Source organism: Nonomuraea sp. NPDC023979 (assembly GCF_040639085.1).
GTDB lineage: Bacteria > Actinomycetota > Actinomycetes > Streptosporangiales > Streptosporangiaceae > Nonomuraea > Nonomuraea ceibae.
Map to the genome: position 1 here is coordinate 108,605 of NZ_JBEZZG010000003.1, position 444,503 is coordinate 553,107.

Consider the following 444,503-nt stretch of genomic DNA (forward strand, 5'->3'; position numbering starts at 1 on the left):
CCTGGGCACCGCGCTGGAGGGCGGCGACGCGGGGCCGGGCGCCTGGGTGGGCGGGGTGATCTTCGCGATGACGCTGCTCGGCCTGGGCTGGGTCAACTGCGGGGCCGACTACTCGCGTTACCTGCCGTCGGCGTCGCGGCCCTCGCGGGTGGCGTTGTGGACGACGCTGGGCGGGGCGCTGCCGCCGATGGTGCTGCTGGTGTTCGGCGTGCTGCTGGCGGGCGGCGACCCGGAGCTGGCCGGCGCGGCGGCCGGTGACCCGGTGGCGGCGCTGGCGGGGGCGCTGCCGACCTGGTTCCTGCTGCCGTACCTGCTGACCGCCATCGGCGGGTTCCTGGCCGGGGCGATCATGGACATCTACTCGTCGGGCCTGTCGATGCTGGCGCTGGGCGTGCCGATCAGGCGGCACTACGCGGTGCTGATCGACGGCCTGCTCATGGTGCTCGGCGGCTACTACCTGCTGTTCGTCTCGACCAGCTTCCTGGCCACGTTCCAGGCGTTCCTGGCGATCATCGGCGTGGTGATGGCGGCCTGGGTCGCGGTCTTCCTGGTGGACCTGTGGCGGCTGCGCGACGGCGGGCGCTCCTACGACGAGCGGCTGCTGCGGCCGGGCGCGCCGGCGGTCAACTGGGCGGGCGTGGTGTCGCTGGTGGCGGCCTCGTTCGTCGGCATCGGCCTGATCAGCTCGGCCGACCCGAACATCGCGGGCCTGGTCGGCTTCCTGATGAGCGACGACCTGAAGGCGGGCACGTTCGCCTCGGCCAACATCGGCGTGGTGGTCGCGCTGGTGCTGGCGGGCGTGCTCTATCTCGCCTTCACCAGCGTGGCGCCCCGGCGGCGCTGACCTGCGCGGATTACCCTCGGTGGCATGGTGCGGCTGCTCTGGTGGGCGGTCCACGGCGCGTCGGCGGTGCTGCTGCTGGCCGCCGTGGGCGGCGACGGGCGGCCCGTCGTGGCCGTCGCCGGCGTGCTGCTGGCCGCCCTCTACGCGGCCGGGCCGGTGTTCGGCGGCGGCCTGAGCCGCACCGGCGAGCGGGTCTGGCTGGTGACGCTCACCTGCGCGTGGGCGGGCCTGGCCACGCTGTCGGCGCCGTTCGCCTGGCTGGTGTTCCCCCTGTTCTTCGCCTTCCTGTACGTGCTTCCGCTGTGGGCGGCGACGTTCGCCGTGACCGTGCTGGCGTGCGCGGCCGCGGCGGCGGCGAGCTGGCACGCGGGCGGCGTGTCGGCGCCCCTGCTCGCCGGTCCGGCGGCCGGAGCGGTGCTGGCGACGCTCCTGTGGGCGGGCCCGGTCACGGGGTCACGATCGCGAAGCCGGGCACGGGGCCGTCCAGCACGGCCACCAGGCGCCTGAGCACGCCCGTGTCGCCCTCCCGGTCCACGCCCTCCACGCACTTGCCCGTGAGCAGCGCGAGGAGCTGCGCCTTGGTGAGCCTGAGCGTCAGGTCGACCTCCGCCTCCGGCGGGTTCTCCTGGTGGACGAGCGCCCCGTTGGAGAGCGTCGTACGGTGCCGCTCCCCCAGGTCGGTCAGGTGCCAGTCGATCGACAGCCGCTCGTGCCAGGCCCGTGGCCCGTTGACCCGGATGGCGATCGAGTCGAAGATCTGGCTCACGCTCAGCGCCGCGATCAGGTCGGGCGAGGGCTGCGCGGCCGTGGCGGGCACGATCCCGTCGGCCAGCTCCAGCGCCCCCATCAGGTACGAGTTCCGCCAGGTGGCGTTCTCGGCGCCGTGCCCGAGCCGGGTGTAGACCTCGGCCAGCAGGTCGCGGGCCGGTTTGTTGCCCTCGTCGGCGAAGACCGCGTGGTTGAGCAGCTGGGCGGCGAAGCGCAGGTCGCCGGCGTCGATGTAGGCCCTGGCGAAGGCGACCACGGCGGCGCCGCCGCCCAGGCACTCCACGTAGCGAATCGCGCTCTGCCGGGGCGGATGCTCCCACAGGTGGGCCGGATTGCCGTCGAACCAGCCGAGGTAGTGCTGGTAGATGGCCTTGACGTTGTGGCCGGTCGAGCCGTAGTAGCCGTGGGTGTGCCAGACCTGCTCCAGGCCGGGCGGGAGCTGCAGGTGCTCGGCGATCTCCGGGCCGGTCATGCCCTGGTTCATCAGGCGCAGCGTCTGGTCGTGCAGGTAGGCGTACAGGTCGCGCTGCTCCGACAGGAAGCGGACGATGTTCTCGCCGCCCCAGGAGGGCCAGTGGTGGGAGGCGAAGGCCACGTCGGCGGCGTCGCCGAACAGCGTGATGGCCTCGGTGAGGCAGCGCGTCCAGCGGCGCGGGTGGCGCACCGGGGCGCCGCGCAGCGACAGCAGGTTGTGCTGGTTGTGGGTGGCGTTCTCGGCCAGGAAGAGCGCCCGGCGATCGGGCAGCAGGAACGACATCTCGGGTGGCGCGTCGGTGCCGGGCGCGAGCTGGAAGCTGAACCGCACGCCGTCGACGGTCTCCTCCTGGCCGGTGCGCCTGACGTACAGGGTGGGCGGGATGAGGGAGATCGTCCCGGTCGAGGAGGCCATGCCGAGGCCGGCGCCGACCTGGCCCCACGGTGACCTGTCGAGGGCGGGGCCTTCCATGTAGACGGCGCGGCGGGTCATGGCGGGCGCGGCGTAGACGCTCTCGGCGGCGGCGTGTTCGAGGAAGCCCTCGGGGGCCAGGATGGGCACGCCGCCGCCGGTGACGCCGCGGACGCCGCCGAAGTGGTCGGCGTGCGAGTGCGTGTAGACGACGCCGGTGACCGGGCGTTCGCCGCGGTGGTCCTGGTAGAGGCGGAGCGCGGCGGCGGCGCACTCGGTGGAGATGAGCGGGTCGACCACGACGACCCCGGTGTCGCCCTCGACCAGGGTCATGTTCGACAGGTCGAGCCCGCGGACCTGGTAGATGCCATCGGCCACCTCGTACAGGCCCTGCCTGGCGCAGAGCTGGCCCTGTCTCCACAGGCTGGGGTGGACGGTCTCGGGGCAGTCGGCCTGGAGGAAGGCGTAGGCGTCGTTGTCCCAGACGACCCGGCCGTCGACGTCCTTGACCACGGCCGGGGTCAGACCGGCGATGAACCCGCGATCCGCGTCCTCGTAGTCCTGGCGATCGTGGAATGGAAGGTCGGCCATGCCGGGTGCATGCCCCAAAATCACCACAGACAGGGCCAAAGGTCGGGCAATACGGACAAAAGGCGGATGTGATTTGCTGGGGCCCATGAAAGCGTGCGTGTTCGATCTCGACGGGGTGCTCGTCGACTCCGAGCCGGTGTGGGAAGAGGTGCGGCGGGCCTTCGTCGCCGACCACGGCGGCGTGTGGCAGGACGACACCCAGTCCAGGCTCATGGGCATGAGCACCGGCGAATGGGCCGCCTACCTGCACGAACTCGGCGTGGACCTGCCGCCGGCCGAGATCGCCAGGCGGGTGATCGAGCAGATGGCGGCCCGCTACCGCGACGGCGTGCCGCTGATGCCCGGTGCCACCGAGGCCGTCCGGCGGCTGGCCGCATCCGTGACGCTCGGCCTGGCCAGCTCCTCGCCCCGGGCGCTGATCGACGTGGTGCTCGACGCCAGCGGCCTGACGAGCTGCTTCACGGCCACCGTGTCGACCGAGGAGGTCGCGCGCGGCAAGCCCGCCCCCGACGGCTACCTGGAGGCGGCCCGCAGGCTCGGCGTCGACCCGGCGGACTGCGTGGCCGTCGAGGACTCCAGCAACGGCCTGCGCTCCGCCGACGCCGCCGGCATGCGCGTGATCGCCGTCCCGCACCCGCGCTACCCGCCCGCGCCCGACGCGCTGGCCCTGGCCTGGCGCGTCGTCGACGACCTCGGCTCGCTCACGCCCGGCCTGCTGGCCTGACTGTAGGGTGTGGGAATCGTGCGAGACATCACGGTTTTCAGCGGAAGTGCACACCCGGAGCTGGCTGAGGAGATCTGCGCCCAGCTCGGCACCCCACTCCACCCGGTCAAGGTCGACCGCTTCGCCAACGACGTCATCGAGGTCCAGCTCCAGGCCAACTGCCGCGAGCGTGACGTGTTCCTGATCCAGCCGCTCGTGCCGCCCACCCAGGAGCATCTGGTCGAGCTGCTGCTCATGCTCGACGCCGCCCGGGGCGCCTCGGCGGCCAGGACGACCGTGGTCATGCCGCACTACGCCTACGCGCGCTCCGACAAGAAGGACGCGCCGCGCATCTCGATCGGCGCGCGGCTCGTGGCCGACCTGATGGCGACGGCCGGAGCGGGCCGGGTGCTGACGATGACGCTGCACTCCCCGCAGGTGCACGGCTTCTTCAGCGTCCCCGTCGACCACCTCCACGCGCTGCGCGAGCTGGCCGCGCACTTCCGGCGCTACGACCTGTCCGACACCGTCGTTGTCTCCCCCGACCTGGGCAACGCCAAGGAGGCCGCGCACTTCGCCCGCCTGATCGGCGCGGGCGTGGCGATGGGCGCCAAGCAGCGCTTCGCCGACGACCGGGTGGTGATCAGCTCGGTCATCGGCGACGTGGCGGGCAAGGACGTGATCATCCTGGACGACGAGATCGCCAAGGGCAGCACGGTCATCGAGCTGCTCGACCGGCTGCGCGAGCGCGGCGTCCGCTCGGTGCGCGTGGCGTGCACCCACGGGCTGTTCGCCGACGGCTCGATCGAGCGGCTCAGCGCGCTGCCCGAGGTCGAGGAGATCGTGTGCACCAACACGGTCCCGCCGCCCAAGCCCAGCGACAAGCTCACGGTGCTGTCGGTCGCCCCGGCGCTGGCCGAGGCCATGCGCCGGATCCACTGCGGCGAGTCGGTCAGCGCCCTGTTCGGCACGTCCTGACGCCTCGGGCTCAGCGAGAGCCCGTCAGCACGCTGCGGGCGATCTCGGCCCGCCTGCCCGCGTCGGCCTCGGCCGCCTCCTGCTCGGCCAGGACGCGGGCGTCGTAGGCGGCGCGGGCAGTGGCGATCTCGTTCTGGTGCGACTCGGTCCAGGTGACCAGCTCGCGGATGGTGGAGTGCAGGGTCGCGCCCAGCGAGGTCAGCTCGTAGTCGACGCGCGGCGGCACGGTCGGGTGCACGGTCCTGCTGACCAGCCCGTCGCGCTCCAGGTGGCGCAGCGTGCGCGTGAGCATGCGCTGGCTGACCCCGTCGATCATCCGGCGCAACTCGCTGAAGCGCAGGCTGCGCCGGTCGAGCAGCGCGATGACCAGCAGTGACCACTTGTCGGCCACGCGGTCGAGGATCTGCCTGACCTCGCAGTCCTCGCGGGTGTCCCACTGCAGGACGTCGTAGTCGCCGCCGGTGTCCCCGCAGTAACCGAGGGACTGTGAAGTGCCGACTTCCATGACACCTCATGGTGCTCGACGATGCTGCTGGTTACAAGAGGGAACCGGCATGCTGTTGAGTAACCGTGACCGGTTCCGTGCTGTCGAGAGGAATGGAACCGTGTCCACACCTGTGCACACCCGCATGGACGCACGCGCCTGGGGCGTGCTCCTCGTCCTGGCGGGAGCCGTCTTCCTGGAAGGGATCGACGTGGCCATGCTGAACGTGGCCCTGCCGTCGATCCGGGCCGACCTGGGCCTGTCCACCGGCACGCTCAGCGGTGTCGTCAGCGCGTACGTGCTCGGCTACGGCGGATTCATGCTGCTGGGCGGCCGGGCGGCCGACCTGCTGGGCCGGCGCCGGATGTTCCTGTTCTGGCTGGCCGTCTTCCTGGCCTTCTCCGGCCTGGGCGGATTCGCGACCGAGGGGTGGATGCTGCTCGTCGCCCGGTTCGTGACCGGTGTCGCCGCCGCGTTCATGGCCCCGGCCGGGCTGTCGCTGATCACCGGCACCTTCCCGGAGGGCCCGCAGCGCACCAAGGCGCTCGGCGTGTACGCCGGGACGGCGGCGGGCGGCTTCTCGCTCGGCCTGGTCGCCGGCGGGCTGCTGACCTCGATCGGGTGGCGCTGGGTGTTCTTCGCACCGGTGATCATGGCGGCGGTGATCCTGGCCGCCGCCATGATCCTGATCAAGGAGACGCCGGCGCCCGGGCGGCCCGCGGGCGGCTTCGACCTGGCCGGCGCGTTCAGCATCACCGGTGCCATGCTGCTGCTGGTCTACGGCGTGGTCCGGCTGGAGCACCCGGGTGACGGCCTGGCGGGCACGCTCGGCGTGTTCGGCGCCGGGTTCCTGCTGCTGGTGGCCTTCGTGCTGATCGAGCGGCGAGCCGCCGACCCCCTGGTGCGGCTGGGCATCCTGCGCTCCGGGCCGCTGGTGCGGGCCAACCTGGGCGCGCTGCTGTTCCTGGCGTCGTTCGCCGGGTTCCAGTTCGTCGCCACCCTCTACCTCCAGGAGGTGCGCGGCTGGAGCAGCCTGCAGACGGGGCTGGCCATGCTGGTGATCGGCATGGACACCGTCCTGGCCCCGACGCTCACCCCGAGGCTGGTCAACCGCTTCGGCAACGCCCGCGTGCTGTTCGGCGGGCTGGTGGTGGCCGCGCTCGGCTACGCGCTGTTCCTGCCGATCGGCATGGACTGGACGTACGCGGCGATGCTGCCGACCATGCTGCTGCTCGGGCTGGCGTTCTCGCTGGCGTACGGGCCGCTGACCATGGCGGCCACCGACGGCGTCGCCGAGCACGAGCACGGCCTGGCGAGCGGGCTGCTCTACACGGCCTTCCAGTTCGGCACCGCGCTCGGGCTGTCGGCGGTGACCGCCGTGAGCGTGGCGGCGCTCGGCGGCGCGGCCACGCCGGAGGCGGCGCTGGACTCGCTCCGGCTCGCCCTGCTCGTCCCGGTGGGGGCGGCGGTCGCGGGCGTGGTGATCGCGGCCTTCGGGCTCCGGCGCCGCGCCGGCGTCCGGCCCGCCACGGCGCCGGCCTGAACCCGGCGTGCCGGTCAGGCCATGCCGCCGTTGCTCTTCAGGAGCTGGCCGTTGATCCAGCCGCCCTGCGGCGAGCAGAGGAACTCCACCAGGTGGGCGGTGTCCTGCGGGGTGCCCAGGCGGCCGAGCGGCGTGGCGTCCAGGCAGGCGTCACGCACCTCGTCCGACATCCAGCCGGTGTCGACCGGGCCGGGGTTGACGACGTTGGCGGTGATCCCGAGGTGGGCGAACTCGTGGGTGGCCGCCAGCGTGATCCGGTCGAGGGCTCCCTTGCTGGCGCCGTAGGGCAGGTTGTGCACGGTGTGGTCGCTGGTCAGGCTGATGATGCGGCCGGTGCCGTGCGCGCCGCGGAAGCGGCGGCCGTACTCGCGGACGAGCAGCCAGGTGGCGCGGGCGTTGACGGCGAAGTGCCGGTCGAAGCTCTCGACGGTGGTGTCGAGCAGGCCGGAGTCGACCGACTCGCAGTGGCACATCACCAGCGCGGTGACCGGGCCCAGGCGTTCGGCGGCGTCGAAGATCCGGGCGGCGGCCTCGGGGTCGGCGAGATCGGCCTCGACCGCCACGGTGGCCGCGCCGCGTCCGGTCAGCTCCCGGTCGATCTCCTCGGTCGCGCCCGGCTCGACGCCCCAGGCCATGCGTTCGTCGTACGGGTGCCAGTAGGTGAAGGCAAGGTCCCAGCCGGCGTCGGCCAGGCGCAGGGCGATGCCGGCGCCGATGCCGGTGGTGCGCCCCACCCCGGTCACCAGGGCGAGCGGGCGTTCAGCGGTCATGAACCCGATCGTTTCGGGCGCCCCCGGCACCCGGCAACCGGTTTTACCGGCCGCCGTATGGATGGGCGGCGGCTGATCGTTCACAGTGGCAGCATGCACACTTCCACAGAGCTTCTGCTGACGCGCTTCCTCGCGGAGGTCGGGCCGGTCGTGCCGCTCGTGGCGCTGTGGGCGCACGGGTCGCTGGCCAGGGGCGACTACCAGCCGGGCCGGAGCGATCTGGACCTGGTCGCCGTGGTGGAGAGGCCGCTCACCGACGCGGAGCGCGGCCGGGTGGAGGCGCTTCACCAGGGGCTCGACCTGCCGCTGGCCGGGCAGTTGCACTGCTCCTACCTGCCGGTGGCGCGGCTGGCCGATCCGGGCGAGCGGCACGTGACGTGGGCGATGGCGGAGCTGTTCGAGCGTCCGGTCACCGCCGTCACCCGCCGCGAGCTGCTCACGGGCGCGCTGGAGCTGTACGGGGAGCCGCCGGACGCGCTGATCCCGCCGGTGTCCGACGGCGAGCTGGCCGACTTCGTCCGGGCGGATCTGCGTGACTCCTGGCTGGTCAAGCTCGGCGGGCGGCGGCGCTGGCTGCGCGAGGTGTGGGTGGACCTCGGCATGGTGACAGTGGCGCGGGCGACGGTGACTTTGCGGGACGGGCGGCTGATCACCAAGCGGGAGGCGCTCGACGTGCTGGCCGAGCTGGGCGCGCCGGACGTGGTGGTGGCCGACATCCGCGCCAGGCGGTACGGGACGCCGCCGCCGGTGCTGAGCCGGTTCCGCAGGGCGAAGCTGGCCCGGCGGTTCATCCGGGACGCGATCACGCGGACCGCCAGGGATAACCTGGGCGAAAACACCGCAATGACACCGCAATGAGGGGATATCGCCGCCCATGGGGGAGATCAGGAACGCGTACGTGACGGCGGCCGCTTCGGCGGCGGCGCTGCTGCGGGACCCCGCCGTCGCGGCGGCCTGGGACAAGCCGAGCGCGCTGACCGAGTTCAGCGTCGGCGGGCTGGCCGGGCACCTGGCGCAGCAGCTCGTGCGCGTCGACGGCGCGCTGGCGAGCGAGGGCGCCGGGGAGCCGATCCGGCTGCTGGAGCACTACACGCGCTCCCCGTGGGTGCAGGAGGGCCTCGACCACGAGAGCAACGTGAACATCAGGCGCGGCGGCGAGCAGGCCGCCGCCCGTGGGGCCGAGGCCCTGGCGGCGTCCACGGAGGACCTGCTCGACCGGCAGCGGGCCGCGCTCGCGGCGGAGCCCGCCGACCGGGTGATCGACCTGCCGAACTGGTCGCTGCTGCTGGACGACTTCCTGCTGACCCGGCTGATCGAGCTCGTGGTGCACGCCGACGACCTGGCCGCCAGCGTCGGGGTGCCGACTCCCGAGCTGCCGCCGCAGGTCGTGGAGCCGGTCGTCGAGATGCTGGCGCGGCTGGCCGTGCACCGGCACGGCGCGACCGCGGTGATCCGCACGCTGAGCAGGGCCGAGAGGGCTCCGGCGGCGATCAGCGCCTTCTAGTGGAATGAAACGTTCTGTTCTGCTATTCTGAGATCAGAACGTTCCGTTCCGTATCGCTAGAAGGAGCATGCCATGACTTTCCTCGTCACCGGAGCCACCGGGACCGTCGGCCGCCTCGTCGTGGAGGAGCTCCTGCGCGCCGGCCACAGCGTCCGGGCCCTGACCAGGGACGCCGCCAAGGCCGGCCTGCCCGAGGGCGTCGAGGTCGTCGAGGGCGACCTGGCCAGGCCCGAGACGCTGGCCGCCGCGTTCGACGGCGTCGAGGCCGCGCACCTGATCAACTTCGCCGGCGACGACTACGCGCCCCTCCAGCACGGCGACCGCATCGCCGCGCTGGCGGCCGAGGCCGGGGTGAAGCGGGTGACCGTGCTCGGTGGGCGCGCCGACGGCGCGCTGGAGCAGGCCCTGGCCGCCACCGGCATGGAGTGGACGCTGCTGCACCCGGTCGAGTTCATGTCCAACACGCTCAAGTGGTGGACGCACTCCGTCAGGAGCGAGGGCGTCGTGCGCGAGCCGTTCGGCGACCGGCTCAGCGCGATGGTGCACGAGCGCGACATCGCCGCCGTGGCCGCGACCGTGCTGGCCGGGGGCGGGCACGGCGGCGAGAGCCTGACGCTGACCGGCCCCGCCGCCGTCACCACCGCCGAGAAGGTCCGGCTGCTGGGCGAGGCCCTCGGCGCCGAGATCCGCTTCGTCGAGCTGACCGAGGACGAGGCCCGCGCCCAGTGGCGCTCGTTCGGCATGGGCGAGGAGACGATCGCGTTCCTCATCGACGCCCTCGGCAACACCCCGGACGTCGGCAAGACCGTGGTCCCGACCGTCGAGCAGGTCACCGGCAGGCCCGCCCGGAGCTTCGCCGAGTGGGCCGCCGAGAACGCGGCGGCCTTTCAGCCCGTGGCGTCCGCGTAGTAGCAGGCCGCCTGCGCGGTGGCCGAAGCAGGCAGGATGTCGAGCAGTTCACCCCTGCACCGGGCGTCCACGCCGGCCTCGGCCGCCTTGCCGGAGGCGAGCACCTGGCAGCGGGCGTGGAAGCGGCAGCCGCCCGGGATGCGGGTCGGGTCCGGCGGCTCGCCCGTCAGCACCACCCGTTCGGGCGACTCGGGCAGCACCGACAGCAGCGCCTGCGTGTAGGGGTGGCGCGGCGCCGTCAGCACCTGCTCGACCGGCCCCGACTCGACGATCCGGCCCAGGTACATCACCGCCACCCGGTCGGCGATGTTCCACGCCAGGCCCAGGTCGTGGGTGACGACCAGCGCCGACAATCCCAGCTCGTCGCGGAGCTTGAGCATCAGCGCCAGGATCTCGCCGCGCACCGAGGCGTCCAGCGAGGCCACCGGCTCGTCGGCGATCAGCACCTTCGGGTTCAGCGCCAGCGCACCGGCGATCACCACGCGCTGCCGCTGCCCGCCGGACAGCTCGTGCGGGTAGCGCAGCAGGAACCGCTCCGGCGGGCGCAGCCCGGCCCGCGACAGCGCCGAGTTCACGATGTCGGCCTCGTCGGGCAGGCCGTGGATGCGCGGCCCCTCGGCCACCGCCTCGTAGACGGTGTGCCGCGGGTTGAGCGAGCCCGTCGGGTCCTGGAGGACGAGCTGCACCTGCCTGCGGTATTCCTTCAGCGCCTTCGAGCCGTACTTCAGCGGCCGGCCGTCGAAGTGGACGGTGCCCGCCGTGGGCTTCTCCAAGCCGAGCAGGGTGCGGGCGAGCGTCGTCTTGCCGCAGCCGGACTCCCCGACCAGCGCCACGATCTCGCCCTCGCCGACCGCGAGGTTCACGCCGTCGACCGCGCGGGCCCGCCGCCCGCGCGAGGCGAACTCCACGCGCAGGTCACGGGCTTCGAGCAGGGTGCGGCGGGCCGTGCTCACGGTCTCCGCCGGCGCTTCGGTCTCGGTCATGATGCCTCCTCCTTCGCCCGTACGTGCACGCAGGCGGCGCTGCGGCGGTCACCGGCGGGCCACAGCTCGACGTCGAGCGACGAGCACTCCTCCAGCGCGATCGGGCAGCGCGGGTGGAAGGCGCAGCCGGACGGCAGATGCATGGGGTCGGGCGGGTCGCCGCCGAGCCCCTTGGGCGCCAGCCGGGAGACCGGGTCGCCGACCGTGGGGAACGCCGCCGCCAGCGCCCTGCTGTAGGGGTGCTTGGCGTCGTGGAACACCTCGCGCGACGGGCCGTGCTCGACGACGCGGCCCGCGTACATGACCGCGAGCTGCCCGCACACGTCGGCGAGGACCGACAGGTCGTGCGAGATCATGATGAGGGAGATGTCGTGCTCGGCGACCAGGTCCTTGATCAGCGTCAGCACCTGGGCCTGGACCATCACGTCGAGCGCGGTCGTCGGCTCGTCGGCGATGATCAGCTTGGGCGAGCAGGCGAGCGCCATCGCGATCATCACGCGCTGGCGCTGCCCGCCGGACAGCTCGTGCGGGTAGCTCTGCGCCCGCCAGGCGGGCATGCCCACCTGGCCGAGCAGCTCGGCCACCCGCTTGTCCGCCTGGTCGGGCTTGGCCAGGCCGTGCACCAGCATCGGCTCGGCGATCTGCTCGCCGATCCGGCGCACCGGGTTGAGCCCGTGCTGCGCGCCCTGGAACACGATCGAGGCCTCCGCCCAGCGCACCGCGCGCAGCCGGCCCCACTTCATGGTCAGCACGTCCTCGCCGCCGAGCAGGATCCGGCCGCCGACGCGCGCGTCCCGCGGCAGCAGCCGCAGCAGCGCCATGGCCAGCGTCGACTTGCCGGACCCCGACTCGCCGGCGACCCCGAGCGCGGCGCCGCTGTCGAGCGACAGCGACACCCCGCGCACGGCGGGGACCTCGCCGGAGGCGATCCGGTACGTCACCGAGACGTCGTCCAGTTCGAGGAGGGTCATGCGCCCGCCTTCCGCAGTCGCGGGTTGAGCACGGCCTCCAGCGCCCGGCCGCACAGCGTGAACGCCATGACGACCGCGACGATGCACAGGCCGGGGATCAGGATGTACCACCAGGCGCCCGCGGTGGCCGCGCCCCAGTCGTAGGAGCCGCGCAGCATCGTGCCCCACGAGGTCTTGTTCGCGCTGACGCCGAGGAAGGCCAGCGTGGACTCGGTGACGATGGCGCTGGCGACCTCCAGCGTGGTGCTGGCCAGCAGCAGCGGCGCCACGTTCGGCAGCACGTGCCGGGTGGTGACGTGCCAGTGGCCGGCGCCGAGCGCCTTGGAGCGCTCGATGTACGGCCGGGCCTCGACGGCCAGCGTCTGGGCGCGGATCAGCCGGGCGGTCGTCGGCCAGGTGGTGACGCCGATCGCCATGATGATCGTGAACGTGCTGCCGCCCATGATGGCCGCCAGCACCAGGGCCGTGACCAGCGAGGGCAGCACCAGGAACCAGTCGGTCACCCGCAGGATGACCGCGCTGACCCAGCCGCGGAAGTGCCCGGCGGCGATGCCGAGCACGGTGCCGATCAGCATGCTGACCAGCGCCGCGAGGAAGCCGATGAGCAGCGACGTGCGCGAGCCCCACCACACCATGAGCAGGATCGAGCGGCCCGACTCGTCGGTGCCGAACGGGAACTCCAGGCTGGGCGGCTGCATCGGCTTGCCGGGGGCGTTGACGACGCCGGTGACGCTCTGGTCGATGAACAGCGGCGCGACCACGGCCAGCAGCGCGGCGACGACCAGGATGACCAGGCCCACGACGCCGGCCCGCTGCCTGCTGAAGTCCTTCCAGAACCGGGTCAGCGACTGCCGCCTGCGTGCCGACGCGACGCTCATGCCGACCTCACCCTCGGGTCGAGGATGTGGTAGATCACGTCGGCCAGCGTGTTCATGATGATCACGGCGACCGTGATGAGCATGAACGTGCCCTGCATCAGCGTGAAGTCAGGCACCCTGACCGCCTCGTAGAAGAGCTGCCCGAGGCCGGGCCAGCTGAAGATGGTCTCCACCGTGACCGCGCCGCCCACGACGAAGCCGACGCGCATGAACACCAGCGTGACCGTCGGGAGCAGCGCGTTGGGCACCGCGTGCCGCCGCCGCACGTCGTCGTCGCGCAGGCCCTTGGCCCGGGCGGTGGTGATGTAGTCCTGGCCCACCTCGTCGAGCAGGGACGAGCGCATGACCAGCAGGTACTGGGCGTAGACCACGCCGACGAGGGTGATGACGGGCAGCACCATGTGGTGCGCGACGTCGAGCACGTAGCCGAACCCGTCGGGCGCGTCGACGCTCTGGATGCCCCGCGACGGGAAGATCTTGAGGTAGGCGCCGAACACCAGCAGCAGGAGCAGCCCGAGCCAGAACGTCGGCACCGACCACAGCACCAGCGAGGTGCCGGTGGAGAACCGGTCGAACCGGCTGCCGTGGCGCCACCCGGCCCGCATGCCCTGCCAGATGCCGAGGCTGACCGCGACCGCGAGGCCGACGCCCGCCAGCAGCAGCGTGGCGCCGATCCGGTCCCCGATGAGGTCGAGCACCGGGCGCTTGTACTCGTAGGACATGCCGAGGTCGAAGCGGAGCGTGTCGCCCAGGAAGTTGAGGAACTGGTTGATCAGCGGCTCGTCGAGGCCGAGCCTGCGGCGTTCCATGTCCAGTTGCTCGGGGGTCATGTTGCGTCCCTGGGCCAGGGCCCGTACGGGATCTCCCGGGAGCAGCCGGAACAGGAAGAACGTTCCGATGATCACCATGGCGATGCTGAACAACGCCCCGCCGGCCTTCGACAGCGCGTAGCGCAGGATGCCGTGGCGGGCGGGGCGATGGTCCTCAGCGGGGCCCGCCGCCTGGGAGGCGGCGGGTTCCACTGCTTCGAGAGGTGCTGTCATTCTCGGTCGTCCGCGGCACTCTTACGCCGCCTGGTGAGGAAGAAGGCTCCGAGGCCGATGACCACCACGGCCCCGACCACGCCGGCGATCAGGCCGGTGTTGGAGCCGCCCTCAGCCTCGGCGGCGGCCGGCTCGACGGCCTCCAGCGAGTAGAACGGCCAGAAGCTGCTGGCGCCGTACAGGATGCCGTCCTGCTCGGGCACCGAGGTGACGCTCTTGATGCGGTCCTTGCGGTAGCCCTCGAGGTCGTTGGTGTAGTAGATCGCGATCACCGGGGCGTCGGTGTAGAGGCGCTCCTGCATCTGCTTGATCAGCTCGGCGCGCTTGGGCCGGTCGAGCTCCTTGAGCTGCTCCTGGTAGAGCTTCTCGAAGGTCTCGTCGCAGTAGAACGACTCGGTGCCGCCGCCCTCGCCGGACGGGGTCGGCCGGCGGCTGCACAGGTGCGTCGCCAGGACCTCCTCCGGGTCGGGGTTGACCGACCAGCCGCTGATCGCGATGTCGAACAGGCCGGTGACGCCGGTCTCCTCGGTGAACTTGCTGGAGTCGAGCTTCTTGGTGGTCAGCGTGATGCCGATCTCCTTGAAGAACCCGGTCAGGTATTCGGCGAGCTTGTCCTCGATCGGGGTGTCGGTGTGGATGCTGAAGCGGAACTCCAGCTTGCGGTCACCGTCGGGCATCGTGCGGACGCCGTCGGCGCCCTTCTTGTAGCCGGCCTCGTCGAGGATCTGGTTGGCCTTGGCCGGGTCGTAGGTGACCTTGGTGTCGCCGCTCGCCTCCCAGAAGAAGTCCGTGTACATGGGCGGCACGATCGAGCCGTGGGCGGGCTTGGCCAGGCCGTTCTGCACCTCGGCGACGAGCTTGTCCTTGTCGATGGCGTAGTGCAGCGCCTGGCGGACCTTCTGGTCCTTCAGCGCCGGGTGGCCGTCGCCGACGGGCTTGTCGTCGGTGGTGGTGGCGCCGTGGTTGATCTGCAGGTAGTTGGCGCGGCGGCCCTGCTGGTTCCACTGGACGATGTTGGGGTCGCCCTTGAGCGCCTCGAACTCCGGCGGGTTGAGCCGGCCGATCAGGTCGATCTCGCCGTTCTTCAGGCCGACGATCGAGGCCGCGGGGTTGTCGTAGAAGATGACCTGAAGCTCGTCGATCTTGGGGGCGCCCCGCCAGTAGTTGGGGTTGGCCTTGAGCTTGACGTACTGGTCCTTCTTGTGCTCGACGGCGATGTACGGGCCGCTGACCACGGCCGGGTACTGGTCGCCGGAGAACTGGCCGAGGTCGGTGACCTTCTCCCACACATGCTTGGGCATGATCGGGATCGGGTTCTCCAGCATCGAGGCCTGCGGGGCCTTGAGCTTGATGACCAGGTCCTGGCCGTTGGCCGTGACGCTCTCGAAGTTCTCGACGGCGGGGCCGTTGGCGGTCTTGGCCGCGTCGTCGGTCATGATCTTGTTGAACGTCCAGGCGGCGTCCTCGGCGGTGACCGGCTGGCCGTCGGACCACTTCGTCTGGCGGATCTTGAACGTCCAGGTGAGGCCGTCCTCGGACGTGGTCCACGACTCGGCCAGGTCGGGGCTCGGCTTGAGCGTCTTGGAGTCGGGCACCGTGAGGAACCCGTACATCCAGCGGTGGATCGAGGTGGAGACCAGGCGGACCGCGAGGAAGGGGTTCATCGAGTCGACGGCCTGGGTGGCGCCCACACGTACGATCTTCTTCCCCGCCGCAGGGTCCTGCGCTAGGGCCGCCTGGCCCTGACCGGCTACCAACAGCGCGACGCCCAGCACAGCCAGGCGCGCGAGCCATTTCCTCATGAGTGCCTCACCTTCAGGCGGGGGGTTATCTGTGTAGAGCACGGCACACCATAGGAACGTCGCATGTCAACGAGTGGCGGAGAATTGTTTCATCTTCGTTTCCTTGCGCGGTGTAAATTTTCAGCGGGCTTCGGTGACCGCGCCCGACTCCACCCGCAGCCGGCGATCGACGTGCACGGCGTCGAGCATCCGGCGGTCGTGCGTGACCAGCAGCAGGGTGCCCGGATAGCTCGCCAGCGCCGACTCCAGCTGCTCGATGGCGGGCAGGTCGAGATGGTTGGTCGGCTCGTCGAGCACGAGCAGGTTAACACCCCTGGCCTGCAACAACGCCAGCGCGGCCCGGGTGCGCTCGCCGGGTGACAGCGTGGCCGCCGAGCGCAGCACGTGCCCGGCCTTGAGCCCGAACTTGGCCAGCAGGGTCCGCACGTCGGCCGGCATCAGCTCCGGCACGTGCGTGGCGAACGCGTCGAGCAGCGCCTCCTCGCCCTCGAACAGCCCGCGCGCCTGGTCGACCTCGCCGACGACGACGCCGGGGCCGAGCGCGGCGTGCCCCTCGTCCAGCTCGGTCCGGCCGAGCAGGGCGGCCAGCAGCGTGGTCTTGCCCGCGCCGTTGGGCCCGGTGATCGCGACCCGCTCCGCCCAGCCGATCTCCAGGTCGACCGGGCCGAGCGTGAACGTGCCGCGCCGGACCACCGCGCCGCGCAGCGTCGCCACGACCGCGCCGGAGCGGGGCGCGGCGGCGATCTCCATCCGCAGCTCCCACTCCTTGCGCGGCTCCTCGACGACGTCCAGCCGCTCGATCATCTTGTCGGTCTGGCGGGCCTTGGCCGCCTGCTTCTCGGTGGCCTCGACGCGGGCGTTGCGGCCGATCTTGTCGTTGTCGGGCATCTTGCGGCGGGCGTTCTTGACGCCCTTCTCCATCCACGCCCGCTGGGTGCGGGCGCGGGCCTCCAGCTGGGCGCGGGTCTCCGCGTACTCCTCGTACTGCTCCCTGGCGTGCCGCCTGGCGACCTCGCGCTCGTCCAGGTACGCCTGGTAGCCGCCGCCGTAGAGGTGGATCTGCTGCTGGGCCAGGTCCAGCTCCAGGACCTTGGTGACGGTCCTGGCCAGGAACTCGCGGTCGTGGCTGACCAGCACGGTGCCGGCGCGCAGCCCGTTGACGAAGCCCTCCAGCCGGTCGAGGCCGTCGAGGTCCAGGTCGTTGGTCGGCTCGTCGAGCAGGAACAGGTCGTAGCGGCTGAGCAGCAGCGACGCCAGCCCGGCGCGGGCCGCCTGGCCGCCGGACAGCGAGGTCATGAGCTGGTCCAGGCCGACCGTCAGCCCGATCGTCTCGGTGCGCTCCTCCAGGTCGGCGCCGCCGAGCGACAGCCACCGCTCCAGGGCCACGCTGTAGGCGTCGTCGGCGCCGGGCGCCTGCTCGACCAGACCCTGCGTGGCGGCGTCGAGCTCGCGCTGCGCCTGGGCCACGCCGGTGCGCCGGGCCAGGAACTCCCTGACCGTCTCGCCCGGCCTGCGGTCGGGCTCCTGCGGCAGGTGGCCGACGGTGGCCGTGGCCGGGCTGAGCCGGATCGTGCCCTGCTCGGGCCGGTCGATCCCGGCCAGCATGCGCAGCAGCGTGGACTTGCCCGCGCCGTTGGCCCCCACGAGCCCGATCACGTCGCCGGGGGCCACCACGACATCCAGCCCGGAGAACAGCACCCGCTCCCCGTGTCCGGCCGCCAGATCCCGCACCACCATGGTCGCACTCATGTGGGCCGATGCTACTAGTGTGTGCCCGGTGTCCCGTTTGCCCGTCGCCCTCGCCGCGCTGGTCACCATAGGTCTGGGCCTCGGCGTGCGCATGCTGTGGGACGGCCCGGTCCCCAAGTACGCCGGCGACGCGCTCTACACGGTGCTGATCTACCTGCTCGTGCTGCTGGCCCTGCCCCGCGTCCGCCCCTGGGCCGCCGCCCTGGTGTCGGCAGGGCTGAGCTGGGCGATCGAGTTCGCCCAGCTCGCGGGCATCCCTGCGATGCTGCGCCCGCTGCTCGGCAGCACCTTCAACCCGCCCGACCTGCTCTGGTACGCGATCGGCGCGGCCCTGGCGTGGGCCGGTCACACCTGGGCGTATAGATCGCGGCCTGCGGGATAGGGGGCAGGCATGGACAAGACCATCGCGTTCCTCGTGGCACCCGAAGGCGTCGAGCAGGTGGAGCTCACCGAGCCGTGGAAGGCCGTCAAGCAGGCCGGCGGCACGCCCAAGCTGGTCTCCACCAGCGCGGGCCAGGTCCAGGGCTTCAACCACCTCGACAAGGCCGACACGTTCGCCGTGGACGCCACGGTGGAGGAGGTGTCGCCCGCCGACTTCGACGGCCTCGTGCTGCCCGGCGGCGTCGCCAACCCCGACTTCCTGCGCACCGTGCCGCAGGCCGTCGCGTTCGCCAAGGGCTTCTTCGACGCCGGCAAGCCGGTGGCCGCCATCTGCCACGCGCCGTGGACGCTCATCGAGGCCGACGTGGTGCGCGGCCGTACGGTCACCTCGTGGCCGAGCCTGCAGACGGACCTGCGCAACGCCGGGGCCACCTGGGAGGACCGGGAGGTCGTCGTGTGCACCGGCGGCCCGAACAAGCTGGTCACCAGCCGCAAACCGGACGATCTGAAGGCGTTCTGCCAGGCCACGGTCGACGCGTTCGGCTGACGAGATCGAAACTCTTCTGTAACTCCTTGCTCGCGCGGGGGAAATGGTCTAGACGTAGACCAAAAGAGCGTCCTCCGCGCCCCCCAGGGAGACCTCAGTGACCACAGAAGAGGATTCCAGGCGACTCGCCGAGCTCGGCTACAAACAGGAGCTGGCCCGGACCTGGAGCGGTTTCTCCAACTTCGCGATCTCCTTCTCCATCATCTCGATCCTCGCCGGCTGCTTCACGACCTTCGGGCAGGCCTGGAACAACGGCGGCCCCATCGCCATCTCGTGGGGCTGGCCGCTGATCTCCCTGTTCATCCTGATCATCGGCTTCTGCATGGCCGAGCTGGTCTCCGCCTACCCGACGGCGGGCGGCATCTACTGGTGGGCCGCCAAGCTGGGCAAGCCGATCCACGGCTGGTTCACCGGCTGGCTCAACCTCATCGGCCTCATCGCCGTCACCGCGTCCGTCGACTACGGCTGCGCCACGTTCCTCAACATCACGCTCACCCGGCTGACCGGCGGCGCCTGGGAAGGCACGCTGCCGCAGGCGTTCCTGCTGTTCGTGATCATCCTGGTGCTGCACGCGCTGATCAACATCTACAGCCATCGACTGATCTCGCTGCTGCAGAACATCTCCGTCTGGTGGCACGTCGCCGGCGCCGCGGTCATCGTCGCCATCCTCGTCTTCGCCCCCGCCCAGCACCAGTCCGTCGGCTTCGTCTTCACCGAGACGATCAACAACTCCGGGTTCGGCGACGGCGACGGCGGCCTGCCCTTCTGGCTGTACGTGCTGCCGCTCGGCTTCCTGCTCACGCAGTACACGATCACCGGCTTCGACGCCTGCGCGCACGTGTCGGAGGAGACCCAGGGCGCCGCCAAGGCCGCCGCCCGCGGGCTCTGGCAGTCGATCTTCTATTCGGCGATCGGCGGCTGGATCCTGCTGCTGGCGTTCCTGTTCGCGGCCACCAACGTGGACGAGATCAACGCGCAGGGCGGCTTCGTCGGCGCGATCTTCACCACCGCGCTCTCCTCGCCGCTGGCCACCGCGATCTTCGCGATCTCCACGATCGGCCAGTTCTTCTGCGGCATGAGCTGCGTGACCTCGATGTCGCGGATGACGTACGCCTTCTCTCGCGACGGCGCGGTGCCCGGCTGGCGGCTGTGGTCCAAGGTCGACCGCAACCGCACCCCGGTCAACGCCATCCTGGCCGGCTGCGCGGTGGCCGCCCTCATCACCCTGCCCGCCCTCTACGCGCCCGCCGGGCTCACCACGCCCGTCGCCTTCTACGCCGTCGTGTCGATCGCGGTCATCGGGCTCTACCTGGCGTTCCTCATCCCGATCTGGCTGCGGCTGCGGATGGGCGACCGCTTCGAGCCCGGGCCGTGGACGCTCGGGCGCCGCTACAAGGCGCTGTGCTGGATCGCCTGCGTCGAGATCGCCATCGTCTGCGTGTACTTCGTCATGCCGTTCTCGCCCGCCGGCGTGCCGGGCAACGCGGACTTCACCTGGACGTCGGTCAACTACGCGCCGATCGCCGTCGGGGTCGTGCTGGTCGGCATCGCGCTGTGGTGGGCGCTGTCGGCCCGGCACTGGTTCACCGGGCCTCGCCGCACCGTCGACGAGGTCCCGGCGGAATGACGTACGAGATGACGTACTGAGTGCGTGGTCAGGCCGCCTCGAAGGAGGCGGCCACGGCCGCGCGGACCTTGTCCATCGCGGTGTCGCCCAGCTCGCGCTTGAGCGAGGTCATGTCGACGTCCGGCATGCCGCAGGCGACCGCCCAGTCCCACGGCGTGAGGTCGCCGTCGACGTTGAGGGCGAAGCCGTGGCTGGTGACGCCGCGGCTCTGCCGCATGCCGATCGAGACGATCTTGCGGCCGGTCCGCGACGTCCACACGCCGGTGAGCAGCTCCGAGCCCGGCGGGGTGTCGCGGCGCTCGGCGGGCAGGCCGAGCGCGCCCAGCGCGTCGACGAGCCGCAGCTCGACCTCGCGCACGTAGTCGACGATGCCCTCGTCCTCCCCCAGCTTGACGACGAGGTAGCCGACGAGCTGCCCCGGGCCGTGGTAGGTGAGCTGCCCGCCGCGCCCGGTCTCGACGACCGGGATGCCGCGCGACGGGTCGGGCAGGTGCGCCGCCGGGGTGCGGCGGCCGACGGTGTAGACGGACGGATGGCTGAGCAGCCAGAGCGTGTCCGGCCGCTCGTCCCGTTGGCGCTCGCCGACGAGGTCGGCCATGCGCTCCATCGCCTTGTCGTAGTCGACGAGCTCGTCCTGGATGAGTGTCAGCGGCCTTGCCATGCTTCGAGCATAGGCGGGACTAGTACTTCTTCGGCTCCTCGGGGACGAGGATCCACATGATCGCGTAGACGACCCACATCGGCCCGGGGAAGAGCGAGAGGATCAGCCAGATGATGCGGACCAGGGTGGGCGGCAGGCCCATCTTGTCGGCGAGACCGCCGCAGACGCCGGCCAGGATCCTGTGCTCTCGTGAGCGGTACATCGTGTCCTCCGTGTGGTTACGTTCTGACTGGTCCAACGGACGACCGCGCGCCGCCTATCCCGTCAGGGCCCCTGAGAAAACCCTGTAAGGGTCAGCCACTCCCGGGCCAGCGCCAGATGTTCGCTGGTCAGGCCGCGTGCTGGAGGCACGTGGACGAGCAGGAAGTCGTCCAGACCCTGATGAGCCCTGAGATACTCCTCGTCCTCCTTGAAGACCTGGTCGTCGAACCAGACGAAGGGCCGCCTGCCCACGTAGTCCGCCACGTAACGGGTCTTGAACATCTCGCCGTGCCGGCTGCCCCGGTCGGGCCCCAGCGGGACCACCGGCAGCATCGGCAGCCCCAGCCGGGGCGCGATCCACTCGTTGGCGTGCCGCTCCCAGGTGGTCGCCCAGGCCAGCTCGGAGCCGGTGCGCAGGGCGAGCTCCATCAGCCGGGGCCCGTGCCTGGGGTTGAGGTGCACCGTGTAGAGGATGTCGCCGATCGTGCACCGGTAGCGCCGGAAGTCTGGCGTGGCGTGCCCGGTGGGGTTGAGCACGCCGTCGACGTCCAGGAGCAGCAGCGGTTTCACGTGGCGGCCCCGGCCCGGTGCTCCTGAGGGCTGATGCCGCGCACCCGTTTGAAGGCGGCGCTCAGCGCGAACGGGCTGCCGTAGCCGACCTTGCGCGCCACCGAGCCGACCGTCGCGTCAGGCTCGCGCAGCAGGTCGGCGGCCAGGGCGAGCCGCCAGTCGGTGAGGAAGGCCATCGGCGGCTCCCCCACCAGCTCGGTGAACCGCCGGGCCAGCGAGGCACGCGAGACGCCCACCTCGGCGGCCAGCGAGGCGACCGTCCAGGGGTGGGCCGGGTTGTTGTGCAGCATGCGCATCGCCCGGCCCACGATAGGGTCACCGCTCGCCCGATACCAGCCCGGCGCCTCGTGCTCGGCGAACCACGAGCGCAGCGTCGAGATCAGCAGCAGGTCGAGCAGCCGGTCGAGCACCGCCTCCTGGCCGGGCTCGTCCCTGACCACCTCGGCGCCGAGCAGCGGGATCAGCGGCTCCCCCGGCTGCACCAGCAGCGGCGGCAGCGCGTCCAGCAGCCGCCTGCTGATCTCCCCCTCCATGAGGTAGGTGCCGGTGATCATCACGGTGCCGCCGTCGGGGCTGTTGCCCCAGGTGCGCACGCCCAGGTCCATCGCCTGGTAGAGGGACTCGCCGTCCAGGGTGGTGCAGTGCTGGCCGGGGTGGATGACGATCTGCGGCTCGGTCTCCGGCCGGTCGGCGACCGTGTACGGATCGGGCCCGCGGACGATCGCCACGTCGCCGGGCGCCAGGCTCACGAGCTCACCCCGTGACGGCACGATCCAGGCCGAGCCCCGTACCATCGCCACCAGCGTCAGCGGGGCCTCGTCCTGGATGCGGATCGACCACGGCGGGTCGAGGATCGAGCGGAGCAGGAAGGCGCCACGGGCCCGCGGGCCGTCGAGCAGCGCTGCCAGATGGTCCATGAGTTAGACGATCGCATATGCCAACGCGCTTCTCAACCATGGATAGTCTCACCACGGCCGGGCTTAATGGAGCCATGACAATCTTGGTTACGGGCGGCACCGGCAAGACCGGCCGCCGGATCGCAGACAAGCTGACCGCTCTCGGCCACACCGTCCGGGTCGGCTCCCGCTCGGGGACGCCGCCGTTCGACTGGACCGACCGTGACACCTGGGCGCCCGCCCTCGCGGGGGCGGACGCCGCCTACCTCGCCTACCAGCCCGACCTGATCGTGCCGGGCGCGCTGGACGACATCCGCGCCTTCACCGAGCTGGCCGTCCGGTCCGGCGTGCGGCGGCTGGTGCTGCTGTCCGGCCGCAACGAGCCCGAGGCGCAGGCGTGCGAGCGGGTCGTGCGCGAATCGGGTTTGGAGTGGACCGTCGTCACCTGCGGCTGGTTCATGCAGAACTTCACCGAGGGCTACCTGCTGGAGTCGGTGCTGGACGGCGCGATCGCGCTGCCGGCGCGCGAAGTGGCCGAGCCGTTCGTCGACGCCGACGACATCGCCGACGTCGCGGTGGCCGCGCTCGTCGAGGACGGCCACACCGGCAGGACGTACGAGCTGACCGGGCCGAGGCTGCTCACGTTCGCCGACGCGGCGGCCGAGCTGTCCAAGGCCGCAGGAAGGGAGATCGCCTACATCCCGATCACGATGGAGCAGTACGCGGCCGGCGCCGCCGAGCACGGGGTCCCCGGCGACGTCGTCGCCATGCTGACCACGCTGTTCACCGAGGTGCTCGACGGGCGCAACGCCTACGTGGCCGACGGGGTGCGCGAGGCGCTGGGCCGGCCGGCGCGGGATTTCACCGACTTCGCCGCGGCCTGGGCTCAGTCCACGTCGTAGACGCCGGCCATCCACGCCCCCGGCCGGGCTCCCAGCTCGCCGGCGAGCTGGAGCGCGACGTCGTAGCGGACCAGCTCCCCGGCGACGTACCGGCCGTCGCACATGCCCCTGTCCTTCTCCGGCAGCGCGCAGCCGTCCAGCGCGGCCTCCGTGATCAGCGACGTCGGGGGGAACACCCACACCCGGACGGACTGCTTCCGGTCCGTCCAGTCACCCGGCAGCTCCCCCGCGCGGAACGTGTGGCGGGCCTGCCCGCCGGCGCACCAGCAGCATCCGCCTGCCCCGCCGTACGATCCTCGTCACGTCCACCGTCCTTCCCGGCACGTACGCCGTCAGCTCCGCGAGCAGGTCGCGCAGTTCGTCCTCGGTGTAGGTCATCGCCCCGCCCTCGTGAGCCGCACGGCCGGATGGACCCGCAGCCGCGTCAGGGCGCGGCCGAGCTGGGTCTTGACGGTGCCGAGCGAGCAGCCGAGCACCGCCGCGCACTGCGGCAGCGTCAGCCCCTCGAAGTAGTGCAGGACGACCACCGCCCGCTGCCGGTCCGACAGCCCGCGGATCGCCGCCCACAGCGCGTCCTTCTCCGTCACGTCGCGGGCGAGAGCCGTCTGCACCAGGTCCTCGGCCGTGACCACAATCGGCCGACACCGTTCGTCATGAATTTTCGTGAACCGTCGGGTGAACATGGGCTGTCCTCCTCGCCGGGACGTTCCGCGGGGCCCTCCGGCGGTCCCCGTTTCCGCTAGCCTCACCTCGTTCACTCCGGTGTTTCCTGGGGAAGGTGCGCACGTGATCGGCTGGATGGAAGCAGTGGTGCTGGGGCTGCTGCAGGGGCTCACGGAGTTCCTGCCGATCTCCTCCAGCGCGCACATCCGCGTCGTCTCGGCGTTCCTCGGCTGGGACGACCCGGGGGCGGCGTTCACCGCCGTGATCCAGCTCGGCACCGAGGCGGCCGTGCTGATCTACTTCAGGAAAGAGCTCTGGGAGATCATCTCCACCTGGACGCGCTCGCTGTTCAAGCCCGAGCTGCGCGACCACTTCGCCGCCCGCATGGGCTGGTACGTCATCGTCGGCACCATCCCGATCGGCGTGCTCGGCCTGGTGCTGAAGGACCAGATCGAGGGCGCCTTCCGCGACCTGCGCCTGGTCGGCACCACGCTCATCGTCTTCGGCATCATCCTGTGGTTCGCCGACCGCACCGCACGCAACAAGCTCACGCTGGAGAAGCACCTCAACGTGACCCACGCGGTCGTCTACGGCTTCGCCCAGTCGCTGGCCCTCATCCCCGGCGTCTCCCGCTCCGGCGGCACGATCACGGCCGGCCTCCTGCTCGACTACCGGCGGGAGGCCGCGGCCAAATACTCCTTCCTGCTGGCCATCCCGGCCGTCCTGGCGTCGGGGCTGCTGGAGCTGGCCGAGATCGGCAACGGCGACGCGCCCGACTGGGGGCCGACGATCCTGGCCACGGTGATCTCGTTCATCGTCGGCTACGCGGCGGTGGCCTGGTTCCTGCGTTACATCAGCACCCACCGCTTCACCGGCTTCGTGATCTACCGCATCCTGCTCGGCGTCTTCGTCATCCTCGCGGTCAGCCTGGGCTGGATTCCGGCCCAAGGGTGATGACGTCCTCGCCGAAGACGACCCGGTAGACCCCCTCGCACACCTCCTCCGACATGCTGCCCACGACCTCGCCCAGGCCGGACGGCCACACCGTCCCCGCGTCCCAGACGACGCCGTGCAGCAGGTCCGGCGACATCAGCCGCAGGCCGGACAGATCCGCTCCCGACACGTCCAGGGCGGCCCCGGGCTCGGCCACGCCGGGCAGGTCGGCGGCGAGGTCGCCCGCGTCCGACAGGCCACGCGCGATCGCCACGATCAGCGTGCTCAGCGGCGGCCGTGCCACCAGGGCGCCGGGCGAGCCGCCCCCGCGTCGGGGATAGCAGGCGAGCGCGACCGCCACCGCGCGGGCCAGCGCCACCGTGAGCGCCCGGAGCAGGTCGGGGGTCCGGCTGAGATCGCCCGACCTGGCGCTGTCCAGGGCGCGGCCGACGGCCTGCGTCAGCTCGTCGGCGCGCGTGTCGCGGAACGACGCGGCCAGGGCCCGGGCGTGCGCGTCCGCCCGCGTCAGGGACCTCTCGATCTCGCGCAGCCGCAGCCGCGCGTGGAAGAGCTCGGTGGCGGCCGGAGGCGGCGGCTGCACCGCCGGGCGGACCTCCAGCATGGAGTTGAGCAGGCCGCCGACATCCGTGTGCGCGCGCACGTACGCCAGCAGGTCGGCGTCGGCCTGTTCGAGGAGGTCGTCGAGCTCCTCGTCGGTGAGGGGGACGTCATCACGGTGATCGGTCATGGGACGCGGCCCCCTTCCGGGTCCGATACTCCGCGAGCCGGTACCTGAGCACGACGCGCGCCTTCTTGACCAGGTCCGCAGCCTGCTGCTCCGTCAGGCCCAGGGCGGCGGCGACGGCGGAGTTGGGCTGGTCGTCCATCCGGTACCGGATGGCCAGCCGCTGGTCCGGCGGCAGCTCCCGCAGGGCGGCCAGCACGTCCACGGCGGGGCCGATGAGGTCCGCCGGATCGTCGGCGCGCGCGGCCGTCTCCGGGACGTCGGCGACCGGGACCGTGCTCACCCGCCGGCGGCTCTCCCCCGGCGGGCGGCGCAGGCACCGGCCGGCGACCTTGAACATCCAGCCCAGCGGCTCCTGCACCCGCGCCCACGCCTCCGGCTCGCTGTTGATCAGCCGCCACGCCTGCGTGAACGCCTCCTGCGCGGCGTCCTGGCTGTCGGCGAGCGAGGCGCCGCCGCGCATCAGGAAGCGGATCACCCGGCTGTGCTCCCGGGCGGCGAAGTCGACGAAGTCGGCGCGCATGGCCTGCACCCGGGTGCTCATCGCCGTGGCCGGGGCGTCCCCTGGAACGGCCTGCGGCGGCCGGGGACGTCGTGGCGGCTCGATCACCGCGTCGCTGCCCGGCGGTCACGCGCCGGGCCTGGCGCTGTCGATGTCATGTCCGTTCGCCCTTTCTCGGTCCATGTCTCATGAGGTTCATGAGGTTCCGACATAGAAAGGTGGGCGAGAACGAGCATGATCGGGAAGTGCACCGAAAGCGCCCGGCATGACAGAAGTCAGCCGCGTTGCTACAAATCAGCTCCGGTAGCGGAGGTTTCTGCACCCGCGCCGTTCAGGAAGCGGACTTCTGTGCCGTGAAGTCCGTTCGCGGGTAGCGGCTGGCCAGGCAGAAGACGACGGCGAACAGCACCCAGGCGGTGACGAAGGCCAGCGGATGGGCCCAGGCGTCGCCGATGAGGTCGGCCAGCATGGCGCGTCCCTCGAAGTAGGTCACCAGCCCGGCGATCGCCCCCGGGACGGCCCCCCACCAGCGCTTCCACCACACCTCGTGGACCAGGACCTCGTACCCGACCAGCATGATCGGGCCGAGGAGCAGCGGGCGCAGGCCGGCGGAGCCGGAGAGGAACGTCACCGCGAGGATGATCACGACGGCGCTTCCGCCGGTAAGGAGCACCATCAGCCCGAGCGGGGCGGGTTCGTCGCGTGGGTCGGTCTGCGGAGGGACGGGGGTATCAGACACCGGGACATTCTTCCCCATCACCCCACGGTCTGCGGCACGCTTTCACGTTCGGCGGCGGGCCTGTAGGTGGCCAGCGTGAACAGCACCGAGACGACCCCGATCGCCGTGGCCAGCGCAATCACCCCGGCCCTGCCCCACCCGTCGAGCGCGAGGCCGCCGGCGACGCCCGCGACGACGAGGCCCGCGTACTGGGCCGAGGAGAGCAGGCCCAGCCCGACCGGCACGTTGCCCGGCAGGACGGAGACGATCCGATACTGCTGCGCCGGGGCGATCAGCCAGCCGAGCGCGCCCCAGAGCAGCGCCCACAGCAGCCCGACCGGCAGCGCCAGGTTCGCGACCGGGATGAGCGCCAGGAACACCGTGGACGCGGCCAGCCCGATCAGCACCATGCGGCGCGGCCCGTACGCGTCGGTGAGCCGGCCGCCGAGGTGGCTGCCCACGATCGCACCGATGCCCCATGCCCACAGCACGACCGGCAGCGGCAGGTCGATCAGCGACCCGATGTAGGTGTAGGCGGTGAACCCGGCGCCGAACATCAGCAACTGCGTCGTCAGCACCGCCAGCACCCGCCGGTCGGCCAGCGGCGCGAACCGCTCGGCCAGCCGGCCCGAGACGGCCGTCCGCACGTCGGGCACCAGCGCCGCCACCCCGGCGAACCCCAGCACGCCCAGCCCCGTCACCAGCCAGATCGTCGTCCGCCACCCGGACGCCGTGCCCAGCCAGGTGCCGAGCGGCACGCCGATCGCCGACGACACGCTCAACCCGCCCAGCACCAGCGCCAGCGCCCGCCCCCGGTGCTCGGGCCTGGCCAGCGCGTTCGCCACGCCCGAGGCGGTCGGCGTGAACATGGCGGCCCCCGCCGCCGCCAGCACCCGGGTCGCCATGAGGAGGGGGTAGGTCGGTGCGAGCGCCGTCAACGCGTTGCCGAGCACGAACACGCCCAGCGCGATCAGCAGCAGCTTCTTGCGGGGCAGCCGCGCGGTCACGGCGGCGAGCACGGGCGACAGCACCGCGTACGCCAGCGCGAACACGGTCATCAGCTGCCCGGCCGCCGCGGTGGAGACGTTCAGGTCGCCGGAGATGGGCGCGAGCAGGCCGGCGGTGACGAACATGCCGGTGCCGACGGCGAAGTTGCCGGCGGCCAACGGGTAAAGGGGACGATTCACTCCACACACGCTGAAGCATTGTTGGATAGTTGTCAAACAATAAAATTGGGTATCGTGTCGGGTATGCGCCTGCTTCCGCACCCGGCCACCGACGACATCCAGCTCACGGAGGTTCTGCGCGCGCTGTCCGACCCGATCCGGCTGGAGATCGTCGCCCGGCTGGCCACGTATGGCGAGATGACCTGCACCGTCGCGGGCGACTCGCTCGGCGTGCACAAGTCCACCGCCTCGCACCACTACCGCACCCTGCGCGAGGCCGGCCTCGTCCTCACCAAGCAGGAGGGCAGGCTCAAGTACATGAGCCTGCGGCGCGACGACCTGGAGGCCCGCTTCCCCGGCCTGCTCGACTCCGTCCTCCTCGCGACACCCGTGGGCGGGCATGCCTGACCTGCCCATCCACGACGTCCTGCCCGACCTGCTCGCCGCCCTCGACCGCGACGGCAGCGCCGTCCTGACCGCACCGCCCGGCACCGGCAAGACCACCGTCGTCCCGCTCGCCCTCGCCGCCACCGGGCTGCGCGTGCTCGTCGCCGAACCCCGCCGCCTCGCCGTACGCGCCGCCGCCCGGCGCATGGGCGTCAGCTACACCATCCGCGGCGAACGGCACACCGGCGCCAACCCCAAGGTCGAGGTCGTCACCACCGGCGTCCTGCTGCAACGCCTCCAACGCGACCCCGAACTGCCCGGCGTCGACGCGGTCATGCTGGACGAATGCCACGAACGCCACCTCGACGCCGACACGGCGCTGGCGTTCCTCCTCGACGTACGCGACACCCTCCGGCCCGAGCTGCGCCTCATCGCCACCTCCGCCACCGCCGACGCCGGCCAGTGGTCCCGCCTGCTCGGCGACGCCCCCGTCGTCCGCGCCACCGGCGCCACCCACCCCGTCGAGACCGTGTGGGCGCCACCGCCCCGCCCCGTCTCCCCGCCGCACGGGCTGCGCGTCGACCCCGCCCTGCTCGCCCACGTCGCCCAGACCGTACGCCGCGCGCTCGCCGAACGGGACGGCGACGTGCTGTGCTTCCTGCCCGGCGTCGGCGAGATCGGCCGGGTGGCCGCCATGCTGCCCGGCGTCGACGTGCTCCAGGTCCACGGCCAGGCCCCCGCCCGCGTCCAGGACGCCGTCCTGTCACCCGGCACGTCCCGGCGCGTCGTGCTGGCCACCTCCGTCGCCGAATCGAGCCTCACCGTGCCCGGCGTCCGCGTCGTCGTCGACTCCGGGCTGGCCCGCGAACCCCGCACCGACCACGCCCGTGGCCTCGGCTCCCTCACCACCGTCCGGGTGTCCAAGGCGTCCGCCGACCAGCGCGCCGGACGCGCCGGCCGGGAAGCCCCCGGGACCGTCTACCGGTGCTGGTCCGCCGCCGAGCACGAACGCCTCGCCGAACACCCACGGCCCGAGATCGCGCTCGCCGACCTCACCGCCTTCGCCCTCCAGGCCGCCTGCTGGGGCAGCACCGGCCTCGCCCTCCTCGATCCGCCGTCGCCCGCCGCCCTCGCCGCCGCCCTCCGCACCCTCGCCACCCTCGGCGCCGTCGACCCCGCCGGCCGCGTGACGCCCCACGGCCGCCGCATGGCCCTCGCCGGCGTCGAACCCCGCCTCGCCCGCGCCCTCCTCGACCTCGGCCCCCGCGCCGCCGAGGTGATCGCCCTGCTGTCCGAGCCCCTCCCGCGCGACGCCTCCGACGACCTCGTCGAAGTCTGGCGCTCCGCCCGCCGAGGCAACGACCCCTTCACCACCCGCTGGCGCCAGGAAACCCGCCGCCTGACCGCCTCACGCCCGCCCTCCACCCCCACCGAAGCACCCCCACACCCGGAGAAGGGCGGAGGGGTTGCGCCCCCTCGCCGCCAGGCGGCCGCCCCCTCCAGGGGAACCCCACCCACCGAAACGGCCCCGCACCCCGGGACGCCCGGACGGCCTGCGGCGGGCTCGAGTGCCGGGGGAGCCGGTTCCTCCGTTGAGGCGGTGGCGGGGGTGGCGGTGGCGTTGGCGTTCCCTGAGCGGGTGGCGCGGCGGCGGGGCGGCGGGTATTTGATGGCGTCCGGCACGGAGGCGCAGCTCGGGGAGGGGTCGAGGCTGGCGAGCGCGCAGTGGCTGGCCATCGCCGTGGCGGACCGTCAGGCGGGGGCAGCGTCGGCGCGGATCCGGCAGGCGGTGGCGATCGACGAGGAGATCGCCCGTCAGGCGCATCCAGTGACGGTCGAGGAGGAGGTCGCCTGGAAGGTCCCGCCGGGCAGCCGTCGCGGGGACGTGTCGGCGCGGGTGGTCGAGCGGCTGGGCGCGATCGAGCTGTCGAGCGCCCCGCTGCCGGATGCCGACGTGCGTGACGCCCTCCTGCACGGCCTGCGTACGGAAGAGGTGCTGACGTGGACGAAGGCGGCGCGCGCGGTGCGGGACCGGCTGGCGTTCTGCCATCGGGCGGTGGGTGAGCCGTGGCCGCCGGTGGATCGGCTGGTGGAGCTGGCGGATCGGTGGCTGGAGCCGGAATTGTCGAGGGCGCGGCGGCGGGCGGATCTGGAGCGGATCGACGTGGCGTCGGCGTTGCGCAGGCTGGTGCCGTGGAGTGAGCGGCTGGAGGTGACGGCGCCGGAGCGGGTGGAGGTGCCGTCGGGGTCGCTGGTGCGGCTGGACTATTCGGGTGAGCAGCCGGTGCTGGCGGTCAAGTTGCAGGAGTTGTTCGGCTGGGTGGAGACGCCGCGGATCGCGGGGGTGCCGTTGCTGGTGCATCTGCTGTCTCCGGCGGGGCGTCCGCTGGCGGTGACGGCGGATCTGGCGTCGTTCTGGCGGGACGGCTACCGTTCGGTGCGGGCCGAGATGCGCGGCCGTTATCCCAAGCATCCGTGGCCGGAGGACCCGTTCACGGCGACCCCGACGAAACGGACCAGATGATCGACCAGGCCGCCGCCCTGAACAATGCCGAGTGGTGTGACGCGCTGTGCCGCGCGCACGGGCTGCCGGGGGTGTTCTCCGAGACGGTGTGGACGAACCCGGTCCGGACGCCGATCTTCTACCCGGACGCGGTCACGCTGTCGCCGGAGGCGACGGCGGCCGAGGTGCTGGCGGGGATCGACGCGGGGCCTGGGGCGTCGGTGAAGGACAGTTTCGCGGCGCTGGATCTGGCGGCGGCGGGGTTCGGGGTGCTGTTCGAGGCGACCTGGATCCATCGGGCGGCCCCTGGTCCGGGTGACGTGCGGGGCTGGGGGGTGGTGCGTGAGAAGGACGAGCTGGCGGCCTGGGCCGAGGCGTGTTTCGACGGTGAGCAGCCGGGGCTGTTCCCGGGCGGGCTGCTCGGCGAGGAGGACGTGGCGATCCTGCGCGGCGAGGAGGGCGGGGCGGTGCTCAACCTGTCGCGGCGGGCCTCGGTGGTGGGGGTGTCGAACGTGTGGGGCGAGGCCGCCTGGCCCGGGGTGGTCGCGATGGCGGCGGCGCTGTTCCCGGGCCTGCCGCTGGTCGGGTACGAGCCGGACCCGGCTCCGGCGGTGGCGCACGGCTTCGTCCCGGCGGGGCCGCTACGCGTCTGGCTGAAGCGCTGATCCGACGCCGATGTCCTTGAAGCCGCTGGACGTGGCGACGCAGACCACGGGCCCGTCGAACTCCTGGCGCAGCTTGCGGTAGCCGGCCAGCCCGGCGGCGCCTGACAGTTCCTGCCAGAGCCCTTGGCGGGCCAGGTCGCGCTGGGCGGCGCGGAGTTCGTCGTCGGTGACGGCCAGCGCGCCGCCGCCGCTGTCGGTGACGGCGCGGACGCCCCGGTGCCCGCCGACGGTGCAGGCGATCCCGTACGCGTCGGTGGGGGTGATGTCGACCACGGCGGCGGGCGCGCCGGTGGCGAGGGCGCGGGCGTTGGGCCCGCCGGCGGCCGGTTCGCAGGAGAACATGCGGGGCGCGGCGGGGACGACGCCGAGCCGTAGGAGCTCGGCGAACCCTTTCCACACCCCGTACAGCAGCTCGCCGTAGCCGGTGGGGGTGAACACGGCGGCCGGTGCGCGCCCGAGCTGGGCGTGGAGCTCGTAGGCGATCGTCTTGTAGCCCTCGGCGCCGTAGGGGTGGCCGGTGTGGGTGACGGTCTGGTTGCTGACGGGGTGGTAGCCGAGCCGGTCGACGATGTCGCGCAGCATGGGCCAGCGCTGTTCGACGGGCACGGTGTGCACGGTGGCCCCGTACGCGCGGACGAAGGACTGGACGGCGGGCGGCGAGTCGGCGGAGGCGAGGACGATCGCGGGGAGTCCGGCGCGGGCGGCGTAGGCGGCAGCGGCGGCGCCGTGGTTGCCGGAGGAGGCGACGACGACGCCGGGCGCGTTCTCGGCGAGTGCGGCGCTGACGGCGACGCGGTTGAGGCGGTCCTTGTGCGACCAGGTGGGGTTGCGGGACTCGTCCTTGACGTGGACGCCGCAGAGTTCCAGGAGCGGGGTGCCGCCTTCGCCGAGGGTGGGCGCGAGCAGCGGCGGGAGCAGCGGCTGCCAGCGGGCGATGTCGGGCAGGGCGGGCTGGTCGAACAGGTCGCCGGGCACGCGGGCGTAGTCGTAGTCGACCTCGACGGGGTAGGCCAGCTCGGCGGTGCTGGTGCGGGGGCAGCCGCGGGTGAGCGGCGGGCGGAGCGGATAGCCGATGGTCGGGTCGCCGAGGGAGCGCTGGCCGGTCGCCAGGGATCGCACGTTCACGCCACGAGACTAGATGAGCTATCGTAGTGATATCACTTCGATAGCAAGGGGTCGCGATGGAACGACGTGCTTTCCGCATCAACGGTTTCGTGGTGCTGCTCGCTCTGCTGCTGCTCGGCGGCATCGTGGCGGCCGTCTGGCTGCCGGGCGGCCCGGAGTCGCTGCTCGCCCCGGGCATCGGCTGGCTCGTGCTGGCGGCGCTGCTCTCCACCGGCTTCACGGTGGTCAACCCGAACGAGTCCAAGGTCGTGCAGTTCCTCGGGCGCTATGTCGGGTCGGTGTCGGAGGCCGGGTTCCAGTGGGTGCTGCCGTTCACCACCAAGCGCATGGTCACGCTGCGGGTGCGTAACTTCGAGACGACCAAGCTCAAGGTCAACGACGCCGACGGCAACCCGGTGGAGATCGCCGCCGTGGTCGTCTACCGGGCGGTCGACACGGCCAAGGCGGTGTTCGCCGTCGACGACTACGAGGAGTACGTGGCCATCCAGTCCGAGGCCGCCGTGCGCCACCTGGCCACCAGCCACCCGTACGACTCGCACCTGCCCGAGCGCACCAGCCTGCGCGACGGCGCGGAGGTGGCCACCGAGCTCACCGCCGAGCTGCGCGACCGCACCGAGCTGGCCGGGATCGAGGTGCTGGAGGCCCGCATCACCCACCTCGCCTACGCGCCCGAGATCGCCCAGGCGATGCTGGTCCGCCAGCAGGCCGGTCAGGTGGTCGCGGCCCGCACCCGGATCGTCGAGGGCGCGGTCGGCATGGTCCAGCTCGCGCTCGACCGGCTCGCCGCCGAGGGGGTCGTCGACCTCGACGAGGAGCGCAAGGCGCAGATGGTGTCCAACCTCCTGGTCGTGCTGTGCGGCGACCGGGCGACGCAGCCGGTGGTGAACGCCGGCAGCCTGTATGCCTGAGCGCAAGAAGCTCCTGCTGCGCCTGGATCCGGCCGTCTACGACGCGATAGCCAAGTGGGCGGCCGACGATCTCCGCAGCGTCAACGCGCAGATCGAGTACGCGTTGCGGCTCGCTCTCAAACAGGCGAGCAGGGAGCCGAAGTCTCGCAACGAAGAGTAGAAACCGCCACACTCTAGAACATGTTGTGGGCAGGCAGATCCGCCATCGAGATCGCGGCGGCCGTACGACAGGGCGAGGTCGCGGCCACCGCGGTCGTCGAGGAGCACCTCGCGGTGATCGCGGAGCGGGATCCGCGGGTGGGCGCGTTTCGGCGGGTGCGCGAGCAGGCGGTGGCGGAGGCGCGGGCCGTCCAGGAGCGGCGCGACCTGTCGGAGCTGCCCCTGGCCGGGGTGCCGGTGGCGGTCAAGGACAACGTGGAGGTCGCGGGCGAGGCCACCCGCCTGGGCTCGGCGGTGACCGCCGACTCCCCCGCCGCCGCGGACCACGAGGCCGTGGCCCGGCTGCGCGCGGCCGGCGCGGTGGTGATCGGCCTGACGAACCTGCCCGAGCTGGCCCTGGTGGCCTTCGGCGACAGCGCGTACGGCACGGTCCGCAATCCCTGGGACCGCTCGCGCACGGCGGGCGGGTCGTCGTCGGGGAGCGCGGCGGCGGTCGCGGCGGGGATGGCGCCGATCGCGCTCGGCAACGACGGCATGGGCTCGCTGCGCATCCCGGGGGCGTGCTGCGGCGTGCTGGCGCTCAAGCCGGGCGCCGGGCTGGTCCCGGGGCCCACGGACGACTGGCGCGGCCTGTCGGCGAACGGCCCGATCGCCGTGCACGCCGCCGACCTGGCGCTGACGCTGTCGGTGCTGGCCGGGGACCCGTCGCTGGCCGAGTCGTGGCGCATCGGCCGCCGGGCCGAGCCGCGCCGGCCGATGCTGCGCTCGGTGTGGGCGGGCGACGACGGTGTGTGGGAGCCGCCACCGCCGCACGACAGCCCGGAGCCGTTCGACCTGCGGGTGGCGTACGCGCCCCAGCCGCTGCCCGCCGGGCTGCCGGTGGACCGCGAGTTCCGGGCCGCGGTGCGCGGGGCCGCCGAGACGCTGCGGGTGGCGGGGCACACGATCGTCGAACGCGACCGCCGCCTGCCCGCCTGGCTGGGCCCGGCCACGGTCGCCACCTGGCTCTGCCGCGCCGCCGACACCGTGCGGGCCGTCGCCGCCACGGCGGCCGACCGGCGGCGGCTGGAGCGCCGCACCCGGGCGCTGGCCCGCGCCGGCCGGGTGCTGGCCAGGCTCGGCCTGGACGGCCGCCGCGGCCGCGACCGCTGGGCCGGCTACGGCGCCGACCGCTGGTTCGGCGACGCCGACGTGCTGGTCATGCCGGCCCTCGCCGCGATCCCGCCGCGCGCCGACCGCTGGGGCAGGCGCGGCCTGGTCCGCAACGTGCTGGCCAACGTCGGGTACGCGCCCGCGACCGGCCCGTGGAACATGTGCGGCTGGCCCGCCATGACCGTGCCCGTCGCCACCCACTCCAGCGGCCTGCCGATCGGGGTCCAGCTCGTCGCCCCGCCGGGCGGCGAGCCGCACCTGCTCGGCCTGGCCGCCCAGCTCCAGGCGGCCCATCCGCCGATCCGCCCGCCCGGCCTGTCCTGATGACGCCAGGCCGGCCCGACGAGCGTCAGACGCCCAGCGGGTGCCAGACGGTCTTCGTCTCCAGGAAACGGGTCATCCGCCCCAGCCCCGGGTCACCGCGCCAGTCCTCGGCCCGGGGGCGCAGGACGCGCTTGAGGTTCTCCGCCGCCTCCTGCTCGCAGCGCAGCGCCAGCTCCGGCTCGGCCACGCCGGTCAGGTCCAGGCCGTTGACGTCCATGTGCGCGGCCAGCCAGGGCGCGATCTCCGCCTGGTGCCCGGTGAGGATGTTGACCACCCCGCCCGGCAGGTCGGACGTGGCCAGCACCTCGGCCAGCGTGATCGCCGGCAGCGGGGCCGGCTCGGAGGCGACGATCACGCACGTGTTGCCGGTCACGATGACCGGCGCCACCACCGACACCAGCCCGAGCAGCGGGTCGGCGGGCGCGACGACCGCGACCACCCCGGTGGGCTCCGGCGACGACAGGTTGAAGTACGGGCCCGCGACCGGGTTGGCGGTGCCGTGCACCGAGCTGATCTTGTCCGACCACCCGGCGTACCAGACGAGCCGGTCCACGGCCGCGTCGACGGTCTCCAGCGCGGCCTTCCGCCCGCCGCCGAGCTCGTCGGCGAACTGGGCGCGGCGGCCCTCCAGCATCTCGGCGATCCGGTAGAGGATCTGGCCCCGGTTGTAGGCGGTGGCCCCCGACCAGCCGGGGAACGCCTTGCGGGCGGCCGACACCGCGTCCCTGGCGTCCTTGCGTGACGCGCGCGAGGCGTTGGCGAGGAAGTCGCCCTTGGGCGAGGTCACGGGATAGGACCTCCCACTCTCCGAGCGCGGGAACGCCCCGCCGATGAACAGCTTGTAGGTCTTGCGGACGGCCAACCTACTCATCGCCGCGCCCCCTCCACATGATCTCCTGGGACATCTCGACCGGCACGAACACCTGGCCGCACCGGCTCACGCCGCAGCGGTGGGCGTACCAGCCGGTGCGCACGGGACGCCCGGCGCGGGCGAAGGCATGGCCGCGGGTCGCCAGGGCACGGCGGGCCCTGCGGCGGCGGCTCCGGTGCTCACACGTCAAGGTAGGCCTCCAGCCCGAGCAGGCCGCCCTCGCGCCCGTAGCCCGACTCCTTGTAGCCGCCGAACGGCGAGGTCGGGTCGAACCGGTTGAAGGTGTTGGCCCACACCACTCCCGCGCGGAGCCGGTCGGCCATCCACAGGATGCGCGACCCCTTCTCCGTCCAGATGCCGGCGGACAGGCCGTACGGGGTGTTGTTGGCTTTCTCGACGGCCTCGGCCGGGGTGCGGAAGGTGAGCACGGACAGGACCGGGCCGAAGATCTCCTCGCGCGCGATCCGGTGGGACTGCGCGACTCCGGTGAACAGCGTCGGCGGGAACCAGAAGCCCTTGTCGGGCAGCTCGCACGCGGGCGACCAGCGCTCGGCGCCCTCGGACTCGCCCAGGTCGGACAGGCGGCGGATCTTGGCGAGCTGGTCGGCGGAGTTGATCGCGCCGATGTCGGTGTTCTTGTCGAGCGGGTCGCCCAGCCGCAGCGTGCCGAGCCTGCGCTTGAGCGCGGCCAGGAGCTCCTCCTGGATCGACTCCTGGACGAGCAGCCGCGAGCCCGCGCAGCACACGTGGCCCTGGTTGAAGAAGATGCCGTTGACGATGCCCTCGACGGCCTGGTCGAGCGCGGCGTCGTCGAAGACGATGTTGGCGGCCTTGCCGCCCAGCTCCAGCGTGAGCTTCTTGCCGGTGCCGGCGACGGACCTGGCGATGAGCCGGCCGACCTCGGTGGAGCCGGTGAAGGCGACCTTGGCGACGTCGGGGTGGGAGACGACGGCGGAGCCGGTCTCGCCCGCGCCGGTGACGATGTTGACGACGCCGGGCGGCAGCTCGGCCTGCCGGCAGATCTCCGCGAACAGCAGCGCGGTCAGCGGCGTCGTCTCGGCCGGCTTGAGCACGACCGTGTTGCCGCACGCCAGCGCGGGCGCGATCTTCCAGGCGAGCATGAGCAGCGGGAAGTTCCACGGGATGACCTGCCCGGCCACGCCCAGCGGCCGGGGGTCGGGGCCGAACCCGGCGTAGCCGAGCTTGTCGGCCCAGCCCGCGTAGTAGAAGAAGTGCGCCGCCACCAGCGGCAGGTCCACGTCGCGTGACTCGCGGATCGGCTTGCCGTTGTCGAGGGATTCCAGCACGGCCAGCTCTCTGGCGCGCTCCTGGACGATGCGGGCGATGCGGAACAGGTATTTGGCGCGCTCGGAGCCGGGCAGCGCGCTCCAGCCGTCGAACGCCTTGCGCGCGGCCCGCACCGCGCGGTCGACGTCGTCGGCGGAGGCCGTGGCGACCTCCGCCAGCTTCTCCTCCGTGGCCGGGTTGACCGTCTTGAAGGACGGCCCTGAACCGTCCACGAACTCGCCGTCGATGAACAGCCCGTAGGAGGACTTGAGATCGACGATGTCGCGCGACTCGGGCGCCGGGGCGTAGTCGAACACCGGCCTCTCGGGCACCGTCCGTTTCGGCGTTGCCATCATCGATCCAGAGTGAAGTATCGGAGCATCACAACTGCCAGCGTAGACGGTCATATGCACTGCTCCGAGGGGCCCGGCGCGGGGCCCCTCGGAGGTGCTCAGCGGACGGTCACCGTCACCCGTGCCTCGACCGGCGCCTCACCTGGCACGCGGACCGAGAGCGTGCCCGTGTAGGTCCCCGGCTCGTCGAAGGCGCGGGCCGAGGTCGCGGTGAACGCGGCGTTGATCCGCATGTCGGGGATGCTGGCCTCGCGGGTGGTCGTCAGCGTGACGGCCTCCTGCCGCCCGTCGCTCCACACGACGCCCGCCTTCAGGTCGGCGGCGGCGCGGCCGGGGGCGGTGACGGTCCAGGTCGCGCCGGACGGCTGCCCGGCGGCGACGGTCACCGGCTCGGCCAGCGCCTCCGTCCGCCAGGCCACGTCGGCCGTGGGGAAGAAGTTCGTCCCCTGGACGGTGAGCCTGCCGCCGGCCTTGGACAGGCGGGTGCGGAAGTCGGTGTAGTCGCGCTGCGCCTGCGGCGTCCAGCCGGCCTCGGCCGTGGCGATCAGCCGGGGGAAGCTGTAGTACTGCGCCTGGCCGACGCGGCGGATGAACTCGCCCCACAGCGCCGTCTCCACGCCCAGCACGCTGCTCTCCTGGATGCCGGGGATGTAGGCGCCCGGGTCCCAGCTGTAGTGCCGGTCCAGGCCGCACGCGCCGCCGCACGCCCAGGTGCCGCCCTGCGGCTGGCGAAGGTCCTGCTTCTGCGGCACGTACGTGTGCGGCGCCGGCGACAGGACGACCTTGGCGCCCCGGCCGTTGACGGCGTTCGCCACGGCCTGGCGGTTGCCGTTCCAGAACTGGACGACGGCGTTGTCCTGCGGCAGCGCGGTGCCGGCGTACTCGTTCCAGCCGGCGACGGTCTTGCCGAGCGCCGCGACCTCCTTGGTGAACGCGTCGACCATCCTGGTGTAGTCGGCGTGGCTGGTGACGTGCGCCTCGTCGCCGCCGATGTGCAGGTAGGGGCCGGGGGTCAGCTCGGCGATCTCGGTGAGCACGTGCTTGACGAACTCGTACGTGACCGGGCTGTCCGCGTCGAAGGAGGAGTAGCCGACCGCGCCCGTGCCGTTGTGCGGGACGGTGGTCTGGCCGGGCTGGAGCTGGGGCCGCGCGCCCGGGGTGTTGAGCTGCGGGATGGAGTGCAGGGCGGCGTTCGTGTGGCCGGGCATGTCGATCTCGGGGATGACGGTCATGCCGTTCTCGGCCGCGTAGCGGATGATCTCGGTGTAGTCGGCCTTGGTGTAGAAGCCGGTGATGCCCGGCTCGGTGCCCCGGTCGGTCATCGCGGTGGCGCCGCTGACCCCGGTGAGCAGGCCGTAGTCGATGCCGGACGGGTTGTCCGCCGGCTGGTCCACGGCGATGCGCCAGCCCTGGTCGTCGGTCAGGTGCAGGTGCAGCCGGTTGACCTTGAACTGGGCGGCGGCGTCGATGTAGGTCTTGACCTCGCTGACCGGGTAGAAGCTGCGGGCGACGTCGAGCATCATGCCGCGGTGCGCGAAGCGCGGGTGGTCGGTGATCGTCACCGCGGGGATCGTCCAGGCCGCGGCGACGGGGGTGTCCGATTCGATCCACTGCGGCAGGAGCTGGCGCAGCGTCTGGACGCCGTTGAGCGCGCCGGCGGCCGTCGAGGCGCGCAGCGTGACCTGCCGGGGCGTGACGGTGAGCGTGTAGCCCTCGGCCTCGTGGCCCTGCGGGCCCTTGCCGTCGCCGACCTCGACGAGGATGGGCGCGGGGCCCCGGCCGTTGCGGACGACGGGCAGCCGGTAGCCGGTGGCCGGGCGCAGCGCGCGGGCCAGATACTCGGCGGGGGCCTGGGCGGCGGCGCCGGAGGCGAGCACGCGGGTGTTCCGGTGCAGCGCGAACGGCTCGCCGCCGGTCTCCTCGACGGACACCGGCTTGGGCAGCAGGCCGAGCGTGGGCGCGGGCGGAGCGGGCGGCGCGTCCCAGATCTCGAACTCGGAGATCGAGTACCCGTAGCTCGACCAGCGCTGGCGTCCCTGCATGCGCACGTACGCGACCGGCTCGGCGGAGCGCACCTCGATGACGTCGGTCCGTGGGCAGGTGTCGCGCCGCACCGAGGCCACGTCGGTCCACGACGCGCCGTCCGCGGAGGTCTGCAGCACGAAGTCGCGGGCGCAGGCGTTGGGCCAGGTCAGCTTGACGTGGTCGACGGTGGCCGGCTGGGCGAGCTTGATCTGGACCCAGTTGTCGTCCTGGTACTTCGACGACCAGCGGGTGGCGGTGTCGCCGTCGTTGACGTGCGCGGCCGCGAAGTCGGCGCGGTCGAGCTCGACGCTGGAGGCGGAGGCGGCGCCCGCGAGGGCCAGGTTGACGGGGGCGGCCTGGGCGGCGGCCTGGGCGGGGGCCGCGAGCAGCGTGGCCGCGAGCGCGGCTGTCAGCGCCGCCGCGAGGCGGCGGCGGGGACGGGTGGGGGGCATGAGGCTCCTTTCGGTAGCCCAGAGTGTGAGCCGCCTCACCCAATTACGTCAAGACTCTCCACATTAATCGGCGATCCCGCCCAAGCCAGGACCTCTAGTTCGGGCATAGGGGCACATATTTAGTCCGAAGATTTGCACTTAATGCGGGCGGGACCCCATCATGGCCGCATGCCCAAGCCGACCGACGCGCTGCAACGGCTCCGCCGTGCCCACGAGGACGCCGTCCTCGACGCCCTGCGCTCGTCGGGTGCGCTGAGCCGTACCGACCTGATCCGGATCACCGGCCTGTCCCGCACCACGCTGTTCACGATCATTTCGGAGATGATCGAGCGGGCCTCGGTCGTCGAGACCGAGGCCCCAGCGACGGCCCGGCGCGGGCGCGGCCGGCCCGCCTCGCTCGTCACGCTCAACCCCGGAGCGGGCCAGCTCATCGGCCTCGACCTGGCCAGAAGGCGCATCCACCTGGCCGTCGCCAACCTGTCGCACCAGATCGTCGCCACCGGCATGGCCGACGTCCCCGAGGGCGCCGACGTACTGGAGCAGGCCGAGGCAGCGGTGCGGCTGGTCAAGCAGGTCAGCGGCGAGCGCGGCGTGCGCCTGGACGCCCTGGAGGCCATCGGCGTCGGCCTGATCGGCGGCGCCGGCGACCCCGCGCTGCCGCCCGCCCGCTACGCGCCCGTCAAGGACCGGCTGTCGCGCGAGTTCGGCGTGCGCGTCGCCGTCGACAACAACGCCAGGCTGGCCGCGCTGGCCGAGAGCACCTGGGGCGCGGCCAGGCCGGCCCGCGACATCGTGTACGCGCGCTGGTCGGTCGGGGTGGGCGGCGGCTTCCTCGTCGGCGGCCGGCTCGTGCGGGGCGCGACCGGCGCCGCCGGCGAACTCGGCCACATCTCGCTCGACCCAGCCGGGCCGCCCTGCCACTGCGGCTCGCGGGGCTGCCTGGAGCCGCGCATCGGCGCGCAGGCGCTGCTCGACGCCTGCGCCGCCGGCGGCGTCCGGCTCGACGGCCTCGACGCGCTGGTGGCCGCCGCCCGCGACCGGGTGCCCGCCGTGTGCGAGGTGATCTCCGCCGCCGCCGCCGACCTCGGGCGGGTGCTGGCCGACGCGGTGGTCCAGCTCGACCCCGAGCGGGTCGTCGTCGGCGGCGAGCTCGCCGCGCTGGGCAGCCTCGTGCTCGGCCCGATCCGCGAGTCGATCTCCCGCCTGGCCCTGCCCCGCACCCCGAGCACCGTCGAGGTCGTCCCCGCCGACCTGGGCGCCAGGGCGTCCGCGATGGGCGCCATCGCCCTCCTCCTCCACGACGAGCCGCCCACCCCCTTCCGAACGGAGAACGAGTGACCACCCCACGCAACGTCCTGTTCCTGATGACCGACCAGCACCGGGTGGACACCCTCGGCTGCTACGGCAACCCGCTGGTCCGCACCCCGGCGCTGGACGGCCTGGCCGCGGAAGGCACCCGGTTCGACCGCTTCTACACCCCCACCGCGATCTGCACCCCCGCGCGGGCGTCGCTGTTCACCGGGCTGCACCCGTTCCGGCACGGCCTGCTGGTCAACCCGGAGCGCAACGGCGGCGCCCGCGACGAGGTGGCCGACGAGCACCCCGTCATGGCCGCGCCGCTGCGGGCCGCCGGCTACAACCTGGGGCACGTCGGCAAGTGGCACATCGGCCGCGAGCGGGGCCCGGAGTTCTACGGCATGGACGGCGAGCACCTGCCGGGCGCGCTCAACCCGTTCCACCACCCCTCCTACGAGCGGTGGCTCAAGGAGCGCGGCCACCCGCCGTTCGCCGTGGAGCAGGCGGTCTTCGGCCGCGCCGAGAACGGCTCCGGCCGCGGCCACCTCATCGCCGGCCGCCTGCGGCAGCCGCCCGAGGCGACGATCGAGGCGTACCTCACCGACCGGACGCTGGAGCTGCTGGCGGGCTACGCGCGCGACTTCCACCGCGACGGCAGGCCGTTCGTGCTCTCCTGCCACTGGTTCGGCCCGCACCTGCCGTACCTGATCCCGGACGAGTACTACGACCTCTACGATCCCGCGCTGGTGCCGCTGCCGGAGTCGATGGCCGAGACCTTCGACGGCAAGCCCGACGTGCAGCGCCGCTACTCCGAATACTGGTCGGCCGACCACTTCGACGCCGACGCCTGGCGCAAGCTGATCGCGGTCTACTGGGGCTACGTCACGATGATCGACGACCAGATCGGGCGCCTGACCGCCGCGCTGCGCGAGCACGGGCTCTGGGACGACACCGCGGTGATGTTCACCGCCGACCACGGCGAGTTCACCGGCGCGCACCGGCTCAACGACAAGGGCCCGGCGATGTACGAGGACATCTACCGCGTCCCCGGCATCGTCCGGGTGCCGGGCGCCGGGGCGCGGGTGGTGGACGAGTTCGCCACGCTGATCGATCTCAACCCGACGATCCTCGCCCTGGCCGGGCTGCCGCCGCAGGAGCCCTGCGACGGCAGCAGCCTGCTCCCGCTCGTCGAGGGCGAGCCCGATCCCCGGCCGCAGGTGGTCGCCGAGTTCCACGGCCACCACTTCCCCTACTCCCAGCGCATGATCCGGGACCGCCGCCACAAGCTGGTGTTCAACCCGGAGAGCGTGCACGAGCTGTACGACCTGGACAGCGATCCGCACGAGTTGCGCAACGTCTACACCGCGCCCGCCTACGCGGCGGTCCGGCGTGACCTGACCGTGCGGCTCTACCGCGAACTGCTGCGCCGCGGCGACCCCGCCTCCAGCTGGATGAGCTACATGGCCGACATCGGCGGGGGCCGCGCCCCCGACGTCGACGGCGTCGCCGACGAGGTGGCCTGAGTGCCGCCGTCCACCCCCCGTAACCCATTCCTGAGAAAGGACCTCCGATGAGGCTTCCTCGCAGGCTGGCGGCCTTCACGGCAGCGCTCGCCCTCGTCCTTCCCGTGGCCGCGTGCGGCTCCTCCTCCGAGGACGGCGCGCGAACCGTCAGGTTCGGCTACATCGCCGACTTCGCGGGCGCCGCCGTGCTCGCCGCCGCCGACAAGCAGGGGCTGTGGGCCAAGCACGGCCTGGAGCCCGAGCTGAAGGTGTTCACCAACGGGCCGCTGCAGATCCAGGCGCTCGGCTCGGGCGACATCGACTTCGGCTACATCGGCTCGGGCGCCACCTGGCTCCCGGCCAGCGGCAAAGCCAAGATCATCGCACCGAACATGCTGGGCCAGGCCGACCGGCTGATCACCCACGCGGACTCCGGCGTCACCTCGGTCGCCGGGCTGAAGGGCAAGAAGATCGGCGTCCCCGAGGGCACCTCCGGCGACATGATCCTGGAGCTGGCGCTCAAGGAGGCCGGGCTGACCGGCAAGGACGTGCAGAAGGTCAACATGGACCCGAGCACGGTCGTGTCGGCCTTCAGCGCCAAGCAGATCGACGCGGCCGCCATCTGGTACCCGCTGATCGACACCATCAAGAAGAACGTGCCCGACCTGATCGAGCTGACCAAGAGCGAGGACTACTACCCCAAGCTCAGCTTCCCCAGCTCCTTCGTGGCCCGCAACGAGCTGGTGGCCGAGGACGCGGCGACCGTGACCAAGGTGCTCAAGGTGCTGCGCGAGGGCAACGACTGGGTGGCGGCCAACACGGCCGAGGCCGAGACGCTGACGGCGACGTTCCTGAAGGCCCCGGCGGAGCAGTTCAAGGGCGCCTCGGCGGTGACCAGGATCGTGCCGACGGCCGAGCTGGACAAGCTGACCGCGGACGGGTCGGTGGCCGGTTGGTACAAGGGGCTGGCGGACATCTTCGTCACGATGGGCAAGCTGCCGCAGTCGCCGGACCCGGCCACGTACTTCACGGCCGACCTCTACAAGGGCGCCGCTAATTAACCCGGGGAGTTGACAAATTTCGACCTCGACCCATCATGGTCCCATGTCGAGCCCCACTGACGCGCTCCAGCGGCTCCGCCGGGTGCACGAGGACGCCGTCCTGTCCGCGCTGCGCTCGTCGGGCGCGCTGAGCCGGGCCCAGCTCACCGAGCGCACCGGGCTGTCACGTACGACGCTGTTCACGATCATCTCCGATCTGATCGAGCGCGGGGCCGCCGTCGAGACCGAGCCGGCGCCCGGCGAGCCGCGCGGGCGCGGCCGTCCGGCGTCGCTCGTGGCGCTCAACCCCGCCGCCGGTCTGCTGCTCGGCCTCGACCTGGGCCGGGGCCGCATCCGCCTGGCGATCGCCAACGCCGCGCACCAGGTCGTCACCACCGCGGCCCGCGACCTTCCCGAGGACGCGGCGCCGCTCGCGCTGGCGGAGGCGGCGATCGGCCTGGTCCGGCAGGTGGCCGAGGAGCGCGGCGTGCGGCTGGGCGCCCTGGAGGCGGTCGGGCTCGGCCTGGTGGGCGTCGTCGACGGCGATCCCGGTCCCGCGGGTCACCAGCCGCTGGCGCGCCGCATCGCCGACGAGTTCGGCGTGCGGGTGGCGGTCGACAACAACGCCAGGCTGGCGGCGCTGGCCGAGGCCACCTGGGGCGCGGCCAGGTCCGTGCGCGACGTCGTCTACGTGCGCTGGTCCGTGGGCGTGGGCGGCGGCTTCGTCGCGGGCGGCAGGCTGCTGCGCGGCGCCCACGGCGCGAGCGGCGAGCTCGGCCACGTCTCGCTCGACCCGTCGGGGCCGCCCTGTCACTGCGGCGGGCGCGGCTGCCTGGAGGGCAGGATCGGCGGCCAGGCGCTGCTCGACGCGTGCGCGGCGCGCGGCGTCCCGCTCGACGGCCTCGACGCGCTCGTCGCCGCCGCCCAGGACCGGGCCACGGTGGCGTGCGAGGTCGTCTCGTCGGCGGCCCGCGACCTGGGCCGCGTGCTGGCCGACACCGTGACGCAGCTCGACCCGGCGCTGGTCGTCGTGGGCGGCGAGCTGGCCGGGCTGGGCAGCCTGGTGCTCGACCCGATCCGCGAGGCGATCGGCCACCTGGCCCTGCCCAGGTCGCCGCGCGAGATCCGGGTGACGCAGGCCGACCTCGGCGTGAACGCCTCGGCCATGGGCGCGATCGCGCTCCTGCTGCACGAGGAGCCGTCGATCCCGGCCCACCTCAGGCCCGCCTGACCCACCTTTTTTGTACGGGCTACGGATCAAAACCCGAGCCTGCGGCTGGCCGCGCCCGGGTCCGACCTGCGGCGGAGCGGAACAATCATCGGCTATTTTTGCCTACCTATTGACGAAAATATCCGGACATCAGCACACTGTCGGGCATGGAGGCACCCCAGCCATGACCGCACTGAGCGTCACCCAGAGACCCGGCGACCCGCCCGCTCCCCGCCGCCGCCGCGCCAAGCGGCCCGCCCGCGGGATCGTCCTGAACGTGGTCGCCGTCGCGGCCGGACTCGCCGCCTGGACCGGCCTGTCGGCCTCCGGCATCCAGGGCCTCACCGGCCCCGTCGACGTCGCCGTGCGCGGCGCCGAGCTGATCGCCGACGGCACGCTCACCGCCGACCTGCTCGCCAGCCTGCGCCGCGTCTTCACCGGCTTCGCGCTCGGCACCGCGCTGGCCGTCCCGGTCGGCTTCCTGATGGGCTGGTACGCCACCGCCCGCGCCCTCATCGAGCCCTACGTGCAGTTCTTCCGCACGATCCCGCCGCTGGCCATCATCCCGCTGGCCATCCTGCTCATGGGCATCGGCGAGACGCCGAAGGTCTTCGTCATCTTCCTGGCCGCGTTCCTGTCGAGCGTCGTGGCGACGTTCCAGGGCGTGATGGACGTCGACAAGACGCTCATCAACGCCGCCCGCGTGCTCGGCGCCTCCGACCGGGTCATCTTCCTCAAGGTCGTGGTGCCCGCCTCCACGCCGTTCATCATCGTCGGCATGCGCGTCGGCCTCGGCGCCGCCTGGGGCACGCTGGTGGCCGCCGAGCTCATCGCCGCCCAGGAGGGCCTCGGCTACCGCATGCAGCAGGCCCAGCTCTACTACGACCTGCCCACCATCTTCGTCGGGCTGATCAGCATCGGCGTGCTCGGCCTGCTGATGGACCGGCTGCTCCAGCTCGCCGAACGCCGCCTCACCGGATGGCAGGAACGCCGATGACCACCAAGATCTCCTTCCGCGGCGTGTCGAAGACGTTCGCGCTCAAGGACACCGACTTCCTCGCCCTCGACCGCGTCGACCTGGACATCGCCGACCAGGAGTTCGTCACCGTCGTCGGCCCGTCGGGCTGCGGCAAGAGCACGCTGATGAGCATGGTCGCCGGCCTCGTCGAGCCCGGCGACGGCGAGATCCTGCTCGACGGCGCCCCGGTCGCCGGCCCCGGCCCCGACCGCGGCGTCATCTTCCAGCAGTACGCGCTCTTCCCCTGGCTCACCGTGCGCAAGAACGTCGAGTTCGGGCTGGACCTGGCCCCCATCCCCGCCGAGGAGCGCCGCGAACGCGCCCGGCGGGCCATCGACCTGGTCGGCCTCACCGACTTCGCCGACGCGCTGCCCAAGACGCTGTCCGGCGGCATGAAGCAGCGCTGCGCCATCGCCCGCGCCTACGCGGTCAACCCGAAGGTGCTGCTCATGGACGAGCCGTTCGGCGCCCTCGACGCGCTCACCCGCGTCCAGCTCCAGGACCAGCTCCTGGACACGTGGAGCCAGGAGCGCCGCACGGTCATGTTCATCACCCACGACGTGGACGAGGCCGTCTACCTGGCCAACCGCGTCGTCGTCATGGCCGCCAGGCCCGGCCGGGTCCACCGGGTCATCGACGTGGACCTGCCCTACCCGCGCACCGAGGAGATGCGGCTGTCGCCGGAGTTCGCGCGCATCCGCAACGAGGTGTGGCACTCGGTCTACCACCAGGCCCCGGCGGCGTAGCCGCGATCGCCCGTCCCGCGCGGCTCAGTCGAGCGTGAAGTAGTCGGGCCCGGCGTAGCGGCCGGTGGTCAGCTTCTCGCGCTGCATCAGCAGGTCGTTGAGCAGCGAGGAGGCGCCCAGGCGGAACCAGTCGGGCGAGAGCCAGTCGGCGCCGGCGGTCTCGTTGACCAGGACGAGGTTCTTGATGGCGTCCTTGGTGGTGCGGATGCCGCCGGCGGGCTTGACGCCGACCTGCCGTCCGGTGCGGTCGCGGAAGTCGCGCACGGCCTCCAGCATGATCAGCGTCACGGGCAGGGTGGCGGCCGGGGCGACCTTGCCGGTGGAGGTCTTGATGAAGTCGGCCCCGGCCAGCATCGCCAGCCAGGACGCGCGGCGTACGTTGTCGTAGGTCGCCAGCTCGCCCGTCTCCAGGATGACCTTGAGGTGGGCGGCGCCGCAGGCGGCCTTGACGGCGACGATCTCCTCGTAGACCTTGACGTAGTCGCCGGACAGGAACGCGCCGCGGTCGATGACCATGTCGATCTCGTCGGCGCCTGCGGCCACGGCGAGGGCGGTGTCGCTGACCTTGACCTCCAGCGAGGAGCGCCCGCTGGGGAACGCCGTCGCCACGGAGGCGATCTTGACGCCGGAGCCGGCCAGCGCGGAGGCGGCCACCGCGACCAGGTCGGGGTAGACGCACACGGCGGCCACGCGGGGGGCGTCACCGCCGGGGTGCACGGCCTTGGTGCACATGGCCCGGACCTTGCCGGGGGTGTCGGCGCCTTCGAGCGTGGTGAGGTCGACCATGGAGATGGCCAGGTCGATGGCCTGGGCCTTGGCCGTCGTCTTGATGGACCGGGTGCCGAGCATCGCCGCCCGCTGGTCGGCGCCGACCCGGTCGACGCCGGGCAGTCCGTGCAGGAAGGCCCGCAGGGTGGCGTCGGAGGCGGCGACGTCGGTGAGCGAAGTAGTCACAGTTGACACCTCCACAGCATCGCCGACCAGGTGCCTTACTTCCAAACCAGGGCCATACCTAGACGTCCCGGGAGCCCCGGTGAGGCAGGAGATAAGGCATCCAGCCGATGTGGGACGGGGGGCCTTAGCGCGAATCTTGAGTATGTCAGGAAAGAGAACGACATCTCATAGGAGATCACCGTGAACGCGGAAATCGAGTTCCAGCTCATGAAGAGTCACGCCAACGAGCTTCGCGAGGCGGCGGCCAGGCACCGCCGAGTACGCGAGGCGCTTCAGGTCAACAAGTCCGAGCGCCGCTCGGTCTTCGGCAAGCGCCGCTCCTCATGACCGCCCCACGAGTGCCCGGCCGCAACCTCCCTCGCGGCCGGGCCTCACAGCCTCCATGAACGGGTTTCACGCCCCCATAAAAGCGTCGAAAGCAACAGATAAGGCATGACATGCTGGATGACATGCTGGGACGTTCGGTCAGCCCCGTCTTCGTCGGGCGCGAGGAGGAGCTGGCGGAGCTCCGCGAGGCGCTGGACGAGGCCCGCAAGGGAAACGCCACGGCGGTGCTCCTCGGCGGCGAGGCCGGTGTCGGAAAATCCCGGCTTCTCCAGCGCTTCTCCGAACAGATCGCGGCCGACGGCGCCCGGGTGCTGTTCGGCGGCTGCGTGGAGCTGTCCACCGAGGGCCTGGCCTACGCGCCCTTCACCGCCGCCCTCCGCCAGCTAGTCAGGGAACAGGGCGCCGACCGGATCGCCGCGCTGCTGCCCGACGGGGCGGCCCGCGACCTGGCCCGCCTGCTGCCCGAGTTCGGGGAGCCCAGCGCCGACGGCGAGACCGGAACCGGCCGCGCGCGGCTCTTCGAGCAGTTCCTCACCCTCCTCGAACGCCTGGCCGACAGCCACCCCACCGTGCTCATCATCGAGGACGTGCACTGGGCCGACCGCTCCAGCCGCGACCTGATCGCCTTCCTCAGCCGCAACCTGCGCATCCCGCAGGTGCTCATGGTCATGACCTACCGCTCGGACGACCTGCACCGGCAGCACCCGCTGCGCCCGGTGCTCGCCGAGCTGGGCCGGGTCAGCGGCGTGCTCCGGCTGGACCTGCCCCGGCTCTCCCGCGACGAGGTCGCGCAGCAGATGACCGGCATCCTCGGCAGCGCCCCGCACTACACCAGCGTGGAGAAGGTCTACGAGCGCAGCGAGGGCATCCCGCTGTTCGTCGAGGCGATGCTCGAGAGCGGCACCGACTGCACGTTCCCCGACTCGATGCAGGATCTCATCCTCGGCGCCGTCGAGCGCCTGCCGGAGGAGACGCAGCGGGTGCTGCGCGTGGCCGCCGCCGGCGGCATCCGCGTCGGCCACGCGCTGCTCGCCGCCGTCAGCAACCTCTCCGACCTGGAGCTGGAGGCCGCGCTCCGGCCCGCCATCGCCGGCAACGTGCTGCAGATCGCCGACAACCGGGCGTACGTGTTCCGCCACGCCCTGATCCGCGAGGCCGTGCACGAGGAGCTGCTGCCCGGCGAGCACCAGCGCCTGCACGCCCGCTACGCCGAGGAGATCTCCAAGGACCGCAAGCTCGTCCCGCCCGGCCGGGCCGCCGTCGAGCTGGCCCACCACTGGTACGGGGCACGCGCGGACGTCGAGGCGCTGGTCTCCGCGTGGGAGGCGGCCAAGAAGTCGTTCATGGCGTTCGCGTACACCGAGGCGGTGCCGCTGCTCGAACGCGTGCTCATGCTCTGGGACCGGGTGCCCGACGCCGCCGAGCGGATCGGCGCCGACCACATCGCCGTGCTGGAGAAGGCGGCCAAGGCCGCGCAGGCGGGCGGCGAGGTGGACCGGTCGGTCAAGTTCACCAAGGCGGCCCTGGCGGAGCTGGACGAGACACGCGAGCCCGGCCGGGTCGCCAGCCTGATCGTGCACTGGGCGAACCTGAAGATCTCCAAGGGCAAGACCGGCGTCGTGGAGGACCTGCGGCGGGCGCTGAAGCTGGTGCCGGAGCCGGGCCGGGCCAGGGCCGAGGTGCTGATGCCGATGAGCCGGCACCTGATGCTGCGCGGCGAGGCCGCCGAGGGCGCCATGTACATCGACGAGGGCCTGCGCCTGGCCCGCGAGCTCGGTGACCGGTGCCTGGAGGCCGACCTGCTGATGAACCTGGCGCTCGGCCACTCCCTGTCGGGCGACGTCGAGGCGACGATCTCCACCAACCTGCGCGCGCTGGAGCTCGGCCGGGAGCAGAACTCGGGCCGGGTGATGATCCGGGCGATCGGCAACAACATCGACGCCCTGCTCGACAGCGGCCGGGCCGACGAGGCGCTGAAGCTGTGCGAGGAGGGCTGGCAGGTCGCCAAGCGCTACGGCAGGCTGCGGGCCAGCGGGCTGTTCATCCTCAACAACTGGGCCGAGGCGCTGGAGGCGGTCGGCCGCTGGGACGAGGCGCTCGACACCGTGGAGCGGGCGCTCAGCTTCAGCCCCGCGCTGCGCACCCGCCACCACCTGCTGCGCGTGCGCGCCGACATCGCGCTCGGCCGGGGCGAGGTGGAGCCGCTGGAGGCCATCCTGTCGGAGATCGGCGTGCTCAAGGAGCGGCCTGAGGACTTCGTCCAGGACATCACCAACAGCACCCGGCTGCACATCGGCTGGCACATGCTCAGGAACGAGCACAGCGCGGCGCTGGAGGTGGCCGAGGGCATCCTGGCCCGTCCGGCGCAGTCGAGCAAGGCGATGCTGGGCTGGCGGCTGCTGGCCCTGCTGCGCACGGTCTGCGACGCGGCCGAGGTCACCGAGCCCGCCCGCGCCCGTGCCGTACGGGAGCACGCCGCCGAGGTGGCCGCGCACCTGTCGGTCGCGGGGCCGGTCGCGAAGGCGTACAAGCTCACCTATTCCGGTGACTTCGACGCCTCTGCCGCCGCGTGGGAGCGCCTCGGGCGCCCGTACAGCCAGGCCAAGGCACTGACGCGGGCGGCCAAGGCGGCGGCGCTGTCCGGCGACCGCGACGGCGCCGCCACCCGGCTGGCGGTGGCGCTGCCGCTGGCGGAGGGGCTGCGCGCGACCCCGCTCATCGAGGAGATCGCGGCGCTGTCCCGCCGGGTCGGCGGCGTCCAGCGGGCCCAGGAGCCGTCCGAGCTGCTCACGCCGCGCGAGCTGGAGGTGCTGCGCCTCGTGGCGCTCGGCCGGACCAACCGGGACATCGCGGCGGAGCTGTTCATCTCCGCCAAGACGGTCTCCGTGCACGTCTCGAACATCCTCGGCAAGCTCGGCGTCACCACCCGGGGGGAGGCGGCCGCCGCCGCCCACCGGCTGTCGCTGCTGACTCCCTAGACGAACGCGTCGGCCAGCAGGACGACGCCGAACACGGCGAACGCCGCCGCCGCGCCGTAGCGGATGGCCTTCTCCGGCAGGTGCCTGCCCAGCATCCGCCCGACCACGATGGCCAGGGCGTCGGCCGCGACCATGCCGACCGTGGAGCCGATCCAGGTGCCCAGCCAGCCGTGCTGCGTGGCCAGCGTGATCGTCGCCAGCATGGTCTTGTCGCCCAGCTCGGCCATGAAGAACGCGACGGTCACCGCGATCAGCGCGTTGCGGGTGGTGGTCTGGGCCTTGCGCGACTCCTCGTCGGTCAGCTCGTCGCCGCGCAGCGTCCACACGGCGAAGCCGAGGAAGGCGATCCCGGCCACGACGGCGATCGCCGTGGTGGGCAGCGCGTCGCCGATCAGGCCGCCCACGGCCACGCTGACCAGGTGCACCGCCGTGGTGGCGATGGTGATGCCGGCCAGCACGGGCCAGGCTTTGAAACGGGTGGCGAACGTCATCGCCATGAGCTGGCTCTTGTCGCCCAGCTCGGCGATGAAGATCGCGACCAGGCTGATCCAGAACGCTTCCAACGGTCCTCTTCCGCGCGACCGGACCGCGAGCGTGCGCCGGGGGAAGTTTTCGGGCACGGCCTCGGCCCGGCAGCGTCTTCGTACGCGACTGCCAGGCCGAAGGTCTCGTCCGCCCGTGAAGGCCCGCGTGACCGGGCGCGGCAGGCCGCGCCAGTGTGTCGATCACGCGATTGGGACTACTCCCCCTCGGTGTTTCCGAACCACCATAACAGCCCCGCCGTACGGGCTATTCCCGGGGCTCAGAGCGCGCAGCCGACCATCACCGGCTCGTTGACGAGCGACACCCCGAACTTCTCGCGCACCCCGTCACGCACCTCCCTGGCCAGCGCCAGCAGGTCGGCGGTGGTGCCGAGGCCGTCGGGGTTGGTCAGCGCGAGCGTGTGCTTGGTCGAGATGCGCACCGGGCCGCGCCCGTAGCCCTTGGGGTAGCCGGCCTGCTCGATCAGCCAGGCGGCCGGCACCTTGACCGTGTCGCCGTCGTGCGGCCAGCTCGGGTGGCCGGGCGCGCGCGCCGCCAGCTCCTCGGCCTCGGCCGCCGTCAGGATCGGGTTGGTGAAGAACGATCCGGCGCTGCGGGTGTCGGGGTCGTCCGGGTCGAGCACCATGCCCTTGCCGCGCCGCAGCGCCAGCACGGCCTCACGGGCGTGCGCCAGCGGCACCCGCTCGCCGAGCGCGACGCCGAGCCGTCCGGCCAGCTCCTTGTACGCCACCGCGCCCGACCTGTCGGAGAGGTCCAGCGCGTACGTCACGGCGAGCACCACGTGCCGCGACAGATCCCGTTTGAAGGCGCTGTCACGGTAGGAGAACCCGCACTGCCGCGCCTCGATGTCGACGACCTGCCGGGTCAGCCGGTCGTAGGCGCGCACGCACCGGACCGTCTGGGCGACCTCCTGGCCGTAGGCGCCGACGTTCTGGATCGGGGTGGAGCCCACCAGGCCGGGGATGCCCGACATGCACTCGATGCCCGACCAGCCCTCCGCGACCGCCCGCGCCACCAGCGGGTCCCAGTCCTCGCCGGCCTCGGCGGTGACCAGGACCTGCTCGCCGTCACGCGACACCGTCACGCCCCGGGACGCCACCCGCACGACCAGCCCGTCGAACCCGGCGTCGGACACCACCAGGTTGCTGCCGCCGCCCAGCACCAGCGTCGGCCTGCCCTGCCGGTCGGCCTCCGCGACCAGGGAGACGAGCTGCTCTGCCGTGGCGGCCTCGACGAACTCGCCGGCGGGACCGCCCAGACCCAGCGTGGTGTAAGGCGCGAGCATCTCCATGAGCCACAAGCTTATGAGCGTTCCCGGGTGCCCGCCCCCCGGGTGTGCCGGGTGGGAGGTTCGGGTCAGCCGGCGGGCAGGTCGTGCTCGTGGCGCTGCCGTACCGGCAGGTGCTGGTCGGGGACGACCAGCTCGCCGCGCAGCGCCAGCGACAGCTCCAGGTCGCCGTGGCGGCCGTCCTGGGCGTCCTCGGGGAAGACGCCCACGGCGGCGGCCCGCCGTACGGCCATCAGGCCGCCGCCGAGCGCCCGCACCTTGCCCGGCGACGCCTGCCGCCAGCCGGGCGGCGCCTGGTGCGGCCGGGGCCGCTCGGACGTGACCTCGACCACCGGGGCCCGCCCCTCGGGCAGCGGCTCCCAGCCCTGCCGGCCCGCCGCCACGGCGCCGTCCTTGACGGCGGCCACCAGCGGCGCGAGGGCGTCACCTTCGAGGACGAGGGAGGTGTCCATGAGGACGTGCACCTCGGCGGTGTCCAGGTGGAGCAGCTTGGCCCGGCACGCGCCCCACGTCGCCGTGCCGTCGCGCCACTGCGAGGTCTCGGCCACGTGCCAGACCTTGACCCGCTCCGGGTCCCGCTCGGCCAGCTCGTCGAGCACGTCCCCGGCGCCGGCGACGTTGCCCAGGTCGATGGCCAGGACGGCGGCGCCGGTGTGGTCCAGGACCGACTGCACGCAGGCCCGCACGTCGTCGGGCCGGCCGTCCACGACCAGGCCCACCGAGGCGGTCACGTCCTTGGTCTCCATGCGCAGCCGTTCGGCGTTGACGCCCAGGTCGTCCATGCGGTTGGTGGCCAGGGCGCCGTCCCAGGTCCGCTGGGCGTGCAGCATGCTGTCGTCGGGCGCGCCGTGCTGCCCGGGGTCGCCGGAGAAGCCGAGCTCGGCGGCCGGGTTCTGGCGCGCGCCCCGGGGCCTGGCCCCGGCGGTGCCGACGCCGGTGGCGGGCCCCTTCCGCGCCGGGCCCGCACCCGCCGCACCGCCCTGGTCGCCTGCGCCGCCTGTCGTGTCGCGGCCGGTGCCGACGGTGCCGGCCACCTCCTCCAGGCGGGGCGGCCGGAGGTGGCCGGGCGGCCGGTCGTCGGTCACGGCGGAGACGGGGATGGACTGCACGGTGGGCCAGACGTTCGCGGTCATGGGCTCACGCGTACCCGAGAGCCGCCCGGCCAGTCATCACGGGCGCGTCAGGCGAGCTGGACGACCGCCCGGGCCTTCGACAGCACGCGGGCGTCGCCGGAGCGGGCCGTGAGGCCGACCACCACCCGCTTGTCGGGCAGCTTCTCCTCCACGACCCCGCTGACCGTGATCGTGGCGCCCTGGTCGTCGTCGGGCACGACCACCATCGAGGAGAACCGGACCCCGTAGTCGACCACCGCGCCTGGATCGCCCACCCAGTCGGTGACGAACCGCCCGGCCTGCGCCATCGTGTACATGCCGTGCGCGATCACGTCGGGCAGGCCGACCATCTTGGCGAACCGCTCGTTCCAGTGGATCTGGTTGAAGTCGCCGGACGCGCCCGCGTACATCACCAGGTTGAGCCTGCGCACGCCGTAGTCCACGGCCGGGATCTCCTGGCCGACCTCGACCTCGTCGTACTGCACCGTCGCCGTCATGTCAGGCCGCCCCTCCGCGCTCGACGATCGTGTTGTACGTGGTGCAGACCGGCTCGCCCTCGACCGTGGTGACGTCGCTCCTGACGGTCAGCAGCTCGTTGCGCCCGGCGCTGCGGATGTCGGTGATCGTCGCGGTGACCACGAGCCGGTCGCCGGCGTAGACGGGGCGGACGTACTCGAAGCGCTGCTCCCCGTGGACGACCATGGCGAAGTTCAGGCCGAGGTCGGGGTCGGCCAGCGCCTCGCCGCCGCTCTGCAGGCTGAACACGATGGGGAACGTGGGCGGCGCGATCACGTCGGGATGTCCGGCGGCCCGCGCCGCCTCCCTGTCGCGGTAGACGGGATTGTTGTCGCCGATCGCTGCCGCGAACTCTCTGATCTTGACCCGGCTGACCTCGTACGGGGGGCCGGCAGGGTAGCTGCGTCCCACGAAGTCACGGTTCAACGCCATCAGCGCTCCCTCGCATGTGTCACCGAGCGTCGTTGAGCCAGACGGTAACAGAACAAGGTTCGGCTGTCGCCGGGATGACCGGCATTTTGCCCATGAAATGCGCCGGACACGACGAACCGGCGCCCTGTCAGCAGGACGCCGGTTGTGCGTTATGGGGAGGCAGGAATGCTGCCCGGCGAGAACTAGCGGGTCTCGCGGTGCGCGCGGTGGCAGCGGCAGTTGGGGCAGTACTTCTTCAGCTCAAGCCGATCCGGGTCGTTGCGCCGGTTCTTCCGCGTGATGTAGTTGCGGTGCTTGCACTCCTGGCAGGCCAGCGTGATCTTCGGCCTAACGTCGGTGGCAGCCACTTGGGAGTGCCTTTCTACGTTCGGGACATGGACACGCCCGTCCCAGGTCAGGTGACCTGGGGAAGGGCAGTAGCGGAGGCCGGACTTGAACCGGCGACACAACGATTATGAGCCGTTTGCTCTGCCTGACTGAGCTACTCCGCCTTGAGCCGGTAACGACCCGGCCCCGTAGAGGATACCCGACACCGGGAGCACATTCGTAACTCGCCTGGTCGAGCGGGTGACCCCAGTATGCCTCAGAATCACCGGTGAACCTAAATGAATAAAGCCTCACCTTGCGGTGAGGCCCGTCACAGCTGGAGCCCCCAAACGGAATCGAACCGTTGACCTTCTCCTTACCATGGAGACGCTCTGCCGACTGAGCTATAGGGGCCTGTCCGGCGCTGCGGACAGGTGTAACCATACACGGCGCTCAGCGATGATGCGAACTCGTCCGCCCTTCCACCGCCTCGGCCGGGACCCGGGCCGCGGGCAGCCGGACGACCTCGCACAGATCGGCCAGATCGACGTGGCGCGCGACCTCCGCGACCGACAGGCAGTCGGCCACCAGCCACCCGTTGCGACGCACCCGGAGCACCTGCCGCCCCGCGCGCAGGGCGAGCACGATCTCGAACCCGTCGCCACCTACCCATCGCCTGTCCATAGCGGCACACAGTAGCCTCCGGGTCTCTCAATTTCCGGTACGTGACCCGCGTTACACGCCATACCGGATCAGTACCGGTAGAACCCGAGGAAGCCCTTCACCCGGGAGACGGGGTCGACCCGCACGACGGCGCCGGTCTCCGGGGCGTTCATCATCCGGCCCCCGCCCAGGTAGACGCCGACATGGCGGGTCTGCTTGACGCTCCTGCCGAAGAACACCAGATCACCGGGCCGCGGCCGGGCGACCCGGCGCATGCGGCGGATGTGGTCGTCGGTGTTGCCCGGCCCGAGCACGTCCTCGCCGTGCGCCAGCGCGTACACCCAGCGGGTCAGCCCCGAGCAGTCCAGCCCGCGCGTCCTGGCCGCCGGGCAGGGCTTGATCTTGCCCTCGTAGCCCAGGCAGGTGCCCTTGGACGGCCCCGGCTCCTCGGCGTGGCCGCCGCCCCACGAGTAGACGATCCCGCGCTTCTCGACCGCGTACGCGATCTCCACGATGCGCGGCAGCACGTACCGCCTGATCGGGACGGAGGCCGTGGCGACCAGCAGGACGAGCACGACGGCGAGGGCGAGCCGGCGCCTGCCCGACAGCCTCACCCCGGCCTACCTCGCCCGCAGTTCCAGCTCCGCCGAGCCGACCGTGAACTTGATGCCGACGACGCCCTTCGACTTCGACGGCTTGGTGGCGAAGGTGAACGTCCGCTTCTGGCCGCGCGCGATCTCGGGGATGGCGCAGCGGATCGCCGTGCCGCTGAACGTGCAGCCCGAGGTCGCCTTGACGACGCGCATGCCGCCGAAGGTCCGGCCGGACACCTTGACGTTCGTGACCGGGTGGGGGCCGGTGTTGGCCACGGTCAGCGTGAAGCTCTTGCGGCTGCGCGCCTTGCCCGAGACCGTGACCTCCGCGGGCGGGTTGGCCAGCGCCTTGAGGTCGGCCTCGGTGCCGTTGAAGGCGTTCTGCCCGCCGGCCAGCGTGCCCTTCTCGGCCGACTGCCAGAACGTGTGCTTCTCCCAGCCCTTGGGCAGCTCGCCAGGATCGGCTCCCCAGCGGGCGATCCAGAGCGGGTGCGCCTTGAAGGAGGCGCTGTCACCGGTGCACGTGCGCCACCAGCTCGTGGTGGTGTAAATGATCGCGTTGCGCCCGGTCCGCTGGCGGTATTTCTTCGTAAAGTCCTTGATCCAGGCGACCATGTCTTTCGCGGTCAATCCATAGCAGCTGTTCTTGCCGTTGCGCTCTTTGTATGGATTGTCCTCAAGATCGAGCACACCGGGCAGCGTCATCCCGTCGCCGGTCCACGCCCCGCCGTTCTGCACGAAGTAGTCGGCCTGCGCGGCCCCGCCCGACTCGTGCGGCTGGGCGAAGTGGTAGGCCCCGCGCACCAGCCCGGCCGCCGCCGCACCGTCGTACTGCGAGGTGAAGTGCGTGCTCCGGAAGTCGACGCCCTCGGTGGCGAGCACGAAGGCGAACTTCCCGCCTCCCGAGGCCACCGCCGGCCAGTCGACCTCCGCCGTCCAGTTGCTGACATCGACCCCGGGCACCCCGGAGGCCGCCTGGGCGGGACCGGCCATGCCGACCACCGCGGCCACCGCGACCAATAACAGACGTTTCACCTGCGAGATCATCCCGGAGCCCGGCATAATCCCGCAACCCGCAATATCCGCATAACCGGACGCAGCTATCCGTCATTGGAAATTTCTCTGTACGTCCGTCGAAACCCCACTTCAGAGCCCCGAAACCGGCCCACCTCCGTCACGTCTCCTACGTAGCGTTTTCGCAGGTCAGAGCCGTATATGAACGTCACGTTCGCGTTTGCCAAAGCCCTCCCCCGCGCCCACACTGGACCCCCAACCTCAACCAAGCCCCCGACCTGGGGTTTCTTCGCCATGCCCGGAGGAGAACCGACCATGATCCACGCCCGGGGACTGACCCGTGTCTTCACGATGAAAAAGGAGACCGTCGAGGCGGTGCGCGGCATCGACCTCGACGTCGAGCCCGGCCGGCTCGTCGCCTTCCTCGGCCCCAACGGCGCGGGGAAGTCCACCACCCTGCGCATGCTCACCACGCTGCTGCCCCCGACGTCCGGCACCGCCGTCGTGGCCGGCCGCGACGTGGCCCGCGACCCGGCCGGCGTGCGCGCCAGGATCGGCTACGTCGGCCAGCGGAACAGCGCCGGCGAGAACTTCCGCGTCCGCGACGAGCTCGTCACCCAGGGCCGCTGCTACGGCCTGACCACCGCCCAGGCCCGCGCCCGCGCCGCCGAACTGCTGGAACTGCTCGACCTGGAGCCCCTCGCCACCCGCAAGCCCGGCACGCTCTCCGGTGGCCAGCGCCGCCGCCTCGACATCGCGCTCGGCCTCATCCACCGGCCGGACCTGCTGTTCCTCGACGAGCCCTCCACCGGGCTCGACCCCGGCAGCCGCGCCGACATCTGGGCCCACATCCTGCGCCTGCGGGAGACGTACGGGACCACGATCTTCCTGACCACCCACTACCTCGACGAGGCCGACAGCATGGCCGAGCGGGTGATCGTCATCGACGGCGGCCGCGTCATCGCCGACGGCACCCCGGAACGGCTCAAGAACGACCTGGCCGGCGACCGGCTCACGATCACCACCCGCACCGGGCGCGACGCCGCCGAGGCGGCCCGGATCGGCGGCGGCGAGGCCGACGGGCTGACCGTGCGGGTGCGCGTCGCCAACGCCGCCGCCGCGCTGCCCGGTTACCTGCGCGCCCTGGAGGCGGCCGGGATCGAGGTCGCCACCGCCGAGACCGCCCGCCCCACCCTCGACGACGTGTTCCTCAGCCTGACCGGGAGAAAGCTCGATGACGACCTTCCTGCGTGACACCGCCACCGTCTTCCGCCGCGAGTTCGCGCCCGTGCTGCGCGAGCCGGTCGGGCTGCTGTTCGAGATGGGGCAGCCGCTGCTGTTCCTGTTCCTGTTCGGGTCGCTGCTGGACGGAGCCGTGGGGTCGTCCTGGCAGTGGTTCGTGCCGGGCATCCTGGTCATGATGTGCCTGTCGGGGCCGATGGCGTCCGGCTACCACCTGCTGGTCGAGCTGATCGGCGGCTCGATGGAGCGCATGATGGTCACCCCGCTCAACCGCACCGCCATGCTCGTCGGCCGCACGCTCAAGGAGATGGCGATCCTGACCGCGCAGGCGGTGCTGATCATCGTGCTGGCGCTGCCGCTGGGCTTCGAGCTCCACCCGGCGGGCGTGCTGGCGGGGATGGCGCTGCTGATCGTGTTCGGGATCGGGCTGGGCGCGCTGTCGTTCGTGCTCGCGCTGAAGTCCGCGCCCAGCGGGACCCTGTTCTACGTGGTCACGCAGGCGCTGCTGTTCCCGATGCTGCTGCTGTCGGGCGTGCTGCTGCCGATGGACTCCGGCCCGGCCTGGCTGCGGGCGCTCGGCGACGTCAACCCGGTCACGCACGTCGTCGACGCCCAGCGCGCCCTGTTCGCGGGCGACCTCGCCCACCCGTCGGTCCTGTACGGCGCGGCGGCGGCTGTGGTGATCGCGGCGGCCGGGCTGGTGCTGGGCAACCGGGCGATGCGCCGGGGCGTCTGAGACGCTGGACCGGATGAGTCACATCGTGGAGACCCGGACGGTGCCGTGGATCGCCGTCCCGCACCGCCTGGACGTGGTGCTCGCCGGCGACCTGCCCGGCGCCGGCACGGTCACGTCCGCGTTCGCGTTCGTCCTGGACGAGGCGGACCGGACGCTGCTGACGCACGTGGACCGGCCGGGGCGCGGCTGGGAGATCCCCGGCGGCCACCTCGACCCCGGCGAGACGCCCGTCCAGGCGGCGGCCCGCGAGCTGGCCGAGGAGACCGGCCTGCAGCTGGATCCCGGGCTGCTGTCGGTCTTCGCCTGGCACCGCATCGAACTGCTCGCCCCGCCGCCGCCCGGTCACCCCTACCCGGCGCTGACGTACATGGTGATGTTCACCGCCCGGCTGGCCGGGCTCGGCGGGTCGACGCGGCCGCCGGCGGGGTCGGAGAGCACGCGGGCGCGGTGGCTGCCGCGCGCGGACGTCGAACGGCTCGGCGCCGGCCGCACCTGGCTCAGCCTGCACCGCAGGCTGCTCGGCTAGCGGGCGCGCTCGATGTCCGGGCCCCGGTACATCGACTCGGGGATGGTCGCCAGCGTCGAGCGGTGCACCTGCGGGCCGAGACCGTACAGCTTCTGGAAGCTCATGATCAGCGGACGCCAGGCGTCGGGGTCGATGTGGTCGTCCGTCCCTTCCGTACGGATGTCGTCGTGCACCCAGACGCGCTGGACGCGTACCTCGAAGGCGGTCACGCCGTCGTCGGGGCCCACCGGGTGCGTCCGCTCCACGACGGCCTCCATGCTCACCGGGCACTCGGCCACGCGGGGCGGCGCGACCGTCTCGCTCGGCACCGGCGTCAGCCCCGCCCTGGCGAACTTGTCGGCGACGTGGCGGTAGCCGCGCGCGTGCTTGCCCGGCGGAACGGGGTCGCTGCCCGTGGTCAGGGCCAGCCTGTCGACGGCGGCGGCGAGCGCGTCCGAGGGCAGGTTCAGCACGCACTCGCCGGTCCTGAGCAGGTTCTGGGCCGTACGTGAGCGGGTGCCCCAGCCGAGCATGGCCCGCCAGCCCAGCCAGAAGGCCGACGACATGGGCGCCAGGTTGGGGGTGCCGTCCGGGTTCGTGGAGGAGACCAGGACCACAGGGGTGCCGAAGTAGAGGATGCCCGGCTCGATGCGGGTGTGCTTGTCGATCACTGTGCTCACCGCAACACTGTGACCGATCGGGCGGCGCGGGCGCTGGCGGCATTCGGACAGCGCGTCACGGCTCCGGCCGCCACGAGGCGCACGCGCGGTGTAGCGTCACAAGCAACCCCAATGGAGGCCTGCTGGATGCAATCACCGTTCGCCCTCACAATTGAACACTTCGGCGACACGGCGGTCATCACACTGGTCGGTGAGTTCGACACCACCCGGTGTTCCGAAGTGACGGAGAAGATCGCGGCCGGCATGGCCGAAGGCTGCGTCCACCTCGTCGTCAACGTGACCGAACTGTCCTTCTGCGACTCGATGGGCCTGCGGACGATCCTCGAATTCTCCAACCGGGCCAGGGCGGCGGGCGGCTGGCTCAGGCTCGCCGGGGTCCAGGGCGTGCTGCGGCGGCTCCTTGAGGTGACGGGGGTGTCGAGCGTCATCCCCGTCGACCCGGACGTGCCGACGGCCCTGCAGTCACGCATCTCCTGACCCTGGATCCTCCGAACAAATCAGCCCGAACGTCACTATTGTGATCGAAGCATCTTCAGGGGGAGGGCGGGCGGATGGCGACGGACGGGGCCCTGGGCAGCCGTTACATCCTCGTGGAGCAGATCGGCGCCGGCGGGATGGGGACCGTCTGGCGGGCCAGGCACCGCGACACCGGCGAGATCGTCGCCGCCAAGCTCCTGCGTGAAGGACTCGCCGCCGACCGCGACCTGGTGCTCCGGTTCGTCCAGGAACGCAATGTGATGCTCAACCTGCGTCACCCCAACATCGCCACCGTGCGCGACTTCGTCGTCGAGGGCGACCGGCTGGCGCTGGTGATGGACTTCGTCGAAGGCGGCGACCTGCGCACGCTCCTCCACGAGCGCGGCACGCTGTCGGCCGCCGAGGCCGCCCGCATGGTGGCCCGGATCGCCGGAGCGCTCGCCGCCGCGCACGACATGGGCGTGATCCACCGCGACGTCAAACCCGGCAACATCCTGATCGACGCCGCCACCGGGCAGCCCAGGCTCACCGACTTCGGCGTCGCCCGCATCGTCCACGGGCCCGGCCTCACCCAGACCTCGTCGATCATCGGCACCCCCACGTACCTGTCGCCCGAGGTGGCCGACGGCACCACGCCCACCCCCGCCGTGGACGTGTACGCGACCGGGCTGATCCTGTACGAGCTGCTCGCCGGACGGCCTCCGTTCGTCGGCGAGCATCCGATGGCGCTGCTCAGGCAGCACGCCACCGCCGCGCCCCGGCGGCTGCCCGGCATGCCCGACGTCCTGTGGACGCTCATCACCGCAGCCACGGCCAAGGACCCCGCCGCCCGCCCCACGGCGGCCGGCCTGGCCGAGGCGCTGACCTCTGCCGCACCGTCGCTGGCCGGCCTGCCCGCCCTGCCGCCGGTCGGCCTGGAACACCCGCCGCTGGCCACCTCCCAGCCCCTGCCCGGCCCGTACGAGCCGCCCGTGACAGCCGATCCGCAGGACGCGCGCACCCGCCCGCCCGCGCCCACCGGAACGCCGGGCACAGGTGGGACGCCGGTCGCCGCCGGGACGGGCGCCGTGGAGACGTCGCCCGGGCGTGGGGACGGCGGGCGGCGCGAGGCCGGGAAGGGGGCGGGGCGGTCGCGGCAGCGCGTCCTGGTCGGCCTGGCCACCGCGGCGGCCCTGGTCGTGAGCGCGGGCGCGCTCGTCGTCGTCGCGCCGTGGCGGGCCCAGACCGTCGGCGCCGTGAGCGAGGCCACCGTCGAGGCTCCCGTCGAGGCCCAGGCCCCCGCCACCGCCTCCACGGAGCCCGAGGTCCCGGACACCCCCACGTCGAAGGTGCTGCCGATCCGCAGCCACCCCCCGAAGACCCCCACCGCCGAGCCCGCCACCACGCGCCCCGCGCCGGAACGCACGACCCGCTCCCCCAAGCCCAAGCCCAAGACCTCGCCGCCCACCTCCGCCGACCCGGAGGACCCGACGACCGCCGAGCCCGAGACCCCGCCCCCGGCCGCCGCCGTGAACTGGCGGTGCCGCGACTGGTTCTCCCCCACGCCCGGGCTGCAGATGTCGCCCTGCATGGCGCAGGTCGGGGACGAGTTCCGCCTGATGGGCCGGATCAGGGGCTCCGCCTCGCTGCGCTCCGACATCCACGTGCAGCTCTACAACACCGACGCCGAGACGAACCTGTCGCAGCCGTTCCTCTGCGCGGGCGTCGCCCCGGCCCGCGACGGCGCCGTGGTCACCTGCGGCCCGTTCACCGCCACGGCGTCCCGTACCGGAGCCAAGGTCGACGTGCGCCAGCGGTGGCGCAAGTCGGGCACGGGGGCGTTCAGCGGCGGCGTGGAGAGCCCGTGGGTCGTGTGGTAGGAAGCGTTTCCTGACACCCCGCCGGGCGATGCCTCATGCTGGAGCTGGATCAGCTCCCTGAGCAGAGGAGAGGCCAGATGCGGGTGGAAGTCCGGGTGGTCCCCACAGGCGAGCTGGTCTCGCTGACGCGCTGGCTGCGCAGCCAGCGCCCGCTGCAGGGCCGGGTCGACCCGGTCGGCCGCCCGCCGGGCCGCGAGGAGCTCGGCGGCGCCGTCGAGCTGCTCAGCATCGCCGTCGGGTCGGGCGGCGCGGGCATGGTGCTGGCCAGGGCGCTGACGACGTGGCTGACCAACCGGCACGCCGACGTGTCCATCACGCTCACCACTCCCGAACGCACCGTGACGGTCGAGGCCAAGCGGGTCGGCGACGCGCTGCCCCTGCTCCAGGAGGTGCTGGACCAGGCCGACCGGGCGAGCGCGGGCGATGCCGGCTGACCGGCGCCGGAGCGGCGTCTCCCATGCCGTCCTCGTCGCGACCTCCGTGCACCGCGACGAGAGCCTGCCCGACCTGCCCGCCGCCGCCAACAGCGTCCTGGGGATGCGCGCGGCGCTGACCGACCCCGCCCTGTGCGGCTGGCCCGCCGGGGACGTCACCGTCCTGCACAACGAGGGCGACAGCCGCGTCGCGGCGCAGCGCATCCGGCAAGTCGCCCGGGAGACGACCGGGGTGCTGCTGCTGTACTTCGTCGGGCACGGCATGCTCACCGCCGAGGGCGAGCTGTGCCTGGCCCTGGCCGACACCACCGCGGCCGACCCCGACCTGACCGGCCTGGAGTACTCCCGCATCCGCACCGCGCTGCGCGACAGCCCGGCTGCGGTGAAGATCGCCGTGCTCGACTGCTGCTACGCCGGATCGGTCATCCAGACCGAGACCCTGTCCGCCGGGCTGTCCGCCGGGCTGATCGCCGACCAGAGCGACGTCCGCGGCGTCTACACGCTGACCGCCAGCGACCTGGCGGCGCACGTCGTGCCGTTCGGGGAGCAGGTCGACGCCTGCACGTCCTTCACCGGGGAGCTGCTGCGCCTGATCAGGGGCGGCCTCCCGGGCGAGCCCGACCCGCTCACGCTCGGCGTGCTGTACGGGCACCTGCGCCACCGGTTGCGGGCCCGGGGGCTGCCCGACCCCAACCAGCGCGGCACCGACAACGCCCACGACTTCCCCTTCACGCGCAACGCCGCCCGCACCGGCGCCCGTACACCGCCATCCCTCGATCTTCCGATCGTCCAGGCCGGGCAGGGGCGGACGTTCGCGCCGAGCCGGGGGCTGGGCTGGATGTGGTGGCTGGCCTCGCTCCTGCCGCTCGCCCTGGCCGGCGCCTTCATCTGGCTGATCGCGGGCTCGTTGAGGGCGCCCGGCCTCCTCCTGGCCATCCTGACGGTGATCGGCATCGTCGGCTGCGCCTACTCGTTAGGGCTGTTCGTGAACATGGTCCAGCGGGGCAACCAGCGCATGCGCCGCCGCCTGGCCCGGCTGCTCATCGTGAACACCGCCGGGATCGAGGTACGGGTGCGCGACCAGCGATGGCACTACCGGTGGGCGGACGTGTCCCGGATCGCCGAGCGGCGGCGCAACTTCCGCCGCTGCATCTGCATCGACCTCAAGCCCACGATCATGCTGCCGTCGGCGCAGCGCAACGGCGACTTCAGCCCCCGGTACGACCCGGGCCGCGGCGAGGTCCTGTTCACCACGCTCAGCGGCTATCGGGCCCGCCCGGAGGAGATCGTCCGCGAGATCGCCCAGTGCGCCGGCCCCAAATGGGTGGACTGACCGCCGCCCTGCCGGGGTTCAGCCGGTGTAGTTCTTGCCCAGCGGCCTGCCGGGGATCGGCCTGGCGATGAGCGCGACGGGGATGAAGAAGCAGATCTGGCCGATCGCCAGGGTCAACGTCCACAACGCCTTGTCGTCGTAGTGCGCCGCCACCCTGGCGTACAGCTCGTCGGGCACCCGCTCCCCCGACGGGCTCGGCGTGAGCACGGCCTCAACCAGCTCCAGCGCGACCCGTTCCGCGTCGGTGAAACAGGGGGCGTCACGCCACGTCGCCACGGCGGTGATGCGCTCCTCGCTCTCCCCCGCCTTGCGGAGCTGGCCACTCTGCCGGACCGCGTGGTAGGTGCTGCCCACGATCTGCCCGGCACGCAGCTGCATCAGGTGGACGGTCGCGTCGGGGACGGCGCCGTTCCGCACGGCCTTGGTCATGCCTCCGGCGATCGGCCCCACCTCGGGAAAGAAGCGGGAGGGATCGGGCAGCCGGGACTGGAGGGCGTCGGTCATCAGGAGTCTTCCTCTCGGTGGCGGGCTTTCCGGCTCCGACGAGACAGCCGCCGCCGATGTGAGCCCGAACGGCGTCAGGCGAGGAAGCCGCCGATCAGCGCGGCCACGGCCGCGGGCTGTTCGGCGAGCATGTCGTGGCTCGCCTCCAGCTCCCTGACCTGGAGGTGGGGCGGCAGGCCGGCGAGATCGCGGCGCACACCCCGCCGGAACGCCGCCATCAGCTCGCCGCCCGGCATCCCCGGCGGGTCCTGGGTCGGGATCACGACCAGGGCGTCGCAGGTGACCTGGCGCAGCAGCGGGATCGTGTCGCGGAACTCCGGCGAACAGCGCACCGCCGCCAGGAGCTCGGCGCCGGGCCTGGCATAGACCTCGCCGTCGCGTTCGACGCGCGCCCTGGCCGGGAACAGCGGCCCGAGCCCGTCGGGCAGCGGCCCGGCCAGGGCCGCCGCCTGCGCGTCGAAGGCGGCCTTGAGCGCCGCCAGCTCCCGGTCCCGCGTCGCGGCGTCCAGGCCCGGGTAGTTGTCCGGGGCGCTCTCGGCCGATCGCAGCCCGTCGAGGTTGACGATGGCCGGGCACTCGGGGTGACGCCTGGCCCACAGCACGGCCAGCATGCCGCCCAGCGAGTGGCCGACGACCGCCGGGTTGCCCAGGTCCAGGTGTTTCACCACCGCTTCGAGGTCGTCGAGCACCCGGTCCCACTCCCACGGGCCGTCGCCGGACAGGCCGTGGCCGCGCAGGTCGAGCGCCACGGCGCGGTGGCCGGGCAGGGCGACGGCGTCCCACGCCTCCAGCGTGCCGCCGAGGCCGTGCAGGAGGAGCACGGGGTCGCCGGGGCCGCCGTGGTCGCGTACGGCCAGGGGGATGTCGTGGTCAGTGATCGTGACGTCGTACGCCATGTCGCTCCAGAGATCGGTTCAGCCGGGCGCGGATGGAGCGCGTGGTCACGCCGCCGTCGGGGTGCCGGTCGAGCTTGCCGCGTTTGACGAGGTCGTGCACGCCCTGCCGGGTGATGCCGAGCATCGCCCCCGCCGTGGCGTACGGCACCGCCTCCTTGCCGGGGTGGCCCGCCCGCCTGGCCACGGCCCGGCCGAACGCCGTGCCCCACCAGGCGTCGGCCGGGTCGAACGGGCCGTCACCGGGGAAGACGGCCGCGACCAGCCGCGCCGCCGCCCGGACCGCGAGGGCGTCGTCGGGGCCGAGCAACTGGGCGGCCCACACCTCCGCCTCGATCCGCAGCCGTGCCCGTACGGGCTCCACCTGCTCGCCGGAGCCGAACAGGATCTCCAGCGGGTCGACGATCCGCCTTTCGACCAGCTCGACCAGCTCACGCACCAGCGCCACGTGCTCACGCGTACTCACTTGACACACGATAGCAAGTACTTGCGCCCAAACGTCAAGTAGTGGCGGAGGCAGCAAACCGGGGCGCCGGGCGTCTCTGGAGTATGGAAGTCGAGCTGCTCTCCAGCGGAGAGCCGACGGCGCCCGGCCGCGCCCTGGCGTACGTACGGTCGGCGGTGCTCAACGGGTGCCGGTCGACGCTGCGCCGCCGGGCCGTCAGACTGCGGCGGGCACTGCCGTACCAACCGCCCGTCTGGTCGGCCGAAAGCGCCGCGCTGGTGGGCCGCCGTCACCGCCGGCGACCTGCCCGAATCGTTCCGCCTGAAGCTGCGGGAGGGCGCGTCCTGGCGCACGATGGCCGACACGGTACGTGACCTGCGCGGCGTCGCCACCGTGGTCAACCAGCAGTGCGTCCGGGAGCAACGCGGCTCCACCCTCACCCACTGCGCCACAAGCTGACGCCCGCCTCAGGTCAGCGGTCGAACCAGTGGGCCGCCGGGGGCGTCAACAGCGCGACGACGATCGCCAGGGGCAGAATGGTGCCCGGGTGGATCGGGGTCAGCCAGCTGAATTCTCCGTCGATGGCGGTCAGGATGAGATTGCTGGCGAGCAAGACCGTTTCGAACGCGATGCCGCCCCAGCGCACCCATTTCCGCCGGGACGACCAGCGAGAGATCAGCACGCCCATGAGAACCACGGTCGCGAAGGAAACGAGCAGCAGCGCTGCCACCCTCGGCTCGCTGAACATCACCGTGATCACCGGTGAGATGAGCACAAGGCCGAAAAGGCTGAAGGCCATTTGCACGATCAGGATGACCCTGGCAGCCCGTACGAGGCCGGGCATCTGCTCGGTTTTCACGATCGCCGTCACACGATCATTCTGCCCAAGTATTCATGCACATGCACGACATATCGGGACAACAAAACAGATAAAAAGCGAGAAGGGGAGAGGGGATGGCCACGCCTCTCCACTCTTAACGTATAGCGGAGCGGGGGGCTTGCCGCAAGGCCCCGGTCATGCCGCACAATGGCACGCCGAAGCCACAGCCGGCCTGGGGAAACGGCGGACGACGCGCGTCCGCGAGCCAGGCCCCAGATCGGAGCGTTTGCCTGTGACCCCGCTGACCACCAGCGTGTTCGACCTTCCCGCCCGCCTCGCCGCCAAGGCCGACCCGAAGCTGATCGCCGGGGACGAGCGGCACTTCGCGGCCATCGCGGAGAGCCTGGACCGGTCGATCGCCGACCTGTCCGCCCGGCTCGACGCCGCGCGCAGGGCGCCGGGCGGCAAGGGGCGGCAGGCCCTCGACCGGGACCTGGAGGTGCACCGGCTGGCGGCCAGGCTGCGGGCGCTGCGCCGGTTCGGGCTGGACCTGTGCCTGGGGCACATGGTGAGCGAGGACGATCCGGAGCCGGTGTACATCGGGCGGCTCGGCCTGACGGACAGCGAGGGCCGCCGGCTGCTGCTGGACTGGCGTTCGGCGGCGGCGGAGCCGTTCTTCGGGGCGACGCACGGCAACCCGATGGGGTTGGCGAGCCGCCGCCGCTACCGGTGGACCCGGGGCCGGATCAGCGATTACTGGGACGAGGTGTTCACCGCCGACGGGTTCGACGGGCATGCCGCGCTCGACGACCAGTCGGCCTTCATCGCCAGCCTGGGGAGCAACCGGTCGCCCCGGATGCGGGACGTGCTGGGCACCATCCAGGCCGACCAGGACGCCATCATCCGCGCCGGTTCGAGCGGCGCCCTGGTGGTCGACGGCGGGCCGGGCACGGGCAAGACGGTGGTGGCGCTGCACCGCTCGGCCTATCTGCTCTATTCGGACCCGCGTCTCGGTCACCGCCGGGGCGGCGTGCTGTTCGTCGGCCCGCACCAGCCGTACCTGGCGTACGTCGCGGACGTGCTGCCCAGTCTCGGGGAGGAGGGCGTGCAAACGTGCACGCTGCGCGACCTGGTCGCGGAGGGGGCCGAGGCCGGGGTGGAGGCGGACCCGGAGGTGGCCCGGTTGAAGGCGTCGGCGGAGCTGGTGCGGGCGATCGAGCCGGCCGTCAGGTTCTACGAGAACCCGCCCACGACGGGCATGACGATCACGACGCCCTGGTCGGACGTGTGGGTGAGCGCGGAGGACTGGGCGGACGCGTTCGACGCGCCGGAGCCGGGCACCCCGCACAACGAGGCGCGTGACCGCATCTGGGAGGAGCTGGTCACGATCGTCCAGGACAAGCACGAGCAGGAGGTCTCGCCGGATCTGCTCCGCAGGTCGCTGTTGCGCAACCGGGAGCTGCTGACGACGTTCAACCGCGCCTGGCCGGTGATCGAGGCGGCCGACCTGGTCGGCGACCTGTGGACGGTGCCCGCGTACCTGCGCAGGTGCGCGCCTTCGCTCAGCGTCGAGGAGATCAGGAAGCTGCAGCGCGCGGAGCCGCAGGCGTGGACGGTGTCGGACCTGCCGCTGCTGGACGCGGCGCGGCAGCGGCTGGGCGACCCGGAGGCGTCCCGGCACAGGCGCCGCCGGGAGGCGGCCGTCGCCGCCGAGCGCGCCCGCGTGTCCACGGTCGTCGACGCCCTGGTCGAGGCGGACGACGACGGCGAGGGCGCGGTGACGATGCTGCACGGCCAGGATCTCAAGGACGCGCTGGTCGACGAGAACGCGGTGCCGTCGGTCGAGCCGGACCGGCTCGCGGGCCCGTTCGCGCACGTGGTCGTGGACGAGGCCCAGGAGCTGACCGACGCCGAATGGCAGATGCTGCTGCTCCGCTGCCCGTCCAGGAGCTTCACCATCGTCGGCGACCGCGCCCAGGCCAGGCACGGGTTCACGGAGTCGTGGCAGGAGCGGCTCGAACGGATCGGGCTCGACCGGATCACCCTGGCCTCCCTGAGCATCAACTACCGTACGCCGGAGGAGATCATGACGGAGGCGGAGCCGGTCATCCGGGCCGCGCTCCCGGACGCCAACGTGCCGACGTCGATCCGCAGCAACGGCCTGCCGGTGGTCCACGGGCAGGTGTCGGAGCTGGACGCGATCCTGGACGACTGGCTGGCCGAGCATGCTGAGGGCACGGCGTGCGTGATCGGCGATCCGGCCTTCCGGGGTACGCCGCGCGTCCGGTCGCTGACTCCGGAGCTGTCGAAGGGGCTGGAGTTCGACCTGGTCGTGCTGGTCCGGCCGGAGGAGTTCGGCGAGGGTGTCGAGGGCGCGGTGGACCGCTACGTGGCGATGACCCGGGCGACGCGGCAGCTCGTGGTCCTGACCTGAGGCGGCGCGCCGAACGGTGCGCCCCGGGGTCGCGAATCCCGACGGTTGGCGGATGATCGGGCATAGGCCGACGCCGAGGATTGTCGGCATGGATCCCGAACTCGAACCATTCGTCCCATTGCTGTCCGCGGCCGAGTACGCCGACCCCGTCAGCGAGCGCAAGGCCCTCACCGAGCTGGTCGCCTCGCTGCCGGAGCCCGACGTCTCGGCCCTGGAGATCACCGACCGCATGGTCCCGGCGGACCCGGACGTTCCCGTACGGATCTACCGGCCGCAGGAGGCGCAGGGCGGCGTCATCGTCTGGATGCACGGCGGCGGGTGCATCGTCGGCGACCTCGACACCGAGCACCGGTGGGCGGCCAAGCTGGCCGCCGAGTCCGGCGCCGTGGTGGTCTCGGTCGGCTACCGGCTCGCCCCGGAACACCCGTTCCCCGCCCCGTTCGACGACGCCTACGCCGCGCTGGTCTGGGTCGCCGCGAACGCCGCCGAGCTGGGCGTCGACCCGGACCGGATCGCGGTCGGCGGCATGAGCGCCGGCGGCGGCCTCGCGGCCGGCGTGGCGCTGCGGGCCCGCGACGAGCAGGGGCCGCCGATCCGCTTCCAGCTCCTCACCCAGCCCAGCCTCGACGACCGGCAGCGGACCTGGTCGGCGCGGAACTTCACCGGCACCCCGAGGGCGAACGCGGCCAGCCTGACGGCCGCCTGGCGGCTCTACCTCGGCGGCGCGCCCGCCACCCCGTACGCCGCCCCGGCGCGGGCCGAGGACCTGTCCGGCCTGCCGCCCGCCTACGTGGCCACCGCCGAGTTCGACCCGGTGCGCGACGAGGGCATCGACTACGCGCTGCGGCTCATGCAGGCCGGCGTCCAGGTCGAGCTGCACCAGTGGCCGGGGACGTTCCACGGCTCGTACGCGATCATGTCGGCCGGGGTGTCGCAGCGACAGAACGGCGAGCTGTTCGCGGCGCTGCGCCGCGCCCTGGCCGGCTGACGGCGCTCATCCGCTGCGCAGCGAGTAGGCGGTCACGTCCGGGCGCAGGTCGGCGACGCGCGACAGCGCGCCGGTGGCGAGGTCCCAGCCGAGCAGCCGGTCACCGCTCTCGACGAGCACGGTGCCGTGGCGGGCCCAGCCGCGCACCGGGCAGCCGCCCTTGCCGCACCGGGCGCCGGGCAGGAGCAGCGTCCTGACCACCCGCCCGGTGGCGGCCTCGGCCACGACGACCGCGTCGGCCCGCCCCGGACGCTCGCCGGGGGCGCGTCCGGGCACCGCGACCAGCCCGTCGCGCTGCCACCCGTGACGGCCCGGAACCGCCGTGGCCGGTCCGCCGTCGACGGCCAGCTCCACCTGCGCCGCGCCCTCCCGCAGGAACGTCCGGCCGCCGATCGGCACGATCCGCAGGTCGCGGTAGCCCGCCACCCCGCCGAAGCCCCGGTTCGGCTGCCGCGTCACCTCCCCGGTGGCCAGGTCGAGCAGGTAGTCCGCCTTCTCCTGCTCGACGAGCAGCCGCTCGCCGCGCCACAGCACCACCGCGTTGCGCCCCGGCACCGGGTAGCGCCTGGTCTGGCCGATGACGAGGTCGACGACCACGATCTCGTCCTGCTGCGGGAAGGCGGCCATCGTCCCGTCGGGCGCGAGCGAGTTGGGCCGCAGCGGCGTCCCGCCATCGCCCGCCCGGCCCAGCTTCACGTCGAGGGGGAAGCGCCCGCCGGACTTCAGCACGTGGACGCGCCCGTCGCCGAACTCGGCCAGCGCCAGGACGGGCCCGGGGGCCGTGCGCACGACGGGGATGGCGGCCCAGCGTTCCGGCAGCGCGGTCGCCGCCGCGGGCAGCGCCGCCTCATCGCCGGCCGGCGGGGCGGTGTCCAGCACGGGGCCGGGCGAGGCGGCAGGCGTCGGCCGGCCCGTGACGCCGCGCTCGGCCTGCTCCGGGCCGGTCACCACGTTCGCCGCGACGACGAGCCCGGTGACGGCCGTCGCCGCCGCGAGCACCGTCCACCGGCGGCGGGCCCGGCTCCGCGTGCCCTGCCGCCACAGCTCCCCCGCCCTGGACGACCCCTCGGGCAAGGTCTCGGCGAGCTCGCCGAAGAGCTCCCGCAGCCTCTGGTCCGTCATACCAGCACCTCTTCCAGCTCGGGAGCGACCTCGCGCAGCCGTTTCAGCGCCGCGTGCGTCTGGCTCTTGACCGTCCCGGGCGAGACGCGGAGGATCGCGGCCACCTCCATGACGGGCAGGTCCTCGTAGAAGCGCAGCACCAGCACCGCGCGCTGCTTCACCGGCAGCCTGGCCAGCGCGCGGGCGAAGAGCACCTTCAGGTCCGTCGCCGATGCGCTGTCGCCGTCGGCCCGGTCGGGCTGCTCCCCGTACGCGAACTCCCGCTGCCGCCGCCACTTGGACGCGACGTCCCGGTACAGGGTGGTGCGCACGTAGCCGACGGGGTCGGTGTGCACCTTCGGCCACCGGCGGGCCAGCTTGATCAGGGCGTCCTGGAGCACGTCCTCGGCCAGGTGCGGATCACCGCTGATGAGGACGGCGGCCCGCAGCAGCCGCTGGTACCACGCGGCGACGAAGGCCTCGAACGCCTCGGAGTCCGTCATACAGACAAGACGCCCGGGAGGGGGTGAAAGGTTGGGACGTCAGCGAAGGTCAGGTGCAGACGCGGGTGGAGCCGGTCAGGCGTCCCAGGTGACGGGCAGGCTCTTGACCCCGTAGATGTCGGCGGCCTCCGGGCGCAGGGGGATCTCGCCGGCGGGCACGGCCAGGCGCAGCGTGGGGAAGCGCTGGAGCAGCGCGGGCAGGGCGACGCGCAGCTCGACGCGGGCGAGCTGCTGGCCGAGGCACTGGTGGATGCCGTGGCTGAAGGCCAGGTGGCCGCCGTCCTGGCGGCGCAGGTCGAGCTTGTGCGGGTCGGGGAAGCGCTCGGGGTCGCGGTTGGCGGTGTTGATGGACACGATGACCGTCGAGCCTGCCTTGATCGTGTGGCCGCCGAGCTCGACGTCCTCCAGAGCGACCCGCATGAACGTCTTGGCGACGCTCAGGTAGCGCAGCAGCTCCTCCACGGCCCCCTCGACGAGGGTAGGGTCGGCGCGCAGCGCGGCGAGCTGATCCGGGTTCTCCAGCAGCGCGAAGGCGCCGAGCGCGATCATGTTGGCGGTGGTGTCGAACCCGGCCGACAGCAGGATCAGGGCCATGCCCTTCAGCTCCTCGTCCGTGAGGTCGCTGTCGGTCAGATCGCTGAGCAGGTCGTCGGTGGGGTTGGCGCGCTTGGCCGCGACCAGCTCGGCGAGGTAGTTCTGGACGCCCAGGTAGGCCGCGATCAGCTCCTCGTCGCCCACCTCGCCGCCGAGGAACTTGTCGATCTGCTCCTGGAAGAAGCCCCGGTCCTCGTACGGGACGCCCAGCAGCTCACAGATCACGATGGCGGGGATGGGCTTGGCGAACGCCGTCACCAGGTCCGCCGCCGGCCCGGCCTGCTCCATCGCGTCCAGGTGCGCGGCGGTGACCTGCTCGACGCGCTCGGTCAGCAGCCGCATCCGCCGCACGGTGAACCGGCCCACCAGCGGCTTGCGGTAGCGGCTGTGCCTCGGCTCGTCCATCAGCAGGAACTCGCCGGGCGGCGCGGGCGGCACCTCGATGTCGCCGTAGTCGATCGTCGGGTGGTGCTTCATGAACTCCTTGCGGGAGCTGAACCGCGCGTCGGCCAGGACGGACCGGACCAGGTCGAAGCCGGTCACCAGCCAGCCCTGGTGCCCGTCGGGGAACGGGTAGCGGCTGATCGGGCTCTGCTCGCGCGCCTCGATGAGCTCCTTGGGCGGGTCGAAGGGGCAGCCGGCCTGACGGGCCGCGGGCATCGTGGTGACGGTGTGTTCCATGCTCTTTCCTCCCTGGCGACAGGACTTCACCTTCGCCTGCCGCGCTGACATCGGGCCGTCGCCGCCCTGACACGACCGCTGACGGCGCCCGTACGCGCTCGCCGTCGCGGCTGGTCTTCGCGATTCGGCACAATTGCTGATGTGCGAGTCGGATTGCTCGGGCCCTTCGAGGTCCGTAACCGTGACGGGGCCGTGGTCGAGGTTCCCGGGGTTCGGCTGCGCGCACTGCTGGCCGCGCTGGCCCTCGAAGCCGGCCGGATCGTCACCCGGTCGAGGCTGGTCGACTGGATCTGGGGCGAGCAGCCGCCCGCCGACGAGGTGAACGCCTTGCAGGCGCTGGTGTCCAGGCTGCGCCGGGTGCTGCCCGACGGGGTGATCGAGGCGGAGTCCGGCGGCTACCGGCTGGCCGTCGACCCGGACGCGGTGGACGTGTGCCGGTTCGAGCGGCTGGTCGCCCAGGCGCGTGGCGCCGAGCCCGCGGCGCGGGCCGAGCTGCTGCGCTCGGCCCTGGAGCTGTGGCGCGGCCAGGCTCTGGCCGACATCGCGCTGCGTGACAGCGAGGCGTTCGACGCCGTGGTCACGCGGCTGGACGAGCTGCACGTGGCCGCGCTCGGCGATCGCGTCGACGCGGACCTCCGGCTGGGGCGGGGTTCGGAGCTGGTCTCCGAGCTGACCGACCTGGTGGCCACGTACCCGCTGCGCGAGGGGTTCGTGGCGGGCCTGATGCGGGCGCTCGCCGAGGCGGGGCGCGCGACCGAGGCGCTGGCCGTCTACCAGCGGACGCGCGAGCGGCTGGCCGACGAGCTGGGCGCCGACCCGTCGGCCGAGCTGTCCGCGCTGCACACCGCGCTGCTCCGCGGCGAGCTGGGTGAGCGGGCGGAGAACCGCAGGACGAACCTGCGGGCCGGGCTGTCGAGCTTCGTCGGCAAGGACGCCGACGTGTCGGCGGTCGCCGGCCTGTCCGTCAGGCACAGGCTGGTCACGCTGACGGGGCCGGGCGGCTCCGGCAAGACCCGGCTGGCCACGGAGACCGCGCGGACGATGCTCGCCGAGCTGCCGGACGGCGCGTGGCTGGTGGAGCTGGCCTCGGTGCAGGCGGGCGGCGAGCTGGCGCAGGCCGCGCTCACCGCGGTCGGCCTGCGCGACCAGGCGGTGGTCGGCGACGCGCGGGGCGGCGAGCCGATGGACCGGCTCATCACGGCGCTGCGCGAGCGCACGGTCCTGCTGGTCCTGGACAACTGCGAGCACGTGATCGAGGCGGCGGCGGCGTTCGCCGAGCGGCTGCTGGGCGAGTGCCGCAGGCTGCGCATCCTGGCCACGAGCCGGGAGCCGCTCGGCATCACCGGCGAGGTGCTGTGGCAGGTCGAGCCGCTCGCGCTGCCGGCCGAGGGCGCGGACGCCGCCGGGATCGAGTCCTCGCCCGCGGTGCGGCTGCTGCGCGACCGCGCCGACCTGGTGCGCAAGGACATCAGCTCCGACGCGGACACGCTGGCGGCCCTGGCGCGGATCTGCCGGGCGCTCGACGGGATCCCGCTGGCGATCGAGCTGGCCGCGGCGCGGCTGCGCACCATGTCCGTCGACCAGCTCGCCCGCCGGCTCGACGACCGCTTCCGCCTGCTGACCGGCGGCAGCCGGACGGCGCTGGCCAGGCACAAGACGCTCCGCGCGGTCGTCGACTGGAGCTGGGACCTGCTGACGGAGGCCGAACGCGCCGTGCTGCGCCGGTTCTCGGTGTTCGCGGGCGGGGCGACCCTGGAGGCGGCCGAGCAGGTGTGCGGTGACGGGGATACGGCCGGGGAGGCGGCCGGGGAGCAGGTCTTCGACGTGCTGACCGCGTTGATCGAGAAGTCGCTGCTGCTCTCCGACGACGACGGCACCCGCTACCGGATGCTCAACACCATCAGGGAGTACGCGGCCGACCGGCTCGACGAGGCCGGGGAGAGCGAACGGGCGCGGCGGGCGCATCTGGCCTACTTCACCGAGCTGGGCCGGAGCGCCGACCCGCACCTGCGCACGGCCGCGCAGCTCGAATGGCTGGCCACGCTGGAAGCCGAGCACGACAACATCGGCGCGGCCGCGCGCGGGGCGATCGCCGAGGGCTGGGCCGAGGAGGCGATGCGGCTGGTCGGGGCGGTGGGCTGGTTCTGGTTCCTGGCCGGGCACCGGGCCGAGGGCACCGAGCTGGCCGTCGCGGCGGCCTCGCTGCCCGGTGAGGTGGCCGACGAGACGCGGGCGGTCGCGTACACGATCGTGACCGTGTTCCTGACGTCCGGGGTCGGCGGCGACCAGTATCAGGCGCGGGAGTGGATCCAGGAGGCGCACCGGATCACCGAGCGCCATGGCCTGCGCCATTCCATCCTGGGGTTCGTCCGGCTGTGGGAGCGGATGCTGCGGGACCCGACGGGGTTCCTGCCTGCGCTGGAGCCGCTGATCAGCGACGAGGACGCCTGGGTGCGGGCGCAGGCGCGGCTCGCGCGCGGCCGGCTGCGGCTGACGCTCAGCGGCGACGAGACCGGCGTCGACGACGACGCCGAGATCGCGCTCGCCGAGTTCCGTTCGCTGGGTGAGCGGATGGGGATCTCGCTGTCGCTGACCCTGCTGGCCGACCGGCTCGCGATGCGCGGCGAGCTGGCCCGCGCGTGCGAGCTCTACGAGGAGGCGAGCACCGCGCTGACCGAGCTGGGCGTGAACGAGGAGGTCACCAGCCTGCGCTCGCGGCTGGCCCACCTCTACTGGCTGCTCGGCGACGAGCGGGCCAGCGCGTCCGCCATGGCCGAGGCCGAGCGCTACACGGGCGAGATCGCCTGGCCGGAGACGTCCGCCGAGCTGGAGCTGGCCAAGGCGCAGCTCGCCCACTGGCGCGGCGAGGCGGACGAGGCGCGCCGGCACCTGTCCACCGTGCGGGCGATGCCGGGCGTCCACGAGCTGAGCGTCATGGTGCACGCCAAGGTCAGCGACCTGTACGGCTATCTGACCGAGGACCTGGAGCAGGCCCGCGCGCACCGGGCGGAGGCGTTCCGCCTGGCAGCCGAGACCTCCTACCCGCCGCTGATCGCCCTGGTGCTGGTCGGGGTCGCGGACCAGGCGTTGCGCCAGGGCGAGGACGAGCAGGCCGTACGGCTGCTCGCGGCGAGCGACGCCGTGCGCGGCACGCCGGACCTGTCGCAGCCCGACGCCGCCAGGATCGCCGCGGACGCGCGGGGACGCCTCGGCGAGACCGCGTTCGCCGAGGCGTCAGGCGCCGGCCGGGAGGCCGACTGGCGCGAGCTGGCGGGCGTCATCCTCGCTTCGTGAAGGACGCCCGCGCCCACACGTAGCCGACCAGCATGGTGCCCGCGCACCAGGCGATCGCCGTGATGGCCGAGCTCGCCGACGGCGCGCCGGTCAGGAACCCGCGCAGGGCCTCGATGATCGAGGTGAACGGCTGGTACTCGGCGAACTGCCGCGCCCCCGCGCCCATCTTCTCGGCGGGCACGAACGCGCTGCTCAGGAAGGGCAGGAGCATGAGCGGGACGCCGATCAGGCCCGCGCTGGCCGGTGACTTCGCCGCGAGGCCGAACGCGATGGTCAGCCAGCCGATGGCCAGCACCGTCAGCACGACGATGCCGATCGCGCCGAGCCAGTGGAGGAAGCTCGCCGAGGGCCGGAACCCCATGAGGAACGAGACCCCGACGATGAGCGCGATGGCCACCAGGCTGCGCAGCATGGTCCCGATCACGTGCGCGTTGAGCACGGCGGCCCGTGACACGTGCATGACGCGGAGCCGGTTGATGAACCCGGTCGTCATGTCGGAGTTGACGGCGATCGCGGTGGGGCTGATGCCGTAGCAGATGGTGGTCATGATCAGCCCGGGGGTCGCGTAGTCCGCGTAGTCGACGCCGACGCTGAACGCCCCGCCGAGGATGTGGACCATCAGGAACATCAGCACGATCGGCATGATCACGGCGTTGAACAGCGCCAGCGGGTTCCGCAGCGTGTGCCGGAAGTTGCGCCGCAGCATGGTCGCCGAGTCCGTCAGGGTGGCCGAGAAGCCGGTCATGCCTTGATCTCCTTGTCGGTGTGGCCGGTGAGGGCCAGGAAGACGTCGTCCAGGTCGGGGGTGTGCACCGAGAGCTCCTCGGCCTCGACGGCGTGGGAGTCGAGGCGGTCGAGGAGGGCGCGCAGCGACCGGACGCCGCCGTCGCCGGGCACGCGCAGGGTCAGCTCCTCCTCGTCCGTGGCGGATCCGGCCAGGACGCGGGCCGCGGTGTCGAGCGCGCGCCGGTCGGCGAACCGCAGCCGGACGTGGCCGCCCGGGACCCGGCGCTTGAGCTGGGCGGCGGTGCCTTCGGCGACCAGCCGGCCCCGGTCGAGCACGGCGATGCGGTCGGCGAGCTGGTCGGCCTCCTCCAGGTACTGCGTGGTGAGGAAGATGGTGGTGCCGTCGGCGACCAGCTCGCGGATGATCTCCCACATGGTGCGGCGGCTGCGCGGGTCGAGTCCGGTCGTGGGCTCGTCCAGGAAGATGATCTGCGGCCCGCCGACCAGCGTCATCGCCAGGTCCAGCTTGCGGCGCATGCCGCCGGAGTAGGACGACGCCGGCTTGCCCGCCGCCTCCGCCAGGTCGAACCGGCCGAGCAGCCGCCGGGTGATCCGCTTGCCCTCCGCCTTGGGCAGGTGCAGGAGGTCCGCCATCATCAGCAGGTTCTCCTCGCCGGTGAGCAGGTCGTCCACCGAGGCGAACTGCCCGGTCACGCCGATCGCCGCCCGCACCGCCCGGGTCTGCGTGGTGACGTCGTGCCCGGCGACGAGCACCTGGCCGGCGTCGGGGCGCAGCAGGGTGGTGAGCACGTTCACCGTCGTGGTCTTGCCCGCGCCGTTGGGCCCGAGCAGCGCGAAGATCGTGCCGGCCTGGACGCGCAGGTCGACGCCGTCCAGGACGATCTTGTCCTTGTAGGCCTTCCGCAGCCCCGTGGCCGCGATCGCTGTGCCGTTCATGGGGATGACGATGGCCGGCCGGCCTGACACCCGGCCGCCGCCGGGCTGACGCGCGTCCCGTGGGTGGCGTCAGGGCGCGTTCACCAGGCGATCGGCAGCGCGGTCAGCCCGCCGGTGAGCACGTGCGGGTTGAAGGTCAGCTCGTCGACCGCGCAGCCCAGCCGCAGGGTCGGGAAGCGGGCGGCGAGCTGGGAGAAGACGGCCTTCAGCTCGATCCGGGCGAGCGGCGCGCCGATGCAGTAGCGGGCGCCGTGGCCGAACGTCAGGTGCGGCGCGGCGGGCCGGTCGAGGTCGAAGCGGTCCGGGTCGGCGAACACCGACGCGTCGTGGTTGGCGGCCCCGAGGTCCAGCAGCACCAGGTCGCCCTCCCGCACGCGCACGCCGGCGATCTCCAGGTCGGTGCGGGCGTAGCGGGGGATGCCGCCGCCGCCCAGGCCGGGCGCGCGCAGGATCTCCTCCACCGCGGCGTCGATCCGCGCCGGGTCGTCGACCAGGGCCTGCCACTGGCCGGGGGTGGCCAGCAGCCACAGCACGCCCAGGCCGATCGCCGTCACCGTCGTCTCGTGGCCGGCGAACAGCAGCGTCATGCCCATCGCCGCCGCCTCGTCGTCGCTCACCCCGTCGGTGGCGGCCAGCCGGGAGATCACGTCGCCGTCCGGGTCGCCGGCGGCGCGCTTGCGGGCCACCAGGTGCCGCCCGTAGCCGAACAGCTCGGCCAGCCCCTGCTCGGAGCGGGCCCGGTCGGTGACGTCCCCGGCGGCCTGCGTCCAGGCGCGGAAGCGGGCCCGGTCCTCGTACGGCACGCCGAGCAGCTCGCAGATGACCGCGATCGGCAGCGGCAGCGCCAGCGCGGCGTGCAGGTCGGCGGGCGGCCCGGCGGCGGCCAGCTCGTCGAGGAGCTGGGTGGTGAGGGTCTCGACCCGGCCGGTCAGGGCGCGCATCCGCTTGGGCGAGAAGTGCGGCTGCAGCAGCGAGCGCATCCTGCGGTGGTCGGCCTGCTCGGTGTCGAAGTCGCCCATCGGGCCGCCGAACAGCGCCGACTCGCCGGTGCGGGAGGCGCGTGCGGGCTCGCGGTGGGCGCGGCCGAGCCGGTCGTCGTCCAGCAGCAGGCGTACGTGCTCGTACGCGGTGACGTGCCAGCCGGGGTCGCCGACGGCGGTGCGGATGGCGTGGATCGGGCCGCGGGCCTGCAGCTCGCGCAGCAGCGGCGCGGGCCGCATCGGGTCGGGCTGCTCGTACGGGAGCCGAACGGGCGTGGACGGCATGACCCCTCCAGGAGGTAGACGCAGCTTTGTATACTCCAGCGTCTAAAAAGCTACATGTATACTTTGCCTTCTACAAGTGGAGGGTCGATGAGCAAGCCCGACGCCGGGCCGGCCGAGCCGGTGCGCAGGATGCGCCGCGCGGAGCGGCGTGAGCAGATCCTGGACGCGGCCACCCGCGCCTTCGCCCGCGCCGGCTATGCCGCGACGGGCCTGGACGACATCGCCGCCGAGGCCGAGCTGACCCGGGCGATGCTCTATCGGCACTTCGACTCGAAGGCCGCCCTCTACCGGGCCGTGCTCGACCGCGCCTGCGCGCGGCTGGCCGAGGCCACGGGCGGCGACGACTACGACGACGACGCCATTCCCGCGCTGCTGCGGGCCGCCGGCGCCGACCCCGACGGGTTCCGGCTGCTGTTCCGCCACGCGGCCCGCGAGCCCGACTTCCGCGAGCTGATCGACACCATCACCGACGCCTCGCGCGAGGTCGCCCGCCGCAACCTCGCGCGCCGCATCCCGGCCGGGCCGTGGCTGGACTGGGCGGCCAACCTCGTCCCCGCCTTCACCCTGGAGGCCGTCATCGCCTGGCTGGACGCCGACCGGCCCGACCCCGAGCAGGCCGCCGCCCGCATCGCGGCGGCCGTGCACGGCGTCATCGCCGCCGCCCAGCCCGCCGCCCAATCCGCCGTGCTGTCCGCCGGGCTCAGCGCGCGGGAAGCCTCGTGACCCAGTCCGTGAGGCGGCTCAGGAAGGCGGCGGCCGTGGGCAGGTGCGCGTCCTCGGCGAAGAGCACGGCCGCGTGGAAGGCGTGCGGCATGCCCTCGTAGACGTCCACCTCCACCGGGACGCCCGCCCGGGCGGCGGCCTCGGCGAACCGCCGGGCGTCGTCGAGGACGATCTCGTCCCCGCCGACCGGGAGCAGCATGGGCGGCAGCCCGCGCGGATCCCCGTAGACCGGCGACTGGGGCGCCTGGTCCGGCCGGGCCTCGCCGAGATATTGCGTGGCGATCGGCCCCAGGATGGCCGGGTCGATCGAGTCACGGCCGTTGCCCGCCGGCTTCGCCGCCAGGTCGGTGATCGGGGAGACCGGGACGGCCCCCACCGGCATCGGCTCCCCCGCCGCGGCGAGCCGCAGCAGCGCCGAGAGGATCAGGGTGCCGCCGGCCGACTCCCCGACGAGCAGGATCTTCCCGGCGGGCACCCCCTGCGCCAGCAGGCTGCGGTGGACGGCCAGCACGTCCTCGACCGCCGCCGGGTACGGGTGCGCCGGGGCCAGACGGTAGTCCACGGCCAGGGCCGGGCGGCCGGTGGCCTTCGACAGGCGGCAGGCCATGATCCGCTCCATCGCCGGGTTGCTGAAGGAGAAGCCGCCGCCGTGGACGTAGACGGTCACGCCGTCCTCGATCGTCGCCCCGCCCGAGGTGACCCAGGTGGCGGGCACCCCGCCGGTCTCCGGCAGGAGCGGGCGCAGCTCGGCGTCGCCATCGAGGACGGGCGGGTCGGAGAAGACCTGCTGCATCCTCGCCCGTACGGCGTCCGATTCGTGCTGGGAGGCGGGAACATGGGTGATGGTCAACAAAAAGAAAGCCCTTTCGGCCAGGTGAGAAAGACCGCGCGCAGGCGGTGAAGAATGTGGGACGAGCAGTGCGGAAACCGGCGCGCGTCAGCGACCCGTTCGCGAACGGGAAGGGACGGGAAAGGGCTCGGCGATGACGCGCGGGCGCGACGAGATCAGGCGCGACCTGTGGTGAACGAGTCCACGGCGATCATCTCCCTGTATACGGTGCCGCCCACCCGCGGCCGTCTTCCCGGCGGCGTCACGCGACACGCCGAACATTAGAAACGCGCGCCGATCGGTTGTCAAGCCGCGGGTGGGGGTCGTCTCGTTCCGTCAGAAGTCGTCGGCGGTGCGGATCCGGTCGCGGACCCAGACGCCGGCCTCCTTGAGGTTGGCCGTCCCGGCGAACGGGCCGCCCGGGCAGGTCCCGGTCTTGAAGACGGCGCCGGTGCGGAACTCGTCGGAGAAGTTCCAGTTCACCCAGCTGATCTTCTTCTGGGCCATCAGGTCGAGATACTGCTGCGACCTGGTGAAGTTGTTGCCGCCGTCGCCCGAGGCCGTCTGGGTGCCGAACTCGGTCACGAAGATCGGCAGCCGGTCGGCGGCCCGGGACAGCGTGCTCAGGTACTCCGACCCGTGCGAGGCCGCGTAGAAGTGGAACGTGTACATGATGTTGGCGGCGTTGACCGGGTTCGCGATGATGTCGCTCTCGTCGCCGCCGCCGGAGACGCCGAGCGACGACCAGGCGCGGGTGCCGACCAGGATCGGGGCGTCGGCGTCGTGCTGGCGGATCACCGGGATGAGCTGGTGGGCGTAGTTGCGGATGACGGACCAGGTCACGGCGTCACCGTTCGGCTCGTTGGCGATCTCGTACAGGACGTTGTCCTTGCCGTCGTGCCGCTGGGCGATCTCGGTGAAGAACGTCTTGGCCCGGCTGAGGTTGTACATCGGGTCGCCGGGGGTGAGCATGTGCCAGTCCACGATCGCGTACATGCCGCGCGCGGTGGCCATCTCGATCAGGTTGTGCACCCGGTCGGTGAACAGCCGGGGGTTGGTCTCGTAGCCGCCCTCCTGGACGTACATGGAGATGCGCAGGACGTCGGCCTTCCAGTCGGCGGCCAGCGCGTCGAGCGAGGCGCTGTTGAGGCACTGGTTGTACCACTGGATGCCGTGGCTGCTCATGCCGCGCAGCTGGATCTGCTTGCCGTTCTCGTTGCAGAGCTTGATGCCGCACACGCGTAGCTGCCCGTTGGCCTCGACAGGGGTGTCCCCGCCGCCGCCCGTGACGGGAGCGCCGTAGACCTCCAGCTCCCACAGCGAGTAGCCGTACGGGGTGCCGCGCTGGGTGCCGTGGACCCGGACGTACCGGCCGGTTCCGGTGACCGTGAGGTCGTCGGTCGCCCCGTCGCCGGAGGCCGTGGTGTAGAAGTCGCTCCAGGTGGAGCCGTCGGCCGAGGTCTGCACCCGGTAGGACTTGGCGTAGGCGACCTCCCAGGTCAGCCGTACGCGGGAGATCGTGTGCGCGGAGCCGAGGTCGACGCGGATCCACTGCGGGTCCACGCCCTCGGCGCTGGCCCAGCGGGTGGCCGGGTCGCCGTCCACCGCCTTGCCCGGCTCCAGGCCGGCGGCCTCGACCGAGGAGGCCGTCACGCTCTTGCCCTGCGACACCAGCGGGTCCGCCGCCGCCGCGCTCGCGCCTGACGGCGCGAGCAGCGCGGCCACGACGGCCAGGACTGTGATCACTGCACTTCGCCTCACGAACAGCTCCGATCCTTGGGGGAGGGGTCCGATTAGGAAGGTTTACTAACTTGACGCGGAGCCTAAATTGACACCGGACCTTACACAAGACCCAAAGTTCCAAAGAGGCTGTATCCCGACATCGAGCACAGCCGTCAGCAGCGAGTTGGTAAGGAATGCTTACTCAGGTGCCCGGCGAGTCCGGACAGAAATCCTGAGGCAACAGATCGTCATGCTTCGTCAGGACCAGATCCGGCGATCATCACTCCGGGTAATCACCCAGATGCCTGGCCGCGGCTTGTCGGCCTGGACGGTGCTCCGGGGACGGCCGGCCCCTTGGCGAGCGTGCACCGACCTGACCCGGCCGAGGAGTGCCATGTCGCCCACCACCGTTGAGGTGCCCACCGTCCACGGCCCCGTCCTGGGCCTCACCGAGAACGGCATCGCCGCCTTCCGCGGCATCCCGTACGCCGCCGCGCCCGTCGGCCAGAACCGGTTCGCCGCGCCCGTGCCGCCCAGGCCGTGGAGCGCGCCACTGCCCGCCCAGGCGTTCGGCCCCACCCCGCCGCAGCCGCCGCTCAAGGGCCGCCTCGGCGAGCTGTTCCGCAACCCGGTCGTCCCCGGCGACGACTACCTCAACCTGAACGTGTGGACCAGCGCGCCCAACTCCGACGCCGCCCTGCCGGTGCTCGTGTGGATCCACGGCGGCGCGTTCACCACCGGCTCCTCCGCGGTGACCACCTACGACGGCGCCACCTTCGCCCGCGACGGCGTCGTCTGCGTCACCGTCAACTACCGCCTCGGCGTGGACGGCTTCGCCTACATCGAGGACGCGCCCGCCCCGGCCAACCGCGGCCTGCTCGACCAGATCTTCGCCCTGGAATGGGTGCGCGACAACATCGCCCGCTTCGGCGGCGACCCCGGCAACGTCACCGTGGCGGGCGAGTCCGCCGGCGCCATGAGCGTGCTGACCCTGCTCTCCCTCGACCGCAACCTGTTCCAGCAGGCCATCGTCGAGAGCGGCAGCGCGCACATCGGCCAGACCGTCCAGGACGCCGCCCTGATCACCGCCGCCGTCGCCACCCGGCTGAACGTGCAGCCCACCGCCCAGGCGCTCGCCGCAGTGGACACCGCCGCCCTGATCGCGGCCCAGGCCGAGGTCAGCGACGACGTCACCTCCAGCGCCGACCCCGAGCGCTACGGGGCCAGCACCATCGCCTCGTGCGGCATGTCGTTCATGCCGGTCATCGACGGCCACGTCGTGCCGCGCCTGCCGATCGACGCCATCGCCGACGGCCGCGGCGCCGACGTGACCCTGCTCATCGGCACCACCGTCGAGGAGTTCAGGACCTTCGTCGTCCCCACGCCGATGGTGGGCTGGCCCGGCGACGCGGCGTTCCGGACCAGGACCGAGGTGTACGGGGCTCCGGCCGGCTTCTACGACCGCTACGCCGAGACCGACGTCGCGCCGTACCCGCGCAACGCCCCGTCCGGCATCGCCTGCGCGACGCTCACCGACCGCATGTTCCGCATCCCGACCTACCGCATCGCCGAGGCCCGCATCGACGCGCCCGCCGACACGTACGTCTTCGAGTTCGGCTGGCGCTCACCCGTCACGCCCAACGTCCTCAGCGTCAAGCTGGGCGCCTGCCACAGCCTGCCGCTGCCCTTCGCCTGGGACACGCTCGCCAACCCGGACAGCACCGCCTTCACCGGCCCGAACCCGCCCCAGGCCCTCGCCGACGCCCTGCACGGCCGCTGGGTCGAGTTCGCCACCACCGGCCGGCTCGGCGAGTGGGCCACCTACAACACCACCGAACGCCCGGTGATGACCTTCCACCACGACAACAAGCCGGACAACGTCATCGTCTACGACCCGCGCCGCGACGAGCGCGAGATCTGGAAGAACGACCTCAACCCGAGCTGACCCGCCCGGCCTCGCCTGCGGCCTCTGACCGACAGCGGGTCAGAGGCCGTAGGCGGTGAGGGCGCCGCCGGCGTAGGCGGCGACGGGGGCGGCGACGTGGTCGGCGTCGCGGTGGACGCCGCGCAGGGTGTTGGAGGCGAACGAGCGCTGGAACTCCAGCCCCACGTAGGCCAGCCCCGGGGTGGTGGTGGAGATGCCGCCGTCGTGCAGCGGGAGCCCGCGCTCGTCGAGGGCGCCCAGGGGCCGCAGGTAGTCCAGGTGGGGCAGGTAGCCGGTGGCGTAGATGACGGTGTCGACGGGTTCGCGGCTGCCGTCGGCCCAGACGACCCGGTCGCCGTCGAAGGCGGTGAACATGGGGCGCCGGTCCCAGCGACCGGCCTCCAGTGAGGCGGCGTAGTCGCCGGTGTCCATGACGAGGGTGCCGGTCGCGATGCGGGCCAGCCAGGGCGGCGGCAGGGTGTCGAAGCCCGTGGTGGTGTGCCAGTGGTGCGCGTCCCGGCCGGCGATGATCTGGGGGAAGAACCGGATGGGCGCCCGGGTGGCGAGGGTGACGGTGGCCGTCCTGGCGAGCTCGTAGCCGATCTGCACGGCGGAGTTGCCCGCGCCGACCACGACGACGCGCTGGCCGGCGTGCTGTCCGGGGTCACGGTAGGCGGCGGCGTGGAGCGCCCGGCCGGTGAAGCCGTCCTGCCCGGGCAGGATCGGGACGTACGGGTTGCCGAACGAGCCTGACGCGGCCACGACGCCCTTGGTGCGGATGGGGTCACCGGTCGCGGGGTGGACCAGGAAGCCGCCTGCCCCGTCGGGGCGCACGGCGGTGACGCGGACGCCGGTGCGGATCTCCACGTCGAGGCTGTCGGCGTAGCGCCGCAGGTAGGCGGCGGCCTCGTCGCGGGTCGGGTAGTGGTCGGGATCACCGGGGAACTCGTGACCCGGCATGGCGCTGTAGCGGGCGGGCGAGAACAGCGTGAGGCTGTCGTAGTAGTGCGGCCAGGAGCCTGCCGGTTCTGGGCCGGCTTCCAGGATGACGGGGGTGCGGCCACGCAGGCGCAGGGCGCGGGCCGCGGCGAGGCCCGACTGGCCGCCGCCGATGACGATGGTGTCCATGACGCCGCATCGTATCGTCAAATCGGGAAATCACAATATGATGAGCCCGGGGTGATGCTATGACCATGACGACCGACGGGATGGGGCTCAGCGCCGAGGCGCGCGGCTTCCTCAAGGCGATGGCCAGCGAGACCCGCCAGCAGATCATGGGGCTGTTCGCCGGCGGTGCGGAGCTGACCGTGGGCGAGGTCGCCGAGCGGATGTCGCTGGCCCAGTCGGCCACCTCCACCCACCTGGCGACGCTGCGCGACGGCGGCGTGCTCACCTCGCGCCGGGAGTGGAAGACGGTCTACTACCGCGCCGACGCGGCACGCATCGGCAAGGCGCTGGCCGATCTGCAGGCCGCCCTGAGCACCTGCTGCCCGCCCGCTCCTTGATTTGACAATCTTCTAATCAGCGTTGCATGCTGCTGCTGGTTACTTCGACAGATTTCTAATCAACCGATCGGAGACGACGATGAGCGACAGCTGCTGCGGCACCACCACCTCACTCGAACTGGAGCGCCCCCTGAGCGCGGGCGACACCGGCGCCCTGCCCGTCGTGGTCATCGGGGCCGGCCCCGTCGGCCTCGCCGCCGCCGCGCACCTGGCCGAGCGCGGCATCGACTTCCTGGTCCTGGAGGCCGGCGACCGGGCCGGGGCCTCCGTCGCCCGCTGGGGGCACGTCCGGGTCTTCAGCCCGTGGCGCTACGACGTCGACGCCGCCGCCCGCCGCCTGCTCACCGCCTCCGGCTGGACCGAGCCCGACCCCGACTGGCTCCCCACTGGCGCCGAGCTGATCAGCGACTACCTGGCCCCGCTCGCCGCCCTGTTCGGCGACAAGCTACGGCTGGGCGCCCGCGTGTCGGCGATCAGCCGCCTGGGCTACGACCGGGTGCGGACGAGCGGCCGGGAGGACGTCCCGTTCCTGATCCGCCTCGGCGACGGCGAGGAGATCCGGGCGCGCGCGATCATCGACGCGTCCGGCACGTACGCGACCCCCAACGTCCTGGGCGCGAGCGGCCTGCCCGCTCACGGCGAGGCGGAAGTGGCCGTCGACCACGCCCTGCCCGACGTTCTCGGCGCCGACCGCGACACGTACGAGGGCAGGCACACCCTGGTCGTCGGCGCGGGACACTCGGCCGCCACCACCCTCCTGGCCCTGGCCGAGCTGCCGGACACGCCGATCACCTGGGCCATCCGCGCCGGGAGCGCCGCCCGCGCCTACGGCGGCGGCGACGCCGACGCGCTGCCGGCACGCGGCGCGCTCGGCACCCGGCTGCGCGCGCACGTCGACTCCGGCCGCATCCGCCTGCTGACCGGCTTCTTCACCCACCGCGTACGGGAGGGCGCCGGCGGCGTCGAGGTGATCAGCCGCGACCCGTCGGGCGCCGAGCAGTCCGTCACCGTGGACCGGATCGTCAGCGCCACCGGCTACCGCCCCGACCACGCCATCGCCGCCGAGCTGCGCCTGGACCTCGACCCGGTCCTCGGCTCCACCCGGCAGCTCGCGCCGCTGATCGACCCGAACCGGCATTCGTGCGGCACCGTCCCGCCGCACGGCGTCGACGAGCTCGCGCATCCGGAGGATGGCTACTACGCGGTCGGCGTCAAGAGTTACGGGCGCGCGCCCACGTTCCTGATGGCGACCGGCTACGAGCAGGTCCGCTCGGTGGTCGCGGCGCTGGCCGGCGACTGGGAGGCCGCCCGGGACGTACGGCTGGACCTGCCCGAGACCGGCGTGTGCTCCTCCGGTCTCGCCGAGGCCCAGGAGCAGCGGGTCGGCCTGGCCACCGGCGTCGGCGGCGGCCTGCTGCCGCTGGCGACCGTGGGCGCCTCCGCCGGGTCCGGCGGCTGCTGCGGCTGAGCGCCGGGCCTCGCCGTCCTGGCATCGCCTATCATTTAGACAGGTTTCAAAGCAGGAGGTGCCGTCATGACCGCCAACACGACAGCGGCGTGCTGCGCGCCGATCGCGCGGGAGCCGCTGGCCGAGAGCGACGCCGCCGAGTTGGCGGGCCTCCTCAAGGCCGTTGCCGACCCCGTACGGCTGCGGCTGCTGTCGATGATCGGCTCCCACGCGGGCGGTGAGGCGTGCGTGTGCGACCTGACCGACGCCTTCGACCTGACCGCCCCCACGATCAGCCACCACCTGAAGGTGCTGCGCACCGCCGGGCTCATCGACGGCGAGCGGCGCGGCACCTGGGTCTACTACCGGATCGTCCCCGAGGCGGTGAACAAGCTGGGCGCGCTGTTCGCCCCGCTGGCCGAGCCCGAGCTCGTCACCGTATGACCGCACTCTCATGACAGCACCGTCGGCCGTGGCTGAGGTCGTCGTCATCGGGGGCGGGCAGGCGGGGCTCGCGGCGGGCTACTACCTGCGGCGGGCGGGCGCCGACTTCGTCATCCTGGACGCCCAGGAGGCGGCGGGCGGCGCCTGGCGGCACGCCTGGCCGTCGCTGCGTCTGTTCTCGCCCGCGCAGTACAGCTCGCTGCCCGGCCGCATGATGCCGATCCCGGCCGACGGCGGCTATCCGGACGCCGCGCATGTCGTCGCCTATCTCACCGACTACGAGCGGCGCTATCGGCTGCCCGTGGTCCGTCCCGCCGCCGTCCGGGCCGTTCGCCGTGCCGCGGACGGCCTCGTGGTGGAGAGCAGCGCGGGCACCTGGCGGGCGCGCGTCGTGGTCAGCGCGACGGGGACCTGGTGGCGGCCGTACATCCCGCACTGTCGCGGCATGCGCGACTTTCGCGGCGAGCACCTGCACACCGCCGGATACCGGGGGCCGGAGCCGTTCCGGGGCAGGCGCGTGGTGATCGTGGGCGGCGGCAACTCGGCCGCGCAGATCCTCGCGGAGGTCTCGCAGGTCGCCCACACCACCTGGGTCGCGTCGCGCCCGCCCCGGCTGCTGCCCGACGAGGTCGACGGGCGCGCGCTGTTCGCGCTCGCCACGCGCCGCCATCAGGCGATCGCGCGCGGGGAGAGCCCCGTGAGCATTGGCGAGCTGGGCGACATCGTCGCCGTCCCGCCGGTACGCGAGGCGCGCGACCGCGGCGTGCTGAAGGCCGAGCCGATGTTCTCGGCGATCACCCCCGAGGGGGTCGTCTGGGCCGACGGAAGCACGGCGCCGTGCGACGTCATCGTGTGGTGCACCGGGTTCCGGCCCGCGCTCGGCCATCTGGCGCCGCTGCGGCTGCGCGGCTCCGACGGGCTGATCGCCACCGACGGCACCCGCGCGCGGGGCGAGCCTCGGCTGCACCTGCTCGGGTACGGCGACTGGACCGGCCCGGCGTCGGCCACGCTCATCGGCGCCGGCCGGACCGCGCGGCACCTGGTGGCCGAGATCACCGGCTGATTCGATCCTCGTCTATCTTGACGTTCTTCTAATCAGTGTGAGAGTGTGGCCGCTGTTTAGATATCCATCTAACTAGGAGATCATCATGACCACTCAGCTCAGCGGCGGTTTCATCGGCGACCTGAACGACGCCTTCGCCCCGGCCGCCGCCGGAGGCTGTTGCGGCAGTACGGCCGCCGCGACCGAGACGGCCACGACCTGCTGCGGCAACGCCCCCGCCGACGCGCAGGACGGCCCCAGCGACAGCTCGACCGGCTGCTGCGGATGACCTCCACAGCCAGGCGCGCCGTCGACCGGGTGTCGGCGGCGCGCATGCGGGCCACCGTGCACGAGCTGGCCGCCGACCGGTACGCCGGGCGGCGCGTCGGCACCCCCGGCGGCCGGGCCGCCGCCGCCTGGCTGGCCGCCCGGCTGCGCGAGCTGGGCGGCGACGTCCGGCTCGACGGCTTTCCCGTCGCGGACGTGCGTGACCTGTACGCCACGCCGGTCCTCGAATGGCACGACGGCGGGACGACCCGGCTGCGGCATCGCCGGGACTTCGCCGAACACCTCGCCTCCGCCGATCTGCCCACCCCGCGCACCGCGCCCCTGGCGCCCTCCGCCGACGGTGACCTGCGCGGCCGGTGGGTGCCGGCCGAGCCCGGCGACTGGGCCCGCGCCTGCGACCTCGCCGAGGCGCAGGGGGCCGCCGGGGTGCTGATTGCGCGCGGCGTCGACGCCGAGGGCTGGATGCCCAAGATGATCGCCGGGCCGCCCACGCGCGGCGTGCCGATCCTCGCCGTGCGCGCCGACCTCCACCGGCGGCTGGCCGACACCGCGGCCGAGCGTCCCGTCCAGGTGACGGCATCGGCCCCACTCCGCCGCCTCGACACCCACGGCCTGAACGTCCACGCCCACTTCCCCCGGGACGGCAAGCCGGGGACACACGCCGGCTCCCCGTGGACCACGGACGACGAGCCGGGAGCGTACGCCGGCTCCCCGCGCACCACCGGCGGCGAGTCGGGAGCGCACGTTCTCGGTCCGGGCGGCGGGGTGGGGGTTCGGGTGCTGTTGACGGCGCACTATGACGGCGTCGGCGATGACCCCGCCGTCCGGCTGCCCGCCGCCGCCGACAACGCCTCGGGCGTGGCCGCGGTCCTGGAGGCCGCCCGCGTCCTCTCGACGAGCCCGGCCGCCTCCCGCGTCGAGCTGTCGGTGGCGTTCCTGGACGGCGAGGAGGCCGGCGCCTGGGGCTCGGCGCACCACGCCGCCACGCTGCCGGAGGACACGCTGGTGATCAACCTGGACGGGGCGGCCGAGCTGCACCAGGCCGCCTCCGTCGAGGCGGGCGGCCCCGCCCACGCCCTGCTCGCCACCCTCGACCAGGCGGGCCGGCTGACTGGGGTGCCGCTGCGCGCCGGCGCCATGGCCTCCGACAACCGCCGCTACGCCGCCGCCGGGCTGCCCGCCGTCGGCATCGGCATGGGCATGCCCGGCTACCAGACCCCCGCCGAGACGCCCGATCGCGTCCGGAACGACACTCTGCTGGCCGCCGCCCGGCTCCTGGTGGCCACCGTGGAGCTGCTGGCCCGGCGTGGGTGACGCTCAGTCGGGCAGCAGCTCGCCGACGAGCTTCTCGACCCGGGTACGGATCTCGTCGCGGATGGCGCGTACGGCCTCGATGCCCTGACCGGCGGGATCGTCGAGCTGCCAGTCCTCGTAACGCTTGCCGGGGAAGACGGGGCAGGCGTCGCCGCAGCCCATCGTGATCACCACGTCGGAGGCCCGCACCGTGTCGGCGGTGAGGATGCGCGGCCGGGCGGCGCGGATGTCGATGCCGGCCTCGGCCATGGCTTCGACGGCGACCGGGTTGAGCTGCTCGGCCGGCGCGGACCCGGCGGAGCGGACCTCGATCCGGTCACCGGCCAGGTGGGTGAGCCAGCCGGCGGCCATCTGGGACCGCCCGGCGTTGTGCACGCAGACGAACAGGACACTAGGCATGGACGATCTCCTCGCTGCGGAACAGGCGGCGCCCGGCCAGGCTGACGTAGACCAGGGCGACCAGGACGGGCACCTCGATGAGCGGGCCGACGACTCCGGCCAGCGCCTGGCCGGAGGTGACGCCGAAGACGCCGACCGCGACCGCGATGGCCAGCTCGAAGTTGTTGCCCGCCGCGGTGAAGGCCAGCGTGGTGGCGCGCTCGTACCCCAGGCCGATCGCCTTCCCGGCCAGGAACGAGCCGCCCCACATGAGCGCGAAGTACGCCAGCAGCGGCAGCGCGATGCGGGCCACGTCGCCGGGCCGCGCGGTGATCGTGCCGCCTTGCAGGGCGAACAGGATGACGACGGTGAACAGCAGGCCGTACAGCGCCATCGGGCCCACCCGGGGCAGGAAGCGGCTCTCGTACCAGTCGCGGCCCTTGACGCGCTCGCCGAGCCGGCGGGACAGGTAGCCCGCGACGAGCGGGACGCCGAGGAAGACGAGCACGTACTGGGCGATGTCCCAGGTCGACACGTCGAGCCCGGTCTGCGCCAGGCCGAGCCAGCCAGGCAGCACGTCCAGGTAGAACCAGCCGAGCGCGCCGAACGCGACGACCTGGAAGAGCGAGTTGAGCGCGACCAGGACGGCGGCGGCCTCGCGGTCGCCGCAGGCGAGGTCGTTCCAGATGAGCACCATCGCGATGCATCGGGCCAGGCCGACGATGACGAGCCCGGTGCGGTATTCGGGCAGGTCGGGAAGGAAGGTCCAGGCCAGCGCGAACATCAACGCCGGGCCGAGCACCCAGTTGAGCACGAGCGAGGCCACGAGCATGCGCCGGTCGCCGGTGACGGCCCCGACGCGGTCGTAGCGGACCTTGGCCAGCACCGGGTACATCATCAGCAGCAGGCCGAGCGCGATCGGCAGCGAGATCCCGCCGATCCGCACCGCCTCCAGGGCGGCGTCCAGCCCCGGGACCAGCCTGCCGAGCAGCAGTCCGGCCGCCATCGCCGCGATGATCCACACGGGCAGGAGCCGGTCGAGGACCGGCAGCGCGCCGATCACGCCCGGCGGGGACGAGGCGGGCCTCATGCGACGACCGGCACGTCGAGCAGGGCCGACAGCTCGCCGAGCGCCTCGGGGACCAGCCGGTAGTAGACCCAGGAGGCGCGCCGTTCGCTGGTGAGCAGGCCGACCTCCTTGAGCACCTTCAGGTGGTGGCTGATGGTCGGCTGCGACAGCTCGAACGCGCCGGTGATGTCGCACACGCACACCTCGCCGCCATCGTGACTGGCCACGATCGACACGATCCGCAGCCGTACGGGATCGCCCAGCGCCTTGAACACCTGGGCCAGCGCTGCCGCCCGTTCGGCGTCCAGCGGCTCACGGGCCAGCTGCGGGCTGCACCTCACCGGCACCCCTTTCGTATCGATGGTTATCGAAGTCGACTGAGGTCTATATTGACACACATCTATCCATGCTGGACAGGGGGGTCGGCGCTGCTGCGGCGTTCCAGCATCAGCACGTCCCGCCACACGCCGCGATGGCAGCCGAGGCGTTCGCGGGTGCCGACCACGCGGAAGCCGAGCGCCTGGTGCAGCGACAGGCTCGCCGCGTTCTCCGGGAAGATCGCCGACTGGATCGTCCACACGCCCGCGTCCTCGGTCGCGGCCACGAACGCCGACAGCAGCGCCCGGCCGATGCCGTGCGCCTGGCAGCCCGGATGGACGTAGACGCTGTGCTCCACGACGCCCGAATAGACCTGCCGTGAGGAGACCGGCGAAGCGGCCACCCAGCCCACGGCCTCCCCGGAGTCGACGTCCACCGCCACGTAGCGCAGGTGCCGCAACCTGCCGGCGTTGAAGCCCTCCCAGCTCGGCGCGACCGTCTCGAAGCTGGCCTCCCCGGTGTCGAGGCCCATCTGGTAGATCGCCAGCACCTGTGGGGCATCGGAGTCCCGCATCGGCCGGATCTCCAGACCGGGGCCCACGGGCGGCTTGACCGCCTGGATGATCGGGCTGGACACGTCCTGACCGTGATCGGTCGCGGGTGCGATCCGGATGCTGACGAACCCGGCCGCCGCCAGGAGGGTGACCGCGTCGGTGACCGCATCGGCGGTCATGGCGGCGGTCGTGGCGGTCATCCCGAAGCGGCCGCCCGGCCGCAGCACCCGGAACGCCTCAGCCACCGCCTTCTCCCCGCCGTCGGGCAGGCCGCCGCAGACGACGACGTCGACCGACTGGCCGGGAAGCGGGATCCCTTCGACGCCGCCCCGCAGGAACCGCACGTTGCCGAGCCCTGCCCGCGCCGCCTCCCGCCGCGCCCGCTCCATCCCGTCCGCGCCGCCGTCCAGCCCGTACGGGAGGCCGTCCGCCATCACGTACGCCGTCCCGTACGGACCGACCCGCTGGGCCGCCGGCAGCACGTCGAAGCCGCCACCGGAACCGAGAACGCCGCCGCCGGAGCCGAGAACGAGCACGCTCTCCCCCGTCCGCGGCAGCACGCCTCCCTGCCCGTCCGCGCTCTCCTCACCCATGACCGGCGTCCCTTCACTCACAGGCGGGCGCGGCGGGCACGGGATTGCCCATGACCACGTCGGCCGCCGTAGGGAAACAGCTCACGCAGGCTTCGTTGATCCGGTAGAGGCTGGACGTGCCCTGCTTGTCGACCAGCACGAACCGCACGTCGGCCAGAATCTTCAGGTGGTGCGAGACGGTGGACTGGCCCACTCCGGAGGCCAGCACGATCTCGCCCACGCTCATCGGCGCCCGCCTGCGGGCCAGCAGGGAGACGAGCTGGATGCGCGTCGCGTCCGCGAGCGCCTTGAACCAGCTCGCGTACTCCTCGGCCTCGGCGCGCGGCAGGGACTCATCGTTCGTGTTCATCGAACATCGACGATAGACGATGAAGCACGGGAAGGGAAGACCGGCTCAGTGCTTCTTGCGGCGCAGTTCTTCGACCAGTTCGGCGTACTCCGCTTCGGAGGAGGCGAACTTCGTGATTCCGTTCTTCGGGTCGGTGGTCACGTAGTAGAGCCAGGGTCCGGAAGCCGGCTTCAGCGCGGCTCGGATGGCCTTCTCCCCCGGGTTGCCGATGGGACCGGGCGGCAGTCCGGCACGCCTGTAGGTGTTGTACGGCGACCGGCTCCTGAGATCCTCGCGCCCGGCGCGGGCGCCGTACTTGCCCAGGCCGTACAGGACCGTGCTGTCCATCTGCAGAAACATCTTCCGGTTCAGCCGGTTGTGGATGACCCGGGCGATCTTGGGCATGTCCTCGTCCCGGCCCGCCTCGGCCTGGACGATGCTGGCGATGGTCACGATCTCCAGCGGCGTCCTGCCGGCACGCCTGGCCCCCTCGACCAGGCCGGCGCCGTCGGCGGCCACCCCGAACCCGGCCACCATCGCCCCGAGGATCTCACCCGCGCTCGCGGTGGGCGCGAACGCGTAGCGCCCGGGGAAGGCGAACCCTTCGAGCCTCCCCCGCGCGTAGGACGGCAGCCCGAGCGCGCTGCCGTCCTTGGCAGCCTTCTCGAACTCCGCCACCGGCCTGCCCGTGCGCGACGACAGCATCTCGAAAAGCCGCGCGACCCGTACCCCCTCCACCACCGTCACGGTGACAGCCCGCGGGGCCTCGGACGCCGCGTTCAGCGGCCCGGCGACGGCCTCACCGGGGGCCCGCGACGACATCCCCTGCACCACGACCACCGATCCGACGGCCAGCGCGGCGACGGCTGACGCCGCCACCAGGGCGACGCCGCGGCGACGAGGCCGGGAGCGGTCGTGGGCCACCAGGAACCGACCGGGCGTGGGCGGCCGCTCCTCGTCGGCCATGTCGGAGAGCGTTTCACGCAGCAGGTTCTCGAGGTTCATCGGAACTCCCTCACAGTGGTCAGTTCAGGCGCCGTCTTCTTCAGGCGTTCCAGCGAGCGGTAGATCTGGCTGCGTACCGACCCCACCCTGACGCCGAGCAACCGCGCGATCTCGGTCTCGGAGAGGTCCTCGAAGTAGCGCAGCACGAGCATGGTCCGCTGCCGGGGCGTGAGCCGGGACAGGGCCGCGCGCATCACCAGGCGAAGATCCACGACGTCGGCGTGCCCGTCGCCGCCCTGGTCAGGCAGCCGGCCGGTGGACACCTCCGCGACACGTGAGCGCCGCCGCCACCAGCTCACCTGCTCGTGGTACATGGCCCGGCGCACGTATCCCTCGATGGCGCCCGGATCACGCAGACTGCGCCACTTCGCGGCCGTCTTGACCAGGGCCGACTGCACCAGGTCCTCGGCGGCGTGCCGGTCACCGGTCAGCAGGTACGCCGTACGGAACAGCGCCCCCGACCGGTCGACCACCAACTGCCGGAAATCCGCCTCAAAGCCTGGATCCACCCGTCCTCCTCGCGACATTCACCGGCAAGGACGCGAGCGGCGCCTCGATCTATGCCTGAACCGCCCAGATCGCCGCCAACCGGGCCCTCACCCTTCCCGGCTCCTGTACGTGGCCCGCAGCTCGACCAGCTTCTCCCTGGCCACCTCGTCCAGGGCCCGGCGCTGCTCCGGGTCCTCCTCCCAGGTGGCCTCCGCGCACAGGACCCTCGCCGCCTCGTGCGGCTCGGCGTCACGCACCACGTACCAGACGGTGTCGCCGGTGCCGCGCCTGTCGTGATCGCGGCGCAGGACCGTGACGATGCCGGAGACGAGGATCTGCCTGGTCCACGGGTTCCTGGCCAGAACCTGCCGGTCCACGGTCAGCCCGCCGTCCATGAGCTCGCCACCGAGCAGGTCGTCCTCCCACCGCCACACGCGACGGCTCACACCCGGTGACACGTACGGGGCGCCACGACCTTCGACGGGCACCGAGAACGTACGGGCGCCGCTGCGGCACAGCTCCTTGGCGATGCGCTCGCCGTCGGCGTACTCACGCAGCCGATCCTCGCCCGGGTCCTGTCCGGACAGCGGGCCGAGCCGCGCCTGCTCGGCGTAGTAGCGGTCGACCAGCGGATCCGTGAACCGCCCCGCACGCGCCCGCGGCGGGGTGCAGGAGGCCACGGTGAGATCCGCGCCGTCCTCGATGTCGAGCCCGCCCCCGCGCAGCAGCTCGTGAACGGTGACGCCCGCCTCCTCGGCCTTACGGCTCACCCTGCGCAGCCATCCGTCGAACGTGTCCAGATCCGGGTCCGGGCGCAGCGACGCCCAGTCCGCCACCGCCGAGACCGGCACCGGCGCCTCCCGCCGCGCCGGCGGCTGCACGAGCTGCTCGGGTTCGAGGTCGATCGAGTAGTACAGCACTCCCCGCGCGATATAGGAGAACGGCGCCGCATGCGTGATCGGGTCGAAGACATCCCGGATCGGCCAGATCCTGAGCAGCCACGCCTCCTCACACTCCCCCGTGCCATGCCCGTCGCCCGGCCGCGGCTCCCGCAGGTACATGCGCACGCCGTACTCGAAATGCGGCGGCCCGATCAGGAAGTCATGCCCCCTGCCGTCCATCATCGTGACGATCGAGACCACGCCGCTCTCCGCGACGAACGTCGCCGAACTGACCGGCGTCCACGAGTCGTCCGCGGGCTCCGGCTCGGCGTCCCACGACTCCAGCCGCACCCCGGCGATGAAGTGGTGCATCTCATCGGTGGGCGAACCCCACGACGGCAGGTCGGTGCCGTCCAGCCCGAACGTGTCGTACTCGACGTAGACCTCGTCGTCGAGCGCCCGCAGCAACTGTGCCATGCCCACGCCTTCGCGTTGTCGGTGATCACCCTGGCTCGGCGGAGTATGGCTCACCGCACCGACAATCCCCGCCCGCGCTGCGCCGTTGCATACACTCGGCCTCTTCCGCCGGGCACCCGAGGAGCGTGACCGCATGAGGCATTACAGGAACGGCCGTGCTGCGTCGGTCGTCGCCGGTGCGTACGCCGGCCTGGTGCTGCTTCTCGGCGTGGCTTCCGCGGTGATCCCGCTGACCGTCCAGGACCCGATCCTGCTGTCCGGCGTCGCGCTCATGCTCGTCACCTTCCCTCTCGGGCCGATCGTCTGGTGGGGATGGGACCTCGTCCCGCCGCAGATGGCGAACCCCGTACTGCTCATAGCGATCCTCACCGGAGCAGGCCTGCTGCAGGCCTACCTGATCCGGCGCCTCATGCGCGGTCCCGCCCGCCCCCGCCCGCCGGGGCTTCGGAACGGGTCGGGCCGGCCATGAAACGCAGGCCCTTGCCAGCCAGACGCTCAGGCAGCTCCTCCGGACCTCGCGGCGCGGTGTCAGGCAGCAGGTAGTACTCCTCCAGGATGGCGCGGGCGGTGTCGTCGTCGCTCACCGCGCAGTCCCACACCACCTGCTCGCCGTCGAGCGTGACGTCGAAGGCGAAGAACCCGCAGCACGCCTTCTCCAGCGCCGCCAGATCCGGCCAAGCCGAGTTCCTGGATGGCGTGCAGGCGGCCCAGCCATTCCGACAGCTCGCTGAGCTTGTTGAAGTTCAGCTTGAGGTGCGTGAGAGTGGTGTACGCGGCCAATTCTGCCGGCAGGCCGCGGAGCTCCAGGGTGGAGAGGTCCAGGACGGGAGCGCCGTCGAAGCCGGGCGTCCAAGATCTCTAAGTTCACAAGAGGCTCACAATCAGGGAGCTCCGATCGCCGCGGGCGCCGGGTGGGGTCGGCGGGAAGCTCGTGGCACGAAGCGGGCGCGACCGGTCGGCCTGGTAGTGCGTCATGGGCGAGCTCCCTGTTCCTGGGCAGCGGGCGCGGCGGCAGGGCGGCGGCGGTCGTGCCGCAGCGCGTAGAGGGCGATGAGCAGGCCCGTGACCGTGAGGGCCGCGGCCACCGGATAGAGGGAACGCGGCCCCGGCCCGTCGATGAGCCGCCCGCCGAGCCATCCGGCGATCGCGGCGGCGAGCTGGAAACCGGAGGCGTTGACGGCGACCGCCAGGGTGGGCGCAGCCTGCGCGGTGGCCACCACCCGGGTCTGCATGCCCGGGATGATGGCGAACGCCAGAACGCCGAGCAGGAACCACAGCACGGCGGCCGCCCCCTGATGCCCGCTGACCAGCCAGCCCAGGGCCAGGGCGCCCGCCAGGACGGCCAGCAGAGCGGCGAGCGAGGGCAGGAGCGCCCGGTCGGCCAGCCATCCGCCCAGGAAGTTGCCCAGGACGGCGCCGGCCCCGTACACCAGCAGCAGCGCGGGCAGCGCCGTGCCGGGGAAGCCGCTGACGTCGGTTGCCAGGGGCGCCATGAAGGTGAAGACGGTGACGACGCCCAGGTTTCCGGCGGCGGTCAGCGCGATGGCCAGGATCACCTCCCGGCTGGTGAAGACACGCAGCTCGCCGAGGAGCGAGCCGACCTGCGGCGCGGGCCCGTCGGGGAAGGACCGCAGGACCATCATCAGGGTAGTGGCGCTGAAGACGGCGATCGCGGCGAAGGTCGCCCGCCAGCCGAGGCTCTGACCGATGAAGGTGCCCAGCGGAGTCCCGGCGATCATGCCCAGGTTCATGCCGAACGTCAGCCGGGCCACGGTCGAGGCCTGCCTGCCCGCCGGAGCGGTGGACACGGCGGTGGCGACCGCGACGGCGAAGAAGGTGGCCACCACCAGTCCGGCGACGAAACGCCCGGCCAGCAGGATCGGATAGCTCGGGGCGACGGCTGACATGGCGTTGCCGGCGATGGAGGTGACGATGAGCCCGACGACGAGCGGCCGGCGGGGCAGCCGTGCGGTCAGCGTCGTGATCACCGGTCCGCCCAGGATCATGCCGATGGCGTAGGCGCTGACCAGCAGCCCGGCGGCCGGAACGGAAACCGACAGGTCGCGTGCCACGTCGGGCAGGATCCCGGCGATGACGAACTCCCCGGTGGTCAGGCTGAAGACCACGAGCATGAGTGAGAAGACCAGAAGCGACATGGAGTTCATCCCTGTACAGGCAGGAGCGCATCAGCGTTTCCGCGCCGCCTCATCGCCGTGATCCGCCCCGCAGGTCGGTTCGACGCGTGCCGGCCAGAAGGGGCTCGTCGGCGAGGTAGGGCGGGGCGGGCTCGTACTGGATCTCGCGGCGGACAGCACGCGCGTGGTCTCGGCCATGGAGGCGGCCGACGAGCCAGAGCGCGGCGTCGATGCCGGCGGAGACGCCCTGGGTGGTGAGCAGGTTGCCGTCCACGACGTAGCGGGCGTCGCGGACGACGGTGACGTCCCCGCGCGCCTGGAGGGTGTCCTCGTAGTTCCAGTGGGTGGCCACCCGGCGCCCGCGGGCGGGACCGGCGGCGTGGAGCAGGAAGGCGCCGGTGCAGACGCTCATGACCCAGGAGGCCTGCTCGGCAGTCTTGGCGATCCAGCCGGTGACGGCCGGGTTGTGCGGCTGGATTTCCCGGGCGCCGCGCCCGCCCGGGACGAGCAGCACGTCCAGCGGCGGGTGGTCGCCCAGGGTGCGATCGGGCCCCACATGCATGCCCTTGCTGCACCGGACCGGGTCGGGGTGCTCGGCGATGAGCAGCGCGGTGTCGATGCCGCCGCGCAGGATGGCCGAGGTGGTGAAGACCTCCCAGGGGCCGGCGAAGTCGAGCTCTTCGACGACGTCGAAGATCAGCAGTCCGTACGTGGTCACAGGTGTTCTCCCGTCGTGGTTCGGAATCGGTCGCGGTGGTCGGAGGGCGTGACGCCCCGGCAGCGGTGCAAGCCGCGCCGCAGGGTCTCGACGGTGCCGAAGCCGTAGCGGCGGGCGACGACACCGAGGGGTTCGCCGCCGTACTTCAGCGCCCGCTTGGTCCTCCTCCACCCAGGCCGGCGCGAGGTCCATGCCCGTGGTCGCCCCCGCTGCGGATCACGGGTGACCGTGGCGGACGAAGGCGGCGGGGTACTCCCGCGCGAGCCGTAATCACGAAGGCGATGCGGTGTGGGTGCACGGCACCACGTTCCGGCCCAAGGATCGATGGCGTCAACGACACATACCCCACAAATCACGTCATCCGCCTCCCCCGCCGGTGCCCACCAAGGCCGAATTACCTGGGCAAACGCCGACACGGCGGCTGCGATCCTCGGCTTTCAGAAAGACTGAAGGCCCTCTGAGCTTCAGGCTGCCTGATGGTTGGAGGAATTCATGATCTGTACTCGATCAGCTTTGCGGCCGGGAGCGTGACGGCGTGCGCATCCTGCGGATGGCGGCCACCGCCGAGGCCGTCTCGCTCACGATCCTGCTCATCAACCTGCTCACGCTCCACCTCGAAACGATCACGAGCGTGGCGGGGCCCGTGCACGGCCTGGCCTACGTGACCGTCATCGCCGCCGCCTCACTGGCGCGAACCCCGTCCGGCGTGCGCCTGCGCGCCCTCATTCCAGGGGTGGGCGGCCAGCTCGCCCTCCGTCACCTACGCGCCACACAGAATGGATGATCTCCGTGGACGACGGACTTTCTGCCCTTACCCCATACCGGTCCCTTTGCCCTCGAAACAGCCTCAGCGGGCAGCCCTTCGACCGGCGTCGTTCGCGCCGGACAGACCTGTTCGGCTGGCTGCACCGCCATCGCTTCACCGTCACCGGCCCCACCGTGGATGAGCATCCAGTAGACGCCGTCGGCACCCGCGCCGTCATCCTCGAAGTCCCCCTGCCCCCACAACCACCAGGGCCACCCCCACCTGCTGACTCCTGACCGTGACCCCCGCGACGGCGCCGGCCCGCCAGGACCCCGCGCGCCACCGCCGCATAGCCCGTTCGCCCAGGATTCATGCGCTTCGACCTGCAAATCTGCCGCTCAGAGCTGTATCTGCCTGCACACCCCGGAAACGCAGAAGAGGCCCCGAAGGGCCTCTGAACTGCTGTTACTGCTGGCGGCAGATCACTTCGTACGTGACCCAGATCGAACCGGTAAGACTGCTTACATGTGAGCTTGCCTAGGCGATGACGCCGGTCCACATGCTCGCGGCGTTCCTGTAGACCACGTACAGCTCACTGTCGAAGTACGGCGATATGCCACTGTCATACCGGTTGTCGCCATCGGTGTCGGAGACGCTGACAGTGATGCCGTTGAGATGGCCGGTGCGGCTGCCGCTCGCATAACCGGTCAGCCACGAGGACCCGAGGGAGCCTTCCGCGGTGAACGGGGAGTTCGCGCCGATGGGACGGTCGGCCCGGAAGAGCCTGGTATTCATCGCGAAGGTCGAGCCTGTTGACCGTTCGAGCGTCTCACCCGTGTAAGGCAGGCTCCCGTCGGGATGGGGACCGGCGGGGTAGCCGAAGACGTCGACCGTCGGTGCGAGCGGCTGGTTGATCGTCATCCCCTGGGCGCCGACGTTTTCGGCCAGCCTGCCGACGTTGCTCAGCACGCCTGGAGAGGCGAGGACGACACCGCTGTACACGTTGGCGAAGGCGTAATCGCGGTCGAAATCCCGAAGGCCCTCGAAGTCATGGTGAACAGAGGCCCGCTTCCCGACATACAGACCGAAGGGGATTTGACCATCGGAGTAGCCGGGCACGAAGACCCACTTGCCGAGCGAGCCCATGGGAGCCTCGATGTCCAGCAGGCAGTGACCTGCGGTCGCGACGAGGTTCCGATACAGAGAGTTCACCACTGTGCCGGTGCACCAGTGCGGCTTGCCGTCGCTGCCGATGAAGAACACCCGACCGGAGGCAGCAGGCGCCGACCCGTCAGGCAAGGTCGGCCCTTCCAATGGCGGGATGGAAGCCGGAGGACCGCCCGGAACGATGTCCGTGGTCAGGCGTTCCCCGCCGGCCGTGGTCTGCACGGCGTACGGCGTGGCGTTCCTCAGGTTGGCGCCCCCGTCGTTGAGCCAGAACTTCGCGACGTCCTGAGCTTCCGCCGTCGTCTGAGCCAGCGGTTCCGCCCACACACTTGCTGCCTGTGCCGGCCCAGGAGCGACTGCGGAGCCCAGCACGCCCAAGCCAATGCCTAACGCGACCAGTGCACGCCGCAATGTGAATCTCCGTTCGGTCAGGGGCGTCATCGCGCCCCGCCAGGGTGGAGCGCCGACCGATCGACCGGGCCGGCGCGGACACCAAGATCGTAAGGACGATTCTGGCCGCATCCTAGAAGTTTTGGATCACATGTTCGATACAATGGCACTCGTCTTGCAAGACGTCTATCTATAGCCGGGTGCGACGACCTGCCTCGGCCACCTCGACGCCATCCAGGACGACACGGAGACGAAACCCACGCCCACGGAGCCAGAACACCGAACGTCGGAGCCCCAGCGGCAGAGCATGTCAGGCCATGGACAGCCACACGGACGGTCTAGGAGGCTCGCGGGCCAGACGAACCGCGCAGCGCAGAGATCGCCGCCCCAAGCACGGCGAGTACGGCACACGCGTCCGTCTCGGCGGCGACCGTCCCCCACGACATCGGCACTCACGAATCCCGGAATCAGTACCAGGGCGTCCACAGTCCGAGCAGGATGCGTGAACGCGGACACGACGAGAAAGCCCGTCCCCGCGTTTCCGCTGCTACCAGGCCCCTTCCTGCTGTTGTGGCGGGAGCAAGGTTCGAACTTGCGCCCTTCGACCCGCCCGATGGTGTGCTCAGCTTTGCCCGGGTCGTCGGGCGTCAAGATGATCAGGTCCTGCCTCAGCCTCCTACGGCCGATGCGACGGGCAGGGCTTCGCGATCAACCTGGAGCTCCGAGGCACCAGAAAATCTAGCCGGGCCGTCTTCGCACTGGCCGAGAACCTGACGGGGATCAAGCTGACAGCACAGCTGCTGGAGGAGTCGACCTATCTCTGTGCGGTCACGCCGAGCAGGGGCTGAGCAGATCATGGCCTCCGACCAGGAGAAACGCCCCGAGATCCATACTGGACATATTCCGGGACCTTCGACAACAGCCCGCTCACGGCGGCATCCGGCTGCATGACCCCTGAAACGCAGAAAGACCCCGAAGGCCCTCTGACCTGCAGCTACTGCTGGGGGCAGGCGCAAGGTGCGAATTTGCACAGGCTGAGCCGACGGTTTATAGCTCGTGACCTGTCGGGCAGCAAAACGGTCTTCCACCAGTGATGCGAGCGTGCATCTCGGTCGTGTAGCCCGTGATCATTGCACGTGTATGGCACGGCGGTCCGGGTGATGATCCCTAACAGGCCCGCCTCCGAGGAGCAGCTACTCAGGGGGTTCGGGCTTACTGTTCTTCGAACCCTACGCACAGTTCAGACGCCGCCCAGACTTCGGAGCATCCTGTGCCTGACGACGTGACAAGTCATGAGACGCCATACCTGCGACTTCAGGTCGACTACGTCGGTCGTTTGGGGGTCGAGGTCGGCATCTTCGTCGCCGTCGACCACCTGCGACGCAAGAACTTGCTCACACCGGAGGAAGAAGAACTCTACTTCGACATCGACGACTGGTTCCGCGAGCACCTGCCCGAGCCGCCGTTCTATGCCGATGGGAACTCCATCGGCGCGATCACGTGGTTCAAGAGCGCCCCCACGGGCGCGATGCTCGCCCGTCTGGAGCCGTTGCGAGATCTATTGACGGTGCACGGAGTGCGATGCGACCTCGTACGCGCGAGCGACCCCGGCAAACTGATCTACGAGGACGAGTACCAGGTCGGCGTGATTCCCAGGATTAGAAAGCCGGTATCACCACTGCCAGCTGGTGTCACGCTTGGACCGACCACCTCGGGTTCCAAGCGGCACCTTGCCCGCCAGGCACCGGAAACCAGCTGACCCGATGGACTTGCCTCGGTTCGGAAGCGGACCGTAACCACGTTGTCCGGTGAGCCGTGCCGAGGAACGAAGCACGGATAGACGATCGCCCCCAGCTTTGTGCGGTGGCCCGCCATGCAGAGGCGGTCGTGAGGGCTGTATCTGCGCGGCGGCGTGGCAACCACGGCCGAGGCGTTCGGTCAGTACGGTGAGGCCGTGCGGCGCCCGGCCCGCAGACCCGCGCCGTCCGGAACCGGCCTCCAGGCCGCACTCCCGGACGGCGGGCGGGCGAAGGGCCGGGGGTACGGCGGCGCGCCGCGCCGCCGCTTGACGCACTTGGCGGCATCTCGCGCCGGACGTTCTACCGCTGGCGTGAGATCGGCAAGGCACCTCAGGGCTTCAAGCTGCCCAACGGAGAGATCCGTATCTATCGCAGGGAACTCACAGCTTGGCTGGAAGACCTCCGGGAGGCGGCGTGAACACCTGCTACGACGTGAAGTTCTGGCCGATCACCCGGAACGAGTCCAGCAAGACGCCGTCCTTCGTCGCCCGGGCCTTTCGACGTTGAGAGGCGGCAGCATCCCACATACAGCCCCGATCATGGGCGCCCATCTGAGGAAACGCCCCAGATCCATCCCGCGTATATCCCGTGACCACCGACAAACGGCCGCTCAGGGCTGCATCTGGTTGCACACCCCTGAAACGCAGAAGAGGCCCCGAAGGGCCTCTGACCTGCAGCTACTGCTGGTGGCAGGTGCAAGGTTCGAACTTGCGTAGGCTGAGCCGACGGTTTTACAGACCGCTCCCTTTGGCCACTCGGGCAACCTGCCGTGCCATCCGCTCTCGCGGCGACAGAAAGAAGGATAGCGGACTTCGGAGGTGTACGTGACACCGGTTTGTCCCGCGCCGGATCTTGGCCTGGCGCACCGCCGAAACCCGGTCGGCCGGGCGACCCGGGGACGGGGGCCGGGGTCGGATCCTGCACGGCGGGCAGATGCTGGCTAGGCTCATCCGCTGGGCCCGTGTTCACCGGGCACGGAGGCAGATGTCCCAGATGACACCCAGCAGCTGAGAGGATGTGCGCTTTGGCCGATTCATCTTTCGACATCGTCAGCAAGATCGACCGGCAGGAGGTCGACAACGCGCTGAACCAGACGGTCAAGGAGATCGGGCACCGCTTCGACTTCAAGGGGACCGGGGCGGCCATCAGCTGGTCCGGGCAGAACAACATCGAGATCAAGGCGAACAGCGAGGAGCGGGCGAACGCCGCGCTCGACGTGTTCAAGGAGAAGGTGGTCAAGCGCGGCCTGTCTCTGAAGATTCTCGATGCGGGCGAGCCGAAGCTGTCCGGCAAGGAGTACCGGATGCTGGTCAGCCTCAAGGAGGGCATCGACCAGGAGCAGGCGAAGAAGATCTCCAAGCTGATCCGCGACGAGGGGCCCAAGGGGGTCAAGGCGCAGATCCAGGGTGAGGAGCTTCGGGTCAGCTCGAAGAAGAAGGACGATCTTCAGGACGTCATTACCCTGCTCAAGGGTAAGGACCTGGACATCGCCCTTCAGTTCGTGAACTACCGCTAGCGAGGGTGGCAGAACGCGCTGCCCGGTGGGGAGGCGCGTTCCGCCCAGCGAGGTCTTTCCGCCAGCGAGGTCTTCCCGCCCAGCGCCCTGGCGGCCCCTTCCCGCCTACTGGCCTGTCGATGCCGTCCCCGCCTCACATCATGGCCGCCGCATCATGGCCGCCGCCCGCCGTACCGCCTAGGCAGGCTGCTTGGGGGCTGCTCGCATGCCGATGTACGCGCACTCGGTGCCGTCCGGGAGGGTCGCGAAGATCACCGGCATCCAATCGTCGCTGAACGACGCGCCGGCCGCCTCGGCGGCGAAGACCGTGTCCGTCACGGGGACCAGGTCCGCCTCCAGCGGCGGGGAGAAGTTCTTCATCCCACCGACGAACTCATACACAAGGTGCCCATCAGCATCAACGGTGATATCCACCCCCTCACGCTGATATTTCCCAGCAAACCGTGAAAAATCCACCGCGACCGGCTCCACCGGCGGCCCGAACGGCTCCGGCATCCGCACCCCCGCCAACTCCCCCAGCAGCTCCGCGAACAGATCCGCGTAGAGCCGCCGCGCACCCCCGCCGTTCGTCAGCAGCGCCACGGCCACCCCGGCCCCCGGAACCACCCGAAGGTACGCGTACTGCCCGATGGACGCCCCATCGTGGCCGAACCCCGGCACGCCGGACCAGTCGTACAGCGTCCACCCGAGCCCCCACGCGTCGGCGCTGACGGTCCACTTGTCCGGCACCTCGACCTCGCGCCGCTGCATGGCCGCGACCGTCGCGGGCGCCAGCACGCCGGCGCCGCCCGCGACGTGCATGCCGGCCAGCCTGACGACGTCGCCCGCGGTGGCGATGACCCTGCCGTACGGGCCCGCTGACCTGGGCATGAGATCCCAGGCGGGGGCGGGCTCCGGGTCGGCGCCGAGGTGGCCCATGGCGGCGCGGAACCGCAGCGCCTCCTCGGGCAGCGTCATCGTCCTCGTGAGCCCGAGCGGGGTGAGGAGCCGGTCCTTCAGCGCGTCGTCCCAGGTCTGGCCGGTGAGCACCTCGACGATGCGGCCGAGCACGTTGTAGCCGACGCTGCTGTACGAGACCGCGATCCCGGGCGGGCAGTCGAGCGCGACGCCCCGGGCGGCTCGGACGTAGCGGGCCAGGCAGTCGTCACCCCGGCCGCCGTCGTAGGTGAAGTCGCAGGTCAGGCCGGAAGTGTGGCTCAGCAGCCGCCGAGGGGTGATCAGCGGGGTGGCCGCCGGGTCGGCGGTGGCGAAGTCGGGCAGGACGTCCAGTACGGGCGCGTCGAGGTCGAGCGTGCCGGATTCGGCCAGTTGCATGATGAGCGTGGCGGTGTAGACCTTGGCGATCGAGCCGAGCTGGAACACCGAGTCGGTGGTCGCCTCCACGCCGGTGCCCAGGTGGAGCAGGCCGCTGGCCAGTTCGTGCACCTGGCCGCCGGTGAGCACGGCCAGGGTCGCGCCGGGCACGCGGTGGGCGGCACGCAACTCGTCGAGACGAGCCTGCCAGCGCGCGTGGTCGAACTGCTGGGCGTTGTCGAAATGCTGGGTGCGGTCGAAACGCTGCGCAATCATGAAATATCCCCCCAAGGGCGTCAGTGAGTGGCGGTCAGTTCTTCCGTGGAACCAGCGGAGGCCGCCGCCGCGCCCCGGCGGTCCCGTAGCAGGGCGAAGGCCAGGACGGCGGCCGCCAGCGCGCCACAGGCTCCCGCGACGAAGCTCAGCGACATGGCCCCGGTGAACGCCTCGCGAGCGGTGTCCACCAGCCCGCCGTCGCCGGTGCGGGCGGCCACGACGAGCGCGTCGCCGATCGACCGGCGCGCCTGCTCCGGCGCCGATTCGGGCATGGTCGCGGTGAACGTCCCGGCCAGGACGCTGCCCAGCGCCGCCACGCCGAGCGCCGCACCCGCCTGCTGGACGGTGTCGTTGAGCGCCGAGCCGACCCCGGCGTGCTCCGGCGGGACGGCGCCCATGAGCGCCGCGATGGCCGCCGGCTGGGCCAGGCCGCCGCCGATCCCGAACAGCACCAGCGCGACCGCCACCATCCCGAACCCGTCGTCGGCCGACAACGTCGCCAGCACCGCGAACCCGGCGACCAGCACGAGCAGTCCGGCCACGGTCAGCGGCCGGTTGCCCAGCCGCTGGCCCAGGGTGGCCGCGACGGCGTTGACGAGGATCACGGCGAGCGCCATCGGCGCCATGGCGAGCCCGGCCTGGGTGGGCGTGAAGCCGAGCACGAACTGCAGGTACTGGGCCATGGCCAGCAGCAGCCCGCCGTTGCCGATCTGAACGAGCACGAGCGAGAGGCTGCCGCCGCTGAAGTTGCGGTCGCGGAACAGGTGCAGCGGCACCATCGGGTACGGGGTCCGCAGCTCCCAGATCACGAACGCGGCCAGGCCCAGCACGGCCGCGGCCAGCCCGGCCAGGGTGCCGGGGTCGCCGAGGCCGCGGTGCGGCAGCTCGATGATGAACCAGACGAGCGCGGTCAGCCCGGTCACGGACAGGATCGCGCCGATCGGGTCGGGCTTGCGCCACGGCCCCTTGGACTCCGGCATCCAGGCCAGGGCGGCGGCGATGGCGATGACCACGACGGGGACGTTGATGAGGAACACCGATCCCCACCAGAACTCGGCGATCAGCGCGCCGCCCACGACCGGGCCGCCGACCAGGCCGACCATCAGCACGGAGCTCCAGATCGACATGGCCCTGCGCCGTTCGCCGTCGTCGAAGACGGTGATGAGGATCGACAGCGTGCTCGGCATGACGAGGGCGCCGCCGATGCCCATCAGCACGCGTCCGGCGATGAGCTGTCCGGGGCTGGCGGCGTACGTGGCCAGCAGGGACGCCACGCCGAAGAGCACCAGGCCGATGATCATGACGCGGCGCCTGCCGTAGCGGTCGGAGAGGCTGCCGGCGGTGAGCAGGAGCCCGGCGAAGACCAGGATGTAGCCGTCGATGATCCACTGGATGTCCTGGGCGCCGGCGCCCAGGTCCTCGGTCAGCGGCGGGATCGCCACGGTGAGCACGCCGTTGTCGACGACCAGGACGAGCGTGCTCAGGCAGAGCACCAGCAGGATCAGCCAACGCCGTGGATGACGCTCCATCAGGAGCACCCCCTTCTGATTGAACGGTGTGCAGTTAGCATTGCACAGTGTTCAATTCTTGCACAACGTCCAATGACTCGCACAGTGTGCAAACGCTCGCTAAGCTGGGCGGGAGAAGAGGAGGACGCCTTGTCCGAACAGCAGCCGTACCCCTCGGTGTGGACCCGGCCGCGCCGCGCGCGACGCGAGCAGCCATCACTGAGCAGGGAGCAGATCGTGGCCGAGGCGCTGCGGCTGCTGGACTCCGAGGGCATCAGCGCTCTCAGCATGCGGCGGCTCGGGGGGCAGCTCGGCTCCGTCGCCACCGCGATCTACTGGCACGTGGCCAACAAGGACGAGCTGATCGAGCTGGTCGTCGACGAGGTGTTCGGCGAGATCGAGGTGCCCGTAGCCGACGATCCGGCCGGCTGGCGGGAGGCCGCCGCCACGCTAGCGCGCGGCTGGCGCGACATGATCCTGCGGCACCCGTGGACCGTGCACGTGCTGGACGAGGTGGTCTCGTCCTTCCACGGGCCCAACAGCCTGCGACTGTCCGATGAAATGCTCGGACTGTTCGAGAAGGCGGGGTTCGACCTGTTCGAGGCCGATCGCGCCGGGAAGACCCTCATCTCGTACGTGCTGGGCATCGCGATGAGTGAGGCAGCGGCCCTGTCCAGGATGGCGCGCGACAACCGGAGCGAGCACGAGTGGATCAAGGCGCTGTGGCCGTCCGCCGACGAGGCCGCGCGCGACCATCCACGGATCCGCGCCCTCTACACCGCCTACCGTGACACCGATCCGGCCAAGAACCGCGAAGACAGCTTCACGTACGGGCTCGACCGGGTTCTCGACGGCATCGAGGCGCGGCTGCCGCGGTCGTAAGCTTGGCGGACGTGACGATGATCCCGTTGCGCCGCTTCACGGCGCGCGTCCTGCCTCTCGACGATCAGGGCAGGGTGCTCCTGCTCCACGGGTTCGATCCGGCGCGGCCGGACGAGCTGTTCTGGTTCACCATCGGCGGGGCCGTCGAGGAGGGGGAGACGCTGCCGGAGGCGGCCTCGCGCGAGCTGTTCGAGGAGGCGGGGCTGCGGGTGCCGGCCGACCGGTTCACCGGGCCCTACCGGACCGAGACCCGCGAGTTCACGTTCGGCCGCTACGCGATCACCCAGGACGAGACGCTCTACGCGGTCCGCGTCGAGGCGGTCGAGGTGTCGTTCCAGCACATGGAGCCGATCGAGAAGGACACCACGGTCGGCCACCGCTGGTGGAGCGCCGGCGAGCTCGACGCGACGCGGGAGACGTTCTACCCGGAGGACCTGGCCGCGCTGCTGCGCAAGATCACGACGGCCGGAGCACCCGCGTAGCGCCCGCGATCAGCGCCGTCGCCAGGATCCAGCCCGAGATGATCAGCCCGTACGCGAGCCCCTGCGTCCACCCCGCCGGGTCGAACTGGTCCCGCTGCCCGAACGTCGACAGCGGCAACAGCAGGTCGAAGGTGTAGGCGAACGAGTCGAACACCGGGCTCTCGCCGGGCTTGACGGCACGCGGCGGGTTCAGCCCGAACACCACCGTGCCCAGCACGAGCAGCGCCCCGAACCACACCGCCGCCAGCCAGGGCCGGTAGCCGTAGCCGACCGTGGCGTCGAGCAGCCGTCCCCAGAACCGGGTACGCGGCCCGCTGATCCCCCGCAGCCCGCGCATCTTGGCGAGCTGGGTGCGGCGGGCCAGCGCGTCGTTGCCGCCGCGCATGTACCAGTCGGCCAGTTGCTCGTACGGTTGCGTCCGGAAGCCCTCCGGATCGCGGCTCACCCACTCGATCCGGCGCGCGAAGCCGTGGCCGCGCAGGCGGTCGTACGTGAGCCCGTTCAGCCGGAGCTTGTCCGGCCAGGTGGCGACGTCGTCGTGCAGGGTGCCCACGGTGGAGTGGGCCAGCGTCACCACGCCGTCGATCCGCTCGGCCGGCTTGATGAGGAACTCGCGCGCCTCGATGTGGCTGGCGTGCAGCGCGTACGTGGTGTCGGGGCTGCGGACGACGCCGCGGAGCGAGAACCGGCCGTTGATCCGCGAGCCCCGCAGCCGCAGGCAGCCCAGGGCCAGGAAGTCGCCGGTGCAGCTCATCGAGTCCTCGACGACCAGGCCGTCGGCGACGAGCGCCTCTTCGCCCGGATTGCGGAGCTTGGCGTGGTCCAGTTGGAAGCCGCCGTTGAGCCGCGCGCCGACCAGGCGTACGGCGCCGGAGAAGTCGGCGTTGCGCATGTGCGTCACCGAATCCACCACCATGGCGTCGGCGTAGAACGCCGGATCCCCCTCGGCGGCGACCACCTTCGTCCCGGCCAGCCACAGCCCGGTCTCGAACTGCGCGCGAGCCACCCGGACCGTGCCCTGGACGTACGAGCCCGACAGGCTCAGATGGCCGGCCACCCGCATGCCGCCGCCGCTGAAGCCGGGTAAGCGGCAGTCGGTCAGGCGGATGATCCGCGTCGTCGTGCCGCCCATGAGGACGGGATCGTCCAGGTAGCAGCCGTGCAGCACCAGCTCGTGGTCGACCGTGCCGCCGACGATCTCCAGCGGGCCGGTGATCCGCGCGCCCGTCAGCCGCACCGCCGGGACCGTCCCCGTGCCCGTCTCGCGGGCGCCCAGCAGCAGCTTCGCGATCACCTCGGCGCGTACCGTGCGCTCGGGACCCCAGGTGTGGCCGTCCAGGGGCGCGTTGGCTCCGGCTGAACAGTCAGGGCCCGGCTCGAAAGGGGCGAACGTCACCATGCGGCCGGTCGGGAAGGCGTCCCAGAGCTTCCGTTCGGCCTCGGTCAGCCGTGAAGATCGTCGCATGGCCCCGATTCTCGCGTCAGCGGCGGTAGCCCGCCATGCGCTCCAGCCGGGCCACGCGCTCGGAGGTGGGCGGGTGGGTCGAGAACAGGCGGCCCAGGCCGGCGCCGCTGAACGGGTTCGCGATCATCAGGTGGGAGGCCGAGGTCAGGCGGCTGTTCTCGGGCAGCGGCAGCCTGCGCGCGCCCATCTCGATCTTGCGCAGCGCGGAGGCCAGCGCGAGCGGGTCACCCGTGAGCCGCGCCCCCGCCTCGTCGGCCTGGAACTCGCGGCTGCGGGAGATCGCCATCTGGATCATCCCGGCGGCCACCGGGCCGAGCAGCATCATGAGCAGCGCCCCGACGAACCCCGGGCCCTCGTCGTCATCCGACCCGCCGAAGAACACCGCCACATAGCTCACCCAGGTGATCATCGTGGCCAGGGCGCCGGCGACGGACGAGATCAGGATGTCGCGGTTGTACACATGGGACAGCTCATGCCCGATCACGCCCCGCAGCTCGGCTTCGTCGAGCAGCTGGGTCAGGCCGTACGTCACGCACACGGCGGCCCGGCGCGGGCTGCGGCCGGTGGCGAACGCGTTCGGCTGCACGGTCGGCGACACGTACAGGCGGGGCATCGGCTGGCGGGCCTCGGTGGAGAGCTCTCGGACGATCCGGTAGAGGGTGGGCTGCTCGACCTCGCTGACCGGCCGGGCGCGCATCGCCGACAGGGCGATCCGGTCCGAGAAGAAGTAGGCGAAGCCGTTGGTCACCAGGGCGAGCACGAACGCGATCTGCAGACCGGTGCCGCCGCCCAGCCACGCGCCCGCGGCGAGGATCAGCGCAGACAGGCCGCCGAGCAGGATCGCGGTGCGCAGACCGTTGTGGTGCAAGGTTCCCCCCTTCGTGGTCCGGGTTCACCTGGTACAACGACGATGCCCTGCTCCAGCGTTCCCCGCCGCCCCCACCGGTCACGCACGAGACGAAACCCTGCGTAAGGGCCGCCCCTCGGGCGAGCGTGAGACGAATCGGCGGCTTCAGGTCACCGTCGTCAGGTCGAGCACCAGTTGCGGCGCGGCCGAGAACAGGACCGCCACCGCCACCGCCACGCCGATCGCCGCCCACACCGCCGGAGCCGACCGGGGCGCGACCACCGCCTGAGCCGCCCCCTCCCGAACGGCTCCCCCTATCGCAGTCACAGGGACGAACAGCCGTGCCGTCCAGGCGACGTAGTAGTACAGCCCGATCACCGTGTTGACGGCCATCACCACCGCCAGCCACCCGGCCCCGCCGTCGACGATCTCCCGGAACACCACGATCTTGGCGAACAGCCCCGCCAGCCCCGGCGGCAACCCCGCCAGGCACAGCAGGCAGAACGCCAGCGCCAACGCCGCCACCGGACTGCGGAACGCCAGCCCCCGGTAGTCGTCGAGCTCGTTGCGCCGGGCCACCCGGGAGACGAGCATGACCACGGCGAACGCCCCCAGGTTCATGGCGGCGTACATGACCAGGTACGCCACCGAGGCCCCGGCCCCGGTCCCGGCGGGCGCCACCGCGAGCGGGGCCAGGATGTAGCCCGACTGGGCGACCGACGACCAGGCCAGCAGGCGTACGGCGGAGCGCTGGCGCATGGCCAGCAGGTTGCCCGCCGTCATGGTGAGCGCCGAGAGGATCGCCACGATCGGCACCCAGGCGCCCGCCTGGCCGGGCAGGGCGGTGACCAGGACGAGGATGAGCCCGGCGAACCCGGCGGCCTTCGAGATCACCGACAGCAGCGCGGCCACCGGGATCGGCGCGCCCTGGTAGACGTCCGCCGCCCAGGCGTGGAACGGCACCGCCGCGATCTTGAACGCGAACCCCGCCACGACCAGGACGACCCCGACGGTGACCACTCCCGGCAGGCCGTGCTCGGCCCCCAGCACGGACGCCCCCAGGACGGACGCCCCCGCGCCGGGCCGGCCTGGCGCCGCCGCTTCACCGCCGAGCACCGCGCCGAGCCGGTCCAGGAAGACGCTCCCCCCGATCCCGTACAGCAGCGACACCCCGAACAGCATGACGGCGGTCGACACCACGGACACCAGGAAGAGCTTGACCGCGGCCTCCGAGGAGCGGCCGTCGTAGCGTTTCAGCGCCGTGAGGGCGAAGACCGGGAGCGAGACCAGTTCGAGCGCCACGACGAGCATGATCAGGTCACGCGAGGCGGGCAGTATGACCGCGCCCACGAGGGTGCAGAGCAGGAGGAAGTGCCACTCCCCCACCGGGATGTCGCCCCTGGCCAGCTCGGTCATCGACATCAGCACGACCACCACGGCCGCCACCAGCACCAGCCCGGCGAGGATCAGCGTGAACCGGTCGACCACGTACGAGCAGCCCCCGCCCGGGGCGTTCAGGCCGGGCGGGACGCAGAACGTCGACAGCGCCGAGCCGCCCCTGACCGCCTGCGCCACCACGAACCCCAGCGCGACCAGCACCCCCGCCAGCGTGACCAGCCCCAACGCCGGCCTGACCCGCGGCCGGGCGGGCAGGAAGGCGTCGAGCACCAGCACCAGCCCGGCGAAGAGGGCCAGCGTGAGGGGCGGCGCGATGGCGAAGTAGTCGATCTCCTGGATCATGACAGGGCCCCCAGCAGGTTCTGCACGGCGGGCGTGGTGAGCGAGAGCAGCAGCTTGGGCCAGAGCCCGAACAGCAAGGTCAGCACGATCAGCGGCACCCACGCGACCAGCTCGTACCGCTGCACGTCGAGCATCCCCGCGGCGGGCGAGCCGTCGTCGCGTCCAGGTGACCGGGCCTGCTCCGGCTGCGCTTCCAGCGGTTGTACGGGGCGTTCGTCCGGCGTCTCCCACCCGGCCGCGTCCCCGGTCACCTCGGCAGTCGCCGAAACCGCGGCGGCCCGCTCGTCAAGCCCCGCACCGGCACCCGCGCCCGATACCACCGCGCCGGCACCCGCGCCCGTCGCCCCCGCGTCGCTGCCCACGCCCGATTCCACCGCGTCGCTGCCCGGCCCCGTCACCACCGGGGCGGAGCCTGGACCTGCGGGAACGGCGGGAACTGCGGGGCCGGCGGGGACTGAGGGGACGCCGTGGGTGAGGCGGGACAGCATCACCAGGAAGTACGCCGCCGTCAGCACCGCCCCCAGCCCACCGATGACCATGAACGTGAGGAACAGCCCCCGAGGCAGCCCCCCGCCCGGCTGGAAGGCGCCCAGGAGCGCCAGCATCTCTCCCCAGAACCCCGCCAGCCCCGGCAGCCCGAGCGACGCGATCGCGGCGAACGTGAGAACGGCCCCGAGGTGCGGCAGCGTCGCCAGCATGCCGCCACCGAGCGACGGCATGTCGCCCGTGTGATAGCGGTCCTTGATCCCCCCGGCCACGAAGAACAGCAGCCCGGTGATCAGCCCGTGCGCCACGTTGGCGAACAGCGCGCCGTTGATCCCCACCGTGGTCAGCGTCGCGAACCCCAGCAGTACGAACCCCATGTGCCCGACCGACGAATAGGCGATCATGCGTTTGAGGTCGCGCTGGGCGAGGCAGGCAAGCGCCCCGTAGACGATGCCGACCACCGCCAGCGCCCCCAGCCAGGGCGCCACAGCCACCGCGCCCTCGGGCAGGATCGGGATCGCGATCCTGGCGAACCCGTAGGTGCCCATCTTCAGCAGCACCCCCGCCAGCAGCACCGAGCCGACCGTGGGCGCCTCGGTGTGCGCGTCGGGCAGCCAGGTGTGCAGCGGCCACATGGGCGTCTTGACCGCCAGCCCGATCCCGATCGCGGCGAACGCCAGCACCTGCACCGCCCTCGGCATGCCCGCGCCGTGCGCGTCGCCGAGCGCCACGATGTCGAGCGTGCCGGTCTGCGCCCAGACGAGCAGCAGCCCGAGCAGCATGACGACCGAGCCGAGCAGCGTGTAGAGGATGAACTTGACCGCCGCGCGCCGCCGCCCTTCGCCGCCCCAGACGGCGATCAGGAAGTACATGGGCACGAGCACGATCTCGAAGAACACGAAGAACAGGAGCAGGTCGAGCGCCAGGAAGGTGCCGATCATGCCGACTTCGAGCACGAGCAGCGTGAACACCAGCGCCCTCGGCCGCGCTCCTCCCGGCCGCGCGCTCAGGAGCTGCCCTGGCCGCCTGCCGCCGCCCCAGCCCAGGTAGGCGAAGCAGAGGAACGTCAGCAGCGCCGTCAGCACCACCAACGGCAGCGAGATCCCGTCGACGCCCAGGTGGAACCGCAGTCCGAGCCCCGGGATCCACGGCTGGTCCACCGCGAACTGGGGCCGCGCCGCCTGACCATGGTCGAACGCGGCCAGCATGACCACGGCCAGCACCAGCGTCACCCCGGACACGATCGGCCCGTAGATCCGCAGCACCGGCCGGAGCGCGCCCGGCGCCACCAGCAGCGCCACGGCCCCGGCCAGCGGCACCGCGATCAGCGCGACCGACACCCAGCCCATCATGCGACCACCGCCCCGCCGGGCGGGACGGCCAGGTCAGGAGTCATGTGAACACCACCGCCCCCACCGCGATCAGCAGGACACCGGCCAGCAGGCCGCTCACGTAGAGCTGCACGTTGCCGTTCTGGGCGAGCTTCAGCATCCCCGACAGCCCGTACGCCGACCGGCCCGAGCCGCGCACCGCGCCGTCGACGACCGTGTCGTCCGTCCTGACGACGAGCCTGGACAGCCACACGACAGGGCGTACGAAGATCGCGGCGTACAGGCTGTCGACGTAGAATGCCCGCTCGCACGGCACCCGGAGCGGCCCGAGCAGGCGCGCCGGGTCGGCCACGGGGTCGGCGCGCCAGGCGGCGTACACCACCCCGGCGCCGAGCAGCGCGAGGGCGACGCTGGTGGCGGCCACCGGCACGTCGAGGTGCACCCCGCCGGCGAACCCGAGCAGCAGGGCCGGCACCGCGAGGATCACGACGGGCACGAGCATCGTGCGCGGCGCTTCGCGGGTGTCGATGACGTGGGCGGTGCCGGGTTCGGGCTCGGGGAGCGCGACGGTGCGCGTCGGGCCGAAGAAGGTACGCAGCCAGGCCCGGGTGGCGTAGGCGCCGGTGACGGCGACGGTCGCGAGCGCGCAACCGTACAGGAGCAGCGCGGCGGCGTCGGCGAGGCCGCCCGCGAGCGCGCCCTCCATCGTGACCAGCAGCGCGTCCTTGCTGAAGAAGCCACTGGCCGGAGGCAGGCCCATGAGCGCGGCGAACCCGACCGTCGTCGCCGCGAACGTGACCGGCAGCTCGCGTCGCAGCCCGCCCATCCGCGTCATCAGGTTGGAGCCGACGTGGTGGATGACGACGCCCGCGCACAGGAACAGCAGCGCCTTGAACGCTCCGTGCGCGATCAGGTGGAAGATCGCGGCGGTGTCGGAGCCGGCCGCGAGCCCGCCGGCCATGTAGGCGAGCTGGCTGACGGTCGAGTAGGCGAGAACGCGTTTCAGGTCGTCCTGGGCGAACGCGGCCAGCGCCGCGCCGAGCATGCCGAGCGCGGCCAGCACCGCGAGCACGTCGAGCGTCGGGCGGGCGGCGGCGAAGGCCGGGAACAGCCTGGCCACGAGGAAGATGCCCGCGGCGACCATGGTGGCGGCGTGGATCAGCGCGCTGATCGGCGTCGGTCCCGCCATCGCGTCGGGCAGCCAGGTGTGCAGCGGCACCTGCGCGCTCTTGCCGGCGACGCCCGCGAGCAGCAGCATCGTCGCGGTGACCAGCGTCGCGGCGGACATCTCGGGCACCCGCGCGAGCACGTCGCCGATCCGGAAGCTTCCCGCGCCCATCCCGAGCACGAAGATCCCGAACAGGAACCCGACGTCACCCAGCCGCGTCACCAGGAACGCCTTGACCGCTGCGCGCGAATTGCCGCGATCTTCCCACCAGTGCCCGATGAGCAGGTACGAGCACAGGCCCATGACCTCCCACCCGACATAGAGGACAAGAAGGTCACCCGCGTAGACCACCAGCAGCATGGCGGCGGTGAACAGGCTGATGAACGCGCTGTAGGACGGGTAGCGGGGATCGTCGCGCAGGTAGCCGATCGAGTAGACCTGCACGGCCAGCGCCACGACCGTCACCAGCACCCCGAGCAGGCCGGACAGGGCGTCCGCCTGCAGGGTGAGCGAGATGGGCACGCCGCCGGTCTCGATGGTCCCGTACGTCTCGCCCACGGCAGCCGACGTTCCCGTGCCCGTCAGGAACCCGAACCCGTGCCCCCAGGCCACCCACGCGGCCAGCACCGCCGAGGCGGCTGTCGGCACGACCGCGATCCACCCGGCCCGCTGGTTGGCTCGCCGATCGGCCGGCACCGATGAGCCCGCCGCGTCGTTGCCGCTCCGGCCGTCATGGCCATGCCCTGGGCTTGGCGCCCCGGCTGGGGATACGCGGCCGTGGGGCCATCGGGACAGCAGGAGGCCTGCGGCGGCGGCCAGGAAGGGCAGTAGTACGGCCAGCAACGGGAAGGTCGTCACGGCGTATCCCCTCCTCGATCGACCCGACGCCCATCGCCCCGCACAGCCGAGCCCCCCTCGGGGCCGCCCGGAGCCGGTTGATCGTTCGTGCGCCGCGGGATGTTGTCCGGACGTGGGGCATCCGCGCCGGTCAGGCCATCACCCGGCACCCCTGGACCGGCCGGCCCGCCCTCCCGGGAGCCCGTACCAGGCGAACCACCTGCCGGAAGGTTCGCGCCAGGCGGGCTGCCGGCACGGGCGCTGGCGCTGGTCAGGCCGCCGCTGTGGGCGGCCGAGCGGACGAGGCGGTCGTCGGCGGGGGCTTCTTCGTACGTCTCGGCGGGCGGGTCGGCAGGCTCCGCGAGGTCGCGCAGGTGGTCGATGTCGACGGTCCGCCGGTTGCGGTAGAGGGCGAGCACGATCGCCAGCCCGACCCCCACCTCGGCGGCGGCGATCACGATGACGAACAGCGTCAGCACCTGCCCGCTGTGCAGCAGATCGCCGAGCCACACGTCGAACGCGACCAGGTTGAGGTTGACGGCGTTGAGCATCAGCTCGACCGACATCAGCACCAGGATCGTGTTGCGCCGGGCCAGCACACCGTAGACGCCGATGGAGAACAGCAGCGCCGACACGACAGCGGGGTAGACGATGTGCATCAAAGCCCCCCGTCCATGCGGTGCGGCCCGTCGGCTGCCTCTCCTCCGGGCGGAGCCGCGGAGGCGTCGGGGCGTCTCAAGGTGCCGGGCTCGGAGGGGTCCGAAGGGGCGGACGGGTCATCCGTACGGGATCCGCCGGAGTTGCCGGAGATGTCGGTGCGGGACAGGACGATGGCGCCGATGAGAGCCGCCAGCAACAGCACGGAAAGCGCCTCGAACGGCAGCACCCACGTGCTGAAGATGCTCCCGCCCAGCTCACTGGCCGCGCCCGCACCGGGGGTGAGCGGCGAGTAGGCCATCCGGAACCCGTCGATCACCACCGTGACCAGGACCGCCGCCGTCGCCACGGCCACCACGGCCGCCGTGACCTTGTTGCGGCTGTCGAGGTCGGTCGAGGGGCCGATCGGCGCACGGGTCAGCATGATGCCGAACAGCAACAGCACCACCACGGCGCCCACATAGATGAGCACCTGCACCCAGGCCACGAACTCGGCCGTGAGAACGAGGTAGCAGCCCGCCAGGGCGCCGAAGGTCAGCACCAGCCAGAGGGCGGCATGGACGAGTTGCCGCGTCGTGACGACGAGCAGCGCCGATCCGACTGCCACAGCGCCCAGGAGCAAGAAGATGATCTCCTGCCCGGTGGGCGACAGGTAGGAGGGCACCGCTTCGGTCACTACTCCTCCTCGGTCTCCCTCGACTGGTCAGGGTCGAGCCGCCCAGGTGGACGGATGGAGCGTGGATCGGCCATCCTGCGCCTGCGTGGGCTCGCGCCAGAAGTTTGCCCCGGTGGACCGGACGCCGGGCCCGATTCCTCCGCGCCTGTGGAAAACTCTCCCTCGGCGGGCGCGCCTGTGGATGACGCCTCGCCGGTGGCGTCCCTGTCAGGGGACGAGCCCGTGCCGGCTCCCGGCGTAGCGGGCGCTTCCCCTTCCGCAGCCCCAGCCGCAGGGGCTTCCCCTTCCGGCGAGCCGGGCGTGGGGCTCTCGGGGCGGGACGGCAGCGCGCCAGGGGGGCGGATGCCGCGTACGTTCGCCATGGAACGGCGCGGACGGCCACGGGCGGGCTGGTCCTGGCCGGGCGGGGTTCCGGTGCCCGGAGTGGGCTGTTCGGGCGCTTCCTGCGGAGCCGCAGTGGTGTCCTGGCGAGGTGCGCCCGCCTCGGCGCGTGGGGCGTCACCGGCGTCTCGCGCGGGTGCGGCATCGCCGGTGACCTGGGAGGACTCCGCGTCGCCGGGCTGGGGACGGCCGCTCGGACCGGCGGCTTCTCCCGACGCATCGCCGCGCCCGGCAGGGCGTCCGGGGCCTGCGTCCGGCGCCCCGGGCGTGCCACGTCGAGCGGCGCCCGAGGTTCGGGCCGTTCCCGATGGGCCGTCCGAGGCTTCGGGCGCTGCCGGGAAGGCGCCCGGGGTTCCGGTCGCGCCTGACTTGTCCGCGGTTCCGGCCGTTCCCGGGCGGGTGGCCTCGGCGCCGCCCGTACGAGCGCGGGGGGCGGCGGGTTCGCGTACGGGGCGGCGGGGGGCGGCCGTGAGCTCCTTGGGGGGCTCGGCGCCTGGATCGTGGGCGGGAGGCGGCGGGACGGTTTCGACCCAGGTGGCGAGCCTGTCCTTCTCGTGAAGAAGGTTGCGGATGTCCCCCTCGGCGTACTCGAACTCCGGCGACCAGAACAGGGCGTCGAACGGGCACACCTCGATGCAGATGCCGCAATACATGCACAGGGCGAAATCGATGGCGAACCGGTCGAGAACGTTGCGCTGGCGGGCACGGCCGCCTTCAGGGGCCGGGATGGTCTCCTTGTGGGAGTCGATGTAAATGCACCAGTCGGGGCACTCCCTCGCACACAGCATGCAGGAGGTGCAATTCTCCTCAACGAGGGCGATAACTCCTCGGCTGCGCGGCGGCAGGGCGGGCTTGACCTCGGGATACTGCTGAGTGACGGATTTGCGCAGCATGTGGCGAAGGGTGATGGTCAACCCCTTTGCCAGCCCTACGCCGGGAATCCGCGCCATGGTTCAACATCATGGCGCACTTGGCCGCGCACGTGAATGAGCAAGCGCGTTGTCCCCAGGTTTTCCACAGCTATCCACAGGCTGGCGGACAGTTATCCACAGGAAGGCGTCACGCCGGATTTGTGCAAGTAGGGAGCGATAGTCTCTCGCCATGTCGTACGGCCATCCGATCCGTCCCAGCGCAGGCGCCTGGACCGCTTCCGTGGTGTGGGCCGTTCTGTCGCTGATCTCGTGTGGTCTGGCGACTCCGTTCACGATCGGGTTCGCGGCGTTCTGGCTGCGGAGCGTGTGGCAGTTCGTCGCCGCGTGCGCCTACGGCGTCTGCATCGGCGCGTTCGTGGTGTCGCTGATGACGTACGACCAGGTCGAGGACATGCCCGAGCCGCTGGGCACGATCATCTCGCTGATGTTCGTGGGGGCGTGGGTGAGCGGGGTGATCCACTCGGGCATCCTCGTGCCCGCGATGGCCAAGGCCCGCCACTACCGGCCCGTCCAGCCCCACCCTCCGTCCTACGCGCAGCGCGGCCCCGCCCATCACCCGCACGGGCCCACCCTCCAGCAGCACGGCCCTGCTCACCGGCAACACGGGCCGTCCATCCACCAGCGCACCACCTCGCCCTCCTACCAGCACCGCCCCGGCGAGCCCGAGTGGATCGGGCACTATCGGGTGGTGCGTTCGCTCGGGCGCGGCGGACAGGGCGCCGTCTACCTGGCGACCGCGCCCAACGGGGTACGGGTGGCCGTCAAGGTGTTGCACGACCTGGTCGACGAGACGGCCAGGGCCCGGTTCGCCAGGGAGGTGGACTCGGCCCGCCGGGTGGCGACGTTCTCCACGGCCCGGGTGCTGGATGTGAGCATTTCGGGGCAGTTCGCGTACATCGTGAGTGAGTACGTGGACGGCCCGTCCCTGGAGCAGCTCGTACGCAACCACGGCCCCAGGGATGAGGACAGCCTGACGCGGCTGGCGTTGTCCACAGCCGGTGCGCTGGCGGCTATCCACAAGGCGGGGGTCGTCCATCGTGACTTCAAGCCGAGCAACGTGCTGATCGGCAACGACGGGCCGCGGGTGATCGACTTCGGCATCGCGCGGGCGCTCGACCAGGTGACGATGACGTCCGGGAAGATGGTCGGCACGCCGCCGTACATGTCGCCCGAGCAGCTGTCCGGTGAGCAGGTGGGGCCCGCGTCGGACGTGTTCAGCTGGGGCGTGACGATGATGTTCGCGGCGACGGGGCGACCGGCGTTCGGGGAGGACAGCGTGCCGGCGGTCTTCAACCGGGTGCTCACGCATCATCCGGACTTGTCGCCGTTACCGCCGTCCATTCGCGGGGTCGTGGGCTCCTGCCTGGCCAAACGCCCCGACGACCGGCCCAGCGCCTCGGACGTGATGCTGGCCATCGTGCACTGACCCAACCGGGAGGTCAGGGCCGGGGTGCCGTGGGGCCAGGGGCTCGGGGCTGGAGCTCGGGGCTGGGGACCGGGCCGGGGTTTGGGCATGGGGGCGTAAGTTTCGGGGTTGGTGTCGTGTGTGGGGGCGGGCCGTTCGTCTCTTGGGTGAGGGAACGACGGCAGGCGGAGCTGGGGCGGGACGTTCGGGCAGCGCTTGCCGCAGTCACGACCTGGGGAGGACAAATGCGACCCGCGCTCAACACCATCGACATCATCGTCTCGGACATGGAGGCGTCGATCGCCTTCTATGCCAGGCTCGGGCTGGAGTTCAAGCTCGACGCCGCCTCGCCCGAGCATGCCGGGTGCGACCTGCCCGGCGGGCTGCACGTGATGCTCGACACGGAAGGGTTCCGTACGCCGTTCCTGCCGGGCTGGAGGGCTCCGGAGGGCGGGCCGCGTACGCTGCTGTGCTTCGAGTTCGATTCGCCCGCCGAGGTCGACGCCAAGTACGCCGAGCTGGTCGGGGCCGGTTACCAGGGGATCGCCGAGCCGTTCGACGCGTTCTGGGGGATGCGGTACGCCACGGTGGCCGACCCGGACGGGGGCGGGGTCGACCTGTACGCCTCGCTTGCGGCGCAGGCCGACTGACCTCGTGCCGGCCGATGGGCCGGTCAGGAGGGGGTCGGTCAGGAGGGGGTCGAGTGCCAGGGGGCCTGCGGGTCGGTGCGGCGGGCGTCGGCCTGGACGCTGACGGCGTACGTGGGGCGGTCGTTGCCGGGGACGGGGCCGAGGTAGTGGTGGCCGGTCAGGTGGCACCAGGCGGGCAGGTCGATCGGCGCGGCCGGGTCCGTGGCGATCAGGTGGACGACGGTGCCGGACGGCAGGTCCGTCACCAGGCGGCGCAGCTCGATCAACAGTTGAACGCAGCGGCGGTCACCGCCGTCCAGCACCACCGGTCCGGGCTGGGACTCACCGCCGCCGCTCACCCTGGCGTCGTCGCCGCCGGCCGGGGCGTCGTCGTTCATGGGGGTGTCGTTCATGCCGCTTTCGGTCATGGGGTCCCTTTTCGTGCCGGCACCGATTCTGCCCTGCTGGGTTCCATCCTGCCGCCGCCCGTCAAGCCGTCACCGCCCGGGCCCACCGCCGTCCGTCCCCGCGTAGCGCAGGCGCGTACTGGGCCATTGTGATCACGTACCCGGTCCCGGTGGCCCCACGTGGCTGGCGGGGGTGCGTCGCGGCGTGCGGGTGCGGATGCGGGGGTGCGGATGCGGGGGTGCGGATGCGGGGGTGCGGATGCGTCGCGGCGCGGGTGCTGGACTGCGGGTGTGAGTGCGGGCGGTGCGGTGACCGACGCGTGAGCGGTGGGCGGGGCGTGAGCGGTGGGCGGGGCGTGAGCGGTGGGCGGGGCGTGAGCGGTGGGCGGGGCGTGAGCGGTGGGCGGGGCGTCAGGGGTGCCAGGTGTACGGGGTGGTGGTGGCCAGGTGGTGGAAGCCGAGGCGTTGCAGGATGGGGCGGCTGTCGTCGGAGGCGTCCACCTGGAGGTACTCGTAGCCGCGTTCGGCCGCGATGGCGGCGCGGTAGGCGATGAGCGACCGGTAGATGCCGCGCCCGCGCCAGGCTTCGACCGTGCCCCCGCCCCAGAGGCCGGCGAAGTGGGTGCCGGGGTTCAGTTCGAGGCGGGCGGCGCTGACCGGGGTGTCGCCGGCCATGGCGAGGACGGCGAAGACCCGGTCCGGCTCGTCGGCGAGCTGCGCGGTCAGGCTCGCCATGAGGCGCGCCGAGTCGGTGCCGAACGCCTGGTCGTGCACGGTGGCCATCAGAGCAACGTCGTCCGGGCGGGTCACGGGACGCAGGTGGATGCCGTCGGGGACGGTGGCATCCGGCAGGTCCGCGACGCGGGCGACCATGAGCGCCTCCGGCGGCTCGGCGGTCAGCCCGGCTTCCAGGAGCCGGTCCGCGAGGTCGGCGGGACGGTCGTAGTCGTAGAGCTTCCACTCGAACGGACGGCCCAGCTCGGCGAAGTACCGGAGCTGGGCCGCGATCGTGGCATCCGCGGTGGAGGTGTCCAAGTCTGACCAGATGATGCCGTTCCAGGCGTCTCCGGTCGTCCGGATCACGCCGCCGATCCGCTCCACGCGGCTGCCGGGGCCGTCCGGTTGCGCGCCCTGCCGGAGTTCGCGGTCGAACAGGGCGAGCGTTTCGTCACGATCCATCCGCTCACTTCAGCAGGAGGGCGTCGGCGGCGGCAACCTGATTTCCAGCGGCCACGGCGGCCTCGGCCTCGTCGAGGATCCGGCTCACGTGGGCGTCGTCGGCGGCGGCGTCCGGGACGGTGGCGTAGACGAGGTGTACGGACGCGTCCGGGATGCCGCAGAAGGCGGAGATGCCCTGGGCCAGCTGCTGGGTGAGCAGCTTGTCCCAGCCTGCCGAGGTGAAGTGCTCCTCGGAGTAGCCGGCCAGGCCGATCCAGGTCATCCGTTTGCCGGCCAGGCGGCCCGGGGGACGGACGCCGTACGCGAAGCCGTAGTTCCACACCCGGTCGATCCAGCCCTTGAGCATCGCCGGCAGGCTGAACCACCAGACGGGGAACACCACCACGATGGTGTCGGCCGCCTCGATCCGGCGCATGTGCGCCTCGGTGTCCGGGGTGTACGTCTTGCCGCGGTCGTTCCAGTCGGGCTCGTCCTCGACGGGCATGCGGGGGTCGAAGCCCTCCGCGTACAGGTCGAGCAGGTCGACCTCGTACCCGTCCCGTTCCAGGCGGGCCCGCGCCCGCCCGGCGGCGCGCGCGGTGAGCGAGGTGGCGCGCGGGTGCGCCACCACGAGCAGCGCACGCGGCGCACCGGCGGGCCGGGCCTCCGGCACCTCCGACGAGATCGGCGCAGCAGTCACGGAAGGAGTCGGCGCAGCTTCCGACGAGGTCGGCGCAGCTTCCGGAGGAGTCGGCACCGAAGAGGCCGGCGCGGTTGGGGCGGGCATCAGAGCTTCACCAGCATCTTTCCGGTGTTGGCGCCGCGCATCATCGCCAGGAACGCCTCCGGCGCCTCCGCCAGCCCCTCGACCACGGTCTCTTCGGTGTGGAGCGAGCCGTCGGCCAGCCAGCCGGCCGCCTTGCCGATCCACTCGGGGAACAGGTGCAGGTAGGAGCTGATGAGGATGCCGCGCAACGTCGCGTTCTTGGCCGCCAGGCTGAACAGGTTGCGCGGCCCGGGGACGGGCTCGGTGGCGTTGTAGGCGCTGATCGCGCCGACCATGGCGATCCGGCCGCCCTCGCGGAGCGCGTCGATGGCCGCCACCAGGTGGTCGCCGCCCACGTTGTCCACGTACACGTCGATGCCGTCAGGCGCGGCCTCGGCGAGCTGGGCGGCCACGGACCCGGCCCGGTAGTCGATCGCGGCGTCGTACCCGAAGGACGACACGAGCTTGGCCGTCTTCTCCGGCCCGCCCGCCGAGCCGATCACGCGAGAGGCGCCGAGCTTGCGGGCGAGCTGCCCGGCGACGGTGCCGACGGCCCCCGCAGCGGCGGAGACGAACACCACGTCGCCCTCCCGGACGGGGGCGATCTCGGTCAGGGCGGCGTACGCGGTCAGCCCGGTCGTGCCGAGCGCCCCCAGGTACGCCTGCGCCGGGGCGAGCGTCGTGTCGGCGACGGTCGCGGCGGCGGCGTCCATGATCGCGTACTCGCGCCAGCCGAGGAAGTGCACGACGGTCGCGCCGATCGGGACGTCCGCGGAGCGGGAGGCGACGACCTCGCCGACGGCCGCCCCGTCCATGGGCGCGCCGAGCTCGAACGGCGGGATGTACGACTCGGCGTCGTCCATCCGGCCACGCATGTACGGGTCGACGGACATCCAGGTGTTGCGCACCAGGATCTGCCCGTCGGCCAGGTCGGGCACCTCGGTACGGGCCAGCTCGAAGTCGGAGAGGACGGGCTCGCCGACGGGACGGGCGGCCAGGCGGATCTCACGGTTGACGAGGGACATGGTGATATCTCCAGTTCATGGGAAGGGTGTCGCGGGCGGCCCGCAGCGCGCGGGCCCACCAGAGGAGCCGGTCGAGCAGGTGTTCGGCGGCTGCGACGGGAGGCGGCCTGCCGTGGCGGAAGGCGAGCCCGCCGCTGACGGTGACCGCGTCGAGCGCGGCGAACACCGGGCGGAGCTGCTCCACAGCCGCAGTCCCACCGCCGTCGTCCCCGTACGAGACGAACGCGACGGGCTTGGCCCGCCACTCGTCCCGGTACCAGTCGACGGCGTTCTTGAGCGAGGCCGGGAAGCTGTGGTTGTGCTCCGGGGTGACGATCACGAACGCGTCCGCCGACGCCAGCCACGGCGCCAGGTCCCGCACGGCGGGCGGCGCCACGGAGGGCCGCTCGCACGGGACCGGCGGCAGCCACGCCTCGGCGAGGTCGAGGACGTCCACGTCGACGTCGACGTCCACGCCCATAACTACGGCCGGGGCGGCTGCCTGGTCCCCGGGCGGGTGCTTGCGCAGGCCCGCCCGGCAGGTCAGCCAGTCGGCCGCGGCCGGGCCGAACCGGTCGGGCCCGACGCCGCCGATGACGATCGCCATCCGGATGTTCATGGCCCTACTGTGCGAGCCGGCGCGCACGGTTCACTGCGGGTCCGCTGGGGGTCCGCTGGGGGCTCACCGGGATCGGGGCCCTGCCTGCTGTAATAGCGTGGTCTGATGGAGTTCGGGGTGCTTGGTCCGCTTGCGGTGTGGGCGGCGGACGGACGGCAGGTCCGGGTGCCGGAGCTGAAGGTACGCGCGCTCCTCGCCGACCTGCTGGTCCACGAGGGGCGCCCGGTGCCGGCCGACCGGCTGGCCGACGACCTGTGGGGCGAGAACCCGCCGGGCAATCCCGGCAACACGTTGCAGACCAAGGTCTCGCAGCTCAGGCGGGCGCTGGAGCAGGCCGAGCCGGGAGGCCGCGAGCTGGTCACCTACCAGCCCGCCGGGTACGCGCTCGGCACCCGGTCGGTGGACGCGTTGCGGTTCGCCGAGCTGGTGAGCCGGGCGCGGGCCGCCGGTGACGCGCGGACCAGGGCCGACCTGCTGTCCGACGCGCTGGCGCTGTGGCGGGGACCGGCGTACGCGGACTTCCGGGACGAGGAGTTCGCCAGGGTGGCGGCCGGGCGGCTGGACGAGCAGCGGCTTACGGCCGTCGAGGAGCAGGCCGAGGCCCGGCTTGAGCTCGGCGAGCACAGCCTGCTCGCGGACGAGCTGGCCGGGCTGGTGGCGGAGCATCCGCTGCGCGAGCGGCTGCGGGCGGCGCACCTGCGGGCGCTGTACCGGGCGGGGCGGCAGGGCGAGGCGCTGGCGGGGTTCGGGGAGCTGCGCCGGGTGCTGGACGAGGAGCTGGGGCTGGACCCGAGCCCGGAGCTGGCGGCGCTGCACCAGGCGATGCTGCGGCAGGATCCGGCGCTGGCCGCCGCCCCGGCGCCCGCGACCTCGGCGGCGCGGCCCCGCTCGAACCTGCCCGTCCCGCTGACGGAGCTGGTGGGACGTGACGACGAGGTGAACGCGGCGGCGGGGCTGCTGCGCGAGGCCCGGCTGGTCACGCTGACCGGGCCGGGCGGGGTCGGCAAGACGCGCCTCGCGCTGGCCACCGCCGCGACGGTGACAGGCGCGTTCCCCGACGGGGTGTGGCTGGTCGAGCTCGCCGGGGTCTCCGGCGGGACGGAGGCCGTGGCCGAGGTGCTGGCGACCACCCTGAGCATCCACGACGAGCCCCCGATCAACCCCAGCCCCACCGCACGGGACGAGGCCACGGCCGACCCGCGCCCCGCCGCACCGGGCGAGGCCCGCGGGGGGCTGGTGCGGCGGGTTGCCGGGGCGTTGCGGGGGATGCGGACGCTGCTGGTGCTGGACAACTGCGAGCACCTGGTGGATCAGGTCGCCGAGCTGGCCGGGCTGCTGCTCGGCGCGGCGTCGGAGGTGCGGGTGCTGGCCACGAGCCAGGAGCCGCTGGCCGTGCCCGGCGAGGTGGTGCAGGCGGTGGCCCCGCTCGACCTGCCGCCGGACGGCGGTGCGGTGCGGGAGTCGGCCGCGGTCCGGCTGTTCGTGGCGCGGGCCGCGGCGGCGGCGCCGGGGTTCACGCTCGACGCGGGGAACGAGAAGTGGGTGGCGGCGATCTGCAGGCGGCTCGACGGGCTGCCGCTGGCGCTGGAGCTGGCCGCGACCCGGGTGCGGGCGCTCGGCGTGCGCGGGCTGGCCGAGCGGCTGGAGGAACGGCTGGACGACCGGTTCCGGGTGCTGGCCGCCACCGGGCGCGGGCTGCCGGCCCGGCAGCGGACGCTCCGCGCGGTGATCGACTGGAGCTGGGAGCAGCTCGGCGAGAGGCAGCGGCTCGCGCTGTGCCGGCTGGCGGCGCACCCGGGCGGCTGCCTGCTGGAGGCGGCCGAGGCCGTGTGCGCGGGGCCGGGGCTGGACGTCGAGGACGTGCCGGACGTGCTGGTGCAGCTCGTCAACCGGTCGATGGTCGTGGCCGAGGAGCGGCCGTCGGGCGAGACGCGCTACCGGCTGCTGGAGTCGGTCGCCGCCTACTGCCTGGAACGGCTCGCCGCCGACGATCCCGTGTGGGCGCGGCGTGACGGCTACTACGTGGAGCTGGCCGAGCGGGCGGCGCCGCAGCTGTACGGGCACGGGCAGCGCAGGTGGCTGCGGCGGCTGGACGACGAGGTCGTCAACCTGCGGGCCGTACTGGACTCTCAGGTCGAGGGCGGGGGCGGCGGCGATGGCGCGGGCGGGGCGCGGCTGGCCGACGCGCTGGCCTGGTACTGGTACCTGCGCGGGCGGCACACGGAGGCGCATCGGGCGCTGTCCAGGGTGGCGGACGAGCGGACGGCGGCGTGGGAAGCCGGGTTCGCCCTGCTGACCGGCGACGGCGCCGGGCTGGCGGCGCGCAGCCGGGCCGCGCTGGCGCGGACCCGCGACCCCAGGAAGCGGTGGTTCCTGGCGCTGGCGCACCTGAACTTCGGCGACGTGGCGGCGGCCGGGCCGCTGCTGGGCGAGGTGCTGACGGAGTTCCGGGCCCTGGACGACCGGTGGGGCGAGGCGGCGGCGCTGGCGTTGCGCGCCAAGCAGGCGGTGTTCCAGGGGGACTTCGCCGCCGCCGGGCGGGACGGGAGCCGGAGCCTGGAGCTGTTCACCGAGCTGGGCGACGGCTGGGGGCGGCTGCAGGCGGCCGACATGCTGGGGTATGTGGCGGAGATCGCCGGTGACTACGCGGAGGCGGGCCGCCTGCACCGGGAGGGGCTGCGGGTGGCGGAGGACCTGCGGCTGTGGACGGACGTGTCGTACCGGCTGTCCAGTCTGGGCCGGGTCGCGCTGCTGACCGGTGACCTCGCGCGGTCCCGGGAGTTCCACGAGCGGGGGATGCGGCTGGCGGGCGAGCAGTCGAACCGGTTCGCCGAGGAGTTCGCCCGGGTGGGGCTGGGGCTGGTGGCGCGGCGGGCCGGTGATCTGGACGGCGCGCAGCGGCTCTTCGAGGAGTCGCTGGCCTGGAACCTGCGGCTGGAGGCCGACTACGGGGTGCCGTTCTACGGGCTGACGCTGCTGATGGCGGAGCTGGGGTTCGTGGCCGAGCTGCGGGGCGACGCGGAGGCGGCCGGGGCGTACCACCGCCGGGGGCTCGCGGCGGCGCGGGAGGGCGGCGATCCGAGGGCGATCGCGCTGGCCCAGGAGGGGCTGGCCGGGGTGGCGGCGCTGGAGGGCGCGTACGAGGAGGCGGCGCGGCTGCTGGCGGAGGCGGCCGCGCTGAGGGAGTCGGTGGGCGCGCCGCTCCCGGCGGCCGAGCGCGGCGACGTCGACAGGATCGCCGCCCGCGTCCAGGAGCGTGCGCGGACCGTCAGCGGTCCGTGAGGGCCGGGCGAGAGGCTCGTCGCGTCGATGAAACCCGGCCGAGAGAACGCGGCCGACGCGGCACGGCCGGCGAAGCACGGCCGACGCGGCACGTGAGAAGGAGCGACGATGCGAGCCCTCGTCTACGACCCGGCGGCGCCCCACCGGCTTTCCCTGGGGCAGGCGCCCGATCCCGAGCCGACGCCCCGGCAGGCGCTGGTGGAGGTCGCGGCGGTCTCGTTCAACTACGGCGAGATCGCCTTCCGGCCGGCCGACGGGCGGCCAGGGCACGTCTCCGGGTGGGACGCCGCCGGGGTGGTGGTGCGGCCGGCCGCCGACGGGTCGGGGCCGCCCGCCGGCACGCCCGTGGTCACGTTCGGCTGGTCGGGCGCCTGGGCGGAGTTGCGGGCGGTGGACACCGATGAGCTGGCCGTGGTGCCGGACGGCGTCGACCTGGGGACGGCGGCCGCGCTCCCGGTGGCCGGGGTGACCGCGCTGCAGGCGGTGCGGCTGCTCGGGTCGCTGGTCGGGCGGCGGGTGCTCGTCACGGGCGCCTCCGGCGGCGTGGGCCGGTACGCGGTGCAGCTCGCCGCGCGGGCGGGCGCGAGCGTGGTGGCGTCGGTGGGCAGCCCGGCCCGCGGGGAGGGGCTGCGCGAGCTCGGGGCGGCCGAGATCGTCGTGGGGCCGGCGGCGATGGCCGGACGGGTGCACGGCGTGGTGGACAACGTCGGCGGGCAGCAGCTCGCCGAGGCGTTCAACCGGCTGGCGGACGGCGGCGTCGTCCAGGCCGTCGGGATGGCCTCGCGGGAGCCGACGCTGATCGACTTCGAGGAGGCGCGGACCCGGGTGGACCGGGGCCGGTTGGAGACGTTCAACCTGGCCACGCCGCTGGGGGACGACCTGGCGTACCTGGTCGGGCTGCTGGCGCGGGGCGAGCTGGACGCGCAGGTCGGCTGGCGGGGGCCGTGGGAGCGGGCGCTGGAGGCGGCGGACGCGCTGGTCGGCCGGCGCGTCGCGGGCAAGGCAGTGCTGGACCTGCGGGGTTGACGCATCCCCAAGAGGTTGACGCACCCTGCCGGATTGACTCACCCCTGCTAGGTTGACGCATCCTTGACGGCCTGGCGCGTCCGGGCCGGTCGGGCTGCGGGTATGCGATCAGGTGATGTCCACGAAGATGCCCCGCGACCCGCGAGGGGTGCGGGAGCTGTGGTCGGCGTTCGTCAACTCGCCGTTCCTGCCCGCGACCGTGCTGGTGTTCATCCTGGCCGCCGCGGCGGGCCTGTTCGCGGGCTCGTACACGTACGCGATGGCCAGGCCGGCGCCGCACCGGATCCCGGTCGCGGTCGTCGGCACGGGTGACGCGGTGAAGCGGGCGGCGTTCGTGGCGGGGATGGACGGGGCTCTGGACGCGGCGCTCGACCTGCGGGAGTTCTCCACGTACGCGGGGGCGGCGCGGGCCGTGGAGGAGCAGCGGGTGTTCGGCGTCGTGCGCGTGTACGGGGGCCGGGCGTGGCTGGACGTGGCCGGGGCGGCGGGCGCGTCGGTGGCGCAGTTGCTCGCGGAGGCGGCGCCAAGGGTGGGGGCGCGGATCGGCGTGGCGGTGACGGTGCGGGACGTCAAGCCGCTCCAGCGGGGCGATCCGCGCGGGCTGGCGCTGTTCTACATCTCGCTGGCGGCGGTGATCATCGGGTTCGTGGGGGCGATCCAGCTCAGCGTGCACGCGCGGGGGCTCAAGCCGCTGGAGCGGATCGGCTTCACCGCGGCCTACGCGGTGGCGGGCGGGTTCGCGATCGCGGCCGTCGTGGACTGGCTGCTGGGGGCGCTGTCGCTGCCGTTCGTGGAGTCGTGGCTGATCCTGGCGTTGACGATGTTCACCTCCGGGATGGTGTTCACCATGTTCAACACGCTCATGGGCCGGTGGGCGATGGTGCCCACGTGGGGCGTGATGGTACTGATCGGGAACCCGTCGTCGGGCGGCGCGGTGTCGTGGCCGCTGCTGCCGTCGCCGTTCGGCGCGATCGGGCGCTGGCTGCCGCCGGGCGCGTCGGTGAACGCCCAGCACACGGCGGTCTACTTCGGCGGGCACCAGCACCCGCTGCCGTTCCTGGTGCTGGCCGGGTGGGCGGCGGTGTCGTGCGCGGTGTTCTGGACGTGGCGGCACCGGCACCCGGGCGGGCGGTGATCACGGCAGCGCCGGGCTGAGCGCCATCCCCAGCCATTTCACCTCGAAGTGGTCCACCACCGCCCTGAAGACCGTCGCCGCGGCCCGCCAGGCGACGTAGCCGCCGACCGAGACGAGGTATTCCGTCCCAGGTCAGCTCCGTGAGCGGACGCTGCCGCCGCCCGTGCAGGGTCAACCGCACGCTTGATCACCCCCACCCTCACGACGTACGGGAGGAGCCGGAAGTTTCAGATCAGGACCTTGACCACGCCGGTGAGGGCGAGCTGGAGCAGCGCCAGGGGCACCAGCACGGCCCAGGCGAGCTTCTGCAACTGGTCCTCGCGCAGGCGGGGGAACGTCACCCGCAGCCAGATCACCACGAACGCCAGCAGGAACATCTTGACCAGCGTCCACGCCCAGCCGGGCAGCAGCGGCCCGTGCCAGCCGCCGAGGAACAGCACGGCCGTCAGGAACGACAGCACCACGATCCCGGCGTACTCGGCCAGCATGAACAGCGCGAACCGCATGCCGGTGTATTCGGTCATCGGCCCCATGATGATCTCGGACTCGGCGATCGGCATGTCGAACGGCGGCCTGCGCAGCTCGGCCAGCCCCGCCAGGAAGAACACCACGCCGCCGACGGCCTGCCACGGCAGCCACCACCACTGCCACGCCTCGACGATGCCCGGCAGCGACAGCGTGCCCGCCGCCATCGCCACGGAGGAGGCGGCCAGCACCAGCGGCAGCTCGTACGCGACGAGCTGGGCGGCGGCGCGCATGCCGCCGAGCACCGAGTACTTGTTGGCCGACGCCCAGCCCGCCATGATCGCGCCGAGCACGCCGACGCCCATGACCGCGAGCACGAAGAACAGCCCAAGGTCCAGGTCGACGCCCACGAACCCGTCGTCGAACGGGATCGCGATCAGCACCAGCAGGTAGGGCACCAGCGCCACCCCGGGCGCGATCATGAACACCCGCCGGTCGGCGGCGGCCGGGATGACGTCCTCCTTCTGCATGAACTTGACGCCGTCGGCGATGAGCTGCGCCCAGCCGTGGAAGCCGCCCGCGTACATGGGGCCGAGCCGCGACTGCATGTGCGCCATGACCTTGTGCTCGGTCTGCCCGACGATCAGCGGCAGCGCGAGGAAGGCGATGAGGATGACGGCGAAGTGCAGCACCACGTCAAGCATCGGGCGTCGCCCCCCAGTCGGCCGGGACTCCCGGCGGCAGCGTCTTGCGGCGGCTCGGGGCGCCGTGGCCGGACTCGCCCGGCTCCTTCGCGCCGGGCCACTGCTTGGCGACCCGGGCGGCCAGGATGAAGTCCTTGCGCAGCGGATGCCCTTCGAACCCGTCGGGCAGCAGCAGCGGCACCAGGTGGGGGTGCCCTTCGAAGATCACCCCGAACATCTCGTACGTCTCGCGCTCGTGCCAGTCGGCGCCCCGGTAGACGCCGACGGCCGTCGGCAGGCGCGGGTCGGCGCGCGGCACCCGGGTGCGCAGCAGCAGCCGTTCGCGGGTGGCGGGGTTGTAGACGTGGGCCACGACGTGGAACTCGTCGGGCGGCTCGTCGACGCCGGTCAGCCAGTCGAAGAAGGAGAACCCCAGCTCGTCGCGGACCCGGGTGAGCAGGGCGATCCAGTCGCCGGGCGCGACGTCGACGACGGTGTCGCCGAAGGAGTCGGTGACCTGGGCGTGCTCGCCGAAACGGGTCACCTCGCCTCCCCGGAGGGCAGGTAGCGGTCGCCGAGCCGTTCGCCCGCGATCTTCTCCTGGAGCTTCATGATGCCGTAGAGCAGCGCCTCGGGCCGGGGCGGGCAGCCGGGCACGTAGACGTCGACGGGGACGATCTGGTCGACGCCGTTGGTGACGCAGTAGGAGTCCCAGTAGGGGCCGCCGGTGTTGGAGCAGGCGCCGAACGAGATCACGTACTTGGGGTCGGGCATCTGCTCGTAGAGCCGTTTGACGGCCGGGGCCATCTTGTCGGTGACGGTGCCGGAGACGATCATCAGGTCGGCCTGGCGCGGCCCGTTGGCGAACGGGATCACTCCGAACCGGATGAAGTCGTGCCTGCTCATCGAGGTGGCGATGAACTCGATGGCGCAGCACGCCAGCCCGAAGTTGAACACCCACAGCGAATAGCGCCGTCCCCAGTTGAGCACGAACCGCATCGGCTTGGGCGCCAGCCGGGAGATCGGCCCCACCGTGGGCATCGGAAGATCCGTCGCTGCCATGTCTGCCATTGTTGCGCGGATCGGGGGCGAGAGCTATGTCCAGGTCAGGACGCGCTTGCGCCAGGCGTAGAGGATGCCGAGGGCGATGAAGCCGAGGAAGACGAACATCTCGGCCAGCGTGGTCAGGCCGTAGCCGGGCGCGTCGAAGATCGTCGCCCAGGGGAAGAGGAAGACCGCGTCGACGGCGAAGACGACGTACAGGTAGGTGAAGACGTAGTAGCGGACCTGCGACTGGGCCCAGCCGTCACCGACGGGGTCGACGCCGCACTCGTAGGAGGTGAGCTTGTCGGCGGTGGGCCGGGCGGGGCGGAGCAGGCGGTTGATCAGCATGGCTCCGGCCACGATCGCGACCCCGATCGCGAGCAGCGCCGCGACCAGCAGGTAGGACCCGTAGTAGCCGTCCATTCCGCGATGGTAACCCAGTCAAAGCTAACGCCCCATCCCCCCAAAATAGGGCAAACAGTATGATCCGCCGCATAGTGTGCATGCATGCCCAGATTGCGATTGCTCGGTGGGATCGCGCTGCTGGCCGTCTCCGCCACTGGATGCGGGATGGCCGCGGCCGCCCCCGACCGGGAGGCCACGGTCCCCGCGGAGCCCACCAGGATCGACTTCGTCGACCCCGCGACCGTGGCCGGGCTGGCCCCGCGCACGCTCACGGAGGGCGAGAGCGCAGGACGCCACGTGCACATCAGCTACCCGGAGCTCCCGGGCGCGGCGCGGCTCAACGCGCTGTTGCGCCAGGAGGCCGAGCGCGAGCTGCGCGACTTCCACGACACGACCTCCGCCGTCGACAGCCTGCCCCGCCCGGAGCTGAACGTGGACTGGCAGCTCGCCGCCGCCGGCGACGTGGTGGGCGTGCGGCTGCGCACCGGCGAGTACCGGGGCGCCGACTGGGGCAACGCCACCCGCACCTTCTGGTACGACCGCCACACCGGCCGCGCCACCGGCTCGGCCGGGCTGCTGGCCGGGACCGACGCGCTGCGCGAGGTCTCCCGCCTGGTCAGGAACGGCCTCAAGGAACGCGGCCCGGACGTGGACCGTGACCAGGTCTCGGCCGAGCGCGGGAAGCTCGACTCGATGGCCTTCAACGCCGACGGCGACCTGGTGGTGGAGTTCGACGACTGCCAGATCGGCCCCTGCTCGCTCGGCCGCCTCGCCGTCGCCGTCCCGGCCGCGAAGGTCACGCCGCTGCTGTCGCCGACGGGCCTGCGCGCCCAGCAGTCCGTACGGGAGTCCGCGCGGCAGGTGGCGCGGGCCGCCTACACGCCCAAGCGGTCGGTGCCCGCCGCTGCCAGCGGCCGCGCCGGCACCGTGGACTGCGCGGCGGTCAAGTGCGTGGCGCTGACCTTCGACGACGGGCCGGGGCCGTACACCGCCGAGCTGCTCGACGTGCTGCGCGAGGCCGGCGCCAGGGCCACGTTCTTCCCCGTCGGCAGCGGCGTCGCCGCCGAGCCCGAGCTGCTGCGGCGCATGCGCGACGAGGGGCACCTGGTCGGCAACCACACGTGGGACCATCGCGACCTGTCCAGGCTACCCACCAGCAAGATCGCCGACCAGCTCGGCCGGGCGGGGGACGCCGTCGCCGCGGCCATCGGCCAGCGCCCCACGCTGGTGCGGGCGCCGTACGGGGAAGTGAGCCTGGACGTCAGGAACGTGGCGCGCGAGCGGAAGCTGTCGCTGGTCGGCTGGGACGTCGACAGCCGCGACCGGCAGGGCGGCGACCCCGCGGAGATCGCCGCGCGGACGGTCCGCCAGGCGCATCCGGGGGCGATCGTGCTCATGCACGACCTCGACCGCACCGCCGTCGACGCCGTACCGGGCATCCTGGAAGAACTTCAGGGGAAGGGATACGCGTTCGTCACCGTTCCAGAGTTGTACGGAACGGCCGGCATGCAAGCTGGACGCGTCTACACGTCGGGAATCGGGCCCTCACGCAAGGAACCCCTGACGTAGGAGAACCGACGGGGGGACGTATAGTTGGCGGCTGTGACCCGAACCGTCCTCTTCGAACGTCTGCATGTGGATCTCTGCAGGCTCGCGTCAGGGCTGTGTCGTCGTTCTCCCACCTCTCCCTGAATTCCCATCGCGTCTACCCGCTTCGCGCGGGTGGCAAACGCGTGACCTCCCGAGGATCTAGCATGGAACAGAGAACGCGCCAGAAGCGACCGCGCCCCGGCGCGTCGAGGAGGACTGAGCTGTGACGAAGCAGGTCCAGCAACTCGATCGCGTGATCATCAGGTTCGCCGGAGACTCCGGCGACGGCATGCAGCTCACGGGCGACCGGTTCACCGCCGGCACCGCCGAGTTCGGCAACGACCTGTCGACGCTGCCCAACTTCCCGGCGGAGATCCGCGCCCCCGCCGGCACCCTGCCGGGCGTGTCGAGCTTCCAGCTCCACTTCGCCGACCACGACATCCTCACGCCGGGCGACGCGCCGAACGTGCTCGTGGCGATGAACCCGGCGGCGCTCAAGGCCAACCTCGGCGACCTGCCGAGGGGCGCCGACATCATCGCCAACACCGACGAGTTCACCAAGCGCAACCTGCAGAAGGTCGGCTACGCGGCCAACCCGCTGGAGGACGACTCGCTCGGCGAGTGGCGGCTGCACGCGGTGCCGCTGACGTCGCTCACGGTCAAGGCGCTCGAGGGCTTCGACCTGTCCAAGAAGGACGCCGAGCGCTCCAAGAACATGTTCGCCCTCGGCCTGCTGTCGTGGCTCTACCACCGGCCGACCGAGCAGACGATCAAGTTCCTGGAGCAGAAGTTCGCCAAGAAGCCGGAGCTGGCCAAGGCCAACATCGCGGCCTTCCAGGCGGGCTGGAACTACGGCGAGACCACCGAGTCGTTCTCCGTCTCCTACGAGGTCAAGCCGGCCAGGCTGGCGCCGGGCGTCTATCGCAACATCTCCGGCAACCAGGCCCTGGCCTACGGGCTGATCGCGGCGAGCGTGCAGTCCAAGCTGCCGCTGTTCCTCGGCTCCTACCCGATCACCCCGGCCAGCGACATCCTGCACGAGCTGTCCAAGCACAAGCGGTTCGGCATCCGCACCTTCCAGGCGGAGGACGAGATCGCGGGCGTCGGCGCGGCGCTGGGCGCGGCGTTCGGCGGCGCGCTGGGCGTCACCACGACGTCCGGGCCTGGCGTGGCGCTCAAGGCCGAGACGGTCGGCCTGGCGGTCACCACCGAGCTGCCGCTGATCATCGTCGACGTGCAGCGGGCCGGGCCGAGCACCGGCATGCCGACCAAGACCGAGCAGACCGACCTGCTGATGGCCATGTTCGGCCGCAACGGCGAGTCGCCGCTGCCGATCGTGGCGCCGATGTCGCCGAGCGACTGCTTCGACGCGGCCGTCGAGGCCGCCCGGATCGCGGTCAAGTACCGGACCCCGGTGATGCTGCTGTCGGACGGCTACCTGGCCAACGGCTCCGAGCCGTGGCGGCTGCCCGAGGTGTCCGAGCTGCCCGACATCTCGCAGGAGTTCACGACCGAGCCCAACGGCGAGGACGGCGCCTTCCTGCCGTTCAAGCGCGACCCGGAGACCCTGGCCCGCCCCTGGGCCATCCCCGGCACCGCCGGCCTGGAGCACCGGATCGGCGGCATCGAGAAGGCCGACGGCACCGGCAACATCTCCTACGACCCCAACAACCACGACCTGATGGTCCGCACCCGGGCCGCCAAGATCGACGGCATCGACGTGCCCGAGCTCGCGGTCGACGACCCCGACGGCGACGCCAAGGTGCTCGTCATCGGCTGGGGCTCGACCTACGGCCCGATCGCCGCCGCCGTGCGGCGCATCAGGAAGAGCGGCGGCAAGGTCGCCCAGGCGCACCTGCGCCACCTCAACCCGCTGCCCGCCAACACCGGCGAGGTGCTCAAGAGCTACGACAAGGTGCTGCTGCCCGAGATCAACCTCGGCCAGCTCGCGCTGCTGCTCCGGGCCCGCTTCCTCGTCGACGTCATCAGCTATAACCGCGTGCGCGGGCTCCCGTTCAAGGCGGAAGAGCTGGCCGGAGTCATCCAGGACGTGATCGACAGTGACTGAGCTTGTCAACGGGAAGGGCCTGTCGCTCGTCCCCAAGACCGACGCCAAGCAGGGCCTGAAGGACTTCAAGTCCGACCAGGAGGTGCGCTGGTGCCCGGGCTGCGGCGACTACGCGATCCTGGCGGCCGTGCAGAGCTTCCTGCCGGAGCTGGGGCTCAGGCGCGAGAACATCGTGTTCGTCTCCGGCATCGGCTGCTCGTCGCGCTTCCCGTACTACCTCAACACCTACGGCGTCCACTCGATCCACGGCCGCGCGCCGGCGATCGCGACCGGGCTGGCGGCCAGCCGGCCCGACCTGAGCGTGTGGGTGATCACGGGTGACGGCGACGCGCTGTCGATCGGCGGCAACCACCTGATCCACGCCCTGCGGCGCAACGTCAACCTCAACATCCTGCTGTTCAACAACAGGATCTACGGCCTGACGAAGGGCCAGTACTCCCCCACGTCCGAGGTCGGCAAGATCACCAAGTCGACGCCGATGGGGTCGCTGGACAAGCCGTTCAACCCGATCTCGCTGGCGCTGGGCGCCGAGGCGAGCTTCGTGGCGCGCACCATCGACTCCGACCGCAAGCACCTGCAGTCGGTGCTGCGCGAGGCCACCGCCCACCGGGGCGCCTCGCTGGTGGAGATTTACCAGAACTGCAACATCTTCAACGACAACGCCTTCGAGCAGCTCAAGGATCCGGAGATCCGCGACGACATCACGCTGCGGCTGGAGCACGGGCAGCCGATCGTGTCGGCCTCCAAGGCCGTCGTCAGGAGCGCCAACGGCGGCATCGAGGTGGTCGCGCGCGACACCGTGACCGAGGACCAGATCCTCGTGCACGACGCGCACCACCCCAACCCGTCGGTGGCGTTCGCGCTGTCGCGGCTGGACGAGCCGGCCTTCGAGCACGTGCCGGTGGGCATCTTCCGTCAGGTCGACCGCCCCGCCTACGACGTGCTGATGTCCGAGCAGCTCGACGAGGCGGTGGCCCAGCAGGGTCAGGGCGATCTGGGCGAGCTGCTCATGGGCGGCGACACCTGGCGCATCGGCTGATTCCTGGGCGACGATGCCGGGGTGGCGAAGACGTGGTCGTATGTCATAGCCGCGGTCGCCGCCCTGGCCCTCGCCGTGACGATCGCGCAGGGGCTCGGCGAGCTCTCGGGTGAGGCCACCCCGAGCCCAGCGCCCGTGAGCCCCACGTCCCTGCATCCCGTGCGCACCGTCCCGGCGGGGTTCCCCGACGCGGCCTCCACCGGCGTCCGGCCCGGCACGAAGCTCACCGTCGTCACCGGCGACCAGGTCTTCGCCACGGACGGCGAGGTCGTCCAGGGCCGGGAGTTCCGCGGTTTCGTCGAGGTGACGGCGCGCGGCGTGACCTTCCGCGACTGCGTCTTCCTCGGCGGCGTCGCCGACCGCACCCGCCCGCTGCTCGACACCGAGCACGCCGCCGACACGGTGATCGAGGACTCGGAGTTCCGCGCGGCGCATCCGTCACCGTCGATCGACGGCGTCTGGGCGGCCCGCACGAAGATCTACCGGTCGGAGTTCTCCGGCACCGTCGACGGCGTCAAGGCCCACACCGGCACCCTCGTCCAGGACTCCTACATCCACGACCTGAGCTGGTTCGGCAGCGACCCCGACCAGGACGGCGGCCCCACGCACAACGACGGCGTCCAGGCGTTCGCCGAGCAGACCGGCGTGAGGCTGGTGCGCAACACCATCGACCTGTCCACCACCACCGACCCGAACGCGGCCGTCCAGTCGTCGGCCGACGACCTGCGGGTGGAGGGCAACTATCTCGACGGCGGCGCGTGCGTGGTCAACATCGACCACACGCCGCTCGGCCGCCCGCTCAAGGGGCAGCGCGTCACCGGCAACCGGTTCGGCCGCGGCTCCGCGCACGACTGCCCGGTCCTGCTGAGCACCCGCGCGGAGCTGGTCAGCGGCTCGGGCAACGTCTGGCACGACACCGGCGAGCCGATCCCGGAGCCGGAACGACACGACTAGCGGGAGAGCGACATGTGGCAGGACACGCGGGTGCTCGTCACGGGGGCGACCGGGTTCATCGGCGCCCATCTGGTCAGGCGGCTGGACGGGCTCGGCGCGCGGGTGCACACGGTCAGCCGCCGCCCGCAGGACGGGCCCCGCGCCCACCGGGCCGACCTGAGCGACGCCGCCGCCACCGCCGCGCTGGTCGCCGAGGTCGCGCCCGAGGTCGTCTTCCACCTGGCGAGCGAGGTCACCGGCGTGCGCGACCCGGCCGTGGTGGCGCCCACGCTGGCGGGCAACCTCACCGCCGCCGTGAACCTGATGACCGCGCTCACCGGCACGCCGGTGCGCAGCGTGGTGCTCGCCGGCTCGGTGGAGGAGCCGCGCGACGGCCTGCCGCCCGGCTCGCCGTACGCCGCGGCCAAGGCCGCCGCGACCGGCTACGCCCGCATGTTCCACGCGCTGTGGCAGTTGCCGGTCTCGGTGCTGCGGGTGGCGATGGTGTACGGCCCCGGGCAGCCCGACACGGCGCGGCTGGTGCCGTACGTGACGCTGTCGCTGCTGCGCGGCGAGGAGCCCCGGCTGACGTCCGGGACCAGGATGGTGACCTGGGTGTACGTGGACGACGTGGTGGACGCGTTCGTGCTGGCCGGGGAGGGCGGGAAGGCGGCCGGGGAGGTGCTCGACATCGGCACGGCCGAGCCCGTCTCCGTCCGCGAGACCGTGGAGCTGCTGGCCGGGGTGGTGGGCGGGCCGGCCCGGCTCGCGTTCGGGGCGGTGGACGCGCGCCCGCTGGACCGCACGCAGCGCTCCGACATCGGGCCCGCCGAGCGGGTGCTCGGCTGGCGGCCGTCGACCGGGCTGGAGGAGGGGCTGCGCCGCACGGTCGCGTGGTACGCCGAGCACCTGTAGTGGCACGCCGGCGCCTGTAACGGTCTAATCAGGGCCGCGATATCACTCCTGGCGGCTTTCTCACCAGGGGGCGGGATGCGGGCGGTAACCAACCTGACCGTGCACGGGATCGGGGAGGCGCCCCGCGAACTCGATCCGGGCGAGGACCTGACCTGGGTGAGCGTGGCGCAGTTCGAGCAGGTCATGGACGCGGTCGCCGGGCGGCCCGACGTGCGCGTCACGTTCGACGACGGCAACGCCTCCGACGTGGAGATCGCGCTGCCCCGGCTGGTGGAGCGCGGGCTGAAGGCCGAGTTCTTCGTGCTGGCCGGGATGCTCGGCGAGCCGGGCAGGCTCGACTCCGAAGGGGTGCGCGAGCTGCTGGGGGCGGGCATGCGGATCGGCTCGCACGGGTGGGCGCACCGCGACTGGCGCACGCTCGACGCGCGGCAGGCGGCCGAGGAGCTGTCGGCGGCGCACCGGCTGCTCGGGCAGCTCACCGGGGAGCCGGTGTCGCGGGTGGCGATCCCGTTCGGCTCCTACGACCGCGACGTGCTGCGGCGGCTGCGGCAGGCGGGCGTCACCCGGGCCTACACCAGCGACGGCGGCCGGGCCCGCGCCGACTCCTGGCTGCAGGCGCGCAACAGCCTGCGCAGCGACCTCGACGGCGGCTGGATCTCCCGGGTGCTCGGCGGCGGGCCCTCGCTGCCGCGCCGGGCGGCCAAGCTGGCCATGCGGCTGTACAAGCGGGTGCGCTGATGCCCAGGGTCGCCGTGGTGATCGTCACCTACAACAGCGCGGACGTGCTCGAAGGCTGCCTGGCGTCACTGCCCGCCGGGGCCGAGGGCGTGGAGCTGGCCGACGTGGTCGTGGCGGACAACGCCTCCAAGGACGGCTCCACGGCCATCGCCGACCGCGCCGACCTTCCGGTCAAGGTGGTGCAGCTCGGGCGCAACGCCGGTTACGCGGCGGGGATCAACGCCGGGATCGCGGCGCTCGACCTGGACGGGCTCGACGCCGTGTACGTGCTCAACCCGGACTGCCGGCTGCGCCCCGGGGCGATCGCGCCGCTGGTGGCGTGCCTGGCCGAGCATCAGGCGGGGCCCCGGACCGGCATCGTGGCGCCGTACATGGTCAATCCGGACGGGTCGCTGCAGCCGTCGCTGCGGCGGGCGCCGACGGTGGCGCGGGCGCTCGTCGAGGCGGTGATCGGCGGCGACCGGGCCGGGCGGCTGGGCTCGCTGGGCGAGCTGGTGACGGACCCGCGCGACTACGCGCGCCCGGGGGCGTTCGCCTGGGTGACGGGGGCGGCGATGCTGCTCTCGGCCCGGATGGTGCGCGAGGTGGGGCCGTGGGACGAGTCGTTCCTGCTCTACAGCGAGGAGACGGACTACTGCCTGCGGGCCGCCGACCTGGGCTGGCGCACCTGGTACGAGCCCGCGTCGGTGATCGAGCACATCGGCGGCGACTCCGGCGTCAACCCGATGCTGGCGGCGATGCTGGTGGTCAACAAGGTGCGGCTGTATCGCCGGCGCAACGGCGTGGTGGCCGGGGCGGCGTACTTCGCGGCGGTGCTGGCGGGCGAGGCGGTCCGGGCGCTGGCGGGCCGCCGCACGGCGCGGGCGGCCGTGATGGCGCTGCTGCGCCCGTCGCGCCGGACGAAGGCGCTGCCCCAGTGATGCGGATGGTGGCGTTCGACCGGCTCGGCACGGCCGAGCTGGACGCCTGGCACGCCCTGCACGCCGGCAACCCGGCGCTGGACAGCCCCTACTTCCACCCCGGTTTCGCCGCCGCCGTGCACGCGAGCGGGCGGGAGGTGCGGGTCGCCGTCGGTGACGGCGTGCTGGTGCCGCACCACCGGGAGGGCCGGACGCTGCGGCCGGTCGGCTGGCCGGGCGCGGACTTCCAGGGCCCGGTGCTGGCGGCCGGGGCCGCGTTCCGGCCGCTGGACCTGCTCGGGGGCGGGGCGGCGGCGTACGCGTTCGACCACCTCGTGGACGGGGCGCCCGGCTTCGAGCCGTGGGTGATCTCGCGCAGGCCGTCGCCGTATCTGGACGTGACCGGCGGGCTCGACGGCTACCTGGGCCGGGCCTCGCGCAGCGGCAGGGACAACATGGCTCAGGCCCGGCGCCGGGCCGGCAAGGCGGCGCGCGAGCACGGCGAGGTCCGCTTCGAGGCCGAGTCGGCCGACGCCGACGCGCTGGCCCGGGTGATCGCGCTGAAGCGGGCCCAGTACGCGGCCACCGGGGCCAAGGACCACTTCGCAGAGCCGGACCGGGTGCGCCTGCTGGAGAGCCTGCTGCGCACCCGCGACCGGTCGTTCGGCGGCGTGCTGTCGACGCTGCACGCGGGGCCGCGGCTGCTGGCCGCGCACTTCGGGCTGCGCGCGGGCGGGGTGCTGCACTGGTGGTTCCCGGTGTACGACCCGGAGTTCGCCCGGCTGGCTCCCGGCTGGATGCTGCTGCGCGAGCTGGTGTCGGCCGCGCCGGCGCTCGGCGTGACGCGCATCGACCTGGGCCGGGGCGAGGACGAGTACAAGCGGCGGGCCAAGACCGGCGAGACGCAGGTGTGCCAGGGCGTGGTGACGCGCAACCCGGTGCGCCGGGCGGCAGCGTCGGCGGAGACGCGGGCGCGGGCGTTCGTGAGAAGTGTCCGGTCCCGGACAGGTCAGTAACGTTCCAATCGGCATGCCCGACATATCCGTTGGAGGCGGGGGGAAATGATCGCTGCCCTCCACGGTCCAATCGGCGGAGGGCAGCTATGCGGATCAGCGTCTTCGGGCTCGGCTACGTGGGGTGCGTCTCGGCGGCCTGCCTGGCCTCGATGGGCCACGAGGTCGTCGGCGTCGACGTCAACCCGGTCAAGGTGGACCTCATCAACGACGGCCGCGCCCCCATCGTGGAGGAGCGGATCGGCGAGCTGGTGGCGAAGGCCGTGGCGGACGGCAACCTGCGGGCCACCACCGACGCGGCCGAGGCGGTGGGGGCCGGCGACGTGTCGCTGGTGTGCGTCGGCACCCCGTCCGCGCCGAACGGGAGCCTGTCCACGACGTTCCTGGAGCGGGTCGCCGAGCAGATCGGGCGGGCGCTGCGGCAGCGGCACGTGGTGGTGTTCCGCTCCACGATGCTGCCGGGCACCTGCGCGGACCTGCTGGTGCCGATCCTGGAGCTGGCCTCCGGGATGCGGGCCGGGGTGGACTTCGGCGTGGCGGTCAACCCGGAGTTCCTGCGCGAGGGCAGCAGCGTGCGCGACTTCTTCGCACCGCCCAAGACCGTCATCGGCGAGTCCGACCCGGCGGCCGGGGACGTGGTGGCCGCGCTGTACGAGGGGCTGCCGGGCGAGGTGTTCAGGGTGCCGATCCCGATCGCCGAGATGACGAAATATGCGGATAACGCGTTTCATGCGGTGAAGATCGGGTTCGCCAACGAGTTAGGCGCGGTCTGCCAGGCCCTGGGGCTCGACTCGCACCAGGTCATGGACGTGTTCCTGGCGGACCGCAAGCTCAACGTCAGCCCCGCCTACCTGCGGCCGGGGTTCGCCTTCGGCGGCTCGTGCCTGCCGAAGGACCTGCGCGGCCTCGTCTACGCCGCCAGGAAGGCCGACGTGGCCGTGCCGCTGCTGTCGCACGTGCTGCCCGCCAACGACGCGCACCTCCAGCGGGCCTTCGACCTGGTGACCGCGCCCGGCAGGCGGAAGATCGGGCTGTTCGGGCTGTCGTTCAAGCCCGGCACCGACGACCTGCGCGAGAGCCCCCTGGTCGAGCTGGCGGAACGGCTCCTGGGCAAGGGCTACGACCTGCGCATCTACGACGCCAACGTGTCGCTGTCGCGGCTCATGGGCGCCAACCGCGCCTACATCGCCGAACGGCTGCCGCACCTGGGCGACCTGCTCGGCGACTCGGTGGAGGACGTCCTGGCGCACGCGGAGGTGTGCGTGGTCGGCTCCACCGACCCCGCCGTGCTGGAGGCGATGGAACGGGCCGACGGCAAGGCGATCGTCGACCTCGTGCGGATGCCGGGCGCCGCGGCGCGCCGCAACAGAAGGGACTACGCGGGCATTGGCTGGTAGAGCGCTCATCCTCGTCGAGAACCTGTCCGTGCCCCTCGACCGCCGCGTGTGGCAGGAGTGCACCGCCCTGCGCGAGGCCGGCTGGGAGGTGCACGTCATCTGCCCGCAGGGCGCCAAGCAGGACACCGAGCCCGAGGCCGTGATCGACGGCGTCCACATCCACCGCTACCCGCTGCGCGCCGCCACCGGCGGGCCCGCCGGCTACCTGCGGGAGTACGGCTCGGCGCTGTGGCACACCTTCCGCATCGCCCGGCGGCTCGGCCGCTTCGACGTGGTCCACGGCTGCAACCCGCCCGACCTGTTCTTCCTGGTCGCGCTGGCCATGCGGGGCAAGGGCACGCGGTTCGTGTTCGACCAGCACGACCTGGTGCCCGAGCTGTACCTGTCGCGGTTCGGGCGCGGGCGCGACCGGCTCTACCGGGCCGTGTGCTGGCTGGAGCGGCGCACCTACCGGGCGGCGCACGTGGTGATCGCCACCAACGAGAGCTACCGGCAGGTCGCGATGACGCGCGGCGGCAAGAAGCCCGGCGAGGTGTTCGTGGTGCGCAGCGCCCCGGTCGTCGAGCGCTTCCACCAGGTGCCGCCCGACCCGTCGGCCCGGCGCGGCAAGCCGTACCTGCTGTGCTACCTGGGCGTCATGGGGCCGCAGGACGGCGTCGACTACGCGCTGCGCAGCCTGGCCAGACTGCGCGACGAGCACGGGCGCGACGACTGGCACGCGGTGTTCGTGGGCGGGGGCGACACCTTCGACGCGATGGTGGCGCTCTCCCGCGAGCTGGGGCTGGGCGAGCAGGTGGAGTTCACCGGCCGCATCCCGGACGAGGACCTGATGCGCTACCTGTCCACGGCCGACGTGTGTCTGTCACCGGACCCGCTCAACCCGCTCAACGACGTCTCCACGATGAACAAGGTCATGGAGTACATGGCGATGGCCCGGCCGATCGTCTCCTTCGAGCTGCGCGAGGCGCGGGTGTCGGCGGGCGAGGCGGCCGTGTACGCACCGGCCAACGACGAGTCGGAGTTCGCCAAGCTGATCGCCCGGCTGCTGGACGACCCGGCCGAGCGGGAGCGGATGGGCGAGATCGGCAGGCAGCGGGTGGCGGGGCCGCTGTCGTGGGAGCACTCGAAGGCGGCGCTGCTCCGGGCCTACGACGCGGCCGTCGGTTCGTTGTGACGGCTGCTCGCGTCCGTGCCCCAGTCCTGCCGGTCGCCGCGCAGCCGGGTGAGGAGGCGGTCGACGGCCAGGACGGCGAGGTAGCAGGCGACGTTCAGCGGGCCGGCGGCCCCGGAGCGGATCACGCGGCGCAGGCTGCCCGCCTCCAGCGGGCGCAGGGGGCGGCCCAGCGCGGCGAGCTGCCGGTTGCCCTGCCGGACCCGGACCCGCCTGGCCAGGTGGGCGCGGACCGTGCGGGCCGGGCGGACGACCGAGCGGGCCCCGGTGACCACGACCCGCTCGTCCCCGGTGAAGAAGCTGTCCACGTAGCCGTCGTCGGAGATCACGTCCGGCAGCGGGAAGACCCGGCTGTGCCCCTCGGCGGTGAGCGCGTACACGCCCACACCGGCCAGCGCGCGGCCCGGCCGGATCAGCGCCTCGTGCACGGCGAGCACCCGGCGGACCAGCGGGCCGACGCCGGTCAGGTCCCACGAGACCTGCGGCGCGCACGCCAGCACGCCCGGCGAGCCGGCCGCCGCGACCAGGGCGCGCAGGGACCCGGCGTCGAGTCGCACGTCGGCGTCCAGGTAGACGCGCGGGAACGTGCGGCAGGCGGCGTCGCCCAGGCGCAACGCGTGCGCCTTGCCCGGCGTCGCCGTCTCCAGCACCCGCACCCCCGGCCGGGCGGCGGCCCGCGCGGTGCCGTCGGAGCAGCCGTTGGCCACCACGACCACGTCGAACTCGCCGGGTTCGGCGCCGGCCAGCAGCGTGTCGAGGCCGGCGGCGATGACCGCCTCCTCGTTGTGCGCCGGGACGACGACACTGACCGTCGGCTTCATCAGACCGCCTTGAGTAAGGACGACACATGCGAGTGGATCGGGGCGAGATCGAGGGCGTGCTGCTGTTCAAGCCCGCGCCGCACCGGGACGGGCGCGGCCTGTTCACCCGGACGTTCGACGCGGCGGTGGCCGCCGGGGCGGGGCTGAGGCCGGAGGCGTTCATCCAGGACAGCCAGTCCAGGTCGCGCCGGGGCGTGATCCGGGGCCTGCACGGCCGGGCCGGGAGCGGCGAGGCCAAGCTGGTGCGCTGCGCCCGGGGCGCGATCCACGACGTGCTGGTGGACGCCAGGCCGGGCTCGCCGACGTTCGGGCGGCAGATGGCGGTACGGCTGGACGACGAGGAGTTCGTCACCCTGTACGTGCCTCCGGGGCTGCTGCACGGCTTTCAGGCGCTGACCGAGCAGGCCGACACCTGCTACCGCATCGACCGCGAGCACGATCCGGCCGAGGATCTCGCGGTCCGCTACGACGACCCGGATCTGAAGGTAGCGTGGCCCCTGCCGCCCACCGAGGTCAGCGGGCGCGACCTGAGCGCGGGCTCGTGGGCCGAGCTGCTGCGCCGGCTCGGCGGCTGAGAGGTGACGGCGATGCGCGTGCTGTTCGCGGCTGTTGCGGTGCTCGTGCTGACGGCGTGCCAGGCCACCCCGGCCGTGCGGCCGTCGGACCCGCCGGTGGCCGCCCCCACCCCGTCGCCGGGCATCGTCCGGCCCGACGGCAGCTCCTGCCCCGACCACCCCACCCCGGCCTGCACCGGCGCGCCCAAGGCGGTCAAGCTGACGCCGGTCGCGCCCAACCTCGACGGCGTCGCCTACCGCGTCAAGACGCCCGGAGCCGTGCTCGACGGCGTGCACGTCCCCGGCCCGCTGGTGATCCACGCCGACGACGTGACGGTCCGCAACAGCGTGATCGACGGCCACGTCACCAACGCCGACGGGGCCAAGACCTTCCGCTTCTCCATCTCCGACACCACGGTCGGCACCACGAAGACGTGCGGCCCGCTGCCCGCGATTGGCCAGGACAAGTACACGGCCAGCCGGGTGCTCGTCCAGGGCCACAGCGACGGCTTCCGCGTCTCCGGCGACGACGTGCGCATCAGCGACTCGTTCGTGAAGCTCTGCTCCAACCCCGGCGACCACTCCGACGGCATCCAGGCGTACGTGGGCGGCACCGGGCTGCTCTTCCACCACAACACCGTCGACCAGCGCGCGGCCAAGGACATCACCGCGCCGATCTTCCTGGTGGACGAGAAGTCGCGCGACGTCGTCGTCACCGACAACCTGGTGATGGGCGGCACGTTCAGCATCCAGGTGCGCAACGCGAGCGGCAAGCAGGTGGTGCGCGGCAACAAGCTCGTCGACAAGTCGTGGGTGTACGGGCCCGTCGACTCCGAGTGCGGCCGGACCGAGTGGGCGGGCAACGAGCTGGTCACCATCGACGCCGATTATCGGGTCACCTCGATCGTCGGCCCGCTGCGCTGCGAGGGCGCGAGCTGATCCTCCTTGACCGCGCGCAGCAACGCCCCGGCGGCCCCGACCAGCACGAACGACAGCCCGGTGACGGTGGCGAACGACAGCAGGTCGAAGGTGAACGACCCGACGAGCGGCACCACCAGGCAGGCGGCGACGGTCAGCCCGAGATCCCGGGTGCCGGGGTCGGCGCTCAGGTGGCGGGCCCGCAGCGCGGTGCAGAACGCCACCACGAACAGCGCGGCGAACGCGAGCGTGCCGACCAGCCCGGTCTCCACCATCGACAGGATGTACTGGTTGTCGAAGATCTGGTGCTTGGGCGCGTACCAGGTGCCGAGGCCGCGGCCCAGCCAGAAGTGCCTGCCGATCTCCTGGGCGGCCACCGCGTAGTCGTGCGTCCGGTACTGGATGCTCTCGTCGTTGGACAGGTTGGAGAACAGCCCGAAGATGGCGCCGAGCAGCTCCGGCACGGTGACCCAGATGACGACGAGGAACCCGCCGGCCACCGCCGCGGCCCCCAGGCGCCGCCGCGCCTGCCAGCCGAGGAACAGCACCAGCCCGACGGCCCCCAGGCTGAGCATGGCCGAGCGCGACACCGAGAACATCAGCCCCAGCCCGATCAGCAGCGCGCACGCCCACCAGCGCAGCGACGGCTCGGCCCGCATCCGCGCCTTGGTCGCCAGGTGCACGGCCAGCGGGAGCAGCATCGCCGTCGTCACGCCGAACTCGATCGGGTGGCCGGTGGTCGCGGCCACCCGGCGCAGGTCGGCCCGTTCCAGCACGAACGAGTCGCCCTCCGAGGTGTAGCGCAGGATCGGCAGCTCCAGGAACCGGGTCAGGTCCCAGTGCAGGACGAACTGGAAGGCCCCGATCACCGAGATGATCGCGCCGCCGACGACCAGCGTCTTGATGACGAAGTCCAGCCGCCGGAACCCGCGTACGCCGTCGCACATGGTCAGCCCGATGCCGACGGACGCGATCGCCAGCACGAACGCGTGGTCGGTCAGGTTGAGCTCGTCGGAGTCCATGTAGCCCCAGGTCGAGAACCCGTAGGTGGCCAGCATGGCGGTGAAGTAGGCGAACAGCGCGGTGCGCACCGGGTTGCGGCCCTTGGCGACGCCGAGCGTGAGCGTGAACTGCGCGCACAGCCAGAGCAGCGCCGCCGCCAGGCTGACGACGTTGGCCGGGGTCAGCGACAGCGGCAGGTACTTGAGCACGAGCCGCGCGGGCACGACGAGCAGCGCCAGGGCGAAGACCGCCGCCACGGTCGCCCCGTCGGCCCTCCCGGCGAGCGGCGACCGCGCGCCCAGCGGGCCGATGCCCGCGACGGAGCCGGTGGCCACGCCTCAGGCTCCCTTGCCGGCCGTGGCCGGCTCCCGTGCCTCGCCGGCGGCCTCGGGCGCGGGCCGTCGCCGTCGCAGGCGGCCGGAGACGCTCTCCGCCGCGAACGACGCGCACAGGGCGGCGATCAGGCCCAGGCCGAGCGCCGCCGCGGCCGAGCGGAGCTTCCTGCCCTGCTGCGGCACCGGCGTGGTCGGCGGCACCGCCTCGCTCGTCGTGATGTACGTCTCCTCGGGCGCCTGCACCTGGCGCTGGCGCTTGTCCAGCTCGCGTCTGGTCCGGTCCAGCACCTTCAGCGTGATCGCGGTCGCCGCCTCCGGCGTGAGGCTCTCCCCCTCGACGAACACCAGCGGCCCGGTGGCCAGCGACTCCAGGTTGTTGGTGCCGTTCGTGACCGCGTACTTGGTGTCGCCCTCCGCCGTGCCCATCTCGGCGACCATGTCGGGCGTGCTCATCGCGCTGATCAGCATCGAGGCGGCGACGCTGAGCCCGTGGTCGAAGTTGAGCAGCGGGTTCACCCGGGGAATCGGCTGGTCGGGGTGCGGCGGGAGCACGCCGCCGCTGGTCGGCGCGGTCAGCACCAGCACCGCCGTCGTCGTGTAGGTGGTCGGGACCGTCGAGTACGCGTAGAACGCCCCGCCCACAGCCAGCGCGAACGCCGGTAAGGCGACGAACCACCGCCGCAACAGGACGAGGATGGTCCCCCAGAAATCCACGCGCCCTCCCCTGCGAGTCTCGCCTCATGCATGTCGCGCGAACCGGGGTGGAGCGTTACACGGCGGGCTGTAACGCCGCCATCCGCAGCCCGATATGGCTTACAGGGCGTTTTCACCCGCGCCGGGGGACTGGAGATCAACCTTCATGAGCGAACTGGCCGTCGTCACGCCCACCTATGGCCCCGACGCCGAGCTCTTCGCCCACCTGCACCGCTCGGTCCTGGAGCACACCTCGGACGACACGGTGCACCACGTGATCGTGCCGCCGGCCGACCGGTCGCTGTTCGCCCGCTACGCGGGTCCGCGCTGCCGGCTGTGGACGTACCCGGAGATCCTTCCCCGGCACGTCGTGCACGTGCCGGGCACGAACCTGTGGGTGAACGCGCGGCGGCCGTGGCCGCCGCTGCGCGGCTGGGTGGTGCAGCAGGCCGTCAAGATCGCCGTCACGGCGCTGCTGGACGCGCGCGTCGTGCTGGTCGCCGACTCCGACGTGGTCCTCGTCCGGCGGGCGCTGCCCGAGCACTTCGTCCGCGACGGCCGGGTGACGTTCTTCCGCGCCGACGACGGCGTGCACGACGGCATGGCCGACCACGTCGTCTGGCACCGGGCCGCCCGCGCGCTGCTCGGGCTGCCCTCCGGCTTCACGCTGCCGCAGCCCGACTACATCAGCTCGCTGGCGATCTGGGAGCCGGCCGTCGCGCGGGCCATGCAGGAGCGCGTCGCCGAGGCCACCGGGCGCGACTGGCTGGCCGCCTTCACCTCCCACCTCCAGGTGTCGGAGTTCATCGTGTACGGCGTGTTCGTCGACGAGGTGCTGAAGGCGTCGCCGCCGGTCGACACCATGATCTGCCACAACCGATGGGAACGCACCCCGCTGGACCCGGCCGGGGCCGTCGCCTTCGCCGACCTGCTGGACCCCCGCGCGATCGGCATGATGATCTCCGCCAAGTCGCGCACGCCGATGGCGGCCCGGCTCGCGGCCATCCAGCGGTGCGCCCAGGTCACCGGACCCGATGGGAGCCATCCTTGAGCAAGCTGGCGGTCATCACCCCGTCCTACGCCCCCGACGCCGAGCTGTTCGCCCTGTTGCACCGATCCGTTCTGGAACACACCTCCGACGACACCATCCACCACGTCTTCGTGCCGCCCGGCGACCGGGAGGCGTTCGCGCGCTTCCAGGGGCCGCGCTGCCACGTGTGGGTGCGCTCGGAGCTGCTGCCCCGCCGCTACGTGCGGGTCCCGGCGACCGACCTGTACGTCAACTGCCGGCGGCCGTGGCCGCCGCTGCGCGGCTGGGTCATGCAGCAGACCGTCAAGATCGCCGCCGCCGGGCTGATCGACGCCGACGCGCTGCTCATCGTCGACTCCGACGCGGTCCTGGTACGGCCGGCCGGCGTCGAGTCGTTCAGCGTGGACGGGCGGCTGTGCCTGTACCGGCTGGAGAACGGCGTCACCGCCGGGATGGAGCGGCACGTGCTGTGGCACCAGGTGGCGCGCAAGCTGCTCGGCCTGCCGCCCGCGCCGCCGCCTCCGCTGCCCGACTACGTGACCGCGCTGACGTACTGGGACCCGGTGATCGTGCGGGCCATGCAGCGGCGCATCTCCGAGGTCACCGGGCGCGACTGGATCGACGCGTTCAACTCGCAGCTGCACATCTCGGAGTTCATCCTGTACGGGGTGTTCGTGGACGAGGTGCTGAAGGCGTCGCCGCCGGTCAACACCTCGATCTGTCACCTGAGCTACAACCACGAGCCGTGGGACGAGGCCACCGCCGTGGCGTTCGCCGACCGGCTCGGGCCGCAGGCGGTCGGCATGATGATCTCCGCCAAGTCGCACACGCCGATGGAGTCACGGCTGGCGGCGATCCGGCGGTGCGCTCAGGTGGTGGAGTCGAGCTGATCGTCGCGGGGCACGACGACCTCGATCGGGCCCGTGTCGTCGTCCGACCCCAGCTCCGCCACGGTCATCGGGAACACCGGCGCGGCGGGGGCGTGCGTCCCGTTGCGCACCCGGAACTCGACGGTCCCCTTGACGTCCTCGGCCGGAACCGGGGCGGGCCGGGGCTGGGGAGCGGGCTCCGGCGCGGGTTCGGGGGCCGGCTCCGGCGCGGGTGCCGGGGCGGCCTCGGGCTCGGGGGCGGGCAGGGGCTCGCGGCGGGCGGCCGGGCGCAGGCGCGGGATCGCGTAGGCGACCGCGAACCCCGCCAGCACGCCCAGCAGGCCGCCGCCCGCCGCCGCCATGAGCCGGTCGGAGACCACGGCCCTGGGGCTGGAGGCGGGCATCACGTCGAGGATGCCGATGTGCGTGCTGACCGGCGCTTCGAGGTCCACCTGGCGTTTGGCCAGCTCCAGCCGGACCCGCTGCTGGGCCTTGCGCATCACGTCGCGGACGACCTGCGGCGAGGTGGACTCCACCTCGACGTACACGAACGGGCCGTTGGTGCTGATGCCGAGCAGGTCGGGGTTGGTGCGCCCGTCGTTGACGGTGACCGAGGTCGGCCCGTCCTCGGTGACGCCGATCTCGGCGGCCACCTCGGGCGTGTTGGTGGCCAGGATGAGGATGCCGGCCGTGGTCCGCAGCGCGTCGTTGAAGTGCAGCAACGGGTTGGTCAGGCTCGGCTTCTCGCGCCGTTCGGTCTCCAGCGTGCCGCCGGTGGCGGGCACGGTGAGCACCATGGACGCGGTCGAGACGTACCTGCTCGGCATGAGGAAGTACCCGGCCAGTGCCAGGATGATCGCCGCCACCGCGATGGGCGGTCCAACGAACTTCTTCCGGGCCAGACCAAAGATGGTCGTCCAGAAGCCCACTATTTCCGCCCCCGTCAGATTTTTCGATACAAACAGGAAATCGCGCTGTTCATCTGCCGCGTTACACCAACCGGGCCATGGCCAGCAGCTTCCGGCTCCGGTGCGCCACAGTGCGCCGCTGCCGTCTCACGTACATCTTGAGCACCGCCGCGCGGGCCCGCCGGCGCTGGTCGGCGGTGAGGTCGCAGTCCCGCACCCACGCCAGCAGCTCGCGGCACTGGAGGGTGTTGGCCAGCCGCGACTGCCACGACGGCACGTCCAGCCGCCGCGCCACGCCGGAGATGCGCTCCTGCCGCCAGTTGCGGTGCGCCAGCACCTCGTTGACGTGCGCCCACGGCCCGGCCAGCGCCAGCTTGGCGGCGAACACCTCGTCCTCGCGCAGCATGTTGCGCCGCGGGATGCCGGTCGCCGGCCCGCGCCTGAGCATGCCGTAGAGCGGGTCGATGAGCAGGTGGCTCTCGTTGAGCAGCCGCAGCATCTCGGTGAATCGTTCCACCGGGTCGCCGGAGGCCAGCGCGGTCCCGTCGTACGCGGCGGTCCTGACGACGCCGTCGGGCCCGGTGTAGGCGACCTGCGTGGTGACCAGGATCGTCCGCTCGTCCTTGGCGAACTCGGCCAGCCCGCGCGAGACGCAGCCCGGGTCGAGCCGGTCGTCGTCGCCGATCCATCGCACGAACGCGCCCCGGGAGATCCGGGCGGCGTGGACGAAGTTGTTGAGCAGCCCGACGTTCTCCGGGTGCCGGTGGTAGACGACCCGCGGGTCGCCCGCCGCCAGGTCGCGGCAGAGCTCCTCGGTGCCGTCGGTGGAGGCGTTGTCGGAGATGACCAGCTCCACGTCGGGGTGGTCCTGCGCCAGCACCGACCGGACGACGCCTTCCAGACGGTCCGCCCCGTTGCGCACCGGCAACGCGATCGAGACCAGCTCAGAGCCGGGCATGTGCCCTCCTTTGACGCACCAGTTGCATGAGTACGGCCCGCGGCACGGCGACCAGCGCGAACGCCAGCACGCCCGCGCCACCGGCCACGCAGAGCTGCGCGAACGGCCCCTCGACGACCAGCGACAGCCCGGCCATGACGGCCGCCGCGACGCCCGCGCCCAGCATCGGCCTGGCCAGCCCGTACACGACCAGGCGCAGCGGCACCCGCGAGCGCCGCAGCGTGATGCCGAGCAGCGGCAGCGCCACCGTGACGGCGATGACGGCGTGCGCGACGGCGGCGCCCTGGATGCCGCCCGCGCGGGCGCCGACCAGCAGCGCGGGCACCAGCGCGAGCGCCCAGCCCAGGTTGACCCACATCATCGACCGGGTGGCGCCGAGCCCGGCCAGGATGTCGGTGATCAGCAGCGTCAGCATCCGCACGGCCATGACCACGGCCAGGAACTGCAGCACGCCGGCCGCGGGCAGCCAGCGCGGCTCGTACAGGAGCCCGACCAGGGCGGGCGCGAGCGTGCCCATGAGCACCGCGATGGGTAGCACGATCGCGCCCAGCAGCGGCACGGCCTGCCGCACCCCGGCCTCCATCGACTCGCGCCCCTCCTCGGCCAGCCGCGAGAAGCTGGGCAGGGCCACGTAGCGGACGGCGGTGCCGATCAGCCCGGGCACCCAGCTCGCGATGTTGAAGGCGAGCAGGTAGAGGCCGAGCTGGTGCGGCCCCAGCACGTCGCCGACGATGACGATGTCGACGTTGAGCAGCAGCCCCTCGACGCCGAGCCCGACGCAGAGCGGCAGCCCGAACTTCAGCAGCCGCCTGGCGATCTCCCGGTCGAACCCGGCGGTGAAGCGGACCCGGGCCAGCACGAGCACCAACACGCCGGTGACCGTGGCCCCGGTGAGCTGCCCCCAGGCGAAGCTGTAGGCACCGGCCCCGTTGGCGGCCAGCGTGATCGACACCGACGCGTTGGCGGCGAACCCGGCCAGGTTGGCCCAGGCCAGCTTGTCCTGCTCGAACCGGCGCATCAGCGCGGCGCTGCGCACGGCGGTGAGCCCGTAGACGAGGTTGGTCGCCATGAGGATGCGGATCACCCAGGTGGCGTCCTCGCTCCCGGCGAGCTGGGCGTAGAACGGCGCGATCACGAAGAAGAGCGCGTACAGGGAGACGCTGGAGGCGAGCGCGACCACCGTGGCGGTGGGCGCGACCTCCTCCAGCTCGCCGCGCCACTGCACGACGGCGGAGATGACCCCGGCGTCGTTGATGAAGATGACGAACTGGCTGACCGCGAGCGCGATCGCGAACACCCCGAAATCGGTCGGCAGGAGCAACCACGCCAGCACCAGGCTCATGCCGAACGAGCCGGCCTTCATCACCACGTTGCCCAGCAGGCTCCAGCGCAGCCCGCGTCCTGCCTTGCGGCCGATCTCGCCGATGTCGCTCACGTACCGTCCTCGACCCTTTCCAGCCAGATCTCCCGCCAGAACGGCACGAACTCGCGGGGACAGTTGGCGTTGTAGACGCCCTCGCACACCAGGTCGTCGAGGATGATGCTGGGCGTCTTCATGATCAGCATCTCCCCGGTCCGCTCGTCGAGGCAGCGCTCGACCCTGGCCCGCACCCGCGCGGTCCTGCCGCAGTAGCGGGCCATCTCCTCCTCGAAGCCCAGGCCCCGGTTGAGCAGGTCGCCGTTGAGCGTGTCGAGGATCTGGTCCTTCGTCTTGATCCTGACCAGCTCGCCCGGCCTGAGGTCGAGCTTGGCCGTCGGCGTGCTGGCACCGGCCCGGCCCTCGACGAACCCCCACCGCAGCCCGCGCCGGAACCACAGCCGCCTCGGCAGCACCTTCTTGCTGACCTCCTGGAGGCGGTTGAACAGCCCGACCAGGAACGTGCGCGCCACCCGCGAGGGCGAGGCGTTGCCGCTGCGCACGTCGGCGACGTACTGGCCGGCGTCGCGGAACGGCAGGCAGGCGGGCGCCGCCCGCAGCAGCTCCGTGGCCTGGCAGGAGTAGGCGCCGCCGCCCTTGCGCGTGTTGAGCCGCAGCAGCGGCAGCAGCTCGGGCGACGGCTCGGCGATCGGCTGCGGCTCGTCCGGATCGACCTTCCGCAGCCACGCCTCCTTCCAGTAGAGGGAGCAGGCGGTCTGGCAGCCGCCGTGCTCGCCGCCGTCACAGCGGGCCGCCTTGAGGTGCACGGCGCGCTCCATCCGCCGCATGCCGCTGCGGCTGATCGTGTCGCACAGCTTGTGCGCGACCTTTTGCACCGTCATCCGCTGCCCGCAGAAGCGCAGCATCTCCGGCATGAACGGCAGGCTTTCCAGCTCGCCCCGCTCGTCGAGCGTGGCCAGGATCTCCGCCTGACCGCGCACCTCGACGAGGTCCCCCACTCGGAGGTTCATCCGCTTTCCCCCACCCGCTTCAGCAAACCGGCACCTTCCAGCGCGTCGGCCGCCTCGGCGACCGCCTGGAAGGGCAAACCCGACCTTTCCGCGACGTCCAGCAGGCTGTGGCCGCCGTCTGACTGGTTCAACACCCATAACATCGCCAGCTGGGCTTGTTTCGTGTCACTCCGGCCGCCGAGAGAGCCGTAGAGCCCGCGCCTGCCGAGTTGCGGCTCGCCGTAGGGGCTCAGGTTCTCGTAGCGGCCGTCGCGCTCCAGCACCTGTACGGCCTGCCAGAGGGTTTCCAGGGTGTCGGCCAGGGCTTCGGGGGTGACGAAGCCCGGGTCGTCGGCCGAGGTGTGATATTCCGGGTAACCGGCGTACGGGGTCCTGGTCAGGCTGCCGACCGGCAGGTCGAAGCCCGGTGAGCAGAACTGCCGCTCGTCGTACCCGTACGGGGAGAAGTCCACGACCGTGTGCGGTCTGCCGCGCAGGACGTGCGTCATCACCCGGTCGATGCGGGTGTCGCCGCGTCTGCTCCGCTTGTACGTGAGCGCGCCGCGGTCGCCGGCGCAGGCGAGCGTGAGCCCGGCCGCGATCCGGCCGACGCGGTCGCGGTTGCGGGCCAGCCAGGTGATGGCCCCGATCGTGCCCGGCGCGAACAGGAACCGGTACGTCAGCCGGGGCCGGTCCAGCCGGGCGGCGAGCGCGGCGGCGACCGCGATCCCGGCCAGGTTGTCGTTGGCCAGCGACGGATGGCACACGTGGCAGGAGATGAGCACCTCGTCAGCGCTGCGCCCCGGCACGACGTGCTCGGCGTAGGTGAGGGAGCCGTCGGCCAGCGTCGAGTCGATCACGACCTCGTACGGCCCCTCCCCCAGGCCGTCGAGCACCCGCTGAGCCAGGCAGAAGCCCCACGTCTCGGCGTAGTAGCTGGTCCGGTACGGCACCAGGTCCGGCTGGCCGGGCAGCGTGTGCAGGTGCGGGCGCAGCTCGTCGAGCGTCATCGTGGCCGACACGGGCACGCTGTAGCCCACCACGTGCAGGTTGGAGCGCCGGAAGTCGACGATCCGGTTCCCCTCGGGGTCCTTGATCCAGGCGTCGCGGATGTTCCACTCCCTGGGCACCGTCCAGTCGAGCACCTGGGTCCCGGTCGGCACCTCGTGGACGGTCAGCGGCAGCCGCTCGCCGACGATCTCCAGCGTGCGCCGCACTCCGTCGCCCGTGATGGAGCGGCACACCGGGAAGAGCCGCTCCACCAGGGCATGCATGTCCTCCCCGGTCACGTCCTGAGCTCCGGCGAGACCGTACCCGCCTCGCGGCGGTCGGCCAGCCGGGCCAGCCGGATGAACCGGCGCCGGAAGTCCTGCTCGGTCAGCCCGTGGTCGCGGTAGGCGTCGGCCAGCTCGACCGCGCCCGCCTTGACCGTCCAGCGGGCGTGGTAGCCGGGCAGCGCGGCCTCGATGCGGGAGAAGTCCACCCGGTACGAGCGCGGGTCGGCCCCCGTCTCCCCGGTGATGACCAGCTCGGAGCCGGGCACCGCCTCGACCACGTGCTCGGCGATCTCGGCGACGGTCAGGTTGTTCTGCTCGCCGCCCACGTTGAACGCCCGGCCGTGCACCGCCTCGCGCGGCGCGGTCAGCACGGCGGCGAACGCGTCGGCGATGTCGGCGGCGTGCACCAGCGGCCGCCACGGCGTGCCGTCCGACAGCACCAGCACCTTCCCGGTCAGATGGGCGTGGCCGACCAGGTTGTTGAGCACGATGTCGGCCCGCAGCCGCGGCGAGAACCCGAACGCGGTGGCGTTGCGCAGGTAGACGGGCGAGAAGTCGGCGTCGGCCAGCTCGTCCAGCTCGTCCTCCACGCGCACCTTCGACTCGGCGTACGGGGTGACCGGGCGCAGCGGCGCGTCCTCGTCCAGCAGCTCGTCGCCGCCGGACGCGCCGTACACCGAGCACGTGGAGGCGTACAGGAAGCGGCGCACGCCCGCCTCGCGCGCCAGCCTGGCCAGGCGGACGGAGGCGTGGTGGTTGATGGCGTAGGTGAGCTCCGGCGCGAGCGCGCCGAGCGGGTCGTTCGACAGGGCGCCCAGGTGGATCACCGCGTCGATCCCGTCGAGGTGCGCCTCGGTGACGTCGCGCAGGTCCACCCGGTGGCCGGGCGGGTCGTCGGGGGCCGGGCCGAGGACGCAGTCGGCGAACAGCCCGGAATCGAGTCCGGTCACCTCGTGCCCGGCTCTGGTGAGCACCGGCGCCATCACGGTGCCCAGGTAGCCCTGGTGCCCGGTGAGCAGAACGCGCATGTCGATCAGCCTCCTGCGAGGTCGAGAGTGAGTTTGCGCACGTAGAAGGCCTCGGCATAACGTGCGTGGCATTCGATGCCGCGGACCCGGGCGAGTCCGAGGAAGGCCTCCCTGTCGAACCAGTGGCGGCGGCGCTGGGAGGGGTAGTGCTCCCACAGCAGCGCGACCTTGCGCTCGGCGAGCGCCAGTTCGAGCGGCTGGTAGGCGTTGGGCCGGCCGAGGTCGCCGTCCCATTTGACGATCTCGTAGCCGAGCGTGAGATGGTCGCGGAAGGCCGTCGGCACCAGCTCGGCCAGCCCCCGGTGGTCCTGGTGGGCGTCGCCGGGCTGGGGGGCCAGGATCAGGTCCGGCACCGTGCGCAGGCGCAGCTCCTCCACCGCGCGCTTGGCCTCCTCCCAGTGCGCGGGCAGCCGGCCGTCGGGCAGCTTGCCCACGGTGACCCGCAGGTCGGCGCCTGGGCAGAAGGCGGCCAGCGCGGCCCGCTCCTCCCGCTCCCGCTCGGTGCCGCCGCCCGACAGGATCAGCGCGTCCACCCTGATCCCCGGGTGGGCCGTGCACATGGCCAGCAGCGTGCCCCCGGCGCCGATCGCGAGGTCGTCGCAGTGCGCGGCGACGGCGGCGACCCTGCGCAGGCTGCCGGGCAGGAGGTCGATCATGCCGCGGGCTCCCACACGGCCCACGGCCGCTCGCCCCTGGCGTAGGCTCGGTCCAGCTCCAGCCGCTGGTTGACGGTGTCGGTCGGCCGCCAGTAGCCGCGGTACGGGTAGGCCAGCAGCCTGCCGCGCTTGGCCAGCTCCCGGCAGCCGTCGACGAGCAGGTCGCCGCCCGCCGGGATGTGCTCGAAGATCTCCTGGCGCAGCACGAAGTAGCCGCCGTTCACCCAGAGCGGCATCTCCGTGACAGCCGTGATCTGGCCGACGAGCCCGCCCTCGGCGACCTCGACGCAGTGGAAGGTGCCCGGCGGCGGCACCACCATGAGCGAGGCGCCCGCGTCGGAGGCCGCGAACCGGTCGATCATCTCGGGCAGCGGCGCGTCGCTGAGCACGTCGGCGTAGTTGGCCAGGAACACCTCCTCACCGTCCAGGTGCTCGCGCACCCGGCGCAGCCGCTCGCCGATCGACGACTCGATGCCGGTGTGCACGAACGAGATCGTCCAGTCGGAGATGTCGCTGGCCAGCAGCTCCACCCGGCCGCCGCGCAGCACGAAGTCGTTGGAGGCGGTCTCCTCGTACCGCAGGAAGAAGTCCTTGATCTGGTCGGCGCCGTAGCCGAGGCAGAGCACGAACTCCTTGTGCCCGAAGTGCGCGTAATAGCGCATCACATGCCAGATCAGCGGTCTGGGGCCGACGAGCTGCATCGGCTTGGGCGCGTCCCCGGGAGCGCCGCTGCGCATCCGCGTGCCGTACCCGCCGCAGAAGAGGACGACCTTCACACGACCTCCAGGGAAGGGATGGGGAAGACCAGCCGGCCGCCCCACTCGTGGACGTAGGAGAGCTGCTCGGCCAGCTCCTCGCGCAGGTTCCAGGGCAGCACGAGCACGTAGTCGGGCCGGTCCGCGGCGATCCGCTCCGGCTCGAACACCGGAATGCGCGCCCCCGGCGTGAACCTGCCGTGCTTGTACGGGTTGCGGTCCACGGTGTAGGCGAGCAGGTCCGGCCGCACCCCGCAGTGGTTGAGCAGCGTGTTGCCCTTGCCCGGGGCGCCGTAGCCGACGACGGTCCGGCCCTCCTCGGCCGCGCCCACCAGGAAGCCGAGCAGGTCACGCCGGACCTTGGCGACCCGCGCGGCGAAGTCGATGTAGCCGGAGATCTCGTGCAGCCCGGCCGCCTTCTCCAGCGCCAGCACGTCGGCCACCCGCGCCGACGGCTCGCCCGACGGCCTGGCCCACAGCCGGATCGAGCCGCCGTGCGTCGGCAGCAGCTCCACGTCCACCAGCGTGAGCCCGCCGGAGGCCAGCGCCCGCTGCGCCGAGGCGACCGTGTAGTACTGGAAGTGCTCGTGGTAGATCGTGTCGTACTGGTTGCCCTCGATGAGCGTGAGCAGGTGCTGCACCTCGATCGACACCCAGCCGTCGTCCGCCACCAGCGTGCGCAGCCCCCGGGTGAACCCGATCACGTCGGGGATGTGCGCGTAGACGTTGTTGGCCACCACGTAGTCGGCCGGGCCGTGCTCGGCGACGACCTGCCTGGCCGTCTCCGGCGTCAGGAACGCGGTGACCGTCGGCACCCCGCGCTTCCTGGCCGCCTCGCCCACGTTCACCGACGGCTCGACGCCCAGGCAGCGCACGCCCCGGTCCACGACGTGCCGCAGCAGGTAGCCGTCGTTGCTGGCCACCTCCACCACGAACGTGTCCGGCTTCAGCTCCAGCCCGGCCACGAACGCGCGGGCGTGCTCCACCCACGACGTCGAATAGGACGAGAAGTACGCGTAATCGGTGAAAGTATCCTCAGGCGTGATCAGCGGCGGGATCTGCGCCAGCCAGCACGCCGTGCACACCCGCAGGTGCAACGGGTAGGTCGTCTCAGACTCGTCGAGCTGGGCGGCGGTCAGAAACCGCTCGCAGGGCGGGGTGGCGCCCAGGTCGACCACCGAGGCGAGGTCGCCCGATCCGCATAACCGGCAAACAATCATTCGCACGCTCCAAGGCCGTGGGATATTTCGCTCGGACTGCCGCACTCGTTACTGTGCGCGTCATGGATCCCCTCGGCATCGACGGCGCCTGGTGCCACACGCCTCGCGTCCACACCGACCCGCGTGGCGCGTTCCTGGAGGCGTACCGGGCCGCCGACCTGCCACGCCCGTTCGACGTGGCCCAGGTGAACTGCTCGGTCTCCGCCCGGGGGGTGCTGCGCGGCGTGCACTTCGCCGACGTGCCGCCCGGCCAGGCCAAGTACGTCATGTGCGTGCAGGGCAGCGTCATGGACGTGGTCGTCGACCTGCGTACGGGCTCGCCGTCGTTCGGCCGGTGGGAGGCCGTGACGCTGGACGACCGGGAGCGCCGGGCGGTGCTCGTCGCCGAAGGGCTGGGCCACGCGTTCCAGGCGACGAGCGAGCAGGCCACGGTCGTCTACCTGTGCTCCCAGCCCTACAACCCGGGCCGCGAGCACGGCGTGCACCCGCTCGACGCGGACCTGGCGATCCCGTGGGGGCCCGAGCCGCTGCTGTCGGACAAGGACGCGGCGGCGCCCACGCTCAAGGAGGCGATGACCGCCGGCCTCCTGCCCGACTTCGAGGCGTGCCGGCGGTTCTACGCGACGACGCACTGACGGCCCGCCTTCCCCGCCAGCACCGGCCAGGCGGCGTGCAACGCCTCGCGCCAGGGGCGCATCAGCTCGCACCGGGTGCCGGCCAGCACGCTGTAGGCGGGCCGGGGCGCCGGGCGCGGGAAGGCCGCCGCCGGCACCGGGCGCACCCGGGCCGGGTCGGCGCCGAGCAGCGTGAAGACCTCCGTGGCCAGGCCGTGCCAGGTCGTCTCGCCCGAGCTGGTGCCGTGGTAGACGCCCGGCGGCAGGTCCGACTGGGCCAGCCGGACCAGGAAGTCGGCCAGGTCGGCCGACCAGGTGGGCTGGCCGCGCTGGTCGGCGACCACGTCCACGAACGGGCGGCTCCCGGCCAGCTCGATCATCGTGCGGACGAAGTTGCGCCCCGTGGCGCCGTACAGCCACGCCGTCCGCACCACGTAGTGGCCGTGCCCCAGCGCCGCCAGTTCGCCCGCGAGCTTGGTGCGCCCGTAGGCGTTGAGCGGCGCCGTCGGCGCGTCCTCCGCGTACGGGAGCACCCCGGCGCCGTCGAAGACGTAGTCGGTCGACACGTGCACCAGCCGCGCCCCCACGCGCTCGCACGCCTCGGCCAGCGTGCGCACCGCGTGACCGTTGACCGCCAGCGCCTCGGCCTCGCGCGTCTCCGCCTCGTCCACGGCGGTCCAGGCGGCGCAGTTGACCACCACCCTCGGCCGGTAGGCGGAGACGAAGTCGCGCACCGCCCTGGCGTCCCGCAGGTCCAGCTCCGACCGGCCGAGCGCGAGCACCGGCTCACCGGTCAGCCCGATCCTGTCGAGCACGTCGGCGGCCAGCATCCCGCCGCCGCCCGTGATCAGCCACCTCATAACCCGTCCCACCAGTCACGGTTGTCGGCGTACCACCGCACGGTCTCGCGCAGCCCCTGGTCGAACGGGATGCGCGGCGCGTAGCCGAGCGCCCGCAGCTTGCGGTCGTCCAGCGAGTAGCGGCGGTCGTGGCCCTTGCGGTCCTCGACGGGCGTGACCATGGCCCAGCTGTGCCCGGTCGCGTCCAGCAGGCGGCCGGTCAGCTCCTTGTTGGTCAGCTCGGCGGTGCCCGCGATGTGGTAGACCTCGCCCGGCTTGCCCACCTCGGCGACCAGGCGGATGCCCGCGCAGTGGTCCTCGACGTGGATCCAGTCGCGCACGTTGCCGCCGTCGCCGTACAGCGGGACCTTCCGGCCGCGCAGCAGGTTCGTGACGAACAGCGGGATCACCTTCTCCGGGTACTGCCGCGGCCCGTAGTTGTTGCCGCACCGGGTGATCGACACGTCCAGCCCGTACGTGACCGCGTACGAGCGGGCGATGAGGTCGCCGCCCGCCTTCGCCGCCGCGTACGGCGACCTCGGCTGGAGCGGGGCGGACTCGTCCCAGGAGCCGATGTCGATGGACCCGTACACCTCGTCCGTCGACACCTGCACCACCTTGGGCACGCCCGCGTCCAGGCACGCCTGCAGCAGCGTCTGGGTGCCCAGCACGTTGGTGCGGACGAACTCGCCGGCGCCCGCGATCGAGCGGTCGACGTGCGACTCGGCGGCGAAGTTCACCACCAGGTCGTGGCCCGGCACCACCTCGGCCAGCAGCGCGCCGTCGCAGATGTCGCCGTGCACGAACGTGTGCGGCGCGCCTTCGAGGTTGGCCCGGTTGCCCGCGTAGGTGAGCTTGTCCAGCACGGTCACGTCCGCGCCGGACAGCCCGTGGACGAAGTGCGAGCCGATGAAGCCCGCGCCGCCCGTCACCAGGATTCTCTTCATGAACTGATCTGTACCTTGCTGTGATCGCCCAGCACGAGACGGTGGGCTCTGGGCGTGTTGGGAGCCGGGGTGACCTCGACGTCGTGGCCGATGAGCGACGACTCGATCCGGCCCACGCCCTCGATCGACGCCCTGGGCAGCACGATCGAGTACTCGATCTCGCTGCGGGTGACCGCGCACCCGGCCCCGATCGAGGTGAACGGGCCGACGTAGCTGTCACGGACGACCGCGCCGGACCCGACGATCACCGGGCCGACCAGGCGCGAGCGTTCGACGACCGCGCCCGGCTCGACCAGGACCCGGCCGACCAGCTCGCTGGCGTCGTCGACCGAGCCGAGCACTCCGGCCTCGAGCGATTCGAGCACCAGCCGGTTGACCTCCAGCATGTCGGTGACGTTGCCGGTGTCCTTCCAGTAGCCGGTGATCACCGACGACTCGACGGGCAGACCGGCTTCGAGCAGCCACTGGATGGCGTCGGTGATCTCCAGCTCGCCCCGGCCCGACGGCTTCAGCTCGGCCACCGCCTCGTGCACCGCCGGGCTGAACAGGTAGACGCCGACCAGCGCCAGATCGCTCTTCGGGCGGGCCGGCTTCTCCTCCAGGCCGACGACCCGGCCCCGGTCGTCGAGCTCGGCCACCCCGAACTGGCGGGGATCGCCCACCCGGGTGAGCATGATCTGCGCGGCGGGCCGCTCCCGGGCGAAGCGGTCCACCAGGCCGGTGATGCCGCCGACGATGAAGTTGTCGCCCAGGTACATGACGAAGTCGTCGTCGCCGAGGAAGTCCCGGGCGATCAGCACGCCGTGGGCCAGCCCGAGCGGCGCCTCCTGGCGCAGGTACGTGACCTCCAGCCCGAACGCGGAGCCGTCGCCGACCGCCGCCTCGATCTCCGCCTGGGTGTCGCCCACGACCAGGCCGAGCTCGCGGATGCCGGCCGCCGCGATGGCCTCCAGCCCGTAGAACAGCACGGGCTTGTTGGCGACGGGCACGAGCTGCTTGGCCGAGGTGTGGGTGATGGGCCGGAGCCGTGTGCCCGACCCTCCGGCGAGCACGAGTGCTTTCACGGTCAGTAGGCCCCTTCTCCACGGGTGACGACGGACCAGGTCTTCCAGAGAATCTGCAGGTCCAGGATGAGCGACCAGTTCTCCACGTACCGCAGGTCGAGCCGGACCGACTCCTCCCAGGACAGGTCGGAGCGCCCGCTGACCTGCCAGAGGCCGGTCATGCCCGGCTTGACGACCAGGCGGCGGCGCACGTCGGTGCCGTACTGGGCGACCTCCTCCGGCAGCGGCGGGCGCGGGCCGACGAGCGACATCTCGCCGCGGACCACGTTGAGGAGCTGCGGGAGCTCGTCGAGCGAGTAGCGGCGCAGGAACGCTCCCACGCGGGTGATCCTTGGATCGTTCCGAATCTTGAACAGCACCCCGTCGAACTCGTTCGAATTGATCAAGGAGCCTTTCAGGCGTTCCGCGTCCACCACCATCGTGCGAAATTTCACGACCTGGAATTCCTTGCCCCGCCTGCCCACTCTTGTCTGGTGGAACAGCGCCGGGCCCTGGCTGGTCATCCGGATGAGCAGCGCGATCGCCAGCAGCGGCAGCGCGAGCAGCAGCACCGCGGCCCCCGCCACCACCCGGTCGAACACGCTCTTGACGAACTGCCGACCGCCGTCGAACTCGGGATGCTCCACGTGAAGCAGCGGCATCCCGGCGACCGGCCTGATGCTGATGCGCGGCCCCGCCACGTCCATGAGCGCGGGCGCCACGAACAGGTCGGTGCGCGTGGCCTCCAGGCTCCAGGCGAGCCGGCGCAGCGCCGACCCGTCGAGCTCCGGGCAGGCCAGCACGGCGACCGCGTCGGCCCGGGTGTGCGCCACCACGTCCGCCACCTCGGCGAAGTCACCGAGGACCGGGATCCCGTCCAGGTCGGCGTCCATCCGGTCCTGCGGCAGGCAGGCCCCCACGACCCGCATCCCGTGATACGGCTGACGGCGGAACTGCATCACCAGGTCGAGAATCGACTCCCGATGCCCGACGGCGATGACCTGGCGCATGTAGTCGCCGACCGCCCGGCGGCGATGCAGGCGCTTGCGCATCCGATATCTGAAGAAAAGCGTGGAAAGCAGCGCCAGCGGCAGCATCGCCATCACGAAGCTCCGCGCGATCGCGGTCTGCGTGGCATATGCGCCGATGGCGACGGCGGCCATCAGTCCCACCCCGCCGTTGAACACCGCCTTGAACTCGTCCGTTCCCTCGCCGTTCGCGCGCTGGCGATACGCGCCGCCGACCCTGAGCGCCACCGGCCAGGCCGCCACCAGGGCGAATCCCAGCAGGAACTCCTCCGGCGGAATGTAGGCCCCGTAGATCAGCCGGACGCTCAGCACGCAGACGCATGCCAGTAATGCGCAGATCGTGTCCCCGGATAACAGAAGCCGTAGATACGCCCGTGTCCAGATGCTGGACGCATGGCGTGGCACGGCCTCGAGGAGCACGACAGCGGACTCCTCAGTCCCCACCCTCATAGCACCACCCAGAACTCATGTGCACCGCGTTAACGTGACGTTCCTTGAACCCCATGGGTTGACAACACCCCATGCACAATCAAGGGCGGCGGCCCCCACTAAAGAGTAAAGATCCAACTTGTAATGGGGAATATCGACTTTTGGCCACAATCGGACGGCCGGCGATCCGGCTCCAGGGCTTGACGGAACGGTCCACCAGTGATGCGGCACAGTTCGGGAAAATGCGAGGTTTATGCCGGTATTTCGGCAGGTGACAGGCTAGTCATACTCAAGATCGGGCAATGCGGACGGCGGATCGGGGCTCCGCCACACGACCACAACGCCGTCATGCGCCGAATCCGACGCCGTGGTCAACCTGTCGAGGTCGAAATCAGGAAGATAGCGGAGGCGCGCCAGAAAAGTGGCGTCGGTTGCCGAACGCGGCACCACGCACCCTTCGCCCTCCCGATCGAGCAAGATGTAGAGGACGTCGGCCTCCGGCTCGGTGGCCACACGGACCTCCACGACGTCCTCCCATGCGAGGGCCTCGACGCTCCCGTCCGCGTAGTGACGGGTGACGCCCTCCTCCGTGACATACACATAGGAGTCCGGCACTGGTTCGCCGTGCATGGCCGCGATTCTTGCGAGTTACGGGGCAGTCCCGCAAGGGTTCGCGCTGCTTTGGGAGTGACCCCACGAATGGCTGAGATGCGCCGCCACTGCCGCCCTGGCCGCCTCGGCGGGCCCTTCGGCGATGGCGTCGAGCAGTTCGCGATGCTCACGCACGAGCACGTCACGCTCCTCGTAGACCTGCCGCAGCCGCACCAGCCCGAGCTGGGTCTCGGCCGCCAGCGCCCCGTAGAGCCGCTCCAGCCGAGGGCTGCCGACCGCCTCGATCAGGGCCTCGTGCAGCGCCATGTGCTCGGCGACCGAATCCGACCAGGGCGCGTCGGCGGGCAGCGCCGCCATCCGCGCCAGCGCCGCGTCGGCCTCCGGCACCCGCCGCCCGGCCACGGCCGTGGCCATCAGGTCCTCCAGCGGCCTGCGCACGAACATCAGGTCGTCCAGGTCCGAAAGCGTCACCTCGGCGACATGCGCGCTGCGGTTGCGCTCGCGCCTGAGCAGCCCCTCGTGCACCAGCACGGCCAGCGCTTCGCGCACCGTCGGCCTGGCCACGCCGTAGGCCGCGGCGATCTCCTGCTCGGGCAGCGGCGTGCCCGGCTCGATCTCGCCGGAGAGCACCCGGCGGCGCAGCGCGTCAGCCAGCGCGCCGACAGCGGACACAGGCCGGATCGGCGACTGGGTCGACTGGACCGGCTGGGTTGGCCGGACTGGATGGCCGGGCTGGGTCGGCGGCTGGGTGGGCGGCGTCACGCGTGCGACTCTAACGCGCCCCGGCGGGCGTTTTCTCCCGTACGTCCACCCGGGCCGGCCTCTCGGGCAGCGCCACGGCCACCAGGCTGACCCCCAGCAGCACCAGCCCGCCGATCGAGACCGGGGCCAGCCGCTCACCGAGCACCACCAGGCCCAGCAGCGCCGCGACAGCCGGCTCGGCCAGCGCCAGCGTGGCGGCCGTGGCCACCGGAGTGGTCCGCAGCCCGCGCCCGTACAGGAAGTAGGACAGCGCGGTGGTGCCCAGGCCCAGGTAGAGGACGGCGAGCAGGACGATCGGCTCGACCGGCCAGGAGGAGCCCGGCCCGAGCAGGCCGGAGCCCCGCCAGATCAGGACCGGCAGCATGATGACCGCCGCGCCGCCGAACAGCACGCCCATCACCGCGTTCGACGAGCTGCCGCCGCTGATGGCGCGGGCCGCGCTGACCGCGTAGAAGGCGTAGAGCAGGCCGCCCAGCAGCGCGAACAGCACACCGGACACCACCTGGCCACCGGCCTGCGCGCCGCCGCCCGCGATCAGCGCCGCGCACCCGGCCACCGCCGCCGCCGTCGCCGCCGCCCACCGGGCGCTCGGCCGCTGCCGGTGCATCAGCCAGGACAGCAGCCCGGTGAACACCGGCCCGCTGCCGATCGCCACCACCGTGCCGATGGCCACGCCGGTGCGGGCGACGGCGGCGTAGAAGCAGAGCTGGTACGCGGCGACGGCCACGGCGGCCAGCAGCAGACCGGGGCGCACCGCCTGCCGCAGCCCGCCCCGGGCGAGCAGGGCCAGCGCCGCGCCGCCGATGACGAGCCGGGCGGCGGCCAGCGCGACGGAGTCGTCCGAGACGAGCATGCCCGCGGTGCCGGCCGTGCCCCACAGCACGGCGGCGGCCACGACGGCGAGCGGTCCGTTCCTCATACAGACATTGTCTGACAACTAGACAATTTCGTCCAGTAGCTGGTCCAGCAGCCGGCCTGTGGGCTGCGCCACGTCCGCCACGTACTCGTCCAGGACCGCCAGGGCGTCGCCCAGCTCCACGGCGGTCCGGCGGGGAAGATCGAGCAGCGGCTCGCCGTCGAGAGTGACCGCGCCGTCGACCTGCAGCACGCCGCCCGATGCGGCGACGGAGACCGCGACGGTGACCTCACGGCCGTCGGGCAGGGTGAACATGACGCCGGTACGGGCCCCGGCGGGCGGGAGGAAGGCGGCGAACGGCGCGCTGCGCACGAACGGGTGATGTAACTCGGCGAGGATTCCCGAGGCCCGGCTCAGGCCCGCCAGGAGCGCGGCCGCGGCCAGGCTGTCGCTGTCCACCACAAAAGCGTAGATCACCCCGCCCCCAAATAACCAGGCGATCCCATTTACCCGCCGGATCCCAGAGATCCCACAGATCCCGCCAACTACCCCGCCCCCGGCGATCCCCTCAGCGCCCCGGATCCCCGAGCCCTGGAGCACCTCAGCTCCGATCCCCGGGAAGCCCGGGACCCCCGAATCCCCCAGCCTCCCCAGATCCCCCCGCCCCCGTGTCCCTCCGTCCCGCCACCCCGGGGCGGGGCGGGCGCATCCGGAAGGCGCCCGCCGGTCGGTGGAGGACGCCGCATCCGGGAGGCGCCGCCACTCAGCGGCGAGGCGCCCGCACCGGAAGGCGGCGTGTTCCGGAGGTGATGTCAGTCGGTGGCGAGGCGGGCGTGGCGTTCGACGTCGTAGCGGATCCCGTCGTAGTGGAGCTTCCCGCGCTCGACGCCCTCCGGGCGGAAGCCCGCCTTGGTGGCCACCCGGCACGAGGCCGGGTTGTCGGTGCGGTGCCCCAGCTCCAGCCGGAACAGCCCGCGCTCCCCGAACGCCCATCGGGCCAGCTCGGCGGTGGCCGCCGAGGCGACGCCGCGCCCCCGCACCTCGGGCACCGTCCAGTAGGACACCCAGCCGTTGTCGTGCCTGTCGATCCCCGTCACCGCCACGTTGCCGACGACCCGCCCACCGAGCGTGACGGCGAACGCGTGGCCCACGCCGCTCCAGGAGGCGATCCAGCCGACCGCGTCCTGGAGCGTGACGACCGGCCAGGACGCCTGAGTGGCCATGTCCGGCGACCGGAAGGCACGCAGCACCGCCGGAGCGTCGTCCTCACGCCACTCTCTCAGCCCTATCTGTCCCATTACTGACCGATTTTATGGGCCTCCTCGAAAGCGGTGACGAGGTGCTTGGGCGCGGTCAGGCACCACGCCTCGGCGGTCAGCTCGAACAGCTCGTCCATCTCGATCCTGTCGAGGTGGACGACGACCCACCCGAACCGCCCGGCGGTGAACTGGATCTCGAACACCTCGGGCCGCTCGGCCACGAGCGCGAGCTGCTCCTCGATGGTGGACTTGAGCCCGACGGTCTCGGTCTCCTCCCACAGGTAGCCGAAGCCCTTGTCACGCACCTTGAGCGCGACCCAGCTCCCGCCGTCGCTCGTGCGCACCTCCGGCAGGCTGTCCAGCATGGTGAGGAATTCATCGACGGTCACACCCATGTGCTCCTGTGTAGCAAACGCCGCCGACAGTTCCTAAGGGATCAGCAGCCCCCAGTAGAAGGCCCACGGGACGAAGACCAGGCCGCCGGCCAGCAGCACGCCGAGCCGGACCTTCTCCCCTCCGGCCGGCGTCCGCCGCCAGGCGAGCGCGGCGAGCACGGTGGCCGCGACGACCGCCACCGCCAGCACCTGGAGCGCCAGCCAGATCACCGGCCGCCCCGCCAGCAGGGGACCGGGTGAGGCAAGCTTCCCTCCGCTCATGACCACGCTGAACAGGTAGCCGAACCCGCCCAGCACCGCCACCAGCCCGCCCGCGCTGACCAGGCGCGCGGCCCGGCTGGCGGGGACCCGCGACGCCCCGCGCAGCCGCCTGACCAGCGCGACCACCGGGTAGGCGAGGAACGCCACGACGAACAGCACCAGCGCGGCCGTCTGCACCGGGGCCGACTCCCACCAGGCAGGCGGCTCGACGGGCCGGGTGCGTGACGCCTGCTGCGGCTCGGGGCCTGACACGTCGGCCGTGGGCGCCTTGCCGGCGACGACCTGCTCGACCCAGGCGCCGACCGCGTCGGCGTAGCCTGGGGCGAGCTCGGGCAGCCGCGTCACGCCGCCGTCGGGGGTCCGGTGCGCGGCGTGGTCGGCGTCGGCGACGAAGCGGAACGCGTACTGCCGGTTGCCGCCCTTCTCCAGGGCGGCGGCCATCACGGGCGGGCTCTCCTGCGGCGGCGTCAGCAGGTCGTTCGTGCCCCATATCGACAGCACCGGCTGGCGCACCGCCGCGAGGACCGCCTCGGCGTCGTGGTACGGCTCGGGAAACAGGCCGCCGTCGGCGATGGCCCGATACAGGTTGTGCTCGGCCCGGTCCACCAGCGACCCGGACACCCCGGCCTTGCGCAGCCCGGCGGCCACGGCCCAGGTCTGCTGGCGCAGCGGCTGCAGGGAGTTCGCGCCGACGAGCACCACGAACGCGATCTCCGGCGACCGCGACGCCGCGATCGGGGCGACCCAGCCGCCCTCGCTCAGGCCCCAGATGCCGACCTTGCCGACCCCGTCCTGCTCGCCGAGAGTGGCGACGGCGCCGAGCGCGTCCTCGGCCAGTTGCTCGTAGGAGCGCTCGAAGAGCGAGTAGCCCTCGGAGCGCTTGTCGTAGATCAGCACGGCCATGCCGCGGCGGGCGAACTCGACGGCCTCGCCCATCAGCTTGGTCCTGGGCGTGCCCGTACCGGCTCCGTGCACGAGGACCATCCCGGGGCGCTCGCCGGGGGTGCGGGGGGACAGGACGGTGCCGTGCAGGGTGAGCCCGCCGCTGCCGCGGAAGCTCACCTCCGTGGCGGCCAGGTCGGACGGGACGGCCGGCTCCGGCTCGTCGGCGATGGCCGCCGCGGGTGTGGCGACCAGCGCCAGCACGACCGCCAATGCGGCGAAAAGTCGTCTCATATCGCCGAATATAATCTGCAGAGACTTCTCGGCAGAGAATTCTCTGCAAATCTCACTCGCAAGGACTAGACTGATCGTCATGAAGGATGAGGAGCCCGAAGAGCCTTCCCTGCTCGACCCGGAGAGGCTCAAGGCCCTCGCGCATCCCATGCGCCGGCTGATGCTGCGCCACCTCGGCATCCACGGCCCCGCCACCTCCACCACCCTCGGCGAGCTGCTCGGCGCCAAGACCGGCACCACCAGCTATCACCTGCGCCAACTGGAGAAGCACGGCCTCATCGAGGAGATCCCCGAGCGCTCCGCCGGCAGAGAGCGCTGGTGGCGCAAGTCCGACAGCCCCCGCGACCTGCGCCTGCCGACGGCCGACCAGCTCGCGCCCGAGGACCGGCCGGTGCTGGCGGAGTTCCAGCGCATGGGCCTGGAGGAGGACCGCGAGCTGCTGGAGCGCTTCCCGGCCGCCTATTACCGCGACCCCGACTGGGCCAAGGCGTCGCGCGGCATGGGACGCATGACCAAGGAGGAGTTCGCCGAGTTCTTCGACGCCTACATCGCGCTGCTGCTGAAGTACAACCACCGGCCCGAGGACGCCCCGCCCGGCGCCCGGCCCATCCACGTCCGCCTGTTCGCCCTCCCCGCCGACGAGGACTGACCACGACCACGACGGAGCGGATCACCGGCCCCATATGGGGGCCCTCGTCGTCGCCCTGATGTTCGACCGCTGATCAGGGGCGCGGCTGCGGGATCGTCACGACGCCGAGCGTGATCTGCCGCCGCCCCTCGGCCGGCTCCTTCTCCAGCAGCGGGCCGATCAGCTCGCGCAGCCCCGCGTGGATGCGCGCCACGTCGCCGGGGTCGGCCCACAGGTGCACCAGCGTGTACGTGAGCCCGTCGGCGACCGGATCGTCGGGTGGATTGCCCAGGTAGGCGTGCGCCTGCGCCATCAGCCCGGTCACGAACGCGGTCACCGCCCGGTCATGGTCGGCCGGGGTCAGCTCCCCCGGATCGGGCAGCGCGCCCTGGACCGCGCTCTCGTCCAGCTCGTAGGTGTGCTCGACCGCGCCGCGCACCTTGCGTTCGCCGGTGACGTGGACGACGCCCGCGTCGGTGAGCCACCGGATGTGCCGGTAGAGGCTGCTGTAGGGCACCTCGGGCAGCGCCTGGCGGAGCTGCGTGCCGGTGTGGGGGCCGAGCGCCAGGATCTGCACCACCCGGACCCGTACGGGGTGCAGCACACCTACATCGCTCACTGACGTCCTCCCGATCTCCCGACCCCGGAATCGTAGCGCGGCCGTGGCTATTGATTTCATTTGTGGCTATAGTCTCAAAAATGAAGTCAATCGTCCCCGGAAGGACCCCCGCCATGCCCGATCTGCAAGAACGCCTCACCACGCTCGCCGAACGCCACCGCGTCCCCGGAGCCGTGATCGCCGTCCTGCACGACGACGCCGTCACCGAAGCCGCCACCGGCACCCTCAACCTGCGCACCGGCGTCCCGGCCACCACCGGCTCCCTGTTCCAGGTCGGCTCGATCACCAAGACGTGGATGGCCACGCTGGTCATGCAACTCGTGGACGACGGCCTGCTCGACCTCGACCGCCCGATCCGCGACCGGCTGCCCGGCTTCACGCTGCCCGACGAGGACGCGGCCGCCGCCATCACCGCGCGCCACCTGCTGGCCCACACCGCCGGCTTCTCCGGCGAGGACCTCGACGACTACGGCCGCGGCGACGACGCCATCACCCGTCTCGTCGCCAACCTCTCCCGTGCCGCCCAGATCGTCCGCCCCGGCACCCTGTTCTCGTACAACAACGCCGGGTTCGTCGTCCTCGGCCGCCTGATCGAGGTGCTGACCGGCCAGAGCTGGAGCCAGGCCGTGCACCGGCGGCTCATCGCGCCCCTCGGCCTGACGGCCACGGTCACCCTGCCCGAACAGGCGCTCCTCCACCGGGCCGCCGTCGGGCACGTCGAGGCGGGCGGCACGGTCCAGCCCGCGCCCGTGTGGTCGCTCCCCCGGGCGCTCGACCCGGCAGGCGGGCTCTGCATGTCCGCCGCCGACCTGCTGGAGTTCGCGCGCCTGCACCTCACGCTCGGCCTCGCCCGCGACGGCTCCCGCCTGCTCTCCCCGGCCTCCGCCGAGGCGATCCGCACCCACCAGTCGTCCCCGCCGCCGCTGTCGGGGTTCCCGGCCTCGTACGGGCTCGGCATGGAGCTGTACGCGTGGGACGGCCGCGCGGTGATCGGCCACCACGGCGCCACCATCGGCCAGACGGCGTTCCTGCGCATGGTCCCCGACACCGGCACCGCCGTGGTGCTGCTGACCAACGGCGGCGCGCCCGCCGCACTCCACGACGAGCTGCTGCTCCCGCTGCTGGCCGAGCTCACCGGCGTCCGCCCGCCCGCCGCCGTGACGCCGCCCGCCGTCCCGGTCCCCTTCGACCCCGGCCGGTACGTGGGCGCGTACGACATGGGCCTGGCCACGATCCGCATCAGCCACGAGGGCGGCCCGTCGCTCACCATGACGATCGTCCCGCACGGCGCCATCGCCGAGGCCGTGGTCACCAACCCGGTCACCACGCTGGTGGCGCTCGACGACACGCACTTCGTCGAGACCGAGCCGGACGGCGGCCTGCACCGCGGCGTCGCCTTCCTGGACCCCGGCGCCGACGGGCGCTTCCGCATCCTGCACAACAGCCGGGCGCTCCCCCGCACGGCCTGACCGCCTCGGACAGCGCGAGCAGCCGGTACCCTTTCCCGACATTTCATGAAAGGACAGGTTCACCGGCATGCCGCTCACCGCCCGGCAGCTCAACCGGGCCACCCTCGACCGGCAACTGCTCCTGCGCCGCGCCCCGCTCGGCGTCAGCGACGGCATCCGCCGCATCGCCGCCCTGCAGGCCCAGGAAGCGGCCTCGCCCTACCTGGCCCTGTGGAACCGGCTGGCCGGCTTCGACCCGGCCGACCTCGACGCCGCCTTCGCCACCGGGACCGTCGTCAAGGCGACGCTGATGCGCATCACCCTGCACGCCGTGCACGCCGCCGACTACCCGGCCTTCCACGGCGCGATGCGGACCAACCTGCGCGCCGTCCGGCTGTACGACCGCCGCTTCACCTCGACCGGCCTGACCGCCGACGACGCCGACGCCCTGCTTCCCCACCTCGCCGCCTTCACTGCCGTCCCGCGCACCGCCGCCGAGATCGAAGCCCTCCTGGAGTCCCGTCTCGGCGAGCACGGCCGCCGCATGTGGTGGGCGCTGCGCACGTTCGCGCCCCTGCGCCACGCCCCCACCGGCGGCCCCTGGTCGTTCGCCGGCCGCGCCTTCGTCGCCTCGACCACGCCCCCGGCCCCGGCCCCGGAGGACGACTCCCTCCGCCACCTGGCCCTGCGCTACCTGGAGGCGTTCGGCCCCGCCACGGCGCCCGACCTCGCCCAGTTCACCCTGCTCGGCCGCCCGGTCGTCCGCCGCGTCCTCCAGTCACTCACCGGCCAGGTCGTCGAGCTCGACGGCCCCGGCGGTGTCACGCTGTACGACCTGGCCGGCGCCTCCCTGCCCGCCGCCGACACCCCCGCCCCGCCGCGCCTGCTCCCCATGTGGGACAGCATCCTGCTCGCCTACGCCGACCGCAGCCGCGTCATCCCGCCCGCCTACCGCCCCCTGGTCACCCGCCGCAACGGCGACGTCCTGCCCACCCTCCTGGTGGACGGCCACGTCGCCGGCGTCTGGCGCCCGGTCGACGACGGCATCGAGGCCACGGCCTTCCACCCGCTGGACGAGGAGACCTGGCATTCCCTCGCCACCGAGGCCGCCGCCCTGGCGACCTTGCTGGCGGCCCGCGACCCGGCCACCTACCGCCGCTACGCCCACTGGTGGACCAAACCCCTCCCCGCCTCCCAGGTCCGCATCCTCGGATAGGAGACCTTCAGGAGCCCATGTTGTGGTGCATGTAGGACGGAAACGTGGAGCCGGAACACGGCAGGCGCATCCCGGTCGCCGTCAGAGCGTCCACGATGTTGCCGGCGCCCACGTCGTTGAGCTTCCCATCACGGCACGCCCGAGCCAGAATCCAAAGGGAGCCATGCACTTCCAGTCCGTGTGCTCTCCCTACCGCCATCGCCTCACGGTCGTCGGTGATGGCGATCCCGTGATGCAGTTCGGCGGCGGAGAACACGCTGGCCTCTCCCAGGTTCCGCTGCTCGGAACCGATACGCTGCACCCACTTGACGAAGCACTTGATCTCGTCCAGTTCGTCAAGTCTCGCCAGACCGAGCCAGTCGGCGTCGAGCACGGCTTGCAGGAGCGGGTGCGCCCCGCAGCCCGCCCGTATTTCTTCCCGCACCACGTGCGTCGTGAGACACGTGGCCCCGGACAGCAGATCACGTAGGACGTCAAGTCGCTCGGCGCGCGAGAAGTGGCTGAGACACGTCGCGTCGAGCACCAGGACAGGGTCCGGCTCCACGCTGCTCAAAGCTCGGGATCCGCATCGTCACGTAGCGGCAGGTCGGCTGCCACGATCTGACCTCGCATCAACTCGACCGCACGGTGGGCAGTGATGAGCGACTTCTTGTAGGACTCCACCACCGCGTGAGCGTAGCCGGGCGGAACTCGTACGGTCTCCAGGTCAGGTTGCGGAGTCCATCCGACCGCCTCCATCAGCTCCGCACGCGTCGGATTCCGGCGGCGCATCTCCTTCGCCGCGCCCCTGTCGATGGCTTGCGCTTCGACGGCTTGCCGTACGGTCAGCGACCATGAGGTCCTGAAGCGTGCGGCGAGAACCACCAGGTCCTCCCGCGTCGCCCGCCCGTCGCTCCGGGTGACCGTACCGAAGGCCTCCACCGGCAACAGAAGCTCTGCGGAGAAGGCGTCGATGATCGCCTCGCGTTCGTCCCTTGAGGCATGGATGCCCATGTCCGAGGAGTACTCGTCCCCGATGATCATGTGGCCGAGCTCGTGAGCCGCTGTCGACCTCCGGCGGCCCGGTTCGCCCGCCTTGCTGACGACCGCCACGGCGAGATCGCCGTCAATGAGGGAGGCGCCATCGCCTGGCGCCTCCACCACGGCGACCAGTTGCCCCAGCCGTTCGCAAACGCTCATGAGGGAATTGATGGGTCCTGTTTCGAGGGCGAGCCGAGCCCTCACCCAGTGAGCCGCACGGCGAGCACTGCGGACATCCTCGATCGCCTCCGGGTACTTTTCGCCGCGTGGCGGCGCATATTCACCGAGTTCCACAAGCTGGCGAATGTCGCCGAGCCAGGTGGAGAGTGCGATTTCCATGCCAAAGGACTGCCGGGCCGCGTCGGTCGCCGTGTCTTCAGCCAACTCGGTCCGGCGGGACACGACCCGTGGCGGCGGAGCGAGGAAGTAGTTCAGCGGAACCCTGAGCACCGTGGACAGGCGGGACAGCTCAAGCGCGTCGACACGACGAACTCCACGCTCGATCTTGGCAATCATCGTGCGATCGAGCTTCAGGGCCGACGCGAGCTGCTCTTGAGACATGTCCGCTGCTACACGGCATTCCCGGACACGCTCGCCAATATCGGTCCACTCCCCGGGCTCCTTCATAGTGCGATATTCGCACACGCCGATCCGAGGAACGAGGCATCCCCGATTCTTTTCGGCAATCGTTACCTCGAATGAAGCTCCCTGCTGACGGCGAACAAGTGCGGCATTCGGGGCATCCAACCTCGCATGTTGATCACGTTGCTCGCCGCCACGCTGGCCCTGTCGCCTGTCCAGGTGCCCGAGAACTTCCTGCTGACCGAGAAGGAAGCCCGTACCCCGCTGTCCGAAATGGAGAAGTCGGAGGTGTGGTGGAAGATCAGCGACAGGAAGACCGCGCCCCTCACCCTGAACCCGTGCGGCCGCAAGCGCGTCCCGGCGGCGGGCCGGGCGGCGGCGCGTACGATCACGCACGACACCAGCGCGCCCTCGCACTCCGCCGAGCAGCTCGTGATCCACCGGAGCGAGGCCGCCGCCAGGAGCGCCATGCGCGGCCTGCTCGCCGACGCCCGCCGCTGCCGCACGAAGCCGGACGGCAAGCCGTACTCGTGGTCCGGCGACGGGAGGACGCGCTGGGAGGTGGCGCGCACGCGGGTGGGCGACGAGGCGGCGGTGATCCGGCTGATGATGTACGACAAGCTGAACAGGGAGTGGGCGCCCCTGCTGTCGGGCATCGCGGCGCGCAAGGGCCGGGCGCTGATCCTCTACACCGGCGACCTGGACACCCTCGGCCACTCGCGGAAGGGCGCGGTCAAGAAGCTGCGCGCGTCGGCCTCCCGCATGGCGGCCAAGGTGTGCTCGCTGCCCAAGGTGTGCTGACCGACAGGTCGTTGGACAGGTTGATGCGGATCTCCGTGTTGCGGTATCCGGCGCGCCGGAACGCGGCGGCCATCGGCGCGTTGCCCACGTCGGTGGTGGCGGTGACGCGCGGCTCCCCGTTCGCCGCGTGGAAGCGGGTGATCTCGGCCAGCACCTCGTCCACGTAGCCGCGCCCCCGCAGCTCGGGGACCACGCCGAGGTAGCCGACGTTCCGGTGGTACGGCGTCGCCGACGGGATGGCCAGCCCGCGACCTCGCCTTCCGGTGTGTACGCGAGCCGCCACCACGCACGCTCGCCCGGCGCGTCCAGGTAGAAGTCCATCTCCTCGCGGGCGGTCGCCTCGACGCCGTTGGCCGCCACGCTCACCCGGGTGTGCGCGTCCAGGCTGCCTTCGGCGATCCGCGCGAACACGGCCAGGAACTCCTCGTCGGACGCCTCGGCGAACCGCAGCGTGCCTGCCGTCGCGGGCACGCCGTCGGCGGGCGTCCACTCGAACTGCAGCCGTTCGACCTCCCTGGTGAGGCCGGCGGCGTGCGCCGCCGCCCGCCGCCACGCCACGGCGGGGTCGTCACGCCGGTCGCCGGCCACCTTGATCGCGTACTGCACCGGCTGCCGGAACCCGGCCAGCGCGGCCCGGACCAGCTCGGCGGCCACGGCGGCGCGATCACCGGCGGCGGGGTCGTCGGCGCTGATGCTGCGGAAGGAAATCACTTGCGCACCCTAACGGCGGACGCAACCGGGGAGCGGCCATCGGGATAGAGGGATATGTCAGCGTCTCGGACACGAGAGGAATCCATCATGGGGCTACGGCCGGCGTGGTGAGCCGACCCGCGGAGCAGCTCGACGACTCGGCGATCGTCGCCATCTCCTCGCACGACCCCGAAGCGTTCGGCGAGCTGTTCCGCCGCCACGCGCCGCGCCTGCACGCCTACGTCAAGCGCCGCCTCGGGCCCACGCTCGCCGACGACGTCGTGGCGGAGACGTTCGCCACGGCGTTCCGGCAGCGGGAACGGTTCGACGGGCGGGCGGAGTTCGCCGCCTGGCTGTGGGGCATCGCCGCCAACGCGATCGCCAGGCACCACAGGCAGGAGACCCGCATGTACAAGGCGTTCGCCCGCACGGGCGTGGACCCGGCCGAGGACGGCATCGCCGACCTGGTCGGCGACCGCGTGGCCGCCGCCGCGCACGCCCCCCGCCTGGCCAGGGCCCTCGCCACGCTGAACGCCCAGGACCGCAACGCCATCCTGCTGCTGGCCTGGGGCGAGCTGTCGTACGCCGAGATCGCGGCGGTCCTCGGCCTGCCCCTCGGCACCGTCAAGGCCAAGATCCACCGCGCCAGGGCCAAGCTCCGCAAGGCCATCCCGAGGGAGGACCACGATGGATGAACTGAACGCGCTCCGCCGGATGCGCGTCTCCCTGGCCGAGCAGGAGAGCCCGGAGACGCTCGCCCTGCGCGCCGACTGGCGCGCCACCCCGCCGCGCCGCCGCCGGGCGCCCGTGATGAGCATGCTGGCGGCTGCCGCCCTGGTCGCGGCCACGCTGGTCGCCGTCGCCCTGCCATCGTCTCGGGACGAATCGCCGCGGGACGACCGGCCCGCGCCCCGCCCGGAGAACGCCCTGCTGGTGGCCGCGGCCAACGTCCGCGCCGACCCGCCCGGCACGTACTGGCACACCACCCGCGTCAGCGGGAAGATCTACGCGGTCGGCACGAGCGCGGCGAACCACTACAAGGTCGATTCCAGGATGCGCTACGACCAGTGGACCGACCGGACCGGCGCGTCCTGCACCGCGCTCCGGGACCTGCCCGCCCGCCCCTGGACCGCCCGCGACCGGCGCAGATGGCAGCAGGCGGGCTCGCCCGCGAAGGTACGTGAGCCCGGCGGCGGCACCCTGTTCTTCGAGGCGTCCGGCCACGAGCCGGCCTGCCGCCGGATGAGCGACCCGCGCGTCCACGGCATGACGCCCCGCGACCTGGCCGCCCTGCCCACCGACCCGGAGCCGCTGAAAGAAGCCCTGCTCGACCTCGAAGGCAACTGGGAGCCCTACGCCCCGAAGGTGAAGAGGCAACCGATTCGCGCCCTCGACGGCGAGGCCCGCGTCCGAGCGCTCAGCGACGTGGCCGGCACCCTGCTGGCCCAGGCCCCCGCCCCACCGGCCGTCCGCGCCGCCGCGTACCGCATGCTCGCCACCCTGCCCGGCGTCACGATCGAGGGCCGCGCCCCCGACCCCCTGGGCCGCACCGGCGTGGTGATCTCCCTGCCGCTGGAGACGACCATCCCCCTCGGCACCTCGACCGCGCCGCAGCAGCTCGGCACCTACCGACGCCAGTGGATCATCGACCCCGCCGGCGGCACCCTGCTGGCCATGCGCGACCTCGTGGCGACACCCCCACGCGGCTCCCGCGCCCTCCCGCCCGGCGACGACGGCAAACCGCGCCGCCTGACCGCCGCCACCCAGCCCGAACGCTTCCACCAGCCGGGCGAGGTGTCCGCGTACGAGACGTACGAGGTGGAATGGACCGACACGCCACCGGAGAGCGGCCGGCCTGGCTAGCGGGCACCGCGCCGGACCACCCATTCAGCCACCACCACATTGATCACCCACCCGGCTCCGAGAAGCAGCGCCTTGGCCTGCTCTCCCGGAACCCCCACCGCGGAAACCCACAGCGCCTGCGTGAATGCCTGGGTCCCCGCCCCCAGGCCGATGGCGTACCCCCGGATCATCCACGCCCGATGCCGGGCGACCTCCCGCCGCCGGATCGCGGCGAACCCGAGCACGACGCAGACGGCCATCGCCGTCCCGAACCCGACCCTGATGCCCACCAAAAGCCCGCCGTCCTCGGGACGAACGGCCATCCACACCCCCGTGAACGCCGCGACCAGTCCGAACCCGACCAGCCCCCGCCCTACCCGCCGATGCCAGCCGTTCCCCCCACGCCCCCGTAACTTCGGGACGAACTGGAACGCCCCCAGCACGGTGTACGCGGTCACGCAGAGGATGTGCGACACCAGCGGCACCGGCATCCCGGAAGCCGCGCTCTCCGGCATGCCCACCGGCCCCCCGGCCAGCTCGACCATCCGCATGCCCCCCGCGACCAGCGGGACGACACCGAGCCCGATCAGCCCGGCCGGAACCCGCCACCCGCCACGCGTTGCCGCCTTCGCATCCCTCATGCCTCCGATGGTGACGACCGGCGCCCCGAACCACCTCAGCCATAAGATCCCGCCCCGAACCATACTTTCGGCTGATGAGACAGTGACCAAGCATGGACACCACCGGGATGCTGCACCACGTCGAAATCTGGGTCCCCGACCTCCACCGGGCCCGGACCAGCTGGCAATGGCTGCTGGAATCGCTCGGCTACGTCGCGTTCCAGAGCTGGGCCGACGGCCGGAGCTGGCGCCTGGGAGCCACGTACATCGTCCTGGAGCAGTCCCCCGCACTCACCGCCGACCACCACGACCGCTCCCGCCCCGGCCTGAACCACCTCGCCTTCCACGCCGGCCCCCGCCCCCGCCTGGACGCGCTGGTCGAACGAGCCCCCTCCCACGGCTGGACCCTGATGTACGCCGACCGCCACCCGTACGCGGGCGGAAGGCAGCACTACGCCGCCTACCTGGAGAACGAGGACGGCTTCGAGGTCGAACTGGTCGCCACCACCGAGCCCTCTGAGCCCAGGTGACTCCTGCTGCCCGGCGAAATTGTCCTTCCCCTCCGCCATGATTGCTCCGCTCGCATCCGCTCACGTGATCCCGAGGGAGCCGTCATGACCGCCAACGCATCCGCCGGATGGTCCGATCTGGGGTGGCACTCCTGGGACGACCTCGCCCTCGTCCGCGCCAGGCTCGACGCCGGCGCCGACCCGAACGACGGGGCGTACCCGTACACGCGTCCCCTGCACGCCGCGGCGGAACGCGGCTCCCCGGAGGTGATCGCCGAACTGGCCGCCCGGGTCGACGACGTCGACGCGGAGTGTGAGGGCCGCACCGCGCTCTGGGATGCGGTCTTCAACAAGCGGCCCGGGATCGCCCGCGCCCTGGTCGCCGCCGGAGCCGACCCGTGGCGCACCATGATGAACGGCTGGTCGCCCGGCCGCCTCAGCCTGGCCGGCCCCACCCCCGGCCTGTTCTTCCCCTTCCCCCAGGGTCACGCAACCCTGACCGAGGCGGAGGCCGCCGCGGTCGCCGAGGCCGACCGCCTGATCGCCGTGCTGGACGAGCTGGAGGACGAGGACGGCTTCAGCCTGGCCTGCGTCCGCGGCATCACCGCCGCCGAAGCGGCACGCCGCCTGGCCGCCGAACCCGCCGACGAGGCAGAGGTGGACGAGATCCTCGAAGACCCCTTCCACGACGAGGCACTGCGGCTCATCGGCGTAACCGACGTCCCCGGCGGCTGCGTCGTCAGCCAGGCGTCCGGGTACATGGCCGACGCCCCCGGCGTCATGAAGGCCCTTTCCGCCGGCACGGTCGCGTACGGCATGTTCGCCAACCCCAAGAGCGGCAACCAGGGCTGCGTCTTCCGCGACGGCGAGGTCGTCGACTGGGACACCCACCCGGGCGGCGGCAACGTCTCCCCGGGCGCCTCGGCCGCGGAGATCCTGCTCGAGTTCCTGTACGAGGGCCACGCCGAGGCCTACTGCTTCGCCGCCGCCGCCCTCCGCCCCACCGACGCCCGCTCCCTCACCAGCCCCGACACCCACCTACGCCTACCAGAAGCCGACTACTGGCCCTGATCCAACCGCTTCGGCGGGTGCCTCCGTGACCCGGCCTCCGCGTTCGGGGCTCATGGCGCAACCTGTACCGGCCCGAAGTCCCCACTCGTAGGCCGGCGCGCCTCGGCGTATCGCGCAGGGTCAGCCTTGATTCTGGCTGTGGCCCGCCAGCCCGCAATGACCTCCTGGCTGGTGGCGTCGACGTCCGGCTCGGCCTCGTCGGAAAGTGCTCCGCCGAGCTCCAGCATGAAGCACGAAGTTCGTCGGGAGCCAGGTGGCGAACCCACGGATCACCCTCAGGCCGCAGGAGCACGTGGAAGGATCCGTACTTCCAGATCGGCGTCCAGAGCTCGGGCCAGACGCTCGAGGACCGGCAACGTCGGAACGGTGCCTCCAGCCTCGAAACGAGCCACGGCCGACTGCGTCATGTCGGCAGCCCGGGCCAACTCGCTCTGGCTCCAGCCACGGGATTCCCTCATGCGCCGCACTGCCCGACCGAGTTCGAAGGCAAGACGAGTCGCATCGTAAGCCTCGGCCGCACCCGGCTCGGACAGCCGCCGATCCCGGAGATCGGCCCAATCGGTCCGCTCGGTCATCACCACTCCTCGTCCACCGAGTGCGCCTCGTCCCTACAGCGGTACAGCGCCCGCCGCGCCCGGTCAACTTCTCGATCTTCCCTCATTCGCGTTTTGCGGAAACGGTCAGAAGGATGACCCGCCGCTGCGGTGCGATCCAGTAACTGATCCGCATGGTCAGATCATCAAGGTAGAACCGTAGCTCGCGCAGCTTGCCATCAAGCTGTCGCGTGTATGGGTCCCCGAGGAGCGGACCCTCCGCCGCCAACAAGTCGATGTAAAAAGCCGCACGCGCGAACGACTCCGCCGATAGTTTCTCCAGCCACTCCCGACCCTCCGGCTCGAGCTCCACGGCACCCCAGGCCATAGCAACGATGCTATGGCCGCGAGCACAGCGTCCTGCGATTACCAGGATTCGGCTACTAAGAGTCACGTACCCGAGTCGCCCTGCAAACCGCTACGCCTCACCGGGCCTCAAGCCGACCGGTCAGGCCGCGCCCTTGCCAGTGCCGCAGAAGGATGTCCCCCAGGCCCGCACCTCACCCACCAGAGTTCCGGCGCCGCGCGGTCGAGCTCGCACGCCAAGGCGACAAACCACTCGTCCAGCTCGCCAAGACCTGCGCGTCAGCCGGTCGCGCCTGCAGAACTGGCTACGACAGGCCGACGCCGACGACAACCGCGGTGCCGCCGACATCCGTGCGGCCCTCACGCAGCCTAGACAGCGACCACCTGCACTGCTTTCCCGCACAGCTTGCTCATGTCGTCCTCATCAGACGTCAGGACGACGGCAGGGCGCACCGAACGCAGCGCGGTGGCCGCGACCACGGCGTCAATGGCGTACTTGTGCCCATGCAGCCGGGCATCTCGAAGAAGCTCGATCGCTCGCGAGGAGATGTCCTCGGTCACCGGTTCGATCTTCAACCGGGACAGATACCACCTGAGACGATCCCCTTTGACCCGAACATCTTGCGCCTCGATCGGCGTCATGGCGCTGACCACAACCCGAAAATCGTTGTCCTGCGCCTCCCTGACGAACGCCGTCACCCGCTGGTCGGCCTCGCACCACTTCACCAGCCCCTCGCAATCGAGGACGACGGTGCCCGCGCTCAACCGGCTTCGTGCGCGCGCCATGAGTCCTCCTCTTGGAGTTCGGGCGCGGACTTCACGTGGCGGAACAACTCCGCCGCCTCGTCACGCAAGTCCTGCGGGATAGGCCCGGAGGCGGCCTCGTTCACCTGCAGGGCTTCCTCCAGAAGGTCCCGCTCGATCTGACGCTCCACAGCGGCATCAACGTAGGCGGAAAACCCGCGGGCTCCGACCCGCTCTCGGACAGCGCGGATGTTGCCCGTTCTCAGAGACACACTGACCTTGGCAGCCGGACCGTCCCCCGGCCCGAAGTCTCGTTCTGGCATGCTCATGGCCTGAGTTTACTACTCGAAGTAGCAAAACACTGGATCCGCTCTGGTGGCTGGTGAGCCCACCTGGCGTCACGCCTAGCGGAACTTGTCGCCGTATCGGATATCCCCTGCGGTGATCAACGGCTCATGCCGTAAGCGGCGGCCACATCACAGGCCAGTTCCACCTGTCCCCGGAGCACGTCGCCCACCGCGCCGTACACCTCGACCGAGATCACCGAGCCGCCCACCGCCTGTGCCAGCCTGAAATCAAGCCTCGCTGTCTCCCCGACGAGCGGATAGCCGTACCAGCGTTCTTCCTGCTCATCGTCAGTGCTGAGTAACCCCGTCTCAACCGCCTGCCAGTCGAGATCGTCGAATTCGTACCCGATGAGCGACGCGAGGATCTCGCAGAAGACCCTCGCGTTCTCCTCCTTGATCCACCCAGCGTGGATCAAGTCGAGCCGATCAGGCCTCACCGGACGTCAGGCCGACCGGGCAGGCGACGCCCGTTCCGCCGATGCCGCAGTACCCGTCGGGCACCTTGAAGAGGTACTGCCGGTGGTAGCGCGCACAGAACCAGTTTGGGAGGCCTTCAGCCCGCTCGAAGAGCAGCGACCGCTTCGACGAGGCCCGCCGCCTCCAAAGCGTCGAGCACATCATCAACGGGACAGCGGAGTTCATCAGGCAGCGGAGCCTGCCGAGCTTCTCCGCAGGAATGTCGGGCCGGTTGGTCGCAAGGTTGCGCTGCATCTCGTCAAGGATTCTGTTGGTCCACCTGGCTTGCACCCGTCATGGCGAGGCGAATGAGCAGGTCACGCAGCGTGTTGCCGTACAACACGTTCGCATCGTAGACCACCACGAATGTCATGGCTCAGATGCCCAACTCTTGCCCCAGCGCAGCAAGTTCATCGGCCGCGGTCCGGCGCTTGGCGTCATCGCGACGCTTGTACTCCTGAAGATCCTCGTACCTGATTCGGCGGTGCTTGCCAATCAACCGGAAGGGAATTTCTCCCGCCTCCAGAAGTTTGATCACGTACGGGCGTGAGACGTTCAGCATGTCCGCCGCTTGCTGTGTCGTCAGCTCAGCATGCGACGGAATCACCGTGACTCCGCGCCCTTCGGCTGCTTGGGCAAGGATGAAGGCGAGCAGACTCACGGCTTCGCGAGGCAGGATCAACGGATCCTCACCCCCGTGTTCTCCGGCGACCCGGACGGTCGGCTGCTCGGGATACCGCATGAGGTAATCCTTGATCCGGCGTACCGCGCGACCGGCTACCTCGGCATCGATGCTCCCCGGCTGCACTCGCTTGGCCTGCACGTCACCCATGACGTCACCCCCTCTTCGCAGTATCCGCAACAGACGAAATAAACGCAAGCAAAATCGCTAGCGGCTTACGGGCGCACACGGCGGAAGACGGCCCTCAACAGAAGCATGGGCATGCTGCTGCCCCAAGGCCCGGATGGGCGATGAAGGCGTGGATCTCCGCGAGGCCGGCACAGGAAGGGGATGCCGACCGGCCTCCGGGCCGGTTGTCGCTCAGTTAGTCCCCCAGGATCGGGCCTGCGGGCTGGGGCTGCTGCCACACGTTGCGACCGTTGCCCCACAGCTCGGAGGCATGGTAGGCAAACCGATCGAACAGGCCGTCGTCCTGATACCGCCGCAAGTGCAACATGGGCGAGTCGTGACCGACGAGCTTCGCCAAGTGCGGCGTGACGAGCATTTCCGAGTCGAACCGGAACACGCTCATGGCGATGTGCTCGTCACCGAACCGGGCCTCGACACCGGCAACGTCACGTAGCTGCTCGATCTCCGACAGAGTGATCCGGATGCGCGTGGAGACGGTCAGCGGAACGTTCTCCACGTCCTCACGGTGGCGCGTCACCTCACTCTCCGGATCGCCGACGAGGAACCGAATCTTGCAGCCCTGCTGCGCCTTCCGCTTGAGCACCTTCGCGAGATTGGGGTGTTCCAGCCACAGGAAGTAGTTGGTGTAGCCGGCGAACACGATCTCGTTGCGCGCCGAGCTGATGAGATTGCGCCAGATTGATTTCGGACATGCGGAGCGATACGGATAGACGGTCAAGACTTCCTTATCCGGCCCAGTTTTCACCGTATTGCGAATTGCATCCGGCCATAGCACGGCTGTCTCAACTCCTAGTGCCTCGGCGGCGGCCCATTGGTGCCGCATGTGTGGAACGCGCGTTTCGTCTTGCAGCCAGCGTTCCACCGTCTTGACGTCCACGCCACATCGGTCGGCCAAGTTCTGGTTCGTGACCTGGGCGTTCAGCATGGCGCTGCGTAGGGGAACGTTGGCCACGGCACACCTCGAACTGGAGGACGTCAGGGACGTTCGGAGCGTAACGCTGTAACGTCCTGGACGTCTTGATAACGCGGTGGGTTTGTCACGCTCAGGTAAGCACGCTGATCGCATGTCCACTCCGGTGATTCTCGAAGACCTCCAAGCGGCATTTCCCGGTTGGTGCATTTGGCGTAGTTCTGTGGGCCGTCTCTGGGCCACCCGGAACGGTCGTCGCCTGTCCCCGCGCGAAGTAGATCACGGCCTGTCCCAGACGATCGACGCGGACGACATCGTCCATCTCGCCGAGCAGCTGAAGGAACAGGAGACAGCAGAGGAGGCGTTGTGAGCCGCCCTTCGCTCGCACCGGAGACCCACGCCGCCGCTGCCCTGGCCAACGCCCTCGCCGCCCGGGGAGTCTCCGCAGACGTGCACGACGGCTACGGCCTGGCGCTGGTGTCCGTCTGGGTCGGATTGGTCGTCTGGTGTCACGGCGGGCGCTACTGGTGGCGATCGGCATGGGATGCGAGACGACAGCGAGTCATCTACGCCTGGCACCCCTCCACCGAACCCGCTCGGGCCGCTCACCGAGTCGCTCTCCGCTACGCCCAACTACGGGAGTCTCAGCCGATTTGTACGCCGGTCGCCGGAGCCCACCCGTGCCCATGACCTTGGCGAAGCTGATCGCCCAGTACCCGGCATGGAAGGTTCAGGACATGGCCGCAGGCTGGGTGGCCATTCGGAAGCAGCCCGTGCCCTGCGCAAGCGGGCTGTCCAACGTCCGTTGCGGGGCGACGTTGGATGAACTGGCTGCGAATCTGCAGGCGGAGACCAGACAGGGGAGGAGGGAGCAAAGTTCCCTTCGAAGCGTCTGAAACGGCCCCGCAATACGCCAGCCTCCACCACAGGGAGCAACTCGGGTGAATCGATGGCAACCCGACCCGGAGCGCAGGGCCTCCAGGCCCGAGCACCGGAAGCGGGGCGGCAGAAGCTTGAAGCTCATCGTCGGGGCCGCCGGCCCGCGTGCGGTGGCGGGCGCGAACGGCCCCCAGGCCGCACGCGCAAGCCCGCCAGGCCGCTAAGCGGGTCGGCGGTCCCGTGGCGAGCGCAGCGAGCCCTTGACCATGTAGAGAGGATTGTCGCCGCGACTACTTGCGGCGGCCGGAATTTTCCTGGGCATCGCCGACGATCAGTTCGCCGATCCGGACCAGCCGAGCGACGTACGTTCGGCCTTCGCGATGTCGTAGACGCGGAAGGAGCACCCGCAGATCACGAGCGGTCTCCTTCACAGCTCGCAGCTGATCAGCGTCCAACACGCCCCTCTGGCTTCCTACGTAGCTGGTCAGAGGGCCTGCCATGCAGAGGTCCAGGTACGCGACGGGCTGCTCGTAGATGTCGACGCCGCGAAGGTCGTCGGGGAACGGCAGGCCCATGTGCTCCGCCCAGAGCACACAGACCTCGTCGAAGACCGCCTTGTTCACTCGCCGGCAGGCGCGATGCCCACCGGGCAAGCGACCCCGGTCCCGCCAATCCCGCAATACCCGTCGGGCACCTTGAAGAGGTACTGCTGGTGGTAGTCCTCTGCGAAGTAGAACGGTCCCGCCGGTGCCACCTCCGTCGTGATGGCCCCGTAGCCCGCCTCCGTCAGCACCTTCTGGTACGCGTCGCGCGAGGTCTCGGCGGCCTTCTGCTGCTCCGGCGAGTGGTAGTAGACGGCCGACCGATACTGGGTGCCGACGTCGTTGCCCTGGCGCATGCCCTGGGTGGGGTCGTGCGCCTCCCAGAAGACCTTCAGCAGCTCCTCGTACGAGATCACGGCCGGGTCGAAGACGACGCGCACCACCTCGGTGTGTCCGGTGCGGCCGCTACAGACCTCTTCGTACGTCGGGTTGGGGGTGTAGCCGCCCTGGTAGCCGGCGGCCGTGGTGACGACGCCGGGCGTCTGCCAGAACTTGCGCTCCGCGCCCCAGAAGCAGCCCAGGCCGAAGTCCGCGACTTCCACGCCCGGCGGGTAGGGCGGGGCCAGCGGGGCGTCGAGGACGGCGTGGCGGGCGGGGACGGGGATCGGGTCGGGGCGGCCCGGCAGGGCGTCCTCGCGACTGACCATCGATGTCTTGGTTCCGAACAGCCAACCCATAGCGCACCTCCACGGTTCACTCTACAGAGGGCACAACGCTTAACACCTTCTACATAGTCCCGTATAGATGTGCACATTTGTGTTTAAGCATGGTAATGCCCGAAGATAGGGGACATGCCTGACTTGCGACGCGGTGTGCTGTTCGGGGTGGCCGCTTATGCCATGTGGGGACTGTTCCCCCTCTACTGGCCGCTGCTGAAGCCGTCCGGAGCGGTGGAGATCCTCGCGCACCGCATCGTCTGGTCGCTGGCCGCCGTCGTGGCGGTGCTGCTCGTGCGCCGGCACTGGTCGTGGGTCAAGGAGCTGGTACGGCAGCCGCGCAAGCTCGGGCTGCTGACCGTGGCCGCGGTGGTGATCACGGTCAACTGGGGCACGTACATCTACGCGGTCAACACCGGCCACGTGGTCGAGAGCGCGCTGGGCTACTTCATCAACCCGCTGGTCAGCGTGCTGTTCGGGGTGTTGCTGCTGAAGGAGCGGCTGCGGCCGTTGCAGTGGACGGCCGTGGGGTTCGGGGCGCTGGCGGTGCTGGTGCTGACCGTCAACTACGGGCGGCCGCCGTACATGGCGCTGGTGCTGGCGGTGAGCTTCGCGGTGTACGGGCTGGTCAAGAAGCAGGCGAACGTGGGGGCGGCCGAGAGCCTGACCGTGGAGACGCTCGTGCTGCTGGTGCCGGCGCTGGCGTATCTGACGTTCCTGCAGCAGCAGGGGCAGTCGACGTTCGGCACCCTGGGGGCAGGGCACGCCGCGCTGCTCGTGGGGGCGGGGGTGATCACGGCGCTGCCGCTGCTGGCGTTCACCGCCTCGGCGATCCGGGTGCCGCTCAGCACGATCGGGCTGCTTCAGTACATCGCGCCGGTGCTGCAGTTCCTGGTCGGGGTGCTGATCGCCAAGGAGACGATGCCGCCGAGCCGGTGGGCCGGCTTCGCCATCGTGTGGATCGCGCTGGCGATCTTCACGTACGACAGCTTCCGCGCGGCACGGGCGCGGCGGCCGAAGAAGAAGGCGTCAGCCCGACCGCTCGACCACGTAGTCACATAGCGCCAAAAAGGCGGACTTGGCCGGGATGTCAGGCAGGCCGGAGATGTCGTGCCGAGCCCGGTCCACCCACGCGTCCAGCTCGGCCCGCGCCTGAGCCATCGCCGGGTGCGCCCGCAGCAGCGTCAGCGCCTCGTCCAGGTCCGACTCGGCCACCGGCCCCGACAGCAGCTCGGCCAGCCGCGACGACGGGTCGGAGGCCAGCACGTAGAGCACCGGCAGCGTCTTGATGCCCTCGCGCAGGTCGGTGCCGGGCGTCTTGCCCGACTCGGTGGAGGTGGAGGCCACGTCCAGCAGGTCGTCGCCGAGCTGCCAGGCCACGCCGATCGCCTCGCAGGCCCGGCTCAGCCGCTCCTCCACGTCGGCGGGAGCACCGGACAGCAGCGCCCCGAAGCGGCCCGAGGCCGCGATGAGCGAGCCGGTCTTGTCGGCCAGCACGCTGATGTAGTGGGCCACCGGGTCGTCACCGGCCTGAGGGCCGATGGTCTCGCGGATCTGCCCCTGCACGAGGCGGGAGAACGTCTGCGCCTGGACCCGGATCAGCTCGGGGCCGAGGTCGGCGAGCAGGTCGGAAGCCTGGGCGAACAGGTAGTCGCCGGTCAGGATGGCCACGGTGTTGTCCCACCGGGCGTTGGCCGACGGGGAGCCCCGGCGCACCGGGGCCTCGTCCATCACGTCGTCGTGGTAGAGCGACCCGAGATGGGTCAGCTCGATCACCACGGCGCCGGGCACCACGCCCGGCGCCGACGGGTCGCCGAACTGGGCCGCCAGCAGCACCATCAGCGTGCGGAAACGCTTGCCACCGGCCTCGATGAGGTGCTTGGACGCCTCCGTGACGAAGGCGTCCTCGCTCTCCACCGACGAGCGCAGCAGCTTCTCCACCGCGGCCAGCCCGTTGGACACGTCCTGCGCCAACCGCTCGTCCTCGATGGGAAGGTCAACAACGGGAGGCGCGGACATATGGGATCCCCTATCTAACGAAAAGGCCAGATGCAGCCTGCTGGGCAAGGTCGAGCACGGGCTCCGGGTACAGCCCGACTCCTACCGTAACCAGCAGCGAGACCGCGATGACCGCCACGGTCCCCGCACTGGGGATCGCGATGGCCGGGCCGTCGGCCGCGGGCTCGCTGAAGAACATCAGCACGATGACGCGGACGTAGAAGAACGCGGCGATCGCCGAGGCGATGACGCCGACCACGACCAGTCCGGTCATCCAGCCGCCCAGCGAGTCGCCGGCCTCGGAGGCGCTGCCCAGCGCCGCCGTGAAGACCGCGTACTTGCCGAAGAATCCGCTCGTGAGCGGGATTCCGGCGAACGCCAGCAGGAAGAAGGCGAACACCCCGGCGAGGATCGGCGACCGCTTGCCCAGCCCGGCCCAGCGGGAGAGGTGGTTGGCCTCGCCGCCGGGATCGCGCACCAGCGTGACCACGGCGAACGCGCCGACCGTGGTGATGCCGTACACGAGCAGGTAGAACAGGATCGCCTGCAGCGACACCGCGTTGCCCTCGGCGGCCGAGTAGGTGGCCATGACGCCCACCAGCAGGAAGCCGGCGTGCGCGATCGAGGAGTAGGCGAGCATCCGCTTGATGTCGGTCTGCGTGATCGCCAGCACCGCGCCGACGATCATCGTCAGGGCCGCGATGACCCAGATGACCGGACGCCAGTTCCAGTCGAGGTTGCCCAGCGCCACCCAGAAGACGCGCAGCAGCGCGCCCACGGCGGCCACCAGCGTGCCGGAGGCCATGAGGGCGGTGATGGGCGTCGGGGCGCCCTGGTAGACGTCCGGCTTCCACGCCTGGAACGGCGCCGCGCCGATCTTGAACAGCAGGCCCACGCCGGCCAGCGCGAAGCCGATCAGCAGCAGCGGGTCCAGCGCGGCCCCGGTCGTCATGGCCTGGCCGATCCCGGCCAGCGACACGGTCCCGGCGTAGCCGTACAGCATCGCGATGCCGTACAGGAAGAACGCCGAGGAGAACGCGCCCAGCAGGAAGTACTTCAGCGAGGCTTCCTGCGAGAGCAGGCGGCGACGCCGGGCCAGGCCGCACAGCAGGTACAGCGGCAGCGACATGACCTCGAGGCCGACGAACATGGTCAGCAGGTCGTTCGCGGCGGGGAACATGAGCATGCCGCCCACCGCGAACAGCGCCAGCGGGTAGACCTCGGTGTGCGCGCTGCCGGCCCGCTCGGCCTCTTCCTCGTCGGCGCTGCCGGGCACCGACGCCGCCGAGGCGACGAAGTGGCCCTCGTCGTTGATCAGCAGCACGCAGACGATGGACAGGACGAGGATGACGCCCCAGATGAACAGCGCCGGCCCGTCGACCGCGAGCGCCCCCATCGCGACCGGCTCGGTCGGCACGCCGCCGCCGACGACGGTCACGAGCACCAGCGCGAACGCGCCGACCAGGCTGAGCAGCGTCAGCGGCACCTGGATGGACCTGCGCAGGTAGCGGGGCGCGAACGCCTCCACCAGCACGCCGACGACGGCGGCCGCGAACACGAGCAGCAGCGGCGCCAGCGTGCCGTACTCGATCGTCGGCGCCTCGATGACGTTGTTCACTGACCGGCTCCCTTCTCAGCGATAGCCGGGTTGTCGACCTGCACGTTGGACAGCGTGCTGGTCACCGCGGGTGTGATCACGTCGAGCAGCGGCTTGGGGAAGAACCCGAAGCCGATGATCAGGGCGACCAGCGGCGCGAGCACCCACACCTCGCGCGCGTTCAGGTCCTTGAACGCCTTGACCGGCTCGGCGGTCGGCCCGTTGAGCGTCCGCTGCACCATCCACAGGATGTAGACGGCGGCCAGGATGACGGCCAGCGCGGAGACGATCGCCGCGACGGTGAGCGCCCCCGACCCGAACGCCGGGCTGGAGTAGGTGCCGATCATCACCATGAACTCGCTGACGAACGAGGACAGCCCCGGCAGCGAGAGCCCGGCCAGACCGGCGACCAGGAAGAAGCCGGCCAGCAGCGGCGTGACCTTCTGCGCGCCGCCGTAGTCGGCGATGTGCGGGGAGCCGCGCCTGGCGATGAGGAACCCGGCCGCCAGGAACAGCGCGCCGGTCGCGAAGCCGTGGTTGACCATGTAGAGGGCGGCGCCCTCCTGGGCCACCTGCGACATCGCGAACACGCCCATGACGATGAAGCCGAAGTGCGAGATCGACGTGTAGGCGATCAGGCGCTTCATGTCGGTCTGGCCGATGGCCACGATCGCGCCGTAGATGATGCTGATGACCGCCAGCACGATGATCGGCATGGTGAACGCCTTGGCGGCGTCGGGGAACAGCTCCAGGCAGAACCGGAGCATTCCGTACGTGCCGACCTTGTCCAGCACGCCGACCAGCAGCACCGCGGCGCCGGCCGGAGCCTGCGCGGCGGCGTCGGGCAGCCAGGTGTGCACCGGCCAGAGCGGCGCCTTGATGGCGAAGGCGATGAAGAAGCCCGCGAACAGCCACTTCTGCGTCACCGGGTCCTGGATGGCGCCGACGAGCTCGGGGAACATGAACGTCCCCTTGCCCGCGACGACGTACAGGCCGATGACCGCGACCAGCATGAGCAGGCCGCCGAAGAGCGAGTACAGCAGGAACTTGACCGCCGCGTAGGACCGCTGCGCCCCGCCATAGGACCCGATCATGAAGTACATCGGGATCAGCATGGCTTCGAAGAAGACGTAGAACAGGAAGATGTCGGTCGCCGCGAAGACGCCGATCATCATCGCTTCCAGCACGAGCAGCAGCGAGAAGTACGTCTTGACCGACCGCTTGGGCGCGACCACGGTGCCGTCGGCGGCCTTGACGCCGGAGGCGTCGTGCCACGAGGCGAGCACCACGATCGGCACCAGCACGGCCGACAGGGCGATCAGCACCAGCGCGATGCCGTCGACGCCCACCCCGAAGTGCACCCCGAAGCTCGGGATCCAGTCGTACGTGGCCGCGAACTTGAACCGGTCACCGGGGGCGCCGGTGAACTGGAACGCCATGACGAGCGTCAGCGCCAGCACGACCAGCGAGACCAGCAGCGTGACCTGCTTGGCCAGCTTGTCGCTGCCCTTGGGAAGCAGCGCTACCACGATGGCGCCCAGCACGGGCACCGCCATGAGTATCGGGAGCCAGAGTGACGACATCAGATGTTCCCAACGAGGAGCAGGGCGCCGGTCAGCAGGGCGGCGCCGATCAGGATGGACAACGCGTACGTTCTGGCGAAGCCCGTCTGGAGCCGCCGCAGGCGCCCTGAGCTCCCGCCGATGCCCGCGGCCAGGCCGTTGACCAGCCCGTCGATGCCGCGGTTGTCGAAGTACACCGCGATGCGGGTCAGCCACTGGCCGGGGCGCATGAACAGCGATTCGTTGAGCGCGTCGCCGTACAGGTCACGCCGGGCGAAGGTGGTGAGGAACGAGCCGCGCGGCTGCACGGCCGGCACCTGGGCGCGGCCGTACTTCATCCACGCGATCGCCGCGCCGACGGCCACCAGCGCCAGCGTGGACAGACCCACCGTGGTGGTGCTGAACACGTGCGGGACGGGCGCGTGCTCCGGCATGCCCACCGCGGGCGCCAGGAAGTGCATGAGCCTGTTGTCCATGATGAGGAAGTAGCCGAGCACGATCGAGCCGATCGACAGCAGGATCAGCGGCACGGTCATCACCGAGGGCGACTCGTGCGGGTGCGCGTCCTTCTCCCAGCGCTTCTCGCCGAAGAACGTCATGAAGATCATGCGGGACATGTAGAAGCCGGTGATGCCCGCGCCGAGGACGGCCAGCCAGCCCATCCAGGCGCCGTGCTCCATGGCCGTCTCGATGATCCCGTCCTTGGTGTAGAAGCCGGACAGGAACGGGAAGCCGATGATGGCCAGGTAGCCGACCATGAACGTGGCGAAGGTGATCGGCATGTACTTGCGGAGACCGCCGTACTTGCGCATGTCGACCTCGTCGTTCATGCCGTGCATGACCGAGCCGGCGCCGAGGAACATGTCGGCCTTGAAGAAGCCGTGCGCGATCAGGTGCGCGATGGCGAAGGCGTAGCCCGCCGGGCCGAGACCCGCGCCGAGCATCATGTAGCCGATCTGCGACATCGTCGAGCCGGCCAAGCCCTTCTTGATGTCGTCCTTGGCACAACCGATGATCGCACCGGCGAGCAGCGTGGCCACACCGACGATCGTGACGACCAGCGAGGCCACGTCGGACGCCTCGAAGAACGCGCCCGAGCGGACCACCAGGTAGACGCCGGCGGTGACCATGGTCGCGGCGTGGATGAGGGCCGAGACCGGGGTCGGGCCCTCCATCGCGTCCAGGAGCCACGACTGCAGCGGGAGCTGCGCCGACTTGCCGCACGCGCCGAGGAGCAGCAGCAGGCCGATGGCGGTCAGCGTGCCGTCGGAGGCGGTGCCGATCTGCTGCGCGCCCAGGTCCTTGAAGGCCAGCGAGCCGAACGACGTCCAGATGATGAACATGCCGACCAGCAGCCCGAAGTCACCGACGCGGTTGACGACGAACGCCTTCTTCGCCGCGACAGCCGCCGACGGCTTGAACTGCCAGAACCCGATGAGCAGGTACGAGGCCAGGCCGACGCCCTCCCAGCCGATGAACAGCCCGACGTAGTTGTCGGACAGCACCAGCAGGAGCATCGCGGCGACGAACAGGTTCAGGTAGGAGAAGAACCTGCGCCGGTCGGGGTCGTGCGACATGTAGCCGATCGAGTAGATGTGGATCAGCGATCCGACACCGGTGATCAGCAGCGCGAAGCTGACCGACAGGGGGTCGACGAGCAGCCCCATGTCGAGCTTCAGGCTGGGGATGAACTCGTACAGCCGCACGGCCCTGCGGCGCTGATCCTCGCCGAGTCCGAGCAACTCGACGAACGCCAGCACCGCCACGGCGAACGAGGCGAGGGACATGGCCACGCCCAGCAGATGGCCCCACCGGTTGGTGAACCGGTTGAACACCAGCAGGATGAACGCCCCCAGCAACGGGAGGGCGATCATCAGCCAGGACACGCCGATCGCGCCACCAGCGGTGTGCTGGATGATCTCAGCAGGAGATTCCACCAGTCACCTCTTAGTACTTCAGCAGGTTGGCGTCGTCGACCGACGCGGACCTGCGGGTTCGGAAGATCGTCACGATGATTGCCAGGCCGACCACGACCTCGGCCGCGGCCACCACCATCACGAAGAACGCGATGATCTGGCCTTCGAGGTTGCCGACCTGCCTGGCGAACGTGACGAACGCCAGGTTGCAGGCGTTGAGCATGAGCTCCACGCACATGAACACGACGATCGCGTTGCGCCGGATCAGCACGCCCATGGCGCCGATCGCGAACAGCAGGCCCGACAGGATGAGGTAATGCGTCGTCACTTGGACTCCTCCTCGGCCCGGTGCTTGATGGCCTCGGCGAGCTTGGGGTCCTCGGGCAGGTGCCCATGCTCCACGTCGTAGCGGGCGATGTAGCGGTTGACCGAGGACTCGGCCACGGACCCGTCGGGCAGCAGCGCCGGCATGTCGATGGCGTTGCCGGTCGCGTACGTGCCCGGGCCGGGCAGCGGCGACGGGCGGTCGCCGAGGAAGCGGGCCTTGGACAGGTCCTTCTGCGTGGCCTTCTTGGCCAGCCGCTCGCGGTGCGCCAGCACCATCGCGGCGAGCGCGGCGGTGATGAGCAGCGCCGAGGTGACCTCGAACGCGAAGACGTACTTGGTGAACAGCAGCAGCGCGATCGAGCGGATGTAGCCGCCCTGACCGGTGGCCATCGCCAGGCCCGTCTGCGGCGCGAAGATCGCGTTGCCCACGGCCAGGATGATCAGCGCGGCGAATCCGACGCCCGCGATGATCGCCCAGAACCGCTGGCCGCGGAGCGTCTCCACGAGCGAGTCGGAGGAGTCGACGCCGACCAGCATGAGCACGAACAGGAACAGCATCATGACGGCGCCGGTGTAGACGATGATCTGCACCGCGGCCAGGAAGGGCGCGTCCTGCACGGCGTAGAGGACCGCGAGGCAGAGCATCACGGTGCCGAGCATCAGCGCCGAGTAGACGGCCTTCCGGTTGAAGACCACGCCGAGCGCGGCGCCGACGGACACGACGGCGAGCACCCAGAAAGTGATGGTCTCACCCATTGGTCCGTCCCAGCCGGTAGTAGTCCTCTTCGGTCTCGCCGAGCCGCATGGGGTGCGGCGGCTGCTCCATGCCCTGGGTGAGCGGCGCGAGGAGCATCTCCTTGGTGTAGATGAGGCTCTCGCGGTTGCTGTCGGCGAGCTCGTACTCGTTGGTCATGGTGAGCGCCCGGGTCGGGCACGCCTCGATGCACAGGCCGCACAGGATGCACCGCAGATAGTTGATCTGGTAGGTGCGCCCGTAGCGCTCGCCCGGCGAGAAGCGCTCCTCGTCGGTGTTGTCCGCGCCCTCCACGTAGATGGCGTCGGCCGGACACGCCCACGCGCACAGCTCGCAGCCGACGCACTTCTCCAGCCCGTCAGGCCAGCGGTTGAGCTGGTGCCGCCCGTGGAAGCGCGGAGCCGTCGGCTTCTTCTCCTCCGGGTAGTTGGTCGTGACGGGCTTCTTGAACATCGTGTGGAAGGTGACCCCGAAGCCCTTGACGGGGTTCAGCCAATCAGTTAGTCCCACTGGGAATCTCCTTGTGCTGCACCCCGTGGTAGTGCGGCAGATCGAGCGGCGGCACAGGGAAGCCGCCTGCCGTCGGCTCGTTGGACAGCTCCTCGAACTCGGCTTCGACCTCCGCCTTCCTGGCTTCCTTGCGCCGCTGGTTCACGGTGTCGAACCGCATCCAGATGGCCAGCGCCCCGATGACGACGATCGCGCCGAGCCCGGCGGAGACGTAGATGCTCCCCTCGAACGTGCCGTTGTTCACGTAGATGATGTTGCGAACGGCGGCGACGAGAAGGATCCACGCCAGGTTGACCGGGATCAGGACCTTCCAGCCCAGCGACATCAGCTGGTCGTACCGGACACGCGGCAGCGAGGCGCGCACCCAGACGATGAAGCAGAACGTCAGCACGAACTTGATGAAGAACCAGAGCACCGGAACCCAGCCCGTGTGCGCCCACTCCCAGCTCATCGGGAGCGGTGCCCGCCAGCCGCCCATGAACAGCGTCACGGCGATGGCCGAGGCGGTGAAGGTGTGCAGGTATTCGCCCATCATGATCAGGGCGAACTTCAGCGACGAGGAGTATTCCGTCTGGAACCCGCCGACCAGCTCGCCTTCACCCTCGGGCAGGTCGAACGGGATGCGCGCGGCCTCGCCGAACATGCAGACCACGTAGACCAGGAACGACGGCAGCAACAGCACGGCGTACCAGGTCTGCTGCTGCGCGCCGACGATCTCCGAGGTGGACAGCGTCCCGGCGAACAGGAAGATCGCCACGAACGACAGGCCCATCGCGATCTCGTACGAGACCACCTGCGCCGCCGACCGGAGGCCGCCGAGCAGGGCGTACGGCGAGCGTGACGACCAGCCGGCCAGCACCACGCCGTAGACCGAGACGGCGCCCATGGCCAGCATGAACAGCACGGCCACCGGCAGGTCGACGAGCTGGAGCGGCGTCTGCACGCCGAACAGGTTCACCATCGGCCCGAACGGCACGATGGAGAAGGCCAGGAAGGCCGGGATCACCATGATGACCGGGGCCAGCAGGTAGAGCACCTTGTCCACGGTCCGCGGGAAGATGTCCTCCTTCAGGCCCATCTTCAGACCGTCGGCCACCGACTGGAGCAGGCCGAACTTGCCCGCCCGGTTGGGGCCGTAGCGGTTCTGCATCCGGGAGATGAGCTTGCGCTCGAACCAGACGCCGAACAGGATGCCCAGCATCAGGAAGGCGAACAGCATGACCGCCTTGATGATGGTGATCCAGAGCGGGTCCTTGCCGAAGTCTTCGACGGTCGGACTGGCCGCGAGAACGAAGGTCATGAGGCGCTCCCGATGGTGACGATGTCGCCGGCCACCGCGCCGAGGTCGCGCGTGACCGAGCAGCCGCCCGAGTTCGACGGCACCCAGACCACGCGGTCGGGCAGGTCGGCGATGCGGACGGGCAGCGTGACCGCGTTCGGGCCGGGCCCGCCGACGACGACCTTGTCACCGTCGGCGACGCCGATCTCCGCGGCCGTGCTCTCCGACAGCAGCGCCTCCGCGGCCCGCGCGGTGCCGGCCAGGTACGGCTCGCCGTCCTGGAGGCGGCCGTCGTCGAGCAGCAGGTGCCAGGTCGCCAGCACGGCCCCACCGGCGGCGGGGGCGGCGGGCGAGCCGGCGCCGACGCTCGGCGCGGCGACGCGGGTGCCCCGGTAGGAGCCGATGCCCGACAGCTCGCGCCGGGCCGCCTTGGCGTCCGGCAGGCCCAGGTGCACGTCCATGCGGTCGGCCAGGTCGCCGACGACCGCGAGGTCGCTGCGCAGGCCGGGCACCTTGAGCGGGGCCTCGAACGAGCGGCCCCGGCCCTCCCAGTTGACGAACGTGCCGCTCTTCTCCTGCACGGTGGCGACCGGCAGCACCACGTCGGCCCGGTCGGTGACGGCGCTGGCGCGCGTCTCCAGGCTGACGATGAACGGCGTGTTCTCCAGCGCCTCCAGCGCGGCGACCGGGTTGGCCAGGTCGTAGGGGTCGACGCCGGCCACGACCAGCGCGTCGAGCTCCCCGTCACGGGCGGCGGCGAGCATCGCGTCGGTGTCGCGGCCCGGGGTGGCGGGCAGCGAGGACACGTTCCAGGCGCGGGCGATCTCGGCCCTGGCGCTCTCGTCGTCGACCGGGCGGCCGATCGGCAGCAGGTTGGGCAGCGCGCCCGCCTCGACCGCGCCGCGCTCGCCGGCCCTGCGCGGGACCCAGGCGATGCGGGCGTCGGAGGCGGCGCCCAGCCGGACCAGCGCCGACAGCGCGCCGGGGACGGTCGCCAGGCGCTCGCCGGCGAGCACGATCGTGCCCTCGGCCAGCGTGCCGACCAGGTCGCCGATCGCGTCGGCCTCCCCGCCCGGCGCGGTGCGGATGAGCGTGCCGCCCATCTTGGCCAGGCCGTTGGTGGCGAACGGGGCGATCGCGGTGACCTTGAGGCCGCGCTTCTGCCACGCCTTGCGCAGGCGCAGGAAGACGATCGGCGACTCCTCCTCGGGCTCGAACCCGACGAGCAGCACCGCGGGGGCGCTCTCCAGGTCGGCGTAGGAGACCTCGATCCCCTTGCCGGCGACCGCGTGCGCGAGGAAGCGGGCCTCCTCGGCGGAGTGCGGCCGGGCGCGGAAGTCGACGTCGTTCGTGCCGAGCGCGAGCCGGGCGAACTTGGCGTAGGCGTAGGCGTCCTCGACCGTGACCCGGCCGCCGACCAGCACGCCGGCCTTGCCGCGGGCGGCGGCCAGGCCCTGGGCGGCGACGCTCAGCGCCTCCGGCCAGGAGGCGGGCTCCAGCACGCCCTCCTCGTTGCGGACCAGCGGCGTCCTGAGCCGGTCGGGCTGCGTGGCGTAGGTGAACGCCCAGCGGCCCTTGTCGCAGTTCCACTCCTCGTTGACCTGTGGGTCGTTGCCCGCCAGGCGGCGGGTGACGCGGCCGCGCCGGTGGTCGGTGCGCAGGCTGCACCCGGAGGCGCAGTGCTCGCACGCGCTCGGCGTGGACACCAGGTCGAACGGGCGGGCCCGGAACCGGTAGGCGGCGCCGGTCAGCGCGCCCACCGGGCAGATCTGCACCGTGTTGCCCGAGAAGTAGGACTGGAACGGCTCGCCGTCGGCGACGCCCACCTGCTCCTTGGCCCCGCGCTCGAAGAACTCGATGAACGGGTCACCGGCGATCTGGTCGGAGAAGCGGATGCAGCGCGCGCACTGCACGCAGCGCTCGCGGTCGAGCAGCACCTGGGTGGACAGCGGCAGCGGCTTGGCGAACGTCCGCTTCTGCTCCTGGAAGCGCGACTCGCCCTGGCCGTTGGACATGGCCTGGTTCTGCAGCGGGCACTCGCCGCCCTTGTCGCAGACCGGGCAGTCGAGCGGGTGGTTCAGGAGCAGGAACTCCATCGCCGCCCGCTGCGCCTTCTCCGCCACCGGCGAGGTCAGCTGGGTCTGCACGACCATGCCCTCGGCGACCTCGATCGCGCACGACGGCTGCGGCTTGGGGAAGCCGCGGCCGTTGCCGGCGTCGGGGATGTCGACGAGACACTGGCGGCAGTTGGCCGCCGGGTCGAGCAGCGGGTGGTCGCAGAACCTGGGGATCTGGATGCCCAGCAGCTCGGCCGCCCTGATGATCAGCGTGCCCTTGGGGACGCTGACCTGGAACCCGTCGATCGTGAGGGTCACCAGGGTGGTCTCAGTTTCTGTCACGGTCACTGGTCACCCCACAGAGTGGACTTCTTCGCGTCGAACGGGCAGCCGCCGACCTCGAAGTGCTTGAGGTACTCCTCGCGGAAGTACTTCACCGAGGAGTGGATCGGGCTGGTGGCGCCGTCGCCGAGCGCGCAGAACGAGCGGCCCAGGATGTTGTCGGCGACGTCGGTGATCGTCGACAGGTCGTCCTCGGTGCCCTGACCCTTCTCCAGGCGCTTGAGCACCTGCTTGAGCCAGTAGGTGCCCTCACGGCACGGCGTGCACTTGCCACACGACTCGTGGGCGTAGAACTCGGTCCAGCGCAGCACCGTGCGGACCACGCAGGTGGTCTCGTCGAAGATCTGCAGCGCCCGGGTCCCGAGCATGGAGCCCTTCGCGCCGACCGCCTCGAAGTCGAGCGGCACGTCGAGGTGCTCGTCGGTGAAGATCGGCGTGGACGAGCCGCCCGGGGTCCAGAACTTGATCCGGTGCCCGGCGCGGATGCCGCCCGCCATGTCGAGCAGCTCGCGCAGCGTGATGCCGAGCGGAGCCTCGTACTGGCCGGGCCTGGTGACGTGGCCGCTCAGCGAGAAGATGCCGAAGCCCTTGGACTTCTCGGTGCCCATCCCGGCGAACCAGTCGGCCCCGTTGGCGATGATCGAGGGAACACTGGCCACGGACTCGACGTTGTTCACGACAGTAGGCGAGGCGTAAAGGCCCGCCACGGCCGGGAACGGAGGCTTGAGCCGCGGTTGACCCCTGAAGCCCTCCAGCGAGTCCAGCAGCGCCGTCTCCTCGCCGCAGATGTACGCCCCGGCGCCGCTGTGCACGACGAGCTCCAGGTCGTAGCCCGTGCCGAAGATGTCCTTGCCGAGATAGCCCTTCTCGTACGCCTCGCGCACGGCCGCGTGCAGCCGCCGGATGACGTGCAGCACCTCGCCGCGCACGTAGATGAAGGCGTGGTTGGCGCGGATCGCGAACGCCGTGATGATGACGCCCTCGACCAGCGAGTGCGGGTTGGCCATCATGAGCGGGATGTCCTTGCAGGTGCCCGGCTCCGACTCGTCGGCGTTGACGACGAGATAGTGCGGCTTGCCGTCACCCTGCGGGATGAAGCCCCACTTCATGCCGGTGGGGAAGCCGGCGCCGCCGCGGCCGCGCAGGCCCGAGTCCTTGACGGCCTGGATGACGGCGTCCGGGTCCATGCCCAGCGCCTTCTTGGCCGCCTCGTACGGCCCGTAGCCGTCGATGGTGAAGGAGTCGGGGCGGTCCCAGTTGGCGGTCAGGACCGGTGTCAGGGTCGTGCTCATGCCTCGGGGGCCTTCCATCCGTTGGCCTTGGCCAGCTTGAGGCCCTCCAGCGAGGGGCCGGCGGCCGAGGGGCCGTCGCCCGCCAGCTCGTCGGGCAGGCCGGAGAGCACCCGCGACGCCTCCTTGAACGTGCACAGCTTCTTCGGACCGCGGGTGGGCCGCACGTCCTTGCCGTCACGCAGGTCGTCGACGAGCTGCTTGGCCGATTCGGGCGTCTGGTTGTCGAAGAACTCCCAGTTGACCATCATGACCGGGGCGAAGTCGCAGGCCGCGTTGCACTCCAGGCGCTCCAGCGAGATCTTGCCGTCGCCGGTCGTCTCCTCGTGGCCGACGCCGACGTGCTCGGACAGCTCGTCCCAGATCTCGTCGCCGCCCATGACGGCGCAGAGCGCGTTGATGCAGACGCCGACGTGAAACTCGCCGGCGGGCTTGCGCTTGTACATGGTGTAGAAGGTCGAGACGCCGACGACCTCCGCCTTGCTCAGGCCCAGCATCTCCGCACAGAACTCGTGCCCGTCGTCGGAGACGTAGCCGTCCTCCGACTGCACCAGGTGCAGCAGCGGAAGCAGCGCCGACCGCGTCTTCGGGTAACGGCCGATGATCTCCTTGGCGTCGCGTTCGAGACGCTCGCGGACTTCCGGTGAGTAAGTCACCGGTCCACACCTCCCATGACGGGGTCGATAGAAGCCACCGCGGCGATCACGTCGGCGACCTGGCCGCCCTCCGCCATGGCGGGGAAGCTTTGCAGGTTGCAGAACGACGGCTCGCGGAAGTGGACGCGGTAGGGCCGGGTGCCGCCGTCGCTGACGACGTGCGCGCCGAGCTCGCCCTTGGGCGACTCGATCGGCGCGTAGGCCTGGCCGGCCGGCACGCGGAAGCCCTCCGTCACCAGCTTGAAGTGGTGGATCAGGGCTTCCATGGAGCTGCCCATGATGTGCGCGATGTGGTCGGGGGAGTTGCCGAAGCCGTCGGGGCCGAGCGCGAGCTGCGCGGGCCAGCCGATCTTCTTGTCCTCGATCATCACCGGGTCGCCCTTGAGCGGGCCGGCGATCCGGTCCAGGGCCTGCTCGATGATCTTGAGGGACTCCTCCATCTCCTGCATGCGCACGAGGTAGCGGGAGTAGACGTCGCAGCCGCGCTGGGTCGCCACGTCGAACTCGTAGGTCTCGTAACCGCAGTAGGGCTGCGACTTGCGCAGGTCCCACGGCAGGCCGGCGGCCCGCAGGATGGGGCCGGTGATGCCGAGCGCCATGCAGCCGGTCAGGTCGAGGTAGGCGACGTCCTTGGTGCGGCGGACGTACACCGGGTTCTCGTCGAGGAGCTTGCGGATGTCCTTGATCCGCTTGGGCATCTCCTTGAGGAACTCGCCGACCTTGTCCACGGCTCCGGCGGGCAGGTCGACGCTGACGCCGCCCGGCCGCACGTAGGCGTGGTTCATGCGCAGTCCGGTGATGTACTCGAACAGCTCCATGACCATTTCGCGGTCACGGTAGCCGAACAGGAACGGCGTGGTGGCGCCGAGCTCCATGCCGAACGTGCCCATCGCGACCAGGTGCGAGGCGATCCGGTTGAGCTCCATCATCATGACGCGGATGGCCTGCGCCCGGTCCGGGATGCGGTCCTCGATGCCGAGCAGCTTCTCCACGCTCAGGCAGTAGGCCGTCTCGTTGAAGATCGGCGACAGGTAGTCCATGCGAGTGACGAACGTGGTGCCCTGCGTCCACGTCCGGTACTCCATGTTCTTCTCGATGCCGGTGTGCAGGTAGCCGATGACGCCGCGCGCCTCGGTGACCGTCTCACCGTCGAGGGTCAGGACCAGGCGGAGCACGCCGTGCGTGGACGGGTGCTGCGGGCCCATGTTGACGACCAGGCGCTCGTCGTCGGAGTCGCGGACCCCGCTGACGACCTCGTCCCAGTCGGCGCCGGTGACCGAGTAGACCTTGCCCTCGGTCGCCTCGTCATATGCGGTGCTCACGCGTGATCCTCCCTCCGGTCGTCAACGCGCTGCTCGAAGAACTCGCTCACGCGTACGACCTCCTTTGGTCGGGCGAGGGGATGGTCGCCCCGCGGTACTCGACCGGGATGCCGCCCAGCGGGTAGTCCTTGCGCTGGGGGTGCCCGTCCCAATCGTCCGGCATCATGATCCGGGTCAGGCCCGGGTGGCCGTCGTAGATGATCCCGAAGAAGTCGTACGCCTCGCGCTCGTGCCAGTCGTGGCCCGGGTAGACGCCGACGGTCGACGGGATGTGCGGGTCGGCGTCGGGGCAGCTCGTCTCGACGCGGACGCGCCGGTTGTGGGTGATCGAGCACAGGTGGATCACCGAGTGCAGCTCCTCGCCCGCCAGGTGCGGGTAGTGCACTCCGGTGACGCCCAGCGACAGCTCGAAGCGCAGCGCCGCGTCGTCGCGCAGCTTCTGGCAGACCTCGACCAGCCGCTCCCGCTTGACGTGCAGGGTCAGCTCGCCGCGGTCGACGACCACGCGCTCGATGGCGTCGTCGAGGCCGAGGGCGTCGACGAGCTCGTCGAAGTAGCCCCCGTACGGGCGCGGCGTGGAGATCTGCGGCGCGCGGCGGACGACGAGGCCGCCGTAGCCGGAGGTGTCGCCGGAGTCGGCGGCGCCGAACATGCCGCGCCGGGCGACGGGCGCCTCCGGGGTCTTGGCGACCTCGGGCACCTCGGCGCCGGGGACCTCGGGGAGGTTGTCAGGGGAGGTCACTTGGCGGCCCCTTGGTCGATCAGCGGCAGCGTGCGCAGCGCCTTGAGCTCGAGGTCCTCGATCTGCTTGGCCCGGTGCGCGCCGAACTTCATGTTCTGGATCTTGTCGTGCAGCTTGACGATCGCGTCGATGAGCATCTCCGGGCGCGGCGGGCAGCCAGGCAGGTAGATGTCGACGGGCACGATGTGGTCGACGCCCTGCACGATGGCGTAGTTGTTGAACATGCCGCCGCTGGAGGCGCACACGCCCATGGCGATGACCCACTTGGGCTCGGCCATCTGGTCGTAGATCTGCCGCAGGACGGGAGCCATCTTCTGCGACACGCGACCGGCGACGATCATCAGGTCGGCCTGCCGGGGAGACGCCGAAGCGCGCTCCATGCCGAAGCGCGCCAGGTCGTAGTGGGGGCCACCGGTGGCCATCAGCTCGATGGCGCAACAGGCGAGCCCGAAGGTGGCGGGCCATACGGAGTTCTTGCGTGCCCAGCCCGCGGCCTGCTCGACCGTGCTGAGGATGAACCCGCTGGGGAGTTTCTCTTCAAGTCCCATTTTCAGTCCCAGTCCAGACCCTTGCGGCGCCACACGTACGCGTAGGCCACGAGCACGGTGACGATGAACAGCAGCATCTCGACGAGCGCGAACACCCCGAGGCCGGAGGAGATCACGCTGCCCGCGTCGTTGGTGAGCGGAGCGAACGAGACCGCCCACGGGTAGAGGAAGATGATCTCGATGTCGAAGACGATGAAGAGCATCGCCGTGATCATGTATTTGAGCGGGAACCGTCCGCCACCGACAGGCTGGGGCGTCGGCTCGATGCCGCATTCGTAGGCGTCAAGCTTGGCGCGGTTCCAGCGCTTGGGACCGGTGAAGGGGGCGATGGCGACCGAGAAGATCGCGAAGCCCCCCGCGAGAACGGCGAGCACCAGGATGGGCACGTACAGGTCCATCGCTACGCCTCCTCCGGAGTCGCCGCGCGCGCGGGCGCGCAGCCTGATCTATGGATGGGTGTGGGATTCATGCTCGTGGCGCGACCTTCGAGAGTGCGTTGATGATCTTGTCCGACGCATCGCCTCGCCGGTCGGTGAGATTACCAAGGAGTTTGAGCGCGAAGCGCATCAGCCTCGGGTGGGGAAGCCCGTGCCTGGTGCCGAAGCTCATCACACCCGGCTTCCCGATCGCCTGCACGAACAACCTGCCCAGCGTGAAATATCCGCCATAGGCGTCCTTCAACGTCTGAGGATACGTCCGCAGGACACGTTCTCGCTGCGCCGGGGTGGTGCCCTTGAGGGCCTTGGCGACGACCTCGGCGGCGATCTCGCCGGTCTCCATGGCGTAGGCGATGCCCTCGCCGTTGAACGGGTTGATCGAACCGCCGGAGTCGCCGGCGAGCAGGAGGCCGCGCGTATAGTGCGGCTGCCGGTTGAAGGCCATCGGGAGCGCGGCGCCGCGGATGGGGGCCGTCATGTTCTCCTCGGTGAAGCCCCACTCGGCGGGCATGGACCGGCACCACCGGCGCAGCAGGTCGCGGTAGTCGATGTTCTTGAAGTGGGTGCTGGTGTTGAGCAGGCCGAGCCCCACGTTCGCGGTGCCGTCGCCGACGCCGAACACCCAGCCGTAGCCGGGCAGCAGCGTCTGGTCGTCCCACAGCTCCAGCCACGTCTCCAGGTAGTCGTCGTCGTGGCGCGGGCTGGTGAAGTAGGTGCGCACGGCCACGCCCATCGGGCGGTCCTCGCGCCTTTGCAGCCCCATGCCGAGAGCCAGCCGGGTGCTGTTGCCGTCGGCGGCCACGACCAGCCGGCCGCGGTAGACCGTGCCGTCCTTGGTGGTGACGCCGGTGATGTGGCCGCTGCGGTCGTCGAGGACCGGCCCGGTGACGGTCACGCCCTCCATCAGGCGCGCGCCGGCCTTGACCGCGTGGGCGGCCAGGATCTCGTCGAAGTCCTGGCGGGTCCGTACGAGACCGAAGTCGGGGAAGCGCTCCAGCTTGGGCCAGTCGAGCTCGAAGCGCAGGCCGCCGCCGACGACGCGCAGGCCCTTGTTGCGCACCCAGCCGGGGGCGTCGACGTCGACGCCCATGTTGAGGAGCTGCTTGACGGCTCGCGGGGTCAGGCCGTCACCGCAGACCTTCTCCCGGGGGAAGCGGGTCTTCTCCAGGACCAGCACGTCGAGACCCGCCTGGGCCAGGTAGAAGGCGGTCGCGGATCCGGCGGGACCGGCGCCGACGACGATGACGTCAGCGTCAACTGCTGGCACGGTCACTGGACTGTCCTGTCCTACACGCTCGAAGGCCTGGCCTCGGGGTGTCTCGCCTTCGTTCCTTTGTGAACCCCTTCACAAACTTGTCGGCCCGCAGTCTAACCCTTTTCCTGGACAAAGTGGCAGCCGGGGGGCCGTCAGAGCCTAGTAGATCACGCGGCTTTGAACGCGCGGTGCATGGCCACGATCCCCAAGTCGAGGTTGCGCCAGGCGACCCGCCGCCATCCGGCGTCCTGGATGATGCGCGCCAGCGTCGCCTGGTCCGGCCAGTCACGGATCGACTCGGCCAGATATTCGTACGAATCGTCGTTGGAGCCGAAAATCTTGGCCACCTTCGGCAACAGCCGCATCAGATATTCGCGGTAGACCAGATCGAACGGCGCGAACGTCACGTGCGAGAACTCCAGGATCACCAGCCGGCCGCCCGGCTTGGTCACCCGCAGCATCTCGCGCAGCGCCTGACCGGTGTCCTGCACGTTGCGCAGCGCCACCGAGATCGTCACCGCGTCGAAGACGTCGTCGGCGAACGGCAGCCGCATCGCGTCGCCCGCGACGAACGGCACCCCCTCGCCCGTGAGCGCGTTGCGTCCGCGGCGGCGCACGCCGGTGCTCAGCATGCCGAGCGAGAAGTCGGAGGCGATCGCCCGCGCGCCCAGCGTCGTGAACGTGTCGGTCGAGGTGCCGGTGCCGGCTCCGAGGTCGAGCACGACCTCCCCGGGCCCGGCGTCGACGGCCGCGGCGACGGCCTTGCGCCACACCCTGACCTGGCCCATCGAGATCACGTCGTTGACGAGGTCGTAGCGCCGGGCGGTGCGATCGAACATCGCGGCGACCTCGTCCGGCTGCTTGTCCAACTGAGCGCGCGTCATGCGTAACAGCCTAGGGCCATTCCCGACAATCAACGGAAAGTAGCGGCACGACTACATTGCGTCTGCTAAGAATGGGCAAATGCTTGCCCGAGTCGCCCTTGCGGCGATCATCGCAGCGGCTCCCGCCGCGCACCCTCGCGTGGTCTCGGCCGACCCGGTCGACCACACCCCGCACGTTCTCGACGGCATCGTCAACGCCATCACGCTCGTCGGCGACACCGTGGTGGTCGGCGGCTCGTTCTCGGCGGTCGCCGACGCCACCAGGACCACCACCTACCGGCGCGACAACCTGTTCGCCTTCGACCTCACGACCGGGCGGGTGCTGCCCCGCTTCGCCCCCGGCGTGGGCGGGCCCGTGCACAGCCTGGCCGCCGGCGACGACGGCACCGTCTACGTCGGCGGCGACTTCCACGAGGTCGACGGCCACCGCGCCAGGTCGCTGGCGCAGGTGAGCCTGGCGACCGGCCGGCCGGTGCCCTCGTTCCGCCCGGCCGTCTCCGGAGGCGCGGTCGCGACCCTGGCCAGGCGCGGCGCCCACCTCTACGCCGGCGGCGACTTCACCCGCCCGCGCACCGCGCTGGCCCGGCTCGACGCCACGACCGGCCGCGCCGACCCCGCCTTCACCATCACGCCGGGCGATCCGCTGAGCCGGCGGGTCCGGGTGCACGCGATCGCCGCCACGGCCGACCGGCTGGCCGTCGACGGCAGCTTCACCACGCTCGACGGGCAGTCACGGCCGCAGCTCGGCCTCATCGACATCGGCGGCCCGGCGCCCAAGCTCGCCCCGTGGCGGACCGACGCGTACACGGGCAAGTGCATGGACGTCTTCCCGTGGTACGTGCGCGGCCTCGACTTCGCGCCCGACGGCCGCTATTTCGTGGTCGTCACCACCGGCGGGCCCAGGCGCGGGACGTGCGACAGCGCGGCCAGGTTCGAGACGTACGCCACCGGCAGGAACGTCAAGCCCACCTGGGTCAACAAGACGGGCGGCGACTCGCTCTACGCGGTGTCGGTCACGGGCAGCGCGGTCTACGTCGGAGGGCATCAGCGCTGGCTGGACAATCCGCAGGGCCATGACTCGGCCGGCCCGGGGGCGGTGCCGCGCGAGGGCATCGGGGCCATTCATCCACGGACGGGAAAGGCGCTCAGTTGGAATCCCGGCCGCGAGCGCGGGATCGGCGTCAAGGCTTTTCTGGCGAACAGGACAGGACTACTAGTCGGTAGCGACACAACCCGACTCGGGCGGGAGTACCATGCCCGGATTGGCATGTTCCCTCTGCCCTAGTCGTCCTGCGGCTTGGCGCGGTCGATCCTGCCGCTGATGCGCGCGCTCATGGCGTCGCGCTGCTTGGAGAGCAGGACATAGCTGGCGATGCCGCTGATCGCGAACGCGGCCACCAGCAGGACCAGCAGGTTCGGCACGCCGAGGAGCCAGAGCACCAAGAAGGCGATGCCGAACAGGCCGATCCTGGACAACGTGTAAACGAGAACGGGATGCACGGGTTCGAGATTACTCGGCCCATGCCTCCGGTCGCTCTTCGCATCGGGCACGAGCGCTGCTACTGTGCCCAGTAAGGGTGTTTCGTAAAGAAACACCCACGAGAGCCCCAAAGAGGCTCTATCATATAACAATCGGGCAGTCAGCTGATAACAACCCGTGATCTTTGCAGAAAACCACGGATAAATCAGGCTTCGCTCGACACACTGGTTACCTGTCCGCCCGCTGGCAGGAAGCGGGATGCGAGGGGGAGAGATTGGTGGAGAGTAGCAGCGAGCGTCTGCTGACCCCTGGAGAGGTTGCCGCCCTCTTCCGGGTAGACCCAAAGACGGTTACGCGCTGGGCTGCGGCAGGCCGCATCAGCAGTATCCGCACCCCCGGAGGGCACCGGCGCTTCCGTGAATCGGAAGTGCACGCCCTTCTTCGAGGCGAGGACGTTCTGACGGCCGACAGGCCGACAGGGGAGTCCCCGCGTGTTTGACGTACCGCCCAGTCGGTGATCCTGCCAGCCAGGATCACCGAGACGGCGTGCTCGCCGGCCCATCCGTAAGGCGAGCGCGGGAAGGCGCCATCCGCCGACCGTGGCTGGCGCCTTGGCGGAATCCTGCCTCTCAGTCGCCGTCCTGGTCGGCCTTGTACGCCAGGAACTCCCGCTCCAGCTCGTCATTCTCCTCCGCCCAGCGGCGCCGCCGCTCGGCCGCCTCCTCCTCGGTCAACGACTCCTGCAACCACTCGTCGTAACCGGGCTCGCCGGGCTCCACCTCGACATACGCGTTCCCGATCAGGCGCCCGTCTTCGCTGGCCAGGCTCCTCGGCACCCGCAGGGTCCCGTCAGCGAGCCGGATGACGTACATGGCCGATCACCTAGATTCCGTAGCGCCGGTTGAAGAACAACATGACGTCGAGCGCCATCCGCGTGTTGCCGCCGAGCATGTCGACCAGCGCGGGGCGCTGCCGTGAGGCGATGGCGGCGAACGCGTCGGCGAAGAACTCCTTGCGGCCCAGCCCCCCGCCCTGGCGGTGGAACGACGACGCCAGCAGCGGCGTGACCCTCTCGAACAGTGCCACGAACTCCGGCGTGTCCGACACCCATACGCCGAACACCGAATCGATGTCGTCGATCGCGTGCCCGACCTCGTGCATCATCACGTCCGGCGTCGGCGAGGGCCGGTCCCCCACCACGACCTTCCGGTCCCCGTACGCGCCCGCGCACACGTCCCACGTGGCCCGGCCCGACGGCAGCGGCGCGCCGCGCAGATAGCCCATGTCGTCCAGGTCCGGCACGCCGCCCGGCCCGACGTAGATGCCCTCCAGCCCCTCGGCCAGCCGCTCCTTCAGCCGGTCGGGCAGCCTGGCCAGGCTCTCCACGGCCCGGACGAGATCGGGCGGCGGCGGCCCCAGCCGGGCGTCCCACTGGCGGTGCAGGATCGCCTCCAGCTTCCCGCAGTGCCGCAGCCCGTCGCCCAGCGGCGGCACGTCGGGCGGGTGCGGCCGGGCCCGCGCGTGTGAACCGTCGAGCTCGAAGTCCTGCCACGTGTAGCGGGGCCGCTCCGGGGCCGTGGCGGGCGTCCGCTCCGGCCGCCACCTCCCCTGCTCGTCCGGTCCCCCGCCCTCCCAGGGACGGCGGTCGGCGTCGGGCCGGCGCGCCGGCTGGTCACGGCGCTCGGCGTCGGGGCGGCGCGCCGGCTGGTCACGGCGCTCGCGCTCGCGCCGGCGGAAGCCCGGCGTCTCCGTGCCCTCCCCGGCGGCCCGGCCCACCTCACTGTGGCCTCGCCGATAGGCTCCCCGCGCGTTGGCCCAGAAGGACCGGTCCGCGTCGGGCGGAGCCTCGGTGCGGCGCGAAAAGAGGTACGACCCGCGCCGCCACCAGCGACCTCGCCGATGGCGCCCCTTGTCGTTGGAAATGGCCATCGCACCCCTCACCGCCCCGTGGCGCCGAATCGGGTTCCACGGTACGACGCTGATCTTCGCCAGTCATCCGAAATGCGACATCAGGTGGCACGAACACGCTGGAGATGGCTTACAGTTCGGGGCATGGCAGGTGTCATTGTCGGCCTGGCTCTGCTGGCCTTCTGGCTGTTCACGTTGTTCGACGTCATCACCACCCCCGAGGAAGAGGTCAGGCACTCCCCGAAAGCCGTGTGGCTCATCGTCGTCGCCGTGCTTCCCCTCATCGGCGGGCTGTTCTGGATGCTGCGCGGACGTCCCCGACCCATCCAGGAGTCCTGGCCGGTGCAGCCGCGTTCCACCGCGGGCATCCCCAAGGGCCCCGACGACGACCCCGATTTCCTTCGCGAACTCGACCGTCGCATGCGCGGCGAAGAGAAGTAACCGCCCCTCCGAAACGCCTGTCACCCACTCTTTCAGGTAAATCTTTTCCAGCGACCGCCTCCTGGGAGCGCCGCAGACGCCCCCAGCAGGCGGAGCGAGGCTCCGGGCAGAGGGAACCGCCCGGAGCGCCTCCACAGCGCTCTCAGCCTCAGGCGTAGCTGTGCAGGCCCTCGATGAAGATGTTGACGCCGACCAGGTTGAACAGCAGCGCCAGGAACGCCACGAGCTGCACGACGGTCGCCGCCCGGCCACGCCACCCAGCCGTCACGCGGGCGTGCAGGTAGGCCGCGTAGCCGACCCAGGTGATGAACGACCACACCTCCTTGGGGTCCCAGCCCCAGTAGCGGCCCCACGCCCGGTCCGCCCACAGCGCGCCCGCGATGACGGCGAACGTCCACAGCGGGAACGCCAGCACGATCGCCCGGTGCGCCGCCTTCTCCAGCTCGGCCTTGGCGGGCAGCCGCGACAGCCCGTCGCCGCGCACCAGGAAGAGCACCCCCGCCACGCCCGCGAGCACGAACAGCCCGCTGGCGATGATGGCGGCGGTGACGTGGATGGCGATCCAGTAGGAGTTGAGCGCGGGCACGACCGGCCCGGCCGAGGTGTAGAAGACCTTGGACGCGAGCCCCAGCCCCAGCGCCGCCGGCACCATGACGAACCCGCCGAGGAAGCGGATGTTGGTGCGCGTCTGGGTGATGAGGAACGCTGAGACGGCGGCGAAGCAGATGGCGACGATGAACTCGTACATGTTGCCCCACGGCCACCGGTCGACCGCGAGGCCGCGGGTGACGATGGCGCCGAGGTTGGCCGCCCAGCCGAGCCAGGCCAGGACGAGCCCGGCGATCCCGCCGCGCAGGGCGAACGCGGGGACGGGCTGCTGCGGCGCGTCGTCGGAGGGCGCGCCGGCCTCCGCCTCCGAGGAGGAGGCGGCGCCCACCGTCACGGGGGTGCGCGCGCGGCCCTTGACGGGCGCGTCGGCACGGGCGCGGCCGAAGGCCAGCTCTAGCGCGAAGCCCACCATCGCGAACAGATAGAGCAGCACTGCCGCGACCACGAACAGGTCGCTCAGCTCCGCGAGTGGTTCAGCGCTCATCCTTGTCTCCTGCTGCTAGAACCTTGACGATGTCGTCGAACTCCTCCGCGAACCCGGCCGCGGACCCTTCGGTGCGGGTCAGCCCGCCCACGTCGACGGTGCCGTCCTTGACCCGCACCCACACCCGCCGGCGCCGGATGACCAGCGAGAGCACGATGGCGACGGTGGCCGTCGAGGCGGCGAGCAGCGCGGGCAGCCGGCCGGGGTCGTAGGCGATCTGGAGCGTCATCCACTCCTTGACCTCGACGAACTCCAGCTTGCCCGCCCCGTCGGGCAGGTCGAGCGTTTGGCCGGGAGCCAGCGGCGCGGGCACGTCCTTGCCCATGACCAGCGGCTTGAGCTTCTTCATCAGCTCGGGCGGCGCCAGCTCGTAGACCGACCGGGGCTCCCCCGAGCGCATGCCGAGGTCGCCGGAGAACGCCCCCAGGACCTGCACGCCGGGCTGGATGGCTCCGGGGAACGCCGAGGCGTAGCTGCCGTCGGTCAGCGGCACGCTGGTGGGCAGGAAGCGCATCAGGAAGCCGAGCGGCGTCGGCTGCGCGTCGGGGACCTTGACCACGCAGTCGGAGGTGAGCGTGGGCTTGTCGGCGATGATGCACGGCACCGGTCCCTCGAACGCGACGTGCCCCTTGGCGTCGGTGACGCGGAAGACGGGGGCGTAGCCGTGGCCGATGAGGTAGGTCTGGGTGCCGTTGACCTCCAGCGGCTCGTTGACCTTGAGCTCGTAGTCGCGCGGCGCGGCCCCGGGAGCGTCGGTGACCTTGAGGAAGGCGGAGTAGTCGAGCTCCTGCCCGCGCTTCTCCCCCTCGACCTGGTAGGTGGCCTGGAAGTCGGTCATCTCGAAGCTGAACGGCTCCAGCGACTCGGCCGACACCTGGGGGCCGGGGATGAACCGGTCGTAGGCGGCCACGGTGTTGGCGAACCCGTCGCCCTCGGCGACCAGCACGTTGCCCCGGTAGCCGTACAGGGAGCCGAAGCCGACGGCGACCAGCACGCCGAGCAGCGCGATGTGGAAGAGCAGGTTGCCGGTCTCGCGCAGGTAGCCCTTCTCGGCGGCGACCCAGCCGTCGCCGGTCTCGACGCGGAAGCGCAGCTTGCGCAGCCGCCTGGCGGCCTCGGTGACCGTGAGGTCGCCGTCGAAGGAGGCGGAGTGCGGGAGCCTGGTCAGGTTGCGCGGCGCGGCCGGCGGCTTGCGGCGCAGCTCGCGCAGGTAGGTGGCGGTGCGCGGGATGATGCAGCCGATCAGCGAGGTGAACAGCAACAGGTAGATGGCCGCGAACCAGACCGAGGTGAAGACGTCGAAGAGCTGGAAGCGGTCGTACCACTCGGCCAGCGCCGGGCTGTCCTTGTAGACCAGCGCGACCTTGTCGGGCTCGACGCTGCGCTGCGGGATCAGCGAGCCGGGCACGCTGGCCAGCGCGAACAGGAAGAGCAGGATGAGCGCGGTCTTCATCGAGGTGAGCGTGCGCCAGCACCAGCGCAGCCAGCCGGTCAGGCCCATGCCCGCGGGCTTGGCCGCGCGCTCCCTCTCCAGCTCGTCGACGCTCATCAGATCACCGGCCGGAAGTTGCCGATCAGGCCCTGCATGGTGGCGATCATCTCTCCCCAGAGGCCGGTGACCAGCGCGATGCCGACGGCCACCATCATGCCGCCGCCGATCCGGGTGATCAGGCGCGAGTGCTTGCGGATCGCCCGGAACGTGTGCAGCGCCTTGCTGTAGGCCAGGGCGGCGGCCACGAACGGCAGCCCGAGCCCGAGCGCGTAGGCCACGGCGAGCAGGGCGCCCCGCGAGGCGCTGCCCTCGTTGAGTCCGAGGGTGAGGACGACGGCGAGGGTGGGGCCGATGCACGGCGTCCAGCCGAGCCCGAACACCACGCCGAGCAGCGGCGCGCCGGCCAGCCCCGCGGAGGGCATCCTGTGGATGCGCACGTCGCGCATCAGCCCGGGGACCACGCCGAGGAACGCCAGCCCGAGCAGGATGGTGAGCACGCCGAGCACCCGCGTGATGATCTCGGCGTTGCCGAGCAGCGCCGCGCCGAGCCCGCCGAACAGCGCCCCGCTGACGACGAACACGGCGGCGAACCCCGCCACGAACAGCAGCGTGCCCAGCACCAGCCGCCCCCGCTTGGGGTCGGCGCTCATGCCCGTGACGTACGACAGGTAGCCGGGGACGAGCGGGAGCACGCACGGCGACAGGAACGAGACCACGCCGGCCAGCACCGCGATCGGCACCGCCAGCAGCAGCGAGCCGGACGCGACCACGTCACTCATCGCGCACCTTGGTCACCGTGTCCATCAGGTCGGTGTAGCGGACGGCGCCGAGCGCCCGGGCGGCGATCCGGCCCTGCTTGTCGATGATCAGCGTGGACGGGATGGCCGCGGGCGGGACCGTGCCCTGGAAGGCGAGCGCGATCTTGCCGGGCTGGTCGAAGATGCTCGGGTAGCCGGTCTTCTCGGTGCGTTCGAAGGCGAGCGCGTCGGCCTTGCGGTCCTTGAAGTCGATGCCGATGAACTCCACGCCGGTGCCCTTGGTCTTGGCCGCGACCTCCTTGAGCACGGGCGCCTCGGCCCGGCAGGGCCCGCACCAGGAGGCCCAGAAGTTGAGCACGACGACCTTGCCCTTGTGGGCGGCCAGGGAGGCGGTGCCGTCCTCCAGCGTGGGCCCCTCGACGGCGGGCGCCGGCTCGCGCTCGGCCGCCGCGAACACCTGCATCTTCCCGTCGCCGGCGACGAAGCGGGTGTCACCCGCCGCGGGCTGACCGCCCTGGTTGCCCGCGCAGCCCGCGGCCAGGACGGCGATGAGGGCCAGTGAGATTGACGTCGCGCGCACGGGAGGATGATCTCCTTGTACTACAAGCGGTAGAGCTTGCAACTCTACCGGCGCTGTCATGCGCCCGGGACGCTGGGTCCCCGGTCCAGCGACCCCGCCGGCTCGCTGTAGCCGACGCTGACGAGCCGGTTGCCGTCGAAGGTGAACGTGGTGAGGCTGGCCAGCGCGCACTGCCTGCGGCGAGGGTCGTGCCAGAGCCTGCGCCGGCCCTCGGCCGCCATCCGGATCGCCCAGATCGGGAGCTGGTGGCTGACGAGCACCGCCTCGTGCCCGCGCGCCGCCTCCCTGGCATCCTCGACCATCGACTTCATCCGCGCGACGATCACCGGGTAGGGCTCGCCCCACGAGGGCCGCATCGGGTTCCAGAAGTAGCGGTAGTTGCGCGGGCTGCGCAGCAACTGCAGGCCGGGCCCGGAGATCCGGCCCTCCAGCAGGTTGCCGGCCTCCAGCAGCCGGTCGTCGCTGACGATGTCGAGGCCGAGCGTGGCGGCCAGCGGCGCGGCGGTCTCCTGCGCACGCTCCAGCGGCGAGCTGTAGAGGGCGACGATGTCGCGCCCCGCCACGGACTTGGCGACGGTCTTGGCCATCAGCTGGCCGGTCTCGGACAGGTGGTAACCAGGGAGCCTGCCGTAGAGGATGCCGCCAGGGTTGTGCACCTCACCGTGGCGCAAAAGGTGAACGACAGTGGTTTCAGCCATGGTGGGCTTCAGCTTAGCCGCTCGCCGGGCCCGGCTCGCGGGTGGATGGAGTCTGGCCGGTCGGAAGGAGACCACCGGCTGCTGGCCGCGGGGGTCATCCTGGGCGGCCTGGTGGTCATCGCCCTGTCCTAGGTGACCGCCCAGGCGTTCTCGTGGCGGCTGCTGGAGCGTACGAGCGCCTCGACGGTGGCGCGGATCGCGGGGCGGCGGGCCGCGTCGGTGCGCCAGAGCGCGTAGATGCGGCGGCTCTGACCAGGACGGATCGGAATGAAGCGGATGCCGTCGGGCACCGGGTCGCGGCCCATCCTGGGCACGATCGCGCAGCCCAGCCCGGCGGCCACGAGGGCGAGGTGGGTCGGATACTCGTCGGCCATGCAGGCGATCTCCGGCTCGACCTCGGCGCTGCGCAGCGTGAACACCAGCCAGTCGTGGCAGATCGTGCCGGGCGTGGAGCTGATCCAGCGCTCGCCCTGGAGCGCCGACAGCGCGATCTCCTTGTGGCCGGCCAGCGGGTGGTCGGCCGGGACGGCCACGTCGGCCACGTCTTCGAGCAGCGACTTCCGGGACAGTCCTTCGGGGATGGCGATCGGCCGGTTGAGCCAGTCCTGGACGATGACCAGGTCGAGCTCCCCCCTGGCCACCTCGCGGATCACCCGCTCGGGCTCGCGCTCGTACAGCTGGATGAGCAGGTCGGGGTGGCGCTCGCGCAGCTCGGCGAGCGCGGCGGGCATCAGGCCGCGCGCGGCGGTGGGGAACGCGCCCACGTTGAGCCGGCCGACGACCTGGCCGCGCAGCGCCTCGAAGTCGGCCTCGGCGGTCTCGACCAGGGCCAGGATGCGCTCGGCGTGCTCGGCGAGCAGCCCGGCGGCGTCGGTCAGCCGCACGCCGCGCCCGTTGCGCTCGACCAGCCTGGCGCCGGTCTCGCGCTCCAGCTTGGCGATCTGCTGCGAGACGGCCGACGGCGTGACCATGAGCGCGTCGGCGGCGGCGCCGACCGAGCCGTAGACGTGCACGGCATGTAGGGCCTTGAGCCGGTTCAAGTCCAACATGTAAGCCAGTCTAAAGGGTTAAGCATAGAAAGTCTCGCTTGTCGTTAAAGGTGTAGCGTTGGAAAATATATGCATGCGAATCCTTAAGACGAAGAAGCAGACCCACCAGACCACCTCCTACCTGAAGGCCCTCGCCGAGCAGGCCCGCGAGCAGCGCATCCGCTACCGCAAGACGTCCGCCGCGTGAGACCTGGCCACCTGGCCCTCGCCGTCGGCCTCGCGGCCGTCTGGGGAGTGAACTTCGTCGTCATGCAGGTGGGGCTGGAGCACTTCCCGCCCCTGCTGTACGCGGGCCTGCGGTTCGCGCTGGCGGCGTTGCCCGCGCTGCTCCTCGTGGGGCGGCCCGGAGTTCCCTGGCGATGGGTCGGCGCGGTGGCTGCCACTCTCGGAGTCGGCCAGTTCGGGCTGTTGCTCATCGGCATGCGCGCCGGGATGCCGGCCGGGCTGACTTCCCTGGTCCTGCAGGCGCAGGTCCTGTTCACCATCGTGTTCGCGGTGACGCTCCTCGGCGAGCGGCTCACCGCCCGTCGCGTCGCCGGCCTGGCCGTCGCCTTCGGCGGCCTGGCCCTGGTCGCCGTCGACTTCGGCCTGTCCGGCCCGGCCGGCGCCTTCGCCCTCTGCGTGGCCGCGGCCGCCGCCTGGGGTCTCGGCAACGTCGCCCAGCGCAAGGCCGCCCCGCCCGACTCGCTGCGCTTCATGGTCTGGGTGAGCGCCCTGTCGGCGCCCCCGCTCCTGCTGCTGTCGCTGCTGGTCGAGGGCGTCCCGTCACTCGCAGCCCCGGCCGAGGGCTGGCTGTCGCTGGCGTACGTGGCGTTCGTCTCGACGCTCGGCGGCTTCGGCGTGTGGGGCTATCTGCTGCGCCGCTACGACGCCTCCACCGTGGCCCCGTACACGCTGCTCGTGCCGGTCTTCGGCATGTCGTCGGCCGCCCTCTTCACCGGTGAGCCGCTGACCTGGCTCAAGGCGGTGGCGGCCGTGCTCATCGTGGCCGGGGTGCTGTTCGCCAATCAGAGGACCGCGGCGGCCGCCTTGGCGGCGGCGGGCAGCGCGTCGGCGACCCGCTCCAGCGCCTCCTCGTCGTGCGCCGCCGACAGGAACCACGCCTCGTACGCCGACGGCGGCAGGTAGACGCCCCGGTCGAGCATCGCGTGGAAGAACGCCTTGTACGCGGCCGTGCTCTGCGTCTGGGCGTCGGCGAAGTTCGTCACCTGCCGGTCGGTGAAGAAGATCGAGAACAGGCTGCCCGCCGTCTGCAGCCGGTGCGGCACCCCCGCCTCCGACAGCGCCTCGGTGGCCGCTCGCGCCACCGCCGAAGCGGCCGCGCCAACCTTCGCGTAGGCGTCGGCGTCGAGCGTGCGCAGCGTGGTCAGCCCGGCCGCGCAGGCCAGCGGATTGCCCGACAGCGTGCCCGCCTGGTAGACGGGACCCTCAGGCGCCAGATGGGCCATCACCTCGGCCCGGCCGCCGAACGCCGCCGCCGGCAGTCCGCCGCCCATCACCTTGCCGAACGTCATCAGGTCGGCCTCCACCGGGTCCAGCCCGTACCAGCCCGACGGCGAGACGCGGAAGCCGGTCAGCACCTCGTCGACGATGAGCAGCGCCCCGTTGGCCGTGCACAGCTCGCGCAGCCGGGCGTTGAACCCGTCGAGCGGCGGCACGATGCCCATGTTGGCCGGGCACGCCTCGGTGATGACGCAGGCGATCTCGGCCGAGGCGAACGCCTCCTCCACCGCCTTGACGTCGTTGTAGGGCAGCACGATCGTGTCGGCCGCCGACGCCCCCGTCACCCCCGGCGTGTCCGGCAGCCCGAACGTCACGACACCCGACCCCGCCGAGGCCAGCAGCGCGTCGACGTGCCCGTGATAGCACCCGGCGAACTTGATCACCTTGGACCGTCCGGTGAACCCGCGCGCCAGCCGCACCGCGCTCATCGTCGCCTCGGTGCCGGAGCTCACCAGCCGCACCTTCGCCACCGGCGCGACCCGGCGGACGATCTCCTCCGCCAGCTCCACCTCGCCCGGCGTGGCCGTCCCGTACGAGAACCCGTGGGCCACCGCCTGCGACACGGCCTCCACCACGGCCGGATGCCGGTGCCCCAGGATCATCGGGCCCCACGAGCACACCAGGTCGACGTAGCGGTTGCCGTCGACGTCCGTGATGTACGGGCCCTGCCCGGAGGCCATGAAACGCGGAGTGCCGCCCACCGCCCCGAACGCGCGGACCGGCGAGTTGACACCCCCCGGCACGACGGCGCTGGCGCGGGCGAACAGGTCCTCGGAGATGCGTGTACGGCTCACCAGACCAGGTTAGTCCCCTAGTCGGCCAGCCACTCAAGCAGGCGGAGCGGGTCGGGCAGCGGCCGGCCGTCGGGCGGGCGCAGCCACGAGACCGGCTGTCCGGTGGGCAGCGTGGAGGGCGGGGCCAGCACGTAGCTGTCGCGGCAGTGCCAGCGCAGCCCCGGCGTGTCCTCGATCGTGGCCGGGTCGCAGTCGAGCTGGCACGACCACCACTCGTCCTCGTCCTCCGGGTTGCCGCGCGTGGCCACGTAGAACAAGACCCGGTCGCCGTTGGCGGCGACCGGGCCGGAGTCCGCGCCTGCGTTGTCGATCCGGGTGAGGGCCGACAGGCCGAGCGCGAGGGGCACGTCGAAGACGTCGAACACCCGCCCCGTGGGCAGGATGACGTTGGCCTCGGGCTCCCGCTGCCACCAGCGGGTGAGCTGGGTGGCGTCGGTGGTGGCCTGAATGCTCCAGGCGGGGGAGATGGGGTGCGCGCCCGGGTCGGGACAGCCGAGCCGGTCACAGGAACACGCTCGAGTGCCCCGCCGCAGCGGGAAGGCTCCCGGCACGCTCGGCCAGCCCAGTGCGGCGTAGCCCAGCACGGCGTCGATCCGCGTCGGCCGGGACCGTTTCCTGGTACGCCGAGCCAGAGGTACCCCCACCATTGGTGTCTCCCGTCGCTTCGGTGCCTGAGGAGGCCCCGGCTCTCCGGGCTCAATAGCCACGCGGGACACACCAGCACTTGTCATGGCACTCTAACGCACAGGTCCCAGGACCCGACGGGAAACCCCCTGTTAGAGGCGGCGTGCCACCTCGGTCGCCCAGTAGGTGAGGATCAGGTCGGCACCCGCGCGCTTGATCGCCACCAGCGACTCCATGATCGTGCGCTCGCGGTCGATCCAGCCGTTCGCGGCGGCGGCCTCGACCATCGCGTACTCGCCGCTCACCTGATAGGCGGCCACCGGCACGTCCACCTCGTCGCGGAAGGCGCGGATGACGTCGAGGTAGGCCAGCGCGGGCTTGACCATGACGGCGTCGGCGCCCTCGGCCAGGTCGAGCCGCACCTCGCGCAGCGCCTCCTCCAGCGGCCCGGCGGGGTCCTGCTGGTGGGTGCTGCGGTCGCCGAACTGCGGCGCGCACTCGGCGGCGTCGCGGAAGGGCCCGTAGAAGGCGGAGGCGTACTTGGCGGAGTAGGCGAGGATCGGCACCCCGGAGAAGCCCTCCGCGTCGAGCGCCGCCCGGATCACGCCCACCTGGCCGTCCATCATGCCGCTCGGCGCCACGACCTGGGAGCCCGCCCTGGCCTGCGCGACCGCGATCGAGGCGTAGCGCTCCAGCGTGAGGTCGTTGTCGACGTCGCCGGACTCGGTGAGGATCCCGCAGTGCCCGTGGTCGGTGAACTCGTCGAGGCAGGTGTCGGCCATCACCACGATGGCGTCGCCCACCTCGGCGCTCACCTCGCGCAGCGCCACCTGGAGGATGCCGTCGGGGTCGTCGCCCGCCGAGCCGCGCGCGTCCTTGACCGCCGGGATGCCGAACAGGATCAGCCCGCCGACCCCGGCCTCGGCGGCCTCGTGGGCGGCCTTGCGCAGCGAGTCGCGGGTGTGCTGGACGACGCCGGGCATCGACGCGACCGGGCTCGGCTCGTCGATGCCCTCCTTGACGAACATCGGCAGGATCAGGTCGGCGGGGTGCAGGCGGGTGCCGGCGACCATCCGGCGCAGCGCCGGGGAGCGGCGCAGCCGTCGCGGACGGGCGACGGGGAACTCGGCACTCACTTGGCTCTCCTCCTGGCTCCTCTGCGGTTCTGCGACGGCCTGCGCGGCGTGTCACCGGCGGCCAGCGCGGCGCTGCGCTGCTTGGCGCCGTACTCGGCGAGCGCGGCCGCCAGCGCCGACGCGGACGCCTTGTCGGCCATCACGTCGACGCGCAGCCCGAACTCCTCGGCCGTCTTGGCCGTCTGCGGCCCGATGACGGCGATCACGGTGACGTTGTGCGGCTTGCCCGCGATGCCCACCAGGTTGCGGACCGTGGAGGACGAGGTGAACAGCACCGCGTCGAAACCGCCGCCCTTGATGGCCTCGCGGATCGGCGCGGGCGGCGGCGCGGCCCGCACGGTGCGGTAGGCCGTCACGTCGTCGCACTCCCAGCCCAGCTCGGTCAGCCCGGCCACGAGCGTGTCGGTGGAGATGTCGGCGCGCGGCAGCAGCACCCGGTTGATCGGGTCGAGCATCGAGTCGTAGGGCGGCCACTCGGCCACCAGGCCCTCCGACGACTGCTCGCCCGACGGCAGCAGGTCGGGCTTGACGCCGAACTCGACCAGCGCCCGCGCGGTGGCGTCGCCCACGGCGGCCACCTTGAGCCCGGCGAACGCCCGCGCGTCGAGCCCGTACTCCTCGAACTTCTCGCGCACCGCCTTGACCGCGTTGGCGCTGGTGAAGGCCACCCACTCGTAGCGGCCGGTGACCAGGCCCTTGATCGCGCGGTCCATCTGCTGCGGGGTGCGCGGCGGCTCGACCGAGATGGTCGGCACCTCCTCGGGCACCGCGCCGTAGGAGGTGAGCTGCTCCGACAGGCTCTTGGACTGCTCCTTGGTGCGCGGCACCAGCACCCGCCAGCCGAACAGCGGCTTGGTCTCGAACCACGACAGCTTGTCGCGCAGCCCCACGGCCTCGCCGACGACGATCAGCGCCGGCTCGGTGAAGCCCGCGTGCTTGAGGTCGGCCTGCAGCCTGCCGAGCGAGGAGACGACCGTGTACTGCTCGGTGGTGGTGCCGCCGCTGCTGACGGCCACCGGGGTGCTGTCGGGCTTGCCGCCGGCGATCAGCGCCTTGCCGATCGCCACGGCCTCGGTGATGCCGTTGTAGATCACCAGCGTGCCGGGACAGGCCGCGTGCGAGGACCAGTCCTGGTCCTGCGCGGCGTCGACGACCCGGAACTCGGGCACCGACGACGCCGGCGGGATGCCCGCGTAGCCGAGCACGGCCGTCGCGGGCGGCACCCCGGGCACGATCTCGAAGTCCACCTCCGCCGCGGCGAGCGCCGCGGCCTCCTCGGTGATCGAGGAGAACAGCATCGGGTCGCCCTCGCACAGCCGCACCACGAGCCGGCCTGACTTGGCGTGCTTGACGAGGTCGTCGGCGGCGACCTCGACCCCGGGGCGGCAGTGCTTGAGCAGGGGGCCGTGCAGGTCCTCGTCGAGGATCACCACGTCGGCCTTGCCCAGCAGCTCGGCGCCGCGGAGCGTGAGAAGGTTCGGGTCGCCGGGCCCCGCGCCTACGAACGCGACGAAACCGGAGGTCGGACTATCGGAGCTCAATGGGAATGCTCCCCCATCAATCTGTCGGCCCCTTCGTGAAGCATCTCGGCCGCGAGCCGGCGACCCAGATCTTCCGCCTCCGAAGGAGAGCCGGCGGTGGACTTGCGCACCGCGCGGGCGCCGTCGATGGCGACGACCGCTGCGGTCAGGTTCAGAGTGTGCCCGTCATCGAGCGCGAACGCACCCACGGGCGCCGAGCAGCCTGCCTCCAGGGCGGCCAGCACCGACCGCTCGGCGGCCACCGCGGAGCGGGTCCGCGGGTCGTCGAGCTGCCCGAGGAAGGCGACCAGGTCGTCGCGGTCGGCCAGGCACTCCACGGCCAGCGAGCCCTGGCCGGGGGCCGGGAGCAGCTCCTCGACCTCGAAGATCTGGGCGATCTCGGCGGTCCGCCCGATCCGGGTGAGGCCGGCCGAGGCCAGCACGACGGCGTCGAGCTCGCCGGAGGTGACCTTGCCGATCCGGGTGTCGGCGTTGCCGCGGATCGGCACGTACTCCAGATCGGGGCGCATGGCCCGGAGCATGGCGACGCGGCGCGGCGAGCCGGTGCCGACCTTGGCGCCGGCCGGGAGGTCGGCGAAGGAGCAGCGGCCGACCAGCGCGTCGCGGTGGTCGTGGCGGGCGGGCAGCGCGGCCAGCGCGATGCGCGGGTCGGGCTTGGTGGGCAGGTCCTTCAGGGAGTGGACGGCGAAGTCGACCTCGCCCTCGATCAGCTTGTCGCGCAGCGCGCTGACGAACACGCCGGTGCCGCCGAGCTGGGCCAGGTGGGCCTTGCTCACGTCGCCGAACGTGGTGACGCCGACCAGCTCGATCGCCCTGCCGGTGCGCTCGGTGTAGGCGTCGGCGACCATCTGGGACTGCGTCGTCGCCATCAGGCTGCGCCTCGTGCCGAGCCGCAGCGGCCCCGTCTGCGGAGTCACAGCTCCACCTCCCTCACGGCCTCGGGCATCTTCGGATCCAGGTCGAACAGCTCGCGCAGCGCCTCGGCATAATGATCGCCTCCGGGCGAGGTGGCGAGCCGCTTGACACGCACGGTCGGCTCGTGGAGCAGTTTGTCAACGACCCGTTGCACGGTGAGCGTCACCTCGTCCTTGATTTTGCCGTCAAGCTCGGGGACCCGCATCAGCAGGCGCCCCAACTCCGACTCGACCACGCCGGCCGCCTTGCTGCGCAGCGCCACCACGGTGGGGGTCACCCGGGCCGCCCGCTCGGCGTCGAGGTAGGCCGTCAGCTCCTCGGCGACCAGCGCGCGCACGGCCCTGACCGCGTCGCCCTCGCGCGAGCCGATGCCGGACTCCTGGATCGTCTCCAGGTCGACCAGCGTCACGCCGGGGACGGCGCGCACAGCCGGGTCGATGTCGTGCGGCAGCGCCAGGTCCAGCAGGAACGCGCCGCGCGTGACCATGTCGGCGGTGATCACGTGCTTGCCCGCGCCGGTGCAGGTGATCACCAGGTCGGCCTCGGCCAGCTCACCGGCGACCGCGGCGAACTCCACCGCCCGGCCGCCGACGGTCTCGGCCAGCCGCGCGCCGCGCGAGTACGTACGGTTGGCGATCACGATGTCGGTGACGCCGGCGCGCGCCAGCGTGGCGGCGGCCAGCGAGCTCATCGAGCCCGCGCCGACCACCAGGGCGCGCAGGCCGGTCAGGTCGCCCGCCAGCGCCAGCCCGGCGGTCACCAGGGAGGCGCCCGCCTGGTCGATGCCGGTGTCGGTGTGGGCGCGCTTGCCCACGCGCAGCGCCTGCTGCGCCAGCTCGTTGAGGGTCGCGCCGACCGTGCCCTGCTTCTGCGCCAGCTTGAGCGCCCGCCGGACCTGGCCGAGGATCTGGCCCTCGCCCACGACCATCGAGTCGAGGCCGCACACCAGCGAGAACAGGTGCTCGACGGCCCGCTCCTCGTAGTGCACGTAGAGGTGCGGGGTCAGCTCGTCGACCGGCACGCCCGAGTGGAGGCTGAGCATCCCGGTGACGGCGTTGACGGCGGCGTGGAAGCGGTCCACGGCGACGAAGACCTCGACCCGATTGCAGGTCGAGACCACGAAGGCCTCGGCCACGCAGGGGTCCTGCTGCACGTCGTGCAGGAGCTTGACGAGCGCGTCACCCGTTACGGAGACACGCTCCAGCAGGGCCACCGGCGCCGTGCGGTGGCTGAGCCCGATCGCCAGAACACTCATTGACTGTCCACTGCCATGAGTGGCCCCCCAGCTTTGCGTTGCTCGTGGAACGCAAGGATCTGCAGTTCGATGGATAGGTCGACTTTACGGACATCGACGCCGTCCGGAACGGTGAGCACGACCGGGGCGAAGTTGAGGATGCTGGTCACCCCGGCGGCCACCACACGATCGCATACTTCCTGTGCGGCCGCCGCCGGTGTCGCCAGAACCACGATCGAGACTCCACGCCGCTTGATCACGGCTTCCAGTTCGTCGATGTGCTCCACATTCAACCCCGCGATGTCGTCGCCCACGATTTCGGGGTCGGCGTCGAACACGGCGGCGATGCGGAATCCCCGCGACACGAACCCGCCGTAACCGGCGAGCGCGCGGCCCAGGTTGCCGACGCCGACGATGGCGACGGCCCAGTCCTGCGTGAGACCAAGCTCACGGGAGATCTGGTAGACGAGGTACTCGACGTCGTAGCCGACGCCACGGGTGCCGTAGGAGCCCAGGTGTGACAGGTCCTTGCGGAGTTTGGCCGAGTTGACGCCGGCGGCCACGGCGAGGTCCTCCGAACTCACGGTCGCCACCCCGCGCTCGGCCATCCCGTGCAACGCCCGCAGGTAGAGCGGCAGCCGGGCGACCGTTGCCTCGGGAATGCCGCGATCACGGGGGTGGGACGGGCTCTTCACGTGCCGGAGCTCCAGGGGAACGGGCGGCCTCAGGCCGCGTGAGTGGATTAGAACCGTCTTTCAGGTTAATCCTTTTGTGAACCGATGCACAAAGTCACCTTCCAGCGAGCGCTACCGTGGAGGCCATGCACCGCATCACCCTGCTCGGAAAGCCCGGCTGCCACCTGTGTGACGACGCGCGCGAGATCATCGCCCGCGTGGCCGGCGAGCTGGGCGTGCCGTGGGAGGAAGTGAACATCGACTCCTCCGACGAGCTGCGCGAACGCTACTGGGAGATGATCCCGGTCACGTTGATCGACGGGGAGCAGCACGACTTCTGGCGGGTGTCCGAGGAGCGCCTGCGGGCGGCGCTCACCGGCTAGAACATGGCGGTCGGCAGCGGCACGACCTTGGCCGCGTTGACGTTGAGCTCGATGATGTTGGTGGCCAGCACCATCGACTGCCGGTCGGCGATGAAGCGCTCGATGTGCGGCTGCCGCTGGTGGTCGCGGTAGGCCACCTCGTCGCGGTAGAGCTCGTAGACGATGCGCTGCAGCGGCGCCGACTTGACCGAGTGGCAGGCGTAGACGAGCGTGTCGGGCTCGCCCCGGCGCACCGCCTCGACGGTCTGCTCGGCGAGCCGGTCGAAGGCCGCGCCCGAGCCGTCCATGAGCGTGAAGACGGTGAGCATGCCGTAGATGCTCGGCGAGAGCCTGCCCGTCTGCGGGGCGGGCTGCACGACCGGCTGGGGCACCGACTGGGGGCCGGTGCGCGGGGAGAACAGCTCGGCGCCCGAGAAGGCGGCGCCGGCGGCGGGCATCGAGCCGGTGGACGGCATCGTGGGGTCGGGCCGCTCGCTCGGCGCGGGCATGGCGTAGTCGGCGCGCTCGCCGTTCATGATGTAGCCGGTCGACGGGCCAGGGTCGGACGGCGGCGACATGCGGGCGGCGTAGTCGACGTCGTCGGTGGCCCGGTATTCGGCCACCAGGTCGCCCAGCCCCGACTTGCGCGGCCGTACCGGCTCGGCGATCGGCTCGGGCGCCTCACGGCGGCCCACCGGCTCCTGGCGGTGCCCGGCCACCGGCCGGTCGTCGCGGTGCCCGGCCGCCCGCTCGGCGCGCCGGCTCTCCGCCGCCGCGAGCTCGTCGTCCTCGTCGTCGTCCTCGTACGGGGCGAGCGGGCGCAGCACGCAGTACCAGATCGCCGCGGCGGCGACGAGGAGCAGCACGATGATGAAGAACCCGTTGCTCAGGAACTGCATCGCGCCCATCAGCGCGAGCCCCGAGGGGGCGATGATGACGGTGGCGTGGAGGTTGTCGGTGTCGTACTCGTCGCCGTTGCGCCAGCGCAGCGCGGCGACCACCACCGCCGCCAGCATGATCAGCGCGGCGATCGCGTGCACGCCGGTCAGCAGCGACGACGGGATGAGCGCCCAGTGCGCCGACGCGTCGGGCAGCGACTTGCCCATCTCGTCGCTGACGAGCGGGTCGACGACCATGATGACCAAGGCGACGAACGTGTAGGCGATGCCGAACAGCCAGCCGAGGAACTTCGGCGGCGTCTTCTCCGCCAGGAGCTGGATCAGCCCGATCGCCAGCCAGAGCGGCGCCAGCAGCGATCCGGTGATCTGGACGAGCTTGAACGTGACGGTCCCGAACCCCATGAGGTGGCCGAATCCCGCCACGCCCAGCGCGAGGCAGAGCGCCGCCGCTGAAACGGTCCAGGCGATCAGCCAGCCCTCGGGCTCCTCACGCAACCGGCTGACCAGGGCGCCCGAGGCGACTCCTGCCAGGATGGCTCCGGCGAAGGCGATGACAGCAACGAGGATCTCCATGGTGACTCCAATGCTGCCGGACTACGCCTCTCAACCGGTAGCCGAAAAGGGAACGGGTGCGTCCACACCGTATCTGCCGATTGCGGGGAGTCTTACCAAGAGGATGCGGATTGTGGAATTTCCGGTTGATTTCTAGAGTGTTCGAGCACGCCGCACCCCTTCGCCCTAGGGATAACGGATGCCTGACTCGTGGCCGTTCGCCGGGCTGCTCGCGCCAGCAGTCGCTGGCCCCGCTCCGGCGACCGAGCCTGCCGTGCGCGAAGACCTCCCCGACGACCTGCGCACCCTCGTCCTGCACGCCAAGACCGGCGACTCGGACGCCTTTGGCACGCTCTACGACCGCTACGTGGACCTCGTCTACCGCTACATCTACTTCCGGGTCGGCTCCCACCCGCTCGCCGAGGACCTGACCAGCGAGACCTTCCTGCGGGCGCTGCGGCGCATCGCCGACTTCACCTGGCAGGGCCGCGACTTCGGCGCCTGGCTGGTGACCATCGCCAGAAACCTGGTGACCGACCACTTCAAGTCCGGACGCTACCGCCTGGAGGTCCCGACCGGCGAGGTGCTCGACGTCCCCCTGGACGGCTCGCACATCCCCGAGAACGCCGTGGTCACCGCCATCATCAACGACCGGGTGCTGCGCGCCGTCCGGGATCTCAACCCCGAACAGCAGGAGTGCGTCGTCCTGCGATTCCTGCACGGCCTGTCGCTCGCGGAAACCGCGCTGATCATGGGGAAGAAGAGTGGAGCGATCAAAGCGCTGCAGTTCCGTGCCGTCAGGGCGCTGGCCAGGGCGCTCAAACACGACCTTGCGTAACCTTTCGCCACGGAACGTCGTTAGGCAGGTATCACCACAGGACCGAGCCGCGGGGGCATCAGGGGGCCGCCATGAGTAGGGCGCGCAGATCGCAGGAGCGGGTGCTGGAGCATCTCGCCGAGCTCGGCAGGACCCCGCTGGGCGGCGGCCCGGACCCGGCCTTCCGCTCCCGCCTGCGCGACGAGCTCGCCGCCGCCCGCGCCGCGACCACCCCGGCGGCCACCACGGCAGCCACCGCCGGGGCCGCCGGGGTCGCGTCCCGGCCGCGCTCGGCGAGCCGGGCCGGCGGGCGTCACTCCCGCCGCAGGCCGCGCCCTCGGCGGCGCTCGCCCGCCTCCGCGCTGGTCTCGTTCGGGCTGGTGACCGCAATGATGCTGACCGCGGTCGTCACGTACGACTCGGTGCCCGGCGACGCCCTCTACCCGCTCAAGCGCGCCGCCGAGAGCACGCTGGTCCGCCTCAGCACCGACGACGTCGTACGGGGCGAGCGCGAGCTGGTGTCGGCCAAGACGCGCGCCGAGGAGGTCGCCCAGCTCCTCGGCTCGTCGGAGGCCGGCCCGCTCGTCAGCAGGACGCTCAAGGACATGGAGCGCGCGACCCGGGCCGGCATCAGCAGGCTCCGCCGCGCCGAGCCGCGCTCCCCCAAGATCGACAAGTTCGCCGAGGACCAGCGCAACATGGTCGGGCCGATGCTCGAACGCCTCGACGGCCCGCAGCAGGACCAGGCGGTCGGCTACCTGGACTACATCGAGGGGCTCGTCCCGCCTAGGTAAGCTGAGGCCCATGTGGCGCCTAATCCGACGACGACACGAGGTCGAGGCGGAGATCGCCGGTGAGGCCGCCGCGGCGGCCGCCGTCGTGGCGCCTCCCGCCGAGCCCGACCTCCAGGCCGCGGCCTTCTTCGACGTCGACAACACGATGATGCGCGGGGCGTCGATCTACCACTTCGCCAGGGGGCTGGCGACGCGGGGCATGTTCAACACCTCCGACCTGTTCAAGTTCGCCGTCGGGCAGGCCGTCTTCCGCATGCGCGGCAACGAGAACCCCGAGCACATCGCGGTGGCCCGCGAGACGGCGCTGGCGTTCGTCGCCGGGGCCAAGGTCGACGACGTCGTCAGGCTGGGCGAGGAGATCTACGACGAGGTCATGGCCGACCGCATCTGGGGCGGCACCAGGGCGCTCGCGCAGAGCCACCTCGACCAGGGGCAGCGCGTGTGGCTGGTGACGGCCACGCCGGTCGAGCTGGCCCGGGTGATCGCCCAGCGGCTGGGCCTGACCGGCGCGCTCGGCACGGTGGCGGAGACCAGCGAGGGCATCTACACCGGCCGCCTGGTCGGCGACCTGCTGCACGGCCCGGCCAAGGCCGAGGCGGTGCGCGCGCTGGCCCGCCGCGAGGGCCTCGACCTGACCCGGTGCACCGCCTACAGCGACTCCTCCAACGACCTGCCCATGCTGTCGCTGGTCGGGCAGGCGGTGGCCATCAACCCCGACAGCGAGCTGCGCGAGCACGCCAGGAAGCACGACTGGCCGATCAAGGACTTCCGCACCGGCCGCAAGGCCACGATGACGGCGCTGCCGATCGCCGCCGGGGTCGGCGCCGTGGCGGGAGGAGTGGCCGCCGGCCTGGCCCTGCGCCGCCACTACCGCTCCTCCCGCTGACCCCGCGCGCTCGCCGGTCCGTCAGCGGAAGCGGGCGAAGAGCCGGTCGGCGTCCGGCTGCTGCCAGGCCACCCGTCTCGGGTCCTCCGGGTGGGGGCGCCAAGGGACCGTCACGAGGCTGACCTTGCTCCCCCGCACCGCGCCGGCCAGCTCGATCAGCGTGTCCACGTTCAGCCCCGCGTCCGTCCTGACCGTCCGTGACGCCGCCGTCACGAACTCCCGCAGCCGGTCCGGGTCGGCCAGCTCGCTCTTCGCCTTCTTCAGCATGGCCATCACCACCGCGTGCTGGCGCTTGATGCGGGCGATGTCGGAGCCGTCGCCGACGTGACGCAGCCTCATGTAGCCGACGGCCTGCTCACCGTCGAGCTCTTGCCGGCCCGCGGGCAGGCGCAGCTTGGCGGCCCGGTCGTCCACCGCCTGCGGCAGCTTGACCTCGACGCCGCCGAGCGCGTCCACCAGGGCGGCGAACCCGGAGAAGTCCACCTCGACCGTGTGATCGACGCGCACCTCGGTCAGCGACTCGACGGTCTTGAGCGCGCACGCCATCCCGCCGGTGTCGTAGGCGGAGTTGATCAGTCCCTCCCGCGCCGGCTTGCCGCCGCACGACGGGATCTTCACCAGCGAGTCGCGGGGGATGCTGAGGACCGTGACCTTCTCGCGGTCGGCGGTCAGGTGGACGAGCATCATCGCGTCGGTACGCGCGCCGTTGCGGAAGCGTTCGGTGCCCGCCTGGCTGTCGGTGCCGACCAGCAGCACGTTGAGCCCGCCGGTCGCCTTCGCCCCGAGCGGCCCCGTGGCGACGCCCGCCGTGTTGTGGCCGCCGACCAGCAGCGCGGGCACGGCCACGGCGAGCGCGGTGGCGGCCGCGACCAGCCCGGCCGTCATCCAGCCGAGCCTGCGCCGCCCCGGCCCGCGGGTCCCCGACCGCAGCAGGCGGTCACGCTGGCGGACCAGCGTGGGAGGCGGCTCGTGCTCCAGTTGCCGGCCGAAGTCACGCAGCAGCTTCAGATCGTCCATCGTCACTCCTCCCCCAGCAGCGGATTGGTGTCGCCGAGCGCCGCGCGTACCTTCCGCCTGCCCCGGTTGAGGCGGGAGCGCACGGTCCCGATCGGGATGCCGAGCGCCCGCGCGGCCTCCTCGTACGTGAGATCGCCCCAGGCGATGAGCAGCAGGACGTCGCGGTCCTTGGCGGGCAGCGCGGCCAGCGCGCTGGCGAGGCCGGGGCCGGCCGCCTGCGCGCTCACGCCGGCGGCCACCCGGTCGGCGGGCGACTCCACGTCCCGGTCGGCGGCGACGCGCATCAGCGCGCGGTAGCGGGCGGCCTCGGTGCGGCGGTGCCGGGAGATGAGCTTGGTGAGGATGCCGAACAGCCACGGCCTGGCGTCGGGGCAGCTCAGGTCGTAGCTGGTGCGGCGGGAGAAGGCCACCAGGAACGTCTCCCCGACGACGTCCTCGGCGGGCTCGGGGCCCAGACGCCGGGAGGCGTACCGGTAGAGCATGGCGGAGTAGCGGTCGAACAGGTTGGCGAACGCTTCGGGTTCGGTCAGCGAAGCGTTGATCAGTTCGGCGTCCGCACCCCTGGCGACGGCGGGTTGTGTGATCATCTCCGCCCTTCTGCGCGGGAATCGGTCGAAGATATCTCGCCACAACCCGCCGCCGGGGTTCACGCGGGCGGCTTACAGCTCCTTGAGGAAGCCGCCGTCCACGGCGAAGTCGGCGCCCGTGGTGCTGGCCGAGCGCGGCGAGGCGAGCAGCGCCACCGCGTCGGCGATCTCCTGCGGGTGCACCAGGCGGCCGGTGACCAGGCGCATCATCTCGGGAGCCGCCTTGGTGATCACGCTGCCCTTGTCGGCGCCGACGAACCCGGCGATGACGTCGGCGGCTCCGCCGTCCTTGGTCCACCAGTCGGTCAGCACCGGGCCGGGCGAGACGGTGTTGACCCGGATGCCGCGCGGGCCGTACTCCTCGGACAGGGCCTTGCTGATGTGGTTCATGGCGGACTTGGCGGCGCCGTAGTCGACGTTCATCGCGCCGGGCTGCCGGGCCGAGCCGGAGGAGACGTTGACGATGGCGCCGCCACCGCGCTCCAGCATGACGGGCAGCGTGGCGCGGATCAGGCGGACCACGGCGAACAGGTTGAACTCGAACATCGCCTGCCAGTCGCCGTCGTCCGGCGTCAGGAAGCCGACGCGCGGCAGCGTCACGCCGGGGGGCGGCCCGCCCGCGTTGTTGACCAGGATGTCCACGCCGCCGAACGCCTCCACGGCCCGGGCGACGATCTCGGCGGGGGCCGCCGGGTCCATCAGGTCCACGGGCACGTGCAGCGCCTGCTCGGGCAGGTCGTCGCCGCGGGTGCGGGAGACGGCCACGACGTGGACGCCCTCCTCGGCCAGGGTGCGGGTGACGGCCAGGCCGATCCCCTTGGAGGCGCCGGTGACGACCGCGACGCGGCCGGAAAGCTGCAGATCCATGACATGTCCCTTTCGGTGTTCTCTATCGGTCGTAAGAACACCGGCCGGACCGGAGCGGTTGCACTTTCTAGAGGAACGGCGGGAAAGCGTGGCCGCGACGCAGCCTGAGCTGGTCGAGCAGCTGCTGGATGACCTCGCGGACGTGGTCGGTCAGGTTGAAGACGAGCATCGGGTCGTCGGCCGCGCCCGGCTCGTACTCGTCGGTCCGGATCGGCTCGCCGAACTCGATCATCCACTTCGACGGCAGCGGCACCAGCCCGAGCGGCCCGAGCAGCGGGAAGAACGGCGTGATCGGCAGGTAGGGCAGCCCGAGCAGCCGGGCCAGCGAGGGCAGGTCGCCGATCTTCGGGTAGATCTCCTCCGAGCCCACGATCGCGGTCGGCACGATCGGCACCCCGGCGCGGATGGCCGAGGCGACGAAGCCGCCGCGGCCGAACCGCTGCAGCTTGTAGCGCTCGGAGAACGGCTTGCCGACGCCCTTGAAGCCCTCGGGGAACACTCCGACCAGCTCGCCCTTGCGCAGCAGCCGGTCGGCGTCCTCGGGACAGGCCAGCGTGTGGCCGGTCTTGCGTGACAGGTGGCCGAGCACCGGGAGCTGGTAGACCAGGTCGGCGCCGAGCAGGCGCAGCGCCCGGCCCGCCTCGTCGTGCAGCGCCACCTGCATCATGAGCGCGTCGACGGGCAGCGTGCCGGCGTGGTTGGCGACGACGAGCGCGCCGCCCTCGTCGGGGATGTGCTTGAGCTCGGCGGTCTCGACCCGGAACCAGTGGCGATAGAGCGGCCGCAGCAGCTCCAGCAGCACCTTGTCGGTCAGCTCGGCGTCGTAGCCGAACTCGTCGACCTCGTAGTCGCCGGTGAGCCGCCTGCGCAGGAAGGCCAGCAGCTCGGCCGTCCGGTCGGCCGCGGGGTCGGCCGTCACAGGTGCGCACCTCCCACGAGCGGGCGCAGCTCGCGCGAGCGCAGGAAGTCGTCGAACGCCGCCCCGGTGCTGAACTTGGGCTTCCAGCCCAGCTCGGCCTCCAGGTCGGCGGTGTCGACGGCCCGGCCGTGGCTCATCAGCCGCAGCTGCTCGGGCGAGTAGTCGACCAGCCCGGCGCGGCGCACGGCGGTGCCGAGGAGCCGGAAGGCGGGCGAGGGCAGGGGCAGCGACAGCCGCCCGGCCCGGCGCACGCACTGCGACAGCAGCAGCACGCCCGCCCCGGCCACGTTGTACGTGCCGGGGTGATCCTCGGTCGCCATCCGGCGCAGCACCTCGACCGCGTCGTCCTCGTGGACGAACTGCAGCCTCGGGTCGAAGCCGAACACGGTCGGCAGCACCGGCTGGGTGAAGTAACGGGTGAGCGGCGAGTCGACGCCCGGCCCGAGAAAGTTGGCGAAACGCAGCAGCGACACGGTGACGTCGGGCCGGCGGCGCGCGAAACCGCGCACGTAGCCCTCGACCTCCACCGCGTCCTTGGCGTAACCGTGGCTGGGGCCGTCGTGCGGCTCCAGGTCCTCGGTGAAGACCGCCGGGTCCCTGGGCGAGGAACCGTAGACGGCGGTGGTGGAACGGACGACCACGCGGCGCACCGTCGCCGACCGCTGGCAGGCGCCGAGCAACTGCATGGTGCCGATGACGTTGTGCTCTTTCATGGCCGCCCGGCCGGTGCTCCGCGAGGGAGCGCTCACCAGGCTCATGTGCACGACGGTGTCGATGTCGGCGGCCGCGATCACCTGAGCGATGTCAGGGCTGCGCAGATCGACCCGTACGTACTCGATCCGGCCGGCTGTGCCGTCGTCCCGGTTGCCCGGGGGAGGCGACAGCCCATCGGACGCAACATCGGACCCTGCGTCGGACACAGAATCGGGTCCTGCGTCGGACACAGCGTCCACTCCGATGACGCGGCTGATGTCCGGGTCGGCCGCGAGAACACTCGCCACCCGGGCGCCGATGTGGCGCGAGACCCCGGTGACGAGCACGGTGTGGGTCATCAGCGCCTCGCAGCTGCGTCGTCTTACTTCTTGTTACGCCGCTGGATGCGCGTCTTCTTGAGCAGCTTGCGGTGCTTCTTCTTGGCCATCCGCTTGCGGCGCTTCTTGATCACAGAGCCCACGGGACCCCCAGGTACTGATAGCAAGTCTGAATCGATGTGCGAGCGCACACCGGGTGACAGACTACCGGCGATCGGCGGTGGATCGCCCCTCGGGGTGAGGGCCCGGCACCGCAATCGGCGACCGGGCCTCTCCCGCGACCGTATTCACGGCGCGCCCGGCGCGCCGCTACGCCTGTCTCACCCTGCTTCGATGTAGGCTTCGCGAAGATAATCGTGCACCGCCTGCTCGGGCACTCTGAACGAGCGGCCGACCCGGATGGCCGGCAACTCGCCAGAGTGCACCAGCCGGTAGACGGTCATCTTCGACACTCGCATGACCGTGGCCACCTCGGCCACCGTCAGGAACTTCACCTCGCTGAGAGGTCTTTCGCCTGCAGCCATCGGACGCCTCTTCCGCACGTGTTTCCGGGTTATCCCCACTGGTGCCATTGCTCACGCACGTGTACTGCCGTCAGCGTAAGTCGGGACTCCGAGCGCGCAAACCCCCTAGTTTCTCAGTCCCCGCAGCCGCCTGTCAGCCGAACCCGCAAAGCCGCTGGCCAGACATCGCACCGAGCACTCAATCGGACGTTGGAACTGTCCAATTTGTCACCTATAAGAGTCGCCCGGGCTCCATCAAAAGTTGGCAAAGGGACGGCGAGCCTCTGGGAATGCAGGCGCGAAAAGACGGTATGGGGATGACCGATTTCAACTCATAGGGCTCGTGAGACTCGAGTGACGAGTCGTTCGGTCAACGGCGCGTAGTAGCGCGGTAGCACATTGTCGTCAAGCGGCACCACCACATCGATCTTGCCCTCGGCCTCTCCGACGAAGAGTCCAGGATCGTTGCTGTCGGCGAAAGCCACAGTGGGCACTCCCGCCTCTCCCGCTGCCCCTGCCCACCCGTGGTCGGCGATAACCAGGTCGGGCCGGTCCTCGCCCAGCTCGGCCAGCATGTGCTCCATCGGCGCGGCGTCGTGGGTGTGGACGAACGCGCCCTTGTCGTCGAGCATCGCCACGTCGCCGAGATAGCGGATGCGGCGCGGTCGCCCGAACCCGGAGCCGGAGTAGGTCCAGCCCTCGGCGGGCGACAGCAGCACGGCCCCGCGTTCGGCGGCGAGCCTGGCCAGCGGCAGGTGGACGGCGAGCAGGCCGGTCGGGTGCCCGGTGGCGAACAGCACGCGCGGGCTCTCCTGCGACAGCGCCGCGGCGATGCGGTCGGCCATGGCGTCGAGCGCGTCGATGGTCCGCTCGGGGTCGATGGTGTCCTGTCCCCAGCGGTGGCCCGGGTCGGCGACCACGCCCGCGGCCTTGGCCATCAGGGCCAGCACGTCGCGGTAGGTCCACGGCTGGTCGAACGTCAGCCCCAGCATGTAGTAGGGATCACGGTTGGCCAGCGAGCTGTAGTGATCCAGGTTGTTCTCGCGCGGGGTCGCGACGTCGCCGGCGATGCGGCTCATGATCAGGTGCTCGCGGAGTTCGTCGCGGGTCAGCACTGCGTGTCCTTAGGGCATCGGGTCGAGGCCGTGCAGGGGGAACACCGCGTGCCGGGTCGCCATGACCGCACGGTCGATGGGGTCCGCTGGGTCATAACCATGTGAGATGTCCTGAAATTCCGGGTCTCGGCCGTCTGTCATGGTGAGCGGGGCCGTCTCGCCTGTACGTTCCCGTACCAGCCGTTGCCAGGCCTCGCCCGTCGGGGTGGAGGGGGCGAGCGGGTGGCCCGACAGCTCCGCGATCAGGTGGGTCCACGCCCGCGGCACCACCTGGACCAGCTCGTAGCCGCCCCCGCCGGTGGCGATCCAGCGCCCGCCGGCGGTCTCGTGCGCCAGCCGGTGCAGGGCCGCGTAGGCGGTCCGCTGGCCGTCGAGGCTGAGCATCAGGTGGGCGAGCGGGTCGAGCGCGTGGCTGTCGCAGCCGTGCTGGGTCACCAGGACCTCCGGCGCGAACTCGCGCAGCAGCGGCGGCACCACCGCGTGGAAGGCCCGCAGCCAGCCGGAGTCGCCGCACCCGGCGGGCAGCGCCACGTTGACCGCGGTGCCCTCGGCGCCGGTCTCCCCCGGCCTGCCGGTGCCGGGGAACAGCGTCAGCGGGCTCTCGTGCAGGCTGATCGTCAGCACCCGCGGGTCGTCGTAGAAGGCCGCCTGCACCCCGTCACCGTGGTGCACGTCGACGTCCACGTACGCGACCCGCCTGGCGCCCTGGCGCAGCAGCCAGGCGATGGCCAGCGCCGGGTCGTTGTAGACGCAGAAGCCGCTGGCCGAGGCCGCCATCGCGTGGTGCAGCCCGCCCGCGACGTTGACCGCGTGCTCCGCCTCGCCCTCCCAGACGGCCCGGGCGGCGGCCAGCGACGCGCCCGCGATCAGCGCGGACGCCTCGTGCACGCCCGCGAACGCCGGGTTGTCGCTGCTGCCGAGCCCCACCGACAGGTCGGGGGCCCCGGTCGCGGAGACGCGCTTGACCGCCTCGACGTAACCGGGGTCGTGCACCATCGCCAGCTCGGCGTCCGTGGCCGGGTCGCAGCCTGCCAGGTCCACCTTGTCGAGCACCCCGAGCGCCCTGGCCAGCTCCATCGTGAGCGCCACCCGGACGGGAGCCAGCGGATGGCCGGGGCCGAAGTCGTAGGAGGTGAGGGCGTCGTCCCAGATGACCCGTGCCGACTGGCTCATGCATGCTCCCGTTTCCCGCGCCTTGAGGTGACGTTACCGCAGCGTCAACGGCACCGGTCCAGCCGGATCGCCCGGTCGCACGGGAGTTTCGTGACGTAATCTCGATCCCATGCGCATCGTGCGACGCGTCAAGGCCGCATGGCGGTTCTTCCGGCGTCCGCGGGTCTTCGACATCACGCTCGTGATCGCGCTCCTCCTGCCGGGGATCATCGGCGGGCTGGCCGTCCTGTCCCAGGGCCAGCCGATGACCTTCAGCCTGCACTACCTGCTGACCGTGCCGCCGCTGCTGATGCGGCGCAACCGGCCGGTGCTGACGGCGGCGCTGATCACGGCGCTCGACGTCGTCGCCGTCTCCGCCGACATCGTCTCCCCCGGCAGCCCGGTCACCATGATCGCCGCCTACAGCCTGGGCCGCTACACCTCCGGCCGCACGGTCTGGATCGCCGCCGGGCTGATCTCCCTCCTCTACGCGACCGCGAACGAGCTCGCCACCCGCTTCCAGCCCGGCCCGCAGCCTCAGGGCGCGTGGCTGACCGGCCTGACCCTCATCGCCATCCCCGTCGTTCTGGGCCAGTTCAACCGCGTACGGGCCGAGCTGCGCGAGCGCGGCAAGCGGGAGGCCGCCGAGAGCGCGGTGCGGGCCGAGCGGCGGCGGATCGCCCGCGAGCTGCACGACGTGGTCTCCCACCACCTGAGCGTCATCAACGCGCTGGTCGGCGGGGCGCGGGCGACGCTCGCGCCGGGCCAGGAGGTGACCCGCGAGGCGCTGTCCGGGGCCGAGCAGAGCGCCCGCCAGGCGCTGTCGGAGATGCGCGAGCTGCTCGACGTGCTGCGGGCCGACGACGGCGGCGGCTCCGACGCCGCGACCGGGGTGGGCGCGTCCCGGCTGCCCGCGCTGGTCGAGGAGGTCAGGAGCGCCGGGCTGCCCGCGAGCCTGGTCGTGACCGGCGAGCCCGTCCCGCTGCCCACGACCGTCGACCACGCCGTCTACCGGATCGTCCAGGAGGCGCTGACCAACACCCGCAAGCACGCCGAAGGCGCGCGGGCCAGCGTCCGCCTGGTCTACGATCCGGGTGCCATCGAGGTCGAGGTGCTCGACGACGGCGCCCCCAAGCACCCGATGGCGGCGGGGTTCGGGCTGGGCGGGATGGCCGAGCGCGTCGCCCTCTGCGGCGGGCAGTTATGGACCGGTCCCCGGCTGGAAGGCGGTTTCCGCGTGCACGCGCGCATCCCCCTGGAGAAGACGTGATCTCGGTGTTGCTGGTGGACGACCACGCGCTGGTCCGCAAGGGCTTCCGGCTGATGCTCGACGCCCAGCCCGACCTGACGGTGGTCGGCGAGGCCGCCGACGGTGACGAGGCGGTCGACCTCGCCACCCGGCTCAGGCCCGACGTGGTGCTGATGGACCTGCACATGCCCGGCCTCGACGGGGTGCGCGCCACCGAGCGGATCACCGGCGGCGTGCCGGGCGTGCGGGTGCTCGCGCTGAGCACGTTCGACCTGGACGAGAACGTGGTGGCGGCGCTGCGGGCGGGCGCCGACGGGTTCCTGCCCAAGGACGTCTCCCCCGAGGAACTGGTCGAGGGCGTACGGATCGTGCACCGGGGCGAGGCGGCCGTGGCCCCCCGGCTGCTCACCCGCCTGATCGGCGCCTACGTGCGGGCGCCCCGGCCGCAACGGCACACGGCGCCCCTGCACCGGGCCGGGCTGACCGGCCTGACCGACCGCGAACGGCAGATCCTGGTGCTGATCGCGCGCGGCAGGTCCAACGCGGAGATCGCGGCCGAGCTGGGCGTGTCCGCCTCGACGGTGAAGAACCACGTGACGAGCGTGTTCGCCAAGATCGGCGTGAGGGACCGGGCCCAGGCGGTGATCGCCGCCTACGAGGCGGGGCTGATCAACCCAGGAGAGTAGGACCACGCTCCTACCGGCCCGCCCGCAGGACTGTCCCGCAGCAGGAAGATTCGGCCCGCGCCGCCGATCATCCTGAACATATGACCGCGATTCGGGCAACGAACCTGAGCAAGCATTACGGGAAGACCGCGGCCGTGACCGATCTGTCCTTCGACGTCGAGCCCGGCCAGGTGACCGGCTTCCTCGGCCCGAACGGCGCCGGGAAGTCGACCACCATGCGCATGATCCTCGGACTCGACCGCCCCACCGGCGGCGGCGTGCTCGTGGACGGCAAGCCGTACGGGGAGCTCAGGCACCCGCTGCGCAAGGTGGGCGCGCTGCTGGACGCCAAGGCGGTGCACGGCGGGCGCAGCGCCCGCAACCACCTGCTGGCCATCGCGCAGAGCAACGCGATCCCGGCCGCCCGGGTCGAGGAGGTGCTGGAGCTGGTCGGCCTGAGCACGGTGGCCAAGCGGCGCATCGGCGGCTTCTCGCTCGGCATGTCGCAGCGCCTCGGCATCGCCGCCGCGCTGCTCGGCGACCCGGAGATCCTGCTGTTCGACGAGCCGGTCAACGGCCTGGACCCGGACGGCATCCTGTGGATCCGCACGCTGATGCGCAAGCTGGCCGCCGATGGGCGCGCGGTGTTCGTCTCCAGCCACCTGATGAGCGAGATGGCGCAGACCGCCGACCACCTGGTGGTGATCGGCAAGGGCCGGCTGATCGCCGACACGAGCGTGCAGGAGTTCATCGGCCGCAGCTCCCAGGGGTACGTGCGCGTACGGTCGCCGCGCCTGGCCGAGGTCGCCGAGCTGATCAAGGGCGCCGAGCTGCACCCGGACCACCTGCGGGTGACCGGGGTGGAGCCGCTGGAGATCGGCACCGCGACCGCGCGGGCCGGACTGCCGCTGGAGGAGCTGACGTTCGTGCGGCCCTCGCTGGAGGCCGCCTACATGGAGCTGACCAAGGACAGCCTGGAGTTCTCGTCATGATGGACGTCATCCGGTCCGAATGGACCAAGATCCGCTCGGTGCGCTCCACGATGTGGACGCTGGCCTGCGCCGGGCTGCTGCTGATCGGGTTCAGCATCCTGCTGACCGTGTCGATCGCCAACTCGGCGGGCGAGCCGCCCACGGGGATCGAGGCCGCCAGGGTCACCCTGTCGGGCACGCTGTTCGCGCAGCTCGCGCTCGCCACGTTCGGGGTGCTGGTGATCTCGAGCGAGTATCGGACGGGGTCCATCAGGACGACGTTCATGGCCGTGCCGCAGCGGCTGCGGGTGCTGTCGGCCAAGATCGTCGTGTTCACCGTCGTGACGCTGGTGGTCTCGGCGGTCTCCGCCCTGGCGGCGTTCCTGGTGGGCGGACCGCTCATCCTCGGGACGGCGGCGCTCGGAGACCCGGGCGTCGCGCAGGTGGTGGTCGGCACCTCGCTCTACCTGACCGCGAGCGGGCTGTTCGGGCTGGCCCTGGGCGCGCTGATCCGGCACACGCCGGGCGCGGTCGTGTCGGTGATCGCGCTGATCCTGGTGCTGCCGCAGGTCACGTCCATGCTGCCGGGCGACCTGGGCAGGACGGTGCACCACCACTTCACCTCGAACGCCGGCCTGCAGGTGATAGCGCCGAACCCGGACAACCCGCTGGGCCCGTGGTCCGGCTACGGCGTCTATCTCGCCTGGATCGCGGTCACGCTGGTCGTGGCGGCCGTGCTGATGCGGCGGCGCGACGCCTGACCCCATGACTCGCCGGCTGGGGACGACCGTGTCGAGGCGGTCTCCTCAGCCGGCGGCGAGCTCGCGGCCCCGGTCGCGGGCCGCCTCGATCGCGGCCAGGAAGGCGGCGCGCACGCTGTGGCGCTCCAGCTCGGCGATGGCGGCGATCGTGGTGCCGCCCGGCGAGGTGACCGCCTCGCGCAGGATCACCGGGTGCTCGCCCGAGTCGCGCAGCATGACGGCCGCCCCAACGATCGACTGGGTGACCATGTCGAGCGCGGCGGCGCGCGGCATGCCGAGCAGGATGCCCGCGTCGACCATGGCCTCGACCAGGTAGAAGAAGTAGGCGGGCCCGCTGCCCGACAGCGCGGTCGCGGCGTCCTGCTGCGACTCGGGGATGCGCAGCACCTTGCCGACCGGCCTGAGCAGGTCCTCGGTGAGCCTGAGGTGCTCCTCGCCGGCGTGGGACCCGGCCGAGATCACGCTCATCGCCTCGTCGAAGCGGATGGGCGTGTTGGACATGACCCGGACCACCGGCGCGTCGACGCCGAGGCGCTGCTCGACGAAGGCCGTGGTGATGCCGGCGGCGGCGGTGATGACCAGCCGGTCGGCGGGCACGCAGGGGGCGATCTCGGCCAGCAGCGCCGCCATGTCCTGCGGCTTGACCGCGAGGATGAGCGTGTCGGCGGACTTGGCGGCCTCGGTGTTGGACACCGTGCGGACCCCGTAGGTCTCGCGCAGCGCCTGGGCGCGCTCGGCGCGGCGCGCGGTGGCCAGCACGTCGCCGGGCTTGAAGCCCGCCCGCAGCAGCCCGGACAGCAGCGCCTCGCCCATCTTGCCGGTGCCGAGAATCGCAATCATGTGCGCAGCCTACCGGCGGCTATCGGCGTGACAGGAGCGTGCGCGCGAAGAAGGCGGGCCGCTCGGCGAGGCGACGCATCAGGTACGGATACCAGCCGGCGCCGTAGGGGACGTGGACGCGCACCCGCGCGCCCTGCCCGGCCAGGCGCCGCTGCTCGTCGGGGCGGACCCCGTACAGCATCTGGTATTCGAACCCGGCGGGTTCGAGCCCTTCGAGGACGGCCAGGGCTGCCGTGACGCGCAGCAGCCGGGGGTCGTGGGTGGCGATCATCGGGTAGCCGGCGCCGGACATCAGCACCCGCAGGCAGCGCGCGAAGGCGCGGTCGACCTCGGCGGGCGCGGTGCGGGGGCCCTTGACGAGCCGGACGCGGGCGCCGTCGAGGCGGGCGCAGCGCTCGGCGGAGCCGGGCTCGCCGGCGCGCACCACGACGCCCACGGCGGGGTGCTCCTTGCGCAGGGTGGCGTGGATGGAGTGCAGGCCGGTGGCGGCGCCGGGCCCGCTCGCGTCGAGCGTGAGCGTGACGCCGCGCTCGGCGGCGCTCTCGCAGAGGGTGGCCGCGTTGTCGAGCGCGAGCTGCTCCGACAGGCGCAGCCCGAGCGCGGTGAGGTCGACCGACACGTCGGCGTCGGCGGGCAGGCTCTCGACGAGCCGCTGGTGCGCCAGGACGTTGCCCTCGGCCTCGGCCCGGTCGCCGGCCTCGGCGACGAGGCTGCCGACGGTGACGAGCAGGCCCCTGCGGGTCAGCTCCGTCACGGCGGCCCCGACGTCGTCGGCGACGTAACGCCTGACCATGGTGCCGGTGAGCGGCGAGGCGGACACGACGCGCTCGGCGCGGTCGCTCCGGGATGCGGCGAGCAGGGCCTGACGAAGCACGCCACAACCCTAGCTTCGCCGACGCTGAACCGGTGGCCGATCTGATCCGTCGTAGAGGTATGCGCACTGTGACGACGACTCTCGTGGCCGGATGCCTGCTGCTCGCGACCGGGTGCGGCTCGGCCACGCCGCAGGAGCGGCCGCTGTCCAAGGCGCCCGGCGCGCCCGTGACCAGCGCCTCGGTGGCCACGACCACGCCGCCCGACGCCAAGCCCAAGCCGGTCAAGCCGACCGGCGACGCGCTCAACACGCGCAAGGTCCGCTGGACGAAGGCCAAGGCGGTGTCCAAGGGCCACAAGGTGCAGCTCAGGTGGTGGTCGGGCGTGGAGCCCTGCACGGTCCTGGACCGCGTCAAGGTCAAGGAGACGAGGAAGCGGGTCACGATCACGCTGTACGAGGGCACCTCGCCCAAGGCGAAGGGCGTGTCCTGCATCATGATGGCCGTGGAGAAGACGACCACGGTCAAGCTCAAGGCCCCGGTCGGCAAGCGGAAGATCGTGGACGGCGCCAAATCCTGACATGTCCACATGCGGACAACCCCAGTGACATTTGATCGATTTGTTGCGATACATCGATCAAGGCACCTAAGGCGCGGGGGGCGCCCCGGTGATGGTGTGCGTGACTGGGGGAACCCGTGAAGCGGCTCGTTCGTGCCCTGCTGCCCGTCATCCTCATGAGCACCGGACTGATCGGGCTGGCCGCGCCGCCCGCGCAGGCCCTGCCGGAACGCTTCGAGAAACAGACGATCTTCAGCGGGCTGACCAGCCCCACCAACGTCGAGTTCGCCGCTGACGGGCGGGTGTTCGTGGCCGAGAAGGGCGGCTACGTCAAGGTCTTCGACTCGCTCACGGACACCACGCCCACCGTCTACGCCGACCTGCGCACCAAGGTGCACGACTTCTGGGACCGCGGCCTGCTCGGCCTGGCCCTGCACCCGGACTTCCCGCAGGACCCCCGCGTGTACGTGCTCTACTCCTACGACGCCGAGCCCGGGGGCGGCGCGCCGCGCTGGGGGCAGGCGAACGATGACTTCGACGAGTGCCCCTCGCCGCCCGGCCCGACCGGGGACGGCTGCCGCATCACCGGCCGCCTGTCGGTCATCTCCCCCACCGGCGCCGAGACGCCCCTGATCACCGACTGGTGCCAGCAGTACCCCAGCCACTCCATCGGCGACCTGCAGTTCGGCCCCGACGGCATGCTCTACGCCTCGGCGGGCGACGGGGCCAGCTTCCAGTTCGCCGACTACGGGCAGGACAACCTGCCCGGTTCGGACGTCGTACCGGACAACCCGTGCGGCGACCCGCCGACGGCGGTGGGCACCTCGCCCACCCCGCCCGCGGCCGAGGGCGGCGCGCTGCGCTCCCAGGACGTGCGCACCGGCGGCGACCCGGCCACGCTGGCCGGCAGCATCATCCGCATCGACCCCGACACCGGCGCCGCCGCCCCCGGCAACCCGAACGCCGGCGCCGCCGACCCGAACGTGGCCAGGATCGTCGCCCACGGCCTGCGCAACCCGTTCCGCATCACCAACCGGCCGGGCACCGGCGAGATCTGGGCGGGCGAGGTCGGCTGGGGCTCCTTCGAGGAGATCAACCGCGTGGCCGACCCCACGGGCGGCGTGGCCAACTTCGGCTGGCCCTGCTACGAGGGCGCGCCCCGCGAGGACGGCTACGACGCGCTCAACCTGACCCTGTGCGAGAACCTGTACGCCGAGGGCGCGGCGGCCCACACCAAGCCGCACTTCGCCTGGAACCACGGCCAGCGCCTCTACCCGGGCGACCCGTGCGCCCCCGGCGGCCAGTCGTCCTCCAGCGGCGTCGCCTTCTACCCAGGTGGGCCCTACCCGCAGGCGTACGACGGCGCGCTGTTCTTCTCCGACTACAGCCGCAGGTGCGTCTGGGTGATGACCGAGGGCGCGAACGGGCTGCCGGACCCGGCGACGGTGACCGCGTTCGACACCGGGATCGGCACGGTCGAGCTGGAGAGCGGGCCGAACGGCGACCTGTTCGCCGTCGACCACGACGGCGGCGCGGTCGTGCGCTACATCTACGACAACGCCCCGCCCACCGCGGTGATCGACGCGACACCGACCTCCGGCGCGGCCCCGCTGGCCGTGACGTTCTCCGGCACGGGCTCCAGCGACGCCGACGGCGACCCGCTCACCTACGCGTGGGACCTCGACGGCGACGGCGAGCTGGACGACTCGACCTCCGCCACCCCGTCCCGCACCTACGCGCAGAACGGGTCCTACCAGGTCAGGTTACGGGTGAACGACGGCAAGGGCGGGCAGGGCGACGCCACCGTCACCATCAACGTCGGCAACAGCGCGCCCACGGCCGCCATCACCACCCCGGCGGCCACCACGACCTGGGCGGTCGGCGACACGATCGGCTTCTCGGGCACCGGGACCGACGCCGAGGACGGCGCGATCCCCGGCTCCCGCATGACCTGGACGCTGATCATGCACCACTGCCCCGGCGCCTGTCACGAGCACGAGATCACCCGCTACACCGGCGCGTCCGGCTCCTTCCAGGCCCCCGACCACGAGTATCCGTCGCACCTGGAGCTGCGGCTCACCGTCGAGGACGGGCACGGCCTGACCGACACCGCGAGCGTCCTGCTCCAGCCCAGGACCGTCGAGCTGACCTTCAGGACGGACCCGCCGGGGCTGCGGCTCGGGTTCAACCAGGAGCAGACGATCGCGCCGTTCACCCGGACCGTGATCGCCGGGTCGAGCAACTCCGTCACCGCGCCGTCGCCGCAGGGCGACCAGGCGTTCGACGCCTGGTCCGACGGCGGCGCGGCCACGCACAACATCACCGCCCCGGCGTCGGCGGCCACCTACACGGCGACGTTCGAGACCTCGCACTCCCCGGCGGGCCTGGTGGCCGCGTACGCGATGAACGAGGGCTCGGGCACCGCCGTCGGCGACGCCTCCCCGGCCGGCAACCCCGGCACGGCGGCGAACACGACCTGGGCGGCGACCGGCAAGTTCGGCAAGGCGCTGGCCTTCGACGGCTCGTCGAGCTGGGTCACGGTCGCCGACTCGGCCAGCCTGCGCCTCACCACCGGCATGACGCTGGAAGCGTGGATCAGGCCGGAGACGGTGACGAGCTGGCGCACGGTGATCATGAAGCAGTACGGGACCGACCTGGCCTACACGCTGTCGGCCGGGAGCTACACCGACCGGCCGCACGCCGTCATCCACACCACCGGCGAGGTCGGCGCGGGCGGCACGGCCTCGCTCCCGCTGAACACCTGGAGCCATCTGGCCGCCACCTACGACGGCGCCACGCTGCGCCTGTACGTCAACGGCACGCAGGCCGCCGAGCGCGCCGCGGGCGGCCCGATCCGCACCGACGGCGGCGTGCTGCGCATCGGCGGCAACAGCCTGTGGGGCGAGTTCTTCGACGGCCTCATCGACGAGGTCAGGATCTACGACCGGGCGCTCACCCCGGCCCAGATCCAGCTCGACATGACCACCCCGATCGGCGCCGCGCCCGAGCCGGACACCACGCCGCCGAGCACCCCCGGCTCCCTCGCCGCCACCGGCGGACCCGGCCACGCCCAGCTCGCCTGGACCGCGTCCACAGACGACAGGGGCGTCGAGGGCTACACCGTCCATCGTTCCGCCACCTCCGGCTTCACCCCCTCGGGGGCCAACCAGGTCGGCTCGTCGCAGACCACCGCGTTCACCGACCCGGGGCTGGCCGAGGGCACGTACTACTACCGCGTGGTGGCCTTCGACGCGGCGGGCAACACCAGCACGCCGTCCGCCGAGGACCCGGCCGCCGTCACCGCGCCGCCCAGCAGCCAGGGCCTGGTGGCGGCGCTCGGCATGAACGAGGGCGCCGGGACCACCACGGCCGACTCCTCCGGCCTGGGCAACGCCGGCACGCTGAAGGACGCCACCTGGACGGCCTCCGGCAGGTACGGCCAGGCGCTGTCGTTCAACGGCTCGTCGAGCTGGGTCACGGTCGCCGACTCGGCCGGCCTGCGCCTCACCACCGGCATGACGCTGGAAGCCTGGGTCAAGCCGTCGACCGTGACGAGCTGGCGTACGGTGATCATGAAGGAGTACGCGGGCGACCTGGCGTACGTCCTGTCGGCCGGGAGCTACACCGACCGGCCGCACGCCGTCATCCACACCACCGGCGAGGTCGGCGCGGGCGGCACGGCCTCGCTCCCCCTCGGCGTCTGGAGCCACCTGGCCGCCACCTACGACGGCGCCACGCTGCGGCTGTACGTCAACGGCACGCAGGTGAGCCAGCAGGCCGCCGGAGGGCCGATCCGCGCCGACGGAGGAGCCCTGCGCATCGGCGGCAACAGCCTGTGGGGCGAGCACTTCGACGGCCTGATCGACGAGGTCCGCGTCTACAGCGAGCCCCTGACCGCCGCCCGGATCCAGTCGGACATGAACACGCCCGTCTGAGCCCTCGAGCCGTCTCCCGGGAGTCCCCTCCTCGCCCCCTCTCCCGGGAGACTCGGGGGCTTTTTCGCGCACCGGGGGTTGAGCCGAGTAGGCTCAAGTCGTTTGACAAAGACGGCACACATTCGTAGGTTGAGTCCAACCAACTCAACTTTGACCACAAGGACGTACTCATGGCACGTGCGGTAGGTATCGACCTTGGGACGACCAACTCCGTCGTCTCGATCCTCGAGGGCGGTGAGCCCACCGTCATCGCCAACGCGCAGGGCTCGCGGACCACGCCGTCCGTGGTCGCCTTCGCGAAGAACGGCGAGGTCCTGGTCGGCGAGGTCGCCAAGCGGCAGGCCGTCACCAACGTGGACCGGACGATCCGCTCGGTCAAGCGCGAGATCGGCACCAACTGGTCCCAGGAGATCGACGGCAAGAAGTTCTCCCCGCAGCAGATCAGCGCCTTCGTGCTGCAGAAGCTCAAGCAGGACGCCGAGGCCTACCTGGGCGAGAAGATCACCGACGCGGTGGTCACCGTCCCGGCCTACTTCAACGACGCCCAGCGCCAGGCCACCAAGGAGGCCGGCACCGTCGCGGGCCTCAACGTGCTGCGCATCATCAACGAGCCGACCGCGGCCGCCCTGGCCTACGGGCTCGACAAGGAGGAGGACCAGACGATCCTGGTCTTCGACCTCGGCGGCGGCACCTTCGACGTGTCCCTGCTCGACGTCGGTCAGGAGGACGGCCACGGCTTCGTCGAGGTCAAGGCCACCTCGGGCGACAACCACCTCGGTGGTGACGACTGGGACCAGCGCGTCGTCGACGAGCTCGTCAAGCGCTTCCAGAACGCCCACGGCGTCGACCTGGCCAAGGACAAGATGGCGCTCCAGCGTCTGCGCGAGGCGGCCGAGAAGGCCAAGATCGAGCTGTCCAGCCAGTCCGAGACCAACATCAACCTGCCCTACATCACGGCCTCCTCCGAGGGCCCGCTGCACCTGGACGAGAAGCTCACCCGCAGCGAGTTCCAGCGGCTGACGGCCGACCTGCTCGAGCGGACCAAGGGCCCGTTCAACCAGGTCATCAAGGACGCCGGCATCAAGGTCTCCGACATCGCCCACGTGGTGCTCGTCGGCGGCTCGACCCGCATGCCCGCCGTCTCCGAGCTCGTCAAGGAGCTGACCGGCGGCAAGGAGCCCAACAAGGGCGTCAACCCGGACGAGGTCGTCGCCATCGGGGCCGCTCTGCAGGCCGGCGTGCTCAAGGGCGAGGTCAAGGACGTCCTGCTGCTCGACGTGACCCCGCTGTCGCTGGGCATCGAGACCAAGGGCGGGATCTTCACCAAGATCATCGAGCGCAACACCACGATCCCGACCAAGCGCTCCGAGGTCTTCACCACGGCCGAGGACAACCAGCCGTCGGTGCAGATCCAGGTCTACCAGGGCGAGCGCGAGATCGCTTCCTACAACAAGAAGCTGGCCACGTTCGAGCTGACCGGCATCGCCCCGGCGCCGCGCGGCATCCCGCAGATCGAGGTCACCTTCGACATCGACGCCAACGGCATCGTCAACGTCTCCGCCAAGGACCTGGGCACGGGCAAGGAGCAGACGATGACGATCACCGGCGGCTCCGCGCTGCCGAAGGACGACATCGAGCGGATGATGCGCGAGGCCGAGTCCTACGCCGAGGAGGACAAGAAGCGCCGCGAGGAGGCCGAGGTCCGCAACAACGCCGACGGCCTGGCCTACCAGACGGAGAAGTTCCTCCGCGAGAACGACGACAAGGTCCCCGGTGACATCAAGACCGAGGTCAACGACGCGCTCGCCGAGCTGAAGAAGGCTCTGGAGGGCACCGACACCGACGTCATCCGCACCTCGGCCGAGAAGCTCGCCACGGTCAGCCAGAAGATGGGTTCGGCGATCTACGCCCAGGGCCAGCAGGCCGCCGGCGGCGAGGGCGCCCCGCAGGACGCCTCCGCCCCTGGTCAGGAGCAGAAGGCCGACGAAGACGTCGTCGAGGCCGAGATCGTGGACGACGAGCCGAAGAAGGACAAGTGATCAAGTGATGCCGCCGCGTGACAACGGGCACGATGAGCCGGTGATCCGCGACAATCGCAAGATCGACCCGGAGACCGGGGAGGTGCGGACGCAGGCCGAGGAGACCGAGGAGGCCGAGCAGCCGCCCGCGCCGGCCGCCGGAAGCGCCGCGGACGGCGCGGTCGACGGCGAGCTGCAGGCGCAGCTCGCCGAGCGGACCGCCGACCTCCAGCGTCTTCAGGCCGAATACACCAACTACCGCCGCCGGGTGGAGCGCGACCGCGTCGCGGTCCGCGAGCTGGCCGTGGCGGGAGTGCTCACCGAGCTGCTGCCCGTGCTCGACGACATCGGCCGGGCCCGCGATCACGGTGAGCTCACCGGAGGCTTCGCGAAGGTGGCAGAGTCTCTGGAATCGGTGCTCACCAAGCTCGGCCTCAGCCCCTACGGCCAGAAGGGCGACCCCTTCGACCCGACGGTGCACGAGGCCCTGATGCACAGCTACTCGCCGGAGGTGACCGAGCCGACCGCCGTCGAGGTGCTGCAGCTGGGCTACCGCATGGGCGAGCGGGTGCTGCGCCCCGCGCGGGTCGCGGTCGCCGAGCCCGGGGACGCCCCCTCGGCGTCCGATGACGAAGACAACTGACGAGGACGAAGGGCGTTAGATGAGCACCAAGGACTACCTGGAGAAGGACTACTACGCCGTCCTTGGTGTGCCCAAGTCCGCCAGCGCCGAAGACATCAAGAAGGCCTATCGCAAGCTGGCCCGCCAGTATCACCCCGACACCAACCAGGGTGACCCGTCCAAGGAGACCAAGTTCAAGGAGGTCTCCGAGGCGTACGACATCCTGTCCGACAGCAAGCGCCGCAAGGAGTACGACGACGCGCGCACGCTGTTCGGGTCGGGGGTGGGCGGCCAGCGCGCGGGCGGCGGCTTCCCGTTCGACTTCGGCGACCTGTTCGGGGGGACGGCCGGGCAGCAGCAGCCCGGCCAGGGCGCCGGGGAGCGCTTCAGCGACCTGTTCGGCGGCCTGTTCAACCGGGGCGGCGCGGGCACCCGCAGCACCGGCGCGACCAGGCCGCGGCGTGGGCAGGACATCGAGTCCGAGGTCACGCTCTCGTTCACCGAGGCGGTCGAGGGCACCACGGTCTCGCTCCGGCTGACCAGCTCGGCGGCGTGCACCGGGTGCAGCGGCACGGGGGCCAAGGCCGGCACCACCCCGCGGGTCTGCCCGACCTGCGAGGGCACCGGCGCGGCAAGCCGCAACCTGGGCAACTTCGCCTTCTCCGAGCCCTGCCGCGACTGCAAGGGCCGCGGCCTCCTCGTGGACGACCCCTGCCCCGTGTGCGAGGGCAGCGGCCGGGCCAAGAGCACCCGCACGATCCAGGCGCGCATCCCCGCGGGGGTCGCCGACGGGCAGCGGGTCAAGCTCAAGGGCAAGGGCGCACCGGGCGAGAACGGCGGCCCGGCGGGCGACCTGTACATCCAGACGCACGTCAAGCCGCACGCCGTGTTCGGCAGGTCGGGCGACAACCTGACCATCACCGTGCCGGTGACGTTCACCGAGGCCGCTCTGGGCGCCGAGATCAAGGTGCCCATCCTCAAGGGCATGCCCGTCACGCTGCGCATCCCGCCGGGCACGCCCAACGGGCGCACGTTCCGGGTCCGCGGCCGGGGCGCCGCCCGCAAGGACGGCACCAAGGGAGACCTGCTCGCCAGCGTCGAGGTCGTCGTGCCCAAGACGCTGGACGACAAGTCACGCGAACTCCTGACGGAGTTCAACACCGCGACCGCGGCCGAGGACCCGCGGGCTGATCTCATACAGAGAGCCAGAAGCGAGTAGCCGATGGACGCCAACTATTTCGATCTCTCAGACGACACACCCGTCTACGTGATCTCGGTGGCCGCGCAGCTGTCGGGGCTGCACCCGCAGACCCTGCGGCAGTACGACCGGCTCGGGCTCGTGTGCCCGGGCCGCACCGCGGGGCGCGGCCGCCTCTACTCCACACGCGACATCGTCCAGCTGCGCGAGGTCCAGCGGCTCTCCCAGGAGGAGGGCATCAACCTCGCCGGCATCAAGCGGATCCTGGAGCTGGAGAACGAAGCGCTGCGACTGCGCGAGGAGGTTCACCGGCTGCGCGCCGAGATGCAGATGGTCAGGGCGCTGATCCGCTACGAGCTGCCACCGGGGGCCTAGAAAGCAATGGACTACAAGCTCACCCAGAAGAGCCAGGAGGCTCTCGCGGGTGCCATGAGGCGCGCCGCCGCCGAGGGCAACCCCGAGATCGCCCCGGCTCACCTGCTCACCACGCTGCTCGGCCAGACGGGCGGCACCGCCGTGCCGCTGCTCGACGTCGTCGGCGCCGACTGGCGCACACTGCGCGCCAAGGCGGAGGAGCAGCTCGCGACGCTGCCCAAGGCGCAGGGCGCCACCGTCGGCGCCCCGTCGAGCTCCCGTCACCTCCTCAAGGTGATGAACACCGCCGCCCAGCACGCCAACCGTCTCGAAGACCTCTACGTCTCCACCGAGCACCTGCTCGTCGGCCTCGCGGCCGACGGCGGCCCGGTCGCCGACCTGCTCAAGGCGCAGGGCGCGACCCCGCAGGCGCTGCTCGACGCGTTCGAGAAGGTACGGGGCAACGCCCGCGTGACCAGCGAGACCCCCGAGGACACCTACCAGGCGCTGCAGAAGTACGGCGTCGACCTGACCGAGCGCGCCCGCGCGGGCAAGCTCGACCCGGTCATCGGCCGCGACTCCGAGATCCGCCGCGTCGTCCAGGTGCTCAGCCGCCGCACCAAGAACAACCCGGTGCTGATCGGCGAGCCCGGCGTCGGCAAGACCGCCGTCGTCGAGGGCCTGGCCCAGCGCATCGTGGCCGGCGACGTGCCCGAGTCGCTGCGCAACAAGCGGCTCATCTCGCTCGACCTGGGCGCGATGGTGGCCGGCGCCAAATACCGGGGCGAGTTCGAGGAGCGGCTCAAGGCCGTGCTCTCCGAGATCAAGGAGAGCGAGGGGCAGATCGTCACGTTCATCGACGAGCTGCACACCGTCGTCGGCGCGGGGGCCGCCGAGGGCGCCATGGACGCGGGCAACATGCTCAAGCCGATGCTGGCCCGCGGCGAGCTGCGCATGATCGGCGCCACGACGCTCGACGAATACCGCGAGCGCATCGAGAAGGACCCGGCGCTGGAGCGGCGCTTCCAGCAGGTCTACGTGGGCGAGCCCACGGTCGAGGACACGATCGCGATCCTGCGCGGCCTCAAGGGCCGCTACGAGGGCCACCACCAGGTCCAGATCGCCGACGGCGCCCTCGTGGCCGCCGCCGCGCTGTCCGACCGCTACATCACCAACCGCTTCCTGCCCGACAAGGCCATCGACCTGGTCGACGAGGCCGCCTCGCGGCTGCGCATGGAGATCGACTCCCGCCCGGTGGAGATCGACCAGCTCCAGCGCAACGTCGACCGGATGAAGATGGAGGAGCTCGCGCTCTCCAAGGAGACCGACGACGCCTCCGTACAGCGCCTCGAACGGCTCCGCCAGGAGCTCGCCGACCGCCAGGAGGAGCTCAACGCGCTCGTCGGCCGCTGGGAGAACGAGAAGGCCGGCCTCAACAAGGTCGGCGAGCTGAAGAAGCAGCTCGACGAGGCGCGCGGCACCGCCGAGCGGGCCCAGCGCGACGGCGACTTCGAGACCGCGTCCAAGATCATGTACGCCGAGGTGCCCCGGCTGGAGCAGGCCATCAAGGCCGCCTCCGAGGCCGCGCCGCCCGACAACGCCATGGTCAAGGAGGAGGTCGGGGCCGACGACATCGCCGAGGTGATCTCGTCCTGGACCGGCATCCCGGCGGGCCGCCTGCTGGAGGCGGAGACGGCCAAGCTGCTCCGGATGGAGGAAGAGCTGGGCCGGCGCCTGATCGGCCAGCAGCAGGCCGTACAGGCCGTCTCCGACGCCGTCAGGCGCAGCCGGGCCGGCATCGCCGACCCCGACAGGCCGACGGGCTCGTTCCTGTTCCTCGGGCCGACCGGCGTCGGCAAGACCGAGCTGGCCAAGGCGCTGGCCGAGTTCCTGTTCGACGACGAGCGGGCGATGACCCGCATCGACATGAGCGAGTACGCCGAGAAGCACAGCGTCGCCCGGCTCGTCGGCGCGCCTCCCGGCTACGTCGGCTACGAGGAGGGCGGCCAGCTCACCGAGACCGTCCGGCGGCGCCCCTACACGGTCGTGCTGCTCGACGAGGTGGAGAAGGCCCATCCCGAGGTCTTCGACGTGCTGCTCCAGGTGCTCGACGACGGCCGGCTCACCGACGGGCAGGGCCGCACCGTCGACTTCCGCAACACGATCCTGATCCTCACCTCCAACCTGGGCTCGCAGTTCCTCGTCGACCCCCAGCTCGAGAACGGCGCCAAGCGCGAGGCCGTCATGACCGCCGTACGGGCCGCGTTCAAGCCGGAGTTCCTCAACCGGCTCGACGACGTCATCCTGTTCGACGCGCTCGGCTCCGAAGAGCTGACGAGGATCGTCGACCTTCAGGTCGACCGGCTCGCCCGCCGCCTGGCCGACCGCAGGCTCGTCCTGGACGTCACCCCGGCGGCCCGCGAATGGCTGGCGCTCACCGGCTACGACCCGCTGTACGGCGCCCGGCCGCTGCGCCGGCTCGTCCAGTCGGCCATCGGCGACAAGCTCGCCAGGGCCGTGCTCGCCGGTGACGTCGTCGACGGCGACAAGGTCCTCGTCGATCTCGGCGACGACGAGCTCACCGTCCAGCGCGGCTGACCACAGCCCGCACGCAGCGCCCGGAGGCCGGTCGGCCCCCGGGCGCACGCGTTCCACGCCCCGGTCATCGGCGCCCCGCGTGCGTAAGGATCGGCCCAGCCTTCGGGCAAGCCGCCCACCCCGTGCCGCGGGCCTGGCTAGCTTCAGCGTTCGTCAGATCACCGAGCACGATCAGGGGGACGTGAAATGTCATCTCGGAGCATCCGAAGCATCCTTGCCATGGTCACTCTGACCGCGGGGGTCACCTGGCTGGGGGCGGGCGCCGCCGAGGCTGCCGCTCCGTGCCAAGAGCGGTCGGCGACCGTACGCGCCCAGCGAACCGTCACCACGATGTGCGACGGCGTCACCCGGTTCGGGGTGGACGACCCCACCGGCACCGCCGAGCTCGTCGAGTCCGAGACCTCCCGCCTGGCCCACAGCGCCGCCCGGCTCGCCCAGCGCATCGGCCTGACCGGTCTCGGCTCCGTCCGCGCCATGGGCCTCTCCGACCTCGGCGGCTTCGCCGCCTCCTCCGCCATGCCCGCGCTCTCCCAGGGCGTCCCCCTCTCCGGCGCGCTGCCCAGCCTCACCCGGCTGCCCGAAGTGCCGGACCTGCCCAACCTGCCCACCATCCCCGGCATCCGCGACCTGCCCGTCGGCGCCAGCGTCGGCAAGCTGCCCGACCCCGCCAAGGTCGCCGCCGAGGGCTTCAAGGCGCCCCTCAACCTGCCCCAGCCGGTCAACAAGCTCAAGGACGAGCTCGTCAACAAGATGCTGCCGCAGGTCCCGGCGGCCGTCGGCGGCATCAACGACGCCACCCGGCTCCCGGACGCGCACACCTCCCTCACGGGCCTGCTGGACGCCCTCGACCTGAGCTGACCACCGGGCCTGCCTTCCCCGGCCGCCCACCGACCGCACCGGCGCGGCGCCCCGGGAGCACGCCCCCCGCGAACCGTGGCGCGGGCCGCGCCACCCGCCCACGGTCCCCTGAGGGGCCGCGACCCCGCCGTCGCGGCCCCTCAGCACGTACGCGCCCGACAGGGCCCAGCGCAGGACGGCGAGGGCAACGAAGGACGGCGGGGCGTCGGCCCGTCTTACCGGCTCTCGGCGCGTCTTGCGGGGCGCCGGCCCGTCTTGCGGGGCGTCGGCGGGCAGGGGGCAGCGCGGCGCCGCGCAGGTCGCCCCCGGGAGGCCGCTCGCAGATGGCCACGGCCGGGGGCGGCTCCCTCCTCGCGGAGGGCGTCGGCCCCGGGCGGGGTCAGGAGATCAGGGCGTCGAGGTCGTCTTCCGGCAGGCCGAGGTCGACCCGGATGCGGTAGCGGGTGCGGAGCATCGCCTTGTGCTCCGGGTCGTCCTCGTCACAGGCCAGCACCGCCTGGGTCACCCATTCGAGCCCGCCCTGGAGGTCACCGTAGGCGACCAGGGTCTCGGCGACGGTGTGGGCGGTGGCCGCCGAGGCGGCTCCTTCGGCGCGGATCGTCTCGATGACCTCCCTGGCCTCGTCGTGCCGGTCGAGCTCGAACAGCGTGTCGGCGATGCCGGCACGCGGGTCGAAGCTGACCTCGCCGCCGTCTTCGAGCGCGCGCTGGAAGCATTCCAGGGCACGCGCGGGCTGCCCGGCGGCTCTCCACTCCTCGGCGGCTTGAACCAGGATGGACGCCCTGGAAACGTCGCCGGTGGAATAGCTGAGCGCCACGTCGTACAGCCGCCTGGCCAGCGAGCTGTGGTCGTCGGCCAGCAGCGCCTGCTCGAGCAGGCGATCAAGGTGCTCACGGGTCACATGCGCCACAACGCGAGACTACCGAGCGCGCTGCGGTTTCGCCCGGTCAATGCGTATCGCGGATGACGATCGGCTATGGCAACGCGTTGGCCAAGGCTGCCCATGCCGTGCGTATCACCGCACGTCAACGGGCAGGTACGGAGTGTGCCTCCGCGACGGAAGGGGCTGACGATGGGCAGGTCCAGGCAGTTGACCTTCACGTTGGCCTGTGCCGTGGTGCTGTCGGCGCTGGTGCCGGGGGTGTCCGGCTACCTGTCGGCCCGGCTGGAGGCGATCGAGTCGGCGGAGCGCAACCTGCGGGCGCTGGAGGCGAGGCTCGACGCCCGGCAGGCGCGTCACGTCCGTCCGGTGTCGTTCCCGGCGCCGTGCGACCTGCCGGGCCGGCGTCCTGACTGGCTGCCGGAGTTGCTGGAAGCGCTGAAGGGTCAGGGCCGGCCGGCGGTCGCCGATCGTCCGGGGCACGGCTGACGGGTCAGCCGGCCTGCCGGGCCCAGGAGGCGAGCTGGCGGGACAGGAAGCCGCAGACGAGCTGTTTCGCGGCTTCGATGATCTCCGGTGAGCCGTCGGGGTCGCGCCGGAAGGCGAGCTTGAGCACGGCGTCACCGGCCTCGACGGCGACCAGGACGGCCACGTCGAGCTGGTGGCTGTCGGCCAGCCCGAACTCCTTGAGCAGCAGCCCGCGCAGCCGCCCGGCGATCACGGTGTTGTTGTCGGAGTCGGAGTCGAGCAGGTTGAGGTCGACGACGTCGCCGAAGTGGAGGCTCTTGAAGCCGGCGACGGACCGGTGCATGGAGACGTACTCGTCGATGATCGCCTCGACGGCCTCCCACCAGCCCCGGTAGTCCTCCTCCATGAACCTGCGCCCGACCCTCGTGACGAACTGCTCCACGTTGCGCCGGGTGAGCTCCTGGGTGATGGCGCGCTTGTCGGGGAAGAACTGGTAGACGGAGCCGATCGCGACCCCGGCCCGTTCGGCGATGCGGGTCGTCGACAGGGCCTCGTAGCCGATCTCGTCGAGGAGCTCGGCACAGGCGTCGAGCATCCGCTCGACCCGGCGGGCGCTGCGGCGCTGGGTGGGCTGGCGGCGCAGCGGCTTCGGTGACGCACAGTCATCTTCTGCTAGCGGCGAGGACACAGGAAACATCTTCCCCCCATGGGGCCGATCGTTACCTGCGATTCTGCGGATTTCCTGGGGGCCGGTCCCGTCAGCGTTCGGCGGACAGCCCGGCGCAGGAGCGCAGGGCCTTCCAGTCGGCGATGGCGCCGGTCCGCGCGGTGCCGGTCATGGGCACCGGGACGCCGCCCTGGATGGTGGCGGGGGTCCAGGAGTCCTTGAGCACCTTGCGGCCGTTGATCGTCAGCGTGAGCACGCCGGTCCGGCCGGTGGTGGCCGGGTTGGAGTTGTAGAAGACGAAGTTGCCGAGCCCGTAGCTGACGTAGGCGTTGTCCAGGTAGCCGGAGCCGAGCAGGATGTGCGCGTGCCCGCCGACGATCACGTCGGCGCCCGCCTTGATCAGCTTGGGGGCGAGGGAGAGCTGCGCCTGGTTGGGGCACTTCTGCATCTCGGTGCCCCAGTGCAGGTGGACGATCACGGTGTCGGAGTTGCGGCGCGCCTGCCGTACCGCCTTGATCAGGCGGGGCTCGTTCTTCGCGGAGGCCAGCCCGCCCTTGTCCGGCGTGGCCGTCCACGCCTGGATGAACTCGTCGTCGAGCACCTGCGTCGCGCCGATGATCGACACGCGGTTGCCGTTGACGACCTTCCGGTACGGCTTGTACGCCTGGGCCTCGTCGGCGCCGATGCCGACGACGGGGAACCTCGACCGCTTGACGGCGGCCAGCGAGTCCTGGAGGCCGCTGTCCATGTAGTCCATGCCGTGGTTGTTGGCCATCGACGCCACGTCCACGCCGGCGGCCTTGAGCGCGGTGAGCGCGCTGGCCGGGGCGCGGAAGGTGAACTGCTTGCCGGGGGCGGGGGTGCCGCCGGTGGTGATCGCCGTCTCCAGGTTGACCATGGCCAGGTCGGCCTTGCGCAGCACCTTGGCGATGGGGCCGAGGGCGGTGCGGGGGTCGTTCAGCCGCGGCCTGAGGATGCCCTCGAAGTGCACGTCCCCGCCGAAGGCGATGGTATACGGCTTGCGCTGCGGCTTGGGGGGAGCGGTCGGCTCGGCGGACGTCTTGCCCGCGAGCTGCTCACGTCCGGGGGCGGCGGGTTCGGCTGATGAGCAGGCGACGAGGGACGCGACGACGACGGCTAACGCCGGGAGGACGCGGGGGAGGTTCATCGGTCGCCATTTCCGCTCGATTCAGACTTTCAGGGATGAGCATGCCATGTGCGGATGTTCCCCGCGCGGCTCGGCATCCCAGTCGAGAGCAGACCGTGACCAGTCAAACTGGATTCGTTCTCAAAGTTGAATGATTCAGGTTTAGGGCATAGCCTGGGCCGCATGAGGGACGATGACCTGCTGCGTCAGGCCGGACTCCGCGTCACGGCGGCCCGCCTGGCGATCATGCACACCGTGCGCGCCGGCGACCATCTCGACGTGGACGCCGTCTGCCGCGGGGTGCGCGAGCGCGTGGGTCAGGTGTCCCTCCAGGCCGTCTACGACTCGCTGCACGCGATGCACGGGGCCGGTCTTCTGCGGAAGATCGAGCCGATGGGCAGCCCGGCCCGCTACGAGGCCAGGGTGGGCGACAACCACCATCACCTCGTGTGCCGGCAGTGCGGATCGGTCACGGACGTCGACTGCGTCGCGGGGGCCGCCCCCTGCCTCGACCCGGTCGACTCCGCCGGTTACGTCGTGGACGAAGCCGATGTCACGTTCTGGGGCGTGTGCCCGAGCTGTCAATGATGATGATTCCGGAGGATCACGCGATGCCGACCAGGCCTCTCACCACCGACGACGCGGGCGTCCCCGCGCCGAGCGACGACCATTCGCTCTCCGTCGGCGCGAACGGCCCCCTGCTTCTTCAGGACCACTACCTGATCCAGAAGATGGCGCACTTCAACCGTGAGCGCGTGCCCGAGCGCGTGGTCCACGCCAAGGGCGGCGGCGCGCACGGCCGGCTGCGGATCACCGAGGACGTCAGCCAGTTCACCCGCGCCGGGCTCTTCCAGAAGGGCAAGGAGACGCCGCTCTTCCTGCGCTTCTCCACCGTCGCCGGCGAGCTCGGCAGCGCCGACACCGCCCGCGACCCGCGCGGCTTCGCGATCAAGTTCTACACCGACGAGGGCAACTACGACATCGTCGGCAACAACACGCCGATCTTCTTCATTCGCGACCCGCAGAAGTTCTCCGACTTCATCCACAGCCAGAAGCGGCGCGCCGACAACCATCTGCACGACCACAACATGCAGTGGGACTTCTGGACCCTGCACCCCGAGTCGGCCCACCAGGTGTCGTTCCTCATGACCGACCGCGGCACACCCGCCTCCTGGCGGCACATGCACGGCTTCGGCTCGCACACCTTCCTGTGGTACAACGCCGCGGGCGAGAAGTTCTGGGTCAAGTATCACTTCAAGACCGACCAGGGCATCCGAAACTTCACCGCCGCCGAGGCCGACGCGCTCGTCGCGACCGACCCCGACTACCACATCCGCGACCTGTACGACTCGATCAAGCGCGGCGACCACCCGTCGTGGACGGTCAACGTGCAGATCATGCCGTTCGAGGACGCCGCCGACTACCGGTTCAACCCGTTCGACCTGACCAAGGTGTGGCCGCACAGCGACTACCCCGAGATCACGATCGGCAGCTTCACCCTCGACCGCAACCCGGACAACTACTTCGCCGAGGTGGAGCAGGCGGGCTTCGAGCCGGCCAACCTGGTGCCGGGCATCGGCCCGTCGCCGGACAAGATGCTGCAGGGCCGCCTGTTCTCCTACCCCGACGCGCACCGCTACCGCATCGGGCCCAACTACCTGCAGCTTCCGGTCAACCAGCCGAAGTCGCCGGTCAACTCCTACAACTTCGACGGCCCGATGACGTTCCGGAACCCGCAGGACCCGGTCTACGCGCCCAACAGCTACGGCGGCCCGGCGGCCGACCCGTCGCTGTACGAGGGCTCGCACTACAGCGTCACCGGCGAGATCGTCCGCTCGGCCTACACCAAGCACGCCGAGGACGACGACTTCACCCAGCCGCGCGCGCTGTGGGAGAACGTGCTGTCCGACACCGACCGCGCCCACATGGTGTCCAACATCATCGGCCACGCCTCCAAGCCGGAGGTCACGGGCGAGATGAAGAAGCGGGTCGTGGACTACTGGACCAACGTCCACAAGGACCTCGGCCAGGGCGTCGCCCAGGGCCTCGGCCTGCTCTGACCTGACGGATCCGGCGGCGCGTCCCTCCCCGGAGGCACGCGCCGCTCCTGTGCGGGGGAAGTTCGCACTCGGGGAGCGGGGAGGCGCGGCACGAATGGCCGTGTCGCGGGTGATCTTGGGACGGGTGCTGTGCCAGGATGTGGCTCCTGCGAACGGCCCTGCGGGTTGCTGCGACCAACACGCCAGGGCCGTTCGTCACGCTCCGGCCGTCAGGGCCTCCAGGTCGAACTCACCGTCGCGGACGCCGGCGGTGAAGGCCGCCCATTCGGCCGGGGTGAAGACCAGGATGGGGCCGTCCTGCTCCTTGCTGTCCCGCAGCGCGACGTTGCCGTCGGCCAGGGGGGCGACTTCGACGCAGCTGCTCGCGCCGTTGCAGAAGCTGCTCTTCTGCCATGCCGCCATCATGGGTTGGGTGCGCATTTTCTCCCCAAATGGGTAAAGGGGCGCCATTGCCCCTTGATGTTGTTCTTTTCGCTAGCCCCGCCACATCATGGCCTTGCGCTGGATGAGCACGCGTGATTCGTCCTCGTCAAGCGCCTGCGACCTGATGTGCTCGAAGGCGGTCTCGTAACCAGCCACCCGTTCGAGATCTTCGACGAAGTGTGCAGTATAGAGCTGCTCCAGGTAGACCACATCGTCGAACTCCGCGAACTTCAGGTGAATGAACGCCCCGGTGTTGACCGGATGGAGCGCGTCCATCGGCAGCACCTGGACACTCACGTGCGGCAGCAGGGACAGCTCCAGAAGGTGCTCCATCTGCTCCCGCATCACCGAGGGCTCGCCGAATCGGCGCATCAGGGCCGGCTCGTCGAGCACGAAGCGCATCTGGCAGGGATCCGCCCGGTGCATGACCAGCCGCTGACGGTCGAGGCGGGCCTCGACCCGGCTCCGGACACCGCTGTGCGTGATGCGCACGATGCCGCGGACGGCCAGGATGACCTCTCGCGCGTAGTCCTCGGTCTGTAGGAGGCCAGGCACGATCTGGGGTTCCCAGTTGCGCTGAAAAGTGGCCTCCGCCTCCAACCCGAGGAATCTTGTGTATTCCTCGGGCAGAGCGTCTTCGTAATCCTCCCACCACCCACGCTGGTCCGCGTCTCGCAACAAGCCGAAGAGTTCTTCAAGTTTGTCGCCGTCGGCACCGTAGAGCTTGGCCATCGCCTTGACGTCTTCGGTGCTGGGCATGGTCTTGGCCGCTTCGATGCGGCTGATCTTGCTGGGCGACCAGCCGAGCTCGTGGGCGGCCTTGGAGCCGGTCAAACTGCGCCGCTCGCGCAGGAGGCGCAGCTCCTGGCCGAGTCTCAGCCTGCGGACGGTGGGGCTGCCCTGCTTCGATGGCACCGTCGACTCTCCTTGCCGGGAATGAAGGTGTAGCCGGAAGGGATCGTTTCGAGCCCGCCGTTCTGGGCCGTTCTCTTAATCTTACACTGCAACTTGCACGAGTACTGCCGCGAGGCCTTGCCAGAAGGCTGACATGGGTAGAGCGTAGAGGCAAGCAACGCTCCTCAGGGGAAAGGAGCCGGGGGCCGTGTTCGCCGTGTTCGTCAACCCATTCCGCGCCTCTATACGCCCGCGCTTATTGCGTGCAAGTTGCATTGACCTGTGCACCGCAAGTCGTCGCACAATCTGCGAAGAAATTCCAATCTTTCTTGCGAAAGGTATTGCAGCAGGGCAGGGGCGGGAGGACGATCGTCCCAGGAAGGTTCACCTTCTCGCTGAAAGCGGCTCAGGCCGCCACACCGGCAACGTCGCCGTCCCGGATTCGAATCACCGCCCCAGGGAGGCCGCCTGCCGGAGGGATCTCGCACTCGCCTGAAGAATCGCCGCCGTCATCGCTCATCAGAGCACAGCGAATGCCGGACCGAGGCCAACGTACGCGCCCGCCGCATCAAGGGCTGCCACCCTGCGACGCGGCCGTCATCGGCCTGCAGTCCGGCGGAAAGAAGCCACCTCGAGTAATGCCGCGAAAGGGGTCTTCTATGTACTCACAAGGTACCAAGGGACTCGGTCGAATCAAGTCCCGGCTCCTGGAACACATCGCCTGGGCCGACAGGGAGATCTGCTGGGAGCCCGACGAGTTCGCCATGCGCAGGGGCTGGACCGTGACCAGGACCGGCTTCGGCGCCCGTCGCTACCGCGACCCACGCTTCGACCAGCTCAGGATCGCGCTCAAAGTGCCGGAGGAGGTGTCCTGACATGCCGAGGAACCCGCGCAACCAGATCTTCCCGGCCAACGAGGACCTGCCGGCCGCGCGCGGCGCGGGGCCGCTGGTGCGGCTCTGGCGCGCCCGCAGCGAGCTGCTGCTGGCCGCCGCGCTCGCGCTGTTCGCGCTGACCGTGCTGGGAGCCGCGCAGGAGGGCAGCTGGCTGCCGTTCATCCTGCTGACCAGCGCCGTCTCCATGCCGGCTGCCACGAGGGCCGGCCGGAGCTGGCTGACCGCGCACTTCTGGTGCGTGGTTTCCCGGCACCGGCTGCAGCGCACCTGCCTGGAGACCACCATGCACACCAGGGCGGGCCGGATCCCCCTGGTGCTGTGGATCACCCCGACCACCACAGGTGAGAAGGCGCTGATCCTGACCAGGGTCGGCATCAGCGCCGAGGAGTTCGGGGCGTACGCGGAGGAGATCGCCGCCGCCTGCTGGGCCAGGAGCGTCACTGTGCACCGGCACCGGGAGCGGGCCAACCTGGTGATCGTGGAGATCGTCCGGCGGGACGAGCTGCCGGGCGCCGTCTCCCCCGGGCTCGACCGGCTCTTCGGCCGCAGCGCGTGGGAAGCGCTCCGGCCCGGCCTCCGCGGCGACGTGCGCGAGGTGGAGGAGCCGCCCGATCTGAGCCGGCGGCTGGCGCTGCCGCAGCCGGGCTGAGGCTCCGGCGTCCGCCCGGGGCCAAGGGGCGGACGCCGGTACGAGGCCCCGGGGACCGCGGGGGCTCCGGGGCTTCCCAACACCCTCTGCACCGGACGAGCATGCGGAACGGGCCTTCCCCGCGGAGGGCGTACGGGTGAAGATGAGTTCAGATGACGAACTCAGGAGTGGCGATGACCTCGACCGTCCACCGGACCTGCCCGCTGTGCGAAGCCGTCTGCGGGCTCACGCTCACCCTCGACGACGGCGGCCGGGTCACGAGCGTGCGCGGCGACCGCGACGACCCCTTCAGCAAGGGCTTCATCTGCCCCAAGGGCGCCAGTCTCGGCAAGCTGGACGAGGACCCGGACCGGCTGAGCAGGCCGCTGATCCGCGAGGGCGACGTGTGGCGCGAGGCGGGCTGGGACGAGGCGTTCGCCGCCGTGAAGCAGGGTTTCGACCGGGTGGTGGCGGCGCACGGCCGCCAGGCGACGGGCGTCTACCTGGGCAATCCGAACGCGCACACGATGGCCGGGACGCTCTACGGCACGCCGCTGATCAAGGCGCTGGGCACCCGCAACGTGTTCTCCGCCAGCACCGCGGACCAGATGCCCAAGCACGTGGCCAGCGGGCTGATGTTCGGCCATCCGATGACCGTCGCGGTGCCGGACCTGGACCGCACCGGCTACCTGCTCATGCTGGGCGCCAACCCGCTGGAGTCCAACGGCTCGCTCTGCACCGCGCCCGACTTCCCCGGCCGGCTCAAGGCCCTGCGGGCCAGGGGCGGGCGGCTGGTCGTGGTCGATCCGCGCCGCACCAGGACCGCCGCGCTGGCCGACGAGCACGTGTTCGTCCGGCCGGGCTCCGACGCGTATCTGCTGGCCGGCATCGCCCACACGCTGTTCGCCGAGGGCCTGACGGACGTGCGGCAGCGGGTCGCCGGGCTGGCCGAGGCGCGCGACGCGGTCAAGCACTTCCCGCCCGAGGCCGTCTCCCGCCGCACCGGCGTGCCGGCCGAGGTGATCGTACGGCTGGCCAGGGAGCTGGCCTCGGCACCGGCCGCGGCCGTCTACGCCAGGATCGGCACCTGCACGGCCGAGTTCGGCACCCTGGCACAGTGGCTGGTGGACGTGCTGAACGTGCTCACCGGCAACCTCGACAGGCCGGGCGGCGCGATGTTCCCCAAGCCCGCCACGGGTTCGGCGGGCCGGCGCAGGACGTACACGGTGGGCCGGTGGCGGAGCCGGGTGCGGGGGCTGCCTGAGGCGAACGGCGAGCTGCCGGTGGCCACGCTCGCCGACGAGATCGAGACGCCGGGCGAGGGGCAGATCCGGTTCCTGGTCACGGTGGCGGGCAACCCGGTGCTCTCCGCACCGCACGGCTCCCGGCTGGACGAGGCGCTCGCCGGGCTCGACTTCATGGTGAGCGTGGACCCGTACCTGAACGAGACCACCCGGCACTCGCACGTCATCCTGCCGCCGCCGCGCGTGCTGCAGTCGGGGCACTACGACTTCGCGCTGCTGGGGTTCGCGGTGCGCAACTACGCGCGTTACTCGCCGCCGGCGCTGCCGCTGGACGGGCGGCCGTCCGAGGCGGAGATCCTGGCCAGGCTGACCATGATCGCCTCGGGGCTGGAGGGCGATCTGGACGAGTTCGTGATCGGGCAGACGCTGGCCAGGGCGGTCGGCACGCCGGGCTCCGGGGTCGAGGGGCGCGACGTGGCGGAGCTGCGGGCCGCGCTGGACGGCGACACGGGCGCGGAGCTGCGACTGGACCTCATGCTCAGGCTCGGGCCCTACGGCGAGTGGTCGGGCGAGGGGGACCTGTCGCTGCGCAAGCTGCTGGACCATCCGCACGGGCTGGATCTCGGGCCGCTGGAGCCGCGCCTGGACGAGGTGCTCAACACCGTGTCGGGGCTGGTCGAGCTGGCCCCGCCCGAGATTCTCGGGGACGTGGAGCGGCTGCGTGCCGGGCTGGAGTCGGAGCCGCCCGACCTGGTGCTGATCGGGCGGCGGCACCTGCGCTCCAACAACAGCTGGATGCACAACGTGAGCCCGCTGGTGGGCGGCAGCAACACGTGCACGCTGCAGATCAACCCAGCCGACGTGGCCCGGCTCGGGCTGGGCGACGAGGCCGAGGTGCGCTCGGCGACGGGCCGGCTGACGGTGACGCTGGAGCCGACCGACACGATCATGCCGGGGGTGGTGAGCCTGCCGCACGGCTGGGGGCACACGGCGGGCGGCCAGCGCGTGGCGGCCGAGCACGCCGGGGTCAGCGCCAACGTGCTGACCGACCCGTCCACCCTGGATATTCTGTCCGGTAACGCAGTGTTCAACGGAGTTCCGGTAAGTATTTTGCCAACTGGGGTGATCACCGCACATTAGGGTGTCGCGCGTGACTATCGCACCAGAAGAGGACCGCCTGAACACACAGATCGCCTTCGCCGTCGAGATCGACAAGTTGAAGCGGATCATCCGCCGCAACCTGCTCATGGACGGCTCCCGGCGGGAGAACGACGCAGAGCACTCCTGGTACGTGGCCACGCTAGCCATGGTCCTGGGCGAGCACGCCCCGCCCGGGACCGACCTGCAGCGCGTGACGGCGATGCTGCTCGTGCACGACCTGGTCGAGATCGACGCGGGTGACACGTTCATCTACGACCCCGTCGCGGTGGCCGCGCAGGCGGAGGCCGAGCGGCAGGCCGCCGACCGGATCTTCGCGCTGCTGCCCGGCGACCAGGGGGCGCGGCTGCGCGAGCTGTGGGACGAGTTCGAGGCCAGGGAGACGCCCGAGGCGAGGTTCGCCAAGGCGCTCGACAGGTTCGCGCCGATCCTGGCCAACCATCACACCGAGGGCGGCACCTGGCAGCTGTTCAAGGTGACCTCGGCGATGGTGCTGGAGAAGGTCCGGATCATCGAGGAAGGCGCGCCCACGCTGGGCGCGTACGCCCGCGAGCTGGTCGAGCTCTCCGTCGCCCGGGGCCACCTGCCCGAGTGATGCCGGTAAGGCTGGGGTAGGGGAATGTCGTGAAAGAGACAGTTCGGGCGAGACGTCGGCAGTTGCGGCGTTTCGTGGGGCCGATCGACCTGACCGATCGGCTCGAGAGGTCCAAGTCCATGGACAGGCCGATCAGAGGGCTGGCCAAGGCCGTGCGCGCGCGCATCCGCCCGGGGCTGTTGCGTGACCTGCTGCACGGGGTGCCGACGGGCAAACCCGTGCATCCCCCGCTGGCCACGGTCACGCTGGGCTGCTGGATGTCCGCCACCCTGCTCGACGCGGCGAAGGCCGATCCCCGGGCGGTGCGGCTGCTGCTGGCCACCGGGATCGCCACCTCCCTGCCGACGGCGGCGGCGGGCATGACCGACTGGTCGTCGCTGCACATCGAGCAGCAGCGCGTCGGCTTCATCCACATGCTGGCGAACGTGACCACGCTGGGCCTGTTCTCCGCCTCGCTGCTCGCCAGGATGCGCGGACGCGAGCAGGCCGGCCGGGCGCTGTCGTACGCCGGGCTCGGGATGGGGGCGCTGGGCGGCTATCTGGGCGGGCACCTGGCCTACCGGCTCGCCGCCGGGGCCAACCACGCCCCGCAGGTCACCCACCTGGTGCCGCTGGGCTGGCATGATCTGTGCCTGCTGACCGACCTCCCGGAGGGCAGGCCCGTCTCGCGGCGGCTGGGTTACATCGAGCTGTTCGTGCTGCGCCGCAACGACGCCGTCACCGTGCTGGTCGACCGGTGCCCGCATCTGGCCGGGCCGCTGCACCAGGGCAGGATCGTCATGGACGGCGACGAGCCGTGCGTGGTGTGCCCGTGGCACGGCAGCACGTTCCGGCTGGACGACGGCTCGGTGCGGCACGGGCCCGCGACGGCGCCCGCGCCGATGTTCGACAGCCGCGTACGCCGTGACGGCACCGTGCAGGTGCGGCCGAGCTTGACCTGAAGTCCACTTGAGGTTTTATCGTCGGCCGCATGATTCTGGTAACCGGTGCGACCGGCAACGTGGGCAGACATGTGGTGGCGCAACTCGCGGGAGCGGGCCTGCGGGTACGCGCTCTCGTGCGTGATCCCGGCCGGGCGGACCTGCCCGAGGGCGTGGAGGCGGTCAAGGGCGATCTCACCGCCCCGGAGACCCTGGCGCCGGCGCTCACCGGCGTGGAGAGCGTGTTCCTGGTGTGGCCCGGCTTCTCCGGCGAGGCGGCCAGGCCCGTGGTGGACCTCGTCGCCGCGCACGCCCGCCGCGTGGTCTACCTGTCGGCGAACGCCCCCGCCGGCACGCCCACCTTCCACGCCGACGTCGAGCGGCTGATCAGGGGCTCGGGGATCAACTGGACGTTCCTGCGGCCCGGCGGGTTCGCCGCCAACACGCTCGGCTGGGCCGACCAGATCAGGACCGGCGTCGTGCGCTGGCCGTACGGGCAGGCGTCCAGGTCGCTGATCCACGAGAAGGACATCGCGGCGGTCGCCGTGCACGTGCTGACCTCCGCCGGCCACAACGGGGCCGCCTACACGCTGAGCGGGCCGGCCAGGCTGACGCAGGCCGAGCAGGTGGCGGTCATCGGGCGGGCGGTCGGGCGCGAGGTGCGGTGGGAGGACCAGGAGCCGCAGGAGGCCCGCGAGGCGCTGCTGACGGCCTGGGGCGACGCCGCGTTCGTCGACGGCGCGCTGAAGGCGTGGGGGCGGCTGGTGGACGAGCCCGAGGAGGTCACGCCCACCGTGGAGCGGCTGATCGGCCGGCCGGCGCTGCCGTTCGAGCAGTGGGCGGCCGATCACGTGGCGGACTTCCGCTGACGCTACTGCTCGTCGGCGGGGTGCTCCACCAGGGCGAGGATGCGGCTGGACATGAACCGCGCCGTGCGGATGGCCGTGCCGCTGCGGGTGACCTCGCTCACCTCGACGAGCCCCCGCCGCGTGGCCACCTCCACCCGGCGGCCCGCCCGGGTGGCGGCGACCTCGTAGGTACGCGGGGTGCCGCCCGCGTCGATGACGATCTCCACCCGATCACCCTTCATGTACGGATTTATACCCACAAAGCCCGAAATTTATCCGTACACCAGTTTGACAATCGCCACGACTCCCACCACCACGATCACCCCGCGCAGCACCGGGGCCGGGATGCGGCGGCCCACCTTGGCACCCAGGAAGCCGCCCAGCATCGCGCCCAGCGCGACCGCCAGCACCGCCCACCAGTCGACCTCGGCGATCAGCGTGAACAGGACGGCGGCGGTGCCGTTCACGATCAGCGACAGCACGTTCTTGGCCGCGTTCACCCGTTGCAGGCCCTCGTCCAGGAACGCGCCGAGCAGCCCGATCAGCAGCACGCCCTGGGCCGCGCCGAAGTAGCCGCCGTACATGCCCGCGCCCAGCACGCCCAGCCAGAGCGCCATCCCGCCGTGCGGGTGCGCGTGCTCGCGGCGGGCCGCCAGCCAGCCGTTCAGCTTCGGCTGGAGCACCACCAGCACGCACGCCAGGCCGATGAGCACCGGCACGACGACCTTGAACACGTCCGGGTCCAGGTAGAGCAGCAGCACGCCGCCGGCCGCCGCGCCGACGGCCGACGCCACGCCCAGCCGCGCCAGCCTGGCCCGCTGCCCGCGCAGCTCGGCGCGGTAGCCGTAGGCGCCGGTGAACGAGCCGGGGACGAGCCCGACGTTGTTGGACACGTTCGCCACGATCGGGTCGATCCCGACCGCCACCAGCGTGGGGAACGTGATCAGCGACCCGGACCCGACGACCGCGTTGATCGCACCGGCCGCCACCCCGGCCGCCCACACGGCGACCACTTCCCACACTGTCACGCTGACCCTCCAGACCCGGCCGTTGGTGCCACCAGAGCCTAGAGGGGCGCCTTCCTGGGACAACGCCCGAGGGTGGGGCTCAGGCGGGCTTGTCGGGGTCGCGGGGGGAGAACAGGCCGCCCAGGCCCTCCAGCACCTTGCCCATCTCGGAGGGGACGATCCACAGCTTGTTCGCGTCGCCCTTGGCGATCTCCGGCAGGGTCTGCAGGTACTGGTAGGCGAGCAGGTGCTGGTCCGGGTTGCCCTCGTGGATGGCCTTGAACACCATGCCGATCGCGTCCGCCTGCCCCTTGGCCCGCATCGCCTCCGCCTCGGCCTCGGCCTGGGCGCGCAGCACGGCGGCCTCGGCGTCGCCGCGTGCCCGCAGGACGGCCGCCTGCTTGTCGCCCTCGGCGGCGAGGATGGCGGCCTGGCGCTGCCCTTCGGCGGTGAGCACGGCGGCGCGCTTGTCCCGGTCGGCCCGCATCTGCTTCTCCATCGAGTCCTGGATGGAGGCGGGCGGGTCGATGGCCTTGAGCTCGACCCGGTTGACCCGGATGCCCCACTTGCCGGTGGCCTCGTCGAGGGAGCCGCGCAGCTCGGTGTTGATCTCCTCGCGGGAGGTGAGCGTGCGTTCCAGGTCCATCCCGCCGACGACGTTGCGCAGGGTCGTGACGGTCAGCTGCTCGACGCCCACGAGGAAGTTGGCGATCTCGTACGTGGCGGCCCTGGGGTTGGTGACCTGGAAGTAGATGACGGTGTCGATGGAGACGACGAGGTTGTCGGAGGTGATCACCGGCTGCGGCGGGAACGAGACCACCTGCTCGCGCAGGTCGATCAGGTCCTTGATGCGGTCGATGAACGGCACCACCAGGTTGAGCCCCGGGGTCAGCGTGCGGTGGTAGCGGCCCAGGCGCTCGATGACGGCGGCCGTGGCCTGGGGGATGATGCGGATCGTCCGGGCGAGACCGAAGCCCACCACCGCGACCACGACGAGGGCGACGATGAGCTGCTGCGTGGTCATGGCGACGCTCCGAAGCCGATATAGCGCGACTCGGTTGATGATATTTGGTTTCGCCGTTCCGTGACCGTTTTGATCGATTCCGGTTGACCATACTTCGCGAGCCGAAGTATGGTCCTGCGTCATGGCTGAAGGATCACGTGGGCTCAGCGAGCCCGCGTACTTCGTGCTCGCGGCGCTGCTCGACGGCCCCAAGCACGGGCACGCGATCATCAAGACGGTCCTGGCGCTCTCCGAGCACCGGGTCAAGCTCCCCGTGGGCACGCTCTACGGCGCGCTGGACCGGCTGGCGGCCGGCGGCCTGGTCGTCCTGGACCGGGAGGAGACCGTCGACGGCCGCAGGCGCCGCTACTTCCGGCTCACCGAGGAAGGCGGCACGCAGCTCCGTGCCGAGGCCCTGCGCCTGCGCCAGGCGGCCTCGATCGTCATCGGGACGGCCCTGGCATGACGACGCTGGAACGCCAGTACCGGCTGCTGCTGCGCGCCTACCCGCACAACTACCGGTCCGACCACGGCGGCGAGCTGCTGGACGTGCTGCTGGAGAGCACCGAGCCGGGCCGCCGGCTGCCCCCGGCGCGGGAGGCGGTCGCCCTGCTCGTCGCCGGCGCCCGCACCCGGCTCACGCAGGCCGCCCGGGGACGCGCCTGGCCGGACGGGCTGCACCTGGGCGTCACCGTGCTCACCCTGATCCAGCTCGCGACGCTCGTCCCGTACGCGGGGCGCGTCCCGCTGTGGGTGGGCATCTCTGCCGCCGCCTTCCTGGCCGTGCTGCGCGGCCGGGTGCTGCTCGCGCTCCCCCTCGTCGCCGCCGCCGGGGTCAAGGTCTGGGGCATCACCCACGGCCGTCCGGTGCTGGACCACACGATCCTGCCCGTCTACGCCGATCCGCTCTGGGACGCCCCCGCGCTGTACGGCACCGGCGGCCCGATCGCCCCGGCCGTCTCGTACCTGGTGGCGGTCGCCGGGCTGGCGGTCCTGGCACTGCGGCGGGAGCCGGTGCGCGCCAGGTCGTGGGCCTGGGTGGCGGCGGCGCCGGTGCTCGCGGGCGCGGACCCCGCCTGGCTCGACGTGGGCGGCGGGCTGGGCGGCGGGTCCATGCCCGTCGTGGCCCGGGTGGCCCTGGAGTCCGCCCTGCTCGCGGGGGCCGCCTGGGCGGGCCGGCTCACGGGCGACCACCGGTGGGCGATCGCCGCCGGCGCCTACCTGCTGCCCGCCCTCGCGATCCTCTTCGAGAACCTGGCCGCGCAGACCCGCCAGGACGCCGTCCACTGGATCGTGCTCCTCACGCTGACCCTGGTCGCCGCCGCGATGCCGCATCGCGGGCGCCGTCACGCCGTGCTCTGACCCCCTCCACTCCCCCCGGCGGCGTCGCTCCCGCGACGCGCGCCCGGTTCGCCATGCCCTCGAACGCAAGGAGCTCACCGTGCACCGACGACTCGCCGCCGCCGCCCTGCTGACCCTGGCGCTCGCCGCCTGCGGAAGCACGCCCGCCGCACAGCCGGAGGCGGCCCAGCCGTCGTCCCAGGACCGTCAGCGTCAGCTCCAGACCGTGCTGGCCGACTGCATGAAGCAGAAGGGCTTCGAGTACGTCCCCTACGTCCCCCCGGCCGCCACGGTGACCGACGAGGAACGCAGGCGGGACTCGGGCGACTACGAGGCCACGAAGGCGCACCGGGCCAAGTACGGCTTCGGCGTCTGGTCGAGCATCGTCTACCCGAACGGCCCCGGCACGATGCCCCGAGACGCGGGCCCCTCGAACCCCAACGACAAGATCGTCAGCTCGCTGTCGGAAACCCAGACCGGCGCCTACTACGCGGCCCTGGACCCCTGCTACTCCAAGGCGGCCAAGCAGGCCCTCGGCAAGGACGTGAAGAGCAAGATGGACCTGTTCAAGCAGGGTGCCCAGACGGTCAAGCGCAACGTGGCCCGCGAGATCGACGGCGACCCCGGCCTGGTGGACCTGGCCGCCGCCATGGGCGACTGCCTCAAGGGCAAGGGCTACGCGGTCGCCTCGGCCAAGCCCTCGGCCCTGGCCCGGCGGGGGCCTGACCGGTTCCAGGACGAGATGACCGAGATCGGCCGCGAGCAGCAGCCGGGCATGGCCGGGTCCAAGAACGAGAACGCGATCATCATCCCGGAGATGACCGCCGACCAGGCCAGGCCGCACCTGGACAAGGAGATCAAGGCGGCACTGGACGACCTGGAGTGCGGCAAGGACTTCTACGCGGCCTACCAGCCGAGGAAGACCGAGATCGACCGCCGCATGCTGGAGGAGTTCGCCCTGGAGCGGTCGTGACCCGGCGTCCCCGGCGGGTGCTGGGCGGCGTCCTGGCCGGCGTGCTCGTCATCGCGGGCGCCGGCTGGGCGGTGGGCTCCCGGCTGCGCTCCCCCGCCGACGAGGCCGCCGCCCGCCAGGCGCCCGCGCCGTCGCTGGTGACCGCGCCGGTGCGGCGGCAGAAGCTGACCAGCACCGTCGCGGTCAGCGGCACCCTGGAGTACGGCTCGCCGCTGCCCGTCACGCTCGCCGGGGCGGTCGGCGGCACGGCGGAGGCGCAGCGCGTCACCCGCGCCCCGCGTCCCGGCCGGCTCGCCGAGGGGTCGGTCCTGATGGAGGTCAACGGCCGGCCGGTGTTCGCGCTCGAAGGCAGGGTGCCGATGCACCGGACGATCGCCCCCGGCACCGAGGGCGCCGACGTCAGGCAGCTCCAGCGGGCGCTGCGGCGCTTCGGCCACGGCACGGCGGCCACCGGGGTGTTCGACGCGGCCACCGCCTCCGCCGTCCGGCGCTGGTACGCCAGGAAGGGCTACCGGGCCCAGGAACCCGACCTGACCGCCCGGCAGACGCTCGACCAGCTCCGCCAGGCCGTACAGACCGCCGAGGAGACGCTGCTGACCGACCGCAAGGCGCTGGAGGCGGGCCGCGAGGTGCGGCCGCTCAAGGTCGCGCTCGACCACGCCCGCCAGGATCTGGCCGAGGCTGAGAGCGCGCTCGCCGAGGCAGAGCAGGCGGAGACGACCCCCGCGGACGAGGGCAGGCTCGACGCCCTGCACCAGGCCGTACGCGCCGCCGAGGAGGAGCTGCTGGCCGCCCGCCAGGCGCTCGCCGCGGCCAAGCCCGAGGACGACAGGCGGCTGCTGGAGCTCAAGGCGGCCAACGCCGAGCGGGACCTGGAGTCGGCGCGGCGGGCCGTGGACCTCTTCCTGGAGGAGGCCGCGACCACCAGGGACGCGCGCCTGGCGGAGCTCCGCAAGGCCGTCAGGACCGCCGAGGAGGCCGTGCTCACCGCCGGCCAGGCGCTGAAGCGCGCCAAGGAGACCTCGCCGCTGCGCCTGAAGATCGCCAACGGGCGCCGGAACGTGGCGAGCGCGCGGGCCACACTGGCCGAGTACCGCAGGACGTACGGGGTCAGCGTCCCGCCCGGCGAGATCGTGTTCCTCCCGAAACTGCCCGCCCGGCTGCACAAGGCCGAGGCGCGGGCCGGCGAACGGGTCGAGGACGAGGTGGCCACCGTCACCAACACCGCGTTCATGGTCACCGGCTCCGTCGGCGAGGCCGAAGGCAGGCTGCTCAAGCCCGGCATGGCCGCGGTGGTCGAGCTGTCCGACGGCCGCACGTACCGGGCGCGGCTGACCGCCAAGGGCCCCGGCGCGCGGGTGGACAGGGCCGCGGACGCCGAGCCCGGGGCCGGCACGGTGCCCGTCCTCATCACGCCCGCCGCCGCGAAGGGCCTGCGCGCCGCCGTGGGCGCGCCGGTGACCGTGAAGATCGCCGTGGGCTCGACCAGGAGCGCGGTGCTGACCGTCCCCGTCACGGCGGTGGTCACCTCGGCCGACGGCCGGGCGCGGGTGCGCGTGGAGAGCGCCCCCGACCGCGCCCAGGACGTCGAGGTGCGCACCGGGCTCACCGCGCACGGAACCGTCCAGATCACCCCGGTACGGACGGCCGCGCTCAAGGAGGGCGACCGGGTGGTGGTCAGCGATGGATGACCCGGTCATCCGGCTCACCGACGTCAGCCGGGAGTTCCCCGCCGACCCGCCCGTGCGGGCGCTGCACCGGGTGTCGCTGAGCGTGGCGAAGGGCGACTACGTGGCCGTCGTGGGCCCGTCGGGCTCCGGCAAGTCCACGCTGCTCAACACGCTGGGCCTGCTCGACCGGCCCACCTCGGGGTCGTACCGGCTGGACGGGATCGAGACGACCACACTGAAGGACGGCGCGCGGACCCGGGTGCGCGGCAGCCGGATCGGCTTCGTGTTCCAGGCGTTCCACCTGCTCCCGCACCGGACCGTGCTGGAGAACGTGGCCCTGGCCGAGGTGTACGGCGGCGACCGGCGCAACCGGTGGCGGCGCGCCGAACGGGCGCTGGAGCGGGTGGGGATGACGCACCGCGCCGGGTTCATGCCCGGACGCCTGTCGGGCGGCGAGAGACAGCGCGCCGCCATCGCCCGCGCGCTGATGGGGCGGCCCTCGCTGCTGCTGTGCGACGAGCCCACCGGCAACCTCGACAGCCGCAACACCGCCCTGGTCCTCGACCTGCTCGACGAGCTGCGCGAGCAGGGGCACACGATCGTGGTCATCACCCACGAGGACGAGGTGAGCGCGCGTGCCGGACGGCGGGTGCGCATCACCGACGGCATCCTGACGGAGGAGTGAACGGGTGGATCCGCGCGATCTCTGGACGGAGGCCCTCGCCGGCGTGCTGGCCCGCCCGCTGCGCTCGGCCCTGACGACGCTCGGCACCGTGATCGGCATCGCCACGCTGGTCGTCACGCTGGGCGTCGCCGGCACGGCGGGCAACCAGATCGTCGGCCGGTTCGACGAGCTGACCGCGACCGCGCTCACCGTCGAGGTGCCGCGGGACGACGACCCGCTGGTCACCTGGGAGGCCGCCGATGAGCTCACCCGGCTGCGCGGCGTCGCCGCCGTCACCGCGATCGCCCAGACGGAGGAGAGCTCCAACCTGACGGTGACCGCCAACGCCCTGGTGGACCCCACCCGGATCACCGGCCAGTCGCTCGCCGTCGTGGCCGCCACGCCGAGCCTGCCGCAGGCCGCCCGGGGCCGGATGGTCCGGGGCCGCTTCTTCGACGCCGGGCACGTGCGGCGCGGCGACCGCGTGGCCGTGCTCGGCGAGCAGGCTGCGCGGATGCTCGGCATCGGCGGCCTGGACGGACAGCCCGCGATCTTCGTCGGCGGCCGCCCCTACAGCGTCATCGGCGTCGTCGGCGACCTGAAGCGGGAGCGCATCCTGACCGGCGCCGTCATCGTGCCGCCCACGGCCGGCGCCGAGTTCGGGCTGCGCGACGTCACCCGCGTGCTGGTCGCCACCGACCTCGGGGCCGCCGACCTGGTCGCCCGCCAGGCCCCGCTCGCGCTCAGCCCCGCCGACCACGCCCTGCTCCAGGTCGTCAAGCCGCCCAGCCCCGAGCGTGCCCGCGACGGCGTCCAGAACGACCTCAACGGCCTGTTCCTCATCCTCGGCCTGGTGTCGCTGGTGGTCGGCGCGGTCGGCATCGCCAACGTCACGCTCGTCACCGTGATGGAACGGGTGCCCGAGATCGGGCTGCGCCGGGCGCTCGGCGCTGCCCGCAGGCACGTCGCCGGCCAGTTCCTGCTGGAGTCGACGCTGGTCGGGCTGGCCGGCGGGGTGATCGGGACCAGCGTGGGCGTCGTCGCCGTCGTCGCCGTGTCGGCCGTCCAGCGCTGGACGCCGCTGCTCGACGTCCGCCTCGCCCTGGCCGCGCCGGTCGCGGGCGCGCTGGTCGGCCTGCTGGCCGGGCTCTACCCGGCGCTGCGGGCGGCCCGGCTGGAGCCGGTCGAGGCGCTGCGCTAGTACGGCCTCACGTACCAGCGGCCCTGGGCGCTGCGGTCGAGGGCGAGCGGCACGCCGAACGTCTGCGACAGGTTGTCGGCCGTCATCACGTGCTCCAGCGGCCCCTGCGCCACCACCGAGCCGTGACGCAGCAGCAGCCCGTGCGTGAACCCGGCCGGGATCTCCTCCACGTGATGCGTCACCAGCACCAGCGCGGGCGAGCGGTAGTCGCCCGCGAGCACCGACAGCCGCCGCACCAGGTCCTCGCGCCCGCCCACGTCGAGCCCGGCCGCCGGCTCGTCGAGCAGCAGCATCTCCGGGTCGGGCATGAGCGCGCGGGCGATCTGCACCCGCTTGCGCTCACCCTCCGACAACGAGGCGAACCGCCGCCGGATCAGGTGGGCGGCGCCCATCATGTCGATCAGCTCGACGGCCCGCGTGACGTCGTTGGAGTCGTACTCCTCCGTCCACCGCCCCAGCAGCGCGTAGGAGGCGGTGAGCACCAGGTCGATGACCTTCTCGTCCGGCGGGATGCGCTCGGCCAGCGCCGAGCTGGCCAGCCCGATGCGCGGGCGCAGGTCGAACACGTCGGCCACGCCGATGCGCTCCCCCAGCACCTCGGCCACCCCGTCGCTGGGATGCAGCAGCGTGGCAGCCACCTGCAGCAACGTCGTCTTCCCCGCCCCGTTCGGCCCGAGCACGACCCAGCGTTCGTCCTCCTCGACCGTCCAGTCGATGCCGCGTAGCAGGGTCGCCCCGTCGCGCCTGTAGGCGACATCCTGGAACCGCAGCACCTGACCACCCATCCCCGTTCCTCCTCCAGGAGTGACCCTTGGGACAAACCTATTGCAGGGCGAGCGCTTATCGTGGATCGGTGCACCCTGAATCGCCTGTCTGTGCCGCGCTCGTCGCCTGGGGGAACGCCTGGCTCGCCGGTCATGTCGGTCTTGACGAGGCCGTCGACCACGTCGAAGCCGTCGGCGGGCCCACCGTCGCCGGCGAGGTGCCGCTGCGCCGCTACCTGGCAAACCTGCGTGCCGACCGGCTCGCCGAGCTCCGCCTGGCGCTCCCGGCGCCCGGCGACCCGCTCGGGCTGTCCGGGCCGCCGTCGTTCAACTCCGCCGCGGTCGACGCCGGGCAGGCCGTCATCGCGGTGCTGCCCGACCGGTGTCTCGGCCTGGTCCCGTCGCTCGATCTGCGCGGGTCGTCCTATGTCGGCGTACGGCTGGACGTACAGGAAACCGGGCCCGCCCGGCAGGACCTGCCGTCGGTGGCCGAGGCGGAGCGGGAGCTGTCGGAGGCCATGCGGTCGGCCACGCAGGCGCTCACGTCCGTCGGCGGGCCCGCGCAGAGCCGCCCCGAACACGTCGGGCAGGGCGGCGAGCTCGCCCCCGGCTATCCGGGGCGCGCCCACCGCGTGTCGGCGCTCGCCACGCGGCTCGGCGCGGTGCTGCGGCTGGCCGAGGAGCGCGGGCTCACCGCGGGCCAGCTCGCCGACGCCGGGGCCGCCCTGCGCGAGCTGGACCGCGCCGTGCGCCGCGCCGTCGTGGCCGCGCACCACGCGATCTTCGAGCCGGTCAGGAACGAGCAGGGACGCTGATCAGGTCAGGCCGTGCCGGACCGCGTAGAGCGCGGCCTGGGTCCGGTCCTGCACCCCCAGCTTCATCAGCACGTTCGACACGTGCGTCTTGACCGTCTTCTCCGCGACCGCCAGGCTGCGGGCGATCTCCCGGTTGGACCGGCCCGCCGCGATCAGCGCCAGCACCTCCCGCTCGCGCTCGGTCAGCGGCACCGACGTGGGCACGCCCGAGCCGCCGCCGTTGAGCATCGCCTCCGCCGCCTCCGGCGCCAGCAGCACCTGGCCCTCGTGCACGGCGCGCACGGCCTGCACGAGCGCGGTCGGGTCGACGTCCTTGTAGAGGAACCCCGACGCGCCCGCGCGCATCGCCGGCCCCACGTCGGACCGGTCGCTCACCGAGGTCAGCACCAGTACCCGGGTCGCCGAGCCGGTCAGCCTGCCGAGCGCGCCGAGGCCGTCGAGCACCGGCATCCTCAGGTCGAGCAGCAGCACGTCGGGCGCGAGCTCGCCGACCAGGGCGACGGCCTGCTCCCCGTCGGCCGCCTCGCCCACCACCGTGATGTCGTCCTGCAGGTCGAGGAAGGTGCGCAGGCCCTGCCGCACCACCGGATGGTCGTCGGCGATCAGCACCCGGATCACACGTCCACCTCCACGCGTACGGTCGTCCCACGGCCAGGGGCGGACTCGACGCTCATCCGCCCGCCCACCGACTCGGCCCTGTCACGCATCGACACCAGGCCGAGCCCCCGGGTCTCGCCGTGCTCGAAACCGCTGCCGTTGTCGTGCACGGTCAGCACCAGCCTGCCGCCCTCGTGCGACAGCTTGGCGGCCACCTCGGAGGCGCCGGAGTGCCTGAGCGCGTTGTGCAGCGCCTCCTGCGCCACCCGCAGCACCACCACCTCCGACTCCGAGCCCAGCGGCGGCACCTCGGCGCACTCGTAGCTGACCGAGGCCGGGTGCAGCCGGTCGAGCATGCGCACGTGCTTGCGCAGCGTCTCCGACAGCCCGTGCCGGTCGAGCTCCGCCGGGCGCAGCTCCACGATCACCGCGCGCAGCTCCGCCAGCGCCTCGCCGGCCAGCCGCTGCACCCGCTCCAGCTCGGCGGCGGCCTTGTCCGGCGCGCTCTCCACCAGCGCGGCGGCGGCCTGCGCGGTGAGCCGGAGCGAGAACAGCTTCTGCGTGACGGCGTCGTGCAGCTCGCGCGCCATCCGGTTGCGCTCCTCCAGCATGGCCAGCTCGCGGCCCCGCTCGTACAGCCGCGCGTTGGTCAGCGCGATGGCGGCGTGCGCGGCGAACAGCGTCAGCAGCTCCTGGTCGGCCTGGGTGAAACCGCCGGGCGTGCGCTTGTTGGCCAGGAAGATGATGCCGAGCGTCTGGCGGCCGTCGAGGATGGGGACCCCGAGGAAGTCCTTCATCACCGGATGCGCCTTCGGCCAGTATTCGAACCGCTCGTCCTCGCGCAGGTCGGGCAGCCGGACCGGGACCCCGTCGCGGAGCATCGCGCCGAGCATGCCATGCTGGCGGGGCAGCGGGCCGATCGCGTCCCACTGCTTGTCGGTGATGCCCTCGGCGACGAACTCGGCGAACGAGCCGTCGTCATCGGGCACGCCGAGAGCCGCGTAGCGGGCGTCCAGCAGCCGCTGCGCCGAGCGCACGATGACCTGCAGCACCTCCCGCACCGACAGGTGCCGGGTGACCGCGAGCACGGCGGAGCTCACCGCCTGCAGGATCTCGTCTCGGTCCGCCGTCACGCGGTCCACTCTAAGGTCCTAGGACGAAGTGCCCAGCCGCGGGCGGGGCCAGCGACCGATGTGCCCGCGTCCGCCGGTTCCTACCGTCGAGTCATGACGAACACCGCACTCATCACCGGCGCCTCCCGCGGTCTCGGCCTCGCCCTGGCCAGGTCCCTGGCGGGCGCCGGCTGGAACCTCGTGCTCACCGCCAGAGGAGCGGCCGACCTCGACCGGGCCGCCGCCGAGCTGGGCGCCACCGCGCTGCCCGGCGACGTGCGCGATCCCGCCCACGTCGCCCGCCTCGCGGCGGCCGTACCCGAGCTGGACCTGCTGGTCAACAACGCCAGCGGACTCGGCGCGACCCCGCTGCCGTCGCTGGCCGCGTATCCGCTGGCCGAGTTCAGGGAGCTGCTGGAGACGAACGTGACCGCGCCCCTGGCGCTCGTCCAGGCCACGCTGCCCGCGCTGCGCGCCCGGCGCGGCGCCGTCGTGAACGTCTCCTCCGACGCCGCCACCGGCGCCTACCCGGGCTGGGGCGGCTACGGCGCCACGAAGGCCGCGCTCGACCAGCTCTCCAACGTGCTCGCCGCCGAGGAGCCCGGCCTGGCCGTCTGGTGGGTCGACCCCGGCGAGATGAACACCCGCATGCTGGCCGACGCCGTGGGCGCCGACGAGGCCGCCGCCGCGGGCGACCCCGCCAAGGTCGCCGCCACGCTGCACGACCTGATCAGGACCCGGCCCGCGAGCGGCAGGGTGAGCCTGCAATGAGCACGGCACTCGACTTCGCGCTCCCGCCCGCGCTGTCCGCCCACGAGCCGCCCGAGGCGCGCGGGCTGACCAGGGACGGGGTGCGGCTGCTGGTCTCCCCCGGCGCGGGCGAGCCCCTGCACCGGCGCTTCACCGACCTGCCCGGCCTGCTCTCTCCCGGCGACCTGATCGTGGTCAACAACTCCGCGACCCTGCCGGCCGCCGTCCGGCTGGACCGGCTCGCGGTGCACTTCTCCACCGCCCGCGACGACGGCACCTGGCTGGTCGAGCTGCGCCGCCGTACGTCCACCGCGTCGGAGCCGTACCTGGGCGGCGAGGCAGGCGAGTGGCTGCCGCTGCCGGGACGCGCCACGCTGCGGCTGCTCGGCCGGGAGACGCCGCGCCTGTGGCGGGCCTCCCTCGACCGCGACGTGCCCGCCTACCTGCGCGAGCACGGCGCCCCCATCCGCTACTCGTACGTGGAGCGCGACTGGCCGCTGGACGCCTACCAGACCGTGTTCGCGACCGTGCCGGGCAGCGCCGAGATGCCCAGCGCCGGGCGGCCGTTCTCCGCCGAGCTGGTGACCGCGCTGGTGGCCGGCGGCATCGGCATCGCGCCCATCACCCTGCACACCGGCGTGGCCTCACCCGAGAAGGACGAGCCCCCGTACGCCGAGCGCTACGAGGTGCCCGAGTCCACCGCCCGGCTGGTCAACCTGGCCAGGCGGAGCGGCGGCCGGGTGGTGGCGGCGGGCACGACCGTGGTGCGCGCGCTGGAGACCGCCGCGGGCGCCGACGGGCGGGTGTCGGCCTCGACCGGCTGGACCACCCGCGTCGTCACGCCCGACGACGGCGTCCGCGCGGTCACCGGGCTGATCACCGGCCTGCACGAGCCGCGCTCCAGCCACCTGCAGATGCTCACCGCCATCGCCGGCGAGGAGCCGCTCAGGCGGGCCTACGAGGCGGCGATACGGGAGCGGTACCTGTGGCACGAGTTCGGCGACACCCACCTGATCCTCTCGGCATAGGAGGGCACCTGGTACGCGAGCACACGAACGGGCGCAGTACCGTGGCTGAATGTGGACCAGCGCACCCTCCTGATCACATTTACCGGCCCTGACCGCCCGGGCGTTACTTCGAGACTTTTCTCCGTCCTGTCTGGTTTTCCGGTGACCGTGGCCGACATCGAGCAGGTCGTCATCCGCGGCAGGCTCACCCTCGGCGTGCTCGTCGCCTACGCCGGCGGCCCCTCCACCGGCACCGGCACCACGCTCGGCGCCATGTGGACCGCCGTCGAGCAGATCGCCGAGGACCTCGGCATGGAGGTCGAGCTCTCCACCGGCTCCACGGCCAAGGAACAGCGCCGCCGCGGCCGGCTGTCGGTCAGCGTCCTCGGCCCCACCCTCCAGCCCGCCGCCATCGCCGGCATCGCCGGGCGCATCGCCGCCGCCGGCGCCAACATCGACCGCATCGAACGCCTTGCCCAGTGGCCCGTCACCTGCATCGAGCTGTCCGTCTCCGGCGCCAACCCCGACGCCCTGCGCATCGAGCTCGCCGCCGAGGCCGCCCTCCAGCAGGTTGACGTCGCCGTGCAGCGCACCGGGCTGTCCCGGCGGGCCAAGCGGCTCATCGTCATGGACGTCGACTCCACCCTCATCCAGGGCGAGGTCATCGAGCTGCTCGCCGCCCACGCCGGCTGCCTCGACGAGGTCGCCCGCGTCACCGAGGAGGCCATGCGCGGCGAACTCGACTTCGCCGAATCGCTGCGCCGCCGCGTCGCCCTCCTCGAAGGGCTGCCCGCCGAGGTGTTCGAGCAGGTGCGCAAGGAAGTCGTGCTCACCCCCGGCGCCCGCACCCTCGTCCGCACCCTCAAGCGGCTCGACTACCGCTTCGCCATCGTCAGCGGCGGCTTCACCCAGATCACCGACGCGCTCGTCGACGACCTCGGCATCGACTACTCCGCCGCCAACGTGCTCGAAGTCGTCGACGGCAAGCTCACCGGCCGCGTCGTCGGCGAGATCGTCGACCGCCCCGGCAAGGCCAGGGCGCTGGAGCGGTTCGCCAAGGAGGCCGGGCTGCCCATCAGCCAGACCGTCGCCATCGGCGACGGCGCCAACGACCTCGACATGATCGCCACCGCCGGGCTCGGCGTCGCCTTCAACGCCAAACCCGTCGTCCGGCAGGCCGCCGACACCGCTGTCAACACGCCCTACCTCGACTCCATCCTCTACCTGCTCGGCATCTCCCGGGACGAGGTCGAGGCCGCCGACGCCGAGGACGCGCTGCTCACGGCTCCTTGGGGTCCCACAGCGTGACCAGGCGGCCGCCGCCCGGCCACAGCTCCGCCCACGCCGACTCCACCTCCATCACCGCGAACGCCCCCGGCCGGAAGCCGAAATCGCCGCCCGTGAGCTGCATCGCCAGATCCAGGGCGCCCGGATTGTGCCCGCACAGCACCACCGTCCGGCGCTCCGGATCCGCCCTGCGCACGATCTCCAGCAGCTCCTCCGGCCAGGCGCCGTAGACGTCCCGCTGGTAGTCGACCTCGACGCCCGGGAAGGCCAGCTCCGCGGTGCGCGTGGTGCGCCGGCTCGGCGAGCAGATCACCAGGTCGGGCTCCAGGCCCAGCGCCCTGATCTCCGCCCCCGCCCGCACCGCGTCACGCTCGCCCCGCTCCGTCAGCGGCCGCTCCCGGTCCGAGACGCCGACGTCCTGGGCGGCCTTGGCGTGCCGCAGCACGATCAACGTACGCGGCCCCGTCATCTCGACGCCCACACGGCCAGCCCTACGAGCACCGCCAGGATCGCCAGCATCGCGAGCAGGATGATGGCCAGCGTCTTCCCGCCGTTGGGCGGCTTCTCGTCCATCCGCCCAGTTTCCCACCGGGGCCGCCCGCCCGGCGAACACCCCTCCCGGATGACCACGGCCGCACCGTAACGCCCGGGGGGATCGCGGACGGGTCAGGAGGGGGCGGGGCCGGTCGGGAGGCTACGGGGCGGGGCGCTCACAGGCCGGTCGGGAGGCTACGGGGAGTGCTCACCGGGGCAGGCACTGCGAACGCCCGCCCCCAGGCTCGGGAGCGGGCGTTCGCGGGCGGGTCAGGAGGCCACGGGCTCCTGCTCGCGGTGGTTGTCGTTGTTGGCCGGCTCGGCGTTCACCGAGCGGCGCTTGGAGACGATGATGGCCACGACCACCACGCCCACGGCCACCACGGTCATCCCGATGCGCAGCATCGCGTTGTCCGCGTACAGCACCACGGCCGGCGCGACCAGGAGCGCCACCAGGTTCATCACCTTGATCAGCGGGTTGATGGCCGGACCGGCGGTGTCCTTGAACGGGTCGCCGACGGTGTCGCCGATGACCGTGGCCGCGTGGGCCTCGGACCCCTTGCCGCCGTGGTGACCGTCCTCGACGAGCTTCTTGGCGTTGTCCCAGGCGCCGCCCGAGTTGGACAGGAACACCGCCATGAGCGTGCCGCACGCGATGGCACCGGCGAGGAACGCGCCCAGCGGCGCGTAACCCATCGCGAAGCCGACCGCGATCGGCGTCATGACCGCCAGCAGGCCGGGCGTGGCCAGCTCGCGCAGCGAGTCGCGGGTGCAGATGTCGACGACGCGCCCGTACTCGGGCTTCACGCTGCCGTCCATGATGCCCGGGTTGTTGCGGAACTGGTCGCGTACCTCGAAGACCACGCGCATCGCGGCCCGGCCGACGGCCGAGATCGCCAGTCCGGAGAACAGGAACACCACCGCGGCGCCGATGATGAGGCCCACCAGCACGTTCGGCGCGTCGATGCCCAGGTTGAACACGGCGCCCTGCGGCAGCTCGCTCTCCACTGCCGTCCGGAACGCCCCGAACAGCGCGGTGGCCGCGAGCACCGCCGTGGCGATCGCGATGCCCTTGGTGATGGCCTTGGTGGTGTTGCCGACCGCGTCGAGGCTGGTGAGGACGCGGGCGCCCTCGCCCTCGACGTCGCCGGACATCTCGGCGATGCCCTGCGCGTTGTCGGAGACCGGGCCGAAGGTGTCCATGGAGACGATGACGCCGACGGTGGTCAGCAGCCCGGTGCCGGCGAGCGCGACGGCGAACAGCGCGACCGTCACGTTGCCGAACCCGAGCAGGAACGCGCCGTAGACCGCGCCGCCGATGATCAGCGCCGAGTAGACGGCCGATTCCAGGCCGACGCTGATGCCGGCCAGGATGACGGTCGCCGGGCCGGTCGCCGAGCTCTCGCCGATCTCGCGCACCGGGCGGCGGTTGGTCTCGGTGAAGTAGCCGGTGAGCAGCTGGATGGCGCTGGCCAGGACCAGTCCGATGAGCACCGCGCCGATGGCGATGATCCGCGGGTCGGCGTCGGACTGCACCTGCGCGCCGCTCAGGCCGCTGAAGCTGCTGGGCAGGTACCAGAACGCGGCGGCGGCGACCAGCACCGCCGAGATCGCCGCGGAGATGAAGAAGCTGCGGTTGATCGCGGCCATGCCGTTGCGGTCGCGGTCGCGCATGCGGGTGACGAAGATGCCGATGATCGCGGTGAGCACGCCGATCATCGGGACGATCAGCGGGAAGATCAGCCCTTCCTCGCCGAAGGCCACCCGGCCCAGGATGAGGCTCGCGACGAGCATGACGGCGTAGGACTCGAACAGGTCGGCCGCCATGCCGGCGCAGTCGCCGACGTTGTCGCCCACGTTGTCGGCGATGGTCGCGGCGTTGCGCGGGTCGTCCTCAGGGATGCCCTGCTCGACCTTGCCGACCAGGTCGGCACCCACGTCGGCGGCCTTGGTGAAGATGCCGCCGCCGACACGCATGAACATCGCGAGCAGCGCGGCGCCGAAGCCGAAGCCTTCGAGCACGCCCGGCGCGTTGCCCTGGTAGAAGAAGACGACGACGGCCGCGCCCAGCAGGCCGAGGCCCACCGTGAACATGCCGGCCACGCCGCCGGTGCGGAACGCGATGCGCATCGCGCGCTTCTCGCCCGATTCGCGGGCGGCCGCGGCGACGCGCACGTTGCCGCGCACGGCCAGCCACATGCCCATGAACCCGGTCAGCGCGGAGAAAACCGCCCCGACCACGAAGAAGATCGAGCGGCCGACACGTACGTCGGTCTCGCCCGGAAGCAGCAGCAACAGGAAGGGGATCACGACGACGAAGATCGCCAGCGTACGGAACTGCCGCGTCAGATATGCGGCTGCCCCTTCCTGCACGGCACGGGCGATGTTCTGCATGCGCTCCGTGCCCTGGTCAGCGGCCAGCACCTCGCGCACCAGACCGCCGGCGACGGCTAGCGCGATCAGCGCGACCGCGGCGACCACGATCACAATGGTGAGATTGCTCGAACTCAGGGCCAGATTGGACGCTGGCTCCAGTGCCAGCAGATGGCTTGACATCGTTCTCCTCGGCAAGACCGGTCGTCCTGCCCGGGCGGTGCTGCAATATCGGCGGGCGGTGCGGCACCATCCGGGTTGTGGGTGCCGCTTCCGGTTGAATCCGCAGTGTGCGCCGGATCACCTTGGCCGGTGCCGGGAGTCTACGCAGGGGATTCGCAGATATGAAGGCTCTGAGGGCGGGCATTTGCGCGCCTGTCCAGTAAGCCCCAGACAGGACGGCGATTCGCGAAGTAGAAGATGATATTTCCGGCACTTTACGGGCGTGACTACTGTGAGAAAAGTGCTGACCGAAAATGCCGCCCGGGCGTTTCGCCGATCTTCCCCATTGCCGGGCCCGAGCCACGTCGCAGCCCCGCGCCGCTCATCGGCCACCGGTCAAAGGCGGGTGCACTGGCGGTAGCAGCTCCAGGTTCGCCCGAAGGCCCCCAGAAGCTCGTACGTGCGCGCACCGCCCCCGGACCGCGCAACTGCCCTCAACCGGCCGCACGGACGCTTGTGACGGCCCTACAGCGCCCCCGACGCCCCGTCGAGCCGGCGAAGACCAGACACCGAGCTCTCACCCAGCGACCCTGGGCCCCCAAAACCCTCCCACATCGGCCCCAAGGGCTCCGCACCATCCCCCCAGCACCCCCACCGATCGCCCAAGCCCTCGGCTGATGACCCCGCCGGCCACCTCGCACGCCGAACCCATCGGCCGTCTCGCTTGGCCCCCCACCGGCCGTCCCACAAGCTGACCCCGCCGCCACCTCGCGTGGCCACTCCACCGGCCGTCTCGTAGGCCGACCCCGCCAGCCACCTCGCATGGCCACCCCCGGCCGTCTCGCAGGCCGACCCCGCCAGCCACCTCGCGTGGCCACCCCACCGGCTGCCCAGTCCGGGCGGCGGGCTAGCCACAACGCCCGTTCACTCGCTTCGCAGGTGTCACGCCCTTGCGGCAGCCTCCTGCGCCCGTCCCCGTTCACCGCCTTCGCCGGATCGGCACGGAGCCCGCCTTCGCCTCTCCCCTGCGGTTCGCGGCGGCCCCGACCGCATGGCACCCGTACCGACGCTCCTGCACAGCCCACGGCAGGGCGCGGGCCGGAGGCCGGGGGCCGGGGCCGGGGGCCGGGGGGTCGGAGGCCGGGGCCGAGGGCCGGGGGGTCGGGGCCGGGGGGTCGGGGCCGGGGGGTCGGGGCCGGGGGGTCGGGGCCGGGGGGTCGGGGCCGGGGGGTCGGAGGCGGGGGGCCGGAGGGCCGGAGGGCCGGAGGCGGAGGGTCGAGGCATCGGACGCCCACGCACCGCCTGCCTGGCTCCGATACCCCGTACATCGCGCCGTACATCACAGGCGGGACCGTACGCCGCTCAGGCCGGGCGGAGGGCGGAGGGCGCGGGAGAGCACCCCGCCCATCCCCACGCGGGAGAGGGCCGAGGGACGGCCTCAAGTGCCACGGGAGGCCGGCAAGCACGGCGATGCGATCCAGGCAGACATGGGGGCCAGGCTGGAATCGATGAACGCCCTGCCCCTCCCTCGCGTTGGGGGTGCGCGGGAGGGGGTGGGTGGTCAGCCGGTTCGGCCGTTGGCCACGGCGGGCCAGCTCATGCGGATGCGCATGCCCTTGGGGCTGGGGAAGACCTCGACGTCGTCCGCCAGGCCCGCGATGACCGCGATGCCGAAGCCGGACATGAACGAGTCGGAGAGCATGCCCAGATCGAGGGGTTGTTCCTGTTTGATCTCGTCGCTGGGCGCCTGGTCGCTGACCGTGACCTCGAAACGCCCGGAATCGTCTCGGAGCTCGATGCGGATGGGCTCGCCCGGGCAGTGGACGCGATGCGCCTCGACCGCCCGGGAACACGCCTCACCCACGGCGAGCCTGACTTCGTCCAGCAGGGACTCCTCCACGCCGGTGCGCCGGGCTATCGCGGTCGCGACCAGCCGGGCGGTCCGCACATGCGCGGGAAGAGCGCTGAACGTCAGCTCGACAGTGGCCATCTACTTGTCTTTGCCGTGAGCTTCCTTGGCCTCGTCGACCGAAGCGTAGATCCCGAAGACCTTGGTCAGACCGGTGATCCGGAAGATCTTGAGGATGCGCTCCTGGGTGCACACCAGCTCAAGGGAGCCGTCGTGGGCGCGGACCCGCTTGAGCCCGCCGACCAGGACGCCAAGACCGGTCGAGTCGAGGAAGTCGACCTTCTCCATGTTGACGAGAAGGTGGAAGTTGCCCTTGTTCACCAGGTCGATGAGAAGCTCACGCAATCTCGGCGCCGTGTAGACATCGATCTCACCCTCGACCTCGACGATGGTGAGTCGGTCCTCGTTGTGGTGATCCAACTTCAGATCCACAGATCCTCCAGCGCCTCGCCTGCGAAAGTACTCTTGCGGGCCTGGCAGTCTGGAGCGGGGCTCCCGACTGTCGGACCCTGACGCGCGGCATTCAACCACGCGTCTGGCTTGTGTCTATACGAAATCACGATTCCCGGCGACTTTGCCCACGGACGCAGACTGGAAACAGTGACTTCCTCCGCTTCCTCCCCACACCGAACGGGTCCACTCCTCCAACACCTGCTCGGAGTTCCCGCACGTCATGAGCGTGTCACCCATGTGGAGCATGTTCCAGCACGTCAAGCGGGTCAAGTGGGATGGCCGAAATGGGCGCCGGAAGTCCTGGTTACGCGCTTGGCGAACCGGGGCGTGGCGGGGCTCTGGTCACATCAGTACGAAGCGGCCGACCTGGCTCACCGTGGCCTAAACGTGATCATCTCCACAGGAACGGCGTCCGGGAAGTCGCTCGCGTACCTCACCCCGGCGGTCGCCTCATGTCTCGACGGCGGCACCGTCCTCTATCTCACGCCGACCAAGGCGCTGGCCGCCGACCAGCTCCGCAGTCTCCGCGACCTGCACATCACCCAGGTGCGCGCGGCCTGCTTCGACGGTGACACGCCGTTCGAGGAACGTACGTGGGTGCGCAAGCACGCCAACTACGTCCTGACCAATCCTGACATGCTGCACCGGAGCATCCTGCCCCGGCATGCGCAGTGGTCGTCGTTCTTCCGGCGGCTGCGGCTCGTGGTCGTCGACGAGTGCCACGGCTACAGGGGCGTGTTCGGCTCCCACGTCGCGCAGATCCTGCGCCGCCTGCGCCGCATCGCGGCCCGCTACGGCAGCCGCCCGGCGTTCCTGCTCGCCTCGGCCACGGCCAGCGAGCCGGGAACGTTCGCCAAGCGGCTCACGGGGCTCGACATGGCCGAGGTGACCGAGGACGGCTCGCCCAAGGGCGCGACCACCATCGCGCTGTGGGAGCCGCCCCTGACGGAGCTGCGCGGTGAGGGCGGCGCCCCCGTCCGCCGCACCGCCACGGCCGAGGCCGCGGACCTGCTCGCGGACCTGGTCCTCGCCGACGTCCGCACCCTCGCCTTCGTCCGTTCGCGACGCGGCGCCGAAACGGTCGCCCTCACGGCCCGCGCCAAACTCGCCGACGTAGCCTTCTCCCTCTCCGCCACCCACCCCCACCTCGCCACCCCTAACACCGCCGCCCACACCGGACCTGAGCCCACCCCCACCAACGACCCCGCCCCCAACCTCGATCCCACCCCCGCCCTCGACCCCACCCCCGCTCCCGCCCCCGACCGAGGCCCCGACCCCTCCCCTGGCTTCAGCTCCACCCCGGGCCAGAGCGCCACCTCTACTCCCGACCTCGACCAGGGCCACGACACCAGCCGTGAGTTCAACGCCAGGCCCGAGGAGCGGCCAGGACCCGGCGCCAGCGCCCACGAGGGCCAGCACGCGGACCAAGCCTCGGACGGATACCGGGACCAGGACGCGGACCAGGCCCAGCACCAGGACAGATACCGGGGCCGGGACAGATACCGGGGCCGGGACGGGCACCAGGGCCGGGACGGGCACCAGGGCCGGGACGGGCACCAGGACGGATCCCCGGACCCGAATCCGGACCGGGTAGCGGCGCCTTCGGACACGTTGTCTTGGGCGCTTCCCGAGACCACCGACTGGGCCGCTCTTCCCGAGAAGGTCGCCGCGTACCGGGCGGGTTACCTGGCCGAGGACCGCAGGCTCCTGGAGAAGGCCCTGCGCTCCGGGACCCTCATGGGCCTGGCCACCACGAACGCCCTGGAGCTGGGCGTGGACGTGTCCGGCCTGGACGCCGTGCTGATCGCCGGGTGGCCGGGCACCCGGGCTTCCCTGTGGCAGCAGGCGGGCCGGGCCGGGCGCGACGGCAGAGACGCGCTCGCCGTGCTCATCGCTCGCGACGACCCCCTCGACACCTACCTCGTTCACCACCCCCAAGCCCTGTTCGGCCAGCCCGTCGAAGCGATCGTGCTGGACCCCGGCAACCCGTACGTCCTCGGCCCTCACCTGTGCGCGGCCGCCGCCGAGATCCCGCTCACGGACGACGACCTGTCGCTGTTCGGCGACACCACGGCGGACGTCCTCGACACCCTGGTCTCCGACGGGCTGCTGCGCCGCCGGCCCGCCGGATGGTTCTGGACCAAGCGCGAGCGCGCCACCGACCTGGCCGACATCCGGGGCGGCGGCGGTGCGCCGATCCACGTGGTGGAGTCGTCGACCGGCCGCCTGCTGGGCAGCGTGGACGAGCCGTCCTCGCACACCACCGTCCACACCGGCGCCATCTATCTCCACCAGGGCGAGACGTACCTGGTGGAGCTCCTGGACCTGGAAGCCGGCGTGGCGCTGGTCTCGCGCTCCGAACCTGACTACTCCACGTTCGCCCGCGACATTACGGACATCTCCATCCTCGCCACGCTGCGCTCCCAGCCACTGGGGCCCGGCACCCTTCACTTCGGCGACGTGGAGGTGACCCGGCAGGTCGTCTCCTATCTCAAGCGCCGCCTCCAATCCGGCGAGATGCTCGGCGACGAGCCCCTCGACCTGCCGCCGCGCACGCTGCGCACCCGCGCGGTCTGGTGGACGCTTCCCGCCTCCGTGGTGACCACCCTGGCCGAGGACGGCTTCGACCTGGGCGGCGCCGCCCATGCCGCCGAACACGCCGCCATTGGCCTCCTCCCCCTCTTCGCCACCTGCGACCGCTGGGACATCGGCGGCGTCTCCACCGAACTGCACGCCGACACCGGCCTGCTCACCGTGTTCGTGTACGACGGGCACGAGGGCGGCGCCGGTTTCGCCGAACGCGGTTTCGCCCGCGCCACCGATTGGCTCACTGCCACCCGTGAAGCCATCGCCTCCTGCGAATGCGAACGCGGCTGCCCGTCGTGCATCCAATCCCCCAAGTGCGGCAACGGCAACGACCCCTTGGACAAACGCGGCGCCCTCCGCCTCCTCGGCACCCTCCTCAGTTCCTGACTCGGAGTACGTATTGCGGGCGAGGCGCGTAGCGGCTTAATCGTCCCTTGAACGATAAGCTCCGCGGCCTCCCGTCATCGTGTGACTATGAGTTACCAAGAGCCCGCTCCGTCACGCTCCAACGGGCCGTGTTGGGGAGCAGTGAATAGGCCGCATGAAGCGCTGGATATAACAAACACCTGAACCTGACGACTTTTGCGATCTTCCATAATTCGAAAGATTTTGGGGCGCAGAAATAACCAAATCGCTAGGCCCAAACACATGGCCGAAGCCCGCACGCTCTGGCAGCGCCGGATAAGGCTCTAAGGACGCGGGGGCACGTAAGCGACGGATTCATGGGGCGGGGCCTGCTCTGGCTCTGCCGGTGAGGGTGCGGGGGCCGAGGGCGGGGAGCGTGATCTGGAGTGAGGTCCAGACGTCCGCCACCTGGCCGGTGATCGTGCAGTTCGCCAGGTGGACGCCGTTCTGGGAGGCCACCGTCTCGGCGTGGGTGCAGGCGGATTCGGGGTCGATCAGGGCGAGTTTGGCCGCCGCCAGGGCGCTCAGGTCGGCGGCGGCGTTGACGCGGTGGCGGGCAACGCGGGCGGCGCCCACTATGGCGAAGGCGGTGGCCACGGCCATCAGGAGGGCCATGAGGGCCACACCCCAGAGCGTGGCTGAGCCTCGGTCGGCGCGTTGGGCGGGCATGTCGTCCTTCCTCCCTGCTGGGGCGATGGGGCGAGGGTCAGGGTTCTGTGGTGGCTGTGGCTGATGCCGTTACGGGGACCGCCGGGAGGGCGGGGCCCCACGGGGGGCGTACGTCCACCGAGATCTTCACGGAGGTCTGGTCTGCGTTGCGCGTTATGTCTACGAGGGCTGAGGGGCGGACAGCCGAGTGGACGAGGGCGCGTACCTGGTCGAGTGGCTCGCCTCGGGCAGCGGCCCTGGCTGCCGTACGGGCGGCGTCGACGCACTCCAGGTGGACGGTGACCGCGTGGATGGCCCACAGTGCGGCGGCCAGGACGATCATGAGGGCCGGCAGCATCGCGGCGGTCTCGGCGGTGACCGAGCCGCGCGATGCTGACCGGCTCCCACGGTTGGAGGCGGACCTGGTCATCCGTTGGTGTTGAGCGCCTGGTCTATGAGCTTGGAGAGCATTTCTTGCACTTCGGGGCTGCTGACCACCTTGAACAAGAGTGCGGCGAACGCGCAGGCGGCGATCGTGCCGACGGCGTACTCGGCCGTGGACATGCCCCGGTCTCGTAGAGGGCCGGTGCAGCGGGACCAGCGGCTGGCCCACCATCCGGAGTTGCTGTGGTCAGTGGTGGTGATGGGGGCGGTCTCTGGGGTCTCGTCGGGAGTGGGGACGCGCATTTTGCCTCCAGGTGCTCGGTGCCGGAGTGAGGTGGGACCGGCGTTGCCGGGTGCAAGCGTCGCTCAGGAGGGGCCTGCGATTGCGGGCCGAATGGCGTTCTGGGGATTGCCGGAGATTCGGTTGTCCCGGGCTGTGGATATCGCGCGCCCGGCGTGTAACTGGGCCGACAGGGAGCTCCAGCGGGACGGTTAGGGCGATTTGAGTGGTCCGTAGTCCGTTGGCCAAGGCGTGGAGATACGCGGGAAGTTAAGCTCAAAAGGCGGCCCGGCCTTGGCGACGGAAGGAAGCGCCCGATGTCAGATGACTCGCATCTTTCGGTCAGGGCTTCTGATGCCGAGCGTGATTCGGTTATCGACCTGTTGAGCGAGCAGGCCGCGCAGGGTCGTTTGACGCTGGCGGAGCTGGAAGAACGCATCGAGCACGCCCACTCCGCCAGGACCATGGGCGAACTGCAGACGCTCACCCGCGATCTGCCGACCGGCACCGACCAGCCGCCGGCGCGCAGGAAGGCGACGCGGTGGCTCGTATCCGTGATGGGCAGCTTCGCCAAGGTGGGCCGATGGCGAGCGGGACGCCGCGTCACGGCGCTGTCCCTGATGGGCAGCGGCGACATCGACCTGCGCGGCGCGGAGATCGAAGGCGAAGAGGTCACGTTGACCGCCATCGCCGTCATGGGAGGCTTCGACATCTACGTGCCGGACAGCATCGACCTGGAGGTCACCGGGTTCTCGCTGATGGGCGGGCACGACCAGCGGGGCAGCCGCCAGCCGCCGCGCACGGGAGCGCCGCTCGTACGGGTGCGCGTCTACGCCCTCATGGGTGGTACGGACATCTGGCGGGTTCCGGCCGAGATGGAAGCGGCGTCGTTGAAGCGGTTGAGAAAGGCCGCCAAGGCGCTGGAGAAGTGATCCTTCCGTCCCGGCGTCGAAACCTCCGGCCAACAGGTCGGAATGTACGCCGACCGTGGCGGGGCCACCCGTTGCACGCCTGGCTCATGCCCGCTGCCACGGCTTCGGACCGCCCCATCGCCGGGTGGCGCAAGAGCGACGGACTGTGGGGATGCCGGTGGTTGTCGTGTGCTGGGTCATCAGGGGAGGACGATGCTGGTCGCGAGGCCGGCTACGACGGGGATGATGCCCAGCAGGACGAAGGCCGGTAGGAAGCAGAGGCCCAGGGGCGCCACTGCCTTGACGCCGACCCTGCGGGCCGCGGCCACCGAGGCGGCTCGGGATGATTCGCGGGCGTCGTCGGCGAGGCGGGTCAGTACGTCGGCCACCGGGGCGCCGCTCTGGGCGGCTCGGCTCATCGCCCTGGAGAGTTGCGCCGTGGCCGGATCGCGGGCGAGGAAGGCCCAGGTGGGTTCGGGGTCTGCGCCGAGGCGCAGCTGAACGCTCACCCAGGTCAGGCGGTCTCCCAGTGGGCCGCCTATCGCGGTGGCGGCGATCTCCGTGGCGGCGCTGACCGGTTGACCCGCGAGCAGGCACGACGCCATGAGGTCGGCCGCGAACGGCAGGTCGATGGCTATGCGGTGGCGGTCTCGTTGGAGCTCTGGGGGTTCCTTTCGGTGGAGTACGGCGGCGGCCACCGGGGTGACGAACGCTGCCGTCAGGATGCCTGGGATGCCGCCGACCAGCAGGGCTGTGAGCAGACCCAGGCAGGCGGCGGAGGTGAGGGTGCGGCCGGTCAGGGGGCGTTTGGGGAGGGTGGGGGTCAGCCAGGAAGGGGTTGGGGGCTCGTCCGGGGGTGGGTGGGCTTGGTGGGGATTGGCGGGTTCGGGGAGGAGGGTGGCCAGGCGTTGGGTGGTGGTCGTTGGTGCGGTCCACAGCCAGGCGGCTGAGGCGGCGCAGCAGGCGGCGAGGAGCTCCAGCATCTACGTCCTCACTGTGTCGGGCTCAGGAGTCGGCTGCTCGGGTGGCCATGCGGTGGGTCCACCACAGGCCGCAGGCGTCCAGGGCGATGCCGGCTGCCAGGCAGAGCAGGCCGGGGATGCCGCCGAGGAGGAAATCGAGGGGGTGCATGCCCAGGGCAACGCCCATGAGAAGGCCCAGGGCGGGGAGGACGGCCAGCATTCTGGCCGTGGCGCGGGGGCCGGCGAGTTGGGCCGCCACGTCCTGACGGTGGGCTTGGGCGGTGCGCAGGGTGGCGGCGACGCGTTCGACGAGGGCGGTCAGGCCGGCGCCCACGGTGATGCTGACGTCCCAGCAGGCGGCCAGGCGGCGCAGGCCCTCACCGCCCTGGGCGGGGGCTGCTGACAACAGGGCCGCCGATACGTCGCCGCCGTCCCTCGCGGCGGCGAGAACCGGGCGGAAGGGCTCGGGGTCGGGGAGGTCGACCGCGGTGATGGCTCGGGTCAGGGCCTCACCGGGGGTACAGCCGGCCGACAGTTCGGCGGAGAGGGCATGGCAGAGCTCTATGGAGGCGCGCCGCCAGGCGTCGGCGCGGCGGGCTTGGCTGGTGCGGCGCAGGAGTTGGCCGAGCGGTGGTCGCCCGGGGTTCGTCTGTGGGGCGGTGAGCCTGGTCAGGCGGAGGGTGGCGACGTCGGGGCCGGTCCACAGCCAGACGGCCGTGGCTATCAGGGACGCCGCCACCAGAGCGGCCGTCATCGCGATCTCCAGAGCGGGGCTTCGGCGACGGGTTCAAAGGCGGCGATGGGTTCGCTTGCGGCGATGCGCGGCGCGGTGTTGCAGCCGGGGGTGCTGTCCTCGGACGTGGGCGCACCGGCGGTGGACGGGGAGGGGGAGACGTGCGCTTCGATCATGGGCGCGCTGCTTGCGGGGGTTGCCTTGGAGGGCGGCATACCGGTCATCCCTGCGCCGGTCCTGGTGCCGGTTCCGGTTGAGAGGCCGGTTCTGGGGCCGGTGCCTGTTGTGCGGCCGGTCCTGGGGCTGGTGCCAGCCGTGTCGCCGGTTCTGGGGCCGGTGCCTGTTGGGAGGCCGTTTCTGGTTCTGGTTGGAGGGTGGGGGGTCATGTGGGTGGTGGGGTGGTCAGGGCGGGGTAGCCGGGGCCTGGGTGGGGGCGGCCGTCGGGGGTGAAGGTGACGGCAGGGATGGCTTCGACCAGGCCGTTCGGAGACCTGGACAGCAGGCAGATTTCCGAGACGCGGCGTTTGCCGTCGCCTCGGCCGCGGGTGAGGTGGATGACGACGTCGAGGGCCGCGGCCAGTTGGCTGTGTACGGCTTCCCGGGTGAGGCCCGCCGCGCAGCCGAGCGCTTCGAGCCGGGGTGGGACGTCGGCCGCTCTGTTGGCGTGGAGGGTGCCGCAGCCGCCCTCGTGGCCGGTGTTGAGGGCGGCCAGCAGGTCGACGACTTCGGCACCCCGTACCTCTCCTACAACCAGGCGGTCGGGGCGCATGCGGAGGGCCTGGCGGACGAGGTCGCGCAGGCCGACACCGCCGGCGCCTTCGAGGTTGGCCGGTCTGGATTCGAGGCGCAGCACGTGCGGGTGAAGGGGGCGGAGCTCGGCCGAGTCTTCGACGAGGAGGAGGCGTTCGCCGGGGTCGGCCAGGGAGAGGAGGGCGGACAGGAGGGTGGTCTTGCCGGTGCCGGTGCCGCCGGTGACGAGGAAGGCGCGTCTGGTCGACACCAAGGTGGTGAGCAGGGGGACGGCCTCGGGGGTGATCGTGCCGGCCGACACCAGGTCGTCGAGGGTGAAGGTGCGGCGGGGCGGCAGCCGTAGGGAAATGCTGGTGCCGCCGGAGGCAATCGGCGGGAGGACGGCGTGCAGGCGTACGCCGCCGGTCAGGCGGGCGTCGACGTACGGTGAGGCGTCGTCCAGGCGGCGGCCCGCGGCGGCGGCGAGGCGCTGGGCGAGCCTGCGGACGGCGCCGTCGTCGGTGAACGTGACCGAGGTGAGGCGCAGGCCTTTGCCGTCGTCGACCCAGACCTCGCGGGGGCCGTTGACCAGGACGTCCGTCACGTCGGGCTCGGTCAGGAGGGGCTCCAGGGGGCCTGCGCCGATGAGGTCGGCGCACAGGGCGCGGGCGACGGCGAGGATTTCGGCGTCACCGTAGACGGACTTCTCGGCGCGTAGGGCGACGGCCACCTGGGCGGCGGTTGGTTCCACGCCGGCGCGGGCGAGGCGGACCCGGACGGCTTCGACGAGGTCGGGAGAGACGGCGCGGGGCAGGTCGCGGGCGTCTCCGGAGGAGGTGCGGGGCATGTCCCGGGAGACGGCGTGAGGCAGCTCCCGGGAGGCGGTGCGGGCCATGTCCTGGGACACCCCGCGGGGCAGATCGCGGGGCAGCGCGGGGGGCTTTTCGGGGGTCATGCGGCGTCCTCGTTCCTGGGGGTCGGGAGCAGGTCGTGGAGGAGGGCTGTGCAGAGGGTGCCCAGGGCGGTGCGGGGGCCGAGCTTGGGTAGTTCGCCGCGGTTGAGGGTGGTGGTCAGGCGGGGCTGGTCGGGCAGGCGGCCGGCCAGGGGGATGCCGAGGGAGGCGGTGGCCGTGGCGTCGTCGACCACGCCGGGGCGGATGACGGCGCGGATGTCGGCCGTGTGGCGACGGGTCTGGCCGAGCACCTGGGCGGCGGCCAGGATGCCGCGCACGTCGGCGGGGGTCAGCAGGAGGGTGCGATCGGATCTGCCGAGGGCTTCCACGGCGGACGGGTCGAGGTGGCGCGGGAGGTCGACGACCACGAGGTCGAAGCCGCGGCGTCCGGCTTCGAGGACCGAGCGCATGGCTTCGGCCGGGATGGGGCGGATCTCGCCCCGGTGGAACGAGAGCACGGCCAGGTCGCCGAAGGCGGGCAGCGCGGCGCGCAGGGCGCGGGGGCTGATGCGGCCCTGCCGGGCGACGAGGTCGGCCCAGCGGGCTCCCGGGGTCTCCTCCTGGCCGAGGACGGCATCGAGGCCGCCGCCCAGCGGATCGGCGTCCACGAGCAGGGTGCGCAGGTGGTCGTGGGAGGCGCGCAGGGCCAGGCAGGCGGCCAGGACGCTGGTGCCCGCGCCGCCCCTGCCGCCGATCAGCGACACGACGGCACCGGCGCGAGGCTCGGGCTCCATCGCGTCGGCGAACCGGTCGACCAGGTGGCGCTCGTCGGCGGGGAGGGCGACGACGGCCTGGGCTCCGGCGGCTACGCAGCGCCGCCAGGTGTCGGGGTCGTCCGGGTCGCGGGTGACGAGGAGGACCTGGTCGCGGGCCGGGGGTGAGGCGGCGGCCACGGCTTCGGCGAGGTCGGCGCCGATGACCACGAGCGGGGCCTGGCTCCAGAACGGGCGAGCGTGGGACGGGACGTGGGCGACGTCGAGCTGGGCGCCGGCTGCGGCGGCTATGCGGACCAGGTCGTCGAGCAGGTCGCGGTCTTCGGAGATGACCAGTGGGCGGGGCATCGGGCCTCCCTGTCGGTTCGGGGAGGACCCACCTTGCGCCCGGCGGGGGTGGCCGCGCGGAAGCGAACGTGGTTCTGGGGATAACGGGCGATGACGGTGCACAGCCTGGGGATAACCAGCAGCCGGGGGTAGCCGGGAGCTGGGGGTAGCCGGGAGCTGGAATGGCTGGCTGGACGACCGGCGGGCAGGGCGCGACGGGCAAGCCGGGGCACTGCGGACGGGCCGAGCGGCCGGGCGGGGCCGAGCGGCCCGGACGGGCCGGGCGCGACAGGCGGGGGAGCAAGCCGGGCGCGACGACGTGACGGGAGGCCGGGCGTGACAGCGCGGCGGGCGGACGGGGGGACCCTCGGCGGGCTGGGCGCCCAGCGGGCCGATGGCGACAGGCCGCACCGGTGCACAGGCTGGGGATGGCCACGGTCGCGGCGTGCACAGGTCGGGATGACAGCGCGCCGACCGGGCGGGGATGGGGAGGAAAAGAGGCGACCCCCGCCGGGGGGGAGAGCGGGGGTCGCCGTACCGGTCCGGCTCCGGGGGGGTAGAGCCGGGCCCGTTTCAGAAGAAAGCTTTCATCACTTGACCAGAGCATGGCAAGGCATTGGAAACCAATCCCGTGCACAGCCGAGCAAGTTTCTGGTGATACCACCGTATGCTGCCCGATGGACTCGAGTTTCGTCGAGGAGCAATCTCGCATTTTCGCCAAGTTTTTTCGCCACGACATAACGATCACATAAAGGAGATCACTCAGAGTGATCGTCACGGCTTGGTAACCGGACGGTCGAGGCGGGATGACCGGCGAGGGCGCGCCGGGAGCCTCAGGTCCGGGTAAAGGTCTTGGACCGAGGGCTTCCCATCAGGGCGGATCCGACGTACAAAGGTGTCACGGACCACTTGTCCGGGTGCATCAGCCGGGCACCCACGCGCGACCAGCCGCGGGAGGCGTGTCGAGACGGGCTTGACCCGATCCGACGAATTCAGGTGCACGCTTGGTAACCCGGTGTGATGCACGGCAGACGGCGTCTCATGACTGGGACGCCGTCAGCTATGTCAGCCTCGCTGCATGGCCTCGCAGACGGCGGTCGTCTCGCGTACGCCCAGGGTGACCGCGGAGGCACACTGCTGTATCCACTGCGACACCCCCTCCTGCGTCCCGGTCAGGTAGGCGCGCAGGGCCTCGGCGTACGGCTGGTCCAGGTGTCCCACCTCGACGGCGACCAGGGATTTCGGGTCGAGCCCGTACTCCACGAGCGTGAGTCGTTCGGCGGCGCGGGCGACGACGCCGTCGGCCGAGCCGAACGGGCGCAGGACGGCGAGCTCGGCGTGCACGACGGCGGCGAGCACCAGCGCGGGGGCCTTGGTGGGGCCGGCGAGCAGGTCGAAGAGGCTGTCCATCCGGACGACGGCAGCGGCGGCGCTCGGGGCGGGACCGAGGCCGAGCGGGTCGGGGGCGTCGTCGCCGGGGCGCGGGCGGCCGAGCTCGTCGGAGGTCAGGCCGGCGGCGGCGACGGTGTGCAGCCGGGCCAGGACCTGCCGGGGCGCGGTGCGCCAGGTGGGGCCGAGGCGGCCGAGCTCTGCGGAGGCGCGCAGCGCGCCCTGGACGACGGGGTCGTGCACCTCGTCCTTGCGCAGGGCGTCGAGCGGCACGTCGACGCCTTCGAGTGCGGCGGAGGCGCGGGCGCCGCGCAGCGACGACTCGGCGGAGACCGCCGGGCTGGCCCGCCGCAGGACGCGGTGGCGGTAGAGCCGGTCGACGGCCTGGCGGGCGGCGTCGACGGCTTCGGGCACGCCGGGGAACCCCGCGATGACGGCCAATGGGTCACTCACGGAACCCGACACTACCCGTGGCCGCCGGGCGTCGTTCTAAGAGGGGGACCCATAAACCCTGGGCCGTGTCCCGTTCCATAATTTACGGATTTCGAGATGACAACGTTTCAGTTGCTATTGTCACGCGCGAAGATAAAAATCCATCCGACGGTACGGACCTGTCTAGACCTCTTGTGGTAGGTGGGCGTGAGCTGGTGAAGTGGGACACGACCTAACCAATCTGGCCATAGAAGGAGCACGAGGTGGCCCCGGAAACCCCTGGCAACGAGCCCCAGGCGCTGTCCAACCTGCTGCAGGAGAACCGCCGGTTCGCACCACCGGCCGACCTGGCAGCGGCCGCTAACGTGACCGCCGCCGCCTATGCCGAGGCGGCGGCCGACCGCCTCGGGTTCTGGGAGCGTGCTGCCGAGCGGCTGACCTGGGCCAAGCGGTGGGACACCACGCTGGAGTGGGAGCCCCCGTTCGCCAAATGGTTCGTCGGCGGTGAGCTCAACGTCGCGTACAACTGCGTCGACCGTCACGTCGAGGCGGGGCGCGGCGACAAGGTCGCCTACCACTGGGAGGGCGAGCCCGAGGGCGACTCCCGCACGCTAACCTACGCCGACCTGCAGCGGGAGGTCTCCAAGGCGGCCAACGCGCTGCAGGAGCTGGGCGTGGGCAAGGGCGACCGGGTGGCCGTCTACCTGCCGATGATCCCCGAGCTGCCGATCACGATGCTGGCGTGCGCGCGCATCGGCGCGATCCACTCGGTGGTGTTCGGCGGCTTCTCCTCGGCGGCGCTGAAGAGCCGTATCCACGACGCCGACGCCAAGCTGGTGGTCACCGCCGACGGCGGCTACCGCCGTGGCGCGCCGTCGGCGCTCAAGCCGACGGTGGACGAGGCCGTGGCCGAGTGCCCGCAGGTGGAGAACGTCCTGGTGGTGCGCCGCACCGGCGAGGAGGTCGCGTTCAACGAGCGCGACAAGTGGTGGCACGACGTCGTCGACCGTCAGAGCGACCAGCACACGCCGGTCCCGCATGATGCCGAGGACCCGCTGTACATCCTCTACACCAGCGGCACGACCGGCAAGCCGAAGGGCATCCTGCACACGACGGGCGGCTACCTGACGCAGACGGCGTGGACCCACGACGCCTGCTTCGACCTCAAGCCCGAGACCGACATCTACTGGTGCACGGCCGACATCGGCTGGGTGACCGGGCACTCCTACATCGTGTACGGCCCGCTCGCCAACGGCGCGACGAGCGTGATCTACGAGGGCACGCCCGACACCCCGCACCGCGGCCGGTTCTGGGAGATCGTCCAGAAGTACAAGGTCACGATCCTCTACACCGCGCCGACGGCGATCCGGACGTTCATGAAGTGGGGCGACGAGATCCCCGCCAAGTTCGACATGTCCAGCCTGCGCGTGCTGGGCTCGGTGGGCGAGCCGATCAACCCCGAGGCGTACGTGTGGTACCGCGAGCACATCGGCGGCGACCGCTGCCCGGTCGTCGACACGTGGTGGCAGACGGAGACGGGCGCGATCATGATCAGCCCGCTGCCGGGCGTCACCGCGGCCAAGCCCGGCGCGGCGATGCGCCCGCTGCCGGGCATCAGCGCCGACGTGGTGGACGACCAGGGCAACAGCGTGCCCGACGGCGGTGGCGGCTTCCTGGTCGTACGTGAGCCGTGGCCGGCCATGCTCCGCACGATCTGGGGCGACGACCAGCGTTACATCGACACCTACTGGAGCCGGTTCGACGGGATGTACTTCCCCGGCGACGGCGCCAAGAAGGACGAGGACGGCGACCTGTGGCTGCTGGGCCGCGTCGACGACGTCATGCTCGTCTCGGGCCACAACATCTCCACCACCGAGGTGGAGAGCGCGCTGGTCAGCCACCCGAAGGTGGCCGAGGCCGCGGTGGTGGGCGCGACCGACCCGGTGACCGGCCAGGCCATCGTGTCGTTCGTGATCCTGCGCGGCAGCGTCGAGGAGAACGACGACATCGCCGCCGAGCTGCGCAACCACGTGGCCAGGACGCTCGGCCCGATCGCCAAGCCGCGCCAGATCCTGGTGGTGCCCGAGCTGCCGAAGACCCGCTCGGGCAAGATCATGCGCCGGCTGCTGCGTGACGTGGCGGAGAACCGGAGCATCGGCGACGTCACGACGCTCGCCGACAGCACGGTGATGAACCTCATCTCGGAGAAGCTCCCGTCCGCAAAATCTGAGGACTAATCACCCGTATGGCCACATGTCCCGAAATTTCGGGACATGTGGCCGGGTAGGGTGGGTGTCTGGTGTGCCGGGAAGTCGGGTCGGCGTCATGGGGAGCCGTTCCCCCTGACCTGACCTTCGAGAGGGCTTTCACGTGCGCCGTGCCACCGATATGTGGCCTTTCACACCCACCATCCGCTATGCCCGCACCCTGACCGAGGCGCTCCGCACCGAGACGCTGGGCGGCATCGTCATGCTGGCCGCCACGGTCGCCGCACTGGTGTGGGCCAACGTCTCCCTCGACTCCTACACCGGCCTGGTCAAGACCGAGATCGCCGGGATGGAGATCTACAAGTGGGCCCAGCACGGCCTGCTGACGATCTTCTTCTTCGTCGCCGGGCTGGAGGTCAAGGAGGAGTTCGTCCACGGCGAGCTGGCCAGCCCGCGCAAGGCCGCGCTGCCCGTGCTCGCCGCCGTGGCCGGCATGGTCGTCCCCGCCGCGATCTACCTGCTGGTGAGCTGGGGTGCTCCCGGTGCGGGGCGGGGCTGGGCCATTCCCACAGCCACCGACATCGCCTTCGCGCTCGCCGTGCTCGCCGTCACGGCCAGCGCCATGCCCGCCGCGCTGCGCGCGTTCCTGCTGACCTGCGCCGTGGTGGACGACCTCGGCGCGATCACCATCATCGCGGCCTTCTACACCGACCATCTCGACCTGCCCATGCTGCTGGCCGGAGCGGCGCTGATCGGCGTGTACGGCGTCCTGCAACGGCGCGGCGTACGCACGCCCTGGATCCACCTGCCGCTGGCCGTGGCCGCCTGGTACGCCGTCGAGCAGAGCGGCGTGCACGCGACCGTCGCCGGGGTCGCGCTCGGCCTGCTGACCCGGGTGCACGCCCGCGACAGCGAGGAGCGCTCCCCCGCCGAGGCCGCCGACCACTACATCCGGCCGATCTCGGCGGGCCTGGCCGTGCCGGTGTTCGCGTTCGTGTCGGCAGGGGTGAAGCTCGACGCCGAGAGCCTCGGCGCTATGTTCTCCGATCGGGTAGTTCTGGGAGTGATTGCGGGGCTCGTGGTGGGCAAGTTCCTGGGGGTGTTCGGCGGTGCCTGGCTGGCAGTGCGGCTGGGGCTGGCGAGGCTGTCGCAGGAGCTGCGCTGGCGGGACATGGCGGCGGTGTCGTTGCTTGCCGGGATCGGGTTCACGGTGTCGCTGCTGATCGGCGATCTGGCCTATGGTGCCGATCAGGAACGGGCAACCGCCGTGACCACCGGGATCCTCGCGGCCAGCGTCATCGCCTCCGTCCTGGCAGCGGTGCTGCTGCACACCCGGGTGCGCGAGCGCCGCAGCGCACTGGATGATGATTGACACGGCCACCAGGCCTCGATAGGAGACGTTCATGCCGCAGACTCCCGAGGAAGAATCCCTGGGCTCGCTGGTCGCCCAGGCGAGCAACCACATCTCGACCCTGGTCCGATCCGAGATCGAGCTGGCCAAGGCCGAGTTCCGGTTCGACGCCAAGCGGGTGGGCATGGCGGGCGGGCTGTTCGCGGCCGCCGCGTTCATGGCACACCTGTGCCTGATCCTCGCCTCGTTCACGATCGCCTACGTGCTGGAGCAGTGGCTGCCCAAGTGGGCGGCGTTCCTCATCGTGACCGTGTTCTACCTGCTCGTGGCGGGGCTGCTGGTGTTCATCGGGGTGCGCCGGCTCAAGGGCCTGGCCGGCATGAAGCGGACCGCCAGATCGCTCAAGGGACTGAAGGAGATCGCCTCACCGGAGGAGCTGCCGGCGGGGAGCCGAGATGGCACCTGACGAGGCGGTCGTCCGGATCGAGGGGCCGTGGAAGCACCGGGCGGTCCACGCGGGCGGCACCAGGTTCCACGTCGTGGAGGCCGGTGACGGGCCGCTGGTGCTGCTTCTGCACGGGTTCCCGCAGTTCTGGTGGACGTGGCGGCACCAGCTGGCGTCGCTGCCCGCCGCGGGTTACCGCGCCGTCGCGGTCGACCTGCGCGGCTACGGCGGCAGCGACAAGCCGCCGCGCGGCTACGACCTGCCGACGCTGGCCGCCGACGCGACCGGGCTGATCCGGGCGCTGGGCGAGACCGGCGCGATCGTCGTCGGCCACGACTGGGGCGGGCTGCTGGCCTGGACGATGGCGGTGCTCGACCCGAAGTGCGTGCGCCGGCTCGTCACGGTGTCGGCGCCGCATCCGCTGCGGCTGCGCAACTCGCTGCTCACCGACCCGTTCGGCCAGCTCAGGTCGAGCCGGGTGCTCGGCTTCCAGCTTCCGCTGCTGCCCGAGCGCAGGCTGACCCGCAAGAAGGCGGCGCTGGTCGGCAGCCTCCTCGACGGCTGGTCGGGGCCGAACTGGCCCGACGCCGACGTCTCGCGGACCTACCGCGAGGCGTTCCGGATCCCGGCCGTGGCCCACTGCGCGCTGGAGTATCACCGCTGGTTCGGCCGCTCGCAGCTACGGCCCGACGGCCTGCGTTACGCGCGTGCCATGCGGACCGAGATCGAGGCCCCCACCCTGCAGTTGCACGGCGCGCTCGACCGGTGCATCCTGCCGCGGACGGCGCAGGGGTCGAGCCGTTACGTGGCGGCCCCGTACCGGTGGCGGCTGCTCGAAGGGGCGGGCCACTTCCCCCACGAGGAGATTCCCGACGTGTTCGACACGGAGTTGCTCGGCTGGCTGGCCGATCCGGAGCCCGACCGATGAGAGACCGCGACCCCGAGGGCCGGCCGCGCAACGCCAGGCCGCGCGACGAGTACGGCAGGCCGCTCCCCTACGGCTCGCCCGGCGTGGCCCGGGTGCCCGACGACTACGCGCCGAGCACGGAGCAGGCGCTGGCCGACGGCCGCCGGTTCCTGGCCGAGGGGCTGCCGTTCAACGCGCACGAGGTGTTCGAGGGGCGCTGGAAGTGCGCGCCTGAGGAGGAGCGCGAGCTGTGGCAGGGGCTGGCGCAGATCTGCGTGGGCCTGACCCATCTGCAGCGGGGCAACGGCCGGGGTGCGCTGACGCTGTTCGCCCGCGGCGCGGCGCGCGTGCAGGGCTTCGGCGAGCCGTACGACGCGGTGGGCCGGGCGGCGTCGGGCCTGGGCCACGACAGCGACCCGGCGGCGGCCGTCAGCCTGATCCTGGAGTCGTTGCCGGGCCGGTGAGCGCCGCGCGCCCGGCCAGCAGGGCGAGCGTGGCGTCGGCGGCCCGGTCGACGGCGATGCCGACGGCCTCGTCGCCGGTGCCGAACATGCCCAGCCGCAGCAGCCCGGCGTAGCCGTGGGCGACGGCGGCCACGGCGACGCCGAGCGTCTCGGCGGTGGGCCGGTCGCCGCCCGACAGGGCGAGCGCGGCGTCGTGGAACGCCTCCTTGACGGGCCGGGCGGCGTGCTCCAGCTCGGGGGCGGCGACGGCGGAGAAGGTCGGCCCGGCCAGCGCCTCGAACAGTGCGGGGTGCCCGGCGGCGAAGCGCACGTAGCCCCTGGCGACGCCGACGAGCCGCTGCTCCGGCGTGGTGCCGCGACTCTCGGCGGTGACGGCGGCGACCAGCCGCTCGCCCGCGCGCACGCCCACGGCCAGCAGCAGCTCGTCGCGGTCGGCGAAGTGGCGGTAGGGGGCGCTGGGGGCGACCCCGAGCCGCCTGCTCGCCTCGGCCAGGGAGAAGCCCTGGACACCGTGCTCGGCGATGAGCTCGACCGCGGTGTCGATCAGCGCGGCGCGCAGGTCGCCGTGGTGGTAGCGGTCGCGTTTGGTGGTCCGGGGCATCCCCTCAGGTTAGCGGCCGGGACAGTTCGTCCAGGAGGTCGCGTTCGGCCCGGTCCAGTTCGAAGGCCATCGCGCCGGCGGCCTCGGCGGCCTGGGCGGGCCTGGAGGCGCCCGGGATCGCGACCACGGTCTCGCCGTAGTGGGTGATCAGCCAGTTGAGCGCCACCTGGGCGGGTGAGACGCCGTGGGCGCGGCCGAGGTCCTTCATCGCGGCGATGAGCGGCGCGGTGCGCGCCAGGCCCTTCGCGGTGAGCCGGCTGTGGCCGAACACCCTGCGCATCGGCGGCAGGTCCCTGACCCGGGCGGGGTCGTCGTGGAAGCGGCCGGTGAGGATCCCGCCTTCCAGGGGCGAGTAGGCGATGAGCGTGACGCCGAGGCGGCGGGCCGTGTCGAGCACGCCGTCGCGCTCGACGTTGCGGTGCAGCAGGTTGATCCGCACCTGGTTTGCGGCCAGCGTGACGCCTTCCTGGGCGAGGACCCGGTGGGCGAGCTCCATCTGCCGGGCGGAGAAGTTGCTGACGCCGACGTGGCGGACCTTGCCGGCGCGTTGCAGCGCTGCCATGGCCCTGAGCTGGGCGGGGATGCTCGACAGGCTGCCGGTGGGCATGTGGATCTGGTACAGGTGGATCGGGTGGCCGCCGAGGTGGCGCAGGCGGCTGCCGATGCTGCGGCCGATGTGCCCGGCGGTGCGGCCGAGGGGCGGCCACTTGGTGGCGACGGTGACCTCGCCGGGGGCGATGCCGCACTCCTTGAGCGCGGTGGCCAGCATGCGCTCCGACTGGCCGCCGCCGTACATCTCGGCGGTGTCGAACCAGGTGACGCCGCCGTCGAGGGCGGCGCCGACGACGGCGGTGACGGTCTCCTGGCCGATGTCGCGGACGATGTACTTCGCCACGGACCGGCCGCCGGTGAACTGCATGCACCCCAGGCCGATGGGGCTGATCTCGATGCCGGTCGTGCCGAGCGTACGTGTCTTCATGCCGACCCCCATGTGATGGACATTCACAATGTGATGGACATTAACATGAGGGCATGCCGAACGAAAGCCCCGGCGGGGAGCAGGGGTCAGTCGCAGCTCTGGGTGTTGGCCGGCGAGGTGTCGGTGCGGCCCTGGTCGGCGTCGGGCTTGACCTCGGCGGCGGTCAGCGCGTAGCCGGTCTCCTCCTGGCTGATCGCGGCCGCGAAGATCACGCCGAAGACCCGGCCGTCGGCCGTGAGCAGCGGCCCGCCGGAGTTGCCCGGCAGCACCTTGCCGCGCACCGCGTAGACCGACCGGGTGACGTTGGAGGAGCGGTAGATGTCGGGCCCCTCGGCGTCGAGCTGGTTGCGGATGCGGGCCGCCTCGGCGGTGAAGCCCTTGCCCTTGGGATAGCCGGCGATGATGGCGTTGTCGCCCTTCTCGGCGGTGCCGTCGAAGGCGAGCTGCGGCAGGTTGAGCCCCGGCACGTAGAGGACCGCGATGTCGCGGCTCGGGTTGTAGCGCACCACGGTCGCCTTGTGCCGCCGCGACCGGTGGTCGATCACCTGGAGGTCGCGCGTGACGCCGGCGACCACGTGCGCGTTGGTCATGATCCGGTCGCGGGCGTAGACGAAGCCGGTGCCCTCGATGTGCTTGTTGCAGCTCTCGGCGTTGCCCTGCACCTTGACGATGGCCCGCTGGGCGCGCGCCAGCCGCTCGCCCTGCAGCACGCTCTGCGCGGGCGGCGGCACGTCCACGAACGAGCCCGCCCCGATGGCGTCGAAGACCGGCGGGAACTCCGAACGGTCGATGAGCTTCTTGAACGGCTGCTGCCAGTTGCGCGCCGACTGCGGGATGGCGTCGTCGATGGTGGTGAGCAGCAGTGACTGCCTGACCTGGTCGACCAGCGGCGTGAAGGAGGTGGAGACGACCAGCGACCCGATCAGCCAGGCGATGACCAGCACCGACAGCGCGCTGGCGAACGTGCCGCCGACCGCGTCGGCGACCCTGGCGGGCTCCCAGGTGACGTGGCTGCGCACCACGGCCCCGATGGTCGAGGAGGCGAACTGCCCGATCGTCGCGGCGAGGAAGACGATCACGATGGCGAGCAGCGCCTGCGGGGTGTCGCCGTCGACGATCGCCTTGGAGATCGGCGGCGCGATGAACACCCCGAGCAGCGCCCCGCCCACGAACCCGACGAAGCTGGTGACGCCTATGATGAAGCCCTGCCGGTAGCCCGAGACGCCGAAGGCGATCACGAGGCCAATCAATATGAGGTCAAGCAGATCGCCGCGCACCCTTCAAAGCTAACCAGGGATACGGTCAAGTGTGCACGTCTTCCGCCAGGACGGCGTCACCCTGCGGGTTACCTTGATCCCTATGCCGCCGGTCAGAGATCTCATCGACGCAGCTCTCGACGACCCCGACCCCGACGGGCAGGTGCGCTGGCAGGTGATCTCCGCCCTTCGGGAGCGGGGCGACCTGGAGTGCTTCATCGAGGCGCGGCGGCTGTGCGCGGCCGACTCCGTCACCGAGCGGCTGCTGGGCGTCGACATCCTCGGCATGCTCGCCGCGTACGTGGACCGCACGCTGCCCGTGCTGCGCTTCCTGGCGGCGGGCGAGGACGACGTCATGGTGCTCTACTCGGTGCTGATCGCGTTCGGCCACCTGGCGGACCCGCGCTCGCTGCCGTCGGTGATCGACCTGGCCGGGCACCACGACCCGCGCGTCAGGTACGGCGCGGCCTACGCGCTCCAGCACGTGCTGGGCGACCCGCCGGACCGGACCGGGCTCGACACGCTGCGCCGGCTGACCGCCGACAGCGATGCCGACGTGGCGGGCTGGGCCGCGCTCGGCTTCGCGCTAACCACGGGCCGTGAGGTTTAGCACCTCCGGCGGGATGTCCTCCACGCGCGTCGCGTCCCACGGCCGCTCCAGGCCGCCCACGCGCAGCACCGAGTCGAGCACCACCGCGGTGAACCCCCACACGAGCATCCCGCGCACCCGGAACGCCGGGCCGGCCATCTCCTGCGAGAGCCGCATCGTGAGCCGGTTGCCCGGGTCGACCAGCTCGGCGACGGGCACCCGCTCGACGGAGTCGACCTCGTCGGGAGAGGCGGCGTGCACCGCCGACGGGGTGTGCCACCAGCCGAGCACCGGGGTCACCCGGTTGTCGCTGTGGGACAGGTAGAGCTCGGGCATCGTGCACAGCACGCGCACGCCGCGCGGGTCGAGCCCGGTCTCCTCCTCGGCCTCGCGCAGGGCCGCGCCGACCGGGCCGCCGTCGCCGGGGTCGACGCCCCCGCCGGGGAAGGCCGGCTGGCCCGCGTGCCTGCGCCCGCGCATGCTGCGCTGGATGAGCAGCACGTCGGGGCCGAGCGGGCCCTCGCCGAACAGCATCAGCACCGCCGCCTCACGCCCGCCCTCGCCCGGCGGGCGCATCCGCTCGGGCACAGGGGTGCGTACGGCCTTGGCCGCGAGGTGGTCCAGCCATGCGGGGACGTGGGTCACGCAACCTCCAACACACCGAGCCTCCGGGGACTTCCCGGTCAGGAGAACGGGCCGGGCCGGACGAGCTTCTGGGCCTCCTCGGCGCTGGTGGGGCCGGTGCCGTAGGAGGGGCAGAGCGCGGCGAGCGGGCAGACGCCGCAAGCGGGCCGGCGGGCGATGCAGATGCGGCGGCCGTGCCAGATGATCCGGTGGGAGAAGACCGTCCACTCCCGCTTGGGGATCAGCTCGCCCACGACGTGCTCGATCTTGACCGGGTCGGTCTCCTCGGTCCAGCCGAACCGCCTGACCAGCCGCTGGAAGTGCGTGTCGACGGTGAGCCCCGGCACCCCGAACGGCTCGCCGGTCTCGGGGTCGACGGCGTTGCCGAGCACCACGTTGGCGGTCTTGCGGCCGACGCCCGGCAGGGTGACGAGGTCGTCGAGCCTCTTCGGCACCTTGCCGCCGAACCTGTCGCGCAGCCCGGCCGAGAGCCCGAGCAGCGAACGCGCCTTCGCCCGGTAGAAGCCGGTCGGCTTGATGATCGCCTCCAGGTCCTCCGGGTCGGCCGCCGCGAGGTCGTCGGCCGTCGGGTACTTGGCGAACAGCGCGGGCGTCGTCAGGTTGACCCGCACGTCGGTGGTCTGCGCCGACAGCACGGTGGCGACCAGGAGCTGGAAGGGGTTGTCGAAGTCGAGCTCGCAGTGGGCGTCGGGGTAGGTCTCGGCGAGGATCCGGTTCATCCGGCGGGCCCTGCGCACCAGGCCCAGTCGTGTCTCGGGCCTGCGCCTGCGGGCACCCGCCACATTCGTCGCCATGCCGGAAAGGGTATGTCTCCGCGACACCGCCGCGTGCCGGTACGCCCAGGACGGGCTCGGGAGAGCTGACGATGGTGATAGATCCCCTCTTTTGGGGATAAGCCCGCGTCTGTGCCTGAATGCAGCCGAAGGTCAGGCGCACGAAAGGGTACGAGTAACCTATGTGTGCCGCATGCAGTGGGGTGAGTCACAATGGCAGCAGAGGAGGACGCGTGAACACGGAAGAAGTGCTGGGCAAAGCCCCTCTGTTCGCCGCGCTCGACCGCGAGAGCGCAGCGGCGTTGCGGACGAGCATCACCGAGGTGCAGCTGTCCAAGGGACAGACGCTCTTCCACGAGAACGAGACGGGCGACCGGCTCTATGTCGTCCTCGACGGCAAGATCAAGCTGTCCCGCACCTCCCCCGACGGGCGCGAGAACCTGCTGAGCGTGCTCGGCCCGAGCGAGATGTTCGGCGAGCTGTCGCTGTTCGACCCGCGCCCGCGCACCGCCACCGCGACCGCGCTGACCGACGTCCGGCTGGCCGGGCTCGGCCACGACGACCTGCGGCCCTGGCTGACCGGCCGCCCCGAGGTGGCGCTCCACCTGCTGCGCGCGCTCGCCCAGCGGCTTCGGCGCACCAACGACGTGCTGGCCGACCTGGTCTTCACCGACGTGCCCGGCCGGGTGGCCAAGCAGCTCCTCGACCTGGCCGAGCGGTTCGGCACCAAGACCGACGACGGTCTGCGCGTCCACCACGACCTCACGCAGGAGGAGCTGGCCCAGCTCGTCGGCGCCTCACGTGAGACGGTCAACAAGGCGCTGGCCGACTTCGCGCAGCGCGGCTGGCTGCGCATCGAGGCCAAGGCCGTGGTGATCCTCGACATGGACCGGCTCTACAACCGCTCCAGATAGTCGAGCTGGGCCCGCACCGACAGCTCGGCGGCGGGCCACAGCGACCGGTCGACGTTCGCGTACACGATCTTCACGATCTCCCTCGGCGTGCGCGCGCCCTGCTCCCGCGCCTGCCTGATCTGGTCCAGGCGCTCGCGCCGGTGCGCGATGTAGCCGTCGAGCGCGCCGATCGGGTCCGGCAGCACCGGCCCGTGGCCCGGCAGCAGCGCCCGCGCCTCCAGGCTCTCCGCCACCGCCCTGAGCCGGTCGAGGCTGCGCAGGTAGTCGGCCAGCCCGCCGTCGCCCGCGATGATCGTGGTGCCCCGGCCCAGCACGGTGTCGCCGGTCAGCATCGCCCGGTCGGCCGGCAGCCAGAAGCACAGCGAGTCGAACGAGTGCCCCGGCGTCCCGTACACGTGGATCTCCAGCCCGGCCACGGTCACCACGTCGCCGTCGGCCAGGCCCTCCTCGCCCAGCCTGTGGCGGGGGTCGAGGGCGCGTACGGGAGCCCTGACGAGCTCGGCGAAGCGCCGGGCGCCGCCGCTGTGGTCGAAATGGCCGTGGGTGAGCAGGATCTCCCGTACCCGGCGCCCGCCCAGGTGGTCGCGGACGCGCAACAGGTGACCCTCGTCGCCGGGGCCCGGGTCGACGACCACGACCTCGTCCTGGCCGCCGATGACCCACGTGTTGGTGCCGTCGAGCGTCATCGCCGACGGGTTGGGCGCGAGCAGGTTCTCGGCGTGGTCCGTACGGGACCCGTCGGGGCCGCCGATCGGGATGTGCAGGCCGCTCATCCGGTCACCAGCCGCCACTCGCCGTCGACCTCCACGACCTTCGGCATGATCGTGACGATCTCCCGCTTCTCGGCCAGCACCGACTCCACGCCGTCGTGCCCGGCCAGCTCGGCGAGCGTCTGGCGGGTGGGCGGCATCAGGAAGATCTCTCCCCGGTCGGCCAGCGCGACCGCGTCGGCGGGGCGCTGCCAGACCACCTGGTCCGCCTCGCCGCCTACGTCGCGGGTGCGCTGGCCCTCCGGGAGCACGGCGACGAAGAAGCGGGTGTCGAAGCGCCGGGTCTCGACCTCCGGCGTGATCCAGTGCGCCCACGGCTTGAGCAGGTCGGAGCGCAGCACCAGGCCGCGCCGGTCGAGGAAGTCGGCGAAGGACAGGCTGCGGTCGATGAGCGCCAGCCGGTCGGCCTCCCACCCGTCACCGGTCGTGTCGGCGACCACCGAATCGGGCCCGGCGCCCGCGAGCAGCACGCCCGACTCCTCGAACGTCTCCCGCACGGCGGCGCACACCAGCCCTCTGGCCACCGCCTCGCCGGCTCCGAAGATCCGCCCCCACTCGGCGGGCGACGGCCCGGCCCAGGCCACGGCCTGGTCGGTGTCGCGCGGATCGACGGAGCCGCCGGGGAAGACGTACGCCCCGGCGGCGAAGGCCATCGTGGCCTTGCGGCGCAGCAGGTAGGCCTGGACGCCGTCGGGCCGGCCCGGGCGCAGGATCGCCACCGTGGCGGCGTCCCGCGCCGGGGCCGGGTCGACCTGCCCGGCGATGATGCCCCGTGCCCGCTCGGCGAGCTCGTCGGGGAGCCGAAGTCCAGCCACATGACCTCCTTCTAGAACATCACTCGGTCATGGTGACATATCGGACCTTCAGGACACCTCCGCGATCAGCTCCACTTCCACCGGAGCGTCGAGGGGCAGCGCGGCCACGCCGACGGCGCTGCGCGCGTGCTTGCCGGCCTCGCCGAAGATCTCGGCCAGCAGCTCGCTCGCGCCGTTGGCCACCTGCGGCTGCTGGGTGAAGTCGGGCGCGCTGGCCACGAAGACCACGGCCTTGACGATCCGCTTCACCCGCGACAGCTCGCCGACCTCGGCCTTGAGCGCGGCGACGGCGTTGAGCGCGCAGATGCGGGCCTGCTCGCGGCCCTCGTCGACGCCCAGGTCGACGCCCAGCTTGCCGGTCTGGTGCAGCTTGCCCTCGACCATCGGGACCTGGCCCGAGGTGTAGACGAGCTGACCGGTGCGCACGGTCGGCACGTAGGCCGCCAGCGGGGCCACGACCTCGGGGAGCGTCAGGCCCAGCTCCTCGATCTTCTGCTCGGGACTCATGCCTTCTCCCTCTTGAAGTACGCGACCAGCTGCTCGGGCGTCGCGCCCTGCACGATCTGGACCAGCTCCCAGCCGTCGGCGCCGAAGTTGTCGAGGATCATCTTGGTGTTGTGTATCAGCACCGGGGCGGTGAGGTACTCCCATTTCTTCATGGGGCTCAGCGTAGTGTGAGCAATCTCAAACGGTGGTCGCGGGCTTTCGACAAGTGACCGTTCGGTAGCCTCGAAGTCGTGGACTCTCCGGACACGGACTGGGACGGCGTGCGACTGCACGTCGTCACCGGCAAGGGCGGCACGGGCAAGACGACGGTCGCCGCGGCCCTCGCCCTCGCCCTCGCCGCAGGCGGCCGCAAGGTGCTGCTCGTGGAGGTGGAGGGCCGCCAGGGCATCGCGCAGATCTTCGACCTGCCGCCGCTGCCGTACGAGGAGCGCCGGATCGCCGTGGCGCCCTCGGGCGGTGACGTGTTCGCGCTGGCCATCGACCCCGAAGACGCCATGCTCGAATACATGGAGATGTTCTACGGGATGCGCCGGGCGGGTCGCGCGCTGACCAAGATGGGTCTCGTCGACTTCGCCACCACCGTGGCCCCCGGCTTCCGGGACGTGCTGGTCACCGGCAAGACCACCGAGGCCGTGCGCCGGCGCGGGCGTGACGGCAAGCGGGTCTACGACGCCGTGGTGCTCGACGCGCCGCCCACGGGCCGCATCACGCGGTTCCTGAACGTCACCCAGGAGGTCGCCGGGCTGGCCAAGGTGGGCCCGATCAAGAGCCACTCCGACCTCGTCCACGGCGTCGTGAAAAGTCCGGAAACGGCTGTGCATTTCGTGACGCTGCTGGAAGAGATGCCCGTCCAGGAAACACTCGACGGAATCGCCGAACTCGCCGGCGCGGGACTGCCCACCGGTGGCATCTTCATCAACATGGTGCGCGAATCCCTCCTCCCGCAGGCCGCCCTTGACAGGGCTGTCAAGGGCGGATTCGACGCCGGAGAGCTCACGCTCGGCCTCAAGGCCGCCGGGCTCGCCGACGGGTCCGACGCCGGCGCCCTGGCCGAGGCGCTCGCCGAAGAGGTCGTCGAGCACGCCCGCCGCACCGACCTCGAACGCGCCGAACGCGAATCGCTGGCCGCCTCCACGCTGCCGCGCTACGAGCTGCCGCTGCTCACCGACGGGGTGGACCTGGCAGGGCTGTACGAGCTGGCCGAGAGCATCCGCAAGCAGGGAGCAGCGTGAAGAAGCCCGCCACCCTCGACATCGACGCCATCCTCGACGACCGGGGCACCCGGATCATCGTCTGCTGCGGCTCGGGCGGCGTCGGCAAGACCACCACGGCCGCCGCGCTGGGCCTGCGCGCCGCCGAACGCGGCAGGTGTGCCGTCGTGCTCACCGTCGACCCGGCCCGCCGCCTGGCCCAGTCGATGGGCCTCACCGAGCTCGACAACACCCCGCGCCTGGTCACCGAGAGCGAGGACGGCGGCCAGCTCTACGCGATGATGCTCGACATGAAGCGCACGTTCGACGAGATCATCGAGGCGCACGCCGATCCCGAACGGGCCCGCCAGATCCTGTCGAACCCCTTCTACCAGTCGCTGTCGTCCAGCTTCTCCGGCACCCAGGAGTACATGGCGATGGAGAAGCTGGGCCAGCTCCGCCGCTCCGACGAGTGGGACCTGATCATCGTCGACACGCCGCCGTCACGCTCGGCGCTCGACTTCCTCGACGCGCCGGAACGGCTCGGCCGCTTCCTCGACGGCAGGTTCATCAAGCTGCTCACCGCACCCGCCAAGGCCGGCGGGCGCAGCGCGTTCAAGCTGCTCAACGCCGGGTTCGGGATCGTCGCCGGAGCCATGACCAAGCTGCTGGGCGCGCAGGTGATCAAGGACCTGCAGACGTTCGTGTCGGCCCTGGACGCGGTGTTCGGCGGTTTCAGGCAGCGCGCCGACCAGACGTACAAGCTGCTCCAGGCACCCGGCACCGCCTTCATCGTGGTCGCCGCGCCGGAGCGCGACGCGATGCGCGAGGCTTCCTACTTCGTCGAGCGGCTGGCCGAGGAGCGGATGCCGCTCGCCGGCCTGGTCGTCAACCGGGTCCACGAGTCGCCGGCGGCGACGCTCTCGGGGGTGAGAAGCGCCGCCGCGGCCGAAGACCTGGAATCGCGGGGCGAGCACGAGCTGACCGCGGCCGTGTTGCGGCTACACACGGGCCGGATGCAGCTCGCCGCTCGCGAGCACCGGGAGCAGGACCACTTCGTCAGCGCCCATCCCACGGTGCCCATCGCCAAGGTGGCAGCCATGACCGAGGACGTGCACGACCTGGATGGCCTGCGACGCGTCGGAGAGCTCCTGGCGAACGGCTGAGAGCACGGCCGGGGTCGGCCGCGCTCTCGGGCCGGCTCAGCCGGCGATCAGCTCGTTGGTCCGCTCGTACTCTTCTTTGGCCGACTCGAGCAGCTCGCGCCACGAGTCGACGTCCGGTCGCCGCCGAAGCAGCGCTCGCCGCTCCCGCTCGGTCATACCGCCCCACACCCCGAACTCGATGCGGTTGTCGAGCGCATCGGCGAGGCATTCGGTACGGACAGGGCATCCTCGGCAGATGAGCTTCGCCCTGTTCTGGGCGGCTCCCTGGACGAACAGAGCGTCAGGATCCGCACCTTTACAGGCGGCACGGGAGGTCCAATCCGTGATCCACATTTTCGACCCCACTCCCCTTAGGTGGTCAGTCGTCAGTTGGGGCCGACGGGCGCGGGCGCCGAGCCTCCGTATTCAGTTGCCGCAGGGAGAACGTACGCAAGAAGACCTTCGGGCCGACAGACCCCAGAGGACCAAATTCTCGCTGGAGTCTTGACCGGGAATGACTAGTCACCCCCGTCAGTCAAGGCGAAATGCAGGCGTGTTACCGATAAGGTCACCCTTTCGACGTACCCTTGGTACTGTGCAAGCTCAGGGCAAAGATCGTTCCTCGCCGATCCTGAACGTCATCAAGCTGATCGCAGCTGGGTCGGCCGCAGGCGTGCTGGCGGCAGCCGTGGCGCTGCCCGCGGTCGGCGGCGCGGGCGTCTCCGCCAAGAGCGGCATGGAGATGCTCGACCTCAAGCCCGAGGACCTGGCCGAACCGCCGCTGTCCGAGCGCACAGTGCTGCTCGACGCCAACGGCGACCAGATCGCGCAGTTCTACTTCGAGAACCGCCAGTCGGTGACCCTCGACAAGGTCGCGCCCATCATGCAGAAGGCCCTGATCGCGATCGAGGACTTCCGCTTCTACCAGCACGGACCGATCGACATCGAGGGCACCACCCGGGCGCTGATCAAGAACCTTACCACCGGCGGCGTGACGCAGGGCGGTTCTTCGATCACACAGCAGTACGTGAAGCAGGTGCTGGTCAACTCGGCCGAGACGCCCGAGGAGCAGGCGGCGGCCATCGCCCCGACGATCTCCCGCAAACTGGCCGAACTGCGCTACGCGATGGCGATCGAGAAGAAGTACACCAAGGACCAGATCCTCGAGCGCTACCTGAACATCGCCTACTTCGGCGCCGGAGCCCACGGCATCCAGGCAGCCGCCAAGCGCTTCTTCGACAAGCCCGCCTCCAAGCTCACCCTGGCCCAGGCCGCCACCCTCGCCGGCGCCGTCCAGAACCCCGCCAGGACCGACCCCAACGTCGGCCCCAAGTCGCGGGCGCTGCTGCTGGAGCGGCGCAACGTGGTGCTCGACCGGATGGCCGAGATCGGCACCATCACCAAGGCCGAGGCCGCCGACGCCAAGGCCAAGAAGCTCGGCTGGAAGGACGTCCCGTTCCCCGGCGGGTGCGAGGAGAGCGAATACCCGTACTTCTGCCTCTACGTGCAGAACGAGATCCTGCTCAACGCCGACTTCGGCAAGACCGCCAAGGACCGGCTCAAGCTCCTCCAGCGCGGCGGCCTGACCATCAAGACCACGATCGACCCGAAGATGCAGAAGGCGTCCGAAAAGGCGATCAAGAAGTACGTGAGCCCCAAGGACAAGCCCGTCGCCGCCCAGGCGATGATCGTCCCGGGCACCGGCGAGATCAAGGCCATGGCCGCCTCCCGCAAGTACGGCAACAACAAGAAGAAGAACGAGATCAGCTACAACCTCGTCGCCGACATGGCACACGGCGGCGGCCCCGGCTTCCAGCAGGGCTCAACCGCCAAGGCCTACACGCTGGCCACGGCGCTCGAAGAGGGGCTGAAGTTCAACGACGGCTTCCCCTCCCCCGCCGGCTACACCGCCTCCGGCTACAGCGCGTTCAAGAACTGCAAGGGCAAGAACGTCGGCGACCCCAGCCACGAGGTGCGCAACTCCAGCGAGGGCGGCGGCGGCTTCAAGACCCTGCAGACCGGCACCTGGGGCTCGGTCAACACGTTCTTCATGCGGCTGGAGCAGGAAGTCGGCCTCTGCAAGGTGGTCAAGCTGTCCAAGCGCCTCGGGCTCAAGCGGGCCGACGGCGACGACCTGCGCGAGTTCGAGACCTTCACGCTCGGCATCAACGAGGTCGACCCGGTCACCGTGGCCAACTCCTACGCCGTCTTCGGCGCGCGCGGCAAGTACTGCCAGCCGCTCGCCGTCACCGAGGTCAAGGACCGCTACGGCGAGGTCATGCGGTTCAAGCCCAAGTGCTCGCAGGTCATGGACGAGGAGGTGGCCGACGCCGTCAGCGCCGTGCTGGAAGGCGTCTTCACCAAGGGCACCATGACCGGCGTCGGCGGCATCGGCCGTGACGCCGCCGGCAAGACCGGCACCACCGACGGCTACACCGCCGCCTGGTTCGCCGGCTACACCCCGAACCTCGCCTCCGCCGTCAGCCTCGGCGACCCGCGCGGCGCCTTCGCCCACGACCTCGTCGGCGTCACCATCGGCGGGCAGTACTACGGGTACGTCTACGGCGCGTCGATCTCCGGGCCGATCTGGAAGGACTCGATGATGGCCGCGCTCAAGGGCGTCGAGGCGGCCAAGTTCCATCCCGTCGACCAGTCACGCTTCGGCGGCTGCACCGACGAGTGCGCGCCCAAGCCCAAGAAGAAGGACAAGGGCGACGACGGCGACGAAGGCGGTCCCGACGTCGGCGACCCGTCCGACCTGGCCGACTGGTTCGACGACCGGCGCGGCGACGGCAACGGCGACAACGACCGGGGCCAGAACGGCGACTGGGGCGACAACCCGCTCCTGCCCGCCCGCAACTAGCCCGCGGGCCTCCGGCCCCGCCAGAGGCCCGCCACAGCCCTCAGGACGCCAGCCGCGCCCGCACGGCCGCGGCCACCCGGCCGCCCTCGGCCCGCCCGGCCACCTTCGGGTTGACGACCTTCATGACCTGGCCCATGGCCTGCGGCCCCGACGCGCCGGTCTCGGCCACCGCCTCGTCGACCAGCCTGGCCAGCTCCTCGTCGGAGAGCTGCGCCGGCAGATACTCCTCCAGCACCGCCTGCTCGTCCAGCTCCGCCTGCGCCTGCTCGGCGCGCCCGGCGTTGCCGAAAGCCTCCGCCGCCTCCCGCCGCTTCTTCGCCTCACGGGTCAGCACCTTGACGATCTCCGCGTCGGAGAGCTCCCTGGCCTCCTTGCCGGCGACCTCCTCCACGTTCACCGCGGCCAGTGCCATCCGAATGGTCCGGAGCCGAACCTCGTCCCGGGCCTTGAGTGAGGCCGTCAGATCGGCCTTCAGCTTGTCCTTCAATGCGCTCATGCGGTCCATCTTGCCGCGTGCGCGAACGCCCCGTGCCGGATGTCGGGCATCATGAAGAGGTGAGGAAAGCAGTCGCGGTGCCCCTGTCAGTGCTCGGCCTCGGCCTGGCCGGGCTCGGATACGCCTCGGTCGTGGAGCGCAACTCGTTCCGGCTGCGGCGCTTCGACGTGCCGGTGCTCGCCCCCGGCCAGCGGCCGGTGCGCATCCTGCACCTGTCCGACCTCCACCTGACGCCCCGCCGCACCATGCTGATCAACTGGGTGCGCTCCCTCGGCTCGCTGGAGCCCGACCTCGTCGTCAACACCGGCGACTCCATCGCCCACCCCGACGCCGTCCCGTCGCTCCTGCACGCCCTCGAGCCGCTGCTCGCCCGGCCCGGCCTGTTCGTGTACGGCTCCAACGACCTCTACGCCCCCCAGCCGAAGAACCCGGCCCGCTACCTGTGGCGCACCTCCCGCAACGAACGCCGCCAGCACATCCCCAACCTCCCCTGGGAAGAGCTCGGCGCCGGCATGGCCGCCGAAGGCTGGCTCGACATGAACAACACCACCGCCCGCCTCAAGGTCGGCGACCTCGACGTCGCCGTGGCCGGCATCCACGACTCCCACATCTCCCGCGACCGCTACGACCTCGTCGCCGGCCCCGCCCCCGCGGACGCCGACCTGCGCCTCGGCGTCATGCACTCCCCCGAGCCGCGCAACATGACCGCCTTCGCCGCCGACGGCTACCAGCTCCTGCTCGCCGGCCACACCCACGGCGGCCAGCTCTGCGTCCCCTTCTACGGCGCCCTCGTCACCAACTGCGGCATCGACCGCGCCCGCGTCAAGGGCCTCAGCCGCCACGACTCCGCCTGGCTCCACGTCTCCGCCGGCCTCGGGACCAGCCCGTACGCCCCCGTCCGCTTCGCGTGTTTCCCGGAGGCGTCGCTGCTCACGCTGGTTCCCCGACGGTGACGGTCACAAGCACGCCCGAAGTCGGCTAGACTTTCCCAGGCACGAGCAAGACGGCGTGCACCGGGGTGTAGCGCAGCTTGGCAGCGCGCTTCGTTCGGGACGAAGAGGTCGTGGGTTCAAATCCCGCCACCCCGACAGTATTGCCACAGGTAGAAGGCCGCTTCCGAAGATCGGAAGCGGCCTCTTCTGTCTCCTGAGTGACTAACTGCGTGACTACGCTCTCCATCGGTTCCGGGCGTCCTGGCCCTGTGTCCCTGTCCCGACATCTCAGGGACCCTTGACGCTCTTCCGTCCAAGGGCTGATCGAGCAGAAGCGTAGGTTCGCCTTACCCTCCTGAAGTGGGGCTTACGCGGAGGACGAAGGTCGCGGGCGAGCAAGGTGATCTCGTCAGTCAACGCTGTCGTGACCTTCTTCTCATACACCCAGTGCTCCCGAAATTTTTCCTCATCGAATTCCTCCTGCACGTGATCCCATAGGGACACACCGATCGCCCCCACGTGAAAGCCTCTCCATCGCGCTTTCAGCTTTACAAGCCGCTCCGCTTCGGGCTGTATGCTGACGATTCGATCCACGAGCCATTTCACCCGCGTGTCCGCCACAGTCTTGTAGCTGATCACCGACTCCTCGGCCTTTTCTCGAAGCTCTCGTACAACTTGATCGCGGCGCACGGGATCGATGTCACGATGGCCTGTATTAAACGACACGTTGATAGTGTGCAGCAGCCAAAGATCACGACGAACAGCCTCTGTTCGTATGGGCAACTCGGTCGTCAACAACTCCCCCAACGCAAGGACGTCTCGCTCCCAGCGATCCTCGCGTCGTTTCCTCGCTTCGACCGCTGGCACCACGAGGCGCTGGATGACAAGCTGGGCGATGAGGGCGAGCGCCGCACCCAGGAGGATGGGGGGCAGCCAACTAAGGCTTGTAGCAATTTGCATAAGCCAAGGGTAGTGCATCTTAGCGCGTATTTGTTATTGGGTTGAGTGGGCCCACCTCGTGGAGACAGGCCCGCCAAAGCAGATCGGTGTCTCTATGGAGTCGGCAGGATAGCGTCCATCACGGTCGCTCCCGTCTGAAGTACCGGTCGGATTTGTTTACGATATACAGCCTCAGTCACCGCTGTGCTGCTATGGCCCACCAGGCGAGAGATTTCCTCTAGGGGGATTCCGCTGTCCGAGAGCAGCGATACGAAACTGTGGCGCAGTTCGCGAGGCGTCCACTCTTTCGCGTCCACGCCCTCCGCATCTTTGATGGCGTTGCGGAAGTCGCGCCGAACGTTGGCAGCGTCCAGTGGCTTGCCCGTGGCCGATGCGAACACCAGCCCGCTTTCCGACCATGCGTCGCCTTGCTCACGTTGCTGGATTATCTGATGTTGGCGGAGGAGATCCACGCAGCGCTTGGGGAGAGCGAGGGTTCGGCGGGATTTCCGGGTCTTGGTGTCTCCCCCCGCGCGCACAGAGCGCCAGACGGCCACATGCGGAGGAATGGGCGGACTGGCGTCCGGCAGGCCATCCAGGTCCACGTGATCCCATGTGAGCGCCCGCAGTTCCTCCGTGCGCCCTCCTGTGAGCAGGGAGAACACGATGTAGGCGTGCATGCGGGAACTCTCAGCCGCCTTCAGCACTGCTTCCGCCTGGGGGAATGTCAACGCCTTGGACGGACGTCCTTCCTTTCCCTTCGGGACTGAGCACAGCGCCACTACGTTCCGCTTGACCTTGTCCCGCGCCATCGCTCGTTTGATCGCGCGGTTCAGGCAGCCGTGAAGGCTCTGAAGGGTCCGGGTGCTGAGTGTCTTCGCCTTGGTGGCGAGCCACTTGTCCACGTCTTCCGCGCTCAGATCACGCAGCTTTCGAGCGCCCAGGCCAGGGACGATGTGGGTCCTGCACAGGATCGTGCAGGTCTTCACCGTCGCGGAGTCCCGGCCGTTCAGGCCATAGGCCAGCCAGTCGTTCACCGCGCCCTCTACGGTGTAGTCGGCCGGGGCGATGGCGAGGCCGTCCTCGTAGTCCCGCAGGACTTCCTTGAGCTTGTTCTTGGCTTCGGTTTGGTCTGCCGCTGCCTCGCTTCACGATCCGCTTGCCGCTGGGGTCGTAGCCGAGGCTGGCGGTGGCGATCCAGCGTTGGCGCTTGTCGTCCCAGTGGAGGCCGCCGTCTCCTCTGCCGCGTCGCTTGGTCATCAGGCTGCTTCCTCGGCTTCCTTCTCCAGGAGGGCGATGTAGGCACGGATGGCGCTGGCGGTGATGAGGCGGGCGCGGCCCTGCTTGATGGAGCGCAGGCGGCCGGTGCGGATCTGGTCGTAGATGACGGTGCGGCTCATGCGAAGCAGGCGCATGGCGTCGGTGACGCGGTAGAGCTGGGTGTCGGCGAGCCGGACACTGTCCGGCGTTGAGGTGGTCACTGGTGGATCTCCTCGTCGGCGTGGACAGCGAGGACGGGCAGCAGGGCCGGTTGTCCTTCGTGGGTGTGGGCGTTGGTGCTGGTCGTGGTGTGGGCAGGGATGGCTGGGACGCCGGGGACGTCTCCCGGTGGTGTGCCGGGACGGCGGTAGTGGCCGGTGGCGTTGACGCAGAGCTGGCCGTCGGCGTTCATGCGCTGGCCGGTCTTGCGGACGTTCTCGTAGGACAGGCCGGTGCCCTCGGCGATGGCTTTGGGCGTGATGCCGGGGTGCTGGCGGACGTGGCGGATGATGGCGGCGCGGGTGTCGGACAGGGCGTGGTCTTCGGGTGGGCCGTCCAGGAGATGCCAGAGGCCGGCGGCCGGTTGGAAGGCCATCGCGTACTCGGCCTCTTCGACGTCGCGGCCGGTGACGTGCAGGACGCCGTCAGCGGTGCCACGGGCGCGTTTGAGGACCAGAGTGGCGTCCGCTGCTCCGGCCAGGCCGTTGGTGCCGGAGACCTCGGAGAGAAAGTGTTCGGAGGCCATCTTGCGGACGTGGTGGACCAGGACGACCGCCACACCGTACGTGTCGGCCAGGCGCTTGGCGCGGGTCATGGCGGCGTAGTCGGCGTCGTACGCGGACAGGCCGGGCGTGTGTTGCCCCGAATCTTGGCGAAGACGTCGATGACGACCAGGCGGGCGTTGCTGTGGCGGTCGAGCCAGCGGGCGATGGCTTCCTCCCCGCTCTGCGGGAGGGTGGGGCAGGTGGTGGCCAGGGTCAGGTCCTTGGGTGCGGGCTGGCCGCCCAGGATCTTGCCCATGCGGTTCTGGAGACGGCGGGCGGTGTCTTCCAGCGCGAGGTAGAGCACCGGGCCGGCTTCACCTCGATGGCTTCCAGGGCCTTGGCGCCGCTGGCGACGGCGACGCCCAGGCCGAGACTGGGTCAGGACTTGCCGGCCTTGGGCGGGCCCGCTATCCGTGCCATCTGAACCTGGTCCATCTCGACTTCCGAGGGGATTCGAATCACTCCCAGTAGAGGGCCTGCGCTCCGCCGTACGGAAGGTGACAATGAGATTGAGGTCCGGCGGTGCGACGCCCTCGGGGGTGCCGCAGTCAGCTACGGAGTTGTCGGTGACCCTAGCTACCCTCTGCTCATGATCGACGAATCAGCGCCGGCGCCTGACTCCGAACTGGAGAGAGTGTTCGCCCACATTCTCGCCCTTGAGGACGTTGAGTCGAGGTTCGGCAAGGCCATTCGCAGAACCTTCGACATGCTCCTGGACGGGAAGAACACCGGCCGCTACCGCTGGTGCAAGCTTCACAAGACGGAGAAGACGCACTGCGGGACGTTGGTCGAGATCAACCTGCAGCGCGAGTTCACCTTCGACGACGGCACCTTGCTCGACTACTCCATCGCCGGAGCAGAGGTCGACTGCAAGTATTCCCAGACGCTCGGCGACTGGATGATCCCTCCTGAAGCGGTCGGACAGGTCTTGCTGGGCATTTGGGCAGACGACGAGCTCGGGAAGTGGTCTGCTGGCTTGATTCGAGCGGAGCCCCATCTCCTGACGGGCGGCCAGGGCAACCGCGATCTCAAGCGGCGCCTGACAAAGGACGGGAAGGCTTCGGTCCGCTGGCTGTTCAGTAACTCGGATCTCCAGGAGAACCTGCTCCTGCACATGCCCCAGGACGACGTCGAGGTCATCATGGGCAAGAAGCACGGCACCCAACGCGTCGATGAACTCTTCCGCCGTGCCCAAGGCCGCATCGTCGGTCGTACCGCTGTCGCCACCGTCGCGCAGCAGGAGGACTACATGAAGCGGGTCCGGGGCAACGGGGGCGCCCGGACCAGCCTCAAACCTGAGGGCATCGTCATCTTCGGCCATTACGACAAACACCGAGCGCTTGCCCGGCAGCTTGGTCTGCCGGTGCCGGCACCGAGGTCGGGAGAATCGGTGAGCGCACGCCTTTCGCGTCGGCAGGCGCATCACAGCGGGCGCCCGCACATCTCTCTCCAGGGAAAGGAGTGGGTGATCGCCCTGCCAGAGGATCCCGTGGAAGAAGCACCCACACTCCCCAGTACCAAGAAATCCACTCCCGAGAAGAGTTAGGTGCCCACAGCCAAGGGTACGCCTCTCAGCCGGACAGCTCCTTGGCCAGTGCAGCGCGCGCATCGGCCGGCAAACGCCGATATGAAGTCCACGCTCGATCGAGCGCCGTCGGTCCGCGTCGTCCTCGCTCGATCCAGCGGGAGAGACGCTTGCGATCGGCTTCGTCCAGATCTCGAATGTCGGAAAGGATTCGGCGCACGTCGCCGAATTCTCCCTCTTGCATGCCCGATCGGCAGCGCTTGCATTCGGTGATGAGCTGTTCCTCGATCTCGCCCCCTGGCAGGCGTACCTGCCGGCGAGTGACAGCCAGGACCGCCGTTTCGTTGGGGGAGTCGACGTAGCTCTCGCCTCCGGCAACGCCGCACACCACACACTGGTACTCGTCGGCAGCGAAGATGGCCTGGCGCTGTTTAGCTGTGATCGTCTTTGCTGCGGCGCTCTGCCGGACGCCGGGCTTCCAGACCGGAAGGCCGGCCTTCACGAAGCGTTGCTCCTCGGGACGGAGCGTGACATCGTCAGAGCTAGTGTGAATCACCCATCCGTAGTCACGCAAGCCTCGCATGCGGCGGTCTGCTTGCGAGACGCCAGGAAAGGCGCCGCGATGCTGCTCTTTCGTGAAGACGTTGCCTTCGCCTATTTCGGTGACCAGCCACAACGCGGTCCGGACCATCGTTCCAGCCTTGAGGGTCTTATCATCCCACCTGGGTAGACTCACGGTGACTCCACGCTGTTATCCGACTACATCATTCATTATGGCTGGAATTGTCGGTGGCGAGTGCCACCATGCTGCGTGACGCGACTCTAGGAGACAGGGAGCAGCTGGGCATGGGCAAGTACGGGGTCCCCCCGCAGGCGGAGGAGATCCGCGCCATGATCACCGAGCGGATGAACGAGGCCATCACCGCCAACGGTGAGAAAATCACCATTGAGTGGCGTGGACAGCAGAAGCATCTCTACGTCATCTCCATGCCCGTCGACCTGCTCTACTACAACCCCGACACCCATCGCATCAGGGCGCAGCGAACGCTCGACCCGGCCCGCGATCGCGAACTGGAAGATGCGCCGTGGGGCAAGGCCGGCCAGGACTACCTGGATGTTCTCCTCAAATGCCAGCCGTCCGACCCTGACAAGGTCGACGCTGAATTCGAGGCGCTCCGCGACAACCTGGAGAACTTCGGTCAGAAGGACCCGGGGATCATCACCTCGGAGGGAATTCTGGTCAATGGCAACACCCGGTGCGCCGCTCTGCGCGAGTTGGGCGAGAAGTACATCAGGGTGGGCGTTCTGCCGGAATCCTCGACTTGGGATGACATCAACACCGTTGAGCTTGCCCTGCAACTCCGCAAGGAGTTCAAGCGCGACTATTCCTACATCAACCGGCTCATTGCGATCGAGGAGCAGGTCAAAGCCGGGCGCCGGACAGATGACATCGCCCGCGAGTTCCATATCAAGACCAAGACCCTCGAACAGGACCGCTGGGTCTACGCCGTCATCATGGACGCCATCAAGCGCAGCCGGACGGCGGAAGGTGCTTCACTCAAGCTGATTGACTTCGAGGACCAGCAGGAGAAACTCCGCGAGCTGCATCGCGCCTACCTGCAGACGGCCGCTACTGACAAGGATGCCGCCGAGGCGCTCAAGGAATCCCGCCTTGCCATGATTGTCCTTGGCTACGCCAAGACCGACGTACGGCTCGCGCAGCCTGATTTCCACACGAAGTACTTGGACGCGAAGCTCCCCGAGTCCATCAAGCCCCAGGAGCAGGCCTCGATCCCGGTGAGCATTCCAGGGATTCCCGATGTGACGGTCCCGGACGCCACGCCGACCGCGAAGGTCACCAAGGCGCTTACTGACAAGCTTCTCCAGGCGAAGGCAACAGCTCAGGCGGGCCCGAAACTGGATCCGGCGAAGGTGACCAAAGCGGCCGAAGCGATCAAGACTGCGAAGGAATCCTTCGACCGAGCGCTCGAACCCGCGGGCCGTGACAGCCGCCTGCAACAGCGCAGGCTGGCCGCGCCTGAGCGGCTTTCGGACGCATGTGACGACATCGATCTGGCCATCGGCGAACTCGCTCAGGCCCGGGCAACCCGGGCGCTCGATGAGGCGGCGTTCGACGACGCCTTGATCAGGCTGCGTCAGTCTCTGGAGAAGCTCGCCAAGCAAGCGGGCAAGACGTTCACCGAGCCGGGCGACGGCGTGGCCTGGCTGCTCGACATCACGTCGCTGAACAATGACTGAGACGACGCCCAGCCTGGAGATCGTCTTCGGCGATGCCGCCACCATGGCCCGCTTCAGGGTGCGTGACGGATTCGAGGACGATCTCCGGCAGCTCGTCAGCCGGTTCCGCTCTGCCGTACAGAGGTCGGCCGGTTCCGCGGACGTCGACATCGACGATCTGCTCGTGAATCTGGCCGAGCTCGCCACGTGGCCCGAGCCTTCCACTGTCTCGTGGGACCCCCAGCTGGCTGCCTTGGCGCGGGACACGACGCTCGACGCGCGATCAGTGGCGGATCGTCTGAGCGGGGAGCCAGCGGGTGCGATTGATCCCGAGGACATTGCAGAGCTTCTCGGCCCAGGCTGGCGGGGGCCGTTGACGTCGTTCCAGCGCAGGGATATTGCGCGCCTGTTGTCTCTACGTCACGGGGCCAACTTCTCCGTGCCAGGGGCGGGCAAGACCCGGGTGGGACTCGCTGTGTTCCAGGCATTGCGGCACGCGGGAGAGGTTCGGCGCCTACTGATCGTAGGCCCGAAGTCGTGCTATGAGTCTTGGCAGTCCGAGAATTTGGAGTGTTTGGCAGAGCCGCTGCGGATGGGGATCATCGACGGGTCGATTGACCTGGCCGCGGATACGCTGATCATCAACTATGAGCGCCTCCAAGGCTCTATGAACGCTTTGGCCCGTTGGCTCACCGAGCAACCGTCGCTGCTCATCCTCGACGAGGCTCACCGGATGAAGCTGGGTGCGGAGGGCGCGTACGGCTCCGCGTGCCTCGCGCTGGGGCCGAGGGCTCGTCGCCGCCTCATTCTCACTGGAACCCCGGCTCCTAACGGGGCCAAGGACCTGGAGAACCTGTTTGCGTTCGTATGGCCGGGGCATGGGCGGCAAACGGTGGCGCGAGCCGTTGGCGGGGGGAACCTCGCCCAGGCAAGCAGAGTCCTGAGGCCGCTTTTTACCCGGACCACCAAGGGTGAACTTGGCCTTCCAGCCGTCACCCTCAGCCAGCGGCAGCTCGACCTGCCACCGCTCCACCAGGAGATCTACGATGCGCTGCGCGGGCTCTATTCGGTGCGAGCCGCCACGTCGCAGGACGACTTCCAGGCCATGGGCAAGATCACCATGTACATGCTGATGGCGTCCATCAGCCCGGCCTTGCTCGCCGTGGGCACCACTCGATATGAACCTCTCGCCTACCAAGTTCCGCCTCTGCAGATTCCCGATGGCTCACCTCTGATGGATCTGATGCGGGACCTGCCCAGCTACGAGATGTCGCCCAAGTACCGGGAGGCGCTCGCCATCGTCGCGAGCAACGCGGCTGCTGGGCGGAAGACCCTCGTCTGGTCGAACTTCGTCCGCAGCGTGACCACCTTGGAGCAGATCCTCAAGGAGTTCTCACCAGCACTGGTGCACGGCGGGACCGAGGATCGCGAGGAGCAGATCACTCGCTTCCGTCAGGACCCGGACTGCATGGTGCTGCTGTCCAACCCCGCCACCCTCGGCGAGGGGATCAGTCTTCACCACGAGTGCCATGATGCCGTCTACGTCGATCGTGACTTCGTCGCTGGTCGTTTCCTCCAAAGTCTGGACCGGATCCACCGGCTGGGGCTGGAGCCGAGGACAGAAACCCGGATCACCGTACTGACCAGCAAGAACACGCTGGATGATGTGGTCGCCCAGAGGCTCGACACCAAGCTGCGGTTCATGGGGACCATTCTCGACGACCCCGCCGTGCAGCAGCTCGCGGACCTCACCGAGGAGCCGACGGTCGGCGGCGGCCTTGATCTCCACGACCTGCAAGCGCTGATGGGCCATCTCCGTGCCGGTTCCTCCTGATCCAGTCCTGCGAGCAGCTTCCCGGTGGCTGAACCACCTGACGACTTCGGACGTGAAGCACACCCGCGCCCTGTTCGCTTCGCACAGCGCCTACTCCGACATCACACCCACGCAGTACGCGGGGGCGCTGGATTGGTTGCAGGCGTGCGGGCTCGTCACCGAGGAGGGGCGCGTCGCTGGACCACCTGGGCCGCGCTCGGTGATGGAGGCTGCGCTCCGGGATGCGCTATGGCTTCCTGACGCGGACCTCCTGGTTCCTGGCCTCGTGGAGCTTCCAGAAGACGCCCTGCGGGCTTCCCAGGTGCTCGGCCTGGAACCTGAGGATGCTCTTGCGGCGGTACGGCATGCGTGGGGGAAGGTGGATACCGAGACGCGTAGTCGCGTCGGGAGCGCGGGCGAACAAGCCCTTGTGGAGCTGCTGCGCGCCGCTACGGATGTGCCGGTCCATCATGTGGCCGCAATCTCCGACGGATACGGGTATGACATCGCGGTAGGAGACGTCCACATAGAGGTCAAGAGCACCACCCGGCGAGGACGCTTGACGATCTACTTGTCGCGAAACGAGTACGAGACGATGCGGCGCGATCCAGCCTGGGTCCTTACGCTCGTGCGGTTGGATCGAGAGCTTCGCCCTGTATCGGTCGCCACGGTCGACAACGGGTGGATTGAGACGGCGGTCCCCACGGATCGAAGTGAGCGCGGGCGATGGGAAGCGGCTCGCTTCGACGTACCCGGTGAAGCCATCCGGTCAGGTCTGCCGAGCGTTGGCCCTCTGCTGAGGGTTCAGGGGCACGGCCTGCTTAGCGACGCCACGGAAAGTCTCCCTTTATGACTCCTTGTGCACCCCGGTGAGCCGCAAGGTCGCTGCGATTCCAATGCTGCATGACATCACTCGAACGTTCACGACAGGACGAGACCCGGAGGATCACGGTCATGGCTGCGTGCCTGGCACTCCTCGTGATTCTCACCTGGCTCTACGAGCAAGCCGTAGATCCACACCCGGTTCTTCTGATCGCTGGCGGGGTCTGCGAACTTGCCCTCTTCTGTCTCGCGGTCAGGGCGATCATTTCCCTGATTCGCTGGGCCATCCGGAACTACGTCAGCTACCAGTTCCTCGCCCCGATCTCCGCGATCTCCAAAGAGGAGCTGACAGATCTGGCGCCTCGTGATCGTGAAGAGCGACGCAACCAGCGGGTTCAGACCATCGTGCAGTTCATCAGCGGGGTCGGGCTGATGCTCTCTCACACTCGGCAACGTGCCGCAATGAGCCAAGGGGGGACGTCGACCGATCGGCAGGAGGGCATCAACTACCGCAAATTCAGGCAATTTGGGTAGCCTCCATGCGTGGGAGAGAAAGATCACGTCGTACCCTTCACTGACTTGGCGCTAGCCGACCTTGTCCTGGACGCCGTCTATGAAGGCGGCAAGTCCGGCAACATCTCCGACGATGCCCTCTCTCACGTCCTGCCTGGGGTCGGCAACCAGGGCGGCTTCCGCTTCAACGGTTCCCCGCTCAAGCAGGACGTCCGTTTCGTCCTGCTCTTCACCACGGGGGCTGAGCCTGACTGGCCGGACACTCTCGACCCGCAGACCGGCCTGTTCACCTACTTCGGCGACAACCGGCACCCAGGCAAGGAGCTCCACGAGACAGCACGCAAGGGCAACGTCTTGCTCCGCGATATCTTCGAGTGGAGCCACTGCGCAAGCCGTACCAAGGTTCCGCCTATCTTCCTCTTCCAGAAGACGTCCGGGCGGGATGTCCGTTTCCGCGGTCTCCTCGCTCCTGGCGGCCCCGCACTGACTTCCGACGACGAACTCCAGGCGATCTGGCGTTCCACCAAGGGCGTCCGCTTCCAGAACTACCGAGCCAGGTTCACGGTTCTGGATGTTCCGAAGATCTCCCGCGCCTGGATAAACAACCTCGTCGCCGGAAATCCGCTGAGCCCGGACTGCCCGGAGCCCTGGCGAGAGTGGGTGGAGGCACGAACCTACCGGCCCCTCTTGGCTCCCTCCACCACGATCATCCGGAACAAGGCCGAACAGGAGCCCGACCAAGCCGGCAAGCAGATGGTCGCCGCCATTCACCAGCACTTCTCCAGCCGCCCGCATGACTTCGAAGCATGCGCGGTGGAGCTCTGGCGGATGATGGCGCCCTCGACCGGTGCATGCGACATCACCCAGCGCAGCCGCGACGGCGGCCGGGACGCGGTCGGCGAATACCTCCTCGGCCCCGCCGGCGACCGGGTTGCCGTCGAATTCGCTCTCGAAGCCAAGTGCTACGCCGCCGACAATTCGGTAGGGGTCAAAGAGGTCGCCCGGCTGGTCTCCCGCATCCGGCACCGCCAGTTTGGCGTGTTCGTCACGACCTCGCACTTCAACAGCCAGGTGTACCAGGAAGTCCGTGACGACTCGCATCCGATCATCATGATCTGCGGGCGTGACATTGCCGATACCCTTCGCAGTCATGGGTACGGCGATGCCCAAGCCGTACAAGCCTGGCTCGACCAGCACTTTCCGGCATGACTCGCAGGCGTCGTAACCGCTGGGGCTCTCCGGGATTGTCAGTAGGCCGCGCTAGTCTCGCTCATGTGTTCGGTTCTAGGTTTTACCGCTGCAACTACTGCCTCAACGGCCGTAGCCAGTGCCTCATGTTCCCAGAGCCGTACCACCTGCCAGCCGGCGGCTTCGAGCGCGGAGTTGACGCGCTGGTCCCGCTCCATGTTCCGGCGCAGCTTCGGCGTCCAGTACCACTCGTTGGTGGTCGGCTCCCTGCCGTGCTCGGGGCAGACATGCCAGAAACAGCCGTCCACGAAGACGGCGACCTTGCGCGCGGTGAACACGATGTCCGGCCGGACCTTCACCTCACCCAGGTCGAGCCGGAAGTCCTTGCGGTAGCGCAGTCCCATCCGGTGCAGCGCGCTGCGCAGTGCAACCTCAGGCTTGGTGTTCGAGCGCCGGTTCGCCTGCATGTTGCGCGATCGGCCCTCGTTCAGCGGCGCAGGGTAGAGCCCGCGTTCGTGGGCCTGCTTCCTGGCTTGATCCCTCTTGCTCTTTCCCACATTCATCCCATTGGGCGTACGGCTGGCGGTCTCCTCCGCGAAGATACAGCTGCCCCCACGTCTCTTGTCTCATCCGGACTACGAAAGGGGTCCTTGTGACCGAGAAGCACCCTCACGGCGTCGAGAGCGGCCCTGGTGATGGTGGACAGAGGCCGGGATCAGCCAAGGCGCAGCAGAAGGACATGCTTGAGGTCGTTGAGATCTGCGCGGGGGCCGGCGGGCAGTCGCTTGGGCTTGAACGCGCGGGGTTCCGCCATCGGCTTGCCGTGGAGCTCGACGAGCAGGCGGCGGAAACGCTGCGCCACAATCTCGTCAAGGTATTCGGCTATGCCGAGAATGAAGCCCGCGAAACTGTCAGGACGGGTGACGTCGCCGACATCCCTGGAGTCTGGAAGCCAGACGAGTTCGAGGGCGTGGACCTTCTCGCCGGAGGTGTGCCTTGCCCGCCTTTCAGTATCGCGGGCAAACAGCTTGGGGCTACCGATGAGCGCGACCTGTTCGCCTGGGCAGTAGAGCTGTGCGGCCAAATCAAGCCGAAGGCACTTTTGCTGGAAAACGTGAAGGGCCTTAGCGGGAGCCGCTTTACGGCCTATCGGCAGCGGGTCCTCGACCGGCTCAAGGACCATGGTTACATCGCGGAGTGGAAACTCCTGCAGGCGGATGATTATGGCGTTTCCCAGCTTCGGCCCCGGTTCGTCCTGGTTGCTCTCCGGCCTGAGTACGCGGAGTACTTCGAGTGGCCACAGCCGCATGCCGAGCGTCCTCCGATGGTGGGGGAGCTGCTCAAGGATCTGATGGCTCAAGGGGACTGGCCGGAAGAGAAACTGGAGGAGTGGGTCAAGGGAGCCAGCAAGATCGCTCCAACGATCGTCGGCGGTTCGAAGAAGCACGGCGGTGCTGACCTCGGCCCTAGCCGCGCGAAGGCGGCTTGGGAAGCAATGGGCGTTGATGCCAAGGGCGTGGCCAACGGGCCGCCTGGACCCGGTAACCCCCGAGTGGCGGGTGCGATCCATCCGATGCTGACTGTGGAAATGGTCGCTCGCATCCAGGGGTGGCACGGCCCGGACTTCGAGCAGTGGGAGTTCCTCGGCAAGAAGACCTCGAGGTACCGGCAAATCGGTAACGCGTTCCCGCCGCCAGTTGCCAAAGCACTGGGCGATGCGATCAGAAAGGCTCTGCGGCAGGAAGGTGAGCCTCGGACGCTAGTCGAGAACAGCGACGGCGTGCTGGATCCCGTGTACAAGATTCTGCTCGGCAGCGCTCGGGGACTCACGACGGAGCAGATTGTTGAGCGCCTCGCCAAAGAAAACGTCCGGATGGAACAGCCAGAAGTCGAGCGGCGCCTGAACCACATCGGGCACGACTTCGAGCTGATCACGACCGAGCAGGCCAACGGCGATCTCAGGTACAGGCTCGGCGAGTTCAAGGCTTTTGTCGGCCAGGCGAACCACCAACGTCACGACCTGTTCAGCCAGAACAGGCGCCTGATCAGCTGATCTGTGTGGTCCGGGTTGAAGGCCCCTGGATTGAAGTCCGTTCGCCGGATCTGGACGAAGAGGTCGTGGGTTCAAATCCCGCCACCCCGACAGTGTTGCCACAGGTAGAAGGCCGCTTCCGAAGATCGGAAGCGGCCTCTCTTGTCTTCTGAGTGACTACGCCCTCCTCTACCACTGAGAGGCTCCAAGGAGTTCCGCATCCCGCCCTCTGGCTCGCGAGCCATGACCTTCACGGGCGTGCCCAACTCCTCACGGATGTTGTCCAGTAAGCCGTAGTACGCCTGCACGTACAGGCCCTCCGCTCGGTCAGTATCAGTGAGAGCGGGCTCCCCAGCAGCATGGGCCTCGTAGAAGGACCACGTTCCGCTCACCTCCGGCTGGGAATGCCTCCGCACAGGTAGGTGGACTCCTCCAGCAGTTGCGGTGTCAGCGTGATCCCGGTGAGACTCTCGGCCAAGAGGAACGCCGGCCCTTCGTGGGGGTAGGTGTGCGGTGGAAAGACGGAGTCGATCCGATGCATGGTCTCCGCGAGTTCGTCCGGCATCTTCTCTGAGTAGCGTTCCGGGTATGGAAACTCAAGCTGGATGTTCCCGTCTTTGATCCAGTGGGAGTAGCCGTCCTGGTTCATGTACTCGAACCGGATTTTTCCGTCTTCGATCCAGTAGAAGTAGTCCATGCACTTGATGTCGAGGTAGTACTGGGAGACGAGGCGGGTCCTCGCCGACAGCGGCAGGATGATCTCCTCGGTGACGCCGAGCGAGCCGAGGGGCTCGACGAGGAGTACCCAGTCTTCGATGGCGACGGCACCGAAGAACATGTTCTTCCCGTCGTAACGGGAGTAGGCGACCCCGGCCAGTTCCTCGAGCGTCATGGGCGTGAACTCCCCTAACCGGCCACCGAGCCGGGTCGCCACTTCCTCGAGCGCCAAGCCGCGGACATAGGTGAAGCAGTAGCCGTCCCCCATGGCAGAGCTCACATCGGAGAACCGGGTGTTGTCGTCAGGAGTAGCGATCATGTCGTCATGCTCGCAGCACCTACCGACACAATGAGCATCGTCAACTCTGGCGGGAAAGACATGTCACGCTGGCGCGAGAATTGGCAGCTGCGGGCAAAGACTATGGGGTCTCCCTCGCGTCGCTTCTAGTAGCGTGCTTGGCACCTTGCTCGTTGCAGACATGAAGCGTGATGCTCCGCCTTCGGTTTCCTTCGGTGGGTGACATCGATTTTTGGCTAGAACGCCCAGGGAAACGACTCCACTGAACGTGACGGCGTACAGGGTGCGGACCTGGCGCCGATCTTCCCGCGTAGGGCCGACGTCCAGAGGATGGCATCGTCGGCAGGCGCAGTCTGGCTGGTCGGGGCCCCGCTCGATGCCGCACCGACATCACTCGTCTTCCGGCGGCCGGTGACCGTTCTGTCGGGGTAGATCGTGGTCGGATGCGGTGCTGAGCGAGACCGGGCGCCACAGGTCGAGCTCCTGAGCCACGTGCTCGAGTTTGGCCTCGACGTGAGCAACGGCGTCGGCACCGAGCTGCAGCCGCAACGGAGGATCGTCGACGGTCAGGAGGTCGAGGATCGCGACAGCCGCCTTGCGTGGATCTCCAGGCAAGAGTGAGCCGCGATCAAAGGCCGGCGGGAGGGTGGCGAAACGGCCGAGTTCGACGACGGTCACGCAGACGCCGAACTCCTCCAGTTCAGCGCGGAGGGTCTCGCACAGCGCCTCGACGGCCGCCATGGAGGCGCCATACAGACCCGAACCGGCCGGGGCCGAGAAGCCGGCAGCCGAGCCTACGACGATGATCCGGCCGGCCTGCTGCGCGCTCAGTACCGGCAGCACGGCGCGGGCCATGGCGAGCATACCGACGACGTTGATGTCGAACAGGGCCCGAGCCTGCGCGTCGGTCGTCTCCCGCAGGGGGGCGCGGACGGTCCTGGCCACATCGTGGACGAGCACGTCGATCCGGCCGAAGCGGCGCATCGACTGCTCGACCGCCGCCGTCGGCGCCTGCGGCCGCATCAGATCCAGCTCCAGGGGGAGCACTTCACCACCCATCCCGGCGAAGGCTTCCGTAACCGCCGCCAGGTCACGGTCAGTGGCAACCACCCGGTGTCCTCGCCGCAGCGCTTCGCGGGCTACGCGGTGCCCGATGCCTCGTACCGCGCCCGTGATGAACCAGACAGCCATGCATATCCACCCGATGTCGGCCTCCCCCAGCAGGAGGCGGTGAAGACACCGTGCCGGTAAAAGCAACAGGGCACATCGCACGAATGTACGAGGACCGTCAGGTGCGCCGCGTCCAGCCAGTGGCCTGTCACCGATCGCTGGACGGGTCATTGATCTCGGGCGGTGAACCCACGGCCCACGCCAAGTGCGGGGGAGAGCCCTCTTGACCTGGACGATGGCGGTCCTGTCTCGATCCCGCTGTCACGGATCCGGGGGGCGCCCGGTCTACGTGGGCGAGGCAACCCGAAAAGCCCGCCTTCCCGAAGGCCTGCGCGGACAACGCGCACGGAGCCTGCAAGGTCCGAACGAAAATCACGATGAAGCGGTGACTTCCCCATGAACGACAACATCCTTGAGCCTGCGGCGCAGGAACTCGCCGAAGCGACCTCCAAGCCTCACCCGGCGCCCCCGGGGCCGGCTGGCGCGCCGACGGCGACCATCCGGCACCCTTCGCGCCTGCCACCCCGCGCGCTTCCCACCTCATTCGTCGGTGAGGCGAACCTGTCTACGCAAGCCTTTGGTGGAGGGATGAGCTGCCCCACCGATGAAAGTGATTTCCTGCACGAGCTCAAGGTCGTGGTCGCGATCGAACTGCACACGGCCGACCTGTGCCACTCGCAGCACCCCCGCGATCTGCCGGTCACCGAGTGGCTGGTCGATCCCACCGAGACCGAGCGCGAGCAGGTGGGGCTGCGCGGCATTCTGGCCGCGATCACGGAGCTGGAAAACGGCTCCCTGTTGCGGCCCGCCACCGAAGACGGGCGCATGTGACCGCCACGAACCTGTCGATCCGCCACAGAAAGCTGCAACTGTGACCGACCACGAACACCCCTTGAACGTGAAGCGCGAAGCCGACGGACTGGACGTCGACCGGACCAGGACCCGGGGGCGGCGATGACCGACGACGACGCTGCGGCGTTCATGGCGGCCAGGACCGCGCCTCATCAGCCCTCGATCCAGCCGCGCTCCGTGGACGGGGCGGTCGACGACGTGCCCACCGACGCAACCGCGTACGTTCACCGGCATCAGAACACGCTGGTCATCGCCTCGGGATTCCTTCCGCGACTCGACGCGTCCGGCAAGCGCCGGCCGGTCGGTTCGGCGGAGCCTGCGTCTGGAACAGGATCTTCCATGCCCCCTGAGGCCGGCGTTTCCGGATCTACACCGCTCCCGGCACACCAGCGACAGGCGCCGGCACGACGGGTTCATGGTGAGCGTACGGTCTCCTCTCTGCGGCCCGACCTTTCGGCCGTAACCGAGAGAGCTGCCACCACGTCGCTGACGCTGAGGCATCGGCACCTTCCCGGGACGAGCGTGATCGCGGTTGGCGGTGAGATCGATCTCGCCAACAGCGGCCAACTGGCCTGCTACGTCAAGAGGGTCCGCCGGCCCGGCGACCACGTGGTCTTCGACCTGACCGAGGTGTCCTTCCTGGACTGCTCAGGCCTGCGGGTGCTGATATCCAGCCACCGCCAGGCCACCGCCGACAACGCGGGCGTACGGCTGGCCGGGGTTCGTGGCGTCCCCGCCCGGCTGCTCCAACTCGTCCGGCTACAAGCGCTTCTGCCGGTTCACAGCACGGTCGAGCAGGCCCTCGCCACCATCCTGACCACCTGAAACACCCCGGCCATGCCGACCCATCGTTCGAGGTAGATCATGGCTGTTCATCAGTTCCATCAGCGCCGAGAGGCCCGATCCCCTCTGCCAGACCTGTCCCGTACGAGCGTCCTTCCTCGACTGGACCCTGCGCACCCCCCGCCACGGGGCTGACAGCCCCGGATGCATGGTGAATGGCGGCAGCCGGTGGCGGGAACCGCGTTTCCAGTCATCCGGCCGCGTGAGGTGATGACCAACCCGCGGACGCGCTACCTCAGGAGCGGACCGGGTGAGCGGATGCTGGTGCCCGATGACGACGCCACCCTGGGCAAGATCCGCCGCCGCGACCGGATCGGGCAGACCATACCGGGCGTACATGCTGAAGGCGGGAACCGACCCCGGTTCCCGCCCTCTCCTTGTTCAACGTGCGGTGGTGAACAGGAACGCGCAGTCCTCTACAGCCTCCATGCGGTGGCGGCGTTCCGGCATGACCAGCAGGTCGCCGGGCAGCGCGTCCCATGAGTCAGGCCCGGCGACAAGCCGCACCCGCCCGCGCAGCACGTGCACCGTGACCTCGCCGGGATGCTCGCTCTCGTGAATGTGCTCGCCCTGCCGCAACGCCATGACGGTCTGCCGCAGCGAACGATCGTGTCCACCGTGGACAGTGGTGGCACTGCGACCCCTGTTCGCCTCGCGAGCGTGCGTGAGCAGCTGGTGGACGAGTGCGGTCAGCGACACCTTGGTCATGACTGCGGTGCGCGACGGTCTCGCCGAGCTTCCAACTCCTCGGAGCTGACCGGCGTCAGCATCGGCTGCCCAGGCGCGCAGAACATCGTCACCACGAACGCCGACTCCTCATCAGCCAGGTGGTTGCCGTCCTGGTAATGAATCACGTCCCCACCTGGCTCCCAGAACGCCTCACCGGCCCGGACAACCCGCACAGGTTCGCCTTCGAGCTCGAAATTGATGGCTCCCTTGATCACGTACCCATAGGCGGGCCCGGAGTGCCGGTGAGGCGGCGCGCCGGGGCTGTTCGGCGGCAGTGTGACCAGGATCGTCATCGCCTCGGCGCCCTCCGGCGCGGGCGGCGCTCCCGCTACGGTGGCGACCACGTCGATCTTCGGTGGCGGCCCGCTCGTGTCGGGGCTCTCAAGGTGGTGAGCGTGAGCGTGATCGATGCTCATCAGGCGTCCCTTCGCGAAACCGTGGCCGGCTCGTTCCGGCCGATCAGTAGCTCAGACCAGACAGCGGCCCCGATATGTGACACCGTCGTGAACAGCGCTCCTGCTGGGGCGCCTCAGCGCCCAGCTCGCTTGACGCCGATGCCCGGCCCCAGGTCGGCGGATGGCGCGGACTGTCGTCGCGTCACAGCGCCAGCGCCGCCATGAAGGTCATGTCGGCCGCCATTCCGGCCGAGCACACGTCCTGGTCGAGCCTCTTTCGCTCCGCTCCCCGCACCGGCAGGACGCGGATGAGCCGAGCGCAGGTCCAGGTCAGGCCGATGACCAGGGCCACCGTGGCCGTCGACCCTCCTCCATGCGCGTGCCCGGACGAAGCGCCGGTGAGAGCAGGCCCGCCGGACGCCGTCAGCACCATGAGGATCGGCATGAACACGAAGTCCTGGATGTGATGACCGGTCTCCGCGCGGCGTATGGGGGAGCCGCAGAGCCAGCCGGCGGTCAGCAGCGCGAGCACCGCGGCGCAGAGGAACCAGCCACCAAGATGCCCGGCCGCCATGCCGAGCGCCATCACGATGTACGGCCACCTTCTCGCGGAACGTACGGAGGGCAGCAGGATCGGGGCGAGTGCCACGGCGCATCCGGCCAGAACGCCCACCGTGTGGAGGAGGGCATGCATTACACCGTCTCCGCTTCCGCCCGCCGGAGACGCGTGGAGGACGCGCTCCTCGCCGTTGTTGCGATCACGCCCTTTGACCGGACGACCCGGCGAGTTGTGACAGAAAGGCGGAGGAGGTTAGTTTTCGCCTGTCTCCTCAAGTTTCTTGACCACATCAGCCGCCTGCGCGTCGTCGCCGTCCTCCTCGAACAGCCGTGCCGCCTCCGCCAATGCCTGGCGGGCCTCCTCGACCCGGCCCAACTCCCGCAGCGCGATGCCCAGGCCGCGATGGGTGTAGGCCAGGGCAGGGGGAATGGAGTGGCTGTTAAGCACGGGCACCGCCTGATGGAAGGCGTCGACCGCCTCCGTCCAGCGTTCGAGCGCGACGTAGGTGAGGCCGAGATGGCTCAAGGCGGCTCCGAGACTGTAGGCGACGATGGCCGGGGAACCGCCGTACGAGGGGTCACGCAACGCGGCCACCAGCGCCAGACTGCGCCGCAGGGCCTCCTGCGTCTGGCCCGCTCGCCGCAGGTTGAGAATGTGGGTCATCCTGGCCTGGGGGTAGCCCTCCAGGTCCGCCGCCCGCAGGAGGAGGTCGGCCGCTCGCCGGCTGTAGTCCACCTCGCGCTCGAGTTTCGCCGGATCGCCGTAGTCAGGCCAGCCGGCGTAGAACAGCGCCCACCCTTGCTGGCGCAGGTCACCGACCTCGCCGGCCAGCTCGAACGCCCGCAACGCCGTCCTCTCCGACTCCTCCATCCGGCCTTCGCACACGGACAGGGCCCAGGACAGATAGTTGAGATGCACCGCCTCCTGCAGCCGGTCCCCCATCGCCCGTGCCGCACCGGAGGACAGCTCGAACACCTCGCGCCAGTGCCCCCATCTCCTCACCTGGTCCGAGAACCAGTGCATGGACTCGGCCACCTCGACCACCGTCCCGTGCTCGTGACGCCGGGCCGCCGAGCGCAGTGCCTCCAGCCAGGCCACGCCCTCCGCCTGCAGCCACTCGCCCGCCGCCTCCCGGCTGTCGAGCGTGACGGCGGAACGCCATTCGGGCGGCGGCGCCCCGTACCCGGGCTCGAACCAGCGCCCGGCGACCACCGCGACCTCCAGCAGCCAGGTCTCCATCCTCCACCGCGCCGCTTCCCGCGCCTCGACCGGATCCTCCTGCTCCAATTGGGCACGGGCGTACAAGCGGACCAGGTCGTGGTAGACGTAGCGGCCGGCGTACGGCGAGGTGAGCAGCCCCAGCTCAACCAGCTCTTCCAGCGCGTCCTCGGCCTCGAACGGGTCCGCCTGCAGCACGATCGCGGCCAACGGTATGCCGAAGTCCGATCCGGCCGCCAGCGCCAGACGCCGGAACGCGATCCTCGCCAGCCCGGACACTTGCTGATATGACAACGTGAACGCAGCGGTGACCGCCAGATCACCTACCGCCAGGGCCTCCAGTCGGCGTCCCTCGTCCTCCAGACGTCCGGCAAGCTGGCCGATCGTCCACCCCGGCCGGCTCTGCAACCGGTTCCCGGCGATCCGTACCGCCAGCGGCAGATTCCCGCACAGCCGGGCCAACTCGGCTGCGCTGTCCGGGTCCGCCTCGATCCGCTGCTTCCCCACGATGGATTCCAGCAGCCCGGCCGCCTCCTCGTTGGAAAGCTCGCTCAACGGGACCTGCCGCACTCCCGCCAGCCCGGTCAGCGAGCGCCGGCTGGTGATGATCGTCATCCCCGGTCCGGACGCCGGCAGCAACGGCTGCACCTGCACCTCATCGGCGGCGTTGTCCAGCACGATCAGACATCGGCGATCGATCAGCAGCTCCCTGTACAGCCTGGCCCGCTCCTCGTCATCACCCGGAATCCGCTGCTCGGCCACACCCAACGCCTTCAACAGCCGCGACAGCACTGCGCCGGGGGCCTGCGGAGCGCTGTCCATGCCCCGCAGGTCCACGTAGAAGCGGCCGTCCGAGAACAGCTCGGCCAGGTGCCGGGCGGCGTGCACGGCCAAGGCCGTCTTCCCGATTCCTGCGGTGCCGGAGATGGTGGCCACCACCGCGGCTTCCCCGGTCCCGGCCTGCTCGGCCAGGTGCCGCAGCAGCTCCAGCTCCCGCGCCCGGCCGGTGAAATCCCCCGCTTCACGCGGCAGCTCGCACGCGCCGGCCACCGGGCCGCTCGGTCGCGGCCGGCCCGCCCGCGCGGCCTCGATCAGCTCCACCCGCCGGGCGTCATCCAGCTGCAACGCTTCGGCCAACGCTCCCACCGTGCGCTTCTGCGGACCGCGGCTGACACCGCGCTCCATGTCGCCGATGGCCCGCACGCTCACACCGGACGCGTGCGACAGTTCCTCGATCGTCAACTGCGCGGCTTGCCGCAGGCTCCGCAGAAGCAGGCCGAACGAGCTGCTCATCCATCCTCCTTGAAACGGCCCGATCCCCGGGCCATCGAACGGCATGATCCAAACAACTCAGCGCCGAGTGAGCCGCCGGCTGCGCCCGTGTCCTGCCGAGGGAGCCACGGACACCTTTGTCGCCCGTCCGCCATCGAGGTGGAGTCCGTCGGCACATGCGCATCCGGCCACGGACGAAGGATCGGACTCCACTTCGCCGTGCCGGCCGGACAGGCCGTGGCGGCGGGCTCGGCGGACCTGCATCGGCGCGGCTACCAGGTCTGATCGCCGGCTCGGACCAGCATCCCGTTGACGGCGACCCGCCGCGCCCGCGTGACGATATAGCTGATCGCATCCGCGACGTCATCCGGGCGCAACCCTTCAACGCCGTCGATCGGGCGCCGAGCCGCACCCCGGGCGGAGTCCCCGAGACGGTTCTCCTGTCCGTCGTCCACCGCGCCCGGCTCCACCACGCTGACCCGGACCCGTTCGCCGAGCAGCTCCTGGCGAAGCGATTCGGTGAACGCGTTCAGGCCCGACTTGGTCAGGCCATAGACACTGCTTCCCGGACGGGCGACCCGCTCGGCCGCCGAGCCGACGTTCACCAGATCCGCCACCTGCCGGGGGGACGTCGTCGCCGCGTAGATCAGGTGCGGAAGAGCGGCGTGCGTGACGTGGGCCAGACCCGCCACGTTGAGCGAGATCATCTGATCCCACTCCTCGATGGTGGCGTGCAGCGCTGAGCCGAGCAGCCTGATCTCGGCGTTGTTGACCAGAATGTCCAGGCGCCCGAACCGATCCAGCGCGTCCTGCACCATGTCGTCGGCGCGGTCAGCTTCGGTGATATCGGCCTCCAGCGCGACCGCCTCTCCTCCCTGCCGTGCGATGTCGCTCGCGACCCGCACCACACGGTCGCGCCGGTGGGCGACCAGGGTGACGGCCGCACCGTCACCTGCGAGGCGGCGCGCGGTCGCGGCACCGATTCCGCTGCCGGCGCCCGTGACGAGCGCGACGGCTCCGGCCAACGGCCGATCGTGCATGACTGCCTCATTCCCTCGTCGAGGGCGACACGGAAGCCGCCGTTCCGCCCCGCTCCTCCCGTGCTCGGACGACACGCCGATGCTCGCGTGGCCGGGTTGCGTGTCGCACCACGGAAAGTCACTGGTCTGACGAGACCAGGGTGTCGTGGACGCGTAGCATGCGCGTGCGCACCCGGGCGGCGGGGCGGGCTACGGCGCCGGGAGGCTCCTGCCCAGCGGCTTCACCGTGTGCCGGCTTCGTACGCGCCGCTGGACAGCGCGTCGCCGACCTGCCTTCGGGAGGTGATCTCGAGTTTGGCGAAGACCTTGCGGAGGTGCCATTCGACCGTACGCGGGCTCAGGAAGAGACGGGCCGCGACCTCCGGGTTGGACAGGCCGTCCCGCACCAGCAGGGCGATCTGCCTCTCCTGCGCGGTCAGCTCCGCGCTCTCCGGATCCTCGGTCCCCCGCTTGCGGCGGATGTTCTCCCCTGTGGCTTGAAGCTCGCGACGGGCACGCTCGGCGAAGGCGTGCATGCCGATCGACACGAACATCTCGTACGCGGTCCGCAGGTGAACGCGCGCCTCGGCCCCCTGACGGTTCCGGCGCAACCACTCGCCGTACAGGAGGTGGGCGCGTGCGAATTCAGGACGCAGAGTCGTGCGGCCCAGCCGCTCGATCGCCTCCCGATAAAGATCGTCCGCGGTGTCGTCGTCGGTCAGCAGCGCCCGGCAGCGCGCCAGGATTCCCTGGGCCCAGTCGGTGTCGCACGGTTCCGCCGCGTCCGCCAGCCCTTCGAGCGCCCCGCGGGCGGCCGTGGAATCCCCGACGCGCGCCGCCGCCTCGACGAGCTCGGGCAGCGCCCACTGGGAGACGATCACGTTGGCGCTCTGGGTGGTGGCCTGGGCCGCCGGCAGCGCCAGCCCGTGGCGGGCCAGGCCGTTGTAGAGGACCGCGGCCGCCCACTGGGCCGACGCGACACCGTTCAACTGGCCGCCGGCGCCGGCCTCCTCGATCGTGGCCTCGATCAGCGGCGCGGCCTCGATCTCCTTGCCCCGCATCGCCACCAGCAGGAGCTGGGTGTGCTGCGTCATCGGCACGCCCGTCGCTTCTGCGACGGCTTCGGATTCGGCGACGAGCGCCGCCGCGGCGGCGAAGTCGCCTCTCAGCGAGCGCGGTACCCCCAACGAGTGGAGATAGAGGGGAAGCTCGGACAGGGCCCCGGCCGCGCGCACCGCCTCGAGCGCCCTGGTGGGGACGTCGGGCATGATCCGGTCCTCCCACAGGAGAGCGCTCACGCCGCAGGCCGCCCAGCCCCATTTCAGCAGGTCCTGCACGGGGTGGTCGGCGATCGCCGTCTTCGCTCGTTGCAACGTGGGCAGCGCGGCCCTCCGGCCGTCGGTGATGAGCAGTGCGTAACCCTCGAGGACAAGGTCGAGGGCGCGCGGGCGACCTCCGGGAGAGGGCAGTTCCCTCATCGCCTGCGAGATGGCCAGGAGGCTGTCCCGGTTGGCGGCGCCGAACGACGCCGAAGCCCAGGCGATGAAGTACGTCTCCCGCGCCAGGTCCATGGCGATGGGCTCCAGCCGCCGCGCGGCCTCCAGCAACATCACCGGCGCCTCGTTGTCGAAGCCGGCCGCGAACGTGATGTGACCGCGTGTCAGCAGGGCTCGCACGCGCTGGAACTCGCTCTGCGCATCCTGGTCGGCGCGGTCGGCGAACTCGCGGGCGGTAGCGATGTCCCCGGCCGAAAGGCTGGCTGCCGCGGCCATCAGGGCCCGTTCGGCGCGCCGCGAGGTGTCGACGGTCAGTGCCATGGAGCGCTGCAGAAAGGCGGCCGCGGCGGCCGGCCCACCGCGTGCCTGTGCCCGGCCGGCGGAGCGTTCGAGCTCGCCGGCGACGTTCTCGTCGGGCTCGGTCGTCGCGGCGGCGAGGTGCCAGGCGCGGCGGTCGGGGTCTGCGTGGGCGTCCGTGACCTCTGCCAGCGCGAGGTGCGCCGCCTGACGGTCCACCGGCTTCGCCGACCTGTACACGGCCGATCGCACGAGAGGATGACGGAAGGTCACCCGTACGTCGAACGACAGCAGCCCGTCCGTCCCGCTCGCCAGGGCCGTCGCCGGTTCGACGCCGAGCCGTTCGGCGGCACGCCACACCAGCGACGGATCGCCGACAGGCTCGGCGGCGGCGACCACGAGAAGCAGCCGGGTCTGTTCGGGCAGACCTGCGATCCGGTCGAGGAAGCTCTGCTCGATCCGGCTGGGCAGCGTGTCGACGTCCACGAGGCCGAATCCGCCCGCCGCCTGGGTCATGGTCAGCTCGCGCGGCAGCTCCAGGAGGGCAAGTGGATTGCCCCGGGTCTCGGCCACGAACCGATCACGGATGTGCCGATCGAGCCGGCCGGGCGCCACCGAGTTCAGCAGAGCGTGTGCGTCGGCGGTTTTCAGCCCGGTGACCTCCATCTCCGGGAGTCCGAGCAGGTCCTGAGGCCGCCGGCGCGAGCCGAAGACGAGGGCGACCGACTCCGCCAGCAGCCGCCGGCTGACGAAGCCGAGGACCTGCGCCGAGGCCCGGTCCATCCATTGGGCGTCGTCCACCACGCAGAGCAGCGGAGCGCTCTGGGAGATCTCCGACAGCAGACTCAGTACGGCCAGGCCGACCAGGAAGCGTTCGGGCGGGCTCCCCCGGCGCATGCCGAACACCGTTTCCAGCGCATGGCGCTGTGGTGTGGGAAGGCTGTCCAGCCGGTCCAGCAGCGGGGCGCACAGCTGGTGGAGAGTGGCGAAGGCCAGCTCCATCTCGGACTCGACACCGGCCGCGTGCAGCACCCGCATGCCGATCGCCGCGTGCTCCACGTACGCCAGCAGCGCCGACTTTCCCACCCCTGGCACGCCGTGCACCATGAGCACGCGGCTCTCACCTGCACGGACGGCCGTGATCAGCTCATCGAGGACGGCACATTCCGTCCCCCGCCCGAGCAGCCCCGCGCTCCACCTGCGTTGACCCACGATGCCCCTGCCTTTTGCCCTGATCGCACGGATCTGCATACACCCGGGACCCGTGCCGGGCCAAGTTTCTCGATGTCGGGCGCTGATCTTCGCGTGGGCCGTCCAGGCAGAAGATGATCAGGCGAGGGGACGCAGGCGGACGGGGAGCTCCTGGTGGCCGTTGCTGATGAGGGTGGGCATCGGCCGTAACGTGGCAGCCGGTGCCGCGAGTGACATGGCGGGGAAACGCTCGAAGAGCTGGCGCAGGGCTTCGGCTACTTCGAGGCGGGCCAGGGGCGCGCCGAGGCAGAAGTGCACGCCGTGGCCGAACGCCAGATGGTCCTTCACCTTACGGGTGACGTCGAAGGTGTCGGCGTCCGGCCCGTGCCAGTCCGGGTCGCGGTTGGCGGCCCCGTAGGCGGCGAGGATGGGGTCGCCGGCGGCGATGATCTGCCCGTCGGGCAGTTCGAGGTCGGTGACGGCGAAGCGCAGCGGCAGGTATTTGATGGCGGGCTCGGCGCGAAGGGTCTCCTCCACCACGTCCTCCCAGGCGGCCTGGCCGGTGCGGACGAGATCGAGCTGCTCCGGGGACGTCAACATCGCGAAGACGGCCTGGTCGATGACGTTGACGGTCGTTTCGTACCCGGCGTTGATCATCAGAATCATCGTGTCGCGGAGTTCGACGTCGGTGAATCCGTCGCCACCCGACTCCTCATCACGTGCCGCGATGAGCAGGGAGGTCATGTCGTCGCCGGGGTCGCCGCGCTTGATGGCGATCAGCTGGTCGGTGACCTCGAAGAGGCGTGCGGCGTTGGCCTGGGCCTGCTCGGGGGTGAGGGTGCTGTCGAAGACGTTGTCGACGATCTGGCGGAAGTCGTCCCGCTGCTCCTCCGGTACGCCCATCAGATGGCCGATCACGGCGATGGGCAGCGGGTAGGCCAGTCGCTCGCGCAGGTCCACCACGTGGCCTGGGGGCACCGTGGCCAGGTCGTCGATCAGCTCGGTCACCAGGGATCGGATGGTCGGCTTCAGTTCGGCGACACGGCGTGCGCTGAGGGCGGGGGCGACCATCCGCCGTAGCCTGCGGTGGTCGGCTCCGTACGCGGTGAGCATGCTCTGCACCTCGATCCACAGGGCGAGCGGCCATGTCCTGATCGTCCGCGCGAAGGCCGGGTAGTGAGCACGGCCGTTCTTGGAGACATCGGGGCTCATCAGCAGGCTCTTGAGAAGGGCGGGATCGCTGACCGCCCAGGCTCGCAGGCCGAGGACGTCCACAGGAGTGGCTGGGCCCAGGGCGCGCAGGGCCCGATATTCGGCGTGCCGGTCAGCACCGGCGGGGTCGATGACGAACGGGAGCGGCTGGGACATTCTTCTTCTCCTTCAAGCGATAGGCGACGTCTTACGGTGTTGCCGACACAGGGTTGACCGGATAACCCGGGCGATACGTGACAAGGCGCCGGGGTGACATCCCTGTCCAGCCGCAGGCGCCGACCACGAACGGGTCCTGCCATCCAGGGACATTGCTGTCATCCGTAGCAGGCGGATAAGCTGCTCGCCTACGCGTGATGTCTCGCTGGCTGCATCGACCCTCGTCCCGACAACGGTGAGCAGAGATCCCGGTCACGGCCGCGTGTCCGGCAGATCGGGGGTACGGGCGATGCCGAGTCGTCACGCCGAGATCACCCAGGGCGGGAGCCTGGCGCCGGTCTACCGGGTCGAGCCTGGAGGCGTCGATGCCGAGCCGCCGGCGGGGCGGCGCTGATGGTCGGCAGGCGTCCCAGGACACAGCTGCGCGGCCGGCAGATCGAGTGCGAGGCGCTGAGCCAGGTCATGACCACCGTACGGGGCGGCCGTAGCTCGGTGCTGGTCCTGCGTGGTGAGGCAGGCATCGGCAAGACGGCGCTGCTGGAGTACGCGCGTGACAGCGCGTCCGGCTGCCGGGTGGTCAGAGCGGCGGGTGTCGAGTCCGAGATGGAGCTGGCCTTCGGCGGGCTGCACCAGGTGTGTGTCCCGCTTCTGGATCAGCTCGGCCGCCTGCCGGAGCCGCAGCGTGACGCGCTCGAGACGGCGTTCGGCCTGAGCACGGGCTCTCCACCGGACCGCTTCCTCGTCGGGCTCGCCGTGCTCGGCCTGCTCGCCGCCGCGGCCGAGAAGGAACCGCTGGTGTGCCTCGTCGACGACGTCCAATGGCTGGATCAGATCTCCGCGCAGACCCTCGCCTTCGTCGCGCGGCGGCTGCTCGCCGAGCCGATCGGGCTGGTGCTCGCGGTGCGCCCGCCTGGCCTCGACGCCGAGTTGGCGAGGCTCCCACGGCTCGACGTGGCGCGGTTGAGCGACAGCGACGCCCGCGCCCTGCTGGACTCCGTGATCCCCGGCCGGCTGGATGATCGGGTGCGGGATCGGATCCTCGCTGAGACGCAGGGCAATCCGTTGGCGCTGGTGGAGCTGCCGCGGGGGCTGACGCCGGCGGAGCTGGCCGGCGGGTTCGCCCGTCCGGACGCTCGGCCGCTGACCAGCCAGATCGAGGAAAGCTTCCTGCGGCGAGTACGGTCGCTGCCGCCCCATACACAGCGGCTGCTGGTCATCGCCGCAGCCGAGCCGGTGGGCGACCTGGGCTTGCTGAACCGGGCGGCCGAGCTGCTGGGCATCGACGCGACCGCCGCGTCACCGGCAGAAGCGGCGGGGCTGATCACCATCGGGACCCGGGTGCGGTTCCGTCATCCACTCGTGCGTTCGGCGGCCTATCGGGTGGCGATCCCGGGCGAACGACAGCGGGCGCATCGGGCACTGGCCGACGCGACCGATCCGCGGGCTGATCCCGATCGGCGGGCCTGGCATCTGGCCAACGCGTCGGCCGGCCCCGATGAGACGGTGGCCGCCGAGCTGGAGCGTTCCGCCGAGCGAGCGCGGGTACGCGGCGGGGTCGCGGCGTCGGCCGCGTTCCTGGAGCGGGCGGCCGAGCTGACCCCCGACGCCGCGCGCCGCGGCGCCAGGGCTCTGGCGGCGGCCCAGGCGAAGTATCAGGCCGGCGGATACGACGCGGCGCTCGAACTGCTCGACGCGGCCGAGCTCAGCCCCCTCGACGAACGCCTGCTCGCCCGATCCAGCCTGCTTCGCGGCCAGATCGTCTTCACCTCCAGGAGCGCCAGCGCCGCCCTGCCCCTGCTGCTCGACGCGGCCAGGCGCCTGGAGCCACTGGACGCCGGGGCGGCCCGCGAAACCTACCGTGACGCGCTGTACGCGGCTCTCACCGCCGGCCGGCTGGCGGACGGCGCGCAGATGGCGGACGTGGCCAAGGCCACCCTCGCCGCGCCGCCCGGGCCGCCGCCTGAGCGCAACGACCTGCTGCTGAACGGCCTGGCGGTGGCGACCATCGACGGGTACCCGGCGGGCATGCCGATGCTGCGTCAGGCCATGGCCGCCTTCCGCACCGCGGAACTCTCCACGCAAGAGGGCCTGGGCTGGCTCCCGCTCGCCGCCCGCATGGCGCACAACATCTGGGACTTCGACAGCTACCTGACGCTCTCGGCGAAGCTGGTCGAGATCGTCAGGGAGTCGGGGGCGCTGTCGGCGCTGCCGTCGGCTCTCCTGCTCCACCTGTCGGCCCGCGTGCTGGCCGGCGAACTCACCGCCGCCGACGCGCTGGTCGCCGAGGCGACCACGATCGGCGAGGTGTTGGGCAGCAGCTTCTTCGCCCAGTACGGAGCCCTGGTGGTCGCGCCGTGGCGGGGCGGAGAGGCCGAGACTCGTGAGGCGATCCAGGCGATCACACGGGACGTGGCACTGGCGGGCGAAGGAAAGGTGGCCACCGCCACCCAGTGGGCCACTTCGGTGCTCTGCAACGGCCTCGGCCGCTACGAGGAGGCCTTCGTCGCCGCCTCGCGCGGCGCCGAGCATCCCAAGGAACTCGGCCTGTCCACCTGGTCCATGATCGAATTGGTCGAAGCCGCCGCCCGGAGCGGGCAGCAGGCCCGCGCGGCCGAAGTCGCCGGCCGGCTCGATGAGATGGCGCGGGCCAGCGGCACCGACTGGGCCCTGGGCACCTCGGCGAGCATGCGCGCCCTGGCGGGCGTCGGATCGGAAACCGACGATCTCTACGGTGAGGCGATCGTGCGGCTCGACCGCGCCGGCGTCCGGATCGCGCTCGCCCGCACCCGGCTGCTCTACGGCGAGTGGCTGCGCCGGGAGAATCGCCGCGTCGACGCCCGCGAGCAGTTGAGCCTCGCCCACAAGATGCTCGACCAGATGGGTGCCACGGCGTTCGCCGAACGCGCCCGCCGTGAGCTGCAGGCCACCGGCGAGACGATCCGCAGGCGCCCGGACAGGGCGACGTCCGAGGTCGCGCTCACCGCCCAGGAAACGCAGATCGCGCGGCTGGCCGGTCAGGGGCTGACGAACGCCGAGATCAGCGCCCAGTTGTTCATCAGCCCGCACACCGTCGAGTGGCACCTGCGCAAGGTCTTCGCCAAGCTCGGCATCGCCTCCCGCAAGCAACTGCGGGGGACTCCGCCTGAAGGGACGACGGCGACGGCCTGACCGGCCTTCCGGTGCGGGGCGGCTGCTTCGGCCACTTCCCCTGGTCGTCCTGGGCGGTGTCGACCGGTTCGTGAGAGCATGATCCGGCCGGCGACGGAGGTCGCCGGTCGGATCGGCGCCGTCAGCCGTTCACGTGGCCGACGGCGTCGAGGATGACAGCGCAGACGGCGTCGGGCTGGGACACCGCAAGCGCGTGCGAGGCGCCGGGCACCAGCCTGGTCCCCCGCGAGCCGGCCCGGTCCGCCATGAACCGGACCGTCTCGGCCGGGATGTTGAGATCGCGCTCGCCGTACACGAACCAGGACGGCAGGGAGCGCCATGCGGGCCGGCCGGTCAGCCCGTCGGTCAGAGCCCGCTCGGTCACCGGCCGCTGGGTCGCCCCCATGAGCGCGGCTTCGTCGGCATCGAGGTCGGCGCAGAACTGCCCGTGGAACTTCTCCTCCGCGATGCGCAACTCGTTGCCTCCGGAGGAGACCGGATATGCCTCCAGCGCGCTGCCCAGGGTGCTGCCCTCGAACTTGGCCGAAAGCAGCAACGCGCTCTCGCCGGAGTCGGGGGCGAAGGCGGCGACGTAGACCAGCGCGCGCACGGCGGGGTTGTCCGCCGCTGCCTGGCTAATCACCATGCCGCCGTAGGAGTGGCCGACCAGGACGACCGGGCTGCCGAGGCCGGCGATCACGTCACGCAGGTACGCGGCGTCGCCCTCGACGCTGCGCAGCGGGTTCGCCACGGCCACGGCCCGCCGGCCACGGCCGTTCAGGAGCTTGATCACGCCGTTCCAGCTGGCGGACTCGGCGAACGCGCCGTGGACCAGGACGACGACCGGTTCTTCCTTGCTGGTCACGACTCCGCCTTTCCGTGGTTCAGGACGGCCTTGAGGACGTCGGCGGCCTGGGCGACGGCAGCGCCGGCCGCGGCGGTCGGCCGCACGGGGTTGAGCATCATGAAGTCGTGCAGGGTGCCGTTGTAGCGGACGCTGGTGGTGGACACTCCTGCCTCGGTCAGCTTGCGTGCGTAGGCCTCGCCTTCGTCGCGCAGCACGTCGTTCTCGTCCACGATCAGGAACGCGGGCGGCAGCCCCTTGAGCTCCTCGGCGTTGGCACGCAGCGGTGAGGCGGTGATCTCGGCGCGCTGGGCGGGGTCGGTGGTGTAGGCGTCCCAGAACCAGGCCATGGCCTTGGCCGTCAGGTACGGCCCGTCGGCGAACTCCCGGTAGCTGCCGGTGTCCTGGCCCGCGTCGGTCACCGGGTAGTACAGCGACTGGTGCACGAACCGCACGTCACCGCGCCGCTTGGCCAGGATGGTCAGCGCCGCCGCCATGTTCCCGCCGACCGAATCGCCGGCCACCGCGAGCCGGGAGGCGTCCAGGCCCTCCGCCGCGCCGTCCCTGATGATCCACTGCGCGGTCGCGTACGCCTGCTCGATCGCCACCGGGTATCGCGCCTCCGGTGAACGGTCGTACTCCACGAAGACCACCGCCGCGCCCGCCCCCACGGCCAGTTCTCGCACGAGCCGGTCATGGGTGCCCGCGTTGCCCAGCACCCATCCGCCGCCGTGCACGTACAGCACGACGGGCAGCACTCCGGACGACCCGGCGGGCTTGACGATCTTGACCCGCACGTCCCCCGCCTCGGCCGGCACGACGATCCACTTCTCGTCCACGTCCGGCTTGTCGATCGGGGCCGCCTGCAGGTCGTCCAGCACCTTGCGGGCACCCTCGACCCCCAGTTCGTACAGGAACGGCGGCTTCGAGGTCGCCTCCGCCAGATCCCGTGCGGCCGGTTCCAGAATGTGTTCACTCATGACGTCTCTCCTTGTTCGCGGTCGGTCTCCCGGAAGCCGATCTCCCGGTGAGTGCTGTCACACAGCGGTTTGTTGGCGGAGCGGCCGCAGCGACACAGCGTCACCCGGTTGCGGACCTCCAGCGGCCGGCCGTCCGAGCGCACGACCGGCAGTCCTCCGGTGACCCACAGCGCGCTGGCCAGGCCGTCCTCCTCTTCCAGGACCGCGATGGCCCGCGGGAGGTCGGCCTCGACCGTCTCGCCGCCGCGTTCGAGGGCATAGCTGTAGGAGCCGGAGGCGCAGTGGTCGATGCGGCCCATGACGGCGGCGCGCACGTCACTGTCGCCGGTGTCGGCGAGCATCGAGGCGATCGGCCGGGTACGGCCGAGACAGAAGCCGGTGTGGATGCACAGTTCCCCCACCCGCTGCGCCGAGATCCCCACCCCGTCGTGGACGTGCTGCAGCTCCCGGTACGGCCGCATGGGGGCGTTCTCGGTGCCGTCGAACCCGATCACGGCGTGGGTCCCGTCGCAGAACGGCTTGGCACCCGAATGACCGCAGCGGCACAGCGCGTAGGTCTCCTCGGTTTCCAGAGGCTCGCCGGTCTGCCAGGTCACCGCGTCGTTCTCCGAGGAGACGATTTTGCGTTTGCGCCGGAGCGGTACGCCGCCGTACACGACATACGGGCCGTCGCGCAGGACGACGATCCGCTGCCGACCACCGGGAACGGGCGCCGTGTACTCGAAGGTGGGGCCGTCCGCGCCCGGCATCCTCATCAGGGCCTGGGCTTGGGCCTTGAGGCTGTACATGGTGCCGGTGGCGACCTTGAGCAACTTCGGGCTGCCGTTGAAGGCCTGCTCCAGCTGGTGCAGCATGGCGCAGTAGGTGGTGTTGAACTCGTCCTGGGCGGCGCGGGCCTCGGTGCCGGGGGCGGCGGGCCGCGGGTTGGGCCTCATCGGCAGGATGCCTGCCGGGTCCACCTGGATCGGCTCGCCGGTGGGGCCCGTCCTCGGGGTGTCACCCCGCTGGTAGCGCCGGCCGAGTTTGAGCTCCTGGAAGCGGTAGTAGTGCGCCACCTCGTCCCGGTCGGGGTGGAAGACGTCCGGGTCGCCGTCCCACACCTCACCCGCCGAGGCGCCCTCGCCCTGCTCGACGATCTCCCCCAGCGCGGCCAGCGCCGACTCCAGGCCGTCGACCACGGCCAGACGCCCGGCCGTGTGCCTGAAGTGGGCGGCGCCGACCTGGCGGGCCGGGTCGCCGCAGAAGACGTCGCGCTCCCCGAGCCGGTCGCACAGGTCCCGCAGCCCCTGTTCGATCGCGCCGTAGAACTGCCCGATCGTCTCATAGCCGTCGGCCTCCACCGGCGCGCCTGGCGGCGCGGGCTGTTCGACGCGCATGAACATGTCGAGTGCCTCGTCGCCGAACGGGAGGAGCGCCAGCCTCAGCGAGGGGTCGCCGTGAGGGAGGGGCCGGGGATGCGGCGGGAGCATCCGCGGCGTGTCGAGGCGGGGGCTTCCGCCGACGGCGTTGAGCAGGTTCGCCGCCAGCGCCAGGTGCAGCATCTCTTCGGCGAAGACGCTGCCCACGACCCGAACCGCTTCGGGGTTCTTCTCCGGATCCAGGGAGTACAGCGCGCACAGGTAGGGCGGCAGCGTCGCGTGCTCCAGCTCGATCGCCCACTGGAGATGCTCACGGAGGCTTTCGAGCGTGCGGATCCGCGCCTCAGTCGGCATGGTCGCCCGGCCGGACGTCGTGTTCCAGCGCTTCGACGGCGTCATGGAGACCCCGCAGGCCGATCTGCTCGCGCCGGGCCTCCAGCGGGTCGAACAGCCAGTCGGTGACCGGCGTGGCGGCGGCTTCCTCCGGACGGCTCTCCTCGATCATGACCACTTCGGCCTCGATCACGACCTTGAGCTCATGCAGGAAGTTCGGCTCACTGCTCATGATGGCTCCCGCGTTCGTTGGGTGGATGGACCTCGCCGGACGGCGTCGGCCGACGCCGTCCGGCGAGGGAGGCTACTTCGTGCTTCCGTCAAGCCAGGCGCGGTAGCTGATCTGGCCGAACGTGGCGCCGCCGGCGGGCACCAGGGTGCGCTCGCCGGGCACGCTGCCGAAGTAGCGGGCCTGGGGGTCGGAAACGACCGGGCGGGCGTCGCCCCAGGCGGAGAGGGCTTTGCGGAAGAACTCGTCCATCCAGTACTGCTCAGGCCCGGCGATCTCGGTCCTGCCGTTCAGCGGGCTGCCGACCGCCGTACGGCCGACGGCCTGGGCGACCTCCTCGCCGGCGACGGGCTGGAAGCGCACGGGCGCGATGTGCACCTCGCCGTCGACGGTGGAGGTGTCGGCGATGCTGCGGATGAACTCGTAGAACTGCGTGGCGTGGACGAGGGAATAGGGGATGCCTGACTTCTCGATCAACTGCTCTTGAGCGATCTTCGCGGCGAAATAGGCGTTCTCCGGCAGCCGTTCGGTTCCGACCACCGAGAGCGCGACATGGTGCTCCACGCCCGCCGCGGCTTCGGCGGCCAGCAGGTTGCGGGTCGAGGTCTCGAAGAAGTCGAGTACGGCGGCGCGTTCGAAGGAGGGGGAGTTGGACACGTCCACCACCACGTCCGCGCCCGCCAGCGCCTGGGGCAGCCCTTCGCCGGTCAGCGTGTTGACGCCGGTGTTCGGGGCCGCAGCCACCGCTTCGTGGCCGTGCTCGCCCAGCTTGGTGACGACCTTCGACCCGATCAGGCCGGTTCCGCCGATGACGACCACCTTCATGGTGTTGCCCTCTCTGTCCGCCGGGCGCTGTCCGTCCCGGTCGCAGCTAAGACCGGCCAGCCCCCCGCAGTCGTGACGAACACCGCGAAAAATCCTGATCGCCGACGGAACGTCGGCCCGGAGCGCAGGGGGCGGGCGTCCACCACGGCGCTCAACGGGTCTGGTCGGTGGGGCGGATGAGGATCTCGTTGACCGCGACGTGCGCAGGCTGGGTGACCGCGTACACGACGGCCTCGGCGATGTCGCCCGGCCGCAGCGTGCGCATGGAGGAGGCCATCTCCTGGGCGGCCGCCCGCATCGCGGGGTCGGAGATGTGCCCGGACAACTCGGTGGCCACGAATCCGGGTTCGACGACCACGACGCGCACGCCCTGGGCGGTGACCTCCTGCCGCAGCGACTCGGCGAAGGCGGTGATGCCGAACTTCGTCGCGGAGTAGACGCCGTTGCCCGCGGACGCGATCCGGCCCGAGGTCGAGGAGACCTGGACGACCGTCCCCTTGCTCTCCAGCAGGTACGGCAGCGCCGCGTGGACCGTGTACATCGACCCCAGCAGGTTGGTGTCGACCATGCGCGTCCATTCCGAGACGTCGGCGCCCAGGAGAGGGCCGGCGAGCATCAGCCCGGCGTTGTTCACCAGGATGTCCAGGGCGCCGAAGCGCCCGACGGTCGCCGCCACCGCGGCTCGTACCGAGTTCTGGTCGGTCACGTCCAGGTCGAGGGTCAGCATCTCGCCGGGCGCCTTGCGGGCCAGGGACTCCAGCCGGTCGACGCGCCGGGCTCCGGCCGCTACGAGTGCCCCCTCCGTGGAGAGGGCGAGCGCGGTGGCTTCCCCGATGCCCGACGACGCTCCGGTGATGAGGGCGACCTTCCCGTCCAGCAGGTTCATGTTCTTCCTTTCGGCAGCAAACGGACCGTGCGGTCACCTTTACTCTAACGCCGAAACGGACCATGCGGTCACTTTGGCTAGACTGGCCGCATGACTGGGACGACGCCACGCAGCGACGCGGTGCGCAACCGCCGGCTACTGCTGGAGGCCGGGGCCAGGACGTTCGCCGAGCGTGGGGTCGGGGTGTCCATCGCGGAGATCGCGCAGTGCGCCGGACTGGGAAAGGGCACCGTCTTCCGGCACTTCTCCTCCAAGGAGGAACTGCTTGCGGCGATCATGCTCGGCATGCTGGACGAGCTGGTGGACACCGCCAGCACGTTGCTCACAGCTGACGATGCCGGCGGCGCGCTGCGCGCATTCATGACCGAGAGCGTGCAGATCTTCGTCAGGGACCGCGCCTTCTGTGAGGTCGTCGGGCGGCCGTCCATACAGCTCCCGCAGGTACGTGAGGCGATCGACCGCCTCTGCGAAGCCGCGGAAACGCTCACCGCCCGCGCCCGGGAGCAGGGCGCCGTGCGCCCGGACCTCACCGGCGTCGACGTCATACTCCTGCTCAGCGGCATCAAGCACACCGCGGAGCCGCTGCTCGCCGCCGAGCCGCAGGCCTGGCGCCGGTATCTCGAACTGGCCTTCGACGGCATCAGCAGCCGGGCGGGGCAGGCGCTGCCGTACCCTCCGCCCGGCCACCTGCCTCTGGACGGCCCCCGCCCCGGGTGATCGTCACATCTTCGGAGTAACCCGGTCCGGTCCTTCGAGGTCGGCGTCGTAGGCGTCCTTGCCCGGTGGAACGTCCGGAGTCACACCGGTCATTCAATGACCACAGGTCGTAGGCGTACAGACACCGCGAAGGCCACGGCGATGACCACCATGCCGATGCCGGCCCACAGATTGGCGTTCACGTCACCGGTCTTGGCCCGATCCGACGCCGAGTCCACGACGAGACCCATGATGATCAGCACGATGCCGTAGAACCCGATCAAACCCGCGATGAACACGCGCACGTCGAAGGCCCCGGCCCTGCGCGGTCCAGCATGTTCGCCGCCGGTGGCGGCCCGTTCGTCTGTCATGTGCCGGTTCCTTTCAGGACGGTCATCTGAAGATCACGTTGAGCGCGGTGACGAGCACGAGGGAGATACCCGCGAGCTTCACCGGCGCGCGGTACCAGGGCAACCGGCTCGCCGCCGGATCGGTGCGCTGTTGCCTGGGCGTCTCCGACAGGACGAGCCCTCCGAGTTCGCTCGCCGGCTTGGGCGGGGTCATCAGGCTGACCAGGACGCTGACGGTGATGTCGACGACGAAGGCCGCGCCCGCGGCCACGAACGCCGCCCCCTGACCGGGCAGGGAGAAGACGCCCACCTCGTTGAGCAACCAAACGGTCACCGCGCCCAGCGTCCCGGACACCAGCCCCACCCAGCCGGCGGTCGCGGTCATCCGCTTCCAGAAGATGCCCAGGATGAAGGTGGCGAACAGCGGAGCGTTGAAGAAGCCGAACAGCGTCTGGAGATAGGTCATCAGGTTGCCGTAGCCGGCGGCGATGAAGGCGGTGCCGATGGCCAGGCCCGTCGCACCGACCGTGGCCCACCGGCCGACTTTCAGGTAGTAACCGTCGGAGCGGCCCTTCTTCACGTACTGCTGCCACAGGTCGTAGCTGAAGACGGTGTTGAAGGCGGAGATGTTGGCCGCCATGCCGGCCATGAACGCGGCGAGCAGACCCGTCAGGGCGATGCCGAGCAGCCCTGTGGGGAGCACGTCGCGGATGAGCAGCAGGATCGAGTCGTTGTAGGTGATCCCGGCGGCCTGGTCGCCCGCCTTGAGCCGCATCACCTCGGGCACCAGGACTCCGGCGATCATCCCGGGGATCACGACGATGAACGGGATGAACATCTTCGGGAACGAGGCGATGATCGGCGTACTGCGTGCCGCGGACATCGATTTGGTGGCCATCGCGCGCTGGACCTCGACGAAGTTGGTCGTCCAGTAGCCGAAGGAGAGCACGAAGCCGAGGCCGAAGACGATGCCGACGACGGACAGGACCGAGTTGCCGAACCCGGCCAGTTCGTTGCCCGGCCACGAGTTGAGCTGTTCCGCACCGCCGCCGACGGATGTCCGCACCTTGTCGATCAGCCCGTCCACGCCTCCGACGCGGTGCAGCCCGATGAGGGTGAGCGGCAGCAGCGCGGCAACGATGACGAAGAACTGCAGGACCTCGTTGTAGATGGCCGCGGACAGGCCGCCGAGGGTGATGTAGCTGAGGACGATCGCGGCGGCGAGGAGCAGGGCTACCCACAGCGGCCAGCCGAGCAGGCCGTTCACGACGGTGGCCAGGAGGAACAGGTTGATCCCCGCGATGAGGATCTGGGCCAGGGCGAAGCTGATCGCGTTCACCAGGTGCGCGCCGGGACCGAAGCGGCGGCGCATGAACTCGGGGACGCTGCGCACCTTGGACCCGTAGTAGAAGGGCATCATGACGACGCCCAGGAAGAGCATGGCCGGGATGGCGCCGATCCAGTAGTAGTGCATGGTCGGCATGCCGTATTCAGCCCCGTTGGCCGACATGCCGATGATTTCGACAGCGCCGAGGTTGGCTGAGATGAACGCCAGCCCGGTGATCCAGGCGGGCAGCGACCGCCCGGACAGGAGGAAGTCGAGACTGCTGGAGACCCTCCGGCGGGCCGCCACCCCGATCAGCAGGACCACGGCGAAGTAGACGAAGATCAGCAGGTAGTCGACGATCCCGGCGCCGATCCTCAGCGGGTCGTCCACCGGGACTCCTCCGGCAGATGCGCGACGCACACGGCGTCGAGGAGGTGCCTGCTCATCGTGTGCCCCTGTCGTCTGTGTACTCGAAAGTGGGTCCGGCCCCGCCGGGCATCTCCATCAGTGCCTGCGCCTGCCTCTTGAGCGTGAACATGGTGCTGGTGGCGTCCGCGAGCTGCTTCGGGCTCCCGTTGAATGCCTGCTCCAGCAGTTGCAGGAGATCGCGATAGGTGCGGTTGAACTCCTCCTGCGCGGTTCGGGTCGCACTTCCCGGCGCGGCGGGTCGCGGGTTGCGGCTCATCGGGCGCACCCCCGCCAGGTCCACGGAGATCTTCTCCCCGGTGGGCCCTGACTCCGAGGTGTCGCCTCGCCGGTAGCGGCGACCGAGTTTCAGCTCCTGGAAGCGGTAGTAGTGGGCGACCTCATCGCGCTCCGGGTGGAAGACGTCGTGCTCGCCGTCCCAGATCGAGCCGCCGGCCGCACCTTCGCCCTGCTCGACGATCTCCTTCAGCGCGCCCAGGGCGGACTCGAGATCCTCGACCGCGAACAGTGATCCGCCGGTGTGCCGGAAGTGGGCGCCACTGATCTGGCGGGCCGGATCGCCGCTGAAGACGGCCTCCTCGCCGAGCCGATCGCACAGGTACCTGAGTCCCTGCTCGATCGCCGCGTAGAACTGCCCGATCGTCGCGTAGCGGTCGCCCTCCGGCGGCGCGCCCGGCGGAGCGGGTCGTTCGAGACGCAGGAACATCTCCAGCGCTTCGGCCCCGAACGCGACCAGCGACACCTCGAAGGAAGGGTCACCGTGCGGCAGCCTTCGCGGGTACGGCGTGAGCATCTCCGGCGTGTCCAGCAGCGGTCGTCCGCCGACGGCGTTGAGCAGGTTCGCGGCCAGCGCCAGGTGCAGCATCTCCTCGACGAAGACGCTGCCCACCACCTGGGCCGCCTCAGGGTTGCGCTCGGGATCCAGCGAGTAGAGCGCGGTCAGGTACGGCGGCAGCGTCGCGTGCTCCAGCTCGATCGCCCACTGAAGGTGCTCGCGCAGGCTGTCGAGCGTGCCGATCCGCGGCGTCGCTTCCTGCGAATTCTCGTGCGCCATCGGCGTCATGCCCCGGTGCTCCTGCGGCGGGCGCGGCGGCTCGCGCGCGGCCTCGGTTCGTTGCCCGTCACCACGAACCCCTTTCTGACTGCCGGGCGACCCGTTTGCCACCCGATCGCCAGCTAGGACAAAACAGCTTCAGGGGTTGTGACAACCCCCGGAAAGTTCCCTCGCACCGTCCGCTGACGGTCAGACACTCACGCCTTCGTGCGATGTGTACGGCGCTGCGGCGAGAGGACATTCGACGACATGAACATCACGTACCTCGATGCCCCTTGCCTCCATGTGCGCGGAACGCAGCCGCCCGTCCCCGCCGGTCACGTCGACGGCTGCGAGGATTGCCAGAAGTCAGGCGGCCGCTGGGTGGAACTGCGCGAGTGCCTGACCTGCGGCTACGTCGGCTGCTGTGACACCTCTCCCGGCCGGCACGCCGCCGCGCACTGGGCCGAGACCACTCACCCTGCGACCGCCTCGCTGGAGCCGGGCGACCGGTGGGGCTGGTGCTACGCCGACCGGCGCTATCTCAGGTCGGTACGGCGGAGCCGCCGGATCATCGCGTGACGGAGTCGTGTTCGAGGACCAGCCGGGTGAGTTCGACCCGTGAGCTGATCCCGAGTTTGGCGAAGGCGTGCCACAGGTGGGTGCTGACGGTGTGCGGCGACAGGTAGAGCTGGTCGGCGACCTGCTTGTTGGTGGCGCCACCCGCGACCAGCCTGACGATCTGCAGTTCGGAGGCGGTGAGGCTGTCCCAGCCCGCGGTGGGTCTGCTGGGGACGTCGCGTGACCGTCGCTGCCCCAGGCCCCTGAGGCGGTCACGCACGCGGGAGGCGTCGTGTTCCGCCTCGGCCTGCTCGTAGAGGCGCAGGGCCGCGTCCAGCTCGACGACCGTGCCCGTGTCCTCCAGAGCTCCCGCCAGCACGAGCGGCCGGGGGATGTCGTGGTACAGCTCTATGGCGCGGGCCAGCAGACCGGCGTCGCCGTCCACAAGGGCGCGGGCGTGCACGGCCGTGGCCTCGTAGATCGGAACGCCGGGGTTCTCGCGGTGACGGGTCTCGGCGAACTCGGTGACCAGGGACGCGCGGGCATGGTCACCGGCCCTCAGCGCCATCCTGACGAGGACGGGCTCGTCGGCTGGGTCGGGCGGGGAAGCCAGCGACGAGGTCGGGCGATAGTAGGAAGCCACGGCCTCGCCGGTCAGGTCCATGGCCAGGGCGAGGTCGCCCTCGTCTGCGGCGATCTGCGCAGCGAGCCACGCTCCCGACCGCCGTACATGTCCGGCCTCGGTCTCCATGATGGACGCGGCGAACTCCCGGGCGCGTGACAGGTCCTGCGGGTCGCCGGTGTGCAGGGCGACGCGGCCCAGCACGTAGCGGGTCGAGACGTCGTCGAAATTGCCCCGGCCGAATTCGTCGGACATGGTCAGGACGGCCTCGGCTTCGGCGCGCGCGTCGCTGAGCCGGCCCGCGTCCAGATAGATCCGGCAGCGGGCCATACCGAGCATCCTCAGCATGCCGGCCTGTCCGTGATGCTGTGCCCGGCGTACGCCGTCATCCGCCTGGGCAAGCGCTTCCTCCACCCGCCCCAGCGTGGTGAGCAGCAGGGCTCTCCAGACGCCGGGCAGCCACAGCCCTCCGGAGCTGACGTCGCCCGCCGCGGCGACCGCCTGGTCGATGAGGTCGACCGCACGGCGGGCGGCGAGCCGGCGGTTGGCGATGATCGAGCCCACGCCCAGCAGCGTGGCCCGCGACGCCTGGTCGGCCGCCTGATCCGCAGTGGCCAGCGCGGCCGGGATCAGGTCTTCCGCCTCGGCGGTCTCATCGGCGTCGATGAAGGCGAGGTTGAAGGCCAGCATGGCCATCAACTGGGCACGGATGCGGGGCGGCAGCCCCGGCAGGGCCACTCCGGCGCGGCTGTGTCGTACGGCCTCGCTGAAGGAACGCCGGTTGGCCTCGATCGCCAGGCCCAGCCTGATGCCCGCCTCGACCTCGACGGGCAGTGGCCGGAGCAGCGCGCTCTCGGCCAGTGCGACGGCTTCGCCCGCGTGGCCCGTCTGGGAGAACAGCGGCAGAGCCTCGGCGATGAGGCCCGCCTCCCCCAAGGGGTCCAGGGCGGACAGCTCGATCGCGCGGCGGCTCATCTGCACGGCGGCCGACGGTGCGACGTCCGCCAGGTCGCGGGCGGCCTGGCGGAGCAGCGTGATGGCGGCGCGGTCGCCGGGCTCGGCGGTCTCGGCCAGGTCGGCGGCGATCCGCGCGACCGGGACGCCCTGAGCGAGCCGCAGGTCGACGGCCTGGCGGCGGAGCGCCTTGCGCAGGGTCGCGGGCAGGGCCGCCTGGATCGACTCACGGATCAGATCGTGGCTGAAGACCAGCGCGCTGTCGCGTTCGACCAGAAGATCCGCCGACAGCAGTTCCTCCAGCGATTCCAGCAGCGTGACGGCGGATTCTCCGATGAGTTCGGCGAGCTGGTCGATGGAGACGGTCCTGCCCAGGACCGAGGCGATCTGCGCGGCCTTCCTGGCCAGCGGGGAGACCTGCTCCAGGCGGTGCTGAACCGAGGCGTGGAACCGCAGCGGCACGCGCTGCCGGGTCAGCCGGGCGACACCGTCGGCGACAGTGACCCCTCCCTCGTCGAGCATGCCGTTGATCAGCTCGGTGAGCAGCAGCGGGCGCCCCTCGGCCCGCTGCGCGAGCTGCAGAATGGCGCCGTCGGGAGTGGCCGCGAGCAGGTCGCCGGTCATCGCGGCGACCGCCTTGCCCCCCAAGGGGGCGAGCGTGAGCTGCTGCCCTCCGGGCTGGGCCAGTGCGAAGATCGTGGCGCGGACGTCGGGGCTGAGCGGCCCGGTCCGCGCGGCGAGGATCCAGGCGATGGGATGCAGGGACAGCCGACGCGGCAGGGTGCGCAGGGCCAGCAGGGTGCCCTCGTCGCACCACTGCAGGTCGTCGATGACGATCACCAGCGGCGCGGCCAGCGCGGCGCGCTCCAGGTGCTCGAGAAGCTCCTGCAGGAACCAGTACGTCCCCGGAGCCGCCTGGGCCGTGCCGGCCGGGATGATCTGGTCGGAGCCGGAGTGCAGCGCGCCGAGCAGGGCGCCGAAGGGGATGGTCTGCCCGTCCGGGTCGCCGCCGCCGTGGATGACGCGCAGCCCCGCCTCCTCGGCCATCTGCCGCGCCTCGGTGAGCATGCGGGTCTTGCCGATGCCAGGACTGCCCTGGATGAGGGTCGTCGTGCCCCGGCCGCGGGTCAGCGCGGCCAGATGGGTACGCAGGGCGGCGACCTCGGACTGCCGCCCGCGCAGCCGGTACCGTCCGTGCTCGGCCGAGGCGCCGATCTTCGATTCACGTGCGTTCACGTTGCCCTCTGTTCGGTGACGTCAATGGCGGATGCCGCGGCGGGTCGTCGACGGTCAGGAGATCCGGGAGGACGTCGCCGGTGAGGCTCGCTGCCAGGTCAGAGCCGGCGGCGGCCACCCGGTGCCCTCTCCGGAGCGCTTCACGGCGACGTGCCGCCCCGTGCCGCGTGCGGCTCCCGTGACGAACCAGACGGCCATACGTGTCCACCCGAGGTCGGCCTCCTCCGGCGGGAGGCGGTGTGGACCACGGTGTCAGTTCTGTGTGGTGCGATACATCGCACGAACATGCGATGTCTCATTCGGCTGCTTCGAGCTCCTTGAGCACCTCGGCGGCCTTGTCGCCGTCGCCCTCCTCCTCGTAGAGCCGGGCCGCCTCGGCCAGCGCATGGCGGGCCTCCGCGATCCGGCCCGCGCACCGCAGCGCGGTGCCGAGCCTGTGCTGGGTGAGCGCCACCGAGAAGGGCAGCGGGTGGACGCTCAGCTGTGGCATGGCCTGCTGGTAGGCCTCGACCGCCTCTTCCCAGCGCTGGAGCGTCAGGTAGGTGGTGCCGAGATGGCCCAGGGCGGCCCCGAGCATGTAGGTGGTGACGATCGGGAACCCGCCGAAAGCGGGATCACGGAGTTCGGCCACCAGCGCGAGGTTGCGCTCCAAGGCGTCCTCCGGGCGGCCGGCCCGGCGCAGGGCGTGGACCTCGGCGAGCACGGCCTGGGGGTAGTTCTTCAGATCGCCGCCCCGCAGGGCTAGGCGGGCGCCCTGGCGGGCGTGCTCCAGCTCCTGCTCCAGTCTCGCCGGATCGCTGCGCAGAGCCCAGGCGAGGTGGACCAGAGCCACTCCCTGCTGAGGGAGGTCGCCGACCTCGCGGGCCAGTTCCAGCGCTCGCGAGGCGAAGGTCTCCGCGTCCTTCGTCCGGCCTTCGCACACGTACATCGTCCAGGCCAGCTGGTTGAGCTGCGCCGCTTCCTCCCGCCGGTCGCCGGTGGCCCGGGCCGCTTCGGTGGACAGCGTGAACACCTCGGCCCAGTGCCCCCACTTGGGCCACTGGTCCGGGAACCCCTTCATGGATCCGGCCACCTCGACCACTGTCGTGTGCTCTCCGCGTCGTGCCGCCGAGCGCAGCGCCTCCAACCAGGCCGCGCCTTCCGCCTGCAGCCAGGCGCGTGCCTCGGCCCGGCTGTCGAGCGCGACGAGGGAACGCCGCTCCGGCGGCAGCGTGCCGTGCTCGGGCTCGAACCAGCGCCCGGCGGCCACCGCCACCTCCAGGAGCCAGCTCTCCATCCGCGAGCGCGACGCCTCCCGCTCCTGGGCCGGCTCCTCCTGCTCCAGCCGGGCACGGGCATAAAGCCGGACGAGGTCGTGGAAGCGGTAGCGGCCGGCGTACGGGGAGCTGAGCAGCCCCAGGTCGACCAGTTCCTCCAGTGCGTCCTCGGCGTCGTCCACGTCGAGCTGGGTCAGGACGGCGGTCATCGGGATGCCGAAATCGGACCCCACGGCCAGCGCGAGCCGCCGGAAGGTCTGCCGGGCGGCGGGGGTGAGCTGCTCGTAGGACAGCGCGAAGGCGGCGGCGACGTGCAGGCCCCCGGCTGCCAGCGCGTCCAGGCGGTGATCCTCGTCGGCGAGCCGGCCGGTGAGCTGCCTGATCGTCCAGCCCGGACGGCTCTGCAGCCGGTTGCCCGCGATGCGTATGGCCAGCGGCAGATGGCCGCACAACCGGGCGAGTTCGTCGACGGCCTTGAGGTCGGCCACCGAGCGGGCCTCGCCGACGATGGCACGCAGCAGCTCGGCCGCCTCCGGCCCGGCGAGCTGGGTCAGCGGGATCTGGCGCGCCCCCTCCAGCCCGGCCAGCGGACGGCGGCTGGTGATGAGGACCATGCTCGGCCCGTCCCCCGGCAGCAGCGGGCGTACGTGGCTCTCGCTCTCCGCGTTGTCCAGCACGATGAGGCAGCGCCGCTCGCGCAGCAGCGCCCGGTAGTGCCCGGCGCCTTCCTGCTCGTCGGCCGGGATGTTGCGCTCGGCCACGCCCAGCGCCCTGAGCAGCTGCGACAGGCCGTTCGAGCTGGTCAGCGGGATGGCGTCCATGCCTCGCAGGTCGAGGAAGAAGCGGCCGTCGGGGAACAGGTCCGCCAACTGCCCGGCGGCGTGCACGGCCAGCGCGCTCTTGCCCATGCCCGCCGTGCCCGAGATGGTGACGATCGCGGCAGTCTCGTCCGCGCGGGAGCGCCGGGTGGCCAAGTCGCGCAGCACGCCCAGCTCGCGCTCACGACCGGTGAAGTCACCGACACCGCGGGGCAGTTCGCAGATCCCGGCGGTGGAGGGAGCGGCGCGCGGCCGGCCGGCGCGGGCTGCGGCGAGGAGCGCGTCGCGGTCCGCCTGCGACAGCCGCAGCGCCTCGGCGAGCGCGGCGACGGTACGGCCCTGCGGCCCTCGGCTGACGCCGCGTTCCATGTCGCCGATGGCACGCACGCTCACCCCCGAAGCATGCGAGAGCCCCTCGATCGTCAGGTCCGCGGCCAGTCTGTGGGCTCTCAGCAGTGCTCCGAAAGAGTCGCTCACCCCTGCTCGCTTTCCCGGCAGAAGGCAGAATCGGCCACTTCTGCCTGTCGTTCTGCCTCGTCCCACTAAGCCCCGTTTGATTCCATTGTCCTACACGATCTCCGCCTGAAAACGGCACCTCCGGCCGGGCGCCACACCACGGAAACGGAACGAGCACATGAGCCTCAACAACGCGGTAGCGGGCTTCTCGGTCCCTTCTGAGCGTCGCTCCGCCGCAGACGCCTTCCCCACGATGCCGCTGCGCGGCCGTGAGCCCGAGCTGTCGTTGCTGCGTGACCGGCTGCACGACCTGCGGCGAGGGCACGGCGGAGCCGTTCTGATCGAGGGGGCGCCGGGGACGGGCAAGTCACGTCTGCTCGCGGAGGTCGCCGATCTGGCCGCGGCCGGCAGTCTGCGCGTCAGGGCAGGCGCCGGCACGCAGGACGGGCATGCCGTACCTTTCGCCCCCCTGCTGGACGCGCTGCTGTCCGGCCCGGCGCCGCTCGTGGCGCGCGAGAGGTTGCTGGCGCTCAGTGAGGCGGAGGAACAGCGTTTCTGGCTGCTGCGGGAGCTGCAGCACGAGCTGGAGAGAGCCGCGTCGGCTGCTCCGCTGGTGATACTTATGGACGATCTGCAGTGGTGTGACGCGGCCACCCGCAGCGCCCTTCGCACGCTGCCCACCCGCCTGTCCGGCCGGCCCATCCTGTGGGTGCTGGCCATCCGCGAACAGCATCAGGCCGGTACGGCACGCGCCTGGCCTGCGGAGCGGATCGTGCTGCGACCGCTGTCGACGAAGGCCGTGGCGCTCCTGGCCCAGGACATCCTGCAGGCCGTCGCCGAACCCGTACTGCTCGAACTCGCCAGGAAGGCCGACGGCCGGCCGCTGCTCCTTGTCGAGTTGCTGAACGGCATGCGCGAGGAAGGCGCCATCCTCATCCAGGACGGGATGGCGCATCTCACGGCGGCCGAGGGCATCCCCATGCGCTTCCGCTCTTCGATCCGGCAGCGCCTCGACCGGCTCTCGCCGCTGGCCCGCGACAGCGTCCGCTTCGCGGCCATGCTGGGCCGCGACGCCGACGTCGACGTCCTGGCCGAACTTCTGCGGTGCTCCCCCGTCGACCTGATGGGCCCGCTGCAGGAGGCTCTGCGCGCCGACCTGCTGACCGACCTCGACGGCCGGCTCGCCCTGCGCAACGACCTGGTCCGCGAGGCCGTACGGAACAGCGTGCCCGCCGCGTTCAAGGACCTCATCCGCCGTCAGGCCGTCGATGTGCGGCTGCGGCGCGGCGCGGCGGCCATGGAAGTGGCCGCCGACCTGGCGGAGGTCGCCCAGCCGGGCGACCACGAAGCCGTCTCGCTGCTGCGCCGGGCCGCCACCGACCTCGCGCCCACCTCCCCCGCCGCCGCGGCCGCCCTGAGCGGCCGAGCTCTGGAACTCGCCCCCGCCGACCACCCCGACCGCCCGGCACTGATCGCCGAGACCGCCGTCCTGCTGTGGCTGACCGGCCACGACGACGAAGCCCGTGCGACGGCTGCCGGCGCCCTGGCCGGGCTGCTGGAACCGGAAGGCGAGGCGCAGGTACGGCTCAGCCTGGCCAGGCTGTCGAGCCAGAGCTCGTTCGCCGAGGCGGTCAGGCAGTGCCGGGTTGCGCTGGCCCTGCCAGGGCTGTCGGAGACGACCCTGGCACACCTGCTCACCCTGCAGGCCCTCTCTCTCGTCGTGGCCGGCGACGTCGAGGAGACCGGTCGCGCCGCCGAGGCGGCGTTGCTCGCCGGCGGCTACTGCGGCAATCGCGCCATCGAGGCCACCGCGATGGCGGTGGAGGCCACGCTCTCGTTCCACCGCACGGACTGGCGGCATGCCTTCGACCGGCAGGACGAGGCGGTACGGCTGGCGACCGACGCGGGCATCCTGCACTCGCCCTGGATCCCCGGGCCGTCCTGGCAGAGCTTCCTGTGGAGCTCGGCGGGCGAACCCCTGCGCGGGCTCGAGGAGATCGACCTCGCCCTGGGAAGAGCGCGGACACACGGACAGGTGGCCGCGGCGCGCATGTGGTCGCTATACCGCGTCCGTATGCTGCTCGACGCCGGGCGGCTGGCCGGCGCCCGTGCCGAGGCGGAAGCCGCCCTGGCCGAGGAGGGCGCGACGGGGAACACCGCCGACGTGACCGCCCGCTACGCCCTGGGCCGCTCGGCCCTGTACGCGGGTGACCGTCTCGGCATCGCCCAGCTGGCCTCCGACGGCCTGCGCATGACAGGTGACGAGGCTCCCTTCGTCACCAGGGCAGGCTCCTGGATGCTCGCTCTGGTAGCCGACTGCGACGACGACCCGGCACGCGCCCTGGCCCACGCCGCGGCGGCGGTCGCGCTGGGCCCGGACGGCGCGACGGGGGCGACCCCCCTGGACGCGGCCGACGACGTGGTGTTCGTCCGCATGGCCCTGCGCGCCGGTGACCGCGAGGCGGCCGTGCGCATGGTCTGCGAGACCGAGGCCCGGGCCGGGCGCAACCCCGGATTTCCGTTCCTGACCGCTGTCGCGGAACACGCCCGCGGACTGCTCGACGACGACGCGGCCCTGCTCTCACGTGCCGCGGAACGGTTCGCCGGCTTCCCCCGGCCGATCGTGCGCGCATCGGCGCTGGAAGACGCCGGCCGTGCCCTGGCGGCCACGGATCGGCGGGCCGCCGTCGCCCGCCTGAAAACGGCGTCGGAGCTGTACGAGCAGGCCGGAGCGTTGCGGGACGCGGCCCGGGTGCGGCGGCGGCTGCGCGAGGCCGGGATACGCCGGCGTGGCCGCAAGTCCGGCGCCGCCCACGGCTGGGACGGGCTGACCGCCGCCGAACTGCAGGTGGTCAGGCACGTGGCCCAAGGCGCCACGAACCGGCAGGTCGCGGAGCGGCTGTTCCTGTCGCCGCACACCGTCAACACCCACCTCCGTCATGCCTACACCAAGCTGGACGTCAATTCGCGCGTGGAACTGACCCGGCTGGTCGTGGAGCACGACGGCTGACCCGGTACCCCAACGGAAAGGAAGCTGCGACTTCATGGCCTACCTGCCTGTAGGCGTCGACCACGGCCATACCCCGGTCGAGCTCTGCTACGAGGACTACGGTGACGGTCGTCCCGTGGTCCTGCTCCATGACTGGCCGCTGTCCAGACATATGTGGGCGGCACAAGTGCCCGCGCTGGTGGAGGCCGGGTATCGCGTGATCACCTACGATCGCCGGGGATTCGGCGACTCCACCCGTCCCTGGGGCGGCTACGGCTACGACAACCTGGCCGGCGATCTCCGCGCGATGCTCGAGGGGTTGGAGCTGACCGACGCGACGCTGGTGGGAGCGGGGATGGGCGCGGCGGAAATCGCACGCTATCTCACCCGGTACGGCCCGGCAGGGATCGCGGGGGTCGTCCTGGTGGGGGCCGCGCTGCCGTACCTGTATCGCTCCTACGGCAACCCGCAGGGCCCCTGGACCCCCGAGCACTTCGACCATCTCAGGGCGCGGCTCGGCACCGACAGGTTCACCATGATCGACTCCTACGTGACCCGGATGTTCCGGGCCGGCGCCCGCGTACTGCTGAGCGACCTCCACCGCGGCCACTACCGCGACCAGGGAGCCGCCGCGTCGCCGCAGGCGCTCGACGCCGGGCTGGCGACGCTGGCGCGCAGCGATCTGCGCGCCGAACTCGCCCTGCCGGTGCCGGCCCTGATCATTCACGGTGAGGACGACGAGATCGCCCCGTTCGCGGCCACGGGCGCACGCATCGGCTGCGCTGACGTGGAGGTGATCCAGGGCGCGCCGCACGGCTGCCAGGCCACGCACCCCCTGCGCTTCAACCGCACGCTGCTCCGGTTCCTTGCCGGCAGCTGACGCGGCGAGCACTTACCGAGCCTGATCGCGACCTGTTCCGGCTGGATGACCGCGTGGACGACGCCCCCTCCACCGTGTCGCTCATCACGCACTCCTTCTCATGGAGATGTCGGCGGCGAGAAACCCTTCCAGCTCGGCCAGGTCGCCGGTCCGCGTCGCATCGAGAAACACCTGCACGAGGCGCTGATACTCGGTGATGTCCACCGGTCTGCGCCGCCCGGTCTCGATGCGTTCGCGGGCTCGCCGTACGAGCTGCCGCGCATACGCCGCGTCCAGGTGAAGGACCTCGGAGATGCGTCGGTAGGGGTAGTCGAAGGCCTTGCGCAGGAGGTAGGCGGCCCGCTCGGCGGGCGACAGCTTCTCCAGCAGCACCCGGACCGCGAGATCTACGGCCTCGTGCTGCTCGGCCGCCGAATCGGGACCGGCGCTGCCCTCGTTCCTTTCGGCCAGCCAGGGGCCGGGGAACGTCTCACGGCGCATGCGCGCGGACTGGACGACGTTGAGAGAGAGCCTGACGGTGGTCTTCGCAAGGAACGCGGGCGCGTTGACGATGGCCGAGCGGTCGGCGCGCTCCCACCGCAGCCACGCCTCCTGCACCACGTCCTCGGCCTCGCCCGCGTCCCCGAGATAGCGGTAGGCGATCGCGAAGAGCCGCGGTCGTGTGGTGATGAACGCAGCTTCGCGGTTGACGTTCTCCGTGAAATGGCCGATGGGGATCATTCGTCTCTCCAGCTGAGGGCCTGCATCAGTCGGATCCCAGCAAACGCCCGACGAGGTCGGACGACATCGCACGGATGCTTGACATCCGGGCGGGACGCCAGGCGGCGATGCCGGCCCGCGCGTCGCAAAGGGGCTGTGCGATCTCAAGTCTTCGTGCGATGTCCGCCGGCCGCCGTGCCGGAACCGTGGAGCATGCACCGGCAGAGGAGGTCGCCGGCGCACCCGGCACCCTCACCGGCCGTGATTCATCCCTTAACGAAAGGTCTCGTCATGCGTCATCGACCGTCCATCTGGCAGAACTCCGCCGCCGCTCTCGGCCTGGCCGCCGTCACGCTGTCCACCGCTCCCGCCATGGCCGGCACCGCCGAGGGCACCCGGCCCACGGTGGTGCTGGTCCACGGCGCCTTCGCCGACGCAAGCAGTTGGGACAGGGTCACCGCCCAGCTGCAGCGGCGCGGCTACCCGGTCGTAGCGGCCCCCAACCCGCTGCGCACCCTGTCAGGGGACGCCGCCTACATCGCGAGCATCCTCAAGGGCATTCCCGGCAAGGTGATCCTGGTCGGCCACTCCTACGGCGGCGTCGTGATCACCAACGCCGCCCGCGACGCCGACAATGTGAAGGCCCTGGTGTACGTGGCGGCGTTCCTGCCGGACAAGGGCGAGAGCACGGAGACCGTGCTGGACCCTGAGAAGTTTCCCGGCAGCCTGCTCGGCCCGGCCACGCTCGACCAGCGCCCGTACACCGACGCGGCGGGCGAGGGCGTCGACCTGTACATCAAGCCGGCCAGCTTCCCCGCGGTGTTCGCCGCCGACCTGCCCGCCGACACGGCCCGGCGGATGGCCGTGGCCCAGCGTCCCTTCGGGGTCGGCGCCTACACCGGCGTCTCGGGCGCCCCGGCGTGGAAGAAAATCCCCAGCTGGGTCATCGTCAGCGGCGAGGACAAGGCCATCGCGCCCGCAGGTCAGCGGTGGATGGCCGCGCGGGCCAAGGCTCGCACCATCGAGGTGAAGTCCTCGCACGCCATGTCGCTGAGCCACCCGTCCGTCATCACCGACGTCATCGTCGACGCCGACCGCCGTACCCGTTAACAGCCGGAGAGGGCCGGCCTGCCCGTCGTCGCGGGCGGGGCGGCCCTCCGGCGTCGAGCACACAGGTGGCGACCATGGACATCGAACCGAGGCTGACACTCCGCTGGGCCGACCACGGGGCCTGCGCGAACAGCGATCCCGACCTGTTCTTCCCGCTCACCTGGGACGGCAGGCCCGCCCCGCACACCGCCCTGGCCCGGCGGATCTGCATGAGCTGCCCGGTGCGCGTGCCCTGCCTGACCTGGGCCGTCGAGACCGGCGAACCGGAAGGCATGTGGGGCGGCACCACACCGGACGAGCGTCGCCGCATGCGCTCCAGGCGGCTCAAGAAGACCGGCTGAACTGTCGCCGCCCCATCTCGTCAAGAGATCCGGATCACCGCCACGGGGCAGGTGGCGTGACGGAGGACTGTCTGGCTGACCGAACCCTGCAGAAGTGCGCGGAGCCCATGACGCTGGTGCGAGCCGACCACGAGCAGGGACGCCCCGGAAGCCGGGCCCACCAGCGCCTTGCCTGGGCGGCCGGTCAGCCTCTCCTGGCCGACCGTGACCGACGGGAAGCGCTCACGCCACGTCCCCAGAGCGCGTTCGGGCACGGCCGGCCCGTCGCCGGCATGCGCCAGCGTCAGGGCATTCGTGGTCCGTGAGGCATGAGCGAAGGCGAACGCGAGCAGCGCCTCGCTCTCGTCATGGTCGTCGATGCCCACCACGACGGGCCCCTTCGGCGTGACGTGCCCGTGCACGACCACGACCGGGCAGGCGGCCTCGGCCGTGAGCCTGGCGCCAACGGAGCTCAGCAGCAGGCTTCCGACCTCGCCGAGGCCGCGACTGCCCACGACGAGCAGCCCTGCCTGGTGGGACCGGCTCAGCAGCGCGTTGACCGGCACGGCCTCAGGAAGACCGGTGGTCACCTCGATGCCGGGCGCGACCGCACGCGCACGCGTCACAGCCGTGTTCAGGATGCGTTCGGCGTCGTGCCGGAGGCCGCCCTCAGGCGGGCCTCCCGGTGCAGGGCCGAGAGGCACTCCGAGCAGCGGCCAGATGAAGGCATGGAGGATCTCCAGCGGCCGACGCCGGCGTTCTGCCTCGGCGGCGGCCCACTCCACGGCCCGCAGGCCGTCCTCGGAGTCGTCCACACCTACGACTACAGCGCTCATCGCTGTTCCTTTCTCGTTGGCCGCCGGTTGTTCGACGAGCTTTCCTGTGGCCGAGACCTCGCGCATGAGCGCGGCGATCCCGGTCGTCCACGCCCGGTGTCCTCGGTCACTCGGGGCCGGCATGGCGTGCCGCCGTCCTGGCCGCGATGGCCGTCGGCCAGATCGCGACGGCGACCAGCAGCACACAGCTCGCCGAGATCACCGCGACCACGCCGGCCACGCCGATCCAGGGCGTCGCGAGCGGCAGCGCCAGGACGACGACGCAGTCCACAAGCGCCGCCCTGGGCGGGATGACGGGCCTCGCGAGGACCAGCGCGTGCGTCACCTGCAACAGGAGGAGATATGCGCAGACCGGGATGGCGACCGCGTAGCCGAGCGCCATGGGCGATGCCGCGACCTCCTGTCCGCTCTGTTCCACCGCCACTTCGAGCCCGGCGCCGAGGGCGGCAAGGGCGGCGAAGACGCCGTAGTGGCCGTATCCCCACAGGTACGACCGATGACGGCGATCGCTGAGGCCCCCACCCGCCTGCACCAGGAAGTACAGCCACCACAGCGCGAACAGCAGAACGAGGCCGGAACCCGCGATGACGACGAGGGCGCCGCTGATCCCGCGGGCTCCGAGCGCCCCTTCCACTCCCCTGCTCGCCGCCAGCACGCTCTCACCGAGCAAGATGATCGTGAACAGTCCGTAGCGCTCGGCGATGTGGTGCGGGTGCCACGTGGTGGGCCGCACCCGTTCCGCCCACCGCGGCACGGCGAGCTCCAGGACCACCAAGCAGACGAAGATCGGCAGCCCTGACGAAGCGGGCAGCCCACCCTTCTCCACCAGGAAGAACCGGAGGATCCACGCCAGTTGCAGGACGGCGATGCCACCGGCGTAGCGCAGCGCGGTGCGCCGGCTCGCCCGATCCTCGACTGCGGCCCGCAGCCATTGGGCGACGAGCCCCACCCTCATGATGAGGTAGCCCAGCGTGACGATGCCGAAATCAGCCTCGCCGGCCGCGGCGGGCACGCCGGCGGCCAGCACCAGCACCCCGGCCATCTGGAGCATGGTCAGCAGCCGGTAGGCGACGTCGTCGGTGTCGTAGGACGAGGCGAACCAGGTGAAGTTCATCCACGCCCACCAGATCGCGAAGAACACCTGCAGGAACGGGAGCAGCCCGGCCAGGCCGTGACCGTCCGCGAGGTCGTGCGCGAGCCGCGCGGTGACGGCGGCGACCGCGATCACGAACGTGAGGTCGAACAGGAGCTCCAGCTGGCTCGCAGCGCGGTGCGGCTCGTCGACAGGGCGAGCGCTCATCCTGACCCTGATGCGGATGGTGGTGTTGGCCGGTGGCAAGGTCGCGCTCCTGTCGCTCCGTGAGTCTGTCCCGCTAGCAAGACCGGGCAGCGCTCCGTTCTGTGACAAGAGAAACGAGCAAGGGCTCAGGCAGTGGCCTCGTGCGGGAGGATGTCCTCAACGGCCGGACCGCTCATCGTTCCTCCGAAGGCGTCGGCATGGACGGACGTTCCGGCCGGCGGCGCCGCCAGTGCCGTTCGAGGGCGGCGGCGACCTGGGCGGGCCGCTGCAACACCGTCCAGTGGTTGCAGTCGAGCTTGAGCACGCGTTCCGCCCTGACAGCCCGGCCCAGTTCGTCGGCGAACCCGACGGGGCAGGCAGGGTCGCGGGCTCCCCAGAACACCAGGCCGGGCGCGGACATCCTGCCCAGTTCCGGTTCCCACTCACCGCCCATCCGCACGGCGGAGCGGTAGAGCTTGAGAATGCTGTCCTGCATCAGCGTGTCCACGTACCGCGCCGTCTCCTCGGCCAGGTCGGCGGGGACCTCGAAGCCGGTGACGAGATCGGCCGCGAAGCCGTCGGGCGTCAGCCCTGCCATGAAGCGCTCCCCCTCGACCGGGTCCTGCCAGATATTGGCCAGCGGATGCCACGTGTATCGAGCGCTGATCGGGCCATTCCCGCCGGCCCAGGTACGTACCAGGTCGGGACGGAGAGAGGCGACCCGGGCGGTGAGGATGCAGCCCCAGTCGTGACCGACCAGATCGACCGGCTCGCCGAGCTCCTCCAGTCGGCTGATCAGCCAGTCGGCGTACTCCTCCTTCGTGCTGCCGAAGCCCTCGGGCCGTGGAGCGCCGAACCCCGGCAGGTCCCAGGCTTCCACGTCCGTACGCGTCAGGTACCGGCGGACACCCGACCAGAGACGATGGGTGTCGGGGACGCCGTGGATGAGGACTACCGGCATGATGCGTCACCCCTGGTCTGGCTGGCGGCGACCGAACGGCCGGGACCCGCCGCGCCACTCTCCACGTCGGGCAGCGGGTGGGCCGCGCCGTGGACCAGAACGATGACGGGCCGTTTTCTCGTGATCATGAGCATGCCCTTTCAGGTGTCAGGGTGGTGGTCCGCACCTCAGCGGCTCCGCGCCTGTGACGTGCTGGAGGCCGAGGCCACGGCGGACGAGGCCGGGCTTCACAGCTTGGACCGGACAGCCGGCCGAATCTGTGACAGTGCCGAGCGGCGGCCTTGTACACGGAACACATGAGCGCGCGGCGAGCCGGTCCCGGCAGGTGGTTCCGGCGATTCCTCTGATTCCCCGCCTCGCCCGCCTGTCACAGATCAAGGTGGCCGCCCGGTCCAAGCGGAGGAACCGATCCGGTTCGCGGCGAAAGGGATAGATCATGAACATCACGGATGGCGCACCGCTGCGGGACGTGGCCCGTCCAGCCCTGCCGATGGACAGTGCGCCGCCCGGGCGGGAGCCGGGTGAGCGTCGTTTCGGGCTCGTCACGGCGTCTGCGCTGGTGGTCGGTTCGGTCATCGGAACCGGAGTGTTCGCCCTTCCGTCCGCCCTGGCGGTGTTCGGCCCGATATCGCTGGTGGCGTTCGTGCTCGTCACGATCGGCGCGGTCGCGCTGGCGCTGGCGTTCCGCGGCCTCGCGGCGCGGCTGCCGGCCGCAGGCGGCCCCTACGTCTACGCCCGCGACGCATTCGGCGAATTCGCCGGGTTCCTCATCGCCTGGAGCTACTGGATCACCGCTTGGGCCGGGAACGCGGCGATCGTCGTGGCGTGGGTGGGCTATGTCGAGGTGTTCTGGAACACTGGGCACGAGATCGGCTGGTCGATCGCGATCGCGCTGGCCGGGCTGCTCCTGCCGGCGCTGGTCAACCTCTCGGGACTGCGCAGCTTCGCCGCGTTCCAGGTCGTCGCGACCGTCTTGAAGTTCATTCCGCTGGTGTTCATGGCCACCATCGGCCTGCTGTTCATCAACACGGCGAACTTCGGCGAGTTCAACGCCAGTGGCGGCTCCTGGCTCGGCGCGATCAGCGCTGCGGGAGCCATCGCCCTGTTCAGCTACCTGGGCATCGAGACCGCGTCTGTCGCCGCGGCCCGGGTCAGAGACCCCAGGCGGAACGTCGGCCGGGCAACCGTGCTGGGCACCCTGGCCTGTGCCGCGGTGTACATCCTCGGCACCGTCACCGTCTTCGGCACCGTGCCGCACGACCGCCTCATCCGCTCCGCCGCCCCCTTCACCGACTCGGCGAACGCCATCTTCGGCGGACAGTGGGCGGGGGCGACGGTCGCCGTCGCGGCCATCGTGTCCGGCTTCGGGGCACTGGTCGGCTGGACGCTGATCGTGGCCGAGATGCCACGGGCGGCGGCGCGGGACGGCTTGTTCCCGGCCCGCTTCGCCCGGCAGAACCGGTCCGGGGTGCCCGCGTTCGGAATCATCGTCTCCACCCTGCTGGCCGCAGGACTTACCGTCATCAGCTACACCAGCTTCGAGCAGGTGTTCATCGCTGTCGTGCTCTTGTCGGTGCTCACCTCCGTCGTCCCGTACCTGCTGTCCGCCGCGGCGCAGCTGTACTGGCTGATCGTCGACGGCAGGCGATCGCGGACCGGGCATCTTGTACGTGACGTCACCGTCTCAATGCTCGCCCTGGCGTTCGGGTTCTGGGCTCTCGCCGGGAGCGGCTACCAGGCCGTCTACTACGGAACGTTCTGCCTGCTGCTCGGCGTGCCGGTGTACGTCTGGGTCAAGGCCCGCCGCGGCGTCTACGGCGAGGCCCCGGCGGTGACACGATGACAGCGACCGGCCAGGACACCGCCCTGCGGATCGGCGTCCACTCCGAGATCGGTCGCCTGCGCGAGGTCGTCGTGCACCGGCCCGGGCGAGAGCTGGATCGGCTGACCCCCGGCAACGCCGCTGAGATGCTGTTCGACGACGTGCTCTGGGCCGACCGCGCACGCCACGAACACGACGAGTTCGTCGCGGCGTTGCGCGCCCGCGGCGTGCGGGTGCACCTGTTCGCCGAGTTGCTGGCGCAGGCGCTCGCGACCGACGCCGGCCGGCGCTTCGCCGTGAACCGCGTGTGCACTGATCAGCGGTTCGGACCGGCGCTGGCCCGTGAGCTGCGGGCGCTGTTCCTGGACACTGACCCGGTCGTGCTGGCCGGCCATCTGATCGGTGGGGTGCTGAAGTCGGAGATCGACCTGCCCCGCGTGGCCAGCGTGGCGTGGCACAGCCTCGACGATGACGGTTTCGTGCTCGCCCCGCTGCCCAACACGCTGTTCCAGCGCGACAACGCGGCCTGGATCGGCCGGGCCGCCGCGGTCAACCCGATGGCCAAAGCGGCCAGAAACCGGGAGTCCATCAACACTCGCACCGTCTACCGGCACCACCCGCTGTTCGCCGGCGCCGACTTCGTCACCGTCTACGGCGACGACGACCTGCCACACGCCCCGGCGACGCTGGAGGGCGGCGACATCCACGTCATCGCCGACGGCGTCGTCATGATCGGGATGGGCGAGCGCACCACGCCGATGGGCATGGAGATGCTCGCCAGGCGGCTGTTCTCCGATGGCCACGCCCGCCGCGTCCTGGCCGTCGAGCTGCCCAAGACCCGCTCGACGATGCACCTGGACACCGTGCTCACGATGGTCGACGTCGCCACCTTCGTCGCCTACCCCTACTTCGACCAGGCCGCGGCCCGGGTCTGGCTGCTCACCCCTGATGGGCGCGTCCGCCGCAGGACGGGGCTGGCAGCCGGACTGTGCGAGGCGATCGAGGACGACGGCGTCCGTGTGCTGACCGCGTCGGGAGACCGGCGTGAGGCCGAGCGTGAGCAGTGGAACGACGCCGACAACTTCCTGGCAGTCGCTCCCGGCGTGGTGCTCGGCTATGAACGCAACACCGCGACCAACGCCATGCTGCGCGACCACGGCCTGGAGGTCATTCCGCTGGCCGGCAGCGAACTCGGCCGTGGCCGCGGCGGCGCCCGCTGCATGACCTGCCCCATCCTGCGTGACCCCGTTTCCCTCACTGCGAAGGAGTCGCCGTGACCCGCCCGTCCTCGTCCGGCTCGTTGCTCACCGTGACCGGCCTCGGCCGCACGGGCTTCCTCGAACTGCTCGACCGCGCCGCGGCGCTGAAGGAGGCCAAGCGGGCCGGACACGAACGGCCCGAGCTGACCGGACGCAACATCGCCCTGGTCTTCGAGAAGGACTCCACCCGCACCCGATGCGCGTTCGAAGTCGCAGCCTACGACCAGGGCGCCCACGTCACCTACCTCGGGCCGTCGGGCTCGCACCTGGGCCGGGAGGAGAGCGTCGCCGACACCGCGCGGGTGCTGGGCGCGATGTTCGACGGGATCGAGTTCCGCGGGTTCGCCCAGGAGACCGTCGAGGAGCTGGCCAGGCACGCCGGCGTCCCGGTCTGGAACGGGCTCACCGACCAGTGGCACCCGACCCAGATGCTCGCCGACGTCCTGACCATGCGCGAACACCAGCCGGGCGACATCGAACGGATCAGCTACTGCTTCACCGGCGACGGGCGCGGCAACATGGCCCGGTCGCTGCTGATCACCGGGGCCATGCTCGGCATGGACGTGCGGATCGCCGCGCCCGCCGAGCTGAGCCCACCGGAGTCGCTGGTGCGACAGGCCGAACGCCTGGCGCAGGAGAGCGGCGCCCGGGTGACGGTCACCGACGATCTCGCGGTGGCGCTTGACGGCGCCGCCTTCGTCCATACCGACGTGTGGGTCAGCATGGGCGAGGCCGACGCCGAATGGGACCGGCGGGTCCCGTTACTCACCCCCTACCGGGTCACGGCGGAGGCGATGGCCGCCACCGGACGCCCCGACACGCGCTTCATGCATTGCCTGCCTGCCGTCCACGACACCAGCACCACGCTCGGCAAGCGGATCCACGAACGTCACGGACTCACCGGGGCCGAGGTCACCGACGAGGTGTTCGCCTCCCCCGCCTCCATAGTCTTCGAGCAGGCGGAGAACCGGTTGCACACCATCAAGGCCGTGCTCGTCGCGTCACTGGGAGCCTGACATGCTGCTGGTCGTCGCGCTGGGCGGGAACGCCCTGCTCGAACGAGGCGAACATCCCGACGACGAGGTGCAGCGACGGCACGTGCGCGCCGCCGCCCGCGCGCTGGCGCCGCTCGCCGCCGAGCACACGCTGGTGCTCTGTCATGGCAATGGGCCGCAGATCGGGATGCTGGCCGCCGAGAGCGAGAACGACCCGGCGCTGGCCCACCCGTTCCCGCTCGACACGCTCGGCGCCCAGACCCAGGGCATGATCGGGTACTGGCTGGCGCGGGAGCTGGGCAACGCGGGCATGGTCCGGCCAGTCGTCACGATCGTCACGCAGACCGAGGTCGACGCGGACGATCCGGCGTTCCGCGCCCCCGCGAAGTTCGTCGGCCAGGGATACCCGGAGCCGGTGGCCCGGAGATTCGCGCGGGAGCACGGGTGGACCGTCGCCCGGGACGGCCCGGCCTGGCGCCGGGTGGTGGCGTCCCCGTCGCCGCGCCGGATCGTCGAACTCCCCACGATCCGGCGCCTCGTGGCCACAGGCACGACCGTCATCTGCGGAGGCGGAGGCGGCGTTCCGATTCTCGCCGTGGGCGGCGGGCGGTTCGAGGGTGCGCAGGCCGTCGTCGACAAGGACCGCACGGCGGCACTGCTGGCGATCGAACTGAACGCCGACCGCCTCGTGATCCTTACCGACGTCGACGCCGTCCGCCGCGACTTCGGCACTCCACGGGAGCGGCCGCTGTCCACCATCGACGTCGGCGAGCTGCGCACGATGCCCTTCCCTGACGGGTCGATGGGGCCCAAGGTCGACGCGTGTATCCGGTTCGTCACGGCAACCGGGCGGGCGGCGGCGATCGGCGCGCTGCGGGAGGCGTCCGCGGTGCTCGCCGGCACGGCGGGAACCACCATCACGACATCGACCGGCTCGGCAAGCGCGCCAAGGCGAACACGATGAGCACAGCGGCGTACACCCGTGGGCGAGACCGTGGGCAACGGTGTCAGCCCTGAGACAGCGGCCGATCCGGCGCTCCAACTGTTGGCCGAATGATCAGCGGACGGGTGCGATTTCCTGAGGGCGGTGGGTCAACCGCTGAGCACCGCCCTCAGGTTCACAGCTCTGACCGGCGAACGATGCCGCCGGGTGTGGGCCGTAGGGTCTATGACGCTTCCTGCCGGGCTGGTTGCCCGGCCCCTGCGATCTTGTCGTGCAGGCCCTTGAGCGCGGCAACGTAGATTTCCGAGAAGGCGGGGAACGGTTGGATGGTGTCGCGCAGCACGTCCAGCGGGATCCGGGCGCGGATCGCAAGGGTCGCCTGCTGCAGCCACTCGCCCGCCTCGGGGCCGAAAGCGCAGGCGCCGGTGAGCACATGGCCGTCGCTGAACAGCGCGAGGAATCCGTTGGATTCCTCGTAGGCTCGGGTGTACGTGGCGGTCTTGGCCACCTCGGAGAGAGGAACGGTGGCGCTGAACCGCGCCTCGACGTCGCCGACCGATGCGGCCTGCGGGTCGGTGTAGACGACGCGGGGCACGGCCGTATAGTCCGCCTCACGACGCGTGCCGAGAATGTTGTCCGCAACGACCTCGCCCTGGTATTTGCCGACGTGGGTCAGCATCCATAGGCCGGTGGCGTCGCCGACCACCCAGAGCTTCTCGGCGGCGCGCAGGCGCCGATCGACGGGGATGCCATGGCCGTCGGCGCTTACCCCGACCGTCTCCAAGCCGAGGTCGTGCACGCGTGGGCGCCGCCCGGCGGCGACGAGCAGCTTGTCGCCGCGCAGCTCTTGACCGTCGTCGAGGGTGAGAACGTAGTCCTGGCCGTCGTGCCGGGCACCGGTGACCTGCGGGCCGAGCACGATCTCGACCCCGTCGCGGCGAAGGACCTCGCCGAGCGCCTCGCCAAGTGGCGCGGGCTCGCGCGGCAGGACATGCCGGCTCCGTGCGGTCAGGACCACCTCGCCGCCCAGACGCCGTACCGCCTGGGCCATCTCCACGCCGACGGCACCGCCGCCGAGTACGAGAAGCCGCCGCGGCACCGCCTTCATACCGGTCGCCTCGCGGCTGGTCCAGACGCCCGGCAGTTCCCGCAGGCCCGGGACGGGAGGAATGACGGGTGACGCGCCGGTGGCGATGACGATGTGGTCGGCGGTGTGGCGAACACCGTTCACCTCCACGACACCCGGCCCGGCGAGCCGGCCGGTGCCACGCAGCAGGTCGATGCCCTTGGCGGCCAGCCACCGCTGCTGGCCCGCGTCGGAGTAGTCGGACACCATGAAGTCCCGCCAGGCCAGGGCTCGCTCGGCGTCGACCTCGGCGGTGGCGGCCGCCTCCCGCGCTCCGTGGACCGCCTCGCCCGGACGCAACAGCGTCTTGGACGGGATGCAGGCCCAGTAGGAGCATTCCCCGCCGACCAGTTCCCGTTCCACGAGCGCGACGCGCAACCCACCGTCGGCCAGGGCGCCGACACAATGCTCTCCAGGCGATCCGCCACCGATCACGATGACGTCGTAATTGCTGCTCATCTGTCTGTCTCCTCGCTTGTTCCGATACGGGGTGTGCGACGCTGCCGGGTGTTCATGGGCGCGCCGGCATCGGCCTTTGAGGAGCCGGGGCCGGCGAAGGCCGTGCGCATCGCCCTGTTCGCGAGACGGACGCCCCGGACCCCATCGCCCCGGCGCCCTGGCCAGTGAGCCGGCCTTCATCGTCACCCCGCACCATGCTCGGTTGCGTTCCACAGCAACGACCGGATGGGGGCGACGAAATGTGACAGCACGTACCGATAGCGCGAATGCCCGGATCACCCAGGGCTGCTGGACTCAGCGAACACGCGTCGGACGGGCCATACCGGCACGGTGACGGCGACAGCCCATCTCCTCCAACCGGCCCAGGAGCACGCTGACAGCCGGGCAGGCCGACTTCGAGCGACGCTCTGCTGATTCCTCCTCGCGGCGGCGTCACGAGCCCGGAGGCTGTCCGGTCTAGTAAGTGACGGGTTGGCAACAGGCCACCCCGGCAGGCTCAGGGGGCACGCACGGCTCCAGCGCGGACTTCGTATCTGCGAGGCAGGCAGCAGGTGAAGGGCGTCACCCCCAGAAGGCACCGCCGCCTGCGAGCCACCCAGAACACGAGCACCCACAGAATTTGAGCGCATCAGTGAAAGGCGAAATCCCCATGACCCACGTTCCCGATGAAGGCATGGTGCTCGTCCCCGGCGGCACCCTCATCACCGCTACCCCCGAAGAGGGACGGGCCCTGGCCATCACGCTCGCCCGTCACACCGTGCACAACCTCCAGCCCGGCCTGGAGATCCTCCGGGCCGGGCGGGCGCGGTACGGCGAAGACCCCATGGGCCTGATCGCCGCCGCCCAGGTGGTGGCGCTGGAGTTCGCCACCGTCGCCGCTGCCAACGGCTATTGGCGCTGACCCTCCCGGAGGAGAGTCCCATGACGGCTGCTCTTCACGTCGTTTCTGAAAGGCATCCACGCAACGCCGAGGCAGGGCGGGCGTACGACGTGACTTCCGGGTCTTGGTGCCCCCCGCCCGTACGGACCGCCACACCGCCGAATGCGGCGGCGTGCGGGGATGGTCCCCGGCACGGCACAGAGGCGGGGGCGCGACGGAGCTACCTCCCGCAGCACCCCGGCGCGGGTGCAGTCAGACGCGGTCGGTGGGGGCAGTCGGTGTTCGGCTGGTGATGGCCTCCTCGATCCGCTCCATCGCGGTGATGGCGCCGAAGGCGAGCAGGCGCACCAGGTCGGCGTCGGTGGCGGAGGTCGTGGTGCGCCATGCGGTGACATCCGCTTCGGTGATGTCGTGTGGGCTGACAGCGGCCAGGAGCGCGAGCTTGGCGGCGGGCCGGTCGGCTTCGGGAAGCTGGGTCAACCGTTGTGTCAGCCGTGTGCCAGGTGAAAAGGGGGTGGGTTCGGCGACCGTGGCTCGGAGAAGGTTCCGGCTTGGCTCGCTCAGGAGTGTGGCGCCGGCGGTTGCCGCGCTGCGCAGGGCGGCGAACGCGGCTCCGATCGGTGTGTCGCCCGCCCAGGCCGGCCGGGGCTCCATCGGGATGCCGGCCAGGAGCGGCAGGCTGTCGCCTCGGGTGAGTTGCTGGTGGACGGTGCGGGTGTAGGCCATGGCCCCGACGCGGCGTACCGGCCGTGCTCGTTGCAGGTTGCCGGGCAGCAGTTGCTCGTCGGTGAGCGTGGAGAACATGCGGTTGATGAAGTGGGTCGACAGGGCCGTGCCGATGTACTCGGCGGCGAGGTCGGCAGGGAAGGGCGGTGCCGGCAGGTGTGCCGGGTCGAGGGTTCGGGTGGCCTTCGCCCAGGCCGTCAGGGCGGCGTGGTGAGGGTTGGCCGGGACTCGGTCGTCGAGCAGGTCCTCGGCGAGCTGGTGTTCGCCGAGGGCGTGGATGAGGATGGTGTGCGCGTCGATGCAGAACCGGCACCGGTTGGCCTGTGACACGGCCACGGCCACGACTTCCTTGTCGGTGCGGGGGGCGAGTCCTGCCAGTTCCGACTCGCGCAGCACGGCCCAGGCCGCGGCGTGCAGTTCAGGCGCCGGGGACAGCATCATGAACGCGGCCTGCCCGAAGTCGGCCGCCGACTGGGCGTACACCTCGGCTACTCGGCCGGTGGCGGATTTCCTGGGGACGGGCGCGATGTGGCGGATGGACATGCTGATCTCCTCCGTGGTTGGGCTATTTCAGGGACGCGGGCAGGCTTGGGGCGCGTTGCCGATGGCGCGGGCGATCCGCCGCGCTTCGACGGGGAACCGGCGCAGGCTGCCCTCTATCGCCGGCCGGTAGCCGATGAACCACAGTCCCGTCGCGGGCCGGTGCTTGCCCGCATCACGGTGGGGACGTCCGTGGTGGTCGAGGACGTCGAGGTGTCCGACCAGATCGGCGAGACCGGGGTCGTAGCCGGTGGCGGCCAGCACCGTGTCGGGTCGCAGCCGGCCGCCGTCTCGCAGCACGACCTCGGGACCGTCGAGACGGTCGATGTCGGCGACGACGCGCAGCCGGCCGGCGGTGAGATGCCCGACGAAGCCCTGGTCGATCGCGATGGTGACGCCGGTGGTGCGCATGCGCTCGTACGGGCCCTGCCTCGGGGTGGGCAGCCCGTGGGCGCGCAGGTCGCCGAACGCGTGGTGCGCCGCGGCGCGGGCGAGGCGGTCGCGGATCGGCTCCGGCAGGAGGCGCAGCGCGAGGGTGAGCGGATGCAGGGGGAGGCCGTACAGGTGCCGGGGCAGGATGGTCGGTGAGGTGCGCACCGACATCCACAGGCGCCGGACGCCCGCGTCGACGAGGTGGCCGGCGATCTCGACGCCGGAGTTTCCGGCGCCGACGAGCAGGACTCGGGCGCCGGCGAGGTCGGCGGCGCGGCGCAAGGCGGCGACGTGCTGGATCGGCCGCTGGAAGCCCGCGCGTCCGGGCCAGTCGGGCAGCTTGGGGACGCGGTCGTGGCCGGTGGCGACGACGACGTGGCGGCTGCGGTAGTGGCCGTCGTTCGTCGTGATCTGCCAGCCGCCGGCCACGGGGTCGATCCGGCGGGCTCGAACACCGCAACGTACGTGGAGTCGCGCGTGCCGGGTGAAGCGTTCGAGGTAGTCGATGTAGTCGTCCCGGGCGACCCACCGGCCGGCACGTCTGGGGATGGGCAGGCCGGGCAGGTCGGAGAGCCAGCGGATGGTGTTCAGGCGCAGGTCCTGGTGGCGGTGCCGCCAGGAGGTGCCCACCGCCTCGCCCTGTTCGAGGATGACCGGGTTGATCCGGCGCCGGCGCAGGGCCGCCGCGGCCGCCAACCCGGCCGGACCTGCTCCGATGATGACGGTGGGTGTCACGACGCCCGCCAGCAGCGTGGTGCGCCGGGCGACAGCGCGGTGACGCCATGTCGGCCGCCAGCGGCTCCGGTGCCGATGGTCGGCAGCGCGGTGTTCTCCGGGAAGACCGCCGACTCCACCGCGGCCGTGTGACCCGTCAAGGTGCGGTTGCCCATACGTCACGTCTTTCGCTGGAGCGATACTCCAGCGACAATTGCACTAGAGTGGCACTCCAGTCAAGTTTGGGAGATCACCGGTGACACCACCCAAGCCCGGAGTGCGCGCGGCCAAGACGGCCCAGACCCGTGCCCGCATGCTCGCCGCCGCCCGCGAGCTGTTCGTCGAACGCGGCTACACCGCCACGAGCATGCAGGCCATCGCGACCCAAGGCGGGGTGGCCGTGCAGACGCTGTACTTCACCTTCGAAACCAAACGAGCGATCCTCAAGGAGCTGCTCGACGTCGAGGTGGCCGGCGACGACGCCCCGGTCGCCACGCTCGACCGCCCGTGGGCCGCCCAAGCGCTCGCCGCGCCGCCGCCCGAGCTGCTGCACCGGCTCGTCGAGGCCACCGCCGACATCCATGCCCGGGTGGCGCCGCTGCTGGAGGTCGCCCGCTCGGCCGCCGCCACCGACCCGGAGATCGCCGAACTGTGGCGCACCAACATCACGCAGCGGCACACCGTGCTGGCCGTGTTCACCGGTGCCCTGGCCGCCAAGAACGCGCTGCGCGCCGACCTCAACGCACTTCGCGCCGCGGACATGGCCCTCGCCGTCCTGGCGCCGGAGACCTACCACCTGCTCACCGGCCACCGGGGCTGGAACAGCCGCGCCTGGGCCGACTGGGCGGCCCAGACTCTGATCAGCACCCTTCTTGCGTCATCTGAATGACTAGCGTGATGCTCTAGCGAAATGCGGGAGACACCGTCAAGTCCTGGGTTGCGGGCTGAGGCCCGCTACCGCGAGCCGGAACAGGTGCTCGGCGCGGGCGGCGGGGTCGGGGTGGTGCTCCGTCGCCAGGACGATGCCGACGATCAGCGTGATCAGGTCGGCGACGGTGGCCCCTTCCGCGACCACGCCGTCTCGCACGGCGCGGCGCAGCAGCGGATCGCCTGCCTGTTCCATCATCGCCGCGCAGGTGCTCTCGTCCATCGAGCCGGGCTCGGCTTCCTCGTAGGACAGGGCGGCCGTGAGCCCGCGCGCGGCGACGCAGTAGGTGAGGACGTCGCCGAGCCAGCCGAGGAGGGCCACTCGGCTGTCGTCCTCGCTCGCCAGCTCGTTCGCGCGGGCACACAGGGACTCGATCCGCCGGTGGGAGACCGCCTCCAGCAGCGACCGGCGGGTGGGGAAGTGGCGGCGCACCGTGGCCGAGCCGACCCCTGCCACGCGGGCGATCTGCTCCAGGGAGGCGCCGGCGCCGTGCGTGGCGACCTCCTCCTCGGCGACGGCGAGGATGCGCGCGTAGTTGCGCCGGGCGTCCGCGCGCTGGCGGTCGGGCATGGCGTCATCTCCGGTGTTGCTAACTGGCGGGGCCCGCCGTATCGTACCGCAGAGAAAACGGCGGGCCCCGCCGTTTATCGTCCCGAGGGAGCATCATGCCCGCATCATCCGCGCCCGTCCTGGTCGTCGGCGCCACCGGCAGGCAGGGCGGGGCCACCGCCCGCGCCCTGCTCGCGGCCGGCGTCCCGGTCCGCGCCCTGGTCCGCGACCCGGCCACCGACCGGGCCCGGGCCGTCGAAGCGCTCGGCGCCGAACTCGTCACCGGCGATCTCCACGACCGCGCATCGGTGACCCGGGCCGCCAAGGACGCCCGCGCCGTCTTCTCCGTGCAGATGGCCCCGCTGACCTCCCGAGGCTTCGACTTCGACGACGAGGTGGCCCAGGCCGTCAACCTGATCGAAGGCGCGAAGGCCGCAGGAGTGCCGCAGTTCGTGCAGACGTCCACCAGTGGCGCCGGACGCCACACCGGGACCCCCGGGCAGGAGGCGGCGGCCTCTCTGGACGCCAAGGCCGCGATCGAGCAACACGTCCGCACGGCGGGCTTCCCCCACTGGACGATCCTCAAGCCGGCCTTCTTCATGGACAACTTCCTGCCGTCCATGGCGTTCCTGTTCCCGCGAGGCGTCGAGGGCGGCCTGGTGAGCGTGATCAAGCCGCGGACCCGCCTGTCCCTCGTGGCGACCGACGACATCGGCACGGCGGCCGCCGCGGCCATCGCCGCGCCGGAGCGCTTCGACGGGGTCGAGCTGGAGCTGGCGAGCGACTATCTGCCGATGACGGAGATCGCCGCGGTCCTCTCCCGCGCGCTGGGCACGCCCCTGTCGGCGCCGGACATGACCGAGGAGCAGGCGCTCGCCGCCGGCATGCCGCCGATGGGCGGCTCGCACGAGTGGCTGAACACGGCCGGCCAGCCTGCCCGCCCGCAGTACGCCAGGGACCTGGGCCTCCCGCTGACCAGCTTCGAGGAATGGGCCCGGCAGCACCTGAGCCCCGCGGCATGACCACGGGCGGCGGCGACGTCCGGTGATCACAGTTGCTGGTGGCGGCGGCCTCGCCCGTTGGCCGGGCTCGTCTGGCGGATCAGGAGCTGGTCGAGCTTGGCGTTGACGGCGGCCAGCTCGCGCTTGACGGTTTCGAGCTCGGCCTGGGCCTGGGTCTCGGCCGGAGAGGGTTCGGCGTCGTTCATGGCGTTGACCACCACCGCGATGAACAGGTTCAGCGCGACGAACGTGGACATCAGGATGTAGGCGATGAAGAACATCCACGCCCAGGGCTTGTGCTCCATCACCTCCTGGGCCACGCTCCCCCAGTCGTCCCCGGTCATGATCTGGAACAGCGTGAACAACGACCGGGGCAGCTCGTCGAACCGCTCGGGCACGATGTCGCCGAACAGCGTCGTCGCGACCACGGCCGCGATGTAGATCATCAGCACCAGGAGGCCGATGATGGACGCCATCCCCGGGACCGCGGTCAGCAGGGCGTTCACCACGCGGCGCATGCTGGGCACCGCGGAGATCAGCCGGAGCGCGCGCAGGATCCGCAGGGCGCGCAGCACCGACAGGGGGCCGGTGGCGGGCACCAGGGCGACGACCACGATGATCGCGTCGAACCAGTTCCAGGGGTCGGACCAGAACTCGCGACGGTAGGCGTACAGCCGGGCCGCGATCTCCACGGTGAAGATCGCCAGAGCGAGCCGGTCGACGGCGTGCAGCAGGTCACCGGCCCGGTCCATGAGGTGCGAGCTGGTCTCCATGCCGATGGTGACCGAGTTGATCACGATCACCGCGATGATCGCGCGTTGCACGAGAGGGTTTTCCAAGACGATGCGTACGCGTTCTTGCCCGGGCACCTCGGCGACCGCTCCTCAGGAACGAAGTTTTCGATCATCGTAGAGGCGGGCCTCGCCGGGGTTCAGCAGCGAACGCTTGAGATGATGATCACACCCGGCGGCGGGTGTTTCTGCTGGTTGTCTGGGAAAGAGGCGTTTTACGGGCGGGCCTGCCCACGCCGGTTCCGGCCGGGTTCGACCAGATCGAAGGCGATGGTGATATCGGTGTCGGCCGACCCGGACACGTCCGGCGTCACCTCGCCCGGGCGGGCGCGATGAGTGTGGCGCTGGGCCTGCTGGCCATCTTCGTGCTCACCCTGGCCACCGGCTACTTCGTCGCCCAGGAGTTCGCCTACGTCAGCGCCGACCGGCTGATCCTGTCCCAGCAGGCGGCCGCGGGCGACAAGAAGGCGGCCAAGGCCGTCAAGGTGATGGAACGGCTGTCGTTCATGCTGTCGGGAGCGCAGCTCGGCATCACCGTCACCGCGCTCGTGGTCGGGTTCATCGCCCGCCCGGCCCTGGCGGAGCTGATCGCGCCCGCGCTGACCGCGCTCGGCATGCCCGCCGGGGTGGTGGGGGCGGTGGCCCTGGCCGTCGGGTTCGCGCTGGCCACGATCATCCAGATGGTGCTCGGCGAGCTCGCCCCCAAGAACCTGGCCCTGGCCCGGCCGGAGCCGCTCGCCCGCGCGCTGGCCGCTTCCACGCTGGTCTACCTGGCGGTCGCGGGGCCGGTCATCAAGCTGTTCGACACCGCCGCCAACCGGCTGCTGCGCGCCGTCGGGATCGAGCCCGTCGAGGAGTTGCACCACGGCGCCACGCTGGAGGAGCTCGGCCACATCATCGGCGAGTCCGAGGCGCACGGCCACCTGCCCGGCAGTCAGGCCGACGTGCTGGAACGGGCGCTGGCCTTCTCCGACCACACCGCCGAGGAGGTGATGGTGCCGCGCGCCGACGTGGTCGCCGTGGCCGCCTCGGCGAGCGTCGCGGAGCTGGACGAGCTCATCGCCGTTCACGGCCACACCCACTACCCGGTGCTCGGCGCCACGCTCGACGACGTGACCGGGCTGGTCAGCCTGCGCGACGTGGCCGCGGTGCCCACCAGGGCCGCCGTCGCCACCCGGGTCGGCGAGCTCGCCCGGGACGTCCTGGTCGTGCCGTTCTCGCTGCCGCTGCCCGACCTGGCCGCCCAGCTCCACGCCCGGGGCGAGGAGGTGGCCTGCGTGGTCGACGAGCACGGCGGCCTGGCCGGCCTCGTCACCTGGGAGGACGTCGCCGAAGAGCTCGTCGGCGAGATCGCCGACGAGGACGACGCCGACACCCCCTCAGCGGTACGGCACGGCGACGGCTGGGAGCTGGACGCCGGGCTGCGCATCGACGAGATCGCCCTGGCCACCGACCTGAACCTGCCCGACGAGGACGACTACGACACCCTCGCGGGGCTGATCCTGCACCGCCTGGGCCGCTTCGCCGCACCCGGCGACGTCATCACCGCCGCCCTGCCCGCCACCCTCGACCCCGCCGCGCCCACCCACGCACGCATCGAGGTCCTGACGCTGGACCGGCACGTCCCCGAACGCGTCCGGCTCACCCCGTACCGGCACCTCGACGAAGAGGAGGAGCGGCCGTGAACCTGCCCCTGGGCCTGGCTCTCACCCTGTTCCTGCTCGTCGGCAACGGCTTCTTCGTCGCCGCCGAGTTCGCCCTCGTCGCGGCCAAGCGCCACCGGCTGGAGAAGGCCGCCGCGCAAGGCAGCAAGGCCGCCTCGGCCGCCCTGTCGGGCATCAAGGAACTGTCGCTCATGCTGGCCGGCGCCCAGCTCGGCATCACGCTGTGCTCGCTCGGCCTCGGCGTCGTCTCCGAACCGCTCATCGCCGGCACGCTCACCCCGCTGTTCCACACGCTCGGCCTGCCCGAGGCAGCCGCGCACGCGGTCGCCTTCGTCATCGCGCTGGCCGTCGTGACCTTCCTGCACATGGTGCTCGGCGAGATGGCGCCCAAGTCGTGGGCGATCGCGCACCCCGAACGCTCCGCCACCACCCTGGCGCTGCCCTTCCGCGCCTTCACCCTGGCGGTACGGCCGGTGATCAGCCTGCTCAACGCCATCAGCAACGCCCTGCTGCGCCTGTTCAAGGTGCACCCGCGCGAGGAGGGCGCCAACCCGCGCACGCCTGAACAGTTGCGGCACCTGGTGGAGGAGTCACGCAGGCTCGGCCTCATCGAGGCCGACGACCACGCCGTGCTCAGCCAGGCCCTGCACGCCCCCGACGCCGCCATCGCCGCGCTCGTCACCCCGCTCGACCGGGTCGTCACCGTCCCCGCCACCGCCTCGGCCCAGGACGTGATCGACGCCTGCCTGAACGCCAGACGCTCCCGCCTCGTCGTCGGCGACCCGGCGGCGCCGCTCGGCGTCGTCCACATCCGCGACGCCTATCTGGCCGCCCGCCGCGCCCGCACCGTCACCGCCGCGCAGCTCGCCTACCGCCTGCCCGCCCTGCCCTCGGACGCCTCGGTGTCGGAGGCGGTCACGGCACTGCGAGCCGCCCACAGCCAGCTCGCGCTCATCCGCTCCGACGGCGACAGCGGTGCCGGTGTCGTGGGCATCGTGAGCCTGGACGACCTGCTCACCACCCTGCTCGTCCCGGACCCGGGCACACCCGCGAGATAGCGGCTGAACCACGCACCCGTGAGCCAGGGGCGGAGCCCGGCGCCCGCAGATCAGGGAAATCCGATGATGACGAGCGTGCCGGGCCATCGTTCTCAGGACCAGAAATACAGCGTCCAGCCGTACCATCCCGGCGAGCATTTGTACTGGTTACCGAACAGGCGGCGGCCGTCGGCGTGGCACTGCTTGCGCGCGGTCTCCGACAGGTCGTTGTAGATGTGGTAGAGCTCCCAGCCCATCGGTACGGCATCGGCGCGCGCGGGCGCGGTCACGCCGGCCTGGATTCCGCAGGCCAACGCCGCGCCCACCAGCGAGGCGGCCATTTTTCTCGATGAAATACGCATTATTTCCTCCTTCGATGAAGACGCTTCGGATCTGAGATTTCCTGCGGTCAGATGCGGCAGGAGCCGGGCACGAGCACCATTTTGCCGACTTCACCCCACGCATACGGCGCGGGCGTCATCTGACGGTGCAGGATGCCATTCAAGAACATGGTCGCGTCGCGATATCCCGGCCGGCGTTCGCCCTTGCGCACCAGGAACCAGTTGTCGCCGTTGGGATTCTTGAAATAGTGGGCGGCGGTGATCGTGTAGGAGCACACCGTGTACTGCGCGGTGGTGGCGTTGGCCGGGGCGGACGCACCGAGTGCGACCGCTGCGGCAGCGACCGCGGTGGCGGCAGTGAGCCGGAGCAGGTTTCGCATGCCCATCCTCTTTCCTTTCGGAGGCTGTTGTCTGGGAAAGCACAGCACCTGCCGCCCTCCGCACGCCTTCAGCAGAGCCTCACCTGGCCTACGCCTCGCATTCGAAAAGCGACGGCTGTTTGAAGGCGTTATGAAGAGAGTGCGGCCTAGCGTCGGGATCACACCGATTCAAAGGAGTGTGAATGGCGCTACGCCTCAATCTTGCGTTCATCGCCGCGCTGGCGGTCGCCGGCTCGATGGGTGTCGCGGGACCCGCGGCGGCCACGGCGACCCCCGGAGCGGACGAGTTCGGGCCGCTGACGGCCACAGGGTGCACCGCCCGAAACGGCCCCGGCGACTTCAACGACACCTGTGTCTACGTCTACGGCCAGGGCACGCACGTCGAGCGTGTCCGGGGCGCGATGGTGTCCTGGAATTTCCCGCCGGTCCCGCTCACGCTCTGCGGCGTGAAGGTCCATGTGTGGGGCACCTACGCGAACGGGGCCAGGTTCGACCGCACCGGTCAGGCGCAATGCAGCTACGGCGGCAGCGCATACGTCAACTGGTATCCCAACGCCCATTTCAAGGACCGGACCAGCATCTGCGTCCGGACCCAGTTCAAGGATCAGTGGTCGAACCCGGCCTGTATCCAGATCAGAAAGTGATGGGCCGCCACGTGCGACGGCCCGGAGCGAACGACGACGAACGAGGAAAGGTCGAAAGCAGTTGAGGATGAGAGATTTAGCCGTTGCCGCGGCGATCGCCGGCGCGATGGTGATCGCGGCGCCCGCCGGCGCCACGGCGACGACGGCCACCGCGCCCTCCGGACCGGATGAGCTTGGCCCGCTCAGCGCGAGCGGCTGCACTGCCCGCAACGGGCCGGGCCATGTCAACGAGACCTGCATTCAGGTGACGGGAACGGGCACGTTGGTCCAGAAGATCCGCGGATCGATGCGGTCCATCAAGTTCCCGTGGAGACCTATCACGCTCTGCGGCGTCAAGGTGCACGTGTGGGGCGCCTACAAGAGCGGAGCCGCCTTCAGCGAGACCCGGACCGCGCAATGCTCCAAGATCGGTGATGCGTACGTCGACTGGGCGCCCTTCACCATGTTCAGGGTCAACTCCACACTCTGCGCCCGCACCTTCTTCGACAACGAGTGGTCGAACCCGGCCTGCATCACGATCAAAAGTGTATGACCGCGACGCCCTGGCGCTGATGGTCTGAAGCGATCACCGTTCTCGGCGCCAGACCGGGAACGGTGATCGCTTATCCGCACTTCCCGTTTACCGGAGAGGACTCAGGACGCGCACGTCCCGCCGTCGAGAACCGTCATTCCGCCCGAGGCGATGTATCCATTGCGCGACGGAACAGACAGCCGCGAATACTTCGTGATGATGTTACCGCCTTCGGCCGGCCTTCCTCCGGCATTCAATCCGGCGAGAGCTCCTGCGTCGGCTCGGATGCCGCAAGAGCGCGGACGAGTGGCGACAGCAGATACCGTTCCGGCGCGGTCTGCTCGACGAGGTGATCGGCGTTCAGCCTGTCCAGGTGCCGCCGGATCCGTTCGAGCGGCGTCTGGACGAGCGCGGCGAGCGGCTCCGGCTCCAGCACGTTCTCGGGGTGGAGAACGGCCGCCAGGTGCAGGGTGCGCCGGGCAGCCGGGTCGAGGCGCGCGTACGACCACGACAGCGCACGCCGGACGTCCTGGTCACCGTCGCCCGCTCGGAGGGCGGCCAGGGCGTCCCGCTCGATCTCGCGCGCGAGCGTCTCGGCGGACAGCCCCGGCACGCGGGCGAGCCTCTCTCCGATGATGCGCAGGGCCAGGGGCAGGTGCTCGCACAGCTTGGCGAGCATCCTCGCCTGCTCGGGTTCGCGGCGCAGCCGGTCGCGGCCCGCCTGCGCGGCCAGCAGTTCCAGGGATTCCTCCGGGAGCAGCGGGCCGAGGGCGATCCGCGCCGCGGCGCCACTCGTGACGAGGCCGCGTAGCTGGTTACGGCTGGTGATGAGGACCGCCGGGCCGTTGCCGGGAAGCAGGGAACGTACATGGCAGGTGCTGCGAACGTTGTCCAGGACGATCAGCATCCTGCGGCCCGCGGTGCGGGAACGGAACATCGCGGCGGCCGCGTCCCGCTCCGCGGGAACGTCGGCCGGGCGCACGCCCAGAGCGCGCAGCAGAATGCGCAGGGCCTGGTAGGCGGGGAGGGGCGGCAGCGCGTCGAACCCCCGCAGGTCGAGGTAGAGCTGGCCGTCGGGGAAGTCGCCGGCGGTGGCGGCGGCCCAGTGGATGGCCAGCGTGGACTTGCCGACGCCTGCCCTGCCCACGATCACGGTGGCGCCCGAGCGCGTCGTGACCCGGTCCAGGGTCTCCAGCTCGCCGGTGCGTCCCACGAAGCCGCTGATGTCAGCGGGCACCTCCCGCGGCGGATCCGGCTCGGCGACGTCCGGCGGCGTCACGGGGGGCACGGCTCCCGCCGTAGGCTCCGCCGTCCCGGCGAGGATCTCCTGGTGGAGGTCGCGCAGTTCGGCGCCGGGCTCGACACCCAGCTCCTCTCGCAGGTGACCGAAGGCCTCACGGTAGGCCGCCAGGGACTCCGCCCGCCGGCCGGCCCGGTGCAGGGCACGCATCAACTGGGCCCAGTGCCGCTCGCGCAGCGGATGCTCCCGCGTCAGCCTGCGCAGTTCGGGAATGAGATCACCGCCGGCGCCCCGCGAGGACAGATCCAGGTCGATGCGTCGTTCGACGGCGCGTCTGCGCTCCTCTTCCAGGACGGCGACGTCCTGGTGCAGGATCTCGGAGGCGACGTCCGGGCAGGCGGCTCCGCGCCACAAGGCGACCGCCTTGTGCAACAGCGCCGCCTCCTGCTCGGGCGAGCCGGCCTGAGCGGCCCGGCCCAGCAGGTGGCGGAACTCCAGCAGGTCCAGCCGGTCAGGGCCGAGCCGGATCTCGTAGCCTCCCGGCCACGTCCGGACGACCGTTTCGTCCCCGATCCACTGCCGCAGCCGGGCGACGTACGTCTGCACGACACGCCGTTCGTCCTGCGGCGGCTGGTCCCCCCACAGCCGTCGTGACAGGCCGTCGATGGAGACGACCTGGTTGGCGTGCAGGAGAAGACTGGCCAACAGGGTGCGGTTCTTGGCTCCCGGCACCGGCCGCCATACGCCGTCGCCGAGGCTGACGGTGAGCGGTCCCAGAACGGAGAAGCGCGACGGAAGCGTCCGCCCCCGTACCGAGCCCGAGGTCCCGACGACCTCTCCCACTGCCATGAACCACCCACCCCCGAAGCCGCATGCCATCCCGACGGCACCAGCCTTGGACCGGGCCGGGTTCAGCAGCAACCGCTTCGAAGGCTCTCGAAACGTCAGAGCGGCGGTGGCGCACGCGTCCTTACGACTGCGCGCGTTGATCAGTGGTCGGCGGAGAGCGTGCGTTCGATGTCGACGAGAGCTGCCAGCTGACCGGCGGACAGCGCCCGGCCGAAGTGCCGGTCGATCGAGGCCAGGTGGGCGGGGGTGGCCTCCTCGTGGGCCCGCCGTCCGGCCTCGGTGAGCAGCACGTCGTCGCCGCGGCCGTCCAGCTCGCATGCCTCGCGCGCGATCAGGCCGCGCTGCTCCATGCGGCCGAGCTGGCGGGACAGACGGCCGTGGGCCCACTGCAACCGGGCGGCGAGGCGGCCCACGCGCACGCACGTCTCCGTGCTCGCCAGCTCCGTCACCGCGGCCAGCACCTCGTAATCGGGCATCGACAGGCTCGAGTTCTGCTCCAGCTCGCGGGCGATCGCCGGGTCCACCAGGAGCTGGAGCCTGCGGTAGGCGGCCCAGGCGTCGTGGACGGCCTGGGCGGGCCGGCTGGAGCGCGTCATAGGTCCCATTCTAGCGGCAACCAGTTACATGTAACGAGCTCGCGTGCTACGTTCTTCGTTACATGTAACGAACCACGGGCGGAGAGGACGGCCACAATGGAGCGGATGCTCAACGTCAACGGGATCGAGCTGGCCACCGAGACCTTCGGCGACCCCGCCGATCCCGCGATCCTGCTGATCCACGGCGGCGGTCACAGCCTGCTGAACTGGGAGGAGGAGTTCGCCCGGCGCCTGGCGGCCGGCGAGCGCTACGTCGTCCGCTTCGACAGCCGGGACGCCGGCCGGTCGACCGGCTCCCCCGCCGGAGCTCCGTCACACGACCTGCGCGACCTGGTCGCCGACACCGCCGCCCTCATCGGGGGGCTCGGGCTGGACCGCGCACACCTGGTCGGCATGTCCCAGGGCGCGGCCATCGCCCAGCTCGTGGCGCTCGACCACCCCGATCGGGTAGCCACGCTCACGCTCGCGTCCTCGACGCCCGGCGGCCCCGGTCACCGCCACGACGACCTGCCGGACATGACGGCCGAGCTGCGGTCCCTGTACGCGACCGAACCGGCCGAGCCGGACTGGCAGGACCGCGAGGCCGTCATCGCCCACCTCGTCGAGGCCGAGCGGCCCTTCGCCGCACCGGGCCACTTCGACGAGCCGGCCGTACGCGAGCTCGCCGGCCGGGTCGCCGATCGCACGATCGATCTCGCCGCACAGCTGACCAACCCGTTCCTCCTGGACGCCGGCGAGCCCTGGCGGCACCGGCTCGGCCGGATCAAGGCCCCGACGCTCGTGCTGCACGGCGCCGAAGACCCCTTCCTGCCGCCGGCTCATGGGCAGGCCCTGGCCGCGGAGATCCCCGACGCTCGCCTCATGGTCATGGACGGGACCGGTCACGAGACCTTCCCCCGCCGCCACTGGGACACGGTCGTTCCCGCGATCCTCGGCCACACCGCCCATCGCTGATCGGACGCACCCGTGCTCGCCATCGCCCTGGCCCTGGGCGCCGGGCTCGGCTGGGGGGCCTCCGACTTCCTGGGAGGGCTGAAGAGCCGTTCCCGCCCCGTGCCGTCCGTCCTGCTCATCTCGCAGGCCACCGCTCTCGTCCTGCTCACGATCACGACCGCCGTACGCGGCGTGGGCCCGCCGGACCCTGCCTTCCTCGTTCAGGCGGCCGTCGCCGGGCTGGGCGAGACGGTGGGCATCGCCGCCCTCTACCGCGGCCTCGCCGTCGGCACGATGAGCATCGTCGCCCCCGTCGCGGCGGCCGCGCCCCTCATCCCCCTGCTCGCCGGGCTCGTGGCGGGGCAGGTGCCGGGTCCGCTCCAGTTCGCCGGGCTGGTGCTCACCGCGCTCGGACTGGTCATCGCCTCCCGGCGCCCAGCCACCGGGACGGGCGATCGGCCGTTGACGAGCATTCTGTACGGCCTGCTCGCGGCGCTCGGATTCGGCACCTTCTTCCTGTCCATGCACAACGCCGGCCAGGCCGACACCGGCTGGGCCCTGCTGACCGCTCGCCTGACCACCGTGATCGTGATCGCCTCTGTCGTCGTCCTCACGCGTCACCACGTCACCGTACGGAGGAGCGACCTGCCGGTGCTGGCCTCGATCGGCGTGCTCATCGTCGCGGCCGACGCCCAGTACGCCGTCGCTTCGATGCTCGGCCCGGTCAGCGTCGCGGCCGTGCTGGGCTCCCTGCACACGGTGGTGACCATCGTCCTCGCCCGGATCGTCCTGAAGGAGCGGCTCACCCGTCCGCAGATGATCGGCATGGGCGTGGTCCTCGCCGGCGTCCTGGCCCTCTCTCTCACCTAGTCACGACAAGCGGTGTTCGCTTGCGTCTCACGTCGCGTCAGGTTCTACGCTCCCGATGTCTCCCCCACTCGCGAGAGGAGAAGACGCATGCCCGGCTACTCGCAGTTACATGTCGGAGCGCTCGACGACGTCAACGCCACCGTGTCCCTGCATGCCGGCGCGACGCTCCTGTCGCTGATCGCGGGCACGGTCGGCGGCCGGCCGCATGGCGTGCCCCGCCACTGGCAGCGGGCCGTCGCAGCGGTCATCGGCGACGACGCCGTCGTCCTGCGTCCGCTGTTCGACCCCTACTACTCGGTCATCCCCGACTGCCTGACCGCGACCTCGACGATCGCGGAGGCGGACATGGGCGCCTATCTGGACGCTCTCGCCGAACTGGATGACCGCATTCTCATCCGGGAACTGGAGGCCGAGTTCGGCCCCGTCCTGCCCCGGCACTGGCACGCGGTCGCGGACCGCCCCGGACCCTGGATACGCGCCTACGCCGGTCTCATGAACCGGCTGTGGAAGGAGTTCCGCACCGTCTGGAAGAACGCCGACGCCCTCCTGCACAAGGAGCAGGAGCGCATCGGCCTTGCCGCCGTGACGCGCAGCCTGCACGCTCTCCTGCCCGGGCTGAGCGGGCGGCTGACCTGCGACAGCGCCTCCATCCGGCTTCCGGACCAGCAGGGCAGATCCTTCGACCTCGCCGGCCGTCGCCTCACCTTCGTGCCCGTCGTCTCCGGTCACGGCGCCTGCCTGTTCTCCTTCGACCAGCCCGGCCCGGCGTGGATCGGCTACCCCCTGCCCGCCGTCGGCCTCCTGTGGTCCGGCCGCACCAGCCATGCCGCCCGCGAGGACACCGACAAGCTCGCTCTCACTCTCGGTCGCACCCGCGCCGCCATCCTGCGGCTGGCCGGGACCTCCATTCCCATCGGGAAGCTCGCCGCCCTGCTGGACTGCTCGCCCTCCACTGCCAGCTACCACTGCGACCAGCTCCAGGCCGCCGACCTGCTCAGCCGCGAGCGCCGCGGCCGCCACGTCCACATCAAGATCACGGCCAGGGGGGACGAGCTCCTCTCCGTCCTGGCCTGACCTCCGTGTCGAAAGGATCTCGCGTTGCCGTCTGTTCATCAGAAGGGCCGGTCATGGGCTCCGCTGTGGCCCGCGTACGCCGCCGCCGGGTTCGTCGGCCTCTTCTGCGTGGTCGTGCTCGGCCTGGCCGTCGTCAACGCGGTCGTCGAAGGCGCCTGGCCCGAAGGAGACGGCTGGGTCGCGCTGGGATCGGTGGGGTTGCGGATCCTCACGGTCGCGCTCGCGCTGGCCAGCGTCCGCCCCTGGGGCAGGCGGCTGCCCAGCCGGCTCGTGCTGGGCGGGCTGTGGGGCTCGGCCGCTGCCCAGTTCGTCTATCCGGCGCTGGAACTCGTGGTCAAGCTGCTCATTCTGGCGGGCGTCCCCATCGCGCTCGGCAAAGGCATCAGCAACATGTCCGCGACGGGCTGGTTCAACTTCGCCGCCGTCTGGGTCGTCTTCGGAATTCCGGCCGTCTTGTTCGGGCTCGCGGCCGTGTCCTTCCAGCGCCGGATCGCGGCGTCCTCTCTCTTCGCGTGGCTGGGCATTCTTGGAGGAAGTGCGGCGCTGCTGTTGATCGGAGTGCTCATCGGATAGCGGGCCGGCCATGACGCCGGGATCCGGCTCGTCAAACGCCGAGGCGGCGGCGGATCTGGGCCGAGAGCTGGTCGACGGCGACGACGAGCACCATCACCACCAGCAGGTGGGTGACCATCTCGTCGAACCGGAACAGCTTGATCGACTGGTTGACGAGGAAGCCGATGCCGCCCGCCCCGACCAGGCCGAGCACCAGGGACGAGCGGACGTTGACGTCGAAGCGGTACAGCAGCAGCCCGACGAACTGCGGGATCACCGCGGGCAGCACGGCGTGGGCGGCGACCTGGACACCGGAGGCGCCGCCGACGCGCAGGGCGTCGCGGGGCCCCAGGTCGATCTCCTCCATCGCCTCGGCCCAGAGCTTGCCCATCACCCCCGTGTTGTGGAAGATCAGCGCGAGCACGCCGGCGAACGGGCCCAGCCCCACGGCGGTGACGAAGATCAGGGCGAACACCACGTCGGGCACCGCGCGCAGGAACGACAGGATCGAGCGGGCGGCCTGGTAGACCCAGCGGTTGCGGGTGGTGGTCCGGGCCGCGAGCAAGGCCAGGACGAGCGCCGCCGGCACCGAGAGGGTGGTGCCGAGCAGGCCGATGGCGAGCGTGACGAGCGCCCCCTGGAAGCTGGGCAGCAGCACCTCGGTCCAGGACAGGTCGGGCGGCAGGGCCTGGCCGAGGAAGTCGGCCATGCCGCGCCAGCCCTGGACGAGCGCCGCCGGGGAGAACTCGGTGCCGTGCCAGGCCAGCACGTGGGCGGCCACCACGACCACGGTGACGACCGCGGTCGCCGTGGTGATCGGCCGCCTTCGGGGCGGGGCGAGCGGGGTGGCCGGGGACTTCATCGATGCTCCTGATGAACGACGTGCGAGGCGGCGGCGGGCGAGGCGGGGCGGGCGGCGTACAGGGTGTCGAGGTCGGCCTCGGTGATCTCGGAGGCGGGCGCGTCGATGACGGCCCGGCCGTGCAGCAGCCCGACCACCCGGTCGGCGTGGCGGCGGGCCAGCGCGGGCTGGTGCAGCACGGCGGCGACGGCCAGGCCCTCCTCGTGCGCGAGGTCGGCCAGCAGGGAGACGACCTGCTCGGCGGCGGCCGGGTCGAGGGCGGAGACGGGCTCGTCCGCGAGGATGATCCGGGCGCGCTGGCAGAGCGCGCGGGCGATCGCGACCCGTTGCTGCTGCCCGCCGGAGAGCCGGCCGGCCGGTTCGGCGGCGCGGTCGGCCATCCCGACCCGGTCCAGGCAGGCCATGGCCTCCTCGCGCAGCTCGCGCGGGAACAGGATCGGCGCGAGCGATCGGCGCAGCGGCAGCCGGCCGAGCGCGCCGGCGCAGACGTTGTCCAGGGCGCTGCGGCGGCGTACGAGGTGGATCTGCTGGAAGACCATGGCCGTCTGCTGCCGCAGCCGGTTGCTCTCGGCGTCGTGGCCGGAGCCGAGGGTCCGGCCGTGGACGGCGATGGCGCCCGCGTCGGGGGTCTCCAGGCCGACGAGGCAGCGCAGCGCGGTGGACTTGCCGCATCCGTTGGCGCCGAGCAGCGCGAGGAACTGTCCGGATTCGACCCGCAGGTCCAGGTCGTCCAGTACGGTCCTGCCGTCGAAGGACTTGGTCAGCCCCCGTACCACGAGCGCGGCCGGCGGGCCGGTCACCGCCGTCCGGAGGGGAGGCGGCGGGGCGTCGGCGGGCGTCATGGTCAGACGTCCTCCTCGGTCAGGTTCAGCTCGGCGGCCAGGTCGAACAGCGGCTGGTACGTGTCCTTCGTCACGGCGACGAGCGGCCCGGGCGGGTCGACGTCGAGGAACGCGCCGACCTGGGCGACGTCGGCGGGGCCGAGCTCCAGCAGCGCCTTGGTGACCGCCTCGCGGAAGGCCGGGTCGGCCTTGCCGGAGACGGTGATGGGGTCGTTCGGGATGGGGGCGGAGGTCCAGATCTGCCGGAAGCCGTCGGGCTTGAACGTGCCTGCGGCCTGCGCGGAGGCGAGCTGCTGGCTGTTGATCTCGGCGGCGTCGACCTTGCCGTTGACGAGCGCGAGCAGCGCCTCGGGGTGGCCTCCGGCGTAGTCGATCTTCACGGACGACTCGGCCACGCCGTCGGTCTTGAGCGCGTACCGGGGCAGCGCGTCACCCGAGGTCGATCCCGGGCTGGACAGCGCGATGGACTTGCCCGCCAGGTCCTTGACGGAGGTGATGGGCGAGTCGGCGCGCACCCAGATGCCGGCGGTGTAGGTGGTCAGGGCGCCCTTCGCGTCGGCGAACGAGGCGACGGGCCGCGCGTCGGCCATCGTGCTGGCGAAGACGTACCCGAGCGGCCCGAACTGGGCCAGTTCGAGCTGCCCGTTGCGCATCGCCAGCACCTCGGCGGAGTAGTCGTCGACGATCTTCAGCTCGACGGGGCAGTTCAGCTTGCGCTGGAGGGCGTCGGCGAGGACCTGGTAGGCGGGCTTGAGCTTGGCGGGGTCCTCGTAGGGCTCGATGCCGAAACGGATCCTGCCGCCGGGGCAGGTGGCGCCGCCGGCTTCGGCGCCGGTCTCGGCGCCGCCGCAGCCGGCCAGCAGCAGGAGCGGGGCCGCCGCCACGGCGGCCAGGAGGCGTCGTGCGCGCATGGGGATCTCTCCTCGGAAGTGGTGGTGGGGTGTCGGAGGGGTGGTCAATCGAGCAGGTCGTCGAGGACCTCGGGGGCCAGCCCCAGGGCGGTGGTCATGCCGATGCCGGACGTGACCGCGACCACGCGCACGCCGGGCATGGGGGCGGCGATCAGGAACGGCTCGGGGGCGGAGGAGTAGACGCCGCGCCAGCGCTCGCGGACCGTCAGCCGGTCGGCGCCCAGCAGCCGCCCGGTCTCGGCCAGGACGTGCCGGTCGAGCTCGTCGACCTGGAACGGGTCGAACGTGTCGCCGTAGGCGTGGGTGTCGCCGATGATCAGGTCACCGTCCGGGCGCTGGGTGAACATCAGGTTCAGGCCGATGCCGACCAGGTCCGGGTGCTCGGCCTCCAGCCGCGCGCGTACGGCGGCCACGCCGGGGCAGGCGGTGAAGCCGCCGTAGCGCAGGAGCGAGAAGCCCGACAGCACCGCCGGGTCCACCGTCCGGCCGTACGGGTCGGCCACCCGCAGCATGTGCAGCGCGCAGCGGCGCAGCCCGGACTCCGCGGCGAGGCCGGGGAAGTGCCGGTCCACGTGGTGGCCCACGGCGAAGACCACCCGGCCGGCTCCGATGCGGCCCCGGCTGGTGACGACCGCGCCCGGCTCCACGAGGTGGACGGAGGTGGCCCAGTGGAAGCGCACGCCCTGGCCGGCCAGCCAGTCCGCGATCGCGTGGACGGCCTGGCGGGGGTCGACGCGGATGTCCAGGGGCAGCCAGGCGCCGCCGACCACGCCGGGGCCCACCGGCACCCGTTCGGCCACCTGCGCCGCGTCGAGCAGGACGGCGTGGCCGTCGCGGGCGGCGGCGAACTCCTCCAGCACCGCGTACTCGTCGTCGGCCCTGGCCACGACCACGGTGCCGGCGTCGCGCAACCAGAGCCCCGTCTCCTTGGCCAGCCGCAGCCAGGCGGCCCTGGCCGTCGTCCCGTAGCGGAGGGCGTCGCCGTCCTGGGCGGTGAAGCAGCCGTGCCCGAAGTTGCGGACGGACGCGCCGACGGCCCGCCCGTCACGTTCGACGACGACGACGGACAGTCCCCGGCGTACGGCGTCCACGGCGTGGGCCAGTCCGACGATGCCCGCGCCGACGACGACGACATCGGCCGAGTCGAGCAAACTTGTCATGACAAGCAAGGTGCCGAGCCTGCCCGACAGGTGTCAACAGGTGCCGAACACATGTCGCCGCCTGTTCACCTGGACGCCATCTATGCAGGTGAGGCCGTCATTCAAGGGTTTGCGCGACCGCCGCCCTCCTGTATGGTCAAGTCGCATGGACGGGCCTCTTCACGAACGTGTCGCAGCGGATCTGCGGCGTCGCATCCGGTCGGGCGACCTGCCGGTGGGCGCCGCCGTTCCCTCCGAGTCCCAGCTGTGCGAGCAGTGGGGAGCCTCGCGAGGGCCGATCCGGCAGGCGCTGGCCACGCTCCGGTCCGAAGGGCTGATCGGCGGCGGCCGGGGCAAACCGCCCGTGGTGCGCACCCGGACGATGCCCCAGCCGTTCGAGACGTTCCTGTCGTTCTCGCGGTGGGCCGAGCAGATGGGCCACCAGCCCGGCCAGCGGACGCTGGAGATCAGCCGGCGCCCGGCCTCCGCCGAGGCGGCCGACGCGCTGGCCGTGGACGAGGGCGAGCCGGTCGTCCAGCTGCTGCGCCTGCGGCTGCTGGACGGCGTGCCCACGATGATCGAACGAACCACGTTCGTGTGGGACGCGGGCCGGTGGCTCTTCGACTTCGACTGCGACAGCGGCTCCGTCCTGGCGTACCTGACCGGGCGCGGGGTGGACCTGAGCAGGGCCCGCCACATGATCGACGCGATCGTGGCGGACGAGACCGACGCCGAGCTGCTGACCGTCTCCCCCGGCGCGGCCCTGCTCCGCGAACGCCGCCGCACCTCCTCGGCCGACGGCCGGCCCGTCGAGTACTCCGACGACCGCTACCGTCCCGACCTCGTCTCCTTCACCATCGACAACTCCCAGCAGGCCCGCCCGGCACTGCTGCGCAGCCCCCTTGGAGAGCTACCGTGATCGAACTGGCGGTCCTGGACATCGCCGGCACCACCGTCGAGGAGCACGGCGCCGTCTACGTCGCCCTCGAACAGGCCGTCCGCGCGGCGGGCGGCGACCCGGCCGCCGACGACATCCGGCGCTGGATGGGCGCCGGCAAGCGCGAGGCGATCAGCGCCCTGCTGGGAGAGCCCCCGGCCGAGGTCACGGAGGCCGCCTTCGCCGACTTCCGCGAACGGCTGCGCGCCGCCTACGCCGACCGGCCGCCGACGCCCCTGCCCGGCGTTCCCGAGGCGATCGCGACGCTGCGCGCCTCCGGCGTCAAGGTGGCGCTCACCACCGGGTTCGACCGTGAGGTGACCGGCGCCCTGCTGTCCGCGATCGGCTGGGACACCGGGTTCCTCGACGCGGTGGTGTGCGTCGACGACGTCCCCGCCGGGCGCCCGGCACCGTACATGATCTTCCGGGCGATGGAGGCGACCGGTGTCCACGACGTCGGCCGCGTCCTCACGGCCGGCGACACCACCCGTGACCTTCAGGCGGGCGCCAACGCGGGCGCCGCGATCGTGGCCGGCGTCCTGACCGGCGGCCAGGACGCCGCCACGCTCGGCGCCGTCCGCCACACCCACCTGCTGCCCGGCGTGGCGGCCATCCCGGGGCTGCTCTCCCTGACCTCCGCCTGAGCTCGCCCGCTACCCGGCCCAGAACGCGCACCGGTGGGCGGCGGCGAGGTCGATCGGCCCTGTCGGGTCGGGCGCGAGCGTCAGCGACTGCGTGCCGGGACGGGTGGGGGCGAAGGTCCGCCAGCGGGGCAGGCCGGGGGCGTTGGGGTCGCCGGTGCGGGCGAACGCCGTCCAGTAGCGGATCATGGTGGTGGACAGCTGTCGCCGGCGGGCGTCGAGGCCGGGGCCGGGGAAGAGGTAGGCCAGTTCCGCGCCGTGCGCGGCCCCGAGGGGGAAGTCCGAGCCCGGGATCTCGGTCACGACGTCGTCCCCGGCGAACTCGTACGCGTACGTGCGGACCCGCTGGGCGAGGCTCCGGTTCCGTTCGTACGTCGGGCAGGCGAACACCACGTCGGTGGTGAGCGCCGCCCAGGCCAGCCCCGGGGAGTCGTACCCCGTGAGGGGGTAGCGGCGGGCGACGCGTTCTGCGCGCTCGCCGAACGCCTGCCGCAGCAGCTCGGCGTATGTCCGGGCGGTGATCGGCGTGCCGGGCAGCTCGTAGAACAGGGCGACCATGTAGCGCATCTCGTCGCGGGTGGTGCCCGAGATGACCGGGACGCGGTGGAACGCGCCGGTGGCCAGGGCACGCTCGGGGTCCCGCGGGAGCACCGGGCTGCCGACGGCGGGGGTGATGAACTGGTCGTGCAGGGGCAGCAGGCGCTCGGCGGGCACCTGGCGCAGGCAGGCGAGGGCGGTCGCCGCGTCGGCGCAGCCCAGCCGGGCTGCGAGGCGGGCGCCGTCGGCCTGCCGGTCCTCGACGGACGGCCACTGGCGGAACTCGGGCACGCCGGGGAACATGGCCCCGGCCGGCACCGAGCCGGTGCAGGGAGCGCTCTGCATGATCGCACGGTGGAAGAGCCCGGCCGCTCGCGGTGACGCGAGGTGCGCGCAGACGCTCTTGCCCCCGGCCGACTCGCCGAACAGCGTGACGTTGCCCGGATCGCCGCCGAACGCGGTGGCGTTGCGGCGCACCCAGCGCAGCGCGGCCTGCTGGTCCTCCAGGGCGAAGCCGCCCGAGCCGGCCAGCCCCGGGTGGACGAACAGCCCGAAGACGCCCAGCCGGTAGTTGACGGTGACGACGATGACGTTCCCGGTCGTGGCCAGGCGGCGGGCGTCGAAGTCACTGCCGGCGCCCTCGACGAACCCGCCGCCGTGCAGCCATACCATCACCGGCTTGCGCCCGCCGGGGGCCTCGGGGACGGTGACATTGAGGTGGAGGCAGTCCTCCGACGTGCCGGCCGGCTGTCCCGGGGCCGGTGCGGGCTGGGCGCAGCGCGGGCCCGGCCGGGTGGCGTCCCGGACCCCGGGCCACGGCCGGGCGGGCGCGGGAGAGCGCCAGCGCCGGTCGCCCGTGGGAGCGGCAGCGTAGGGAATGCCGTGAAACACCCGGTGGTCGGTGGCTTGTACGCCTTTCACCCAGCCGAGATCCGTGCGGACCACGGCGTCCTCCTGAGGGGCGGCCGCGGCGGCCGGGGCCGCGAACAGGTGCGCCACGCAGGCGGCCAGCGCCGCCCAGCATCGCCCCTTCACGCGCGACGGCCCTTCAGCCGGGCCGCCGCGACCAGGGCGAGGCCGAGCAGGCCCACGGCCGCGCCGGTCCATGCCGGCAGGTCGACCGTGCGCTCGGCGACCGCCAGCAGCCCCCAGTCGCTCCCCCACAGCCACCGGGTCAGGGCGTTGCCGAAGCCCTGGATCATCAGCACCACACCCGCGATCATCATGACGCCTCACCCTCCACCATCAAATCAATACGTCTGTACGGTATTGTGGGCCGCGAGGGCAGTAAAAACAAGTCACCCGTACTGAAATAGTGGAGTCGGTTGTGGGCAAGGGCAGTCGTACGCGGGGGTTGGGCGCGCGGCACGAGGAGCGGCGGCGGCAGATCGCGGAGGCGCTGCTCGCGATGATCAACCTCCACGGGCTCGACGCGGTGAGCCTGCGTGACGTGGCGGCCAGGGCGGAGGTCTCGCTGGGCGCCGTCCAGCACTACTTCCGCAGCAAGGACGAGATGCTGCTGTTCGCCCTGAACTACATCAGCGAGCGCGGGACCGAGCGCGTACGGCAGAGCCTCGGCCAGGAAGGGCAGCCACCACGCGCGGCGCTGCGCCGCATCCTGGCCGAACTGGTGCCCGCCGACGACCAGCGCCGCGCCGAACTGCGCATCGCGACCGCGTTCACCGCCCGCTCACTGGTGAGCCCCGAGCTCGCCGGCCACCTGCGCGCGGGCTACGACTCCCTGCACGAGGTGCTGGCCCTGCTGATCCGCCACGCCCAGGACGCCGGCGAAGCGCCCGCCGACCTGGATCCCGGACGGGCGGCGGCGGCGCTGTTCGCGCTGGCCGACGGCCTCGGCACGCACGTGCTCATCGGGCACGGCACCCCGGAGACGGCGCTCGCCGTCCTGGACGAGCACCTCGACCGGCTCTTCGCCACCGCGCCCTGAGCCGGCCTACCCGGCGGGCCTACGCAACCGCCTGGGCGCGGTGGCCAGCCGGCGGACGTCGTCCTCAGTGCTCAACGTCGCCTCCAGTCGCGGCGGTGGTCCCGTGGCCGTGCTCCCAGGCCCAGGCGGCGATGCCCACGCGGTTGCGCACCCCGAGCTTACGCTGGACGTTGGCCACGTGGGTCTTGGCCGTGCCGGCCGAGATGAACAGCTCGGCGCCGATCTCCGGGTTGGACCTGCCCGCGGCGACCAGCTTGACGATCTCCAGCTCGCGGTCGCTCAGCGGCTGTTCGCCCGGCACGCCGGTGCGCGCGGGCGACGGCGTGAGGTGGCGCAGCAGCCGCACGGTCACCGAGGGGCTGATCAGGGCGTCGCCCGCCGCCGCCGCTCTGACGCCCTCGACGAGGAGCGCCGGTCCCGCGTGCTTGAGCAGGAACCCGCAGGCTCCGGCGCGGAGCGCGGCGTGCACGTACTCGTCGAGGTCGTAGGTGGTCACGACGATCACCCGCATCGGCGACGGCGTCTCGGGACCGGCCAGGCGGCGGGTGAGTTCGAGGCCGTCCATGCGCGGCATGCGGATGTCGGCGACGACCACGTCCGGCCGGAGCTCGGCGGCGAGGTCGAGCGCGGTCACGCCGTCCGGCGCCTCGCCCACCACCTCCAGATCCGGCTGGGCACCGAGGATCGTGCGGAAACCGCGCCGGACGGCCGGCTGGTCGTCGGCGATCATGACTCTGATCGTCATGGGAACACCGCCTTCACGACCCAGCCGCCGCCGGCGGCGCGGCCCGAGGTGAACTCCCCGCCCAGCGCCCCCACCCGCTCGGCCAGCCCGGCGAGGCCGACACCGGCGCGTTCGGCGGTCGGCAGGCGCGGCAGGGCCTGGTCGCGCGCGTGGTCGGCCACGGTCACGACGACCGCCCCGGTCTCGTCGCTCACCCGGATGGCGACGCTCGACCCGGCCGGCGCGTGCTTCCTGACGTTGGTGAGCGCCTCGACGACGATGCGGTAGATCGTGGTGGCGACCTCGCGCGGCACCGGGCCTGACGGCTCGATGCGCATGTCGGTGTCGGGGAAGCCCGCGTCGGCGAAACGCCGTATCAGGTCGGGCAGGCCGTCGAGGCCGGGCAGCGGCTCGGCTGAGGCACCCTCGCCCTCCAGCTCGCGCAGCATGCGGACGGTCCGGTCCATCGACGCGAGCGCCCGCGCGCCGTCCTCCTCGATCGCCCGCAGCGCCGCCGCGGCCTCGGCCGGATCGCGGTCGAGCAGGATCTGGGCCGCCTGGGCCTGGATGACCATGGCGCTGACGTCGTGGGCGACGAAGTCGTGCAGGTCGCGGGCCAGTTGCAGGCGCTGGGTGCGGCGGGCCTGCCTGACCGCCTCGACCCGGCGCCGGTCGAGGGCGCGGAGATAGGCGCCGAGCCCTGTCGCGCCCGCCGTGCCGACGGACCAGAAGAGGGTGACGGCGACCGCCTCCAGGCCCGAAGGGGGCGGGTGCATGATCTGCAACGCCAGCAGCGCTTCGGAGACCGCCGCCGCCCCCACCGCCGGGACCGCCTGCCGCACGGGGGTCCAGCGCACGGTCAGCGTGACGAGCGTGAGCACGGCGACCGTGTGGACGTACGTCGACGGGCCGCCGGCGATGCCGGGGGTGATGCCGGGGGCGGCCAGCCAGGCGAGCGTGCACGTCGCGCCGATCACGCCGACGGCCGCCGTGACCGCCGCGAGGAAGGGGCGCGCCCTCGGCCACCAGACCAGCGACATGGCCACGGCCGCGAGCATCGCGGGCCCGACGACGAGCGGGCTCGGCAGCGGCCGGAGCACGAGGGTGAGCGCGAGCGAGCCGGCCACCGCCAGCCCGCCTGCGAGGAGTCTCATGGCGGCACCCTAGGGCAGGGATCGCGCCGGCGAATCGGCCGATCGGCAGATGTCTTCCTCCTCGGGTGAGCACAGTCTGGGTCCTGATCGAGCGGCGACGAAACGGAAGAGACCCAGGATGCGAACGCCCAGCTTGCTGCACACAGCTCCCGCCACCAGCGACACCGAACGGCCCGTCCCGCGCTGGGCGCTGCGTGCCGCCTACGCGCTTCCCTGGCTGCTGCTGCCCTCGTGCCTGTGGAGACTGCCGTTCGCCTTCCACTTCGAGATGGGCCAGGTCGACAACGCGCCCGTGTCGCCGTTGTGGATCACGATCCCGTACGTCTTCGGGCTCAGCGTGCTCACCGAAGTGGCGGCGCTGCTCAGCATCGGCCTGGTGCGCCGGTGGGGCGAGGTGGCGCCGAGCTGGATCCCCGTCATCGGCGGCCGGCGCGTGCCGCCGATGGCGGCGCTCGTTCCCGCCGTGGCCGGCGGGCTGGTGATGACCGCGGTCTCGGTGTTGATGGTCCTCACCTGGGCCGGCGCCTCCAGCGGCATGGCGTACGAGAACGGCTGGTGGCGCGCGCTGGCCGTCGTGTGCGTCTCGCCGGTCGCGCTCTGGGGCCCGACGGTGCTCGCCCTGGCCTACGCCTACCACCGGCGCCGCCGTCACGCCTGAGACCTCGGGCTCTTGTCACCATGCCGACGATCCGCCATGATTGCCAGCATTGCGCTATTGCGAATTACTTGCAATAAGAATGCGGGGGAGTCGACATGGTGAACCGGACACTGCTCGGCCTGATCCGTCCGGGCCGCCGCTGGCTGGCCCTGGCCGTGCTGGCCGGCGTGCTGGTGTCGGCCACCTACGCCGGGCAGAGCCTGCTCCTGACCGCCGCCGTGGCCCAGGGCATCGGCGGCGACCTCACGGCGGCGGTCCTGGCCGGTTGCGGCGCCCTGGCGCTGGTCGCGGTCCGGGCCCTGCTGGTGTGGGCCCGTGAGGTCGCCTCCGCACGGGGCGCGGAGGACGTGAAGGCGGCGCTGCGCGACCGGCTCTACCGCCACCTGCTCACGCTCGGTCCCGGATACGTCTCCGAGGCGCGCACGGGCGGCGTGCTCACCACCCTGGTGGACAGCGTCGAGGCGATCGACCGCTACGTCGGGGTGTTCCTGCCGCAGGTGCTCATCTCGGTGCTCGGCGGCCTGGGCATCGTCGCCGTGCTCGCCTGGATCGACCCCGCCGTGGCCGTGCTCGTCGCCGTAACGGCGGTGCTGGCCGCCGCCGCGCCGAGGCTGATGCGCCGCCGGATGCGGGACGGGCTCACCGCGTTCTTCACGGGGTGGAAGGGGTTGAGCGCCGACTACCTCGACGCGGTGCAGGGGCTGCCCACGCTCAAGGCGGTCGGCGCCGACGAGCGGTTCGGCGCGGGGCTGTCGGCCAAGGCGTGGGCGTTCCACCGGGACTCGCTGCGATTCACGGTCGTCTCCACCGTCTCGGCGGGCTTCGTCGGCTTCTTCGCCGCGCTCGGCACGGCCGCCGCCGTCGGGCTCGGCGCCTGGCAGTACGCCTCGGGCGCGCTGTCGCTGACGTCGGTGTTCGCCGTGCTGCTGCTGTCGCGGGAGGCGTTCCGGCCGGTCACCGACCTGATGACGGCCTTCCACGCCGGTCAGGGCGCGCTGCCCGCCGCGCACGGCATCGCCGGGCTGCTCGCCGCCCGCCCGGCGGTCGCCGACACCGGCGCCGCGAGCCTGCCCGGCACGCCGCCTGAGGTCACCTTCGAGGACGTCACCTTCACCTATCCCGGCCGCGACCGCCCCGCCCTGGACGGAGTCTCCCTGCGGCTGGCCGCCGGCCGCACCACCGCCGTGGTCGGGCCCTCGGGGGCGGGCAAGAGCACGCTGATCCGGCTGCTGCTGCGACACGCCGATCCGACCGGCGGCAGGGTGCTGTTCGACGGGGTGGACCTGCGGGACGTCGCGCTTTCCGAGCTGCGGTCGAACGTGGCGCTGGTCTCGCAGGAGGTCTACCTGTTCCACGGCACGGTCGCCGACAACATCGCCTACGGGCGGGCGGGCGTGAGCCGTGCCGAGATCGAACGGGCGGCGCGGGCCGCGCACGCGCACGCGTTCGTCGCCGAACTGCCCGACGGCTACGACACCATGATCGGCGAGCGGGGAGTGCGGCTGTCCGGCGGCCAGCGCCAGCGCCTGGCCATCGCCCGCGCCCTGCTCGCCGACGCGCCGCTGCTGGTCCTCGACGAGGCCACCTCCAGCGTGGACGTCGCCGCCGAGCGCGCGGTGGTCGAGGCCCTGGAGCGCGTCCGCGCCGACCGCACCGTGCTGGTGATCGCCCACCGGCTGTCCACCGTCGCGGACGCCGACCACGTCGTCGTCCTCAGCGAGGGCCAGGTGGCCGAGTCGGCCGCTCCTGGCGAACTGCTCACCGCCGGCGGCGCCTACGCCCGCCTGGTCGCCCGCCAGCAGGAAGGAGCGGCATGACCACCACCGTCACCCCCGTACAGCCCGAGTCCCGCACGCCCACGGAGCCCGCCTCCGTCCGGCGCGGCGCGCTGCTCTCCCTGCTGCGTCCCCAGCGGGGCCGTCTGGCCGCCGCGATCGGCTGCGGGCTGCTCGACCAGGGCTTCGCGCTCGCGGCGGCCCTGCTCGGCGCCGCCCTCGTCGGCCGGGCCCTGAACGGCGAGAGCGCCGGCGCCCTCGTACCCGGGCTGATCCTGCTCGCGGCGCTCGTCCTGCCCAAGGTGCTGGCCGCGTGGGCCGAGTCCTACCTCGCCCACGACCTGGCCTTCCGGGTGCTTGCGGAGCTGCGCGACCGCTGCTATCGCAAGCTGGCCGCGCTGACCCCCGGCTACCTGCTGCGCCGCCGCTCCGGCGACATCGGCGCGACCGCGATGGCCGACGTGGAGATCCTCGAACTGTTCTTCGCCCACAGCCTCACCCCGCTCGTCGTGGCCGCGTCCGTGCCACCGGCCTGCCTGGTGGCGGCCTTCTGGCTGCATCCGCTGGTCGGCGCGGCGCTGCTGCCGGCCGTGGTGGCGATGGCCACGGTGCCGTTCTGGCTGCGGCGGCGCTCGGCGGCGCAGGCCGAGCGGATGCGGGAGGCGGCGGGCGAGGCCGCCTCCGAGGCCGTGGACGCCGTGCAAGGGCTGTCCGAGACGCTCGTCTTCGGCCGCCAGGAGCACCAGGCCGCCCGGTTGAACGCCGCGACCGGACGCCTCAACCGCGCGTCGAGAGCGCATCGTTCGCGCGGCGGGGTGGAGAAGGCCGCCGGCGACGCCATCGCCGCCGTCGGCCTGATCGCCGTCCTGCTGGTGGCGCTGTCCCTGGTGAACACCGGCTCCTTGGCCGCCGACCAGGTCGTGATCGTCGCCGTGCTCGGCGGCTTCGCCTTCCTGCCGCTGATGTCGCTGGTCGACACCTGGCGGGAGCTGTCCACGATCCGCGCCGCCGCCGCCCGGCTGCTGCGCATCCTCTACGCGCCGCCGGACGTCGTCGAGCAGGCCGCCCGGCCGGTGGCCCGGATCGAGCCCGAGGTGACGTTCGACCAGGTCACCTTCCGCTACGGCCCCGACCTTCCCGACGCCGTGAGCGAGGTCTCCTTCACCATCCCGGCCGGGCGGACGGTCGCCCTGGCCGGACACTCCGGCGCGGGCAAGAGCACCTGCGCCTCGCTGCTGCTGCGCCACTGGGACGCCTCGGCCGGCTCGGTGCGGATCGGCGGCCACGACCTCCGCGACCTGCCCTTCGACCAGCTCCGCTCGACCGTGGTCGCGGTGCCGCAGGACACGTACCTGTTCGCCATGAGCGTCCGGGACAACCTCCGGCTGGCCCGACCCGACGCCACGGACGCCGAGGTGGAGCAGGCCGCGCGCACCGCCTGCGCGCACGACTTCGTCACGGCCCTGCCCGACGGGTACGACACCCTCGTCGGGGAGCGCGGCGCCCACCTGTCGGGCGGGCAGCGCCAGCGGCTCGCCATCGCCCGCGCCCTGCTCACCAGGGCGCCCGTCCTGGTGCTGGACGAGGCCGTCTCGAACCTGGACGCCGACAGCGAGGCCGCCATCGACGAGGCGCTGCGCGCGGCCGGGGGCCGGCACACGACCCTCGTCGTCGCCCACCGCCCCTCCACCCTGCGCACGGCGGACACGGTGGTGCTGATGAATGCCGGCCGCGTGGTGGACATCGGACACCACGACGACCTGCTGACCCGCTCCCCCGAATACCGCCGCCTGCTCGCACGCTGAAATCGGTTAGCCTCCGGGCATGAAAAAGCTGCTTGAGATAATCGGCGCGTTATTGGCCATTCAAGGATTGGCCGGTCTGGTGCACGAATGGATCGGGTGGTTTCGCCTCTGGGTTGTCGTGCCCTACCTCGAATTCCTGGAGGGCTACGAGATCTTGGCCAATATCGGGCTCGTCATTCTCGGGCTCCTCGTGATGACCGCGTCGGGCGCCGTCAAGAAATAGGGTCGTTCCGCGGCGGCATTTTCCGGGTGGCTCATAGTCCTTGTTTGCCGGTGGCCCAGTACGGCTTGGTGGTGATGGCGCGGCGGGGCAGGATCCCGTGGTCGACGAGCGTGCGGCGCTGGCGCTGGAGCGATTGGGCGTGGCCGAGGAGCAGCGCGCCGTCGACGCGGGCGAGTTCGCCGTCCTCGGCGGCGTGTTCGAGCCAGTCCTGGAGCGCGTCACCCGGGGCCGGCCCGGCGGGCAGGAAGCGGTAGCGGGGACGGGGGCCGGCGAGGGGGCGCACGGCGTCGGAGGGCACTTCGACGACGACGAGGTCCTCCGTGCCGGCGTAGGCGTCGATGGTGCCGAGGGTGCAGCCGTCGCCGAGGAAGAGGCGTGGGGCTCCGTGCTCGTACAGGGGCCGGTGTCGTCCGGTCAGCACGGTGAACTCGGCGCCGGCGCGCAGGCCGAGCATCCAGCGGGTGCCGGGGCCGTCGGCGCTGGTGGCGGCCAGGACGGTGACGTGCTCGGGGTCGTGGGCGCATACGGTCCGCACGGAGTAGCGGCGGCCCTGGGTGGGGGTGGCGCGGACCTGGATCTCGTGGCCGGGCTGCCAGCCGCCGGGCGGCGTTTCGGCGCGCAGGTCCACCTCGACGAACCCCGGGGCGGGTTCGGCCAGGCCGAGAACGCGGGCGCGGCGGCCCATGACGGTTTCGGCGAGCCTGCCGATGAACGTGGGTGCCTGCGGCATGGGTGTCCTCCTGGGATTCACAGCACACTACACCGTGCAGTGTAGCTCCACACTGTACGGTGTAGTGTGGGGCTGTGGAAAACGCCATGAGGCCGGGCAAGCAGGTACGCGAAGGCGACCAGGAGAAGCGGGCGGCGATCATCTCCGCCGCGCGCGAGCTGTTCGCCCGCCAGGGGGTGGACAGCGTGAGCATGGACGCCGTGGCGGCCCGCGCCGGGGTTTCCAAGCGCACGGTCTACGACTACTTCGGCGACAAGAACCGCTTGTTCCTGGCCATCCTGGCCGAGACCTCCGACACGCTGAACGCCTCGATCCAGCGCGCCCTGGACCAGCACCTCCCGGGGGACGGGACCATCACCACGGTTGCCGCGCTGCAGGAGGCGATCACCGCGCTCGTCGTCGAGCTCGGCCGGACGCTGGTCGGCTCCCCCGACTACGCCGCCGCGTTCGCGCTCGTCGCCCAGCGACGCTGGCGGGAGCCGGGCAGCCAGGACGACGTCGTGACCGGGTCCGCCGAAGACGCCCTGGCCGACCGTCTCGCCCACTTCGCGAAGGCGGGGCTCCTCGACACCGACGATCCGCGGACGGCCGCCGGCCACCTCTCCGCCCTGACGATCCTGCTGGCGTACAACGACCAGCCCGACCCGGCCACCGCCGACCCCGAGCGCATCCACAGGATCATGACCTCAGGCGCCCATGCCTTCATCCGCGCGTACGCCACGCGCTAGGACTGCCCGTCCTGCTTGAGCGCGCGGGCGCGGACGGCGGCGAGCATGACGCGGCGGACGAATCCGCTCCCCAGCCGGATCACCCCCCAGTACCGCAGGAACGCCCGGCGCGCGTCCGGGCTGGTCGCCTGGATGCGGGTCTCGGTGACGAGCCGGGTCCGGCCGTCGCCGGCGTCCTTCAGCAGGAAGCTGAACGTGGCCTTCGCGTAGCCGGGCCGGTCGAAGGCGCGGAAGGCGTCGAGCCCGTCGACGGAGCCGACGTTCTGCGCCCGGCCCAGCCGCCACCACTGGCCGATCACGCCCTGGACCACCTCGCGGCCGGGGTCCTCGGCGAGGGGGATGAAGTCGGGTATGTCGCGCTGGGCATGCCCGTTCCGTACGCGGGAGAGCAGGTTGCGGGCGGCGAACAGCGGCTTGGCCAGGCGCAGGTCCGTGGCCTTCACGTTGCCGATGGCCTCCCAGACCCGGGACGGGGGCGCGTCGATCACGATCGAGTGGCGTTCGGCGGCGTCGGGGGCGGGCATGAGGCGGTGGGCGAGCGTGGGCGTGCCGCTCTTTACGGAACGCGAAGTATCGGAACTCATAGTTCCTTATCATGGAACCCGCCTCCAGCCAGGCGCAATGTTGGCTGCGCCACATTACGGGTACACCGGTTCCGTAATAGGCTGGGGCTCATGAGCCAACCATTGGGCCGCCCTCGGGAGGGCCGGGTCGACCAGGCCATCGCCGCCGCGGCGCGCGCCCTCCTGGCCGAACAGGGCTATGCCCAGCTCACGGTGGACGCGGTGGCCACCCGCGCCGGGGTGGGCAAGGCCGCGATCTACCGCCGGTACGCCACCAAACAGGAGATGATCTTCGCGGCGGTCATGCACGACCTGGAGCTGACCGCTCCCCCGGACACCGGCTCCCTGGCCGGCGACCTGGCGGCGGTCACCCGCGACATCGTCGCCAACCTCGCCACGCCCCCGCCAGGAGTGATCCCCGGCCTGCTCGCCGACGTGCACGCCGACGGGGCCCTGGCCGCCAGGTTCGCCACCGGCTTCGTCACCGCCGAACGCACCTGCATCACCGAGATCCTGGACCGGGCGGTCACCCGCGGCGAACTCCCCCGCCGCCCCGACCCCGCCGTGGCCCACGCACTGCTCCTCGGCCCCGTCTTCGCCTGGCTGTTCCTCCTGATGGAGAACCGGGACACGCTCCCGGCCCTCGCCGAGACGGTCGCCGCCACCGTCGCCCAGGCGCTCCGCGACGCCGAGCCCCCGTGAGGGGTTGCTACCGGTGTGCGAGGAGGACGGCGTGGTGATCGGTCCCGGCCGGGCCGTCCGGATCGGCGTGGACCGTCGCCGCGCGCAGCCTCGGCAGTTCGTGGATCAGCCGGTGCTCGGCCTCCACGGCGACGCCGTGCGCCTCGATGAGCGAGGCGTCATGACGTACCCCGATCTCGACCTCGGCCCGCAGCGCGTGACCGACCCAGCGCAGCCGCACCGCCCCGACGCGCTCCACGCCGGGGACCGCCGCCAGGATGTCCTCCGCCCGGCTGATCAACTCCGGGTCGACCGCGTCCATCAGCCGGTGGTAGATCTCGCGGGCGGCGTCGCGCAGCACGAAGCAGATCGCCACAGTGATCAGCAGGCCCACGATCGGGTCGGCCAGCGGGAACCCGAGCGCCGCCCCGCCCGCCCCCAGCAGCACGGCCAGCGAGGTGAAGCCGTCGGTGCGGGCGTGCAGGCCGTCGGCCACCAGCGCCGCCGAGCCGATCTCCCGGCCCACCCTGATCCGGTAGCGGGCGACCCACTCGTTGCCCAGGAACCCGACCACACCGGCGGCGGCCACCAGGCCCAGCGCCCGCATGTCCGCCGGGTCGATCAGCCGCTTGACGGCCTCGTATCCGGCCAGCGCCGCTGAGGCTCCGATCAGCAGCACGATGACGACCCCGGCCAGGTCCTCCGCCCTGCCGTAGCCGTAGGTGAAGCGGCGGGTGGCCGCCCGGCGGCCCAGGGAGAAGGCGATCGCCAGCGGCACCGCGGTCAGCGCGTCGGCGAAGTTGTGCAGCGTGTCGCCCAGCAGCGCCACCGACCCGGACAGCGACACGATCACCGCCTGGACGAGCGCGGTGGCGATCAACGCGGCGAACGAGATGCCCAGGACGCGCATGCCCCGGTTGCTGGACTCCAGCGCGGTGTCCGTCTTGTCCGCACTGTCGTGGCTGTGCGGGGTGACCAGGTGACGGGCCTTCGCCACCAGCCTCCTGAACCCGCGCTGATGCCCGTGCCCGTGCCCATGACCGTGCCCGTGCTGGGGGGACGTTGGATGCGCCATTCGCGTGCCTCACTTGCCTGGGACCCGTTTCGGCGGATTATATGTAGTCATGTACGCACGCGACAACGAATCAGGTGCGACCCCTGCGCAGGAACAACCCACGGGCGCGCAGGTGGAGGCCGCGGTGGAGGCGTTCCGCATGCTCAGCGACGCCACCCGGCTCCGGCTGATGTGGCTGCTGTCGACCGGCGAGTTCGACGTCGGCTCGCTGGCCGCCTCGATCGGCGTGGCCCGGCCCTCGGTCTCGCAGCACCTGGCCAAGCTCCGCCTCGCCGGGCTCGTGCAGACCCGGCGCGACGGCCGCCGCGTGCTGTACCGGGCCCGCGACGCGCACGTCCGCGCCCTGATCGGCGAGGCGCTCTTCCACGCCGATCACGAGGTCTCCGGCATTCCCCGCCACGACTGACGCCCACCACGGGCGACGGCTGGTGGGGCGGTCAGGCGAGCGCCTTCGCCGGGATCGTGCTGGTGGGGCGGTCAGGCGAGCGCCTTCGCCGGGATCGTGCCGGGTGCGGCGGCCAGGCGGTGCTTGCGCTTGGGGATGCCGTAGGTGGGGTGGGAGGTGGCCCACAGCGACATCCTGAGGATGCCCGCCTTGACGCGCAGGGCCTTTCGCCCGCCCGTGTACGTCGGCTTCGCGCGGCCCTCGTCGTCGACCAGCTGCAGGATGCCGTCCCGTCGCCCGAGGCTGATGTGGTTGTAGGAGTAGACCAGTTTGGTGCGCGCGACCGGGCGGCCGGTCAGGCGGGCCACGATCGCCTCGATGGCCTGCCTGCCGGTGAAGCCGGCCGAGGCGCAGGACATGGGCAGCGGCCGGCCGTTGTCGGCGATGGCGTGGGCACTGTCGCCGACGGCGTAGACGTCCGGGTGTGAGACCGAGCGCATGGTCCGATCGACGATGATCTGACCGTTTCCGGCGACCTCCAGCCCGGCGGCGGCAGCGAGAGGGCTGACGGCGAACCCGGCCGTCCACACGGTCACGTCGGACGCCGGCGCGGTACCGTCGGCGCACCGCACCCGCGTCGCCTCGACGGCTTCGACGGCGGTGTGCTCCAGGACGGTGATGCCCAGCCGGGCGCACGCCTGGCGCAGGTGGCGGCGGGCCCCGCCGGAGAGCCGGGCGCCCAGCTCGCCGCGGGCGACGAGCGTCACCGACAGGCCGGGCCGGGCTTCGGCGAGCTCGGTGGCGGTCTCGATGCCGGTCAGCCCGTCGCCGATGACCACCACGCGGCCGCCCTCGCCCCGACGATCCAGGCTGTCCAGGCGTTCGCGCAGGCGCAGCGCCGAAGGCCGGGCGGCGACGTCGTAGGCGTGCTCGGCCACGCCGGGGACGGCTTCGACGTTCCCCTGGCTGCCGAGCGCGTACACCAGGGTGTCGTAGCCGAGCTCGTCGCCGCCGGCGAGGGCGACGACGCGGCGCTCGGCGTCGACGGCGGTGACCCGGGCCAGGCGCAGGCGTATCGCGGTGCCGGAGAAGACGTCGGCCAGCTTCGGGGCTTCGACGGCCCGGCCGGCCGCGAGCTGGTGCAGCCGCATGCGCTGGACGAACTCCGGCACGGCGTTGACCACGGTGATCCGGGTGTCCTTCGGGGACAGCCGGCGGGCCAGGTTCCCGGCCACGTAGGCCCCGGCGTAGCCGGCGCCGAGGACGACGATGCGGTGCTTCATGTGGATGCTCCTGTGGATGCGGCGTCCTGACGACCATGCGGCGCCGCCGTCGGGGACTTTGTGACAGCGCGCTCCTGTGACCTGCGCCACCGGCCCCGGGTGTCACACAACGGCGGGCGCCGGCGCCTTGTGCGTGAAGCAGGAGTTGCGGGCGGACAGGCGGGAGCCGGAGATGGACGAGCACAGCGACCCGAGGACGGACCGGGCGACCGAGGCGTTCCTCGCCCACCGCAACCTGCTGTTCACGGTCGCGTACGAGATGCTCGGCTCGGCGGCCGACGCCGAGGACGCCCTCCAGGAGACCTGGCTGCGGTGGGTCAGGGTCGACCTGGCGCAGGTGCGCGACGAGCGCTCGTATCTGGTGCGGGTCGTCACCCGGCGGGCGCTCGACCGGCTGCGGGCGGTCAAGCGCCGCAAGGAGGCGTACGTGGGCCCGTGGCTGCCCGAGCCGCTGCTGACCGCGCCGGACGTGGCCGAGGACGTGGAACTGGCCGAGAGCGTGTCGATGGCGCTCATGCTCGTCCTGGAGACGCTGTCGCCGACCGAGCGGGCCGTCTTCGTGCTGCGCGAGGTCTTCGACATCGGCTACGACGAGATCGCGGCGGCCGTCGGCAAGACCCCGGCGACCGTACGGCAGATCGCGCACCGGGCCCGCAGGCACGTCGACGCGCGGCGGCCCCGCGAGGTGGTCCACCCGGCCCAGGTCAGGGCGGCGGTGGAGTCGTTCCGGCGCGCGCTCGAGACCAGGGACCTGCAAGGGCTGCTCGACGTGCTCGCCCCCGAGGTCGTCCTGGTGAGCGACGGCGGCGGCGTCAAGCAGGCCGCGCCTCACCCGGTCCGGGGCGCCGGCAAGGTGGCCCGCCTGATCGTCGAGGGCCTCGGCAGGACCGGGATCGCGCTCACCAGCGAGCCCACCGAGGTCAACGGCAACCCGGCCCTCCTCCTCCGCGTGGACGGCGAGATCGACGGCGTCGTCGCGGTCCGGGTCGAGGACGCCCGCATCACCGGCCTCTACTACGTCCGCAACCCGCACAAGCTGACCCGCATCGCGTCCGAGACCCCGCTCACCCTGCGGTGAACACCGAACCCTGGAGGTCCTTCATGACGAAGAGCGCTGCCGACGAACTCGCCGGCCTCAGGCTGCCGGTCGAACGTGGCTGCCCGTTCGCCCCGCCCCCCGCCTACGAACGGCTGCGCGAACAGGCGCCGATCAGCAGGATCACGTTGGCCAGTGGCGGCGAGGCGTGGTGGGTGGCCGGGTACGAGGCCGGCCGTGCCGTCCTCGCCGACCCCCGTTTCTCCTCCGACAAGCGCAAGGCGGGCTTCCCGCTCTTCACGCTGGACGAGACGACCCTGCGGCAGCTCCGCAGCCAGCCGCCGTTGATGCTCGGCCTGGACGGCGCCGAACACTCAGCGGTCCGCCGCCCGGTGATCGGCGAGTTCACCCTGCGGCGGCTGACCGCGCTGCGCCCGAGGATCCAGGCCATCGTCGACCACTTCGTGGACGCCATGCTCGCCGCCGGCCGGCGGCCGGTCGACCTCGTCCAGGCGCTGTCGCTGCCGGTGCCCTCCCTGGTGATCTGCGAACTGCTCGGCGTCCCGTACACCGATCATGACTTCTTCCAGAGCCGCACCGGCATGATGGTGAGCCGTACCTCGCTCGAAGACCGCGCGCGGGCCTTCGGCGAGCTGCGCGCCTACATCGACGACCTGATCACCCGCAAGGAGTCGGAGCCCGGCGACGACCTGTTCAGCCGGCAGATCGCCCGGCAGCGCCAGGACGGCGAGGTCGACCATCCGGGCCTGGTGAGCCTGGCCTTCCTGCTGCTGACCGCCGGGCACGAGACCACGGCGAACATGATCTCGCTCGGGGTGTTCGGGCTGCTCGGCCATCCGGAGCAACTGGCCCTGATCCAGGCCGACCCGGGCCGGACGCCCCTGGCCGTGGAGGAACTGCTGCGCTACTTCACCATCGCCGACGGGGTCACCTCCCGGGTGAGCACCGAGGACGTGGAGATCGGCGGGGTGACGATCAGGGCCGGCGAGGGCGTCGTCGTCTCGACGCTGTCGGCGAACTGGGACCCGGCGGTGTTCGAGGACCCGGACAGGCTGGACATCGAGCGCGGGGCGCGCCACCACCTCGCCTTCGGCTTCGGGCCCCACCAGTGCCTCGGCCAGAACCTGGCCCGGCTGGAGCTGGAGATCGTCTTCGACACGCTGTTCCGCCGTATCCCCGCCCTGCGGCTCGCCGTCCGGGCCGAGGATCTGCCGTTCAAGTCCGACGCCGTCGTGTACGGCCTTCACGAGCTCCCGGTCACCTGGTGAGCCGGACCTGATGCGCGCCGACCACGCCGTTACCCCGCCCCGAGCTCCGGAGTCCTCCTAGCGGAAGTCCTCGACCCGGTCCCGCGCCCACTGCGCGAACGTCCGCGGCGGCTTGCCCGTCACGGCCTGCGCGGTGGGCAGCGGGCCCAGGGCGCTCGGGTCGAAGTCCTGGCTGTCCGCCGGGTCGGCCGGATTGCCGTCGTAGTCGGTGAACCCCAGCAGGAAGTCCGCGGCCTCGGCGGCGAACCCGCCCATCCGCAGGTAGATCTCGCGCGCCTCCTCCGGGCTGACCTCCTCGAACCCGACCTCTTCGCCGAGCGCGTCGGCAATGGCCCTGACCTGGTCGCGCAGGCTGATCAGCTCGGGGCCGTTGATGTCGTACGCCTTGCCGTGGTGCCCCTCCTCCAGCAGGGCTTTCAGCGCCACGTCGGCGACGTCCCGCTCGTGCACGGGGAACCAGGCGGCGTCCGGGTTGGCGTCCCGCACGAGCCGCTCGGCCCGGATCGACGGCCCCCACAGCGCGAGCTTGTTGGCCGCGAACTCCCCCGGCCGCAGGTGGGTCCATTCCAGGCCGGAGTCCTGGACGGCCTGCTCGACCAGCGGATGGAAGGTCGTGTCGAAGCCGCCGGTCACCGCGCCCGACGAGAGCACGACGATCCGCCGTACGCCCGCCCGCTCGGCGCGTTCGACGATCTCCTTCGCCGTCGACGGCTCGGGGAAGAGGAACATCCGCTCCACGCCGTCGAACGGCACGGTCTCCGGCTTGGTGAGATCTCCCTGCACCACCTCGGCTCCGGGCAGCCCGGCCCGCGCCGGGTCCCTGGTCAGGGCCCGTACCTCGACCCCGGCCTGGATCAGGCCCGCTGTCACTAGCCGCCCCACGTTCCCGGTCGCCCCGGTCACCAGCACGCGCACATGCACTCCTCTATTTTTCGTACGTCCTACGGTTAAACAATAACGTATCATCTACGAAAAATAGGGAGGCTTGATGGAACGCAGCGGCGGCGGAGATCCCCGGGAGTCCCTGCGCCTGCTCTGGCGTGCCCCGCAGGCGCGATCGGGCCGCGGCCGGCCGCCCAAGGTCTCCCTGGACAAGATCGTCGCCGCGGGCCTGGAGCTGGCGGACCGCGACGGGCTCGCCGCCATGACCATGGACCGGCTCGCCGCGTCGCTCGGCGTCGGCACGATGACGCTCTACACCCACGTGCCCGGGAAGGCCGAGCTGGTCGACCTGATGGTGGACGCCGCCTGGCAGGAGCTCGACCTCACCCGATCGGGCTCATGGCGTGACCGGATCGAGCACTACGCCGCCCGGACCGTCGCCCTGCACGGACGCCACCCGTGGCTGCGCATGGTCTCGACCGTACGGCCGCCGCTCGGCCCCGGGCTGCTCGCCAGGAGCGAGTTCCTGCTGGCCGCCCTGGCCGGGACCGGGCTGACCGCCGCCGAGAGCGCCGCAGCCACCGACTCCATCGTCACCTTCGTCGACGCCGCGGCCGCCACGCTGGCCGAGCACACCCATGCCGAACGGGTCAGCGGCCAGTCCGCCGAAGACTGGTGGGCCGCCCGCCAGGTGTTCTGGGAGACCCTCTTCGACCAGGCGCGCTATCCGGCGATCACCCAGGCCTGGCGGGACGGCGGCTTCGACCGCAACGCGGCCAGGGCGGCGGCGAACGCGTTCGACCTCGGCCTGCGCGCCCTGCTCGACGGGATCACCGCGATGGCCCGGCGGGACGGCTGAGCGGAACGCATGGCCGGATCTGACAGTGACTCGTCATTGCCGCCACCGGAAGCCACGGCAACAATGAGACGTATGTCCGATCTGCACCGTGTGGTCATCGCCGTGTTCCCCGACGTGGACCTGCTGGACGTCACGGGTCCCGCCGAGGTCTTCGCGCTGGCCAACCGCCAGGCGCCGGGCCGGGCGGCGTACCGGGTGCGGCTGGCCGGCCCCCAGGGCGGCACGGTGACGACCTCCGCCGGGGTGCGGCTGGACACCGACCTCACGTTCGCCGAGGTCGGCGGGGAGGTGGACACGCTGGTAGTGCCCGGCGCGGTCGAGCTGTCCGACGAGGGGCCGATCCCCCGGATCGACCCCGAGGTGGTGGCCTGGGTGCGGAGCACCGCCCCGCACGCCCGGCGGGTGGCCTCGGTGTGCGTGGGCGCGCACATCCTGGCGGCGGCCGGGCTGCTGGACGGCCTGACCGCCACCACGCACTGGTCCACGGCGGCCCGGCTGGCGGCCGATCACCCGGCCGTGACGGTGGACCCCGATCCGATCTTCGTCAGGTCCAGCGACTCCGTGTGGACGGGCGCCGGGATCAGCGCGTGCATGGACCTGGCGCTGGCGCTGGTGGCCGAGGATCACGGCGAGGCTCTGGCGCTGGAGGTCGCCCGGCAACTGGTGGTGTACCGCAAGCGGCAGGGCGGGCAGAGCCAGTTCAGCGTGCCGATGCGGCAGGCGCCCACCGCGCGGCGGGACATCGACGAGCTGCGGCTGTGGATCGCCGAACACCTGGCCGAGGACCTGTCGGCAGGCGCGCTCGCGGAGCGGATGCGGCTGAGCGAACGGCACTTCGCCCGCGTGTTCCGGCAGGAGACCGGCACCACCGCGGCGGCCTATGTCGAGGCGGCGCGGGTGGAGGAGGCCCGCCGCCTGCTGGAGACCACCGACCAGTCCCTCGACCAGGTCGCGGCGGCCTGCGGGCTCCGCTCGGCGCAGACCCTGCACCGCGCCCTGCGCCGGCAGCTCGGCACCACCCCGGCGGCCTACCGCCGGCGCTTCCGCACCGCCGCCTGACCCCATCACCCTTCTGAGCCCGTACGGCCAGGCGGGGTTCGCATATTTCATGGAAAGGAAATCAGTAATGCATGCTTCTACCACTCTGCGCGAGGTCATCGGCCTGGACAACCGGCCGCCGAGGCTCGCCGAGTCCACGCTGATCCTGATCGACTACCAGAACACGTACCGCTCCGGGGTCATGGCGCTGCCCGGCGCCGATCGGGCGCTGGCCGCCGGGGCCCGGCTGCTGGAGCGGGCCCGCGCCGCCGGCACCCGGGTGATCCACGTGGTCAACGACGGCGGCGAGGGCACCCCGTACGACATCCGCGCCTGGATCGGGGCGATCTGCGACGAGGTGGCCCCGATCGACGGCGAGGAGGTCGTCGTGAAGGGCTTCCCCAACGCCTTCCACCAGACCCGGCTCGAAGACGTGCTCCGCCAGGCGCAGGCGGGGCCGGATCTGATCCTGGCCGGGTTCATGACCCACATGTGCGTCACCTTCACCGCCCAGGGCGCGTTCAACCTGGGCTTCCGGCCTGCCGTCGTCGCCGACACCACCGCCACGCGGCCTCTGACGGCGCCCTCGGGCGAGGTCGTGCCTGCCGAGACGCTCCAGGCCGGCAGCCTGACCACCATCGCCGACCTGTTCGGCGTCGTGGTCGCCACCGCTGACGACCTCCCGGACTGACGCCCGCCGTTAAGATCGCGTGCCATGCTTCCGGATGGCTTATGGCGGATCGCCAGGATCGGGATCGTCAGCCTGGTTCTCGTGGCGGCGGCCGCGGGACTGGTGCTCGGCGACGTGTGGCTCTGGGCGGCCGCGGAATGGAAGCCGCCGTACTACGCGGACTTCTACGGGGACGCGGGGTTCGACACCGCGACCACGGTGGCGCTGCTCGTCGCCGCCGTGGTGAAGGCCGCGTTCCTGTGGCTGATCCTGCGCGCGCCCATGCCGGGGCCGCTGGACCGCCGGGCGAAGGCGCTGCGCCGGCTGCTGTATGTGGCGGTGGCCGACGCGATCGTGCTGTGGTGGCCCATCGCGCTGCTTCCCGACGAGGTGGACGCGGTGTTCCAGCTCGTGCTGTGGACCGCGATCCACGTCCTCTACCTGCTCGTCATCCGCTGGCGGTCCCGCGTGCTGCGCGTGGCGACCGGGGCGCTGTTCGCGGTCGTGCTGGCCGACACGGCCGACGAGGTGCTCGACGAGTTCGGCCTGCCGGAGGTCGTGCCGGAGATCGTGCCGAACGACTTCCCCCTGTTTGCGCTGTGCGCGGTGGCGGCGACCCTGCTCACCGTCGTCGGGCAGTGGCGCGACGGCCGGTGGAGCCGCGGCACGCTGGTCGCCGGGTGGTCGTCGATGGGCGTCACCGTGCTGGCGCTTCCGCTTTACCTGTACGTCGCGGACTCCATCAGCGGCACTCTGGTGACCTCGATCGTCATGGACGCGCTGGGGCTCGTCAGCGTCGTGTGGCACGCGGCGACCGCCCGCGAGCTGCCCACCGGGGAACGCCTGGCGGACCACCGGCCCGGCGTGCACCGGGCGATCCGCGTCGCGGTGGCGGCCCTGGTCGTCCTGCCGGTCATCGCGACGATCCAGCCGGAGCAGAACGCGCATCTCACCTATACCAGCTGGTCGATGGACTGCTACGAGCACCGCGACTTCGGTGACCTGAAACCCGCCGAACGTGAGGCCGCATTCCTGTGTCAGGCGCGCAGCAGGCACGGCGGAGTCCCGCCCATGTTCCCGGACAGCCTGTCGGACCAGGCCGTCCTCGCGTACGGGCGGGCGCTGTGCCGGGCGAGGGGCCGCGAGGAGCAGGAGGCCATCCTCACGGAGGCCGGGAGCGCGCGGGCCGGCTGGGGCGCGGACCCGCGGGAGCTCGTCTATGTCTGCCCGGAGATCGTCGGCACGACCCACCCTGAGCTGCTGCGCTCGGCCCGAGAGACGGAGGCGGCGTACGACGCCTATGTCGCCGAGGAGAACGCGAAGTGCCGCGACCCGTGGCCCCGGAAGAAGGGCGTCGTCCAGGCCACGGCCAAATACTTCCTGTTCGCCGACGGCGATCCCGGCTACCTCGTCCACGACCCCGGGGACGAAGCCTTCGAGGAGGCGGCGGAGCTGGCGATGGACCGGGTCTACGACGACAGCGGCGGCATCGGGGTGGCCGACAGCGCCGCGCTCGTCGGCCACGTCGCGGACGTCACGGACCTGTGCCTCACGGTGAAGGCCTTCCGCAGCGCGCCACCACGGCGGACGGCCAAGTGGGACCAGGTCACCGAGGTGCCGCTCGTCAGCCGCAGCGGCCGGCTCACCGTGCCGGAGAAGGACGGCGGCGAGGTGGGCGCGGGCGCCCCGATGCCGAACCTGGCGATCGCCGGCAAGGGCCGCTACCGGCTCCGCGTCCACGTCCGGGTCGACCGCGCCGGGGAGGAGCACCACCTGGTCGTGGTGTTCCCGGGCACGTCGAAGAAGCGGCTCAAGCTGAAGTCGTGAGCTCGGCGGTCAGGGGACGAGGACGATGCGGTCGCCGGTCTCCTCCGTCCAGACCTCGCCGATCCGGGCGAGGGGGACGGCGCGGGCGCGTACGTCAATGGCTCCCCCGGTCACCGCCGAGGCGAGTTCGGGCAGTTCGGCGAGGATGTCGCGGGCGGGGACCGAGCCGATGCCGCTGCCGACGATCCGCAGGCGGGCCGAGCGCAGCGCCGCGGCGGGGATCGGCGCGGTCGGGCCGGCGACGGAGCCGATCTGGATCCAGGTCAGCGGGACGGTGCGGTCGGCGCGGGCGACGAGCATCGGGATCATGGCCCCTGCGGCGGGCTCGCCCCACACGTAGTCGATGACCACGTCGACGTCGGCGGCGCGACCGACCTCGTCGAAGGTGATCGTCTCGTCGGCGCCGAGCGCGGTCAGCGCGCTCAGCCGGGCGGCGTCACGGCCGGCGGCGATGACGTGGGCGGCGCCGAACAGCTTGGCGATCTGGACCGCCATCCGCCCGGCGTTGCCGGTGGCGCCGAGGACGAGGACGCGCTGCCCGGCGTGGAAGTCGACGCGCCGGCGCAGCGCCACCCAGGACGACATGGCCGGGTTCATCGCGGCGGCGATGCGTACGGGGTCGATGCCGTCGGGCAGGATCACGCTGCGGCGAGGGTCGATGAGGGTGCGGTCGGCGAACGTGCCGAGCGGGGTGTCGTCCAGCACCGCGTAGCGGACGTTGCCCTCCTGGTCGCGCACCACGCCGTCGACGCCGGGGACGAGCGGATAGGCGGCGTCGCCGGAGTAGTGGGAGCCGTTCGCCTTGGCCCTGGTCAGGTGGTGCAGCCCGGCGGCGAGGACCTCGACGGCCAGCTCGTCGCCGTGGCGCGGCTCGGGGGCGGGGTGCTCGCGGTAGACCGGCGGGGCATCGGCTGCCTGGATGACGGCGGCGTGCATGGGCGTGACCTCCGGGAAATAGTTTGTTTTACCAACCACTCGTCATAGTAGTTGGTAATCCAAACCTTCGCGCGGGCGTCTCAGGTCACCAGTCCCCTGCGGTAGGCGTAGACCACCGCCTGCACGCGGTCACGCAGGCCGAGCTTGGTCAGGATGCGCGACACGTACGTCTTGACCGTCTCCTGGCTGATCACCAGCGTGGCGGCGATCTCGCTGTTGGACCGCCCGTCTGCGATGAGACGCAGCACCTCCAGCTCGCGCGGGGTCAGCGCGCTGTCGTCGGGGCCCCCTTCGGCGGGGCGGATCCGGGACGCGTACCTGCCGACGAGCCGCCGCGTCACCTCGGGCGCCAGCAGCGCGGCACCCGAGGCGACCGTGCGGATGCCGTGCAGGAGCTGAGCCGGCGGCGCGTCCTTGAGCAGGAACCCGCTCGCCCCCGCGCGCAGCGCCTCGTAGACGTACTCGTCCAGGTTGAACGTCGTCACCACCAGCACCTTGACCGGATCGGCGACCCCGGCGCCGGCCAGCAGGCGGGTCGCCTCGATGCCGTCGAGCACCGGCATCCGCACGTCCATCACCACGACGCCGGGACTCAGCCGGCGGGCGAGGTCGACCGCGACGCGGCCGTCGCCGCACTCGCCCACCACCTCCATGTCCGGCTGCGCGCCGATGATCGTCGCGAAGCCGGTGCGGATCAGCGCCTGGTCGTCGCAGACCAGGACCCGGATCGGCGCGCTCACGACCGCCCGCCTGCGGGGACGCGGGCCCGTACCACGAAACCGCCCGCCTGCCGGTGGGCGTCGAACTCGCCGCCCAGTGCCTCCACCCGCTCGCGGAGCCCGGCCAGGCCCCGCCCGCTCCCGCCGGGAGAGACGCCGCCGGAGCCGGGGCCGCCGGTGGTGACCTCCACGCTGATCTCCTTCTCGCCGTGGCGCACCCGGACCGTGGTGGGGGTGCCGTGGGCGTGTTTGAGAGCGTTCGTCAGAGCCTCCTGGACGACCCTATAGGCGACCAGCTCGGCGCTGCCCGCCGATTCCGCCGGGCTGCCCTCCTCTGCGAGCTCCACCGGCTGCCCGGCCCGGCGGGTCTGTTCCACGAGCGCGCGGAGCTCACCGGCCGGCAGCAGGCCGACGTGGGTGTCGTGATCGGCCTTGAGCAGGTCGAGCATGTGCCGCAGGTCGGCGATGGCCCGCCGGCCGGTGTCGGTGACGGCGCTCAGCGTCGCGTCGAGCCGGTCGGGCGCGGCCGTCAGGTAGCGGGCCGCCTCGGCCTGCACGACCATCGCCGTCACGTGGTGCGTCACGACGTCGTGGAGCTCGCGGGCGATGCGGGTGCGTTCGGCGGCGCGGGTGGCCTCGGCGACATGGCGGCGGTGCTCGGCCTCGGCGGCGCGGGTTGAGCGCAGCCAGGCCCCGATGCACCAGGTGAGGACCAGGGACAGGTAGAAGACCACATACCCCTCCACACTCTCGGTCGCGCCCAGCCGGGCGAGCGCGATCGCGAGCGGCACGTACGCCAGGGAGAGGAGGACCACGGTGACGCGGCGGTGGCGCTCCAGGTGGGCGCCCGCGCTGATGAGGGCTATGGGCATCGTGTTGCTCGCGAACAAGTGGTAGGCGTGGAGCTGGTCGAGGGCGAAGCCGAGCGCCACCAGTGCCACGCTCACCGCCGGCAGGCGGCGCCGCACGGCGAGCGGCAGGCACTCCAGGGCGAGCACCACGAACGCCGCCTCGTCGACGGGCCGGGCCGGCAGCTCGCCGACCTGCGTCCCCTTGCCGTGAAGCCCCGGCAGGAGCGAGGCGACAGCCATCAGCAGCGCGAACGGTAAGTCCCGGACCACGACGTCGCACCGCCGCCACAGGTCCGTGATGCGCCGTGGACCGGTCATGACGACTCCCTCATGCGCAAACCCTAGGGACCCGGCGGCCTCGGTTCGTCACCACAGGGTGGACATCCGGGGGTAGCTCCTGCGAGCTACCGGCGAATGTCCACCGCACGGGGACGATCTCCAGGCGCCCGCTCCGTAGCGTTGCGACGCGATCCGAATCCCCCACTGGAGGACCACATGCCCGGCAAGATCAAGTCATCCGTCGTGGCCGCGCTGTGCTGCGCCGTGCTCGGCGCGGGCGCGGCCGGCTGCGGCGGCGACGCGCTGGAGAACTGGGACCCCCTCGCGGCCGCCCCGCTCTCCGGGGTCGAGAAGATCCAGGTCGCGGGCCGGTCGGTGAACGTGTCATGCTCAGGCGACCCGGACAAGGGCGGCCCGGTCGTCGTCCTGATGCACGGCGGCGGCGACGGGCTCGACAAGCTGGCCGCCCTCCAGAAGACGCTGAGCGAGCGGAACCGGGTCTGCTCCTACGACCGGCTCGGCGCGGGGGCGAGCGACCCGCCGGACGGCCCGCAGAGCTTCGCCGGCACAGGGAAGATCCTCACCGGCGTGCTCGACCGCGTCGCCGGTGACGCCCCGGTCGTCCTCGCCGGGCACTCGCTGGGCGGGCTGATCGCCGCCAGGTACGCCCCCGACCACCGCGACAGGGTCAAGGGGCTGGTCCTGATGGACGCCACCCCGCCCACCATGGCGGCCGACATCGCCAAGGCCATCCCCGAGTCGGCCACCGGCCCGGCCGCCGAGCTGCGCGCGCAGAACCTGGCGATGTTCCGGGGCGAGAACCCGGAGAAGCTCGTCATGGCCGACGGCCCGGTCAGGTCCGCGGGCGACATCCCGGTGGAGGTGATCCAGCACGGCAAGCCGTATCTCGCCGCGCTCCCCGAGTACGGGCCGCGTCTGGAGCGGGCGTGGACCGCCGGGCAGCGCGCCTGGCTCGCGCTGTCCGGCGACGCCAGGCTGAGCACCGCCGAGGACAGCGGCCACCACATCTACGTCGACCAGCCCGGCGTCGTCGTCCAGGCCGTCGAGCGCGTCACCGAGCAGGCCGCGCGTCAGGCGTGATCGGGCCTGGCCATCAGCAGGCGGCCGTGGCGGAACCGCTCGCCCTCCACCGGCTCGCGCGACATCCGCGCCACCTCGACGAAGCCCTCCTTGCGGGCCAGGTCCGCCAGCTCGTCGATCGGCCACCGGTAGGCAGGCGTGACCTTGTGGTCGAACTGCGAAACCGGCCCGCCGTCGGACTCGAAGAAGCCGAGCAGGAGATGGCCGCCCGGGGCCACCACCCGGCGGAACTCGGCGAGATACGGCGGCAGCTCCGCGGGCGGGGTGTGGATGAGCGAGTACCAGGACAGCAGGCCGCCCAGCTCGCCGTCGGCCGCGTCGACGGCCCCCATCGAACCGACCTCGAACCGCAGGCCGGGATGGTCCCTGCGGGCGATCCGGATCAGCTCGGCGGACAGGTCGACGCCGGACGCGTCCAGCCCGAGGTCGCGCAGGTGGGCCGTCACGTAGCCGGGACCGCACCCGGCCTCGACGACCGGCCGGGGCCCGGCGGCCCGGACGAGCTCGGCGAACGCGGCGATGATCGCGCGGTCCAGCGGCTGGCGGTCGAGCGAGTCACGGACGAAGTCGGCGTAGATGTCGGCCACGGCGTCGTAGGCGTCCGCCGTAGCGCTCAGGTAGGAGGAGGATGCGGTCATGGCGGACGACTGTAGTTGATGCCCGGCGCGTCAGGGCTCCAGCAGCAGCCTGGCCACGGCGTTGAGCGTGATGGCGATGCCGATGCCGCCCACGGTCCAGCCGAGGACCCGTGCGGTGTTCCTGGTCAGCCAGTCGTTGATCTTCTGCAGCAGCGGCTCCACCCTGCGGTGCGCGGCCAGCCGGGCGACGGCGAGCACGATCGCCGGGAGCGTCATCACCAGGCAGTATCCGGCGATCGTGACCCCCGAGAGCTGCCATCCGAGGTCCGCGTCGGCGATCAGGCCGACGGCGGCCAGATAGGGCAGCATGGTGGCGACCTCCAGCAGCGCCGCCAGCAGGGCCAGGCTCATCAGGGCGCCGGTGCTGCCGCTGCCGGTCATCGCCTTGACCCGCCAGCGCTGGACCTTGCCGGGTTCGCCCTCCTGCCGCCGGGCCCTGGCCTCCAGCCAGTAGCTTGCCGCGATGACGGCGACGCCGAGGGCGAGCTGCCCGATCTTCAGCGTCGTCGCCGGGATGTCGGCGACGAGCGCGCGGGCCGCGAGCAGGGCGGCGTCGGCGCCGAGCGTGAGCAGCACGCCTACGCAGAAGTAGAACGCGGCCACCGTGCCCAGGTAGACGGCGACGCGCCCGGCGCGCAACCGGCCGGGGGTGAGCAGCAGCCACACGGGGATGAGCAGGGTGCCGAAGCTGGTGCTGTCGATCAGGGCGAGCCCGCCGAGCATCAGCGCGAGCCCGAGCGTCACGCGGTCACCTCCGCGCCGAAGAGGCGGCCCAGGTAGGCGGCGAGCGCCGCGCGGATGCCGGCGGCGTCGTAGCCCGTGCCGGTGGCGGCGTGGTGCAGGCACAGGCCGTCGACGAACGCGACCAGCGAGGCCGCCTCCACGCGCGGGTCGAGCGCGGGGTCGAGCTCGCCCGCGCGCTGGGCCCCGGCCAGCGCGTCGGCGAGGCCGTCGAGCAGGTCGGCCGTGGCGGCCCGGTGCACGGCGGCCATCTTGTCGTCGGTGAGCGTGGCCTGGAGGAAGGTCAGCCAGACCCTGAGCTCACGTTCGCGCTCGGGGTCCAGCGGCAGGAACGTCTCCATCAGCCGCATCACGAACCCGCGCACCGGAGTGGTGACCTGGACCTGCCTGACGCGCTCGCCGACGCGCCGGTAGACGTGCTCGATGCCGAAGAGCAGCAGCTCGTCCTTCGAGCGGAAGTAGCGCTGCACCAGGCCCACCGACACCTCGGCCGCCGCCGCGACGTCGGCCAGCGTGGTGCGGGCGAGCCCCCGTTCGGCCAGGGTCCTCATCAGCGCGTGGGTGATCTGCGAGCGCCGCGTGTCCGCGTCGGCATGTCGGGTCATGCGTAAATATTACCGTAATATTTTTTATGCCTACTCCGGGCTGGTGACGCGGGCGAGCACGATGCCGCCGACGATGAGCGCCAGCGCGGCCATGCGGCCGATCGACACCGGGTCCTTGTGCACGACGATCCCGAGGGCGATCGCGCCGACCGCGCCGATGCCGGTGAAGACGGCGTACGCGGTGCCGACGGGCAGGGTCCGCATCGCGTACGACAGCAGCCAGACGGCGGCGGCCATGAGGACGAAGCAGATCAGGGTGGGCAGCGGCTTGGTGAAGCCCTGGGTGGGTTTGATGCTCTGCGCCCAGGCGATCTCGACCAGACCGGCCAGCCCGAGGATGAGCCAGTTCATCGGTCAGTACTCCTTTCCGAGCTCGTACGCGGTCCTCAGCGCGGCGGCGTACAGCTCGTCATGCTCGGCCCGGCGGTCGGCGAGAAGGGGGTCGACCCGGGAGTTGGCCAGGTCGGCGGTGACGAAGGCGGTGTCCTCGACGGCGAAGTGGCCGGCGAAGAAGTCGCGCAGGTAGCGCGCCTGGTAGTCGTAGCGGGCCTTGGGGGCGCCCGGCGCGTAGGCCCCGCCTCGGGCGGTGGCGACCACGAAGCGGCGGCCGGCGAGCGACATCCGGGGGAAGGTCACCTGGTCGAGCCAGGCCTTCAGCGACGAGGGGACCGAGTAGTTGTACATCGGGGTGGCGATCAGCACCACGTCGGCGGCCACGAGCTCGGCCAGCAGCGGCTCGACCACGGCCCAGGCGGCGGCCTGCTCCGGGGTCCGCACGGCCTCCTTGTAGCGGTCGAGCTCGGTGATGCCGTGGGCCATGACGTGATCGCACAGCTCGGTCCAGGCTTCGCCGATGTGCGGCACGGGGTCGGCGGCGAGGTCGCGCCTGACGTGGACGCCGTCCAGGTGGGCGGCGCGCCAGGACTCGGCGAAGGCGTCGCCCAGCTCGCGGCTGATCGACCGGCGGCGGGCGCTCGCGTCCAGGTGCAGCAACGTGGTCATCGGGGGCTCCTCAACAAGTGGACGCTCTGTCCGGTTCGACCGTAGCAGTGAAGCGGACGACATGTCCACTTCGCGGTAGAGTCGCAGCATGAAGCCCCGCATCGACCTGCTCACCGGACGCCCCGCAGGCGGCGGCGCCCGCCCGCGCGAGCGCGCCGACGCCGCCCGCAACCGGGCCAAGGTGCTCGCCGCCGCCGCCGAGCTGTTCGCCTCCCGCGACCCGCGCGGCGTCACGATGGAGGACATCGCCAAGGCCGCGGGCGTGGGGCGCGGCACGCTCTACCGCCGCTACCCCGACACCGTCTCGATCGCCCAGGCACTGCTGGACGAGCACGAGTTCGCGCTGCAGGAGCGGCTGCTGCGCGGCGACCCGCCGCTCGGGCCGGGCGCGCCTCCCGGCGACCGGCTCGCCGCCTTCTACGCCGGGATGGTCGACCTGCTCGAAGCCCACATCTCTCTGGTGCTCGGCGCCGAACAGGGCGAGCTGCGGTTCACCACCGGCGCGTACGGGTTCTGGCGGGCGCACGTGCGGACGCTGCTCATCCAGGCGGCGGTCCCCGAGCCGGAGGCGCTCGTCGACGCGCTGCTCGCCCCGCTGGGCCCGGACGTCTTCGCCGAGCAGCGGCGGCGCGGCCTCACCCCCGAGCAGATCACCGCCGCCCTGGCCCGCCTGGCCCACGGGGTCACGCGTTGACAGCCGCTACGCGCCGTCGATCTCCCGGGCCCGCTCGGTCTGCGGCTCGCCGCTCCTGGTGCGGCCCAGCTTGCCCGCCTTGACCGAGGCCGCCAGCACGTCGCAGATCAGCCGGACGCCCAGCAGCGACGTCACGTCCGAGCTGTCGTATGGCGGCGAGACCTCCACCACCTCCATGCCGAGCAGCCCCTCGGCGGCGAAGCGGCGCACCAGCTTGAGCACCTCGCGCGGGTAGAGCCCGCCGGGCTCGGGCCAGCCGGTGCCGGGCGCGAACCCGGGGTCGACGGCGTCGATGTCGAACGACAGGAACACGCCCTCCGCTCCGTTGCTCCAGGCCACCTCCAGCGCCAGGTCGGCGACGGCGTCCAGGCCGTGCTCCTCGACGTCCTCGACCGTGATCACCACCGAGCCGCCCTTGCGCGCCTCCTCGACGCCGGGCCTGGGCACCTGCCAGCCGCCGATGCCGATCTGCACCAGGTTGCCCATGTCGAAGTGGAGCTCGTGCGCCGCCCAGTACCAGGGGGTCGTGTGCATGCGCTCGTCGAGGTCGCGCTTCTGGGTGTCGAGGTGGCGGTCGAAGTGGATGACGCCGATCTTCTTGCCGAACGCGTTCATCACGCCTCTGGCGGTGGGGAACCCGATCGAGTGGTCGCCGCCGAGGATGACCGGGAAGACGCCGTTGGACACGATGTGCTCGATGCCCTTGGTGATCTGGTCGAAGGCCTTCTCCAGGTTGGCGGGGGTGACGAAGATGTCGCCCACGTCCACGATGTCGAGCTGTTCGCGCAGGTCGACGCCCTGTTCGTAGTAGTAGGGCGAGTACAGCGACGAGATGCTGCGCATGCCCTCGGGGCCGAAGCGGGGGCCGGGGCGGTAGGTGGTGCCGGTGTCGAGGGGCACGCCGACGACGGCGACCTCGTGCTGCCCGACGAGCGTGACGTCCTCCAGGTACGGCGTCTTGAGGAAGGTCTTGATGCCGGAGAAGTGCGGCACCTCGCCGCGCTGGAACGTCGAGGCCAGCTCCCGGTCCTGGATGGAGTCGGCCGGAGGCAGGCCGAGGCGGTGGATGCGCCGCAGCTCCTCCTGGTACTTGCGGTCGGTCAGCTCGCGTTCGAGGCGTTTGGCCTTCTCACCGAGGAGGTCGTCAGGATCGATGCCCATGAGGTGTCCCTGCGCCCGGGCCCGACAAGCACAACGCGAAGAAGGGCATGGATTGCGAAAAGCCTCAGCGGGGGCGCAGCCCGCCGAGGGAGACCTCGACGTAGCGCCGCCAGTCGCCCGCGGCGTTGCGGATCACCGCCGCCAGGCCGCAGATGACCATGTTGACGTCCGCGGCGGTCACCTCGGACCCGACCGTGCCGCGTTCGCGGGCCAGGCCGATCAGCTCCGCGATGGCGGCGAGCAGCTCCTCGCGGGTCTCTCCGCGCGGCTCGGCCGAGCCCATCGCCCGCTCGATCACCTCGGACATGCCGCGGTCGCCGGCCAGCACCTCGCCCACGTGGTGCAGGTAGCGGGCCAGCCCGAGGTCCGGGTCGCCGGCGAACCGGCGCGCGGCCTCGGCGAGTTCGGCGGCCCGGTGGTCGGCAACGGCCTCGATCAGGGCCTCCCGGGTGGGGAACTTGCGGTAGAGGGTCCCGACGCCGACGCCCGCCGCCCGCGCGACCTCCGACATCTGCACGTCGTGGCCGCTCTCGGCGAACAACGCGCGTGCCGCTTCCAGGACGCGGTCGCGGTTGCGCTCGGCGTCGGTGCGCGGCTTGCGGCGGGCCTGCGGTGTTGACATCTCGAACGATCCCCTGACTAGACTTCCGTACGGAATCCGGAATCCTTATTCCGATTATGCAGGAAAGGTCGGCATCATGTCGAAACGGGCGGGGGGACGGTCCGGCCAGGCGCTCCTGGTGTGGGGACTGCTGGTGGTGGCCGCGAACCTGCGGCCGAGCCTGACCGGCGTCGGGCCGCTGCTGGATCGCGTCCAGGCCGATCTGGGGCTGGCTCCGGCCGTGGCGGGGCTGCTGACGACGCTGCCGCTGCTGGCGTTCGCGGCGGTGTCACCGGTGGTCCCGCGCATGGCGGCGCGGTGGGGGCCCGAGCGGCTGCTCTGGGGCGCGCTCCTGGTGATGACGTTCGGGATCGCGGTGCGGTGGATCCCGTCGGCCGGCGCCCTGTTCGCCGGGACCGTGCTGATCGGCGCGGGGATCGCGGTGGGCAACGTGATCCTGCCGAGCCTGATCAAGCGCGACTTCCCGGACAGGGTGGGGCTGCTGACCAGCGCGTACGCCACGGTGATGGGCGGTGTCGCCGCGGTGGCCTCCGGCGTCGCGGTGCCGATCGCCGAGGCCGCCCCGGGCGGCTGGTACACCGCGCTGGGCTGCTGGATCGTGCCCGCGCTGGTGGCCGTGGCGCTGTGGTTCCCGCAGGTGCGCGCCGCGCGGCCGGCCGATGGGACGGTCCGCCGGCGGCGGCTGCCGTGGCGCTCGCCGCTCGCCTGGGCGGTCACGGCGTTCATGGGCCTGCAGTCGCTGGGCTTCTACGTCGCCGTGACGTGGCTGCCCCAGGTGTTCCAGGACAGCGGGGTCGGCGCGGCGACGGCCGGGTGGCTGCTGTTCCTCTACCAGGCGGTCGCGCTGGTGACCAGCCTGGCGGTGCCGATCGCGCTGCGGTGGGCGCGCGACCAGCGCGCGGTGGCCGCCGTGAGCTCGGCGGCGTTGCTGACCGGCTATGCCGGGCTGCTGGTGGCGCCCGGCTGGGTGCTGGCGTGGACGGTCGTCCTGGGGCTGGCCGGTGGCGCGTGCCTGGTGCTCGCGCTGGCCTTCCTCAGCCTGCGCGCCCACGACGCGACCGGCGCGGGCGAGCTGTCGGCGATGGCGCAGTCGATCGGCTACCTGGTGGCGGCGGCGGGCCCGGTGGTCTTCGGGCTGCTGCACACCGTCAGCTCCGGGTGGGAGGCGCCGCTCGCGCTGATGTGCGTCGCCGCGACCGGCCAGGTGATCGTCTCGATCGCGGCCGGCCGCGGCACGGTGCCCGGGGCCGGCGCGGACCGGGACCCGCTCGGCGCGGGCGAGCCCCGCTGACGCCCTACTGGGCGGCCTCCTGCACGGCCGCGGTCCGGGCGGCTCCGGCCTGGGCGGCGGTGGCCTGGACGGCGGCGGCCATGGCCTCGTGGCCTGCGGCGTTGGGGTGGAGGCCGACCGAGTCGACGCCCTCCATCGGCTCCATCCACCGCACGCCGAGCGGCTTGCACAGGTCGTGGCCCACCGAGCCGGCGTAGGTGTCGACGTACGTGGCGCCGTTGGCGGCGGCGCGGACGGCGAGCATGGCGTTGAGGCGCTTCTCCACGTCCCGCAGCCAGGGCGCGTCACCCTTGGCGATGGGGACGGTCGAGTAGCAGTTGCTCCCGTCGTCCGGCATGATCACCGGGTAGCCGACGACGAGGACGTCGGCGGCCGGGGAGCGGCGCTTGATCTCCTGGAGCACAGCGTCGACCTTGTCGCCCGTGGCGGCGATCCGCCCGCCGATCGGGTCGATGCCGGCCACGGTGTAGCTGGTCTTGCACGGCGAGCCCCACGGGTTGAGCTTCCCGAGGATGACGCAGCGGGCGATGATGCCGCTGACGTCGATGTCGTTGCCGCCGATCCCCAGCGTGACCAGGCCGGTGTCCGGCCGGAGCGCGTCGAGCTGGGGCGGCGCGGTGCCCTGCGAGGCGGTCATGTGCGCCGTGGTGGCCCCGGCGCAGCTCGCGTCGGTGAACGCGGCCGCGGGTAACCCGGCAGCCGTCAGCGTGGGGTAGTTCCGGTCGGACCGGCCGCAGTTCGCGTCCGTCTGGTTCGGGATTCCGGGGCCCGCGGTGTAGGAGTCGCCGAGGGCCACGTAATGGCCGGTGGCGGCGTGCGCGGGCGGTGCCGCGACGACCGCCGAGGCGAGTGCTGCCGCGAGTGCTGGGGCGATCACGAGGGAGGTGTTCCTGAGCCGTCGGCTGGTTGCGAGCATGGCCACCTTCACTGGACGGGGGGTGAGGGCAGGAGGCGGCGGACCGCAGTTTCCTACCAGGCGGTAAGTTTTGCCATACGGAGCCCGCACCGTCAAGATCTGCCCGAGCGGATACGATCGGATCGCAAGCGAGAGGCGGGTGATGGTCCGGTGGCGCAGAGGACGACCGTCTACGACGTCGCCGAGCGCGCGGGCGTCTCCATCGCGACGGTCTCGCACACGTTCCGGCAGCCGGAGCGGGTCCGTCCGGAGACGCGGGAGCTGGTCCTCCAGGCCGCGCGGGTCCTCGGCTACGTGCCGAGCGGCAGCGCGCGCGGGCTGGCGAAGGGCCGTTCGCAGGCGCTCGGCCTGTACGCCTTCGACATGTTCCTGCCGTCCGACCTCAGCGCCCCGGCCCTGGATCTCGACACCCTGGTGGCCAAGGAGCTCGACGGCCTCGGCGACGTGCGGCGCTTCCCTCTCTACGTGGACGAGATCCAGCGCGGCTTCGAGCTGGAGGCGCGGCGGCTGGGCCGTTCGGTGATGCTCGGGTCGGGGGCCAGCCGCGACTCGCTGGGCAGCATCGACCTGGCGGGCAGCGTCGACGGGCTGGCGATCTTCCCCGGCGGCGCGGCGCGTGACCTGCTGGAACACGTCGGTCGCGGCGTTCCGGTGGTGATCTTCAGCAGCCCGCCCATGCACGACCCGCTGCACCACATCACGGTCTCCAACGAGGACGCCGTGCGCGAGCTCGTCGACCACCTGATCGGGCAGCACGGCCATCGGACGCTGGTGTTCCTGGGCGAGCTGGCCGCCCCCGACATCGGCGCCCGGTTCGCCGGGTTCCAGGCGGCGCTGGCCGCGCACGGGCTGCCGGTCCCGGACGAGCCGTTCGACACGACGGCGCTGACCCGCGACAGCCTGCGCTCGCTGCGCGCGGCGATCACGGCCGGCGACCTGCCCGACGCGCTGGTGTGCGCCACCGACCAGCTCGCGCTCACGGTGATCGACCTGCTGGCCCGCCACGACATCCGGGTGCCCGACGACGTCGCGGTCACGGGCTTCGACGGGATCATCGCCGGCCGGCTCTCCGACCCGACGCTGACCACGGTCAGGCAGCCGTTCGCGTCGATGGGGCGGCTGGCCGTGCGCATCCTGACCGACACGGCCGCCGGGCTCTCCCACCCCACGTCGTACGTGCTTCCGACGCGCACGGTGATCGGCCGTAGCTGCGGGTGTCGCTGAAGAGTTTTATCTCGATTGCGCAATGGGGCTGGCTTCTTGGCTTGTTAAGCGCATAAATTCGCATCCACTCGGGGGAGGCATGCAGGTCAACAGGAAGGAACTGGCCGTGCGATACAGATCGACAGTGGCCGCCCTGGCCGCGATCGTCGCGGCGACGGCGCTCACCGGTTGTGGCCGCGCCGAAGAGGCCGGCGGCGGGCAGGCCCAGCCGTCGTCCACCGTCGCGGCCAAGGCGACCGGCAAGATCACCATGTGGGCGATGGGCAACGAGGGCGAGCTCCTGCCCGAGTTCGTCAAGAAGTTCGAGGCCGACAACCCGGGCGTCACCGTGGACGTGACGGCCATGCCGTGGGACTCGGCCTACCAGAAGTTCCAGACCGCCATCGCCGCCGGGAACGTTCCAGACCTGGCGATGATGCCCGGCCTGCCGGTCTTCAAGGACGCCTTCGCGCCCGTGCCCGACGCCATCGACACCTCCGGCATGTACCCGGGGTCCGTCTCGACGGGCACGATCGACGGGAAGCTCCTCGAAGTGCCCTGGTACGTCGACGTGCGTGCGCTCTACTACCGGACGGACCTGGCCGAGAAGGCAGGCTGGGACAAGCCGCCGGCCACCTGGGAAGAGCTCCAGCAGATGGCCGCCGACCTGCAGAAGAAGGCCGGGGCCAAGTGGGGCATCCGGCTGCCCGCGGGCACGACCGGGTCGTTCCAGTCGGCGCTCTGGATGGCGTGGTCCAGCGGCGCCGAGCTCATGAACGCCGACCGCAGCGCCTGGACGCTCGACACCCAGGAGTTCGCCTCCGCCTTCGAGTACCTGGCCTCGTACTTCGAGAAGGGCATCGCCGACCCGAACGCCGACACGGCTCCCGCCGCCGCGGTGAAGGACTTCATGACGGGCGCGACGCCCATGCTCGTCGCCGGCCCGTTCCTGCGCGGCGCCATCGCTCAGGCCGGCGGCGAGAAGTTCGCGAGCATGTACACGACCGTGCCCCTGCCGGCCGGCAAGAGCTCGACCTCGTTCGTCGGCGGCGCGAACCTGGTGGTCTTCAAGGGCGCCAAGAACCCGGACTCCGCTTGGAAGCTGGTGCAGTGGCTCAGCCAGGCCGACACCCAGGCCGCCTGGTACAAAGTCAGCGGCGACCTGCCGTCGATCGAGAGCGCCTGGAAGGACCCGGCCCTCGTCTCCGACCCGACGCTCGCCGCGTTCGCCGAGCAGCTCAAGACCGCCAAGGCGCCGCCGCAGGTCGTCAGCTTCGACAAGGTCGGCGCGGCGGGCGACGCCGCGATCGAGCAGATCGTCAAGGGCGGCAAGCCGGTGTCCGACGCGCTGCGGCAGCTCCAGAAGCAGGCCGACGGCATCGGGGTGTCCTGAGCAGTGTCGCGATCCACACCTTCGACAGCGCCCGGACGGGTGCGCGCGTCCCATGACGTGCGCGCCCGCCGGGCCGGCGGGGCGAACTCCGAGCGCCGCCGCCGGCAGACGCTGATCGCCTGGCTGTTCACCGCGCCCTTCGTGGTCGTCTTCGCGGTGTTCATGATCCTGCCGATCGCCAGCTCGATCGGCTTCTCGTTCACCGACATGACGGCGCAGGACATCCAGTCGCCGTTCAACGTCGATTTCGTGGGGTTCGAGCAGTACGCGAACGTGCTCTCCGACCCCGAGTTCCAGAACGCCGCCTGGGTGACCGCGCTGTTCGTGATCGTCGGCATCCCCGTGACCGTGGCGCTCGGGCTGGGGCTGGCGCTGGCGCTCAACTCCGGCATCCGGCGGCTGCGGCCGATCTACCGCGTCGCCTTCTACGCGCCGGTGGTCACGAGCGTCGTCGCCGTCTCGGTCATCTGGCGCTACATCCTGGCCCGCGACGGCCTGCTGAACATGGTCCTCGCCCTGGTCGGCATCGAGGGTCCCGACTGGCTGAACAGCACCACCTGGGCGCTGCCGTCGCTGATCCTGATGGCCGTCTGGCGCAACACCGGCACCCTGATGATCATCTTCCTGGCGGGGCTGCAGGCCATCCCCACCGACGTCAGGGAGGCCGCGGAGATGGACGGCGCCGGGCGCTGGCGCCGCCTGCGCAGCGTCACGCTGCCGCTGCTGCGGCCCACGATGCTGCTGGGCAGCGTGCTCATCTCGGTCGGCTACCTGCAGTTCTTCGAGGAAGCCTTCGTGATGACGCAGGGCGGCCCGCTCAGCTCCACGCTCTCCATGACGTACTACACGTTCAACACCTTCGGCTTCGGCGACTTCGCCAAGGCGTCCGCGGCGAGCTACATCATGTTCGTCGTCATCGCGGCGGTCAGCATCCTGCAGTTCCGCCTGCTCAGGAGATCGACATGACCAAACTCCTGTCAGCCCGGGCCCTCACGTACGTCGTGCTGACCGCCGGCCTGGTGGCGTGGCTCGCGCCGTTCGCCTGGATGGTGCTGGGCTCGTTCAAGACGCAGGACGAGATCTTCGCCGACCCGCCGACGTGGTGGCCGCAGTCCCCCACCGGAGGCAACTTCACCCGCTGGCTGACCGAGCTGAACTTCGGCACGTTCTTCACCAACAGCCTGGTCGTCGCGGTGATCACCGTGCTCGGCAACCTGCTGTTCTGCTCGATGGTCGGCTACGCGCTGGCCAAGATGGACTTCGCCGGCAAGCGGATCCTGCTCGGCGTCGTCCTGGTGACGATCATGGTGCCGGGCGTGGTGACCTTCGTCCCGCTGTTCGTGATCGTCGCCAAGATGGGCATCCTCGACTCGTACGCGGCCCTGGTCCTGCCGTTCCTCACCCAGCCGGTGGGCGTCTTCCTGATGCGCCAGTTCATGCTGGACATCCCGGACTCGCTGCTGGAGGCGGCACGCATCGACGGCGCGTCCGAGCTGCGGATCTTCACCCGCATCGTGCTCCCGCTGTGCGGGCCCGCGCTGGCGACGCTCGGCATCCTCACCTTCCTCGGCTCGTGGAACAACTTCCTCTGGCCGCTCGTGGCCAGCCAGACCGAGGAGATGTACACGCTGCCGGTCGCGCTCTCGCTCTATTCGACCGGTCAGTACGCGACCGACTACGGCACGCTGCTCGCCGGCGCCGTACTGATCATCACCCCCATCCTGGCCCTGTTCGTGTCCCTGCAGCGCTACTTCGTGCAGGGCATCGCCACCATGGGCCTCAAATGACGACATCCCCGACAGGAGTGAACATGGCGACCCCGCACCCGGTGGCCTTCCCGGACGGCTTCCTCTGGGGGGCCTCGACGGCTGCGCACCAGGTGGAGGGCAACAACGTCGGCAGCGACCTCTGGCACGCGGAGAACGACGGATCGGGAACCCTGCGCGACCGGTCCGGAGACGCCTGCGACAGCTTCCACCGCTGGCCGGAAGACCTCGACATCGCCCGCGACCTCGGCCTCAACGCCTACCGGTTCAGCGTCGAGTGGGCCCGCGTGGTCCCCGCGCCCGGCCACCCCTCGGCGGCGATGCTGGACCACTACCGCCGCGTCATCGAAGGATGCGCCGAGCGCGGCCTGACTCCCGTCGTGACGCTCCACCACTTCACCAACCCCGCGTGGCTGCGCGCCGAGGGCGGCTGGACCTCCGGCGAGGCGCTCACGCACTTCACCGAGTACGTCCGGGCCGTGCTGCCGATCCTCGACGGCGTCCGCTGGGTCTGCACGATCAACGAGCCCAACATGGTCGCCATGATGGTCGCCCGCCGCAGGCACGCCGCCGACGGGGAGGTGCCCGCGTTCGTCGTGCCCGACCCCGGCGTGACCGCCGCGCTGACCCGCGCGCACGAGGCGGCCCGCGAACTGCTCGCGTCCGTCCCCGGGCTCAGATCCGGATGGACGGTGGCGAACCAGAACGTCCAGGACCACGGCGCCGGCCCCGACCGCACCGCCGAGATGTCCTACCTGATCGACGACCAGTACATCGACGTGGCCAAGGGCGACGACTTCCTCGGCGTGCAGGCCTACAGCCGCATGCGCGCGGGCGAGCAGGGCCTGATCGTCCCCGGCCCGGACGACCGGCGCACGATGATGGGCTGGGAGTACTACCCCCGCGCCCTGGAGGACACCGTCCGCCACACCGCCGCCCGGCTCGGCGGCTCGACGCCGCTGCTCGTCACCGAGAACGGCATCGCGACCGGCGACGACGACGAGCGGATCGCGTACACGGGCGAGGCCGTGCTGGGCCTGGCCCACGCGCTGGCCGACGGCATCGACGTGCGCGGCTACCTGCACTGGTCGCTCCTGGACAACTACGAGTGGGGCTCGTGGGAGCCGACCTTCGGCCTCGTCTCGGTCGACCGGACCACGTTCCGGCGTACGGTCAAGCCCAGCGCCCGCTGGTACGCGCGGCTCGTCCGCGACCCGGAGGCGACCCTCCGCCAGGGGGCCGCGTCGTGACCGAGCTGGCCCGGCTCATCGAGGGCGCGGCGGCGCTCGACCCGGGGCACCACGGCGGGCTGCGTCCGCGCCGGCTGCCGCCGTGGGCGCGCGCCCAGCACGACGACACCTGGTTCGAGCTCATGGAGCAGGCGCCCACCGGCGTCTCGCTCCGGTTCACGACCAGCGCGACCCTGCTGACCCTGCGCCTGCACACCCGGTCGGTCCGGCCGGCCGGGGTCGAGCCCGCTCGGCCGCACCTGCTCGCGCTGGTCGTCGACGGCGTGGTGGCCGAGCACGTGGCGATCCCCGAAGGCGACGTCGTCATCATGGACGCCGGCCACCGGATCGCCGGAGCCGAGCGCCGGGGCCCGTCCGACGTGTCGATGGCTCTGGTCCCCGACGGCCGGGAGAAGCACGTCGAGATCCTGCTGCCGCACGACTGCGCGGTCGAAGTCGTCAGCCTGGACGCCGACGCGCCGGTCACGCCCGCGCCGCCCGACGGCGCGCCGCGCTGGATCCACTACGGCAGCTCCATCAGCCACGGGCTGGAGGCGTCCGCCCCCGACCGCACCTGGCCGGCGCGGGTCGCCCTCGCCACCGGCTGGCGGCTGCGCAACCTGTCCTTCGGCGGCAACGCGCAACTGGACCCGTTCGTCGCCCGCATGATCAGGGACGCCCCCGCCGACCTGATCACCCTGAAAGTGGGGATCAACCTCGTGAACGTCGACTCGATGCGCGCCCGGGCGATGCTGCCCGCCGTGCACGGCTTCCTCGACCTGATCCGTGACGGCCATCCGGACACGCCGATCGTCCTCGTCACCGCGATCGCCTGCCCGGCGCACGAGCACACGCCGGGGCCGACGGTCGACCGCGACGGCCGGGCCGCGGGCGCGGTCCGGGCCCTGGAGAGCGACGACGGCGCCCTCACGCTGGCCGGGACCCGGCGCATCCTCGAACGGGCGCACGCCGACCGCGACGACTCCCACCTGCACCTGGTGGACGGCCGTACGCTGCTGGGCGAGGACGACGCCGGGCTGCTGGGCGACGGCCTGCACCCGACCGAGGAGGGGCTGGGCCTCATCGCCCGGCGCTTCCAGGACACCGTGGCCGGCATTCCGGCGCTGGCCGGGCTGCTGGGGGGCCGCCGATGACCCCGCCTGCGCTGGTGCCGTGGCCGCACGCGGTCACGCTCGACGACACCACGACGACGGTCCTCGACCCCGCCCGTGTCGTCATCGAGGCGGAGGCCCCGCTGGAGGCGGCCCGCGACTGGCTCCGGGCCGAGCTCGCCCGCACCGCCGGGACCGGCGACGCGCCGCCGCTGCGCATCACGCTCCGGCTCGGGGCGGCCCCCGCCGACGTGCCGCCCGCCGACGGCATCGCCCCGGACGAGGCCGCGCCCGACGAGCGGCACACGATCACGATCGCCCCCGGCGAGGTCACGGTGACCGGGCCGACCCCCCAGGCGGTCCTGCGCGGCGCCGCGACGCTCGTCCAGCTCGCGGAGGGCTCGGCCGGCCGGCTGCCCGTGGGCCGGATCGCCGACGGGCCCCGCCTGGCGTGGCGCGGGCTGATGGTCGACGTCGTACGGCACCCGTTCGGCGTGGACGAGATCCGCCGCGTCGTCGACCTGCTGACCCGCTACAAGCTGAACGTGCTGCACCTGCACCTCACCGACTCCGACGGCTGGCGGCTGCAGTCCGCGGCCCGCCCGGGGCTGGACGCGACCTCGCCCGGCGAGCTGATCACCCGGCGCGACCTGGACGAGCTGACGGCGTTCGCCGAGACGCGCGGGGTGACGATCCTGCCCGAGGTCGACCTGCCCGGCCACTCGCTCGCCGCCACCCGCGCCTATCCGGAGCTCACCGACGGCGGGATGGCCGCCCGGCTCGGCTACGTGGACCCCGCGGCGCCGGGGGCCGAGTCGTTCATCGCCGACACCGTCACCGAGTTCGCCCAGGCGTCCCGCGCCCGGTTCGTCCACATCGGCGGCGACGAGCCGTTCGGCATGCCGTTCGAGGCGTACACGCGGGCGGTCGGCCTCGCCGTGCGGGCGGCGCACGCGGCCGGCAGCCGGGTGGTCGCCTGGCAGGAGGCGGTACGCGCCGGCGCGCTCGGCCCCGGCGACCTCGTGCAGCTGTGGATCGGCGCGGAGACGAGCATCGACGCCGACGCGAAGAAGGCCGAGCTGCCGGAGTCCGCGCACCGGTTCGTCGACCAGCTGGTGGAGCTGTTCGCGCTCGCGCCCGGCGACGGCCCCGCCGCCGCGGCCGCCGGGCTGCCGGTGCTCCTCTCGTCCAGCGACGTGCTCTACCTCGACCGCCCCTACGCGGAACCCGCCGCCGACGCCGACGGGGAGGCGCGCCGGGCCCGGCTCGGCTTCCGCGACTACCCGGCCAAGACCCTCCGGCAGATGTTCGACTGGACCCCCGAATCGCTGGTGGCGGGGCTGGACGTGCGCATCGCCGGCGTGGAGGCGGCGATCTGGTCGGAGACCGTCGACGGCTTCGACGACCTGGCGTTCCTGCTGCTCCCCCGCCTCCCGGCCGCGGCGGAACGGGCCTGGAC

453 protein-coding genes, 4 tRNA genes and 4 pseudogenes (2 of these 461 running past the window's edge) are annotated in these 444,503 nt (G+C 71.4%); 196 read left to right on the forward strand and 265 right to left on the reverse strand.

The annotated features are described in order from the left end of the window. Together AB0G11_RS06900 and AB0G11_RS06905 are read left to right on the forward strand one after the other, a co-directional pair. On the forward strand, positions 1-844 hold the 3' portion of the coding sequence (locus tag AB0G11_RS06900; RefSeq protein WP_219511823.1) for a cytosine permease. It extends 563 nt beyond the left edge of the window; the window shows 844 of its 1,407 coding nt (coding positions 564-1,407); its start codon lies off the left edge, out of view; the stop codon is at positions 842-844. Positions 845-868: 24 nt separating this feature from the next. After that, positions 869-1,351, forward strand: a complete 483-nt coding sequence (locus AB0G11_RS06905; protein ID WP_219511820.1) for a hypothetical protein — start codon at positions 869-871, stop codon at positions 1,349-1,351. On the opposite strand, the gene AB0G11_RS06910 is transcribed toward AB0G11_RS06905, so the two are convergent. Beyond that, the gene (locus AB0G11_RS06910) at positions 1,290-3,089 is read right to left on the reverse strand and encodes an alkyl sulfatase dimerization domain-containing protein (RefSeq protein WP_219511817.1); all 1,800 of its coding nucleotides are present in this window, start codon (positions 3,087-3,089) and stop codon (positions 1,290-1,292) included. The genes AB0G11_RS06905 and AB0G11_RS06910 overlap by 62 nt on opposite strands. An 85-nt stretch (positions 3,090-3,174) precedes the next feature. Here AB0G11_RS06910 and AB0G11_RS06915 point away from each other — a divergent pair, with 85 nt between their 5' ends. Together AB0G11_RS06915 and AB0G11_RS06920 are read left to right on the forward strand one after the other, a co-directional pair. After that, the gene (locus AB0G11_RS06915; RefSeq protein ID WP_357584460.1) at positions 3,175-3,813 is read left to right on the forward strand and encodes an HAD family phosphatase; all 639 of its coding nucleotides are present in this window, start codon (positions 3,175-3,177) and stop codon (positions 3,811-3,813) included. 18 nt (positions 3,814-3,831) lie between these two features. Further along, on the forward strand, positions 3,832-4,770 hold the full coding sequence (locus AB0G11_RS06920; RefSeq protein ID WP_219511812.1) for a ribose-phosphate pyrophosphokinase: 939 nt from the start codon (positions 3,832-3,834) through the stop codon (positions 4,768-4,770). A gap of 10 nt (positions 4,771-4,780) precedes the next feature. Here AB0G11_RS06920 and AB0G11_RS06925 read toward each other — a convergent pair whose 3' ends face one another. After that, positions 4,781-5,275 carry a helix-turn-helix domain-containing protein gene (locus AB0G11_RS06925; protein WP_357584462.1) on the reverse strand — a complete coding sequence of 165 codons (495 nt, stop codon included), beginning with the start codon at positions 5,273-5,275 and terminating at the stop codon, positions 4,781-4,783. Positions 5,276-5,375: 100 nt separating this feature from the next. On the opposite strand from AB0G11_RS06925, the gene AB0G11_RS06930 reads away from it, so the two are divergent. Next, positions 5,376-6,797 (forward strand): MFS transporter, encoded by a 1,422-nt coding sequence (locus tag AB0G11_RS06930; protein WP_357584465.1) that lies wholly within the window; start codon positions 5,376-5,378, stop codon positions 6,795-6,797. A gap of 14 nt (positions 6,798-6,811) precedes the next feature. On the opposite strand, the gene AB0G11_RS06935 is transcribed toward AB0G11_RS06930, so the two are convergent. Beyond that, on the reverse strand, positions 6,812-7,567 hold the full coding sequence (locus AB0G11_RS06935; protein WP_219511808.1) for an SDR family oxidoreductase: 756 nt from the start codon (positions 7,565-7,567) through the stop codon (positions 6,812-6,814). A 93-nt stretch (positions 7,568-7,660) separates the two neighbouring features. Here AB0G11_RS06935 and AB0G11_RS06940 point away from each other — a divergent pair, with 93 nt between their 5' ends. The 3 genes from AB0G11_RS06940 (at position 7,661) to AB0G11_RS06950 (ending at position 9,980) form a co-directional block, all read left to right on the forward strand. Beyond that, entirely contained in the window at positions 7,661-8,425 is a 765-nt protein-coding gene (locus tag AB0G11_RS06940) for a nucleotidyltransferase domain-containing protein (protein WP_357584467.1), read from the forward strand. Positions 8,426-8,441: 16 nt separating this feature from the next. After that, the gene (locus tag AB0G11_RS06945; protein ID WP_219511804.1) at positions 8,442-9,071 is read left to right on the forward strand and encodes a maleylpyruvate isomerase N-terminal domain-containing protein; all 630 of its coding nucleotides are present in this window, start codon (positions 8,442-8,444) and stop codon (positions 9,069-9,071) included. A gap of 72 nt (positions 9,072-9,143) precedes the next feature. Continuing rightward, positions 9,144-9,980 carry an NAD(P)H-binding protein gene (locus AB0G11_RS06950; RefSeq protein WP_357584469.1) on the forward strand — a complete coding sequence of 279 codons (837 nt, stop codon included), beginning with the start codon at positions 9,144-9,146 and terminating at the stop codon, positions 9,978-9,980. Here the strand turns inward: AB0G11_RS06950 and AB0G11_RS06955 are convergent. From AB0G11_RS06955 to AB0G11_RS06980, 6 genes are all read right to left on the reverse strand, one after another. Beyond that, the gene (locus tag AB0G11_RS06955) at positions 9,959-10,963 is read right to left on the reverse strand and encodes an ABC transporter ATP-binding protein (protein WP_219511800.1); all 1,005 of its coding nucleotides are present in this window, start codon (positions 10,961-10,963) and stop codon (positions 9,959-9,961) included. The genes AB0G11_RS06950 and AB0G11_RS06955 overlap by 22 nt on opposite strands. Beyond that, entirely contained in the window at positions 10,960-11,934 is a 975-nt protein-coding gene (locus AB0G11_RS06960) for an ABC transporter ATP-binding protein (RefSeq protein ID WP_219511798.1), read from the reverse strand. Before AB0G11_RS06960 ends, AB0G11_RS06955 begins: the two co-directional genes overlap by 4 nt. After that, positions 11,931-12,812: an ABC transporter permease gene (locus AB0G11_RS06965; protein ID WP_219511796.1), complete on the reverse strand. Its 882-nt coding sequence runs from the start codon at positions 12,810-12,812 to the stop codon at positions 11,931-11,933. The genes AB0G11_RS06960 and AB0G11_RS06965 overlap by 4 nt, the downstream gene beginning before the upstream one ends. After that, positions 12,809-13,855, reverse strand: a complete 1,047-nt coding sequence (locus AB0G11_RS06970) for an ABC transporter permease (RefSeq protein WP_219511794.1) — start codon at positions 13,853-13,855, stop codon at positions 12,809-12,811. The genes AB0G11_RS06965 and AB0G11_RS06970 overlap by 4 nt, the downstream gene beginning before the upstream one ends. Next, positions 13,852-15,657 (reverse strand): ABC transporter substrate-binding protein, encoded by a 1,806-nt coding sequence (locus AB0G11_RS06975; RefSeq protein ID WP_219511791.1) that lies wholly within the window; start codon positions 15,655-15,657, stop codon positions 13,852-13,854. The genes AB0G11_RS06970 and AB0G11_RS06975 overlap by 4 nt, the downstream gene beginning before the upstream one ends. Before the next feature lie 120 nt (positions 15,658-15,777). Then, complete coding sequence (locus tag AB0G11_RS06980) at positions 15,778-17,406, reverse strand: ABC-F family ATP-binding cassette domain-containing protein (RefSeq protein ID WP_357584471.1); 1,629 nt, start codon at positions 17,404-17,406, stop codon at positions 15,778-15,780. A gap of 28 nt (positions 17,407-17,434) precedes the next feature. Here AB0G11_RS06980 and AB0G11_RS06985 point away from each other — a divergent pair, with 28 nt between their 5' ends. From AB0G11_RS06985 to AB0G11_RS06995, 3 genes are all read left to right on the forward strand, one after another. Then, a complete protein-coding gene (locus AB0G11_RS06985; protein WP_357584473.1) occupies positions 17,435-17,788 on the forward strand; it encodes a DUF2809 domain-containing protein in 354 nt (117 codons plus the stop codon). A 9-nt stretch (positions 17,789-17,797) separates the two neighbouring features. Further along, entirely contained in the window at positions 17,798-18,334 is a 537-nt protein-coding gene (locus AB0G11_RS06990; RefSeq protein ID WP_357584475.1) for a type 1 glutamine amidotransferase domain-containing protein, read from the forward strand. 97 nt (positions 18,335-18,431) lie between these two features. Continuing rightward, positions 18,432-19,961, forward strand: coding sequence for an amino acid permease (locus AB0G11_RS06995; RefSeq protein ID WP_219511784.1), 1,530 nt, complete (start codon positions 18,432-18,434; stop codon positions 19,959-19,961). A 28-nt stretch (positions 19,962-19,989) separates the two neighbouring features. On the opposite strand, the gene lipB is transcribed toward AB0G11_RS06995, so the two are convergent. The 4 genes from lipB to AB0G11_RS07015 all read right to left on the reverse strand — a co-directional run bounded on the left by lipB (position 19,990) and on the right by AB0G11_RS07015 (position 22,310). Next, positions 19,990-20,622: a lipoyl(octanoyl) transferase LipB gene (gene lipB, locus AB0G11_RS07000; RefSeq protein WP_219511782.1), complete on the reverse strand. Its 633-nt coding sequence runs from the start codon at positions 20,620-20,622 to the stop codon at positions 19,990-19,992. 19 nt (positions 20,623-20,641) lie between these two features. Next, positions 20,642-20,824: a PspC domain-containing protein gene (locus tag AB0G11_RS07005; RefSeq protein ID WP_049565582.1), complete on the reverse strand. Its 183-nt coding sequence runs from the start codon at positions 20,822-20,824 to the stop codon at positions 20,642-20,644. A gap of 62 nt (positions 20,825-20,886) precedes the next feature. Continuing rightward, positions 20,887-21,393: an HAD domain-containing protein gene (locus tag AB0G11_RS07010; protein ID WP_308126084.1), complete on the reverse strand. Its 507-nt coding sequence runs from the start codon at positions 21,391-21,393 to the stop codon at positions 20,887-20,889. Then, entirely contained in the window at positions 21,390-22,310 is a 921-nt protein-coding gene (locus tag AB0G11_RS07015; protein WP_219511781.1) for an AraC family transcriptional regulator, read from the reverse strand. Before AB0G11_RS07015 ends, AB0G11_RS07010 begins: the two co-directional genes overlap by 4 nt. 74 nt (positions 22,311-22,384) lie before the next feature. On the opposite strand from AB0G11_RS07015, the gene AB0G11_RS07020 reads away from it, so the two are divergent. After that, complete coding sequence (locus AB0G11_RS07020) at positions 22,385-23,191, forward strand: NAD(P)H-binding protein (RefSeq protein ID WP_357584477.1); 807 nt, start codon at positions 22,385-22,387, stop codon at positions 23,189-23,191. Here the strand turns inward: AB0G11_RS07020 and AB0G11_RS07025 are convergent. The 3 genes from AB0G11_RS07025 to AB0G11_RS07035 are packed head-to-tail and all read right to left on the reverse strand — an operon-like array spanning position 23,176 to position 23,823. After that, a complete protein-coding gene (locus tag AB0G11_RS07025; protein WP_357584479.1) occupies positions 23,176-23,373 on the reverse strand; it encodes a hypothetical protein in 198 nt (65 codons plus the stop codon). The genes AB0G11_RS07020 and AB0G11_RS07025 overlap by 16 nt on opposite strands. A 28-nt stretch (positions 23,374-23,401) precedes the next feature. After that, a complete protein-coding gene (locus AB0G11_RS07030; RefSeq protein WP_357584481.1) occupies positions 23,402-23,569 on the reverse strand; it encodes a hypothetical protein in 168 nt (55 codons plus the stop codon). Further along, positions 23,566-23,823 (reverse strand): sigma-70 family RNA polymerase sigma factor, encoded by a 258-nt coding sequence (locus tag AB0G11_RS07035; RefSeq protein ID WP_357584483.1) that lies wholly within the window; start codon positions 23,821-23,823, stop codon positions 23,566-23,568. Before AB0G11_RS07035 ends, AB0G11_RS07030 begins: the two co-directional genes overlap by 4 nt. A gap of 154 nt (positions 23,824-23,977) precedes the next feature. On the opposite strand from AB0G11_RS07035, the gene AB0G11_RS07040 reads away from it, so the two are divergent. After that, the gene (locus AB0G11_RS07040) at positions 23,978-24,808 is read left to right on the forward strand and encodes an undecaprenyl-diphosphate phosphatase (protein WP_308126082.1); all 831 of its coding nucleotides are present in this window, start codon (positions 23,978-23,980) and stop codon (positions 24,806-24,808) included. Here AB0G11_RS07040 and AB0G11_RS07045 read toward each other — a convergent pair. The 4 genes from AB0G11_RS07045 to AB0G11_RS07060 all read right to left on the reverse strand — a co-directional run bounded on the left by AB0G11_RS07045 (position 24,777) and on the right by AB0G11_RS07060 (position 27,939). Beyond that, positions 24,777-25,535, reverse strand: coding sequence for a hypothetical protein (locus AB0G11_RS07045; protein ID WP_357584485.1), 759 nt, complete (start codon positions 25,533-25,535; stop codon positions 24,777-24,779). The two genes, AB0G11_RS07040 and AB0G11_RS07045, sit on opposite strands and share 32 nt — an antisense overlap. Beyond that, positions 25,519-26,142 carry a sigma-70 family RNA polymerase sigma factor gene (locus tag AB0G11_RS07050; protein WP_357584487.1) on the reverse strand — a complete coding sequence of 208 codons (624 nt, stop codon included), beginning with the start codon at positions 26,140-26,142 and terminating at the stop codon, positions 25,519-25,521. Before AB0G11_RS07050 ends, AB0G11_RS07045 begins: the two co-directional genes overlap by 17 nt. Before the next feature lie 223 nt (positions 26,143-26,365). After that, positions 26,366-26,773, reverse strand: coding sequence for a hypothetical protein (locus AB0G11_RS07055; protein ID WP_219511766.1), 408 nt, complete (start codon positions 26,771-26,773; stop codon positions 26,366-26,368). Between the two features lie 17 nt (positions 26,774-26,790). Continuing rightward, positions 26,791-27,939, reverse strand: a complete 1,149-nt coding sequence (locus AB0G11_RS07060; RefSeq protein ID WP_357584489.1) for an MFS transporter — start codon at positions 27,937-27,939, stop codon at positions 26,791-26,793. Between the two features lie 63 nt (positions 27,940-28,002). Here AB0G11_RS07060 and AB0G11_RS07065 point away from each other — a divergent pair, with 63 nt between their 5' ends. From AB0G11_RS07065 to AB0G11_RS07075, 3 genes are read left to right on the forward strand one after another with little or no spacing between them, the layout of a single operon-like run. After that, positions 28,003-28,326 (forward strand): helix-turn-helix transcriptional regulator, encoded by a 324-nt coding sequence (locus AB0G11_RS07065; RefSeq protein ID WP_219511761.1) that lies wholly within the window; start codon positions 28,003-28,005, stop codon positions 28,324-28,326. Next, positions 28,319-30,829 carry an ATP-dependent helicase C-terminal domain-containing protein gene (locus tag AB0G11_RS07070; RefSeq protein WP_357584490.1) on the forward strand — a complete coding sequence of 837 codons (2,511 nt, stop codon included), beginning with the start codon at positions 28,319-28,321 and terminating at the stop codon, positions 30,827-30,829. Before AB0G11_RS07065 ends, AB0G11_RS07070 begins: the two co-directional genes overlap by 8 nt. Further along, a complete protein-coding gene (locus AB0G11_RS07075; protein ID WP_357584492.1) occupies positions 30,826-31,473 on the forward strand; it encodes a hypothetical protein in 648 nt (215 codons plus the stop codon). The genes AB0G11_RS07070 and AB0G11_RS07075 overlap by 4 nt, the downstream gene beginning before the upstream one ends. On the opposite strand, the gene AB0G11_RS07080 is transcribed toward AB0G11_RS07075, so the two are convergent. Then, positions 31,450-32,598: a pyridoxal-phosphate dependent enzyme gene (locus tag AB0G11_RS07080; RefSeq protein WP_357584494.1), complete on the reverse strand. Its 1,149-nt coding sequence runs from the start codon at positions 32,596-32,598 to the stop codon at positions 31,450-31,452. The two genes, AB0G11_RS07075 and AB0G11_RS07080, sit on opposite strands and share 24 nt — an antisense overlap. Positions 32,599-32,654: 56 nt before the next feature. Between AB0G11_RS07080 and AB0G11_RS07085 the strand changes: the two genes are divergently transcribed. The 3 genes from AB0G11_RS07085 to AB0G11_RS07095 are packed head-to-tail and all read left to right on the forward strand — an operon-like array spanning position 32,655 to position 35,141. Then, positions 32,655-33,506, forward strand: a complete 852-nt coding sequence (locus AB0G11_RS07085) for an SPFH domain-containing protein (protein ID WP_219511755.1) — start codon at positions 32,655-32,657, stop codon at positions 33,504-33,506. Next, the gene (locus AB0G11_RS07090; RefSeq protein WP_197093811.1) at positions 33,499-33,666 is read left to right on the forward strand and encodes a hypothetical protein; all 168 of its coding nucleotides are present in this window, start codon (positions 33,499-33,501) and stop codon (positions 33,664-33,666) included. The genes AB0G11_RS07085 and AB0G11_RS07090 overlap by 8 nt, the downstream gene beginning before the upstream one ends. Before the next feature lie 20 nt (positions 33,667-33,686). Further along, positions 33,687-35,141: an amidase family protein gene (locus tag AB0G11_RS07095; RefSeq protein ID WP_357584496.1), complete on the forward strand. Its 1,455-nt coding sequence runs from the start codon at positions 33,687-33,689 to the stop codon at positions 35,139-35,141. Between the two features lie 25 nt (positions 35,142-35,166). Here AB0G11_RS07095 and AB0G11_RS07100 read toward each other — a convergent pair whose 3' ends face one another. From AB0G11_RS07100 to AB0G11_RS07115, 4 genes are all read right to left on the reverse strand, one after another. After that, on the reverse strand, positions 35,167-36,012 hold the full coding sequence (locus tag AB0G11_RS07100) for an aldehyde dehydrogenase family protein (RefSeq protein ID WP_357584498.1): 846 nt from the start codon (positions 36,010-36,012) through the stop codon (positions 35,167-35,169). After that, positions 36,005-36,202, reverse strand: a complete 198-nt coding sequence (locus AB0G11_RS07105) for a hypothetical protein (RefSeq protein ID WP_219514479.1) — start codon at positions 36,200-36,202, stop codon at positions 36,005-36,007. Before AB0G11_RS07105 ends, AB0G11_RS07100 begins: the two co-directional genes overlap by 8 nt. Next, the gene (locus AB0G11_RS07110) at positions 36,192-37,652 is read right to left on the reverse strand and encodes an aldehyde dehydrogenase family protein (protein WP_219514487.1); all 1,461 of its coding nucleotides are present in this window, start codon (positions 37,650-37,652) and stop codon (positions 36,192-36,194) included. The genes AB0G11_RS07105 and AB0G11_RS07110 overlap by 11 nt, the downstream gene beginning before the upstream one ends. A 98-nt stretch (positions 37,653-37,750) precedes the next feature. After that, a complete protein-coding gene (locus AB0G11_RS07115; RefSeq protein WP_357584500.1) occupies positions 37,751-40,129 on the reverse strand; it encodes a family 20 glycosylhydrolase in 2,379 nt (792 codons plus the stop codon). Between the two features lie 168 nt (positions 40,130-40,297). Here AB0G11_RS07115 and AB0G11_RS07120 point away from each other — a divergent pair, with 168 nt between their 5' ends. The 6 genes from AB0G11_RS07120 to AB0G11_RS07145 all read left to right on the forward strand — a co-directional run bounded on the left by AB0G11_RS07120 (position 40,298) and on the right by AB0G11_RS07145 (position 46,941). After that, on the forward strand, positions 40,298-41,467 hold the full coding sequence (locus tag AB0G11_RS07120) for an ROK family transcriptional regulator (protein WP_219514469.1): 1,170 nt from the start codon (positions 40,298-40,300) through the stop codon (positions 41,465-41,467). Then, positions 41,464-42,948, forward strand: a complete 1,485-nt coding sequence (locus AB0G11_RS07125) for a sulfatase-like hydrolase/transferase (RefSeq protein ID WP_357584502.1) — start codon at positions 41,464-41,466, stop codon at positions 42,946-42,948. The genes AB0G11_RS07120 and AB0G11_RS07125 overlap by 4 nt, the downstream gene beginning before the upstream one ends. A 47-nt stretch (positions 42,949-42,995) precedes the next feature. After that, positions 42,996-43,988 (forward strand): aliphatic sulfonate ABC transporter substrate-binding protein, encoded by a 993-nt coding sequence (locus AB0G11_RS07130; RefSeq protein ID WP_219514467.1) that lies wholly within the window; start codon positions 42,996-42,998, stop codon positions 43,986-43,988. A 43-nt stretch (positions 43,989-44,031) separates the two neighbouring features. Beyond that, entirely contained in the window at positions 44,032-45,198 is a 1,167-nt protein-coding gene (locus AB0G11_RS07135) for an ROK family transcriptional regulator (protein ID WP_219514465.1), read from the forward strand. 163 nt (positions 45,199-45,361) lie between these two features. Beyond that, positions 45,362-46,174, forward strand: coding sequence for an ABC transporter permease (locus AB0G11_RS07140; RefSeq protein ID WP_219514456.1), 813 nt, complete (start codon positions 45,362-45,364; stop codon positions 46,172-46,174). Then, positions 46,171-46,941, forward strand: coding sequence for an ABC transporter ATP-binding protein (locus AB0G11_RS07145; RefSeq protein WP_357584503.1), 771 nt, complete (start codon positions 46,171-46,173; stop codon positions 46,939-46,941). The genes AB0G11_RS07140 and AB0G11_RS07145 overlap by 4 nt, the downstream gene beginning before the upstream one ends. A 24-nt stretch (positions 46,942-46,965) precedes the next feature. Here the strand turns inward: AB0G11_RS07145 and deoC are convergent, their stop codons facing one another. After that, a complete protein-coding gene (gene deoC, locus AB0G11_RS07150) occupies positions 46,966-47,895 on the reverse strand; it encodes a deoxyribose-phosphate aldolase (protein ID WP_219514453.1) in 930 nt (309 codons plus the stop codon). A gap of 180 nt (positions 47,896-48,075) precedes the next feature. Between deoC and AB0G11_RS07155 the strand changes: the two genes are divergently transcribed. Both AB0G11_RS07155 and AB0G11_RS07160 read left to right on the forward strand, forming a co-directional pair. Beyond that, complete coding sequence (locus AB0G11_RS07155; RefSeq protein WP_219514451.1) at positions 48,076-48,222, forward strand: hypothetical protein; 147 nt, start codon at positions 48,076-48,078, stop codon at positions 48,220-48,222. 122 nt (positions 48,223-48,344) lie between these two features. Beyond that, a complete protein-coding gene (locus AB0G11_RS07160) occupies positions 48,345-51,200 on the forward strand; it encodes an AAA family ATPase (RefSeq protein ID WP_357584505.1) in 2,856 nt (951 codons plus the stop codon). Here AB0G11_RS07160 and AB0G11_RS07165 read toward each other — a convergent pair. The 11 genes from AB0G11_RS07165 to AB0G11_RS07215 all read right to left on the reverse strand — a co-directional run bounded on the left by AB0G11_RS07165 (position 51,197) and on the right by AB0G11_RS07215 (position 57,688). Continuing rightward, a complete protein-coding gene (locus tag AB0G11_RS07165) occupies positions 51,197-51,763 on the reverse strand; it encodes a TMEM165/GDT1 family protein (protein WP_219514441.1) in 567 nt (188 codons plus the stop codon). The genes AB0G11_RS07160 and AB0G11_RS07165 overlap by 4 nt on opposite strands. A gap of 239 nt (positions 51,764-52,002) precedes the next feature. After that, the gene (locus AB0G11_RS07170) at positions 52,003-53,028 is read right to left on the reverse strand and encodes a UDP-N-acetylmuramate dehydrogenase (protein WP_357584950.1); all 1,026 of its coding nucleotides are present in this window, start codon (positions 53,026-53,028) and stop codon (positions 52,003-52,005) included. A 71-nt stretch (positions 53,029-53,099) separates the two neighbouring features. Then, positions 53,100-54,164, reverse strand: coding sequence for a hypothetical protein (locus tag AB0G11_RS07175; RefSeq protein WP_219514439.1), 1,065 nt, complete (start codon positions 54,162-54,164; stop codon positions 53,100-53,102). A gap of 47 nt (positions 54,165-54,211) precedes the next feature. Then, positions 54,212-54,640, reverse strand: coding sequence for a MaoC family dehydratase (locus AB0G11_RS07180; protein WP_219514437.1), 429 nt, complete (start codon positions 54,638-54,640; stop codon positions 54,212-54,214). A 1-nt stretch (position 54,641) separates the two neighbouring features. After that, positions 54,642-55,091: a MaoC family dehydratase N-terminal domain-containing protein gene (locus AB0G11_RS07185; protein WP_357584507.1), complete on the reverse strand. Its 450-nt coding sequence runs from the start codon at positions 55,089-55,091 to the stop codon at positions 54,642-54,644. A gap of 182 nt (positions 55,092-55,273) precedes the next feature. Next, positions 55,274-55,438, reverse strand: a complete 165-nt coding sequence (gene rpmG, locus AB0G11_RS07190) for a 50S ribosomal protein L33 (protein ID WP_019632658.1) — start codon at positions 55,436-55,438, stop codon at positions 55,274-55,276. Positions 55,439-55,508: 70 nt separating this feature from the next. After that, positions 55,509-55,582 (reverse strand) — tRNA-Met (locus AB0G11_RS07195). A 153-nt stretch (positions 55,583-55,735) separates the two neighbouring features. Next, positions 55,736-55,811, reverse strand: a tRNA-Thr gene (locus AB0G11_RS07200). Between the two features lie 39 nt (positions 55,812-55,850). Next, entirely contained in the window at positions 55,851-56,081 is a 231-nt protein-coding gene (locus tag AB0G11_RS07205; RefSeq protein WP_219514427.1) for a transposase, read from the reverse strand. A 68-nt stretch (positions 56,082-56,149) separates the two neighbouring features. Further along, entirely contained in the window at positions 56,150-56,674 is a 525-nt protein-coding gene (locus AB0G11_RS07210; protein WP_357584509.1) for an NlpC/P60 family protein, read from the reverse strand. Between the two features lie 6 nt (positions 56,675-56,680). Beyond that, positions 56,681-57,688 (reverse strand): GH25 family lysozyme, encoded by a 1,008-nt coding sequence (locus tag AB0G11_RS07215; RefSeq protein ID WP_357584511.1) that lies wholly within the window; start codon positions 57,686-57,688, stop codon positions 56,681-56,683. Positions 57,689-57,982: 294 nt separating this feature from the next. Between AB0G11_RS07215 and AB0G11_RS07220 the strand changes: the two genes are divergently transcribed. The 3 genes from AB0G11_RS07220 to AB0G11_RS07230 are packed head-to-tail and all read left to right on the forward strand — an operon-like array spanning position 57,983 to position 60,171. After that, a complete protein-coding gene (locus AB0G11_RS07220; protein ID WP_357584513.1) occupies positions 57,983-58,921 on the forward strand; it encodes an ATP-binding cassette domain-containing protein in 939 nt (312 codons plus the stop codon). After that, complete coding sequence (locus AB0G11_RS07225; protein ID WP_357584515.1) at positions 58,902-59,645, forward strand: ABC transporter permease; 744 nt, start codon at positions 58,902-58,904, stop codon at positions 59,643-59,645. The genes AB0G11_RS07220 and AB0G11_RS07225 overlap by 20 nt, the downstream gene beginning before the upstream one ends. Positions 59,646-59,658: 13 nt before the next feature. Beyond that, the gene (locus AB0G11_RS07230; RefSeq protein WP_357584517.1) at positions 59,659-60,171 is read left to right on the forward strand and encodes an NUDIX hydrolase; all 513 of its coding nucleotides are present in this window, start codon (positions 59,659-59,661) and stop codon (positions 60,169-60,171) included. On the opposite strand, the gene AB0G11_RS07235 is transcribed toward AB0G11_RS07230, so the two are convergent. Continuing rightward, positions 60,168-60,830 carry a flavin reductase family protein gene (locus AB0G11_RS07235; RefSeq protein ID WP_357584519.1) on the reverse strand — a complete coding sequence of 221 codons (663 nt, stop codon included), beginning with the start codon at positions 60,828-60,830 and terminating at the stop codon, positions 60,168-60,170. The genes AB0G11_RS07230 and AB0G11_RS07235 overlap by 4 nt on opposite strands. Before the next feature lie 126 nt (positions 60,831-60,956). Between AB0G11_RS07235 and AB0G11_RS07240 the strand changes: the two genes are divergently transcribed. The 4 genes from AB0G11_RS07240 (at position 60,957) to AB0G11_RS07255 (ending at position 64,933) form a co-directional block, all read left to right on the forward strand. Continuing rightward, complete coding sequence (locus tag AB0G11_RS07240) at positions 60,957-61,307, forward strand: STAS domain-containing protein (RefSeq protein ID WP_357584521.1); 351 nt, start codon at positions 60,957-60,959, stop codon at positions 61,305-61,307. Positions 61,308-61,381: 74 nt separating this feature from the next. Then, on the forward strand, positions 61,382-63,166 hold the full coding sequence (locus AB0G11_RS07245) for a protein kinase (RefSeq protein WP_357584523.1): 1,785 nt from the start codon (positions 61,382-61,384) through the stop codon (positions 63,164-63,166). A 77-nt stretch (positions 63,167-63,243) separates the two neighbouring features. Beyond that, on the forward strand, positions 63,244-63,600 hold the full coding sequence (locus AB0G11_RS07250; protein ID WP_357584525.1) for a hypothetical protein: 357 nt from the start codon (positions 63,244-63,246) through the stop codon (positions 63,598-63,600). Then, positions 63,590-64,933: a hypothetical protein gene (locus AB0G11_RS07255; protein WP_357584527.1), complete on the forward strand. Its 1,344-nt coding sequence runs from the start codon at positions 63,590-63,592 to the stop codon at positions 64,931-64,933. Before AB0G11_RS07250 ends, AB0G11_RS07255 begins: the two co-directional genes overlap by 11 nt. Before the next feature lie 18 nt (positions 64,934-64,951). Here the strand turns inward: AB0G11_RS07255 and AB0G11_RS07260 are convergent, their stop codons facing one another. The 4 genes from AB0G11_RS07260 to AB0G11_RS07275 all read right to left on the reverse strand — a co-directional run bounded on the left by AB0G11_RS07260 (position 64,952) and on the right by AB0G11_RS07275 (position 67,646). After that, a complete protein-coding gene (locus AB0G11_RS07260; protein ID WP_219518197.1) occupies positions 64,952-65,437 on the reverse strand; it encodes a carboxymuconolactone decarboxylase family protein in 486 nt (161 codons plus the stop codon). A gap of 74 nt (positions 65,438-65,511) precedes the next feature. Beyond that, positions 65,512-66,333, reverse strand: coding sequence for an alpha/beta hydrolase (locus tag AB0G11_RS07265; protein WP_219518196.1), 822 nt, complete (start codon positions 66,331-66,333; stop codon positions 65,512-65,514). After that, positions 66,308-66,796 carry a hypothetical protein gene (locus tag AB0G11_RS07270; protein WP_219518195.1) on the reverse strand — a complete coding sequence of 163 codons (489 nt, stop codon included), beginning with the start codon at positions 66,794-66,796 and terminating at the stop codon, positions 66,308-66,310. The genes AB0G11_RS07265 and AB0G11_RS07270 overlap by 26 nt, the downstream gene beginning before the upstream one ends. A 451-nt stretch (positions 66,797-67,247) precedes the next feature. Then, on the reverse strand, positions 67,248-67,646 hold the full coding sequence (locus tag AB0G11_RS07275; RefSeq protein WP_219518193.1) for a hypothetical protein: 399 nt from the start codon (positions 67,644-67,646) through the stop codon (positions 67,248-67,250). 241 nt (positions 67,647-67,887) lie between these two features. On the opposite strand from AB0G11_RS07275, the gene helR reads away from it, so the two are divergent. Together helR and AB0G11_RS07285 are read left to right on the forward strand one after the other, a co-directional pair. Continuing rightward, a complete protein-coding gene (gene helR / locus AB0G11_RS07280) occupies positions 67,888-70,029 on the forward strand; it encodes an RNA polymerase recycling motor ATPase HelR (protein WP_357584529.1) in 2,142 nt (713 codons plus the stop codon). 88 nt (positions 70,030-70,117) lie between these two features. Then, on the forward strand, positions 70,118-71,017 hold the full coding sequence (locus AB0G11_RS07285; protein WP_357584531.1) for an alpha/beta hydrolase: 900 nt from the start codon (positions 70,118-70,120) through the stop codon (positions 71,015-71,017). 6 nt (positions 71,018-71,023) lie between these two features. On the opposite strand, the gene AB0G11_RS07290 is transcribed toward AB0G11_RS07285, so the two are convergent. The 3 genes from AB0G11_RS07290 to AB0G11_RS07300 form a co-directional block, all read right to left on the reverse strand. Further along, positions 71,024-72,139 carry a hypothetical protein gene (locus AB0G11_RS07290; protein ID WP_357584533.1) on the reverse strand — a complete coding sequence of 372 codons (1,116 nt, stop codon included), beginning with the start codon at positions 72,137-72,139 and terminating at the stop codon, positions 71,024-71,026. Continuing rightward, a complete protein-coding gene (locus AB0G11_RS07295; protein WP_357584535.1) occupies positions 72,136-72,621 on the reverse strand; it encodes a SigE family RNA polymerase sigma factor in 486 nt (161 codons plus the stop codon). The genes AB0G11_RS07290 and AB0G11_RS07295 overlap by 4 nt, the downstream gene beginning before the upstream one ends. Before the next feature lie 75 nt (positions 72,622-72,696). Then, complete coding sequence (locus AB0G11_RS07300) at positions 72,697-73,896, reverse strand: cytochrome P450 (protein ID WP_357584537.1); 1,200 nt, start codon at positions 73,894-73,896, stop codon at positions 72,697-72,699. A gap of 141 nt (positions 73,897-74,037) precedes the next feature. Here AB0G11_RS07300 and AB0G11_RS07305 point away from each other — a divergent pair, with 141 nt between their 5' ends. Continuing rightward, complete coding sequence (locus AB0G11_RS07305) at positions 74,038-77,190, forward strand: BTAD domain-containing putative transcriptional regulator (protein ID WP_357584539.1); 3,153 nt, start codon at positions 74,038-74,040, stop codon at positions 77,188-77,190. Here the strand turns inward: AB0G11_RS07305 and AB0G11_RS07310 are convergent. The 3 genes from AB0G11_RS07310 to AB0G11_RS07320 all read right to left on the reverse strand — a co-directional run bounded on the left by AB0G11_RS07310 (position 77,174) and on the right by AB0G11_RS07320 (position 80,138). Then, positions 77,174-77,935, reverse strand: a complete 762-nt coding sequence (locus AB0G11_RS07310) for an ABC transporter permease (protein WP_357584541.1) — start codon at positions 77,933-77,935, stop codon at positions 77,174-77,176. The two genes, AB0G11_RS07305 and AB0G11_RS07310, sit on opposite strands and share 17 nt — an antisense overlap. Next, the gene (locus tag AB0G11_RS07315; RefSeq protein ID WP_357584543.1) at positions 77,932-78,873 is read right to left on the reverse strand and encodes an ATP-binding cassette domain-containing protein; all 942 of its coding nucleotides are present in this window, start codon (positions 78,871-78,873) and stop codon (positions 77,932-77,934) included. Before AB0G11_RS07315 ends, AB0G11_RS07310 begins: the two co-directional genes overlap by 4 nt. A gap of 80 nt (positions 78,874-78,953) precedes the next feature. Then, positions 78,954-80,138, reverse strand: a complete 1,185-nt coding sequence (locus tag AB0G11_RS07320; protein WP_219509232.1) for a cytochrome P450 — start codon at positions 80,136-80,138, stop codon at positions 78,954-78,956. Between the two features lie 87 nt (positions 80,139-80,225). On the opposite strand from AB0G11_RS07320, the gene AB0G11_RS07325 reads away from it, so the two are divergent. Next, positions 80,226-80,861, forward strand: a complete 636-nt coding sequence (locus AB0G11_RS07325; RefSeq protein ID WP_357584545.1) for a helix-turn-helix domain-containing protein — start codon at positions 80,226-80,228, stop codon at positions 80,859-80,861. Here the strand turns inward: AB0G11_RS07325 and AB0G11_RS07330 are convergent. Both AB0G11_RS07330 and AB0G11_RS07335 read right to left on the reverse strand, forming a co-directional pair. After that, positions 80,839-81,711 (reverse strand): alpha/beta hydrolase fold domain-containing protein, encoded by an 873-nt coding sequence (locus AB0G11_RS07330; RefSeq protein WP_357584547.1) that lies wholly within the window; start codon positions 81,709-81,711, stop codon positions 80,839-80,841. The genes AB0G11_RS07325 and AB0G11_RS07330 overlap by 23 nt on opposite strands. 315 nt (positions 81,712-82,026) lie before the next feature. Further along, positions 82,027-83,436 (reverse strand): cellulase family glycosylhydrolase, encoded by a 1,410-nt coding sequence (locus tag AB0G11_RS07335; RefSeq protein ID WP_357584549.1) that lies wholly within the window; start codon positions 83,434-83,436, stop codon positions 82,027-82,029. A 370-nt stretch (positions 83,437-83,806) separates the two neighbouring features. Between AB0G11_RS07335 and AB0G11_RS07340 the strand changes: the two genes are divergently transcribed. Beyond that, positions 83,807-85,357 (forward strand): carboxylesterase family protein, encoded by a 1,551-nt coding sequence (locus AB0G11_RS07340; RefSeq protein ID WP_357584550.1) that lies wholly within the window; start codon positions 83,807-83,809, stop codon positions 85,355-85,357. Between the two features lie 39 nt (positions 85,358-85,396). On the opposite strand, the gene AB0G11_RS07345 is transcribed toward AB0G11_RS07340, so the two are convergent. Then, a complete protein-coding gene (locus tag AB0G11_RS07345; protein ID WP_357584552.1) occupies positions 85,397-86,464 on the reverse strand; it encodes an NAD(P)-binding domain-containing protein in 1,068 nt (355 codons plus the stop codon). A 59-nt stretch (positions 86,465-86,523) separates the two neighbouring features. Here AB0G11_RS07345 and AB0G11_RS07350 point away from each other — a divergent pair, with 59 nt between their 5' ends. From AB0G11_RS07350 to AB0G11_RS07375, 6 genes are all read left to right on the forward strand, one after another. Next, positions 86,524-86,841, forward strand: coding sequence for a metalloregulator ArsR/SmtB family transcription factor (locus tag AB0G11_RS07350; protein ID WP_357584554.1), 318 nt, complete (start codon positions 86,524-86,526; stop codon positions 86,839-86,841). Positions 86,842-86,920: 79 nt separating this feature from the next. Further along, a complete protein-coding gene (locus tag AB0G11_RS07355; protein WP_357584556.1) occupies positions 86,921-88,309 on the forward strand; it encodes an FAD-dependent oxidoreductase in 1,389 nt (462 codons plus the stop codon). Positions 88,310-88,375: 66 nt separating this feature from the next. Continuing rightward, positions 88,376-88,732, forward strand: coding sequence for a metalloregulator ArsR/SmtB family transcription factor (locus AB0G11_RS07360; RefSeq protein ID WP_357584558.1), 357 nt, complete (start codon positions 88,376-88,378; stop codon positions 88,730-88,732). Between the two features lie 10 nt (positions 88,733-88,742). Then, entirely contained in the window at positions 88,743-89,795 is a 1,053-nt protein-coding gene (locus AB0G11_RS07365) for an ArsO family NAD(P)H-dependent flavin-containing monooxygenase (protein WP_357584560.1), read from the forward strand. 85 nt (positions 89,796-89,880) lie between these two features. Next, positions 89,881-90,063 (forward strand): hypothetical protein, encoded by a 183-nt coding sequence (locus tag AB0G11_RS07370; protein WP_219509244.1) that lies wholly within the window; start codon positions 89,881-89,883, stop codon positions 90,061-90,063. Continuing rightward, positions 90,060-91,376 (forward strand): M28 family peptidase, encoded by a 1,317-nt coding sequence (locus AB0G11_RS07375; protein WP_357584562.1) that lies wholly within the window; start codon positions 90,060-90,062, stop codon positions 91,374-91,376. The genes AB0G11_RS07370 and AB0G11_RS07375 overlap by 4 nt, the downstream gene beginning before the upstream one ends. A 3-nt stretch (positions 91,377-91,379) precedes the next feature. On the opposite strand, the gene AB0G11_RS07380 is transcribed toward AB0G11_RS07375, so the two are convergent. The 8 genes from AB0G11_RS07380 to AB0G11_RS07415 form a co-directional block, all read right to left on the reverse strand. Next, the gene (locus AB0G11_RS07380) at positions 91,380-91,775 is read right to left on the reverse strand and encodes an arsenate reductase ArsC (protein WP_219509248.1); all 396 of its coding nucleotides are present in this window, start codon (positions 91,773-91,775) and stop codon (positions 91,380-91,382) included. After that, the gene (gene arsB / locus AB0G11_RS07385) at positions 91,768-92,844 is read right to left on the reverse strand and encodes an ACR3 family arsenite efflux transporter (RefSeq protein ID WP_357584564.1); all 1,077 of its coding nucleotides are present in this window, start codon (positions 92,842-92,844) and stop codon (positions 91,768-91,770) included. The genes AB0G11_RS07380 and arsB overlap by 8 nt, the downstream gene beginning before the upstream one ends. Continuing rightward, positions 92,841-93,164 (reverse strand): metalloregulator ArsR/SmtB family transcription factor, encoded by a 324-nt coding sequence (locus AB0G11_RS07390; RefSeq protein ID WP_308125950.1) that lies wholly within the window; start codon positions 93,162-93,164, stop codon positions 92,841-92,843. Before AB0G11_RS07390 ends, arsB begins: the two co-directional genes overlap by 4 nt. A gap of 59 nt (positions 93,165-93,223) precedes the next feature. Then, positions 93,224-94,288: a GNAT family N-acetyltransferase gene (locus tag AB0G11_RS07395; protein ID WP_357584566.1), complete on the reverse strand. Its 1,065-nt coding sequence runs from the start codon at positions 94,286-94,288 to the stop codon at positions 93,224-93,226. Between the two features lie 13 nt (positions 94,289-94,301). Then, the gene (locus tag AB0G11_RS07400; RefSeq protein WP_219509257.1) at positions 94,302-94,637 is read right to left on the reverse strand and encodes a metalloregulator ArsR/SmtB family transcription factor; all 336 of its coding nucleotides are present in this window, start codon (positions 94,635-94,637) and stop codon (positions 94,302-94,304) included. 45 nt (positions 94,638-94,682) lie between these two features. Beyond that, on the reverse strand, positions 94,683-95,621 hold the full coding sequence (gene mltG / locus AB0G11_RS07405; RefSeq protein WP_357584568.1) for an endolytic transglycosylase MltG: 939 nt from the start codon (positions 95,619-95,621) through the stop codon (positions 94,683-94,685). Continuing rightward, positions 95,618-96,130: a SigE family RNA polymerase sigma factor gene (locus AB0G11_RS07410; RefSeq protein ID WP_357584570.1), complete on the reverse strand. Its 513-nt coding sequence runs from the start codon at positions 96,128-96,130 to the stop codon at positions 95,618-95,620. Before AB0G11_RS07410 ends, mltG begins: the two co-directional genes overlap by 4 nt. An 87-nt stretch (positions 96,131-96,217) precedes the next feature. Beyond that, on the reverse strand, positions 96,218-97,468 hold the full coding sequence (locus AB0G11_RS07415) for a hypothetical protein (protein WP_357584572.1): 1,251 nt from the start codon (positions 97,466-97,468) through the stop codon (positions 96,218-96,220). Positions 97,469-97,601: 133 nt separating this feature from the next. On the opposite strand from AB0G11_RS07415, the gene AB0G11_RS07420 reads away from it, so the two are divergent. After that, positions 97,602-97,937 carry a hypothetical protein gene (locus tag AB0G11_RS07420; protein ID WP_357584574.1) on the forward strand — a complete coding sequence of 112 codons (336 nt, stop codon included), beginning with the start codon at positions 97,602-97,604 and terminating at the stop codon, positions 97,935-97,937. Positions 97,938-98,439: 502 nt separating this feature from the next. Here the strand turns inward: AB0G11_RS07420 and AB0G11_RS07425 are convergent. Further along, positions 98,440-99,624 (reverse strand): MFS transporter, encoded by a 1,185-nt coding sequence (locus AB0G11_RS07425; RefSeq protein WP_357584576.1) that lies wholly within the window; start codon positions 99,622-99,624, stop codon positions 98,440-98,442. Positions 99,625-99,673: 49 nt separating this feature from the next. Then, positions 99,674-100,321: a DJ-1/PfpI family protein gene (locus AB0G11_RS07430; RefSeq protein ID WP_357584578.1), complete on the reverse strand. Its 648-nt coding sequence runs from the start codon at positions 100,319-100,321 to the stop codon at positions 99,674-99,676. 535 nt (positions 100,322-100,856) lie between these two features. On the opposite strand from AB0G11_RS07430, the gene AB0G11_RS07435 reads away from it, so the two are divergent. Beyond that, positions 100,857-101,105: a DUF3817 domain-containing protein gene (locus AB0G11_RS07435; protein ID WP_357584580.1), complete on the forward strand. Its 249-nt coding sequence runs from the start codon at positions 100,857-100,859 to the stop codon at positions 101,103-101,105. 498 nt (positions 101,106-101,603) lie between these two features. On the opposite strand, the gene AB0G11_RS07440 is transcribed toward AB0G11_RS07435, so the two are convergent. Continuing rightward, a complete protein-coding gene (locus AB0G11_RS07440) occupies positions 101,604-102,560 on the reverse strand; it encodes a hypothetical protein (protein WP_357584582.1) in 957 nt (318 codons plus the stop codon). A gap of 776 nt (positions 102,561-103,336) precedes the next feature. On the opposite strand from AB0G11_RS07440, the gene AB0G11_RS07445 reads away from it, so the two are divergent. From AB0G11_RS07445 to AB0G11_RS07455, 3 genes and pseudogenes are all read left to right on the forward strand, one after another. Continuing rightward, positions 103,337-103,471, forward strand: coding sequence for a DUF6461 domain-containing protein (locus AB0G11_RS07445; protein WP_281427200.1), 135 nt, complete (start codon positions 103,337-103,339; stop codon positions 103,469-103,471). Positions 103,472-103,893: 422 nt separating this feature from the next. Further along, positions 103,894-104,382 (forward strand): hypothetical protein, encoded by a 489-nt coding sequence (locus AB0G11_RS07450; RefSeq protein ID WP_219509274.1) that lies wholly within the window; start codon positions 103,894-103,896, stop codon positions 104,380-104,382. 305 nt (positions 104,383-104,687) lie between these two features. Next, positions 104,688-104,840, forward strand: a pseudogene (locus AB0G11_RS07455) (helix-turn-helix domain-containing protein); the annotation flags it as partial. 266 nt (positions 104,841-105,106) lie between these two features. On the opposite strand, the gene AB0G11_RS07460 reads toward AB0G11_RS07455, so the two are convergent. Continuing rightward, positions 105,107-105,191: transfer RNA gene (locus AB0G11_RS07460), tRNA-Tyr, on the reverse strand. A gap of 246 nt (positions 105,192-105,437) precedes the next feature. On the opposite strand from AB0G11_RS07460, the gene AB0G11_RS07465 reads away from it, so the two are divergent. Continuing rightward, entirely contained in the window at positions 105,438-105,938 is a 501-nt protein-coding gene (locus tag AB0G11_RS07465; protein WP_219504645.1) for a YajQ family cyclic di-GMP-binding protein, read from the forward strand. 177 nt (positions 105,939-106,115) lie between these two features. On the opposite strand, the gene AB0G11_RS07470 is transcribed toward AB0G11_RS07465, so the two are convergent. Next, complete coding sequence (locus AB0G11_RS07470; protein ID WP_357584584.1) at positions 106,116-107,507, reverse strand: serine hydrolase domain-containing protein; 1,392 nt, start codon at positions 107,505-107,507, stop codon at positions 106,116-106,118. A gap of 20 nt (positions 107,508-107,527) precedes the next feature. Continuing rightward, a complete protein-coding gene (locus AB0G11_RS07475) occupies positions 107,528-109,036 on the reverse strand; it encodes an MFS transporter (RefSeq protein ID WP_357584586.1) in 1,509 nt (502 codons plus the stop codon). 129 nt (positions 109,037-109,165) lie between these two features. Between AB0G11_RS07475 and AB0G11_RS07480 the strand changes: the two genes are divergently transcribed. Next, positions 109,166-109,897 carry a TetR/AcrR family transcriptional regulator gene (locus AB0G11_RS07480; RefSeq protein WP_357584588.1) on the forward strand — a complete coding sequence of 244 codons (732 nt, stop codon included), beginning with the start codon at positions 109,166-109,168 and terminating at the stop codon, positions 109,895-109,897. Positions 109,898-109,914: 17 nt separating this feature from the next. Continuing rightward, the gene (locus AB0G11_RS07485) at positions 109,915-110,379 is read left to right on the forward strand and encodes an NUDIX domain-containing protein (RefSeq protein WP_357584952.1); all 465 of its coding nucleotides are present in this window, start codon (positions 109,915-109,917) and stop codon (positions 110,377-110,379) included. Here the strand turns inward: AB0G11_RS07485 and AB0G11_RS07490 are convergent. From AB0G11_RS07490 to AB0G11_RS07525, 8 genes and pseudogenes are all read right to left on the reverse strand, one after another. Next, positions 110,354-111,844 carry a hypothetical protein gene (locus AB0G11_RS07490; protein ID WP_357584590.1) on the reverse strand — a complete coding sequence of 497 codons (1,491 nt, stop codon included), beginning with the start codon at positions 111,842-111,844 and terminating at the stop codon, positions 110,354-110,356. The genes AB0G11_RS07485 and AB0G11_RS07490 overlap by 26 nt on opposite strands. Before the next feature lie 16 nt (positions 111,845-111,860). Next, positions 111,861-112,712, reverse strand: coding sequence for a zinc metalloprotease HtpX (gene htpX / locus AB0G11_RS07495; RefSeq protein WP_219504636.1), 852 nt, complete (start codon positions 112,710-112,712; stop codon positions 111,861-111,863). Positions 112,713-112,856: 144 nt separating this feature from the next. Further along, positions 112,857-114,431: an NADH-quinone oxidoreductase subunit N gene (locus AB0G11_RS07500; RefSeq protein ID WP_357584592.1), complete on the reverse strand. Its 1,575-nt coding sequence runs from the start codon at positions 114,429-114,431 to the stop codon at positions 112,857-112,859. Continuing rightward, complete coding sequence (locus tag AB0G11_RS07505) at positions 114,428-116,266, reverse strand: NADH-quinone oxidoreductase subunit M (protein WP_357584954.1); 1,839 nt, start codon at positions 116,264-116,266, stop codon at positions 114,428-114,430. The genes AB0G11_RS07500 and AB0G11_RS07505 overlap by 4 nt, the downstream gene beginning before the upstream one ends. 43 nt (positions 116,267-116,309) lie before the next feature. After that, positions 116,310-118,064: an NADH-quinone oxidoreductase subunit L gene (locus tag AB0G11_RS07510; protein WP_357584593.1), complete on the reverse strand. Its 1,755-nt coding sequence runs from the start codon at positions 118,062-118,064 to the stop codon at positions 116,310-116,312. 524 nt (positions 118,065-118,588) lie between these two features. Beyond that, positions 118,589-118,912: pseudogene (nuoK, locus tag AB0G11_RS07515) on the reverse strand (NADH-quinone oxidoreductase subunit NuoK); the annotation flags it as partial. Continuing rightward, positions 118,912-119,586: an NADH-quinone oxidoreductase subunit J gene (locus tag AB0G11_RS07520; RefSeq protein WP_219504630.1), complete on the reverse strand. Its 675-nt coding sequence runs from the start codon at positions 119,584-119,586 to the stop codon at positions 118,912-118,914. The gene AB0G11_RS07520 and the pseudogene nuoK (AB0G11_RS07515), both read right to left, overlap by 1 nt. Continuing rightward, a complete protein-coding gene (locus AB0G11_RS07525) occupies positions 119,586-120,917 on the reverse strand; it encodes a 4Fe-4S binding protein (protein WP_357584595.1) in 1,332 nt (443 codons plus the stop codon). The genes AB0G11_RS07520 and AB0G11_RS07525 overlap by 1 nt, the downstream gene beginning before the upstream one ends. A 151-nt stretch (positions 120,918-121,068) precedes the next feature. On the opposite strand from AB0G11_RS07525, the gene AB0G11_RS07530 reads away from it, so the two are divergent. Both AB0G11_RS07530 and AB0G11_RS07535 read left to right on the forward strand, forming a co-directional pair. Next, positions 121,069-122,325, forward strand: a complete 1,257-nt coding sequence (locus AB0G11_RS07530; protein WP_357584597.1) for a protein kinase — start codon at positions 121,069-121,071, stop codon at positions 122,323-122,325. Between the two features lie 224 nt (positions 122,326-122,549). After that, entirely contained in the window at positions 122,550-122,954 is a 405-nt protein-coding gene (locus AB0G11_RS07535) for a VOC family protein (protein WP_357584599.1), read from the forward strand. Positions 122,955-122,992: 38 nt separating this feature from the next. On the opposite strand, the gene AB0G11_RS07540 is transcribed toward AB0G11_RS07535, so the two are convergent. The 5 genes from AB0G11_RS07540 to AB0G11_RS07560 all read right to left on the reverse strand — a co-directional run bounded on the left by AB0G11_RS07540 (position 122,993) and on the right by AB0G11_RS07560 (position 126,887). Then, positions 122,993-123,361, reverse strand: a complete 369-nt coding sequence (locus tag AB0G11_RS07540) for a sulfurtransferase TusA family protein (RefSeq protein ID WP_357584601.1) — start codon at positions 123,359-123,361, stop codon at positions 122,993-122,995. 390 nt (positions 123,362-123,751) lie between these two features. Next, positions 123,752-124,519 carry a GNAT family N-acetyltransferase gene (locus tag AB0G11_RS07545; protein WP_357584603.1) on the reverse strand — a complete coding sequence of 256 codons (768 nt, stop codon included), beginning with the start codon at positions 124,517-124,519 and terminating at the stop codon, positions 123,752-123,754. Positions 124,520-124,523: 4 nt separating this feature from the next. Continuing rightward, positions 124,524-125,198 (reverse strand): NAD(P)H oxidoreductase, encoded by a 675-nt coding sequence (locus tag AB0G11_RS07550; protein WP_357584605.1) that lies wholly within the window; start codon positions 125,196-125,198, stop codon positions 124,524-124,526. Between the two features lie 86 nt (positions 125,199-125,284). Beyond that, a complete protein-coding gene (locus tag AB0G11_RS07555; protein WP_357584607.1) occupies positions 125,285-126,289 on the reverse strand; it encodes an NADP-dependent oxidoreductase in 1,005 nt (334 codons plus the stop codon). Continuing rightward, positions 126,270-126,887 (reverse strand): NAD(P)H-dependent oxidoreductase, encoded by a 618-nt coding sequence (locus AB0G11_RS07560; RefSeq protein WP_357584609.1) that lies wholly within the window; start codon positions 126,885-126,887, stop codon positions 126,270-126,272. Before AB0G11_RS07560 ends, AB0G11_RS07555 begins: the two co-directional genes overlap by 20 nt. 117 nt (positions 126,888-127,004) lie before the next feature. Here AB0G11_RS07560 and AB0G11_RS07565 point away from each other — a divergent pair, with 117 nt between their 5' ends. The 3 genes from AB0G11_RS07565 to AB0G11_RS07575 all read left to right on the forward strand — a co-directional run bounded on the left by AB0G11_RS07565 (position 127,005) and on the right by AB0G11_RS07575 (position 132,330). Continuing rightward, positions 127,005-130,169: a BTAD domain-containing putative transcriptional regulator gene (locus AB0G11_RS07565; protein ID WP_357584610.1), complete on the forward strand. Its 3,165-nt coding sequence runs from the start codon at positions 127,005-127,007 to the stop codon at positions 130,167-130,169. Positions 130,170-130,277: 108 nt separating this feature from the next. Further along, positions 130,278-131,195: a zinc-binding dehydrogenase gene (locus AB0G11_RS07570; RefSeq protein WP_357584612.1), complete on the forward strand. Its 918-nt coding sequence runs from the start codon at positions 130,278-130,280 to the stop codon at positions 131,193-131,195. Between the two features lie 115 nt (positions 131,196-131,310). Beyond that, complete coding sequence (locus AB0G11_RS07575; protein ID WP_357584614.1) at positions 131,311-132,330, forward strand: ABC transporter permease; 1,020 nt, start codon at positions 131,311-131,313, stop codon at positions 132,328-132,330. A 227-nt stretch (positions 132,331-132,557) separates the two neighbouring features. Here the strand turns inward: AB0G11_RS07575 and nuoH (AB0G11_RS07580) are convergent, their stop codons facing one another. The 4 genes from nuoH (AB0G11_RS07580) to ndhC form a co-directional block, all read right to left on the reverse strand. Beyond that, a complete protein-coding gene (nuoH, locus tag AB0G11_RS07580) occupies positions 132,558-133,499 on the reverse strand; it encodes an NADH-quinone oxidoreductase subunit NuoH (protein ID WP_357584616.1) in 942 nt (313 codons plus the stop codon). Continuing rightward, positions 133,492-134,022: an NADH-quinone oxidoreductase subunit C gene (locus AB0G11_RS07585; protein ID WP_219504609.1), complete on the reverse strand. Its 531-nt coding sequence runs from the start codon at positions 134,020-134,022 to the stop codon at positions 133,492-133,494. The genes nuoH (AB0G11_RS07580) and AB0G11_RS07585 overlap by 8 nt, the downstream gene beginning before the upstream one ends. Continuing rightward, on the reverse strand, positions 134,019-134,477 hold the full coding sequence (locus AB0G11_RS07590; protein ID WP_246644735.1) for an NADH-quinone oxidoreductase subunit B: 459 nt from the start codon (positions 134,475-134,477) through the stop codon (positions 134,019-134,021). The genes AB0G11_RS07585 and AB0G11_RS07590 overlap by 4 nt, the downstream gene beginning before the upstream one ends. 96 nt (positions 134,478-134,573) lie before the next feature. After that, positions 134,574-134,945 carry an NADH-quinone oxidoreductase subunit A gene (gene ndhC, locus AB0G11_RS07595; RefSeq protein ID WP_219504607.1) on the reverse strand — a complete coding sequence of 124 codons (372 nt, stop codon included), beginning with the start codon at positions 134,943-134,945 and terminating at the stop codon, positions 134,574-134,576. A gap of 84 nt (positions 134,946-135,029) precedes the next feature. Between ndhC and AB0G11_RS07600 the strand changes: the two genes are divergently transcribed. From AB0G11_RS07600 to AB0G11_RS07650, 11 genes are all read left to right on the forward strand, one after another. After that, the gene (locus AB0G11_RS07600) at positions 135,030-136,496 is read left to right on the forward strand and encodes a polysaccharide deacetylase family protein (protein ID WP_357584618.1); all 1,467 of its coding nucleotides are present in this window, start codon (positions 135,030-135,032) and stop codon (positions 136,494-136,496) included. Positions 136,497-136,529: 33 nt separating this feature from the next. After that, on the forward strand, positions 136,530-136,619 hold the full coding sequence (locus AB0G11_RS07605) for a putative leader peptide (protein ID WP_357584620.1): 90 nt from the start codon (positions 136,530-136,532) through the stop codon (positions 136,617-136,619). A 121-nt stretch (positions 136,620-136,740) separates the two neighbouring features. Further along, positions 136,741-138,585, forward strand: a complete 1,845-nt coding sequence (locus tag AB0G11_RS07610; RefSeq protein WP_219504603.1) for a 2-oxoacid:acceptor oxidoreductase subunit alpha — start codon at positions 136,741-136,743, stop codon at positions 138,583-138,585. Beyond that, positions 138,578-139,624 carry a 2-oxoacid:ferredoxin oxidoreductase subunit beta gene (locus tag AB0G11_RS07615; RefSeq protein ID WP_357584622.1) on the forward strand — a complete coding sequence of 349 codons (1,047 nt, stop codon included), beginning with the start codon at positions 138,578-138,580 and terminating at the stop codon, positions 139,622-139,624. Before AB0G11_RS07610 ends, AB0G11_RS07615 begins: the two co-directional genes overlap by 8 nt. Positions 139,625-139,645: 21 nt before the next feature. Further along, a complete protein-coding gene (locus AB0G11_RS07620; protein ID WP_357584624.1) occupies positions 139,646-140,578 on the forward strand; it encodes a hypothetical protein in 933 nt (310 codons plus the stop codon). Positions 140,579-140,590: 12 nt separating this feature from the next. Next, entirely contained in the window at positions 140,591-141,472 is an 882-nt protein-coding gene (locus AB0G11_RS07625) for an NAD-dependent epimerase/dehydratase family protein (RefSeq protein WP_219504599.1), read from the forward strand. A 75-nt stretch (positions 141,473-141,547) separates the two neighbouring features. After that, complete coding sequence (locus tag AB0G11_RS07630) at positions 141,548-142,210, forward strand: polysaccharide deacetylase family protein (RefSeq protein WP_357584626.1); 663 nt, start codon at positions 141,548-141,550, stop codon at positions 142,208-142,210. Then, complete coding sequence (locus AB0G11_RS07635) at positions 142,210-143,130, forward strand: glycosyltransferase family 2 protein (RefSeq protein WP_357584627.1); 921 nt, start codon at positions 142,210-142,212, stop codon at positions 143,128-143,130. The genes AB0G11_RS07630 and AB0G11_RS07635 overlap by 1 nt, the downstream gene beginning before the upstream one ends. Beyond that, positions 143,130-144,125, forward strand: coding sequence for a GNAT family N-acetyltransferase (locus AB0G11_RS07640; RefSeq protein ID WP_357584956.1), 996 nt, complete (start codon positions 143,130-143,132; stop codon positions 144,123-144,125). Before AB0G11_RS07635 ends, AB0G11_RS07640 begins: the two co-directional genes overlap by 1 nt. Positions 144,126-144,211: 86 nt before the next feature. Continuing rightward, positions 144,212-145,519, forward strand: coding sequence for a nucleotide sugar dehydrogenase (locus AB0G11_RS07645; protein WP_357584629.1), 1,308 nt, complete (start codon positions 144,212-144,214; stop codon positions 145,517-145,519). Beyond that, positions 145,509-146,693 carry a glycosyltransferase family 4 protein gene (locus tag AB0G11_RS07650; RefSeq protein ID WP_357584631.1) on the forward strand — a complete coding sequence of 395 codons (1,185 nt, stop codon included), beginning with the start codon at positions 145,509-145,511 and terminating at the stop codon, positions 146,691-146,693. Before AB0G11_RS07645 ends, AB0G11_RS07650 begins: the two co-directional genes overlap by 11 nt. Here AB0G11_RS07650 and AB0G11_RS07655 read toward each other — a convergent pair. Further along, the gene (locus AB0G11_RS07655; RefSeq protein WP_219504593.1) at positions 146,666-147,511 is read right to left on the reverse strand and encodes a glycosyltransferase; all 846 of its coding nucleotides are present in this window, start codon (positions 147,509-147,511) and stop codon (positions 146,666-146,668) included. The genes AB0G11_RS07650 and AB0G11_RS07655 overlap by 28 nt on opposite strands. Before the next feature lie 26 nt (positions 147,512-147,537). Between AB0G11_RS07655 and AB0G11_RS07660 the strand changes: the two genes are divergently transcribed. Further along, the gene (locus tag AB0G11_RS07660) at positions 147,538-148,086 is read left to right on the forward strand and encodes a dTDP-4-dehydrorhamnose 3,5-epimerase family protein (protein WP_219504591.1); all 549 of its coding nucleotides are present in this window, start codon (positions 147,538-147,540) and stop codon (positions 148,084-148,086) included. A gap of 12 nt (positions 148,087-148,098) precedes the next feature. Next, positions 148,099-149,004 (forward strand): hypothetical protein, encoded by a 906-nt coding sequence (locus AB0G11_RS07665; RefSeq protein WP_219504590.1) that lies wholly within the window; start codon positions 148,099-148,101, stop codon positions 149,002-149,004. Here the strand turns inward: AB0G11_RS07665 and AB0G11_RS07670 are convergent. Beyond that, a complete protein-coding gene (locus AB0G11_RS07670; protein ID WP_357584633.1) occupies positions 148,953-150,320 on the reverse strand; it encodes an O-antigen ligase family protein in 1,368 nt (455 codons plus the stop codon). The two genes, AB0G11_RS07665 and AB0G11_RS07670, sit on opposite strands and share 52 nt — an antisense overlap. Positions 150,321-150,323: 3 nt before the next feature. Further along, positions 150,324-151,034, reverse strand: coding sequence for a hypothetical protein (locus AB0G11_RS07675; RefSeq protein WP_219504588.1), 711 nt, complete (start codon positions 151,032-151,034; stop codon positions 150,324-150,326). Between the two features lie 145 nt (positions 151,035-151,179). On the opposite strand from AB0G11_RS07675, the gene AB0G11_RS07680 reads away from it, so the two are divergent. After that, positions 151,180-152,064 (forward strand): DUF6492 family protein, encoded by an 885-nt coding sequence (locus AB0G11_RS07680; RefSeq protein WP_219504586.1) that lies wholly within the window; start codon positions 151,180-151,182, stop codon positions 152,062-152,064. Beyond that, the gene (locus tag AB0G11_RS07685; RefSeq protein ID WP_219504584.1) at positions 152,061-152,933 is read left to right on the forward strand and encodes a DUF6492 family protein; all 873 of its coding nucleotides are present in this window, start codon (positions 152,061-152,063) and stop codon (positions 152,931-152,933) included. The genes AB0G11_RS07680 and AB0G11_RS07685 overlap by 4 nt, the downstream gene beginning before the upstream one ends. Here AB0G11_RS07685 and AB0G11_RS07690 read toward each other — a convergent pair. From AB0G11_RS07690 to AB0G11_RS07730, 9 genes are all read right to left on the reverse strand, one after another. Beyond that, positions 152,912-153,778 carry a hypothetical protein gene (locus AB0G11_RS07690; RefSeq protein ID WP_357584635.1) on the reverse strand — a complete coding sequence of 289 codons (867 nt, stop codon included), beginning with the start codon at positions 153,776-153,778 and terminating at the stop codon, positions 152,912-152,914. The two genes, AB0G11_RS07685 and AB0G11_RS07690, sit on opposite strands and share 22 nt — an antisense overlap. Positions 153,779-153,902: 124 nt before the next feature. Next, entirely contained in the window at positions 153,903-154,778 is an 876-nt protein-coding gene (locus AB0G11_RS07695) for a glycosyltransferase family 2 protein (RefSeq protein WP_357584637.1), read from the reverse strand. Beyond that, on the reverse strand, positions 154,765-156,213 hold the full coding sequence (locus AB0G11_RS07700) for an oligosaccharide flippase family protein (RefSeq protein WP_308125726.1): 1,449 nt from the start codon (positions 156,211-156,213) through the stop codon (positions 154,765-154,767). The genes AB0G11_RS07695 and AB0G11_RS07700 overlap by 14 nt, the downstream gene beginning before the upstream one ends. Then, positions 156,210-157,166 carry a hypothetical protein gene (locus tag AB0G11_RS07705; protein WP_357584639.1) on the reverse strand — a complete coding sequence of 319 codons (957 nt, stop codon included), beginning with the start codon at positions 157,164-157,166 and terminating at the stop codon, positions 156,210-156,212. The genes AB0G11_RS07700 and AB0G11_RS07705 overlap by 4 nt, the downstream gene beginning before the upstream one ends. Further along, complete coding sequence (locus AB0G11_RS07710; protein WP_357584641.1) at positions 157,163-158,434, reverse strand: DUF4910 domain-containing protein; 1,272 nt, start codon at positions 158,432-158,434, stop codon at positions 157,163-157,165. Before AB0G11_RS07710 ends, AB0G11_RS07705 begins: the two co-directional genes overlap by 4 nt. Beyond that, a complete protein-coding gene (locus AB0G11_RS07715; RefSeq protein ID WP_357584643.1) occupies positions 158,431-159,450 on the reverse strand; it encodes an NAD-dependent epimerase/dehydratase family protein in 1,020 nt (339 codons plus the stop codon). The genes AB0G11_RS07710 and AB0G11_RS07715 overlap by 4 nt, the downstream gene beginning before the upstream one ends. Before the next feature lie 5 nt (positions 159,451-159,455). Next, the gene (locus AB0G11_RS07720) at positions 159,456-160,106 is read right to left on the reverse strand and encodes a PIG-L family deacetylase (RefSeq protein WP_357584645.1); all 651 of its coding nucleotides are present in this window, start codon (positions 160,104-160,106) and stop codon (positions 159,456-159,458) included. Then, positions 160,103-160,882 carry a glucose-1-phosphate cytidylyltransferase gene (locus AB0G11_RS07725; RefSeq protein ID WP_219504570.1) on the reverse strand — a complete coding sequence of 260 codons (780 nt, stop codon included), beginning with the start codon at positions 160,880-160,882 and terminating at the stop codon, positions 160,103-160,105. Before AB0G11_RS07725 ends, AB0G11_RS07720 begins: the two co-directional genes overlap by 4 nt. Beyond that, positions 160,879-162,081, reverse strand: coding sequence for a class I SAM-dependent methyltransferase (locus AB0G11_RS07730; protein WP_219504699.1), 1,203 nt, complete (start codon positions 162,079-162,081; stop codon positions 160,879-160,881). The genes AB0G11_RS07725 and AB0G11_RS07730 overlap by 4 nt, the downstream gene beginning before the upstream one ends. A 62-nt stretch (positions 162,082-162,143) precedes the next feature. Between AB0G11_RS07730 and rfbC the strand changes: the two genes are divergently transcribed. Beyond that, positions 162,144-162,716 (forward strand): dTDP-4-dehydrorhamnose 3,5-epimerase, encoded by a 573-nt coding sequence (gene rfbC, locus AB0G11_RS07735; RefSeq protein ID WP_219504568.1) that lies wholly within the window; start codon positions 162,144-162,146, stop codon positions 162,714-162,716. On the opposite strand, the gene rfbD is transcribed toward rfbC, so the two are convergent. From rfbD to AB0G11_RS07790, 11 genes are all read right to left on the reverse strand, one after another. Continuing rightward, positions 162,698-163,555 (reverse strand): dTDP-4-dehydrorhamnose reductase, encoded by an 858-nt coding sequence (gene rfbD, locus AB0G11_RS07740; protein ID WP_219504566.1) that lies wholly within the window; start codon positions 163,553-163,555, stop codon positions 162,698-162,700. The genes rfbC and rfbD overlap by 19 nt on opposite strands. Then, a complete protein-coding gene (rfbB, locus tag AB0G11_RS07745; protein ID WP_219504564.1) occupies positions 163,552-164,481 on the reverse strand; it encodes a dTDP-glucose 4,6-dehydratase in 930 nt (309 codons plus the stop codon). The genes rfbD and rfbB overlap by 4 nt, the downstream gene beginning before the upstream one ends. Then, positions 164,478-165,545: a glucose-1-phosphate thymidylyltransferase gene (locus AB0G11_RS07750; RefSeq protein ID WP_219504560.1), complete on the reverse strand. Its 1,068-nt coding sequence runs from the start codon at positions 165,543-165,545 to the stop codon at positions 164,478-164,480. Before AB0G11_RS07750 ends, rfbB begins: the two co-directional genes overlap by 4 nt. Before the next feature lie 2 nt (positions 165,546-165,547). After that, a complete protein-coding gene (locus tag AB0G11_RS07755; RefSeq protein WP_357584647.1) occupies positions 165,548-167,002 on the reverse strand; it encodes a sugar transferase in 1,455 nt (484 codons plus the stop codon). A 258-nt stretch (positions 167,003-167,260) separates the two neighbouring features. After that, entirely contained in the window at positions 167,261-167,611 is a 351-nt protein-coding gene (locus AB0G11_RS07760; RefSeq protein ID WP_219504557.1) for a hypothetical protein, read from the reverse strand. A gap of 18 nt (positions 167,612-167,629) precedes the next feature. Beyond that, entirely contained in the window at positions 167,630-168,265 is a 636-nt protein-coding gene (locus AB0G11_RS07765) for a GntR family transcriptional regulator (protein WP_357584649.1), read from the reverse strand. Between the two features lie 100 nt (positions 168,266-168,365). After that, positions 168,366-169,274 carry an EamA family transporter gene (locus AB0G11_RS07770; RefSeq protein ID WP_357584651.1) on the reverse strand — a complete coding sequence of 303 codons (909 nt, stop codon included), beginning with the start codon at positions 169,272-169,274 and terminating at the stop codon, positions 168,366-168,368. An 18-nt stretch (positions 169,275-169,292) separates the two neighbouring features. Next, the gene (locus AB0G11_RS07775) at positions 169,293-169,670 is read right to left on the reverse strand and encodes a hypothetical protein (RefSeq protein WP_357584653.1); all 378 of its coding nucleotides are present in this window, start codon (positions 169,668-169,670) and stop codon (positions 169,293-169,295) included. 353 nt (positions 169,671-170,023) lie between these two features. After that, complete coding sequence (locus tag AB0G11_RS07780) at positions 170,024-170,509, reverse strand: GNAT family protein (protein WP_357584655.1); 486 nt, start codon at positions 170,507-170,509, stop codon at positions 170,024-170,026. Beyond that, positions 170,509-170,865 carry an MmcQ/YjbR family DNA-binding protein gene (locus AB0G11_RS07785; protein WP_219504548.1) on the reverse strand — a complete coding sequence of 119 codons (357 nt, stop codon included), beginning with the start codon at positions 170,863-170,865 and terminating at the stop codon, positions 170,509-170,511. The genes AB0G11_RS07780 and AB0G11_RS07785 overlap by 1 nt, the downstream gene beginning before the upstream one ends. A 33-nt stretch (positions 170,866-170,898) precedes the next feature. Further along, positions 170,899-172,302 carry a prolyl oligopeptidase family serine peptidase gene (locus AB0G11_RS07790; protein ID WP_357584657.1) on the reverse strand — a complete coding sequence of 468 codons (1,404 nt, stop codon included), beginning with the start codon at positions 172,300-172,302 and terminating at the stop codon, positions 170,899-170,901. A 79-nt stretch (positions 172,303-172,381) separates the two neighbouring features. On the opposite strand from AB0G11_RS07790, the gene AB0G11_RS07795 reads away from it, so the two are divergent. Beyond that, complete coding sequence (locus tag AB0G11_RS07795; protein WP_219504544.1) at positions 172,382-172,951, forward strand: helix-turn-helix domain-containing protein; 570 nt, start codon at positions 172,382-172,384, stop codon at positions 172,949-172,951. 73 nt (positions 172,952-173,024) lie between these two features. Here the strand turns inward: AB0G11_RS07795 and AB0G11_RS07800 are convergent, their stop codons facing one another. Beyond that, positions 173,025-173,549, reverse strand: coding sequence for a helix-turn-helix domain-containing protein (locus AB0G11_RS07800; RefSeq protein WP_219504542.1), 525 nt, complete (start codon positions 173,547-173,549; stop codon positions 173,025-173,027). Positions 173,550-173,662: 113 nt separating this feature from the next. Between AB0G11_RS07800 and AB0G11_RS07805 the strand changes: the two genes are divergently transcribed. Together AB0G11_RS07805 and AB0G11_RS07810 are read left to right on the forward strand one after the other, a co-directional pair. Next, positions 173,663-175,018: a serine hydrolase domain-containing protein gene (locus AB0G11_RS07805; protein ID WP_357584659.1), complete on the forward strand. Its 1,356-nt coding sequence runs from the start codon at positions 173,663-173,665 to the stop codon at positions 175,016-175,018. 67 nt (positions 175,019-175,085) lie between these two features. Beyond that, positions 175,086-176,213 (forward strand): winged helix DNA-binding domain-containing protein, encoded by a 1,128-nt coding sequence (locus AB0G11_RS07810; protein ID WP_357584661.1) that lies wholly within the window; start codon positions 175,086-175,088, stop codon positions 176,211-176,213. Between the two features lie 7 nt (positions 176,214-176,220). Here AB0G11_RS07810 and AB0G11_RS07815 read toward each other — a convergent pair whose 3' ends face one another. Continuing rightward, on the reverse strand, positions 176,221-176,736 hold the full coding sequence (locus tag AB0G11_RS07815) for a hypothetical protein (RefSeq protein ID WP_357584663.1): 516 nt from the start codon (positions 176,734-176,736) through the stop codon (positions 176,221-176,223). Positions 176,737-176,762: 26 nt separating this feature from the next. Then, positions 176,763-177,860, reverse strand: coding sequence for an XRE family transcriptional regulator (locus AB0G11_RS07820; RefSeq protein ID WP_357584665.1), 1,098 nt, complete (start codon positions 177,858-177,860; stop codon positions 176,763-176,765). Between the two features lie 126 nt (positions 177,861-177,986). Between AB0G11_RS07820 and AB0G11_RS07825 the strand changes: the two genes are divergently transcribed. Next, positions 177,987-178,616, forward strand: a complete 630-nt coding sequence (locus AB0G11_RS07825; RefSeq protein WP_357584667.1) for a hypothetical protein — start codon at positions 177,987-177,989, stop codon at positions 178,614-178,616. On the opposite strand, the gene AB0G11_RS07830 is transcribed toward AB0G11_RS07825, so the two are convergent. Beyond that, positions 178,549-178,899, reverse strand: coding sequence for a GNAT family protein (locus AB0G11_RS07830; protein ID WP_357584669.1), 351 nt, complete (start codon positions 178,897-178,899; stop codon positions 178,549-178,551). The two genes, AB0G11_RS07825 and AB0G11_RS07830, sit on opposite strands and share 68 nt — an antisense overlap. Positions 178,900-178,988: 89 nt before the next feature. On the opposite strand from AB0G11_RS07830, the gene AB0G11_RS07835 reads away from it, so the two are divergent. The 3 genes from AB0G11_RS07835 to AB0G11_RS07845 are packed head-to-tail and all read left to right on the forward strand — an operon-like array spanning position 178,989 to position 181,169. Continuing rightward, positions 178,989-179,375 (forward strand): hypothetical protein, encoded by a 387-nt coding sequence (locus AB0G11_RS07835; RefSeq protein WP_357584671.1) that lies wholly within the window; start codon positions 178,989-178,991, stop codon positions 179,373-179,375. Positions 179,376-179,434: 59 nt separating this feature from the next. Continuing rightward, the gene (locus tag AB0G11_RS07840) at positions 179,435-180,001 is read left to right on the forward strand and encodes an RNA polymerase sigma factor (RefSeq protein ID WP_219504523.1); all 567 of its coding nucleotides are present in this window, start codon (positions 179,435-179,437) and stop codon (positions 179,999-180,001) included. Beyond that, complete coding sequence (locus AB0G11_RS07845; protein ID WP_357584673.1) at positions 179,994-181,169, forward strand: CU044_5270 family protein; 1,176 nt, start codon at positions 179,994-179,996, stop codon at positions 181,167-181,169. The genes AB0G11_RS07840 and AB0G11_RS07845 overlap by 8 nt, the downstream gene beginning before the upstream one ends. Here AB0G11_RS07845 and AB0G11_RS07850 read toward each other — a convergent pair. Beyond that, positions 181,166-181,789: a DUF2306 domain-containing protein gene (locus AB0G11_RS07850; RefSeq protein WP_357584675.1), complete on the reverse strand. Its 624-nt coding sequence runs from the start codon at positions 181,787-181,789 to the stop codon at positions 181,166-181,168. The genes AB0G11_RS07845 and AB0G11_RS07850 overlap by 4 nt on opposite strands. Positions 181,790-181,881: 92 nt before the next feature. Between AB0G11_RS07850 and AB0G11_RS07855 the strand changes: the two genes are divergently transcribed. Both AB0G11_RS07855 and AB0G11_RS07860 read left to right on the forward strand, forming a co-directional pair. Then, the gene (locus AB0G11_RS07855) at positions 181,882-182,298 is read left to right on the forward strand and encodes a VOC family protein (protein WP_219504520.1); all 417 of its coding nucleotides are present in this window, start codon (positions 181,882-181,884) and stop codon (positions 182,296-182,298) included. 84 nt (positions 182,299-182,382) lie between these two features. Beyond that, a complete protein-coding gene (locus tag AB0G11_RS07860) occupies positions 182,383-183,348 on the forward strand; it encodes a DUF6461 domain-containing protein (protein WP_357584677.1) in 966 nt (321 codons plus the stop codon). A 275-nt stretch (positions 183,349-183,623) separates the two neighbouring features. Here the strand turns inward: AB0G11_RS07860 and AB0G11_RS07865 are convergent, their stop codons facing one another. From AB0G11_RS07865 to AB0G11_RS07900, 8 genes are all read right to left on the reverse strand, one after another. Then, complete coding sequence (locus AB0G11_RS07865; RefSeq protein ID WP_219504518.1) at positions 183,624-183,923, reverse strand: helix-turn-helix transcriptional regulator; 300 nt, start codon at positions 183,921-183,923, stop codon at positions 183,624-183,626. A gap of 82 nt (positions 183,924-184,005) precedes the next feature. Then, positions 184,006-184,269, reverse strand: coding sequence for a type II toxin-antitoxin system RelE/ParE family toxin (locus AB0G11_RS07870; protein WP_357584679.1), 264 nt, complete (start codon positions 184,267-184,269; stop codon positions 184,006-184,008). Positions 184,270-184,616: 347 nt separating this feature from the next. Next, positions 184,617-185,033, reverse strand: coding sequence for a PIN domain-containing protein (locus tag AB0G11_RS07875; protein WP_219504516.1), 417 nt, complete (start codon positions 185,031-185,033; stop codon positions 184,617-184,619). Beyond that, on the reverse strand, positions 185,009-185,320 hold the full coding sequence (locus AB0G11_RS07880) for a hypothetical protein (RefSeq protein WP_219504514.1): 312 nt from the start codon (positions 185,318-185,320) through the stop codon (positions 185,009-185,011). The genes AB0G11_RS07875 and AB0G11_RS07880 overlap by 25 nt, the downstream gene beginning before the upstream one ends. A gap of 116 nt (positions 185,321-185,436) precedes the next feature. Further along, complete coding sequence (locus tag AB0G11_RS07885; RefSeq protein ID WP_357584680.1) at positions 185,437-185,754, reverse strand: hypothetical protein; 318 nt, start codon at positions 185,752-185,754, stop codon at positions 185,437-185,439. Between the two features lie 10 nt (positions 185,755-185,764). Next, on the reverse strand, positions 185,765-186,049 hold the full coding sequence (locus tag AB0G11_RS07890; RefSeq protein ID WP_357584682.1) for a hypothetical protein: 285 nt from the start codon (positions 186,047-186,049) through the stop codon (positions 185,765-185,767). A gap of 121 nt (positions 186,050-186,170) precedes the next feature. Next, positions 186,171-186,626: a helix-turn-helix domain-containing protein gene (locus tag AB0G11_RS07895; protein WP_357584684.1), complete on the reverse strand. Its 456-nt coding sequence runs from the start codon at positions 186,624-186,626 to the stop codon at positions 186,171-186,173. Between the two features lie 214 nt (positions 186,627-186,840). Continuing rightward, positions 186,841-187,617 carry a hypothetical protein gene (locus AB0G11_RS07900; RefSeq protein WP_357584686.1) on the reverse strand — a complete coding sequence of 259 codons (777 nt, stop codon included), beginning with the start codon at positions 187,615-187,617 and terminating at the stop codon, positions 186,841-186,843. 112 nt (positions 187,618-187,729) lie between these two features. Between AB0G11_RS07900 and AB0G11_RS07905 the strand changes: the two genes are divergently transcribed. Continuing rightward, positions 187,730-187,945, forward strand: a complete 216-nt coding sequence (locus AB0G11_RS07905) for a hypothetical protein (protein ID WP_357584688.1) — start codon at positions 187,730-187,732, stop codon at positions 187,943-187,945. Between the two features lie 799 nt (positions 187,946-188,744). Here the strand turns inward: AB0G11_RS07905 and AB0G11_RS07910 are convergent. Both AB0G11_RS07910 and msrA read right to left on the reverse strand, forming a co-directional pair. Beyond that, positions 188,745-189,077: a hypothetical protein gene (locus AB0G11_RS07910; RefSeq protein ID WP_357584690.1), complete on the reverse strand. Its 333-nt coding sequence runs from the start codon at positions 189,075-189,077 to the stop codon at positions 188,745-188,747. Continuing rightward, the gene (gene msrA, locus AB0G11_RS07915) at positions 189,074-189,733 is read right to left on the reverse strand and encodes a peptide-methionine (S)-S-oxide reductase MsrA (protein WP_357584692.1); all 660 of its coding nucleotides are present in this window, start codon (positions 189,731-189,733) and stop codon (positions 189,074-189,076) included. The genes AB0G11_RS07910 and msrA overlap by 4 nt, the downstream gene beginning before the upstream one ends. Before the next feature lie 114 nt (positions 189,734-189,847). Here msrA and rarD point away from each other — a divergent pair, with 114 nt between their 5' ends. Next, on the forward strand, positions 189,848-190,774 hold the full coding sequence (gene rarD / locus AB0G11_RS07920) for an EamA family transporter RarD (RefSeq protein WP_357584694.1): 927 nt from the start codon (positions 189,848-189,850) through the stop codon (positions 190,772-190,774). Here the strand turns inward: rarD and AB0G11_RS07925 are convergent. From AB0G11_RS07925 to AB0G11_RS08005, 17 genes are all read right to left on the reverse strand, one after another. Further along, a complete protein-coding gene (locus AB0G11_RS07925; protein ID WP_219504508.1) occupies positions 190,742-191,731 on the reverse strand; it encodes a polyprenyl synthetase family protein in 990 nt (329 codons plus the stop codon). The two genes, rarD and AB0G11_RS07925, sit on opposite strands and share 33 nt — an antisense overlap. 10 nt (positions 191,732-191,741) lie before the next feature. Beyond that, complete coding sequence (nuoN, locus tag AB0G11_RS07930) at positions 191,742-193,328, reverse strand: NADH-quinone oxidoreductase subunit NuoN (protein WP_219504506.1); 1,587 nt, start codon at positions 193,326-193,328, stop codon at positions 191,742-191,744. Next, a complete protein-coding gene (locus AB0G11_RS07935; protein WP_219504504.1) occupies positions 193,325-194,890 on the reverse strand; it encodes an NADH-quinone oxidoreductase subunit M in 1,566 nt (521 codons plus the stop codon). Before AB0G11_RS07935 ends, nuoN begins: the two co-directional genes overlap by 4 nt. Continuing rightward, entirely contained in the window at positions 194,890-196,743 is a 1,854-nt protein-coding gene (gene nuoL / locus AB0G11_RS07940) for an NADH-quinone oxidoreductase subunit L (RefSeq protein WP_219504694.1), read from the reverse strand. The genes AB0G11_RS07935 and nuoL overlap by 1 nt, the downstream gene beginning before the upstream one ends. Before the next feature lie 73 nt (positions 196,744-196,816). Further along, complete coding sequence (gene nuoK, locus AB0G11_RS07945; protein WP_049559522.1) at positions 196,817-197,062, reverse strand: NADH-quinone oxidoreductase subunit NuoK; 246 nt, start codon at positions 197,060-197,062, stop codon at positions 196,817-196,819. A gap of 47 nt (positions 197,063-197,109) precedes the next feature. Beyond that, positions 197,110-197,868, reverse strand: a complete 759-nt coding sequence (locus AB0G11_RS07950) for an NADH-quinone oxidoreductase subunit J (RefSeq protein ID WP_219504501.1) — start codon at positions 197,866-197,868, stop codon at positions 197,110-197,112. After that, on the reverse strand, positions 197,861-198,376 hold the full coding sequence (gene nuoI, locus AB0G11_RS07955) for an NADH-quinone oxidoreductase subunit NuoI (protein WP_219504500.1): 516 nt from the start codon (positions 198,374-198,376) through the stop codon (positions 197,861-197,863). Before nuoI ends, AB0G11_RS07950 begins: the two co-directional genes overlap by 8 nt. Beyond that, entirely contained in the window at positions 198,363-199,676 is a 1,314-nt protein-coding gene (gene nuoH / locus AB0G11_RS07960; RefSeq protein WP_219504498.1) for an NADH-quinone oxidoreductase subunit NuoH, read from the reverse strand. The genes nuoI and nuoH (AB0G11_RS07960) overlap by 14 nt, the downstream gene beginning before the upstream one ends. Continuing rightward, on the reverse strand, positions 199,673-202,054 hold the full coding sequence (locus AB0G11_RS07965; RefSeq protein ID WP_357584696.1) for an NADH-quinone oxidoreductase subunit G: 2,382 nt from the start codon (positions 202,052-202,054) through the stop codon (positions 199,673-199,675). The genes nuoH (AB0G11_RS07960) and AB0G11_RS07965 overlap by 4 nt, the downstream gene beginning before the upstream one ends. A gap of 2 nt (positions 202,055-202,056) precedes the next feature. Then, entirely contained in the window at positions 202,057-203,346 is a 1,290-nt protein-coding gene (nuoF, locus tag AB0G11_RS07970; protein WP_357584698.1) for an NADH-quinone oxidoreductase subunit NuoF, read from the reverse strand. After that, entirely contained in the window at positions 203,343-203,999 is a 657-nt protein-coding gene (nuoE, locus tag AB0G11_RS07975; RefSeq protein ID WP_219504492.1) for an NADH-quinone oxidoreductase subunit NuoE, read from the reverse strand. The genes nuoF and nuoE overlap by 4 nt, the downstream gene beginning before the upstream one ends. Then, positions 203,996-205,321, reverse strand: coding sequence for an NADH-quinone oxidoreductase subunit D (locus tag AB0G11_RS07980; RefSeq protein ID WP_219504490.1), 1,326 nt, complete (start codon positions 205,319-205,321; stop codon positions 203,996-203,998). The genes nuoE and AB0G11_RS07980 overlap by 4 nt, the downstream gene beginning before the upstream one ends. A 46-nt stretch (positions 205,322-205,367) precedes the next feature. Continuing rightward, positions 205,368-206,021: an NADH-quinone oxidoreductase subunit C gene (locus AB0G11_RS07985; RefSeq protein WP_308125730.1), complete on the reverse strand. Its 654-nt coding sequence runs from the start codon at positions 206,019-206,021 to the stop codon at positions 205,368-205,370. Positions 206,022-206,059: 38 nt separating this feature from the next. Next, a complete protein-coding gene (locus tag AB0G11_RS07990) occupies positions 206,060-206,611 on the reverse strand; it encodes an NADH-quinone oxidoreductase subunit B (protein WP_219504486.1) in 552 nt (183 codons plus the stop codon). A 2-nt stretch (positions 206,612-206,613) separates the two neighbouring features. Further along, the gene (locus AB0G11_RS07995) at positions 206,614-207,009 is read right to left on the reverse strand and encodes an NADH-quinone oxidoreductase subunit A (RefSeq protein ID WP_219504483.1); all 396 of its coding nucleotides are present in this window, start codon (positions 207,007-207,009) and stop codon (positions 206,614-206,616) included. A gap of 67 nt (positions 207,010-207,076) precedes the next feature. Then, positions 207,077-208,321 carry a geranylgeranyl reductase family protein gene (locus AB0G11_RS08000; RefSeq protein WP_219504481.1) on the reverse strand — a complete coding sequence of 415 codons (1,245 nt, stop codon included), beginning with the start codon at positions 208,319-208,321 and terminating at the stop codon, positions 207,077-207,079. A gap of 149 nt (positions 208,322-208,470) precedes the next feature. Further along, positions 208,471-209,187: a demethylmenaquinone methyltransferase gene (locus AB0G11_RS08005; RefSeq protein WP_219504479.1), complete on the reverse strand. Its 717-nt coding sequence runs from the start codon at positions 209,185-209,187 to the stop codon at positions 208,471-208,473. Between the two features lie 79 nt (positions 209,188-209,266). On the opposite strand from AB0G11_RS08005, the gene AB0G11_RS08010 reads away from it, so the two are divergent. Next, positions 209,267-210,472 carry a hypothetical protein gene (locus tag AB0G11_RS08010; RefSeq protein ID WP_357584700.1) on the forward strand — a complete coding sequence of 402 codons (1,206 nt, stop codon included), beginning with the start codon at positions 209,267-209,269 and terminating at the stop codon, positions 210,470-210,472. Here AB0G11_RS08010 and AB0G11_RS08015 read toward each other — a convergent pair. Then, positions 210,469-210,687: a DUF4229 domain-containing protein gene (locus AB0G11_RS08015; protein ID WP_219504476.1), complete on the reverse strand. Its 219-nt coding sequence runs from the start codon at positions 210,685-210,687 to the stop codon at positions 210,469-210,471. The two genes, AB0G11_RS08010 and AB0G11_RS08015, sit on opposite strands and share 4 nt — an antisense overlap. A gap of 257 nt (positions 210,688-210,944) precedes the next feature. Between AB0G11_RS08015 and AB0G11_RS08020 the strand changes: the two genes are divergently transcribed. Next, positions 210,945-211,166 (forward strand): BldC family transcriptional regulator, encoded by a 222-nt coding sequence (locus AB0G11_RS08020; RefSeq protein WP_181616591.1) that lies wholly within the window; start codon positions 210,945-210,947, stop codon positions 211,164-211,166. Positions 211,167-211,296: 130 nt separating this feature from the next. On the opposite strand, the gene AB0G11_RS08025 is transcribed toward AB0G11_RS08020, so the two are convergent. After that, the gene (locus tag AB0G11_RS08025; RefSeq protein ID WP_219504474.1) at positions 211,297-211,539 is read right to left on the reverse strand and encodes a hypothetical protein; all 243 of its coding nucleotides are present in this window, start codon (positions 211,537-211,539) and stop codon (positions 211,297-211,299) included. Positions 211,540-211,549: 10 nt separating this feature from the next. Further along, complete coding sequence (locus AB0G11_RS08030) at positions 211,550-212,443, reverse strand: hypothetical protein (RefSeq protein ID WP_357584702.1); 894 nt, start codon at positions 212,441-212,443, stop codon at positions 211,550-211,552. 276 nt (positions 212,444-212,719) lie between these two features. Here AB0G11_RS08030 and AB0G11_RS08035 point away from each other — a divergent pair, with 276 nt between their 5' ends. Beyond that, a complete protein-coding gene (locus tag AB0G11_RS08035) occupies positions 212,720-213,016 on the forward strand; it encodes a PLD nuclease N-terminal domain-containing protein (RefSeq protein ID WP_219504470.1) in 297 nt (98 codons plus the stop codon). Between the two features lie 148 nt (positions 213,017-213,164). Here the strand turns inward: AB0G11_RS08035 and ccsA are convergent, their stop codons facing one another. From ccsA to AB0G11_RS08065, 6 genes are all read right to left on the reverse strand, one after another. Continuing rightward, positions 213,165-214,109: a cytochrome c biogenesis protein CcsA gene (gene ccsA / locus AB0G11_RS08040; RefSeq protein ID WP_357584704.1), complete on the reverse strand. Its 945-nt coding sequence runs from the start codon at positions 214,107-214,109 to the stop codon at positions 213,165-213,167. After that, a complete protein-coding gene (locus AB0G11_RS08045; RefSeq protein WP_219504457.1) occupies positions 214,099-215,658 on the reverse strand; it encodes a cytochrome c biogenesis protein ResB in 1,560 nt (519 codons plus the stop codon). Before AB0G11_RS08045 ends, ccsA begins: the two co-directional genes overlap by 11 nt. After that, positions 215,658-216,380: a cytochrome c biogenesis protein CcdA gene (locus AB0G11_RS08050; protein ID WP_219504455.1), complete on the reverse strand. Its 723-nt coding sequence runs from the start codon at positions 216,378-216,380 to the stop codon at positions 215,658-215,660. The genes AB0G11_RS08045 and AB0G11_RS08050 overlap by 1 nt, the downstream gene beginning before the upstream one ends. After that, the gene (locus tag AB0G11_RS08055; RefSeq protein WP_357584705.1) at positions 216,373-216,939 is read right to left on the reverse strand and encodes a TlpA disulfide reductase family protein; all 567 of its coding nucleotides are present in this window, start codon (positions 216,937-216,939) and stop codon (positions 216,373-216,375) included. The genes AB0G11_RS08050 and AB0G11_RS08055 overlap by 8 nt, the downstream gene beginning before the upstream one ends. Positions 216,940-216,995: 56 nt before the next feature. Beyond that, positions 216,996-217,637, reverse strand: a complete 642-nt coding sequence (locus AB0G11_RS08060; RefSeq protein WP_219504451.1) for a histidine phosphatase family protein — start codon at positions 217,635-217,637, stop codon at positions 216,996-216,998. 128 nt (positions 217,638-217,765) lie between these two features. Next, on the reverse strand, positions 217,766-218,686 hold the full coding sequence (locus AB0G11_RS08065) for a LysR family transcriptional regulator (RefSeq protein ID WP_219504448.1): 921 nt from the start codon (positions 218,684-218,686) through the stop codon (positions 217,766-217,768). A 249-nt stretch (positions 218,687-218,935) separates the two neighbouring features. Here AB0G11_RS08065 and AB0G11_RS08070 point away from each other — a divergent pair. Further along, positions 218,936-219,634: pseudogene (locus tag AB0G11_RS08070) on the forward strand (EamA family transporter); the annotation flags it as partial. Between the two features lie 59 nt (positions 219,635-219,693). On the opposite strand, the gene hemL reads toward AB0G11_RS08070, so the two are convergent. The 7 genes from hemL to AB0G11_RS08105 form a co-directional block, all read right to left on the reverse strand. Then, entirely contained in the window at positions 219,694-220,983 is a 1,290-nt protein-coding gene (hemL, locus tag AB0G11_RS08075) for a glutamate-1-semialdehyde 2,1-aminomutase (RefSeq protein ID WP_219504446.1), read from the reverse strand. 17 nt (positions 220,984-221,000) lie between these two features. Continuing rightward, positions 221,001-221,630, reverse strand: coding sequence for a bifunctional DNA primase/polymerase (locus AB0G11_RS08080; protein WP_219504444.1), 630 nt, complete (start codon positions 221,628-221,630; stop codon positions 221,001-221,003). A gap of 129 nt (positions 221,631-221,759) precedes the next feature. Next, the gene (hemB, locus tag AB0G11_RS08085) at positions 221,760-222,743 is read right to left on the reverse strand and encodes a porphobilinogen synthase (RefSeq protein ID WP_219504435.1); all 984 of its coding nucleotides are present in this window, start codon (positions 222,741-222,743) and stop codon (positions 221,760-221,762) included. Further along, a complete protein-coding gene (locus tag AB0G11_RS08090) occupies positions 222,740-224,284 on the reverse strand; it encodes a uroporphyrinogen-III synthase (RefSeq protein WP_357584707.1) in 1,545 nt (514 codons plus the stop codon). Before AB0G11_RS08090 ends, hemB begins: the two co-directional genes overlap by 4 nt. After that, a complete protein-coding gene (hemC, locus tag AB0G11_RS08095; protein ID WP_219504431.1) occupies positions 224,281-225,201 on the reverse strand; it encodes a hydroxymethylbilane synthase in 921 nt (306 codons plus the stop codon). The genes AB0G11_RS08090 and hemC overlap by 4 nt, the downstream gene beginning before the upstream one ends. Next, the gene (locus AB0G11_RS08100; protein WP_219504428.1) at positions 225,198-226,454 is read right to left on the reverse strand and encodes a glutamyl-tRNA reductase; all 1,257 of its coding nucleotides are present in this window, start codon (positions 226,452-226,454) and stop codon (positions 225,198-225,200) included. The genes hemC and AB0G11_RS08100 overlap by 4 nt, the downstream gene beginning before the upstream one ends. Continuing rightward, a complete protein-coding gene (locus AB0G11_RS08105; protein ID WP_219504427.1) occupies positions 226,451-227,128 on the reverse strand; it encodes a redox-sensing transcriptional repressor Rex in 678 nt (225 codons plus the stop codon). The genes AB0G11_RS08100 and AB0G11_RS08105 overlap by 4 nt, the downstream gene beginning before the upstream one ends. A gap of 125 nt (positions 227,129-227,253) precedes the next feature. Between AB0G11_RS08105 and AB0G11_RS08110 the strand changes: the two genes are divergently transcribed. Then, on the forward strand, positions 227,254-227,490 hold the full coding sequence (locus AB0G11_RS08110; RefSeq protein ID WP_219504426.1) for a glutaredoxin family protein: 237 nt from the start codon (positions 227,254-227,256) through the stop codon (positions 227,488-227,490). Here the strand turns inward: AB0G11_RS08110 and AB0G11_RS08115 are convergent. Further along, a complete protein-coding gene (locus tag AB0G11_RS08115) occupies positions 227,487-228,941 on the reverse strand; it encodes an antibiotic biosynthesis monooxygenase (RefSeq protein ID WP_219504425.1) in 1,455 nt (484 codons plus the stop codon). The genes AB0G11_RS08110 and AB0G11_RS08115 overlap by 4 nt on opposite strands. A gap of 178 nt (positions 228,942-229,119) precedes the next feature. Between AB0G11_RS08115 and AB0G11_RS08120 the strand changes: the two genes are divergently transcribed. The 3 genes from AB0G11_RS08120 to AB0G11_RS08130 all read left to right on the forward strand — a co-directional run bounded on the left by AB0G11_RS08120 (position 229,120) and on the right by AB0G11_RS08130 (position 231,417). Beyond that, positions 229,120-229,758 (forward strand): sigma-70 family RNA polymerase sigma factor, encoded by a 639-nt coding sequence (locus AB0G11_RS08120; protein WP_219504424.1) that lies wholly within the window; start codon positions 229,120-229,122, stop codon positions 229,756-229,758. Between the two features lie 71 nt (positions 229,759-229,829). Next, complete coding sequence (locus AB0G11_RS08125) at positions 229,830-230,531, forward strand: DUF5667 domain-containing protein (protein WP_357584709.1); 702 nt, start codon at positions 229,830-229,832, stop codon at positions 230,529-230,531. Positions 230,532-230,541: 10 nt separating this feature from the next. Beyond that, positions 230,542-231,417, forward strand: a complete 876-nt coding sequence (locus AB0G11_RS08130) for an HAD-IB family hydrolase (protein ID WP_219509600.1) — start codon at positions 230,542-230,544, stop codon at positions 231,415-231,417. A gap of 21 nt (positions 231,418-231,438) precedes the next feature. Here the strand turns inward: AB0G11_RS08130 and AB0G11_RS08135 are convergent, their stop codons facing one another. The 9 genes from AB0G11_RS08135 to AB0G11_RS08175 form a co-directional block, all read right to left on the reverse strand. Further along, positions 231,439-232,434 carry an LCP family protein gene (locus AB0G11_RS08135; RefSeq protein ID WP_357584711.1) on the reverse strand — a complete coding sequence of 332 codons (996 nt, stop codon included), beginning with the start codon at positions 232,432-232,434 and terminating at the stop codon, positions 231,439-231,441. A 2-nt stretch (positions 232,435-232,436) separates the two neighbouring features. Next, positions 232,437-233,021, reverse strand: a complete 585-nt coding sequence (locus tag AB0G11_RS08140; RefSeq protein ID WP_219509598.1) for an RNA polymerase sigma factor — start codon at positions 233,019-233,021, stop codon at positions 232,437-232,439. Positions 233,022-233,093: 72 nt separating this feature from the next. Next, positions 233,094-233,888 carry an SDR family NAD(P)-dependent oxidoreductase gene (locus AB0G11_RS08145; RefSeq protein WP_219509597.1) on the reverse strand — a complete coding sequence of 265 codons (795 nt, stop codon included), beginning with the start codon at positions 233,886-233,888 and terminating at the stop codon, positions 233,094-233,096. Positions 233,889-233,955: 67 nt separating this feature from the next. Next, the gene (locus AB0G11_RS08150) at positions 233,956-234,807 is read right to left on the reverse strand and encodes a lysophospholipid acyltransferase family protein (protein ID WP_357584713.1); all 852 of its coding nucleotides are present in this window, start codon (positions 234,805-234,807) and stop codon (positions 233,956-233,958) included. Continuing rightward, a complete protein-coding gene (locus AB0G11_RS08155) occupies positions 234,804-235,859 on the reverse strand; it encodes an NAD-dependent epimerase/dehydratase family protein (protein WP_219509595.1) in 1,056 nt (351 codons plus the stop codon). Before AB0G11_RS08155 ends, AB0G11_RS08150 begins: the two co-directional genes overlap by 4 nt. A gap of 23 nt (positions 235,860-235,882) precedes the next feature. Next, positions 235,883-235,981 (reverse strand): AURKAIP1/COX24 domain-containing protein, encoded by a 99-nt coding sequence (locus AB0G11_RS08160; protein WP_018654693.1) that lies wholly within the window; start codon positions 235,979-235,981, stop codon positions 235,883-235,885. A gap of 177 nt (positions 235,982-236,158) precedes the next feature. After that, positions 236,159-236,362, reverse strand: a complete 204-nt coding sequence (locus tag AB0G11_RS08165; RefSeq protein ID WP_043629748.1) for a helix-turn-helix domain-containing protein — start codon at positions 236,360-236,362, stop codon at positions 236,159-236,161. A 311-nt stretch (positions 236,363-236,673) separates the two neighbouring features. Next, the gene (locus tag AB0G11_RS08170) at positions 236,674-237,456 is read right to left on the reverse strand and encodes a phosphatase (RefSeq protein WP_357584715.1); all 783 of its coding nucleotides are present in this window, start codon (positions 237,454-237,456) and stop codon (positions 236,674-236,676) included. 9 nt (positions 237,457-237,465) lie between these two features. Further along, the gene (locus tag AB0G11_RS08175) at positions 237,466-238,629 is read right to left on the reverse strand and encodes an acetoin utilization protein AcuC (protein ID WP_219509593.1); all 1,164 of its coding nucleotides are present in this window, start codon (positions 238,627-238,629) and stop codon (positions 237,466-237,468) included. Between the two features lie 109 nt (positions 238,630-238,738). Here AB0G11_RS08175 and AB0G11_RS08180 point away from each other — a divergent pair, with 109 nt between their 5' ends. The 4 genes from AB0G11_RS08180 (at position 238,739) to AB0G11_RS08195 (ending at position 242,254) form a co-directional block, all read left to right on the forward strand. After that, positions 238,739-239,878 carry a histidine kinase gene (locus tag AB0G11_RS08180; protein WP_219509592.1) on the forward strand — a complete coding sequence of 380 codons (1,140 nt, stop codon included), beginning with the start codon at positions 238,739-238,741 and terminating at the stop codon, positions 239,876-239,878. Next, a complete protein-coding gene (locus tag AB0G11_RS08185; RefSeq protein ID WP_219509591.1) occupies positions 239,875-240,543 on the forward strand; it encodes a response regulator transcription factor in 669 nt (222 codons plus the stop codon). Before AB0G11_RS08180 ends, AB0G11_RS08185 begins: the two co-directional genes overlap by 4 nt. An 80-nt stretch (positions 240,544-240,623) precedes the next feature. Continuing rightward, positions 240,624-241,514: an ABC transporter ATP-binding protein gene (locus AB0G11_RS08190; protein WP_219509590.1), complete on the forward strand. Its 891-nt coding sequence runs from the start codon at positions 240,624-240,626 to the stop codon at positions 241,512-241,514. Continuing rightward, positions 241,511-242,254 carry an ABC transporter permease gene (locus AB0G11_RS08195; protein ID WP_219509589.1) on the forward strand — a complete coding sequence of 248 codons (744 nt, stop codon included), beginning with the start codon at positions 241,511-241,513 and terminating at the stop codon, positions 242,252-242,254. Before AB0G11_RS08190 ends, AB0G11_RS08195 begins: the two co-directional genes overlap by 4 nt. Positions 242,255-242,299: 45 nt before the next feature. Here the strand turns inward: AB0G11_RS08195 and proC are convergent, their stop codons facing one another. Beyond that, complete coding sequence (gene proC / locus AB0G11_RS08200; protein WP_219509588.1) at positions 242,300-243,094, reverse strand: pyrroline-5-carboxylate reductase; 795 nt, start codon at positions 243,092-243,094, stop codon at positions 242,300-242,302. A 19-nt stretch (positions 243,095-243,113) separates the two neighbouring features. Further along, entirely contained in the window at positions 243,114-243,968 is an 855-nt protein-coding gene (locus tag AB0G11_RS08205) for a proline dehydrogenase family protein (protein WP_357584717.1), read from the reverse strand. Between the two features lie 68 nt (positions 243,969-244,036). Here AB0G11_RS08205 and AB0G11_RS08210 point away from each other — a divergent pair, with 68 nt between their 5' ends. The 8 genes and pseudogenes from AB0G11_RS08210 (at position 244,037) to AB0G11_RS08245 (ending at position 256,048) form a co-directional block, all read left to right on the forward strand. After that, positions 244,037-244,486, forward strand: a complete 450-nt coding sequence (locus AB0G11_RS08210) for a hypothetical protein (RefSeq protein ID WP_308125976.1) — start codon at positions 244,037-244,039, stop codon at positions 244,484-244,486. 116 nt (positions 244,487-244,602) lie between these two features. Further along, positions 244,603-248,400, forward strand: a complete 3,798-nt coding sequence (locus AB0G11_RS08215) for a LamG-like jellyroll fold domain-containing protein (RefSeq protein ID WP_357584719.1) — start codon at positions 244,603-244,605, stop codon at positions 248,398-248,400. Positions 248,401-248,570: 170 nt separating this feature from the next. Then, the gene (dnaK, locus tag AB0G11_RS08220; protein WP_219509586.1) at positions 248,571-250,439 is read left to right on the forward strand and encodes a molecular chaperone DnaK; all 1,869 of its coding nucleotides are present in this window, start codon (positions 248,571-248,573) and stop codon (positions 250,437-250,439) included. 7 nt (positions 250,440-250,446) lie between these two features. After that, complete coding sequence (gene grpE, locus AB0G11_RS08225; RefSeq protein ID WP_219509585.1) at positions 250,447-251,061, forward strand: nucleotide exchange factor GrpE; 615 nt, start codon at positions 250,447-250,449, stop codon at positions 251,059-251,061. 19 nt (positions 251,062-251,080) lie between these two features. After that, positions 251,081-252,259: a molecular chaperone DnaJ gene (gene dnaJ / locus AB0G11_RS08230; RefSeq protein ID WP_219509584.1), complete on the forward strand. Its 1,179-nt coding sequence runs from the start codon at positions 251,081-251,083 to the stop codon at positions 252,257-252,259. Between the two features lie 3 nt (positions 252,260-252,262). Beyond that, positions 252,263-252,565, forward strand: a pseudogene (locus AB0G11_RS08235) (helix-turn-helix transcriptional regulator); the annotation flags it as partial. A gap of 54 nt (positions 252,566-252,619) precedes the next feature. Further along, positions 252,620-255,190: an ATP-dependent chaperone ClpB gene (gene clpB / locus AB0G11_RS08240; protein ID WP_219509583.1), complete on the forward strand. Its 2,571-nt coding sequence runs from the start codon at positions 252,620-252,622 to the stop codon at positions 255,188-255,190. Positions 255,191-255,409: 219 nt separating this feature from the next. Next, positions 255,410-256,048: a hypothetical protein gene (locus AB0G11_RS08245; RefSeq protein WP_219509582.1), complete on the forward strand. Its 639-nt coding sequence runs from the start codon at positions 255,410-255,412 to the stop codon at positions 256,046-256,048. 379 nt (positions 256,049-256,427) lie between these two features. On the opposite strand, the gene AB0G11_RS08250 is transcribed toward AB0G11_RS08245, so the two are convergent. Then, entirely contained in the window at positions 256,428-256,958 is a 531-nt protein-coding gene (locus tag AB0G11_RS08250; protein WP_308125975.1) for a tetratricopeptide repeat protein, read from the reverse strand. Between the two features lie 162 nt (positions 256,959-257,120). Here AB0G11_RS08250 and AB0G11_RS08255 point away from each other — a divergent pair, with 162 nt between their 5' ends. Beyond that, positions 257,121-257,417, forward strand: a complete 297-nt coding sequence (locus AB0G11_RS08255) for a hypothetical protein (RefSeq protein WP_357584721.1) — start codon at positions 257,121-257,123, stop codon at positions 257,415-257,417. 4 nt (positions 257,418-257,421) lie between these two features. Here the strand turns inward: AB0G11_RS08255 and AB0G11_RS08260 are convergent, their stop codons facing one another. Together AB0G11_RS08260 and AB0G11_RS08265 are read right to left on the reverse strand one after the other, a co-directional pair. Continuing rightward, positions 257,422-258,084 carry a TetR family transcriptional regulator gene (locus tag AB0G11_RS08260; RefSeq protein ID WP_308125974.1) on the reverse strand — a complete coding sequence of 221 codons (663 nt, stop codon included), beginning with the start codon at positions 258,082-258,084 and terminating at the stop codon, positions 257,422-257,424. A gap of 70 nt (positions 258,085-258,154) precedes the next feature. After that, positions 258,155-259,231, reverse strand: coding sequence for a CapA family protein (locus AB0G11_RS08265; protein ID WP_219509580.1), 1,077 nt, complete (start codon positions 259,229-259,231; stop codon positions 258,155-258,157). 162 nt (positions 259,232-259,393) lie between these two features. On the opposite strand from AB0G11_RS08265, the gene AB0G11_RS08270 reads away from it, so the two are divergent. Both AB0G11_RS08270 and AB0G11_RS08275 read left to right on the forward strand, forming a co-directional pair. Continuing rightward, a complete protein-coding gene (locus AB0G11_RS08270; protein ID WP_219509579.1) occupies positions 259,394-259,798 on the forward strand; it encodes a Fur family transcriptional regulator in 405 nt (134 codons plus the stop codon). Between the two features lie 23 nt (positions 259,799-259,821). Continuing rightward, on the forward strand, positions 259,822-261,270 hold the full coding sequence (locus tag AB0G11_RS08275) for a catalase (RefSeq protein ID WP_219509578.1): 1,449 nt from the start codon (positions 259,822-259,824) through the stop codon (positions 261,268-261,270). Between the two features lie 195 nt (positions 261,271-261,465). Here the strand turns inward: AB0G11_RS08275 and AB0G11_RS08280 are convergent, their stop codons facing one another. Together AB0G11_RS08280 and AB0G11_RS08285 are read right to left on the reverse strand one after the other, a co-directional pair. Next, positions 261,466-261,690: a DUF397 domain-containing protein gene (locus AB0G11_RS08280; RefSeq protein WP_219509577.1), complete on the reverse strand. Its 225-nt coding sequence runs from the start codon at positions 261,688-261,690 to the stop codon at positions 261,466-261,468. Between the two features lie 54 nt (positions 261,691-261,744). After that, complete coding sequence (locus tag AB0G11_RS08285; RefSeq protein WP_219509576.1) at positions 261,745-262,608, reverse strand: helix-turn-helix transcriptional regulator; 864 nt, start codon at positions 262,606-262,608, stop codon at positions 261,745-261,747. A gap of 638 nt (positions 262,609-263,246) precedes the next feature. Here AB0G11_RS08285 and AB0G11_RS08290 point away from each other — a divergent pair. The 6 genes from AB0G11_RS08290 to AB0G11_RS08315 all read left to right on the forward strand — a co-directional run bounded on the left by AB0G11_RS08290 (position 263,247) and on the right by AB0G11_RS08315 (position 268,897). Next, the gene (locus AB0G11_RS08290; protein WP_219509575.1) at positions 263,247-263,462 is read left to right on the forward strand and encodes a hypothetical protein; all 216 of its coding nucleotides are present in this window, start codon (positions 263,247-263,249) and stop codon (positions 263,460-263,462) included. Position 263,463: 1 nt separating this feature from the next. Continuing rightward, entirely contained in the window at positions 263,464-264,132 is a 669-nt protein-coding gene (locus AB0G11_RS08295; RefSeq protein WP_357584723.1) for a hypothetical protein, read from the forward strand. A 152-nt stretch (positions 264,133-264,284) separates the two neighbouring features. Beyond that, the gene (locus tag AB0G11_RS08300; protein ID WP_357584725.1) at positions 264,285-266,495 is read left to right on the forward strand and encodes a molybdopterin-dependent oxidoreductase; all 2,211 of its coding nucleotides are present in this window, start codon (positions 264,285-264,287) and stop codon (positions 266,493-266,495) included. A gap of 1 nt (position 266,496) precedes the next feature. Beyond that, entirely contained in the window at positions 266,497-267,108 is a 612-nt protein-coding gene (locus AB0G11_RS08305; protein WP_219509573.1) for an HD domain-containing protein, read from the forward strand. A 119-nt stretch (positions 267,109-267,227) separates the two neighbouring features. After that, a complete protein-coding gene (locus AB0G11_RS08310) occupies positions 267,228-268,049 on the forward strand; it encodes a Rieske 2Fe-2S domain-containing protein (RefSeq protein ID WP_219509572.1) in 822 nt (273 codons plus the stop codon). 29 nt (positions 268,050-268,078) lie between these two features. Beyond that, a complete protein-coding gene (locus tag AB0G11_RS08315; RefSeq protein ID WP_357584727.1) occupies positions 268,079-268,897 on the forward strand; it encodes an NAD(P)H-binding protein in 819 nt (272 codons plus the stop codon). 2 nt (positions 268,898-268,899) lie between these two features. Here AB0G11_RS08315 and AB0G11_RS08320 read toward each other — a convergent pair whose 3' ends face one another. The 3 genes from AB0G11_RS08320 to AB0G11_RS08330 all read right to left on the reverse strand — a co-directional run bounded on the left by AB0G11_RS08320 (position 268,900) and on the right by AB0G11_RS08330 (position 270,907). Continuing rightward, entirely contained in the window at positions 268,900-269,118 is a 219-nt protein-coding gene (locus tag AB0G11_RS08320; protein WP_357584728.1) for a hypothetical protein, read from the reverse strand. Between the two features lie 30 nt (positions 269,119-269,148). Next, a complete protein-coding gene (locus AB0G11_RS08325) occupies positions 269,149-269,904 on the reverse strand; it encodes a sulfite exporter TauE/SafE family protein (protein WP_219509569.1) in 756 nt (251 codons plus the stop codon). A gap of 79 nt (positions 269,905-269,983) precedes the next feature. Further along, positions 269,984-270,907, reverse strand: coding sequence for an SPFH domain-containing protein (locus AB0G11_RS08330; protein ID WP_357584730.1), 924 nt, complete (start codon positions 270,905-270,907; stop codon positions 269,984-269,986). A 121-nt stretch (positions 270,908-271,028) separates the two neighbouring features. On the opposite strand from AB0G11_RS08330, the gene AB0G11_RS08335 reads away from it, so the two are divergent. The 6 genes from AB0G11_RS08335 (at position 271,029) to AB0G11_RS08360 (ending at position 276,735) form a co-directional block, all read left to right on the forward strand. After that, positions 271,029-271,352 carry a PadR family transcriptional regulator gene (locus tag AB0G11_RS08335; RefSeq protein ID WP_219509567.1) on the forward strand — a complete coding sequence of 108 codons (324 nt, stop codon included), beginning with the start codon at positions 271,029-271,031 and terminating at the stop codon, positions 271,350-271,352. After that, complete coding sequence (locus AB0G11_RS08340; RefSeq protein ID WP_357584732.1) at positions 271,349-272,248, forward strand: hypothetical protein; 900 nt, start codon at positions 271,349-271,351, stop codon at positions 272,246-272,248. Before AB0G11_RS08335 ends, AB0G11_RS08340 begins: the two co-directional genes overlap by 4 nt. A gap of 79 nt (positions 272,249-272,327) precedes the next feature. Further along, complete coding sequence (locus AB0G11_RS08345) at positions 272,328-273,200, forward strand: hypothetical protein (RefSeq protein WP_357584734.1); 873 nt, start codon at positions 272,328-272,330, stop codon at positions 273,198-273,200. Next, on the forward strand, positions 273,197-274,891 hold the full coding sequence (locus AB0G11_RS08350) for a peptidoglycan-binding protein (RefSeq protein ID WP_357584736.1): 1,695 nt from the start codon (positions 273,197-273,199) through the stop codon (positions 274,889-274,891). The genes AB0G11_RS08345 and AB0G11_RS08350 overlap by 4 nt, the downstream gene beginning before the upstream one ends. Then, positions 274,884-275,555: an ABC transporter ATP-binding protein gene (locus AB0G11_RS08355; RefSeq protein ID WP_219509564.1), complete on the forward strand. Its 672-nt coding sequence runs from the start codon at positions 274,884-274,886 to the stop codon at positions 275,553-275,555. Before AB0G11_RS08350 ends, AB0G11_RS08355 begins: the two co-directional genes overlap by 8 nt. Before the next feature lie 4 nt (positions 275,556-275,559). Next, a complete protein-coding gene (locus AB0G11_RS08360; protein ID WP_357584737.1) occupies positions 275,560-276,735 on the forward strand; it encodes an ABC transporter permease in 1,176 nt (391 codons plus the stop codon). On the opposite strand, the gene AB0G11_RS08365 is transcribed toward AB0G11_RS08360, so the two are convergent. Then, positions 276,732-277,520: an ABC transporter ATP-binding protein gene (locus AB0G11_RS08365; RefSeq protein WP_219509562.1), complete on the reverse strand. Its 789-nt coding sequence runs from the start codon at positions 277,518-277,520 to the stop codon at positions 276,732-276,734. The two genes, AB0G11_RS08360 and AB0G11_RS08365, sit on opposite strands and share 4 nt — an antisense overlap. A gap of 68 nt (positions 277,521-277,588) precedes the next feature. On the opposite strand from AB0G11_RS08365, the gene AB0G11_RS08370 reads away from it, so the two are divergent. Further along, on the forward strand, positions 277,589-278,314 hold the full coding sequence (locus AB0G11_RS08370) for a hypothetical protein (protein WP_219509561.1): 726 nt from the start codon (positions 277,589-277,591) through the stop codon (positions 278,312-278,314). Here the strand turns inward: AB0G11_RS08370 and AB0G11_RS08375 are convergent, their stop codons facing one another. Then, entirely contained in the window at positions 278,315-278,932 is a 618-nt protein-coding gene (locus AB0G11_RS08375; protein ID WP_219509560.1) for a response regulator transcription factor, read from the reverse strand. It lies immediately after the preceding gene. Further along, positions 278,929-280,044: a GAF domain-containing sensor histidine kinase gene (locus AB0G11_RS08380; RefSeq protein WP_308125972.1), complete on the reverse strand. Its 1,116-nt coding sequence runs from the start codon at positions 280,042-280,044 to the stop codon at positions 278,929-278,931. The genes AB0G11_RS08375 and AB0G11_RS08380 overlap by 4 nt, the downstream gene beginning before the upstream one ends. 93 nt (positions 280,045-280,137) lie before the next feature. Here AB0G11_RS08380 and AB0G11_RS08385 point away from each other — a divergent pair, with 93 nt between their 5' ends. Genes AB0G11_RS08385 through serB form a run of 3 tightly spaced genes read left to right on the forward strand, consistent with a single transcriptional unit; the run spans position 280,138 to position 283,088 of the window. After that, on the forward strand, positions 280,138-280,794 hold the full coding sequence (locus AB0G11_RS08385) for an SDR family oxidoreductase (protein WP_219509558.1): 657 nt from the start codon (positions 280,138-280,140) through the stop codon (positions 280,792-280,794). Then, complete coding sequence (locus tag AB0G11_RS08390; RefSeq protein ID WP_219509557.1) at positions 280,791-281,801, forward strand: S-adenosylmethionine:tRNA ribosyltransferase-isomerase; 1,011 nt, start codon at positions 280,791-280,793, stop codon at positions 281,799-281,801. The genes AB0G11_RS08385 and AB0G11_RS08390 overlap by 4 nt, the downstream gene beginning before the upstream one ends. A 51-nt stretch (positions 281,802-281,852) precedes the next feature. Further along, on the forward strand, positions 281,853-283,088 hold the full coding sequence (serB, locus tag AB0G11_RS08395) for a phosphoserine phosphatase SerB (RefSeq protein WP_219509556.1): 1,236 nt from the start codon (positions 281,853-281,855) through the stop codon (positions 283,086-283,088). On the opposite strand, the gene AB0G11_RS08400 is transcribed toward serB, so the two are convergent. The 4 genes from AB0G11_RS08400 to AB0G11_RS08415 all read right to left on the reverse strand — a co-directional run bounded on the left by AB0G11_RS08400 (position 283,060) and on the right by AB0G11_RS08415 (position 288,477). After that, positions 283,060-283,536, reverse strand: coding sequence for a histidine phosphatase family protein (locus AB0G11_RS08400; protein WP_357584739.1), 477 nt, complete (start codon positions 283,534-283,536; stop codon positions 283,060-283,062). The genes serB and AB0G11_RS08400 overlap by 29 nt on opposite strands. 335 nt (positions 283,537-283,871) lie before the next feature. Continuing rightward, positions 283,872-286,157 (reverse strand): sodium-translocating pyrophosphatase, encoded by a 2,286-nt coding sequence (locus AB0G11_RS08405; RefSeq protein WP_219509554.1) that lies wholly within the window; start codon positions 286,155-286,157, stop codon positions 283,872-283,874. Positions 286,158-287,697: 1,540 nt separating this feature from the next. Then, positions 287,698-288,126, reverse strand: coding sequence for an ATP-binding protein (locus AB0G11_RS08410; protein WP_219509553.1), 429 nt, complete (start codon positions 288,124-288,126; stop codon positions 287,698-287,700). After that, positions 288,127-288,477, reverse strand: a complete 351-nt coding sequence (locus AB0G11_RS08415) for an STAS domain-containing protein (protein ID WP_020542579.1) — start codon at positions 288,475-288,477, stop codon at positions 288,127-288,129. Between the two features lie 408 nt (positions 288,478-288,885). On the opposite strand from AB0G11_RS08415, the gene AB0G11_RS08420 reads away from it, so the two are divergent. After that, entirely contained in the window at positions 288,886-291,471 is a 2,586-nt protein-coding gene (locus tag AB0G11_RS08420) for a DEAD/DEAH box helicase (RefSeq protein WP_357584741.1), read from the forward strand. A gap of 333 nt (positions 291,472-291,804) precedes the next feature. Here AB0G11_RS08420 and AB0G11_RS08425 read toward each other — a convergent pair whose 3' ends face one another. Genes AB0G11_RS08425 through AB0G11_RS08435 form a run of 3 tightly spaced genes read right to left on the reverse strand, consistent with a single transcriptional unit; the run spans position 291,805 to position 292,824 of the window. Further along, positions 291,805-292,158 (reverse strand): Rv3654c family TadE-like protein, encoded by a 354-nt coding sequence (locus AB0G11_RS08425; RefSeq protein ID WP_219499429.1) that lies wholly within the window; start codon positions 292,156-292,158, stop codon positions 291,805-291,807. A 37-nt stretch (positions 292,159-292,195) separates the two neighbouring features. Next, complete coding sequence (locus tag AB0G11_RS08430; protein ID WP_357584743.1) at positions 292,196-292,567, reverse strand: TadE family type IV pilus minor pilin; 372 nt, start codon at positions 292,565-292,567, stop codon at positions 292,196-292,198. Further along, on the reverse strand, positions 292,564-292,824 hold the full coding sequence (locus AB0G11_RS08435; protein WP_308125574.1) for a DUF4244 domain-containing protein: 261 nt from the start codon (positions 292,822-292,824) through the stop codon (positions 292,564-292,566). The genes AB0G11_RS08430 and AB0G11_RS08435 overlap by 4 nt, the downstream gene beginning before the upstream one ends. Before the next feature lie 294 nt (positions 292,825-293,118). On the opposite strand from AB0G11_RS08435, the gene AB0G11_RS08440 reads away from it, so the two are divergent. Then, positions 293,119-293,733 (forward strand): DUF1707 domain-containing protein, encoded by a 615-nt coding sequence (locus AB0G11_RS08440; protein ID WP_219499425.1) that lies wholly within the window; start codon positions 293,119-293,121, stop codon positions 293,731-293,733. Positions 293,734-293,912: 179 nt separating this feature from the next. Here AB0G11_RS08440 and AB0G11_RS08445 read toward each other — a convergent pair whose 3' ends face one another. The 5 genes from AB0G11_RS08445 to ssd form a co-directional block, all read right to left on the reverse strand. Beyond that, complete coding sequence (locus AB0G11_RS08445; protein ID WP_357584745.1) at positions 293,913-294,695, reverse strand: type II secretion system F family protein; 783 nt, start codon at positions 294,693-294,695, stop codon at positions 293,913-293,915. A gap of 22 nt (positions 294,696-294,717) precedes the next feature. Continuing rightward, a complete protein-coding gene (locus AB0G11_RS08450; protein WP_357584747.1) occupies positions 294,718-295,428 on the reverse strand; it encodes a type II secretion system F family protein in 711 nt (236 codons plus the stop codon). Further along, positions 295,425-295,583 carry a hypothetical protein gene (locus AB0G11_RS08455; protein WP_357584749.1) on the reverse strand — a complete coding sequence of 53 codons (159 nt, stop codon included), beginning with the start codon at positions 295,581-295,583 and terminating at the stop codon, positions 295,425-295,427. The genes AB0G11_RS08450 and AB0G11_RS08455 overlap by 4 nt, the downstream gene beginning before the upstream one ends. A 206-nt stretch (positions 295,584-295,789) precedes the next feature. After that, a complete protein-coding gene (locus AB0G11_RS08460) occupies positions 295,790-296,983 on the reverse strand; it encodes a TadA family conjugal transfer-associated ATPase (RefSeq protein ID WP_357584958.1) in 1,194 nt (397 codons plus the stop codon). A 104-nt stretch (positions 296,984-297,087) separates the two neighbouring features. After that, positions 297,088-298,149 carry a septum site-determining protein Ssd gene (gene ssd, locus AB0G11_RS08465; RefSeq protein ID WP_357584751.1) on the reverse strand — a complete coding sequence of 354 codons (1,062 nt, stop codon included), beginning with the start codon at positions 298,147-298,149 and terminating at the stop codon, positions 297,088-297,090. 161 nt (positions 298,150-298,310) lie between these two features. Here ssd and AB0G11_RS08470 point away from each other — a divergent pair, with 161 nt between their 5' ends. After that, positions 298,311-298,451, forward strand: coding sequence for a hypothetical protein (locus AB0G11_RS08470; RefSeq protein WP_357584753.1), 141 nt, complete (start codon positions 298,311-298,313; stop codon positions 298,449-298,451). Between the two features lie 742 nt (positions 298,452-299,193). Here AB0G11_RS08470 and AB0G11_RS08475 read toward each other — a convergent pair. After that, positions 299,194-299,970, reverse strand: a complete 777-nt coding sequence (locus AB0G11_RS08475; protein ID WP_357584755.1) for an oxidoreductase — start codon at positions 299,968-299,970, stop codon at positions 299,194-299,196. 242 nt (positions 299,971-300,212) lie between these two features. Here AB0G11_RS08475 and acs point away from each other — a divergent pair, with 242 nt between their 5' ends. The 5 genes from acs to AB0G11_RS08500 all read left to right on the forward strand — a co-directional run bounded on the left by acs (position 300,213) and on the right by AB0G11_RS08500 (position 305,323). Next, positions 300,213-302,186 (forward strand): acetate--CoA ligase, encoded by a 1,974-nt coding sequence (gene acs / locus AB0G11_RS08480; protein WP_357584757.1) that lies wholly within the window; start codon positions 300,213-300,215, stop codon positions 302,184-302,186. 151 nt (positions 302,187-302,337) lie between these two features. Further along, positions 302,338-303,528 carry a Na+/H+ antiporter NhaA gene (gene nhaA / locus AB0G11_RS08485; protein WP_246643630.1) on the forward strand — a complete coding sequence of 397 codons (1,191 nt, stop codon included), beginning with the start codon at positions 302,338-302,340 and terminating at the stop codon, positions 303,526-303,528. A 31-nt stretch (positions 303,529-303,559) separates the two neighbouring features. Then, on the forward strand, positions 303,560-303,973 hold the full coding sequence (locus AB0G11_RS08490) for a phage holin family protein (RefSeq protein ID WP_219499409.1): 414 nt from the start codon (positions 303,560-303,562) through the stop codon (positions 303,971-303,973). Continuing rightward, positions 303,963-304,880: an alpha/beta hydrolase gene (locus AB0G11_RS08495; protein ID WP_219499407.1), complete on the forward strand. Its 918-nt coding sequence runs from the start codon at positions 303,963-303,965 to the stop codon at positions 304,878-304,880. The genes AB0G11_RS08490 and AB0G11_RS08495 overlap by 11 nt, the downstream gene beginning before the upstream one ends. Continuing rightward, entirely contained in the window at positions 304,877-305,323 is a 447-nt protein-coding gene (locus tag AB0G11_RS08500) for a DUF309 domain-containing protein (protein ID WP_219499406.1), read from the forward strand. The genes AB0G11_RS08495 and AB0G11_RS08500 overlap by 4 nt, the downstream gene beginning before the upstream one ends. On the opposite strand, the gene AB0G11_RS08505 is transcribed toward AB0G11_RS08500, so the two are convergent. From AB0G11_RS08505 to AB0G11_RS08515, 3 genes are all read right to left on the reverse strand, one after another. Continuing rightward, entirely contained in the window at positions 305,289-305,924 is a 636-nt protein-coding gene (locus AB0G11_RS08505) for a TetR/AcrR family transcriptional regulator (RefSeq protein ID WP_219499404.1), read from the reverse strand. The two genes, AB0G11_RS08500 and AB0G11_RS08505, sit on opposite strands and share 35 nt — an antisense overlap. Positions 305,925-305,928: 4 nt before the next feature. After that, entirely contained in the window at positions 305,929-306,903 is a 975-nt protein-coding gene (locus AB0G11_RS08510) for an aldo/keto reductase (RefSeq protein WP_219499402.1), read from the reverse strand. Positions 306,904-306,989: 86 nt separating this feature from the next. Next, entirely contained in the window at positions 306,990-308,180 is a 1,191-nt protein-coding gene (locus AB0G11_RS08515) for a MarP family serine protease (protein ID WP_219499400.1), read from the reverse strand. 82 nt (positions 308,181-308,262) lie between these two features. On the opposite strand from AB0G11_RS08515, the gene AB0G11_RS08520 reads away from it, so the two are divergent. Continuing rightward, positions 308,263-308,769: a HEAT repeat domain-containing protein gene (locus AB0G11_RS08520; protein ID WP_219499397.1), complete on the forward strand. Its 507-nt coding sequence runs from the start codon at positions 308,263-308,265 to the stop codon at positions 308,767-308,769. On the opposite strand, the gene AB0G11_RS08525 is transcribed toward AB0G11_RS08520, so the two are convergent. Further along, entirely contained in the window at positions 308,746-309,393 is a 648-nt protein-coding gene (locus AB0G11_RS08525; RefSeq protein WP_308125573.1) for a CoA pyrophosphatase, read from the reverse strand. The two genes, AB0G11_RS08520 and AB0G11_RS08525, sit on opposite strands and share 24 nt — an antisense overlap. A 38-nt stretch (positions 309,394-309,431) precedes the next feature. Then, the gene (gene nth, locus AB0G11_RS08530) at positions 309,432-310,187 is read right to left on the reverse strand and encodes an endonuclease III (RefSeq protein WP_357584759.1); all 756 of its coding nucleotides are present in this window, start codon (positions 310,185-310,187) and stop codon (positions 309,432-309,434) included. Positions 310,188-310,348: 161 nt separating this feature from the next. On the opposite strand from nth, the gene AB0G11_RS08535 reads away from it, so the two are divergent. Then, positions 310,349-311,080: a Crp/Fnr family transcriptional regulator gene (locus AB0G11_RS08535; protein WP_219499392.1), complete on the forward strand. Its 732-nt coding sequence runs from the start codon at positions 310,349-310,351 to the stop codon at positions 311,078-311,080. Here the strand turns inward: AB0G11_RS08535 and AB0G11_RS08540 are convergent. From AB0G11_RS08540 to AB0G11_RS08555, 4 genes are read right to left on the reverse strand one after another with little or no spacing between them, the layout of a single operon-like run. Next, complete coding sequence (locus AB0G11_RS08540) at positions 311,062-311,853, reverse strand: MBL fold metallo-hydrolase (RefSeq protein WP_357584761.1); 792 nt, start codon at positions 311,851-311,853, stop codon at positions 311,062-311,064. The genes AB0G11_RS08535 and AB0G11_RS08540 overlap by 19 nt on opposite strands. Further along, a complete protein-coding gene (locus tag AB0G11_RS08545) occupies positions 311,850-312,665 on the reverse strand; it encodes an NUDIX hydrolase (protein WP_219499386.1) in 816 nt (271 codons plus the stop codon). The genes AB0G11_RS08540 and AB0G11_RS08545 overlap by 4 nt, the downstream gene beginning before the upstream one ends. 48 nt (positions 312,666-312,713) lie before the next feature. Then, positions 312,714-313,172 carry a RidA family protein gene (locus AB0G11_RS08550; protein ID WP_357584763.1) on the reverse strand — a complete coding sequence of 153 codons (459 nt, stop codon included), beginning with the start codon at positions 313,170-313,172 and terminating at the stop codon, positions 312,714-312,716. Beyond that, positions 313,169-313,324 (reverse strand): DUF4177 domain-containing protein, encoded by a 156-nt coding sequence (locus tag AB0G11_RS08555; protein ID WP_156325316.1) that lies wholly within the window; start codon positions 313,322-313,324, stop codon positions 313,169-313,171. The genes AB0G11_RS08550 and AB0G11_RS08555 overlap by 4 nt, the downstream gene beginning before the upstream one ends. Before the next feature lie 78 nt (positions 313,325-313,402). On the opposite strand from AB0G11_RS08555, the gene AB0G11_RS08560 reads away from it, so the two are divergent. Further along, complete coding sequence (locus tag AB0G11_RS08560; protein ID WP_357584765.1) at positions 313,403-314,404, forward strand: ArsA-related P-loop ATPase; 1,002 nt, start codon at positions 313,403-313,405, stop codon at positions 314,402-314,404. Next, positions 314,401-315,528, forward strand: a complete 1,128-nt coding sequence (locus tag AB0G11_RS08565) for an ArsA family ATPase (protein ID WP_357584767.1) — start codon at positions 314,401-314,403, stop codon at positions 315,526-315,528. The genes AB0G11_RS08560 and AB0G11_RS08565 overlap by 4 nt, the downstream gene beginning before the upstream one ends. 36 nt (positions 315,529-315,564) lie before the next feature. Here the strand turns inward: AB0G11_RS08565 and AB0G11_RS08570 are convergent, their stop codons facing one another. After that, a complete protein-coding gene (locus AB0G11_RS08570) occupies positions 315,565-315,861 on the reverse strand; it encodes a WhiB family transcriptional regulator (RefSeq protein ID WP_020542548.1) in 297 nt (98 codons plus the stop codon). Between the two features lie 241 nt (positions 315,862-316,102). Between AB0G11_RS08570 and AB0G11_RS08575 the strand changes: the two genes are divergently transcribed. Beyond that, positions 316,103-318,370 (forward strand): transglycosylase domain-containing protein, encoded by a 2,268-nt coding sequence (locus tag AB0G11_RS08575; protein ID WP_357584769.1) that lies wholly within the window; start codon positions 316,103-316,105, stop codon positions 318,368-318,370. A gap of 40 nt (positions 318,371-318,410) precedes the next feature. Here AB0G11_RS08575 and AB0G11_RS08580 read toward each other — a convergent pair whose 3' ends face one another. Then, entirely contained in the window at positions 318,411-318,866 is a 456-nt protein-coding gene (locus AB0G11_RS08580; RefSeq protein WP_219499362.1) for a GatB/YqeY domain-containing protein, read from the reverse strand. A 59-nt stretch (positions 318,867-318,925) separates the two neighbouring features. Here AB0G11_RS08580 and AB0G11_RS08585 point away from each other — a divergent pair, with 59 nt between their 5' ends. After that, a complete protein-coding gene (locus AB0G11_RS08585; protein WP_219499360.1) occupies positions 318,926-319,819 on the forward strand; it encodes a metallophosphoesterase in 894 nt (297 codons plus the stop codon). Positions 319,820-319,880: 61 nt separating this feature from the next. Further along, positions 319,881-319,954 (forward strand) — tRNA-Pro (locus tag AB0G11_RS08590). Between the two features lie 132 nt (positions 319,955-320,086). Here AB0G11_RS08590 and AB0G11_RS08595 read toward each other — a convergent pair. The 5 genes from AB0G11_RS08595 to AB0G11_RS08615 all read right to left on the reverse strand — a co-directional run bounded on the left by AB0G11_RS08595 (position 320,087) and on the right by AB0G11_RS08615 (position 323,266). Beyond that, positions 320,087-320,758, reverse strand: a complete 672-nt coding sequence (locus tag AB0G11_RS08595; protein WP_357584771.1) for a hypothetical protein — start codon at positions 320,756-320,758, stop codon at positions 320,087-320,089. 92 nt (positions 320,759-320,850) lie between these two features. Beyond that, positions 320,851-321,774, reverse strand: a complete 924-nt coding sequence (locus tag AB0G11_RS08600) for a site-specific integrase (protein WP_357584773.1) — start codon at positions 321,772-321,774, stop codon at positions 320,851-320,853. A gap of 222 nt (positions 321,775-321,996) precedes the next feature. Next, positions 321,997-322,218: a helix-turn-helix domain-containing protein gene (locus tag AB0G11_RS08605; protein WP_357584774.1), complete on the reverse strand. Its 222-nt coding sequence runs from the start codon at positions 322,216-322,218 to the stop codon at positions 321,997-321,999. After that, the gene (locus AB0G11_RS08610; protein ID WP_357584776.1) at positions 322,215-322,811 is read right to left on the reverse strand and encodes a hypothetical protein; all 597 of its coding nucleotides are present in this window, start codon (positions 322,809-322,811) and stop codon (positions 322,215-322,217) included. Before AB0G11_RS08610 ends, AB0G11_RS08605 begins: the two co-directional genes overlap by 4 nt. Further along, positions 322,808-323,266, reverse strand: a complete 459-nt coding sequence (locus tag AB0G11_RS08615; protein WP_357584960.1) for an AAA family ATPase — start codon at positions 323,264-323,266, stop codon at positions 322,808-322,810. Before AB0G11_RS08615 ends, AB0G11_RS08610 begins: the two co-directional genes overlap by 4 nt. Positions 323,267-323,350: 84 nt before the next feature. Between AB0G11_RS08615 and AB0G11_RS08620 the strand changes: the two genes are divergently transcribed. Next, the gene (locus AB0G11_RS08620) at positions 323,351-324,307 is read left to right on the forward strand and encodes a NaeI family type II restriction endonuclease (protein WP_357584778.1); all 957 of its coding nucleotides are present in this window, start codon (positions 323,351-323,353) and stop codon (positions 324,305-324,307) included. Between the two features lie 25 nt (positions 324,308-324,332). Here AB0G11_RS08620 and AB0G11_RS08625 read toward each other — a convergent pair whose 3' ends face one another. Beyond that, positions 324,333-324,977, reverse strand: a complete 645-nt coding sequence (locus tag AB0G11_RS08625) for a hypothetical protein (protein WP_357584780.1) — start codon at positions 324,975-324,977, stop codon at positions 324,333-324,335. Positions 324,978-325,132: 155 nt separating this feature from the next. Between AB0G11_RS08625 and AB0G11_RS08630 the strand changes: the two genes are divergently transcribed. The 5 genes from AB0G11_RS08630 (at position 325,133) to AB0G11_RS08650 (ending at position 330,881) form a co-directional block, all read left to right on the forward strand. Then, entirely contained in the window at positions 325,133-326,545 is a 1,413-nt protein-coding gene (locus tag AB0G11_RS08630) for a transcriptional regulator (protein WP_357584782.1), read from the forward strand. Next, positions 326,538-328,358 (forward strand): DEAD/DEAH box helicase, encoded by a 1,821-nt coding sequence (locus AB0G11_RS08635; RefSeq protein WP_357584784.1) that lies wholly within the window; start codon positions 326,538-326,540, stop codon positions 328,356-328,358. Before AB0G11_RS08630 ends, AB0G11_RS08635 begins: the two co-directional genes overlap by 8 nt. Before the next feature lie 52 nt (positions 328,359-328,410). Then, complete coding sequence (locus AB0G11_RS08640) at positions 328,411-329,190, forward strand: DUF3883 domain-containing protein (RefSeq protein WP_357584786.1); 780 nt, start codon at positions 328,411-328,413, stop codon at positions 329,188-329,190. A 101-nt stretch (positions 329,191-329,291) separates the two neighbouring features. After that, positions 329,292-329,693, forward strand: a complete 402-nt coding sequence (locus tag AB0G11_RS08645) for a hypothetical protein (protein WP_357584788.1) — start codon at positions 329,292-329,294, stop codon at positions 329,691-329,693. Positions 329,694-329,702: 9 nt separating this feature from the next. Next, the gene (locus AB0G11_RS08650; protein WP_357584789.1) at positions 329,703-330,881 is read left to right on the forward strand and encodes a restriction endonuclease; all 1,179 of its coding nucleotides are present in this window, start codon (positions 329,703-329,705) and stop codon (positions 330,879-330,881) included. A 38-nt stretch (positions 330,882-330,919) separates the two neighbouring features. Here the strand turns inward: AB0G11_RS08650 and AB0G11_RS08655 are convergent, their stop codons facing one another. After that, on the reverse strand, positions 330,920-331,417 hold the full coding sequence (locus AB0G11_RS08655; RefSeq protein ID WP_357584791.1) for a very short patch repair endonuclease: 498 nt from the start codon (positions 331,415-331,417) through the stop codon (positions 330,920-330,922). A gap of 95 nt (positions 331,418-331,512) precedes the next feature. Between AB0G11_RS08655 and dcm the strand changes: the two genes are divergently transcribed. Further along, on the forward strand, positions 331,513-332,913 hold the full coding sequence (dcm, locus tag AB0G11_RS08660) for a DNA (cytosine-5-)-methyltransferase (RefSeq protein WP_357584793.1): 1,401 nt from the start codon (positions 331,513-331,515) through the stop codon (positions 332,911-332,913). 367 nt (positions 332,914-333,280) lie between these two features. On the opposite strand, the gene AB0G11_RS08665 is transcribed toward dcm, so the two are convergent. Together AB0G11_RS08665 and AB0G11_RS08670 are read right to left on the reverse strand one after the other, a co-directional pair. Beyond that, positions 333,281-333,928 (reverse strand): DUF6461 domain-containing protein, encoded by a 648-nt coding sequence (locus AB0G11_RS08665; RefSeq protein WP_357584795.1) that lies wholly within the window; start codon positions 333,926-333,928, stop codon positions 333,281-333,283. Between the two features lie 369 nt (positions 333,929-334,297). Further along, the gene (locus AB0G11_RS08670) at positions 334,298-335,098 is read right to left on the reverse strand and encodes an SDR family NAD(P)-dependent oxidoreductase (protein WP_357584797.1); all 801 of its coding nucleotides are present in this window, start codon (positions 335,096-335,098) and stop codon (positions 334,298-334,300) included. Between the two features lie 375 nt (positions 335,099-335,473). On the opposite strand from AB0G11_RS08670, the gene AB0G11_RS08675 reads away from it, so the two are divergent. After that, positions 335,474-335,908, forward strand: a complete 435-nt coding sequence (locus tag AB0G11_RS08675) for a hypothetical protein (protein WP_357584798.1) — start codon at positions 335,474-335,476, stop codon at positions 335,906-335,908. A gap of 123 nt (positions 335,909-336,031) precedes the next feature. Beyond that, complete coding sequence (locus tag AB0G11_RS08680; RefSeq protein ID WP_357584800.1) at positions 336,032-336,754, forward strand: STAS domain-containing protein; 723 nt, start codon at positions 336,032-336,034, stop codon at positions 336,752-336,754. A 399-nt stretch (positions 336,755-337,153) separates the two neighbouring features. On the opposite strand, the gene AB0G11_RS08685 is transcribed toward AB0G11_RS08680, so the two are convergent. The 7 genes from AB0G11_RS08685 to AB0G11_RS08715 all read right to left on the reverse strand — a co-directional run bounded on the left by AB0G11_RS08685 (position 337,154) and on the right by AB0G11_RS08715 (position 346,316). Beyond that, positions 337,154-337,357 (reverse strand): hypothetical protein, encoded by a 204-nt coding sequence (locus tag AB0G11_RS08685; RefSeq protein ID WP_357584802.1) that lies wholly within the window; start codon positions 337,355-337,357, stop codon positions 337,154-337,156. A gap of 119 nt (positions 337,358-337,476) precedes the next feature. Beyond that, a complete protein-coding gene (locus AB0G11_RS08690; protein ID WP_357584804.1) occupies positions 337,477-337,917 on the reverse strand; it encodes a cupin domain-containing protein in 441 nt (146 codons plus the stop codon). Positions 337,918-338,098: 181 nt separating this feature from the next. Beyond that, the gene (locus AB0G11_RS08695; protein ID WP_219499346.1) at positions 338,099-338,590 is read right to left on the reverse strand and encodes a hypothetical protein; all 492 of its coding nucleotides are present in this window, start codon (positions 338,588-338,590) and stop codon (positions 338,099-338,101) included. 117 nt (positions 338,591-338,707) lie between these two features. After that, entirely contained in the window at positions 338,708-340,966 is a 2,259-nt protein-coding gene (locus AB0G11_RS08700; RefSeq protein ID WP_357584806.1) for an NB-ARC domain-containing protein, read from the reverse strand. 251 nt (positions 340,967-341,217) lie between these two features. Further along, positions 341,218-341,985, reverse strand: a complete 768-nt coding sequence (locus AB0G11_RS08705; protein ID WP_219499334.1) for an SDR family NAD(P)-dependent oxidoreductase — start codon at positions 341,983-341,985, stop codon at positions 341,218-341,220. Between the two features lie 221 nt (positions 341,986-342,206). Then, a complete protein-coding gene (locus AB0G11_RS08710) occupies positions 342,207-345,008 on the reverse strand; it encodes an AAA family ATPase (protein WP_357584807.1) in 2,802 nt (933 codons plus the stop codon). A gap of 78 nt (positions 345,009-345,086) precedes the next feature. After that, on the reverse strand, positions 345,087-346,316 hold the full coding sequence (locus AB0G11_RS08715; RefSeq protein WP_357584808.1) for a cytochrome P450: 1,230 nt from the start codon (positions 346,314-346,316) through the stop codon (positions 345,087-345,089). Positions 346,317-346,709: 393 nt separating this feature from the next. Here AB0G11_RS08715 and AB0G11_RS08720 point away from each other — a divergent pair, with 393 nt between their 5' ends. Then, positions 346,710-349,484 carry an AAA family ATPase gene (locus tag AB0G11_RS08720; protein WP_357584810.1) on the forward strand — a complete coding sequence of 925 codons (2,775 nt, stop codon included), beginning with the start codon at positions 346,710-346,712 and terminating at the stop codon, positions 349,482-349,484. 121 nt (positions 349,485-349,605) lie between these two features. Here AB0G11_RS08720 and AB0G11_RS08725 read toward each other — a convergent pair whose 3' ends face one another. From AB0G11_RS08725 to AB0G11_RS08750, 6 genes are all read right to left on the reverse strand, one after another. After that, entirely contained in the window at positions 349,606-350,328 is a 723-nt protein-coding gene (locus tag AB0G11_RS08725) for an alpha/beta hydrolase (protein ID WP_219499308.1), read from the reverse strand. Further along, positions 350,325-351,287 (reverse strand): alpha/beta hydrolase, encoded by a 963-nt coding sequence (locus AB0G11_RS08730; RefSeq protein ID WP_357584812.1) that lies wholly within the window; start codon positions 351,285-351,287, stop codon positions 350,325-350,327. The genes AB0G11_RS08725 and AB0G11_RS08730 overlap by 4 nt, the downstream gene beginning before the upstream one ends. Continuing rightward, positions 351,284-353,044: a ferritin-like domain-containing protein gene (locus tag AB0G11_RS08735; protein WP_357584814.1), complete on the reverse strand. Its 1,761-nt coding sequence runs from the start codon at positions 353,042-353,044 to the stop codon at positions 351,284-351,286. The genes AB0G11_RS08730 and AB0G11_RS08735 overlap by 4 nt, the downstream gene beginning before the upstream one ends. Beyond that, positions 352,989-353,210 (reverse strand): hypothetical protein, encoded by a 222-nt coding sequence (locus AB0G11_RS08740; RefSeq protein WP_357584816.1) that lies wholly within the window; start codon positions 353,208-353,210, stop codon positions 352,989-352,991. The genes AB0G11_RS08735 and AB0G11_RS08740 overlap by 56 nt, the downstream gene beginning before the upstream one ends. A gap of 72 nt (positions 353,211-353,282) precedes the next feature. Next, positions 353,283-354,032: an SDR family oxidoreductase gene (locus AB0G11_RS08745; protein WP_219499296.1), complete on the reverse strand. Its 750-nt coding sequence runs from the start codon at positions 354,030-354,032 to the stop codon at positions 353,283-353,285. A 151-nt stretch (positions 354,033-354,183) separates the two neighbouring features. Continuing rightward, a complete protein-coding gene (locus tag AB0G11_RS08750; protein ID WP_219499294.1) occupies positions 354,184-354,918 on the reverse strand; it encodes an SDR family NAD(P)-dependent oxidoreductase in 735 nt (244 codons plus the stop codon). A gap of 90 nt (positions 354,919-355,008) precedes the next feature. Here AB0G11_RS08750 and AB0G11_RS08755 point away from each other — a divergent pair, with 90 nt between their 5' ends. Continuing rightward, entirely contained in the window at positions 355,009-355,635 is a 627-nt protein-coding gene (locus AB0G11_RS08755; protein ID WP_219499291.1) for a TetR/AcrR family transcriptional regulator, read from the forward strand. 89 nt (positions 355,636-355,724) lie between these two features. Here AB0G11_RS08755 and AB0G11_RS08760 read toward each other — a convergent pair whose 3' ends face one another. The 3 genes from AB0G11_RS08760 to AB0G11_RS08770 are packed head-to-tail and all read right to left on the reverse strand — an operon-like array spanning position 355,725 to position 358,780. Further along, positions 355,725-355,985, reverse strand: a complete 261-nt coding sequence (locus AB0G11_RS08760) for a hypothetical protein (RefSeq protein WP_219499289.1) — start codon at positions 355,983-355,985, stop codon at positions 355,725-355,727. Between the two features lie 22 nt (positions 355,986-356,007). Continuing rightward, positions 356,008-357,681 (reverse strand): sodium:solute symporter family protein, encoded by a 1,674-nt coding sequence (locus AB0G11_RS08765; protein WP_219499287.1) that lies wholly within the window; start codon positions 357,679-357,681, stop codon positions 356,008-356,010. Between the two features lie 52 nt (positions 357,682-357,733). Beyond that, positions 357,734-358,780, reverse strand: coding sequence for a ferritin-like protein (locus tag AB0G11_RS08770; protein ID WP_357584818.1), 1,047 nt, complete (start codon positions 358,778-358,780; stop codon positions 357,734-357,736). Positions 358,781-359,020: 240 nt separating this feature from the next. Here AB0G11_RS08770 and AB0G11_RS08775 point away from each other — a divergent pair, with 240 nt between their 5' ends. Next, entirely contained in the window at positions 359,021-359,332 is a 312-nt protein-coding gene (locus AB0G11_RS08775) for a UBP-type zinc finger domain-containing protein (protein WP_219499282.1), read from the forward strand. Here AB0G11_RS08775 and AB0G11_RS08780 read toward each other — a convergent pair. Both AB0G11_RS08780 and AB0G11_RS08785 read right to left on the reverse strand, forming a co-directional pair. Further along, a complete protein-coding gene (locus tag AB0G11_RS08780; RefSeq protein ID WP_357584820.1) occupies positions 359,322-362,123 on the reverse strand; it encodes an AAA family ATPase in 2,802 nt (933 codons plus the stop codon). The two genes, AB0G11_RS08775 and AB0G11_RS08780, sit on opposite strands and share 11 nt — an antisense overlap. Before the next feature lie 295 nt (positions 362,124-362,418). Further along, entirely contained in the window at positions 362,419-364,740 is a 2,322-nt protein-coding gene (locus tag AB0G11_RS08785) for a helix-turn-helix domain-containing protein (RefSeq protein ID WP_357584822.1), read from the reverse strand. 91 nt (positions 364,741-364,831) lie between these two features. Between AB0G11_RS08785 and AB0G11_RS08790 the strand changes: the two genes are divergently transcribed. After that, positions 364,832-367,663, forward strand: coding sequence for an AAA family ATPase (locus tag AB0G11_RS08790; RefSeq protein WP_357584824.1), 2,832 nt, complete (start codon positions 364,832-364,834; stop codon positions 367,661-367,663). A 34-nt stretch (positions 367,664-367,697) separates the two neighbouring features. Further along, positions 367,698-368,522, forward strand: a complete 825-nt coding sequence (locus tag AB0G11_RS08795; protein ID WP_357584826.1) for an alpha/beta hydrolase — start codon at positions 367,698-367,700, stop codon at positions 368,520-368,522. Positions 368,523-368,606: 84 nt separating this feature from the next. Here the strand turns inward: AB0G11_RS08795 and AB0G11_RS08800 are convergent, their stop codons facing one another. Further along, complete coding sequence (locus AB0G11_RS08800) at positions 368,607-369,242, reverse strand: sigma-70 family RNA polymerase sigma factor (protein WP_219499268.1); 636 nt, start codon at positions 369,240-369,242, stop codon at positions 368,607-368,609. Between the two features lie 270 nt (positions 369,243-369,512). Between AB0G11_RS08800 and AB0G11_RS08805 the strand changes: the two genes are divergently transcribed. Both AB0G11_RS08805 and AB0G11_RS08810 read left to right on the forward strand, forming a co-directional pair. Then, positions 369,513-370,331 carry an alpha/beta hydrolase gene (locus tag AB0G11_RS08805; RefSeq protein WP_357584828.1) on the forward strand — a complete coding sequence of 273 codons (819 nt, stop codon included), beginning with the start codon at positions 369,513-369,515 and terminating at the stop codon, positions 370,329-370,331. 74 nt (positions 370,332-370,405) lie between these two features. Beyond that, positions 370,406-370,672 carry a WhiB family transcriptional regulator gene (locus tag AB0G11_RS08810; RefSeq protein ID WP_357584829.1) on the forward strand — a complete coding sequence of 89 codons (267 nt, stop codon included), beginning with the start codon at positions 370,406-370,408 and terminating at the stop codon, positions 370,670-370,672. 20 nt (positions 370,673-370,692) lie between these two features. Here AB0G11_RS08810 and AB0G11_RS08815 read toward each other — a convergent pair whose 3' ends face one another. From AB0G11_RS08815 to AB0G11_RS08825, 3 genes are all read right to left on the reverse strand, one after another. After that, complete coding sequence (locus tag AB0G11_RS08815; protein ID WP_357584831.1) at positions 370,693-371,487, reverse strand: universal stress protein; 795 nt, start codon at positions 371,485-371,487, stop codon at positions 370,693-370,695. Between the two features lie 106 nt (positions 371,488-371,593). Further along, complete coding sequence (locus AB0G11_RS08820; RefSeq protein WP_246643626.1) at positions 371,594-372,787, reverse strand: low temperature requirement protein A; 1,194 nt, start codon at positions 372,785-372,787, stop codon at positions 371,594-371,596. Positions 372,788-372,959: 172 nt separating this feature from the next. After that, complete coding sequence (locus AB0G11_RS08825; protein WP_219499255.1) at positions 372,960-373,727, reverse strand: alpha/beta hydrolase; 768 nt, start codon at positions 373,725-373,727, stop codon at positions 372,960-372,962. A 436-nt stretch (positions 373,728-374,163) separates the two neighbouring features. Between AB0G11_RS08825 and AB0G11_RS08830 the strand changes: the two genes are divergently transcribed. The 4 genes from AB0G11_RS08830 to AB0G11_RS08845 are packed head-to-tail and all read left to right on the forward strand — an operon-like array spanning position 374,164 to position 378,767. After that, positions 374,164-375,570 carry an amino acid permease gene (locus AB0G11_RS08830; protein WP_357584833.1) on the forward strand — a complete coding sequence of 469 codons (1,407 nt, stop codon included), beginning with the start codon at positions 374,164-374,166 and terminating at the stop codon, positions 375,568-375,570. Continuing rightward, positions 375,567-376,826, forward strand: a complete 1,260-nt coding sequence (locus tag AB0G11_RS08835; RefSeq protein ID WP_246643624.1) for an arginine deiminase — start codon at positions 375,567-375,569, stop codon at positions 376,824-376,826. The genes AB0G11_RS08830 and AB0G11_RS08835 overlap by 4 nt, the downstream gene beginning before the upstream one ends. Positions 376,827-376,849: 23 nt before the next feature. Further along, a complete protein-coding gene (gene argF, locus AB0G11_RS08840) occupies positions 376,850-377,824 on the forward strand; it encodes an ornithine carbamoyltransferase (protein WP_281426704.1) in 975 nt (324 codons plus the stop codon). A 1-nt stretch (position 377,825) separates the two neighbouring features. Continuing rightward, positions 377,826-378,767, forward strand: coding sequence for a carbamate kinase (locus AB0G11_RS08845; RefSeq protein ID WP_357584835.1), 942 nt, complete (start codon positions 377,826-377,828; stop codon positions 378,765-378,767). A gap of 202 nt (positions 378,768-378,969) precedes the next feature. On the opposite strand, the gene AB0G11_RS08850 is transcribed toward AB0G11_RS08845, so the two are convergent. Next, the gene (locus AB0G11_RS08850; RefSeq protein ID WP_219499242.1) at positions 378,970-380,331 is read right to left on the reverse strand and encodes an NAD(P)/FAD-dependent oxidoreductase; all 1,362 of its coding nucleotides are present in this window, start codon (positions 380,329-380,331) and stop codon (positions 378,970-378,972) included. A gap of 649 nt (positions 380,332-380,980) precedes the next feature. Between AB0G11_RS08850 and AB0G11_RS08855 the strand changes: the two genes are divergently transcribed. Continuing rightward, on the forward strand, positions 380,981-381,232 hold the full coding sequence (locus AB0G11_RS08855) for a hexameric tyrosine-coordinated heme protein (protein ID WP_357584837.1): 252 nt from the start codon (positions 380,981-380,983) through the stop codon (positions 381,230-381,232). A 231-nt stretch (positions 381,233-381,463) separates the two neighbouring features. Here AB0G11_RS08855 and AB0G11_RS08860 read toward each other — a convergent pair whose 3' ends face one another. From AB0G11_RS08860 to AB0G11_RS08870, 3 genes are read right to left on the reverse strand one after another with little or no spacing between them, the layout of a single operon-like run. Then, on the reverse strand, positions 381,464-382,480 hold the full coding sequence (locus AB0G11_RS08860; RefSeq protein ID WP_357584839.1) for a carboxymuconolactone decarboxylase family protein: 1,017 nt from the start codon (positions 382,478-382,480) through the stop codon (positions 381,464-381,466). A 27-nt stretch (positions 382,481-382,507) separates the two neighbouring features. Beyond that, entirely contained in the window at positions 382,508-383,644 is a 1,137-nt protein-coding gene (locus tag AB0G11_RS08865; protein WP_357584841.1) for an NAD(P)/FAD-dependent oxidoreductase, read from the reverse strand. After that, positions 383,641-383,799: a hypothetical protein gene (locus AB0G11_RS08870; protein WP_357584843.1), complete on the reverse strand. Its 159-nt coding sequence runs from the start codon at positions 383,797-383,799 to the stop codon at positions 383,641-383,643. Before AB0G11_RS08870 ends, AB0G11_RS08865 begins: the two co-directional genes overlap by 4 nt. Before the next feature lie 80 nt (positions 383,800-383,879). On the opposite strand from AB0G11_RS08870, the gene AB0G11_RS08875 reads away from it, so the two are divergent. Then, positions 383,880-384,512, forward strand: a complete 633-nt coding sequence (locus tag AB0G11_RS08875) for a helix-turn-helix domain-containing protein (protein WP_357584845.1) — start codon at positions 383,880-383,882, stop codon at positions 384,510-384,512. 36 nt (positions 384,513-384,548) lie between these two features. Here AB0G11_RS08875 and AB0G11_RS08880 read toward each other — a convergent pair whose 3' ends face one another. Beyond that, entirely contained in the window at positions 384,549-385,121 is a 573-nt protein-coding gene (locus tag AB0G11_RS08880; RefSeq protein ID WP_357584847.1) for a TetR/AcrR family transcriptional regulator, read from the reverse strand. Positions 385,122-385,216: 95 nt separating this feature from the next. Between AB0G11_RS08880 and AB0G11_RS08885 the strand changes: the two genes are divergently transcribed. After that, positions 385,217-386,122, forward strand: a complete 906-nt coding sequence (locus AB0G11_RS08885; protein ID WP_357584849.1) for an NmrA family NAD(P)-binding protein — start codon at positions 385,217-385,219, stop codon at positions 386,120-386,122. A gap of 26 nt (positions 386,123-386,148) precedes the next feature. On the opposite strand, the gene AB0G11_RS08890 is transcribed toward AB0G11_RS08885, so the two are convergent. Beyond that, a complete protein-coding gene (locus tag AB0G11_RS08890) occupies positions 386,149-386,925 on the reverse strand; it encodes an ion transporter (protein ID WP_357584851.1) in 777 nt (258 codons plus the stop codon). A 299-nt stretch (positions 386,926-387,224) separates the two neighbouring features. Between AB0G11_RS08890 and AB0G11_RS08895 the strand changes: the two genes are divergently transcribed. Both AB0G11_RS08895 and AB0G11_RS08900 read left to right on the forward strand, forming a co-directional pair. Next, positions 387,225-388,577: a hemolysin family protein gene (locus tag AB0G11_RS08895; protein WP_219499215.1), complete on the forward strand. Its 1,353-nt coding sequence runs from the start codon at positions 387,225-387,227 to the stop codon at positions 388,575-388,577. Continuing rightward, the gene (locus AB0G11_RS08900) at positions 388,574-389,614 is read left to right on the forward strand and encodes a hemolysin family protein (RefSeq protein WP_357584853.1); all 1,041 of its coding nucleotides are present in this window, start codon (positions 388,574-388,576) and stop codon (positions 389,612-389,614) included. Before AB0G11_RS08895 ends, AB0G11_RS08900 begins: the two co-directional genes overlap by 4 nt. A 92-nt stretch (positions 389,615-389,706) precedes the next feature. Here the strand turns inward: AB0G11_RS08900 and AB0G11_RS08905 are convergent, their stop codons facing one another. Next, positions 389,707-389,955: a hypothetical protein gene (locus AB0G11_RS08905; protein ID WP_357584855.1), complete on the reverse strand. Its 249-nt coding sequence runs from the start codon at positions 389,953-389,955 to the stop codon at positions 389,707-389,709. A 47-nt stretch (positions 389,956-390,002) separates the two neighbouring features. Beyond that, positions 390,003-390,314 carry a hypothetical protein gene (locus AB0G11_RS08910; protein WP_357584857.1) on the reverse strand — a complete coding sequence of 104 codons (312 nt, stop codon included), beginning with the start codon at positions 390,312-390,314 and terminating at the stop codon, positions 390,003-390,005. A gap of 182 nt (positions 390,315-390,496) precedes the next feature. Between AB0G11_RS08910 and AB0G11_RS08915 the strand changes: the two genes are divergently transcribed. Continuing rightward, positions 390,497-390,958: a hypothetical protein gene (locus AB0G11_RS08915; protein WP_357584859.1), complete on the forward strand. Its 462-nt coding sequence runs from the start codon at positions 390,497-390,499 to the stop codon at positions 390,956-390,958. 67 nt (positions 390,959-391,025) lie between these two features. Further along, positions 391,026-391,490, forward strand: coding sequence for a hypothetical protein (locus AB0G11_RS08920; RefSeq protein ID WP_357584861.1), 465 nt, complete (start codon positions 391,026-391,028; stop codon positions 391,488-391,490). A 232-nt stretch (positions 391,491-391,722) separates the two neighbouring features. On the opposite strand, the gene AB0G11_RS08925 is transcribed toward AB0G11_RS08920, so the two are convergent. Next, positions 391,723-393,558, reverse strand: coding sequence for a BTAD domain-containing putative transcriptional regulator (locus tag AB0G11_RS08925; protein ID WP_357584863.1), 1,836 nt, complete (start codon positions 393,556-393,558; stop codon positions 391,723-391,725). A 140-nt stretch (positions 393,559-393,698) separates the two neighbouring features. Next, positions 393,699-394,154: a MarR family transcriptional regulator gene (locus AB0G11_RS08930; RefSeq protein ID WP_219499195.1), complete on the reverse strand. Its 456-nt coding sequence runs from the start codon at positions 394,152-394,154 to the stop codon at positions 393,699-393,701. A gap of 105 nt (positions 394,155-394,259) precedes the next feature. On the opposite strand from AB0G11_RS08930, the gene AB0G11_RS08935 reads away from it, so the two are divergent. From AB0G11_RS08935 to AB0G11_RS08950, 4 genes are all read left to right on the forward strand, one after another. Beyond that, the gene (locus AB0G11_RS08935; RefSeq protein ID WP_357584865.1) at positions 394,260-395,108 is read left to right on the forward strand and encodes an alpha/beta hydrolase; all 849 of its coding nucleotides are present in this window, start codon (positions 394,260-394,262) and stop codon (positions 395,106-395,108) included. Between the two features lie 12 nt (positions 395,109-395,120). After that, complete coding sequence (locus tag AB0G11_RS08940; protein WP_357584867.1) at positions 395,121-395,957, forward strand: DMT family transporter; 837 nt, start codon at positions 395,121-395,123, stop codon at positions 395,955-395,957. Positions 395,958-396,044: 87 nt separating this feature from the next. Beyond that, entirely contained in the window at positions 396,045-397,031 is a 987-nt protein-coding gene (locus tag AB0G11_RS08945) for a winged helix-turn-helix domain-containing protein (protein WP_219499188.1), read from the forward strand. A gap of 24 nt (positions 397,032-397,055) precedes the next feature. Continuing rightward, on the forward strand, positions 397,056-397,604 hold the full coding sequence (locus AB0G11_RS08950) for a hypothetical protein (RefSeq protein WP_219499185.1): 549 nt from the start codon (positions 397,056-397,058) through the stop codon (positions 397,602-397,604). A gap of 31 nt (positions 397,605-397,635) precedes the next feature. Here AB0G11_RS08950 and phnE read toward each other — a convergent pair whose 3' ends face one another. From phnE to AB0G11_RS08970, 4 genes are read right to left on the reverse strand one after another with little or no spacing between them, the layout of a single operon-like run. Continuing rightward, a complete protein-coding gene (gene phnE / locus AB0G11_RS08955; RefSeq protein WP_357584869.1) occupies positions 397,636-398,445 on the reverse strand; it encodes a phosphonate ABC transporter, permease protein PhnE in 810 nt (269 codons plus the stop codon). Continuing rightward, complete coding sequence (locus tag AB0G11_RS08960) at positions 398,442-399,287, reverse strand: phosphonate ABC transporter ATP-binding protein (protein WP_357584871.1); 846 nt, start codon at positions 399,285-399,287, stop codon at positions 398,442-398,444. Before AB0G11_RS08960 ends, phnE begins: the two co-directional genes overlap by 4 nt. Positions 399,288-399,289: 2 nt before the next feature. Next, complete coding sequence (locus tag AB0G11_RS08965; protein ID WP_219499176.1) at positions 399,290-400,198, reverse strand: phosphate/phosphite/phosphonate ABC transporter substrate-binding protein; 909 nt, start codon at positions 400,196-400,198, stop codon at positions 399,290-399,292. A gap of 44 nt (positions 400,199-400,242) precedes the next feature. Continuing rightward, positions 400,243-401,358 carry a TIGR03364 family FAD-dependent oxidoreductase gene (locus tag AB0G11_RS08970; protein WP_357584874.1) on the reverse strand — a complete coding sequence of 372 codons (1,116 nt, stop codon included), beginning with the start codon at positions 401,356-401,358 and terminating at the stop codon, positions 400,243-400,245. Positions 401,359-401,503: 145 nt separating this feature from the next. Here AB0G11_RS08970 and AB0G11_RS08975 point away from each other — a divergent pair, with 145 nt between their 5' ends. Next, positions 401,504-402,256 carry a GntR family transcriptional regulator gene (locus tag AB0G11_RS08975; RefSeq protein WP_219499170.1) on the forward strand — a complete coding sequence of 251 codons (753 nt, stop codon included), beginning with the start codon at positions 401,504-401,506 and terminating at the stop codon, positions 402,254-402,256. Then, a complete protein-coding gene (locus AB0G11_RS08980; protein WP_219499168.1) occupies positions 402,253-402,918 on the forward strand; it encodes a phosphonatase-like hydrolase in 666 nt (221 codons plus the stop codon). The genes AB0G11_RS08975 and AB0G11_RS08980 overlap by 4 nt, the downstream gene beginning before the upstream one ends. Positions 402,919-402,927: 9 nt before the next feature. Here the strand turns inward: AB0G11_RS08980 and AB0G11_RS08985 are convergent, their stop codons facing one another. Together AB0G11_RS08985 and AB0G11_RS08990 are read right to left on the reverse strand one after the other, a co-directional pair. After that, on the reverse strand, positions 402,928-404,487 hold the full coding sequence (locus AB0G11_RS08985) for a carboxylesterase family protein (protein ID WP_357584876.1): 1,560 nt from the start codon (positions 404,485-404,487) through the stop codon (positions 402,928-402,930). Continuing rightward, positions 404,484-404,678, reverse strand: a complete 195-nt coding sequence (locus AB0G11_RS08990) for a hypothetical protein (RefSeq protein ID WP_357584878.1) — start codon at positions 404,676-404,678, stop codon at positions 404,484-404,486. Before AB0G11_RS08990 ends, AB0G11_RS08985 begins: the two co-directional genes overlap by 4 nt. 101 nt (positions 404,679-404,779) lie before the next feature. On the opposite strand from AB0G11_RS08990, the gene AB0G11_RS08995 reads away from it, so the two are divergent. Then, positions 404,780-405,400: a TetR/AcrR family transcriptional regulator gene (locus AB0G11_RS08995; protein ID WP_357584880.1), complete on the forward strand. Its 621-nt coding sequence runs from the start codon at positions 404,780-404,782 to the stop codon at positions 405,398-405,400. Between the two features lie 64 nt (positions 405,401-405,464). Here the strand turns inward: AB0G11_RS08995 and AB0G11_RS09000 are convergent, their stop codons facing one another. Both AB0G11_RS09000 and AB0G11_RS09005 read right to left on the reverse strand, forming a co-directional pair. Further along, positions 405,465-406,145 (reverse strand): response regulator transcription factor, encoded by a 681-nt coding sequence (locus tag AB0G11_RS09000; protein ID WP_357584882.1) that lies wholly within the window; start codon positions 406,143-406,145, stop codon positions 405,465-405,467. Then, positions 406,142-407,278, reverse strand: coding sequence for a histidine kinase (locus tag AB0G11_RS09005; protein WP_357584884.1), 1,137 nt, complete (start codon positions 407,276-407,278; stop codon positions 406,142-406,144). Before AB0G11_RS09005 ends, AB0G11_RS09000 begins: the two co-directional genes overlap by 4 nt. Before the next feature lie 118 nt (positions 407,279-407,396). On the opposite strand from AB0G11_RS09005, the gene AB0G11_RS09010 reads away from it, so the two are divergent. From AB0G11_RS09010 to AB0G11_RS09025, 4 genes are all read left to right on the forward strand, one after another. Next, positions 407,397-407,936 (forward strand): hypothetical protein, encoded by a 540-nt coding sequence (locus tag AB0G11_RS09010; RefSeq protein ID WP_357584886.1) that lies wholly within the window; start codon positions 407,397-407,399, stop codon positions 407,934-407,936. A 95-nt stretch (positions 407,937-408,031) separates the two neighbouring features. Continuing rightward, entirely contained in the window at positions 408,032-409,753 is a 1,722-nt protein-coding gene (locus AB0G11_RS09015) for an ABC transporter ATP-binding protein (protein WP_357584888.1), read from the forward strand. Continuing rightward, positions 409,750-411,516 (forward strand): ABC transporter ATP-binding protein, encoded by a 1,767-nt coding sequence (locus AB0G11_RS09020; RefSeq protein ID WP_357584890.1) that lies wholly within the window; start codon positions 409,750-409,752, stop codon positions 411,514-411,516. Before AB0G11_RS09015 ends, AB0G11_RS09020 begins: the two co-directional genes overlap by 4 nt. Before the next feature lie 19 nt (positions 411,517-411,535). Continuing rightward, complete coding sequence (locus AB0G11_RS09025) at positions 411,536-411,739, forward strand: hypothetical protein (protein WP_357584892.1); 204 nt, start codon at positions 411,536-411,538, stop codon at positions 411,737-411,739. 31 nt (positions 411,740-411,770) lie between these two features. Here AB0G11_RS09025 and AB0G11_RS09030 read toward each other — a convergent pair whose 3' ends face one another. After that, complete coding sequence (locus tag AB0G11_RS09030) at positions 411,771-412,469, reverse strand: hypothetical protein (RefSeq protein WP_357584894.1); 699 nt, start codon at positions 412,467-412,469, stop codon at positions 411,771-411,773. A 74-nt stretch (positions 412,470-412,543) separates the two neighbouring features. Here AB0G11_RS09030 and AB0G11_RS09035 point away from each other — a divergent pair, with 74 nt between their 5' ends. Beyond that, a complete protein-coding gene (locus AB0G11_RS09035; RefSeq protein ID WP_357584896.1) occupies positions 412,544-413,197 on the forward strand; it encodes a TetR/AcrR family transcriptional regulator in 654 nt (217 codons plus the stop codon). Here the strand turns inward: AB0G11_RS09035 and AB0G11_RS09040 are convergent. Next, positions 413,194-413,781, reverse strand: coding sequence for a hypothetical protein (locus AB0G11_RS09040; RefSeq protein ID WP_357584898.1), 588 nt, complete (start codon positions 413,779-413,781; stop codon positions 413,194-413,196). The genes AB0G11_RS09035 and AB0G11_RS09040 overlap by 4 nt on opposite strands. 90 nt (positions 413,782-413,871) lie before the next feature. Between AB0G11_RS09040 and AB0G11_RS09045 the strand changes: the two genes are divergently transcribed. Beyond that, a complete protein-coding gene (locus tag AB0G11_RS09045) occupies positions 413,872-414,462 on the forward strand; it encodes a TetR/AcrR family transcriptional regulator (RefSeq protein ID WP_357584900.1) in 591 nt (196 codons plus the stop codon). 7 nt (positions 414,463-414,469) lie between these two features. On the opposite strand, the gene AB0G11_RS09050 is transcribed toward AB0G11_RS09045, so the two are convergent. Continuing rightward, entirely contained in the window at positions 414,470-415,438 is a 969-nt protein-coding gene (locus tag AB0G11_RS09050; protein WP_308125568.1) for a cation diffusion facilitator family transporter, read from the reverse strand. Positions 415,439-415,565: 127 nt separating this feature from the next. Here AB0G11_RS09050 and AB0G11_RS09055 point away from each other — a divergent pair, with 127 nt between their 5' ends. Continuing rightward, entirely contained in the window at positions 415,566-415,922 is a 357-nt protein-coding gene (locus AB0G11_RS09055) for a metalloregulator ArsR/SmtB family transcription factor (protein ID WP_219499127.1), read from the forward strand. Between the two features lie 71 nt (positions 415,923-415,993). Here AB0G11_RS09055 and AB0G11_RS09060 read toward each other — a convergent pair whose 3' ends face one another. Further along, positions 415,994-417,184, reverse strand: a complete 1,191-nt coding sequence (locus AB0G11_RS09060; RefSeq protein ID WP_357584902.1) for an FAD-dependent oxidoreductase — start codon at positions 417,182-417,184, stop codon at positions 415,994-415,996. 172 nt (positions 417,185-417,356) lie between these two features. Here AB0G11_RS09060 and AB0G11_RS09065 point away from each other — a divergent pair, with 172 nt between their 5' ends. Together AB0G11_RS09065 and AB0G11_RS09070 are read left to right on the forward strand one after the other, a co-directional pair. Continuing rightward, a complete protein-coding gene (locus AB0G11_RS09065) occupies positions 417,357-418,262 on the forward strand; it encodes an RNA polymerase sigma-70 factor (protein WP_219499107.1) in 906 nt (301 codons plus the stop codon). A 23-nt stretch (positions 418,263-418,285) separates the two neighbouring features. Next, positions 418,286-419,509, forward strand: coding sequence for a cytochrome P450 (locus AB0G11_RS09070; RefSeq protein WP_357584904.1), 1,224 nt, complete (start codon positions 418,286-418,288; stop codon positions 419,507-419,509). Between the two features lie 57 nt (positions 419,510-419,566). Here AB0G11_RS09070 and AB0G11_RS09075 read toward each other — a convergent pair whose 3' ends face one another. Then, positions 419,567-420,424, reverse strand: coding sequence for an NAD(P)H-binding protein (locus AB0G11_RS09075; RefSeq protein WP_357584906.1), 858 nt, complete (start codon positions 420,422-420,424; stop codon positions 419,567-419,569). A 73-nt stretch (positions 420,425-420,497) separates the two neighbouring features. Here AB0G11_RS09075 and AB0G11_RS09080 point away from each other — a divergent pair, with 73 nt between their 5' ends. From AB0G11_RS09080 to AB0G11_RS09095, 4 genes are all read left to right on the forward strand, one after another. After that, positions 420,498-421,250: a TetR/AcrR family transcriptional regulator C-terminal domain-containing protein gene (locus AB0G11_RS09080; RefSeq protein ID WP_246643619.1), complete on the forward strand. Its 753-nt coding sequence runs from the start codon at positions 420,498-420,500 to the stop codon at positions 421,248-421,250. Positions 421,251-421,322: 72 nt separating this feature from the next. Then, positions 421,323-422,309, forward strand: coding sequence for a DJ-1/PfpI family protein (locus AB0G11_RS09085; protein WP_357584908.1), 987 nt, complete (start codon positions 421,323-421,325; stop codon positions 422,307-422,309). Positions 422,310-422,376: 67 nt separating this feature from the next. Then, entirely contained in the window at positions 422,377-422,979 is a 603-nt protein-coding gene (locus tag AB0G11_RS09090) for an isochorismatase family protein (RefSeq protein ID WP_357584910.1), read from the forward strand. 24 nt (positions 422,980-423,003) lie between these two features. Further along, positions 423,004-424,785, forward strand: a complete 1,782-nt coding sequence (locus AB0G11_RS09095; protein WP_357584912.1) for a hypothetical protein — start codon at positions 423,004-423,006, stop codon at positions 424,783-424,785. A 9-nt stretch (positions 424,786-424,794) separates the two neighbouring features. Here the strand turns inward: AB0G11_RS09095 and AB0G11_RS09100 are convergent, their stop codons facing one another. The 3 genes from AB0G11_RS09100 to AB0G11_RS09110 form a co-directional block, all read right to left on the reverse strand. Further along, on the reverse strand, positions 424,795-425,721 hold the full coding sequence (locus tag AB0G11_RS09100; RefSeq protein WP_357584914.1) for a zinc-binding alcohol dehydrogenase family protein: 927 nt from the start codon (positions 425,719-425,721) through the stop codon (positions 424,795-424,797). Positions 425,722-425,801: 80 nt separating this feature from the next. Then, complete coding sequence (locus AB0G11_RS09105) at positions 425,802-426,461, reverse strand: response regulator transcription factor (RefSeq protein WP_219499082.1); 660 nt, start codon at positions 426,459-426,461, stop codon at positions 425,802-425,804. Beyond that, on the reverse strand, positions 426,458-427,609 hold the full coding sequence (locus AB0G11_RS09110; protein ID WP_357584916.1) for a histidine kinase: 1,152 nt from the start codon (positions 427,607-427,609) through the stop codon (positions 426,458-426,460). Before AB0G11_RS09110 ends, AB0G11_RS09105 begins: the two co-directional genes overlap by 4 nt. 177 nt (positions 427,610-427,786) lie before the next feature. Between AB0G11_RS09110 and AB0G11_RS09115 the strand changes: the two genes are divergently transcribed. Continuing rightward, on the forward strand, positions 427,787-428,671 hold the full coding sequence (locus AB0G11_RS09115) for an alpha/beta fold hydrolase (RefSeq protein ID WP_219499077.1): 885 nt from the start codon (positions 427,787-427,789) through the stop codon (positions 428,669-428,671). On the opposite strand, the gene AB0G11_RS09120 is transcribed toward AB0G11_RS09115, so the two are convergent. From AB0G11_RS09120 to AB0G11_RS09140, 5 genes are read right to left on the reverse strand one after another with little or no spacing between them, the layout of a single operon-like run. After that, a complete protein-coding gene (locus tag AB0G11_RS09120; RefSeq protein WP_219499074.1) occupies positions 428,662-429,309 on the reverse strand; it encodes a class I SAM-dependent methyltransferase in 648 nt (215 codons plus the stop codon). The two genes, AB0G11_RS09115 and AB0G11_RS09120, sit on opposite strands and share 10 nt — an antisense overlap. A 30-nt stretch (positions 429,310-429,339) precedes the next feature. Further along, a complete protein-coding gene (locus AB0G11_RS09125) occupies positions 429,340-430,053 on the reverse strand; it encodes a GAP family protein (protein WP_219499071.1) in 714 nt (237 codons plus the stop codon). Beyond that, on the reverse strand, positions 430,050-430,655 hold the full coding sequence (locus AB0G11_RS09130; RefSeq protein ID WP_357584918.1) for a TetR family transcriptional regulator C-terminal domain-containing protein: 606 nt from the start codon (positions 430,653-430,655) through the stop codon (positions 430,050-430,052). The genes AB0G11_RS09125 and AB0G11_RS09130 overlap by 4 nt, the downstream gene beginning before the upstream one ends. Positions 430,656-430,685: 30 nt before the next feature. Continuing rightward, positions 430,686-431,006 (reverse strand): multidrug efflux SMR transporter, encoded by a 321-nt coding sequence (locus AB0G11_RS09135; RefSeq protein WP_357584920.1) that lies wholly within the window; start codon positions 431,004-431,006, stop codon positions 430,686-430,688. A gap of 3 nt (positions 431,007-431,009) precedes the next feature. After that, positions 431,010-431,657, reverse strand: a complete 648-nt coding sequence (locus tag AB0G11_RS09140; RefSeq protein ID WP_219499060.1) for an NAD(P)H-dependent oxidoreductase — start codon at positions 431,655-431,657, stop codon at positions 431,010-431,012. 88 nt (positions 431,658-431,745) lie between these two features. Here AB0G11_RS09140 and AB0G11_RS09145 point away from each other — a divergent pair, with 88 nt between their 5' ends. After that, the gene (locus tag AB0G11_RS09145; RefSeq protein ID WP_357584922.1) at positions 431,746-432,351 is read left to right on the forward strand and encodes a helix-turn-helix domain-containing protein; all 606 of its coding nucleotides are present in this window, start codon (positions 431,746-431,748) and stop codon (positions 432,349-432,351) included. Positions 432,352-432,357: 6 nt separating this feature from the next. On the opposite strand, the gene AB0G11_RS09150 is transcribed toward AB0G11_RS09145, so the two are convergent. Continuing rightward, positions 432,358-433,512, reverse strand: a complete 1,155-nt coding sequence (locus AB0G11_RS09150; protein ID WP_219499054.1) for an agmatinase family protein — start codon at positions 433,510-433,512, stop codon at positions 432,358-432,360. A gap of 64 nt (positions 433,513-433,576) precedes the next feature. After that, positions 433,577-434,134, reverse strand: coding sequence for a helix-turn-helix domain-containing protein (locus AB0G11_RS09155; RefSeq protein WP_357584924.1), 558 nt, complete (start codon positions 434,132-434,134; stop codon positions 433,577-433,579). A gap of 76 nt (positions 434,135-434,210) precedes the next feature. Here AB0G11_RS09155 and AB0G11_RS09160 point away from each other — a divergent pair, with 76 nt between their 5' ends. After that, entirely contained in the window at positions 434,211-435,425 is a 1,215-nt protein-coding gene (locus tag AB0G11_RS09160) for an MFS transporter (protein ID WP_357584926.1), read from the forward strand. A 4-nt stretch (positions 435,426-435,429) separates the two neighbouring features. On the opposite strand, the gene AB0G11_RS09165 is transcribed toward AB0G11_RS09160, so the two are convergent. Continuing rightward, positions 435,430-436,341, reverse strand: a complete 912-nt coding sequence (locus tag AB0G11_RS09165) for an SGNH/GDSL hydrolase family protein (RefSeq protein ID WP_357584928.1) — start codon at positions 436,339-436,341, stop codon at positions 435,430-435,432. Between the two features lie 150 nt (positions 436,342-436,491). On the opposite strand from AB0G11_RS09165, the gene AB0G11_RS09170 reads away from it, so the two are divergent. The 7 genes from AB0G11_RS09170 to AB0G11_RS09200 form a co-directional block, all read left to right on the forward strand. Then, entirely contained in the window at positions 436,492-437,565 is a 1,074-nt protein-coding gene (locus AB0G11_RS09170; protein WP_219499041.1) for a LacI family DNA-binding transcriptional regulator, read from the forward strand. A gap of 106 nt (positions 437,566-437,671) precedes the next feature. Then, positions 437,672-438,937, forward strand: coding sequence for an extracellular solute-binding protein (locus AB0G11_RS09175; protein WP_219499037.1), 1,266 nt, complete (start codon positions 437,672-437,674; stop codon positions 438,935-438,937). A gap of 39 nt (positions 438,938-438,976) precedes the next feature. Further along, a complete protein-coding gene (locus AB0G11_RS09180; protein ID WP_357584930.1) occupies positions 438,977-439,903 on the forward strand; it encodes a sugar ABC transporter permease in 927 nt (308 codons plus the stop codon). After that, entirely contained in the window at positions 439,900-440,724 is an 825-nt protein-coding gene (locus AB0G11_RS09185; RefSeq protein ID WP_219499031.1) for a carbohydrate ABC transporter permease, read from the forward strand. Before AB0G11_RS09180 ends, AB0G11_RS09185 begins: the two co-directional genes overlap by 4 nt. Positions 440,725-440,747: 23 nt before the next feature. Next, a complete protein-coding gene (locus AB0G11_RS09190) occupies positions 440,748-441,953 on the forward strand; it encodes a family 1 glycosylhydrolase (RefSeq protein ID WP_357584932.1) in 1,206 nt (401 codons plus the stop codon). Further along, positions 441,950-443,086, forward strand: a complete 1,137-nt coding sequence (locus tag AB0G11_RS09195; protein WP_219499025.1) for an SGNH/GDSL hydrolase family protein — start codon at positions 441,950-441,952, stop codon at positions 443,084-443,086. Before AB0G11_RS09190 ends, AB0G11_RS09195 begins: the two co-directional genes overlap by 4 nt. Next, positions 443,083-444,503, forward strand: partial view of a family 20 glycosylhydrolase gene (locus AB0G11_RS09200; RefSeq protein ID WP_357584934.1) — the 5' portion only. The gene runs 106 nt beyond the window's last position; the window shows 1,421 of its 1,527 coding nt (coding positions 1-1,421); it begins with the start codon at positions 443,083-443,085; its stop codon lies beyond the right edge, outside the window. Before AB0G11_RS09195 ends, AB0G11_RS09200 begins: the two co-directional genes overlap by 4 nt.

Bases quoted from the DNA above. Each gene is read 5' to 3' on its own strand.
- AB0G11_RS07555 (WP_357584607.1), bottom strand. From the start codon at position 126,289: ATGTCCCTCGTCAACCGTGAGATCCGCCTGGCCGCCCGTCCCGTCGGC.
- AB0G11_RS06910 (WP_219511817.1), bottom strand. From the start codon at position 3,089: ATGGCCGACCTTCCATTCCACGATCGCCAGGACTACGAGGACGCGGAT.
- AB0G11_RS08535 (WP_219499392.1), top strand. From the start codon at position 310,349: ATGTGTGCCGCATGCAGTGGGGTGAGTCACAATGGCAGCAGAGGAGGA.
- AB0G11_RS07545 (WP_357584603.1), bottom strand. From the start codon at position 124,519: ATGGATCGTGACGAAACGCTCGCCCTGTTCGACCGCGAACTCCGGCAG.
- AB0G11_RS07355 (WP_357584556.1), top strand. From the start codon at position 86,921: ATGAGCGACAGCTGCTGCGGCACCACCACCTCACTCGAACTGGAGCGC.
- AB0G11_RS08825 (WP_219499255.1), bottom strand. From the start codon at position 373,727: ATGCCGGTAGTCCTCATCCACGGCGTCCCCGACACCCATCGTCTCTGG.
- AB0G11_RS07525 (WP_357584595.1), bottom strand. From the start codon at position 120,917: ATGGCGCGGATTCCCGGCGTAGGGCTGGCAAAGGGGTTGACCATCACC.
- AB0G11_RS07810 (WP_357584661.1), top strand. From the start codon at position 175,086: ATGCCGCTCACCGCCCGGCAGCTCAACCGGGCCACCCTCGACCGGCAA.
- AB0G11_RS09185 (WP_219499031.1), top strand. From the start codon at position 439,900: ATGACCAAACTCCTGTCAGCCCGGGCCCTCACGTACGTCGTGCTGACC.
- AB0G11_RS08060 (WP_219504451.1), bottom strand. From the start codon at position 217,637: ATGGCTGAAACCACTGTCGTTCACCTTTTGCGCCACGGTGAGGTGCAC.
- AB0G11_RS09085 (WP_357584908.1), top strand. From the start codon at position 421,323: ATGTCCGATCTGCACCGTGTGGTCATCGCCGTGTTCCCCGACGTGGAC.
- AB0G11_RS09100 (WP_357584914.1), bottom strand. From the start codon at position 425,721: ATGCACGCCGCCGTCATCCAGGCAGCCGATGCCCCGCCGGTCTACCGC.
- AB0G11_RS08755 (WP_219499291.1), top strand. From the start codon at position 355,009: ATGACTGGGACGACGCCACGCAGCGACGCGGTGCGCAACCGCCGGCTA.
- AB0G11_RS08860 (WP_357584839.1), bottom strand. From the start codon at position 382,480: ATGTCCATCCGCCACATCGCGCCCGTCCCCAGGAAATCCGCCACCGGC.
- AB0G11_RS08965 (WP_219499176.1), bottom strand. From the start codon at position 400,198: ATGCGCGCACGACGCCTCCTGGCCGCCGTGGCGGCGGCCCCGCTCCTG.
- AB0G11_RS08390 (WP_219509557.1), top strand. From the start codon at position 280,791: ATGAGCACGGCACTCGACTTCGCGCTCCCGCCCGCGCTGTCCGCCCAC.
- AB0G11_RS08975 (WP_219499170.1), top strand. From the start codon at position 401,504: ATGGACGGGCCTCTTCACGAACGTGTCGCAGCGGATCTGCGGCGTCGC.
- rfbC (WP_219504568.1), top strand. From the start codon at position 162,144: ATGGATCCCCTCGGCATCGACGGCGCCTGGTGCCACACGCCTCGCGTC.
- AB0G11_RS07250 (WP_357584525.1), top strand. From the start codon at position 63,244: ATGCGGGTGGAAGTCCGGGTGGTCCCCACAGGCGAGCTGGTCTCGCTG.
- AB0G11_RS07665 (WP_219504590.1), top strand. From the start codon at position 148,099: ATGCGCGTGCTGTTCGCGGCTGTTGCGGTGCTCGTGCTGACGGCGTGC.
- AB0G11_RS07400 (WP_219509257.1), bottom strand. From the start codon at position 94,637: ATGAACACGAACGATGAGTCCCTGCCGCGCGCCGAGGCCGAGGAGTAC.
- AB0G11_RS07380 (WP_219509248.1), bottom strand. From the start codon at position 91,775: ATGCCTAGTGTCCTGTTCGTCTGCGTGCACAACGCCGGGCGGTCCCAG.
- AB0G11_RS08270 (WP_219509579.1), top strand. From the start codon at position 259,394: ATGAGGGACGATGACCTGCTGCGTCAGGCCGGACTCCGCGTCACGGCG.
- AB0G11_RS07350 (WP_357584554.1), top strand. From the start codon at position 86,524: ATGACCATGACGACCGACGGGATGGGGCTCAGCGCCGAGGCGCGCGGC.
- AB0G11_RS08460 (WP_357584958.1), bottom strand. From the start codon at position 296,983: ATGCCCCGCACCTCCTCCGGAGACGCCCGCGACCTGCCCCGCGCCGTC.
- AB0G11_RS08005 (WP_219504479.1), bottom strand. From the start codon at position 209,187: ATGACGCGCGCTCAGTTGGACAAGCAGCCGGACGAGGTCGCCGCGATG.
- AB0G11_RS07295 (WP_357584535.1), bottom strand. From the start codon at position 72,621: ATGACGGACTCCGAGGCGTTCGAGGCCTTCGTCGCCGCGTGGTACCAG.
- AB0G11_RS07175 (WP_219514439.1), bottom strand. From the start codon at position 54,164: ATGACCGCGAACGTCTGGCCCACCGTGCAGTCCATCCCCGTCTCCGCC.
- AB0G11_RS07095 (WP_357584496.1), top strand. From the start codon at position 33,687: ATGTTGTGGGCAGGCAGATCCGCCATCGAGATCGCGGCGGCCGTACGA.
- AB0G11_RS08895 (WP_219499215.1), top strand. From the start codon at position 387,225: ATGAGTGTGGCGCTGGGCCTGCTGGCCATCTTCGTGCTCACCCTGGCC.
- AB0G11_RS07260 (WP_219518197.1), bottom strand. From the start codon at position 65,437: ATGACCGACGCCCTCCAGTCCCGGCTGCCCGATCCCTCCCGCTTCTTT.
- AB0G11_RS09120 (WP_219499074.1), bottom strand. From the start codon at position 429,309: ATGACCGCATCCTCCTCCTACCTGAGCGCTACGGCGGACGCCTACGAC.
- AB0G11_RS08010 (WP_357584700.1), top strand. From the start codon at position 209,267: ATGCTTGCCCGAGTCGCCCTTGCGGCGATCATCGCAGCGGCTCCCGCC.
- AB0G11_RS08540 (WP_357584761.1), bottom strand. From the start codon at position 311,853: ATGAGCGGCCTGCACATCCCGATCGGCGGCCCCGACGGGTCCCGTACG.
- AB0G11_RS08720 (WP_357584810.1), top strand. From the start codon at position 346,710: ATGGTCGGCAGGCGTCCCAGGACACAGCTGCGCGGCCGGCAGATCGAG.
- AB0G11_RS07075 (WP_357584492.1), top strand. From the start codon at position 30,826: ATGATCGACCAGGCCGCCGCCCTGAACAATGCCGAGTGGTGTGACGCG.
- AB0G11_RS08690 (WP_357584804.1), bottom strand. From the start codon at position 337,917: ATGAGCATCGATCACGCTCACGCTCACCACCTTGAGAGCCCCGACACG.
- AB0G11_RS07465 (WP_219504645.1), top strand. From the start codon at position 105,438: ATGTGCGCTTTGGCCGATTCATCTTTCGACATCGTCAGCAAGATCGAC.
- AB0G11_RS08915 (WP_357584859.1), top strand. From the start codon at position 390,497: ATGGCGCTACGCCTCAATCTTGCGTTCATCGCCGCGCTGGCGGTCGCC.
- AB0G11_RS06980 (WP_357584471.1), bottom strand. From the start codon at position 17,406: ATGAGTGCGACCATGGTGGTGCGGGATCTGGCGGCCGGACACGGGGAG.
- AB0G11_RS08555 (WP_156325316.1), bottom strand. From the start codon at position 313,324: ATGAAGAAATGGGAGTACCTCACCGCCCCGGTGCTGATACACAACACC.
- AB0G11_RS07880 (WP_219504514.1), bottom strand. From the start codon at position 185,320: ATGAGCATGCCAGAACGAGACTTCGGGCCGGGGGACGGTCCGGCTGCC.
- AB0G11_RS07130 (WP_219514467.1), top strand. From the start codon at position 42,996: ATGAGGCTTCCTCGCAGGCTGGCGGCCTTCACGGCAGCGCTCGCCCTC.
- clpB (WP_219509583.1), top strand. From the start codon at position 252,620: ATGGACTACAAGCTCACCCAGAAGAGCCAGGAGGCTCTCGCGGGTGCC.
- AB0G11_RS09040 (WP_357584898.1), bottom strand. From the start codon at position 413,781: ATGAGTTCCGATACTTCGCGTTCCGTAAAGAGCGGCACGCCCACGCTC.
- AB0G11_RS06960 (WP_219511798.1), bottom strand. From the start codon at position 11,934: ATGACCCTCCTCGAACTGGACGACGTCTCGGTGACGTACCGGATCGCC.
- AB0G11_RS07505 (WP_357584954.1), bottom strand. From the start codon at position 116,266: ATGGGCTGGGTGTCGGTCGCGCTGATCGCGGTGCCGCTGGCCGGGGCC.
- AB0G11_RS07345 (WP_357584552.1), bottom strand. From the start codon at position 86,464: ATGGACACCATCGTCATCGGCGGCGGCCAGTCGGGCCTCGCCGCGGCC.
- AB0G11_RS08810 (WP_357584829.1), top strand. From the start codon at position 370,406: ATGGACATCGAACCGAGGCTGACACTCCGCTGGGCCGACCACGGGGCC.
- AB0G11_RS08245 (WP_219509582.1), top strand. From the start codon at position 255,410: ATGGTCACTCTGACCGCGGGGGTCACCTGGCTGGGGGCGGGCGCCGCC.
- AB0G11_RS07065 (WP_219511761.1), top strand. From the start codon at position 28,003: ATGCGCCTGCTTCCGCACCCGGCCACCGACGACATCCAGCTCACGGAG.
- AB0G11_RS07860 (WP_357584677.1), top strand. From the start codon at position 182,383: ATGACCGCCAACGCATCCGCCGGATGGTCCGATCTGGGGTGGCACTCC.
- rarD (WP_357584694.1), top strand. From the start codon at position 189,848: ATGCCTGACTTGCGACGCGGTGTGCTGTTCGGGGTGGCCGCTTATGCC.
- AB0G11_RS06990 (WP_357584475.1), top strand. From the start codon at position 17,798: ATGGACAAGACCATCGCGTTCCTCGTGGCACCCGAAGGCGTCGAGCAG.
- AB0G11_RS07755 (WP_357584647.1), bottom strand. From the start codon at position 167,002: ATGAGGGTGGGGACTGAGGAGTCCGCTGTCGTGCTCCTCGAGGCCGTG.
- ndhC (WP_219504607.1), bottom strand. From the start codon at position 134,945: ATGGACGGCTACTACGGGTCCTACCTGCTGGTCGCGGCGCTGCTCGCG.
- AB0G11_RS08335 (WP_219509567.1), top strand. From the start codon at position 271,029: ATGGCTGAAGGATCACGTGGGCTCAGCGAGCCCGCGTACTTCGTGCTC.
- AB0G11_RS08880 (WP_357584847.1), bottom strand. From the start codon at position 385,121: ATGCCCGACCGCCAGCGCGCGGACGCCCGGCGCAACTACGCGCGCATC.
- AB0G11_RS08700 (WP_357584806.1), bottom strand. From the start codon at position 340,966: ATGAGCAGCTCGTTCGGCCTGCTTCTGCGGAGCCTGCGGCAAGCCGCG.
- AB0G11_RS07320 (WP_219509232.1), bottom strand. From the start codon at position 80,138: ATGCCGTCCACGCCCGTTCGGCTCCCGTACGAGCAGCCCGACCCGATG.
- AB0G11_RS08115 (WP_219504425.1), bottom strand. From the start codon at position 228,941: ATGGAGATCCTCGTTGCTGTCATCGCCTTCGCCGGAGCCATCCTGGCA.
- AB0G11_RS08035 (WP_219504470.1), top strand. From the start codon at position 212,720: ATGGCAGGTGTCATTGTCGGCCTGGCTCTGCTGGCCTTCTGGCTGTTC.
- AB0G11_RS07785 (WP_219504548.1), bottom strand. From the start codon at position 170,865: ATGGGTGTGACCGTCGATGAATTCCTCACCATGCTGGACAGCCTGCCG.
- AB0G11_RS08430 (WP_357584743.1), bottom strand. From the start codon at position 292,567: ATGACCAGGTCCGCCTCCAACCGTGGGAGCCGGTCAGCATCGCGCGGC.
- AB0G11_RS08400 (WP_357584739.1), bottom strand. From the start codon at position 283,536: ATGACGGGGCCGCGTACGTTGATCGTGCTGCGGCACGCCAAGGCCGCC.
- AB0G11_RS08800 (WP_219499268.1), bottom strand. From the start codon at position 369,242: ATGATCCCCATCGGCCATTTCACGGAGAACGTCAACCGCGAAGCTGCG.
- AB0G11_RS08435 (WP_308125574.1), bottom strand. From the start codon at position 292,824: ATGCGCGTCCCCACTCCCGACGAGACCCCAGAGACCGCCCCCATCACC.
- AB0G11_RS08025 (WP_219504474.1), bottom strand. From the start codon at position 211,539: ATGTACGTCATCCGGCTCGCTGACGGGACCCTGCGGGTGCCGAGGAGC.
- AB0G11_RS07135 (WP_219514465.1), top strand. From the start codon at position 44,032: ATGTCGAGCCCCACTGACGCGCTCCAGCGGCTCCGCCGGGTGCACGAG.
- AB0G11_RS08100 (WP_219504428.1), bottom strand. From the start codon at position 226,454: ATGAGTGTTCTGGCGATCGGGCTCAGCCACCGCACGGCGCCGGTGGCC.
- mltG (WP_357584568.1), bottom strand. From the start codon at position 95,621: ATGAACCTCGAGAACCTGCTGCGTGAAACGCTCTCCGACATGGCCGAC.
- AB0G11_RS08855 (WP_357584837.1), top strand. From the start codon at position 380,981: ATGACCCACGTTCCCGATGAAGGCATGGTGCTCGTCCCCGGCGGCACC.
- nuoF (WP_357584698.1), bottom strand. From the start codon at position 203,346: ATGAGCACGACCCTGACACCGGTCCTGACCGCCAACTGGGACCGCCCC.
- AB0G11_RS08290 (WP_219509575.1), top strand. From the start codon at position 263,247: ATGTACTCACAAGGTACCAAGGGACTCGGTCGAATCAAGTCCCGGCTC.
- AB0G11_RS08505 (WP_219499404.1), bottom strand. From the start codon at position 305,924: ATGCCCCGGACCACCAAACGCGACCGCTACCACCACGGCGACCTGCGC.
- AB0G11_RS06945 (WP_219511804.1), top strand. From the start codon at position 8,442: ATGGGGGAGATCAGGAACGCGTACGTGACGGCGGCCGCTTCGGCGGCG.
- AB0G11_RS06970 (WP_219511794.1), bottom strand. From the start codon at position 13,855: ATGACAGCACCTCTCGAAGCAGTGGAACCCGCCGCCTCCCAGGCGGCG.
- ssd (WP_357584751.1), bottom strand. From the start codon at position 298,149: ATGCCCCGCCCACTGGTCATCTCCGAAGACCGCGACCTGCTCGACGAC.
- AB0G11_RS07370 (WP_219509244.1), top strand. From the start codon at position 89,881: ATGACCACTCAGCTCAGCGGCGGTTTCATCGGCGACCTGAACGACGCC.
- AB0G11_RS07375 (WP_357584562.1), top strand. From the start codon at position 90,060: ATGACCTCCACAGCCAGGCGCGCCGTCGACCGGGTGTCGGCGGCGCGC.
- AB0G11_RS08930 (WP_219499195.1), bottom strand. From the start codon at position 394,154: ATGACGCGCTCCAGCCGGCCCGCCCAGGCCGTCCACGACGCCTGGGCC.
- nuoK (WP_049559522.1), bottom strand. From the start codon at position 197,062: ATGGGCGTGCTGATCCGGCGCAACGCGATCGTCGTGTTCATGTGCGTG.
- AB0G11_RS09055 (WP_219499127.1), top strand. From the start codon at position 415,566: ATGTACGCACGCGACAACGAATCAGGTGCGACCCCTGCGCAGGAACAA.
- AB0G11_RS08935 (WP_357584865.1), top strand. From the start codon at position 394,260: ATGCTCAACGTCAACGGGATCGAGCTGGCCACCGAGACCTTCGGCGAC.
- AB0G11_RS08190 (WP_219509590.1), top strand. From the start codon at position 240,624: ATGACCGCGATTCGGGCAACGAACCTGAGCAAGCATTACGGGAAGACC.
- AB0G11_RS08630 (WP_357584782.1), top strand. From the start codon at position 325,133: ATGGGCAAGTACGGGGTCCCCCCGCAGGCGGAGGAGATCCGCGCCATG.
- AB0G11_RS07485 (WP_357584952.1), top strand. From the start codon at position 109,915: ATGATCCCGTTGCGCCGCTTCACGGCGCGCGTCCTGCCTCTCGACGAT.
- AB0G11_RS09150 (WP_219499054.1), bottom strand. From the start codon at position 433,512: ATGGGCATCGATCCTGACGACCTCCTCGGTGAGAAGGCCAAACGCCTC.
- AB0G11_RS09140 (WP_219499060.1), bottom strand. From the start codon at position 431,657: ATGACCACGTTGCTGCACCTGGACGCGAGCGCCCGCCGCCGGTCGATC.
- AB0G11_RS08510 (WP_219499402.1), bottom strand. From the start codon at position 306,903: ATGAAGACACGTACGCTCGGCACGACCGGCATCGAGATCAGCCCCATC.
- AB0G11_RS08730 (WP_357584812.1), bottom strand. From the start codon at position 351,287: ATGAGTGAACACATTCTGGAACCGGCCGCACGGGATCTGGCGGAGGCG.
- AB0G11_RS07600 (WP_357584618.1), top strand. From the start codon at position 135,030: ATGCCCAGATTGCGATTGCTCGGTGGGATCGCGCTGCTGGCCGTCTCC.
- AB0G11_RS07705 (WP_357584639.1), bottom strand. From the start codon at position 157,166: ATGAACCTCCGAGTGGGGGACCTCGTCGAGGTGCGCGGTCAGGCGGAG.
- AB0G11_RS06915 (WP_357584460.1), top strand. From the start codon at position 3,175: ATGAAAGCGTGCGTGTTCGATCTCGACGGGGTGCTCGTCGACTCCGAG.
- nuoH (WP_357584616.1), bottom strand. From the start codon at position 133,499: ATGCTTGACGTGGTGCTGCACTTCGCCGTCATCCTCATCGCCTTCCTC.
- AB0G11_RS07635 (WP_357584627.1), top strand. From the start codon at position 142,210: ATGCCCAGGGTCGCCGTGGTGATCGTCACCTACAACAGCGCGGACGTG.
- AB0G11_RS08120 (WP_219504424.1), top strand. From the start codon at position 229,120: ATGCCTGACTCGTGGCCGTTCGCCGGGCTGCTCGCGCCAGCAGTCGCT.
- AB0G11_RS08990 (WP_357584878.1), bottom strand. From the start codon at position 404,678: ATGATGATCGCGGGTGTGGTGCTGATGATCCAGGGCTTCGGCAACGCC.
- AB0G11_RS08405 (WP_219509554.1), bottom strand. From the start codon at position 286,157: ATGTCAAGCCATCTGCTGGCACTGGAGCCAGCGTCCAATCTGGCCCTG.
- AB0G11_RS08945 (WP_219499188.1), top strand. From the start codon at position 396,045: ATGCCCGGCTACTCGCAGTTACATGTCGGAGCGCTCGACGACGTCAAC.
- AB0G11_RS09115 (WP_219499077.1), top strand. From the start codon at position 427,787: ATGCCCGGCAAGATCAAGTCATCCGTCGTGGCCGCGCTGTGCTGCGCC.
- AB0G11_RS07905 (WP_357584688.1), top strand. From the start codon at position 187,730: ATGTCCACTCCGGTGATTCTCGAAGACCTCCAAGCGGCATTTCCCGGT.
- AB0G11_RS07170 (WP_357584950.1), bottom strand. From the start codon at position 53,028: ATGCTCGCGCCTTACACCACGCTGGGTCTGGGCGGTCCCGCCGGCGAG.
- AB0G11_RS07625 (WP_219504599.1), top strand. From the start codon at position 140,591: ATGTGGCAGGACACGCGGGTGCTCGTCACGGGGGCGACCGGGTTCATC.
- AB0G11_RS08470 (WP_357584753.1), top strand. From the start codon at position 298,311: ATGGCTGGCTGGACGACCGGCGGGCAGGGCGCGACGGGCAAGCCGGGG.
- grpE (WP_219509585.1), top strand. From the start codon at position 250,447: ATGCCGCCGCGTGACAACGGGCACGATGAGCCGGTGATCCGCGACAAT.
- rfbD (WP_219504566.1), bottom strand. From the start codon at position 163,555: ATGAGGTGGCTGATCACGGGCGGCGGCGGGATGCTGGCCGCCGACGTG.
- AB0G11_RS06955 (WP_219511800.1), bottom strand. From the start codon at position 10,963: ATGACCGAGACCGAAGCGCCGGCGGAGACCGTGAGCACGGCCCGCCGC.
- AB0G11_RS08925 (WP_357584863.1), bottom strand. From the start codon at position 393,558: ATGGCAGTGGGAGAGGTCGTCGGGACCTCGGGCTCGGTACGGGGGCGG.
- AB0G11_RS07780 (WP_357584655.1), bottom strand. From the start codon at position 170,509: ATGGGACAGATAGGGCTGAGAGAGTGGCGTGAGGACGACGCTCCGGCG.
- AB0G11_RS07205 (WP_219514427.1), bottom strand. From the start codon at position 56,081: ATGGACAGGCGATGGGTAGGTGGCGACGGGTTCGAGATCGTGCTCGCC.
- AB0G11_RS08295 (WP_357584723.1), top strand. From the start codon at position 263,464: ATGCCGAGGAACCCGCGCAACCAGATCTTCCCGGCCAACGAGGACCTG.
- AB0G11_RS07365 (WP_357584560.1), top strand. From the start codon at position 88,743: ATGACAGCACCGTCGGCCGTGGCTGAGGTCGTCGTCATCGGGGGCGGG.
- AB0G11_RS08135 (WP_357584711.1), bottom strand. From the start codon at position 232,434: ATGGACGATCTGAAGCTGCTGCGTGACTTCGGCCGGCAACTGGAGCAC.
- AB0G11_RS08845 (WP_357584835.1), top strand. From the start codon at position 377,826: ATGCTGCTGGTCGTCGCGCTGGGCGGGAACGCCCTGCTCGAACGAGGC.
- AB0G11_RS08850 (WP_219499242.1), bottom strand. From the start codon at position 380,331: ATGAGCAGCAATTACGACGTCATCGTGATCGGTGGCGGATCGCCTGGA.
- AB0G11_RS07030 (WP_357584481.1), bottom strand. From the start codon at position 23,569: ATGACCTACACCGAGGACGAACTGCGCGACCTGCTCGCGGAGCTGACG.
- AB0G11_RS07310 (WP_357584541.1), bottom strand. From the start codon at position 77,935: ATGACCGGCTTCTCGGCCACCCTGACGGACTCGGCGACCATGCTGCGG.
- nuoH (WP_219504498.1), bottom strand. From the start codon at position 199,676: ATGACCTTCGTTCTCGCGGCCAGTCCGACCGTCGAAGACTTCGGCAAG.
- AB0G11_RS08580 (WP_219499362.1), bottom strand. From the start codon at position 318,866: ATGAGCGCATTGAAGGACAAGCTGAAGGCCGATCTGACGGCCTCACTC.
- AB0G11_RS08455 (WP_357584749.1), bottom strand. From the start codon at position 295,583: ATGATCGAAGCGCACGTCTCCCCCTCCCCGTCCACCGCCGGTGCGCCC.
- AB0G11_RS08705 (WP_219499334.1), bottom strand. From the start codon at position 341,985: ATGCACGATCGGCCGTTGGCCGGAGCCGTCGCGCTCGTCACGGGCGCC.
- arsB (WP_357584564.1), bottom strand. From the start codon at position 92,844: ATGAGGCCCGCCTCGTCCCCGCCGGGCGTGATCGGCGCGCTGCCGGTC.
- AB0G11_RS07340 (WP_357584550.1), top strand. From the start codon at position 83,807: ATGTCGCCCACCACCGTTGAGGTGCCCACCGTCCACGGCCCCGTCCTG.
- AB0G11_RS07290 (WP_357584533.1), bottom strand. From the start codon at position 72,139: ATGACGGACCAGAGGCTGCGGGAGCTCTTCGGCGAGCTCGCCGAGACC.
- AB0G11_RS08385 (WP_219509558.1), top strand. From the start codon at position 280,138: ATGACGAACACCGCACTCATCACCGGCGCCTCCCGCGGTCTCGGCCTC.
- AB0G11_RS07950 (WP_219504501.1), bottom strand. From the start codon at position 197,868: ATGGGTGAGACCATCACTTTCTGGGTGCTCGCCGTCGTGTCCGTCGGC.
- AB0G11_RS07790 (WP_357584657.1), bottom strand. From the start codon at position 172,302: ATGAGACGACTTTTCGCCGCATTGGCGGTCGTGCTGGCGCTGGTCGCC.
- AB0G11_RS08835 (WP_246643624.1), top strand. From the start codon at position 375,567: ATGACAGCGACCGGCCAGGACACCGCCCTGCGGATCGGCGTCCACTCC.
- AB0G11_RS08125 (WP_357584709.1), top strand. From the start codon at position 229,830: ATGAGTAGGGCGCGCAGATCGCAGGAGCGGGTGCTGGAGCATCTCGCC.
- AB0G11_RS08550 (WP_357584763.1), bottom strand. From the start codon at position 313,172: ATGAGTCCCGAGCAGAAGATCGAGGAGCTGGGCCTGACGCTCCCCGAG.
- AB0G11_RS08410 (WP_219509553.1), bottom strand. From the start codon at position 288,126: ATGGCCACTGTCGAGCTGACGTTCAGCGCTCTTCCCGCGCATGTGCGG.
- AB0G11_RS09065 (WP_219499107.1), top strand. From the start codon at position 417,357: ATGGACGAGCACAGCGACCCGAGGACGGACCGGGCGACCGAGGCGTTC.
- AB0G11_RS08155 (WP_219509595.1), bottom strand. From the start codon at position 235,859: ATGACCCACACCGTGCTCGTCACCGGGGTCTCGCGCCACATCGGCGCC.
- AB0G11_RS08355 (WP_219509564.1), top strand. From the start codon at position 274,884: ATGGATGACCCGGTCATCCGGCTCACCGACGTCAGCCGGGAGTTCCCC.
- msrA (WP_357584692.1), bottom strand. From the start codon at position 189,733: ATGGGTTGGCTGTTCGGAACCAAGACATCGATGGTCAGTCGCGAGGAC.
- AB0G11_RS07715 (WP_357584643.1), bottom strand. From the start codon at position 159,450: ATGCGCGTTCTGCTCACCGGGCACCAGGGCTACCTGGGCACCGTGATG.
- AB0G11_RS08310 (WP_219509572.1), top strand. From the start codon at position 267,228: ATGGACAGGCCGATCAGAGGGCTGGCCAAGGCCGTGCGCGCGCGCATC.
- AB0G11_RS08320 (WP_357584728.1), bottom strand. From the start codon at position 269,118: ATGAAGGGTGATCGGGTGGAGATCGTCATCGACGCGGGCGGCACCCCG.
- AB0G11_RS07870 (WP_357584679.1), bottom strand. From the start codon at position 184,269: ATGGCCTGGGGTGCCGTGGAGCTCGAGCCGGAGGGTCGGGAGTGGCTG.
- AB0G11_RS08045 (WP_219504457.1), bottom strand. From the start codon at position 215,658: ATGAGCGTCGACGAGCTGGAGAGGGAGCGCGCGGCCAAGCCCGCGGGC.
- AB0G11_RS08645 (WP_357584788.1), top strand. From the start codon at position 329,292: ATGGCTGCGTGCCTGGCACTCCTCGTGATTCTCACCTGGCTCTACGAG.
- nth (WP_357584759.1), bottom strand. From the start codon at position 310,187: ATGGCGACGAATGTGGCGGGTGCCCGCAGGCGCAGGCCCGAGACACGA.
- AB0G11_RS09155 (WP_357584924.1), bottom strand. From the start codon at position 434,134: ATGTCAACACCGCAGGCCCGCCGCAAGCCGCGCACCGACGCCGAGCGC.
- AB0G11_RS07045 (WP_357584485.1), bottom strand. From the start codon at position 25,535: ATGACCGATCACCGTGATGACGTCCCCCTCACCGACGAGGAGCTCGAC.
- AB0G11_RS08870 (WP_357584843.1), bottom strand. From the start codon at position 383,799: ATGGGCAACCGCACCTTGACGGGTCACACGGCCGCGGTGGAGTCGGCG.
- AB0G11_RS08710 (WP_357584807.1), bottom strand. From the start codon at position 345,008: ATGCAGATCCGTGCGATCAGGGCAAAAGGCAGGGGCATCGTGGGTCAA.
- AB0G11_RS08300 (WP_357584725.1), top strand. From the start codon at position 264,285: ATGACGAACTCAGGAGTGGCGATGACCTCGACCGTCCACCGGACCTGC.
- AB0G11_RS08760 (WP_219499289.1), bottom strand. From the start codon at position 355,985: ATGACAGACGAACGGGCCGCCACCGGCGGCGAACATGCTGGACCGCGC.
- AB0G11_RS08275 (WP_219509578.1), top strand. From the start codon at position 259,822: ATGCCGACCAGGCCTCTCACCACCGACGACGCGGGCGTCCCCGCGCCG.
- AB0G11_RS07535 (WP_357584599.1), top strand. From the start codon at position 122,550: ATGCGACCCGCGCTCAACACCATCGACATCATCGTCTCGGACATGGAG.
- AB0G11_RS07425 (WP_357584576.1), bottom strand. From the start codon at position 99,624: ATGTCGCTTCTGGTCTTCTCACTCATGCTCGTGGTCTTCAGCCTGACC.
- AB0G11_RS07680 (WP_219504586.1), top strand. From the start codon at position 151,180: ATGAGCGAACTGGCCGTCGTCACGCCCACCTATGGCCCCGACGCCGAG.
- AB0G11_RS07185 (WP_357584507.1), bottom strand. From the start codon at position 55,091: ATGGCGTTGAACCGTGACTTCGTGGGACGCAGCTACCCTGCCGGCCCC.
- AB0G11_RS07090 (WP_197093811.1), top strand. From the start codon at position 33,499: ATGCCTGAGCGCAAGAAGCTCCTGCTGCGCCTGGATCCGGCCGTCTAC.
- AB0G11_RS07695 (WP_357584637.1), bottom strand. From the start codon at position 154,778: ATGCCCGGCTCTGAGCTGGTCTCGATCGCGTTGCCGGTGCGCAACGGG.
- AB0G11_RS08610 (WP_357584776.1), bottom strand. From the start codon at position 322,811: ATGACCCGCGCCAAGCGCCTGGCCGACACGTACGGTGTGGCGGTCGTC.
- AB0G11_RS08330 (WP_357584730.1), bottom strand. From the start codon at position 270,907: ATGACCACGCAGCAGCTCATCGTCGCCCTCGTCGTGGTCGCGGTGGTG.
- AB0G11_RS08735 (WP_357584814.1), bottom strand. From the start codon at position 353,044: ATGACGCCGTCGAAGCGCTGGAACACGACGTCCGGCCGGGCGACCATG.
- AB0G11_RS08885 (WP_357584849.1), top strand. From the start codon at position 385,217: ATGCCCGCATCATCCGCGCCCGTCCTGGTCGTCGGCGCCACCGGCAGG.
- ccsA (WP_357584704.1), bottom strand. From the start codon at position 214,109: ATGAGCGCTGAACCACTCGCGGAGCTGAGCGACCTGTTCGTGGTCGCG.
- AB0G11_RS08445 (WP_357584745.1), bottom strand. From the start codon at position 294,695: ATGCTGGAGCTCCTCGCCGCCTGCTGCGCCGCCTCAGCCGCCTGGCTG.
- AB0G11_RS07300 (WP_357584537.1), bottom strand. From the start codon at position 73,896: ATGGAACACACCGTCACCACGATGCCCGCGGCCCGTCAGGCCGGCTGC.
- AB0G11_RS07100 (WP_357584498.1), bottom strand. From the start codon at position 36,012: ATGAGTAGGTTGGCCGTCCGCAAGACCTACAAGCTGTTCATCGGCGGG.
- AB0G11_RS07500 (WP_357584592.1), bottom strand. From the start codon at position 114,431: ATGATCCAGGAGATCGACTACTTCGCCATCGCGCCGCCCCTCACGCTG.
- AB0G11_RS08050 (WP_219504455.1), bottom strand. From the start codon at position 216,380: ATGAGTGACGTGGTCGCGTCCGGCTCGCTGCTGCTGGCGGTGCCGATC.
- nuoL (WP_219504694.1), bottom strand. From the start codon at position 196,743: ATGATCGCCCTCCCGTTGCTGGGGGCGTTCATCCTGCTGGTGTTCAAC.
- AB0G11_RS08675 (WP_357584798.1), top strand. From the start codon at position 335,474: ATGAACGACAACATCCTTGAGCCTGCGGCGCAGGAACTCGCCGAAGCG.
- AB0G11_RS08180 (WP_219509592.1), top strand. From the start codon at position 238,739: ATGCGCATCGTGCGACGCGTCAAGGCCGCATGGCGGTTCTTCCGGCGT.
- AB0G11_RS09045 (WP_357584900.1), top strand. From the start codon at position 413,872: ATGAGCCAACCATTGGGCCGCCCTCGGGAGGGCCGGGTCGACCAGGCC.
- AB0G11_RS08625 (WP_357584780.1), bottom strand. From the start codon at position 324,977: ATGGTCCGGACCGCGTTGTGGCTGGTCACCGAAATAGGCGAAGGCAAC.
- AB0G11_RS08145 (WP_219509597.1), bottom strand. From the start codon at position 233,888: ATGGATCTGCAGCTTTCCGGCCGCGTCGCGGTCGTCACCGGCGCCTCC.
- AB0G11_RS07395 (WP_357584566.1), bottom strand. From the start codon at position 94,288: ATGGGTGAGGAGAGCGCGGACGGGCAGGGAGGCGTGCTGCCGCGGACG.
- AB0G11_RS07530 (WP_357584597.1), top strand. From the start codon at position 121,069: ATGTCGTACGGCCATCCGATCCGTCCCAGCGCAGGCGCCTGGACCGCT.
- AB0G11_RS08620 (WP_357584778.1), top strand. From the start codon at position 323,351: ATGATCGACGAATCAGCGCCGGCGCCTGACTCCGAACTGGAGAGAGTG.
- AB0G11_RS07655 (WP_219504593.1), bottom strand. From the start codon at position 147,511: ATGAAGCCGACGGTCAGTGTCGTCGTCCCGGCGCACAACGAGGAGGCG.
- AB0G11_RS08695 (WP_219499346.1), bottom strand. From the start codon at position 338,590: ATGCATGCCCTCCTCCACACGGTGGGCGTTCTGGCCGGATGCGCCGTG.
- AB0G11_RS07005 (WP_049565582.1), bottom strand. From the start codon at position 20,824: ATGTACCGCTCACGAGAGCACAGGATCCTGGCCGGCGTCTGCGGCGGT.
- AB0G11_RS06925 (WP_357584462.1), bottom strand. From the start codon at position 5,275: ATGGAAGTCGGCACTTCACAGTCCCTCGGTTACTGCGGGGACACCGGC.
- AB0G11_RS07560 (WP_357584609.1), bottom strand. From the start codon at position 126,887: ATGAACATCCGGATGGCGATCGTCATCGGCGGCGTCGGGCCCGACCGG.
- AB0G11_RS07160 (WP_357584505.1), top strand. From the start codon at position 48,345: ATGCTGGGACGTTCGGTCAGCCCCGTCTTCGTCGGGCGCGAGGAGGAG.
- AB0G11_RS07120 (WP_219514469.1), top strand. From the start codon at position 40,298: ATGCCCAAGCCGACCGACGCGCTGCAACGGCTCCGCCGTGCCCACGAG.
- AB0G11_RS07660 (WP_219504591.1), top strand. From the start codon at position 147,538: ATGCGAGTGGATCGGGGCGAGATCGAGGGCGTGCTGCTGTTCAAGCCC.
- AB0G11_RS07640 (WP_357584956.1), top strand. From the start codon at position 143,130: ATGCGGATGGTGGCGTTCGACCGGCTCGGCACGGCCGAGCTGGACGCC.
- AB0G11_RS09080 (WP_246643619.1), top strand. From the start codon at position 420,498: ATGGAACGCAGCGGCGGCGGAGATCCCCGGGAGTCCCTGCGCCTGCTC.
- AB0G11_RS08140 (WP_219509598.1), bottom strand. From the start codon at position 233,021: ATGATCACACAACCCGCCGTCGCCAGGGGTGCGGACGCCGAACTGATC.
- AB0G11_RS09005 (WP_357584884.1), bottom strand. From the start codon at position 407,278: ATGAGACTCCTCGCAGGCGGGCTGGCGGTGGCCGGCTCGCTCGCGCTC.
- AB0G11_RS08340 (WP_357584732.1), top strand. From the start codon at position 271,349: ATGACGACGCTGGAACGCCAGTACCGGCTGCTGCTGCGCGCCTACCCG.
- AB0G11_RS08365 (WP_219509562.1), bottom strand. From the start codon at position 277,520: ATGGGTGGTCAGGTGCTGCGGTTCCAGGATGTCGCCTACAGGCGCGAC.
- AB0G11_RS07720 (WP_357584645.1), bottom strand. From the start codon at position 160,106: ATGATCGACCTCCTGCCCGGCAGCCTGCGCAGGGTCGCCGCCGTCGCC.
- AB0G11_RS07570 (WP_357584612.1), top strand. From the start codon at position 130,278: ATGCGAGCCCTCGTCTACGACCCGGCGGCGCCCCACCGGCTTTCCCTG.
- AB0G11_RS07360 (WP_357584558.1), top strand. From the start codon at position 88,376: ATGACCGCCAACACGACAGCGGCGTGCTGCGCGCCGATCGCGCGGGAG.
- AB0G11_RS07645 (WP_357584629.1), top strand. From the start codon at position 144,212: ATGCGGATCAGCGTCTTCGGGCTCGGCTACGTGGGGTGCGTCTCGGCG.
- AB0G11_RS08130 (WP_219509600.1), top strand. From the start codon at position 230,542: ATGTGGCGCCTAATCCGACGACGACACGAGGTCGAGGCGGAGATCGCC.
- AB0G11_RS06975 (WP_219511791.1), bottom strand. From the start codon at position 15,657: ATGAGGAAATGGCTCGCGCGCCTGGCTGTGCTGGGCGTCGCGCTGTTG.
- AB0G11_RS07805 (WP_357584659.1), top strand. From the start codon at position 173,663: ATGCCCGATCTGCAAGAACGCCTCACCACGCTCGCCGAACGCCACCGC.
- AB0G11_RS08805 (WP_357584828.1), top strand. From the start codon at position 369,513: ATGCGTCATCGACCGTCCATCTGGCAGAACTCCGCCGCCGCTCTCGGC.
- AB0G11_RS07990 (WP_219504486.1), bottom strand. From the start codon at position 206,611: ATGGGACTTGAAGAGAAACTCCCCAGCGGGTTCATCCTCAGCACGGTC.
- AB0G11_RS08815 (WP_357584831.1), bottom strand. From the start codon at position 371,487: ATGAGCGCTGTAGTCGTAGGTGTGGACGACTCCGAGGACGGCCTGCGG.
- AB0G11_RS07770 (WP_357584651.1), bottom strand. From the start codon at position 169,274: ATGAGGAACGGACCGCTCGCCGTCGTGGCCGCCGCCGTGCTGTGGGGC.
- AB0G11_RS07935 (WP_219504504.1), bottom strand. From the start codon at position 194,890: ATGTCGTCACTCTGGCTCCCGATACTCATGGCGGTGCCCGTGCTGGGC.
- AB0G11_RS08685 (WP_357584802.1), bottom strand. From the start codon at position 337,357: ATGGCGTTGCGGCAGGGCGAGCACATTCACGAGAGCGAGCATCCCGGC.
- AB0G11_RS07850 (WP_357584675.1), bottom strand. From the start codon at position 181,789: ATGAGGGATGCGAAGGCGGCAACGCGTGGCGGGTGGCGGGTTCCGGCC.
- AB0G11_RS08665 (WP_357584795.1), bottom strand. From the start codon at position 333,928: ATGATCGCTACTCCTGACGACAACACCCGGTTCTCCGATGTGAGCTCT.
- AB0G11_RS07795 (WP_219504544.1), top strand. From the start codon at position 172,382: ATGAAGGATGAGGAGCCCGAAGAGCCTTCCCTGCTCGACCCGGAGAGG.
- AB0G11_RS07285 (WP_357584531.1), top strand. From the start codon at position 70,118: ATGGATCCCGAACTCGAACCATTCGTCCCATTGCTGTCCGCGGCCGAG.
- AB0G11_RS07245 (WP_357584523.1), top strand. From the start codon at position 61,382: ATGGCGACGGACGGGGCCCTGGGCAGCCGTTACATCCTCGTGGAGCAG.
- AB0G11_RS07085 (WP_219511755.1), top strand. From the start codon at position 32,655: ATGGAACGACGTGCTTTCCGCATCAACGGTTTCGTGGTGCTGCTCGCT.
- AB0G11_RS07475 (WP_357584586.1), bottom strand. From the start codon at position 109,036: ATGGAGCGTCATCCACGGCGTTGGCTGATCCTGCTGGTGCTCTGCCTG.
- AB0G11_RS08450 (WP_357584747.1), bottom strand. From the start codon at position 295,428: ATGACGGCCGCTCTGGTGGCGGCGTCCCTGATAGCCACGGCCGTCTGG.
- AB0G11_RS08595 (WP_357584771.1), bottom strand. From the start codon at position 320,758: ATGCAAATTGCTACAAGCCTTAGTTGGCTGCCCCCCATCCTCCTGGGT.
- AB0G11_RS08520 (WP_219499397.1), top strand. From the start codon at position 308,263: ATGCCGCCGGTCAGAGATCTCATCGACGCAGCTCTCGACGACCCCGAC.
- AB0G11_RS07825 (WP_357584667.1), top strand. From the start codon at position 177,987: ATGTTGATCACGTTGCTCGCCGCCACGCTGGCCCTGTCGCCTGTCCAG.
- AB0G11_RS08670 (WP_357584797.1), bottom strand. From the start codon at position 335,098: ATGGCTGTCTGGTTCATCACGGGCGCGGTACGAGGCATCGGGCACCGC.
- AB0G11_RS06905 (WP_219511820.1), top strand. From the start codon at position 869: ATGGTGCGGCTGCTCTGGTGGGCGGTCCACGGCGCGTCGGCGGTGCTG.
- AB0G11_RS07110 (WP_219514487.1), bottom strand. From the start codon at position 37,652: ATGGCAACGCCGAAACGGACGGTGCCCGAGAGGCCGGTGTTCGACTAC.
- AB0G11_RS08960 (WP_357584871.1), bottom strand. From the start codon at position 399,287: ATGACGCCCGCCGACGCCCCGCCGCCTCCCCTCCGGACGGCGGTGACC.
- AB0G11_RS09130 (WP_357584918.1), bottom strand. From the start codon at position 430,655: ATGACCCGACATGCCGACGCGGACACGCGGCGCTCGCAGATCACCCAC.
- AB0G11_RS09070 (WP_357584904.1), top strand. From the start codon at position 418,286: ATGACGAAGAGCGCTGCCGACGAACTCGCCGGCCTCAGGCTGCCGGTC.
- AB0G11_RS08110 (WP_219504426.1), top strand. From the start codon at position 227,254: ATGCACCGCATCACCCTGCTCGGAAAGCCCGGCTGCCACCTGTGTGAC.
- rfbB (WP_219504564.1), bottom strand. From the start codon at position 164,481: ATGAAGAGAATCCTGGTGACGGGCGGCGCGGGCTTCATCGGCTCGCAC.
- AB0G11_RS07220 (WP_357584513.1), top strand. From the start codon at position 57,983: ATGATCCACGCCCGGGGACTGACCCGTGTCTTCACGATGAAAAAGGAG.
- AB0G11_RS07140 (WP_219514456.1), top strand. From the start codon at position 45,362: ATGACCGCACTGAGCGTCACCCAGAGACCCGGCGACCCGCCCGCTCCC.
- AB0G11_RS08175 (WP_219509593.1), bottom strand. From the start codon at position 238,629: ATGAGCCAGTCGGCACGGGTCATCTGGGACGACGCCCTCACCTCCTAC.
- AB0G11_RS09020 (WP_357584890.1), top strand. From the start codon at position 409,750: ATGACCACCACCGTCACCCCCGTACAGCCCGAGTCCCGCACGCCCACG.
- AB0G11_RS07115 (WP_357584500.1), bottom strand. From the start codon at position 40,129: ATGCCCCCCACCCGTCCCCGCCGCCGCCTCGCGGCGGCGCTGACAGCC.
- AB0G11_RS08495 (WP_219499407.1), top strand. From the start codon at position 303,963: ATGGCACCTGACGAGGCGGTCGTCCGGATCGAGGGGCCGTGGAAGCAC.
- AB0G11_RS07240 (WP_357584521.1), top strand. From the start codon at position 60,957: ATGCAATCACCGTTCGCCCTCACAATTGAACACTTCGGCGACACGGCG.
- AB0G11_RS07890 (WP_357584682.1), bottom strand. From the start codon at position 186,049: ATGCAGCGCAACCTTGCGACCAACCGGCCCGACATTCCTGCGGAGAAG.
- AB0G11_RS07470 (WP_357584584.1), bottom strand. From the start codon at position 107,507: ATGATTGCGCAGCGTTTCGACCGCACCCAGCATTTCGACAACGCCCAG.
- AB0G11_RS08265 (WP_219509580.1), bottom strand. From the start codon at position 259,231: ATGAACCTCCCCCGCGTCCTCCCGGCGTTAGCCGTCGTCGTCGCGTCC.
- AB0G11_RS08195 (WP_219509589.1), top strand. From the start codon at position 241,511: ATGATGGACGTCATCCGGTCCGAATGGACCAAGATCCGCTCGGTGCGC.
- AB0G11_RS07070 (WP_357584490.1), top strand. From the start codon at position 28,319: ATGCCTGACCTGCCCATCCACGACGTCCTGCCCGACCTGCTCGCCGCC.
- AB0G11_RS07230 (WP_357584517.1), top strand. From the start codon at position 59,659: ATGAGTCACATCGTGGAGACCCGGACGGTGCCGTGGATCGCCGTCCCG.
- AB0G11_RS08165 (WP_043629748.1), bottom strand. From the start codon at position 236,362: ATGGCTGCAGGCGAAAGACCTCTCAGCGAGGTGAAGTTCCTGACGGTG.
- AB0G11_RS08790 (WP_357584824.1), top strand. From the start codon at position 364,832: ATGAGCCTCAACAACGCGGTAGCGGGCTTCTCGGTCCCTTCTGAGCGT.
- nhaA (WP_246643630.1), top strand. From the start codon at position 302,338: ATGTGGCCTTTCACACCCACCATCCGCTATGCCCGCACCCTGACCGAG.
- AB0G11_RS06940 (WP_357584467.1), top strand. From the start codon at position 7,661: ATGCACACTTCCACAGAGCTTCTGCTGACGCGCTTCCTCGCGGAGGTC.
- AB0G11_RS08490 (WP_219499409.1), top strand. From the start codon at position 303,560: ATGCCGCAGACTCCCGAGGAAGAATCCCTGGGCTCGCTGGTCGCCCAG.
- AB0G11_RS07420 (WP_357584574.1), top strand. From the start codon at position 97,602: ATGAGGCATTACAGGAACGGCCGTGCTGCGTCGGTCGTCGCCGGTGCG.
- AB0G11_RS09015 (WP_357584888.1), top strand. From the start codon at position 408,032: ATGGTGAACCGGACACTGCTCGGCCTGATCCGTCCGGGCCGCCGCTGG.
- AB0G11_RS08820 (WP_246643626.1), bottom strand. From the start codon at position 372,787: ATGAGCGCTCGCCCTGTCGACGAGCCGCACCGCGCTGCGAGCCAGCTG.
- AB0G11_RS08970 (WP_357584874.1), bottom strand. From the start codon at position 401,358: ATGACAAGTTTGCTCGACTCGGCCGATGTCGTCGTCGTCGGCGCGGGC.
- AB0G11_RS08065 (WP_219504448.1), bottom strand. From the start codon at position 218,686: ATGTTGGACTTGAACCGGCTCAAGGCCCTACATGCCGTGCACGTCTAC.
- AB0G11_RS09090 (WP_357584910.1), top strand. From the start codon at position 422,377: ATGCATGCTTCTACCACTCTGCGCGAGGTCATCGGCCTGGACAACCGG.
- AB0G11_RS09135 (WP_357584920.1), bottom strand. From the start codon at position 431,006: ATGAACTGGCTCATCCTCGGGCTGGCCGGTCTGGTCGAGATCGCCTGG.
- AB0G11_RS07145 (WP_357584503.1), top strand. From the start codon at position 46,171: ATGACCACCAAGATCTCCTTCCGCGGCGTGTCGAAGACGTTCGCGCTC.
- AB0G11_RS08635 (WP_357584784.1), top strand. From the start codon at position 326,538: ATGACTGAGACGACGCCCAGCCTGGAGATCGTCTTCGGCGATGCCGCC.
- AB0G11_RS07995 (WP_219504483.1), bottom strand. From the start codon at position 207,009: ATGGACCTGTACGTGCCCATCCTGGTGCTCGCCGTTCTCGCGGGGGGC.
- AB0G11_RS07180 (WP_219514437.1), bottom strand. From the start codon at position 54,640: ATGACGGCGACGGTGCAGTACGACGAGGTCGAGGTCGGCCAGGAGATC.
- AB0G11_RS09165 (WP_357584928.1), bottom strand. From the start codon at position 436,341: ATGCTCGCAACCAGCCGACGGCTCAGGAACACCTCCCTCGTGATCGCC.
- AB0G11_RS09025 (WP_357584892.1), top strand. From the start codon at position 411,536: ATGAAAAAGCTGCTTGAGATAATCGGCGCGTTATTGGCCATTCAAGGA.
- AB0G11_RS09095 (WP_357584912.1), top strand. From the start codon at position 423,004: ATGCTTCCGGATGGCTTATGGCGGATCGCCAGGATCGGGATCGTCAGC.
- AB0G11_RS07015 (WP_219511781.1), bottom strand. From the start codon at position 22,310: ATGGACCATCTGGCAGCGCTGCTCGACGGCCCGCGGGCCCGTGGCGCC.
- AB0G11_RS08745 (WP_219499296.1), bottom strand. From the start codon at position 354,032: ATGAAGGTGGTCGTCATCGGCGGAACCGGCCTGATCGGGTCGAAGGTC.
- AB0G11_RS08080 (WP_219504444.1), bottom strand. From the start codon at position 221,630: ATGGTGGGGGTACCTCTGGCTCGGCGTACCAGGAAACGGTCCCGGCCG.
- AB0G11_RS06965 (WP_219511796.1), bottom strand. From the start codon at position 12,812: ATGAGCGTCGCGTCGGCACGCAGGCGGCAGTCGCTGACCCGGTTCTGG.
- AB0G11_RS07730 (WP_219504699.1), bottom strand. From the start codon at position 162,081: ATGATTGTTTGCCGGTTATGCGGATCGGGCGACCTCGCCTCGGTGGTC.
- AB0G11_RS08570 (WP_020542548.1), bottom strand. From the start codon at position 315,861: ATGTGGATCACGGATTGGACCTCCCGTGCCGCCTGTAAAGGTGCGGAT.
- AB0G11_RS09010 (WP_357584886.1), top strand. From the start codon at position 407,397: ATGCGAACGCCCAGCTTGCTGCACACAGCTCCCGCCACCAGCGACACC.
- AB0G11_RS07315 (WP_357584543.1), bottom strand. From the start codon at position 78,873: ATGAACGGCACAGCGATCGCGGCCACGGGGCTGCGGAAGGCCTACAAG.
- AB0G11_RS06950 (WP_357584469.1), top strand. From the start codon at position 9,144: ATGACTTTCCTCGTCACCGGAGCCACCGGGACCGTCGGCCGCCTCGTC.
- AB0G11_RS08740 (WP_357584816.1), bottom strand. From the start codon at position 353,210: ATGAGCAGTGAGCCGAACTTCCTGCATGAGCTCAAGGTCGTGATCGAG.
- AB0G11_RS08500 (WP_219499406.1), top strand. From the start codon at position 304,877: ATGAGAGACCGCGACCCCGAGGGCCGGCCGCGCAACGCCAGGCCGCGC.
- AB0G11_RS07020 (WP_357584477.1), top strand. From the start codon at position 22,385: ATGACAATCTTGGTTACGGGCGGCACCGGCAAGACCGGCCGCCGGATC.
- AB0G11_RS08280 (WP_219509577.1), bottom strand. From the start codon at position 261,690: ATGCGCACCCAACCCATGATGGCGGCATGGCAGAAGAGCAGCTTCTGC.
- AB0G11_RS07325 (WP_357584545.1), top strand. From the start codon at position 80,226: ATGAGCAAGCCCGACGCCGGGCCGGCCGAGCCGGTGCGCAGGATGCGC.
- AB0G11_RS08680 (WP_357584800.1), top strand. From the start codon at position 336,032: ATGACCGACGACGACGCTGCGGCGTTCATGGCGGCCAGGACCGCGCCT.
- AB0G11_RS09160 (WP_357584926.1), top strand. From the start codon at position 434,211: ATGTCGAAACGGGCGGGGGGACGGTCCGGCCAGGCGCTCCTGGTGTGG.
- AB0G11_RS08750 (WP_219499294.1), bottom strand. From the start codon at position 354,918: ATGAACCTGCTGGACGGGAAGGTCGCCCTCATCACCGGAGCGTCGTCG.
- AB0G11_RS07875 (WP_219504516.1), bottom strand. From the start codon at position 185,033: ATGGCGCGCGCACGAAGCCGGTTGAGCGCGGGCACCGTCGTCCTCGAT.
- AB0G11_RS09000 (WP_357584882.1), bottom strand. From the start codon at position 406,145: ATGACGATCAGAGTCATGATCGCCGACGACCAGCCGGCCGTCCGGCGC.
- proC (WP_219509588.1), bottom strand. From the start codon at position 243,094: ATGATTGCGATTCTCGGCACCGGCAAGATGGGCGAGGCGCTGCTGTCC.
- AB0G11_RS07895 (WP_357584684.1), bottom strand. From the start codon at position 186,626: ATGGGTGACGTGCAGGCCAAGCGAGTGCAGCCGGGGAGCATCGATGCC.
- AB0G11_RS07845 (WP_357584673.1), top strand. From the start codon at position 179,994: ATGGATGAACTGAACGCGCTCCGCCGGATGCGCGTCTCCCTGGCCGAG.
- AB0G11_RS07865 (WP_219504518.1), bottom strand. From the start codon at position 183,923: ATGACCGAGCGGACCGATTGGGCCGATCTCCGGGATCGGCGGCTGTCC.
- AB0G11_RS07225 (WP_357584515.1), top strand. From the start codon at position 58,902: ATGACGACCTTCCTGCGTGACACCGCCACCGTCTTCCGCCGCGAGTTC.
- AB0G11_RS09190 (WP_357584932.1), top strand. From the start codon at position 440,748: ATGGCGACCCCGCACCCGGTGGCCTTCCCGGACGGCTTCCTCTGGGGG.
- AB0G11_RS08775 (WP_219499282.1), top strand. From the start codon at position 359,021: ATGAACATCACGTACCTCGATGCCCCTTGCCTCCATGTGCGCGGAACG.
- AB0G11_RS07630 (WP_357584626.1), top strand. From the start codon at position 141,548: ATGCGGGCGGTAACCAACCTGACCGTGCACGGGATCGGGGAGGCGCCC.
- lipB (WP_219511782.1), bottom strand. From the start codon at position 20,622: ATGGCAAGGCCGCTGACACTCATCCAGGACGAGCTCGTCGACTACGAC.
- AB0G11_RS08910 (WP_357584857.1), bottom strand. From the start codon at position 390,314: ATGCGAAACCTGCTCCGGCTCACTGCCGCCACCGCGGTCGCTGCCGCA.
- AB0G11_RS09030 (WP_357584894.1), bottom strand. From the start codon at position 412,469: ATGCCGCAGGCACCCACGTTCATCGGCAGGCTCGCCGAAACCGTCATG.
- AB0G11_RS07255 (WP_357584527.1), top strand. From the start codon at position 63,590: ATGCCGGCTGACCGGCGCCGGAGCGGCGTCTCCCATGCCGTCCTCGTC.
- AB0G11_RS07855 (WP_219504520.1), top strand. From the start codon at position 181,882: ATGGACACCACCGGGATGCTGCACCACGTCGAAATCTGGGTCCCCGAC.
- AB0G11_RS08425 (WP_219499429.1), bottom strand. From the start codon at position 292,158: ATGCCCGCCCAACGCGCCGACCGAGGCTCAGCCACGCTCTGGGGTGTG.
- AB0G11_RS08715 (WP_357584808.1), bottom strand. From the start codon at position 346,316: ATGTCCCAGCCGCTCCCGTTCGTCATCGACCCCGCCGGTGCTGACCGG.
- AB0G11_RS08440 (WP_219499425.1), top strand. From the start codon at position 293,119: ATGTCAGATGACTCGCATCTTTCGGTCAGGGCTTCTGATGCCGAGCGT.
- AB0G11_RS08920 (WP_357584861.1), top strand. From the start codon at position 391,026: ATGAGAGATTTAGCCGTTGCCGCGGCGATCGCCGGCGCGATGGTGATC.
- phnE (WP_357584869.1), bottom strand. From the start codon at position 398,445: ATGAAGTCCCCGGCCACCCCGCTCGCCCCGCCCCGAAGGCGGCCGATC.
- AB0G11_RS06935 (WP_219511808.1), bottom strand. From the start codon at position 7,567: ATGACCGCTGAACGCCCGCTCGCCCTGGTGACCGGGGTGGGGCGCACC.
- AB0G11_RS07760 (WP_219504557.1), bottom strand. From the start codon at position 167,611: ATGCACGGCGAACCAGTGCCGGACTCCTATGTGTATGTCACGGAGGAG.
- AB0G11_RS08830 (WP_357584833.1), top strand. From the start codon at position 374,164: ATGAACATCACGGATGGCGCACCGCTGCGGGACGTGGCCCGTCCAGCC.
- AB0G11_RS07415 (WP_357584572.1), bottom strand. From the start codon at position 97,468: ATGGCACAGTTGCTGCGGGCGCTCGACGACGAGGTCTACGTCGAGTAC.
- AB0G11_RS08795 (WP_357584826.1), top strand. From the start codon at position 367,698: ATGGCCTACCTGCCTGTAGGCGTCGACCACGGCCATACCCCGGTCGAG.
- AB0G11_RS07590 (WP_246644735.1), bottom strand. From the start codon at position 134,477: ATGCGGTTCGTGCTCAACTGGGGACGGCGCTATTCGCTGTGGGTGTTC.
- AB0G11_RS07265 (WP_219518196.1), bottom strand. From the start codon at position 66,333: ATGGCGTACGACGTCACGATCACTGACCACGACATCCCCCTGGCCGTA.
- AB0G11_RS07925 (WP_219504508.1), bottom strand. From the start codon at position 191,731: ATGTCCGCGCCTCCCGTTGTTGACCTTCCCATCGAGGACGAGCGGTTG.
- AB0G11_RS08770 (WP_357584818.1), bottom strand. From the start codon at position 358,780: ATGACGCCGATGGCGCACGAGAATTCGCAGGAAGCGACGCCGCGGATC.
- AB0G11_RS07820 (WP_357584665.1), bottom strand. From the start codon at position 177,860: ATGAAGGAGCCCGGGGAGTGGACCGATATTGGCGAGCGTGTCCGGGAA.
- AB0G11_RS07540 (WP_357584601.1), bottom strand. From the start codon at position 123,361: ATGACCGAAAGCGGCATGAACGACACCCCCATGAACGACGACGCCCCG.
- AB0G11_RS09110 (WP_357584916.1), bottom strand. From the start codon at position 427,609: ATGACCGGTCCACGGCGCATCACGGACCTGTGGCGGCGGTGCGACGTC.
- AB0G11_RS09060 (WP_357584902.1), bottom strand. From the start codon at position 417,184: ATGAAGCACCGCATCGTCGTCCTCGGCGCCGGCTACGCCGGGGCCTAC.
- dnaK (WP_219509586.1), top strand. From the start codon at position 248,571: ATGGCACGTGCGGTAGGTATCGACCTTGGGACGACCAACTCCGTCGTC.
- AB0G11_RS08905 (WP_357584855.1), bottom strand. From the start codon at position 389,955: ATGCGTATTTCATCGAGAAAAATGGCCGCCTCGCTGGTGGGCGCGGCG.
- AB0G11_RS07490 (WP_357584590.1), bottom strand. From the start codon at position 111,844: ATGCGACGATCTTCACGGCTGACCGAGGCCGAACGGAAGCTCTGGGAC.
- AB0G11_RS08315 (WP_357584727.1), top strand. From the start codon at position 268,079: ATGATTCTGGTAACCGGTGCGACCGGCAACGTGGGCAGACATGTGGTG.
- AB0G11_RS09145 (WP_357584922.1), top strand. From the start codon at position 431,746: ATGAAGCCCCGCATCGACCTGCTCACCGGACGCCCCGCAGGCGGCGGC.
- AB0G11_RS08255 (WP_357584721.1), top strand. From the start codon at position 257,121: ATGGGCAGGTCCAGGCAGTTGACCTTCACGTTGGCCTGTGCCGTGGTG.
- AB0G11_RS07575 (WP_357584614.1), top strand. From the start codon at position 131,311: ATGTCCACGAAGATGCCCCGCGACCCGCGAGGGGTGCGGGAGCTGTGG.
- dnaJ (WP_219509584.1), top strand. From the start codon at position 251,081: ATGAGCACCAAGGACTACCTGGAGAAGGACTACTACGCCGTCCTTGGT.